This is a genomic window from Pseudooceanicola atlanticus (assembly GCF_000768315.1).
Classification (GTDB): Bacteria; Pseudomonadota; Alphaproteobacteria; order Rhodobacterales; family Rhodobacteraceae; genus Pseudooceanicola; species Pseudooceanicola atlanticus.
Genome location: NZ_AQQX01000001.1, coordinates 1 through 452,134, shown reverse-complemented (window position 1 = coordinate 452,134; position 452,134 = coordinate 1). Strand labels below are relative to the sequence as shown.

437 protein-coding genes, 5 tRNA genes, 1 pseudogene and 4 riboswitches (1 of these 447 cut by a window edge) are annotated in these 452,134 nt (G+C 64.7%); of the genes and pseudogenes, 218 read left to right on the top strand and 225 right to left on the bottom strand.

Translation table 11 applies throughout. From position 1 onward, the window contains the following. Window positions 1-67: the 5' end (the start) of an I78 family peptidase inhibitor gene (locus ATO9_RS02210; protein ID WP_238318653.1), read on the bottom strand. Its footprint begins 221 nt before the window's first position; the window shows 67 of its 288 coding nt (coding positions 1-67); its start codon is at window positions 65-67; its stop codon lies off the left edge, out of view. A 95-nt stretch (window positions 68-162) separates the two neighbouring features. Between ATO9_RS02210 and ATO9_RS02205 the strand changes: the two genes are divergently transcribed. Continuing rightward, complete coding sequence (locus tag ATO9_RS02205) at window positions 163-1,293, top strand: S-(hydroxymethyl)glutathione dehydrogenase/class III alcohol dehydrogenase (protein WP_043744426.1); 1,131 nt, start codon at window positions 163-165, stop codon at window positions 1,291-1,293. A gap of 19 nt (window positions 1,294-1,312) precedes the next feature. Further along, window positions 1,313-1,714, top strand: coding sequence for an ACT domain-containing protein (locus ATO9_RS02200; protein ID WP_043744423.1), 402 nt, complete (start codon window positions 1,313-1,315; stop codon window positions 1,712-1,714). Window positions 1,715-1,734: 20 nt separating this feature from the next. Here the strand turns inward: ATO9_RS02200 and ATO9_RS02195 are convergent, their stop codons facing one another. Next, window positions 1,735-2,358 carry a class I SAM-dependent methyltransferase gene (locus tag ATO9_RS02195; protein WP_043745523.1) on the bottom strand — a complete coding sequence of 208 codons (624 nt, stop codon included), beginning with the start codon at window positions 2,356-2,358 and terminating at the stop codon, window positions 1,735-1,737. A gap of 110 nt (window positions 2,359-2,468) precedes the next feature. On the opposite strand from ATO9_RS02195, the gene ATO9_RS02190 reads away from it, so the two are divergent. After that, window positions 2,469-3,395, top strand: coding sequence for a LysR family transcriptional regulator (locus tag ATO9_RS02190; RefSeq protein WP_043744420.1), 927 nt, complete (start codon window positions 2,469-2,471; stop codon window positions 3,393-3,395). A gap of 152 nt (window positions 3,396-3,547) precedes the next feature. Next, complete coding sequence (locus ATO9_RS02185; protein WP_043744417.1) at window positions 3,548-4,258, top strand: NYN domain-containing protein; 711 nt, start codon at window positions 3,548-3,550, stop codon at window positions 4,256-4,258. A 43-nt stretch (window positions 4,259-4,301) separates the two neighbouring features. Here ATO9_RS02185 and ATO9_RS02180 read toward each other — a convergent pair whose 3' ends face one another. Further along, window positions 4,302-4,934 carry a TetR/AcrR family transcriptional regulator gene (locus ATO9_RS02180; RefSeq protein WP_043744414.1) on the bottom strand — a complete coding sequence of 211 codons (633 nt, stop codon included), beginning with the start codon at window positions 4,932-4,934 and terminating at the stop codon, window positions 4,302-4,304. 118 nt (window positions 4,935-5,052) lie between these two features. Between ATO9_RS02180 and mbfA the strand changes: the two genes are divergently transcribed. The 7 genes from mbfA to ATO9_RS02145 all read left to right on the top strand — a co-directional run bounded on the left by mbfA (window position 5,053) and on the right by ATO9_RS02145 (window position 10,559). Continuing rightward, the gene (mbfA, locus tag ATO9_RS02175) at window positions 5,053-6,027 is read left to right on the top strand and encodes an iron exporter MbfA (RefSeq protein ID WP_043744411.1); all 975 of its coding nucleotides are present in this window, start codon (window positions 5,053-5,055) and stop codon (window positions 6,025-6,027) included. A gap of 72 nt (window positions 6,028-6,099) precedes the next feature. Continuing rightward, window positions 6,100-6,807, top strand: a complete 708-nt coding sequence (locus ATO9_RS02170; RefSeq protein ID WP_043744408.1) for a nitroreductase family protein — start codon at window positions 6,100-6,102, stop codon at window positions 6,805-6,807. A gap of 3 nt (window positions 6,808-6,810) precedes the next feature. Then, a complete protein-coding gene (gene fghA, locus ATO9_RS02165; protein ID WP_043744405.1) occupies window positions 6,811-7,641 on the top strand; it encodes an S-formylglutathione hydrolase in 831 nt (276 codons plus the stop codon). Next, window positions 7,638-8,096 carry a YaiI/YqxD family protein gene (locus tag ATO9_RS02160; protein WP_043744402.1) on the top strand — a complete coding sequence of 153 codons (459 nt, stop codon included), beginning with the start codon at window positions 7,638-7,640 and terminating at the stop codon, window positions 8,094-8,096. The genes fghA and ATO9_RS02160 overlap by 4 nt, the downstream gene beginning before the upstream one ends. A gap of 17 nt (window positions 8,097-8,113) precedes the next feature. Then, complete coding sequence (locus ATO9_RS02155; RefSeq protein WP_043744398.1) at window positions 8,114-8,734, top strand: HAD family hydrolase; 621 nt, start codon at window positions 8,114-8,116, stop codon at window positions 8,732-8,734. Further along, window positions 8,731-9,645, top strand: a complete 915-nt coding sequence (locus ATO9_RS02150) for an ornithine cyclodeaminase family protein (protein WP_043744395.1) — start codon at window positions 8,731-8,733, stop codon at window positions 9,643-9,645. Before ATO9_RS02155 ends, ATO9_RS02150 begins: the two co-directional genes overlap by 4 nt. After that, the gene (locus tag ATO9_RS02145; RefSeq protein WP_043744392.1) at window positions 9,642-10,559 is read left to right on the top strand and encodes an alpha/beta fold hydrolase; all 918 of its coding nucleotides are present in this window, start codon (window positions 9,642-9,644) and stop codon (window positions 10,557-10,559) included. Before ATO9_RS02150 ends, ATO9_RS02145 begins: the two co-directional genes overlap by 4 nt. Window positions 10,560-10,629: 70 nt before the next feature. Here ATO9_RS02145 and ATO9_RS02140 read toward each other — a convergent pair whose 3' ends face one another. Further along, entirely contained in the window at window positions 10,630-11,868 is a 1,239-nt protein-coding gene (locus ATO9_RS02140; protein WP_043744389.1) for an MFS transporter, read from the bottom strand. A gap of 138 nt (window positions 11,869-12,006) precedes the next feature. On the opposite strand from ATO9_RS02140, the gene zapE reads away from it, so the two are divergent. Further along, entirely contained in the window at window positions 12,007-13,071 is a 1,065-nt protein-coding gene (gene zapE / locus ATO9_RS02135; protein WP_420329704.1) for a cell division protein ZapE, read from the top strand. 248 nt (window positions 13,072-13,319) lie between these two features. On the opposite strand, the gene ATO9_RS02130 is transcribed toward zapE, so the two are convergent. From ATO9_RS02130 to ATO9_RS02115, 4 genes are read right to left on the bottom strand one after another with little or no spacing between them, the layout of a single operon-like run. After that, window positions 13,320-14,594: a bifunctional folylpolyglutamate synthase/dihydrofolate synthase gene (locus ATO9_RS02130; RefSeq protein WP_202902088.1), complete on the bottom strand. Its 1,275-nt coding sequence runs from the start codon at window positions 14,592-14,594 to the stop codon at window positions 13,320-13,322. Further along, window positions 14,591-15,583, bottom strand: coding sequence for an acetyl-CoA carboxylase, carboxyltransferase subunit beta (gene accD / locus ATO9_RS02125; RefSeq protein WP_043745520.1), 993 nt, complete (start codon window positions 15,581-15,583; stop codon window positions 14,591-14,593). The genes ATO9_RS02130 and accD overlap by 4 nt, the downstream gene beginning before the upstream one ends. Window positions 15,584-15,643: 60 nt before the next feature. After that, the gene (locus ATO9_RS02120; RefSeq protein WP_162183050.1) at window positions 15,644-16,534 is read right to left on the bottom strand and encodes a CPBP family intramembrane glutamic endopeptidase; all 891 of its coding nucleotides are present in this window, start codon (window positions 16,532-16,534) and stop codon (window positions 15,644-15,646) included. 5 nt (window positions 16,535-16,539) lie between these two features. Then, complete coding sequence (locus tag ATO9_RS02115; RefSeq protein ID WP_043744382.1) at window positions 16,540-17,397, bottom strand: CPBP family intramembrane glutamic endopeptidase; 858 nt, start codon at window positions 17,395-17,397, stop codon at window positions 16,540-16,542. A gap of 100 nt (window positions 17,398-17,497) precedes the next feature. Here ATO9_RS02115 and ilvD point away from each other — a divergent pair, with 100 nt between their 5' ends. The 5 genes from ilvD to ATO9_RS02090 all read left to right on the top strand — a co-directional run bounded on the left by ilvD (window position 17,498) and on the right by ATO9_RS02090 (window position 22,301). Next, window positions 17,498-19,255 carry a dihydroxy-acid dehydratase gene (gene ilvD, locus ATO9_RS02110; RefSeq protein ID WP_043744379.1) on the top strand — a complete coding sequence of 586 codons (1,758 nt, stop codon included), beginning with the start codon at window positions 17,498-17,500 and terminating at the stop codon, window positions 19,253-19,255. Between the two features lie 40 nt (window positions 19,256-19,295). Beyond that, a complete protein-coding gene (locus ATO9_RS23330) occupies window positions 19,296-19,982 on the top strand; it encodes a hypothetical protein (RefSeq protein WP_052418035.1) in 687 nt (228 codons plus the stop codon). 94 nt (window positions 19,983-20,076) lie between these two features. Continuing rightward, entirely contained in the window at window positions 20,077-20,850 is a 774-nt protein-coding gene (locus tag ATO9_RS02100) for a DUF6478 family protein (RefSeq protein WP_043744376.1), read from the top strand. Between the two features lie 9 nt (window positions 20,851-20,859). Further along, on the top strand, window positions 20,860-21,231 hold the full coding sequence (locus ATO9_RS02095; protein ID WP_043744374.1) for a hypothetical protein: 372 nt from the start codon (window positions 20,860-20,862) through the stop codon (window positions 21,229-21,231). A gap of 164 nt (window positions 21,232-21,395) precedes the next feature. Next, window positions 21,396-22,301: a LysR family transcriptional regulator gene (locus tag ATO9_RS02090; protein WP_043744371.1), complete on the top strand. Its 906-nt coding sequence runs from the start codon at window positions 21,396-21,398 to the stop codon at window positions 22,299-22,301. Between the two features lie 121 nt (window positions 22,302-22,422). Here the strand turns inward: ATO9_RS02090 and ATO9_RS02085 are convergent, their stop codons facing one another. From ATO9_RS02085 to ATO9_RS02070, 4 genes are read right to left on the bottom strand one after another with little or no spacing between them, the layout of a single operon-like run. Then, window positions 22,423-23,382, bottom strand: coding sequence for an OmpA family protein (locus ATO9_RS02085; protein WP_081979413.1), 960 nt, complete (start codon window positions 23,380-23,382; stop codon window positions 22,423-22,425). A gap of 4 nt (window positions 23,383-23,386) precedes the next feature. After that, window positions 23,387-23,959: a peroxidase-related enzyme gene (locus ATO9_RS02080; protein ID WP_043744367.1), complete on the bottom strand. Its 573-nt coding sequence runs from the start codon at window positions 23,957-23,959 to the stop codon at window positions 23,387-23,389. A gap of 1 nt (window position 23,960) precedes the next feature. Continuing rightward, entirely contained in the window at window positions 23,961-24,683 is a 723-nt protein-coding gene (locus ATO9_RS02075; RefSeq protein ID WP_043744364.1) for a GNAT family N-acetyltransferase, read from the bottom strand. Then, on the bottom strand, window positions 24,676-25,401 hold the full coding sequence (locus ATO9_RS02070) for a competence/damage-inducible protein A (RefSeq protein WP_043745512.1): 726 nt from the start codon (window positions 25,399-25,401) through the stop codon (window positions 24,676-24,678). The genes ATO9_RS02075 and ATO9_RS02070 overlap by 8 nt, the downstream gene beginning before the upstream one ends. A gap of 55 nt (window positions 25,402-25,456) precedes the next feature. Between ATO9_RS02070 and sfsA the strand changes: the two genes are divergently transcribed. The 3 genes from sfsA to ATO9_RS02055 all read left to right on the top strand — a co-directional run bounded on the left by sfsA (window position 25,457) and on the right by ATO9_RS02055 (window position 28,020). Beyond that, complete coding sequence (gene sfsA, locus ATO9_RS02065; RefSeq protein ID WP_043744361.1) at window positions 25,457-26,167, top strand: DNA/RNA nuclease SfsA; 711 nt, start codon at window positions 25,457-25,459, stop codon at window positions 26,165-26,167. A gap of 156 nt (window positions 26,168-26,323) precedes the next feature. Next, window positions 26,324-27,130 carry a type I methionyl aminopeptidase gene (gene map / locus ATO9_RS02060; protein ID WP_043744357.1) on the top strand — a complete coding sequence of 269 codons (807 nt, stop codon included), beginning with the start codon at window positions 26,324-26,326 and terminating at the stop codon, window positions 27,128-27,130. A 137-nt stretch (window positions 27,131-27,267) separates the two neighbouring features. Further along, on the top strand, window positions 27,268-28,020 hold the full coding sequence (locus ATO9_RS02055; RefSeq protein WP_043744353.1) for an SDR family oxidoreductase: 753 nt from the start codon (window positions 27,268-27,270) through the stop codon (window positions 28,018-28,020). A 69-nt stretch (window positions 28,021-28,089) separates the two neighbouring features. Here the strand turns inward: ATO9_RS02055 and pcaF are convergent, their stop codons facing one another. Then, window positions 28,090-29,283, bottom strand: a complete 1,194-nt coding sequence (gene pcaF / locus ATO9_RS02050; RefSeq protein WP_043744351.1) for a 3-oxoadipyl-CoA thiolase — start codon at window positions 29,281-29,283, stop codon at window positions 28,090-28,092. Between the two features lie 156 nt (window positions 29,284-29,439). On the opposite strand from pcaF, the gene ATO9_RS02045 reads away from it, so the two are divergent. After that, complete coding sequence (locus ATO9_RS02045) at window positions 29,440-29,778, top strand: DUF2794 domain-containing protein (protein ID WP_043744348.1); 339 nt, start codon at window positions 29,440-29,442, stop codon at window positions 29,776-29,778. Between the two features lie 6 nt (window positions 29,779-29,784). Here ATO9_RS02045 and ATO9_RS02040 read toward each other — a convergent pair whose 3' ends face one another. From ATO9_RS02040 to ATO9_RS02030, 3 genes are all read right to left on the bottom strand, one after another. Further along, window positions 29,785-30,663: a C40 family peptidase gene (locus ATO9_RS02040; protein WP_043744347.1), complete on the bottom strand. Its 879-nt coding sequence runs from the start codon at window positions 30,661-30,663 to the stop codon at window positions 29,785-29,787. After that, on the bottom strand, window positions 30,660-32,045 hold the full coding sequence (locus ATO9_RS02035; protein ID WP_043744344.1) for a leucyl aminopeptidase family protein: 1,386 nt from the start codon (window positions 32,043-32,045) through the stop codon (window positions 30,660-30,662). The genes ATO9_RS02040 and ATO9_RS02035 overlap by 4 nt, the downstream gene beginning before the upstream one ends. Window positions 32,046-32,153: 108 nt before the next feature. Next, window positions 32,154-32,498, bottom strand: a complete 345-nt coding sequence (locus ATO9_RS02030; RefSeq protein ID WP_238318652.1) for a hypothetical protein — start codon at window positions 32,496-32,498, stop codon at window positions 32,154-32,156. Between the two features lie 229 nt (window positions 32,499-32,727). On the opposite strand from ATO9_RS02030, the gene ATO9_RS02025 reads away from it, so the two are divergent. After that, window positions 32,728-33,378, top strand: a complete 651-nt coding sequence (locus tag ATO9_RS02025; protein WP_043744342.1) for a carbonic anhydrase — start codon at window positions 32,728-32,730, stop codon at window positions 33,376-33,378. A 46-nt stretch (window positions 33,379-33,424) separates the two neighbouring features. On the opposite strand, the gene ATO9_RS02020 is transcribed toward ATO9_RS02025, so the two are convergent. Then, window positions 33,425-35,056, bottom strand: coding sequence for a DUF4139 domain-containing protein (locus ATO9_RS02020; protein ID WP_043744340.1), 1,632 nt, complete (start codon window positions 35,054-35,056; stop codon window positions 33,425-33,427). A 147-nt stretch (window positions 35,057-35,203) separates the two neighbouring features. Between ATO9_RS02020 and ATO9_RS23325 the strand changes: the two genes are divergently transcribed. Further along, window positions 35,204-35,686, top strand: coding sequence for a hypothetical protein (locus ATO9_RS23325; protein WP_156127742.1), 483 nt, complete (start codon window positions 35,204-35,206; stop codon window positions 35,684-35,686). Here the strand turns inward: ATO9_RS23325 and ATO9_RS02010 are convergent. The 10 genes from ATO9_RS02010 to ATO9_RS01965 all read right to left on the bottom strand — a co-directional run bounded on the left by ATO9_RS02010 (window position 35,683) and on the right by ATO9_RS01965 (window position 47,333). Beyond that, window positions 35,683-36,705 carry an aspartate-semialdehyde dehydrogenase gene (locus ATO9_RS02010; protein WP_043744337.1) on the bottom strand — a complete coding sequence of 341 codons (1,023 nt, stop codon included), beginning with the start codon at window positions 36,703-36,705 and terminating at the stop codon, window positions 35,683-35,685. The genes ATO9_RS23325 and ATO9_RS02010 overlap by 4 nt on opposite strands. Window positions 36,706-36,807: 102 nt before the next feature. After that, window positions 36,808-37,986: an MFS transporter gene (locus ATO9_RS02005; protein WP_043744336.1), complete on the bottom strand. Its 1,179-nt coding sequence runs from the start codon at window positions 37,984-37,986 to the stop codon at window positions 36,808-36,810. 63 nt (window positions 37,987-38,049) lie between these two features. After that, window positions 38,050-38,790, bottom strand: coding sequence for a glucose 1-dehydrogenase (locus tag ATO9_RS02000; RefSeq protein ID WP_043744333.1), 741 nt, complete (start codon window positions 38,788-38,790; stop codon window positions 38,050-38,052). Between the two features lie 125 nt (window positions 38,791-38,915). Continuing rightward, window positions 38,916-40,364, bottom strand: a complete 1,449-nt coding sequence (locus ATO9_RS01995) for an aldehyde dehydrogenase family protein (protein ID WP_043744330.1) — start codon at window positions 40,362-40,364, stop codon at window positions 38,916-38,918. A gap of 11 nt (window positions 40,365-40,375) precedes the next feature. Then, the gene (locus ATO9_RS01990) at window positions 40,376-40,786 is read right to left on the bottom strand and encodes a hypothetical protein (protein ID WP_156127740.1); all 411 of its coding nucleotides are present in this window, start codon (window positions 40,784-40,786) and stop codon (window positions 40,376-40,378) included. Window positions 40,787-40,827: 41 nt separating this feature from the next. Next, on the bottom strand, window positions 40,828-42,423 hold the full coding sequence (locus ATO9_RS01985) for an ABC transporter ATP-binding protein (RefSeq protein ID WP_043744325.1): 1,596 nt from the start codon (window positions 42,421-42,423) through the stop codon (window positions 40,828-40,830). After that, a complete protein-coding gene (locus ATO9_RS01980; protein ID WP_238318651.1) occupies window positions 42,420-43,304 on the bottom strand; it encodes an ABC transporter permease in 885 nt (294 codons plus the stop codon). The genes ATO9_RS01985 and ATO9_RS01980 overlap by 4 nt, the downstream gene beginning before the upstream one ends. Further along, window positions 43,301-44,248, bottom strand: coding sequence for an ABC transporter permease (locus ATO9_RS01975; RefSeq protein ID WP_043744322.1), 948 nt, complete (start codon window positions 44,246-44,248; stop codon window positions 43,301-43,303). Before ATO9_RS01975 ends, ATO9_RS01980 begins: the two co-directional genes overlap by 4 nt. Before the next feature lie 272 nt (window positions 44,249-44,520). Beyond that, entirely contained in the window at window positions 44,521-46,002 is a 1,482-nt protein-coding gene (locus ATO9_RS01970; RefSeq protein ID WP_043744320.1) for an ABC transporter substrate-binding protein, read from the bottom strand. A 26-nt stretch (window positions 46,003-46,028) separates the two neighbouring features. Next, entirely contained in the window at window positions 46,029-47,333 is a 1,305-nt protein-coding gene (locus ATO9_RS01965) for an acetylornithine deacetylase/succinyl-diaminopimelate desuccinylase family protein (protein WP_043744317.1), read from the bottom strand. 63 nt (window positions 47,334-47,396) lie between these two features. On the opposite strand from ATO9_RS01965, the gene ATO9_RS01960 reads away from it, so the two are divergent. Both ATO9_RS01960 and ATO9_RS01955 read left to right on the top strand, forming a co-directional pair. Next, on the top strand, window positions 47,397-47,942 hold the full coding sequence (locus tag ATO9_RS01960) for a LuxR C-terminal-related transcriptional regulator (RefSeq protein WP_043744315.1): 546 nt from the start codon (window positions 47,397-47,399) through the stop codon (window positions 47,940-47,942). A 100-nt stretch (window positions 47,943-48,042) separates the two neighbouring features. Continuing rightward, window positions 48,043-49,137, top strand: coding sequence for a sensor histidine kinase (locus ATO9_RS01955; RefSeq protein WP_052418033.1), 1,095 nt, complete (start codon window positions 48,043-48,045; stop codon window positions 49,135-49,137). A 218-nt stretch (window positions 49,138-49,355) separates the two neighbouring features. On the opposite strand, the gene rpe is transcribed toward ATO9_RS01955, so the two are convergent. Next, on the bottom strand, window positions 49,356-50,045 hold the full coding sequence (gene rpe / locus ATO9_RS01950; protein WP_043744311.1) for a ribulose-phosphate 3-epimerase: 690 nt from the start codon (window positions 50,043-50,045) through the stop codon (window positions 49,356-49,358). A gap of 125 nt (window positions 50,046-50,170) precedes the next feature. Further along, complete coding sequence (locus tag ATO9_RS01945) at window positions 50,171-51,112, bottom strand: class 1 fructose-bisphosphatase (RefSeq protein WP_043744307.1); 942 nt, start codon at window positions 51,110-51,112, stop codon at window positions 50,171-50,173. Between the two features lie 155 nt (window positions 51,113-51,267). Between ATO9_RS01945 and gpmI the strand changes: the two genes are divergently transcribed. The 3 genes from gpmI to ATO9_RS01930 are packed head-to-tail and all read left to right on the top strand — an operon-like array spanning window position 51,268 to window position 55,336. Next, on the top strand, window positions 51,268-52,785 hold the full coding sequence (gene gpmI, locus ATO9_RS01940; protein ID WP_043744304.1) for a 2,3-bisphosphoglycerate-independent phosphoglycerate mutase: 1,518 nt from the start codon (window positions 51,268-51,270) through the stop codon (window positions 52,783-52,785). Continuing rightward, entirely contained in the window at window positions 52,782-53,987 is a 1,206-nt protein-coding gene (locus tag ATO9_RS01935) for a murein hydrolase activator EnvC family protein (protein WP_052418032.1), read from the top strand. Before gpmI ends, ATO9_RS01935 begins: the two co-directional genes overlap by 4 nt. 5 nt (window positions 53,988-53,992) lie before the next feature. Continuing rightward, a complete protein-coding gene (locus ATO9_RS01930; RefSeq protein WP_043745496.1) occupies window positions 53,993-55,336 on the top strand; it encodes a S41 family peptidase in 1,344 nt (447 codons plus the stop codon). A 264-nt stretch (window positions 55,337-55,600) separates the two neighbouring features. On the opposite strand, the gene gcvP is transcribed toward ATO9_RS01930, so the two are convergent. The 5 genes from gcvP to ATO9_RS01905 all read right to left on the bottom strand — a co-directional run bounded on the left by gcvP (window position 55,601) and on the right by ATO9_RS01905 (window position 61,117). Beyond that, the gene (gene gcvP / locus ATO9_RS01925; protein WP_043744301.1) at window positions 55,601-58,444 is read right to left on the bottom strand and encodes an aminomethyl-transferring glycine dehydrogenase; all 2,844 of its coding nucleotides are present in this window, start codon (window positions 58,442-58,444) and stop codon (window positions 55,601-55,603) included. Window positions 58,445-58,508: 64 nt separating this feature from the next. Then, window positions 58,509-58,877 (bottom strand): VOC family protein, encoded by a 369-nt coding sequence (locus ATO9_RS23320; protein ID WP_052418031.1) that lies wholly within the window; start codon window positions 58,875-58,877, stop codon window positions 58,509-58,511. Window positions 58,878-58,881: 4 nt separating this feature from the next. Then, window positions 58,882-59,241 (bottom strand): glycine cleavage system protein GcvH, encoded by a 360-nt coding sequence (gene gcvH, locus ATO9_RS01915; RefSeq protein WP_043745487.1) that lies wholly within the window; start codon window positions 59,239-59,241, stop codon window positions 58,882-58,884. A gap of 29 nt (window positions 59,242-59,270) precedes the next feature. Continuing rightward, window positions 59,271-60,389, bottom strand: coding sequence for a glycine cleavage system aminomethyltransferase GcvT (gene gcvT, locus ATO9_RS01910; protein ID WP_043744298.1), 1,119 nt, complete (start codon window positions 60,387-60,389; stop codon window positions 59,271-59,273). A gap of 70 nt (window positions 60,390-60,459) precedes the next feature. Further along, a riboswitch (glycine riboswitch) is annotated at window positions 60,460-60,527 on the bottom strand. Between the two features lies 1 nt (window position 60,528). Beyond that, window positions 60,529-60,617: riboswitch (glycine riboswitch) on the bottom strand. 35 nt (window positions 60,618-60,652) lie between these two features. Then, entirely contained in the window at window positions 60,653-61,117 is a 465-nt protein-coding gene (locus ATO9_RS01905) for an RrF2 family transcriptional regulator (protein ID WP_043744295.1), read from the bottom strand. A 127-nt stretch (window positions 61,118-61,244) separates the two neighbouring features. On the opposite strand from ATO9_RS01905, the gene ATO9_RS01900 reads away from it, so the two are divergent. Then, window positions 61,245-61,814: a gamma-glutamylcyclotransferase family protein gene (locus ATO9_RS01900; RefSeq protein WP_043744292.1), complete on the top strand. Its 570-nt coding sequence runs from the start codon at window positions 61,245-61,247 to the stop codon at window positions 61,812-61,814. A 165-nt stretch (window positions 61,815-61,979) separates the two neighbouring features. On the opposite strand, the gene gltX is transcribed toward ATO9_RS01900, so the two are convergent. From gltX to trmB, 4 genes are all read right to left on the bottom strand, one after another. Next, window positions 61,980-63,305 (bottom strand): glutamate--tRNA ligase, encoded by a 1,326-nt coding sequence (gene gltX, locus ATO9_RS01895; RefSeq protein WP_043744289.1) that lies wholly within the window; start codon window positions 63,303-63,305, stop codon window positions 61,980-61,982. A 144-nt stretch (window positions 63,306-63,449) separates the two neighbouring features. After that, window positions 63,450-64,508, bottom strand: coding sequence for a hypothetical protein (locus ATO9_RS01890; RefSeq protein ID WP_043744286.1), 1,059 nt, complete (start codon window positions 64,506-64,508; stop codon window positions 63,450-63,452). Window positions 64,509-64,853: 345 nt separating this feature from the next. After that, window positions 64,854-65,282: a DUF1801 domain-containing protein gene (locus tag ATO9_RS01885; protein WP_043744283.1), complete on the bottom strand. Its 429-nt coding sequence runs from the start codon at window positions 65,280-65,282 to the stop codon at window positions 64,854-64,856. 27 nt (window positions 65,283-65,309) lie between these two features. Beyond that, entirely contained in the window at window positions 65,310-66,020 is a 711-nt protein-coding gene (trmB, locus tag ATO9_RS01880; RefSeq protein ID WP_081979412.1) for a tRNA (guanosine(46)-N7)-methyltransferase TrmB, read from the bottom strand. 187 nt (window positions 66,021-66,207) lie between these two features. On the opposite strand from trmB, the gene ATO9_RS01875 reads away from it, so the two are divergent. Next, on the top strand, window positions 66,208-66,627 hold the full coding sequence (locus ATO9_RS01875) for a DoxX family protein (RefSeq protein ID WP_043744280.1): 420 nt from the start codon (window positions 66,208-66,210) through the stop codon (window positions 66,625-66,627). Between the two features lie 149 nt (window positions 66,628-66,776). Here ATO9_RS01875 and metK read toward each other — a convergent pair whose 3' ends face one another. From metK to miaB, 8 genes are all read right to left on the bottom strand, one after another. Then, window positions 66,777-67,958 (bottom strand): methionine adenosyltransferase, encoded by a 1,182-nt coding sequence (gene metK, locus ATO9_RS01870; RefSeq protein WP_043744277.1) that lies wholly within the window; start codon window positions 67,956-67,958, stop codon window positions 66,777-66,779. 7 nt (window positions 67,959-67,965) lie between these two features. Next, window positions 67,966-68,015, bottom strand: a riboswitch (SAM-SAH riboswitch). A gap of 32 nt (window positions 68,016-68,047) precedes the next feature. Beyond that, the gene (gene lnt / locus ATO9_RS01865) at window positions 68,048-69,553 is read right to left on the bottom strand and encodes an apolipoprotein N-acyltransferase (protein WP_043744275.1); all 1,506 of its coding nucleotides are present in this window, start codon (window positions 69,551-69,553) and stop codon (window positions 68,048-68,050) included. A gap of 38 nt (window positions 69,554-69,591) precedes the next feature. After that, entirely contained in the window at window positions 69,592-70,545 is a 954-nt protein-coding gene (locus ATO9_RS01860; protein ID WP_052418098.1) for a hemolysin family protein, read from the bottom strand. 56 nt (window positions 70,546-70,601) lie between these two features. Beyond that, window positions 70,602-71,099: an rRNA maturation RNase YbeY gene (ybeY, locus tag ATO9_RS01855; RefSeq protein WP_043744272.1), complete on the bottom strand. Its 498-nt coding sequence runs from the start codon at window positions 71,097-71,099 to the stop codon at window positions 70,602-70,604. A gap of 181 nt (window positions 71,100-71,280) precedes the next feature. Then, window positions 71,281-72,300 carry a PhoH family protein gene (locus ATO9_RS01850; RefSeq protein ID WP_043744270.1) on the bottom strand — a complete coding sequence of 340 codons (1,020 nt, stop codon included), beginning with the start codon at window positions 72,298-72,300 and terminating at the stop codon, window positions 71,281-71,283. Between the two features lie 134 nt (window positions 72,301-72,434). Next, on the bottom strand, window positions 72,435-72,755 hold the full coding sequence (locus tag ATO9_RS01845) for a hypothetical protein (protein WP_043744266.1): 321 nt from the start codon (window positions 72,753-72,755) through the stop codon (window positions 72,435-72,437). Between the two features lie 10 nt (window positions 72,756-72,765). Then, a complete protein-coding gene (locus ATO9_RS01840; protein ID WP_043744263.1) occupies window positions 72,766-73,341 on the bottom strand; it encodes an OmpA family protein in 576 nt (191 codons plus the stop codon). 248 nt (window positions 73,342-73,589) lie between these two features. Next, the gene (gene miaB, locus ATO9_RS01835) at window positions 73,590-74,912 is read right to left on the bottom strand and encodes a tRNA (N6-isopentenyl adenosine(37)-C2)-methylthiotransferase MiaB (protein ID WP_043744260.1); all 1,323 of its coding nucleotides are present in this window, start codon (window positions 74,910-74,912) and stop codon (window positions 73,590-73,592) included. A 130-nt stretch (window positions 74,913-75,042) separates the two neighbouring features. On the opposite strand from miaB, the gene ATO9_RS01830 reads away from it, so the two are divergent. Then, window positions 75,043-75,912: a glycosyltransferase family protein gene (locus ATO9_RS01830; RefSeq protein WP_043744257.1), complete on the top strand. Its 870-nt coding sequence runs from the start codon at window positions 75,043-75,045 to the stop codon at window positions 75,910-75,912. Between the two features lie 28 nt (window positions 75,913-75,940). On the opposite strand, the gene ATO9_RS01825 is transcribed toward ATO9_RS01830, so the two are convergent. The 5 genes from ATO9_RS01825 to fabA form a co-directional block, all read right to left on the bottom strand. After that, window positions 75,941-76,621: an FAD-binding oxidoreductase gene (locus tag ATO9_RS01825; protein ID WP_043744255.1), complete on the bottom strand. Its 681-nt coding sequence runs from the start codon at window positions 76,619-76,621 to the stop codon at window positions 75,941-75,943. A 183-nt stretch (window positions 76,622-76,804) separates the two neighbouring features. After that, window positions 76,805-77,593: an enoyl-ACP reductase FabI gene (locus tag ATO9_RS01820; protein WP_043744253.1), complete on the bottom strand. Its 789-nt coding sequence runs from the start codon at window positions 77,591-77,593 to the stop codon at window positions 76,805-76,807. Between the two features lie 5 nt (window positions 77,594-77,598). Continuing rightward, a complete protein-coding gene (gene fabB / locus ATO9_RS01815; RefSeq protein ID WP_043744250.1) occupies window positions 77,599-78,828 on the bottom strand; it encodes a beta-ketoacyl-ACP synthase I in 1,230 nt (409 codons plus the stop codon). 228 nt (window positions 78,829-79,056) lie between these two features. Then, window positions 79,057-79,392, bottom strand: a complete 336-nt coding sequence (locus ATO9_RS01810) for a zinc ribbon domain-containing protein YjdM (protein WP_043745476.1) — start codon at window positions 79,390-79,392, stop codon at window positions 79,057-79,059. Window positions 79,393-79,462: 70 nt separating this feature from the next. After that, on the bottom strand, window positions 79,463-79,972 hold the full coding sequence (gene fabA / locus ATO9_RS01805; protein ID WP_043744247.1) for a bifunctional 3-hydroxydecanoyl-ACP dehydratase/trans-2-decenoyl-ACP isomerase: 510 nt from the start codon (window positions 79,970-79,972) through the stop codon (window positions 79,463-79,465). Window positions 79,973-80,162: 190 nt separating this feature from the next. Between fabA and irr the strand changes: the two genes are divergently transcribed. Beyond that, entirely contained in the window at window positions 80,163-80,579 is a 417-nt protein-coding gene (gene irr / locus ATO9_RS01800) for a Fur family transcriptional regulator Irr (protein ID WP_043744245.1), read from the top strand. Here the strand turns inward: irr and ATO9_RS01795 are convergent. After that, window positions 80,538-81,179 (bottom strand): hypothetical protein, encoded by a 642-nt coding sequence (locus ATO9_RS01795; RefSeq protein ID WP_052418030.1) that lies wholly within the window; start codon window positions 81,177-81,179, stop codon window positions 80,538-80,540. The two genes, irr and ATO9_RS01795, sit on opposite strands and share 42 nt — an antisense overlap. Window positions 81,180-81,390: 211 nt before the next feature. On the opposite strand from ATO9_RS01795, the gene ATO9_RS01790 reads away from it, so the two are divergent. From ATO9_RS01790 to ATO9_RS01720, 15 genes are all read left to right on the top strand, one after another. Beyond that, entirely contained in the window at window positions 81,391-82,074 is a 684-nt protein-coding gene (locus ATO9_RS01790) for a haloacid dehalogenase type II (protein ID WP_043744242.1), read from the top strand. Then, the gene (locus ATO9_RS01785) at window positions 82,074-82,892 is read left to right on the top strand and encodes an alpha/beta fold hydrolase (protein WP_043744238.1); all 819 of its coding nucleotides are present in this window, start codon (window positions 82,074-82,076) and stop codon (window positions 82,890-82,892) included. Before ATO9_RS01790 ends, ATO9_RS01785 begins: the two co-directional genes overlap by 1 nt. Continuing rightward, a complete protein-coding gene (locus tag ATO9_RS01780) occupies window positions 82,889-83,869 on the top strand; it encodes a threonine ammonia-lyase (RefSeq protein ID WP_043744235.1) in 981 nt (326 codons plus the stop codon). Before ATO9_RS01785 ends, ATO9_RS01780 begins: the two co-directional genes overlap by 4 nt. Next, window positions 83,869-84,312 carry a MaoC family dehydratase gene (locus ATO9_RS01775; protein WP_043744232.1) on the top strand — a complete coding sequence of 148 codons (444 nt, stop codon included), beginning with the start codon at window positions 83,869-83,871 and terminating at the stop codon, window positions 84,310-84,312. Before ATO9_RS01780 ends, ATO9_RS01775 begins: the two co-directional genes overlap by 1 nt. A 72-nt stretch (window positions 84,313-84,384) precedes the next feature. Continuing rightward, window positions 84,385-85,554: a 4-hydroxybenzoate 3-monooxygenase gene (pobA, locus tag ATO9_RS01770; RefSeq protein WP_043744229.1), complete on the top strand. Its 1,170-nt coding sequence runs from the start codon at window positions 84,385-84,387 to the stop codon at window positions 85,552-85,554. After that, complete coding sequence (pcaD, locus tag ATO9_RS01765) at window positions 85,554-86,342, top strand: 3-oxoadipate enol-lactonase (RefSeq protein ID WP_043744226.1); 789 nt, start codon at window positions 85,554-85,556, stop codon at window positions 86,340-86,342. The genes pobA and pcaD overlap by 1 nt, the downstream gene beginning before the upstream one ends. Beyond that, entirely contained in the window at window positions 86,335-86,721 is a 387-nt protein-coding gene (gene pcaC, locus ATO9_RS01760) for a 4-carboxymuconolactone decarboxylase (protein WP_043744223.1), read from the top strand. The genes pcaD and pcaC overlap by 8 nt, the downstream gene beginning before the upstream one ends. Then, window positions 86,714-87,448: a protocatechuate 3,4-dioxygenase subunit beta gene (gene pcaH, locus ATO9_RS01755; protein ID WP_043744219.1), complete on the top strand. Its 735-nt coding sequence runs from the start codon at window positions 86,714-86,716 to the stop codon at window positions 87,446-87,448. The genes pcaC and pcaH overlap by 8 nt, the downstream gene beginning before the upstream one ends. A 1-nt stretch (window position 87,449) precedes the next feature. Then, window positions 87,450-88,049, top strand: a complete 600-nt coding sequence (pcaG, locus tag ATO9_RS01750; protein WP_043744215.1) for a protocatechuate 3,4-dioxygenase subunit alpha — start codon at window positions 87,450-87,452, stop codon at window positions 88,047-88,049. Continuing rightward, complete coding sequence (locus ATO9_RS01745) at window positions 88,050-88,760, top strand: alpha/beta fold hydrolase (protein ID WP_043744213.1); 711 nt, start codon at window positions 88,050-88,052, stop codon at window positions 88,758-88,760. Continuing rightward, the gene (locus ATO9_RS01740) at window positions 88,760-90,088 is read left to right on the top strand and encodes a lyase family protein (protein ID WP_043744210.1); all 1,329 of its coding nucleotides are present in this window, start codon (window positions 88,760-88,762) and stop codon (window positions 90,086-90,088) included. The genes ATO9_RS01745 and ATO9_RS01740 overlap by 1 nt, the downstream gene beginning before the upstream one ends. Window positions 90,089-90,195: 107 nt before the next feature. Next, window positions 90,196-91,278, top strand: a complete 1,083-nt coding sequence (locus tag ATO9_RS01735) for a Zn-dependent alcohol dehydrogenase (RefSeq protein WP_043744207.1) — start codon at window positions 90,196-90,198, stop codon at window positions 91,276-91,278. Further along, window positions 91,275-92,501: a mandelate racemase/muconate lactonizing enzyme family protein gene (locus ATO9_RS01730; protein WP_043744205.1), complete on the top strand. Its 1,227-nt coding sequence runs from the start codon at window positions 91,275-91,277 to the stop codon at window positions 92,499-92,501. Before ATO9_RS01735 ends, ATO9_RS01730 begins: the two co-directional genes overlap by 4 nt. A gap of 98 nt (window positions 92,502-92,599) precedes the next feature. Then, complete coding sequence (locus ATO9_RS01725) at window positions 92,600-92,884, top strand: ArsR/SmtB family transcription factor (protein WP_052418097.1); 285 nt, start codon at window positions 92,600-92,602, stop codon at window positions 92,882-92,884. An 8-nt stretch (window positions 92,885-92,892) separates the two neighbouring features. Then, window positions 92,893-93,363 carry a DUF3237 domain-containing protein gene (locus ATO9_RS01720; RefSeq protein WP_043744200.1) on the top strand — a complete coding sequence of 157 codons (471 nt, stop codon included), beginning with the start codon at window positions 92,893-92,895 and terminating at the stop codon, window positions 93,361-93,363. A 135-nt stretch (window positions 93,364-93,498) separates the two neighbouring features. Here the strand turns inward: ATO9_RS01720 and ATO9_RS01715 are convergent, their stop codons facing one another. From ATO9_RS01715 to ATO9_RS01690, 6 genes are all read right to left on the bottom strand, one after another. Beyond that, window positions 93,499-94,269 (bottom strand): HpcH/HpaI aldolase family protein, encoded by a 771-nt coding sequence (locus ATO9_RS01715; protein WP_043744197.1) that lies wholly within the window; start codon window positions 94,267-94,269, stop codon window positions 93,499-93,501. A gap of 25 nt (window positions 94,270-94,294) precedes the next feature. Next, complete coding sequence (gene aroQ, locus ATO9_RS01710; protein ID WP_043744193.1) at window positions 94,295-94,735, bottom strand: type II 3-dehydroquinate dehydratase; 441 nt, start codon at window positions 94,733-94,735, stop codon at window positions 94,295-94,297. Window positions 94,736-94,920: 185 nt separating this feature from the next. Continuing rightward, window positions 94,921-95,961 carry a dipeptidase gene (locus ATO9_RS01705; RefSeq protein WP_043744190.1) on the bottom strand — a complete coding sequence of 347 codons (1,041 nt, stop codon included), beginning with the start codon at window positions 95,959-95,961 and terminating at the stop codon, window positions 94,921-94,923. Next, window positions 95,958-97,610, bottom strand: coding sequence for a thiamine pyrophosphate-binding protein (locus ATO9_RS01700; RefSeq protein ID WP_043744187.1), 1,653 nt, complete (start codon window positions 97,608-97,610; stop codon window positions 95,958-95,960). The genes ATO9_RS01705 and ATO9_RS01700 overlap by 4 nt, the downstream gene beginning before the upstream one ends. 80 nt (window positions 97,611-97,690) lie before the next feature. Next, window positions 97,691-98,632: a class I SAM-dependent methyltransferase gene (locus ATO9_RS01695; RefSeq protein WP_052418029.1), complete on the bottom strand. Its 942-nt coding sequence runs from the start codon at window positions 98,630-98,632 to the stop codon at window positions 97,691-97,693. 160 nt (window positions 98,633-98,792) lie between these two features. Beyond that, window positions 98,793-98,869 (bottom strand) — tRNA-Arg (locus tag ATO9_RS01690). A gap of 228 nt (window positions 98,870-99,097) precedes the next feature. On the opposite strand from ATO9_RS01690, the gene ATO9_RS01680 reads away from it, so the two are divergent. The 3 genes from ATO9_RS01680 to ATO9_RS01670 all read left to right on the top strand — a co-directional run bounded on the left by ATO9_RS01680 (window position 99,098) and on the right by ATO9_RS01670 (window position 103,821). Further along, window positions 99,098-101,476 carry a methyl-accepting chemotaxis protein gene (locus ATO9_RS01680; RefSeq protein WP_052418028.1) on the top strand — a complete coding sequence of 793 codons (2,379 nt, stop codon included), beginning with the start codon at window positions 99,098-99,100 and terminating at the stop codon, window positions 101,474-101,476. A 117-nt stretch (window positions 101,477-101,593) separates the two neighbouring features. Then, entirely contained in the window at window positions 101,594-102,616 is a 1,023-nt protein-coding gene (locus ATO9_RS01675; RefSeq protein ID WP_043744182.1) for a LacI family DNA-binding transcriptional regulator, read from the top strand. Between the two features lie 2 nt (window positions 102,617-102,618). Further along, the gene (locus ATO9_RS01670; protein WP_043744180.1) at window positions 102,619-103,821 is read left to right on the top strand and encodes a winged helix-turn-helix domain-containing protein; all 1,203 of its coding nucleotides are present in this window, start codon (window positions 102,619-102,621) and stop codon (window positions 103,819-103,821) included. 57 nt (window positions 103,822-103,878) lie between these two features. Here the strand turns inward: ATO9_RS01670 and ATO9_RS01665 are convergent, their stop codons facing one another. The 4 genes from ATO9_RS01665 to ATO9_RS01650 all read right to left on the bottom strand — a co-directional run bounded on the left by ATO9_RS01665 (window position 103,879) and on the right by ATO9_RS01650 (window position 108,202). Next, window positions 103,879-104,661 carry an FAD binding domain-containing protein gene (locus ATO9_RS01665; RefSeq protein ID WP_043744177.1) on the bottom strand — a complete coding sequence of 261 codons (783 nt, stop codon included), beginning with the start codon at window positions 104,659-104,661 and terminating at the stop codon, window positions 103,879-103,881. Between the two features lie 51 nt (window positions 104,662-104,712). Next, window positions 104,713-107,079: a xanthine dehydrogenase family protein molybdopterin-binding subunit gene (locus tag ATO9_RS01660; RefSeq protein ID WP_043744174.1), complete on the bottom strand. Its 2,367-nt coding sequence runs from the start codon at window positions 107,077-107,079 to the stop codon at window positions 104,713-104,715. Window positions 107,080-107,164: 85 nt separating this feature from the next. After that, a complete protein-coding gene (locus ATO9_RS01655; RefSeq protein WP_043744171.1) occupies window positions 107,165-107,650 on the bottom strand; it encodes a (2Fe-2S)-binding protein in 486 nt (161 codons plus the stop codon). 36 nt (window positions 107,651-107,686) lie between these two features. Then, entirely contained in the window at window positions 107,687-108,202 is a 516-nt protein-coding gene (locus tag ATO9_RS01650; RefSeq protein ID WP_043744168.1) for an SRPBCC family protein, read from the bottom strand. A 311-nt stretch (window positions 108,203-108,513) separates the two neighbouring features. Here ATO9_RS01650 and ATO9_RS01640 point away from each other — a divergent pair, with 311 nt between their 5' ends. Continuing rightward, window positions 108,514-119,697, top strand: a complete 11,184-nt coding sequence (locus ATO9_RS01640; RefSeq protein ID WP_162183049.1) for an Ig-like domain-containing protein — start codon at window positions 108,514-108,516, stop codon at window positions 119,695-119,697. Window positions 119,698-120,244: 547 nt separating this feature from the next. Here the strand turns inward: ATO9_RS01640 and ATO9_RS01635 are convergent. Beyond that, a tRNA-Lys gene (locus tag ATO9_RS01635) sits at window positions 120,245-120,320 on the bottom strand. Window positions 120,321-120,473: 153 nt separating this feature from the next. Between ATO9_RS01635 and dapF the strand changes: the two genes are divergently transcribed. The 4 genes from dapF to ATO9_RS01615 all read left to right on the top strand — a co-directional run bounded on the left by dapF (window position 120,474) and on the right by ATO9_RS01615 (window position 123,947). Continuing rightward, on the top strand, window positions 120,474-121,307 hold the full coding sequence (gene dapF, locus ATO9_RS01630; RefSeq protein ID WP_043744159.1) for a diaminopimelate epimerase: 834 nt from the start codon (window positions 120,474-120,476) through the stop codon (window positions 121,305-121,307). 1 nt (window position 121,308) lies between these two features. Continuing rightward, the gene (gene mtaB, locus ATO9_RS01625) at window positions 121,309-122,562 is read left to right on the top strand and encodes a tRNA (N(6)-L-threonylcarbamoyladenosine(37)-C(2))-methylthiotransferase MtaB (protein WP_043744156.1); all 1,254 of its coding nucleotides are present in this window, start codon (window positions 121,309-121,311) and stop codon (window positions 122,560-122,562) included. Window positions 122,563-122,661: 99 nt separating this feature from the next. Next, window positions 122,662-123,285, top strand: coding sequence for an FMN-binding negative transcriptional regulator (locus ATO9_RS01620; protein WP_043744152.1), 624 nt, complete (start codon window positions 122,662-122,664; stop codon window positions 123,283-123,285). A gap of 59 nt (window positions 123,286-123,344) precedes the next feature. Continuing rightward, window positions 123,345-123,947 (top strand): glutathione S-transferase, encoded by a 603-nt coding sequence (locus ATO9_RS01615; RefSeq protein WP_043744149.1) that lies wholly within the window; start codon window positions 123,345-123,347, stop codon window positions 123,945-123,947. Between the two features lie 78 nt (window positions 123,948-124,025). Here the strand turns inward: ATO9_RS01615 and ATO9_RS01610 are convergent, their stop codons facing one another. Next, a complete protein-coding gene (locus ATO9_RS01610) occupies window positions 124,026-124,703 on the bottom strand; it encodes an outer membrane protein (protein WP_043744146.1) in 678 nt (225 codons plus the stop codon). Between the two features lie 229 nt (window positions 124,704-124,932). Between ATO9_RS01610 and petA the strand changes: the two genes are divergently transcribed. Genes petA through ATO9_RS01595 form a run of 3 tightly spaced genes read left to right on the top strand, consistent with a single transcriptional unit; the run spans window position 124,933 to window position 127,664 of the window. Next, window positions 124,933-125,502, top strand: a complete 570-nt coding sequence (gene petA, locus ATO9_RS01605) for a ubiquinol-cytochrome c reductase iron-sulfur subunit (RefSeq protein ID WP_043744144.1) — start codon at window positions 124,933-124,935, stop codon at window positions 125,500-125,502. Window positions 125,503-125,512: 10 nt separating this feature from the next. Next, window positions 125,513-126,853 (top strand): cytochrome b, encoded by a 1,341-nt coding sequence (gene petB, locus ATO9_RS01600; RefSeq protein WP_043744143.1) that lies wholly within the window; start codon window positions 125,513-125,515, stop codon window positions 126,851-126,853. 16 nt (window positions 126,854-126,869) lie between these two features. Further along, on the top strand, window positions 126,870-127,664 hold the full coding sequence (locus tag ATO9_RS01595) for a cytochrome c1 (RefSeq protein WP_043744140.1): 795 nt from the start codon (window positions 126,870-126,872) through the stop codon (window positions 127,662-127,664). A gap of 84 nt (window positions 127,665-127,748) precedes the next feature. Here the strand turns inward: ATO9_RS01595 and ATO9_RS01590 are convergent, their stop codons facing one another. From ATO9_RS01590 to thiB, 3 genes are read right to left on the bottom strand one after another with little or no spacing between them, the layout of a single operon-like run. Next, entirely contained in the window at window positions 127,749-128,441 is a 693-nt protein-coding gene (locus ATO9_RS01590; protein WP_043745464.1) for a thiamine ABC transporter ATP-binding protein, read from the bottom strand. Then, complete coding sequence (locus tag ATO9_RS01585) at window positions 128,428-129,924, bottom strand: thiamine/thiamine pyrophosphate ABC transporter permease ThiP (RefSeq protein ID WP_052418027.1); 1,497 nt, start codon at window positions 129,922-129,924, stop codon at window positions 128,428-128,430. Before ATO9_RS01585 ends, ATO9_RS01590 begins: the two co-directional genes overlap by 14 nt. Window positions 129,925-129,982: 58 nt before the next feature. Beyond that, window positions 129,983-130,960 (bottom strand): thiamine ABC transporter substrate binding subunit, encoded by a 978-nt coding sequence (thiB, locus tag ATO9_RS01580; RefSeq protein WP_043744136.1) that lies wholly within the window; start codon window positions 130,958-130,960, stop codon window positions 129,983-129,985. A gap of 46 nt (window positions 130,961-131,006) precedes the next feature. Then, window positions 131,007-131,106: riboswitch (TPP riboswitch) on the bottom strand. A 107-nt stretch (window positions 131,107-131,213) separates the two neighbouring features. On the opposite strand from thiB, the gene ATO9_RS01575 reads away from it, so the two are divergent. Continuing rightward, window positions 131,214-131,993: a porin gene (locus tag ATO9_RS01575; protein WP_081979410.1), complete on the top strand. Its 780-nt coding sequence runs from the start codon at window positions 131,214-131,216 to the stop codon at window positions 131,991-131,993. A 122-nt stretch (window positions 131,994-132,115) separates the two neighbouring features. On the opposite strand, the gene ATO9_RS01570 is transcribed toward ATO9_RS01575, so the two are convergent. After that, window positions 132,116-133,474 (bottom strand): dicarboxylate/amino acid:cation symporter, encoded by a 1,359-nt coding sequence (locus ATO9_RS01570; protein ID WP_238318650.1) that lies wholly within the window; start codon window positions 133,472-133,474, stop codon window positions 132,116-132,118. 160 nt (window positions 133,475-133,634) lie between these two features. Here ATO9_RS01570 and aroC point away from each other — a divergent pair, with 160 nt between their 5' ends. The 3 genes from aroC to ATO9_RS01555 all read left to right on the top strand — a co-directional run bounded on the left by aroC (window position 133,635) and on the right by ATO9_RS01555 (window position 135,972). Next, window positions 133,635-134,738 carry a chorismate synthase gene (gene aroC / locus ATO9_RS01565; RefSeq protein WP_043744130.1) on the top strand — a complete coding sequence of 368 codons (1,104 nt, stop codon included), beginning with the start codon at window positions 133,635-133,637 and terminating at the stop codon, window positions 134,736-134,738. 1 nt (window position 134,739) lies between these two features. Beyond that, on the top strand, window positions 134,740-135,690 hold the full coding sequence (locus tag ATO9_RS01560) for an AEC family transporter (protein ID WP_043744127.1): 951 nt from the start codon (window positions 134,740-134,742) through the stop codon (window positions 135,688-135,690). 66 nt (window positions 135,691-135,756) lie between these two features. Then, the gene (locus ATO9_RS01555; RefSeq protein WP_043744123.1) at window positions 135,757-135,972 is read left to right on the top strand and encodes a hypothetical protein; all 216 of its coding nucleotides are present in this window, start codon (window positions 135,757-135,759) and stop codon (window positions 135,970-135,972) included. A gap of 18 nt (window positions 135,973-135,990) precedes the next feature. Here the strand turns inward: ATO9_RS01555 and ATO9_RS01550 are convergent, their stop codons facing one another. From ATO9_RS01550 to nth, 7 genes are all read right to left on the bottom strand, one after another. Beyond that, entirely contained in the window at window positions 135,991-136,401 is a 411-nt protein-coding gene (locus tag ATO9_RS01550; protein ID WP_043744120.1) for a thioredoxin family protein, read from the bottom strand. 18 nt (window positions 136,402-136,419) lie between these two features. Continuing rightward, a complete protein-coding gene (locus tag ATO9_RS01545; protein WP_043744118.1) occupies window positions 136,420-137,133 on the bottom strand; it encodes a cytochrome c biogenesis CcdA family protein in 714 nt (237 codons plus the stop codon). 80 nt (window positions 137,134-137,213) lie between these two features. Next, window positions 137,214-138,092: a DMT family transporter gene (locus tag ATO9_RS01540; protein ID WP_043744115.1), complete on the bottom strand. Its 879-nt coding sequence runs from the start codon at window positions 138,090-138,092 to the stop codon at window positions 137,214-137,216. Between the two features lie 104 nt (window positions 138,093-138,196). Further along, window positions 138,197-138,484 carry an HU family DNA-binding protein gene (locus ATO9_RS01535; protein ID WP_043744114.1) on the bottom strand — a complete coding sequence of 96 codons (288 nt, stop codon included), beginning with the start codon at window positions 138,482-138,484 and terminating at the stop codon, window positions 138,197-138,199. A 129-nt stretch (window positions 138,485-138,613) separates the two neighbouring features. Next, window positions 138,614-140,077, bottom strand: a complete 1,464-nt coding sequence (locus tag ATO9_RS01530; protein ID WP_043744111.1) for an AMP nucleosidase — start codon at window positions 140,075-140,077, stop codon at window positions 138,614-138,616. A gap of 132 nt (window positions 140,078-140,209) precedes the next feature. Then, on the bottom strand, window positions 140,210-141,157 hold the full coding sequence (locus ATO9_RS01525) for an adenosine kinase (RefSeq protein ID WP_052418095.1): 948 nt from the start codon (window positions 141,155-141,157) through the stop codon (window positions 140,210-140,212). Between the two features lie 32 nt (window positions 141,158-141,189). After that, window positions 141,190-141,834 (bottom strand): endonuclease III, encoded by a 645-nt coding sequence (gene nth, locus ATO9_RS01520; protein ID WP_043744106.1) that lies wholly within the window; start codon window positions 141,832-141,834, stop codon window positions 141,190-141,192. Between the two features lie 116 nt (window positions 141,835-141,950). Here nth and ATO9_RS01515 point away from each other — a divergent pair, with 116 nt between their 5' ends. Next, window positions 141,951-142,796 (top strand): methylated-DNA--[protein]-cysteine S-methyltransferase, encoded by an 846-nt coding sequence (locus ATO9_RS01515; RefSeq protein ID WP_043744103.1) that lies wholly within the window; start codon window positions 141,951-141,953, stop codon window positions 142,794-142,796. Between the two features lie 140 nt (window positions 142,797-142,936). Beyond that, entirely contained in the window at window positions 142,937-143,620 is a 684-nt protein-coding gene (locus tag ATO9_RS01510) for a YiaD family glycine zipper/OmpA-like lipoprotein (RefSeq protein ID WP_052418026.1), read from the top strand. Window positions 143,621-143,746: 126 nt separating this feature from the next. Here the strand turns inward: ATO9_RS01510 and uraH are convergent, their stop codons facing one another. Then, on the bottom strand, window positions 143,747-144,106 hold the full coding sequence (gene uraH, locus ATO9_RS01505) for a hydroxyisourate hydrolase (protein WP_043744097.1): 360 nt from the start codon (window positions 144,104-144,106) through the stop codon (window positions 143,747-143,749). Window positions 144,107-144,183: 77 nt separating this feature from the next. On the opposite strand from uraH, the gene puuE reads away from it, so the two are divergent. The 4 genes from puuE to ATO9_RS01485 all read left to right on the top strand — a co-directional run bounded on the left by puuE (window position 144,184) and on the right by ATO9_RS01485 (window position 148,572). Next, complete coding sequence (gene puuE / locus ATO9_RS01500) at window positions 144,184-145,611, top strand: allantoinase PuuE (RefSeq protein WP_043744094.1); 1,428 nt, start codon at window positions 144,184-144,186, stop codon at window positions 145,609-145,611. Next, window positions 145,611-146,636: an allantoicase gene (gene alc, locus ATO9_RS01495; RefSeq protein WP_043744093.1), complete on the top strand. Its 1,026-nt coding sequence runs from the start codon at window positions 145,611-145,613 to the stop codon at window positions 146,634-146,636. The genes puuE and alc overlap by 1 nt, the downstream gene beginning before the upstream one ends. A gap of 18 nt (window positions 146,637-146,654) precedes the next feature. After that, window positions 146,655-147,143 (top strand): ureidoglycolate lyase, encoded by a 489-nt coding sequence (locus tag ATO9_RS01490; protein WP_043744091.1) that lies wholly within the window; start codon window positions 146,655-146,657, stop codon window positions 147,141-147,143. Window positions 147,144-147,216: 73 nt separating this feature from the next. Further along, complete coding sequence (locus tag ATO9_RS01485; protein ID WP_043744089.1) at window positions 147,217-148,572, top strand: uracil-xanthine permease family protein; 1,356 nt, start codon at window positions 147,217-147,219, stop codon at window positions 148,570-148,572. 147 nt (window positions 148,573-148,719) lie between these two features. On the opposite strand, the gene ATO9_RS01480 is transcribed toward ATO9_RS01485, so the two are convergent. Next, window positions 148,720-149,565, bottom strand: coding sequence for an LOG family protein (locus ATO9_RS01480; protein ID WP_043744087.1), 846 nt, complete (start codon window positions 149,563-149,565; stop codon window positions 148,720-148,722). Between the two features lie 241 nt (window positions 149,566-149,806). Between ATO9_RS01480 and dapD the strand changes: the two genes are divergently transcribed. Together dapD and ATO9_RS01470 are read left to right on the top strand one after the other, a co-directional pair. Continuing rightward, the gene (gene dapD / locus ATO9_RS01475) at window positions 149,807-150,634 is read left to right on the top strand and encodes a 2,3,4,5-tetrahydropyridine-2,6-dicarboxylate N-succinyltransferase (RefSeq protein WP_043744084.1); all 828 of its coding nucleotides are present in this window, start codon (window positions 149,807-149,809) and stop codon (window positions 150,632-150,634) included. 201 nt (window positions 150,635-150,835) lie between these two features. Beyond that, window positions 150,836-151,087, top strand: coding sequence for a GlsB/YeaQ/YmgE family stress response membrane protein (locus tag ATO9_RS01470; RefSeq protein ID WP_043744081.1), 252 nt, complete (start codon window positions 150,836-150,838; stop codon window positions 151,085-151,087). Between the two features lie 80 nt (window positions 151,088-151,167). On the opposite strand, the gene ATO9_RS01465 is transcribed toward ATO9_RS01470, so the two are convergent. Next, a complete protein-coding gene (locus tag ATO9_RS01465) occupies window positions 151,168-151,566 on the bottom strand; it encodes a rhodanese-like domain-containing protein (protein WP_043744077.1) in 399 nt (132 codons plus the stop codon). A gap of 141 nt (window positions 151,567-151,707) precedes the next feature. Here ATO9_RS01465 and ATO9_RS01460 point away from each other — a divergent pair, with 141 nt between their 5' ends. Continuing rightward, window positions 151,708-152,064, top strand: coding sequence for a hypothetical protein (locus ATO9_RS01460; protein WP_043744074.1), 357 nt, complete (start codon window positions 151,708-151,710; stop codon window positions 152,062-152,064). A gap of 13 nt (window positions 152,065-152,077) precedes the next feature. Here ATO9_RS01460 and ATO9_RS01455 read toward each other — a convergent pair whose 3' ends face one another. Continuing rightward, window positions 152,078-153,217: a Hint domain-containing protein gene (locus ATO9_RS01455; RefSeq protein ID WP_156127736.1), complete on the bottom strand. Its 1,140-nt coding sequence runs from the start codon at window positions 153,215-153,217 to the stop codon at window positions 152,078-152,080. Window positions 153,218-153,421: 204 nt separating this feature from the next. Here ATO9_RS01455 and dapE point away from each other — a divergent pair, with 204 nt between their 5' ends. From dapE to rnr, 3 genes are all read left to right on the top strand, one after another. Further along, the gene (dapE, locus tag ATO9_RS01450; RefSeq protein ID WP_043744072.1) at window positions 153,422-154,564 is read left to right on the top strand and encodes a succinyl-diaminopimelate desuccinylase; all 1,143 of its coding nucleotides are present in this window, start codon (window positions 153,422-153,424) and stop codon (window positions 154,562-154,564) included. Then, a complete protein-coding gene (locus ATO9_RS01445; RefSeq protein WP_043744069.1) occupies window positions 154,564-155,151 on the top strand; it encodes a TIGR04282 family arsenosugar biosynthesis glycosyltransferase in 588 nt (195 codons plus the stop codon). Before dapE ends, ATO9_RS01445 begins: the two co-directional genes overlap by 1 nt. 95 nt (window positions 155,152-155,246) lie before the next feature. Next, window positions 155,247-157,526: a ribonuclease R gene (rnr, locus tag ATO9_RS01440; RefSeq protein WP_043744066.1), complete on the top strand. Its 2,280-nt coding sequence runs from the start codon at window positions 155,247-155,249 to the stop codon at window positions 157,524-157,526. 74 nt (window positions 157,527-157,600) lie between these two features. Here rnr and ATO9_RS01435 read toward each other — a convergent pair whose 3' ends face one another. The 5 genes from ATO9_RS01435 to ATO9_RS01415 all read right to left on the bottom strand — a co-directional run bounded on the left by ATO9_RS01435 (window position 157,601) and on the right by ATO9_RS01415 (window position 162,980). Next, window positions 157,601-158,155 (bottom strand): ester cyclase, encoded by a 555-nt coding sequence (locus ATO9_RS01435; RefSeq protein WP_043744062.1) that lies wholly within the window; start codon window positions 158,153-158,155, stop codon window positions 157,601-157,603. Between the two features lie 202 nt (window positions 158,156-158,357). Further along, on the bottom strand, window positions 158,358-159,485 hold the full coding sequence (locus ATO9_RS01430) for a polysaccharide biosynthesis/export family protein (protein ID WP_238318649.1): 1,128 nt from the start codon (window positions 159,483-159,485) through the stop codon (window positions 158,358-158,360). A gap of 115 nt (window positions 159,486-159,600) precedes the next feature. After that, window positions 159,601-160,386, bottom strand: coding sequence for a peroxide stress protein YaaA (gene yaaA / locus ATO9_RS01425; protein ID WP_043744059.1), 786 nt, complete (start codon window positions 160,384-160,386; stop codon window positions 159,601-159,603). A gap of 9 nt (window positions 160,387-160,395) precedes the next feature. After that, window positions 160,396-162,438, bottom strand: a complete 2,043-nt coding sequence (recQ, locus tag ATO9_RS01420) for a DNA helicase RecQ (protein ID WP_043744057.1) — start codon at window positions 162,436-162,438, stop codon at window positions 160,396-160,398. 254 nt (window positions 162,439-162,692) lie between these two features. Beyond that, window positions 162,693-162,980, bottom strand: a complete 288-nt coding sequence (locus ATO9_RS01415; RefSeq protein ID WP_043744054.1) for a YggT family protein — start codon at window positions 162,978-162,980, stop codon at window positions 162,693-162,695. Between the two features lie 303 nt (window positions 162,981-163,283). Here ATO9_RS01415 and ATO9_RS01410 point away from each other — a divergent pair, with 303 nt between their 5' ends. The 8 genes from ATO9_RS01410 (at window position 163,284) to ATO9_RS24155 (ending at window position 169,880) form a co-directional block, all read left to right on the top strand. Continuing rightward, the gene (locus tag ATO9_RS01410) at window positions 163,284-163,820 is read left to right on the top strand and encodes an acyl-CoA thioesterase (protein WP_043744051.1); all 537 of its coding nucleotides are present in this window, start codon (window positions 163,284-163,286) and stop codon (window positions 163,818-163,820) included. A gap of 81 nt (window positions 163,821-163,901) precedes the next feature. Then, the gene (locus ATO9_RS01405) at window positions 163,902-165,254 is read left to right on the top strand and encodes an MFS transporter (RefSeq protein WP_043744048.1); all 1,353 of its coding nucleotides are present in this window, start codon (window positions 163,902-163,904) and stop codon (window positions 165,252-165,254) included. 71 nt (window positions 165,255-165,325) lie between these two features. Then, window positions 165,326-166,132, top strand: coding sequence for a penicillin-insensitive murein endopeptidase (mepA, locus tag ATO9_RS01400; protein ID WP_420329708.1), 807 nt, complete (start codon window positions 165,326-165,328; stop codon window positions 166,130-166,132). Window position 166,133: 1 nt separating this feature from the next. Further along, on the top strand, window positions 166,134-166,997 hold the full coding sequence (locus ATO9_RS01395; protein ID WP_043744041.1) for an esterase-like activity of phytase family protein: 864 nt from the start codon (window positions 166,134-166,136) through the stop codon (window positions 166,995-166,997). A gap of 66 nt (window positions 166,998-167,063) precedes the next feature. Beyond that, the gene (locus ATO9_RS01390; protein ID WP_043744038.1) at window positions 167,064-167,687 is read left to right on the top strand and encodes a queuosine precursor transporter; all 624 of its coding nucleotides are present in this window, start codon (window positions 167,064-167,066) and stop codon (window positions 167,685-167,687) included. 441 nt (window positions 167,688-168,128) lie between these two features. Further along, window positions 168,129-168,542 (top strand): alternative ribosome rescue aminoacyl-tRNA hydrolase ArfB, encoded by a 414-nt coding sequence (arfB, locus tag ATO9_RS01385; protein ID WP_043744036.1) that lies wholly within the window; start codon window positions 168,129-168,131, stop codon window positions 168,540-168,542. A 279-nt stretch (window positions 168,543-168,821) separates the two neighbouring features. Continuing rightward, complete coding sequence (locus ATO9_RS01380; RefSeq protein ID WP_162183048.1) at window positions 168,822-169,079, top strand: hypothetical protein; 258 nt, start codon at window positions 168,822-168,824, stop codon at window positions 169,077-169,079. 3 nt (window positions 169,080-169,082) lie between these two features. Then, a complete protein-coding gene (locus tag ATO9_RS24155) occupies window positions 169,083-169,880 on the top strand; it encodes a hypothetical protein (protein ID WP_156127734.1) in 798 nt (265 codons plus the stop codon). A 13-nt stretch (window positions 169,881-169,893) separates the two neighbouring features. Here ATO9_RS24155 and pncB read toward each other — a convergent pair whose 3' ends face one another. Further along, window positions 169,894-171,186: a nicotinate phosphoribosyltransferase gene (pncB, locus tag ATO9_RS01375; RefSeq protein WP_043744031.1), complete on the bottom strand. Its 1,293-nt coding sequence runs from the start codon at window positions 171,184-171,186 to the stop codon at window positions 169,894-169,896. Between the two features lie 241 nt (window positions 171,187-171,427). Between pncB and ATO9_RS01370 the strand changes: the two genes are divergently transcribed. Further along, window positions 171,428-172,027, top strand: a complete 600-nt coding sequence (locus ATO9_RS01370) for a hypothetical protein (protein WP_043744028.1) — start codon at window positions 171,428-171,430, stop codon at window positions 172,025-172,027. A 5-nt stretch (window positions 172,028-172,032) separates the two neighbouring features. Here ATO9_RS01370 and pncA read toward each other — a convergent pair whose 3' ends face one another. Then, a complete protein-coding gene (pncA, locus tag ATO9_RS01365; RefSeq protein WP_043744024.1) occupies window positions 172,033-172,629 on the bottom strand; it encodes a bifunctional nicotinamidase/pyrazinamidase in 597 nt (198 codons plus the stop codon). 190 nt (window positions 172,630-172,819) lie between these two features. Between pncA and ATO9_RS01360 the strand changes: the two genes are divergently transcribed. Beyond that, a complete protein-coding gene (locus ATO9_RS01360; RefSeq protein WP_052418024.1) occupies window positions 172,820-173,359 on the top strand; it encodes an NADPH-dependent FMN reductase in 540 nt (179 codons plus the stop codon). 73 nt (window positions 173,360-173,432) lie between these two features. Continuing rightward, on the top strand, window positions 173,433-174,335 hold the full coding sequence (trhO, locus tag ATO9_RS01355) for an oxygen-dependent tRNA uridine(34) hydroxylase TrhO (protein WP_043744019.1): 903 nt from the start codon (window positions 173,433-173,435) through the stop codon (window positions 174,333-174,335). 271 nt (window positions 174,336-174,606) lie between these two features. Here the strand turns inward: trhO and ATO9_RS01350 are convergent, their stop codons facing one another. Then, window positions 174,607-175,836, bottom strand: a complete 1,230-nt coding sequence (locus ATO9_RS01350; RefSeq protein ID WP_043744016.1) for an MFS transporter — start codon at window positions 175,834-175,836, stop codon at window positions 174,607-174,609. Window positions 175,837-175,932: 96 nt separating this feature from the next. On the opposite strand from ATO9_RS01350, the gene ATO9_RS01345 reads away from it, so the two are divergent. Beyond that, on the top strand, window positions 175,933-176,697 hold the full coding sequence (locus tag ATO9_RS01345) for a cyclase family protein (protein WP_043744013.1): 765 nt from the start codon (window positions 175,933-175,935) through the stop codon (window positions 176,695-176,697). Between the two features lie 19 nt (window positions 176,698-176,716). Here ATO9_RS01345 and ATO9_RS01340 read toward each other — a convergent pair whose 3' ends face one another. Beyond that, window positions 176,717-177,118 (bottom strand): rhodanese-like domain-containing protein, encoded by a 402-nt coding sequence (locus tag ATO9_RS01340; protein ID WP_043744010.1) that lies wholly within the window; start codon window positions 177,116-177,118, stop codon window positions 176,717-176,719. A gap of 125 nt (window positions 177,119-177,243) precedes the next feature. Here ATO9_RS01340 and ftrA point away from each other — a divergent pair, with 125 nt between their 5' ends. Beyond that, entirely contained in the window at window positions 177,244-178,224 is a 981-nt protein-coding gene (gene ftrA, locus ATO9_RS01335) for a transcriptional regulator FtrA (RefSeq protein WP_238318648.1), read from the top strand. A gap of 59 nt (window positions 178,225-178,283) precedes the next feature. Here the strand turns inward: ftrA and ATO9_RS01330 are convergent. Next, window positions 178,284-178,360: transfer RNA gene (locus tag ATO9_RS01330), tRNA-Pro, on the bottom strand. 171 nt (window positions 178,361-178,531) lie between these two features. On the opposite strand from ATO9_RS01330, the gene ATO9_RS01325 reads away from it, so the two are divergent. Together ATO9_RS01325 and tmpT are read left to right on the top strand one after the other, a co-directional pair. Further along, on the top strand, window positions 178,532-179,464 hold the full coding sequence (locus ATO9_RS01325) for a 2-dehydropantoate 2-reductase (protein ID WP_043744004.1): 933 nt from the start codon (window positions 178,532-178,534) through the stop codon (window positions 179,462-179,464). 80 nt (window positions 179,465-179,544) lie between these two features. Continuing rightward, window positions 179,545-180,186: a thiopurine S-methyltransferase gene (tmpT, locus tag ATO9_RS01320; protein WP_043744001.1), complete on the top strand. Its 642-nt coding sequence runs from the start codon at window positions 179,545-179,547 to the stop codon at window positions 180,184-180,186. A 72-nt stretch (window positions 180,187-180,258) separates the two neighbouring features. Here tmpT and leuB read toward each other — a convergent pair whose 3' ends face one another. Beyond that, window positions 180,259-181,362: a 3-isopropylmalate dehydrogenase gene (gene leuB / locus ATO9_RS01315; protein WP_043743998.1), complete on the bottom strand. Its 1,104-nt coding sequence runs from the start codon at window positions 181,360-181,362 to the stop codon at window positions 180,259-180,261. A 172-nt stretch (window positions 181,363-181,534) separates the two neighbouring features. Here leuB and ATO9_RS01310 point away from each other — a divergent pair, with 172 nt between their 5' ends. Next, window positions 181,535-182,875 carry a globin-coupled sensor protein gene (locus tag ATO9_RS01310; RefSeq protein ID WP_043743996.1) on the top strand — a complete coding sequence of 447 codons (1,341 nt, stop codon included), beginning with the start codon at window positions 181,535-181,537 and terminating at the stop codon, window positions 182,873-182,875. A 9-nt stretch (window positions 182,876-182,884) separates the two neighbouring features. Here ATO9_RS01310 and ATO9_RS01305 read toward each other — a convergent pair whose 3' ends face one another. Then, window positions 182,885-183,793, bottom strand: a complete 909-nt coding sequence (locus ATO9_RS01305) for a LysR family transcriptional regulator (RefSeq protein WP_043743993.1) — start codon at window positions 183,791-183,793, stop codon at window positions 182,885-182,887. Window positions 183,794-183,889: 96 nt separating this feature from the next. Here ATO9_RS01305 and ATO9_RS01300 point away from each other — a divergent pair, with 96 nt between their 5' ends. Next, window positions 183,890-184,801: a Rossmann-fold NAD(P)-binding domain-containing protein gene (locus ATO9_RS01300; protein WP_052418023.1), complete on the top strand. Its 912-nt coding sequence runs from the start codon at window positions 183,890-183,892 to the stop codon at window positions 184,799-184,801. 5 nt (window positions 184,802-184,806) lie between these two features. On the opposite strand, the gene ATO9_RS01295 is transcribed toward ATO9_RS01300, so the two are convergent. The 4 genes from ATO9_RS01295 to leuC all read right to left on the bottom strand — a co-directional run bounded on the left by ATO9_RS01295 (window position 184,807) and on the right by leuC (window position 189,144). Beyond that, window positions 184,807-185,673, bottom strand: coding sequence for an endonuclease/exonuclease/phosphatase family protein (locus ATO9_RS01295; RefSeq protein WP_238318647.1), 867 nt, complete (start codon window positions 185,671-185,673; stop codon window positions 184,807-184,809). Between the two features lie 146 nt (window positions 185,674-185,819). Next, entirely contained in the window at window positions 185,820-186,662 is an 843-nt protein-coding gene (locus ATO9_RS01290) for a hypothetical protein (protein ID WP_043743991.1), read from the bottom strand. A gap of 273 nt (window positions 186,663-186,935) precedes the next feature. Next, on the bottom strand, window positions 186,936-187,541 hold the full coding sequence (gene leuD / locus ATO9_RS01285) for a 3-isopropylmalate dehydratase small subunit (RefSeq protein ID WP_043743987.1): 606 nt from the start codon (window positions 187,539-187,541) through the stop codon (window positions 186,936-186,938). 199 nt (window positions 187,542-187,740) lie between these two features. Continuing rightward, complete coding sequence (leuC, locus tag ATO9_RS01280) at window positions 187,741-189,144, bottom strand: 3-isopropylmalate dehydratase large subunit (protein WP_043743982.1); 1,404 nt, start codon at window positions 189,142-189,144, stop codon at window positions 187,741-187,743. Between the two features lie 341 nt (window positions 189,145-189,485). Here leuC and ATO9_RS01275 point away from each other — a divergent pair, with 341 nt between their 5' ends. From ATO9_RS01275 to rlmH, 3 genes are all read left to right on the top strand, one after another. Continuing rightward, window positions 189,486-190,829, top strand: a complete 1,344-nt coding sequence (locus tag ATO9_RS01275; RefSeq protein ID WP_043743979.1) for a mechanosensitive ion channel family protein — start codon at window positions 189,486-189,488, stop codon at window positions 190,827-190,829. Between the two features lie 247 nt (window positions 190,830-191,076). Continuing rightward, window positions 191,077-191,442, top strand: coding sequence for a ribosome silencing factor (gene rsfS, locus ATO9_RS01270; RefSeq protein WP_043745438.1), 366 nt, complete (start codon window positions 191,077-191,079; stop codon window positions 191,440-191,442). Between the two features lie 6 nt (window positions 191,443-191,448). Then, window positions 191,449-191,919, top strand: a complete 471-nt coding sequence (gene rlmH, locus ATO9_RS01265; RefSeq protein WP_043743977.1) for a 23S rRNA (pseudouridine(1915)-N(3))-methyltransferase RlmH — start codon at window positions 191,449-191,451, stop codon at window positions 191,917-191,919. Window positions 191,920-192,187: 268 nt separating this feature from the next. Here the strand turns inward: rlmH and ATO9_RS01260 are convergent, their stop codons facing one another. Together ATO9_RS01260 and ATO9_RS01255 are read right to left on the bottom strand one after the other, a co-directional pair. After that, complete coding sequence (locus ATO9_RS01260; RefSeq protein WP_043743975.1) at window positions 192,188-192,952, bottom strand: SDR family NAD(P)-dependent oxidoreductase; 765 nt, start codon at window positions 192,950-192,952, stop codon at window positions 192,188-192,190. A 4-nt stretch (window positions 192,953-192,956) separates the two neighbouring features. Further along, entirely contained in the window at window positions 192,957-194,177 is a 1,221-nt protein-coding gene (locus tag ATO9_RS01255; protein ID WP_043743973.1) for an acyl-CoA dehydrogenase family protein, read from the bottom strand. Between the two features lie 154 nt (window positions 194,178-194,331). Between ATO9_RS01255 and ATO9_RS01250 the strand changes: the two genes are divergently transcribed. The 4 genes from ATO9_RS01250 (at window position 194,332) to ATO9_RS01235 (ending at window position 199,330) form a co-directional block, all read left to right on the top strand. Next, window positions 194,332-195,888 (top strand): class I adenylate-forming enzyme family protein, encoded by a 1,557-nt coding sequence (locus ATO9_RS01250; protein ID WP_043743972.1) that lies wholly within the window; start codon window positions 194,332-194,334, stop codon window positions 195,886-195,888. An 81-nt stretch (window positions 195,889-195,969) separates the two neighbouring features. Continuing rightward, window positions 195,970-196,740, top strand: coding sequence for an SDR family NAD(P)-dependent oxidoreductase (locus ATO9_RS01245; RefSeq protein WP_043743970.1), 771 nt, complete (start codon window positions 195,970-195,972; stop codon window positions 196,738-196,740). Beyond that, window positions 196,740-198,419, top strand: coding sequence for a long-chain-fatty-acid--CoA ligase (locus tag ATO9_RS01240; RefSeq protein ID WP_043743969.1), 1,680 nt, complete (start codon window positions 196,740-196,742; stop codon window positions 198,417-198,419). The genes ATO9_RS01245 and ATO9_RS01240 overlap by 1 nt, the downstream gene beginning before the upstream one ends. 101 nt (window positions 198,420-198,520) lie before the next feature. Beyond that, a complete protein-coding gene (locus ATO9_RS01235) occupies window positions 198,521-199,330 on the top strand; it encodes an IclR family transcriptional regulator (RefSeq protein ID WP_043743966.1) in 810 nt (269 codons plus the stop codon). 112 nt (window positions 199,331-199,442) lie between these two features. Here ATO9_RS01235 and ATO9_RS01230 read toward each other — a convergent pair whose 3' ends face one another. Then, the gene (locus ATO9_RS01230; protein WP_043743964.1) at window positions 199,443-200,408 is read right to left on the bottom strand and encodes an NADPH:quinone oxidoreductase family protein; all 966 of its coding nucleotides are present in this window, start codon (window positions 200,406-200,408) and stop codon (window positions 199,443-199,445) included. Window positions 200,409-200,654: 246 nt separating this feature from the next. Between ATO9_RS01230 and ATO9_RS01225 the strand changes: the two genes are divergently transcribed. Further along, the gene (locus ATO9_RS01225; RefSeq protein ID WP_043743961.1) at window positions 200,655-202,298 is read left to right on the top strand and encodes a long-chain fatty acid--CoA ligase; all 1,644 of its coding nucleotides are present in this window, start codon (window positions 200,655-200,657) and stop codon (window positions 202,296-202,298) included. A gap of 63 nt (window positions 202,299-202,361) precedes the next feature. On the opposite strand, the gene ATO9_RS01220 is transcribed toward ATO9_RS01225, so the two are convergent. Beyond that, window positions 202,362-202,838, bottom strand: a complete 477-nt coding sequence (locus ATO9_RS01220) for a MarR family winged helix-turn-helix transcriptional regulator (protein ID WP_043743959.1) — start codon at window positions 202,836-202,838, stop codon at window positions 202,362-202,364. 65 nt (window positions 202,839-202,903) lie between these two features. Between ATO9_RS01220 and ATO9_RS01215 the strand changes: the two genes are divergently transcribed. From ATO9_RS01215 to ATO9_RS01205, 3 genes are all read left to right on the top strand, one after another. Then, the gene (locus ATO9_RS01215) at window positions 202,904-203,398 is read left to right on the top strand and encodes a PaaI family thioesterase (RefSeq protein WP_043743957.1); all 495 of its coding nucleotides are present in this window, start codon (window positions 202,904-202,906) and stop codon (window positions 203,396-203,398) included. Between the two features lie 3 nt (window positions 203,399-203,401). Then, window positions 203,402-204,571, top strand: a complete 1,170-nt coding sequence (locus ATO9_RS01210; RefSeq protein WP_052418021.1) for an MFS transporter — start codon at window positions 203,402-203,404, stop codon at window positions 204,569-204,571. An 84-nt stretch (window positions 204,572-204,655) separates the two neighbouring features. Continuing rightward, window positions 204,656-205,510, top strand: coding sequence for a DMT family transporter (locus ATO9_RS01205; protein ID WP_043745433.1), 855 nt, complete (start codon window positions 204,656-204,658; stop codon window positions 205,508-205,510). A gap of 95 nt (window positions 205,511-205,605) precedes the next feature. Here ATO9_RS01205 and ATO9_RS01200 read toward each other — a convergent pair whose 3' ends face one another. The 5 genes from ATO9_RS01200 to ATO9_RS01180 all read right to left on the bottom strand — a co-directional run bounded on the left by ATO9_RS01200 (window position 205,606) and on the right by ATO9_RS01180 (window position 210,590). Further along, the gene (locus ATO9_RS01200) at window positions 205,606-206,313 is read right to left on the bottom strand and encodes an ABC transporter ATP-binding protein (protein WP_202902082.1); all 708 of its coding nucleotides are present in this window, start codon (window positions 206,311-206,313) and stop codon (window positions 205,606-205,608) included. Beyond that, window positions 206,310-207,077 (bottom strand): ABC transporter ATP-binding protein, encoded by a 768-nt coding sequence (locus ATO9_RS01195; RefSeq protein ID WP_043743955.1) that lies wholly within the window; start codon window positions 207,075-207,077, stop codon window positions 206,310-206,312. Before ATO9_RS01195 ends, ATO9_RS01200 begins: the two co-directional genes overlap by 4 nt. Then, complete coding sequence (locus ATO9_RS01190; protein WP_043743952.1) at window positions 207,074-208,342, bottom strand: branched-chain amino acid ABC transporter permease; 1,269 nt, start codon at window positions 208,340-208,342, stop codon at window positions 207,074-207,076. The genes ATO9_RS01195 and ATO9_RS01190 overlap by 4 nt, the downstream gene beginning before the upstream one ends. Next, entirely contained in the window at window positions 208,339-209,271 is a 933-nt protein-coding gene (locus ATO9_RS01185; RefSeq protein WP_043743948.1) for a branched-chain amino acid ABC transporter permease, read from the bottom strand. The genes ATO9_RS01190 and ATO9_RS01185 overlap by 4 nt, the downstream gene beginning before the upstream one ends. An 86-nt stretch (window positions 209,272-209,357) precedes the next feature. Next, a complete protein-coding gene (locus tag ATO9_RS01180; RefSeq protein WP_043743946.1) occupies window positions 209,358-210,590 on the bottom strand; it encodes a branched-chain amino acid ABC transporter substrate-binding protein in 1,233 nt (410 codons plus the stop codon). Window positions 210,591-210,733: 143 nt separating this feature from the next. Here ATO9_RS01180 and ATO9_RS01175 point away from each other — a divergent pair, with 143 nt between their 5' ends. The 9 genes from ATO9_RS01175 to ATO9_RS01135 are packed head-to-tail and all read left to right on the top strand — an operon-like array spanning window position 210,734 to window position 218,737. Beyond that, complete coding sequence (locus tag ATO9_RS01175; protein WP_043743944.1) at window positions 210,734-211,939, top strand: acyl-CoA dehydrogenase family protein; 1,206 nt, start codon at window positions 210,734-210,736, stop codon at window positions 211,937-211,939. A 12-nt stretch (window positions 211,940-211,951) separates the two neighbouring features. After that, on the top strand, window positions 211,952-213,076 hold the full coding sequence (locus tag ATO9_RS01170) for an acyl-CoA dehydrogenase family protein (protein WP_156127733.1): 1,125 nt from the start codon (window positions 211,952-211,954) through the stop codon (window positions 213,074-213,076). Beyond that, complete coding sequence (locus tag ATO9_RS01165; protein WP_043743940.1) at window positions 213,076-213,909, top strand: SDR family oxidoreductase; 834 nt, start codon at window positions 213,076-213,078, stop codon at window positions 213,907-213,909. The genes ATO9_RS01170 and ATO9_RS01165 overlap by 1 nt, the downstream gene beginning before the upstream one ends. A 2-nt stretch (window positions 213,910-213,911) precedes the next feature. After that, window positions 213,912-214,373 carry a MaoC family dehydratase gene (locus ATO9_RS01160; protein ID WP_043743938.1) on the top strand — a complete coding sequence of 154 codons (462 nt, stop codon included), beginning with the start codon at window positions 213,912-213,914 and terminating at the stop codon, window positions 214,371-214,373. 3 nt (window positions 214,374-214,376) lie between these two features. Next, complete coding sequence (locus ATO9_RS01155; RefSeq protein WP_043743936.1) at window positions 214,377-215,303, top strand: SDR family NAD(P)-dependent oxidoreductase; 927 nt, start codon at window positions 214,377-214,379, stop codon at window positions 215,301-215,303. A 37-nt stretch (window positions 215,304-215,340) separates the two neighbouring features. Next, a complete protein-coding gene (locus tag ATO9_RS01150; RefSeq protein ID WP_043743933.1) occupies window positions 215,341-216,543 on the top strand; it encodes an acetyl-CoA C-acyltransferase in 1,203 nt (400 codons plus the stop codon). 59 nt (window positions 216,544-216,602) lie between these two features. Then, window positions 216,603-217,268 carry a histidine phosphatase family protein gene (locus ATO9_RS01145; protein ID WP_043743929.1) on the top strand — a complete coding sequence of 222 codons (666 nt, stop codon included), beginning with the start codon at window positions 216,603-216,605 and terminating at the stop codon, window positions 217,266-217,268. Between the two features lie 12 nt (window positions 217,269-217,280). Then, a complete protein-coding gene (locus ATO9_RS01140) occupies window positions 217,281-218,315 on the top strand; it encodes a phosphotransferase family protein (RefSeq protein WP_043743926.1) in 1,035 nt (344 codons plus the stop codon). A gap of 8 nt (window positions 218,316-218,323) precedes the next feature. Further along, window positions 218,324-218,737 carry a PaaI family thioesterase gene (locus tag ATO9_RS01135; protein WP_043743923.1) on the top strand — a complete coding sequence of 138 codons (414 nt, stop codon included), beginning with the start codon at window positions 218,324-218,326 and terminating at the stop codon, window positions 218,735-218,737. Here the strand turns inward: ATO9_RS01135 and ATO9_RS23315 are convergent. Together ATO9_RS23315 and pnp are read right to left on the bottom strand one after the other, a co-directional pair. Beyond that, window positions 218,722-219,765 carry a rhamnan synthesis F family protein gene (locus ATO9_RS23315; RefSeq protein WP_162183047.1) on the bottom strand — a complete coding sequence of 348 codons (1,044 nt, stop codon included), beginning with the start codon at window positions 219,763-219,765 and terminating at the stop codon, window positions 218,722-218,724. The two genes, ATO9_RS01135 and ATO9_RS23315, sit on opposite strands and share 16 nt — an antisense overlap. Before the next feature lie 270 nt (window positions 219,766-220,035). Further along, entirely contained in the window at window positions 220,036-222,168 is a 2,133-nt protein-coding gene (gene pnp / locus ATO9_RS01125; protein WP_043743920.1) for a polyribonucleotide nucleotidyltransferase, read from the bottom strand. Between the two features lie 265 nt (window positions 222,169-222,433). Here pnp and ATO9_RS01120 point away from each other — a divergent pair, with 265 nt between their 5' ends. From ATO9_RS01120 to ATO9_RS01110, 3 genes are all read left to right on the top strand, one after another. Beyond that, window positions 222,434-222,952 (top strand): sigma-70 family RNA polymerase sigma factor, encoded by a 519-nt coding sequence (locus tag ATO9_RS01120; protein ID WP_043743917.1) that lies wholly within the window; start codon window positions 222,434-222,436, stop codon window positions 222,950-222,952. A gap of 4 nt (window positions 222,953-222,956) precedes the next feature. Continuing rightward, window positions 222,957-223,682 carry a hypothetical protein gene (locus ATO9_RS23310; RefSeq protein ID WP_052418019.1) on the top strand — a complete coding sequence of 242 codons (726 nt, stop codon included), beginning with the start codon at window positions 222,957-222,959 and terminating at the stop codon, window positions 223,680-223,682. A 97-nt stretch (window positions 223,683-223,779) separates the two neighbouring features. Then, window positions 223,780-224,559: a Hint domain-containing protein gene (locus tag ATO9_RS01110; protein ID WP_052418018.1), complete on the top strand. Its 780-nt coding sequence runs from the start codon at window positions 223,780-223,782 to the stop codon at window positions 224,557-224,559. Window positions 224,560-224,723: 164 nt separating this feature from the next. On the opposite strand, the gene rpsO is transcribed toward ATO9_RS01110, so the two are convergent. The 6 genes from rpsO to rbfA form a co-directional block, all read right to left on the bottom strand. Continuing rightward, window positions 224,724-224,993, bottom strand: coding sequence for a 30S ribosomal protein S15 (gene rpsO / locus ATO9_RS01105; RefSeq protein WP_043743915.1), 270 nt, complete (start codon window positions 224,991-224,993; stop codon window positions 224,724-224,726). A 185-nt stretch (window positions 224,994-225,178) separates the two neighbouring features. Continuing rightward, the gene (locus ATO9_RS01100) at window positions 225,179-226,153 is read right to left on the bottom strand and encodes a calcium-binding protein (protein ID WP_043743912.1); all 975 of its coding nucleotides are present in this window, start codon (window positions 226,151-226,153) and stop codon (window positions 225,179-225,181) included. A 72-nt stretch (window positions 226,154-226,225) separates the two neighbouring features. Beyond that, complete coding sequence (locus ATO9_RS01095) at window positions 226,226-226,777, bottom strand: DUF1643 domain-containing protein (protein WP_043743907.1); 552 nt, start codon at window positions 226,775-226,777, stop codon at window positions 226,226-226,228. Between the two features lie 3 nt (window positions 226,778-226,780). Continuing rightward, window positions 226,781-227,686: a tRNA pseudouridine(55) synthase TruB gene (gene truB, locus ATO9_RS01090; protein WP_043743904.1), complete on the bottom strand. Its 906-nt coding sequence runs from the start codon at window positions 227,684-227,686 to the stop codon at window positions 226,781-226,783. 94 nt (window positions 227,687-227,780) lie between these two features. After that, window positions 227,781-228,455, bottom strand: coding sequence for a phosphodiester glycosidase family protein (locus ATO9_RS01085; protein ID WP_238318646.1), 675 nt, complete (start codon window positions 228,453-228,455; stop codon window positions 227,781-227,783). Between the two features lie 76 nt (window positions 228,456-228,531). Next, on the bottom strand, window positions 228,532-228,927 hold the full coding sequence (rbfA, locus tag ATO9_RS01080; RefSeq protein ID WP_043743898.1) for a 30S ribosome-binding factor RbfA: 396 nt from the start codon (window positions 228,925-228,927) through the stop codon (window positions 228,532-228,534). A gap of 84 nt (window positions 228,928-229,011) precedes the next feature. Here rbfA and dapB point away from each other — a divergent pair, with 84 nt between their 5' ends. Further along, on the top strand, window positions 229,012-229,821 hold the full coding sequence (gene dapB / locus ATO9_RS01075) for a 4-hydroxy-tetrahydrodipicolinate reductase (RefSeq protein ID WP_043743895.1): 810 nt from the start codon (window positions 229,012-229,014) through the stop codon (window positions 229,819-229,821). Between the two features lie 88 nt (window positions 229,822-229,909). After that, window positions 229,910-230,269 carry a dihydrodipicolinate reductase gene (locus ATO9_RS01070; protein WP_043745418.1) on the top strand — a complete coding sequence of 120 codons (360 nt, stop codon included), beginning with the start codon at window positions 229,910-229,912 and terminating at the stop codon, window positions 230,267-230,269. A 30-nt stretch (window positions 230,270-230,299) separates the two neighbouring features. Here ATO9_RS01070 and ATO9_RS01065 read toward each other — a convergent pair whose 3' ends face one another. Then, window positions 230,300-230,491, bottom strand: coding sequence for a DUF1674 domain-containing protein (locus tag ATO9_RS01065; protein WP_043743893.1), 192 nt, complete (start codon window positions 230,489-230,491; stop codon window positions 230,300-230,302). 66 nt (window positions 230,492-230,557) lie between these two features. On the opposite strand from ATO9_RS01065, the gene ATO9_RS01060 reads away from it, so the two are divergent. The 7 genes from ATO9_RS01060 to ATO9_RS01030 all read left to right on the top strand — a co-directional run bounded on the left by ATO9_RS01060 (window position 230,558) and on the right by ATO9_RS01030 (window position 239,274). After that, window positions 230,558-231,886 carry an RsmB/NOP family class I SAM-dependent RNA methyltransferase gene (locus ATO9_RS01060; RefSeq protein ID WP_081979404.1) on the top strand — a complete coding sequence of 443 codons (1,329 nt, stop codon included), beginning with the start codon at window positions 230,558-230,560 and terminating at the stop codon, window positions 231,884-231,886. 106 nt (window positions 231,887-231,992) lie between these two features. Further along, window positions 231,993-233,732: a heparinase II/III family protein gene (locus tag ATO9_RS01055; protein WP_043743891.1), complete on the top strand. Its 1,740-nt coding sequence runs from the start codon at window positions 231,993-231,995 to the stop codon at window positions 233,730-233,732. 27 nt (window positions 233,733-233,759) lie between these two features. Then, window positions 233,760-235,349, top strand: a complete 1,590-nt coding sequence (gene purH, locus ATO9_RS01050; protein ID WP_043743889.1) for a bifunctional phosphoribosylaminoimidazolecarboxamide formyltransferase/IMP cyclohydrolase — start codon at window positions 233,760-233,762, stop codon at window positions 235,347-235,349. 13 nt (window positions 235,350-235,362) lie between these two features. Then, window positions 235,363-235,830 (top strand): signal peptidase II, encoded by a 468-nt coding sequence (gene lspA, locus ATO9_RS01045; RefSeq protein ID WP_043743887.1) that lies wholly within the window; start codon window positions 235,363-235,365, stop codon window positions 235,828-235,830. A 53-nt stretch (window positions 235,831-235,883) separates the two neighbouring features. After that, entirely contained in the window at window positions 235,884-236,420 is a 537-nt protein-coding gene (locus ATO9_RS01040; protein ID WP_202902080.1) for a DUF3035 domain-containing protein, read from the top strand. A gap of 173 nt (window positions 236,421-236,593) precedes the next feature. Continuing rightward, window positions 236,594-237,964 (top strand): M16 family metallopeptidase, encoded by a 1,371-nt coding sequence (locus ATO9_RS01035; protein ID WP_420329707.1) that lies wholly within the window; start codon window positions 236,594-236,596, stop codon window positions 237,962-237,964. After that, the gene (locus ATO9_RS01030; RefSeq protein ID WP_043743880.1) at window positions 237,961-239,274 is read left to right on the top strand and encodes a M16 family metallopeptidase; all 1,314 of its coding nucleotides are present in this window, start codon (window positions 237,961-237,963) and stop codon (window positions 239,272-239,274) included. Before ATO9_RS01035 ends, ATO9_RS01030 begins: the two co-directional genes overlap by 4 nt. A gap of 56 nt (window positions 239,275-239,330) precedes the next feature. On the opposite strand, the gene ATO9_RS01025 is transcribed toward ATO9_RS01030, so the two are convergent. Continuing rightward, window positions 239,331-239,870, bottom strand: a complete 540-nt coding sequence (locus ATO9_RS01025; protein ID WP_043743877.1) for a winged helix-turn-helix transcriptional regulator — start codon at window positions 239,868-239,870, stop codon at window positions 239,331-239,333. Between the two features lie 40 nt (window positions 239,871-239,910). On the opposite strand from ATO9_RS01025, the gene ATO9_RS01020 reads away from it, so the two are divergent. Further along, window positions 239,911-240,288, top strand: coding sequence for a VOC family protein (locus tag ATO9_RS01020; RefSeq protein ID WP_043743874.1), 378 nt, complete (start codon window positions 239,911-239,913; stop codon window positions 240,286-240,288). 15 nt (window positions 240,289-240,303) lie between these two features. On the opposite strand, the gene ATO9_RS01015 is transcribed toward ATO9_RS01020, so the two are convergent. Further along, a complete protein-coding gene (locus tag ATO9_RS01015; RefSeq protein WP_043743871.1) occupies window positions 240,304-241,287 on the bottom strand; it encodes an asparaginase in 984 nt (327 codons plus the stop codon). Window positions 241,288-241,438: 151 nt separating this feature from the next. On the opposite strand from ATO9_RS01015, the gene ATO9_RS01010 reads away from it, so the two are divergent. The 5 genes from ATO9_RS01010 to ATO9_RS00990 all read left to right on the top strand — a co-directional run bounded on the left by ATO9_RS01010 (window position 241,439) and on the right by ATO9_RS00990 (window position 246,043). Then, the gene (locus tag ATO9_RS01010; protein WP_081979403.1) at window positions 241,439-241,972 is read left to right on the top strand and encodes an invasion associated locus B family protein; all 534 of its coding nucleotides are present in this window, start codon (window positions 241,439-241,441) and stop codon (window positions 241,970-241,972) included. A gap of 127 nt (window positions 241,973-242,099) precedes the next feature. Then, window positions 242,100-243,284 (top strand): dual-specificity RNA methyltransferase RlmN, encoded by a 1,185-nt coding sequence (gene rlmN, locus ATO9_RS01005; protein ID WP_043743869.1) that lies wholly within the window; start codon window positions 242,100-242,102, stop codon window positions 243,282-243,284. A gap of 93 nt (window positions 243,285-243,377) precedes the next feature. Beyond that, a complete protein-coding gene (locus ATO9_RS01000; RefSeq protein ID WP_043743867.1) occupies window positions 243,378-244,352 on the top strand; it encodes an amidoligase family protein in 975 nt (324 codons plus the stop codon). Beyond that, window positions 244,349-245,062 carry a gamma-glutamyl-gamma-aminobutyrate hydrolase family protein gene (locus ATO9_RS00995; protein ID WP_043743865.1) on the top strand — a complete coding sequence of 238 codons (714 nt, stop codon included), beginning with the start codon at window positions 244,349-244,351 and terminating at the stop codon, window positions 245,060-245,062. The genes ATO9_RS01000 and ATO9_RS00995 overlap by 4 nt, the downstream gene beginning before the upstream one ends. 69 nt (window positions 245,063-245,131) lie before the next feature. Then, window positions 245,132-246,043, top strand: a complete 912-nt coding sequence (locus ATO9_RS00990) for a cation diffusion facilitator family transporter (protein ID WP_043743862.1) — start codon at window positions 245,132-245,134, stop codon at window positions 246,041-246,043. Between the two features lie 93 nt (window positions 246,044-246,136). Here ATO9_RS00990 and ATO9_RS00985 read toward each other — a convergent pair whose 3' ends face one another. The 4 genes from ATO9_RS00985 to ATO9_RS00970 all read right to left on the bottom strand — a co-directional run bounded on the left by ATO9_RS00985 (window position 246,137) and on the right by ATO9_RS00970 (window position 248,792). After that, entirely contained in the window at window positions 246,137-246,841 is a 705-nt protein-coding gene (locus ATO9_RS00985; RefSeq protein ID WP_043743861.1) for a helix-turn-helix transcriptional regulator, read from the bottom strand. Next, window positions 246,841-247,215, bottom strand: coding sequence for a VOC family protein (locus tag ATO9_RS00980; protein WP_043743858.1), 375 nt, complete (start codon window positions 247,213-247,215; stop codon window positions 246,841-246,843). Before ATO9_RS00980 ends, ATO9_RS00985 begins: the two co-directional genes overlap by 1 nt. Before the next feature lie 195 nt (window positions 247,216-247,410). Then, window positions 247,411-248,175, bottom strand: coding sequence for a hydroxypyruvate isomerase family protein (locus ATO9_RS00975; RefSeq protein WP_043743856.1), 765 nt, complete (start codon window positions 248,173-248,175; stop codon window positions 247,411-247,413). A 20-nt stretch (window positions 248,176-248,195) separates the two neighbouring features. Then, window positions 248,196-248,792, bottom strand: a complete 597-nt coding sequence (locus ATO9_RS00970) for a DUF1285 domain-containing protein (protein ID WP_043743853.1) — start codon at window positions 248,790-248,792, stop codon at window positions 248,196-248,198. Window positions 248,793-248,859: 67 nt separating this feature from the next. Between ATO9_RS00970 and ATO9_RS00965 the strand changes: the two genes are divergently transcribed. Genes ATO9_RS00965 through ATO9_RS00950 form a run of 4 tightly spaced genes read left to right on the top strand, consistent with a single transcriptional unit; the run spans window position 248,860 to window position 255,621 of the window. Then, complete coding sequence (locus tag ATO9_RS00965; protein ID WP_420329703.1) at window positions 248,860-249,888, top strand: AAA family ATPase; 1,029 nt, start codon at window positions 248,860-248,862, stop codon at window positions 249,886-249,888. Then, window positions 249,885-250,787, top strand: coding sequence for a DUF58 domain-containing protein (locus ATO9_RS00960; RefSeq protein WP_043743851.1), 903 nt, complete (start codon window positions 249,885-249,887; stop codon window positions 250,785-250,787). The genes ATO9_RS00965 and ATO9_RS00960 overlap by 4 nt, the downstream gene beginning before the upstream one ends. Continuing rightward, window positions 250,784-253,558: a DUF4159 domain-containing protein gene (locus tag ATO9_RS00955; RefSeq protein WP_043743848.1), complete on the top strand. Its 2,775-nt coding sequence runs from the start codon at window positions 250,784-250,786 to the stop codon at window positions 253,556-253,558. Before ATO9_RS00960 ends, ATO9_RS00955 begins: the two co-directional genes overlap by 4 nt. Next, window positions 253,558-255,621: a membrane protein gene (locus ATO9_RS00950; protein WP_043743846.1), complete on the top strand. Its 2,064-nt coding sequence runs from the start codon at window positions 253,558-253,560 to the stop codon at window positions 255,619-255,621. Before ATO9_RS00955 ends, ATO9_RS00950 begins: the two co-directional genes overlap by 1 nt. A 105-nt stretch (window positions 255,622-255,726) precedes the next feature. Here ATO9_RS00950 and ATO9_RS00945 read toward each other — a convergent pair whose 3' ends face one another. After that, window positions 255,727-256,317 (bottom strand): TetR/AcrR family transcriptional regulator, encoded by a 591-nt coding sequence (locus ATO9_RS00945; protein WP_043743844.1) that lies wholly within the window; start codon window positions 256,315-256,317, stop codon window positions 255,727-255,729. Between the two features lie 85 nt (window positions 256,318-256,402). Here ATO9_RS00945 and ATO9_RS00940 point away from each other — a divergent pair, with 85 nt between their 5' ends. Continuing rightward, a complete protein-coding gene (locus tag ATO9_RS00940; RefSeq protein ID WP_043743842.1) occupies window positions 256,403-256,858 on the top strand; it encodes a cupin domain-containing protein in 456 nt (151 codons plus the stop codon). Between the two features lie 135 nt (window positions 256,859-256,993). On the opposite strand, the gene ATO9_RS00935 is transcribed toward ATO9_RS00940, so the two are convergent. The 3 genes from ATO9_RS00935 to smpB all read right to left on the bottom strand — a co-directional run bounded on the left by ATO9_RS00935 (window position 256,994) and on the right by smpB (window position 259,631). After that, on the bottom strand, window positions 256,994-258,178 hold the full coding sequence (locus ATO9_RS00935; RefSeq protein WP_043743840.1) for an amino acid aminotransferase: 1,185 nt from the start codon (window positions 258,176-258,178) through the stop codon (window positions 256,994-256,996). A 1-nt stretch (window position 258,179) separates the two neighbouring features. Beyond that, a complete protein-coding gene (gene sseA / locus ATO9_RS00930) occupies window positions 258,180-259,040 on the bottom strand; it encodes a 3-mercaptopyruvate sulfurtransferase (protein ID WP_043743837.1) in 861 nt (286 codons plus the stop codon). A gap of 114 nt (window positions 259,041-259,154) precedes the next feature. Beyond that, window positions 259,155-259,631, bottom strand: coding sequence for an SsrA-binding protein SmpB (gene smpB / locus ATO9_RS00925; RefSeq protein WP_043743834.1), 477 nt, complete (start codon window positions 259,629-259,631; stop codon window positions 259,155-259,157). A gap of 108 nt (window positions 259,632-259,739) precedes the next feature. Between smpB and ATO9_RS00920 the strand changes: the two genes are divergently transcribed. Both ATO9_RS00920 and ATO9_RS00915 read left to right on the top strand, forming a co-directional pair. Next, on the top strand, window positions 259,740-260,765 hold the full coding sequence (locus ATO9_RS00920) for an NADP-dependent oxidoreductase (RefSeq protein WP_043743833.1): 1,026 nt from the start codon (window positions 259,740-259,742) through the stop codon (window positions 260,763-260,765). 107 nt (window positions 260,766-260,872) lie between these two features. Further along, entirely contained in the window at window positions 260,873-262,771 is a 1,899-nt protein-coding gene (locus tag ATO9_RS00915) for a cation:proton antiporter domain-containing protein (RefSeq protein ID WP_043743831.1), read from the top strand. A gap of 25 nt (window positions 262,772-262,796) precedes the next feature. On the opposite strand, the gene ATO9_RS00910 is transcribed toward ATO9_RS00915, so the two are convergent. The 5 genes from ATO9_RS00910 to ade all read right to left on the bottom strand — a co-directional run bounded on the left by ATO9_RS00910 (window position 262,797) and on the right by ade (window position 269,992). Then, on the bottom strand, window positions 262,797-263,594 hold the full coding sequence (locus ATO9_RS00910) for a thioesterase family protein (protein WP_162183046.1): 798 nt from the start codon (window positions 263,592-263,594) through the stop codon (window positions 262,797-262,799). Between the two features lie 103 nt (window positions 263,595-263,697). After that, complete coding sequence (locus ATO9_RS00905) at window positions 263,698-264,750, bottom strand: acyl-CoA dehydrogenase family protein (RefSeq protein ID WP_043743830.1); 1,053 nt, start codon at window positions 264,748-264,750, stop codon at window positions 263,698-263,700. A gap of 1 nt (window position 264,751) precedes the next feature. Further along, on the bottom strand, window positions 264,752-265,939 hold the full coding sequence (locus tag ATO9_RS00900) for an acyl-CoA dehydrogenase family protein (RefSeq protein ID WP_043743827.1): 1,188 nt from the start codon (window positions 265,937-265,939) through the stop codon (window positions 264,752-264,754). A gap of 12 nt (window positions 265,940-265,951) precedes the next feature. Then, window positions 265,952-268,051, bottom strand: a complete 2,100-nt coding sequence (locus ATO9_RS00895) for a 3-hydroxyacyl-CoA dehydrogenase NAD-binding domain-containing protein (RefSeq protein ID WP_043745398.1) — start codon at window positions 268,049-268,051, stop codon at window positions 265,952-265,954. Window positions 268,052-268,291: 240 nt separating this feature from the next. After that, on the bottom strand, window positions 268,292-269,992 hold the full coding sequence (gene ade, locus ATO9_RS00890) for an adenine deaminase (RefSeq protein WP_043743825.1): 1,701 nt from the start codon (window positions 269,990-269,992) through the stop codon (window positions 268,292-268,294). Window positions 269,993-270,175: 183 nt separating this feature from the next. On the opposite strand from ade, the gene ATO9_RS00885 reads away from it, so the two are divergent. Next, entirely contained in the window at window positions 270,176-270,868 is a 693-nt protein-coding gene (locus tag ATO9_RS00885; protein WP_043743822.1) for a fumarylacetoacetate hydrolase family protein, read from the top strand. Window positions 270,869-270,892: 24 nt separating this feature from the next. Here ATO9_RS00885 and ATO9_RS00880 read toward each other — a convergent pair whose 3' ends face one another. Together ATO9_RS00880 and ATO9_RS00875 are read right to left on the bottom strand one after the other, a co-directional pair. Further along, entirely contained in the window at window positions 270,893-271,555 is a 663-nt protein-coding gene (locus ATO9_RS00880) for a response regulator (protein WP_043743819.1), read from the bottom strand. A 2-nt stretch (window positions 271,556-271,557) separates the two neighbouring features. Beyond that, window positions 271,558-273,753, bottom strand: coding sequence for a sensor histidine kinase (locus ATO9_RS00875; protein WP_052418015.1), 2,196 nt, complete (start codon window positions 273,751-273,753; stop codon window positions 271,558-271,560). 171 nt (window positions 273,754-273,924) lie between these two features. Between ATO9_RS00875 and ATO9_RS00870 the strand changes: the two genes are divergently transcribed. The 3 genes from ATO9_RS00870 to ATO9_RS00860 all read left to right on the top strand — a co-directional run bounded on the left by ATO9_RS00870 (window position 273,925) and on the right by ATO9_RS00860 (window position 276,743). After that, window positions 273,925-274,617, top strand: coding sequence for a hypothetical protein (locus tag ATO9_RS00870; RefSeq protein ID WP_043743816.1), 693 nt, complete (start codon window positions 273,925-273,927; stop codon window positions 274,615-274,617). Window positions 274,618-274,669: 52 nt separating this feature from the next. Further along, a complete protein-coding gene (locus tag ATO9_RS00865; RefSeq protein WP_043743814.1) occupies window positions 274,670-276,067 on the top strand; it encodes a surface lipoprotein assembly modifier in 1,398 nt (465 codons plus the stop codon). Between the two features lie 148 nt (window positions 276,068-276,215). Beyond that, window positions 276,216-276,743, top strand: coding sequence for a TetR/AcrR family transcriptional regulator (locus tag ATO9_RS00860; protein WP_043743811.1), 528 nt, complete (start codon window positions 276,216-276,218; stop codon window positions 276,741-276,743). Here the strand turns inward: ATO9_RS00860 and recO are convergent. Next, the gene (gene recO / locus ATO9_RS00855; protein ID WP_043743808.1) at window positions 276,740-277,465 is read right to left on the bottom strand and encodes a DNA repair protein RecO; all 726 of its coding nucleotides are present in this window, start codon (window positions 277,463-277,465) and stop codon (window positions 276,740-276,742) included. The genes ATO9_RS00860 and recO overlap by 4 nt on opposite strands. A gap of 54 nt (window positions 277,466-277,519) precedes the next feature. Between recO and ATO9_RS00850 the strand changes: the two genes are divergently transcribed. Further along, window positions 277,520-278,143 (top strand): Pr6Pr family membrane protein, encoded by a 624-nt coding sequence (locus ATO9_RS00850; protein WP_238318645.1) that lies wholly within the window; start codon window positions 277,520-277,522, stop codon window positions 278,141-278,143. Here the strand turns inward: ATO9_RS00850 and ATO9_RS00845 are convergent. Continuing rightward, the gene (locus tag ATO9_RS00845; protein ID WP_043743806.1) at window positions 278,140-278,469 is read right to left on the bottom strand and encodes a DUF1491 family protein; all 330 of its coding nucleotides are present in this window, start codon (window positions 278,467-278,469) and stop codon (window positions 278,140-278,142) included. The genes ATO9_RS00850 and ATO9_RS00845 overlap by 4 nt on opposite strands. A 96-nt stretch (window positions 278,470-278,565) precedes the next feature. Between ATO9_RS00845 and ATO9_RS00840 the strand changes: the two genes are divergently transcribed. After that, entirely contained in the window at window positions 278,566-278,736 is a 171-nt protein-coding gene (locus ATO9_RS00840; protein ID WP_156127731.1) for a hypothetical protein, read from the top strand. On the opposite strand, the gene era is transcribed toward ATO9_RS00840, so the two are convergent. The 12 genes from era to folK all read right to left on the bottom strand — a co-directional run bounded on the left by era (window position 278,733) and on the right by folK (window position 289,237). Further along, a complete protein-coding gene (gene era, locus ATO9_RS00835) occupies window positions 278,733-279,635 on the bottom strand; it encodes a GTPase Era (RefSeq protein ID WP_043743801.1) in 903 nt (300 codons plus the stop codon). The two genes, ATO9_RS00840 and era, sit on opposite strands and share 4 nt — an antisense overlap. 62 nt (window positions 279,636-279,697) lie before the next feature. Then, complete coding sequence (locus tag ATO9_RS00830; protein WP_043743798.1) at window positions 279,698-280,498, bottom strand: endonuclease/exonuclease/phosphatase family protein; 801 nt, start codon at window positions 280,496-280,498, stop codon at window positions 279,698-279,700. 4 nt (window positions 280,499-280,502) lie between these two features. Continuing rightward, entirely contained in the window at window positions 280,503-281,183 is a 681-nt protein-coding gene (rnc, locus tag ATO9_RS00825) for a ribonuclease III (protein WP_043743795.1), read from the bottom strand. Next, on the bottom strand, window positions 281,180-282,154 hold the full coding sequence (gene lepB / locus ATO9_RS23305; RefSeq protein WP_052418014.1) for a signal peptidase I: 975 nt from the start codon (window positions 282,152-282,154) through the stop codon (window positions 281,180-281,182). Before lepB (ATO9_RS23305) ends, rnc begins: the two co-directional genes overlap by 4 nt. 3 nt (window positions 282,155-282,157) lie before the next feature. Then, the gene (gene lepB / locus ATO9_RS00815; protein WP_043743792.1) at window positions 282,158-283,000 is read right to left on the bottom strand and encodes a signal peptidase I; all 843 of its coding nucleotides are present in this window, start codon (window positions 282,998-283,000) and stop codon (window positions 282,158-282,160) included. Window positions 283,001-283,111: 111 nt separating this feature from the next. Further along, on the bottom strand, window positions 283,112-283,522 hold the full coding sequence (gene acpS / locus ATO9_RS00810) for a holo-ACP synthase (protein ID WP_043743789.1): 411 nt from the start codon (window positions 283,520-283,522) through the stop codon (window positions 283,112-283,114). A gap of 270 nt (window positions 283,523-283,792) precedes the next feature. Beyond that, window positions 283,793-284,632, bottom strand: a complete 840-nt coding sequence (locus ATO9_RS00805) for an MreC domain-containing protein (RefSeq protein WP_156127730.1) — start codon at window positions 284,630-284,632, stop codon at window positions 283,793-283,795. A 1-nt stretch (window position 284,633) separates the two neighbouring features. Next, window positions 284,634-285,380, bottom strand: coding sequence for a pyridoxine 5'-phosphate synthase (locus ATO9_RS00800; protein WP_043743782.1), 747 nt, complete (start codon window positions 285,378-285,380; stop codon window positions 284,634-284,636). 11 nt (window positions 285,381-285,391) lie between these two features. Then, entirely contained in the window at window positions 285,392-286,060 is a 669-nt protein-coding gene (locus ATO9_RS00795) for a DUF2062 domain-containing protein (RefSeq protein ID WP_043743779.1), read from the bottom strand. Next, window positions 286,038-288,215, bottom strand: a complete 2,178-nt coding sequence (locus ATO9_RS00790; RefSeq protein WP_043745388.1) for a RelA/SpoT family protein — start codon at window positions 288,213-288,215, stop codon at window positions 286,038-286,040. Before ATO9_RS00790 ends, ATO9_RS00795 begins: the two co-directional genes overlap by 23 nt. 31 nt (window positions 288,216-288,246) lie before the next feature. Then, window positions 288,247-288,606 carry a DNA-directed RNA polymerase subunit omega gene (gene rpoZ / locus ATO9_RS00785; RefSeq protein WP_043743776.1) on the bottom strand — a complete coding sequence of 120 codons (360 nt, stop codon included), beginning with the start codon at window positions 288,604-288,606 and terminating at the stop codon, window positions 288,247-288,249. Window positions 288,607-288,658: 52 nt separating this feature from the next. Then, entirely contained in the window at window positions 288,659-289,237 is a 579-nt protein-coding gene (gene folK / locus ATO9_RS00780) for a 2-amino-4-hydroxy-6-hydroxymethyldihydropteridine diphosphokinase (RefSeq protein ID WP_043743773.1), read from the bottom strand. A gap of 136 nt (window positions 289,238-289,373) precedes the next feature. Between folK and ATO9_RS00775 the strand changes: the two genes are divergently transcribed. Beyond that, window positions 289,374-289,952, top strand: coding sequence for a LabA-like NYN domain-containing protein (locus tag ATO9_RS00775; RefSeq protein WP_043743770.1), 579 nt, complete (start codon window positions 289,374-289,376; stop codon window positions 289,950-289,952). 90 nt (window positions 289,953-290,042) lie between these two features. Here the strand turns inward: ATO9_RS00775 and ATO9_RS00770 are convergent, their stop codons facing one another. After that, on the bottom strand, window positions 290,043-290,573 hold the full coding sequence (locus tag ATO9_RS00770) for an anthrone oxygenase family protein (RefSeq protein WP_238318644.1): 531 nt from the start codon (window positions 290,571-290,573) through the stop codon (window positions 290,043-290,045). An 84-nt stretch (window positions 290,574-290,657) separates the two neighbouring features. Here ATO9_RS00770 and ATO9_RS00765 point away from each other — a divergent pair, with 84 nt between their 5' ends. The 5 genes from ATO9_RS00765 (at window position 290,658) to rnhA (ending at window position 293,811) form a co-directional block, all read left to right on the top strand. After that, a complete protein-coding gene (locus ATO9_RS00765; RefSeq protein WP_043743769.1) occupies window positions 290,658-291,257 on the top strand; it encodes a TetR/AcrR family transcriptional regulator in 600 nt (199 codons plus the stop codon). Between the two features lie 79 nt (window positions 291,258-291,336). Continuing rightward, window positions 291,337-292,287: a 4-hydroxy-3-methylbut-2-enyl diphosphate reductase gene (ispH, locus tag ATO9_RS00760; protein WP_043743768.1), complete on the top strand. Its 951-nt coding sequence runs from the start codon at window positions 291,337-291,339 to the stop codon at window positions 292,285-292,287. 8 nt (window positions 292,288-292,295) lie between these two features. Beyond that, window positions 292,296-292,763, top strand: a complete 468-nt coding sequence (locus ATO9_RS00755) for a DUF3429 domain-containing protein (protein WP_043743765.1) — start codon at window positions 292,296-292,298, stop codon at window positions 292,761-292,763. Continuing rightward, window positions 292,760-293,365 (top strand): class I SAM-dependent DNA methyltransferase, encoded by a 606-nt coding sequence (locus tag ATO9_RS00750; protein ID WP_043743762.1) that lies wholly within the window; start codon window positions 292,760-292,762, stop codon window positions 293,363-293,365. The genes ATO9_RS00755 and ATO9_RS00750 overlap by 4 nt, the downstream gene beginning before the upstream one ends. Next, window positions 293,362-293,811 (top strand): ribonuclease HI, encoded by a 450-nt coding sequence (gene rnhA / locus ATO9_RS00745; protein ID WP_043743760.1) that lies wholly within the window; start codon window positions 293,362-293,364, stop codon window positions 293,809-293,811. The genes ATO9_RS00750 and rnhA overlap by 4 nt, the downstream gene beginning before the upstream one ends. 156 nt (window positions 293,812-293,967) lie before the next feature. On the opposite strand, the gene ATO9_RS00740 is transcribed toward rnhA, so the two are convergent. The 6 genes from ATO9_RS00740 to def (ATO9_RS00715) all read right to left on the bottom strand — a co-directional run bounded on the left by ATO9_RS00740 (window position 293,968) and on the right by def (ATO9_RS00715) (window position 296,959). Next, window positions 293,968-294,204 carry a GlsB/YeaQ/YmgE family stress response membrane protein gene (locus ATO9_RS00740; protein ID WP_043743758.1) on the bottom strand — a complete coding sequence of 79 codons (237 nt, stop codon included), beginning with the start codon at window positions 294,202-294,204 and terminating at the stop codon, window positions 293,968-293,970. A gap of 24 nt (window positions 294,205-294,228) precedes the next feature. Then, window positions 294,229-294,468 carry a hypothetical protein gene (locus ATO9_RS00735; protein WP_043743755.1) on the bottom strand — a complete coding sequence of 80 codons (240 nt, stop codon included), beginning with the start codon at window positions 294,466-294,468 and terminating at the stop codon, window positions 294,229-294,231. A gap of 9 nt (window positions 294,469-294,477) precedes the next feature. Further along, a complete protein-coding gene (gene fmt / locus ATO9_RS00730) occupies window positions 294,478-295,383 on the bottom strand; it encodes a methionyl-tRNA formyltransferase (protein WP_043743752.1) in 906 nt (301 codons plus the stop codon). Window positions 295,384-295,448: 65 nt separating this feature from the next. Beyond that, window positions 295,449-295,943, bottom strand: coding sequence for a peptide deformylase (gene def, locus ATO9_RS00725; RefSeq protein ID WP_043743750.1), 495 nt, complete (start codon window positions 295,941-295,943; stop codon window positions 295,449-295,451). Next, window positions 295,940-296,437: a peptide deformylase gene (gene def, locus ATO9_RS00720; protein ID WP_043743748.1), complete on the bottom strand. Its 498-nt coding sequence runs from the start codon at window positions 296,435-296,437 to the stop codon at window positions 295,940-295,942. Before def (ATO9_RS00720) ends, def (ATO9_RS00725) begins: the two co-directional genes overlap by 4 nt. Window positions 296,438-296,440: 3 nt before the next feature. Beyond that, the gene (gene def, locus ATO9_RS00715; RefSeq protein ID WP_043743746.1) at window positions 296,441-296,959 is read right to left on the bottom strand and encodes a peptide deformylase; all 519 of its coding nucleotides are present in this window, start codon (window positions 296,957-296,959) and stop codon (window positions 296,441-296,443) included. A gap of 143 nt (window positions 296,960-297,102) precedes the next feature. Between def (ATO9_RS00715) and ATO9_RS00710 the strand changes: the two genes are divergently transcribed. After that, the gene (locus tag ATO9_RS00710) at window positions 297,103-298,281 is read left to right on the top strand and encodes a MalY/PatB family protein (RefSeq protein WP_043745382.1); all 1,179 of its coding nucleotides are present in this window, start codon (window positions 297,103-297,105) and stop codon (window positions 298,279-298,281) included. A 30-nt stretch (window positions 298,282-298,311) separates the two neighbouring features. Here ATO9_RS00710 and ATO9_RS00705 read toward each other — a convergent pair whose 3' ends face one another. Together ATO9_RS00705 and ATO9_RS00700 are read right to left on the bottom strand one after the other, a co-directional pair. Further along, complete coding sequence (locus tag ATO9_RS00705) at window positions 298,312-299,175, bottom strand: EamA family transporter (protein WP_043743744.1); 864 nt, start codon at window positions 299,173-299,175, stop codon at window positions 298,312-298,314. Window positions 299,176-299,659: 484 nt separating this feature from the next. Next, complete coding sequence (locus ATO9_RS00700) at window positions 299,660-300,346, bottom strand: response regulator transcription factor (protein WP_043743742.1); 687 nt, start codon at window positions 300,344-300,346, stop codon at window positions 299,660-299,662. A 172-nt stretch (window positions 300,347-300,518) separates the two neighbouring features. Here ATO9_RS00700 and ribA point away from each other — a divergent pair, with 172 nt between their 5' ends. Further along, window positions 300,519-301,595, top strand: coding sequence for a GTP cyclohydrolase II (gene ribA / locus ATO9_RS00695; RefSeq protein ID WP_043743739.1), 1,077 nt, complete (start codon window positions 300,519-300,521; stop codon window positions 301,593-301,595). Then, window positions 301,592-302,071: a L,D-transpeptidase family protein gene (locus ATO9_RS00690; RefSeq protein WP_043743736.1), complete on the top strand. Its 480-nt coding sequence runs from the start codon at window positions 301,592-301,594 to the stop codon at window positions 302,069-302,071. The genes ribA and ATO9_RS00690 overlap by 4 nt, the downstream gene beginning before the upstream one ends. Window positions 302,072-302,109: 38 nt before the next feature. On the opposite strand, the gene thpD is transcribed toward ATO9_RS00690, so the two are convergent. The 3 genes from thpD to ATO9_RS00675 all read right to left on the bottom strand — a co-directional run bounded on the left by thpD (window position 302,110) and on the right by ATO9_RS00675 (window position 305,007). Next, complete coding sequence (gene thpD / locus ATO9_RS00685) at window positions 302,110-303,051, bottom strand: ectoine hydroxylase (RefSeq protein ID WP_052418012.1); 942 nt, start codon at window positions 303,049-303,051, stop codon at window positions 302,110-302,112. A 256-nt stretch (window positions 303,052-303,307) separates the two neighbouring features. Then, window positions 303,308-303,955 (bottom strand): YggS family pyridoxal phosphate-dependent enzyme, encoded by a 648-nt coding sequence (locus tag ATO9_RS00680; RefSeq protein WP_043743731.1) that lies wholly within the window; start codon window positions 303,953-303,955, stop codon window positions 303,308-303,310. Window positions 303,956-304,086: 131 nt separating this feature from the next. Further along, the gene (locus tag ATO9_RS00675; RefSeq protein ID WP_043743730.1) at window positions 304,087-305,007 is read right to left on the bottom strand and encodes a porin; all 921 of its coding nucleotides are present in this window, start codon (window positions 305,005-305,007) and stop codon (window positions 304,087-304,089) included. Window positions 305,008-305,335: 328 nt separating this feature from the next. On the opposite strand from ATO9_RS00675, the gene ATO9_RS00670 reads away from it, so the two are divergent. Further along, window positions 305,336-305,833 carry a DUF3576 domain-containing protein gene (locus tag ATO9_RS00670; RefSeq protein WP_043745380.1) on the top strand — a complete coding sequence of 166 codons (498 nt, stop codon included), beginning with the start codon at window positions 305,336-305,338 and terminating at the stop codon, window positions 305,831-305,833. A gap of 57 nt (window positions 305,834-305,890) precedes the next feature. Here ATO9_RS00670 and ATO9_RS00665 read toward each other — a convergent pair whose 3' ends face one another. Beyond that, window positions 305,891-307,135 carry a glycosyltransferase gene (locus tag ATO9_RS00665; protein ID WP_043743728.1) on the bottom strand — a complete coding sequence of 415 codons (1,245 nt, stop codon included), beginning with the start codon at window positions 307,133-307,135 and terminating at the stop codon, window positions 305,891-305,893. A gap of 142 nt (window positions 307,136-307,277) precedes the next feature. Here ATO9_RS00665 and leuS point away from each other — a divergent pair, with 142 nt between their 5' ends. From leuS to ATO9_RS00645, 4 genes are all read left to right on the top strand, one after another. Next, the gene (gene leuS, locus ATO9_RS00660) at window positions 307,278-309,839 is read left to right on the top strand and encodes a leucine--tRNA ligase (protein WP_043743727.1); all 2,562 of its coding nucleotides are present in this window, start codon (window positions 307,278-307,280) and stop codon (window positions 309,837-309,839) included. After that, window positions 309,826-310,323: an LPS assembly lipoprotein LptE gene (gene lptE / locus ATO9_RS00655; protein WP_043743725.1), complete on the top strand. Its 498-nt coding sequence runs from the start codon at window positions 309,826-309,828 to the stop codon at window positions 310,321-310,323. Before leuS ends, lptE begins: the two co-directional genes overlap by 14 nt. An 11-nt stretch (window positions 310,324-310,334) precedes the next feature. Next, complete coding sequence (gene holA / locus ATO9_RS00650) at window positions 310,335-311,360, top strand: DNA polymerase III subunit delta (protein WP_043743723.1); 1,026 nt, start codon at window positions 310,335-310,337, stop codon at window positions 311,358-311,360. Between the two features lie 239 nt (window positions 311,361-311,599). Beyond that, window positions 311,600-312,196 carry a glutathione S-transferase family protein gene (locus tag ATO9_RS00645; RefSeq protein WP_043743721.1) on the top strand — a complete coding sequence of 199 codons (597 nt, stop codon included), beginning with the start codon at window positions 311,600-311,602 and terminating at the stop codon, window positions 312,194-312,196. Here the strand turns inward: ATO9_RS00645 and ATO9_RS00640 are convergent. Next, the gene (locus ATO9_RS00640; protein ID WP_043743719.1) at window positions 312,157-313,341 is read right to left on the bottom strand and encodes a TIGR03862 family flavoprotein; all 1,185 of its coding nucleotides are present in this window, start codon (window positions 313,339-313,341) and stop codon (window positions 312,157-312,159) included. The two genes, ATO9_RS00645 and ATO9_RS00640, sit on opposite strands and share 40 nt — an antisense overlap. Before the next feature lie 98 nt (window positions 313,342-313,439). Here ATO9_RS00640 and ATO9_RS00635 point away from each other — a divergent pair, with 98 nt between their 5' ends. After that, complete coding sequence (locus tag ATO9_RS00635) at window positions 313,440-313,739, top strand: hypothetical protein (protein WP_043743717.1); 300 nt, start codon at window positions 313,440-313,442, stop codon at window positions 313,737-313,739. 96 nt (window positions 313,740-313,835) lie between these two features. On the opposite strand, the gene ATO9_RS00630 is transcribed toward ATO9_RS00635, so the two are convergent. Next, window positions 313,836-314,447: an enoyl-CoA hydratase/isomerase family protein gene (locus ATO9_RS00630; protein WP_043743716.1), complete on the bottom strand. Its 612-nt coding sequence runs from the start codon at window positions 314,445-314,447 to the stop codon at window positions 313,836-313,838. Next, a complete protein-coding gene (locus ATO9_RS00625; protein ID WP_043743714.1) occupies window positions 314,444-315,199 on the bottom strand; it encodes an SDR family oxidoreductase in 756 nt (251 codons plus the stop codon). Before ATO9_RS00625 ends, ATO9_RS00630 begins: the two co-directional genes overlap by 4 nt. Before the next feature lie 136 nt (window positions 315,200-315,335). Between ATO9_RS00625 and ATO9_RS00620 the strand changes: the two genes are divergently transcribed. The 8 genes from ATO9_RS00620 to ATO9_RS00585 all read left to right on the top strand — a co-directional run bounded on the left by ATO9_RS00620 (window position 315,336) and on the right by ATO9_RS00585 (window position 323,263). Continuing rightward, window positions 315,336-316,889, top strand: coding sequence for a DUF2125 domain-containing protein (locus ATO9_RS00620; protein ID WP_043743711.1), 1,554 nt, complete (start codon window positions 315,336-315,338; stop codon window positions 316,887-316,889). A 117-nt stretch (window positions 316,890-317,006) separates the two neighbouring features. Then, window positions 317,007-318,353 (top strand): TldD/PmbA family protein, encoded by a 1,347-nt coding sequence (locus tag ATO9_RS00615; RefSeq protein WP_043743708.1) that lies wholly within the window; start codon window positions 317,007-317,009, stop codon window positions 318,351-318,353. Continuing rightward, window positions 318,340-319,137 carry an inositol monophosphatase family protein gene (locus tag ATO9_RS00610; RefSeq protein ID WP_043743703.1) on the top strand — a complete coding sequence of 266 codons (798 nt, stop codon included), beginning with the start codon at window positions 318,340-318,342 and terminating at the stop codon, window positions 319,135-319,137. Before ATO9_RS00615 ends, ATO9_RS00610 begins: the two co-directional genes overlap by 14 nt. Window positions 319,138-319,270: 133 nt before the next feature. Beyond that, window positions 319,271-319,516: a DUF4170 domain-containing protein gene (locus ATO9_RS00605; RefSeq protein WP_043743702.1), complete on the top strand. Its 246-nt coding sequence runs from the start codon at window positions 319,271-319,273 to the stop codon at window positions 319,514-319,516. Between the two features lie 3 nt (window positions 319,517-319,519). Then, window positions 319,520-320,728, top strand: a complete 1,209-nt coding sequence (locus tag ATO9_RS00600) for a 3-deoxy-D-manno-octulosonic acid transferase (protein ID WP_043743697.1) — start codon at window positions 319,520-319,522, stop codon at window positions 320,726-320,728. Beyond that, window positions 320,715-321,707, top strand: coding sequence for a tetraacyldisaccharide 4'-kinase (gene lpxK / locus ATO9_RS00595; RefSeq protein ID WP_043743694.1), 993 nt, complete (start codon window positions 320,715-320,717; stop codon window positions 321,705-321,707). The genes ATO9_RS00600 and lpxK overlap by 14 nt, the downstream gene beginning before the upstream one ends. A 31-nt stretch (window positions 321,708-321,738) precedes the next feature. Then, window positions 321,739-322,602 carry an SDR family oxidoreductase gene (locus tag ATO9_RS00590; protein WP_043743691.1) on the top strand — a complete coding sequence of 288 codons (864 nt, stop codon included), beginning with the start codon at window positions 321,739-321,741 and terminating at the stop codon, window positions 322,600-322,602. A gap of 46 nt (window positions 322,603-322,648) precedes the next feature. Next, a complete protein-coding gene (locus ATO9_RS00585; protein ID WP_238318643.1) occupies window positions 322,649-323,263 on the top strand; it encodes an exopolysaccharide biosynthesis protein in 615 nt (204 codons plus the stop codon). Window positions 323,264-323,277: 14 nt separating this feature from the next. Here the strand turns inward: ATO9_RS00585 and dxs are convergent, their stop codons facing one another. From dxs to ATO9_RS00555, 6 genes are all read right to left on the bottom strand, one after another. Next, window positions 323,278-325,206: a 1-deoxy-D-xylulose-5-phosphate synthase gene (gene dxs, locus ATO9_RS00580; protein ID WP_043743689.1), complete on the bottom strand. Its 1,929-nt coding sequence runs from the start codon at window positions 325,204-325,206 to the stop codon at window positions 323,278-323,280. A 21-nt stretch (window positions 325,207-325,227) separates the two neighbouring features. Further along, window positions 325,228-326,088 (bottom strand): polyprenyl synthetase family protein, encoded by an 861-nt coding sequence (locus tag ATO9_RS00575; protein WP_043743687.1) that lies wholly within the window; start codon window positions 326,086-326,088, stop codon window positions 325,228-325,230. A 1-nt stretch (window position 326,089) separates the two neighbouring features. Then, window positions 326,090-326,335, bottom strand: coding sequence for an exodeoxyribonuclease VII small subunit (locus tag ATO9_RS00570; protein WP_043743684.1), 246 nt, complete (start codon window positions 326,333-326,335; stop codon window positions 326,090-326,092). 66 nt (window positions 326,336-326,401) lie between these two features. Beyond that, the gene (locus ATO9_RS00565; protein ID WP_043743681.1) at window positions 326,402-327,331 is read right to left on the bottom strand and encodes a histone deacetylase family protein; all 930 of its coding nucleotides are present in this window, start codon (window positions 327,329-327,331) and stop codon (window positions 326,402-326,404) included. Window positions 327,332-327,380: 49 nt separating this feature from the next. After that, complete coding sequence (locus tag ATO9_RS00560) at window positions 327,381-328,091, bottom strand: response regulator (protein WP_043743680.1); 711 nt, start codon at window positions 328,089-328,091, stop codon at window positions 327,381-327,383. Continuing rightward, a complete protein-coding gene (locus ATO9_RS00555; protein WP_043743677.1) occupies window positions 328,088-328,585 on the bottom strand; it encodes a MarR family winged helix-turn-helix transcriptional regulator in 498 nt (165 codons plus the stop codon). Before ATO9_RS00555 ends, ATO9_RS00560 begins: the two co-directional genes overlap by 4 nt. A gap of 150 nt (window positions 328,586-328,735) precedes the next feature. Between ATO9_RS00555 and ATO9_RS00550 the strand changes: the two genes are divergently transcribed. After that, on the top strand, window positions 328,736-329,605 hold the full coding sequence (locus tag ATO9_RS00550; protein WP_043743674.1) for a branched-chain amino acid aminotransferase: 870 nt from the start codon (window positions 328,736-328,738) through the stop codon (window positions 329,603-329,605). Between the two features lie 89 nt (window positions 329,606-329,694). On the opposite strand, the gene ATO9_RS00545 is transcribed toward ATO9_RS00550, so the two are convergent. Further along, window positions 329,695-330,123: an organic hydroperoxide resistance protein gene (locus ATO9_RS00545; protein WP_043743671.1), complete on the bottom strand. Its 429-nt coding sequence runs from the start codon at window positions 330,121-330,123 to the stop codon at window positions 329,695-329,697. Between the two features lie 109 nt (window positions 330,124-330,232). Here ATO9_RS00545 and ATO9_RS00540 point away from each other — a divergent pair, with 109 nt between their 5' ends. Beyond that, window positions 330,233-330,673 carry a MarR family winged helix-turn-helix transcriptional regulator gene (locus ATO9_RS00540; protein ID WP_043743668.1) on the top strand — a complete coding sequence of 147 codons (441 nt, stop codon included), beginning with the start codon at window positions 330,233-330,235 and terminating at the stop codon, window positions 330,671-330,673. Here the strand turns inward: ATO9_RS00540 and ATO9_RS00535 are convergent, their stop codons facing one another. The 11 genes from ATO9_RS00535 to eutB all read right to left on the bottom strand — a co-directional run bounded on the left by ATO9_RS00535 (window position 330,674) and on the right by eutB (window position 342,824). After that, window positions 330,674-331,477 (bottom strand): pyrroline-5-carboxylate reductase family protein, encoded by an 804-nt coding sequence (locus ATO9_RS00535; protein WP_238318642.1) that lies wholly within the window; start codon window positions 331,475-331,477, stop codon window positions 330,674-330,676. A 106-nt stretch (window positions 331,478-331,583) separates the two neighbouring features. Further along, entirely contained in the window at window positions 331,584-332,804 is a 1,221-nt protein-coding gene (locus tag ATO9_RS00530; protein ID WP_043743664.1) for an ABC transporter permease, read from the bottom strand. Between the two features lie 5 nt (window positions 332,805-332,809). After that, window positions 332,810-334,399 carry an ABC transporter permease gene (locus ATO9_RS00525; protein ID WP_081979398.1) on the bottom strand — a complete coding sequence of 530 codons (1,590 nt, stop codon included), beginning with the start codon at window positions 334,397-334,399 and terminating at the stop codon, window positions 332,810-332,812. 1 nt (window position 334,400) lies between these two features. Further along, window positions 334,401-334,688, bottom strand: a complete 288-nt coding sequence (locus ATO9_RS00520; RefSeq protein WP_043743661.1) for a DUF1330 domain-containing protein — start codon at window positions 334,686-334,688, stop codon at window positions 334,401-334,403. A 92-nt stretch (window positions 334,689-334,780) separates the two neighbouring features. Continuing rightward, entirely contained in the window at window positions 334,781-335,887 is a 1,107-nt protein-coding gene (locus ATO9_RS00515; protein WP_043743659.1) for an extracellular solute-binding protein, read from the bottom strand. A 101-nt stretch (window positions 335,888-335,988) separates the two neighbouring features. After that, window positions 335,989-337,089 (bottom strand): ABC transporter ATP-binding protein, encoded by a 1,101-nt coding sequence (locus ATO9_RS00510; protein WP_043743656.1) that lies wholly within the window; start codon window positions 337,087-337,089, stop codon window positions 335,989-335,991. A gap of 164 nt (window positions 337,090-337,253) precedes the next feature. Next, window positions 337,254-338,624, bottom strand: a complete 1,371-nt coding sequence (locus ATO9_RS00505; protein ID WP_043743653.1) for an aspartate aminotransferase family protein — start codon at window positions 338,622-338,624, stop codon at window positions 337,254-337,256. Between the two features lie 103 nt (window positions 338,625-338,727). Next, entirely contained in the window at window positions 338,728-340,212 is a 1,485-nt protein-coding gene (locus ATO9_RS00500; protein WP_043743650.1) for an NAD-dependent succinate-semialdehyde dehydrogenase, read from the bottom strand. A 149-nt stretch (window positions 340,213-340,361) separates the two neighbouring features. Next, window positions 340,362-340,856: an Lrp/AsnC family transcriptional regulator gene (locus tag ATO9_RS00495; protein WP_043743647.1), complete on the bottom strand. Its 495-nt coding sequence runs from the start codon at window positions 340,854-340,856 to the stop codon at window positions 340,362-340,364. Beyond that, on the bottom strand, window positions 340,853-341,842 hold the full coding sequence (locus ATO9_RS00490; protein ID WP_043743645.1) for a cyclodeaminase: 990 nt from the start codon (window positions 341,840-341,842) through the stop codon (window positions 340,853-340,855). The genes ATO9_RS00495 and ATO9_RS00490 overlap by 4 nt, the downstream gene beginning before the upstream one ends. After that, the gene (eutB, locus tag ATO9_RS00485) at window positions 341,832-342,824 is read right to left on the bottom strand and encodes a hydroxyectoine utilization dehydratase EutB (protein WP_043743641.1); all 993 of its coding nucleotides are present in this window, start codon (window positions 342,822-342,824) and stop codon (window positions 341,832-341,834) included. The genes ATO9_RS00490 and eutB overlap by 11 nt, the downstream gene beginning before the upstream one ends. A gap of 180 nt (window positions 342,825-343,004) precedes the next feature. Here eutB and ATO9_RS00480 point away from each other — a divergent pair, with 180 nt between their 5' ends. From ATO9_RS00480 to ATO9_RS00470, 3 genes are read left to right on the top strand one after another with little or no spacing between them, the layout of a single operon-like run. Then, window positions 343,005-344,189, top strand: a complete 1,185-nt coding sequence (locus ATO9_RS00480; protein WP_043745371.1) for a M24 family metallopeptidase — start codon at window positions 343,005-343,007, stop codon at window positions 344,187-344,189. After that, window positions 344,186-345,346: an acetylornithine deacetylase gene (gene argE, locus ATO9_RS00475; RefSeq protein ID WP_043743638.1), complete on the top strand. Its 1,161-nt coding sequence runs from the start codon at window positions 344,186-344,188 to the stop codon at window positions 345,344-345,346. Before ATO9_RS00480 ends, argE begins: the two co-directional genes overlap by 4 nt. 7 nt (window positions 345,347-345,353) lie before the next feature. Then, complete coding sequence (locus ATO9_RS00470) at window positions 345,354-346,001, top strand: GntR family transcriptional regulator (protein ID WP_043743635.1); 648 nt, start codon at window positions 345,354-345,356, stop codon at window positions 345,999-346,001. Between the two features lie 132 nt (window positions 346,002-346,133). On the opposite strand, the gene ATO9_RS00465 is transcribed toward ATO9_RS00470, so the two are convergent. Next, window positions 346,134-347,528 (bottom strand): aspartate aminotransferase family protein, encoded by a 1,395-nt coding sequence (locus ATO9_RS00465; RefSeq protein ID WP_043743633.1) that lies wholly within the window; start codon window positions 347,526-347,528, stop codon window positions 346,134-346,136. 135 nt (window positions 347,529-347,663) lie between these two features. Here ATO9_RS00465 and ATO9_RS00460 point away from each other — a divergent pair, with 135 nt between their 5' ends. From ATO9_RS00460 to ATO9_RS00440, 5 genes are all read left to right on the top strand, one after another. Beyond that, entirely contained in the window at window positions 347,664-348,752 is a 1,089-nt protein-coding gene (locus tag ATO9_RS00460) for a polyamine ABC transporter substrate-binding protein (RefSeq protein WP_043743631.1), read from the top strand. A gap of 75 nt (window positions 348,753-348,827) precedes the next feature. After that, window positions 348,828-349,949: an ABC transporter ATP-binding protein gene (locus ATO9_RS00455; protein WP_043743627.1), complete on the top strand. Its 1,122-nt coding sequence runs from the start codon at window positions 348,828-348,830 to the stop codon at window positions 349,947-349,949. A gap of 85 nt (window positions 349,950-350,034) precedes the next feature. Then, window positions 350,035-350,925 carry an ABC transporter permease subunit gene (locus ATO9_RS00450; protein WP_043743623.1) on the top strand — a complete coding sequence of 297 codons (891 nt, stop codon included), beginning with the start codon at window positions 350,035-350,037 and terminating at the stop codon, window positions 350,923-350,925. Beyond that, window positions 350,922-351,737, top strand: coding sequence for an ABC transporter permease (locus ATO9_RS00445; protein WP_043743619.1), 816 nt, complete (start codon window positions 350,922-350,924; stop codon window positions 351,735-351,737). Before ATO9_RS00450 ends, ATO9_RS00445 begins: the two co-directional genes overlap by 4 nt. Then, on the top strand, window positions 351,734-353,065 hold the full coding sequence (locus ATO9_RS00440) for an NAD(P)/FAD-dependent oxidoreductase (protein ID WP_043743617.1): 1,332 nt from the start codon (window positions 351,734-351,736) through the stop codon (window positions 353,063-353,065). Before ATO9_RS00445 ends, ATO9_RS00440 begins: the two co-directional genes overlap by 4 nt. Before the next feature lie 9 nt (window positions 353,066-353,074). Here the strand turns inward: ATO9_RS00440 and ATO9_RS00435 are convergent, their stop codons facing one another. Beyond that, window positions 353,075-353,998, bottom strand: a complete 924-nt coding sequence (locus ATO9_RS00435) for a DMT family transporter (RefSeq protein WP_043743613.1) — start codon at window positions 353,996-353,998, stop codon at window positions 353,075-353,077. A gap of 128 nt (window positions 353,999-354,126) precedes the next feature. Between ATO9_RS00435 and ATO9_RS00430 the strand changes: the two genes are divergently transcribed. Beyond that, window positions 354,127-355,626, top strand: coding sequence for a malonate--CoA ligase (locus tag ATO9_RS00430; protein WP_043743611.1), 1,500 nt, complete (start codon window positions 354,127-354,129; stop codon window positions 355,624-355,626). Window positions 355,627-355,723: 97 nt separating this feature from the next. Here ATO9_RS00430 and radC read toward each other — a convergent pair whose 3' ends face one another. The 3 genes from radC to dnaK form a co-directional block, all read right to left on the bottom strand. Continuing rightward, a complete protein-coding gene (gene radC / locus ATO9_RS00425; RefSeq protein WP_420329701.1) occupies window positions 355,724-356,506 on the bottom strand; it encodes a RadC family protein in 783 nt (260 codons plus the stop codon). A 283-nt stretch (window positions 356,507-356,789) separates the two neighbouring features. Continuing rightward, entirely contained in the window at window positions 356,790-357,938 is a 1,149-nt protein-coding gene (dnaJ, locus tag ATO9_RS00420) for a molecular chaperone DnaJ (protein WP_043743605.1), read from the bottom strand. A gap of 79 nt (window positions 357,939-358,017) precedes the next feature. Beyond that, on the bottom strand, window positions 358,018-359,925 hold the full coding sequence (gene dnaK, locus ATO9_RS00415) for a molecular chaperone DnaK (RefSeq protein ID WP_043743602.1): 1,908 nt from the start codon (window positions 359,923-359,925) through the stop codon (window positions 358,018-358,020). Window positions 359,926-360,180: 255 nt separating this feature from the next. Here dnaK and ATO9_RS24145 point away from each other — a divergent pair, with 255 nt between their 5' ends. Next, window positions 360,181-360,345 (top strand): hypothetical protein, encoded by a 165-nt coding sequence (locus ATO9_RS24145; protein ID WP_156127728.1) that lies wholly within the window; start codon window positions 360,181-360,183, stop codon window positions 360,343-360,345. Continuing rightward, on the top strand, window positions 360,338-360,946 hold the full coding sequence (locus ATO9_RS00410) for an alpha-ketoglutarate-dependent dioxygenase AlkB family protein (RefSeq protein ID WP_043743599.1): 609 nt from the start codon (window positions 360,338-360,340) through the stop codon (window positions 360,944-360,946). The genes ATO9_RS24145 and ATO9_RS00410 overlap by 8 nt, the downstream gene beginning before the upstream one ends. Before the next feature lie 12 nt (window positions 360,947-360,958). On the opposite strand, the gene ATO9_RS00405 is transcribed toward ATO9_RS00410, so the two are convergent. After that, entirely contained in the window at window positions 360,959-361,381 is a 423-nt protein-coding gene (locus tag ATO9_RS00405; protein ID WP_043743598.1) for a MarR family winged helix-turn-helix transcriptional regulator, read from the bottom strand. Between the two features lie 99 nt (window positions 361,382-361,480). Between ATO9_RS00405 and ATO9_RS00400 the strand changes: the two genes are divergently transcribed. The 8 genes from ATO9_RS00400 to ATO9_RS00365 all read left to right on the top strand — a co-directional run bounded on the left by ATO9_RS00400 (window position 361,481) and on the right by ATO9_RS00365 (window position 372,461). Beyond that, a complete protein-coding gene (locus ATO9_RS00400; RefSeq protein WP_238318641.1) occupies window positions 361,481-362,602 on the top strand; it encodes a substrate-binding domain-containing protein in 1,122 nt (373 codons plus the stop codon). Between the two features lie 132 nt (window positions 362,603-362,734). Then, the gene (locus ATO9_RS00395; protein WP_043743594.1) at window positions 362,735-364,348 is read left to right on the top strand and encodes a flotillin family protein; all 1,614 of its coding nucleotides are present in this window, start codon (window positions 362,735-362,737) and stop codon (window positions 364,346-364,348) included. 51 nt (window positions 364,349-364,399) lie between these two features. Beyond that, window positions 364,400-365,620 carry an urea ABC transporter substrate-binding protein gene (locus tag ATO9_RS00390; RefSeq protein ID WP_043743592.1) on the top strand — a complete coding sequence of 407 codons (1,221 nt, stop codon included), beginning with the start codon at window positions 364,400-364,402 and terminating at the stop codon, window positions 365,618-365,620. A gap of 58 nt (window positions 365,621-365,678) precedes the next feature. Further along, window positions 365,679-366,545: an ABC transporter permease subunit gene (locus ATO9_RS00385; RefSeq protein ID WP_043743590.1), complete on the top strand. Its 867-nt coding sequence runs from the start codon at window positions 365,679-365,681 to the stop codon at window positions 366,543-366,545. After that, a complete protein-coding gene (locus ATO9_RS00380; RefSeq protein ID WP_043743587.1) occupies window positions 366,545-367,570 on the top strand; it encodes a branched-chain amino acid ABC transporter permease in 1,026 nt (341 codons plus the stop codon). The genes ATO9_RS00385 and ATO9_RS00380 overlap by 1 nt, the downstream gene beginning before the upstream one ends. Continuing rightward, on the top strand, window positions 367,563-368,279 hold the full coding sequence (locus ATO9_RS00375) for an ABC transporter ATP-binding protein (protein WP_043743586.1): 717 nt from the start codon (window positions 367,563-367,565) through the stop codon (window positions 368,277-368,279). The genes ATO9_RS00380 and ATO9_RS00375 overlap by 8 nt, the downstream gene beginning before the upstream one ends. Beyond that, on the top strand, window positions 368,279-370,675 hold the full coding sequence (locus tag ATO9_RS23790) for an amidase (protein ID WP_081979397.1): 2,397 nt from the start codon (window positions 368,279-368,281) through the stop codon (window positions 370,673-370,675). The genes ATO9_RS00375 and ATO9_RS23790 overlap by 1 nt, the downstream gene beginning before the upstream one ends. 22 nt (window positions 370,676-370,697) lie before the next feature. Beyond that, window positions 370,698-372,461 (top strand): AMP-binding protein, encoded by a 1,764-nt coding sequence (locus ATO9_RS00365; RefSeq protein WP_043743584.1) that lies wholly within the window; start codon window positions 370,698-370,700, stop codon window positions 372,459-372,461. Between the two features lie 82 nt (window positions 372,462-372,543). Here ATO9_RS00365 and ATO9_RS00360 read toward each other — a convergent pair whose 3' ends face one another. The 3 genes from ATO9_RS00360 to ATO9_RS00350 are packed head-to-tail and all read right to left on the bottom strand — an operon-like array spanning window position 372,544 to window position 374,365. Further along, a complete protein-coding gene (locus ATO9_RS00360) occupies window positions 372,544-372,753 on the bottom strand; it encodes a Trm112 family protein (protein ID WP_043743582.1) in 210 nt (69 codons plus the stop codon). Continuing rightward, window positions 372,750-373,406 (bottom strand): LON peptidase substrate-binding domain-containing protein, encoded by a 657-nt coding sequence (locus ATO9_RS00355; protein WP_043743580.1) that lies wholly within the window; start codon window positions 373,404-373,406, stop codon window positions 372,750-372,752. Before ATO9_RS00355 ends, ATO9_RS00360 begins: the two co-directional genes overlap by 4 nt. A 26-nt stretch (window positions 373,407-373,432) precedes the next feature. Beyond that, the gene (locus tag ATO9_RS00350) at window positions 373,433-374,365 is read right to left on the bottom strand and encodes a tetratricopeptide repeat protein (protein ID WP_043743577.1); all 933 of its coding nucleotides are present in this window, start codon (window positions 374,363-374,365) and stop codon (window positions 373,433-373,435) included. A 104-nt stretch (window positions 374,366-374,469) separates the two neighbouring features. On the opposite strand from ATO9_RS00350, the gene ATO9_RS00345 reads away from it, so the two are divergent. Then, entirely contained in the window at window positions 374,470-374,973 is a 504-nt protein-coding gene (locus tag ATO9_RS00345; protein WP_052418010.1) for a DUF6653 family protein, read from the top strand. 12 nt (window positions 374,974-374,985) lie between these two features. On the opposite strand, the gene ATO9_RS00340 is transcribed toward ATO9_RS00345, so the two are convergent. Further along, on the bottom strand, window positions 374,986-375,774 hold the full coding sequence (locus ATO9_RS00340) for an exodeoxyribonuclease III (protein WP_043743575.1): 789 nt from the start codon (window positions 375,772-375,774) through the stop codon (window positions 374,986-374,988). A 143-nt stretch (window positions 375,775-375,917) separates the two neighbouring features. Between ATO9_RS00340 and ATO9_RS00335 the strand changes: the two genes are divergently transcribed. From ATO9_RS00335 to ATO9_RS00325, 3 genes are all read left to right on the top strand, one after another. After that, window positions 375,918-376,205: a hypothetical protein gene (locus ATO9_RS00335; protein ID WP_052418009.1), complete on the top strand. Its 288-nt coding sequence runs from the start codon at window positions 375,918-375,920 to the stop codon at window positions 376,203-376,205. Continuing rightward, a complete protein-coding gene (locus ATO9_RS00330; RefSeq protein WP_162183045.1) occupies window positions 376,202-377,848 on the top strand; it encodes a methyl-accepting chemotaxis protein in 1,647 nt (548 codons plus the stop codon). Before ATO9_RS00335 ends, ATO9_RS00330 begins: the two co-directional genes overlap by 4 nt. A 151-nt stretch (window positions 377,849-377,999) precedes the next feature. Further along, the gene (locus tag ATO9_RS00325) at window positions 378,000-378,848 is read left to right on the top strand and encodes a hypothetical protein (protein ID WP_043743571.1); all 849 of its coding nucleotides are present in this window, start codon (window positions 378,000-378,002) and stop codon (window positions 378,846-378,848) included. Window positions 378,849-378,880: 32 nt separating this feature from the next. Here the strand turns inward: ATO9_RS00325 and msrA are convergent, their stop codons facing one another. Both msrA and msrB read right to left on the bottom strand, forming a co-directional pair. Further along, entirely contained in the window at window positions 378,881-379,387 is a 507-nt protein-coding gene (gene msrA, locus ATO9_RS00320) for a peptide-methionine (S)-S-oxide reductase MsrA (RefSeq protein WP_043743569.1), read from the bottom strand. Next, window positions 379,384-379,833, bottom strand: coding sequence for a peptide-methionine (R)-S-oxide reductase MsrB (msrB, locus tag ATO9_RS00315; protein WP_043743568.1), 450 nt, complete (start codon window positions 379,831-379,833; stop codon window positions 379,384-379,386). Before msrB ends, msrA begins: the two co-directional genes overlap by 4 nt. A 207-nt stretch (window positions 379,834-380,040) precedes the next feature. On the opposite strand from msrB, the gene ATO9_RS00310 reads away from it, so the two are divergent. After that, window positions 380,041-380,337: a hypothetical protein gene (locus ATO9_RS00310; RefSeq protein ID WP_043743567.1), complete on the top strand. Its 297-nt coding sequence runs from the start codon at window positions 380,041-380,043 to the stop codon at window positions 380,335-380,337. Between the two features lie 319 nt (window positions 380,338-380,656). Then, the gene (locus ATO9_RS00305; protein WP_156127727.1) at window positions 380,657-381,163 is read left to right on the top strand and encodes a hypothetical protein; all 507 of its coding nucleotides are present in this window, start codon (window positions 380,657-380,659) and stop codon (window positions 381,161-381,163) included. 96 nt (window positions 381,164-381,259) lie between these two features. On the opposite strand, the gene queG is transcribed toward ATO9_RS00305, so the two are convergent. The 10 genes from queG to ATO9_RS00255 form a co-directional block, all read right to left on the bottom strand. Next, window positions 381,260-382,303 (bottom strand): tRNA epoxyqueuosine(34) reductase QueG, encoded by a 1,044-nt coding sequence (gene queG, locus ATO9_RS00300; protein ID WP_043743563.1) that lies wholly within the window; start codon window positions 382,301-382,303, stop codon window positions 381,260-381,262. A gap of 87 nt (window positions 382,304-382,390) precedes the next feature. After that, window positions 382,391-383,056, bottom strand: coding sequence for an FtsZ-binding protein FzlA (gene fzlA, locus ATO9_RS00295; protein ID WP_043745357.1), 666 nt, complete (start codon window positions 383,054-383,056; stop codon window positions 382,391-382,393). Between the two features lie 112 nt (window positions 383,057-383,168). Further along, window positions 383,169-384,035, bottom strand: coding sequence for a hypothetical protein (locus ATO9_RS00290; protein ID WP_043743560.1), 867 nt, complete (start codon window positions 384,033-384,035; stop codon window positions 383,169-383,171). Window positions 384,036-384,139: 104 nt separating this feature from the next. Beyond that, window positions 384,140-384,907 carry a monofunctional biosynthetic peptidoglycan transglycosylase gene (gene mtgA, locus ATO9_RS00285; RefSeq protein ID WP_043745353.1) on the bottom strand — a complete coding sequence of 256 codons (768 nt, stop codon included), beginning with the start codon at window positions 384,905-384,907 and terminating at the stop codon, window positions 384,140-384,142. A gap of 78 nt (window positions 384,908-384,985) precedes the next feature. Beyond that, window positions 384,986-385,351, bottom strand: a complete 366-nt coding sequence (locus ATO9_RS00280; protein ID WP_052418007.1) for a DUF4189 domain-containing protein — start codon at window positions 385,349-385,351, stop codon at window positions 384,986-384,988. Window positions 385,352-385,577: 226 nt separating this feature from the next. Then, window positions 385,578-390,116 carry a glutamate synthase large subunit gene (gene gltB, locus ATO9_RS00275; protein WP_043743559.1) on the bottom strand — a complete coding sequence of 1,513 codons (4,539 nt, stop codon included), beginning with the start codon at window positions 390,114-390,116 and terminating at the stop codon, window positions 385,578-385,580. A gap of 39 nt (window positions 390,117-390,155) precedes the next feature. Beyond that, window positions 390,156-390,908, bottom strand: coding sequence for a hypothetical protein (locus ATO9_RS00270; protein WP_043743557.1), 753 nt, complete (start codon window positions 390,906-390,908; stop codon window positions 390,156-390,158). After that, complete coding sequence (locus ATO9_RS00265) at window positions 390,905-391,366, bottom strand: GFA family protein (protein WP_043743554.1); 462 nt, start codon at window positions 391,364-391,366, stop codon at window positions 390,905-390,907. The genes ATO9_RS00270 and ATO9_RS00265 overlap by 4 nt, the downstream gene beginning before the upstream one ends. Further along, entirely contained in the window at window positions 391,363-391,806 is a 444-nt protein-coding gene (locus ATO9_RS00260; RefSeq protein WP_043743552.1) for a GFA family protein, read from the bottom strand. The genes ATO9_RS00265 and ATO9_RS00260 overlap by 4 nt, the downstream gene beginning before the upstream one ends. Window positions 391,807-391,939: 133 nt before the next feature. Then, window positions 391,940-393,418, bottom strand: coding sequence for an NAD(P)-dependent oxidoreductase (locus ATO9_RS00255; protein WP_043743550.1), 1,479 nt, complete (start codon window positions 393,416-393,418; stop codon window positions 391,940-391,942). 217 nt (window positions 393,419-393,635) lie between these two features. Between ATO9_RS00255 and ATO9_RS00250 the strand changes: the two genes are divergently transcribed. Continuing rightward, the gene (locus ATO9_RS00250; RefSeq protein ID WP_043743547.1) at window positions 393,636-394,439 is read left to right on the top strand and encodes an undecaprenyl-diphosphate phosphatase; all 804 of its coding nucleotides are present in this window, start codon (window positions 393,636-393,638) and stop codon (window positions 394,437-394,439) included. A gap of 21 nt (window positions 394,440-394,460) precedes the next feature. On the opposite strand, the gene ATO9_RS00245 is transcribed toward ATO9_RS00250, so the two are convergent. Then, on the bottom strand, window positions 394,461-395,444 hold the full coding sequence (locus ATO9_RS00245) for a complex I NDUFA9 subunit family protein (protein ID WP_043743545.1): 984 nt from the start codon (window positions 395,442-395,444) through the stop codon (window positions 394,461-394,463). 151 nt (window positions 395,445-395,595) lie between these two features. On the opposite strand from ATO9_RS00245, the gene ATO9_RS00240 reads away from it, so the two are divergent. Then, window positions 395,596-395,682: transfer RNA gene (locus ATO9_RS00240), tRNA-Leu, on the top strand. Between the two features lie 84 nt (window positions 395,683-395,766). On the opposite strand, the gene ATO9_RS00235 is transcribed toward ATO9_RS00240, so the two are convergent. From ATO9_RS00235 to ATO9_RS00215, 5 genes are read right to left on the bottom strand one after another with little or no spacing between them, the layout of a single operon-like run. Then, window positions 395,767-396,537 carry an enoyl-CoA hydratase/isomerase family protein gene (locus ATO9_RS00235; protein WP_043743543.1) on the bottom strand — a complete coding sequence of 257 codons (771 nt, stop codon included), beginning with the start codon at window positions 396,535-396,537 and terminating at the stop codon, window positions 395,767-395,769. Window positions 396,538-396,548: 11 nt separating this feature from the next. Next, entirely contained in the window at window positions 396,549-397,676 is a 1,128-nt protein-coding gene (locus ATO9_RS00230; protein WP_043743541.1) for a CaiB/BaiF CoA transferase family protein, read from the bottom strand. Beyond that, complete coding sequence (locus ATO9_RS00225; RefSeq protein ID WP_043743539.1) at window positions 397,673-399,820, bottom strand: 3-hydroxyacyl-CoA dehydrogenase NAD-binding domain-containing protein; 2,148 nt, start codon at window positions 399,818-399,820, stop codon at window positions 397,673-397,675. The genes ATO9_RS00230 and ATO9_RS00225 overlap by 4 nt, the downstream gene beginning before the upstream one ends. A 20-nt stretch (window positions 399,821-399,840) precedes the next feature. Then, a complete protein-coding gene (locus tag ATO9_RS00220; protein WP_043743537.1) occupies window positions 399,841-401,049 on the bottom strand; it encodes an acetyl-CoA C-acetyltransferase in 1,209 nt (402 codons plus the stop codon). Window positions 401,050-401,078: 29 nt separating this feature from the next. Beyond that, window positions 401,079-401,699, bottom strand: a complete 621-nt coding sequence (locus ATO9_RS00215; protein ID WP_043743535.1) for a TetR/AcrR family transcriptional regulator — start codon at window positions 401,697-401,699, stop codon at window positions 401,079-401,081. Between the two features lie 143 nt (window positions 401,700-401,842). Between ATO9_RS00215 and ATO9_RS00210 the strand changes: the two genes are divergently transcribed. The 9 genes from ATO9_RS00210 to ATO9_RS00170 all read left to right on the top strand — a co-directional run bounded on the left by ATO9_RS00210 (window position 401,843) and on the right by ATO9_RS00170 (window position 412,839). Beyond that, complete coding sequence (locus ATO9_RS00210) at window positions 401,843-402,718, top strand: branched-chain amino acid ABC transporter permease (RefSeq protein ID WP_043743532.1); 876 nt, start codon at window positions 401,843-401,845, stop codon at window positions 402,716-402,718. Window positions 402,719-402,722: 4 nt separating this feature from the next. After that, window positions 402,723-403,817, top strand: coding sequence for a branched-chain amino acid ABC transporter permease (locus tag ATO9_RS00205; protein WP_043743530.1), 1,095 nt, complete (start codon window positions 402,723-402,725; stop codon window positions 403,815-403,817). After that, entirely contained in the window at window positions 403,814-404,584 is a 771-nt protein-coding gene (locus ATO9_RS00200) for an ABC transporter ATP-binding protein (RefSeq protein WP_043743528.1), read from the top strand. Before ATO9_RS00205 ends, ATO9_RS00200 begins: the two co-directional genes overlap by 4 nt. Before the next feature lie 214 nt (window positions 404,585-404,798). Beyond that, entirely contained in the window at window positions 404,799-405,560 is a 762-nt protein-coding gene (locus tag ATO9_RS00195) for an ABC transporter ATP-binding protein (protein ID WP_043743525.1), read from the top strand. Continuing rightward, window positions 405,551-407,380 (top strand): AMP-dependent synthetase/ligase, encoded by a 1,830-nt coding sequence (locus tag ATO9_RS00190; RefSeq protein WP_043743523.1) that lies wholly within the window; start codon window positions 405,551-405,553, stop codon window positions 407,378-407,380. The genes ATO9_RS00195 and ATO9_RS00190 overlap by 10 nt, the downstream gene beginning before the upstream one ends. 27 nt (window positions 407,381-407,407) lie before the next feature. Beyond that, window positions 407,408-408,571 (top strand): ABC transporter substrate-binding protein, encoded by a 1,164-nt coding sequence (locus ATO9_RS00185; protein ID WP_043743521.1) that lies wholly within the window; start codon window positions 407,408-407,410, stop codon window positions 408,569-408,571. A gap of 85 nt (window positions 408,572-408,656) precedes the next feature. Then, entirely contained in the window at window positions 408,657-409,814 is a 1,158-nt protein-coding gene (locus ATO9_RS00180; RefSeq protein WP_081979394.1) for an acyl-CoA dehydrogenase family protein, read from the top strand. Then, a complete protein-coding gene (locus tag ATO9_RS00175; protein ID WP_043743518.1) occupies window positions 409,814-411,358 on the top strand; it encodes a long-chain-fatty-acid--CoA ligase in 1,545 nt (514 codons plus the stop codon). The genes ATO9_RS00180 and ATO9_RS00175 overlap by 1 nt, the downstream gene beginning before the upstream one ends. Window positions 411,359-411,678: 320 nt before the next feature. Continuing rightward, a complete protein-coding gene (locus tag ATO9_RS00170; RefSeq protein WP_043743515.1) occupies window positions 411,679-412,839 on the top strand; it encodes an acyl-CoA dehydrogenase family protein in 1,161 nt (386 codons plus the stop codon). Between the two features lie 47 nt (window positions 412,840-412,886). Here ATO9_RS00170 and ATO9_RS00165 read toward each other — a convergent pair whose 3' ends face one another. Next, the gene (locus ATO9_RS00165) at window positions 412,887-413,768 is read right to left on the bottom strand and encodes an IclR family transcriptional regulator (RefSeq protein ID WP_052418004.1); all 882 of its coding nucleotides are present in this window, start codon (window positions 413,766-413,768) and stop codon (window positions 412,887-412,889) included. A 205-nt stretch (window positions 413,769-413,973) separates the two neighbouring features. On the opposite strand from ATO9_RS00165, the gene ATO9_RS00160 reads away from it, so the two are divergent. Further along, window positions 413,974-415,524 carry a class I adenylate-forming enzyme family protein gene (locus ATO9_RS00160; protein ID WP_043743512.1) on the top strand — a complete coding sequence of 517 codons (1,551 nt, stop codon included), beginning with the start codon at window positions 413,974-413,976 and terminating at the stop codon, window positions 415,522-415,524. A gap of 12 nt (window positions 415,525-415,536) precedes the next feature. Here ATO9_RS00160 and ATO9_RS00155 read toward each other — a convergent pair whose 3' ends face one another. Continuing rightward, the gene (locus tag ATO9_RS00155; RefSeq protein ID WP_043743508.1) at window positions 415,537-416,703 is read right to left on the bottom strand and encodes an acyl-CoA dehydrogenase family protein; all 1,167 of its coding nucleotides are present in this window, start codon (window positions 416,701-416,703) and stop codon (window positions 415,537-415,539) included. Window positions 416,704-417,119: 416 nt separating this feature from the next. On the opposite strand from ATO9_RS00155, the gene cysG reads away from it, so the two are divergent. After that, window positions 417,120-418,505 (top strand): siroheme synthase CysG, encoded by a 1,386-nt coding sequence (cysG, locus tag ATO9_RS00150; protein WP_043743506.1) that lies wholly within the window; start codon window positions 417,120-417,122, stop codon window positions 418,503-418,505. Window positions 418,506-418,571: 66 nt separating this feature from the next. Here cysG and gyrB read toward each other — a convergent pair whose 3' ends face one another. The 5 genes from gyrB to dnaN all read right to left on the bottom strand — a co-directional run bounded on the left by gyrB (window position 418,572) and on the right by dnaN (window position 424,494). Beyond that, entirely contained in the window at window positions 418,572-420,989 is a 2,418-nt protein-coding gene (gene gyrB, locus ATO9_RS00145; protein ID WP_043743502.1) for a DNA topoisomerase (ATP-hydrolyzing) subunit B, read from the bottom strand. Between the two features lie 152 nt (window positions 420,990-421,141). Further along, a complete protein-coding gene (locus tag ATO9_RS00140) occupies window positions 421,142-421,762 on the bottom strand; it encodes a LysE family translocator (protein ID WP_043743501.1) in 621 nt (206 codons plus the stop codon). Continuing rightward, on the bottom strand, window positions 421,759-422,190 hold the full coding sequence (locus ATO9_RS00135; RefSeq protein ID WP_043743493.1) for a VOC family protein: 432 nt from the start codon (window positions 422,188-422,190) through the stop codon (window positions 421,759-421,761). Before ATO9_RS00135 ends, ATO9_RS00140 begins: the two co-directional genes overlap by 4 nt. Next, window positions 422,187-423,299 (bottom strand): DNA replication/repair protein RecF, encoded by a 1,113-nt coding sequence (gene recF / locus ATO9_RS00130; RefSeq protein WP_043743489.1) that lies wholly within the window; start codon window positions 423,297-423,299, stop codon window positions 422,187-422,189. Before recF ends, ATO9_RS00135 begins: the two co-directional genes overlap by 4 nt. A gap of 76 nt (window positions 423,300-423,375) precedes the next feature. Further along, complete coding sequence (gene dnaN, locus ATO9_RS00125; protein WP_043743487.1) at window positions 423,376-424,494, bottom strand: DNA polymerase III subunit beta; 1,119 nt, start codon at window positions 424,492-424,494, stop codon at window positions 423,376-423,378. Between the two features lie 293 nt (window positions 424,495-424,787). On the opposite strand from dnaN, the gene ATO9_RS00120 reads away from it, so the two are divergent. Further along, window positions 424,788-425,573: a hypothetical protein gene (locus tag ATO9_RS00120; protein WP_043743485.1), complete on the top strand. Its 786-nt coding sequence runs from the start codon at window positions 424,788-424,790 to the stop codon at window positions 425,571-425,573. 79 nt (window positions 425,574-425,652) lie between these two features. Here the strand turns inward: ATO9_RS00120 and dnaA are convergent, their stop codons facing one another. From dnaA to ATO9_RS00105, 3 genes are all read right to left on the bottom strand, one after another. Continuing rightward, entirely contained in the window at window positions 425,653-427,059 is a 1,407-nt protein-coding gene (gene dnaA, locus ATO9_RS00115; RefSeq protein ID WP_043743484.1) for a chromosomal replication initiator protein DnaA, read from the bottom strand. A 503-nt stretch (window positions 427,060-427,562) separates the two neighbouring features. Then, complete coding sequence (gene rpsT, locus ATO9_RS00110) at window positions 427,563-427,826, bottom strand: 30S ribosomal protein S20 (protein WP_043743483.1); 264 nt, start codon at window positions 427,824-427,826, stop codon at window positions 427,563-427,565. Window positions 427,827-427,929: 103 nt separating this feature from the next. Next, window positions 427,930-428,574: a helix-turn-helix domain-containing protein gene (locus ATO9_RS00105; protein WP_043743474.1), complete on the bottom strand. Its 645-nt coding sequence runs from the start codon at window positions 428,572-428,574 to the stop codon at window positions 427,930-427,932. A 139-nt stretch (window positions 428,575-428,713) separates the two neighbouring features. Here ATO9_RS00105 and ATO9_RS00100 point away from each other — a divergent pair, with 139 nt between their 5' ends. The 5 genes from ATO9_RS00100 to ATO9_RS00080 are packed head-to-tail and all read left to right on the top strand — an operon-like array spanning window position 428,714 to window position 434,477. Continuing rightward, window positions 428,714-429,856 (top strand): NAD(P)/FAD-dependent oxidoreductase, encoded by a 1,143-nt coding sequence (locus ATO9_RS00100; protein WP_043745341.1) that lies wholly within the window; start codon window positions 428,714-428,716, stop codon window positions 429,854-429,856. Window positions 429,857-429,881: 25 nt separating this feature from the next. Then, on the top strand, window positions 429,882-430,820 hold the full coding sequence (locus ATO9_RS23300; RefSeq protein ID WP_052418003.1) for a tripartite tricarboxylate transporter substrate binding protein: 939 nt from the start codon (window positions 429,882-429,884) through the stop codon (window positions 430,818-430,820). Between the two features lie 57 nt (window positions 430,821-430,877). After that, window positions 430,878-431,306, top strand: coding sequence for a tripartite tricarboxylate transporter TctB family protein (locus ATO9_RS00090; RefSeq protein ID WP_043743472.1), 429 nt, complete (start codon window positions 430,878-430,880; stop codon window positions 431,304-431,306). Window positions 431,307-431,313: 7 nt separating this feature from the next. Then, on the top strand, window positions 431,314-432,804 hold the full coding sequence (locus ATO9_RS00085; RefSeq protein ID WP_043743471.1) for a tripartite tricarboxylate transporter permease: 1,491 nt from the start codon (window positions 431,314-431,316) through the stop codon (window positions 432,802-432,804). A 29-nt stretch (window positions 432,805-432,833) separates the two neighbouring features. Further along, on the top strand, window positions 432,834-434,477 hold the full coding sequence (locus ATO9_RS00080; RefSeq protein WP_043743468.1) for a sulfatase-like hydrolase/transferase: 1,644 nt from the start codon (window positions 432,834-432,836) through the stop codon (window positions 434,475-434,477). 3 nt (window positions 434,478-434,480) lie between these two features. Here ATO9_RS00080 and ATO9_RS00075 read toward each other — a convergent pair whose 3' ends face one another. After that, window positions 434,481-435,266: an SDR family oxidoreductase gene (locus tag ATO9_RS00075; RefSeq protein ID WP_043745334.1), complete on the bottom strand. Its 786-nt coding sequence runs from the start codon at window positions 435,264-435,266 to the stop codon at window positions 434,481-434,483. Between the two features lie 88 nt (window positions 435,267-435,354). On the opposite strand from ATO9_RS00075, the gene ATO9_RS00070 reads away from it, so the two are divergent. Continuing rightward, window positions 435,355-436,173 (top strand): alpha/beta fold hydrolase, encoded by an 819-nt coding sequence (locus ATO9_RS00070; protein WP_052418002.1) that lies wholly within the window; start codon window positions 435,355-435,357, stop codon window positions 436,171-436,173. Between the two features lie 2 nt (window positions 436,174-436,175). On the opposite strand, the gene ATO9_RS00065 is transcribed toward ATO9_RS00070, so the two are convergent. Together ATO9_RS00065 and mutM are read right to left on the bottom strand one after the other, a co-directional pair. Further along, window positions 436,176-436,952 (bottom strand): enoyl-CoA hydratase, encoded by a 777-nt coding sequence (locus ATO9_RS00065; protein WP_043743466.1) that lies wholly within the window; start codon window positions 436,950-436,952, stop codon window positions 436,176-436,178. 65 nt (window positions 436,953-437,017) lie between these two features. Continuing rightward, the gene (gene mutM, locus ATO9_RS00060; protein ID WP_043743465.1) at window positions 437,018-437,869 is read right to left on the bottom strand and encodes a bifunctional DNA-formamidopyrimidine glycosylase/DNA-(apurinic or apyrimidinic site) lyase; all 852 of its coding nucleotides are present in this window, start codon (window positions 437,867-437,869) and stop codon (window positions 437,018-437,020) included. Window positions 437,870-438,088: 219 nt separating this feature from the next. Here mutM and ubiE point away from each other — a divergent pair, with 219 nt between their 5' ends. The 4 genes from ubiE to ATO9_RS00040 all read left to right on the top strand — a co-directional run bounded on the left by ubiE (window position 438,089) and on the right by ATO9_RS00040 (window position 443,256). Further along, on the top strand, window positions 438,089-438,835 hold the full coding sequence (gene ubiE / locus ATO9_RS00055; RefSeq protein WP_043743464.1) for a bifunctional demethylmenaquinone methyltransferase/2-methoxy-6-polyprenyl-1,4-benzoquinol methylase UbiE: 747 nt from the start codon (window positions 438,089-438,091) through the stop codon (window positions 438,833-438,835). Window positions 438,836-438,838: 3 nt separating this feature from the next. Beyond that, window positions 438,839-440,365 (top strand): 2-polyprenylphenol 6-hydroxylase, encoded by a 1,527-nt coding sequence (gene ubiB, locus ATO9_RS00050; RefSeq protein WP_043743461.1) that lies wholly within the window; start codon window positions 438,839-438,841, stop codon window positions 440,363-440,365. A 123-nt stretch (window positions 440,366-440,488) separates the two neighbouring features. Continuing rightward, window positions 440,489-442,609 (top strand): YjbH domain-containing protein, encoded by a 2,121-nt coding sequence (locus tag ATO9_RS00045; protein ID WP_238318640.1) that lies wholly within the window; start codon window positions 440,489-440,491, stop codon window positions 442,607-442,609. Beyond that, on the top strand, window positions 442,606-443,256 hold the full coding sequence (locus ATO9_RS00040; protein WP_081979391.1) for a YjbF family lipoprotein: 651 nt from the start codon (window positions 442,606-442,608) through the stop codon (window positions 443,254-443,256). The genes ATO9_RS00045 and ATO9_RS00040 overlap by 4 nt, the downstream gene beginning before the upstream one ends. 70 nt (window positions 443,257-443,326) lie before the next feature. On the opposite strand, the gene ATO9_RS00035 is transcribed toward ATO9_RS00040, so the two are convergent. Both ATO9_RS00035 and ATO9_RS00030 read right to left on the bottom strand, forming a co-directional pair. Further along, window positions 443,327-443,521, bottom strand: coding sequence for a hypothetical protein (locus tag ATO9_RS00035; protein WP_043743453.1), 195 nt, complete (start codon window positions 443,519-443,521; stop codon window positions 443,327-443,329). A gap of 163 nt (window positions 443,522-443,684) precedes the next feature. Further along, complete coding sequence (locus ATO9_RS00030) at window positions 443,685-444,602, bottom strand: phosphotransferase (RefSeq protein ID WP_156127726.1); 918 nt, start codon at window positions 444,600-444,602, stop codon at window positions 443,685-443,687. Window positions 444,603-444,685: 83 nt separating this feature from the next. Here ATO9_RS00030 and ATO9_RS00025 point away from each other — a divergent pair. Next, window positions 444,686-444,862 (top strand): annotated as a pseudogene (locus ATO9_RS00025) (transposase); the annotation flags it as partial. Between the two features lie 328 nt (window positions 444,863-445,190). On the opposite strand, the gene ATO9_RS23295 reads toward ATO9_RS00025, so the two are convergent. Continuing rightward, window positions 445,191-449,051 (bottom strand): calcium-binding protein, encoded by a 3,861-nt coding sequence (locus ATO9_RS23295; RefSeq protein WP_052417999.1) that lies wholly within the window; start codon window positions 449,049-449,051, stop codon window positions 445,191-445,193. 318 nt (window positions 449,052-449,369) lie between these two features. Between ATO9_RS23295 and ATO9_RS23785 the strand changes: the two genes are divergently transcribed. Then, complete coding sequence (locus ATO9_RS23785; RefSeq protein WP_081979390.1) at window positions 449,370-449,819, top strand: recombinase family protein; 450 nt, start codon at window positions 449,370-449,372, stop codon at window positions 449,817-449,819. Between the two features lie 119 nt (window positions 449,820-449,938). On the opposite strand, the gene ATO9_RS00015 is transcribed toward ATO9_RS23785, so the two are convergent. The 3 genes from ATO9_RS00015 to ATO9_RS23290 all read right to left on the bottom strand — a co-directional run bounded on the left by ATO9_RS00015 (window position 449,939) and on the right by ATO9_RS23290 (window position 451,960). Then, window positions 449,939-450,015, bottom strand: a tRNA-Met gene (locus tag ATO9_RS00015). A gap of 237 nt (window positions 450,016-450,252) precedes the next feature. After that, window positions 450,253-450,996: a hypothetical protein gene (locus ATO9_RS00010; RefSeq protein ID WP_043743451.1), complete on the bottom strand. Its 744-nt coding sequence runs from the start codon at window positions 450,994-450,996 to the stop codon at window positions 450,253-450,255. Between the two features lie 82 nt (window positions 450,997-451,078). Continuing rightward, complete coding sequence (locus tag ATO9_RS23290; protein ID WP_052417998.1) at window positions 451,079-451,960, bottom strand: glycosyltransferase family 2 protein; 882 nt, start codon at window positions 451,958-451,960, stop codon at window positions 451,079-451,081. Window positions 451,961-452,134 lie beyond the last annotated feature (174 nt).

Sequence of the window (452,134 nt, the reverse complement as noted above, 5' to 3'; positions counted from 1 at the left end):
CGTCTTCCATGCAGGCGGCCAGCGGCAGAAGCGCGGCGATCAGGGCGAATTGTCTCATCCTGCTCATATATGTTTTCATGTCCGAAAGGTCAGCATTCCCGATTGATCCATTGCGAAAAGTCGCCCATTACTGCCGCCACGTTACACCAAGGGAGAGCCCCGATGCGCACCAGAGCCGCCGTCGCCACCCAGGCCGGGAAACCGCTGGAAATCATGGATGTGAACCTCGACGGGCCGAAGGCCGGTGAGGTCCTGGTCGAGGTGAAGGCGACCGGCATCTGCCACACCGACGAGTTCACGCTGTCGGGCGCCGATCCCGAGGGCCTGTTCCCCGCGATCCTGGGCCATGAAGGCGCCGGCGTCGTGATGGAAGTGGGCGAAGGCGTCACCAGCCTGAAGCCGGGCGATCACGTGATCCCGCTCTACACCCCGGAATGCCGCGAATGCTATTCCTGCACGAGCCAGAAGACCAACCTCTGCACCTCGATCCGCGCCACCCAGGGCCAGGGCGTGATGCCCGACGGGACCTCGCGCTTCACCACGCTGGATGGCGATCCGATCCTGCACTACATGGGCTGCTCGACCTTCTCGAACCACACGGTGCTGCCTGAAATCGCGCTGGCCAAGGTGCGCGAGGACGCGCCCTTCGACAAGATCTGCTATATCGGCTGCGGCGTCACCACCGGCATCGGCGCGGTGATCAACACCGCCAAGGTCGAGGTCGGCTCCACCGCGGTGGTCTTCGGCCTGGGCGGCATCGGCCTGAACGTGATCCAGGGCCTGCGTCTTGCCGGCGCCGAGATGATCATCGGCGTCGACCTGAACCCGGCCAAGAAGGAAATGGCGGAACGCTTCGGCATGACCCATTTCGTGAACCCGAAGGACCTGGACGAGGATATCGTGCCCTACCTGGTGAACCTCACCAAGCGTCGCGGTGACCTGATCGGCGGCGCCGATTACACCTTCGACTGCACCGGCAATGTCACCGTCATGCGCCAGGCGCTGGAATGCGCGCATCGCGGCTGGGGGGAATCGATCGTCATCGGCGTCGCCCCCGCGGGTGCCGAGATCGCCACGCGTCCGTTCCAGCTGGTCACCGGCCGGGTCTGGAAGGGCACCGCCTTCGGTGGCGCACGCGGCCGGACCGACGTGCCCAAGATCGTCGACTGGTACATGGACGGCAAGATCGAGATCGACCCGATGATCACCCACACGATGGGGCTCGATGACATCAACAAGGGCTTCGACCTGATGCATTCGGGCGAGTCGATCCGCTCTGTCGTCACCTATTGATCGGTCTGACACGCGGCTCATGACGGACCCTGTCTCGGACAGAACCGCGATGATCGCACAGATGGCGCCCCGGCTGACCCCGGGGCGTTTCGTCTTCGTGACCGGCGCACCCGAGGCGCTGTCGGCCAGCGCCCTGGCCACCTATCGCGAGGATGAGGGGATGTCCCTGATCCTGCCGCTGGAGGTCGCGGCGACCGCCGGGCTGGACACGACACTGCCGATGCGCTGCATCACCCTGCAAGTCCACAGCGCGCTGGACGGCGTGGGCCTGACCGCTGCCGTGGCCGATGCGCTGGCAGGGGCTGCGATCCCCTGCAACGTCGTGGCCGCCTATCACCATGACCATATCTTCGTGCCCGAGGACCGGACCGATGACGCCATGGCCTGCCTGACCGCCCTGTCGGAAGCCGCCGGCGAATAGGCTCAAGCGACCCAAGCACGTCAGCCCGGCTTGCGCGCCACCAGGAACCGCGAGATCAGGCTGCGGCCCATGTTCTCCTTCTCCACGATGGTCAGACCGGCGCGTTCCACCGCCGCCTCCGTCTGCGCGACCGAGCGGAAGGCGACGAAGGGTGCCTTGCCCACCAGCCGCATACCCCCGATCACCGGGCGCAGCAGCTGGCCCTTCCAGGTCTCGCCCAGGCAGCCCGTCTTGATCACCACATGCCCGCCCGGTTTGACCCGCGCGGCCATCGCGGCCAGCGCGCCGTCCATATCCTCGATCAGGTGCAGCACGTTGAAGGACATCACCGCATCAAACGGCCCCTCGGGCAGGTCGGCGGCCTCGTGACGGGCAAAGCTGACATTGCTCACGCCCTTTTCGGCGCGGCGACCCTCGGCGATCTCAAGCAGGCGGGCGCTGATATCGGTGGCCAGGACGTGGCCCGCATGGGGGGCAAGCCGCAGGGCGATGGTGCCGGTGCCGCAGCCGATCTCGAGCACCTGCGCCTCCGGCGTCAGGTAGCTGGCCGAACGTTCGACCGTGCGGTCGTGCAGATCGAGGTTCTGGATCGGTCGGGCGGCATAGCTTTCGGCGACGCCATCCCAGAATTCTGCCTTGGTCATGAACATATCCTCTGAAATTTCTGAACGGATGTCTTGGGGTTAACTGGAAATACCCATGCGTGGATCAAAGGGGAATTGCCCGAATCCGCAGGAATGGCATACAAATTTGCATGAACTGGCCCGCAGGCACATTCGATTGGAACCAGGCCCGCGCCTTTCTGGCGACGGCGGAACACGGGTCCTTGTCGGCGGCGGCGCGCGAACTGGGCCAGACCCAGCCCACGATCGGGCGCCAGGTTTCGGCGCTGGAGGACAGCCTTGGCGTCGCGCTGTTCGACCGGGCCGGGCGTGGCCTGATCCTGACCGATGCGGGGCGCGAGCTTCTGACCCATGTGCGCGAAATGGCCGAGGCCGCCGCGCGCATCCCCCTCACCGCTTCGGGGCAGAGCCAGGCGCTGCGCGGCAAGGTCTCGATCACCGCGAGCGACGTGTTCTCCACCCACTTGCTGCCATCGATCCTGGCCGACCTCGCCCGCGCCGCCCCGGATATCGAGATCGAGGTGATTTCGGCCAACGACCTGCGCGACCTGTCCCGGCGCGAGGCCGACATCGCCATCCGTCACGTCCGCCCGACCGAACCGCAGCTGACCGCCCGGCTGCTGGGCGAAGGGCACGGGCATTTCTATGCCTCCCCCGACTACCTGGACCGCCGTGGACGCCCGCGCAGCAGGGCCGAGTTGGCCGGGCACGACTTTGTCGGCTTCGCCGATGCCAACCGGATGGTGCACACGCTGGCAGGCCTCGGCATCTCGATCACGCTGGAGCGGCTGAAATACCGCTCGGATAGCGGGCTGGTCCTGTGGGAAATGGTGCGCGCCGGGATGGGGCTGGGGCTGATGAGCGCGGATATCGCCCTCGATACGCCCGATGTCGAACTGGTCCTGCCGGGGGACGAGGCCTTCGACTACCCGGTCTGGCTCGTCACGCATCGCGAATTGCATTCGGCGCGCCGGATCCGCGTCGTCTTCGATCACCTGGCCGAGGCGATCACCGCCCACCTGAAACGGACGGAGGGGCGGTTGTCGGGCCTGGGCTGACCGCGATCCGACGACAGGTTAACGCCCGCCTGCCCCGACGTTCCGGCGCACCGACGCAATACCGACGTGATACCGACGCAGTACCGATGCCCCGAATCCGGGTTTTCCCGCCCTGCCTTCCGCCCTATGTCAGGGGCAACGAAAGGACCCAAATGGCCGATCAACGCCCCCTCTACGCCGTCCTCATCGACGCCGACAACATCCCCGCCCGCTTCGCCACGGCGATCCTGAAAGAGATCACTACTTTCGGCGAACCGGCCCTGCGCCGGGTCTATGGTGACTGGGGGTCGGACCGCCTGCGCCCCTGGACCGAACAGGTCCGCGCGCTTGGCCTGGTCGCGCACCAGGAAACAGCCAATACCAAGGGCAAGAACGCCTCAGATATCGGGCTGGTCATCGACGCGATGGACATCCTGCATACGGGGCGGTTCGACGGCTTTGTCCTGGTGTCGTCCGACAGCGATTTCACGGCGCTCGCCAACCGGGTCCGCGAACAGGGGCTGGACGTGATCGGGATCGGCGAATCCAAGGCCCCCGAAAGCCTGCGGAACGTCTGTAACCGCTTCATAATGATCGAAAATATCATGGATGAACCGGCCCCGTCCAAGGGCACCGAAAAGCCGTCGGGCAAGATGAAACCGCTCGAGGCGCAGCCGCTCATCATCCGCGCGATGGAGAAGATCGACACCGATGACGAATGGGTCACGATGGGGCAGCTGGGCCAGTACCTGACCGCCGAACATCCCGATTTCGACACCCGTTCCTACGGCAAACGCAAGCTGAGCGACCTGATCGACGACCTGAAGCTGTTCGAATCCAAGCGCGGCCCCGGCAACCAGCTGATGGTGCGGCGGCTGGACTAGGCCGCACCGATATTATCTTGGCTTCACGGGGACTTGGCGGGCATTACACCGCGTCCTGCTGGACCCCGTAGCGGGCCATGAACATCTCGACCGCGGATTGGGCGACCTCTTCGCACCATTCCGGAGATTGCTCTTCCGCGACGCCAAAGACGCGGCGCATAAAGATGCCCGCCTTGCAGAGTTCGGCAAATTGCTCGGCGGCCAGCTCGGGGTTGTCGACCTTCAGAACCCCCTGTTCCGTCGCGCATTTCAGGTAATCCGCCAGCAGGTTCCGCGCCATGAGCGGCCCGTTGCGATAGAATTCGCGGGCCATTTCCGGGAAGCGTTCGGATTCGGCCACGCACATCCGGAAGATCGACAAGCTCATGGGAGAATTGAAGAATTCCACGATCTGCCGGGCCCCACCCAGCAATTGGTCGCGCGGTGGCAGGTCGGGCCGCACCAGTTTCATTGCCGCTTCGGCCTGGTTCAGGCATTCCGCCCGCGCGACCTCCATGAAAAGCAGCCGTTTGTCGGGGAAATAGCTGTAGAGCGTCGCCTTGGAGACCCCGGCTGCCCGCGCGATGTCATCGACATTCGCGCCCTCGAACCCTTCCGCCAGGAACACGTCGCGCGCGCCCTCAAGAACCTGCGCAAACTTGCGCCCTGTCCGCATCACGGGACGGGTGACATTCATATGAGCTTCTCCTCTGCCTCGGCAATATAAACTGGTCAGTTCAGTTGGAGCAAGCAAGACCGGCCCATTGAAGTTCCCGAATTGTTGATTAGAATAATTCTAAAAAAGGACATGCAGAATGCGTTTTCTGAACCAGCGCCGCCGCTTCGACGATCTAAGCGAACAGGAAATCCTCGCGCTCGCCATCTCCTCGGAAGAGGATGACGCGCGGATCTACCGGGGCTACGCGGAACGGCTGCGCGCCGAATTTCCCGATACGGCAAAGGTGTTTGACGGCATGGCCGAGGAGGAAGACAGCCACCGCCAGTCGCTGATCGACCTGCACACAGCGCGGTTCGGCAAGGTCATTCCGTTGATACGCCGCGAACACGTGGCGGGCTTCTATGCGCGCCGACCGATCTGGCTGGTGGAGAACCTCGGCATCGACCGTATCCGCAGCGAAGCCGCCGGGATGGAGGCGCAGGCCGAACGGTTCTACCTGGCCGCCGCCGCCCGCACCCAGGACGCCGCGACCCGCAAGTTGCTGGGCGACCTCGCCGCTGCCGAAGCCGGCCACCAGCAAAGTGCGGAGCGGATGGAAGCCGACCACCTGGACGACGACACCCGCGATGAAGAGGACGCCAAGGCCCACCGGCAATTCGTGCTGACCTGGGTGCAGCCGGGCCTGGCCGGGCTGATGGACGGATCGGTTTCGACGCTGGCGCCGATCTTTGCCACCGCTTTTGCCACGCAGGACACCTGGACGACCTTCCTGGTGGGGCTGGCGGCCTCGGTCGGGGCCGGTATCTCCATGGGCTTTACCGAAGCGGCCTCGGATGATGGGGAATTGTCGGGGCGCGGGTCGCCGATGAAACGCGGCTTCGCCTCGGGCATCATGACCACCGTCGGCGGGCTGGGCCATGCGCTGCCCTACCTGATCCCCGATTTCTGGACCGCCACGATCACCGCCTTCATCGTTGTTTTCATAGAGCTTTGGGCCATTGCCTGGATCCAGAACCGCTATATGGAGACGCCAATGCTGCGCGCGGCTTTCCAGGTGGTGCTGGGCGGGGCGCTGGTCTTTGCCGCCGGGGTGCTGATCGGGTCGGGTTGACCCGGCGCACAGGGTCGGGGACAACCGCGTCAGGCCGGTCCGCACGGTCCGGCGGTGCAAAGGGAGTCCGCGATGTATTCCAAGGGCAAAGTCGCCTACCAACCCGTTCCCCTGCCCGACCGGCAGGAGGTCAGCGCCGCGGAAAGCCTGGCGGGGGCCCGCGCCTTTCATGACCGGATGAAGACCCGCCACACGGTGCGCGACTTCACCGACCAGCCCGTGGACCAGGCGGTGATCGAGGAAATCGTGGCCACCGCCGGGCTTGCCCCCTCGGGCGCCAACCATCAGCCCTGGCATTTCGTCGCGATCTCGGACCCGGCGCTGAAGGCGCAGATCCGCAAGGCGGCCGAGGACGAGGAAGAGAAGTTCTATGCCGGCGGCGCGGGCGATGAATGGCTTCAGGCGCTCGAGCCGATCGGCACCGGTGTCTCAAAACCGCATCTCGAGGTCGCGCCGTGGCTGATCGTGATCTTCGCGCAGCGCTACGGGCTGACCGAAGAGGGCGAGCGCTACAAGAACTACTACGTGCCCGAAAGCACCGGCATCGCCACCGGCTTCCTGATTGCGGCACTGCATCATGCCGGCCTCTATGCCCTGACGCATACGCCCAACCCGATGAAATTCCTGACCGAATTATGCGGCAGACCGGATCATGAGAAACCGATCATGATCCTTGCCGTCGGTCATGCGGCCGAGGACGCGACCGTTCCGGCCGTTGCCAAGATGAAGAAACCCCTGGCCGAGATCCTCTCGGTCAATCCTGACCCCGAAGGAACGTAATTCATGGAAACCCTCTCGGAAAATCGCTGCTATGGCGGCGTTCAAGGTGTCTACAAGCATGCCAGCGAGGCCTGCGGCTGCGACATGACCTTTGGCCTTTTTCTGCCCGAAGAGGCGCGGGACGGACCGGTGCCCGTGCTGTGGTACCTGTCGGGTCTGACCTGCACCCACGAGAACGCCATGACCAAGGCCGGCGCGCAGCAATGGGCCGCCGAACAGGGCATCGCGCTGGTCTTTCCCGACACCTCTCCGCGCGGCGACGACGTGGCCGATGATGACGCGTTTGACCTTGGCAAGGGCGCCGGGTTCTACGTGAACGCCACCGAAGCGCCCTGGGCGCCGCATTTCCGGATGTGGGATTACGTGACCGACGAATTGCCCACGCTCGTGACCCGCAATTTCGCCATCGACGAGGACCGCCAGGGCATCACCGGCCATTCGATGGGCGGCCACGGCGCGCTGACCATCGCGATGACTCTGCCCGAGAAATACCGCTCGGTCTCGGCCTTCTCGCCGATTTGCAACCCGACGGGCGGCGATTGGGGCAAGAAGCAATTCGCGGCCTATCTCGGGTCCGACGAAAGCAAGTGGGCGGCGCATGACGCCAGCCTGCTGATGGCCGAAAAGGGCTTTGACGGGCCGGTTCTGGTCGATACCGGCACGGCCGACAATTTCCTGGACCTGCTGCGCCCGGAAACCCTGGCACAGGCCGCTGCCGCCCGGCGCCAGCAGATCCAGTTCCGGATGCAGCCGGGCTACGATCACAGCTATTTCTTCGTCTCGACCTTCATGGAGGATCACGTCGCCTTCCATGCAGAGGCGCTGTATTCGTGACGAAGGTCTACGTGGATGCCGATGCCTGCCCGGTGAAAGCCGAGGTCGAAAGGGTCGCGACCCGGCATCGGCTTCCCGTTCTCATGGTCTGCAATGGCGGGCTGCGGCCATCGCAGAACCCGCTGGTCGAAATGGTCATCGTGCCGGAAGGGCCGGACGTGGCCGACATGTGGATCGCCGACCGGGCGGGCGTCGGTGACGTCGTGATCACCGGCGACATCCCCCTTGCCGCAAAATGCATCGAGGCGGGTGCCCAGGTGCTGCGTCACAACGGCGAGGCCTTTACCAAGGCCAATATCGGTGCCCAATTGGCCACCCGGGATCTGATGGCCGATATCCGCGCCTCGGACCCCTTCGCCGCCGGATCCGGCAAAGGGTTTACAAAGGCTGACCGCTCCCGTTTTCTGGACGCATTGGAGCGCGAAATCCGGGCCGCGCAAAGGGCCGGCAGCTAAGCTGACAAAGGAATGACATGGCAATCGAAGCGGTGATTTTCGACATCGGCAACGTGCTGATCGAGTGGCAGCCCGAACGGTTCTACGACGCCGAGATCGGCGAGGAACGGCGACGCGCCCTGTTCGAAACCGTCGACCTGCACGGGATGAACGACCGGGTCGATCGCGGCCACGACTTCAAGGAAACGATCTATGCCGAGGCCGAGGCCAACCCCGATTTCCGTGACGAGGTGCGGCTATGGCATGACCGCTGGATCGAAATGGCGAAGCCCGCGATAGACCATTCGGTCCACCTGCTGCGTGCCCTGCGCGCCGAGGGCGTGCCGGTCTTTGCGCTGTCCAATTTCGGGATCGGCAGCTTTGCCTATGCCGAGACCAAATACGATTTCCTGACCGAATTCGACCGCCGCTATATCTCGGGCCATATGGGCGTCATCAAGCCCGACCCGGTGATCTACGCCATGGTCGAGGAAGATTGCGGGATCGCGCCCGACCGCCTGCTGTTTGCCGATGACCGCGCCGACAACATCGCCGCCGCAGAGGCGCGCGGCTGGAAGGGGCACCTGTTCGACGGGCCACGTGGCTGGGCCGACCGATTGGTGGCCGAGGGCCTGCTGACCGCGGAGCAGGCGAAATGAGCGCACCCGTCATCTCGTTCGAAGAGGGCGAAGCCGTCCTCGACTGGATCGCCCTGACCGACGCGCTGGCCGCGGGACACGACCTGCCCAAGGCCGAGGTCGCCGACAGTTTCCTCTATCGCGGCGATGACACGCTGCTGACGCGGTCCGCCTGGATCGACGGGCTGGGCGTCGCGATCAAGGCCGCGACGATCTTTCCCGGCAACCCCGCCAAGGGGCTGGGCACGGTCAATGGCGCCATGTCCCTTTTGTCGGACTCGGATGGCCAGTTGGAGGCGATGATCGACTTTCATCTGGTGACCAAGTGGAAGACCGCCGCCGACAGCCTGCTGGCCGCCCGTCGCCTCGCCCCGCCAGAGGTGAAATGCATCCTGATCGTGGGGGCCGGCACGGTGGCCGCATCCCTGCGCGAGGCCTATGCCGCGGCCTTCCCCGACGCCGAATTCCTGGTCTGGAACCGCACCACCGAAAAGGCCGAGGCACTGGCGGCTGATTACGACGCGACCCGCGCGGTCACGGACCTGCCCGCCGCCGTTTCGCAAGCCGATATCGTCACCTGCGGGACCTCGGGCGGGGTGCCGGTGCTGAATGGCGAATGGCTGCGTCCTGGCCAGCATGTGGACCTGATCGGCGCCTTCAAACCGGGCATGCGCGAAGCGGATGACGCGGCCCTGTCCCGCGCCCGCCTGTTCGTCGACAGCCGCGACACCACGATCGGCCATATCGGAGAGATCGACCTGCCGCTGGAAAGCGGCGCGATCACCAAGGACGATATCCTTGCCGATTATTACCAGCTGGACGCGTTCCAACGCGCCCCCGAGGATCTGACCCTGTTCAAGAATGGCGGCGGGGCACATCTGGACCTGATGACCGCCCGCCACATCCTGACCGCCTGGACCGAGCGCGCATGATCTGGCTGCTGATTGCCCTTGTCGCCATCGTCTTTGCCCTGCCCTTCCTGGCCGAGGCACGCAGACCCGTGATGGACGACGATGCGCGGGTCAACGCGCCCGGGCATTTCGCGGAACTCAGCCAGGGCGTCACCCATTACCGCTGGTTCGGCGGCGCGCGCGGCCCGGTTGCGGTTTGCGTGCACGGGCTGACCACCCCCGGTTTCGTCTGGACCCAGATCGCGGAGGAGCTCGCCTCGATGGGGTATCGCGTTCTGGTCTATGACCTCTACGGACGCGGCTATTCCGACCGGCCCGAGGGCACCCAGGACGACCAGTTCTTCGTGCAGCAATTGGAAGACCTGCTGGCCGACCAGCAGATCGCCGACGATGTCACGATGTTCGGGTATTCCATGGGCGGCGTGATCACGTCCGCCTTTGCCGCGAGGCATCCCGACATGCTGCGCCAGTTGATCCTGGTGGCCCCTGCGGGCTTTGGCGGCTTCCCGACCGGGAATTGGCGCATGATGCGCGACCTGCCCGTGATCGGCGACTGGATCGCGCGGGCTCTTTTTCCCAAGTGGCACCGGGCCGCCGCGCGGTCGCTGGCCAACAGCTATCCCGACCTGGACCGTGCTGCCGCGGATCAGGCGGCACAGCTGAAATGGCGCGGTTTCATCCCCGCCGTGCTGTCCTCGCTACGCTATTGCCTGCGCGACGCGCGGGAGGCCGAGCATCGCAAACTCAGCCGCGCCGATGTACCGGTCCTGGCGATCTGGGCCGCGAAGGACGAGGCAATCCCGCTGTCGGGCATGGGCAATCTGACCAAGTGGAACCGCATCGCCGTGCAGACCCAAGTCGAAGGGGCAGGCCACTGGCTGCCCCTGACCCATCCGCGCGAGGTGGTGCAGGCCTTCCGCGACGGGCGCGAGTAGACGGGTCCAAACAAACGGGCCCAAACAAACGGGTCCGACCAAATGGGCCCAAGCAATCGGGCGCGAGGGGTCAGGCCGCCAGGGGCGTCCGGTTCTCGCGCACCGGCAGGTGGACGATCGCGCTGAACGCACCGACTGCGACACCGACCCACCAGACCGTCGTGTAGGTGCCGTAGAGGTCATACAGCCGCCCGCCCAGCCAGACGCCCATGAAGCTGCCGAACTGGTGGCTGAAGAACACGATCCCGTAGAGCGTCCCCATGTAGCGCAGACCGTAGATATGCGCGATCAGCCCGCTGGTCAGCGGCACAGTGGCCAGCCAAAGTGCGCCCATGGATGCCGAGAACAGCAGCACGCTGGCCGGCGTGATCGGGATCAGGATGAACACGGCCGACACCAGCGTACGCAACGTGTAGATGCCCGCCAGCAGGTATTTCTTGGTATAGCGCTTGCCCAGCCAGCCCGCGTAGAGCGTGCCTGCGATGTTGGCCAGGCCGATCACCGCGATGGCCACGGCACCCAGGGCCGAGGTCGTGGTGATCCCCAGCCCGTGCAGCACGCCACCGGGCATGATCGGGCCACACAGCTCGGTCACGAAGGCCGGGAAATGCGCGGTGATGAAGCCCAGCTGGTATCCACAGGAAAAGAAGCCGACGAAGATCAGGAAAAAGGACGGGTCCTTGGCCGCGCGGAACAGGATCTGGCCCAGCGTTTCCTCAAGCTCTGCCTTGCTGGCCGCCGGCGCGCTGGACCGCATGAAGGGCAGGAACAGCAGGACGGCCAGGATCGCGGCGGCAAAGACCAGGAAGACGTTCTGCCACGGCATCATGCCCAGCAGCCATTCCGCCAGCGGCGCGCCGATGACCTGCCCGGCAGACCCGGCGGCGGTCACGATGGCCAGCGACATCGACCGGTTTTCGTCCGATGCGGCCCGCCCGACCACGGCGAGGATCACGCCAAACCCCGTCCCGGCGATGCCGAAGCCCACCAGCACTTCGTACCATTGATGCGCCTCGGGCGTGACGGCGAAGGAGGACAGGACCAGCCCCGCCGCATAAACGATGGCGCCCAGGATGATGGCCCGGCGGTCGCCCATGCGTTCCGCGAAGGCGCCAAAGATCGGCTGTCCGATGCCCCAGGCCAGGTTCTGGATCGCGATGGCCAGGCTGAATTCGCTGCGCAGCCAGCCGAACTCCTCGGCCACCGGGATCTGGAACACGCCGAACGACCCACGGATCGCGAAATTGACGATGATGATCAGGCAGCCGACGATCAGGATCGGCGTGAACAGGCGGGGTTGGACGGACATGGACGCACCTCGAAAAGTCGCGTTAACGCTTAAAGGTGTTTCCGGAGTGGTCAATTGACCATCTGTGATGATCCGCATTTGCATTGCTGCTCTTTCCCCCGGTCCGGCGGCGCGGTAACAGGCTGTATGAGCCATAAAATGCGCGATCTTTACGAGGCCCGGCTGAAAAGCGGTGACCTCCATGCCGATCCGGCCCAGGAGGCCGTGATGCCGGAATTCGACCGGATCCTCGACGGTCTGAACGCCCTCCAGGAAAAGCGCGGCTTCTTCCGCAAGTCGCCGGAACCACCCAAGGGACTGTACCTCTGGGGCGGGGTGGGCCGCGGGAAATCCATGCTGATGGACCTTTTCGTCGAAAGCCTCGACGTGCCGGTGCGGCGGGTGCACTTCCACGCCTTCATGCAGGAAATCCAGAACGGTCTGCACGAGGCGCGCAAGACCGGGGTCGAGGACAGTTTGGCGCCCGTCGTGGACAAGGTGGCCGAGGGGCTTCGCGTCCTGGCCTTCGACGAGATGCAGATCACCGATATCGCCGACGCGATGATCGTGGGGCGTCTGTTCGAATCCCTGATGTCCAAGGGCGTGGTCATCGTCACGACATCGAACCGGGTGCCCGACGACCTTTACAAGCACGGGCTGAACCGTCAGCTGTTCCTACCCTTCATCGCCCTCATCAAGGAGCGGCTGGTGGTGCATGAACTGTCCAGCCCCAAGGATTACCGGCAGAACCGGCTGTCCGGCGGGCAGGTCTATTTCACCCCCGCCAATGCCGAGGCCCGCGAGGCGATCGAAGGCATCTGGCAGGATCTGACCGGTGGCGCCGCGGAACCGCTGGAGCTGACGGTGAAGGGCCGCAAGGTCACCCTGCCAGCTTATCGCAACGGCGTGGTCCGGGCCGGATTTCACGACCTGTGCGGGCAGATGCTGGGACCGGGCGATTACCTGGCAGTGGCCGATGCGGTGAAGGTGCTGATCCTTGAGAACATCCCCTGCCTGGGCCGGTCGAATTTCAACGAGGCCAAGCGCTTCGTCACGCTGATCGACGCACTCTACGAGGCGAAAGTCCGGCTGATCTGCTCGGCGGCGGACGAGCCCGAATCACTCTATGTCGAGGGCGAGGGTGTCTTCGAATTCGAACGCACTGCCAGTCGCCTGCGCGAGATGCAGAGCGCCGACTGGGCGGGTGCGCCGGAAAAAGGCTAGGCCGAAAACAAAATGGGGGACCGTTAAACCGGTCCCCTCATCTTGTGCCCGAGAGTTATCTGTACACCACATAGACTGAGGATCGCGGCGTCCGTGGACTTGGGGGTGCGATGCTCGGCTTGGGTGATTTGCCTGTACAACAACTAAGATGACCCTACGCGAATCACTGCGAATCGGTCAACCGTCCGTGATTCGTTTTTTACCGAATCGGGAAGATTTTTTTGCCGATTCGCGAATCGGTGCAGGGATCAGCCGTTCTCGGCCAGGATTTGCCCGGCGAGGTAGAGCGACCCGCAGATCAGCACCCGCGCCGAGGGATCGTTGGTGACGATCTCGGCCAACGCGGTCTCTACGTCCTCGGCGACCTTCGCCTGAATGCCGACCGATGTGGCAGAAGCCGCGAGGTCGGACGCGGGCAGGCTGTTCGGCTCTCCGGGGATGGCGACAGCGTGGATCGTCGTGGCATGCGCGGCCATGGGCGCGAGGTAACCGCTGGAATCCTTGGTGTTGAGCATGCCGCAGATCAGATGCGTCGGACGCGGTGGCAGGGTCGCCAGGTGGCGCCCCAGAGCTTCTCCCGCAGATTGGTTGTGCCCCCCGTCCAGCCAGAGCTCGGCCTGCGGTGCGGCATCGACCAAGGGGCCCTTGCGCAGGCGTTGCATGCGCGCGGGCCAGGTGACACGGGTCATCGCGGCCTCGGCGGCGGCTTCTCCCTGCCCCAGGTAACGCAGCGCGGCGAGGGCGGCGCCCGCGTTTTCAATCTGGTGCGCACCGGGCAGCGCGGGCATCGGCAGGTCCAGAAGACCGCCTTCGTCCTGGTAGATCAGACGGCCCCGTTCTTCCCAGGCATGCCAGTGCTGGCCATGGGCGATCAGCGGGGCCCCAAGGCGCGCGGCATGTTCTTCGATCACGTCCATCGCGGCCTCTTGCTGGGGGCCGACCACGCAAGGAACGCCACGCTTGATGATCCCGGCCTTTTCGCCCGCGATCTGGGCCAGCGCCTCGCCCAGGAATTGCTGGTGGTCGATGGACACCGGCGTGATCACCGTCAATGCGGGCTTGTCGATGACGTTTGTCGCGTCCAACCGCCCGCCCAGCCCGACCTCGAGCAGGACGTAATCCGCAGACACACGGGAGAAGGCCAGAAGGGCGGCGCAGGTCGTGATCTCGAAATAGGTGATCGGGTCGCTGCCGTTCGCCTCGAGGCATTCGTCGAGCACCGCGATCAGCTCGGGTTCAGAGATCAGGTCTCCGGCCAGGCGGATGCGTTCGTGGAACCGGGTCAGGTGCGGCGAGGTATAGGCGTGGGTGACATGCCCCGCCCCTTCAAGCCCCGCGCGGATCATCGCGAGGGTCGATCCCTTGCCGTTCGTTCCGGCGACATGCACGACCGGCGGCAACTTGTCCTGTGGGTTATCCAGCGCGGCGAGAAGGCGCCAGACCCGATCCAGGACCAGGTCGATCACCTTGGGATGCAGCGCCATCATCCGTTCTAGGATGATGTCCGAGCTTTTGCTCGTCACTCCTTGGACTCCGCCTTCGGCTTGGTCGTCTTGGATTTCTGCTGGCTGGGGGCCGGATTTTCCAATGCCGGTTCCTGCACCGGGGCCGGGATGTCGTCCGTCGCAGGCTCAGGACGCGGCAGCGATCCCTTGACCGCGGGTGGCAGGCCCAGAAGCATCCGGGTGATCGTGATCAGTTCGTCCCGCATGTCGGTGCGGCGGGTGACGCGATCCAGCATGCCGTGATCCAGCAGGTATTCAGCCCGCTGGAAGCCTTCGGGCAGCTTCTCCCGGATCGTCTGTTCGATGACGCGCGGCCCGGCGAAGCAGATCAGCGCATTGGGTTCAGCGATCTGCACATCGCCCAGCATCGCGTAGGATGCGGTGACGCCGCCGGTCGTCGGGTGGGTCAGCACGACGATATAGGGCAGGCCCGCCTCTTTCAGCATCTGCACGGCCACGGTGGTGCGCGGCATCTGCATCAGCGACAGGATGCCTTCCTGCATCCGGGCGCCACCGGCGGCGGAGAACAGGATCAGCGGGCGCTTCAGAGTCACGGCACGTTCGGCGGCCGCGATGATCGCGTTGCCGACATACATGCCCATGGAGCCCCCCATGAACGAGAAATCCTGCGCCGCGGCAACGATCGGGGTCGCGCCGATTTCGCCCTCGGCCACAAGCATCGCCTCGTGCTCGCCGGTGTTGCGCTGAGCGGCGCGCATACGGTCGGGGTATTTCTTCTGGTCGCGGAAATGCAGCGGATCGGCGACCGGTTCGGGCACCTTCACCTCGACAAAGACACCGCCGTCGAACAGCGCCTTGAATCGATCCCGCGGCGTGATCGCCATATGGTGTCCGCAGGACGTGCAGACATTCAGGTTCTCGGCCAGTTCCCGGTGGAACAGCATGGTCCCGCACTCTGTGCATTTGGACCAAAGGTTTTCTGGCACTTCGCGGCGGGAGAAGATCGAGTTGATCCTCGGCCGCACGTAATTGGTGATCCAGTTCATGTCGCTTCCCGGAACGGTGTCATGCGGCCCCCAGATATGCGCTCCGTTCACGAAATGCAATCAACGCCTGATCGCCACGCGAACCGCCAGCCAGGCCAGCACGATCACCATCAGATCGACGGCCAGCGCCATCGACAGGATTGGCGGCTCCGGCCCCTCGAAGGCGGGCAGCGGGGGATAGAGAAACAGGGCCAGCCCGCTGTCGGGCGCCCCGCGTTCGCCGACCATCAGGAAAGCATAGGCGTTGTTGGCTAGGTGAAACCCGATGGCCGCTCCGATCGACCCCGACCGCGCCACCAGGTCCGAGGCCGCGACGCCAAAGCAGAAGGCCCAAAGCACGTAGGTTGCCGAATCCGCAAAGCCCGAGCCGTTGTACCAGTGGACCGCAGCGAAGATCAGGTTGGGCAAGGTCATCCAGACCAGCGGGTTGGAGAACCGCGCCGCGAATTGCTGCTGCAGGTAGCCCCGGTAGAACAGCTCTTCCGCGCCGGTCTGGATCAGCAGGGCCATCAGGGCAAGCGGCAGGGTCGCGGCCCAGGCCTGAAGCGGTTGCATGTCCACGTGATCGGCACGCCACCACGGCAGAACGAATTCCAGAACGAGGAACAGCGCCCCTGCCCCCAGTGACGCGCGCAACAGGTCCGACCAGAATAGCGAGGCCGGGCCGAACAGCGTGGCGGGGCCGCGATTATGGGTGCGCCAGACCACCCAAATCACGGTCAGGCCGAGGAACAGGAAGGCGAAGAGGTCGATGATCATCGCCCGCGCGGTGACCCGCGACAGGATTTCCTCGGACAGGTCCGGCAGGGTCTGGACGATCACGTAATCTGTGGCGTGTCGACAGATGGCGTAGAAGAACTCGATCGCAACGAAGCCGACAAGTGTATGGTTCAACCCCGAGGACCGCCGCGCCGGATCGACGAACCGGTCATGTTGGGGATAGCTGAGCACGGCCTTCATCGCCTCAGCACGATCCGGGCGCCCAGCCAGGCGAGGATCATCAGGCCGGCCTCTACCGCGTAATAGGGGCGAAGGGCCGGGTCGGTGATGTCGATCGGGATCACGAAGAGGGCAAGGCCCGACATCGGCCCCGCCGCCCCGACCAGCAGGAGAGAGCTGAAGTTGTTGGCGAAGTGGATCGCCAGGGCCGCACCAAGCGTGCCGGTGCGTGCAGTCAGGTCTGCGGCCAGAACGGCGAACAGCCCGGTCAGACCCACGACCATCCACTGATTTCCGCCCTGGGCCGGATCGAGATGCAGCAATGCGAACATCAGCGAGGGCAGCACGATCCAGACCAGCGGCGACCGGAACCGCGCCGCCAGCTGCGATTGCAGGTAGCCACGAAAGATCAGCTCCTCTGTCCCGATCTGGATGAACAAGACCACGACGGCGACCGGCAGCCACGACAGCCAGCGCGCGGTGGACATGTTGCGCTGCACCTCCATCCCCTCGGGCGTGGGCCAGAGCAGCGCGACGATCACCACGACCACCATGACACCCAGGACCCGGATGAAATCCGACAGGGTCTGCCCGGCCGGCCCGACCAGCGACAGCACCCCACGCTTGTGCAGAAGGCGCAGGACAATCGTCAGGGCCAGAAAGGGGCAGAGGAAGGCCGCCAGCAGAAGCGCCATCCGCGGCGGCGTGCTGCCCAGTGGCCCGCTGGTCGCGGCGAATTGCCCCTGCACCAGGATCCACGCGCCCATGAATGCCAGCGACAGCACCGCGATCAGGACCATGCCCAGCAGCAGGCGCCAGGCTTCGGACCGGGCGGCTGCGCGGTCGACAAGGATGTTGTGGGGGCGATAGCTCATTCCGGGGACGCTATATCCACCCGACGGGGGCCGCAATCGGCCTTGTCTGCCGTGATGGGGTCATTTATCCCGATGTTCACCAACTTAGCGGGAGGCATAGATGACCAAGCTCGACAAATCCCGGCTGCCCAGCCGATACGTGACAGAAGGTCCGGCCCGCGCGCCGCACCGTTCCTACCTCTATGCCATGGGGATCTCGGAAGAAGAGATTCACCAGCCGCTGGTCGGGGTCGCGACCTGCTGGAACGAAGCCGCACCCTGCAACATCGCGCTGAGCCGCCAGGCCCAGGCCGTCAAGGGCGGCGTGAAAGAGGCCCACGGCACGCCGCGTGAATTCACCACGATAACCGTGACTGACGGTATCGCCATGGGCCACGAGGGCATGCGCTCCTCTCTGGCCTCGCGCGAAGCCATCGCCGACACGGTCGAGCTGACCATGCGCGGCCATTGCTACGACGCGATCGTCGGCCTTGCGGGCTGTGACAAGTCGCTGCCGGGCATGATGATGGCCATGGTGCGTCTGAACGTGCCGTCCGTCTTTATCTATGGCGGGTCGATCCTGCCGGGCAAGGCGCCCCAGGTCGACGAGATCCCCGAGGACTTCCGCACCCGCGACCTGACCGTGCAGGACATGTTCGAGGCCGTCGGGCGTCACCAGAACCAGGAATTGTCGGACGCTGCGCTCGACATGCTGGAGCGTGTGGCCTGCCCGTCGTCGGGCGCCTGCGGCGGCCAGTTCACCGCCAACACCATGGCCTGTGTCTCCGAAGCGATCGGCCTGGCGCTGATGAATTCGTCGGGGATGCCCGCCCCCTACGAATCCCGCGACCAGTACGGCGAGGCCTCGGGCCGCGCGGTCATGAACCTGATCGAGAAGAACATCCGCGCCCGTGACGTCGTCACCCGCGAGTCGCTGGTCAACGCGGCCCGTGTTGTCGCCTGCACCGGCGGGTCGACCAATGCCGGGCTGCACCTGCCTGCCATCGCCCACGAGGCCGGGATCGACTTCGATCTCGACGATGTGTGCGAGATCTTCCGCGACACGCCCTATTTCGTGAACCTCAAGCCCGGCGGCGATTACGTGGCCAAGGACCTCTTCGATGCGGGCGGTATCCCCGTCGTGCTGAAGGAGCTGGACAAGGCCGGGCTGATCTACCGCGACTGCATGACCGCCTCGGGCTATTCCATCGGCGAGGAGATCGACAAGATCACCCGCAAGGCCGACGGCAAGATCATCCATTCCATCGACACCCCGATCACCAAGACCGGCGGCGTCGTGGGCCTGAAGGGCAATCTCGCCCCCGAGGGTGCCATCGTGAAGGTCGCCGGGATGAGCGAAGCCGAGCAGAAGTTCACCGGCCCCGCCCGCGTCTTCGAATGCGAAGAGGATGCCTTCGAGGCCGTCCAGAAGCGCGAATACAAGGAAGGCGAAGTGATCGTCATCCGCAACGAGGGCCCCGCTGGCGGCCCCGGCATGCGCGAGATGCTGGCCACCACCGCCGCCCTTTCGGGCCAGGGCATGGGCAAGAAGGTGGCGCTGATCACCGACGGCCGGTTCTCCGGCGCGACCCGTGGTTTCTGTGTCGGCCATGTCGGCCCCGAAGCGGCACATTGCGGACCGATCGCCCTGCTGAAGAACGGCGACATGATCACCATCGACGCGGTCAGCGGCACCATCGACGTGGATGTCAGCGACGAAGAGATGGAACAGCGCAAGGCGGATTGGTCCGGCCCGCGTGAAACGATCTATGCCTCCGGGTCGCTGTGGAAATACGCACAGCTTGTCGGCAAGACCTACCTGGGCGCGGTGACGCATCCGGGTGGCAAGGCTGAAAAGCATGTCTACGCCGATCTCTGATCGACATGACGGGGCCGGGAGCCGAAAGGGCCTCCCGGCCTTGCTCTTTGCGGCTGCGCTTGTCCTGACAGGCGGCTGCCTGCCCGACGTGCAGGGCATCGAGACCGGGCAGGAAGGGGCGAAGGCCAAGCCCACCCTGTCCGGCCTGCTCCGCCCCCGCGGCGTCGCGCCGCTGAAGGAGGCACGGCTGGCCAGTGGCCAGATCGTGATCCAGGGGCCCGCAGGATATTGCATCGACGGTGGATCGCTCAGATCGGGCGGCAAGCGGCAATTCGCGCTGCTGGCGCAATGCGACCTGCTGCGGTCGGGCGAGGTGAGCGGCGTCAGCTCTCTCTCGGTGCTGACCGCATCCGTCGTGCAGATCGACGGGGATACCCCCCTGCCCTCGGCGGACAGCCTGGTCGCGTCCTTCGGTCCGGCGCCGATGATGTTCTATTCCGTGGAAAGCGGCATCGCGATGGTACAGCTGGGCGAAGGCGGCGATCACGCGACCGACTTGGCCGATCCTGTGCATTGGCGCGGCGTGATGCATCTGAACGGCCATGCCGTGGGGCTGGCGGCCTATTCGACCCCCGGTGGCGCGGCGACGACGATGCAGGGCCGCAACCTGCTGATGCGCTTTGCCGACAAAATCCGCGCGGCATCCGAAAGCGGCGCGAAGGCCGAACTCGCCACGCAGAACGAAACGCCGCCCGAAACTGACGCAGCCAGCGACAAAAACGACTGATTTCTTCCATTCAACGTTTTGGGCATCCACCAAAGCGTGCCATAAATCCGCAAGCGCCGTTCAAGAGGCCAAGAGCAAAGACGACAGGCAAGAGATGTTGAAGGCCCTGAAGCCCTATCTGCAAAGCATGCTGGCCCAGCGGGAAATGACCTTCTGGAGCGACCGCGCCAAACGCGCCCGCAAGATGGACCTGCCGACGCTGCGTGACAGCCGGAACAAAGCCCGCGCGCTGAAGACCCAGCTGGACGACCTGCTATACGTGGCCGAGGGGCGGCTGGCGCTGCCCATGGAAGGGCTGAACATCTTTCCCACCCCCCACGGCACCGACTGGTCCTGGCGGCCCGAGCTGTGGCGCGGGCCCCTGCCGGTCAAGGGGCTGGCATCCGTGCCCAGCCAATCCAAGCTGGGCGAGGAGATCACGCTCTTCCACGATTGCAATTATTCCGAGCTGAGCCTGCGCCAGCTGAGGAACCGCCGGGAGGAAGACCTGGCGCCTTATGGCCTGCGGATGGACGTTTTCGCCTTTGACGGATCGTTCCTGTCGCTGGTGATCAACCTGCCCAAGGACGCGATCACGGGGCTGACAAAGTCCCACCTGATCCGCGTCTCGGCCATCGTCGAGACCGAAAAGCCGCTCGAGATCTTTGGCCGTCTGAACGTGGTGCACGGGCCGAACACCGAACAGGTCGTTCGCGAATTGCCACTGAACCAGAAGGAAGTCGTCGTCGAATTCGACATGGCTTACACCAACCTGAACGAGAAACGGGTCGAGAAAGCCTGGCTCGATCTGATCTTCGAAGGCCCCGAGATGAACCAGGTGGTGGTGCGGGACCTGACCTTTGCCCGCTGCCCGCGGGCGGAAATGTGAGGGGGAACGATGAGCGTTCTGAAGGTGAACAAGACCCGGCTGGCCAATGGCGTCTGGGAGGGCGTGATCTCGGACGTGCCATCGGGCGTCACACCCGGCATCGAGGTGCAGTTCCGTGACCGCCCGTTGGAAGACATCACGGTCACCCCGGCGGCGGACGGGCTATGGCAGCTGAAATTCTCGATTCCCCCGCAGATGGTGAGTGATGGAATTCAGACAATCTCCATCCTCGAACAGAATACCGGAGAGGTCATCGACAGTTTCGCCATCATCGCCGGAGAGGTCGCCGACGAAACAATCCGGGCCGAGATCGACCTGTTGCGCGAGGAACTGGACCTGCTGAAGCGGGCATTTCGTCGACATTGCGTCGAAACCGCCTAGATCGGGCGAAATGTGGCAGGAAACGGCTTGTTTCCCTGTTTCCAGCGGACGAACGATCCAGACAATACCCTTCAATTGACGATCAGCTGCCGCCTTTGTGCCTGATTTGCCCCCGATAACCTGATGCCAACGAGAATGGAACTTGAGGCAGAAAGGTTAGGGAAATGGACCGTCTGACAGAAATGGAAGCTTTCGCGACGGTCGTGGATCAAGGTGGGTTCACCGACGCGGCCAAGAAGATGGGGATTTCGAAATCCGCTGTCTCGAAACACGTCTCCTCGCTCGAGGCACGTCTGGGGGCCCGTCTGCTGAACCGCACGACCCGCCGCGTCTCACCGACCGAGATCGGACTTGCCTATTACGACCGGGCCCGCCGCGTCCTGAACGACGCCGGAGAGGCCGACGCACTGGTCACCTCGATGCAATCTGCGCCCTCAGGCCTGCTGCGCATCTCGGTCGCCACGGATTTCGGGGTCAATCATCTGAGCCCGGTGCTGGGTGAATTCCTGGCCGAATTCCCGGACATCACCGTCAACATGGTGCTGAACAACCGCTACGTCGAACTGATCTCGGAAGGTTTCGACATGGCCATCCGCATCGGCGAGCTGGAAGACAGCACCCTGCGGGCCCGCAAGCTGACCGAGACCGCCAAGCGCATGATCGCCAGCCCGGAATACTTCGAGAAATACGGCCGCCCGCAGAAGATCGACGATCTGAACGATCACAAACTGCTGCATTATTCCTCGCAGGCCTCCGGCAACGTCTGGAAGCTGACCGCGCCTTCGGGTGAAAAACGCCAGGTGCGCACCGCCGGCTGGCTGAGCGTGAATGACGGGCAATCCCTGCTGAACGCCGCGATTTCGGGCCTCGGCATCGCCTACCTGCCCTCGTTCCTCTATGCGGATGCGATGGATCAGGGGCTGGTGATCGACGCGATCCCCGATCTGCCGGTCGAAACTCAGGGCATCTACGCTGTCTACCCGCCGGGCCGGTTCACCCAGCCCAAGGTTCGCGCCTTCATCGATTTCCTTGTCCGGAGCTTTGCCGAAAAAGGCCCCGACAAGTGGTGAGACACCTCACCGATTGAGTTTCCTTCCCCCCCGCCTGTTCGTCAGGCTACCTGAGCCCGGCCCTTCGCCGGGCCTTTCTTTTTTGAACTGTTTCCTGGTTAGGCCTGTGGCCAGTGACCGCCTACTCGGCCGCCAGCAAGATCGCCTCGACCCGACGGTTCATCTCGCGTCCGTCCGGGGTCAGGTTGCTGGACAGCGGCGCGAGATAGCCGGTGCCGTGGGCCGTGACCTGTTGGCCAGATACTCCGTAGCGGTTCAGCAGAGTCGCCCGTACCGATGCCGCCCGCCGCCGCGACAAGGCGATATTGGCATCGAGCGACCCGACCGCATCGGTATGTCCGACGAGCGCGATGATGCGGGCCGGGTTCCCCTTCAGGAACTCCGCCAGGGTGGCGAGGCTCTGCGATTCCCGGTCGGTCAGTTCATCGGCACCGGAGGCGAATTCGAGGTCCGACAGAACCACGTGGCCGGTGCGCCGCAACCGGTCGATCAAACCTGCCGCCGCGACGGTGGACGGGCCAGGTGCCGTCTGTGCGACCGGGGTTTCGCCGACGGCCTTGGTCTGGGCGGGCTGACCCGGATCGGCAACGACGACATCGTAGACCTGGACAAAGCCGCGCGCCCGGCCTCGGCTGACCAGGATGTAGACATATTCGGTCGTCCCCCCGGCCTCGCGCTTTGCCGTCAGGACACGGAAATCGAACAGGTCCACGTACATTTCGGGCGCCGGCAGGACCGGGATCTCATAGCGGAAATCATAGCCCCCACAGGCCGCGGCCGCACAATCCAGGATGATCTCGTACTCCTGGGCGTCCAACTCCCGCCGCAGGGGGCGCAGGATCTGCAAGGTCGTCATGCCGGACGACCCGATCTCCCAACTGCGGCGGCGCAGCTGGCCCTCGACCTCGATCTGCGGCAGGCTTCCGTCCATGTACCGGCCCAGCGGCAGCACCACGGATGCCGCCGGGCTGGTTGTTTCGAACAGCGCGGTCGCGGTGCCGGGAAGCGCCGTCGGCTCGTAGGCGCGCGCGGCACCGGCCAGTACGCAGCCCCCCAGCAAAAGCCCGACCGCTAACCGCATCCGTTCAGCGGGCCTGCGCGTGGTAGTCGTCGTTGGGGCGCATATCCGTGGAACTGGCCACCCGGTTGGTCATGTTGAAGAACGCGGCCACGTTGATGATGTCCCAGATGTCGCGGTCGCTGAACCCGACATCACGCAGCTTCTGCCGATCGGATTCTTCGACAGCGCTGCTTTCCTTGGTCACCAGGGCCGCGAAATCCAGCATGGCGCGTTGCTTAGGGTCCAGGTCGGCGACCTTGTAGTTCATCACCATCATCTCGCCCAGCTTGGGATCGCCAGACAATTCGCGCACTGCCGCACCATGGGCGGTCAGACAGTAGAAGCAGCGGTTGATCGAGGACACGACCACCGCGATCATCTCGCGCTCAAGCTTGCTGAGGGTGCTGTCGCCCAACATCAGGTCGTTGTAGAGCGCGGTAAAGGCGTTCAGCTTGTCGATGTCGAAGGCATGGGCGCGCAGCACGTTCGGCACCATGCCCAGCTTGTCCATGCAGATGTCGAAATACTTCTGCGTCTTCTCGGGCAACGGATCGACCATGGGCAGGTCGAGTGCGGTCGGCATGTCCGAACGTGTCATCTCAGCTCTCCTTGATACGGTAGTGATGGCCGCCCGCGCGCTCCATCCCGAGCCCGGTATAAAGCGCATTGGCGGCCGTGTTCGCCTCGGTGCAGAGGACGCAGAAATGGCTCGCGCCGTTCTTCTGCGACCATTGCGCGGCCTGGATCGTCATCGCACGGCCCATGCCCGCCCGGCGAGAGGCCGGAATGACCTCCAGCGCGTGCATGACACCGATGTCCTTCGACACAGCCACGAAACAGGTGCCACCGGGCGAATTTTCGTGCCGTCCTATCAGCGCCGTCTTCGGCTCCACCGCGCGTTCCATCACGGCGATACGATCCGCGCCAATGCCGCCGTCGCGCCAGAATTCCAGCTGGATCGCCAGAGGCTCCCAGACGGCAAGACAGGATTGTTCGACGTCGTGGTCCATTTCCGCCAGCACGGCAATGTCGCAGGCATAGACATGGGTCGGATCGACAACGCCATAGCCGCGCGCGGCCAGCAGGTTGTCCAGATCGCCGTCCCCGTCGCGGATCTGAAACAGCGGCGTCTGTCCCAGATCGTACATACGGGTTTCCGCCACCGCGATCTCTTCGTCGGTAACACCGGCGCTGGCCGTCGCGGCGGTGACGCGTTTGCCTCCGCCATTCGACCGGCGCAGGGTCACGTGACCAAGGTCGATCTTTTCCTCGGGCGCCCAGGTGGCCTCGGACGCGTCCAGGTAAGACAGGTAATCAGGCATCGGGAAAGACCTCGGACAGTTTCGTCATCGCTTCGGCCACAAGCGCCGGGTCCGACCCGCGCACCACCACGTTGGCCCCGAAAACACCGTTGGACTGAAAGGGGTAGGACCCGAAGGACAGGTCGGGGTAAGTCCCCGCAAGGTCGCGCAGCGGGCCGGCAATGTCACCTTCACCGCGCATGATGCGCAGGGTCTGGCTGGTGAGCGGCGTGCCCCCGGTCAGGGTCGGCAGGACGGAGGCGACCATCGCCTCGAAGACCGCGGGCACCCCGGCCATCACGTGCACATTTTCCACGGTGAACCCCGGCGCGGTCGAGACCGGGTTGTCGATCAGCGCGGCGCCATCGGGGATACGGGCCATGCGCAGCCGCGCCTCTGTCACTTCGATGCCGCGTTTGCCATAGGCATCTTCCAGCAGCTTGCGGGCATCGTCACGCACATCGATATGGCGGCCAAAGGCCTCGGCCACGCAATCGGCGGTGATGTCGTCATGGGTCGGCCCGATCCCGCCGGAGGTAAAGACCGTGTCATAGGCCTCGGACAGGGCCTTGACCGCCGCGATGATCGCCGGGGCATCGTCGCTGACCACCCTTACTTCCTTCAGGTCGATGCCGGACTTGGTCAGCTCCCCTGCGAGGAAGTACATGTTCGCATCGCGGGTCCGGCCCGAGAGGATCTCGTCTCCGATGACCAGCATGGCGGCACTTGGGTTGGGCATCGGTCCTCCTTCGGGCGTCTTGTCTTGTGGCTGCACCACGGTATAGGCCTGCCCCATGCGCTTTCAAACCCCTCTTGTTCCGGCCCGGCTGATACGTCGCTACAAACGCTTCCTGGCCGATATCCGGCTGGACGACGGGACAGAGGTCACCGCCCATTGCGCCAATCCCGGCTCGATGATGGGGCTGAAGGACCCGGGGCTGCGCATTTGGGTCGAACCCAATGACGATCCGAAGAAAAAGCTCAAATATGGCTGGCGGCTGGTCGAACATGAGAACGGGCATTTCACCGGGGTCGATACCTCCGTCCCCAACCGTACCCTTCGTGACGCCCTGCTGGCCGGAGGGGTCGAGGCCCTGACCGGCTATGCCGAGGTGCTGCCGGAACAGAAATACGCCGAGAAAAGCCGCATCGACTTCCTGCTGCGCGATCCGGTGCGCGGCGAGGCCTATGTCGAGGTCAAGTCCGTCACCCTGTCCCGCACCCCCGGCCTGGCAGAGTTTCCCGACAGCGTGACCGCGCGCGGTGCGCGCCACATGGAGGACCTGGCGCGCATGACCGGGGAAGGGCATCGCGCCGTGGTCCTGTTCCTTGTGCAGCGCACCGATGCGGAACGGGTCTCCATCGCCGCCGATATCGACCCCGCCTATGCACGCGCCTTCGATGCCGCCCTGGCCGCAGGGGTCGAGGTGCTGTGCCTGTCGACCACGATCACGCCCGAGGAAATCGGGCTGGGCCCGGCATTGCCGTTCCAGCATACTTCCTGATCCAGCCCCGGGGGCAGCCCTCCGGCCGCAGGAATTGTGCAAGCTTTGGGCAGGTTTCACGGCGCACATAGCCGTGATGCGTCCAGCATCGCACCACGTTGAACACGGCAGAAAATTGCCTTATCTAAAGCGCTGAACCGAGGAAAGGGACACCGCTTGGACGACAAGGGCCAAATCACGCGCGACGGTATCCGCATCTACCAGGAGGCGGACTTTGCCGGGATGCACAAGGCAGGGAAGGTCGCTGCCCAGATCCTCGACGAACTGGCCGAGCATGTCTTTCCCGGACAGACCACCGCAGAGATCGATCGCCTGATCGAGGAAAAGGTCAACGCCGCCGGCGCGACCTCGGCCACGATCGGTTACAAGGGGTATCAACATGCCTCCTGCATCTCGATCAACCACGTGGTCTGCCACGGTATCCCCGGCGACAAGAAGCTGAAGGACGGCGATATCCTGAATATCGACGTCACGGTCATCGTCGATGGCTGGTACGGCGATACCAGCCGCATGTACGTGGCCGGGAAACTGTCCCGCAAGGCCGAGCGGCTGATCGACGTCACCCACGAGGCGCTGATGCGCGGGATCGAGGTGGTGAAACCCGGCAACACGTTCGGCGATATCGGCTATGCCATCCAGACCTTCGTCGAGGCGAACCGCATGTCCGTCGTCCGCGATTTCTGCGGCCATGGCCTGGGCACCGTGTTCCATGCCCCGCCCAACGTCCTGCATTACGGCCGCCCCGGCACCGGTCCGGTGCTCGAGGAAGGCATGTTCTTCACAATCGAACCGATGGTGAACCTGGGCCGCCCCGAAACCAAGGTCCTGTCGGACGACTGGACCGCCGTGACCCGGGACAAGTCGCTGTCGGCGCAGTTCGAGCATTCCGTCGGCGTTACCGCCGATGGCGTCGACATCTTCACCCTGTCGCCCGCCGGAAAATTCCACCCGACCTACGGCTGACACGGCCATTGCGGCACCTGTCCGACCCGTTTCCTGCGCATTGCCATGGCCGCTGGTCCGCGACCGCAGGTTCCGGGTCGTTTGCCCGTACCCGCTCATGATCTGACCCGACCTGTCTTCACAGGAAAGGACAAGACATGCGTTTCGACAACAAGACCATCATCATCACCGGCGCGTCCTCCGGCATCGGCGCGGCCACGGCGCGCCACCTCGCACGCGAGGGCGCGAACCTGGTGCTCACGGCCCGCGGGGCGGAGCGGCTGAACGCCTTGGCGGGTTCCCTGAGCGGCGCGCGGGGGCGCATCATCGCGCGCGCCGGCGATGTCACCGATGCCGACCACATGACAGCCCTGGCCACATTGGCGGAGGCTGAATTCGGCGGGTTGCACGGCGCGTTCAACAATGCGGGCACCACCGGGGACGGAAAGCCCGTCATCGACACGGACAGCGCGGGCTGGGACGCGGTCATCGCCACGAACCTGAAAGCCGCGCATATCGCGGCCCGCACTCAGGCGCCTTTGCTGGCGACATCCGGGGGCGGGTCATTGCTCTTCACCGCGTCCTTCGTCGGACCGGAGCTGGGCCTGCCCGGCATGGGCGCCTATGCCGCCGCGAAGGCCGGCGTGACCGGCCTCGTCAAGGTGCTGGCGGTAGAATTGGGCACGCAGAACGTCCGGGTGAACGCGATCCTGCCCGGCGGCACGAAAACCGCCATGGCAGGGGACGATCCGGCCTTTCACGACTGGGCCGCGCAATTGCACGCGCTCAAACGTCTTGCCGAGCCTGAGGAGATCGCCGCCGTCGCAGCCTTCCTGCTGTCGGACGAGGCAAGCTTTGTCACCGGCGCGTCGATCCTGGCCGATGGGGGCAATTCGGTCTGCACGACCTGAGCCCATCCGGGCCGCGCGCGGAAAGCGATCCCCGGGTCAGGCCCGGGGATCGCATCTAATATCAGCCGATCAGGCGGCTTCCAGCATCAGGGCGATGCCCTGCCCCACGCCGATGCACATGGTGCAGACGGCGCGCTTTGCCCCCATGTGCCCCATGGAGATACCGGCGGTCAGCGCAAGACGCGCGCCGGACATGCCCAGCGGGTGGCCAAGCGCAATCGCGCCGCCATTGGGGTTCACGTGATCCGCATCGTCGGGCAGGCCCAGCTGACGGGTCACGGCCAGGCCCTGCGCGGCGAAAGCCTCGTTCAGCTCGATCAGGTCGATGTCGCCGATCGAGGTGCCGGTCATCGCCATCAGCTTTTCCGTCGCCGGAGCCGGGCCGATGCCCATGATCCGTGGCGGCACGCCGGCAGTGGTCATCGCGGTGATGCGCGCCAGCGGCTTGAGGCCGTATTTCTCGACCGCGGCAGCAGAGGCGACGATCACGGCGCACGCCCCGTCATTCACACCCGATGCATTGCCGGCCGTCACCGACCCGCCCTCGCGGAACGGCGCGGGCAACTTGCCCAGCTTTTCCATCGTCGTGGCGCGGGGATGTTCATCGGTATCCACCACGATCGCGTCGCCCTTGCGCTGCGGAATGGTGACCGGCGCGATTTCCTCGGCCATGCGGCCAGAGCTGATCGCGGCCGCCGCACGATCCTGCGACCGCAGGGCAAAGGCATCCTGATCTTCGCGGCCGATCTGGAATTGCTCGGCCACGTTTTCAGCCGTCTCGGGCATGGAATCGGTGCCGAAATGCTTGTGCATCGCCTTGTTGACGAAGCGCCAGCCGATGGTCGTGTCGTAGATCTCGGCCTTGCGGGAAAACGCGCTGTCGGCCTTCGGCATGACCAGCGGTGCGCGCGACATCGACTCGACCCCGCCCGCGATCACGATCTCGGCCTCGCCGGTCTTCACCGCGCGGGCGGCGGTGCCCACGGCATCCAGACCGGACCCGCAGAGGCGGTTGATCGTCATGCCCGGCACGTCCTCGCCCAGACCTGCCAGCAGCGCCGCCATGCGGGCCACGTTGCGGTTGTCTTCACCGGCCTGGTTGGCACAGCCCATCATGACCTCGTCGACGCGCAGCCCGGCATATTTGCCGACCAGTTCGCGCATCACGTGGGCCAGCATGTCATCGGTGCGCACCGAAGCGAGGCTTCCGCCATAGCGCCCGATCGGCGTCCGCAACCCGTCGCACAGAAAAGCCTCGGTCATCTGATGTCCTCCTTGATCAAGTTGCGCGCAAATTGCGCAATACTAACCGGGGGGTCAAGCGAACTTGGAAGGCAATTCCGCCATGCGGTTGCACCGGACGCATGGCCGCCGATCAAGATCCTTGATTTCACGGCGAAAGAGGCACAGGCTGAGATCATGACGGTTCACACCCCCACCCCGTTTTCCTCGGCGCCGGAGCGCGTCTCTTTCCACAGGACAGAGCTGAACGTGATCCTGTCGCTCTATGGTCGCATGGTCGCGGCGGGCGAATGGCGCGATTACGGGATTTCCTCGCTGTCGGACATGGCGGTCTTTTCGGTCTTCCGGCGGACGGCGGAAAACCCGCTCTACCGGATCGAGAAGCGACCCAAGCTGCGGATGAAACAGGGCATGTATTCGGTCGTCGGGATGGACGGCCAGATCCTGAAGCGCGGCGGCGACCTCAAGACGGTGCTGCGCGTGCTGGAACGCAAGCTGATCCGCGCGGTCGAGTGACCGCGCCTAGCCCAGAGCCAGACGCCGCTGCCCCGTGACCGGCCCGTCGCTGACCGCGATCCTGTCGATGGCGGCCTTCATATCCTCGTAGGCCACGGCCATGTCCCGCGCATTGGCATGGAGGATGCGGCCATCGCCAACCACCCAGGCCACGTGCCTTTTCCAGAAGATCAGGTCGTTGCGTTGCAGGGGGGCGTCCTCGGGCAATGCCACACCCAGCTCCGTGGCTTGCTGGTCGCTGTCGCCCGGACAGGCGATCCCGCAGGCCAGGCAGGCCGCCTGGACCAGCCCCGAACAATCGATGCCGAAGCCGCTATTCCCGGCCCAGAGGTAGGGCACGCCAAGGTAGCGCTCCGCCTCTGTCACCGGGTCGGTGGCCAGCGGATCCAGCGGCATCAGGTGCGGCATCGGTACGTAGACCGCGCTGCCCGTATCCTCCGTATCGGCGGCGGGCAGGTCGATCTCGGCCCAGTCGCAATGATCGCGATGCGTCGTCGCCACGGCCACGCGGGCGCCGATCGGCATGGGGGTCGGCTCGTACCCGCACTTCAAGCGCGGTTCCGAATGCCAGTAGGTCGGGGCGATCACCCGGTGTGTCGGCACCAGCGAATAGGGCGCCAGAGCATCGCGGTCCACATAACCGACATAGCCGTCGCGCGTGGCGTAGCCGAACAGGCGCGTGCCCTCGGTGCCCAGAACCTCGAACCCTTCGCCGAATGCCAGTTCCCGGTCCTTGTTGACGCCCGTCGACCCGGCATAGATCGCGGCGACCGGCCAGCGGACGCGATGGCGCTGCGGCTCGACAAAGCTTTCGGCCTCGACCTGACCCTTCAGCGACCGGTCCGCGACCCGCCCGTTGGACCTGAGCGATCGGCGGTCGGTCACAGGCCCAGAAGCTCCGGCAGCGCCTCGAGGACGGCACGGGCGCCCTGCCCCACCCCGCCTTTCGGGCGGGCGGGCGCGGCGGCGGGTTGCCATCCATAGATGTCGAAATGGGTGTAGCGCGATGTCGTTCCTGCAAAGCGGCGCAGGAAAAGCGCCGCGGTGATCGACCCGGCAAACCCGCCCTTGGGCGCGTTGTCCAGATCGGCGATGCCCGGCTCGATCATGGGCTCGTAGGGAGCGTGGAACGGCAGGCGCCAGACCGGGTCGGCGACCTTGCCGCCGGCCCGTGCAATCGCGTCGGCGACCGCGTCATCGTCGCTGAAGAACGGCGCGATATCGGGACCCACGGCCACCCGCGCCGCGCCGGTCAGCGTCGCCATGGACAGCATCAGGTCGGGCCCGCCCTCGGCCCCGTAGGCCAGCGCATCGGCCAGGACCAGCCGTCCCTCGGCATCGGTATTGTTGATCTCGACCGTCATGCCGTTGCGCGCGGTCAGGATGTCCTGCGGGCGGAAGGCATTGCCCGACACGGCGTTTTCCACGGCCGGGATCAGCACGCGCAACTGCACCGGCAGGTCCAGCGCCATGATCATACGGGCCAAGCCCAGAACGGCGGCGGACCCGCCCATATCCTTCTTCATCAGGCCCATCGACGCAGCCGGCTTGATATCCAGGCCGCCCGTGTCGAAACAGACGCCCTTGCCCACCAGGGTCAGTTTCGGCCCGGTTTCGCCCCAGCCCAGTTCGATCAGGCGCGGCGCACGGGGCGAGGCACGGCCAACCGCGTGGATCATGGGGAAGTTGCGGCTCAACAGGTCATCGCCCCGGATCACGTCGCAGGTCGCGCCGAATTCCGTCGCCAGGCCCGCCGCGGCGTCCTCAAGCTCTTCGGGGCCCATGTCGCTGGCGGGCGTGTTGATGAGGTCGCGGGTCAGCGCTTCCCCGGCCGCGATCGCCTCGATCCGCGTGGCGTCGATGCCCTCTGGTGCGACCAGTTGCGCGCGCGCCGCGGGCTGCGTGCGGTAGCGGTCGAAGGCGTAGCCCGCCAGCAGCCAGCCAAGCACCTCTTCCTCCAGCGCGATACCGGACAAGTCGCCGGCAAGCTCATAGGAGCCCTCGGGCAGGGCCATGGCGGCGGCGGCCAGCGCAAAACGCCCGCGCGCCCGCTGCGCGGCGGTGCCGTGCCCGGCCAGCGCCATCTTGGGTGCGCCATTGCCGTCCGAGATCAGCAGGGTTTCCCCGATCCCGCCGCCAAAGCCAGACGCCTTGACCCAGGTCGCCACGTTGCTCGCCTGATCCGTGATCCAGCGATCCAGCGTGTCCGGCCCCAGAACGTGCAACGGCAGGGGCTTTTCCGGATTGCGGGCGAAGGTCAGGGGCATGGTCGTCTCCTTGGCTGATGCCGGCAGAGCCTATCCCCTTCATTGGGCGCTGCAAGCGCTTAACGCGCGCATCCGCCCATGCCTGTCCGTGTCAGATCGGATGATGTGTCAGACGGGTACGTCCTGCATGTCCCAGATCGCGGTCAGCGACCGTTCCCCGATCCGCAGCAGGCGCGACAAGGTCGCGGCCAGCGCCACCGCGTCCCGCGCGTCGATGCAACGGGTCACGTCGCCGGCAACACGCGACAGGTCGTTCATGCCGATCTGATCCGCGATCCCGGTCAACGACCGCGCGGCCTTTCGCATTTCGACCAGCTTGTGCTGGCGGAACAATCGTTCCGTATGCGACAGGCGCACGGCCAATTCTTCCATCGCGCGGCAAACGACATCCTCTGCACCGGCTTCACCAAGCTGTTTGTACAGCTCTTGCAGTCGGTCGGGATCCAGCCGCACAGGTTCATCCTGCGACAAAACCCTGACGTGTTCCAAGTTACTCACCCTCAGTTCAAAATCCCACACAGGCGGTTTTGCACCCGGAGATCTTCCCAAATCCTTGCGCCACAAGGGATTACTCACTCGGATTCGGCTCAAATTCGCTTCAATGCGGGGTCTGCTGCGCTATATAGGCTGGAAACGCGAACGGCGCGTCAGGCGCGAAACTCGGAAATGGAAAGGATATCAGATGCATAACGCCAAGCCTCTGCCAAGCTACCTCGTTCAGCGATTCCACGGCTGGCAAGCCACGACGTTTTCCGAGAACCATGCCTGGTACAAACGACTTGCCGATGAAGGCCAGCGTCCGCGCGCCATGGTCATCTCCTGCTGCGACAGCCGGGTCCACGTGACCGCGATCTTCGGCGCCGACCAGGGCGAATTCTTCATCCACCGCAACATTGCCAACCTCGTCCCGCCCTACGAGCCCGACGGGAACCAGCACGGCACCTCGGCTGCCGTGGAATATGCGGTCACGGCCCTGAAGGTCGCCCATATCGTCATCGTCGGCCATTCCAATTGCGGCGGCGTGCGCGGCTGCCATGACATGTGTTCCGGCCACGCCCCCGAACTGGAGGAGAAATCCAGCTTTGTCGGTCGCTGGATGGACATCCTGCGCCCCGGCTACGAGCGCGTGAAGGACATCGAGGACGAAACCACTCGCGTTCGCGCGCTGGAAAAAGAGGCCGTTCTGACCTCTCTCCAGAACCTGATGACCTTCCCCTTCGTCGACGAAGCGGTGAAGAAGGGCGATCTGAGCCTGCACGGCCTGTGGAACGACATCGGCGAAGGCCAGCTGGAACAGTACCTGCCCAGCGAAAAGGCGTTCAAGCCGATCTGATAGATACGGTGCCGGCCCCGTTCCGACGGGGCCGGGCCATGCTGCCTTAACGCAGCACCTTGTCTTCTGGCCATTTCAGTGTGTGCGACAGGGTCACCTGCTGTTCCGCCCCCGGCGCCATGTCGAAGCGCCATTCCAGCACCCCACGCTTGCCATCGACGTTTTCCTCTGTCGGCATCGGGCTGGATTGCCACGTGATCTCAAGATCTTCCTGTTCCGAATAGGGCACCCGGTCGCGCATCCGCACGTCCCAGTCCCGGCCCGTCAGGTTGCGCAGCGTGATCTCGACCTGCTCGACCTCCTGGTTGGAGCGGGTGATGACACCGCGGTCGCCCTGCTGCCGATCCTGCACGATGCGTTCCAGGCGCAGCCCCTCGATCGGGCCAAAGGACAGCTCTGCCTCGTCCCCTTCGGCGATCAGGTCCATATAGCGCTGCCCGACGAAGGTACCGTCGAGGTAGAATTGCGCGCGGTCCGTGCCCAGGATCAGCTCTCCGGAATTGTTGGTGAACCCGGCGGTCAGATAGGCGGTGCGGTCGGCCAGCGGAATGGCCTGGGCGTAGATCTCGGGGTCCAGCTCCAGCGTGCCAAGGGCAATCTTCACCGCATCGGCCCGGTTGGCCACGCTGACGCTGTGTGGATAGCTGTAGGTGACCGACAGCCCGTCGAAAGAAGCCCCGGCCTGCACCTCTTCGGCCACGATGCTGGGTTCCGCCATCGGCGCCGCCGCATCCGCAGAGAACCGTTCCTTGCTCAGCATGCTGGGCCGCGGGGGTTCCTTGTCGAAGATACGGCGCAGCCAGGGCCAGACCTCGCCGGGTTCGCCCTGTTCGGCGGGACGCACCGTCGACAGGGTCAGGGCCACGTTGGTCCAGTTTTCGCCCGTGTCTTGCTGGATATAGGCGCCCCGGTCGATCTCCATCCCGGCGGCGTCGCCGGTGGTTAGGCGCACATCATAGGTGGGCCGCCACGCGGCATCCTCGGTCATGTAGGTCAGGCTCAGCACCCCTTCGATGGCCTCAGCGGCGCGCACGTCGACAGCCAGGTAGGCGCGTTCCTCTGCCTCGGTATCCAGCGCCTTCAGCGCCAGCTTGGCTTCGGCCAGGGCTTCGACGGCGGCCTCGACGTCGCGCTCGGCCGCGCGGGCGCGGGTTTCGGCGGCCTGGGCGTCGCGGCGGGCGGTCAGACCGACCTCTCCGATCATCTGCGCGAGGTCACGCAGGGCCTGCGGATCGGCATCGGCCAGCCCGTCCGAATCCCCGATCTTGTCGAGGAAGGCGATGCGGGACCGCGCCGCCTCTGCCTCGATCCGGATCGAGGCCACGGCATCCCGGGCCACCTCGACGGCGCGTTCCAGCCGCTCGACCTCGGCCTCGGCGGCTTCGATGGCGGCGTTGACCTCGGGCGTGCGCGGCGGGGTGAAATCGTCACGATAGCGGATCGCACCGATGGTCAGGCCGGGCGCGGACAGGCGCAGGCTGGCCGGGTCGATCAGCGGCATGTCCGTCAGGATCAGCTGATGCTGCCCCGCCGGTACGGCGAAATCCCCCTCCCGCGTCAGCGTGGCGCCCTGGGGAAACACGGTGACCGACGTCACCTCGCTGTCGACGGGCAGGTCATCGGCCCAGAGCGCGGCCGGTATGGCCAGCAGGGACAGGGCAAGAAGGGACGAACGCATGGCAACCTCATGGTAAAGACTTTGCGCGAACTCTGGCCCATCCCCGTCGGGGGGCCAAGTGACATGTCCCGTCATCCCCCCGGCTGGGCGAAAATCGGCAGGGCTACGATAACCCTTCGTTAACCTTAAGTAGTGAATAGTTAGGGTATGGAACTTACTGAATTAACGCTCAAATTACCGCCCGATAGGATCCGGGCGCTCAATCAGATGGCGGCCGAGCGCGATGTGACAGTGGGCCAGCTTCTGCGGGACACGATCGATCGGGAATTGCACCTGTCAAGACCGGCCCGTGCCATCCCGCCCCTAAGCAAAGAACGGCTCTCCGCGCCTGTGCAGTCGGTACTCGCTGCCGTCTTTTCGGATGCTAGCGACTGGACCGATCTGCAGGATCGTCTACGGCTCAAGGGATTCGAACTGCAGATGGATCACGGAACGATGACCCTGTACCGCTGGCCTCGCAGGGAACCGATCTGCCCAGCCGCCGATGCCGGTTTCAGCGCAGACCTGTTACAAAGCCGCTTCCAGCACCCGGTCCAGGTGGCGGACAGCGCAACGGAATCCCCAAAGAAAACGGGCGGCCCACACCGACCGCCCGTCTTGAGAACCCTCAAGGTCTCAGCGAGCGCTTAACCCTTCTTCAGGACCCGCTTGCCCAGCGTCTCGGCGATCTGCACGGCGTTCAGGGCCGCGCCCTTGCGCAGGTTGTCCGACACGCACCACATGTTCAGGCCGTTTTCGATCGTCACGTCCTGGCGCAGGCGGCTGATGAAGGTGGCGAAGTCGCCGACGCATTCGATCGGGGTGACGTAGCCACCGTCCTCGCGCTTGTCGATTACCATGATGCCCGGCGCCTCGCGCAGGATGTCGCGGGCCTCGTCCTCGTCGAGGAAGTCCTCGAATTCGATATTGATCGATTCCGAATGGCCGACGAAGACCGGCACGCGCACGCAGGTCGCGGTGACCTTGATCGACGGGTCGAGGATCTTCTTGGTCTCGGTGACCATCTTCCATTCTTCCTTGGTGTCACCGGAATCCATGAAGACGTCGATATGCGGGATCACGTTGAAGGCGATCTGCTTGGGATAGACCTTCGCCTCGTAATCGTCGGTCGGGTTGTAGATCGACTTGGTCTGGTCCCAGAGCTCGTCGATGGCGTCCTTGCCCGAGCCGGAAACGGCCTGGTAGGTCGAAACCACGACGCGCTTGATCTTGGCGCGGTCATGCAGCGGCTTAAGCGCCACGACCATCTGCGCGGTCGAACAGTTCGGGTTCGCGATGATGTTCTTCTTGGAATACCCGTCGACGGCCTCCGGGTTGCATTCCGGCACGACCAGCGGAACGTCCGGGTCGTAGCGGTAGAGCGAGGAGTTGTCGATCACGACACAGCCAGCCGCAGCAGCCTTGGGCGCGTATTCCTTCGTCGGGCCGGAGCCGACGGCGAACAGGGCGATGTCCCATCCGGTGAAGTCGAAAGTGTCCAGGTCCTGGGTCTTGAGGGTCTTGTCGCCGAATGTGACCTCGGTCCCCAGCGACCGGCGCGAAGCCAGCACTGCAATCTCATCGACGGGAAATTCCCGCTCCGCGAGGATATTCAGCATTTCGCGGCCCACATTGCCCGTGGCACCCGCGACGACGATCCTATAGCCCATCTGGAAAACTCCTTTCACTTTGGGTTGCGCGGCTATAGCGCAGCCACACATGGGGTGCAAAGCGTAATCCGATGATACGAGGTATCAAGGCACCTGTTTCGATCAGTCCGTGCGGTCCCGCACGAACAGGTAGACCGACAGGCCGATCAGCTGCGTGATCGTGTAGTAGAAAAAGATCGACTGGAACGGGTCCGAGGGCTGAGCCGCGCCGATCACCGCGTCATCGTAGATGCGCCCGGTGATGATCTGCGCCACCCCCGCACCGCCGATGCCGCACAGGTTGATCAGCGTGACCCCACGCCCGACCAGGTGCGGCGGAAAGAACGCCCGCCCATGGGCCATGATCATCGGGTAGTTCCCCAGGATGAATCCGACCCCGCAGAACAATGCCACCGCCAACCAGAAGCTGTCGGGCACGTGCAGCGTCAGCGCCAGGCAGAACAGGGCCGACCCACCGACAGCAACGACGTTGATCCATTTGCGGGTGCCCAGCAGCCGGTCCGCCGGCCCGTAGACCAGCGATCCGGCGATCATGGCCGACCCCATCAGCAGGGTGACGATCCCGATCAGCCGCGCATCGGCCGCAAAGACTTCGGCAAAATACGGGCCCGACCACAGGCCACGCAGCCCGCCCGAGGGCGCATAGGCCACCAGCATCATCAAGTAGATCGGCCAGACCGCCTTGATCTTCAGCACGTCCAGAAGGCTGCCCGATGGCCCGCCCTCGACCGGCGGCGGGTCGATCACCCAGCGGAAGAGGCCAAGCGCGATGGCCACGCAGAAGACCCCCATGACGATCATCGACCCGCGCCACCCGATCGCTTCGACCGCCAGCGCCATTGGCAGCGATCCCGCCAGGTTGCCCGACTGGCCGACTGCCAGGATCAGCGCCGCGAAGGTCGCGAACTTGGCCGCCGGAAAGACCCGCGCCAGGATGTAGTAGGACGCCATCAGCACCGGCGAACACCCGACACCGATCAGCCCCATGGCCACGACGATATGCCAGGGCGCGGTGGCCAGCGCGAACAGGGCCGATCCGCCGCCGCCGCCCAGCAACAGCAGCCACCCGGCCGTGCGGCGTGGCCCGATCCGGTCCAGCGCCCAGCCCACGGGGATCTGCATCGCGGCAAAGATCAGGAACCACATGCCCGCCGCCAGCGACAGGTCCGCCGGGTCCGCCCCGATATCGCGGTCCAGGACATTGGTCAGCACCGGCAGGAAGGACCGGAAGAACTGGCTCAGCACATAGGCGAGGATCAGCAGGACGAAATCAAAGCGCAACGGCGTGTTCCCGAACAGGCACCGGCCCCGCAGGGCCGATGGAAAACGGCGGTGTCAGCCCGCTCAGATGCAGCGACCGCCATCCACGGGAAGGCAGATGCCGGTGACCAGGCCGGCCTCGTCCGAACACAGGTACAGCGCTGCGTTGGCGATATCCAGCGGGGTGGACAGGCGCCCCATCGGGATGGACGAGACGAACTTCGTCCGCATCTCCGGCGTGTCTTCGCCCATGAATTGCGGCAGCAGCGGGGTTTCCCCGGCCACCGGGTTGACCGCGTTGACCCGTACGCCGAAGGGCGCAAGCTCGATCGCCATCGCCTGGGTCGCGGTCATCATCCAGCCCTTGGAGGCGTTATACCAGTTCAGGTTCGGACGCGGAGAGATCCCGGCCGTGGACGAGATGTTCAGGATCGCCCCGCTGCCCCGCGCCTTCATCGCCGGCACCAGCGCCTTGGCGGTCAGGAAGACGGATTTGGCGTTGATCGTCAGGACGCGGTCGAATTCTTCCTCGCTGACATCCTCCATCGGCTTGGGCAGGTGGGTGACGCCGGCATTGTTGACCAGGATATCGACCTGGCCCCAGGCGTCATTCGCCTTGTCGACCATGGCGTTCACGCTGGCCGCATCGGCCACGTCGACCTGCGCGGCGATCCCGCCGATATCCTTGGCCACCTTCGCGGCGGCATCGCCCTGGATATCCGCGATCATGACCTTGGCGCCCTCTTCGGCAAAGCGGCGCGCGATCCCTTCGCCAAAGCCCTGGGCCGCGCCCGTGACGATGGCCGTCTTACCCTGCAATCTCATCTCGTCCTCCCTCGTGACCGGCTCGACTGTTTTCCAGCACCGCCGGATTTACAAGAGCAGGAAAGCGCAGAGCCGTGCATGCGCCCCCTGCCCGTGACGCCGTGCGGCGCCGGTGAAAATGCGCCTCAGCCATGGAAGGCCGCGACCGTCTTGAGCGTGGTGAAGCCATAAAGCGCCTCGAAGCCCTTCTCGCGGCCATGCCCGGATTTGCCGATGCCGCCGAAGGGCAGTTCGACGCCACCACCGGCCCCGTAATTGTTCAGGAACACCTGGCCCGCACGGATCGCCTTGGCCATCCGCATCTGCCGGGCACCGTCCCGCGTCCAGACGCCGGCAACCAGGCCGTAATCGGTGCCGTTGGCGATCTGGACCGCCTCCGCCTCGTCATCGAATGGGATGATGACCTGCACGGGGCCAAAGACCTCGTCCTGGGCGAGCGTATGATCCGGCGCGACGCCGGAAAACAGCGTGGGCGCAACGTAATAGCCCCCATCCGGCAGATCGCCCAGCTGCGCCTGCCCGGCAATTTCAAGCCCCTCGCCACGCGCCAGGAAGCCCTCGACAAGGCCCTTCTGTTTGGCCGAGATCAGCGGCCCCGCATCCAAGTCATCCACCGCCCGGCCGACCCGCAGGGCGGCATACCGCGCGCCCATGAATTCCGCCAATTGCTCATAGAGCTTCCGCTGCACCAGGATGCGCGACGAGGCCGAACAGGTCTGCCCGCAATTCTGGATCCCCGCATTGACCAGGAACGGGAGCGCCGCCTCAAGGTCCGCATCCTCGAAGACGATCTGCGGGGATTTCCCGCCCAGTTCCAGCGTCACCGGCACCACGTTGCGCGCCGCCGCTTCCTGCACCATCGCCCCCGTCGCCACCGAACCGGTGAAAGAGATATGGTGCACGCCCGGATGCGCGGTCAGGGCCGCACCGGCCTCTGATCCAAGCCCGGGCACCACGTTCAACGCGCCTTCCGGCAGTCCCACCTGGCGCGCCAGATCGGCAAAGGCCAGGGCGGTCAGGCAGGCATCCTCGGCCGGTTTCAGCACGCAGGCATTACCGGTGGCCAGCGCCGCCCCGACGGACCGGCCGATGATCTGCATCGGGTAGTTCCACGGCACGATATGGCCCGTCACCCCGTGCGGTTCGCGCAGCGTGTAGACCGTGTAGCCGTCCAGGTAGGGGATCGTATCGCCATGCAGTTTGTCCGCCGCACCGCCGTAGAATTCCAGGTAGCGCGCCAGCGCCAGCGCATCGGCCCGCGCCTGTTTCAGCGGCTTGCCCACATCGGCGGCTTCGATCCGGGCCAGCACGTCGACCTTTTCGGCGACCAACCGGCCTAGGGCGGTCAGGATGCGCCCCCGCTCGGCTGCCGGGGTGCGACCCCAGGCGCCTTGCCAGGCCGCCGTGGCCGAGGCAACAGCCGCGTCGATATCCGCAGCCCCACCGCGCGCGATGGCGCCTATTTCCTCGCCCGTGGACGGGTCGAACAGGGGCAGCGTGGCGCCGCCCGACGGGGCGACCCATTCGCCCCCGATCAGGCATTTCGCCGGATCGAACCAGAGGTCTTGCAACATCCTTGATCTCCTTACATGCCGAACATGGCGCGCCATCCGGCGACGGTCATGTTGCGTCGGTAATCTTCCTGCATCGCGGGATCGAGCAATTCGATCAGAACCCGGTCCTCGATCCACAGCTCGATGCATCCAAACGGTCCGCGATCGGTAGACCGAGTGGTCCAGCCCTCAGCCTGTCCGATCTCGATGATCTCTTCCGCGCTCAATGGCGAACCGATCGCCACATGGGTCGCACTCGGCCCTGCTGCCGCTTCGGTCTGTTCAAACGCGATGGTTTCCGGCCCGCGCATCACCCTGGCCCCCTGCGGATAGACCTCCACCGCCGTGCCGTCATCGGCTGCCGCAAAGGCGATCCAGGCACCGTCGCATGGCGGGAAGGGCAAGGCCTCTCCGCCCATGAGGCGGGCGAGGGTTCGGGCCACCGACTCCGGCTGCTCCGCCTCTATCGAGACATGCGCAATCATCACGCGGCCCCAGCCGTATCAGGCAGATCGGGCGCCGCCGCAATCAGCTCCCGGGTATAGGGATGCTGGGGATTGGCGAAGACCTGTTCGGTCGCGCCCTGTTCGACGATTTCACCCGATTTCATGACCAGGCAGCGATCCGTGATCACCCGCACCACTGACAGGTCATGGCTGATGAACAGGTAGGACAACCCGAACCGAGCGGACAAATCGGCAAGCAGATCAAGGATTTGAGCCCGCACCTGAACGTCCAGCGCCGACACGGCCTCGTCCAGGATGATCAGTTCGGGCTTGATCATCAGCGCGCGCGCAATGGCGATCCGCTGACGCTGCCCGCCCGAAAATTCGTGGATATATTTGAACCGATCCTCGGGCGTCAGCCCGACCGAGGTCAGCGCCTCGGCAATCGCCTCGTCTCGCGCGGCGCCTTTGGGCGGCTCGTCCAGCAGGTGGAAGGGTTCACAGACCAGCCGGTCGACCCGGTGCCGCGGATTGAAGCTGCCATAGGGATCCTGGAAGACGACCTGCATCCGGCGGCGCACATCGCGATTGGCCTTGTGACCGGTGAAGACCGGATCGCCATCGAACAGGATCTCGCCGCCCTGCACCTCTTCCAGCCCCAGAATGGCCCGGGTCAGGGTCGATTTCCCGCAACCGGACTCACCGACCAGACCCAGGCTTTCGCCCCGCTTCAGATCGAAGGAGACACCGCGCACCGCCTCGACCACCCCCGGCGCGGCGAACAGTTTCTTGCGCGGCAGGGTGTAGGTTCGCACGACGTCGCGGACACTCAGCAGCGGGTCGTCGACGGACTGGACCGATCGGTCTGGCGCATGGGTCGAGGCCGCCAGCAGCGAAATCGAATAGGGATGCTGCAGGTTGCCGAAAATCTCGGGCGAGGGTCCACGTTCGACCACCTCGCCTTTCTGCATGATGACGATCTCGTCGGCCATGTCCGCCACGACCGCAAGGTCGTGCGAGATCATCAGCATCCCCATCCCGTCCTCGCGCACCAGCCGGGTCAGCAGGTCGAGAATCTGCGCCTGAGTCGTCACGTCGAGCGCCGTGGTCGGTTCATCCGCGATCAGCAGGGAGGGGCGCAACGCGATGGCCATGGCGATGACGACCCTCTGGCGCTGGCCGCCCGACAATTCGTGCGGATAGCGGGTCAGGGGGAAGCGATCCTCGGGCAATTCCACGCGGTTCAGGGCGTCGCGGGCGCGGGCCAGCGCCTCGGATTTCGGGACATCCTCATGGATCAGAATCGTCTCGGCCACCTGGTCGCCGATATTGCGGATCGGGTTCAGGGCCGTCATCGGCTCCTGGAAGACCATGCCGACGTCATTGCCGCGCAGCTTGCACATCTCGGCCTCGCTGAGACTGAGAATATCGTGGCCGGACAGAGAGATAGCCCCGGTGCACCGCGCCCCTTCGGGCAACAGCTGCATCACCGAAAACGCGGTCATCGACTTGCCCGACCCGCTTTCGCCGATCACGCCGACGATCTGCCCCGGATCGACCGACAGCGACACGTCCCGCAGGATCGCGGCGCGCCGGATATCGAGGGACAGGTTGTCGATCTTCAGCAGGCTCATGTGCGGGACCGTTGCAGTTTCGGGTCGAACAGGTCACGCAGCCCGTCGCCCATCAGGTTCAGCCCCAGCACGGTCAGCAGGATCGCAAGCCCCGGGAACAGCGCCATGTGCGGCGCGAAGGAGATCATGGTCTGGCTTTCCGCTAGCATCCGGCCCCAGGACGGCGTCGGCGGCTGCGCGCCAAGACCCACATAGGACAGCCCCGCCTCGGCCAGGATGCCGAGGGAGAACTGGATTGTTCCCTGCACGATCAACAGGTTGGTGACGTTGGGCAGGATATGTTCGACGCTGATCCGGGCGGAATTCTTGCCGGCGACACGGGCGGCCAGGATGAAGTCGCGCTGCCACAGCGACAGCGCGCCGGACCGGGTAAGGCGGGCGAAGACGGGGATGTTGAAGATGCCGATGGCAATGATCGCGTTGACAGCGGAGGGACCAAAGATCGCAGTGATCAGGATCGCGATCAGCAGCGACGGGAAGGCAAAAACCAGGTCATTGGCGCGCATGATGACCTCGTCCAGCAACGATCCCTTGCGCGCTGCGGCCCAGAGGCCGAGGGGTACCCCGAAAACCATGCCGATACCGACCGCAACCACCGCCACGGCGATGGAGGTGCGGGCGCCGACCATGATCATCGACAGGATATCGCGACCAAAATGGTCTGTTCCCAACAGGTTACGGGCCGATGGCGGCTTGATCTTGTTGGCGATGTCGAGCCCGGTGATGTCGTAGGGCGTCCAGAGGAAAGACAGCAAAGCCCCGATCACGAAGACCAGCGTCAGAGCCAGCCCGATCACCAGGTTGCGGGACCGGAACGCAAGGTGCCAGAGCCGGACGGGCGCGCCGGAGGGCGGCAGGGTATCGGTGCGGGGATCGCTCATCTGCGGTGCCTCAGGCGCGGATCGACGAGGGCATAGGCGATCTCCACGGCGAAGTTCACGATGACCACGGCGAAAACCAAGAGCATCACCACCGACTCGACCACGATCAGGTCACGGGCCGAGATCGCCTGGAAGATCAGCCTGCCAAGCCCCGGAAGATAAAAGACATTTTCGATGATGATGCCGCCCGCCAACAGGAAGGAAAACTGCAGCCCGATGATCGTCAGAACCGGGATCAGCGCATTGCGGAGGGCGTGGCGGCGGAGGGCCTGGCGACGGGACAGGCCCTTGGCGCGGGCGGTGCGGACGAAATCCTCGGACAGGGTGTCGAGCAGGGCGGAGCGCATGACGCGCGCAAGGATGGAGGCCTGCGGCAATGCCAGCGCGATGGCCGGAAGGGTCAGCGACTTGATGGAAATCCAGAAGCCTTCGTCCCAGCCGGGGAAGCCGCCGGCAGAGAACCAACGCAGGTTGATGGCGAAGACGACGACCATCAGCATGGCGAACCAAAAGTTCGGGATCGCGACGCCCAACTGGGTTACGCCCATCACCGTCACATCCACCGCAGAGCCGCGTTTCGACGCCGCCCAGATGCCGGCCGGGAACGCGATTAATGTCGATAAAGCAAGGGCATAGAGCGCCAGCGGCAAGGATATCCAGAGCCGTTCGCCGATCATTTCGGCCACCGGCGTGCGGTAGGTATAGGAGGTGCCGAAGTCGCCCGACAACATGCCGCCGACCCAGGACGCGTAGCGTTCCCACAGCGATCCGTTGAGTCCCAACTGGTCGCGCAGGGCGTTCAGCGTATCCTCCTGCGCGTTCACGCCAAGCATGAAGGCTGCCGGGTCGCCGGGCAGGATCTCGATCGCCAGGAAGATCACCACGGAGGCGACAATCAGGCTGATCGCGAGCGACAGAAGGCGGGTGAGCGTGTAGCGAAGCATGGGACGTTAAAGCACCGAACGGGACGTCGGTATCACGTCGGTATCGCGTCGGTATCGCGTCGGTGCGAGATCGGCATGGCCGAAAGCACGGGTGAGAGCCGGAGCGATACGGAAATTCGGAGAGAGCCGCGGATGCGCGGGGCGCGGAAACGGCCCCTGCCCCGTCCGGGCCCGGTGTCCGGCCGACGCGCGCAGCGCGCCGCCCGAAACGGAAGGGTCCCCGCCGAAGCCTGCCCCCCGAAGGGTCGCGGATATGCTCGGCGGGGTCAGTGTCATTCTTCCCAGGTCACGCCGGTCAGATCGGTCGCCTGCGTCGGCGCATTCGGCCAGAGGCCCATGAGGCCCGTCTTGGCCACGGTCAGCAGCGGCAGCTGCATCAGGTAGGCGTTGACGTAATCCTCGGCGATGGTGGTCTGGGCGGTCTTGAACATCTCGGACCGTGCCTCGGGGTCGGATTCAACCGCGACCTTTTCCATCAGCGCCTGGAAGTCCGGGTTGTCGTACTGGAAGTAGTAATCCGGCCGGGCGTAGATGTTGATGTCGAGCGGTTCGGTATGGCTGACGATGGTCAGACCGTAATCCTTGCCGCGGAAGGTCGTTTCGAGCCACTGAGCCCATTCGACGTTTTCGATCTGCGGTTCGATACCGACCTGGCGCAGCTGCGCGGCGATGATTTCACCCCCGCGACGGGCATAGGACGGCGGCGGCAGGGTCATCTTGACCTGGATCGGGGTTTCGATCCCGGCCTCTTCCAGCAGCGCCTTGGATTTCTCGGGGTCGTAATCCGAGATATCGGTCAGATCGACATAGTCGGGATGGTGCGGCGCGAAATGGGTGCCGATGGGCGAGCCATAGCCGAAGAGCGCACCGTCGATGATTTCCTGGCGGTTGATGGCATGGGCCACGGCTTCGCGGACGCGGACGTCATCGAAGGGCGGCATCTTGTTGTTCATCGCCAGGATGGTTTCGCCCTCGGTCGAGCCGACGATCACCTTGAAGCGGGGATCGGCATCGAATTGCGGCAGGTTTTCCGGCGCCGGGAAGGCGTAGAAGGCGTCGAGGTCCTCGGCCATCATCGCGGCGAAGGCGGCGGTCGGGTCCGAGATGAACTTGAATGTCGCGCTGTCCAGATAGGCGGGGGCGCCCCAGTATTCCTCGTTCCGGACCAGGTCGATCCGATCGCCCTGCACCCAGTTGTCGAACATGAAGGCCCCGGTGCCGATCGGCGTGGTCTTGATGTTCTCGATGGATTCCGGCGCGACGATCACCGCGTCACCCCAGGCGAGGTTGAACAGGAAGTTGCCGTCTGGCGCGCTGAGGGTCACTTCGACGGTCTGCGGGTCGACGACCGTGACCTCGGAGATCCCGGCAAAGAGGGCCTTCTGCGCATTGGCGCTGTCTTCGGCGCGGGCGCGGTCGAGCGAGAACTTGACGTCCTCGGCATCGAAGGTGGTGCCGTCATGGAACTTCACGCCCTCGGCGAGGGTGAAAGTGTAGGTCAGCCCGTCCTCGGAGATCTCCCACGAGGTGGCGAGGCCCGGCCCGACGGAGCCGTCGGGGCCAAACCGGGTCAGCCCTTCGAAGACGTTGGCGTAGAGAACCGAATCGATGGCCCCCGCCGCGGCGGAGGTCGGGTCGAGATGCGGCGGTTCCAGCTGCAGGCCGATGGTCAGGTCCGTCTGCTGGGCCACGGCCATGGAGGCCGTCAGCGCCAGGACCGAGGCCAGGCTGGTGGTTTTGAGCATGTGGGTCATTTGTCCACTCCCTGTTGTTGCCCCCTTCAGGGGGTTTGGGGTGGCCCGAGCAGTGACAGAAGCGAAAGTGCCATCACCTGAGCCGAGGCCACCATATCGTCTATGCCGACATATTCATCGGGTTTGTGGGCAAGGTCCAGAATGCCAGGCCCATAGGCGATACAATTTTTCAGCTTTCCGATCCGGTCAATGTGCTTCTGATCGTAAGTGCCCGGAGAAACGACGAAATCCGGGTCTTTTGAGAGGGTTTTGCGAATCGCCGCCTCGACCGTGGTGACGACGGGCGCCTGCCGGTCGGTCATGGTGGGCAGCACGCGGTGCATTTCGCGAATGTCGTAGGCAAAGTTCTCGCGGTTGGCGCGGACTCGTTCCAGGACGTCGCGGATTTCGCCCTGCACCTCGTCGATGTCTTCCTCGATCAGGAAGCGCCGGTCGATGACCATGCGGGCGCTGTCGGGGACCACGGGGCTGGGAAGGCCGGTGCTGTCCTTGGCGATCTCGGCCTGGCCGCCATGCAGCGAGTTGATGTTCAGCGTCGATTGCCGCGCGCCTTCGGGCACGACCGGCATGTCGGTGCGCTTGCGGGCGAGCGCGGGGAACAGCGTCTCTTCCATCTCGTGCAGGACGGCGCCCATGTGGCGCACCGCGCAATCGCCGAGGAAGGGCATGGAGCCATGGGCGATCTCGCCATGGGTTTCGATTTCCGCCCACCAGACGCCGCGATGACCCAGGCAGATGCGGTCCACGTTCAGCGGTTCAGGGATGATGACGTGATCGACCCGTTCGAAATGCCCTTTTTCGGCCAGGTAGGCGACGCCGCCGAAGCCGCCGGATTCCTCGTCCGCCGTGCCCGAGATCTCGATCGCACCCTGCCAGTCGGGGACCACGGCCAGGAAGGCCTCGGCCGCGACGATGGAGGCAGCGAGGCCCCCCTTCATGTCGCAGGCGCCGCGGCCATAGACCTTGCCGTCCTTGACCTCTCCGCCGAAGGGATCGGTGGTCCAGCCCTTGCCGACATCGACCACGTCGATATGGGAATTGAAATGCACGCATTCGCCGGGGCGATTGCCCTCGCGGCGGGCAACGATGTTCCAGCGGGGGTATTTTTCGCTGTCACCGGGGGAGCCCTCGGCGCGGATCAGTTCGGTATGAAAGCCCGAGCGCAGCAGGCGCCGGTCAAGGAAGTCGCAGATCTCGCGGTAATTCTCGCCCGGCGGGTTCAGCGTCGGGATGCGGATCAGGTCCTGGGTGAGCGCGGTCAGGTCATCGCGGCGGGCGGCGATTTCGTCCGACAGGCGGGTCTGGAGATCGGTGAGAGCGGTGTCTGGCATGGTGACAGGATGCGAGGATGCCCTTACGGTATCAATACCGTAGTTTCACGGGGAGAGACCGGGATGGATGACGCGGATGCGCTGGCCTTCGACATGGCGCCGGTGGGCATCGTGATGACCGAGGCACGGGTGATCCGGTCCTGCAACGCACGGTTCGCGGCGATGACGGGGCATGACCGGGCGACGCTGCCGGGACAGAGCTTCCGGCTGTTCTATGACAGCGAACGGGCCTTTGCCGCGACCCGCGATATCGGGCTAACGCCCCTGCGGGAGGGGCGGGATTATTCCGACGAACGGCTGTTGCGGCGCACCGATGGCGGCAAGCTGCTGGTGCGGTTCCGGGCGCGGACGCTGACGCCCGAGGATCCGCTGGCACGGCTGGTCATGTCCTTTGCGCCGCTGCCCGATACCGCCCCCGACCGCGCGCTGAGCCCGCGGGAACGCACCGTGGTGGCGGGCCTGACCCGCGGATTGACCAGCAAGGAGATCGCGCGCGAGCTGGGATTGTCCCCCCGAACGGTCGAAGATGTCCGCGCCCGCCTGCTGCGCCGGTTCAAGGCGCGCAATGCCGCGGAATTGCTCATCCGCTTGGCCGGGCCGGCATTTTGACGCTACAAGGGTGACTTCGCGATAAGGTGTAAACTGTGACTATTGGCTCTGCCCGCAAAAGATGGCTATGACTGCCTTCGCTGAAATCAGGAGCCATGGCATGAAAGCGCCCCTCCCCGAGAACCAGGCGGTTCGCCTGCAGGCCCTCGAGGACCTGGCCATTCTGGATACCGGTCCGGAACAGGCCTTTGACGACGTGGTCGCGCTGGCCTCGCGTATCTGCGAGATGCCGATTTCTCTGATCTCGCTGGTCGATGCGGACCGGCAATGGTTCAAGGCCAAGGTCGGGATGGACGCCGAGGAGACCTCGATCGAGAAGGCGATCTGTGCCCATGCGATCGCCCAGGACGACTTCCTCGAGATCCCCGACACCCGCGCCGATGCGCGCACCGCCGACAACCCGCTGGTCACTGGCGACGACAACCTGCGCTTCTATGCCGGGGCGCTGCTGCGCGACCAGGAGGGGCTGGCCCTGGGTACGCTCTGCGTCCTGGACACCAAGCCCAACCAGCTGAACGATCTGCAGCGCGAAACGCTGCGCGTGCTGGCCCGGCAAGTCGTCACCCAGATGGAGCTGCGCCGCGCCGTGGAAGAGGCTGAATTGCTGCGCCACGAGGTCGATCACCGGGTGAAGAATTCGTTGCAATCGGTCGCCGCGCTGACCCGCGTGCAGGCCCGCATGGCCGGGTCGGAGGAAACCCGCGAGGCGCTGGACCTCGTGCGGCGGCGGATCGACACGATCGCGCTGATGCACCAGCAATTGTACACGTCCTCTTCGGATGGATCGATCCAGATGGCGGATTTCGTGCCGCGGGTCGCCGACCTGTTGCAACAGACCGCGCCCGAAGGCATCCGGATCGAAACGGCCGTGGCGCCGATCACCCTGCCCTCGTCCCGCGCCGCGGCGGTTGGCGTGATCCTGAACGAGTTCGCCTCGAACGCCTACAAGCATGCCTTCGACGAGCAGGTTGGCGGGGTGATCCGGTTCGAGATCGCGCAGGACGGTCCGGATCATGCCTGGCTGGTCTGTTCCGATAACGGGCGCGGCATCGACCTGGCCAGCCCGCGCCACGAAGGGCTGGGCCTGCGGATCATCGAAGCCTCTGCCCAGCAGCTGGGCGGGGTGGCGGAAACCTCTGCCGATGCCGGCGGCACCCGGACACGCGTGCGGATCGACCTCGAGGATAATTCCTGAGCGGGACCGGCTGGCCCGGCAGGGCAATTGATCCGGTCTGACCGCCCGCTGTACCCGTGGAAAGGGGCTCTGCCCCTTGCCGCCAAAGCTGCGCTTTGACGGCAACCCCGGAGTATTTCCGGCAAGATGAAGCAGGGGAGCGTCGGTCTGTGGACCGGCGCGGGAGGCGCGTCGGGCCTGAGCGGTGTTGTCCCCGGGCAGGCCCGGGGATCGGCGCGTCAGACGAGGGTGTCGCAGGCGGTGCGGATGGCGCGGATATTGCTGCCATAGGGTGCAGGATCGGCGACCGAGCCGCCCTTGAACACGGCAGAGCCCGCGACCAGCACATCGGCGCCCGCCTCGCGCATCAGGGGCGCGGTTTCGGGGGTGATGCCGCCGTCGATCTCGATATGGATCGGGCGATCGCCGATCATCGCGCGCAGCTGCCGCACCTTGTCGATCTGGGAATGAATGAATTTCTGGCCGCCGAAGCCGGGGTTCACCGTCATCACGCAGACGAGGTCGACCATGTCGAGCAGGTATTCCACCTCGCTGGCCGGGGTGGCGGGGTTCAGCGCCACGCCCGCCTTCATGCCCGCGCCGCGGATCGCCTGGACGGTGCGGTGGATATGTGGCCCGGCCTCCACATGTGCAGTCAGCACGTCGGAGCCCGCATCGGCGAAGGCCTCGATATAGGGATCGACCGGGGCGATCATCAGGTGGACGTCCATGACGGTCTTGATGTGCTTGCGGATCGCCTTGACCAGCGGCGGGCCGAAGGTGAGGTTCGGCACGAAGTGCCCGTCCATCACGTCGACATGGATCCAGTCGGCGCCCTGCGCCTCGACCGCCTCGATCTCGGCGCCGAAATTGGCGAAATCGGCGGACAGGATCGACGGGGCGATCTTCAGGTTCCGGTCAAAGCTCATGGCGGTGTCCTCTTGTTGGGATGGCGCCCAGATAAGCGCTTCGGCCGCCAAGCGGAACCCACCCCGGCTTCATCTTGCCAAAAATACTCTCGCCGAAGGCTTGGCCGCCCGAAGGCGGCCAACACTCAGCCGTGCAGTTCGGCGATACGATCGACTTCTTCGGAGGAGCCGAAGACGAAGGGGCGGCGTTCGTGCAGTTCCGCCGCCGTCAGCGACAGGATCGGGGCCTTGCCGTCGGTCGCCTTGCCGCCCGCCTGTTCGACGAGGAAGGCCATCGGCGCCACCTCGTAGACCATGCGCAGGCGGCCGTTTTCGTATTTCGGGCGTGCATCGGACGGGTAGAGGAACGTGCCGCCGCGGGTCAGGATCCGGTGGGTTTCGGCCACCAGGGAGCCGACCCAGCGGAAATTCATGTTCTTGCCCTTGGCGCCGGTCTCACCGGCCTCGTTTTCCTCGACATAGGCCAGGACCGGCTTGGTCCAGTGGCGGCGGTTCGACGAATTGATCGAGAATTCCTTGGCCGAGGTGGGCAGGGACATGCGCGACTCGACCAGGACGAAGCTATTGGTGTCGGGATCCAGCACGTAAAGCTGGGTGCCGTCGCCGAAGGTCACCGCCATCAGGCATTGCGGACCGAAGGCGATGTAGCCCGCGGCCACCTGGTCGGCAGCGGGGCGCAGGAAGGACGCCTCGGGCGTGTCTGCGGCGGGCAGGATCGAGAAGATCGTGCCGATGGTCACGTTGACGTCGATGTTGGACGATCCGTCCAGCGGGTCGATGGCCAGGGCCAGGTCGCCGGTCGGGTCGAGGGTCACGACGCTATCCTGTTCCTCGGACGCGTAATGGCGCACGCCGGCGGTCTTCAGCGCCTCGGCAAACATCTCGTCCGCCATGACGTCGAGTGCTTTCTGCTGGTCGCCATCGGTGTTCTCACCCACGCCCGCGCCAAGCGCGCCGGCCAGCGGGCCCTTGGCGACAAGCCCGGCAAGCTGGGCGCCGGCCGTGGCGAGGCTGGTCATGACCGTCTGGAAACGGGCGGGAATCTGGCTGGTGTCGAGTGCGGTCATCTGGTCCTCCGGCAGCGTGTTGGCCCGGTTATGCCGCAAAGCGCGGCGCGGCAAAACCGGGAAAAGGCCGCAGGGCGGACCGCGACGAGAACTCGCCTTCAATCCGGGCGGCAAAGCCGGTATGAGACACCCCGAGGAAAGGCGAAAGGGCAGGCATGAACATTCCCAAACCCGTGGTGCTGTGCATTCTGGATGGCTGGGGCCTGAGCGACCGGATCGAGGCCAACGCGCCCGCCCTGGCCGAGACCCCGCATTTCGACCGGATCATGGCCGAGTGCCCGCATGCGACGCTGCTTACCCATGGCCCCGATGTGGGCCTGCCGCGCGGGCAGATGGGCAATTCGGAGGTCGGGCATACCAATATCGGCGCGGGCCGCGTGGTGGCGATGGACCTGGGCCAGATCGACCTGGCGATCGAGGATGGCTCCTTTGCGAAGAACGACGCGCTGAATGCTTTCATCGACCGGCTGAAGGATAGCGGCGGCACGGCCCATGTTATGGGGCTGGTGTCGGATGGCGGGGTGCATGGGCATCTGAGCCATATCATCGCCGCGATCACCGCGATTGCCGGGGCGGGCGTGCCCGTGGCGCTGCATGCGGTGACGGACGGCCGCGACGTGGCGCCGAAATCCGCCTATGGCTACCTGTCGGATCTGACCGACGCCCTGCCCGACGGTGCGCGGATCGCCACCCTGTCGGGGCGCTATTACGCGATGGACCGCGACAACCGCTGGGACCGCGTGGCCGAGGCGTTTCACTGCATGATCCATGGCCAGGGCGAGCGTTCGGCGGATGCCCATGCGGCGGTGACGCGCGGCTATGAGAACGGGGAGACGGACGAGTTCATCACCCCGACGGTGCTGGGCGATTACGCGGGGGCGAAGGATGGCGACGGCTTCTTCTGCCTGAATTTCCGCGCCGACCGCGCGCGGGAGATCCTGCGCGCCGTGGGCGAGCCGGGCTTTGACGCCTTCGACGCCGGCACGCGGCCCGATTGGGCCGGGCTGATGGGGATGGTCGATTATTCCGAGGATCACAACGCCTACATGACGACCTGCTATCCCAAGCAGGAGATCGTGAACACGCTGGGCGAATGGGTCGCCAAGCAGGGACGCACCCAGTTCCGCCTGGCCGAGACCGAGAAATACCCGCATGTGACCTTCTTCCTGGACGGCGGCGTCGAGGTCGAGAAGGCGGGCGAGGATCGCTACATGCCGCTGTCGCCAAAGGTGGCGACCTATGACCTGCAACCCGAGATGTCCTCGCAGGAGGTCACCGACAAGTTCGTCGCGGCCATCGAGCATGGCTATGACCTGATCGTCACCAATTACGCCAACCCGGACATGGTCGGCCATACCGGCGACCTGAAGGCCGCGATGGCCGCCTGCGCGGCGGTCGATACGGGGCTGGGCCGGGTGCTGGCGGCGCTGGACAAGGCAGGGGGGGCGATGATCGTCACCGCCGATCACGGCAATTGCGAGGTCATGGTCGACCCGGAGACCGGCGGGCCGCATACGGCGCATACCACCAACCTGGTGCCGGTGGCGTTGGTCGGTGGCCCCGAAGGCGCGACGCTGCGCGACGGGCGGTTGGCCGACCTGGCGCCGACGCTGCTGCAATTGATGGGCCTGCCGCAGCCCGAGGAAATGACGGGAACGAGCCTGATCGCATGATCCGCCACGCCGCCCTGCCCTTTGCCGACCGCACACGCGCCACGCCAGGATGGCGGCGGGGGCTGGCTGCGGCGCTGTTGATGGCCGTCGCGGCGCTGCTGCCCGCAGGGGCCATGGCGCAGAGCGATCCGGCCGATGCCGCCCGCGCCGCCGCCCGCCAGATCGAGGCCGCGACCGCCGATCTACAGGCCGCACAGGATGCCCCCGACCGCGTGGCCGCGCTGACCGAAACCACCCGCGCCTTCGAGGCCGGACTGGCCGCGATGCGCGACGGGTTGCGCCGGGTCTCGGCCCGCGAGGCAGAGATTGCCCGCGAGTTGCAATCCCGCGAAGGCGAGATCGCCCAACTTCTGGGCACCTTGCAGGTGATGGGCGGCCAGGGATCGCCGGTGGTCTTCCTGCATCCGTCGGGCCCGGTGGGCACGGCCCGGTCGGCGATGATCGTGGCCGACGTGTCCCGCGGGATGGAGGCCGAGGCCGCCAAGCTGCGGACCGATCTGGAAGAGGTGCAGGTGCTGCGCCAGTTGCAGGAAAGCGCCGCGCGCCGCCTGTCCGACGGGCTGCGTGGCGTGCAGGAGGCGCGCACGGCGCTGAGCCAGGCCGTTTCCGACCGCACCGACCTGCCCCGCAAGTTCACCGAAGACCCGATCCAGACCGGGCTGCTGATCGCCTCGACCGAGACGTTGGGCGCCTTTGCCTCGGGCCTCGCCGACATAGCCGAGGATGAACGCCCGCTGGACCTGCCGCCGGTCAGCGCGCTGCGCGGCGACATCCCCGCGCCCGTGCTGGGCCGCGTCCTGCGCCGGTCGGGCGAACCGGATGCGGCGGGGATCATCCGGCCCGGCGTGGTGCTGGCGACCCGGGCGCGGGCGCTGGTCACCAGCCCCACGGCGGCAACAATTCGCTACCGGGGGCCTTTGCTCGACTACGGAAATGTGATGATCCTTGAGCCGGAACCGGGGATTCTTTTCGTGTTCGCCGGTCTGGACGTGGTCTATGGTGCCGCTGGTGATGTGCTGTCAGCCGGGGACCCTGTGGGCCTGATGGGCGGAGAAGATGCCGATCTGGGGGACGTGATCTCGGACGGCGATACAGGACAGCAGACGACCGGCAACGGGCGCAGCGAAACGCTCTATGTCGAAGTCAGACAGGACAATATCCCCCAGAACCCGGATGAGTGGTTCCGAGGCATGAAGGATTGATGAGCATGAAAAAGCATATCGTAGCCGGCATCGTCGGCGTCACCGCAGGACTTCTTGGCGCCACCCAGGTCGCCGCGCCCCTGCTGGCGCAGGACAATGCACGGTCGTCCAACGTCTACGAGCAACTGGACCTGTTCGGCGACATCTTCGAACGCATCCGGGCCCAATATGTCGAGGAAGTCGACGAATCGAAGCTGATCGAGGCGGCGATCGACGGCATGCTGACCTCGCTCGACCCGCATTCGAGTTATCTGTCGCCGGATGACGCGGCCTCCATGCGGGTGCAGACCCGCGGCGAGTTCGGCGGTCTGGGCATCGAGGTGACCCAGGAAGAGGGCTTCGTGAAGGTCGTGTCGCCGATGGATGGCACGCCCGCGGACGAGGCCGGCGTCGAGGCCGGCGATTTCATCACCCACGTGGACGGCGAGAGCCTGCTGGGCCTGACGCTGGACGAGGCGGTGGACCTGATGCGCGGCCCGGTCGGGTCCGAGATCATCATCACCGTGGTGCGTGAGGGCGAGGCGGAACCCTTCGACGTGTCGATCATCCGCGACACGATCAAGCTGACCGCGGCGCGGGTGCGCACCGAGGGGAATGCGGTCATCGCCCGTGTCACCACCTTCAACGACCAGACCACGCCGAACCTGCAGGAAGGGCTGAACCGCGAGATCGAAGCCGCGGGCGGCCTGGACGCGGTCGACGGCATCGTGCTGGACCTGCGCAACAATCCGGGCGGCCTGCTGACCCAGGCGATCCGGGTGTCGGATACCTTCCTGGAGAAGGGCGAGATCGTGTCGACCCGCGGCCGCGAGCCGGAAGACGGCGAGCGGTTCAACGCCACCGAGGGCGACCTGATCGGCGGCAAGCCCATCGTGGTGCTGATCAATGGCGGCTCTGCCTCGGCCTCGGAAATCGTGGCGGGCGCGTTGCAGGATCACCGCCGCGCCATCGTCGTGGGCACCAAGTCCTTCGGCAAGGGCTCGGTCCAGACGGTCATGCCGCTGCGGGGCGACGGCGCGATGCGCCTGACCACCGCGCGCTATTACACCCCGTCGGGCCGGTCGATCCAGGCGCTTGGCGTGTCGCCCGACATCGTCGTGGAACAGCCGCGCCGGGCCGAGGCCACCGAGGAGGAAGAGGAGAATTCGCTCACCTCGCGGTCGCGTTCGGAGGCCGATCTGCGCGGGTCGCTGGACAATGACAGCCTGACCGAGGACCAGATCCGCCAGATCGAGGAAGAGCGCGCCGCCGCCGAAGAGGCCGCGAAGCTGCGCGAAGAGGATTACCAGCTGGCCTATGCCATCGACATCCTGAAGGGCCTGCGGGCGCTGAAGCCGGGCGGGGAGTGATCGCGTCGCTCTGAATGCCTTGATCGGCCTTGACCTGATCGGACCGGCCGGCGCAGCGATGTGCCGGCCGGTTTTGCGTTGCGGCCCTGTTGCGCCCTGACCCGAAGGCGCGCCTGCGGCGCACACGATTTTATCTTGCTCGAGCCGCAAGGGCTCCGGAGGGCTCTGCCCTCCGGACCTCCCGGAGTATTTCTGGCAAGATGAAGGGGAAACGGGCCCCTTGCGGGGGCCCGTGGGGCCAGATGCGGGGAGCCGGTTGCGGGGCTATTCCGCCGCTTCGGCGTAATCCGACATCGGCGGGCAGGTGCAGGTCAGGTTGCGGTCGCCCCAGGCATTGTCGACGCGGTTGACCGGCGGCCAGTACTTGTCGACCCGGAATGCCCCCGGCGGGAAGCAGCCCTCTTCGCGGGAATAGGCGCGATCCCAGTCGCCCACCAAGTCCTCGACCGTGTGGGGTGCATGGGCGAGCGGCGAGGCGGCGTGGTCTGTCCGTCCCTCCTCGATCTCGGCGATCTCGGCGCGGATGGCGAGCATGGCATCGCAGAATCGGTCAAGCTCGGCCTTGGTTTCGGATTCCGTGGGTTCGACCATGAGGGTGCCGGCGATCGGCCAGCTCATCGTCGGGGCGTGGAAGCCGCAATCGACCAGCCGCTTGGCAATGTCATCGACGGTCACCCCGACCTCGGCGAAGGGGCGGGTGTCGAGGATGCATTCATGCGCTACCCGGCCCTGCGGCCCCTTATAGAGGATGTCATAGGCGCCCGAGAGCCGCGCCGCGATGTAATTGGCGTTGAGGATCGCCACGCGGGTGGCCTGGGTAAGCCCCTCGCCGCCCATCATAAGGCAATAGGCCCAGGAGATCGGCAGGATCGAGGGCGAGCCGTAGGGCGCCGCAGAGACCGCACCGCTGCCGCCCTGTTCGGTGTGGCCGGGCAGGTGCGGGACGAGATGCGGCTTGACCCCGATGGGGCCCATGCCGGGGCCGCCGCCGCCATGAGGGATGCAGAAGGTCTTGTGCAGGTTGAGGTGGCTGACATCGCCGCCCAGGTCGCCGGGGCGCGACAGGCCCACCATGGCGTTGAGGTTGGCGCCGTCGATGTAGATCTGGCCGCCGTGCTCGTGAGTGATCTTGCAGACCTCGGTCACCGTCTCTTCGAAGACGCCATGGGTGGAGGGATAGGTGATCATCGCCGCGGCCAGGTGATCGGCATATTCGTGGGCCTTGGAGGCGAAGTCCTGCAAGTCGATATCGCCGTTGGCCGCCGATTTGATCGGCACGACCTTCCAGCCCACCATCTGGGCGGAGGCCGGGTTGGTGCCATGGGCCGACATCGGGATCAGGCAGACATTGCGGTGCCCTTCGCCGTTCGCCTCGTGATACTGGCGGATCGTCAGCAGGCCGGCATATTCCCCCTGCGCGCCGGAATTGGGCTGCATGGAGAAGGCGGCATATCCGGTGATCGCGCAGAGCTTGGCCGAGAGATCGGTGATCAGCTCCTCGTAGCCGCGGGCCTGGTCGGGCGGGCAGAACGGGTGCAGCGAATTGTATTCGTCCCAGGAGACGGGGATCATTTCGGCCGCGGAGTTGAGCTTCATCGTGCAGGAGCCCAGCGGGATCATCGCGCGGTCGAGCGCCAGGTCACGGTCGGCGAGGCGGCGCATGTAGCGCATCATCTCGGTCTCGGCCCGGTTCATATGGAAGATCTCGTGCGTGAGGTAGTCGGTCCTGCGCTCGAACTTCTCGGGGATATCGTAGCGCGGCTCACCGGCGGGGACGATGTCCTTGATGCCGAAGGCGCGCCAGACGGCGGCGATGGTGTCGGCGGTGGTGACCTCGTCGAAGGTGATGCCGATGCGGGTGTCGCCGACCTTGCGCAGGTTCAGCCCCTCTTCGACGGCGGATTTCAGGATCGCGCCCTGGAAGGGGCCGACCTCGACCGTGACGGTGTCGAAGACGTTCTTGGGGAAGACGTCGAAACCCGCCTCGCGCAGGCCGGCGGCCATTTCGAGGGTGCGGGCATGGATGCCCTGGGCGATGGCCTTGAGCCCCTTGGGCCCGTGGAAGACCGCGTACATGGAGGCCATGACGGCCAGCAGGGCCTGCGCCGTGCAGACATTCGACGTCGCCTTTTCGCGGCGGATATGCTGTTCGCGGGTCTGCAGCGACAGCCGGTAGGCGCGGTTGCCGCGCGCGTCGATCGAGACACCGACGATCCGGCCGGGCATCGAGCGTTTCAGCGCGTCCTTGCAGGCCATGTAGGCGGCGTGGGGACCACCGTAGCCCAGCGGCACGCCGAAGCGCTGCGTCGAGCCGACGGCGATATCGGCGCCCATCTGGCCGGGTTCCTTGAGCAGGGTCAGCGCCATCGGGTCGGCGATGACGATGCCGAGCGCCTTGTTGTCATGCAGCGCCTCCATCTGCGGGGTGAAGTCGCGCAGGATGCCGTTGGTGCCCGGGTACTGGAAGATCGCGCCGAAGACGTCGCTGGCATCGAGATCGGAGGGGCGGCCCAGCACGACCTCGATCCCCAGCGGTTCGGCGCGGGTGCGCATGACGTCGATATTCTGCGGGTGGCAGGCCTCGTCGATGAAGAACTTCATGGATTTCGACTTGGACGCGCGCTGTGCCATGGTCATCGCCTCGGCCGCCGCGGTCGCCTCGTCCAGCAGCGACGCGTTCGCGATGTCGAGCCCGGTGAGGTCGCAGACCATCGTCTGGTAGTTCAAGAGCGCCTCGAGCCGGCCCTGCGAAATCTCGGGCTGGTAGGGCGTGTAGGCAGTGTACCAGGCGGGGTTTTCGAAGATGTTCCGCTTGATCGCCGGGGGCGTGATCGTGTTGTGGTAGCCCTGCCCGATCAGCGAGGTCAGCACCTGGTTCTTGTCCGCGACCTCGCGCATCTTCGCCAGCAGCTCGCTTTCCGACAGCGGTTCGCCGAAATCGAGCGGTTCGGCCTGGCGGATCGCCTTGGGCACGGTCTGGTCGATCAGCGCGTCGAGGCTGGGGGCACCGATTTCGGCCAGCATGGCCTGCATTTCCTCGGGCGAGGGACCGATATGGCGGCGGTTGGCGAAATCGTAGGCGTCGTAGGTCGTGGGGGTGAAGGTCATGATGACTCCTTCGGGTGTATCAGGGCGGATGTATCAGGACGGAGATGCGAGGGCGCGCGATGCGTCAGGGCAGGCCCTCGGAATGGCCCAGGACGCTGACCAGGTGCCCTGCGGGATCGCGCGGGGCCAGCCGGCTGAGGGGCCGAGGGTGGCGGACCGGGCCGTATTCCAGCGGGACGCCTTTCAGCCGGGTCCGCGTGATGACCCTCTCTGGGTCGTCGACCTCGATCGGCAGGGCGGGCGGGGCGGTGCCCGATGCGCCCTCTCGCGGCCGGTTCAATTGCGGAGTCCGGCGCCTGCCGTCTTCGGGCTGCATCGTCACGATGACATCTTTGCTCATCACCGCGTCGTGGTTGGAGGGGCGGCGATAGAGCGCCGCCACCCCTCCGGGATCGTCGCAGTGAAGATCGGTCGTGATGCGCAGGACGGCCATAATCTCAGGAAATCAGGTCCTTGTACTCGGCCTCGGACATGTAATCGTCCATCTGGGAGGGGTCGGACGGCTTGATCTTGAAAAACCAGGCGTCGTTCAGCGGGTCTTCGTTCACCTTGCCGGGGTCCTCGACCAGGGGCTCGTTCACCTCGGTGATTTCACCGTCGATGGGGGCCAGGATGTCGGAGGCGGCCTTGACCGATTCGATCACCACGACCTCGTCATCCTTGGAGACTTCGGTGCCGACCTCGGGCAGTTCGATGAACACGATGTCGCCCAACTGTTCGGCGGCATGTTCGGTGATGCCGACGACGACCTCGTCGCCTTCGACACGCAGCCATTCGTGTTCTTCGGTGTATTTCACGTCGCTCATATGTGGCCCTCCTTGGCGGGTCAGCGTTTGAAATTGGCGGGGGTGAACGGAAGCGGGGCGGTGTCGATCGCCGCCCTCTTGCCGCGCAACTCTGCGGATAGAGTGATCCCGTCCGCGGCCTTGTCAACGGGGACGTAGCCCATGGCGACGGGGGCGCCGATGGTCGGTCCGAACGCGCCCGAGGTGATGGCCCCGATCTGGTCGGTCGTGGCATCATCGGCAAAGAGCGGGACCCCCTCGCGCATCGGGGCACGGCCCTGCGGGCGCAGGCCGACGCGCTTGCGCGGGGCGCCTTCGGTCAGGTCGCGGAAGATCCGGGCCTCGCCGGGGAAACCGCCGGCGCGGTCGCCGCCGGGGCGGCGGGCCTTCTGGATGGCCCATTGCAGCGCGGCCTCGACCGGGCTGGTCGTGGTGTCGATGTCGTGCCCGTAAAGGCACAGCCCCGCCTCGAGCCGCAGCGAGTCGCGCGCGCCCAGGCCGATGGGCAGAACGCTGTGGTCGGATAGCAGCGCACGGGCGATCTCTTCGGCCTTGGCCGCGGGGATCGAGATCTCGAACCCGTCCTCGCCGGTATAACCCGACCGCGAGACCCAGCATTCCGCGCCGAGGATCGTGACGGTCCGCACATCCATGAAGCGCATCGCGGTCACGTCGGGGGCCAGGGCGGCCAGCGCGGCCTCTGCCCCCGGTCCCTGCAGGGCGAGAAGCGCGCGGTCGGTGATTTCCTCGACCTCCACCCCGGGCATGGCGGCGCGCATATGGGCGATGTCGTCGGCTTTGCAGGCCGCATTGACCACGACGAACAGGTGATCGCCGCGATTGGCGAACATCAGGTCGTCGAGGATGCCGCCGTCGTCATTGGTCAGCAGGCCATAGCGCTGGCGCCCCTCGCCCAGCCCAAGGACGGCCACGGGCATCAGCGCCTCGAACGCCGCGCCGATGGTCGCGGGATCGCCGTGCAGGATCACCTGCCCCATATGGCTGACATCGAATAGGCCGGCGGCCGCGCGGGTGTGCAGATGTTCCTTCATCACCCCGGCGGCGTATTGCACGGGCATTTCATAGCCCGCAAAGCCCACCATCTTGCCGCCCTGCTCAACATGCAGCTCGTGCAGCGGTAATTGGATCAAGTCGCTCATCCCGGTCCCTTCCGGCCCGGCGATTGGACGCACCGGGCATCGTCCGGCGTGCCAATCACGCCGCGATGCCCCCTCTGTCCTGTTGCCTGAGATCGCTATCCCTTCGGCGGGCGCAGCCTGGCGCCTCTCTCCAGAGTGTCGTGCCGGACAGGTCCCTGAGGCCTGAGAGTTTCCGGGGCGGTTGCTCCTTCGGCACCGGCACGCAGCCGGTTCTCCCTATCCAGTGACTTGGAGTTACCGCGCGATGTGTCGCTATTCAAGCCTCAAGCGTCGGCAACGGCCCTCGGACAGGAAATCGGCACCGTCAGCAGCGCATTTAGCCCATCATTTTCGCACACAAGATCCGCGAGGGTCACATCGTCCATCGAGGCATAGAAGGCCTCGGTCGCGCGGGCGATCACGTCGCGCAGGCGGCAGACGTCGATCAGCGGGCAGGTGTTTTCCTCGGCGTCGAAACATTCGGTGATCGGCACACCGGATTCGATGGCGCGGAACACGTCGCCGACCATGATCTCGGACATCGGGCGGGACAGGCGCATGCCGCCATTGCGGCCACGCTGCGTGTGCAGGAAGCCCAGCTGGGACAATCGGTTGATGACCTGCGCCAGATGGTTCTCCGAGGTGTTGCACGCCTCGGCGATTTCCGATTTGGTGACCAGACGACCGTCATTGATGCCGCAGAACATCAGGACCCGCATCGAGATATTGGACCGTTTCGTCAGACGCATGGTCTGGTTCCTCCACACAAGCACTGGGACCGAACCGGTTGAAACTTGTGTCCGATCTCGACAGCTGTTCTCTTGTATACATGCGCGACAGATGCTGGTTTGATATAGATCAACAAAAGGAAAAAATGTGAGCGGAGATCCTTTTTTCTTTGGCTATGGCAGCCTCGTGAACACGGCGACCCATGTCTACGACCGTCACCACCCCGCACGGCTGTCAGGCTGGCGGCGGGTCTGGCGGCACACGCCGATCCGCGACATGGCCTTCCTGACCGCCGAACCGATGGACGGGGTCGAGATCGACGGGCTGATCGCCGCTGTGCCCGGCGCCGACTGGGCAGCGCTGGACGAACGCGAAACGGGCTATGACCGGGTCCATGTGCCCCAGGGCATCACCCACCAGGCCGAGGATGCGGGCCATATCGCCGTCTACACGATCCCTGCGGACAAGCATGGGCCGGCCGATGGCGAACGTCCCATCCTGCTGAGTTACCTCGACGTCGTGGTGCAGGGTTACCTTCAGGTCTTCGGCGAAAAGGGTGGTGAGGATTTCTTTGCGACCACGGCCGGGTGGGACACGGTGATCCTGGATGACCGGGCAGCGCCGCAATATCCCCGCGCGCAGTTGTTGAGCCAGCGTGAGACGGATTTCGTGAATCACCACCTGTCGGCGCTGAACGCGACGCTGCGGAAGGAATAGGCAGCGGGCGGGTCGGTTCTGCCCTGAGGTCCCGCCGGCCGGGACAATTGGCCGCCGGGACGAGCAATCCAAGGCGGACGCACCGATCACGCGTCCGCCGTCACCGCCGCTTGCCGATATATCGACACGGTGTGGCGCAATGGCCTGAGGCCACGCCCCAATGGGTCAGTAATTGCGCGCCTTGATGACCTGAAGCAGCGGCAGGATGCTGGCCATGTCCGGCCCGCGCTCCATCCCCGTGACGGCCTTGCGCAGCGGCATGAACAGGCCCTTGCCCTTGCGCCCGGTCGCGTCCTTCACGGCGCTGGTCCACTGGCCCCAGGTGTCGCCGTCGATCGTGTCGGGCAGCAGCGGCATGGCCTGACGGATGAAGTCCTCATCCTCGGGCGCGACCATCGGATCGGCCCCGTCGCGCATCATCACCCACCATGCGTCAACCTCGTCGAGGGTGGTGATGTTGTCGCGCACGACGCCCCAGAACGCCTCTGCCTTGTCGTCTGGCACGCCGGCCTGGGCAATGCGGTCCTTCACGGCGGCATAGTCGGTGCCCTGCAGCACATGCGCCGTCAGCGGGAACAGGTCGTTCTCGTCGAACTTGGTGGGGGCAGAGCCGAAGCGGGTCAGGTCGAACCCTTCGACCAGTTCATCGACCGAGCTGCGCAGCTCCACCGGGTCGGACGAGCCCAGCCGCGCCATCAGCGACAACAGAGCCATCGGCGCGACGCCCCGGGCGCGCAGGTCGCGGATCGACAGGGTGCCGAGGCGTTTCGACAGCGCCTCGCCCTGCGGGCCGGTCAGCAGCGAATGATGCGCGAAGGAGGGCGGCGTGCCGCCAAGCGCCTGGATCATCTGGATCTGGGTCGCGGTATTGGTCACGTGGTCCGAGCCGCGCACCACATGGGTCACGCCCATTTCCGTGTCATCGACAACCGAGGCGAGCGTATAGAGCACCTGCCCGTCCGCACGGATCAGCACCGGATCGGACACGCTGGCCGCGTCGATGGAAATATCACCGAGGATACCGTCGGCCCATTCGATGCGTTCCTGGTCCAGCTTGAACCGCCAGACACCGTCGCCGCGTTCGGCGCGCAGTTTGGCCTTGTCCTCGTCCGACAGGGACAGGGCGGCGCGGTCATAGACCGGCGGGCGGCCCATGTTCAGCTGTTTCTTGCGCTTGAGGTCCAGTTCCGTCGGGGTCTCGAAAGCTTCGTAGAAGCGGCCCATCTCGCGAAGCTTGTCGGCGGCTTCGGCGTAGCGGTCCAGCCGTTCGGACTGACGTTCCACCCGGTCCCAATGCAGGCCCAGCCAGTCGAGATCCTGTTTGATCGCGTCGACATATTCCTCTTTCGACCGCTCGGGGTCGGTGTCGTCGATGCGCAGGATGAACTGGCCGCCATTCTTCCGGGCGATCAGGAAGTTGAACAGCGCGGTGCGCAGATTGCCGACATGGATATAGCCGGTGGGCGAAGGGGCGAAACGGGTGACGGTCATGACGGGCTCCTGATGTCCGGGGGCATGTGTCACACAGATCGGCAAATGTCCATTACCCTTGGGCGCGCGGGCCCGTCACAACGGAGGCGGGGCCTGCCGTGGCAGACCCCGCAAGACGCCTTGGGGGGCGTATCGGAACAGGCCTCAGAACAATCCGCCCAGCAGATCGTCGAGCCAGTTGTCGTCATCGTCATCGTCGCCGTGATCTTCACCGCCCAACAGCTCATCGACCACGCCGCCGCCGCCCAGCAGGTGTTCGACCGCCGCATCGGTATCGGTGCCGTCGGGGCTGTTGTCGCCGGTGAGGATGTCATCGACAGTGTCGCCGTCACCGGCCAGTTCGTCGACGATACCGCCTTCGTCCAGCAGGTCGTCGATCAGGCCGTCATTGTCGGAGCCGTCGGGCTGGTCGTCGCCGGTCAGCACCTCGTCGAGGATGCCGCCGTCGCCAGCCAGTTCATCAACGATGCCGCCTTCGGCCAGCAGGTCGCCGGCCAGGCCTTCGGTTTCAGTGTCGTCGGGGTGGTCGTCGCCGGTCAGCAGATGATCGACCACGCCGCCATCGCCGGCGATGTCGTCGATGAGGCCGCCTTCTTCGGTCAAGCCGGCCACGTCCTTGCCTTCGCCGTCGTCATCGCCGCCGTCATGGTCCAGCCCGTCGAACAGGTCTTCGACCACGTCGTCGACATAGATGCCGGTGCCGTCTTCGACGATCTGCAACGCCTCGTCGACGGTGCCGTTCTGACCCAGCAGGTTTTCGACAAGGCCGTCGGTCGAGGGGCCTTCGTCGTTGGGATCGTTGTCGCCGGTGAGCAAATGATCCACCGTTCCGCCCTCACCCAGGATTTCGTCGACCAGGCCGCCTTCGGCCACCAGGTCATCCAGCACGCCTTCGGTTTCGGTATCGTCCCGTTCGTTGTCCCCGGTGAGGAATTCATCCAGCACGCCACCGTCGCCGGCGAGTTCGTCCAGCAGACCTTCATCTGCCGTCACGTCCTCGACCAGGCCCTCGGGCGGGTCGTTATCGGGGTCTTCATGGGAATCACCGTTCAACAGGGTATCGAGGACACCACCATTGCCGGTCACGTCGTCCAGGGCGCCGCTGTCATCGGTCAGCGCTTCCGGATCCAGGGTTGCTTCGGCACCATTCCCGCCAAGGACCGGCGCCAGGGATTTGAACAGACTAACATTGAAGCCAAACATCTCAGCTCCTCCTACTCGTTAACAAACTCACTCACACACCGACGACAACGTGTCGCCGCTCCAGAAGCCTTCCCCACAAGGGCCGCCGATGCCTCAAAGGTTGGGGAAAGTTCTCATTCTCGCCACAACTTTGACACGAACACTCTTTTTCCAAACTGGAAACCGAATGCGAGGCGGCGGGAAAGGTAGGTTCGAGATACCTTATTTTCCGGGACCGACGTAGGGTCGCGCGCCATGCGTTTCAGGGGCCGAAATCACCCCGAAATCCGAGAGTTTCACCGGCCCGAAAAAAAGTTTTCACCTGTGTTTATCGGTGTGTGACGCCGAATCGCCGCCCGAACATGCCTAATGGGGGTGAACAGGCCAGCGCTCACCCAGGTCGCGCAGCCCGGTCTGGATCAGTTCGGCCAGCACATCGTGGTTCACTGCATTCAGGCGCGAGACATAGAGACAGGCCTTGCCCAGCTTGTGCGGCCCCAATCGGTCCAAGATTTCGCCATAATCCTGGTAACCCGGCATGATGTAGATCGACAGCGCCGCCTTGCGCGGGGAGAATCCGGTGGCCAGGAACGACCCGGTCCGTCCGCTGTCATAGGTGTAGTCGTAGCGCCCGTAGCCGACGATGCTGGGCCCCCACATGCAGGCCTGCCAGCCAGTGACGTCGTCAAAGATCGCCTTCAACGCCTCGCCCTGCGCACGGCGGCGCGGTGGTTTGATACCTGCGAGGAAAGCGTCGACGTTTTCGGTTGTGGGCTGTGTTTTGTTCTCTGCCATCAGAAACCTCTGACAGCAATGATACCATCAGCGACGGCGGAACGTGAGGTAGTGAGGTACGCGCCCTTCGCGCAGGGCCTTCTGTTCGTACCGGGTGGAAATCCAGTCATCCCAGGGTTCGCGCCAGTCCGCCGGCGCCTCGGCCAGCCATTCGAAGCCATGGCGCGGCACCTGTTCCAGGGTCTGGCGCACGTAATCAGGGATGTCGGTCGCGACGCGGAAGATCGCGCCCGGCTTCAGCTTCTCGGCCAGCGGTTCCAGATGTTCTGGGGTGACGAAGCGGCGGCGGTGGTGGCGCTTTTTCGGCCAGGGATCGGGATAGAGCAGGAAGGCGCGGCTGATCGAGGCCGCGGGCAACACGTCAAACAGGTCCCGCGCATCGCCGGGATGGACGCGCAGGTTGTCGACCCCGGCCTCGCGGATCTTGCCCAGCAACATGGCGACGCCGTTGATATAGGGCTCTGCCCCGATGATCCCGACATCGGGGTTGCGCGCGGCCTGGTGCACCAGGTGTTCGCCGCCGCCAAAGCCGATTTCCAGCCAGACATCCCGCCCGCCGAACAGCGCGTCGAGGTCGAGGTTCGTCCGTTCGGCGTTCACGTCCCAGTCAACGGGGCCGGGCGACAGCTGATCCAGGTCCTCGTCCAGGTAGGCCTCCTGCGACTTGCGCAGGTGCTTGCCCTTGAAACGGCCATAGAAGTTGCGCCACGGGGCGCCGGAGGGATGTTGGGTGCTCATGACCGGGCTTCTATCCGGCGCAGGAAAGAGGTCAAGCCCATGGCCTGCCGGATCTGCCACCCCGTGGGATGGTTCTGCGCGAATCTGCACATAACCTGTCAGTTTTCTTGGAATGGCGTGGATTGCTGCGGTGCGGCACATACAGGGCATCGCCGTGACAGGCACAATGCATCAAAGGACGCACACAATGACCCAACTTCTGACCTACGCCGCGCCGCTTGGCCGCGTGCTGCTTTCCATCATGTTCATCACCTCCGGCCTGCAGAAGATCACCGGCTATGCCGGGACCCAGGGCTACATGGAAATGATGGGCGTGCCCGGTTTCCTCCTGCCGATCGTCATCATCGTCGAAGTCGTCGGCGGCATCGCCCTGCTGATCGGCTGGCAGGCCCGTCTGTCGGCCTTCCTGCTGGCGGGCTTCTCGCTCGTCTCCGGCTTCCTGTTCCACTACCTGCCGTCGCTCGGCATGGAAGGGATGGAAGCACAGGGCCAGATGATCAGCTTCATGAAGAACGTCACCATCGCGGGCGGCATGCTGATGGTCACCGCCTTCGGCCCGGGCGCCCTGTCGTTTGAAAAGCGTGGCAGCACCGTTCCCGCCGAATAAGTCGGACCGCCACTAATACCAGCGCGCCGCCCCTGCCGGGGTGGCGCGTTTTTCTTTGCTGCCTGACCATGAAAAAAAACGCGCATCCCGGATCGGGATGCGCGTTTCTTTTGTTCGGTCCTGTCGGGCCGGGGCCCGGGGGCAACAGTTCAGACGGCCTTTTTCAGCGCCTCGACCAGGTCGGTCTTTTCCCAGCTGAAGCCGCCATCCGCATCGGGCTTGCGGCCGAAATGACCGTAGGCGGCGGTGCGCTGGTAGATCGGCTTGTTCAGCTCCAGATGTTCGCGAATGCCGCGCGGGGTCAGGTCCATGCACTGGGCGACGGCCTTTTCGATCTCGGCCTCGTCCACGTTGCCGGTGCCGTAGGTGTCGGCATAGATCGACAGCGGCTTGGAGATGCCGATCGCGTAGGACAGCTGGATCGTGCACTTCTCGGCCATGCCGGCGGCCACGACGTTCTTGGCCAGGTAGCGCGCGGCATAGGCGGCCGAGCGGTCGACCTTGGTCGGATCCTTGCCCGAGAACGCACCGCCACCATGGGGTGCGGCACCGCCATAGGTGTCGACGATGATCTTGCGGCCGGTCAGGCCGGCATCACCGTCAGGGCCGCCGATGACGAACTTGCCGGTCGGGTTGATCCAGTATTCGGTATTGTCGGTCAGCCATTCGGTCGGGATGACCTCGCGGATATAGGGCATGACGATATCGCGGATATCGTCCGAGGTCTGGGTCTCGTCATGGTGCTGTGTCGACAGGACCAGCTGCGTGACCTCGACCGGCTGGCCGTTCTCGTACCGCAGGGAGACCTGGGATTTCGCATCCGGGCCCAGCGTCGGTTCGGTGCCATCCTTGCGAACCTCGGCGAGGCGGCGCAGGATCTTGTGCGCGAACTGGATCGGCGCAGGCATCAGGTCGTCGGTTTCCGTGGTGGCGTAGCCGAACATGATGCCCTGGTCGCCGGCACCTTCGTCCTTGTTGTCGGCGGCGTTCACGCCCTGGGCGATATGCGCCGATTGCTCGTGCAGGAGGTTGGTGATCTCCACGGTCTCGTGGTGGAACTTGTCCTGCTCGTAGCCGATATCCTTGATACAGGCGCGGGCGATGTCTTCCATGCTGGCCATGTATTCGGCCAGCTTGGCCTGGTCGGACAGCCCGACCTCGCCGCCGATCACCACGCGATTTGTGGTGGCGAATGTTTCACATGCGACCCGCGCTTGCGGCTCTTCACTGAGAAGAGCGTCGAGGATTGCGTCGGAAATCCGGTCACAGACCTTATCCGGGTGACCCTCGGAAACGGATTCCGAGGTGAAGATGTAGTTCTTGCGGGTCATGAAAAAGTGCTCCGATAGATGTTTAACCACCCCGTCAGGAAGCCGTTGGGGCAGCAGATACTCTCGGGTAGACGCCGTGCATCAACCCGTCAACGTTTATTTATGCGCATTTTGCCGCTGTTGGCGACCCCCAAAGCCGCCAAAACAAGGATCAGCAGCGATACCAGAGGCAGATCGCCACCAATTGCATAAGGCGTAGCCGGACGCGGCGCCGGCAGGGCGACGTCGCGGAACCCGCCGGTGCCAAGTGCCATTTCTCCGTGCAATCGGCCGCCGGGGTCGATCATTGCAGAAATTCCTGTATTGGCGACACGGATCATCGGCAGGCCCTGTTCCACGGCGCGCAGCCGCGCCTGTGCCAGGTGCTGGTAGGGGCCCGACACGGTGCCGAACCACGCATCATTGGTGATCAGCAGCAGGAATTCGGGCCGGTCCTCGGTGCGCAGGTCACGGGGGAAGACGCCTTCGTAGCAGATCAGCGGCAGCGCGCGGCCCAGCCCCGGCACGTCGATCAGGCGCGGCCCGGGCCCCGAGGAAAAGCCATAGCCCTGCCGCGCCGCCAGGCCCGAGATACCGATGCGACCCAGCAGGTCGCCGAAGGGGACATATTCGCCGAAGGGCACGAGGTGGTGCTTGTCATAGACCTCGGTGATCTCGCCCTCCCCTTCGAGCAGCACGAGAGAGTTGTAGACGCGCAGATCCTCGCCGCGATTGACGCCGAAGATCACCGGTTTCGCCCCTGCCGCCGAAGAGATCACGGGCATCAGGTGGGGTACGTCCTCCAGCCAGGCGGGCATCGCGGTTTCGGGCCAGACGACCACGTCCGGCGTGCCATCGGCCGATGTCAGGTCAAGGATATTGGTGAAATGGTCCTGCGCCTTTTCGCGATCCCATTTCTCGTCCTGCGGCACGTTGGGCTGGACGAGGCGGACGACCGGGCGCCCCTCCGTCGCCGTCTCTGGCGCCTGCATCCAGGACCCGAGCGCGACCGGAATTGCCAGGGCCAACGCCCAATGCCCGGCGCGTGGCAGCGGGCGGGCGAGTACGGCAGGCAGGCTGACCGCGAGGCCCAGCACGATCAGCGACAGCACGATGGCGCCACCGAACTGCGCCAGGTGCAGCGCCGGGCTGGCGATCAGGGCATGGCCCGGCAGCGCCCAGGGAAAGCCGGTGAAGATCACCCCGCGCAGCGCGCCGGCCAGGGTCAGCGCCAGCACCGTGGCCAGTCCGAGGCGGCGGCCATCGGGGGCGGCCAGCCGCGCGGCGAAGCCCGCAAGCCCCCAGAACAGCGCCATTCCGGTGGCCATGAAGACCAGCGCGAAGGGCGCCATCCAGCCATGGCGGGCGATATCGACCAGGAATGGCTCCACGATCCAGCTGAGCGCGACGGCAAAATAGCCGGTGCCGCCGATCCACCAGGTCAGCGCGGACCGGCGCGGGCCGGGATCGCACAGGGCGCAGGCATGGATCAGCGCGATGCCGAGGATCGTCAGCGGCCAGGCATTCAGCGGCGCCTGGCCCAGGGCCGCGACGGCCCCGCCCAGCCCGGCGAGCACCAGCCGCCGGCGCGGTGACAGACCGGCCAGGCGCGCCATCGGATCGGATCGCGAAGGGGCGTCCGGCCGGTCAGACGTCATTGTGCGGCGAGGTTCGCCGGGGCATCGCCCGGCCCTTCGGATTTGGCGCTGTCCTCACGGGCGAGGCGCACGCGCAGGCGCTTGATCCGGCGGGGATCGGCATCCACGACCTCGAATTCATGACCATCGGGATGCGGCACGACCTCTCCGCGCGCGGGCACGCGGCCCGACAGCATGAAGACCAGCCCGCCCAGCGTGTCGATCTCTTCCTCGTCGACGCTGTCATCCTCGGTCAGGGAAATGCCGGTTTCCTCGGCGAAATCCTCAAGCGGGGTCTTGGCGAGGGCGAGGTAATTGCCGGTCGCCTCGCGGGTCCACAGCTTGTCCTCGTCGACATCGTGTTCGTCCTCGATCTGGCCGATCACCTGTTCGATCAGGTCCTCGATCGTCACCAGCCCGTCGACACCGCCATATTCGTCGATCACCAGCGCCATGTGCCGCCGTTCGGTCTGCATCTTCTGCAACAGCACCCCGATCGGCATCGAGGGCGGCACGAACAGAAGCGGCCGCACCATGGATTTCAGCGAAAACCGCCCGCCCTTGCCGTTGAAGCCGTGGCGCAGCGCGAAATCCTTCAGGTGGACCATGCCCACCGGCGTATCGAGCGTATCCTGGAAGACCGGCAGGCGCGTCAGGCCGCTGTCGCGGAACACCTGGACCAGTTCTTCGCGGGTGATCGTGTTGGGAACGGCCACGATTTCGGCCTTCGGGATCGCCACGTCCTCAACCCGCATGCGGCGCAGGTTGATCATGCCGTGGGACGGACGCAGATCCGACGCGGCCTCCCGCTTTTCGGTCTCCGGTTGCGCGGGGCTGCTTGTCCCGCCGAATAGCCTTGACCAGAATCCCCGTTTTTCGGGGACAGGGGTCTTGCTCTCGTATTGTTTCAGGCCCTCGGGCAGCGCGCCTTGCGCTGCGCTAGAAGACGACCCGTCGCTTTGTTCGCCCATCATTCCTTACCAAAAAAGCCGGCCCGAATCGGCCAGCACCGGGGAAATCCCCATTCTCAAACATCATATGGGTCCGGCAGACCCATTTTGCCAAGTATAGCGACCTCAACTTGTTCCATCAAAGTGGCATCAAGGTCACGGACGTGATCATACCCCAAAAGATGTAAGACTGCATGAACGATCAGGTGAGTGGCATGATCCTGCGCGGATTTTCCCGCCTCGCGCGCTTCGCGGTCGCAGGTTTCCCAGGCAATGGCGATGTCGCCCAGCTCGCTGTCGGGGCCGGGGTCGGGCAGGTCCGGCACGGCACCGGGGTCTTCCATCCCGCGTTCGTCCGACGGCCAGGACAGCACGTTGGTCGGCGTCGGCTTGTCGCGGAATTCGGTGTTCAGCTCGGCAATGCGGGTATCGTCGCAGGCCAGCAGGGCGATCTCGAAATCCGCCGGGTCGAGGCCCAGATGCGCCAGGGTCTCGCGCGCCGCGCGTTCGGCCAGGTCCTCCAGCCCGAGCGCGGTCCAGCGCTCATCCTCGATGATACAGTCAATCACAGCCATGCGGCCCTCTTACTGCCTGGCGCGCGGCCATGCCAGCGCTGTCACAAGACCCTGCTATGCCAGCCGGAACCGCGCAGCAGGAGCACCCTATGGACACCTCGCCCCAGATGGGACAGGGGCCGGCCACCTATGTGATGACCGGCCTCCTGTGGGGTCTTGGATTTTTGCTGACGATCAAGGGTTACGCCTGATCGTCGGCCTCATAGGCTTCGATGATGGCGGCGACCAGCGGGTGACGCACGACATCCTTCGAGGTGAAGTAGTTGAAGCTGATCTTGTCGATCCCGCCCAGCAGGCGTTCCGCATCCTTCAGGCCCGAGGGCATGCCGCGCGGCAGGTCGATCTGGCTGCGGTCGCCGGTGATGACCATGCGCGAGCCTTCGCCCAGGCGGGTCAGGAACATCTTCATCTGCATGGTCGTGGCGTTCTGTGCCTCGTCCAGCACCACGAAGGCACGGGACAGCGTCCGGCCCCGCATGAAGGCCAGCGGCGCGATCTCGATCGTCTTCTCTTCCAGCAGCTTGGCCAGCTGCTTGCCGGGAAGGAAATCGTTCAGCGCGTCGTATAGCGGCTGCATGTAGGGGTCGACCTTGTCCTTCATGTCGCCTGGCAGGTAGCCCAGCTTCTCGCCCGCCTCGACGGCGGGGCGGGACAGGATGATCTTGTCGACATGCCCTTCGATGAACATCGACACGCCCACGGCCACGGCCAGGTAGGTCTTGCCGGTGCCCGCCGGACCGATGCCGAAGGCCATTTCATGGGCAAAGAGGTTCTTCACATAGGCCTTCTGCGCCTCGGTGCGCGGTTCGACCATCTTCTTGCGGGTCTTGATCTCGACCGGGCCGCCCTTGAACATCTCGAGCTGGTTGCCATCGCGGCTGGGTTTCTTGACCTCGTCGCTCACCGGCATCCGCAATTCGCGGTCGATGTCGGCGCTTTCCACCGGGCGCCCGGCCTCGAGCCGGGCATAGAGCGCGCGCAGCACCGCGACGGCGGCCTCGGCCGAGGGGCGTTCGCCCATGGCGACCAGGTGATTGCCCCGGCGCAGGATCTGTACGGAAAGCTTGGTTTCGATCTCGGCCAGGTTGCGGTCAAACTCACCGCAAAGCTCGATCAGCAGGAAATTATCGGGAAATTCGACAGCGACCTCGGCAAGCGGTTGCTCGGCTTGGTCTCGGGGGGGCAGCAGGGTGGCGGCCAATCAGATCTCCTGAGTTTGTTGGGTCCGTTTCCAGTATTCATCGGGGGCAACAGCATCCCCCGAAACGAACGATGCCGCAAGCACAAGGCTTGCGGCACCGAATTGCGTGATATGCGGCGTGGCGCTCAAGGCGATCAGGACGAAGACGGCCCGCGCGGATCGAAGATCCCGCCGCCCTTCTTGAAGCCGCCGGTCGCCGTGTTCGGCGGTGCAGTGCCGGAGCAGACGGGCTTGCCGTACTTGTCCAGACGCTGGGACAGGTAGCCTTCGAGACCGTCATCGATGATCCAGTGGTCACAGCCGTTCGGGTCGACCCAGATACCGGCCTTCAGTTCGCTCAGGTGCTTGTTGTCAAAGCCACGGTCGCGGCCCTTGTAGCCGGGCACCGGTGCCGGGTGACACGCTGCGACGAGGGCGATGGCCGTTCCGGCCATGATGATTTTCGCGAGTTTCATAGATCCCCCCTCAGCGAATGCAGATGATTTCGACACGGCGGTTCTGTGCCATGCCGGCCGCGGTGCCGTTCGGCGCTGCGGGCATCCGCTCGCCATAGCCGCGCACGTCGGCGATCCGGGCGCCGGTCGCGGCCGCGATGCTGGCCACCGCATTGGCGCGGTTATAGGACAGCTTCATGTTGTACTGGTCCGACGCGCGGCTGTCGGTGTGACCCGCGATGATGTAGGACGTAGCACCGGTCGACTGGAAGAACTGCGCCAGGCGCTGCTGGTTGGCCGGACTGATCTTGTAGCTGTCGGTCTTGAAGAACTGGTCGGTGTAAAGCGTGCCACAGGGGGCGCCTCGGCGGCAGACCGGGATCCCTTGGCGGCTGACATGCGGCGTCATGTACCCTTCGGCGCCGTCATCCATCGCCCAGTGTTCGCACCCGTCGGGGTCGACCCAGATGGTCGGCACGTAGGCTTCGTTATACCCGCGCCCCTGGGCGACGGCCGAGCTAGAGATGCCGGTGATGCAGAGGGCGGCAACAGCAAGGCCCTTGATGATCTTCCCGGCGGCATTGAAATTAATCTTCACCACTGTCATTTCCTTTTGCTTCCCCCAGGGCCCGTTCGCCGATGCGACGCGCGTTGGAAATAGCCCAAGCGTTGTTATGTGCATTCACTGTAACGCTTTGTACGGGCTTGTGAAGAATCAATACGCGGAAAACACTCCCAAATATGGAAACTTTGCACCGGGCAGCCGCCAATTGTAGCGTCCGGACCACAAGATTGGATGCGGCTGCGATTCTCGCCCCAGCTGTATACCGAAGGCGGGAATCAAGGGTCTGCGGATCAGCCGATCACGTCGCCCGCCAGTGAATTCGGCCCGCTTTCGACGATACGCACACGGGCCAGGCTGCCGGGCGCCAGGTCGGTCTGCATGTGCACCGCATGCAGGTGATCGGATTTGCCCACCATCTGGCCGGGCAGACGGCCTGCCCGTTCGATCAGCACGCCGACCTCCTGGCCGACCATGCTGTCCTGCACGGCGCGCTGCTGATCGGTGATCAGCGCCTGAAGCTCTGCGAGGCGGGCGGTTTTCACCGCCTCCTCGACCTGGGCGCGCTCCGCCGCAGGGGTGCCGGGACGGGTGGAATACTTGAACGAAAAGGCCTGGCCGTAGCGGACCTCCTCGATCAGGCGCATCGTGTCGCGGAAATCCTCGTCCGTTTCTTCGGGGAAGCCGACGATGAAATCGCCCGAAATAAGGATATCGGGCCGCGCCGCCCGGATCCGGTCGATCAGGCGGAGATAGCTGTCGCGATCATGGCTGCGGTTCATCCGCTTCAGGATCCTGTCCGACCCCGATTGCACCGGCAAGTGCAGGTAGGGCATCAGCTTTTCGCAGTCGCCATGGGCGGCGATCAGGTCGTCATCCATGTCGTTGGGGTGGCTCGTGGTGAACCGGATGCGGGCCAGGTCGTCGATCTCGGACAATTCGCGGATCAGCCGGGCCAGCGACCAGTCGCGCCCATCCGGCCCCTCGCCGTGATAGGCGTTGACGTTCTGGCCCAGCAGGGTGATCTCGCGCACGCCGCGTTCGACCAGGTCGCGGGCCTCGTCCAGCACGCGCGACACCGGGCGCGACACCTCCGCCCCGCGGGTATAGGGCACCACGCAGAAGGCGCAGAACTTGTCACAGCCCTCCTGCACGGTCAGAAACGCGGTCGGCCCGCGCTTCGCCTTGGGGCGGGACTTCAGCCGTTCGAACTTGTCCTCTTCGGGGAAATCGGTGTCGATCACCTTGGCCCCCTGCCCCGCCTTCGCCTCCATTTCGGGCAGACGGTGATAGCTCTGCGGTCCGACGACCAGGTCGACCATGGGCTGGCGGCGCATGATCTCCTCGCCCTCGGCCTGGGCGACACAGCCCGCCACGCCGATCTTCAGATCGGGTTTCTCGGCCTTCAGCCCCTTGAACCGCCCAAGCTCCGAATAGACCTTTTCCGCCGCCTTTTCACGGATATGGCAGGTGTTCAGCAGGATCATGTCCGCCTCGTCCGGGCTGTCCACCGTGACATAACCATTGGGGCCAAGCGCCTCTGACATGCGTTCGCTGTCATAGACGTTCATCTGGCAACCATAGGTCTTGATATAAAGCTTCCTGGGGTCGGACATGGCGGCGACTTTCGGCAAGGAGGGGCGGGAAATCGTGGCCGTCTGACTAACCGAAAGGCCCGGCTCTTGCAATGCGGGGCAAAAGGCGGGACTTTGCGGTCATGGGCCGGGCAGGCCCAGGAGTTTGATCATGCATTACAATGACCTGAACGCATTCCTGACCTCCGGCAACGCGGCCCTCAAGAAAGGTCCCGTCGCCCTGATATTTGCCGAGGACGAGGCCGAGATCGCCTCGACCGTGCGCCACCATGCCGGCCTGGGCTTCAAGGCGATGGTGCTGTTCATGCCCGCCAATTTCGCGCTGGACCCCGAAATCGCGGCGCTGGTGATCCGCATCGATTTCGACCGCGCCCGCGGCGACGCCTTCCACGACGCCGTCAACGCAATGATCGAGGCGATGCCGGGCGAATGGCTCTATTACTGCTTCAACACCGAATACCTGTTCTTCCCGTTCTGCGAAACGCGCACAGTCGGCGAAATGCTCGCCTTCCATACCGAGGAACGCCGCGACGCCATGCTGACCTACGTGGTCGACCTCTATGCCGGTGACCTCGAGGAAAATCCCGACGGCATCTCGATGGAGGACGCGCTGCTCGACCGGTCGGGCTATTACGCGCAGTCCCGGCTCGACCCGGCCAACCACAACCACCCCAAGGAAAGACAGCTGGATTTCTTCGGCGGCCTGCGCTGGCGGTTCGAGGAACATATTCCCGCCAATCGCCGCCGCATCGACCGGGTCGCGCTGTTTCGCGCGCAGAAGGGGCTGCGCCTGTCCGCCGATCACCTCTTCAACGACGAGGAATACAACACCTTCTCGTGCCAATGGCACCACAACCTGACCGCGGCGATCTGCTCCTTCCGCGCAGCCAAGGCGCTGAAACGCAACCCCGGCTCGACATTCGAGATCACGTCCTTCCGCTGGCACAATTCGGAACCCTTCGAATGGCATTCCCGCCAGCTCCTCGACCTCGGGCTGATGGAACCGGGCCAGTGGTTCTGACCCACGCGACCCGGCCCCGACAGACAGCTCAGTCCAGGTCTTCGGTGACGATCCGGTCCTCTGCCACGCCGATCTCTTTCAGCGCCTTGGCAACATCGTCGATCATAGGCTCCGGCCCGCAGATGTAGCAGGTGCCGGCTTCGGGCGTGACATGGGTTTCCAGGAACGCCTTGTCGATGCGGCCCGCCTCGACACCGCCCGCGGGATTGTCCTCGTCGGTGACGACGAACACCGTGCGCAGCCCGTGCATCTTCTCGAACTCTTCGCGCAGGATGATGTCCTTCTCGGTCTCGTTCGAAAAGATCAGCGTGCAATCGGTCAGCGTCCCGGTGCGCTTCAGCCGCTCGCGCATCACGGCAATGAAAGGCGTCACACCGGCGCCACCGGCGATGAAATACCCCGGCCCCTCGTCCGAGATCGCGCCCCAGGGCTCGTCCACCAGCACCTTGTCGCCGGGGCTCATCTTGCCGATCTGCTCGGTCACGCCGTCATGGTCGGAATAGGACTTGATGACAAATTCCAGCCCCGCCTCGTCGGGCAGCGACACGAAGGTGAACGGCCGCTTCTCCTCGCGCCAGCCATCGCGATCCAGCGCCAGGTCGACGGCCTGTCCGGGGGTGAAATCGAAACCGTCGGGGCGGTCGAACCGCAAGTGATGGGTGTCGGGCGTCACCGCCTCGATGCTCTGCAGGGTCAGCGTATGGGTCATGTCTTTCTCCTTTTCAGCAGAAAAACACCCGCGCCGCTTCGCGGGTTCCCCCTTCATCTTGCCGGAAATACTCCCGCCGGAGGCAAACCCGAGCGCCCCTGCGCAAGCAGGGGGGCGAGTAGAGGGGAATGCGCCGCTTGCGGCGCTCCGTCTGCCAACATCAGCAGAAGCGCAGGTCCCGGGTCAGAGGTTCTCCGGCTGCGGCATGCCCAGCACGTGATAACCGCCATCGACGCGGATGATCTCGCCCGAGGTGTACGCACCGGCATCCGAGGCCAGGTAGACGGCGGTGCCGCCCACGGCTTCCAGCGTCGCATTGGAGCGCAGCGGCGCGTTCGCCTCGGTCTGGCGGAAGGTCTTGCGCGCCCCGGAAATCGCGGCGCCGGCCAGCGTCTTCATCGGGCCGGGCGAGATCGCGTTGACGCGGATCTTGTCGGGACCCAGGTCGTTGGCCAGGTACAGCACCGTCGATTCCAGCGCCGCCTTGGCCACGCCCATCACGTTGTAATAGGGCGTCACCCGGGTCGAGCCCTGGTAGGTCAGGGTCAGGATCGTCCCGCCATTCTTCATCATCGGCACCGCCCGGCGCGACACTTCGATCAGCGAATAGCAGGAGATATCCAGCGAGTTCTTGAAATTCTCGCGGCTGGTATTGATGAACCGCCCGGCCAGTTCGTCCTTGTTCGAATAGGCGATGGCGTGAACGACGAAATCCAGCGATCCGAAGGCATTCTTCAGCTCGGCAAAGCCCGCATCCAGCGACGCGTCGTCGGTGACATCCATGTCGACCAGCGTGGTGACGCCGATGCTCTCGGCCAGCGGACGCACCCGTTTGCCGAATGCATCGCCCTGGTAGCTGAAGGCCAGCTCGGCCCCGGCTTCCGCCATGCTCTTGGCAATGCCCCAGGCGATGGAACGGTCATTGGCGACCCCCATGACCAGTCCGCGTTTCCCCTGCAAAGTGCCGTTCATATGACTTACCCGTTATAGCGGCTCAGCAGCATCGAACCGTTCGTGCCGCCGAAGCCGAAAGAATTGGTCATCACCGTGTCCAGACCGGCATTTTCGACCAGTTTCGTCGCGATCTCTTCCGGCGCCAGCTTGGGGTCCAGCGGATCGACATTAATCGACGGAGTGATGAAATCCTGGTCCAGCATCAGCAGGCAGAAGATCGCCTCCAGCGCACCGGCCGCCCCCTGGGCATGGCCGGTCATCGACTTGGTCGACGAGATCGGCGGCGTGTTGCCTTCGCCGAAGATGCGCCGCATCGCCTCGACCTCGCCGACATCGCCGACCGGGGTCGAGGTGCCGTGCGCATTCACGTAGCCGATCTTGCGGTCCTCGGGCAGCGATTGCATGGCCAGGCGCATCGCCCGCTCGCCACCCTCGCCCGAGGGGGCCACCATGTCATGGCCGTCCGACGTGGCCGCATAGCCCGTCACCTCGGCATAGATCTTGGCGCCGCGCGCCAACGCGTGATCCAGGTCTTCCAGCACGACGATGCCGCCGCCGCCGGAGATGACAAAGCCGTCGCGATCTTCCGAAAACGCGCGGGACGCCTTCTCCGGGGTGTCGTTGAACTTCGAGGACATGGCGCCCATGGCATCGAAGAGGCAGGACAGGGTCCAGTCCAGCTCCTCGCCGCCGCCGGCGAACATCACGTCCTGCTTGCCCATCATGATCTGTTCGGCCGCGTTCCCGATGCAATGCAGCGAGGTCGAACAGGCCGAGGTGATGGAATAGTTGATGCCCTTGATCTTGAACGCGGTGGCGAGGTTCGCCGACACGGTCGAAGACATGCATTTCGGCACCGCGAAGGGCCCGATCCGCTTGGTCGCGCCGGATTTCAGCACCGTCTGATGGGCGCTGAACATCGCGCTGGTGGACGGGCCACCGGACCCGGCCACAAGGCCGGTGCGCGGGTTCACGATGTCCTTTTCCTCCAGCCCCGCATCCGCGATGGCCTGGGACATGGCGATATAGGAATAGGCCGCGCCCGGTCCCATGAACCGCAGGGTCCGCTTGTCGACGTGCTCTGCCGGATCGATCTTCAGGGTCCCGGCGACACGGCTGCGAAACCCGTATTCCGCCATTTCCTCGGAGGCGACGATGCCGGATTTCCCCGCCTTCAGCGATGCGGTGACGTCCTGTGCGTTGTTACCGATCGAGGATACGATCCCGAGACCGGTGACGACAACTCGGCGCATGGCGCCCTCCCTTTGCTCAACTGCGGCCTTACTAGGGCATAGCACGGGACAGGAGCAAGCCCTTCCCGCCCCTGCGAATCCCGCGCCGATCTGCCCGGCCCTCCCCGCCATCTGGGCGAAATCGTCCTGCGGATCAAGGGTTGCACCCCGGCCGGTCGACCCCATGGCGGATCGACACCGGCATCGGCACAGGGCCCGCCAAACAAGGGCGCCGCGCTGAAGTGGCCGCTACTTGGCGACCTTCTTCACGAATTGCGACTTCAGCCCGATCTGGCCGACGCCGGGGATCCTGCAGTCGATGTCGTGATCGCCGGGCACCAGGCGGATATTCTGCACCTTGGTGCCGACCTTCACGGTCTGTGACGTGCCCTTGAGCTTGAGATCCTTGATGACGGTGACCGTGTCGCCGTCTTCCAGCACGTTGCCGACGGCGTCGCGGATCGCCTCGCCCGCGGTTTCGGTGGCGGACCATTCATGCCCGCATTCGGGGCAGACAAGCAGCGCGTCCATCTCGTAGGTGAAGGCAGAGGCGCATTCGGGGCATGGGGGCAATGTATCGGTCATGATGCGCCTATAGCGGCGCATCATGGGTCCGGGAAGGTCCATAAGGCCGAACCGGCTGCGGTGCTTCGCCTCAGCTTTCGCTCAGCGCGACCTTCATGTCCTTGACCTCGTAGATCACCTCGCCATCGGCTTCGACGATCCCGTCGGCGACGCCCATGGTCAGGCGGCGGGTCTGCACGGCCTTGGTGAAATCAACGTAATAGGTCAGCATCTTGCGTTCGGGGCGGACCATGCCCTTCAGCTTGACCTCGCCCACGCCCAGCGCATAGCCGCGCCCGGTCCAGCCGCGCCAGCCCAGGTTGAAGCCGGTCAGCTGCCACAGCCCGTCCAGGCCCAGGCAGCCGGGCATGATCGGGTTGCCGGGGAAATGGCAGTCGAAGAACCACAGGCTGGGATCGATGTCGAATTCCGCCACGACATGGCCCTTGCCATGCTTGCCGCCATCACCGCTGATATCCGTGATCCGGTCCATCATCAGCATGGGCGGCTCGGGAAGTTGCGCATTGCCGGGGCCGAACAATTCGCCCCGGGCACATTTCAGCAGGTCGTCCTTGTCAAAGCTGGTCGGATATTCGGCCATACGGCGCGGCCCCTTCTATGTCTCGAAAAACTGCCCCCCTCTATCACCGGCCCTGCGAGGCTGGCAAGGGCGGCGGGCGCGGCAAAAAAGGCGCATCGGGCGGCCCAGTTGCGTTCAGAGCGTTAGACATTGAATATCGGCCCCACGCTGCACTATAGTGTGCATCGACCAACTCCAATGACGGATCAACATGACCGACATGTCGCAATGCAGAGGAACCGCCTGGCTCACCGAAGCCGGGGTGCGACCGACGCGCCAGCGGGTCGCGCTCGCCGATCTCCTTGTCGGGGACGGCAAGAACCGCCACGTCACCGCCGAAAGCCTGTTCGAGGCCGCCCGCGATACCGGACAAGCCGTGTCCCTGGCCACGGTCTACAACACGCTGCGCGCCTTCTGCGAAGCGGGCCTGATGCAGGAGATTACCGTGGACGGGTCGAAAAGCTATTTCGACACCAACATGCACGATCACCCGCATTTCTTCTGGGAAGACAGCGGGGACCTGACCGATGCCCCCGCCGATCAGCTGGAAATCAAGCGCCTGCCGGATATTCCCGAGGACGCGGAGCTAGCCAAGGTCGACGTTGTCATCCGGCTTCGCCGTCGCTGAGGCCTGACGCCCGGCTTCGGTTTCCCTGATCCTGCGCCGGGCGATCTCCAGACCTTCCTGGAAGGTCTCCCCGTCTCCGTAATCCATGAAACCGCCGTAATGGCGATGCCTACCCGCGACTCGGGCCGCGTGCTTGATCGGGCACCAATAGGCCTCTGTCCGGCCAGCGATCTCGGCGACATAGGCGATCAGCCCGTTGACGTAGCCGCAATAGACGCAGTTCAGCTTCTGCACGGAATTCAGGTAGGCCAGGTGGTGCCGGTCGATGCGGATATAGTCGCCGCGCCGCACCTTGGGGATGCCATAGGCCGGGAAGCAAAGCGCCTGGTAGGTGCTGACGAAGGCATCCAGCAGCGCAAACGGAATGATCAGCGAATAGATCACCGGCGCCGTCAGCAGGTGCCGTGGCGGGCTTTTCACCAGGAAGGGGCCCAGATGCGCCTTGAACGCCCGATGCCCGCGCTTCACGCCCTCGTCCCAGACGATGCGGTTGTTCTCGAACCGGTAGCGCGCCGCGTCGCGCCGCTTTTCGAACTCCGCCTCCAGCTGGTCCTGCAGGTGGGTGATCCGCTCCCTCAGTTTCTCGACATTGCCTGACATGCTGACCTCCTGGTCCGAACTGGCCCCTGTTTCCGGCTTATAGCCCGGAAACCACGACATTTTTCAGAAAGGCTGTGCGCCCGCACCCGCCGCCCTCGAACCGCCCCAGAAAGGCAAACTACTTTACTTATCACCTTAAGACGCCGGGTCGCATCAGCTTTCGCTTTTCTCATGATAAAAACGGTGCTTATGTTCACGCAAGGGTAGGGATATGAGCATCACAACGTGTATTTTTGATGCCTATGGCACATTGTTCGATGTCAATGCAGCCGCACGGATCGCCGCGCAGGAGCCGGGGCGGGAGGCGTTCGCGGCTGTCTGGCCGGACCTGGCCGAGGCATGGCGGCGCAAACAACTGGAATACAGCTGGCTCAGGGCGATAACGGGCGATCACACGGATTTCTGGACCGTGACCCAGGACGGGCTCGACTGGGCAATGGAGGCCTGCGGCCAATCCGATCCGGACCTGCGAGAGCGGCTGCTCCAACTCTACTTCGAACTCGACGCCTATCCCGAAGTGCCCGACATGCTGCGCGACCTGCGCAACCGTGGGATGAAAACCGCCATTCTGTCCAATGGCTCTCCCAAGATGCTGGAAGGTGCTGTAAACTCGGCCGGGATCGGCGCGTTGCTGGACGATGTGCTGTCGGTCGAAAGCGTTGGGGTCTTCAAACCGGCCTCTGCGGTTTACGATCTTGTGGGCGCACGGTTCGACACCGACCCGTCGCAGGTCCTGTTTGCCAGTTCCAATGGGTGGGATGCCGCCGCGGCCTCCGCCTATGGGTTTTTCACCGTATGGGTCAATCGGCGCGGCGATCCCGTCGACCGCATGCCCGGCCGGCCTTCACTAGTGGTTTCGGATCTTTCCGATGTTTCAAATCTCAAGGAAATTTAGTGCCCAACTTTCAGACGTCCGACGGAATATCGCTTTACTATGAAGACGAAGGCGACGGCCTCCCCATCCTCTGCCTGTCCGGTCTGACCCGCAATTCAAGGGATTTCGACTACGTGGCCCCGCACCTTGCCGGCGCCCGCCTGATCCGCATGGATTACCGGGGCCGCGGCCTGTCGGATCATGCGGACCCGGCGACCTACGCGGTCCCGGTCGAGGCGCGCGATGCGGTCGAATTGCTGGATCACCTGGGCGTGGACAGGGTCGGAGTGCTGGGCACCTCCCGCGGCGGGATGATCGCCATGGTGATGGGGGCCACGGTGCCCGACCGCCTGCGCGGCGTCGCCCTGAACGATGTCGGGCCCGAGATCGAAACCGGCGGGTTGTCGGCGATCATGGGCTACCTGGGCAAGAACCCGCCCTTCGCCACGTTCGACGAGGCCGCCAAGGCGCGGCTGGACCTGCCGCAATTCCCCGGCGTGCCGCTGGAACGATGGCGCAAGGACGTCACCCATACCGCGACCGAAACGCCCGAGGGGCTGAAGATCAATTACGATCCCAGGCTCCGCGACGCGGTGGCAGCAGTGATGGAGGCGCCCTCTCCCGATCTCTGGCCGCTTTTCGACACGCTGGCCGACCTGCCCGTGGCGGTGATCCGCGGCATGAATTCCGATCTTCTCAGCGCGGGGGCGGTTGAAAGGATGTGTCAACGACATCCCGGCATGATCGTCGCCGAAGTCCCGAATCGCGGGCATATTCCCTTTCTCGACGAACCTGAATCGCTTGCTGCCCTGCGCAGCTGGATGGAGGCGATGGCATGAACTACGACATGATCGAAGCGGCGGCAGAGCGCGCCAACGGACATATCCGGCACACCCCGATGGTGAACTCTCCGTTCATCGACAAGATCGCGGGGCGCAAGGTCTATATCAAACCGGAATGCCTGCAGCATACCGGCAGCTTCAAGGCGCGCGGCGCCTGGTCGGCCCTGTCGGCAATGGACCCGGCGGTCCGCAAATCCGGGGTGATGGCCTATTCCTCGGGCAACCACGCCCAGGGCGTCGCCTGGTCGGCGGCCCAGCACGGTGCCCCGGCGGTGATCCTGATGCCCGCGGACGCGCCTCAGCTGAAGCGCAACAACACCAAGGCATTGGGCGCCCGCGTGGTGCTCTATGATCGTGCGACCGAGGATCGCGAGGAAAAAGGCCTGGCCCTGGCCACCGATCTGAACCTGACGCTGGTCAAACCCTATGACGACCCTCACGTGATCGCCGGCCAGGGCACCGTCGGGTTGGAAATCGCCGCCCAGGCGGCCGAGCTTGGCATCGAAGAGGCCGACGTTCTGGTCTGTTGCGGTGGTGGCGGCCTGACCTCCGGTATCGCACTGGCGCTGGAACAGAAGGCCCCCGGCCTGCGCGTCCGCCCGGTAGAGCCCGAGCATTTCGACGATGTCGCCCGCTCGCTCTCGGCCGGTTCAATCTCGCGCAACAACCGGATGGATGGCTCGATCTGCGATGCCATCGTCACGCCGCAGCCCGGCGATCTGACCTTCCCGATCATGCAGCGGCTGTGCGGTCCCGGCCTGTCGGTCAGCGATGACGAAGCGCTCAACGCGATGGCGCAGGCCTTCCTGCGGCTCAAGCTGGTGGCGGAACCGGGCGGCGCCGTCGCGCTGGCCGCCGCGCTGAACCGCAAGAACGAGATCAGCGGCGACGCGGTGATCGTCGTGATCTCGGGCGGCAACGTCGACCCGATGATGTTCTCGCGCTCGCTGATTTCCCACGCGGACGTCGCCTGATGTTCTTCGACGACCTCACGCCCGGCTACCAGTTCCAGACGGAACCGTATCGACTGACCGAGGCCGAGATCATGGACTACGCCCGCATCTACGATCCGCAGCCCTTCCATATCGATCCGGAGGCCGCGGCGGCCTCCATCTATGGCGGGATCATCGCCAGCGGGTTGCAGACCGTGGCCATCGCCTTTGCCCAGACCCTGCGCGCCAATGTCTTCAACGAGGCTTCGATGGGCTCGCCCGGCATGGATGCGATCCGCTGGCTGAAACCGGTGCGTCCGGGCGATGCGCTGACCGTGACGGGCACCGTCACCAGCGCCACGCCGTCGGCCTCGCGCCCCGACCGGGGCCGCGTGGTGATCGACTATTCCGTTGAAAATCAACAGGGTGAGATCGTGGTGACCTACCAGATCACCCACCTCCTCAAGCGCCGCCCCGCTACCTGAAAAGACACATCTGAAACTAATTGACATCGACAACTATAATGCGTCATTCTCCGCCCCAACAGGGAGGATTCCATGCGCACACAGGTTGCCATCATCGGCGGCGGGCCTTCGGGGCTGCTGCTGTCTCAGCTTTTGCACAAGGCCGGGATCGACTCGGTCGTTCTGGAGCGTAAGACCCGCGACTACGTCCTGGGTCGCATCCGCGCCGGCGTGCTGGAACAGGGCCTTGTCGGCCTCATGCGCGAGGCCGGCGTCGCTGACCGCATGGAGGCCGAAGGGTTCATCCATGACGGCACGCTGATCGCGGCCAACAACGAAGCCTTCCGCATAGACTTTGCCAAGCATACCGGCACGCATGTCACCGTCTACGGCCAGACCGAGGTGACCCGCGACCTCTACGATGCGCGCGAGGCGACGGGCGGCTCGATCCTCTTCAACGCCGAGGACGTGACGATCCACGATGTCGACACCGACCACCCATACGTCACCTACCGCACCGACGGGCAGGACGGCCGGGTGGATTGCGATTTCATCGCCGGATGCGACGGGTTCCACGGCGTGTCGCGCCAGACGATCCCCGACACCGTCCGCAAAGAATACGAAAAGGTCTACCCGTTCGGTTGGCTCGGCATCCTGTCGGAAACGCCCCCCGTCGACGACGAACTGATCTACGCCAATTCGCCGCGCGGCTTCGCGCTGTGTTCGATGCGGAACGCGTCACTGTCGCGCTATTACGTGCAATGCCCGCTGACCGACACGCCCGAGCAATGGTCCGACGACGCCTTCTGGGAAGAGCTGAAACGCCGCATCCCAGAAGAGGCCGCGGACAAGCTGGTCACCGGCCCGTCCATCGAGAAATCCATCGCCCCGCTGCGGTCCTTCGTGACCGAACCGATGCGGTGGGGCCGGTTGTTCCTGTGCGGCGACGCGGCCCATATCGTGCCACCGACCGGCGCCAAGGGGCTGAACACCGCGGCCAGTGACATTCACTACCTCTTCGAGGGGTTGAAGGATTATTACCTCGACAAATCCTCCGCAGGGATCGACCATTATTCCGAACGCGCCCTGCTGCGCATCTGGAAGGCGGAACGTTTCAGCTGGTGGATGACCACGCTGCTGCACCGTTTCCCCGACCAGACCGAATTCGACCTGAAGATGCAGCAGGCAGAGCTCGCGTTCCTGCGTGACAGCGACACCGCGCAGAAAGCCATGGCCGAAAATTATGTGGGACTTCCATACTGATGCGTATAGCGGAACTTGACGGGCTGCATGTCCACTACACCGACGAAGGCGATCCGGATGGCGCGCCCGTCGTCTTCGCCAATTCCCTAGGCACCGATCTGCGGCTCTGGGACAAGGTGCTGCCGCTGTTGCCCGCCGGGCTACGCCTGATCCGCTACGACAAGCGCGGCCATGGCCTGACCCAGGCAAGCAAGGCGCCCTATTCCATGGGCATGCTGGTGCGCGATGCCGAACAGTTGCTCGACCATCTGGGCGTCAAGGACGCGCTGTTTGTCGGGCTGTCCATCGGCGGCATGATCGGCCAGGGCCTTTCGGTCAAGCGGATGGACCAGGTGCGCGCGCTGGTGATCTCGAACTCCGCCGCCAAGATCGGCACCGCCGACATGTGGCACGAACGGATCGCCGCCGCCCGGGCGGGCGGGATCGAACCCATGGCAGATACGGTCATGGAGCGGTGGTTTTCCAAGAAGTTCCGCGCCAAGCCGGAACTGCATGCCTGGCGGTCGATGCTCGTCCAGCAGACGGTCGATGGCTATACCGGCTGCTGCGCCGCCATTGCCGGGACGGATTTCTATACGCCGACGTCCGGTCTGCGCCTGCCCGTGCAGGGCATCGCCGGATCCGAAGACGGCGCGACGCCGCCCGACCTGGTGCGCGAAACCATCGACCTGGTGCCCGGGTCGCGCTTTGCACTGATGCGCGGCGCGGGCCACCTGCCCTGCGTCGAGGACCCGGAGGGCTATGCCCGCATCCTCACCGATTTCATCAAGGAGACAGGCCATGTCTGACCGCCGCAAGGCCGGAGAGGCCACCCGCCGCGCCGTATTGGGCGAGGCCCATGTGAACAAGTCGCAGGGCAGCTCGGACGATTTCAATTCGGGCTTCATCGACCTGATCACCGAAGGCGCCTGGGGCACCGTCTGGTCGTCGGACGCGATCACCAAGCGGGAACGCTCGATGCTGACCCTCGCCCTGCTCGCGGGTCTCGGCAATTTCGAGGAATTCGAACTGCACCTGCGCGCCACGGTGAACACCGGCGCCACCCCCGACGATATCCGCGAGGTGCTGCACCACGTCGCGATCTATGCCGGCGTGCCCCGCGCGAACCACGCGTTCAAGCTGGCCCGCCAAATCTATGCCGAACTGGAGGACCAAGGCGATGAGTGACACCGACCACGGACCGCTGATCCCGCGCAACCGGGATGCACATCCGCCCGCCTATGACATCGACTACAAGACCTCCGTGCCGCGCAGCCCGCGCTGGTCGCTCCTGTCGATGGAATCCACCCCGTCCGAGGAAACAGGCCCCCGTTTCGGCCATTCCCTGCTGGGCGAATGGGACAACAACCTGATCATGAACTGGACCCGCGGCAAATCTCCGGCCGTCGGCGAACGTATCCTCGTTCATGGTCGTGTGCTGGATGAAAACGGCCGCCCCGTGCCCGACACGCTGGTCGAGATCTGGCAGGCCAATGCAGGCGGGCGCTATCGCCACAAGAAGGACACCTACTTTGCCCCGCTCGACCCGAACTTCGGCGGCTGCGGGCGCACGATCACCGACGAAAACGGCTATTACGAGTTCCTGACGATCCGCCCCGGCGCCTATCCCTGGCCCAACCGGGCGAATGACTGGCGGCCGATGCATATCCACTTCTCGATCTTCGGGCACAGCTTTGGCCAGCGCCTGATCTCGCAGATGTATTTCGAGGGCGATCCGCTGATCAATCACTGCCCGATTGCCGCGACGATCAAGGACCGCTCGCAGCTGGATACGCTGGTCGCGCCGCTCGATTTCTCGAAATCGCGGCCGCTGGATTTCCTGGCCTACAAGTTCGACATCGTACTGCGCGGCCGCCGCCAGACCATGTTCGAAAACAAGCTGGAGGGGATGTGATATGGTCCAGAAACTCGACACCCTGATCGAAACGCCCTCCCAGACGGCGGGTCCCTACGTGCATATCGGCTGCATGCCGACCTATGCGGGAAATGCCGGCGCCTATGACCAGGAGATCGGCGAAAGCCCGATTGCCGACGGCGCCAAGGGCGAGATCATCGAGATCACCGGAGAGGTCATCGACGGCACCGGCTGGGCGCTGCGCGACGCGATGCTGGAAAGCTGGCAGGCCGATGCCGCGGGCAAATTCCCCGGCTCCGACGGCGCCGATCCGGCGGTCAACGGCTTCTGCCGGTTCGCCGCCGATGCCGAGACCGGCAAGTTCACCCTGCGCACCGTCAAACCCGGTGCCGTGCCCGCCCGCGGCGGCGTGATGCAGGCGCCCCATATCTCGATCTGGATCGTGGCGCGGGGGATCAATGTCGGCCTCCAGTCCCGCATCTATTTCGAGGACGAGGACAACAGCGCCGACCCTCTGCTGAACCGGATCGAACAGAAAAACCGCGTCGAGACCCTGATTGCAAAGAAGACCGGCGAGGGCCAGTATGCCTTCAACGTTGTCCTTCAGGGCGAAAATGAAACGGTATTTCTGGATATCTGAATGAGCGACATCATCCTGGTCCACGGCGCCTGTCACGGTGCCTGGTGCTGGCGCGACGTGATCCCCGGGCTCGAAGCCCGGGGTCATCGCGTGCGCGCCCTCGACATGCCCGGCCGCGGGGTGCCCGACGATGCGGGCGGCCTGACCCTCGCCGATCAGGCCGACACGATCCTGGCCGCGCTGGACGGCCCCGCCGTGCTGGTGGGCCATTCTGCCGGGGGGCTGTCGATCTCGGCCGCCGCGCAGGCCGCTCCGGACAAGGTGCAGCACCTGGTCTACGTGGCCGCCCTTCTGCCGCGCGACGGCGACAGCCTGGGCGAGATGATGCAGGCCCTCGAAGGCGACCGCGCCACCCTGCCGATCACCCGCACCGAGAACCGGCTGGGCTATTGCTTCGACACCGACGGCGCGGGGCCCAAGCTCTATAACGGCGCGACCGAGGAGCAGATGGCCTGGGCGCTGCCCCAGATCTGCGCCGAACCCTCCGGCCCGCATCGCGACCGGATCAAGCTGGGGGCGGCGTTCGACGCCCTGCCCAAATCCTATATCCGCTGCCAGCAGGACCTGGTGATCCCTGCCATCGACCAGACCCGCCTGGCCGCCAACCTGCCCGCGCGGAACATCCACGACCTGGACACGGGCCATTCGCCCTTCCTGTCCGAGGCCAAGGCGCTGACCGCGCTCATCGACCAGATTGCCAAGGAGGGCTGATGCCCGGTTCCGTCCACGACAGCGTCATCTATCACAAGCTCTTCGATGCCGGTGAGGCCTCCCGCCTGTTCACCGACAGCGCCGAGGTCCGCGCGATGCTCATCGTCGAGGGCGCGCTGGCCAAGGCGCAGGGCGCGCTTGGCATCATCCCCGAAATCAGCGCCGCCGCGATCCACCGCGCGACGCTGGAAATCGTGATCGACGCGGGCGGGCTGGGCAATGCGGCGGCCAAGAACGGCGTGCCGGTCCCCGGCCTCGTCGCCGCCTTCCGCGAGGAAATGAAGGGCCCCGAACATGCGCAATACCTGCATTGGGGCGCGACCTCTCAGGATATCGTCGATACAGGGCTGATGCTGCGCCTGCGCCAATTGCTCTCGCTGGTCGAGGATGGGCTGCGCGCGACGCTCTCCGATCTCGGCAAACTGGCAGACCAGCATGCCGACACGACCATGGCAGGGCGCACCTACGGGCAATACGCGACCCCGGTCAGTTTCGGGTCGGTCGTGGCGGGCTGGGGCAACCCACTTCTGTCACTTCTGTCAGAACTGGATGATCTGAGATCCAAGAATTTACTCGTCTCACTCTCCGGCGCAGCGGGCACTGGCGGGGTCTGGGGCGAACAGGCCGGCCCCCTGCGGGCCGCGCTGGCCGATGGGTTGGGGCTGGCGGATCCGGGCCGGTCCTGGCACGCGGATCGCGGCCCGATCCTGCGCATCGCCGACTGGCTGACCCGCGTTGCCACGGCCATCGGCAAGATGGGCGAAGACCTGATCGCCATGGCCCAGTCCGGCATCGGGGAAATCCGCCTTGGCGCGTCCGGCGGGTCTTCGACCATGCCGCAGAAGCAGAACCCGGTGCAGCCCTCGGTCATGGTCGCCACCGCGCGGCAGGTGATCGGGCTGAACGCCACGCTTCAGGGCACCGGCCTGGCACGGCAGGAACGCGACGGCGCCGCGTGGTTCACCGAATGGATGACCTTGCCGCAGCTTTGCCTCTCTGCCGCCACCGCCGTTCAGACCGCGCGCAGCCTAGCCCCCGGCCTCGCACCGGACCCGCAGGCCATGCTGCGCGCCTTCGAGGGTGGCCAGGGCCTGATCCATGCCGAAGCGCTCAGCTTCCGCCTGGCCGCGCACATGCCCCGCCCCGAGGCCCAGGCCGAGGTCAAGCGCCTCTGCCTCGAGGTCCAGCAAACCGGCGCGCACCTAGCCGATGCGACCCGCGCGGCCTATCCCGACATCGACACCGACGACATCTTCGATCTGTCCCGGCAGATGGGCGACGCCCCCGATCAGGCCCGTGCCTTCGCGGCCAGGGCGGCCTCGGCCTAATGCTGCGACAAGTTGCGAAATTTGATTCCGACAGGTGGAATTGAAGAAAATCCTCGCATAAGGTGCGCCCGACAGTTCAGGGTCAAACCGTCCAGAGGGAGGATTCCATGGGAAAGATTCGTGCGGCCGTCTGCCGTGAGTTCAATACGCCGCTGACCGTAGAAGAGGTCGAGCTGCGCAAGCCGCAGACCGGCGAGGTCGAGGTCGACCTGCATGCCGTGGCGATCTGCCATTCCGACATCTCCTACTGGCAGGGCGGCTTCGGCGGATCGCTTCCGGCGGTCTACGGGCACGAAGCGGCAGGCGTCGTGACCGCGGTCGGCGAAAATGTCGTCGGCATCAAGGAAGGCGACAGCGTCTGCGTGACCCTGATCCATGCCTGCGGCCATTGCACCACCTGTCAGTCCGGTAAGCCGACGATCTGCGAAACCCCGGTCGACAACCTGGGCCAGAGCCCGATCGCCATGGGCGATGAACCCGTCTTCAAGGCGATGGCCACCGGCGCCTTCGCCGAAAAGGTCGTCGTCGATCAGTCGCAGCTCTGCGTCATCCCCGAGGACATGCCCAAGGACAGCGCCGCGCTGATCTCCTGCGGGGTGATCACCGGTGTCGGCGCAGCCGTCTTTGCCGCCGATATCGAGGTCGGGCAGGACGTCGTGGTGATCGGTGCCGGCGGCGTCGGCCTGAACGCCATCCAGGGCGCCCGCATCGCCGGTGCCCGCCGCATCGTCGCCGTCGACATGCTGGAAGACAAGCTGGAGGTCGCAAAGGAATTCGGCGCGACCGATACCGTCCTCGCCGAGGGCAAGCCCTGGTCCGAGGTCAAGAAGATCCTCGGCCGTGGTGCCGACGCGGTGCTGGTCACCGTCGGTGTCGCGCAGGTCTACGACCAGGCGCCCCGCTACCTGGGCTGGGGCGGCAAGGTCGTCATGGTCGGCATGCCGCATGGCGACAAGGTGTCGACTTATTCGCCGCTCATCATGGCCAACCAGGGCCAGGGCATCGTCGGCTCCAAGATGGGTGACATGGTCATCAAGCGCGACATTCCGTGGATCGTCGACATGTACCAGCAGGGCCGCCTGAAGCTGGACGAGCTGATCTCGGGCCGCTGGACGCTCGACCAGATCAACGACGCGATCGAGGATACCAAGTCCGGTGCCGCGCGCCGGAACGTCATCATGCTCAAGTGAAGCTCGACACGCTCGATATCGTCGTGACCGCCCCGCCCGCTCCGGGCTGGGGCGGGCGCTACTGGATCCTGGTTAAGGTCACGACCGATACCGGGATCACCGGCTGGGGGGAATGCTACGCCGCCTCCGTCGGACCCGAGGCGATGACCCACGTCATCCGCGACGTCTTTGACCGCCACATGGCCGGCGAAAGCCCCGAGAATATCGAGTTGATGTTCCGCCGCGCCTATTCCGCCGGGTTCACGCAACGCCCCGACCTGACCGTCATGGGCGCGTTTTCCGGGCTCGAGATCGCCTGCTGGGACATCCTCGGCAAGGACCGCGACCGCCCCGTCTGGGCGCTGATGGGCGGCCGGATGAACGACCGCCTGCGCGCCTATTCCTACCTCTATCCCCTGCCCGGCCATCCCCTGCCCGACTTCTGGGCCGATCCCGACATGGCCGCCGACAGCGCCCGCGACCTGGTGGCGCGCGGTTACACGGCGGTCAAGTTCGACCCCGCCGGCCCCTACACGATCCGCGGCGGCCACATGCCCGCCCTGTCCGACATCGACCGCTCCGCCCGGTTCTGCGCCGCCATCCGCGCCGCTGTCGGCACCCGGGCCGACCTGCTCTTCGGCACCCATGGCCAGTTCACCCCCGACGGCGCCCTGCGCATGGCCCGCGCCATCGCCCCCCACGACCCGCTCTGGTTCGAGGAACCGGTGCCGCCGGATGATATCGCAGCTATTGAATATGTCGCGCGCAATACCCATATCCCTGTTTCGGCCGGCGAACGACTGACGACCAAGCCCGAATTCGCCGCCCTCCTCCGCGCCGGGGTCCGCATCCTGCAACCCGCCCTGGGCCGCGCCGGCGGGCTGTGGGAGGGCAAGAAGATCGCCACCCTGGCCGAAGCCGCCGGCGCCCAGATCGCCCCGCATCTCTATGCCGGGCCGGTCGAATGGGCCGCCAATGTCCACCTTGCCGCGACCTGTCCGAACCTGCTGATGATCGAAACTATCGAAACCCCCTTCCACGACGCCCTGATCAAGGGCGCGATCCGGGTCGAGGACGGGCATGTCCCGCCCCCCACCACCCCCGGCCTTGGGATCGAGGTCGACGAGGCGCTGGCCCGCGCGCATCCCTATACCGGCACCGATCTGCACCTTTCGATGCAGGAAGCGCCCTGCGACTACGCGAAACCGAACCTCTTCGAGGGCGGCGCACCGAGGGATGAGTGATAATCTCGCCAAAACCACACGAAAGTGTTACCTTCCGGAAAACTTGTCAGGAATTGATGCCCTTGGCTGAAGTACATGCGCCCGTGCCGCCCGCCGAAATGGAAGCCAATGCCCATTCCGCCGCGGCCTTTCTCAAGACCCTCGCCCATGAAGGGCGGCTGATGATCCTGTGCCATCTCGGCAGCGGAGAGAAATCCGTCGGAGAGCTGGAAGAGCTTCTCGACATGCGCCAAGCCGCGGTCAGCCAGATGCTGGCCCGCCTGCGCGAAGAGGGCTTCGTCGCCACCCGGCGCGAGGGCAAGACGGTCTATTACCGGCTCGCCAACGAACACACCTCCGAGGTCATCAACCTGCTCTACCGCCTGTTCTGCAAGACGGACTGAGCAGCCCCATGACCGCCGAATTCCCCGCCCCGGGCCTCAGCCATGTCTGCGACCTGCGCGTCACCCTCGACCCGATCATGGAGATGGGGCCGGGCCGCGCCGGTCAGCGCCGCATCATCCGCATCCGCGGCGGAGAGGTCGTGGGCCCGCGCCTCAACGGTCGTCTGCTCGACCTCGGGGCGGATTGGCAGACGATCTGGGGCAATGGCGTCGCACAGCTCGACACCCGCTACGCGATGGAAACCGATGACGGCGCGGTGATCGAGGTGATCAATTACGGCTATCGCCACGGCACGCCCGATGTCATCGCCCGCCTCGCCGCCGGCGAGGACGTGCCGCAATCGGAATATTACATGCGCACCCAGTGCCGGCTCGAAACCGGCGATGCCCGCTATGAATGGGTGAACCGCACGCTCTTTGTCGGCACCGGCGCCCGCAAGGCGCAGCAGGTGATCGTGTCGCTGTTCTCCATCGACTGAGGGCGGGCCGCGCTCGGCGTCACTGCCGGGCGAGACAGCATCGACAGACCTCACACCCCGCCCGGTGGCGACCTCCGCGATCAGCGCCTCTTGATATCGCACGACAAGGTCGGGCCAGCCGTTGCAGCCCGTCCCTCATCCGTCCGAAAACCGCGCCTTCAACCCGCGCACATCCCGCATCATCGAGGTCAGATCCAGCCCCACCGCCGTGAACCCGGCCCCCAGTTCCATCAGTCGGCGGGCGAAATCCTCGTTCAGCGTCAGGATGCCCGACGGCACACCGATGGCCTTGAGCCGGGTGAAGGCATCCTCGATCGCCGCGATGACCTCAGGGTGGCCCTGGTCGCCCGGATGCCCCATCGACCCCGACAGGTCCGCCGGGCCGATGAACACGCCATCAACCCCGTCGACGCTCGCGATATCTTCCAGCTGTTCCATCGCCTGGATGGTTTCCACCTGCACGATCAGGCAAAGCTCTTCCTCGGCGCGCTTCAGGTAATCGGGGATCAGCCCGAACCGCCCGGCCCGCACCGCACCCGCCATGCCGCGCATCCCGTTGGGCGGATAGCGCATCGCGGTCACGGCCGCGCGGGCCTCTTCCACATTCTGCACGTAAGGGATCATCAGGGTCTGCGCGCCCATATCCAGGTACCGCTTGATATAGGCGGGGTCGTTCGACACCGGACGCACGATGGCCGACACCTCAGGGTAACCGGCAATCGCCTGCAAGGCGGGCTGCACCTGGTGCGCCTCGGTCATGGCGTGTTCGGTGTCGATCAGCACCCAGTCAAAGCCGGTGGCGGCCATCGCCTCCGGCACGGTCGATCCACTGATCGAATTCCAGATGCCCAGCTGATGCCGGCCCTCTTTCAACGCCGCCTTGAAGCGGTTCTTCGGCAGTTCCATCCTGTCCTCCCCGATTGTCGTGATCTCAATCCGCCAGCAGCGACGCCATGCGCCGCATGGCCAGGGCATAGCCCTCCACCCCGCAGCCCGCGATCACCGCATCGGCGCGGAACGAGACGTAGGAATGGTGGCGGAAACTCTCGCGCTTGTGCACGTTGGAAATGTGAACCTCGATCACCGGTCCCTCGAACGTGTTCAGCGCATCGAGGATCGCGACAGAAGTATGCGTATAGGCCGCCGGGTTGATGATGATCCCGGCCGAGCTCTCCCGCGCTGCGTGGACCTGTTCGACGATCTCGCCCTCGTGGTTCGACTGGTGGAACGCGACCTCCAGCCCGAAGGGCGCGGCGGTGTCCCGGCACAGGGTTTCGACATCGGCCAGGGTGTCGTGGCCATAGATCTCCGGCTGGCGCTTGCCCAGCAGGTTCAGGTTCGGCCCGTTCAGGACAGTGACGGTCTTGGTCAAGGTTCGCTCCGGTCTTTGCGCGTCCGGGTGGTCTTAGCATGATCCGCCGTGGCGGGCCTAGCGGTTCCAGAGGCCGGATCCGTTGGACCGGCATTTGCACCGACGCAATACCGATGTGATACCGACGTAATACCGACGCGGAAAATCAACGGCTTGGCAGATCGGGCGACAGGGTCGGACCCTGCTCAGGCCCAGGTCTGCCGCAGCACCCGCACCCAGTTCCGCCAGCACAGTTTCTCCATCAGATCGGTGCCGATCCCGTGGTCTTCGAGCGCCTCGCGCAGCGGCACCATGCCGCCCACATCGGACATCCAGTCCGGCACCCGCGCACCATCGAAATCGGACCCGAAACCGACGCCATCCTCGCCCAGAATGCTCAGCAAGTGGTCGAGATGGCTCAACAAATTTTCAACCGGGCTTTCTTCGACGAACTTGCCGTCGGGCCGCAGGAAGCAGGTGCCGAAGTTGATCCCGACCATGCCGCCGCTCTCTGCGATCAGGCGCAGTTCCTCGTCCGACAGGTTCCGCGCGGAGGGCGTGACCGCATGGGCATTGGAATGGGTGGCCACCAGCGGCGCGTCCGAGATCTCGGCGATATCGCGCAGGCCCGCCATGTTCAGGTGGCTCAAATCCACCATTATTTTCCGACGGTTACACTCTTTCACGAGGGCTTTCCCGGCCTCCGTCAGCCCCGGCCCGATATCGGAATCCGACGGGTAGCGGAACGGCACGCCATGGCCATAGGCGGTCGGACGGCTCCAGACCGGGCCGAGCGACCGCAGGCCCGCATCGTAGAGCCAGTCCAGTTCTGCGAAATCCGGCCCGATCGCTTCGGCCCCTTCCATGTGCAGAACGGCAGCAAGAGGTTGATCGTGAATGGCTTTTTCCAGCGCATCCGCATCGGTGCAGCGCATCAGAAGCCCCATGTCGCACAGGGTCTGGAAATGCTCGATCCCGACCTTCACCCGCTCCACCGCGTGGTCGTGATCCACCGCCGGCGGCAGCGGCAGGTCATAGCGGTTCTGCTGCATGGCCGAGATATCCATCCCCGCCACCCCCGGCGTCGGAACATAGAGCGCAAAGAACCCACCGGCCCATCCCCCGGCCCTGGCACGGGGGATGTCGATCTGGCCCAGCGTATGCCCGTCGCGCACGTCCTCGGCCGTGATCCGGCCCAAGGACATCTTTAATAACAGGTCGTTATGGCCATCGAAGACGGGGATCACTTGCTGGCCTCCGCGCGGATTTCGCTCAGCGTCTTGGCGATGGTCAGCGCCTCGGGGTCGAGCTGGCAATGGATCAGCGCGGGCTTGCCGCTGGCCTTCGCACGCTCGAAGGCGGTGGCGAAATCGGCGCTGTCCTCGACCGTATCCCCATGCGCGCCAAAGGACCGGGCCATGGCGGCGAAATCGGGGTTCTTCAGCGCTGTGGCCGAGACGCGGCCGGGGAATTCGCGTTCCTGATGCATCCGGATCGTGCCGAACATGCTGTTGTCAATCACCAGCAAAATCAGGGGGATATCGAACTGAACAGCAGTGGCGAGCTCCTGAACCGTCATCATGATATCGCCGTCACCGGCCACGCAGACCACGTCACGGTCCGGCATCTGGCGCTTGGCCATGACCGCTGCCGGCAAGCCATATCCCATGGAGCCGGAGGTCGGCGCCAGCTGCGTGCCATGGTCGCGGAACCGGTAGTGGCGGTTGATCCAGGTGGCGAAATTGCCCGCCCCGTTTGTGATCGCGGCATCCGGGCCCAGCGTGTCGCGCAGCCAGCAGACGACGTCTCCCATCTGGAACTTGCCCGGCAGTGGCAACGGGTCCTGTGACCAGTCGAGATAGGCCTGCCGCAGCTCTCCGACCCAGCCGCTCTGCCGGTTGGGACCGGGCAGGTCAGAGACCGCGTCGATGAACCCGCGCGCCGTCCCCACGAGGCCCAGACCGGGCTGGTAGACGCGGCCGATCTCCTCCGGATCCGCATGGAGATGCACAAGGCGGTCATCCTGCGCCCCGATCCCCAGCAGCGTGTAATTTTGCGACGGGCTTTCGGACAGGCGCCCACCCAGCATCAGGACGAGGTCCGCTTCCTTTATGCCTTTCAACAGCTTGGGGTTCGCCCCGATGCTGAGGTCGCCGACATAATTCGGATGATCCGCGGGGAAGGCACCGCCCCGCCGGAACTCCACCGCGACGGGCAGGGCATGACGTTCGGCAAAGGCGATCATCGCCTCGCGCGCCGGCCCCTGCCATGCGCCATCCCCCAGGATCGCCACCGGTCGTTCCGCGCGCGCCAGTCGATCTGCCAGGTCACTGACGGCCTCTGCCGAGGGCGCGATTTGGATGGGCCGTGCCTGGCCACCATCGGGGACATCGGCCAGGTCGCTCAGCATGTCTTCGGGCAGCGCGACGACCACCGGGCCGGGGCGCCCCTGGGTGGCGACGCGGAAGGCACGGGTCACCAGTTCGGGAATGCGCGCGGCATCGTCGATCTCGAACGCCCACTTGCACATGGTGCCAAAGACGGCACCGTAATCAAGCTCCTGAAATGCCTCGCGATATTTCATCGCGCGACCGATCTGGCCGACGAAGAGGATCATCGGCGTGCTGTCCTGCATCGCCACGTGAACCCCCGCCGCGGCATTGGTCGCGCCGGGGCCGCGGGTGACGAAGCAGATGCCGGGCTTGCCGGTCATCTTGCCATAGGCCTCGGCCATCATGGCCGCGCCCCCCTCCTGCCGGCAGGTCAGAAGATCGACGCCCGAATCGAGCAGCGCATCCAGAACGCTGAGATAACTTTCCCCCGGCACGCAGGTGGCACGCTCCACCCCCTGCACCAGAAGCTGATCCACCAGAATTTGCGCGCCTGTCCGTTCCATCGGGCCCTCTTGAGTTCATTCGGGCGGAGATTGGACGGTTTCGCGCCGGATGACCATAGCCCCGGGCCGCGCAAGTCGCGTCAATTGCGGCCGAAACGGCGGCGGAACCTGTCCTTCAATTCCTGCATCAGCGGCTTTTCGGCAAAGCCCGCAGCACCCAGAGATGTCGAAACGACCTGCAGCAATTCCCACCGACGCGCAGCATATTCAGCATCCGGAATCGGTTTGAATTCTTCCGGCTTTCTGAGGTGGATGTAGAATTCGAACACGCTGGTTTCCGTGATCTCTTCGATATCGAACCGGATAAGCCCCAATTGCCGCAGATCGCGGTACATCAGCTCGAACAGCTCGGGAAAGAATGTGGTGCAATGGGCATCGCGATAGGGGCCGGGATCGGTCCGGTCGGCCACGTATTTCGCAAAGACGTCGTGCGGGTCGGTGGAGGGCCGAACCTCTCCGATCCTTGCCGTCGCGATGTCCACGGCATCGACCATGTGCCCGTCCGCATGGGCGCGCGCCTGGTTGAACAGGTAGTCGAACAGCGTCTCGGGCGAAGGCTGCCGCCGCCCGTCGTAATAGGCGCCCAGCCAGTCACTCAGCCGTGTCGGCATGCGGAAATGGTCGAAACAGGCACGATAATCCGGCACCACCATGCTGAGCATCCCGCCCGGCGCCAGCGCATCATAGCAGCCCTGCAGGAAGAGGATCGGATTGGGCAGGTGTTCGAAATTATGCGACGAGATAATGTAGCCCAGCTGCCCCTCCAGCCCGGCCTCACGGACAACGTCACCGATCCCCGAGGCATCGCCGACAAGGTCGACCTCTTCGATCTCGTGCAGGCGATCGTTGGGCACCATTACGTCCTTGCGCGCATTGTCCCGCAACCGTTCGGTGTCGAACACGTCGAGCGTCAGGATGTCATACCCGTCCCGTTTGGCGAGGGTCGGATTGAAATAGGGGGCGATCTCGATCCCCTTTTTGGTCGTATCCACGTATTTCAATAATTCGGCCGGCGAGCCCATTCGGGTAACTCCTGAAAACAATGCGCTTTCGACTATCCCTCATTCGCTCATGCGGACAAGTCGGCAATGGGTCACCGGGCGATTGTCCGCGCCGATTGCACAGAGCGTCGGCAGACGAGCGCCGGGGCGCTGACGGATATGTTTTTGGAAATGATCGGTCTGGTGACCCCGGCAGGATTCGAACCTGCAACCTGCCCCTTAGGAGGGGGCTGCTCTATCCAGTTGAGCCACGGGGCCGCCGTTTCGGGTCTTAGCCCAGGCAGAGACGCTTGTCATGCCCGTGTTGGCACGCGGGACGTCCCTCGTCACGATTTGCGGTAAATTGTCAGGGGATCTCATCTTCAAGAAGGCAGATATTAAGGGTTTCCCCCTCATGTTCGCCTCCAAACCCCAGCGGACCAAGTCCGTCCGGGGCGATGTGCGATAGGCGGGTCCGCCGCTGCTTAGGGCAAAGGAAAACTTGAAATGACGACACCCCTGACCGGCAATCAGGTCCAATCCTCGGAAGGTTTGCGACGCCTGTCCCCGTTCTACTGGTTCGGAAACCTCCGCCTGGCCGTCAAACTGCCCATGATCATCGTGGTGCTGGGCGGCCTGGTCGCGGTGGTCCTGACAGCGACCTCCTATTTCGACTCGCGTGCCATCATGCTGGACGAGATCAAGTCAAAGTTCTACTCGACCCTCGAATCGCGCAGAAATCAGGTCGTCGCGCTGTTCGAAGCGACCGAACAGGACATCCTGCTTCAGGCCGACAACCCGACCACCCTGAATGCCCTGACCAGTTTCTCGCTGGCCTGGCGCACGATCGGCGACGGGCAGAAAGAAACGCTCCAGTCCAATTACATCTCGGACAACCCGATGCCGTCGGGACAGAAGGATGCCTACGTGGCGACCAATGACGGGTCGCAATACGATGTCGCACACCAGAAATTCCACGGCTACTTCCGCAAGCTGCTGAAAGCGCGCGGTTACTACGACATCATGCTGGTCGATGCCGATGGCAACGTCGTCTACTCCGTCTTCAAGGAAATCGACTTCGCGACCAACCTGATGGACGGGGAATGGCGGACGACCGATCTGGCCAACGCATTCCGCACCGCCAAGACCCTGAAATCCGGCGAGGTCACGTTCTTCGATTTCCGACCCTATGCACCCAGCAATAATGCCCCTGCCAGCTTCATGGCGACACCCCTCATCAAGAACGGTGAAGTGAAGGGCGCGCTGATCATTCAGACCCCCACGACCCGCCTGAACAAGATCGCGCAAAGCAGCTATGGCCTCGGCCAGACCGGAGAGGCGATTTTGTTGGGGTCCGACTTCCTGGCTCGCTCCGCCTCGCGCTTCGATGGCAGCCACGGCTTGCTTTCTCCGATCGAACGTCGCTCGTACCGCGAGGCCGCCTTTGCCGGCGAAGACCCGGGCTTCGTCACCAGCAGAGATGAAAACGGCAATGTCCAGCATGCCATGATCGACGTCTTCAGCATCCAGAACGCGCAATGGGCGGTCGAAGTCGTGCAGAATGACGCGGAATTGCTGGCCCCGGTCATCGACCTTCGGAACATGCTGCTGATGCAGTTGGCCGGACTGATGGTCGTGCTCGCCATCATCGGCGCCCTTGTCGGTCGGTCCGTGTCGAAACCGTTCATCAAGGTGGCGACGCGTCTGCGCTCGATGGCGGATGGCAACCTCTCCAGCCCGATTCCCCATACCGACCGTCGCGAAGATGCGGGCGACCTGGCCCGCAACCTGGAAAATCTCCGCGGCAAACTGGAAACCGCCGAGGTGGAGCGCCGTCGAAACGATGCCAAGGCGCAGCAACAGCAGATCGTGGTGGATCATCTGACGGCAAGCATCGGCGAACTGGCCCAGGGCAACCTGACCGCCCGCATCGACACCGTCTTCGACGATGATTACGAAGCCCTGCGCGAAGCCTTCAATGCGGCCCTGGCCAAGCTGAACGAGACGGTGACCTCGCTCCTCATGGCCGCGCAGGAGATCGATGATAATGCCCGCGATGTCGAAACCGCGTCCAACGATCTGAGTCAGAAAGCCATCGAACAGGCTGCCAGCCTAGAAGAAACCGCCGCCGCGATCACCGAATTGTCGGCATCCGTCAAATCGACGGCCGATGCGGCGGGCGAGGCCGACAAGATCATGGGCCATGCGAAGGACGACGCAAAGGAAAGCAATGACGTCGTGAACCGCGCGATGAAGGCGATGGACCGCATCTCAACATCGTCGCAGAAGATCAGCCAGGTCACCTCCGTGATCGAAGATCTGGCCTTCCAGACCAACCTGCTGGCGCTCAACGCCGGCGTCGAAGCCGCCCGGGCGGGCGAGGCGGGACGCGGCTTCGCCGTTGTCGCCTCTGAAGTGCGGGCGTTGGCGCAGCGGTCGTCCGAAGCGGCGAAAGAGATCAACTCGCTGATCAAGGAAAGCTCGGACAACGTCGTGGACGGGGTGGAACTGGTGGAAAAAGCCGGTGCCTCCTTCGAAAGCCTGATCGGCGATTTCGACAAGGTCTCGGCCTCCGTCTCCTCCATCGCTGCGGCGGCGCGCGAACAGTCGATCGGCCTCGAGGAGATCAATACAGCCGTCGACCAACTGGATGGCGTGACCCAGAAGAACGCCGCCGTCGCGACGCAGGTCCACGGGACCGGCAAGACGATGGTCAACGAGGCGGCGAAGCTGATGCAGGTCTCCAGCGCGTTCCACGTCGATCGCAGCCATGTCCCGCAAAGCGCGGCCGTCCCGGCTCCGCAGCCTGCCCGGCAACGCGCCGTGGTGAACGCACCGGTTGCGCGCATCGACGATGTCGCCGACGAGGAATGGTCGGAATTCTGACCGCCCCAAAGCCCTGAGTATAACCAGGACTCGGTGCATCCAGCACCGGGTCTTGTTGCGTGAAGGGTCATCCCGGAATACGTTGGTTACAGACCAACTCTTTCAGGACGTTACATAGTGACCAGACCCGCGACCCGCCCCCTGACCCTGCGAGATGTTTCCGAAGCGTCGGGGGTGTCCGAAATGACGGTCAGCCGGGTCCTGCGCAATCGGGGCGATGTGTCGGCCGCGACGCGGGAAAAGGTGCTGCGCGCCGCCAAGCAACTGGGATATGTGCCGAACAAGATCGCCGGCGCTTTGGCCAGCCAACGGGTCAACCTTGTTGCTGTCATCATCCCGTCCATGTCGAACATGGTCTTCCCCGAGGTGATGACCGGCATCAGCCGCGCGTTGGAGGAAACAGACCTTCAGCCGGTTGTCGGCATCACGGATTACCTGCCCGAGAAAGAGGAAAAGGTCCTGTACGAGATGCTGTCCTGGCGACCGTCCGGCGTGATCATCGCGGGGCTGGAGCATTCGGATGCCTCCCGCGCGATGATGGCCGCGGCCGGGATCCCGGTGGTCGAGATCATGGACACGGATGGCACCCCGATCGACGCAGCCGTGGGCATTTCCCACCGTCGGGCGGGGCGCATGATGGGCCAGGCGATCCTGGAGGCTGGGTATCGCCGGATCGGTTTCATGGGCACCCAACTTGGCGCGGATCACCGGGCCCGCAAGCGGTTCGAGGGCTTCACGGAGGCACTGGCCAAGGGTGGCGTCGAAATCGAGGATCGCGAATTTTACGCCAACGGGTCGGCGCTGGCCAAGGGACGCGAGATGACCCAGGCCATGCTGGAACGCTCGCCAGAACTGGATTTCCTGTATTATTCCAACGACATGATTGGTGCGGGCGGCCTACTGTGGCTGGTCGAAAAGGGATACGACGTGCCGGGAAAAATCGGTCTGGCGGGGTTCAACGATGTGCGCCTGTTGCAGGGCCTGCCGCAAAAGCTGGCCACGATGGATTCCTGCCGGGAGGAGATTGGCCGCCGCGCGGCCGAGATGATCACGGCCCGCCTGACGGACCCGGATGCGCCCGGCGGAAAGGTCGAATTGTCACCCAAGATCAACCGCGGCGACACGCTCCGCTCTCGCTGATCATGTCCCGGCCCGTTCTGGACAACCGCGCCGCACGCCGTCTTTTCCTGCATCGGCACCTGCTGGGGGATGCGCCAAAGGGGCCCGGCAAGGGCGAGGATTTGTTGCGGCTGATCACCTCGCTCGGCTTTGTCCAGGTCGACAGCGTCAGCACCGTCGAACGCGCCCATCACATGATCCTGTTCGCTCGTCGCCCCGCCTACCGGCCCAAGGCGCTGCACAGGCTGATCGAAAAGGATCGGGCGCTTTTCGAGCATTGGACCCATGATGCGTCGATCATCCCGACGGAGTTTTACCGCTACTGGCATCTGCCCTTCGACCGGTCCCGCGAGAGGCTGACAGAGCGTTGGCGCAACTGGCAGGGCGAGGCCTATCGCGACGAGTTGGACAAGGTCCGTGATCATGTCGAAAAGTACGGCCCCGTACGGTCCAGCGACCTGTTGCAGGACGAGGATCGCGGGCAGTCGGGCGGGTGGTGGAACTGGCATCCCTCAAAGGCCGCACTGGAATTCCTGTGGCGGACCGGAGAGCTGGTGATCGCCAAGCGGCAGGGATTCCAGAAATTCTATGACCTGCCGGAACGCGCCTACCCTGTCGCCCACGCGGAACCGAAGCCGACCGAAGCGGAGGCGGTGGATTGGTTCTGCAACGCCGCGCTGGACCGCCTGGGTTTTGCCACGAGCGGAGAGATCGCGGCCTTCTGGGCGACAGTCAGCCCGGCAGAGGCCAAGGACTGGGCGGCCCGCACCGTGGCGGAGGGCCGGGCGGAAGAGGTGCTGGTGGAATGCGTGGACGGGTCGAAGCGGCGCAGCATCGCGCGGCCCGGTGTCGTGGCAGAGGCCGCCGCGCTGCCCGACCCGCCGGGACGGTTGCGCATTCTCAGCCCGTTCGACCCGGCACTACGGGACCGGAACCGGGCGGAGCGGCTGTTCGGGTTTCATTACCGGATCGAGATTTTTGTGCCGGCGGCCAAAAGGAAATACGGCTACTACGTCTTCCCGATCCTCGAAGGTGACCGATTGATCGGCCGGATCGACATGAAGGCGGATCGCCCTGCTTCGGTGCTGAACGTCACCCGGCTGTGGCTGGAGCCGGGCACTCGCCCTGCAAAGGCCCGGATCAGCAAGCTGCGGTCCGAACTCGACCGTATGGCGCGGCTGGTCGACTGCACGCGCGTCGCGTTCGCCGACGACTGGCTCCGATAGCACAACGAAAAACGCCGCCCCCGAAGGCGCGGCGTTTCAATTCGGTTGCGGCCCGGATCAGCAGGCAGCGACAGCGCGCCCGGTCAGGACCTTGACCAGGTTGGCCCGGTATTCCGCCGTGCCGTGCAGGTCGCTGATCATGTCGCTGGCATCCACGGTGAGCCCGGAAATCGCGTCGGCGGAGAAGTTGCCCGACAGCGCCTCTTCGGCCTCGGTCCAGCGGAAGACACCGTCATTCGACGCACCGGTCACCGCGACGCGCACGCCATCGGCATATTTCGCGACGAAGACACCGGTCAGGGCAAAGCGCGAGGCCGGCTGTTCGAACTTCTGGTAATTCGCGGCCTCGGGAACCGGGAACTTGACGCCGGTGATGATCTCACCCTCATCCAGTGCGGTGGTGAACATGCCCTGGAAGTAGTCGTCCGCGGCGATTTCGCGGCTGTTCGTCACGATGGTCGCACCAGAGGCCAGCGCCGCCGCCGGATAGCAGGCTGCCGGGTCGTTATTGGCCAGCGAGCCGCCGATCGTGCCGCGGTTGCGCACAGCGGGGTCCCCGATATTGGAGGCGAGGGCCGCCAACGCGGGATAGGCCGAAGCATCTGCCGCGACGACCGCATGGGGCGTGGCGCCGCCGATGGTCACCGTGCTGCCCTCGGCCGACACGCCGTTCAGCTCTGCGATGCCCAGCAGGCTGACCAGTTTGGAGGGCTGGTTCAGGCGCTGCTTCATCGTCGGAATGAGCGTCTGACCACCAGAAAGCGGCTGGGCGTCTTCCTCCTTGAGGGCGGCGATGGCCTCTTCGACCGAAGAGGGTTTGACGAATTCAAAGTTGTACATCTTTTCAACTCCCTGTCTGGGGTTGGCTGCCCCGGTTGGGGGCAGCGTAGATTATTGGTTCATGGCGGTCCAGACACGGGACGGCGACAACGGCATGTCGATGTGGTCGACGGCGTGCCCGTTCCGGTTCAGTGCGTCGAGCACGGCATTGACCAGCGCCGGCGGCGACCCGATGGCCCCGGCCTCCCCGCAGCCCTTCACGCCAAGCGGATTGTGCGTGCAGGGGGTCTGGCAGGAATGGTCCACCGTGATCATCGGCAGGTCGGATGCACGCGGCATCGCGTAATCCATGTAGGAGGCCGATAGCAGCTGACCGTCGGCGTCATAAGCACAGTTTTCGAGCATGGCCTGCCCGATCCCCTGCCCCACGCCGCCATGGACCTGGCCCTCGACGATCATCGGGTTCACCACGTTGCCGAAATCGTCAGCGGCGGTGAAGTTCAGGACCTCGACCTTGCCGGTGCCCTCGTCCACCTCGACCTCGCAGATGTAGGTGCCAGAGGGATAGGTGAAGTTCGCCGGATCGTAGAACGCGGTTTCCTCGAGCCCCGGTTCGATCTGGTCGAGCGGGTAATTGTGCGGCACGTAGGCCGCCAAGGTCACGTCGCCCCAGGCCACGGATTTATCGGTGCCCGAAACGGTGAACTGGCCGTCCTTCAACTCGATATCGCCTTCGGAGGCTTCCATCAGGTGGGCTGCGATCTTCTTGGCCTTGTTGATGACCTTTTCCGCCGCCCGCACCATGGCAGAGCCGCCAACGGCAAGGGACCGGGACCCGTAGGTGCCCATGCCCATCGGGGTGTTGGCGGTGTCGCCATGCACGATCTCCACCTGGCTGGCGTCGATGCCGATCATGTCGGCGATCACCTGCGGGAAGGTGGTTTCATGCCCCTGGCCGTGGCTGTGCGACCCGGTCATGACCACGATGCCGCCGGTCGCGTTCACACGCACCGTTGCGGATTCGTACAGACCCGCACGCGCGCCCAACTGGCCGACAAGGTTCGACGGCGCGATACCGCAGGCCTCGATGTAATTGGCGATGCCAAGGCCGCGCAGCTTGCCATTCTTCTTCGACTCCGCCGCGCGGGCGTCGAAACCGGTGACATCGGCCAGCTCCAGCGCCTTGTCGAGCGTGGCGTGGTAATTGCCGGTGTCGTATTCCACCGCCACCGGGGTGGCATAGGGGAACTGATCGGGCGTGATGAAGTTCTGGCGCCGCAGCTCGGCCGGATCGACACCCAGCTCACGGGCACATTTGTCGATGCAGCGTTCCAGCTGGTAGGTCGCCTCGGGCCGGCCGGCGCCGCGATAGGCATCGACGGGCACGGTGTTGGTGAAGACGGCCTTCACGTTCACGTAGATCAGCGGGGTGCGGTAATTGCCCGCCATCAGGACGCCATGCAGCCAGGTCGGAACCGAAGGCGCAAAGGTCGACAGGTAGGCCCCCATGTTGGCATAGGTATCCGTCCGCAGCGCGGTGAAGTTGTTGTCCGCATCCAGCGCGATCTGGATTTTCGACACGTGGTCGCGGCCATGAGCGTCGGACATGAATGCCTCGGACCGGGACGAGGTCCACTTGACCGGGCGCTTGATCTGCTTGGCCGCGAAGGTGCAGAACGCCTCCTCCGCGTAGTGGAAGATCTTGGTGCCGAAACCGCCGCCCACATCCGGGGCCACGACCCGCAGCTTGTGTTCCGGAATCCCGAGGACGAAGGCGCCCATCAGCAGGCGGATCACATGCGGGTTCTGCGACGTGGTGTAGAGGGTGGAGCTGTCGTCATGCGGGGCATAATCGCCCACGGCCACACGCGGCTCCATCGGGTTGGCGACCAGGCGGTTGTTCACCAGTTCCAGCGTCGTGACATGGGCGGCCTTTTCGAAGGCTTCGTCCACGGCGGCCTTGTTCTCCTCGACGAAGCCCCAGTCGTAGCAGAGGTTCGAGGTCAGGTCGTCATGCACCTTGGGCGCACCGTCGGCGCAGGCGGCCTTCATGTCGATGACGGCGGGCAGTTCGTCGTAATCCACGACGATCGCCTCGGCCGCGTCCCGGGCCTCTTCCAGGCTGTCGGCGACCACGGCGGCGATGATCTCGCCCACGTGCCGGATCTTGCCCTCGGCCATGATCGGGTGCTTGGGCTCCTGCATCGGATTGCCGTGCTTGTCGGTCACCTGCCAGCCGCAGGGCAGACCGCCCACGGCCTCGAAATCCTTGGCCGTGAAGATGCGTACGACGCCCTGCATGTCCTGGGCCGAGGCCGTATCCACCGCGTTCAGCGTGGCATGGGCCACGTCGGCGCGAAGGAAATGAACATAGAGCTGTCCGTTGAGATTGATGTCATCGGTATAGCGACCCTTGCCGGTCAGAAACCGAATGTCTTCGCGCCGCTTGGTGCTGGCGCCGATGCCGTCCTTGGGCATGTCATATCCTCCCTGGGTTGGGTGCTCTCCCTGCACCCGAAATCGTCACCCCGCCGCTCCTCAACAGCGGGACACCACGTCCGGTTTACTCGGCGGCGACCGCCGGGACCTCCTGACCGGATGCGGCGAGGATCGCCTTGACGATATTGTGGTAGCCGGTGCAGCGGCAGATATTGCCCTCGAGGTGATGGCGAATGTCCGCTTCGGTCGGCTTGGGGTTCTGTTCCAGCAGCGATGCCGCAGCCATCACCATGCCAGGAGTGCAGAACCCGCATTGCAGGCCGTGATGGTCCTGGAAGGCCTGCTGGATCACGTTCAGCGACCCGTCGGCATTGGCCTGACCTTCGATCGTGGCAACCTCGGCCCCGTCGGCTTCGGCGGCGAACATGGTGCAGGATTTCACCTGCTTGCCGTTCACGTGTACCGTGCAGGCGCCGCACTGGCTGGTGTCGCAGCCGATATGCGTGCCGGTCAGGCCCAGTTCTTCGCGCAGGAAGGTCGACAGCAGCGTGCGCCCTTCCGCGTCTCCGGACATGGACTTGCCATTGACCGTCATAGTCACTTTCATAATTCTTCCTCCCTTATACCGTTGGAACGGGTCTTAATTTCATGACGTCAGACGCTTGAACCAGCCCTTCTTGGGCTGATCGCCGGGGCCTTCCTCGGCTTCGCTTTCGGTCTTGGGACCTTCGACGGCATTTTCGAAATTCTCGAAGAACTGGTCGGCCATCTTCTTGGCGAAGCCGTCGATGATGCGGCTGCCCAGCTGGGCCAGCTTGCCGCCGACCTTGGCCTCGACCTCGTAATGCAGGCGGGTGCCGTCCTCGATATCCTCGAGCCGCACATCCGCACCGCCCTTGGCGAAGCCGGCCGCGCCGCCCTTGCCCTCACCGGACAGGGTCAGGCTGTCGGGCTTGTTGACGTTGGAAATGGTGACCTGTCCCTTGAAGGTGGCCTTCACCGGGCCGACCTTCTGGACGACAACCGCCTCGAACCCCTCTTCGGGGGAGCCGGTCATCTCCTGGCAGCCGGGCACGCAGGCCTTCAGCACTTCGGGAGAGAGCAGAGCCGCCCATACCGTTTCGCGATCGGCCGAGATGTCCCGGGAATCAGATAGTTGCATCGGTGCTCTCCATCATATTCGATTTGAGAGTAACGCCTTATCAGCAGCCTGCAACCGGAGTTTTTCCGCATCGCGGGACTCATCGGCACCTCGATACCGCCGTTGGCGAGGAGCTGGAAGCGTGACATTGGCTCGATGAAAACGCAACCGGCGATCAGCACTCCCTTATCGCAGGGGTGCCGGATCGGCATCCTTTCAACTGCCACGAAAGGGACTCTGGATCCTGCCCCCCCGAAGGTAGTAACGTGATGACCATTATGTATTAAGAAGCCGGTTTTTTGCGGCCCGAAAGATCCCTAGGGAGCATTTTTTTGACTATTACCACACGCCTATTGAATGACGTCCTCATCAACTCTCAAGGCTTGAGCATTTCAGCCGAAAAGCAAGGGCGCCTCGGACAGACCGTTGAAGTACTGGGCGATGTAAACGGCGACGGCTATGGCGATTTCGCCGTTTGGGGCGCCACGGCTGGTCCTGAATTCAGTGTCTTTTCGGGCAGCGGTGGCGGCGCAGTCTACTACGGTGGGCCCGACGTTTTTTCCCCTGCTGAGCAACTCCTGCAAGACGCACCAACCTTTCTTGCGTTCTCGTCCTCGACCGGGGGCACGATTGCAGGGTTGGGCGACGTCAACGGGGACGGCTTCGACGATGTTGGCGTGACCAACAACGGCGAGGGTCTTTTCGTCTTCCTTGGAGGAGCCGCCGGACTAGGCTCCACCCCTTTGGATGTGGAGGCAGATGCAGACCTTTCATGGAGCGCGACCACCCCCTTCAATCTGCAGCCGGAAGTTTACGGCGCGCTTGCGACCGGCGATTTCAATGGCGATGGCATTGCAGATATCGTCCTCGGCAACGGCGAGGGCGGCGATCAGGGCCAGGGATATGTGCGCGTACTCTTTGGCGGGCCGACACTTGCCTCGGCGGATCTCAACGCTTTGGACGGCACCAACGGGTTTGAAATACTTGGTTCAACGGCAGGGGACGACTTTGGACACTCCGTCAGTGTTGGAGACCTAAATAATGACGGCCTGGACGATCTGGTCATCGGAGCACCCAATCTAGGGCAATTCGATGACGGCGGTGTCTACGTGATCTACGGGCGCGACAGCGCCGCCGGCGACACCTTCGACAATGTCGAGGACCTTAGCTTAGGCGTGGACGGCATGTCCTTGATCCGCGGCGGTATTGCAGGTGATTCCTTCAATTACAGGGACTACCTCGCCGGTCTGAACGTCGATGCTGGTGGTGATTTCAATGGAGACGGTATCGACGATCTGACTTTCTCGGCCCCGGGCAATCTCCGGGTCTACGTTCTGGAAGGTCGCGATGGCGGCTTCGGCGGCCCGACGCTGGGAATGGCGGGAATAAATTCGATCAGTGGCGCCTCAGGGTTCGTGATGCGGAATTTCACGACGGATGACCTGCAACCGCGCTTTGCCGGCGACCTCGACGGTGACGGTATCGACGAACTTGCAATCGCAGTGGCTTTCGAACCTGCGAATGGCGGCTTCATCGCCGATAGTGGCGAAGCGGTGTTCATTAAGGGCGGCGAAGCGCGCCCGACGACGACCTATCTGACATCGTCCAGTACCAATGGCGTAACCATTCTGACCGGTGATCCCGTGACATCCGTTGCAGGCGGTCTGGACCTGACCGGCGACGGAAAAGCCGATCTGGTTCTCGGCAATTTCTATGCCCCTGTCGGCCAGGCCTCCCTGTCAGGCGAAGTAATCGTTCTTCCAGATATCAACCCAGTACAGGTGCAATTCGGGACCGATGCTGCCGATGCGTTGGCGGGCGATGCCGAGGCAAACCGGATCGATGGTCTGGGCGGGAACGATACGATCGAAGGGCTGGGGGAAAATGACACGCTCTTCGGGTCCGACGGAAACGACACGCTGCGGGGAGGCTCGGGCAATGATAGCCTGCTCGGCCAGGAGGATGACGATCGCATCGAGGGCGATGACCCCGGCGATACCACCGGTGAAGATGTTCTTTCTGGTGGCGGCGGCAACGATACGCTTGTCAGCTTGGCCGGTGTGGATACCGCACAGGGCGGCGATGGAGAAGACCTGCTGATATGGGATCGCTCGGGTCTGACAACCGGAATCACCCTGACTGTCGGTGACGTCTTCGACATCGAGGCGCGTGATGCTTCGTCTATTCTTCTCACCACTGTCCAGAACGTCGAACAGTTCGACCTTGTGCTTGGTGCTGCCGGCGATGCCGTCACCCTCGCAAGCGGGGACGACCGCGTCGACGGTCGAGGCGGAAATGACAATATTAGCGGTGGTGACGGAAACGACACGATCCTCGGCGGCGTTGGCAACGACATTCTGCGAGGCGGCGCCGACAACGACCTGCTGGAGGGCGGGCGTGGCATTGATGAGCTTTATTCGACCGAAGGGCGAGACACGCTCGACGGAGGCGAGGATGTCGATCAGGCCTACATTGATCGATCAGCTGCGACCAACGCAGTTGGTTTCCTACAGGCAGCAGATGGCTCGTTTAGGATCACCGGTGGAAATGCAGAAACCGTCACCCTGCGCAATATCGAACGTATCCGTCTGGAGGCGGGATCCGGAAACGACTCGATCAATGCATCGACCGGCTTCGGGCTTGAGGCAAGCTATTTCGACATGGGCCGAGGCGATGACACGCTGACTTTCGGCGGCCTGATCTCCGCCGCTGGAGGCTCGGGCGACGACGTCATGACTCGTGTCGATGGCGGATCGATTTTTGGGGATGAGGGAAACGATACCTTATCCCTGCTGTCAGGTGAAGGCGAGTTGTACGGCAGGGCCGGAAATGACGTCTTGTTCAATGGCGACGGTTCCAACGTTTCGCTCGTGGGCGGCAGCGGGCATGACGAACTGACAGCCCGAAGCGGCGATGACACTCTGAATGCCGGGTCGGGCGACGACACTCTCGACGCCGGTGCTGGAGCCGACATACTTAGAGGCCACCAAGGCAACGACAGCATTTCTGGGGGCAGCGGCGACGATTCGATATTGGGCGGGCTCGGCAGCGATACCTTGCTGGGTGGCGCAGGCAAAGACACGATTGAATTCGGGACTGAGGCTGACCTAGTCGATGGCGGCTCTGGCGATGACGTGATCACAGCAGAGACGAATGTCGGCCCGGACGCGACGAGCGCCCACACTCTAATTGGCGGCGCTGGCGAAGATAACCTTACCGCATCCGACAATGATTCCTCGATTGAGGGCGGCTCCGGCGACGATGTGCTTTATAGTGGCGACGGCGACGACACTCTGTTTGGTGGCGAGGGCAATGACCTTCTTAATGCCGGTTCGGGATCGAACCTTATCTACGCCGGCGCGGGTGACGACCAGATCACTATGTCAGGCCAGAACGACACCGTACGGGGTGGGTCCGGTATCGACACCGTCAGGCTGAACCTTGGCTCAGAAATCGGCAATCAAGTGGTCGACCTGGCTCGGTTCAACGTGACAGAGGTCGAAGGCGCAGAAATCACCACAGGCGGCGGCAACGATACGGTCCAAGGGCTGTCCGGAAAGGATATCATTCGCACTGGGATCGGAGCCGACAGTGTAACCAGCGGCCTGGGCGACGACCTTGTCTATGCCGGTGCTGGGAACGACTACATCGATGGCGGCGAGGGACATGACTGGCTGGACGGCGGGTCCGGGGATGACACCATTTATGGACGCGGTGGTAACGATACGCTCGTCGGTGGTGAGGGCGACGACTATATCGACGCAGGCGATGGTGCCGATCTGCTTGTCGGCGGGGCTGGGCGCGATGTCCTGACCTTTACATACGACAATGGGATGCCGGTGATCGAAGCAGATGCTGACGACATCGTCGAAGCGTCTTTTTCAACGACGCCGACGCAAGCGGCCCCCGTTATTCTTACCCGAAAGACCGGCAGCGGGTCGCCTGGTCCAGAAGAGGCGACACCGCCCGTCCCCGACATCAAGCCGACAATCATTGCGCTCGATTTCAAAGACGTCATTCGCGGCAGTGACGGCAACGACACGATCCTGGCGGGTGGCGGCGCGGACAGTATCAACGGCGCGGTTGGCGACGACATGATCCTGGGCCAGGGGGGCAACGACACACTCGCAGGCGGGCCGGGCAATGACACTCTGGTGGGTGGCAACGATTTTGCCCATGACGATGGCGAATTCGACGAGCTTCTTTATACATCGTCCTTCGCGTGGGACGGGATCGTCACCTATTCTGGTGGTGAGATGATCGTCGATGTCAGCGGTTTCGCCCGAACCGCGGCAGAGGTCGATCCAGGGTCCATCGACCGCGACCCGGTAAGCGGAGAGATCCTGTCCGGAGATTTTGTAAGCGAGGGCCGCGATGTCATCTGGGGTATGGATGCCATCCGGTTTCGATCAGCCGGCAACGGCCCAGACGCCGTGTTGACGGACTCAGTTTTCCAGATTTCATATTTGGCCGATGGGCCGAACGTTTCTGCCCTGGCTTTTGACGATACACTCAGGGCCGATTTGGCCGCGCCTGATAATTTCTCTCAGGCAGGTGGGCGGGTGGTCGAGGGCGCCGGTTCGGTTCTGACCAACGACGTGAATCCAGACGAAGATGCAGCCCGGAACGATACCAAACGCGTCGTGGGCCTGGTGAATGGTACAGAACAGGCCGATGGCAGTTTTGTCGCCACCGGCGCACATGGCACTCTTACGCTACGGACCGACGGCACCTGGCGGTACGAGTATTTCGCGGATCAAGGCGCATTGATCGATCGTTTCGAAAGGTTGAATGAAAACGCCATCGAAGAGATCGAAACCTTCACCTACGAAATGAGCGATGGCCGCTCTGCCCCCGTCACTGCTGCATTGAAGATCGAAGCCGACTATCTTGGTGCCGTGCAGGACCCGGTGCAGCAACTTGATCTGACGATCGAAGCTTTACCGGAAGTTTTCGAGGCCACCGGCTCCGACCGCGAAGTGAGCTACACTTTCCGATTGTCCGAAGCGACGGAGGGCCGGATCGACGTGGATTGGGCGTTGATCGGTGCTGAGGTCGGCGAAAACGTCGTGCTGGCCAATGACTTTGCCGATACCCAGCCCTTGAACGGTCGTCTGATCTTCGCAGCCGGTGAGCAGGAGAAAATCCTGAACGTGCTGGTGCGTGGCGATGCTCTTGGTGAATTGCCCGAGGACATACCTCTGTTCATCAATGTGACCAACCGCGAACCTGAACTGTCGGTCGCCACTCTGACCAGCGATATACCGCGGGCTACGATCATCGACGATGACGGCATTGATCCAGGCACCGGTGGCGGCACACCAGGAAAAAGCGCAGGCGTCTCTGTTACTGCCCCCATTCAGCAGGTCGAGGGGACGTCACAGACTCCCACTCAGGTGACCTTTGTCATAACGCTTTCGGCCCCCCTTGACGCTCCGGTCACTCTCGATTGGTCGCTGAGCGGCCCGGCGTCCGATGCAGCGGACCTGTCCGGCCCCGCATCAGGTCAGGTTTCATTCGCGGCCGGACAAACCACTGCAGAAATCGACGTTGCAGTCAAAGCCGACACGCTGGTTGAGTTGGATGAGGATCTGACTCTGTCGATCGTATCTGCAAGTGCGCCTGACGGAACCGCAATCGGCCTGACCCGACCTTCTGCAACGATCCGGATCGTGAATGATGACCGCGCAGAAGTGTCGGTCAGCACGCGCGATTCCATCGAAGGCGGGCCAATCTTGGTTGAGGCGACGTTGGACGCTGCAACGGATGCGGATATCCATGTGCCTTGGGAACTGATGCTGCCCGGCGGTCAACGCGGCGCGACGGCTGGTGACCTAGAAGCTGGCGCCATTACCTCGGGAATCATCACTATTGACGCCGGTACGACCCGCGGGACGGCGACGATTGATACGTTTGATGACGTTATCGACGAAAAGGACGAAACGTTCGAGGTTCGGATCGAAAGCCCGACAAATCTCGAGGGACGGGACATTTCACTGGGTAACGACAGCGCAACCGGGCAGATCATTGATGATGATGGCGTCGTCCTGATCCTGACCGCGCCTCAGGGTGTCGAGGAGGGAACCGACGTCGATGGCGTTCTTCCTTTCGAAGTCATTCTGTTCAACCCAGTCAGCGGTGAGCGAGTGACTTCGCAAACTGATATCACCGCCGATTGGAAGGTCTTTCTCGGCGCGAATCATGGCAGCAGCGCCCTTTCGGCCGATGACCTGGCCGAAGGACAGGCGCTGACTGGAAACGTGACGATCCCAGCCGGACAAAGCTCTGCTGTGATCAATCTGAATATCAACGCCGATTCCGACATCGAGGATGATGAACGTGTCACGCTACTCTTGACAGATGTGACGGCCGCAGATGGCAGCACTGTCCCCACGGCGGCGCTGACCGCGAATTCTCTAGTTCTTGATGATGACGGTATTACGGTCAAAGTCGAAAGCGCCCAGACCGAGATTGAGGAAGGCGATCCGGGCGATCCCAAAAGTGTCGAATATGTCTTCACCCGCGGCGGTGATACCAGCAAACGTGTAGTTGTCGACTGGGCCATGCAGGTCGATAATGACGAGGAACGGACCTACACCGATTATGAGTTCGTTCCGAACCACGGCTGGATCTACGAAGTCCCGGAACAGCTTTATCAGGACGGCGTCCCGGGGGTTATTCCGATCTACACGACGTTCCGCGGCTGGGACTATTTCATGACCCCGGACGATTTCGAAGCCCTGGAAAATGAGCCCTCCTGGTTCTACCTCCGCAAAGCCAATCTCGTGGTGGCAGAGCAAAAGACCGTAACCGATGCACAGACCTTCGGGAGTGCGACAACCCAGCAGACGGACCTTTCGCTGAACCATCGGATTGTCCATAATATCGACATCCGCGAAAATTCACCCGATCCGCAGCTGGACGGGATTGATATTTCTGCAATCCCCGAGCGGATTACTCTGTTCGAACACTTCGTGTCCGGTCCTGATATCGCCAGCGTCCTCGGCGGAAGTGTTACGGCCGATTATGATTTCGGCACATATGTCGACGTAATATTCGAAGACGCCACGCAGCCACAATTCCAGCTCTATCTCAGCCAGTTGGCCGAGGTGAGCCTACCGAATTTCGTCCGCCCTGGAGAGATCTTCTCAGTCTCGGTCATGAGCGATCTGTCTGATACGCAATTCGACGGAAACGTGCTCAACGGTGGCTATTCCTCAATCGGCGTAGAGGCCGGCATCTCCCTGACCAACGCGTCGCTACGAACGACGTTTTCTACCGATGAGATCGGCGGCGCGATTGCCGCTCTCTATCCCGGCCTGTCGTTCGACGAGACGATCCAGTTCAACGATATTGACGAACTGATCCAGCTTGGCCTTCTCGACGAAGACGGGAAAAGTTTTGGGGTAAAGGACCTTTTGCCCTCGGGTTCTGTCGATCCGGCGGTACTAGATCAGCTACCGGATATCACTGTCTCGTTCGAGGTTTCGGACGGTGATCCGGTCTTCAAGGTCGAAGATCTGGGGGATCGCTATTATGGCGAGGCGAACAATACGTTGGTTACCCTGAACGGCAGTGTCACAGACCTACTGCCTTACCTCGGAAACGTGCTGTCAGTATCGGCCGAGCGCTCCAAGGCAGTAACGGTGCAGGGGCAGGAGATCGAAGGCAAACTGTCCGCAGAAGCCACATTGTTGGACATCTCGCTTGCCGGCGGCCTTGGCATGCGAACGACCATGGAGTTCGAGCCGGACTTCTTCTACGCCAATGTGGAGATCGAAGGCCTTGGGGTCGAAGAAGATATGGTCATGGCGAGCGCGCCCAACCCGGCCACCTTTACCGCACCCGATGATTCCGGCGTTCTCTATGGCTCCATTTCCTACAATCAAAGCGGCAAGCTAACGCTTCGTGGCTCTATCGCGCCGACCGGGACCTATTCGATTGAATTCCTGAAAGCGCAGCTTTCAGCTACACTAGACACACCTGTCGATGAGTTCGAACTGTTCGAAGTTGAAAAAGGACCATTCCTCGAGGCGCCCGCCGCCGGCGATGGCTTCACCTCAACCGATCTGGCAAATCTGGTGATATTCGAAGCGGTAGTGCCGGACTATACGTTCACTGAACGCAGTTACGATTTCACCATCCCGGTTTTTGACCCACAAGGGATCGAGTTGACTGGCCAGGTTGTCTTCGAGCCTGGCGAGACAGAAAAAACTGTCTCGCTCGGGATCATTCCGGACGAAGATCCAGAGGTTCATGTCACGGCAAACATGAACGTCCTCGAAGCCAAGTCCAGTGACGGCAATCCAGTAAGAGTGCTGAACCAGGTCGCATCGACGCGCATCCTGGACGAGGATTATGACAACGAAGAACTGCGTGAACGGTGGGAGGAAGAACAGGACAAACGTTGGGACTACTTGGTCGAACTTTTTTCGACCAATGCTTGGATGGCAGGTGATCCCCATCTGCAAACGCTTGACGGACTTGGCTACAGCTTTCAGGTCGTCGGCGAATTCGTCCTGCTTCGCAGCACGACACAATTCCCGCTAGAAGTTCAGGTTCGCACCGAGCCATCGGAGGGCTCCAATCTTGTCTCCGCCGTGACCGCGGTCGCTATTCAACACCTAGCCACGAAAGTCACTTTGGCAATTGGACGGGATGCACCGCTCTGGGTCAATGGCACCGCACGGTTCATTGCCGACGGAGAAACCGCAACCCTGATCGGCATGGATGTGACCCGTAGCGGTGACGAATATCTTGTACGGACCAGCGCCGGCGATAACTTCGAAATCCGTCTTCAAGATGCTCACATCGATCTGTCCCCCGTTCCCTCTGGACTGCGCACACATGCTGTCGAGGGGCTTCTGGGCAATTTCGACGGCGATGCCACGAATGACTTGCAATTGGGGGACGGCACCGTCCTTGGCACCAGTCCAAGTTATTCGACGCTCTACGGTTCATTCGCGGATGCGTGGCGGGTTACAGATGCAACTTCTCTGCTGGACTACGCCGACGGAGAAACCACGGCAGATTTCACCGACCTCACCTTCCCGGCCGCTCATGTAACATTGGAAGACCTGCCCGACGATGTCGTCGCAGCCGCAACTGCTGCTGTCGATAGCCGTGGTATCACCGACCCCCAGATCCGTGAGAACGCGATACTCGATTACGCGCTCACCGGTGACGCGAGCTATATCGACGGTGCAAGCCGCCTAAGCCTTCAATCTTCTGGCAGCCCAGATCGCGTTACTGTCGCCGCGGCGCCCGATCTGGGGGCTGCCGTTTCGGTTCGTGCCGCTGGTGACAGTGTGACCGAGGCCGATGCCGCAGCGGCAGATATTGGGTTTGTCGTCTTCCGCTTCGGTGACGTGACGCAAGCAGCAACATTTAACTGGTCCATCGGTGGAGATGTCGATGCAATGGACCTTGCTCCGGGCCAAGCCCTGACCGGCACTGTCACGTTTGCTGCGGATCAGACCGAAGCTCTGATTTTCGTCTCCGTCGCCGATGATACCGACGCGGAGCGGGATGAAGCGCTTCGCTTGAGGATCTCTGACCCAAGCGGAACAGCGACGGTTGCCCGGGCCACATCCGAAACGCTCTTGATCAATGATGATGGCCCATTGCCGGCGACATATCGCGTTGAAACCGGGCAGCGCATCATAGAGGAAGGCGATCCCGAGACGCCCAGCGTATTGAGGATCACTGTTTATCGTGATGGCGACACCTCCGTCGCATCGTCTCTCGATGTCACAGTCAGCAATACCGAGCTTTTCTCTGATATCCCTTCGCAAGTCGATTTCGCCGCAGGAGACGACAGCGCAACGCTTGCGATACCGCTGATGGCGGACCTGGAACCTGGATCACCCAGCGAAACAGAGGTAACGATCACCACGCCAACCGGAGCTATCCTGGTACCGGTTACAGTCACCGATAGTGACAAGCCACTCATCGTAAATGATGATTTTGCATCGGTCGAAGCCGGAACCAGCACGACCATTGCTATTCTGGACAACGATAACGGCTTTGATCTTCGGCTGGCAAATTCCAACGCAGTAAGTTTGGGCCAAGCGGCCAACGGTGCCGTTTCGCTGGATCAGAGTGGTACGCGGGTCATCTACACTCCCAAAACGGGTTACTTTGGTGCAGACAGTTTCACCTACTCGCTGCTGGCAGCCAGCGGTCTGACCTCAGATGTGGCAACTGTGTCGGTCGATGTCGCTCCCCTGTCGCGCATCGCCTCGGCTATGACGGCACAGGATGATACCGTCTCAACAGCGGCGTTCCAGCCGATCACGTTCGACGTCCGTGGGAACGACAGCGGTGCTGCTGGCCTTGTTCCCGTGATCGAAGAAGGACCAGACATCGGCACGGCACGCGTACTCGGCGATGGCCGCATCCATTATTCCGCGCCCGATGACCTCACTATTCCGGTCGGCGAGGTTCGACTGACCTCGCTCAGTTACCGTGTCACCGACGGAGCCGATACCGACACAGCAATGGTATTGATTCAATTGCTTGGCCAAGAACCGGACGGGACCGTCAATGGTCTTCCGCGCCTCAACGCGCTTGTGGGTCAAGGTGACGACGACATGATCATCGGCGGCGCCGGCAATGATCGCCTGAACGGCCGAGACGGCGATGACACGCTGGATGGCGGTTCTGGTCAGGATATCAGTTTTGGCGGCAATGGCAGCGATCTGCACATTGTCCGCGACGCGGGCGACCGTGTGGTGGAACGCGCGGACTGGACCGGCCGCGACATCGTGAATGTCTATTCGGAGGTCTTCGATGAGCCCGACGCATTCGTCGAGGAAATTCGGCTCGTGGGGCCGGATGCCCGAGTGGCGAAAGGCAATCTTGGGAACAATCGCCTGATTGGAAATGACGGCGACAACGTGCTGGACGGTGGCCGTGGGGCGGACTTGATGATCGGCGGAGCAGGGGATGAACGGTACGTCATCCGCACTCGTGGCGATGTCGCGCTTGAAGAGGCCGATGCCGGCATCGATTTTGTCATGGCGCATCGCAATCATGCGCTCGAGGCCAATATCGAATGGCTTGCGCTCGCCAAGGTCGAAAAGAAGGATGGGTCTCTCCGAGATCTGAACGCAGTTGGCAACGATCTGAACAATACAATTGTTGGCAATATGCAGAACAATACGCTGATCGGACGTGGCGGTTCCGACACGTTGAAAGGCCAGGGAGGAGCCGACACATTCGTCTTCGACAGCTTCATAGGTAAGCGCTCTGACCGGATTGTCGATTTCGACGCTGCCGAGGGCGATCGTATCGTTCTGAGTGCGGACCTGTTCGGCCTGACACCAGGCGCACTGACGCCTGAGCTATTCACAATGGCCGCAGCCGCCACTGGATCGGATTACCGACTGGTCTTTGATGGCGCGCTCAACGCCCTCAGCTTTGATCCGGATGGGGATGGAGCAAGGGCCGAACGTGTGATCGTCCGCATGGATGGAGTCGATGTACTGACAGCAGATGATATCTTCGTGGTATGATCCACACCCAAAGCCGTTGCACCCCGCTTGCAAGCCATTTCATGCGGGGTGTCACAGACGTCGAAGACCTAGATATCCGCGGCCGTCGCGATTGCATTCTGTTCGAACGTGGCGACCAACATCTGCGAAGCTGCGCCCGTGCCGTCGGGGTCGTACCAAAGCCGTCCCGTTGCTTGGTCAAAGACAAACCGATCATCCAGATCGGATGCCGCAATCCCGACGGCAAATGCGCTTCAGGCCAAGGCCCCAGAACCGAGCCCTCCGAAAACGGTGCCTTTCATCTTCATAATGTCACCGCTTGCAACGCGCCCTCGACACGCATGGGAAGTGAAACTACCCAAGAGGCGAAACCGACAAGGTGACCTAGGCCAATTCTGGTAGGCGCGGTAGGCATTCTGAGCGGCCTCATCGGAGGCTAAAAGGCATCAAATGCATCCTGCCGACGAAGTGCTTTGGTTAATTGCACAATTCCTGCGAAGCACCACTTTCGTCACGTCCTAGACACGACAAAGGGCTCAGCCATCACTGGCTAAGCCCTTGAAGTAAGTGGTGAGCCGTGTAGGATTCGAACCTACGACCCACTGATTAAAAGTCAGTTGCTCTACCAACTGAGCTAACGGCCCACTAGAGCCGCCCTATTAGATATCACTCGGCAGGGGGTCAACCCCGATTTCCGGGTTTTTCCAACCTTTTCTTCAGATCGGTTCGCGGCCCGAAAGACACGCCCGGCAATCCATCCCTTTCAAAAGCCCTGCAACGCTTTTATATGCGCGCTTATGCAGACGCGCGCGATCCCCTCCAACGGTCTGCCCTTTCGCAAGATGCATGGGGCGGGCAACGATTTCGTCATCCTCGACAGCCGGGGCATGACCCCTGTCTGCACGCCGGAGATTGCCCGCAAGATCGGCGACCGGCATCGCGGCGTGGGATTCGACCAGCTGGCCGAGATTCGCGATGGCGAGGACGCCGACATCGTCATCGACTTCTGGAACAGCGATGGCTCCCGCGCGGGGGCCTGTGGCAATGCCACGCGCTGCATCGCCTGGATGGTGATGTCCGAAACCGGGCGCGACGCGATCTCGATCAGGACGACGCGGGGGATGCTGGCCGGGCGGATGATCGGCGACGAGGTCTGGGTCAATATGGGCCCGCCGCAGCTGACCTGGCAGGAGGTGCCGCTGGCTGGCGATGTCGATCTGCTTCACCTGCCGCTGGACGGCGACCCGGTCGCGGTCGGCATGGGCAACCCGCACGCGGTCTTCTTCGTCGAGGACGCAGAGGCCGTGGACGTCGCCGGGCGCGGCGCGCCGGTCGAGCGTGATCCGCTCTTTCCCGAGGCCACCAACGTGGAATTCGCCCAAGTGCGCGGGCGCAACGAGATTCGCATGCGGGTCTGGGAACGCGGCACCGGCATCACGCTGGCCTGCGGCTCAGGCGCCTGTGCAACGGCCGTGGCCGCGCATCAGCGTGGCCTCACCGATGCCAAGGTCCGGATGGAGGTCGATGGCGGCTGGCTGACGCTGGATTGGCGCGAGGACGGGGTCTGGATGACCGGTCCCGTCGCTCATGTCTTCGATGCCGTCCTGACGGCGGATTGGCTGGGGGCCTGACATGGCGAACCCGCCGATCTTTGCCACGCTCGGGTGCCGGCTGAATGCCTATGAAACCGAAGCGATGAAGGAACTTGCCGCCTCGGCCGGGGTGGAAAATGCCGTCGTGGTCAATACCTGCGCCGTCACCGCCGAAGCCGTGCGCAAGGCTCGCCAGGACATCCGCCGCCTGCGCCGCGACAACCCGCAGGCCAAGATCATCGTGACCGGCTGCGCCGCTCAGACCGAACCCGAAACCTTCGCCGCCATGGCCGAGGTCGACCACGTCATCGGCAATACCGAGAAGATGCAGCCCGACACCTGGGCCGGCCTCGCCCCCGACCTGATCGGAGAGACCGAGCGCGTGATCGTCGACGACATCATGTCCGTCACCGAAACCGCCGGGCACCTGATCGACGGCTTCGGGCGGCACCGCGCCTATGTTCAGGTCCAGAACGGCTGCGATCATCGCTGCACCTTCTGCATCATCCCCTATGGTCGCGGCAATTCCCGCTCGGTCCCCGCAGGCGTGGTGGTGGACCAGATCAAGCGGCTGGTGGACCGTGGCTTCAACGAGGTCGTGCTGACCGGGGTCGACCTGACCTCCTGGGGTGCCGACCTGCCTGCCACCCCGCGCTTGGGCGACCTGGTACGGCGGATCCTGAAACTGGTGCCGGACCTGCCTCGTTTGCGGATCTCCTCGATCGATTCGATCGAAGCCGATGACGCGCTGATGGAGGCGATCGCCACCGAACCGCGCCTCATGCCCCACCTGCACCTGTCTTTGCAGGCCGGCGACGACATGATCCTGAAGCGGATGAAGCGCCGCCACCTGCGCGACGACGCCATCCGCTTCTGCGAAGAGGCGATCCGCCTGCGGCCGGACATGACCTTTGGCGCCGACATCATCGCGGGCTTCCCCACGGAAACCGAGGCGATGTTCGACAATTCGCTCAAGCTGGTCGAGGAGTGCCACCTGACCTGGCTGCACGTCTTCCCCTACTCGCCGCGCCCCGGCACGCCCGCGGCCAAGATGCCCCAGGTCAATGGCCGCGCGATCAAGGACCGTGCCGCCCGCCTTCGCTCCGCCGGCGAGGCGCGGGTCGCCGCCCACCTGGACGCGCAGCTGGGCCATGAACGGGTGATTCTGACCGAAGGCCCGCGCATGGGCCGGACCGAACAATTCGCCGAGGTGCATTTCGACCGCGACCAGCCCGAGGGGCAGATCATCACGGCCCGGATTACCTCGCATGACGGAAAGTCATTGTCGGCCTGACCCTTTCGGCGCGATCTGCGCGCCGCTTCCACGCTATGCTTGGCTGCACCGCCGGAGACCTCCGGCGGGGATATTGAATGGCCAGATGAAGGAAGGGCGATGCACCCCAACCCGATCTATCGCGATGCCGACAGGGATCACTGCTTGAGTTTCGCCGCCGAGGTGGGATTCGGCCTGCTTGCCGTGTCGGCCCCCGATGCGCCGCCGCTGATCGCCCATGTGCCCTTCGTGCTGACCGAGGGCGGCGATGTCGAAATGCACCTCGTGCGGTCGAACCCGGTGGCCCGTGCCGCCGCAGAGGGCCTGCCCGCGCGGTTGGCCGTGCAGGGCCCGCATGGCTACATCTCGCCCGACTGGTACGGGATGGACCACCAGGTCCCCACCTGGAACTACGCCGCCGTGCACCTTACGGGCCGGCTGTCGCCCCTGCCCGATGACTCGCTGCGCGGGGCGCTGGACCGGTTATCCGATGAATTCGAGACGCGGCTTCTGCCCAAACCCGTCTGGCGGTCCGACAAGATGCCCGAGGAGGCGATGACCCGGCTGATGCGGATGATCCGCCCCTTCACGCTGACCGTCGAAGGCTGGGACGGCACCTGGAAACTGGCCCAGAACAAACCCGAAGCCGCCCGCCATGGCGCCGCCGACGGATTGCAGGCCGCGCGCATCGGCGCGGGCACCGACCAGCTGGCCGACTGGATGCGTGCCGTCACGGACGCTTAGGGCGATGGACACCCCCAACCGCCCGGCCTAACCTGCGCCCGAAACCCGGAGGAGCCCCCATGAAATTGTTCCATTCCCCCGCCTCGCCCTTCGTTCGGAAGGTGATGGTGGTGCTGCACGAGACCGACCAGTTGGACAAGGTCGAACTGATTCCCACGGCCACCACGCCGGTCGCCACGAACCCAGACCTCAAGGCGGCGAATCCCCTGGGCAAACTGCCCGCCCTGATCCGCGATGACGGGCCCACCGTCTATGACAGCCGGGTCATCTGCCGCTACCTGGACAACCTCGGCGGCGGCACGCTGTATCCCGAGGCCCGCGTCTGGGATGTCCTGACGCTGGAGGCGACGGCGGACGGGCTGATGGAGGCCGCGGTGCTGATGGTCTACGAACATCGCGTCCGCCCCGAGGACAAGGTCTTCGACGGCTGGGTCGAGGCACAATGGGGCAAGGCCATGGGCGCCGTGCAGGCGATCAACGATCGCTGGATGGGTCACCTTGCCGGGCCGATGGATGCGGGCCAGATCGGCGTGGCCTGTGCGCTCGGCTATCTCGACTTCCGTCACCCCGACCGCGACTGGCGCGTGGCCTGCCCCGATCTGGCGGCCTGGTACGCCAAGATGCAGGACCGTCCCTCCATCGCGGCGACGGCACCGGAATAAGCAGTTTCGGACCCACGAAAGCAGAAGGGCGCTGAATTTCAGCGCCCTTTGTCGTGTCCCGTTGAGGTTCGGTCTGGATCAGAAGCTGAAGCCGACACCGATATTGACCGCGTTGGTCAGGATGGTGGAGTTCAGCGACCCGCCACCGGCCAGGTCGGCACTGTTGTCGGACCAGGTGAACTGGTACTCGCCGAAAATCGACCAGCGGTCGTTGATCTGGTACTTCGCACCCGCCGTCAGACGCGCGGCGGGGCCGGTCACCTGGTAGCCATAGGTGACGTTCGCCCCCTCGGTCACGTCGACATGGGGCATCGCGAAACCGACACCGCCACTGACATAGGGCGACACGCGCCCATTGGCCCAGGCCCCGTTCCAGCGCTTGGAGACATTGGCCGTGATGATGTTGTGCCCGTCGGTGAATTCCATGCGGGAGAAACCGGCCGGCATGTCGGCGGCGGGCGCATAGACCTTGGTGTGGGTGAATTCGACGCCGAAACCGATGTCATTGGGCCGCCACCACGTGGCACGCATCCCGTAATAGGGCGGCGCGGAAAAGCTCTTGCCCTGCCATCCGATCAGGCTGCTGTAGCCGGTCGAGCCGGAGGAGGCACCGCGGGTCCCGGTGACTCGGCTGTGCGGGGCGACCTGGTAACCGGTGTAGAAGCCAAGCTCCAGTTCGGCCAGCGCGGGCGCAGGGGCCAGCGCAGCAAGGCCCAGAAGGGCGGGAGACAGGCGTTTCGCAAGTGATTTCAGCATGATCGGCTCTTGAGATGTTCTGTTGGCGGGCGGCGCGTTCCCCCCGTGCCTACACGCTCAGGGGGGCTGGCTCAAGCGCGACAGATGCGCGCCCCCCGGCTTTGTGCCCCATTGGATGCTGGACGGGGCGGAAAAGCGCCGTTAAACACCGCCTCGGACAGGCAGAGCCGCATGGACTCGGCCCCAAATTCGTATCTGGCCACAACGGCCGAAGGATGGAGCTAACCTCGTGTCCCACGCAGAAGATCACGAAGGCACCCGGAGGGACTTCCTCTACTATGCCACAGCAGGTGCAGGTGCCGTTGCAACAGGGGCGGCCGTCTGGCCGCTTGTGAACCAGATGAACCCGTCCGCGGATGTCCAGGCGCTTGCCTCGATCCGCGTCGACGTGTCCGGCCTCGAGCCCGGATCGCAGCTGACGGTCAAGTTCCTCGGGAAGCCGGTGTTCATTCGCCGCCGCACCCAGGAAGAAATCGACGCCGCGAACGACGTCGATGTCAGCACGCTGCCCGACCCCGAGGCACGCAACGCCAATATCGACGAAGGCGCTCCGGCGACCGACGTGAACCGCGCGCTCGCCAATGACGAGGGCAGCGAGGAATGGCTGGTCATGATGGGCGTCTGCACGCACCTGGGCTGTGTGCCCCTGGGCGATGGCGCCGGTGACTTCGGCGGCTGGTTCTGCCCCTGCCACGGCTCTCACTACGACACGGCCGGCCGCATCCGTCGCGGCCCGGCTCCGGAAAACCTTCCCGTTCCGACTGCCCGCTTCGAGGGCACCGAGATCGTTCTGGGCTGAGGAGGAACGCATGTCTGGAATTCCGCACGATCATTACGAGCCTAAGACCAACGGTGAAAAGTGGGTCCATTCCCGCCTGCCCATCATCGGTCTGCTCTACGACACCCTGATGATCCCCACCCCGAAGAACCTGAACTGGTGGTGGATCTGGGGCATCGTCCTGGCCTTCTGCCTGGCGCTGCAGATCGTCACCGGCATCGTCCTGGTGATGCACTACACCCCGCATGTCGACATGGCATTCGCCTCGGTCGAACACATCATGCGTGACGTCAACGGTGGCCACATGCTGCGCTACCTGCACATGAACGGCGCCTCGCTGTTCTTCTTTGCCGTCTACATCCACATCTTCCGCGGTCTTTTCTACGGTTCCTACAAGGCGCCGCGCGAAATCACCTGGATCATCGGCATGATCATCTACCTGCTGATGATGGCGACCGGCTTCATGGGCTACGTTCTGCCCTGGGGTCAGATGTCCTTCTGGGGCGCGACCGTGATCACCGGCCTCTTCGGCGCCATCCCGTTCATCGGGGAAACGCTGCAGACCTGGCTGCTGGGCGGACCGGCCGTGGACAACTACACGCTGAACCGCTTCTTCTCGCTCCACTACCTGCTGCCCTTCGTGATTGCAGGCCTGGTGATCGTCCACATCTGGGCGTTCCACTCGACCGGCAACAACAACCCGACGGGCGTTCCGGTGCGGACCGGCTCCAAGGAAGAAGCCGAGAAAGACACCCTGCCCTTCTGGCCGTACTTCGTGATCAAGGACCTGTTCGCGCTGGCCGTGATCCTGGCCGTGTTCTTCGCCATCGTCGGCTTCATGCCCAACTACCTGGGCCACCCCGACAACTACATCGAGGCGAACCCGCTCTCGACGCCGGCGCACATCGTGCCTGAATGGTACTTCCTGCCCTTCTACGCGATCCTGCGGGCCTTCACCTCGGACGTGTGGATCGTGATGATCTCCAGCTGGATCACCGGCGGTATCATCGACGCGAAGTTCTTCGGCGTGCTGGCCATGTTCGGCGCCATCGCCGTGATGGCCCTGACCCCCTGGCTCGACACCTCGTCGGTGCGCTCGGGTCGCTATCGCCCGATGTTCAAGTGGTGGTTTGCCCTGCTGCTGGTCGACTTCGTCGTCCTGATGTGGTGTGGCGCGATGCCGGCGGAACCGCCCTACTCGACCATCTCGCTGATCGGGGCCACCTACTGGTTCGCCTACTTCCTCGTGATCCTGCCGCTGCTCGGCGTGATCGAAAAGCCGCTGGCCCAGCCGGCGACCATCGAAGAAGACTTCAAGGCGCACAAGTCCAAGCACGGCGGCACCAAGACCGTCGGCACCCCTGCCGAATAAGGAAAGGACAGAGATCATGTTCCGCAAAGTCACTCTCTCTGCCCTCGCAGCACTGGCGGTCTCCGCCGGTGCAGCCACCGCGGCAGGCGGCGAAGGTCACACCCACGACGTGGACTTCTCCTTCGAGGGCCCGTTCGGCGCCTATGACGAAATGCAGCTGCAACGCGGCCTGCAGATTTACACGGAGGTCTGCTCGGCCTGCCACGGTCTGCGCTACGTGCCGATCCGCACCCTGCATGACGAAGGCGGCCCCGCGCTGCCTGAAGATCAGGTGCGCGCCTACGCCTCCCAGAACTTCGAAGTGTTCGACGAGGAGTTGGACGATTTCCGCCCGGCCACCCCGAACGACCACTTCCCGATGTCCAACCTGGAAAACGCACCGGACCTCAGCCTGATGGCCAAGGCCCGTGCCGGGTTCCACGGCCCCTACGGCCTGGGCATCAACCAGTTCTTCCAGGGCATCGGTGGTCCGGAATACATCGTCAGCCTCCTGACCGGTTACACCGGCGAGACTCGCGAACAGGCCGGCGTCACCTTCTACGAGAACACCGCCTTCCCGGGCGGCTGGATCGCGATGGCCCCGCCGCTGGTCGGTGAAGACGTCGAATTCGCCGACGGCCACTCGAACGAGCTGCACCACGAGGCCGAAGACGTCGCTGCCTTCCTGATGTGGACCGCAGAGCCCAAGATGATGGCGCGCAAGCAGACCGGTTTCGTCGCCGTTGTCTTCCTCGTCATCCTGGCTTCGCTGCTCTACCTGACGAACAAGCGTCTCTGGGCCCCGCACAAGGGCAAGAAGAAGACCGCCTGATCCGTCATCGGACAGCACCAGAACAAGAAACCCCCGCCCTGATCGGCGGGGGTTTTTCTTTGTCCTGTCACGGGCGGGGCCGGTTCAGCCCAGGTAATCGCGCAGCGCCTCGGGCGGGTTGTCCAACAGGGCGCGCGTCGGGGCCGGTTCCGCGGCAACGCCATCGGCAACCACGCTGATCCGGTCGGCAATCCGCGCCGCATCGCCGGGATCGTGGGTCACCATCACGAGGCTCGCCCCGGTTTCACCGATCACATCCCGCACGAGGTCCAGCATCTCGGTTCGCATCGCCGGACCAAGCGCCGAAAACGGCTCGTCCAGCATCAGGACGGGGCGGCGCATCACCAATGCCCGCGCGAGGGCGGCGCGGCTCTGCTGTCCGCCCGACAGCGATCCCGGCTTGCGCGTCTGGAACCCACCCAGCCCGACACGGTCCAGGGCCTCGCCGACCTTGGCGCGGTCTTCACGGGTCAGTCGAAGGTCGGGCCGCAGGCCCAGCCCGACATTGCGGGCCACGTCGAGATGCGGGAAGAGGTTCGCATCCTGGAACAGCATCGCCACGGGCCGCTGCCCCGGTGCGATCCCGGTCAGGTCCCTGTCCTGCCACAGGACGCGGCCCGCAACGGGCTCCAGGAACCCGGCGATGCCCGCCAGCAGCGTCGACTTCCCCGCCCCGGACGGCCCGATCAGGGCCAGCGTCTCGCCGGCCGCGAGGGTCCAATTGGCGGTCAGGGAAAACGCCCCCTGTTCCAGGCGCAGGTGATCAAGTGTCAGCATCGCGTCCCATCCGGTCGAAGGCGAAGAAAAGCCCGAAGCAAAGGAAGGTCAACAACAGGCTGCCGCCCGCCGCCGCCTCGATCTGGTAGCTGCCCATCAGGCGATAGATTTGCAGCGGCAGGGTCGCCGCATCCGGTGGCGGGAACAGCGCGATGACGCCAAGATCCCCCATCGACAGCGCCGCGCACAGCCCCGCGCCAAAGCCCAGCGACCGCCGCAGGCGCGGCAGGATCAGCCATCGCATCCGCGCCCAGCCCGTCATGCCCAGGCTGTCCGCCAGGCGCCCGTAATCGGCCTCGATCGCGCGCAGCTCGGGGCTGATCGCTCGCAGCACGAAGGGCAAGGCCATCGCGGCGTTGACGATCGAGGTGATGACCAGCACATGATTGCCGGGAAAGGCAAAGGGCCGGATCAGCAGGAACATCCCGGTGCCCAGCACCAATGGCGACGCGGCCAGCGTGATCAGCCCCACGCCCTCCACTACGTCACGGCGCGGCAGGGCCAGGGCAAAGGCCAGCGGCACCGCAACCAGCGTTGACCCCAGGGCCACGAGGATCGACACACCCGCCGCCTGCCAAACGAGTAGCGGCATCGACAGCAAGGTCGCCCCGCCCTGCACCAGCACCAGAATCAGTGGCGTCACGATGAAGACCGCAGTCAGCGCGATCCACGCCGCATCGCCCCGCGCCGCCCAGGGCCCGCCGTCCCAGCGTTGGACCGGTCGGTCCAGCCCGCCGCCCATGCCCCGCCCCCGCGCCAGCACCAGCGCCAGCCCGGCGGCGCCTGCGACGATGCCCAGTTGCAGCGCCGACAGCACCGCCGCCTTGCCCAGGTCGAAATCGAAGCTGAAAGCCTGGTAGATTGCCAGCTCCACGGTCGTGGCGGCTGGTCCGCCCCCCAGGATCAGCACGACGGCAAAGCTCGACAGGCAGACGGCAAAGATCACCGCCAGAATGCCCGGAACCCGCTGCCGCAGCATCGGCCATTCGATCAGCCGGAACATCGCGCCCGGCGGCATGTCCAGCTGCGCGGCCAGGCGGAAGCGTTCGGTGGGAATACCGCGCCAGCCCTCCAGCAGCAGCCGCACCGCCAGCGGCAGGTTGAAAAAGACATGGGCCAAAAGGATCCCGTGCAGCCCGAACACGTCGATCCGTTCCAGCCCGATCAGGGCCAGCCCCTGGTTCAGCAGCCCGTTGCGGCCAAAGATCGCCAGAAGCCCGGCAATGGCCACGATCACCGGCAGGATGAAGGGCGCCCCCATCAGCAGGATCAGCGCCTGCCGACCGGCAAACCGCCGTCGCGCCAGCGCGCGCGCCACCGGGATCGCCAGCCCGCAGCTCAGGATCGCCGACAGCGCCGCCTGCATCACCGTGAAGCGCAGGGCCGCCCAATCGGCAGGCGAGGGCATACCGGCCCCGCCGGCACGCCACAGGACGGCCCCCAGCGGCCCCAGCAGCAGCATGGCGACCCCAAGGGCCGCCATGCTACCGATCCAGAGCTCTGCGCGTCTCAACCCCGTCTCCGGGGGCGGACGGCCCGGCTCAGCGCGACAGGGCGTTGCGCCATTCTTCCAGCGCCTCATTGCGGGTCTGCGCGACCTCTTCCGGGGCCAGCAACAGCGCCTTGGACGGCTCGATCAGCCCGTCGAACCCGTCGGGCAGCCCGCCCTCGGGCGATACGGCCGGGTACATCCAGTTGGTCGTGGGCAGCACGCCCTGCGCCGTGTCGGAGACGAGGAAATCGAGGAAGGATTTCGCCAACTCCGGCTGATCGGTCCCAGCGACCATCCCGGCGACCTCGACCTGCATGTAATGGCCTTCCTCGAAGGGCAGCGCGACCTTGGTCGCGTCATCCTCGGCGATGATGTGGTAGGCGGGCGAGGTCGTGTAGGACAGGACCAGATCGCCCTCGCCGTCCAGGAACATGCCGTAGGCCTCGGACCAGCCGGGGGTGACCGTCACGATATTGTCCGACAGCTCCTCCCAGATGGCGGGGGCCTCGTCGCCATAGGCCGCCTTGACCCACAGCAGCAGCCCCAACCCGGGGGTGGAGGAGCGAGGATCCTGGATCAGCACGCGCTGATCGCTTTCCGCCAGCGCACGGAAGTTTGCAGGCTGCGGCGCGCCATCCTGGCCGATGAAGGCGAAATACCCCCAGTCGAACGGCACGAACAGATCATCCGTCCATTCGATCGGCAGATCGTAGTCGGCGCTCACCTCGTGCGGGGCGAAAAGGCCCGTTTCATGCGCTGCGGCGGTCAGGTTGGTGTCGAGGCCCAGGACGATATCCGCCTCGGTGCTTTCGCCTTCCAGCCGCAGCCGCGACAGCAGCGCGGCGCCGTCGCCCACGGTGACGAAATTCACGTCACAGCCGCAGGCTTCCTCGAACGCCGTTTCCAGCTGCGGGCCGGGCCCCCATTCGGTGGCGAAGCTGTCATAGGTGTAGATGGTCAGGACAGGGGTCTCTGCCGCGGCTTGCGTGGCAAGGACCAGACCCGTTGCGTAGATCAGATGCTTCATCGCATCCTCCTTTCAGTGCTACGGGCGAAAGAAAGAGTGCGGGACATCTGCGCCGCGTCACCTTCCCTCCGCCGGAATTAACCGGTTCAGGTTCAACGGGTTCGCAGGATTGCATCTCAGCCCAAAGGGCACCCCGAGGTAGGCAAACAGCTAGTGCAGACGCGCGGGCTTGGCAAGCGGGGTACTCATTTACCTTTGAACCACGAGCGAATCGGCGGAAGATGACCCAACGTCAACCTCTGGGAGTGAAATCATGCACAGGATTTCAATGGCCAGCCTGGTGGCCATCGCATGGGCCGGCACCGCCGCGGCCCAAATGGAAAGCGGATACGGGTCGTCCCCACGTGTCGAACCGATCTTCAAATTCGAATTGGACAAGTTCGACGGCGGACAACAGGTCGACCTGACCGAAATCGGGGCCGGTCTGCGATTGCGCTGGACGCCGCAGCTCGAGCTCAACGTGGGCATTGCCCACACCCAGATGGAGGCGTTTGGCGGGCTTGATTTCGGCACCACGACCGGCACGATCAACGCAAAGTACGAATTCGCACCCGGGTTCAAGCTGGGCGGATATTACCAGTACCACGACACCGAGACGCCGGCGAATTTCTCGCCGTTCCACGGCTACGGGCTGGAGGTCGAATACGATACCGGTCCCTTCGGTGCCGGGGCCTATGCCGGTGTTCTGTCGGGCAACAATATCGCGACGCCGTCGGACAATACGACCTGGGGCATCTGGGCGTCCTACGACATCACCCCGCAATGGAGTGTCGGGCTCAGCTACCAGGAAGACAGCCTGGATTTCCGCGCCCTCGACACCTCGACCTTCAATGCCGAGGTCGCCTTCACCCCGGACATCGCCGGCGATCTCGACCTGAAGTTCTACGGCAAGGTCGGCCAGCACCGGATCAACGGCACGAATTACGACACCGTCGGCTTCGGCATCAAGGTCGAGTATGGCAATGACGACAGCGACATGATCGACGATATCGACATCCGGTCCTCCGCGCTCAGGGCCACCTATTCCTTCTGATCCCGCCGCAGATCAGCGGGGCCACTCACGGTCGGACCTTGCGGCACACAAGACCAAGACCCCAATGGAAAACGCCCCGCCGAAACCGACGGGGCGTTCTCTTTGCTGGATCGCGCAGGGCGTCAGTGCGGTTTGGCGTATTGGGCCAGTTCGCGCTCTGCCTCCTCGTCGATGTCCAGTTCATCGCTGGTCATCATGCCCGCGTCTGGATCGTTGAAGACCGCCATGTCGATCTTGTCCTCGCCCTTGGCCACGATGGTCGACACCACGGCATCCCCGGTGATGTTCACGGCCGTGCGGATCATGTCCATCAAGCGGTCAACACCCAGGATGAGGGCGATCCCCTCGATCGGCAGGCCAACCTGGGTCAGCACCATGGTCAGCATGACCAGCCCGACGCCCGGCACACCCGCGGTCCCGATGGAGGCCAGCACCGCCATGCCGATCACGGTGATATAGCCGCCGAGACCCAGCTCGACGCCATAGACATTGGCCAGGAACACCGTCGCCACGCCCTGCATGATCGCCGTGCCATCCATGTTGATCGTCGCACCGAAGGGCACGGTGAAGGAGGCCACGGAATTGTCCACGCCGACCCGTTCGGTGACCGATCGCAGCGTGACCGGGATGGTCGCGTTGGACGACGCGGTCGAGAAGGCGAAGATCTGAGCCGGACGCATCTTGCGCATGAAGATGAACGGGTTCAGCCCCGAGAAAATCTTCAGCAGGATCATCAGCGTCACGAACAGGTGCAGGAACAGCGCCGCGACCAGCGTGATGACATAGGCCAGCACCGGGCCGAAGAGTTCGATCCCCTGTTCGGTGAAGGTCTTGGCGATCAGGCAGAAAACCCCGATGGGCGCAAAGGCCATGACGATGGTGACGACCTTCATCATCACTTCGTTCATGTATTCGCAGCCCTCGATGAACCCCTTCGACTTGCCGCCCAGCATCAGCACCGCGACGCCCAGCACCACGGTGTAGAAGATCACCTGCAGCATGTCGCCATTGGCAAAGGCCGCGATAGGGTTGGTCGGCACGATGGCCGCGAAGACATTCCAAACCGTCGGGGCCTCCTTGCCGGTGACGCCAGAGGTGTCGATGCCCTCCATGTTGAACCCGTTCCCCGGCCCCACGATCAGCGCCAGGATGATCGCGATGGAAATCGCAAGCCCGGTGGTCAGGATGTAGAAGACCAGGCTCTTGCCACCGACGCGGCCCAGGACCCGGATATCGCCGATCCCGGTCACACCGCAGATCAGCGAGAAGAAGACAAGCGGCACGACAAGCATCTTCAGGGCGTTGACGAACATCTTGCCGATCATGGCAAACAATCCGCCCGCGATATGCGTGTTGATGAACTCGCTGTCGATCACGTTGAAGATCACGCCGAGGACCAGCCCCGCCGCCATCCCTATCAATACTTTCACGGTCAGGGACATCTTGCCCCCGCCACCCGGTGTCGCCGTCATCTCGGCCATGGGAACCTCCACCATTGGTTGTATGACGCCAGTTTGACACGCGATACGGGGAATCCTGAGAAAAAATGACAACCGGATTGCATATTTACCTCTCAAAGGCGGAATTGCGCCCTCTGAATGGATGCGGTAACCGGGTCCGGACCAATTCAAGAGGCCTCATATGTCCCTCAACAGCTTCGGCCACCTGTTCCGAGTCGCCACCTGGGGCGAAAGCCATGGCCCCGCCCTTGGCGCGACCGTCGATGGCTGTCCTCCGGGCGTGGCCATTGATGCGGACACGCTGCAGCACTGGCTGGATCTGCGCAAACCGGGGCAGAACAAGTACACCACCCAGCGGCGCGAAGCCGACGAGGTCGAGATCCTGTCGGGCGTGTTCGAGGGTCGTACCACCGGCACCCCGGTTCAGCTGATGATCCGCAACACGGACCAGCGGTCCAAGGATTACGGCGACATCGCCGAGAAATTCCGCCCCGGCCACGCCGATATCACCTATTGGCAGAAATACGGGATCCGCGACTATCGCGGCGGCGGCCGGTCCTCGGCCCGTGAAACGGCGGCCCGCGTCGCCGCCGGCGGTCTGGCCCGCGCGGCGCTGGATCACCTGGCACCCGGGGTCGAGATCAAGGGCTACATGACCCAGATGGGCCCGCACGGGATCGACCGCGACCGTTTCGACTGGGACCAGATCGACCAGAACCCTTTCTGGACCCCCGACGCCAAGGCGGCCGAGGACTGGTCCGCCTACTTGGACGAGTTGCGCAAGAGCGGCAATTCCGTCGGGGCCATCATCGAGGTCGTGGCGCGCGGCGTGCCCGCGGGCCTTGGCGCGCCCATCTACGGCAAGCTCGACACCGACCTCGCCTCGGCGATGATGTCGATCAATGCCGTGAAGGGCGTCGAGATCGGCGAGGGCATGAACGCCGCCTGCCTCACCGGCGAGGACAATGCCGACGAGATCTTCATGGGCAATGACGGCCAGCCCGTCTATTCGTCAAACCATGCAGGCGGGATCCTGGGCGGGATTTCGACCGGGCAGGACATCGTCGTGCGCTTCGCGGTGAAACCGACCTCGTCGATCCTGCGCCCGCGCCAGACGATCACCAAGTCCGGCACCGCGACGGAAATCGTCACCAAGGGCCGCCACGACCCCTGCGTCGGCATCCGCGCGGTGCCCGTGGGCGAGGCGATGATGGCCTGCGTGATCCTCGATCACCTGCTGTTGCATCGCGGCCAGATCGGCGATGCGGGGGGCAAAATCGGCTGACATGCTCGGCATCCTGTCGATCACCCTGCCCGTTTTCGCTGTCATTGCCGTCGGTTACATCGCCGCACGGTTCGGACCGTTCCCGCCGTCCAAGATGAAGGCGCTCGGCGATTTCACGATGCTGGTCGCCCTGCCCTGCGCGCTGTTCTACGCCGTGGCCAGCCGGGATTTCTCCGAGGTGCTGAACGTCTCGTACCTGGTGGTCCTGGGGCTCGGATCGGCGGCAACGCAGCTGGTCATGTGGCTGATCACGCGGGCGCAGGGGCTGGGGCCACGGCGCCGGGCGATCTCTGTCCTGGGCTGTGCGACGCCGAACTCTGCCTTCCTCGGCTACCCGATCCTGGTGGCGGTGCTGCCTGATCACGCCGGGCCGATCCTCGCCATGAACCTGCTGATCGAGAACGTGCTGCTGACGCCCATCGGCCTGACCCTGCTGGAAAGCGCCAAGGACCGCGACGGCCCCCGCCCCAGCCTGCCCCGGATGGCCCGCGACATCGCCATCTCGGTGCTGCGCCGCCCGCTGATCATCGGGCTGCTTCTGGGCCTCGTCTTCATCCTGATCGGGATCGAGCTGCCGCCGCTGGCCGGGACCTTCCTCGGCCTGATGGGGGATGCCGCCGCGCCGATTGCGCTCTTCGTGATCGGCGGCACGCTCTACGGTCTTGATCTGAAGGGGGAAATGGGGCTCGCCGCACAGATCGCCTCGGTCAAGCTGCTGGTGCATCCGCTGCTGGTGGCCGCCGCGCTGACGGGGCTCGTCCTGCTGGGATTGCCCGCGATGGACCCTGACCTGGCGAAAGGTCTGATCCTGTCGGCCACGATGCCGATGTTCGCGATCTTCATCCTCTTCGGCCAGGAGGCGGGCTATGAGGGCCTGACCTCCCTGTCGGTGATGGTCGCCACCTGCTGCGCCTTCGTGACGATCAATATCGCGCTCTTGCTGCTGATCTGAGGCGGTTTGACCGAATCTTTACCAGCTTCGGCCATCCTCCCGCCGTTACAGCAGCAGGAGGGGCCAATGCCGCGTTACGACACCACCCACCAATCCCTAGGGGCCAGCCTGGCCTCCGTCGCCGTTCTGGCCGGGATATTTGCCTGGATCCTGGGCTGGTTCGTACCCGACCAGCCCGTCTATCGCGTCAACACGGCCCAGGAAACGACCGTGACGCCCGATGTCGTGCGCTTCCGGGCCCCGGCCCGGGTCCAGGTCTCGGCCCTGCCTCCGGCGCCCTGACGGGCCTCCCGGTCTCGATCAGGCGCTGGCTGCGGCCAGGGCGGCATCCAGCAATTCCTTGATCTTCTCTTCGCGGGTATCCGCGACAAGGCGACCGATCTCGGCATCGCCCTTCAGCACGACCAGCGTCGACCGGCGCGGGATGCGCAGACGCTGGGTGAACTGCGCCTTGCGATAGGTGTCCCAGTCCACATTCACGAAGGTGATGACATGCTCGTAGGAGGGGTTCTCGGCCTTCAGCTTGTCTAGCACACGCTCCTGCGCGGCGCAGGTGGTGCACCAGCTGGCCTTGAAGTCCAGGAACACGGTCTCACCGGCGGCAAGATGCTCCTGCACAAGGCCGGGCGTGTAGTCCAGCGGCGCGGCCTGGGCCAGCCCGGGAACGGTTGCCGCGGCGGCGGACAGGATCAGGAAATCACGGCGTTTCATGCAAACTCCTATTTCAGGTCAAAGGGATACGGAAAGGTCTATCAGCCAGGCCGGCAGCACCTGCAAGGCCCAGCCCTCGATCATATGCTGCACGCCCAGCAGGATGGCACAGCCCACCAGCACGAAGACCGCGCCAAGCACCGGGCGCGACACTTCGGCAATACGGCGCATCAGCGCCTGGTTACGTTGCAGCAGCGCCCGCGCGCCATAGCCGACGGCCAGCACGATAGTGGACACGCCCAAAGCGAAAGAGATCATGATCGCGGTGGCCCAGCCCAGGCTTTCGCCTTGTGAGGCCAGCGAAATCGCGCCGCCAAGGGTCGGGCCGACGCAAGGGCTCCAGACCGCGCCCAGCAGTAGGCCACCCAGGAACTGGCCCCGCGCGCCCTCGGCCTCGATCCGGCCGACGCGGGCATCGGCCCCGGTCGCGATCCCGGCGGTGGCCGTGGAAAAGGCCGCGCTGAACCGCGGCACCAGCAGCACGAGGCCGAAGCCGATCATCAGCACCGCCCCCGCCTGCGCGATCACCTGCGCATCCAGGCCAAGCGCATAACCGAACCCGGCCACCACGACCCCCAGAACGACAAAGCTGACGGACAGGCCCGCGGCAATGGCCAGCGGCCCACGCGGACTGGCCTGCAGGGACGACCCCAGCACGATGGGCAGCACCGGCAGGACGCAGGGGTTGATGAGGGTCAGCAGCCCCGCAAGATATCCAAGGATCAGGTCCATGGGCGCAGATTGGCCCGGCCGAATCCCGCTTGTCACCCAAAGAACGCGTGACCCGCGTCACGTTGCAGTCAGGAAATGTTTCAGCGTTCCGCCTGCACGGCCTGTTTCGACAACTGCACGAATAGGATGCCGATGGCGATGATCCCGGCCCCCGCCAGGTCGATCAGGCCGACCGCCTCGCCCAGCACGATGGCCGCGATGACCACGCCGAAGAACGGGTTGAGGAAGTGGAACGTCGCCGCCTTCACCGCCCCGATCCGGTTGACCAGGACGAACCAGGTCAGCGTCGCCGCCAGCCCCGGGATCAGCGTCGTGTAGGCAAAGGCGAGGATCAGCCGCCAGGACCAGGTGACCTCCCATTCCTCCAGCAGCAGGGCCGCGACGGCCAGCGCCGCCGCGCCCACCAGCATCTGAAGCCCCACGATCATCAACAGGTTACCGCCCGAACTGGCCCCGCGCACCGACAGCGTCGCCACGGTCAGGGCCAGCGTGCCGAGGATACAGGCGATGATGCCGCCCACATCCGCACCACCCGACAACCGGCTGCCCATGATGACCACCACGCCGAAGAGGCCCAGGATCAGCCCGGCCACCGCCAGCGGTTTCAGCCGGTCGCCCAGGAAAGCCCAGCCCGCCAGCCCGACGAAAAGCGGCATGGAGGCCGCGATGATCGACGCCAGCGAAGCCTCGATCCACTGCATCGCGACGAAGAACAGGCCCAGGTACAACGCGTTCTGGCAGATGCCGAAGATCGCGGTCGATTTCCACTGCGCCCGGCTGAGCTTCCACGTCTGGCCCATGGCCTTGGCCAGCAGCACCCCGATGACGCCCGAGATCAGGAACCGCCCCGCCAGCGCCGTCAGCGGCGGCGCATCCGCCACGATCATACGGGCCGAGGTGAAGGCCGACGACCACATGAAGGCGAACGCCAATCCCAGAAAAATCGCGCGCAGGTCCATGGCTTGTCTTGTCCTTCTTGGGGGGCAGCAAAAGGAAAGGGCCGCCAGCGCGGCGACCCTTTCGAATTCCGGTGGCGAGGACAACCCCGCCAGACGCATGACGCTTATGCGTTCACGCTGTCCTTCAGCGCCTTCGCGATCGTCACCTTGACGACCTTGTCGGCTTCTTTCTTGATCTGTTCGTTCGTGGCGGGGTTGCGCACCATGCGCTCGGGGCGCTCACGGCAGTAGAATTTTCCCACGCCGGGGATCGCAACGGCGCCGCCGCCAGCCACTTCTTTGGTGATCACGTTTGCAATCGCGTCCAGGGCTGCGGTCGCGGATTTCTTGTCGGACCCGAGTTCGTCGGCCAGAGCGGCCACCAGTTGGGTCTTGGTCAGAGGTTTTGCCATTGCTGGTCTCCTTAGTAATGCCCAATCGTTAGGGCCTCGTCATCGGAATTTAACCGAATGTAGTGGGCCTGCACAAGAAATTGTAAGGCGTTTTCACCCAATATATGCAGGTTTTTCGTGATTTTCGGGTCAGAGGAAGGCGGTTTCGTCGAAAGACCGCAGTTTCCGGCTGTGAATCCGCTCCAGAGGCATCTCGCGCAGCTTTTCCATCGCGCGAATCCCTATCATCAGATGGCGCCCGACCTGGGTCTTGTAGAAGTCGCTGGCCATGCCAGGAAGCTTCAATTCACCATGCAGGGGCTTGTCCGAGACACATAGTAGCGTGCCGTAGGGCACCCGGAACCGGAACCCGTTCGCGGCGATGGTGGCGGATTCCATATCTAGTGCCACCGCCCGCGACTGGCTGAGCCGCTGGACAGGCCCGGACTGGTCCCGCAACTCCCAGTTGCGGTTGTCGAGGCTGGCGACGGTACCGGTCCGCATGATCCGCTTCAGGTCATACCCTTCCAGCTGGGTCTCGGCCTCCACGGCTTCTTCCAGGGCGATCTGGATCTCGGCCAGGGCCGGGATCGGCACCCAGACCGGCAGGTCATCGTCCAGAACCTTGTCCTCGCGCAGGTAGGCATGGGCCAGGACGAAATCGCCCAGCGACTGGGAATTCCGCAGCCCGGCGCAATGGCCGACCATCAGCCAGGCATGCGGGCGCAGCACGGCGATGTGGTCCGTCGCGGTCTTCGCGTTGGACGGGCCGACACCGATATTGACCAGGGTGATGCCCATGCTGCCCGGCCGTTTCAGATGATAGGTCGGCATCTGCGGCATCTTGGGCGAAGGCGGCAATTCCCCCAGCGGGTCGGTGATCTCGGCATTGCCGGTCGACACGAAGGAGGTGTAGCCGCTGTCGGGATCCGCCAGCATGCGCCGGGCATAGGCCTCGAACTCGCTGACGTAGAACTGGTAGTTGGTGAACAGGACGTGGTTCTGGAAATGCTCAGGGTCCGTCGCCGTGTAATGGGCCAGCCGGGCCAGCGAGTAATCGACGCGCTGCGCGGTAAAGGGCGCCAGCGGCTGCGGATCGCCCGCCATGGTCACATGGGTGCCGTTGACGATGTCGTCATTGGTGGTTTCTAGGTCCGGCACGTCGAACACGTCGCGCAGCGGAAAGGACGCGGCGCCCTCCTGTGGGACGGTGATGTCGTCATTGCCGGCCACCGCGAAATGCACCGGGATCGGGGTGGAGGACGGGCCGACCTGCACGGGCTGCCCGTGGTTGTCGATCAGCAGGCCGATCTGCTGTTCCAGGTAATGGCGGAACATGTCGGGCCGGGTAATCGTCGCCGCATAGGTGCCGGGCGCGGGCACATGACCGAAGGACAGGCGGCTGTCGATGGCCGAAAACGTCGTCGTGGTGATCCGGACCTCGGGATAGAAGGCGCGCAGGCGGCCCTTGGGCTGACCTTCCCGCATGGCCTTGTCGAAGGCCTCCTGCAGGAATTCTGTCGCCTGGTTGTACAGCGCGATCAGATGCGCGACGGCGGCCTTGGGATCATCAAAGGCGACGGGTGCGGGGGCATCCGGGGTCTCAATGGTCATTCGGGTCTCCAAATCCTGCCTTCCTCTGTCGCCGCCTTCGCCGCGGGAGGCAAGCGGATTGCTGCGTCACGGGCGGATTTTACCGCCCGCATCGCGCGTTTCCGCTTGTGCGGGATCAACCGCAGGACCGTTTCAGATCAGGCCTTCCTTGCGGAACAGCTCTTTCAGGTCGGCTTCGGGGCGCGCACCGTAATGCGAAATCACCTCTGCCGCCGCGACACAGCCCATCCGGCCCGAGGTCGCAAGGTCCGCGCCCGTCGCGAGGCCATAGAGGAACCCGGCGGCGAACTGGTCGCCCGCGCCGGTGGCGTCGACCGGCGTGATCTCCTTCACCGGGGCGCTGGCCTGTTCCGACCCGCGCACCAGAACCACGTCATGACCCGAACGGGTACAGACGATCAGCCCGCTATCCCCGGCGGCGGTTTCCAGCGCCAGCGACAGATCGTCGGTCTGGTAGAGCGATTTCCACTCGTGCTCGTTGCCGATCACGTAGTCGAGCTCCTTCACCAGCTTGCGGAAGTCGTCGCGATGACGGTCGACGCAGAACGGGTCGGACAAAGCGATCCCCGCCTGCCCACCGGCCGAGCGGGTCAGCTTGGCCGCCGTCTCGAACGCCTGCTTGCCCTTGTCCTTGTCGTAAAGGTAGCCCTCAAGGAACAGGATCCGCGCCTCGCTGCACACGTCTTCCGGCACGTCCTGCGGCCCGACCTCGGAGGAAATGCCGAGATAGGTGTTCATCGACCGCTCCCCGTCCGGGGTGACAAGGATCATCGACCGGGACGAGGGCAGGTCGCCGCCCTTGACCGGGTCATTGGGGCAGACGGTGCCGCCGGCGCGGGTCTGATCCACGTAGGCGCGGCCGATCTCGTCGTCATTGACCTTGCCGATGAAGGCGGTCTTCAGGCCCAGATTGCCGACCCCGGCGACCGAGTTTGCAACCGACCCGCCCGGGATCACCTGGTAATCCGGCAGGGCGCCATGCAGGAAATCGGCGCGCTCGGCCTCGATCAGTTGCATGATGCCCTTCTGGATCGCCATTTCCGACAGGAAGAAGTCATCCACCGGGGCAATCATGTCCATCACGGCGTTGCCGATGCCGATTACGTCATACTTCAAAGGGTCTTCTCCTCGAATTCACATAGGTCGCGGATGATGCAGGCCGCGCATTTCGGTTTCCTTGCCACGCAGGTGTAGCGCCCGTGCAGGATCATCCAGTGATGGGCATGCTGCTGGTATTCCGCCGGCACGTTGTCCTCGATCGCCCGTTCGACGACGTTTACATCCTTGCCCGGCGCGATGCCGCTGCGATTGCCGAGGCGGAAGATATGGGTGTCCACCGCCTGTGCCGGATAATGCCACCACATGTTCAGAACCACGTTCGCCGTCTTGCGTCCGACGCCGGGCAGCGATTGCAGCGCCGCGCGGGAGGACGGGACCTCCCCGCCATACACATCGACGAGGATCTGGCTCATCTTGATGACGTTCTTGGCCTTCTGGCGGAACAGGCCGATGGTCTTGATGTGCTCGGTCAGTCCCTCGATCCCGAGGGCCAGCATCTTTTCCGGCGTATCGGCGATCTTGAACAATTCCCGCGTGGCCTTGTTCACCCCGGCATCGGTCGCCTGCGCCGACAGCGCCACGGCGACGACAAGGGTATAGGCGTTCACATGCTCCAGCTCGCCCTTGGGTTCGGGCTCTGCGGCATGGAAGCGGCTGAAGATTTCCTTCAGCACCATATAAGGCAGTTGCTTGGCCATCCCGGCGGTTATTGCCTGTCAGAACAGGGGCGGCAAGGCGATTTGGCCGATTTCGCAGGTTCCGGGTCGCCTGAGGCACGCGGGCCTCATAGATTGGGCATCGAAAGGATGCCGCCATGCTGCAAACAGATATCGAACAGGGCTACCACTACCAGGTGATCCGCCGCGCGATCGAAGAGATCGACGCCGCCGATACCCCTTTGTCGCTCGACGATCTGGCCGCGCGGATGGGGATGAGCCCGGCGCATTTTCAGCGCACCTTTTCCAACTGGGTCGGTGTCAGCCCCAAGCGGTTCCAGCAATATCTCGCCCTCGGCCATGCCAAGGCGCTGCTGACCGAACGGTTCTCCACGCTCGAGGCCGCCGCCGGTGCGGGCCTGTCGGGCGGCGGTCGCCTGCACGACCTGTTCCTGAGGTGGGAGGCAATGCGCCCCGGCGATTTCGCCCGCGGCGGGGCCGGGCTGACGATCCGCTACGGCTGGCTCGACACCCCCTTCGGCGAGGCACTGGTGATGGGCACGGATCGCGGCCTCTGCGGTATCGGCTTTTCCGAGGAACTGGGCCATGACCAGACCTGGACCGATCTGACCTCGCGCTGGCCCGCAGCGGAGTTCGTCGAAGACCCGCAGGCCCTCACCCCCTGGGCCGAGGCCGCTTTCGGCCGGACAGGCGAGGCGCGGCTGCACATGATCGGCGCACCTTTCCAGATCAAGGTGTGGGAGGCGCTGCTGCGCATCCCCTCGGGCCACGTCACCACCTACGGAGAGATCGCCCGCGCCATCGGATCGCCCCGCGCGGTGCGCGCCGTCGGCACCGCCGTGGGCCGCAACCCGGTCAGCTGGCTGATCCCCTGCCACCGCGCCATCCGCGCCACCGGCGGGCTGGGCGGCTACCATTGGGGCATGCCGATCAAGCGCGCCATGCTGGCCTTCGAAGCCGCCCGCGCCGACAGCGCGCCCTGACCCTGCGGCATGCGCGCCAAGGCGCCGAGTTAAAATAAGCGAATTGCCGCCGGAACTTTTTCGTGACCTGAATGGTTTTGACTACACCGCGGGGATCATCGTTCCTGCGATCCTGATTGTACGAAAGTTAGAGGCCATTCATGACCCGTACCGCGACCCAGGCAGTGCCCGCTCGCTCTTTCCTTTCCCGTCCGATGCTGGCCATGGCCGCGTCGGCCCTGGTTCTGACCAGCGCCTGCGCAGACATGGACCCCGCCCGCCAGAACACCCGCACCGGGGCCGCCGCCGGCGCCGCCTTCGGCGGTATCCTGGGCGCGGCCGTTTCGGGTGGCAACACGGCCCGTGGCGCGGCCATCGGTGCCGCGGCCGGTGCCATTGCCGGGGCCGCCTACGGTGATTACCTCGACCGCCAGGAAGCGGCCCTGCGCCAGGACCTCGGCAGCAATGTCCAGATCGTCAACACCGGCGACCGCCTGATCGTCACGCTGCCGCAGGACATCCTGTTCGCCACCGACAGCGCCACCCTGCGCCCCGATCTGCAATCCGATCTGGTCGCCGTTGCGCGCAGCCTGAACGAATACCCTCAGACCACCGTGCAGGTGATTGGCCATACCGACAACACCGGGGCCGCCGCCTACAACCAGCAGCTCTCGGCGCGTCGTGCACAAACCGTGTCCGGTGTCCTGGTCAGCAATGGCGTCTCCTCCGGCCGGATCCAGTCCTTCGGCCGTGGCGAGGACCAGCCCAAGGCGACCAACCTGACCCCCGAAGGCCGTCAGCAGAACCGCCGCGTGGAAATCGTGATCCTGCCGACCCAGGCGTAACGCCCGGCATCGGACGCCCGACACGGGCGATCACCGAGAAACAGAAAACACCCCGCGCCCGGCGCGGGGTGTTTTTCGTTCCAGAGCTTTCCGTTTCAGACCTGCGGCCCCGAGGGCGCGATCCAGTCAGCTGCCCCGGTAGGTCGAATAGCCGTAGGGCGACAGCAGCAGCGGCACATGGTAATGCGCGGCCTCGTCCGCCATGCCGAACCGGATCGGGATCTGGTCCAGGAACAGCGGGTCCTCTGTCGCCTGTCCCGTCTCCCGCAGGTAATCGCCGGTGAAAAAGATCAATTCGTATGTGCCTGTTTTGAAGGCATCCTGACCAAGGATCGGGCTGTCCGTGCGGCCATCCGAATTGGTCACCGTCTCGGTGATCTTCTTGTGGGAATTGCCCGAAACCCTGTACAGCGCGATCTTCACGCCCTCTGCCGGGCAGCCACGGGCCGTGTCCAGGATGTGTGTGGTCAGGTATCCTTCGGGCATGGGCAACTCCGTTTAGGGCTTGAAACATCGCGATGCGCGTCGTGAGATTGCCCCGCCCCGCCACAGGAGACAAGACAATGAACCGCTATCCCCGTGACATGATCGGATATGGCCCCAATCCGCCCGACGCCAAATGGCCCGGCGGCGCGAAAATCGCCATCTCCTTCGTGCTGAACTACGAGGAAGGCGGAGAGAACAACATCCTGCACGGCGATGCGGCATCAGAGGCGTTCCTGTCCGAAATCATCGGCGCCGCCCCGTGGCCCGGCCAGCGGCACTGGAACATGGAATCCGTCTATGAATACGGCGCCCGCGCCGGGTTCTGGCGCCTGCATCGGCTGTTCACCGGCGCGGGCATCCCGCTGACCGTCTACGGCGTGACAACGGCGTTGGCGCGCGGACCCGAACAGCTCTGGGCGATGCAGGAGGCCGGGTGGGAGGTCGCCTCCCACGGGCTGAAATGGATCGAACACAAGGACATGGACGAGGCCGAGGAACGCGCCCAGATGGAGGAAGCCGTCCGCCTGCATGTGGAATTGACCGGCGAACGCCCCACCGGCTGGTATACCGGGCGCTGCTCCATGAACACGGTGCGGATCGCCTCCGAGATGGGTTTCGACTGGGTGTCCGACACGATCGACGACGACCTGCCCTACTGGCGCGCGGTCGAGGGTACGGACCGGCATCAGCTGGTCATCCCCTACACGATGGACGCGAACGACATGCGCTTTGCCGTACCCGCAGGGTTCAGCGAGGGCGACCAGTTCTTCACCTATCTCAAGGACAGTTTCGACGCGCTCTACCGTGAAGGCCAGGCCGGCGCAGCCAAGATGATGTCGATCGGCATGCATTGCCGCCTGCTGGGCCGTCCGGGCCGGATCGAGGGGCTGCGTCGCTTCATCGACTATGCCCAAAGCCACGAGGACGTCTGGTTCGCTCGCCGCATCGACATCGCCCAGCACTGGGAATTCGCGCATCCCCCCAGCACGCCCGACCTGGTGCCGTCGCAGATGGATCGCGCGGCCTTTACCCAGGCCTTCGGCGGCATCTACGAACATTCCCCCTGGATCGCCGACCGCGCCTTCGAACTTGAGCTCGGACCGGTCCATGACCGCGCCAAGGGGCTGGCCCATGCGCTGGCGCGGGTCTTCCGCACCGCGACCGAAGGCGAACGGATGGGCGTGCTGACTGCACACCCCGACCTCGCCGGAAAACTGGCCGCGGCCAAAAGGTTGACGGCGGAAAGCACGGCGGAACAGGCCTCTGCCGGGCTGGACGCGCTGACCGATGAAGAGCGGGAAACGTTTCAGAAACTCAACACCGCTTATACCGACAAACACGGTTTCCCCTTTATCATCGCGGTAAAAGAGAATACCAAAGCAACGATCCTCGCGGCTTTCGAGAAAAGGCTCGCCCAGGATACACCCTCAGAATTCAACGAGGCCTGCCGACAGGTCGAACGCATCGCGTATCACCGTCTGGCGGCCCTGCTACCGGATAATTGATGACGACTATCGACAAACTCGACCCTGATGTTCCGCTCTTCGTTCGCAGCGGGATCAACCTTGCCTCCGCCGGTCTCGGCGCCAAGGCGATCTCGGCAACGGACGAATTCTTCGCGCCGCTCGAACGGATGCTGGATGACGATCCCGCGATCTTCTACCCCGACCGTTTCGACGATAACGGCAAATGGATGGACGGCTGGGAAACCCGCCGCCGCCGGGGCAGCGGCCATGACCACGCGGTCATCAAGCTGGCCACTGCCGGGCGTCTTCTGGGCTTCGACGTCGATACCTCGCATTTCACCGGCAACTACGCCCCCGCCGTCAAGATCGAGGCCTGCCATAGCTCAAGCGAGGTCCCCGCGCCCGACAAACGCTGGGTGGAAATCCTGCCCAACCGTCCGCTCGGTCCCTCTGCGCATCACTATTTCCGCTGCGAAAGCTACGAAAGCTGGACGCATCTGCGCATCCACATCTACCCCGATGGCGGGGTCGCCCGCCTGCGCGCCTATGGCGTGCCGGAGCTTGACCCGTCGGACGAAGGCACCAGCGAAATCGACCTCGCCGCGGCGCTGAACGGCGGTCGCGTGCTGGCATTTTCCGATGCCCATTACGGGGATTTCCGCCGCCTGCTGGCACCGGGCCGCGGTATCAACATGGCCGATGGCTGGGAAACCCGCCGCCGCCGCGAACCGGGCTATGACTGGCTGATCGTGGCGCTTGGCGCACGCGGCACCATCGACCGCGCCGTGGTGGACACCCATCTGTTCAAGGGCAACTACCCCGACAGCTGCACGATCCAGGCGGCCGACCTGTCGTCCTTCGGCGACGGGCTGACCGACGCGCTGGTGACGTCCTCGATGTTCTGGGACGAATTGCTGCCCCGGAAGTACCTGAAGGGCCACGAGGTGCACGAGTTCGACGACCTCGCCGATCTGGGGCCGGTCACCCATGTGCGGTTCAACATCCATCCCGATGGCGGGGTGTCGCGACTGCGGCTCTTCGGCAAGCCGGAATGGCGCGGCTGACCCGGACCGGCTGACACGATGACCCTGACGATCCATTCCGAACCCCTCACCGCCCGGGCCTTTGCGCCCTTCGGCGACGTGCTGGACTGTTCGGGTGCGGTCGACAAGGTCATCAATGCGGGCATGTGCGACCGGTTCCACGATCGCGCACGGCTCGATTTCGGGCCGGCGGGGCGCGCGGGCATCAGCATCTTCCGCGCCCGTGCCCGCGCCCTGCCCTATACCTGCGACCTGCTGGAACGGCACCCGGAAGGGTCGCAGGCCTTCATCCCGATGTCCGAAGCGCCCTGGCGCATCATCGTCGCCCCGGATGCGGGCGGCGTGCCCGGAACGCCCCGCGCCTTTGCCCCCGCACCGGGCCAGGGCGTCAATTTTCTGCGGAATACCTGGCACGGAGTGCTTACGCCTTTGGCAGAACCGGGCCTCTTCGCGGTGATCGACCGTATCGGCGACACCCCGAACCTCGAAGAACACTTCCTGAGCGATCCTTTCCTGCTAGCCTCCTGAGGCAGCCACCCGCCCGAAGCCAGGGACATGGCAGGGGCCGGGCAGCCAAGGATAAAAGCAAGGGAACGGGACTATGACAGATACTTCGCTCGGGACACCGGAACAGCTCCGGGATCCCAATTACATGCCCCCCATCGGCAAGGCCGTACCGCTGGGCATCCAGCACGTGCTGGCGATGTTTGCCTCCAACGTGACGCCGTCGATCATCGTGGCCGGCGCGGCCGGGTTCGGGTTCGGGTCGGACCAGGGGGCGCTCGGCTTTCCGGACATGACCTACATGATCCAGATGGCGATGCTTTTCGCCGGGATCGCCACGCTCTTCCAGTCGATCGGCGTGGGCCCGGTGGGGGCGCGGCTGCCCATCGTGCAGGGTACGTCCTTTGCGTTCCTGCCGGTGATGATCCCCGCCGTGGCGGGTGGCGGCCCCGAGGCCATGGGCGGGCTGATGACCGGCGTGGTGATCGGCGGCATCTTCCATTTCTGCATCGGGACCTTCATCGGCAAGCTGCGCTTTGCCCTGCCGCCGCTGGTGACCGGGTTGATCGTGCTGATGATCGGGCTGGCGCTGCTCAAGGTCGGCATCCAGTACGCCGCGGGCGGTGTGCCGCTGCTGGGCAAGCCGGAATTCGGATCGCTGGCCATGTGGTTCCCGGCGCTGGTGGTGATCGTCGTGTCGCTCGCCCTCAGCTTCTTCGCCAAGGGGCTCCTGTCGGTGGCCGCCGTCCTGGTGGGCCTCGTCGCGGGCTACCTGGTGGCGCTGATGATGGGCCAGGTGAGCTTTGGCAATGTCGGGCGCGCCGCGATCTTCGATATCCCCACGCCGTTCAAATGGGGCGTGGATTTCAACGCAGCGATCATCCTCGGCATGTGCTTCATGGCCATCATCTCGGCGATCGAGACGGTGGGCGACGTGTCGGGCATCACCAAGGGCGGCGCGGGCCGCGAAGCCACGGACAAGGAAATCTCGGGCGCGACCTTCGCCGATGGGGCGGGCACGGCGATTGCCGGTATCTTCGGCGGGCTGCCCAACACCTCGTTCAGCCAGAATGTCGGCCTGATCTCGATGACCAAGGTGATGAGCCGCGGTGTCGTGACCATCGGCGCGATCTTCCTGATCGTCTGCGGCCTGGTGCCCAAGTTCGGCGCGCTGGTGTCGACCATACCGATCAACGTGCTGGGCGGCGCAGTGATCGTGATGTTCGGCATGGTGGCTGCCGCCGGCGTGACCATGCTGTCCGAGGTCAGCTGGAGCCGCCGCAACATGGTGATCTTCGCGATCTCCCTGTCGGTCGGATTCGGCCTGCAGCTGGAGCCGACGGCGCTGCAGCACCTGCCCGACACGTTGCAGATCCTGCTGACCTCGGGCCTGCTGCCCGCGGCGGGGCTGTCGATCCTGCTTAACCTGGTCCTGCCGGAGGACCTGGATTGATCCGGGCGTGACCCAAAGGCGCGCCTGCGGCGCACACCATTTGATTGGGGCGGCCCCTCCGGGCCGCCCCTTTTTTGCCTCCGGCGGGAGTATTTTCGGCAAGATGAAGCAGGGGGATGCGCCCCTGTCCGGCGGCGCGGCCGGGGTCTAACGGCCCGGGATATCGCTGCGCTTTTCGCCCGCACCGTCCCAGTCGTCGATGGCCGCGATCGCCTCTTCGGCGGTTTCCACGAAACGGAAGAGGTCGAGGTCATCGCGGGCAATGGTGCCGGCCTCGGCCAGGGCCTCCCAGTTGATGATCCTTTCCCAGAAATCGCGCCCGAAGAGCAGGAAGGGCACGCGCTGCATCCGGCCGGTCTGGATCAGGGTCAGGGCCTCGAACATCTCGTCCAGGGTGCCGAAGCCGCCGGGGAAGACGCAGACCGCACGGGCGCGCATCAGGAAATGCATCTTGCGGATCGCGAAATAGTGGAAGTTGAAGCACAGATCCGGGGTGACCCATTCGTTGGGGGCCTGTTCATGGGGCAGCACGATGTTCAGACCGATGGATTGCCCACCCGCATCGTCGGCCCCGCGATTGCCGGCCTCCATCACGCCGGGACCGCCGCCGGTGGTCACGACCCATTCGCGGCCATAGCTGTCCAGGGACCGGCGCGTGATCTCGCGGGCGAAGCTGCGGGCCTCTTCGTAGTATTTCGTAAGATCCGCCAGGGTTTCGGTCCGGGCCTCGTCCTTGCGGGCGGGTTCGGGGATCCGCGCGCCGCCGAACAGGACGACCGTCGACTCGATCCCGCGTTCATCCATGACCATCTGCGGCTTCAGCAGTTCCAGCTGCAAGCGGACGGGGCGCAACTCGTCCCGGCAGAGGAAATCGTCATCGGCAAAGGCCAGGCGATAGGCCGGGGCGCGGGTCTGTGGCGTGTCGGGGACGTGATGCGCGGTTTCGATGTCGGAATGGGCATCGCGGAACGGCGAATGGCGGTCTTCGGTCATGGTCTCTCCTTCTGGGCCGGCGCGGCGGCCAGTGTCTGCACCGGTGTAGCGCGATGCCGGGCCCGCCGCCATGGCCAGCGCATTCGTGGAGGGTGGTGGATTGCGCGACGCGCGCGTTTGGTGTCTAAGCCCTGCCAGATTGCACCGGGCCCGACCCATCAGGCCCTGCCCCGATATCGCACCGACGTCATACCGACGTGGAACCGACGCAAGACCGACGTAGAAAAAAGGGACCCTGCCCATGTCCAACGCCCAGCTTGAAACCGCGATCGAAGCCGCCTGGGAGGCGCGCGACCAGATCACCCCCGCCACGACAGGTGAAACCCGCGAGGCGATCGAGGACACGCTGAACGCGCTCGACAGCGGGTCTCTCCGCGTCGCCGAGAAGCAGTCGGACGGGTCCTGGCACGTGAACCAGTGGGCCAAGAAGGCGGTTCTGCTGGGCTTCCGCCTGAAGGACATGGAAATCCAGTCGGGCGGCCCGCAGGGCGGCGGCTGGTGGGACAAGGTGGACAGCAAGTTCGCCGGCTGGGGTGAAAACCAGTGGAAGGCCGCGGGCTTCCGCGCTGTGCAGAACTGTATCGTCCGCAAATCCGCCTATGTCGCGCCGGGCGTCGTGCTGATGCCGTCCTTCGTGAACCTGGGCGCCTATGTCGACAGCGGCACGATGGTCGATACCTGGGCCACCGTCGGCTCCTGCGCGCAGATCGGCAAGGACGTGCACCTGTCGGGCGGTGTCGGTATCGGCGGCGTGCTGGAACCCATGCAGGCCGGCCCCACCATCATCGAGGACAATTGCTTCATCGGTGCCCGGTCCGAGGTCGTCGAGGGCGTGATCGTCCGCGAAGGCTCTGTCCTGGGGATGGGTGTCTATATCGGTCAGTCCACCAAGATCGTCGACCGCGAAACCGGCGAGGTCATGTATGGCGAGGTCCCGCCCTATTCCGTGGTCGTCTCGGGCTCCATGCCCTCGAAGAACGGCGTCAACCTCTACTGCGCCGTCATCGTGAAGCGCGTGGACGAGAAGACCCGCTCAAAGACCGGCGTGAACGAGCTTCTGCGCGACTGATCCACTATTGCCGGACCCGGTCCGGCCCTGCCGTTCCCCTGCGCGGGGGACGGCACCGGGGCAAGCGTCCCGCCCAGACCTTTCCCCACATGCCTGACCCAAGGTCCGCGACCTGATTGGCCCCGATAAGGGAACCCCGGACGCGTTTGGAGTGTTGGCCTGTCAACGCTTTGACAAGACGACATGAAAAGGAGAGGTCCCATGGAAGGACTGGGCTGGATCGCGGCCATCATCGTCGGCGCACTCGCCGGCTGGATCGCGGAGAAACTGATGAAGGCGGATCACGGTCTGCTCACCAACATCGTGCTGGGGATCCTGGGTGCGCTGGTGCTGAACTTCATCCTGATGGCGCTGGTGGGCGCAACGCTGGGCGGCTGGATCGGCCAGCTGATCATCGGCGTGATCGGGGCCTGCATCCTGATCGGTGGCTATCGCGCCCTGCGCCGGGCCTGACCCGCGCGACTGCGTGATACTGAAAAGAAACGGCCGGGCGCAGCAGCCCGGCCGTTTTGCGTTTCAGACGTCGATGAGGCTTACTTCTTCGCCTTCACCGGCTTTTCGCCGACCGGGCCGCCGGCCTTCTTCCAGCCACCGAAGCCGTCGGTGATGTGGCTGACATTTTCCAACCCCATCTCCTGCGCGGTGCGGGCCGACAGGGCTGACCGCCAGCCGGAGGCGCAGTAGAAGACGAACTGGTCACCGCTCTGGAATTTCTCCTTGGCATAGGGGCTTTCCGGATCGATCCAGAATTCCAGCATGCCGCGCGGGCAGTGGAAGGCGCCGGGGATCATGCCATCACGCTCCAGTTCCCGAGGGTCGCGCAGGTCGACGAAGGTCACGCCCTCAGCCCCGTGCTTGGCCATCATCTCGGTGGCGGGGGCGTGGTCCACGACCTCGTTCGCCTCGGCCACCATATCCTTGATCCGCTTCATCTCGGTCCTCCTGTAAGCATGCAGGGGCAAGAGACACCCATGGGGCGGAAAGGTAAACACCCCGATGCGCCCCACCTTGCCCCTTTACTTGCTGCCGGGATTCTGAGACCCGTGCCGCGACCCGGCAGAAAGGTGCGACAGGTGGCAAAGGACAAGGCGAAAACCCCGAACAAGCAGAAGGTCTTTACCCTTCTCGTCGAACTGGGCCGCGCCAAGGGCGACGGCCTGCCCGCCGACAGCACCGGCGCGGCGCTGGTCTGCTATGCCTCCGGCGTGGACGAGGCCGAGGCGGTGCGTGAAACCGTCGCGATCCTGAAGCAGGCGGACATGGCGCCGCTGGACGTGTCGGGCTACGGCACGCTCGAGGAACGGCTGGCCGAGGGCCACGACATCCCCGACGAGGAACAGGAGTTGATGACCCGCGCGCTTGAGGAAAACTCCGTCATCGTCGCCCAGGTCACCCCGTTCTACGACAAGGACGGCGACACCCTGCACTGACCGGCCAGGCGGCTCAGAGCGAGCGTTGCGAGGCCAGCATCGTCGCCTCGTATCCCCTCAGGATTGGATGGGCGCTCATCGCGTGATGCGGCAGGTCGCGGCGCAGCAATCGGACAAGGTGGCTCGACATATGCGTGTCCACCGACCGGCGCATCCTGCCGACATGCATGCTTTCCAATGCCACGCCCGAAACCTGCAGCGCCTCCTGTTCCGGCAGCAGCAGGTGATACCAGGCGATCAGCTCTGCCCCGTCAAGGTAGCGCCCCGTGCGGTCACTGATGAGGTATTGCACCGGCACCAGGACCTTTTCGCTGGCGAACATGTATTCGACATCCGACCCGCCCAGCACCATCCGCTGGTTGGCGGCGGCCCGCAGATCGGCGCGCAGGCCGAAATAGGGCGCGCGCAACTGCACGGGGCGGAACGATCCGCGCGCCGGCAGCACATGTTCGATCACCGACAGGACCGGCACCGCGACCCGGCGCCCGGCCCCGTTGACCGCGATCACCTCGTCGCCGGGCAGGATCTCGTCGACGCGGCGCACCCCGTCGGGCGTCTCGATGGGCGACATGCCCGACAGGCCGGGCTGCGGGCCAATCGGCTCGACCCGGTCCGAGACGGCGACGAAATCCAGCTCATCCGCCCAGCACCCGACCTCGGGCGAAGCGACGGCCAGGGCCAGCCCGTCGCGCGGCAGCGCCGCGGGGTCCTTCAGATCGGCCCATTGCGGCGCGGCATCCTGGTCCGGCGTTTCGGCCCAGAGCCGCGCGAAGCCGATGCTGCAATCCCAGGTCAGCGTCACCCGCAGAACCTGCGGCTGCGTCGACCGGGCGTAGTTCACCAGCATGTGCTGCGCCTCCTGGCCCTGCCCCTGCTGCTGGACGGCCATCACCGCATCGCCGGGCACCAGGCTCAACGTCAGGCGGCCGGGGCGGGGATGGCTGTATTCAAGGTCGAACAGGCGCACCGGGCGGTTGGGGATCGTGCAGTTCAGCTCGATCAGCAGCGTCCCGCGCTCGAGCAGGTCTGGCACATGCGATACACGGGTCAGCGCATCCCGCAGCGCCGCATTGCCGGGCGGCGGCGCGCCTTCCCTGCGCAGGGGGGATACGGCGAACCAGCCCATGGTCAGACCTGCCCCGATACGGGGCAAAGACCCGACTTCTGCCGGGTCGCCCAAGGCTCGACCTGGTCCTGCACGTGCACGCCCTTCTCCACTTTGTAGATGGCTTTCTGTCACTTAGACCAGAAATTCCAAACCGATCAACACAGTCTGTCAGCTTCGCCGCATTCGAGCAGTTTGCGCTTTTCCGCGCGGCGGTCTAGCCATGGGCCAACGTCAAGTCAGGAGCCCGCCTTGGAAACCGATCCCGTCGCCCTCACCGCCGATCTTGTCCGCTGTCCCTCGGTCACGCCCGAAGAAGGGGGTGCGCTGGTCCTGCTGGAAAACCTGCTCTCCGGGGCCGGGTTCGACTGCACCCGCGTCGACCGCAACGGCACCTCGAACCTCTTTGCCCGCTGGGGGCGTCGCGGGGCCAACCGCTCCTTCGGGTTCAATGGCCATACCGACGTGGTGCCCGTCGGCGACGAAAGCGCCTGGACGGTGCCGCCCTTCGGCGCGGTGGAAAAGGATGGCTACCTCTGGGGGCGCGGATCGACCGATATGAAATCCGGGGTCGCGGCCTTTGCCGCCGCCGCGATCGATTTCGTCCGCGACACGCCGCCCGACGGGGCGATCATCCTGACCATCACCGGGGACGAGGAAGGCCCCGCCAAGGACGGCACCGTCGCCCTGCTGGACTGGATGGCCGAAAATGGCGAGGCGATGACCGATTGCCTGGTCGGCGAACCCACCAGCCCCAACCACATGGGCGAAATGATGAAGATCGGCCGTCGCGGGTCGATGAACGCCACCTTCGAGGTGACCGGCATCCAGGGCCATTCCGCCTATCCCCACCGGGCGCGCAATCCCCTGCCCGCCATGGCCCGCCTGATGGACCGCCTGGCCAGCCACGAACTGGATACCGGCACCGAACATTTCGACGCCTCCACCCTCGCCATCGTGACCATCGACACCGGCAACCCGGCGACGAACGTGATCCCCGCCGCCTGCCGGGCCGGGGTGAATATCCGGTTTTCCGACGCCCATACCGGGGACAGCCTGTCCGACTGGCTGCGCGAAGAGGCCGAGATCGTCGCCAAGCTCTTCAACGTCGATATCGCGGTGAAGGTGTCCATCTCGGGCGAAAGCTTCCTGACCCCGCCGGGGCCGCTCTCCGACCTCGTGGCGAAATCGGTGCAGGCGGAAACCGGGGTGGCGCCGGAATTGTCGACCTCGGGCGGCACCTCGGATGCGCGGTTCGTCAAGGATCACTGCCCGGTGGTCGAATTCGGCCTCGTGGGCAAGACGATGCATGCGGTGGACGAACGGGTCGAGATCGACCAGATCCGCCAGCTCAAGGCGATCTACGGGCGGATCCTGCGCGACTACTTCGCCTGATGGCCCCGCGCCCGACGCTTGTCGTCATGGTGAAGGAGCCACGGCCCGGCCGGGTCAAGACCCGCTTGGGTCGCGAGATCGGCCATGTCACCGCGGCTTGGTGGATGCGCCACCAGGTTGCGCGGCTTCTGCGGCGGCTGCGCAACCCGAAATGGCGGTTGGTTCTGGCCGTCGCGCCCGACACCGCCCTGGCCAGCCCCGCCTGGCCCGCCGATTTGCCGCGCATGGCGCAGGGCGGCGGCGATCTGGGGGACCGGATGCGGCGGGCCTTCGTCACGGGCGCGCAGCACCATCGCGGGCCGATCTGCATCATTGGCGCCGATATCCCGGCGATCACGCCGGCCCATATAGACCGCGCACTTGCCGCGCTCGGGTCGCATGACGCGGTGCTGGGGCCGGCCTCTGACGGGGGGTATTGGCTGATCGGGCTGAAACGCCCCGCCACGCCTCCCGGGACGCTGTTCACAGATGTCCGCTGGTCCACCGAACATGCCCTGACCGATACACTTGCGGGCCTGAGGGGGCTGAGCGTCGCGCAGATCGACATGCTCGACGACGTGGACGAGGCCGCCGACCTCCGTCGCTAGCAGCTGTTCCCGGACCACCAAGCGCCGCTGCGGCACGCGCTCCACCCACAGCTTTTCGATGTGACGGCGCCGCGGCCCCGTGCTACGCCAAGAGCATGACACAGATCCCCTCGAAGGAAGAGATCCTGCAATGGATCTCGGACAACCCCGGCCAAAGCGCCAAGCGTGACATCGCCAAGGCGTTCGGCATCAAGGGCGCCGCCCGGATCGACCTGAAACAGGTCCTGCGGGAGCTTGAGAACGAGGGTCACCTGGAAAAGCGCAAGAAGACCTATCGCGACCCGGACCGGCTGCCCCCGGTTTCGGTCCTGCAGGTCAACGAACCCGGCCCCGATGGCGATCTGACCGCGAAGCCGCTGGAATGGCAGGGCGAAGGCGCAGAACCCGTCGTGCACCTGATCCTGCGCGCCGCGGACCCGGCCATTGGTGCCGGCGACCGCATCCTCGCACGGTTGCAGCTGATCGACCATGGCCCCGATTACGAGGGCCGCCTGATCCGGCGCATCGGACATAACCCCAAGCGCATCCTCGGTATCTTCCGCGCCGGGGCCGAAGGCGGCCGCGTCGTGCCGATCGACAAGGGCTCCGACCTGGAATGGATGGTCCCCGCCGGGGCCACCCATGGTGCGAAGGACGGGGAACTGGTCGAGGCTGAACAGGCCGGACCCAAGGCCCGGATGGGCCTGCCCCGCGCCCGCGTCGTCGACCGGCTGGGCGATCCCTCGGCCCCCAAGGCCGTGTCGCTGATCGCGATCCACCAGCACGGCATCCCCGATGCCTTCCCCGATGACGTGATCGCAGAGGCCGACGCCGCCAAGCCGGTGGGCCTGTCGGGGCGCGAGGACATGCGCGACATGCCCCTCGTCACCATCGACCCTTCGGATGCGCGCGACCATGACGATGCCTGCTACGCCCATCCCGATGACGACCCGAAGAACGAAGGCGGCCATGTCGTCTGGGTGGCCATCGCCGATGTGGCCCATTACGTCCGCCCCGGCACCGCACTGGACCGCGAGGCGCGCAACCGGGGCAATTCCACCTATTTCCCCGACCGTGTGGTCCCGATGCTGCCCGACCGGCTGTCCGGGGACCTGTGTTCTCTGCACGAGGGCGTGCCGCGCCCCTGTATCGCCGTGCGGATGCGCCTGGCACCCAATGGCGTGAAGATCGGCCATTCCTTCCATCGCGGGCTGATGCGCTCGGCCGCGTCGCTGCATTACGAAGAGGTGCAGCAGGCCATCGACGGCGCCCCCAACGACAAGACCGGCCCACTGCTGGACGACGTCATCAAGCCGCTCTACGCCGCCTATGCCGCGCTGAAAGCCGCACGTGCGGACCGGCAGCCGCTCGACCTCGACCTGCCCGAGCGCAAGATCGAGCTGAGCGATGCCGGAGAGGTCACCTCGGTCAAGTTCCGCGACCGGCTGGATGCGCACAAGCTGATCGAGGAATTCATGGTGCTGGCCAACGTGGCCGCCGCCGAGACGCTGAACGCCAAGAAATCCCCCCTGCTCTTCCGCGTGCACGAGGAACCGCCGGTCGAAAAGATCGACAGCCTGCGGGAAACCGCGGAATCCGCCGGCTTCACCCTGGCCAAGGGTCAGGTCATGCAGACCCGGCACCTGAACGCATTGCTGAACGCCGCCGCCGGCACCGACCATGCGGAGCTGATCAACATGTCGACCCTTCGGTCGATGACGCAGGCCTATTACTCGCCGCAGAATTTCGGCCATTTCGGGCTGGCGCTGGCCAATTACGCGCATTTCACCTCGCCCATCCGCCGGTATTCGGACCTGATCGTGCACCGCGCGCTGATCTCGTCACATGGCTGGGGCAAGGACGGGCTGGACCCCGACCAGATCGCCGATCTGGAACATGTCGCCGCACATATCTCGGAAACCGAGCGGCGCTCCATGACCGCCGAACGTGACACGACCGACCGCTACCTCGCCGCCTACCTGTCGGAACGAGTCGGCACCGAACTGACCGGGCGGATCAGCGGCGTCGCGCGGTTCGGGGCCTTCGTGCGGCTGGATGAAACCGGCGCCGACGGGCTGATCCCGATCCGGTCCCTGGGCGGCGAATATTTCCATTTCGACCGCGAAGGCGCGACGCTGATGGGCGCCGATAGCGGCATGATCGTCCAGCCCGGCCAGCGCGTCACCGTCAAACTGGCCGAGGCCGCGCCGGTGACCGGCGGGTTGCAGCTGGAACTGATCGAACACGAGGGCGAGACGGTCAAGCAACGCCCCGGCGGGCGCGGGTTCGGCCGTGGCAGATCCAAGGGCAAGGGCCCGGCCGCCAAGCGCAAGCTGGTCAAGGCCAAGCGCAAGGACGCCAAGACCAAGAAGAAGCTGACCCGCAGAGGTCGCTGACCCCGGACTTGCAGGACATGTAAACGCCGCCCCCCGAAGCCCGGGGGCGGCGCTTTTCGGTCAGACGGGTCGGATCACTCGATCAGGCCGATCTGCCGGTAGAAGGCGTTGTTGTCCCAGAACAGGTATTCCTCGTCCATCACGCCGTCCTCGGTCCAATGGCCGACCGTCGCCATGGTCAGCTTGTAGCTCTGCCCGGTCGGTTCGATGACCTGCCCGTCGCCGATCGGCATGGGTTCCGAAAAGGTGCCTTCGATCACGCCGACCACGCCGGTCCACTCGCCCTGCCCGATGCGGATCGGGTGGGTTTCGATGCGGGTGTCGGGGGCGAAGACGAAGAAGGCCGACAGGTCCTCGATATGCTGGTCGAGCCCCACGACAGTGCGGCCGTCGGGCCAATGCACGACGATGTCATCGGCATGGCTTTCGTGCAGGCGGTCCCATTCCTGGTTGGTGAAGACCTCGAAATCGAGCGTGTCGAAGGTTTCGAGGTTCTGTTCGATCCGCGCCTGTTCGGCCTGCAGTTTCGCCAGTTCGGCCAGGGCTGCAGCGGCGGCCGCATTCTCGTCGGCAAAGGCAGGGGCGGACAGCGCGACAAGCGCGAGGGCGGAGATGGAAAGGCGTTTCATATCAGTTAGTTCCTTTGGTTTATCCTGCATCCTTCGATGCGATGACCCAAAGATAGGACCCGCCTTTTATCCTGAAAATGTTGATTATAACGGAACACAATCCACGAATTGTTCCGAAAATTATCCAAGCGGCCAAACGAAAACCGGCGGCTGAAACCCAGCCGCCGGTTCGATTTCAACGCTGTCGGTAGCGCGGGTGGGATCAGAGCGCCGCGGCCGTATTCACCACACCGAAGGCACTGCCGATCAGGCCAAAGATGGTCCGCGCCTTGGTCACCGGGCTTTCGGTGCCATAGACCAGGTCGCCCGGCTGGATCCGGAATTGCCCGGCGCTGAACAGCCCGTCCGCGGTGGTCAGGTCGATGGTAAAGACCATGCGCGCATTTGGCGGCCCTGCCTTGAGCGGATCTACATACTTCGCAGGATATTGGCGCAGCACGAGGATGCCCTTCGGGTCGGCGCGAGAATCGGACACACCGCCAATGATGGACATCGCCTCGATCGCGGTCAGGTGATCCTTGGGAAAGACGTGGCGGGCTTCGGTGCCTGTCGCGCCAAGCGACAGGAAATATCGGCTATCGCCCTGCACTATGACCTTGTCACCGCCCCGCAGCGTCGTGTCGAGGCTGGGCGTATCGTACAGTCGCGACACCGAGGTGCCATAAATCTTGCCACTGCGATGCAGACGGATCTGAGGGTTCTCCAGCCCGTCATCGACACCGCCACCCGCAGATAACAGCGACAGCACCGTGTAATCCTGGTCCGGCAGCGGGAAGGTGCCAGGCGATCCGACGCCACCTACCAAACTGACCTCGCGGGCGCGTCCCTCGACAAGGCTCAGCTGAACCTGCGCGGCGGGCGTCACCGTCTCATATTTCTCCTGTATGATTTCGCGTGCATGTTCAGGGCTCATCCCCGATATTTTCACTTCGTCGATATAGGGCAGGAAAATCCGTCCTCCGGAAGAAACCCGCAGGTCCGGCATCGCGACCGAACGCTCGGCCCCCGAGGTCAGAAGCCCGTTCTCTTCATTCGCCCAGATTACCACCGACACGGTATCGCCCGGCGCGATGATCCGATTGGCGGGCTGCTTCTGCCGCTTGATCCAGCTGTAGTGATAATCGTTGACCCGGGGCCATTCGGCATAGACCGGCAGCAATGCGCGGGTCACCTCTGCCACGGCAAAGGAATCGGCGATGTATTCTTCGTCCTGTTTGACCTTCAGAACCTCGTTCTGAAGCCCGGCGCCTCGCGGCAGGTTGCCACATGCGGTCAGGAATATCGTCGCGCAAAGCAGGCCGATACGCAGGAAATTATGCTTCTTGTCCACTCGTGCCCCCGTTTTGGGTCTTTCCGTCTTCTACCGGCAGGGACCCGATCTAGGAAGACCGGAATTCACGAATGAGCAATATTGCTGCGTTTCCGCCACTCGCATGCGCAGCAATCTAGCCCGCAGCAGCAGCCGCCTCGGCCGTGCGCAGGAAGACCGGTGTGCCCTCTTCGGACCGATCCGGTGCATAGCGATACCCGCCCAGGTCGAAATCCTTCAGCCCCTCGGGATCGGTCAGACGGCGGGTCACCACGAAGCGCGCCATCGCCCCGCGGGCGCGTTTTGCAAAGAACGACACGACCTTGGCCTGTCCGTTCTTTTCGTCCAGGAAGGTCGGCGTGATCACCCGCAGGCCCAGACGGTCCAGGTCGACCGCACCAAAATATTCCTGGCTCGCGCAATTTATCAGGGTATCGGTGCCCACGGCCTCGGCCTGCGCTTTCAGCGCCTGCGCCGGAAGGTCGCGCCAGTAATCATACAGCGACTTGCCGCGCCGCGTCTTCAGCCGCGTGCCCATTTCCAACCGGTAGGGCTGGATCCCGTCCAGCGGGCGCAACACCCCGTAGAGCCCCGAAAGGATTCGCAGGTGATCCTGCGCCCAGGCCATCTCGTCGGGGTCGAGCGTTCCGGCCTCCAGCCCCTGGTAGGTGTCCCCGGCAAAGGCCAGCGCGGCGGGGCGCAGCGCCTCCGTGTCCGGTTCGGCCGCGAAGGCCTTGAACCGGTCGCGGTTCAGACGGGCCAGGTCATCCGACAGGCTCATCATGTCGCGGATGTCGCCCAAGGTCCGGTTGCGCATCGTCCGGGCGAGCGCATTGGCCTCGGTCAGGAATTCGGGCTCTGTCAGGTCGGCGGCTTGCTGCCCCCAATCCAGACGCTTGGCAGGAGAGATCACGATCAGCATGAGGGGGATTTAGCCCGTCGCCTCGATGGCGTCCAGAAAGGCCGCGCCGAATCTGTCCGCCCGCCGATCGCCGAGGATGCGGGCCATGCCCTCCTGGTCCCTGGGCCGAAACTCGACCACCCGCGAGATCAGCGATGACGAACAGGATAGCGGCTTTTCCGTCCCATCCGCCCCGCGCTGCAGATCGCCCTGCACCTGCATCAACCGATCATACAGGTCGCCCCCCTCGCGCCCCGCCAGGCGCCGCCGCTTGGGATGCATCTCCTCGGTCTCGCCCGTCAGCACGGACAGGAAGATCGCCCCGTAGGTGTCCAGCTTCTTGGCGCCCACCCCGCTGATCCGCGCCATGCCGTCCAGGTCGGTCGGACGAGCCTCGGCCATCTCGATCAGGGTGCGATCGTTGAAGATGATATAGGCGGGCACGCCCTGCGCCTCGGCCAGCTCGCGCCGCTTCGCCTTCAACGCCGACAGCAGCGGCTCGTCCTCCTCGTTGACCAGCGTCTTGACCGCCGGGCGCCGCGCCTTCGAGGCCGCGATACTGTCCTTGCGCAGGGTGATCGCCTCCTCACCGCGCAGGATCGGGCGGGCGCGTTCGGTCATGGTCAGGGCGCCGTGGCGATCGGGATTGGGCCGGATCAGGTCATGCCCCATCATCTGGCGGAACACGGCCTGCCATTCCGGCCGTTTCAGATCCCGCCCCACGCCGAAGGTCGGCAGGCCCTCATGCCCCCGCGCCCGCACCTTCTCGGTCTCGTTGCCGGTCAGGATGTCGATCAGATGGCCCGCGCCGAACCATTCCTCGGTCCGCAGGATCGCCGACAGCGCCTTGCGCACGGCTTCGGTCCCGTCGAACACCTCTGCCGGCTTGTCGCAAAGATCACACCGGCCGCAGCTGATCTCGCTCTCACCGAAATAGCGCAACAGGGTCGACCGACGACATTCAAGCGCCTCCGCCAGGCCCAGAAGCGCATTCAGCCGGCCGTGATCCGCCATGCGCCGCTCCGGCGGGGCCAAACCCTCGTCGATCTGCGAGCGGCGCAAGCGGATGTCATCCGGCCCGAACAGCGTCAGCGTCTCGGCCGGGGCGCCGTCGCGGCCGGCGCGGCCGATCTCCTGGTAATAGGCCTCGATCGACTTGGGCAGGTCGGCATGGGCGACCCAGCGGATATCGGGCTTGTCGACCCCCATCCCGAAGGCCACCGTCGCCACCACGATCAAGCCGTCCTCCTGCTGAAACCGGGTCTCGGCCCCGCGCCGCGCATCGGCCTCCATCCCGCCATGGTAATGGATCGCCGCATGACCGGCCTCCCGCAGGGCCTGGGCCAGCGTCTCGGTCTTGGCGCGGGTGCCGCAATAGACGATCCCGGACTGCCCCTTCCGCGCGGCAGCAAACTCCATGATCTGGCGCCGCGGGCTATCCTTCGCGGCGAAGGCCAGGTGGATATTGGGCCGGTCGAAGCCGCGCAGGAATTGCTCTGGCGACCGCCCCGGGAACAGCCGCGCGATGATCTCTTCCCGCGTCTCGGCATCGGCGGTGGCGGTAAAGGCCGCCACCGGCACGTCCAGCATCGACCGCAATTCGCCGATGCGCAGGTAATCGGGGCGGAAATCATGGCCCCATTGGCTGACGCAATGCGCCTCGTCCACGGCGATCAGAGACACGCCGATCCGGCCCAGCATGTCCATCGTCCCGCCCGCGGCCAAACGCTCCGGCGCCAGGTACAAAAGCTTCAGCCGCCCTTCATGGATCGCGTTCCAGACCGCATCCGTCTCTTCCTCGGTATTGCCCGAGGTCAGCGCCCCGGCCTCCACCCCCGCGGCGCGCAAGGCCCGGACCTGGTCCCGCATCAGCGCAATGAGCGGAGAGATCACCACCGTCACCCCCGACCGCAGCAACGCGGGCAGCTGGTAACACAGCGACTTCCCCCCGCCCGTCGGCATGATCGCCAGCACGTCACGGCCCGCCGTCACGGCCTCCACGATCTCGCCCTGGCCCGGACGGAAATCGTCGAACCCGAAAACCTCGCGCAACAGGGATGACGGATCGGTCATGCCCCCTCCTGATCCTGAACTGCTCTTATTTGGCCCCTGGGGCCCTTAAGACGCAGTAAACCAAAATCTGGGGGGTTTCTTCAAGAGAGACAGCTCATCCAGTGCCCCTTGCTTCATCTTGCCAAAAATACTCACGACGCAACGCCCCGACCCGGCGCCTCGCCGGGACAGCGCGTCGCGATCCAGATATCAGGACCGGGAATGCGCGGCAGCGCGCAATTGGGTCCGGTCGCGACGGATCAGAAGACGGCGGGTCAGTAGAAGGCGGCGATGTTGTTCTGCAGCACGATCCGCAGGGCCAGCACGGCCAGCAGGACGATCAGCGGCGCCAGGTCCAGCCCGCCCATCGGCGGCAGCAGGCGGCGGATCGGGCCATAGAGCGGCTCGAGCAGGCGGTTCAGACCATACCAGATCTGGCCGACCAGTTGCTGACGGACGTTGAGCACCTGGAAATTGATCAGCCAGGACATGATCACATGAGCGATCACGATGAACCAGACGACGTCGAGGATCAGCATCAGGATCTGGAAAAGCGATTGCATCTGGGTCTGTCTCCTATCTGGCCGAACCTTAGGTAAGAGCGGCACGCTCAAAGAGCAAGCCCCGCGCCCCCGACCAAGCACCGCAGGCACCGACACAATACCGACGTGATACCGACGCGGTACAGATGCCCGAAATTCCGACTGGCAAGGCCCGGTGCAGAACCCGGCGGCAACCGCACCATCGCCCATCCGCCCCGTTAACCGGCAGCCCGCTTTCCGCAGCGTGGGACCCGGGGGATCTGACGCAGGGTCCTGGTTGACGTCCCCGTCACCCTGCACGATCTCCGCCACAGGAGGCCCGCCATGTATCCTTTCATCCGCCTGGCCAAAGAGCTGATCAAGTACCGCAACGCCCCTGCCCTCGGCACCTGGGACGTGCATGTCTCGCATCACCGGATCTGGCCCTGGGACCTCGACATGATGTCCGAGCTGAACAACGGCCGGACGCTCTCGATCTTCGACCTGGGCCGCATCCCCTTTGCCATGCGCGCCGGCCTGTTCCGGGCGCTGCGCAGGAACAAGTGGGGGCTGACCGTGGCGGGCAGCATCGTCCGGTATCGCAAGCGCCTGACCAACCTCGAGAAAATCGAGATGCAATCGCGACTTCTGGGCTGGGACGACCGCTTCATCTACATCGAACAGAGCATGTGGACCCGGGACGGCACCTGCGCCAATCACGGCATCTTCCGCACCGCGATCGTCGGCAAGGGCAAGATGGTGCCCACCGACACCGTCCGGCAGGAGCTGGGCGCGGGCGACGATCCCCGCGACCTGCCCGATTGGGTCGCCGCGCTTTTTGCCGCCGATGATACGCGGCCCTGGCCACCGGAGCGCATCTGACCTCATCCCCGCTGTTACAAAGGATTTTCTTGCCCTGATGGGGCATTCCGGCTCATATCCCTGCGAAACAGGGGATGGGACATGGAATTGCGCAAGCGTATCTGGGGTTGGTTTTTCTTCGACTGGGCCAGCCAGCCCTATAACACCCTTCTCATCACCTTCATTTTTGCCCCTTACGTCAAGGAGTTGATGGGCGACGGCGCCCGCGCCCAATCGGCCTGGGGCTTCGGCATCGGGCTGACCGGCTTCGTCATCGCGATCCTCGCCCCGGTGCTCGGGGCGATCTCGGACGTGTCGGGCAACCGGCTGCGCTGGATCTGGCTCTTCTCGGTGTTCTACGTCGTCGGCTCCGGCATGTTGTGGTTCGCCGCGCCGGATAGCTTCAACCTCTACACCACGTTGTTTTTCTTCGGGATCGGCATGATCGGGATGGAGTTCGCGACGATCTTCACCAATTCGATGCTCCCCGATCTGGGGCCCAAGGAAGAAATCGGCCGCATCTCCGGCAACGGTTGGGCCTTCGGATACCTGGGCGGGCTGGTCGCACTGGTGATGATGCTGACGCTCTTTGCCGAAAACGCCGAAACCGGAACCACGCTGATCGGCATCGAACCGATTCTCGGGCTGGACCCCGCGCAGCGCGAGGGCACCCGATTTGTCGGGCCGTTGACCGCGTTGTGGTTCGCGGTCTTCATGATCCCCTTCTTCCTTTTCGTGCGCGATCCCAAACCGTCGCGGCCGCCCAATGGCGCGGTGCGGGCGGCCCTGACGGGCCTGGCCGCGACGGTGCGCAACCTGCCGAAAACCAAGTCGCTTTTCGCCTATCTCACCTCGTCGATGTTCTACCGCGACGCGCTGAACGGCATGTATGTGTTCGGCGGCATCTATGCCTCGGGCGTGCTGGGCTGGTCGGTGGTCAATATCGGCGTCTTCGGCATCGTGGCGATCATCGCCGGCGCGATCTTTGCCGTGATCGGCGGCCGCGCGGACGAGAAATTCGGCCCCAAACCGGTCATCACCGTCTGCATCCTGCTGCTGGGCTTCGTCGCGATTTCCATCGTGTTCGTGTCGCGCACGTCGGTCTACGGCATCCCGGTGGCGGCCGACTCGTCGCTGCCCGATATCGTCTTCTTCCTGTTCGGCGCCGTGATCGGCGCGGCAGGCGGTGTCATCCAGGCGGCCAGCCGCACGATGATGGTCCGTCAGGCCAACCCCGACCGGATGACCGAGGCGTTCGGGCTCTATGCCCTTGCGGGCAAGGCGACGTCCTTCCTGGCGCCGACCATGATCGGCATCGCGACCGCAATCAGCGGAAGCCAGCAGATCGGAGTATCGCCGCTGATCTTGCTCTTCCTCATCGGCCTGATCCTGCTACGATGGGTCAAACCGGAAGGAGACAGCACAGAATGGTCCGCTTCGTCCCAGCCCTCCTGATCACCTGTCTCCTGGCCGCTTGCGGCGGGGACGATGTTCAGGTGTCGTCCAAGCAGGAAATCCCCGCGTCGATGCGCGGCAAGGAAGCTCGGCAGCTGTTCGGCGCCCAGCAACGAGGCACCAGCAACCGCCCGCAGCCGTTCGGCGGCTATGCCAAGGGCTGTGCCGACGGATCGGTCCAACTGGCCGAAACCGGGCCGACCTGGCAGGCGATGCGCCTGTCGCGCAACCGCAATTGGGCGCATCCGGAAACCGTTGATTTCGTTCAGGACCTCAGCCGCAAGGCCGCCGCTCTTCCGGGATGGAAAGGGCTCTATGTCGGGGACATGTCGCAGCCCAAGGGCGGGCCGATGACCTCGGGCCACCGGTCGCATCAGAGCGGGCTGGATGCCGATATCTGGATGCTTGCCCCGAAATCCCTGTCCCTGTCGCGCAGCGAACGAGAGAACATCTCCTCCGTTTCGCTGCGTCGGGCGAACGGCGCCTACACCAACGACAAGTGGACGCGTCAGCATCATGAACTGCTGAAGGCTGCGGCCTCCGACCCGCGCGTCGCCCGGATCTTCGTCTTCCCCGGCGCCAAGGTGCAGATGTGCAACGACGAGAAGGGTGACCGCAGCTGGCTGCGCAAGATCCGGCCCTGGTGGGGCCATCACTACCATTTCCACGTTCGCCTCTCCTGCCCCAAGGGCGCGCGGGGCTGCGTGAACCAGGCGCCGCCCCCGGCCGGGGATGGCTGCGCCGATGCGGACCGTTGGGTGCGTGATATCCTGAACCCGCCGCCGCCCGATCCGAACGCGCCCAAGCCCAAGCCGCGCCGCGAACTGACCATGGCCGACCTGCCCGGCCAATGCGTGAACGTCCTGCAAAGCAACTGATTTGACACTGAAATCCGCGCTTATCGCAGCGCTCCTGGCCCTTGGCCCGACAGGCGCCTCGGCCCAGGAGCCGGTGCGTCTGTCCCTGAACGGGCACGACGTGGGCGGCCTGTCTGGGGTCGAGATCACGGAAGACGGACTGCATTTCGTGGCCGTGTCGGACCGGGGCCTGCTGGTCCGCGGTGACCTGATCCGCGAAGGGGGCCGGCTGACCGGTGCGCGCGTCACCTCCTCCGGAGACTTGGTCGGGCCTGAGGGACCGATCCGCCCGGCCTCCGTCGATTCCGAGGGGATCGCGATCGCCCCGGATGGCCGCATGATCCTGTCCTTCGAAGGGGACGAGAATGTGTGGATCGTCCCGCCCGAGGGCTCTCCGACCCGCCTGCCCGCTCCGCCGGACCCCAATGAACTTCACGAGAATTCGCGCTACGAGGCCGTGGCCGTGACCGATGACGGCCGCATCCTGACCCTGCCCGAACGCTCTGGCCACAAGGCGCGCCCCTTCCCGATCTGGTTGCATAACGGCACCCGGTGGACGCGCCTGCGCAACCTTCCGCGCCGGGATGATTTCCTGCCCGTCGGCGCGGATTTCGCCCCGGATGGCACGTTCTACCTGCTGGAGCGGAAGTTCGATTTCGCCTTCTTCGCCCGCATCCGCCGCTTCGACATCTTCGATCCCGAGGACGAGGGAGAGGTCGTCTACACCTCTCCCACCGGCTCCACCCTGAATTACGAGGGGCTGTCGGCCTGGACGGACGCGGCGGGCAACACCCGGCTGACGCTGGTGTCGGACAACAATTTCTTCAGCTTCGTGCCGACCTCCCTGCTGGAGATTTCCCTTGCCAGACTGGGCGAGAGCCGTTAGGTGCCGCGGGTCCCCGGCCATCGGGGCACAAGTCTCCGCGACCTTGTCTAAAAAACGGTACAGATCATGACCCGCACTTATCTTCCTGGCATTCTTGCCATGGCCGCCATCGTCGTGGCCTCCAACATCCTCGTCCAGTTCCTGTTCGGCCAATGGCTGACCTGGGGGGCGTTCACCTATCCGCTGGCCTTCCTCGTCACCGATGTGATGAACCGCGTCTATGGCGTCGGACCGGCCCGGCGCGTTGTTTTCATTGGCTTTCTCGTCGGCGTCGCCTGTTCGCTGATCGGCACGCAGATCATGGGCGAATACGGCCCCCTGGTCACCTGGCGCGTCGCGATCGGGTCGGGGCTGGCCTTCCTGACGGCACAGATGATCGACGTGGCGATCTTCGACCGGCTGCGCGAGGGGAACTGGTGGAAAGCGCCGCTCGCCTCGACCCTGGTGGGGTCGTCGCTGGACACCGCGATCTTCTTCTTTATCGCGTTTTCCCAAGCACTTGTCTTCATCGAGCCGGGCAACGACGTATCCTGGGCGAACGAGGCGCTGCCGCTGCTGGGCGCAGGCCCGATGGTGCCGCTCTGGGTGTCGCTGGCCGTCGCCGACTGGCTGGTCAAGCTGAGCCTGGCGCTGATCGCTTTGATACCTTTTCGGGCAATTGTTTCAAAACTTTCACCAGACCTTGCGTGAAAAGTTTTGACAGACGCGAAATCTATGGCACCCTGAAGACATCGGAAACAGATGAAAGGAGGTGCTCTAGTGTCTATTGAGGTATTGGAGAGAGGTGTCGGAACAGTTTGGAAGGAAGCATCCTGAGGCAGCCCTTGGGGTGTTGACGACCAAATTGGTGGCAGCCTAACCGGCCCCACCTCCCAGACTCGAGGGGCCCGTCCGATCCGATCGGACGGGCCTTTCCTTTGCCCGGATCCGTCTGCGACTCCCGGCCCGAAACGGGCGGATGAATGGACCGAACGGCACGTCGGTATTACATCGGTATCACGTCGGTATCGCGTCGGTGCGAAAACCGACGCCCCGAAACCGGGTCACGCACCGGCCCCGACCACCGCGCCGCCCCCGGCACCGTAACCGGCCCCGCAACCGCCAGAGCCAGAACCAGAGCCAAGAGATCACATGCTGCAGATCACCGATCAGATCACCATCCAGGACTGGGAGATCACCGAGCAATTCATCCGCTCGGGCGGCCCCGGCGGGCAGAACGTGAACAAGGTGAACACCGCCGTGGAGCTGCGCTTCGAGGCGGAGCGGTCCCCCTCGCTCCCCGATCCGGTCAAACGCCGGCTGCGTCGGCTGGCCGGACGGCGCTGGACCAAGGACGGGGCGCTGGTGCTGCAGGTGTCGTCGGAACGCTCCCAGGCCCGCAACCGCGAGATCGCCCGCGAACGCCTGGCCGAGCTGATCCGCAAGGCGACGGTGAAACCCAAGCGTCGGATCCCCACGAAGGTCTCGGCCAACCAGAAGCGCAAGCGGGTGGAGGCGAAGAAGGCCAGGAGTGAGGTGAAGGAAGGGCGTGGGTGGGAGAGGTAGACCCCAAACAGCGCCGATGAAATGTTGCACGTACAATTAACAGCATCTAACGTAGAGCGAATGGGATGCGTAAAAAAATTTCTCCAAATCATCTACCCGGTTGTGGTGGGCTTATTGTGCCTATGCATTGTTCCGCTCTCGAACTGTTTACTCGTAACACCATCTGTCGTGGTCGCATCGCAAGACAAAATTGACATAGGCACAAAGATTTCAGCTTTAACCGATACAATTTCATTTCTCATGAATCTTACATTTGCGCTGTGTGTTGCGGTTAGTTTTTTGACCAATCACCTTATCAAGGAGCGGCAAGTCATTAACTGGTGGATCGCTCTAATTGGTGTAGCATTTGTCCTGACGTCTGCATGGTCGCTTTATTTAGGGTTCCGATCAAGAATGATCGCACTAGACTGGATGACCTACTCGACCCTGGACATGAATAGTGTTGTGCAGGCAATTTCCAAGCAAGCTTTAGCGCTCAATATAGCCTTTGCGCTCGGAACAACACTCAGCCTTGAAGCACTGAAGAAAAGGGGGTGAAGTATGGCAAACTCATTGAGAACATCCGCTATAATAACACACTTCTTTTTATTCCCTCTAACGTCAGCAGCCACCGCACAGGAGGAGATTTGTTCACCCCTCCAAATCGAAATGGCAGAACGACGGGCTGAGCCAATTGTCATCTTTGAAAATGATATATCTCTGACGGATGCCATAATCAGTATATATGGCTGCACGCCGAACATTTCGTCGGATTTTTTTGCAAGTTCCAATATTGAAGTATCTGTTACTGATGAGCGTGACGTCGCGCACGTCGGACGCCTCACCGGCTTAGCTGTCGACCGACTTTCTGGCGAACCGGTATATACCGCCGAGATTGAAGGCTATGGCCCACTTTTCGCAAATTCAGTTGTAATAGAACCTACACAGTTATCAGCGTGGGAATCGCTAGAAGAAATGGTACTCCAGCCGGGCCCACAACTCCCCCCACAATCCGATGAACGATATTTTCCTATAACACCCCAAGATCTACTTCGGCCAGAATATTCAAACAGCGAGATAACGGCTGCAGCCTTGCTTTCCTCCCTAGGCAGAACGGCCAAAATTTGGATTACAGTCGATTCCGAACCATCATCAGCTGAAATTTTTCACAAGGACAAGATCATTGGACTGACGAAGCAGAAAATGCTTGTAGAGGAGAGCGCTTTGAAAGAAATTTCTTTGCGCTTGAGCGGCTTTGAGAATTGCAAGCTGAATGAGTTCACTTTCTCTAGAAACCCTCGCACTAGAGAAGGGAGTTTCTATTGCAAGCTTTCAAAACCCCTAAAACAGAAAGACTGAATAAATCGAAAGCCTAAACCACAACCTCCATCGCCTCCTGCTCCCCGACCCCGAACACCCGCTTGTACCGGGCGATCTCGTCTTCCGGCCCCATGGCCTTCTCGGGGTTGTCGGACAGCTTGACGGTCGGCTTTCCGTCCGCGGCGACGGCCTTGCAGACCAGGGAGAACGGCGCCAGGGCGTCGTCCTCGACCAGCCCGCGGAAGTCGTTGGTCAGCAGCGTCCCCCAGCCGAAGGACACGCGGACGCGGCCGGAGAACTGGCGGTGCAGCTCCTCGATCTTGGCGACGTCGAGGCCGTCGGAGAAGATGACGAGCTTTTCGCGCGGGTCCTCTCCGCGGGATTTCCACCAGTTGATGGCGGTCTCGGCCCCGGTGGCGGGGTCGCCTGAATCGATGCGGATGCCGGTCCAGCCGGCCAGCCAGTCGGGCGCGCGGTCGAGGAAGCCCTTGGTCCCGTAGGTGTCGGGCAGGATGATGCGCAGGTTGCCGGAATGCTCCTCGTGCCAGTCGGCGAGCACGTCATAGGGGGCGCGGGCCAGGGCGGCATCGTCCGACGCCAGGGCGGAATAGACCATGGGAAGTTCGTGCGCGTTGGTGCCCACGGCCTCGAGGTCGCGCTTCATGGCGATCAGGCAGTTGGACGTGCCGGTGAACTTGTCGCCCAGCCCTTCGACCATGGCCTGCACGCACCAGTCCTGCCAGAGGTGGGAATGCCGCCGCCGCGTGCCGAAATCGGCGATGCGCAGCCCGTCGAGGTCGCGCAGATCAGTGATCTTTTCCCAGATCTTGGTCATCGCGCGGGCATAGAGCACCTGAAGCTCGAACCGGCCCATCCGGTCGAGGATGGCACGGCCGCGCAGCTCCATCAGGATGGCGAGGGCGGGGATTTCCCACAGCATGACCTCGGGCCAGTTGCCTTCGAAGGTCAGCTCGTACTGGTCGCCCTTGCGTTCCAGGTGGTAGGGGGGCAGGCGCAGGTTCTCGAACCATTCCATGAAATCGGGGCGGAACATCTGGCGCTTGCCGTAGAAGGTGTTACCGCGCATCCAGGTCGACTCGCCCCGGGTGAGGGAAAGGGAGCGCACATGGTCGAGCTGTTCGCGCAGCTCTCCCTCGTCGATGAGCTTGGCCAGGGGGACATGCTTGGACCGGTTGATCAGCGAAAAGGTGACCTGGGTCTGGGGCTTGTTGCGAAAAACCGACTGGCACATCAGCAGCTTGTAGAAATCCGTGTCGATCAGCGACCGCACGATGGGGTCGATTTTCCAGCGGTGGTTCCAGACGCGGGTGGCGAGATCAGTCATCGGCGGGCTTTCCCCTTTAGGTGCCCGGATGGTTAAACCAACTGGCCCTGCGGTTGTCCAGCGCGGGGCCTTTTTGCGGGACGGGCTTCAGGGGGTCAGCCCGGCGCGGGAAATTGGCGATTTCTTGGCAATTGGCGTTACGGCACCCGGTCCGAAACCATGGTTAATTCCCATATTCGCCCCAATCCGGACACAAGCAGGGGGCATTGTCCACACTGGGATAATAATGGCGGAAAGCCGGATGAGATACGACTTTGACATGGTCTATGTGATCCCGGAATCCCTTAGGACCGGGGATCTGGATCACGGCCCGGGCAGCTTGTCCGAGCAGGTTGCGCTATGGCGCGACCCCGAAGTCGCAAAGTCCCTTCAGCGGGCCGATCCCGAGGTGCAGGATCTGTTCCGCGACTCGGGCTTCGGCCTGACCACGCATCAGAGCGACCTGGAACCCGACACCTATCCTGCCATGGATGACGATGCCCGCCTGATGGCGGTGAACCTGCTGGCCGAAAACCTGCATGACCTCGGCCCGGCCAGCAAACGCATGGATTGGGGCGGGTTCGACCTGGACGAATTCCTGGACCACCTGGACCGGGCGGTGCCGATCGGGTCTATTGCGACCGCCAAGGGGCTGAAGAAGGCGCCGACCTCCCTGGCCACCCAGCTGGCCCCGCTGCGCAACGCCTTCATGTCACGGGTGGCGCCGCATCTCTTCGTGGCGGTCGTATTCTTCCTGCTGATCAATTACGGGCTGCAGGCCGTGGGCATCGGCGATGGTGGCATGACCACCTTCCTGCGCGTGCTCGTCGGTGATTTCGACGCCGCGACCAGCGATTTCTGACCCGCTCAGACGACCTTCACACCGGCCTGTTTCATGCCTTCGAGCGACGCGGCAAGCGATCCGTCCAGGTCGATACCTCGGCAGAGCGCCGTGTCGACGGTGACGTCGAAGCCCAGTTTCGCCGCGTCGACCGCCGAGAAATTCACGCAGAAATCCGTGGCGAGGCCGACCATGGTCAGCGTCGTGATCCCGCGGCTGCGCAGGTACCCCTCCAGCCCCGTTGGGGTCGTGTGGTCGTTTTCGAAGAAGGCGGAATAGCTGTCGATGGCGGGGTTGTAGCCCTTGCGGATCACCAAATCGGCCGGATCGGTGGCAAGATCGGCGTGGAAGGCCGCGCCATGCGATCCCTGCACGCAATGATCCGGCCAGAGCACCTGCGGGCCGTAGGGCATGTCCGTCATCTCCATCGGGGCCTTGCCGGGATGCGAGGAGGCAAAGGAGGAATGGCCGGCCGGGTGCCAGTCCTGCGTCAGGACCACCGCGTCGTAATCGGCCATCAGCGCGTTGATGCCGGGCACGATCCGGTCACCCTCGGCCACGGCGAGGGCACCACCGGGGCAGAAATCGTTCTGGACGTCGATCACGATCAGGGCGCGGGTCATCGGGGTCTCCTGTTGCTTCTGCGCGGAGCGTAGCAGCGTGCCGCCGGGGGTCAATCGCGCCCGGCCCGGGGCCGGTGCCACGGGGGCTCAAAGGGGCTGGACGGGGGCGGATTGCGCCCCATTTGACCTGATGACGGCCCGACGCCCAGACCTGTCGCGGCCCAAGGACCGGAACAACGGAGATATGCGCATGAAGATCGTCGGACTGATCGGATCGCTTCGGGCGGGGTCGCTGACCCGCCAGATCATGGAAACCCTGCCGGAGCTTGCCCCCGACGGGATGGAGATCACCATGGCGCAGATCGACCACCTGCCCTTCTACAACGAGGATCTGAAAGCCGATGGCACCCCCGAAGACCCACGCCGCCTGGCCGATGCCATCGCGGCGGCGGATGGGCTGATCGTCGGGTCGCCGGAATACAACCGCTCGACGCCCGCCGTGATCAAGAATGCCATCGACTGGGTGTCCAAGGAACCCGACCGGCCGCTTTCGGGCAAGCCGACGCTGATCGCCACGCAATCGCCCGGCGCCCTGGGTGGGATCCTGTCGAATTACCACCTGCGACAGGTCCTGTCGGTCACCGGCGCAGAGCTGATCACCGGGCCCGAGATCGCGATCATCCGCAGCGGCGAAAAGGTCGAGACGGGCAAGATCGTCGATGCCGATACCCGCGATTTCCTGGCCGGTCAGCTGGAACGCCTGGCCGAGGCGATCCGCCGGAAGGGCTGAGCCCGCCGCCAGACCTGCGCCCCGCGACCGCCTGTCCCTTGCCCGGCGGGCGCAACGGGCGTAGATCGCGGCCATGTACACGATTGCCGCCCTGTATCACTTCACCCGGTTCGAGGATCCCGCTGCACTGCGGGGGCCGCTGCTTGACCTGTGCCTTGCGCAGGGTGTGACCGGATCGCTGCTGCTGGCGCAGGAGGGGATCAACGGCACCATCGCCGGCTCCCGCGCCGGGATCGATGCCGCGCTGGCCCATATCCGCGCCCTGCCCGGCTGTGCCGACCTGGAGTGGAAGGAAAGCAGCGCCACGGACCAGCCCTTCGGCCGCATGAAAGTGCGCCTGAGGAAGGAAATCGTGACGATGGGCCAGCCGGATGTCGATCCGCGCGCCCTGGTCGGCCACTATGTCGACCCCGCCGACTGGAACGCGCTGATCCGGTCGGAGGATGTCGCCGTGATCGACACCCGCAACGATTACGAGGTGGCCATCGGCACGTTCGAGGGCGCGGTCGATCCGCAGACGGCCTCGTTCCGCGACTTCCCCGCCTGGTGGGAGGCCAACAAGGACCGGTTCCACAACAAGCGGATCGCGATGTTCTGCACCGGCGGCATCCGCTGCGAGAAATCGACGAATTACCTGCTGGGCCAGGGGGTGGAAAACGTCTATCACCTGAAGGGCGGCATCCTGAAATACCTCGAAGAGGTGCCGGAGGATGACAGCACCTGGCAGGGCGAATGCTTTGTCTTCGACGGGCGCGTATCGGTCGGGCACGGGCTGAAGGAAGGGCCGCATGAGCTCTGCCATGCCTGCCGCCGCCCGATCCTGCCCGGCGACCGCGAGCACCCTTCCTATGAGCATGGCGTGTCCTGCCACCATTGCATCGACGAGACCAGCGAGGCCGACAAGGCCCGGTTCCGCGAACGTCAGAAGCAGATCGCCCTGGCCACCGCGCGGGGCGAAGCGCATCTGGGCCGTTGAGGCGATCGTCGGCGGGCGGCTCTGGCTGAGAGTGCGGAAAGGGGCTCTGCCCCTTGCCCCCAAAGCTGCGCTTTGGGGGCTACCCCGGAGTATTTTGGGCAAGATGAAGCAGGGGACCAGCACCTGTTGAGGCCCGTTGCCCCCGGCAGCCCGGGCCACGCGGCGCGGCGGCGACATACCTTGTGCCCCGCCCCCCTTTCATCTGGCCGGTCAATATCCCGGGAGGTCCGGAGGGCTGGCCCTCCGGCGCCGTTGGCAAGGGGCGCGCGGCTCAGGCGGGCAGTGCGCCGGAGCGGCGGGTCCGCAGCAGGATCATCAGCATGATGCCCACGTTCAGCAGGTTCCAGGCGATGCCGTTGACGAAGGCGAGGAAGTAGCTGCCGGACATGTCGTAGATCCAGCCCGCCATCCAGCCGCCGATCGCCATGCCGAAGATCGTGGTCATGATGACGAAGCCGACGCGGGCGCCGGCCTCGCGTGCGGGGAGGTATTCGCGCACGATCACCGCGTAGGAGGGCACGATGCCGCCCTGGGACAGGCCGAAGACAAGGCTGACCACGTAGAGCGATGTCAGGCCGCCCGAGGGGATGTAGAGCATCAGCGCCAGCGTCTGCAGGGTCGAGCCGATCAGCAGCGTCGGCACGCCGCCGATCCGGTCGGCCAGCATGCCCGACACGATCCGGGAGGCGACCCCGCCCATCAGCATCAGCGACAGCATCTGCCCACCGACCGCCGGGCCGTAGCCGAGGTCGACGCAGAAGGCGACGATATGGACCTGCGGCATCGACATGGCCACGCAGCAGCCGATCCCCGCCAGGCCCAGCAGCACCGTCAGCCCCAGCGGCGAGAAGCCGGAGGAGCGGGCGCGGGCCGCGCTGGCCTCGTCCGAGCGGGCGGCGGCCAGCAGCGGCAGGCGGCGGCGCAGCACGAGAGAGCCGGGCACGATCACCCCGATGATCATCAGCCCAAGGATGCCGTAGACCGCCCGCCAGCCGCCGGAGCTGAGCACCCCCGACAGGACCAGCGGCCAGATCGCACCGGAGAGGTAATTGCCGCTGGCCGTGATCGCCACGGCGATGCCCCGGCGGCGCAGGAACCAGAGCGACACATCGGCGATCAGCGGCGCGAAACAGGCCGCCGTGCCGAAGCCGATGGCGAGGTGCAGCACCGTCACCGTCAGGAAACTGGGGATTGCCGCGGCCAGCAGGAAACCCGCCCCTTCCAGCAGCGCCGCCCCGGCCAGGGCGAGGGTGATGCCATAGCGGTCGACCGCGCGGCCGATCAGCCCATTGCCCAGGGCGAAGCCCACCATTGTCAGCGTGTAGGGCAGCGTCGCATCGGCACGGTCCAGCCCGAACTCGGCCTGCAGCGAGGGCAGCACGACGATCACCGCCCACATGCCCACATTGCCGACGACCGCCAGCGACAGCGACAGCGCGAGGCGTCGCCAGGCATAGCCGCTGTCCAGGACGTCGGCGCTTTGGGGGTCGATGGCAGTCATGCGCGGACGGTAAGGGCGGGGTTACGCCCTCACAAGCGCAAAAGCGCTGTGCAGAGGCGCCATTGCGGATAGGCTCCGGCGAAAAGGAGGACCCCCATGAAACTGATCGACCTCGCCCGTCCGCTGGAAAACACGACCTATGCGGATCCGCCCGGCCTGGCGCCCGAAATCACCTATTTCGCCCATGACGACACGGCGGAGCAGATCCTGGCCTTCTTCCCCGGCGTGGCGCGCGACCAGCTGCCCGGTGGCGAGGGCTGGGCGGTGGAACGGGTTGCGATCTCGACCCATAACGGCACGCATCTGGATGCGCCTTATCACTACCATTCCACGATGGATGGCGGGCAGCGGGCGATCACCATCGACGAGGTGCCGCTGGAGTGGTGCATCGGGCCTGGGGTGAAGCTGGATTTCCGCCACCTGCCCGACGGCCATGTCGTCAGCGCCGAGGAGGTCGCGGCGGAGTTCGACCGGATCGGGCATGAGCTACAGCCCGGCGATATCGTCCTGGTGAACACCGCAGCGGGCGCCGCCTATGGCAAGCCGGGGTATGTCGCCACCGGCTGCGGCATCGGGCACGAGGCGACCTGCTGGATGACCGAGCGGGGGATGCGCGTCTGTGGCACCGATGCCTGGAGCTGGGACGCGCCCTTCGTGCATACGGCCAAGCGAGTGGCGGAAACCGGCGATGCCGATCTGATCTGGGAGGGCCACCGCGCCGGCGTGGTGCGCGGCTATTGCCACATGGAGAAGCTGGCCAACCTCGACCAATTGCCCGCGACCGGGTTCCAGGTCCAGTGCTTCCCGGTCAAGATCAAGGGGGCGAGCGCCGGCTGGTGCCGGCCTGTCGCGATCCTCTGATCCGTCAGTATGAGACCCGTCATTCGGGGCCGGTGGCGAGGGCAAAGCCCTCGTCGATCCAGCCGGTGACGCCGCCGGCCATGATCTTGACCGGGCGGCCCAGCTGCGCCAGCCGCAGCGCACCGCGGGCCGCGCCGTTGCAATGGGGCCCGGCGCAATAGGTGACGAAGAGCGTATCCTCGGGCCAGGCGGCCATCTTGGAGCGGATGATCTTGCCATGGGGCAGGTTGATCGCGCCGGGCACGTGTCCTTTGGCAAAGAGGTCCGGTCCGCGCACGTCCAGCAGCACGAAATCCCCGGCCCCGCTGTCGAGGGAGGCATGCACATCCCAGCAATCGGTTTCGAAGGTGAACTCGGCCGCGAAATGGGCAATCGCGTCTTCGGGGGCGGCGGCGGGAATGGCGGCGACAGGGCTGGGCATGGGCGTGATCCTTGGCTGGATGTGATCTGTGACCCTGTTCTGGCGCGGAGGCGCTGTGCTTGCAATTGGCAGGAATGACAATATACGTAAAAAAACTGCCAATGAGTCATGTAATGGGTCAAATCATGCCAGACACCACCGGGCCGCTGGCCGTCGCCCTTGTCTATGACGGGCTTTGCACCTTCGAATTTGGCGTCGCGGCCGAGGTGTTCGGCCTGGACCGTCCCGAGATGGGGCCGGGCTGGTACCGCTTTGCAAGTTGCGGGATCGGGGACGGTCCGCTGCGCGCCCATGGCGGGCTGACGATCACACCCGATCACGGACCCGAACTGATCGAAGAGGCCGACATCATCGTCGTGCCCGGCTGGAAGGGCGCGGATCATCCGGTACCGGAGGCTCTGTGCGCGGCGCTGCGCCGGGCCCATGCGCGGGGCGCGCGCCTGGTGTCGATCTGCTCGGGTGCCTTCGTGCTGGCGGCGACCGGTCTGCTGGACGGGGGCGATGCGACGACCCATTGGCGCTACGCGGACAAGCTGGGCCAGCGGCATCCGGGCATCGCAGTGGATGCGCGTTCGCTCTATCGGGGGCGGGACGGGATCTGGACCTCGGCGGGCAGTGCCGCGGGGATCGACCTGCTGATCGAGATCGTGCGCCAGGATTTCGGCGCCGCGGCGGCGAATTCCGTGGCCCGGCGGCTGGTCGTGCCGGCGCATCGGTCCGGCGGGCAGGCGCAGTTCCTGGAACGCCCCGTCCCCGCGCGCGCCAGCGGAGAGATCGCGCCGCTGCTGGACCGGATCCGCGAACGCCCTGACGCGCCCTGGACCAGCGAACGCATGGCCGGCGAGGTCCGGATGAGCCTGCGGACCTTCCTGCGCCGCTTCCAGGAGGCGACGGGCACGACCCCCGGCGAATGGCTGACCGATGAGCGGATCGAGGCGGCGAAGGCGCTGCTCTGCGAGGCCGATCTGAGCATCGAGACGGTGGCCGGGGCGGTCGGGTTCGGCAGCGCCCATGCCCTGCGCCACCATTTCCGCAACCGCATCGGCCTGACCCCCACCGAATACCGCACGAGGTTCCTGGCCGAGGGGCGTGGAACGGCGGCGTGATTGCTGGATCGGTCGGGCCGGAAAACGAAAAAGGCGCCCCGAAGGACGCCTTGTTTCATTGGTCGGAGTGGCGAGATTCGAACTCACGACCCCTGCCTCCCGAAGACAGTGCTCTACCAGGCTGAGCTACACTCCGACCGTGAGGCTGCGGGGTAGACCTTTTGCCGGGACTTGGCAAGCCCGATTTCGACTTCCGACGACGATTCTCGGGCCGGTGATGAATGGCCCAAGGGCTGGCCCGTAAAGCAATTGCGCTGGCCTGTGGCAGGCGCAAAGATGGTCGGGACTGACAGCAGGGAGAAAGCGGATGCGGATTGCGATCATGGGAGCCGGCGCGCTTGGCGGATATTTCGGCGCGCGGCTGGCCGAGGCCGGGCATGATATCTGGTTCATCGCCCGCGGCGCGCATCTTGAGGCGATGCAGGCCAAAGGGCTGCGGGTCGAAAGCCCGCTGGGCGACATGCATATCAACCCGGTCCAGGCGACGCATGACCCCGCCGATGTGGGGCCGGTCGATGTGGTGCTGTTCATGGTCAAGAATCGCGATGTCGAACCGGCAGGCGAACAGATCAGGCCGATGCTGGGCCCGGACACGATGGTTGTGACCTGCCAGAACGGTGTCACCGCCTGGGAACGCCTGTCGCAGGTGATCGGCGCGCAGCATGTCGTGCCCGGTGTTGCCCGCATCCCCGGAGAGGTCTCAGCCCCCGGCGTGATCCGGCACACGGCCCCGATGGATACCCTGATCTTCGGCGAAGCGGATGGTCGCCCCTCGGACCGGGTGGAGGCGCTGCGCGCGGCATTGGAGGCGGCCGGGACCTCTCCCATGGTGCCGGACAATATCCTGCACGAGCTGTGGTCGAAATTCTGCAGCCAGGCGGCGCTGGCATCGCTCACGACGCTTACCGGGCTGGACGTGGGTCCGCTGCGGGACAACCCGGTATCCATGAAGTTGTTCAAGGACGCGATCATCGAGACCGAAACCCTGGCCCGCGCCATCGTTCCCGGCCTGCCCGACGACATGCTGGAGCGCGACTGGGCCTTCGTCGCGCGGTTGCCGCCGACCATGCATGCCTCGATGCTGGACGACCGCAGGCGCGGCAAGCCGATCGAGCACGAGTATCTCAGCGGCGATGTCGTGCGACTGGGCGAACGGCACGGTGTGCCGACACCGATCCATTCGGTGCTTTACGCGGCGCTGAAGCCGATCGCGGACCAGCTGGAAGCCGACGCCGGCTGACCCTGCGACACCCCCTGGATGACCCTGGCCGGGGCCGGTGCAGGGCCTACCTGACGACGGCAGCAACCGAAGAGGCGACGATGGACAGCGATTTCTGGCACAAGAAGTGGGAAGACAACCAGATCGGGTTTCACCGAGCCTCGGTCAATCCGCTGCTGGTGCGGTTCCTTTCGGTGCTCGGGCTGGCGCCGGGGGCGCGGGTGTTCCTGCCGCTTTGTGGCAAGACCCGGGACATTGCCTGGCTGCGCGACCAGGGTTTTCGCGTCGCCGGGGCAGAGCTGAGCCGCATGGCCATCGAACAGTTGTTCGATGAACTGGGGGAGACACCCGAGATCACGGAGCACGGCACGCTGACCCGGTTCAGCGGCAAGAGGATCGACATCTTCGTCGGCGATATCTTCGAGCTGTCCGCGCCGGTGCTGGGGCCTGTCGATGCGATCTATGACCGGGCCGCGCTGGTCGCCCTGCCACATGACATGCGGCCGCGCTACGGGGCCCACCTGGCCGGGATCACCGGGACGGCGCCGCAATTGCTGCTGTGTTTCGAACATTCCGTCGGAGAGGAGAAAGGCCCGCCCTTCTCTGTCGACCGGGCAGAAGTCGCGCGGGTCCATGGCGAGAGCTATACCGCCGACCTGCTGCTGGATGAAGAGATCGACGGAGAGCTGAAGGGCGACAATGCCGCCCATGACGTGGTCTGGCACTTGCTGCCAAAGGTCTGAACCAAGCCCATTGAAACGCAGAACGGCGCGGCCCCCGGGGACCGCGCCGTTCCTGTCTGGATCAGAGGTGGATCAGAGCGAGGCGTCGAGCGCCGCGATCACCGCATCGCCCATCTCGGCGGTGGTGGCCGGGGTGATGCCCTCTTCGTTCAGCAGGTCGGCGGTGCGCACGCCGTCGCCCAGGACCTTGTTGACGGCCTGTTCCACGCGGGTCGCTTCCTCGCCCATGTCGAAGCTGTAGCGCAGCGCCATGGCAAAGCTGAGGATACAGGCGCAGGGGTTGGCCTTGCCCTGACCGGCGATGTCGGGGGCGGAACCGTGGACCGGTTCGTACAGGGCCTTCGGGCGGCCGTTGTCCATCGGCGCACCGAGCGAGGCGGAGGGCAGCATGCCCAGCGACCCGGTCAGCATCGCGGCGAGGTCGGACAGCAGGTCACCGAACAGGTTGTCGGTCACGATCACGTCGAACTGCTTGGGCCAGCGGGTCAGCTGCATGGCACCGGCATCGGCGTACATGTGGGACAGCTCGACCTCGGGATAATCCTTGCCGACCTCGGTGACGACCTCGCGCCAGAGGATGCCGGATTCCATCACGTTGGCCTTTTCCATCGAGCACAGCTTCTTGCCGCGCTTCATGGCCAGGTCGAAGGCAGAGCGCGCGACGCGGTCGATTTCCGACTCGGTGTAGCGCTGCGTGTTGATACCGACGCGTTCGTTGCCTTCCTCGAAGATGCCGCGCGGTTCGCCGAAATAGACACCAGAGGTCAGTTCGCGAACGATCATGATGTCGAGGCCGGCGACCACGTCCTTTTTCAACGACGAGAAATCGGCCAGCGCGTCAAAGCACTGGGCCGGGCGCAGGTTGGAGAACAGGTCCATTTCCTTGCGCAGGCGCAGCAGGCCGCGCTCGGGCTTCACGCTGAAATCGAGGTTGTCGTATTTCGGGCCGCCGACGGCGCCCAGCAGGACGGCGTCGACCTCCTGCGCCTTGGCCATCGTGTCGTCATGTAGGGGCGTGCCGTGCTTGTCGTAGGCGCAGCCGCCGACCAGATCCTCGGAGACATCGAAGGTGATGCCGCGCTTCGCGCCGAACCAGTCGATGATCTTGCGGACCTCGGTCATCACCTCGGGGCCGATGCCGTCACCGGGCAGGATGAGAAGCGAGGGATTGGTCATGGGCGTCGTCCTTTGTCTGTTGGATGCGCGCGCAGGCGGCGGCGTTGCGGTATCGGGTAAACCGGGGCGCGTCCGGGGTCAAGAAAGGGCGGCGATCCGGGGCAGATCAAGCATTCGGTAACGGGTGTGGCCTATACGGCCCCTGCCCCGCCGAGACGAAGAGGAACAGCCCATGTCACTCACGACCGACGAACGACTCGACCTGCACGGGCTCACCGGCGACGTGCGGCAGGCGCTACGCCAGGCCGGTGAGGTGATCGTGCCGCATCTCGACCGTGTTCTGGACGGGTTCTACGATCAGGTTCGCGCCAATTCGGCGATGTCGGGTCACTTCAAGGATGACGAGATGATGGGCCGCGCGCGCAAGGCGCAGATCGCCCATTGGACGCGACTTTTCTCGGGCGATTTCGACCAAGGCTACATGGATGCGACGGTGCAGATCGGCGAGGTTCACCATCGGATCGGACTGGACCCCAGCAGCTATGTCGCGGTCTATTCCTGGTTCGAAAGCCAGCTGCAGCGCATCCTGATCACCTCCGGCCAATCGCGGCTGGGACGGTTCAGGGCGGATCATGTGATCGCCATGCTGGACGCCTTCACCCGCGCCAAGAACATGGATACCGAACTGACCATCACCACCATGATGCTGGCGCAGAAACGGGATTTCGCGGACCACCTGAAGACCCTGGCCGATGCCTTCCGGACGGAAATCGGGTCGGTCACGCAGACCGTGTCGACCGCGGCGCAGCAATTGTCCCACACCGCTGAGGGTATGCAGGGCAACACCCGCAACGCCATGTCCCGGTCCGACAATGCCGTGTCCTCGATCGGGCAGGCGGCGTCGAACCTGATGTCGGTCTCGGCGGCGGCGGACGAATTGCGCGCCTCGATCCACTCGATCTCGGACCAGGTGAGGGAGGCGCAGGCGATCTCGGAACTGGGCGCGCGCCATGCGGCGGAAACCGATGCGCTGGTGCAGGCGCTGAAAACCTCGGGCGACGAGATCAACGGCGTGGTCGAGCTGATTTCGGACGTGGCCTCCCAGACCAACCTGCTGGCGCTGAATGCCAGCGTCGAAGCCGCCCGCGCCGGTGAGGCCGGCAAGGGGTTCGCGGTGGTCGCCGGCGAGGTGAAGCAATTGTCGCTGCGCATCTCCGAGGCCACGGAAGATATCGGACGGAAGATTTCCCAGATGGCGGCGGATACCACACAGGCGGTGACCGCGATCGGTCAGATCGCCGGCACGATCCACAAGCTGGCCGCGATTTCATCGGCCATCGCCGTCTCGGTCGAGGAACAGCGCCAGGCGACGCAGGATATTGCCACCCACGCCACCACCACCGCCGGCGAGACCGAGGTGATCACCCAGAATATCGAGGCCGTCGGCACCGTCATCCGCGACGCCAGCAGCACCTCAGACGAGGTGATCATTGCCGCGCGGGAACTGACCCAGCAAAGCGATGTGCTGAACAGCGAGGTCGCCCGGTTCCTGAACGGGTTCCGCGCCGCCTGAGCCTGTCGGTCACGCCTCGGATTGCGACAGGATGGGGGCCAGACCCTCCTCCAGCATCCGCCAGGCCAGGGCGACGCGGGGCGTCTTGCGCACCGCCTCGTGTGCGGCCAGCCAGACCGGCAGGGCGGGGATCCGCAACTCCGGCAGGATGCGTTCCAGGGCCGGATCCTGTGATCCGAAGGCGACCTGCCCGAACCCGATTCCGCAGCCGGCGCGCACCAATTGCCAATAGGTGACCTGGTCATCGCAGCGGGTGGCGAAATCCTCCCGTCCGATGGACAGGCCCATCTGACGCATGCCGCGCAGGATCAGGTCGGACCGGTCATAGCCGATCAGGTCATGACCCGCGACATCGGCAATGCTGGTCGGACGCCCCTTGCGATCCAGGTAATCCTTCGCGGCGAAGGCGCCGATGGAGAGCCATCCGATCCGCCGCGTCACCACGTCCAGCTGTTCGGAGCGGTACATCCGGACGGCCAGGTCGGCCTCGCGGAACAGAAGGTTCTCGGACCGGTCGGAGGGGATCAGCACGATCTGCATCTCGGGCACGTCGCGCCGCATCCGGGACAGGATCGGCGGCAGATGGTGAAAGGCCACCATTTCCGACGCGGTCAGGCGAAGTGTCCCCCCCAGGCCCCGATCCTCCCCGGCGGCGGCGAGTGCGATCTCTCCGACGGCGGCGGCCATGCGCCGGGCGGCGGGCAGGATGGCCTGCCCCTGTTCCGTCAGGGCCAGGCCGCGCGGCTGACGCTGGAAAAGGTCCAGCCCGCTTTCCTCCTCCAACCGCCGGACCTGGCGGCCGATCGTGGGTTGCGACTGGCCCAGCCTTCGCGCCGCTTCGGACAATGACCCCCCATCGGCCACGGCGACGAAAACCTGCAACAGGGACCAGTCCAGATGTTCGAGATGGCTATCCATTCAATATTGAATACACGATTTTCAATTTCAGGCAATTTCCGTTCACTTCGGAACAGGTGAATATCGGGGCAGACAGATCGAACACGGAGTTCCAAGATGACACAGAACCGCCAGACCGCCCTGATCCTCGGCCCGAACGGCAAGTTCGGCCGCCATTGCGCCCAGGCCTTCGCCGCCCGCGGATGGGAGGTGATCGCCTTCGACCGCGCCCACGATTCGCTGGATCGCGCCATTGCCGCCGCCGACGTGGTGGTGATGGGCTGGCACCCGCCCAGCTACGAAATGTGGGAGCGCGACCTGCTGTCGATGCACCGCAGGTTCCTGGCCGCGGCGCAGGGGCATGACGTGACGGTAATCCTGCCCGGCAACGTCTACAATTTCGGCCCTGATGCACCGCGGGGCTGGGGCCCCGAGACGCCGCACCTGGCGACGAACCGGCTGGGCCAATTGCGGATCGCGCAGGAAGAGCTCTACCGCGCGGCGGATGTGCAGACCATCGTGCTGCGGATGGGCGACTTCCTGGATGACGAGCCGACCGAGACCTGGTTCCGCCGTTTCGTGATGGCCGGCGCCGCCAGCAAGGGGCGGGTCAGCTATCCCGGCGATTTCGACGCGCCGCATGCCTGGGCCTACCTACCCGATGCCGCCCGCGCCGCGGTGATGCTGGCCGAGCGTCGGGACCGTCTGGCCCGGTTCGAGGATGTGCCCTTTACCGGCTACACCCTGACCGCGCGGGAGCTGACCCGCGCCGCCAGCGAGGCCCTGGGCCGCGACCTGAAACTGCGGCGGATGAGCTGGCTGCCGCTGCACCTGGCCCGTCCGTTCATGCCGGTGCTGAAAGGCGTGTTCGAGATGCGCTACCTCTGGGATCTACCGCATCACCTGGACGGTGCGCGGCTGGCCGAGCTATGCCCCGACTTCCGCCCGACCCCATTGGCGACCGGCCTGCGCGTCGGCATGGGCGTTGAGGAGTTGGCAGAGCCCAACTTTCTGCCCGCCCCGGCCTGATCGCGTCAGGGCGGCGGCCAGTCGAGATCGACGATGACAGGAACATGGCGGCTGGCCTTCGGGTCGGCCGCCATGAGCTGAGCGCCGCGGATCGTCAGGTCGGCGGAGGGCAAAACGTAATCCACGCGCAGCTTGCCCGGCCCCGGATCGGGCCAGTTGACGGTGGGTTTGCCGTGCAGATCGGGCGCGTCCTGGAAGCGGGGATGCGCCAGCAGGCGGCGGATCGCCTCCGTCCGGCCATCGCCTCCGTCCGGCGGAAGGTTCGCGGCGCCCATGATGACGAAGGGGCCAGCGGGCGCGGCGCCGATCCGACCGTCGAGGCGATGCGCCCAGAACAGCACCTCGTCATGGTTGCGGCGGCCATTGCGATCCTCAGGCCCGTCGAAAACCGGCGGGGTGGCATGAAAGGTCATGATCCGAAGCTCCGGCCCCGTGGGGGGCTGCATCCCGACCTCCCAATGGGCGGTGGTGGACAGGCGCTGAATGTCAGCGCCTGTCGCCTGCGCACCGACCCGGCCTTGCGCGTCGACGAGCAGGGTGTCGGGAATGTCGCGCCACAGCCGGGCAGAGTGATCCTCGATCAACGTCAAGGGATGAAGGGACAGGATCGCCAAACCGCCCTGCCCGGCAAATCGGCCATAACCCTGCGCATCGCCGGGGCCGCCCAAACGACCATCGTCATCAAGGTCCAGCCCCGTCGGCAGGCCGGTATTTGGCAGGGCGGTGAAAAGATGTGGGTAGTCGGGCCCGCCGGCCCGTGCGATGGCCTCGCGTAACGCGCGCAGCGCGGCGCGGTCGTGGTCGTAGTCGATGGAGGCCAGCACCAGCACATCGGCGCGGATCGTGGCGAGCCCGGAGACCACCGCCGTCACCTGATCCTCGCCCTTCAGGATATCGCGGAGCAGCAGGCCGGGGCCGTCGCGAAACAGCTCCGTGTGCCAGAAGGCAAGGCGCAGCGTGTCGGCGCGAACGGGGGCAACGGCAAGGAACAGCAGGACAATCCCGCCGATCAGACCGATCAGGCGGTTTGCAGGCTTTCTTCGGAGCGCGCCTCTGCATAGGTGCGGCGGCGCTTTTCCTCGATGATATCCGCAACCCGGTTCAGGGCGACGCCCCGGATGATCAGGTTGGCAGGCAGGAAGGCCCATAGGGTCATCACCCAGATCAACGTGTGCGGTTCCGTCAGCGCGTTCATTTCCAGCAACGGAGCGGCCAGTTTCACGACCGCTGGCATCAAGAATGGCAGAAGGAAGCCTAACACCACGTTAATGATCGAATCCCGCTTCAGACGGGCCAGAACGTCGCCGCCGCCGGTCGGATCGAAGAGCGGAAGGTTGATCCAGACGTTGAAGGCGCCGTGGCGGACGGGCCAGCCGTAGATGCGGACCATGATGCCGAAGCTGACGAGACCGCAGAGCGCCACGACATAGGCGATGCCGGCGGCGTCACGGACCGCCGCAATGGTTTCTGCGGTGCTGCCTGCAGGCAGGGCCAGGATGACGAGGCGCACTGGCGAATAGGGGAAATCCACCGCGCTGGCCATCAGGCTGCCCAGCGTCCCCAGAAGCGTCGCGATCGGGGAGTTCAGGGAGCTGCCGGAGAAGTAGACCGTCATCAGCAACACCATCCCGAACATGGTGAAATACCGCAGGCGATTGACCGGCGGTGCGAAGCGGAATTCCAGGATCGAGGGGACCTGGCTGTAATATTCGATGAAGGTGAAGCCACCGGCGAGAAGCGCCACGAGCACGACCACCTGAGCCACGTCCGATCCCACATCGGGGAGCAGAAGTGACGGTGTCAGGATCGCCAAAGCGATCAGTAACCCGCGCAAAAACGCGCCTGTGAGTCGGACGATCACTGCTCTTTCCCTTCAAACTGGTCCGAAGCGATTCTTTGCCGCCTCTGTGTCCCAACTTGATGCCGCATTTGCGGTGCCTCATTCTTGCCTCAATCGTGCCGCCTTTTCGCCCATGGCTCAAGACGCACGTTCATAAGACCAGAGAATTAGGGCGATTCCTTGCCCGAACTGGTGCCTCTTTGCATCAATTTGTGCACGCAAAAGGGGAGAATGCCTCCCCTTTTACTAGATTGTGTTGTTTTTGGAATAAGCGGCCATAGGCCGCCGATCCGGTCAGACCCAGGGCCGGGACTGTGCCGCCTGGGCCTCGAACGCGTCGATGGAGGCGGATTTTTCCAGCGTCAGACCGATGTCGTCCAGCCCTTCGAGCAGGCAGTGCTTGCGGAAGGGATCGACCTCGAAATGGAAGACCTCACCGTCGGAGGAGGTGACGGTCTGGGATTCCAGGTCGACCTCGATCCGGGCATTGGAGCCCTTCTCGGCATCCTTCATCAGGATGTCGCGCTGCTCTTCCGGCAGGACGATCGGCAGGATGCCGTTCTTGAAGCAGTTGTTGTAGAAGATGTCGGCGAAGCTGGTGGAGATCACGCAGCGGATGCCGAAATCCTTGATCGCCCAGGGGGCATGTTCCCGGGACGAGCCGCAGCCGAAATTGTCGCCGGCGACAAGGATTTCCGCCTCGCGGTACTGGGGCTTGTTCAGGACGAAATCGGGGATCTCGTTGCCTTGGCGATCATAGCGCATCTCGTCGAAGAGGTTCACGCCCAGGCCCGACCGCTTGATCGTCTTCAGGAACACTTTGGGGATGATCATGTCGGTGTCGATGTTGACCAGCGGCATCGGTGCCGCCACCCCGGTGAGTTTTTCGAACTTTTCCATCTTGGTCCTTCCTGACCACGGAAAACCGCATCGGTAACACGTCGGTACAACGTCGGTATTACGTCGGTGCCTTGTCGGCCTGCAGGTCTCCGAATCCTAACGAATGGTTAAGGTTAATTTTGTGTGAGCGTACGGTGGGGCATCCGGTCGCAAGGCCGCGTACAGGGCCGTTTGCGGGATGTCCCACCGCCGCCATTCCTTACATCATCTCGCGCACATCGGTGAGCTTGCCGGTGACGGCCGCCGCGGCGGCCATCGCGGGAGAGACCAGGTGGGTGCGCCCCTTGTAGCCCTGGCGACCCTCGAAGTTGCGGTTCGAGGTGGACGCGCAGCGTTCGCCCTCGGACAGCTGATCGGGGTTCATCGCCAGGCACATGGAACAGCCTGCCATCCGCCATTCGAAACCGGCCTCCTGGAAGATGTCGGCCAGGCCTTCCTCTTCCGCCTGGGCACGGACCAGGCCGGAGCCGGGCACGACCATGGCGCGCAGGCCGTCCTTGATCTTCTTGCCCTTGAGCACGGCGGCGGCGGCGCGAAGGTCCTCGATCCGGCCGTTGGTGCAGGAGCCGATGAAGACGGTGTCGATTTCGATATCCGACAGTTTCTGGCCGGGGGTCAGGCCCATGTATTCGATGGCGCGGCGCACAGCGTCGACCTTGCCGCCCTTGAAGCTGTCGGGCGCGGGGACGGTGGCCGAGATCGGCAGCACGTCCTCGGGCGAGGTGCCCCAGGTGACGACGGGTTCGATTTCCTCGGCGGGGATGGTGATGACCAGGTCCCAATGCGCGTCATCATCGGAATAGAGCGTCTTCCACCAATCCATCGCGGCTTCCCACTGGGCGCCTTTCGGCGCATGCGGGCGGCCCTTGATGTATTCGAAGGTGGTTTCGTCCGGCGCGATCAGGCCGGCGCGGGCGCCGCCCTCGATCGCCATGTTGCAGACGGTCATCCGGCCTTCCATGGACAGGTCGCGGATCGCTTCGCCGCAATATTCGATCACGTAGCCGGTGCCACCGGCGGTGCCGGTGCGGCCGATCACCGACAGGGTGATGTCCTTGGCGGTCACGCCCGGCTTGAGCTTGCCGGTGATCTCGACCTTCATGTTCTTGGATTTCTTCTGGATCAGCGTCTGGGTGGCCAGCACGTGTTCGACCTCGGACGTGCCGATGCCGTGGGCGAGCGAGCCGAAGGCGCCGTGGGTCGCGGTGTGGCTGTCACCACAGACGACGGTCATGCCCGGCAGGGTCCAGCCCTGTTCGGGGCCGACGATATGCACGATGCCCTGGCGAACGTCGGAGACCGGGTAGTAATGGATCCCGAATTCCTTGGCATTGGTGTCCAGCGCGTCGACCTGGATGCGGGATTCCTCGTTGGTGATCCCGTTCACGCGGTCGGCGGTGGTGGGCACGTTGTGATCCGGCACCGCGATGGTCTTGTCGGGCGCGCGGACGGTGCGGCCGGACATGCGCAGGCCCTCGAAGGCCTGGGGGCTGGTGACCTCGTGGACGAGGTGGCGGTCGATATAGAGAAGGCAGGTGCCGTCTTCGGCCTCGTGGGCGACGTGGGCATCCCAGATCTTGTCGTAGAGTGTCTTGGGAGACATGGAATTATCCTTTTGGTGATTGGATGGTCGCGTCGTGCGGCGACGCGCGGGTCAAGGAAGCGGGCACGCCGAAAGGCGCCCCGGCGGTCATAGCCGTGCGAGGACCGTCATCGTCGCGCCGAAGAAGCGCCAGGGCAGGCGCGCGCGATCATCCATGTCGAAAACCCGTTTCATGGCATGGCAGATACTACCCCTCTGGCCGTCTCGCAAGAGGCGAGCATGCTGCGTCGCAGAACGATCCGGCGCGGGTTCCGGGCCGTATATAAGGCAGATCAAGGGCATAGACCCTATTGTCTGACGCGCCGACCCGCGCGAGACTGGCCCGGAGGAGAGCCGCGCGCATGGAAACACAAGAACCGGTCGAACTGGTCCAGCAGATTGCCCTGTCGCTTTGGGGGCAATTCGAATCTTTCGTGACCGGGCTGCTGCGCCCCTGGAACGCCTATCAGCTGCTGATCGCGCTTGGTGTGCTGGTTCTGGCAACGCTGATCGCCCGGCTGATCGCGCCGCGCTATCACGAATGGCTGCGGGGGCGGGATGGCTGGCCGAAATGGCGGCTGCGCTTCGCGCTGGTGATCCACAGGCAGATGCGACTGATGATCTTCGTGGTGCTGCTGTGGCCGGTGATCTGGATCATGCGGGAGGTCACGTGGCCGTCGCGGTCCTACCTGCTGGGGGTGATCGGGTCGATCGCCTTTGCTTGGGTGGTGATCTCGCTGGTGTCGCGGTTCATCGCCAACAACGCGCTGCGCGGCATCGTGCGGATGGCGGGCTGGCTGTGGGTGACGCTGGTGATCCTGGGCCTGACCGAAGAGGTGCAGTCCCTGCTGGAGGGCATCGGGCTGGCCATCGGGGAAACCCGGCTGACGCTGTGGACGCTGTTGCAGGCGCTGGTCCTGCTGACGGGGCTGTTCACGCTGGCGCGGTTCCTGTCCCATGCCTCGGCCGCGAATATCAGCCGGGTGGAGGATATCAGCCCCTCGATGCGGGTGCTGATGGTGAAGTTCCTGCAATTGCTGCTGTATGGCCTGGCACTGTTCATCGGCTTGAAGTCGGTGGGCGTGGACCTGACGGGGCTGGCGGTGCTGTCGGGGGCAATCGGTGTGGGCCTGGGCTTCGGCCTGCAGAAGGTGGTGTCGAACCTGGTGTCGGGCATCATCATCCTGCTGGACAAGTCGGTGAAGCCCGGCGACGTGATTTCCGTGGGCGAGACCTTCGGCTGGATCAACTCGCTGGGCGCGCGGTACGTTTCGATCACCACGCGGGACGGCAAGGAATACCTGATCCCGAACGAGGACCTGATCACAACGCAGGTGGTCAACTGGTCCCATTCCAACGATTTCGTCCGGCTGGATATCTATTTCGGCACCGCCTACGGGGACGATCCGCACAAGGTGCGCAAGATCGCCATCGAGGCCGCCATGGCGGTGGAGCGGGTGCTGACCCACAAGCCGCCGGTCTGCCATATCGTGGGGTTCGGCGACAGCTCGGTCGATTACATCCTGCGGTTCTGGATCACCGATCCGACCGGCGGGCTGACCAATATCCGGGGCAATGTCTACCTGGCGCTGTGGGACGCGTTCCAGGCCAACGGCATCTCGATCCCCTTCCCGCAGCGCGAGGTGCGGATGCTGGGCGACGGCCCCGGACAGCCGGAAACTCCAACCGGCAAGGCCCTTGATTGATCCCGCCATGGGTGCCATCTGGGGGCGATCCGGCCCCGATGTGAGGCCGAAATGCCATGGAAATGCGCCAAACCCCGCCAATCCCCGGCCCGTGACGCCGGGGACAAGCAGTTTCATTGAAACGACACGCTGCTGTTGTTATCTTTGAAACATGTCCAGCGCCGGGGCTCTGACGGCGCGCAGCAAGGAGGACGATGTCCTGTCTTTTGACACTGCCGCGGTTGAAACCGCACAAAACGGGGCCGGCATGAGCGCCGCCCAAACGACGGATATCAGTGACGCGATTCTCGCCCTGATCCTCGAGACCCTCGACTCCGAAAAGGCCGAAGACATCGTGCAGATCGATCTGCGCGGTCGTTCGTCCATGGGCGATCACATGGTGATCTGCTCGGGCCGGTCCAGCCGCCAGGTTGCGGCGCTGTCGGAAAAGCTGGTCGAGAAGATCAAGACGACCTACGGCTTTACCGCCAAGGTCGAGGGCAAGGATACCGGTGACTGGGTCCTGATCGACACCGGCGACGTGGTGGTTCACGTGTTCCGCCCCGAGGTCCGCGACTTCTACCAGCTTGAGAAGATGTGGATGCCCGCCGCGACCGAGAAAACGCACGCCTGACCTGACGTGCGACTGACGATCTGCGCCGTCGGGCGCCTGCGCAAGGGGCCCGAAGCGAGCCTGATCGACGACTACCTGACCCGTGCGGACCGCACGGGCCGTGCCCTTGGTCTGGGTCCGGTTTCCGTGACCGAGGTCGAGGACAAGAAGGGTGGCGGGATGGCCGGCGAGGCCGGATTGCTGGACCGCGCCCTGCCCGACCGCGCCGTGGTGATCGCGCTGGACGAGCGCGGCCGCGTCATGACCTCCCCCGAATTTGCCGACCTGCTGGCGCGTCACCGCGATGATGGCGCGCAGGACGTGGCCTTTGTCATCGGGGGCGCGGACGGGATCGACCCCGGCCTGCGGGCGCGGGCCGATCACAAGCTGTCGTTCGGCAAGATGGTCTGGCCGCACATGCTGGCCCGCGTCATGCTGGCCGAGCAGATCTACCGCGCCACCACGATCCTGGCCGGATCGCCCTATCACCGCGAATGACATTGGCGCCCTGCCGATAGCGGGGCGCGGGGTGGCAGGTCGCCGGGGGCGTCTGCCCCCGGACCCCCGAGGATATTTTTCGGCCAGATGAAAGGGGGCGCGTGCGTACTTGCATCTAATGTGGCGCGCTGTTTTCCGGAGAGGGTCTTGGGGAGGCGGACGCGAGGCCGGCGTGATCGGCCGGATGCGGGGCGGGTGCCGACGCAGCGTCGGTTGGGGTGGCGGGCGCGGAATCAGCCGCGCCACGCCGGAGATTTGAGGCCGAGGATCAGGCCAGTGTCTGGCCCCCATCGGCGATGATGAGCTGGCCGTTCACGTAGCCCGACATCGGCGAGGCGAGCCACAGCGCGGTGCCGGCGATTTCGTCGACGGTGCCCATGCGGCGCATCGGGTTGGCGTTGTTGATCCGCTCGATCCGCTCGGGGTCTTCCCAGAGGGCGCGGGCAAAATCGGTCTTGATGAGGCCCGGCCCGATCGCGTTGACGCGAATGTTCTTCGGACCCCATTCCAGCGCCAGCGCGCGGGCGACGGCGGCATCGGCGGCCTTGGTCACCCCATAGGCGCCGAGCGTCGTCGACCCCTTGATCGCGGCGACCGACGAGATGATGACCATCGACCCGCCACCATTTTCGGCCATGCCGGGCAGCACCATCTTGGCCAGCGACACCATGCAGCGGACATTGGTCGTCAGCATCTTGTCGAAGGCTTCGTCGGGCAGGTCCTGCATCGGGCCGTAAACCGGGTTGATCGCCGCATTGGGGACCAGCACGTCGATGCGACCCCATTTGGCGATGGTCTGGTCGACGAGGTTCTGCAGGTCCTCGGTATTGCCGATATGGGCGGGCACGACGAGCGCCTCTCCGCCCTTGGCGCGGATCGCCTCGGCCACCGGCTCGCAGGCTTCGGCCTTGCGCGAGGAGACGACGACCTTGGCCCCGGCTTCGGCGAACATTTCGGCCATCGCGCGGCCGATGCCGCGCGAAGAGCCGGTGATCAGGACGACCTTGTCCTTCAGTTGCAGCAAGTCCGACATGGCATCAGTTCCTGTACTGCTTGAGTTCGAGCTTGGCGATGGTTTCGCGGTGCACCTCGTCCGGGCCGTCGACCAGGCGCATCGTGCGCGCATTGGCGAAGGCCGAGGCCAGCGTGGTGTCCTGCGACACGCCCTGCGCGCCGTGGACCTGCATGGCGCGGTCGACCACGCGCTGGACCATGTTGGCGGCCACGACCTTGATCATCGCGATCTCTTTCCGGGCGACCTTGTTGCCGACGGTGTCCATCATGTAGGCGGCGTGCAGCACGAGCAGGCGGGCCTGTTCGATCTCGCAACGGCTTTCGGCGATCCAGTGCTTGGTCACGCCCATATCGGCAATGCGCTTGCCAAAGGCGGTGCGGTCCATGCCGCGCTGGCACATCATTTCAAGCGCGCGTTCCGCCTGCCCGACCGAGCGCATGGCGTGGTGGATGCGGCCCGGCCCGAGGCGGCCCTGGGCGATCTCGAACCCGCGGCCTTCGCCAAGCAGGATGTTCGTCACCGGCACGCGCACGTCCTTGTAGGTCACTTCGGCATGGCCATGGGGCGCGTGGTCGTAGCCGATCACCGACAGGTGGCGGTCGACGGTGACGCCGGGGCTGTCGAAGGGCACTAGGATCATCGACTGCTGCTTGTGGGTCTGCGCATCGGGGTCGGTCTTGCCCATCAGGATGGCGATCTTGCAGCGCGGGTCCATTGCGCCCGAGGACCACCACTTGGTGCCGTTGATGACATATTCGTCGCCGTCGCGTTCGATCCGGGTTTCGATATTCGTCGCGTCGGAGGAGGCGACGGAGGGTTCGGTCATCGCGAAGCAGGAGCGGATTTCGCCGTCCAGAAGCGGCTTGAGCCATTTTGCCTTATGCTCTTCCGTGCCGTACATGAAGATCGTCTCCATGTTGCCGGTATCGGGGGCGGAGCAGTTGAACGGTTCCGACCCGATGGAGGACCGGCCCATGATCTCGCACAGGGTACCGTATTCGAGATTGGTCAGGCCCGCGCCTTTGTATTCACCCGCATCGTGGGGCAGGAACATGTTCCAAAGGCCCGATTCCTTGCCCTTGGCCTTGAGCTCTTCCATGATCGGGGGGACGCACCAGCGCCCGCCTTCCTCGACCTGCTGGTAGTAGATCTTTTCGGCCGGATAGATGTGATCTTCCATGAATTGCAGGAGCTTTTCCCGCATTTTCTTGGCGTGATCCGAGATCGGAAAATGGTCGTACATCGCTGGTTCTCCTCCTGGTCGGGCGTAATGGACACCCCTTTCAGAGCCGAGTCAATAATGCGGAACAATTTTCCGATAAGCGGAATATTGACCCTATCTTTCCCGCGGGTAAGTTAGCGCATGACCGTTCGGACCGATGGAGGAGAGGGCCAGAATGAGTGAGAGCCAATCACAGGGCGTGGAGCGCCTGATCCCGAAAGTGATCCCCGACGAAGAGCTGCTGAGCTTTGGCCCGCGGATGATGGAGAACGCCGCGCGCATGGGGGACAAGCCCTGCGTGATCGACGAGACGACCACCGTCACCTGGGCGGAGTTCGGCGACAAGGTGGCCCGCGTTGTCGGACGACTGAAGGCCATGGGCATCGGCCCGGGCAGCATGGTTGCCTCGCTGGCCGAAAACTCGGCGGCGAATGTCATCATGTATGCGGGCGTCGTCGCGTCGGGGGCCTGCATGGTGCCCCTGCCCTTTTCCGCAACCGAAGCCGCGCTGGTGAAGATGCGGTCGGATTGCGGGGCGTCGCTGCTGTTCACCACGCAGATGTACCGTGACACGGCGGACAAGCTGGGCGCGGAGCAGATCGTCGACCTGGCCGAGCTGGACGCCTGGATCGGCGATGCCCCGGCGGTGGAGCCAGAGGCGGTTCCGCTGAACGACCTGTTTGACATGATCTATTCCAGTGGCACGACCGGCACGCCCAAGGGCATCGTGCATGACCACCTGTTCCGGTCGCGGCAATTCTCGCGCACCTCGGCCTACGGGCTGGACGAGAACGGCGTGCTGATGATGTCGACGCCGCTTTATTCCAACACGACGCTGGTGGCGATCCTGGCCTGCCTGGTGCGGGGCGCGACGGTGGTGTCGATGGCCAAGTTCAAGACGGTGCCGTTCCTGGAACTGTCCGAAAAACACCGCGCCACCCATGCGATGCTGGTGCCGGTGCAATACATGCGCCTGATGGACGAGCCGCGCTTCGACGAGTTCGACCTGTCGGCCTACCAGTGCAAGATGTCGACCTCGGCCCCGCTGCCGGGGATCGTGATCGAACGCTGCATGGCACGCTGGCCGGGCAACATCATGGAGTTCTACGGCATGACCGAAGGCGGCCCGGCCACGGTGCTGGACTGCGCTGCACACCCGGACAAGTGGGACACGGTCGGCCAGCCCCAGCCGGGCGCAGATATGCGGGTGATCGACGAGGATGGCAACGAATTGCCCTATGGCTCCTACGGGGAGGTCGTGGGCCGGTCGGGCTCGATGATGCCGGGCTATCACAACAACCCCGACAAGACGCGCGAGGCGACCTGGGTGTCCCCCGAAGGCGAGCATTTCGTGCGCACCGGCGATATGGGCCGTTTCGACGAGGACGGGTTCCTGCACCTGCTGGACCGCAAGAAGGACATGATCATCTCGGGCGGGTTCAACATCTATGCCGCCGACCTCGAGGCCGTTCTGCGCAAGCATCCCGACGTGGCCGATGTGGCGGTCATCGCCATTCCGTCCCGCGACTGGGGCGAGACGCCGCTGGGCCTTGTCGTGCCGCGCCATACGGAGGCGGATGCCGAGGCGATCCGGTCCTGGGCCAACGACCAGCTGGGCAAGACGCAGCGCCTGTCGGCGGTCGAATTCCGGGACGACCTGCCGCGCAGCGAGATCGGCAAGATCCTCAAGCGTGAACTGCGCGAGCCCTATTGGGAGGGCAGCGCGGCGTAAATCCGCATCGCAGAACCTAATTCCAAATTTGTTGATCGGAGGATGCAAACATGGCATCGTTTTCCGACGGGAGGAGCAACCGTGAGATATGAAGGTAAGGTCGCCATCGTGACCGGCGCCGGCAGTGGCATCGGCCGCGCCACGGCGCAACGCATGGCGCGCGAAGGGGCCAAGGTCTGCCTTGTCGACGTGAACGAGGCCGGGCTGGCGGACAGCCTGCCCGAAGGCGACCACATCACCATGACCTGCGATGTCTCGGACGAGGCGCAGGTGAAGGGCGTGGTCGACGCGGTCATGGCCAAGTGGGGCCGGATCGACGCAGTGGCCAATAATGCGGGCATCGCCTGTTCCAAGGAACCGATCACCGGCAATGACATGGCGACCTGGACCAAGGTGCTGGGCGTCAACCTGATCGGCGTGGCCCATTTCATCAAACATGCGGGCCAGGTCATGTGCGACCAGGGCAGCGGTGCGATCGTCAACACCGCCTCGGTGGCGGGGATCCGGTCGGGCGCGGGGGGCAATGCCTATTCCGCCTCAAAGGCCGGGGTCATCAACCTGACCATGACGGCGGCCTGCGACCTGGGCGGCCACAACGTGCGGGTCAACGCAGTCTGCCCCGGCCTGATCGAAACCGGCATGACCAAGCCCGTCTTCGACTATGCCCGCGACGCCGGCAAGGAAGACCGGCTGGGATCCCGCTGCGAGCTGCGCCGCTATGGCCGGCCCGAGGAAATCGCGGCGGCGATCTGCTTTCTCGCCTCGGACGACGCGTCCTACATCACCGGGCAGGCGCTGCCGGTGGATGGGGGCAACACCGCCTCGCTCAACCTGCCGGGGATGAAGGTCTGATGACCGATCTGCATTTCAAGCACTGGCCCCCGGGCCTGCCGCACCACATCGACGTGCCCGCGCAATCGGTGGCGCAGAACCTTGTGGATACGGCCGCGCGCCTGCCCGGCAAGGTGGCGATCCACTATTACGGCACGCAGATCACCTATGCCCAGCTGAACGACGCGGTCGAGCGGCTGGCCGGCTGGCTGCAATCGCGCGGCACGGCGCGGGGCGACCGGGTGCTGCTGTACATGCAAAACTCGCCGCAATGGATCATCGGCTATTACGCGATCCTGCGGGCCGATGCCGCCGTGATCCCGGTGAACCCGATGAACCGCCAGGCCGAGCTTGAGCACCTGGCCCGCGACACCGGCGCGCGCATCGCGCTGGCGGGGTCGGAACTGGTCGACCACATCCAGCCGCTGATCGCCTCGGGCGATATCGACGACGTGCTGGGCGCGGCCTATGCCGACATGACCGACCCCGCCAGCCCCTTCCGCCTGCCCGACGCCCTGGCCGGCGAAAGCGATGCCGGCCTGTCAGGCCCCGGCGTGACCCGCTGGCGCGACGCGCTGGCCGCCGGTCACAGCCCCGCGCCGCATCTGGCGGGGGCCGAGGATCTGGCAGTGATCCCCTATTCCTCGGGCACCACCGGCAACCCCAAGGGCTGTGTCCACCGGCACCGGTCGGTGCAGGCGACGGTGCATGCCTATGCCCATTGGAGCCCCTTCACCGAGGACGTGACCCTGCTGGGCGTGCTGCCCTATTTCCACGTCACGGGGATGCAGAATTCGATGAACGCGCCGATCCTTGCCGGGTCGACCATCGTGCTGATGACCCGCTGGGACCGGGACCTTGCCGCGCGGCTGATCGCGCATCACAAGGTCACCATGTTCCGGTCGATCACGACGATGGTGATCGACATTCTGAACGCGCCGGATTTCGACAGTTACGATCTTAGTTCGCTGACCTCCATGGGCGGCGGCGGTGCCGCCATGCCCGAGGCGATCGCGGCCAAGCTGAAGGACCGCACGGGGCTAAATTTCGTCGAGGGCTACGGGTTGTCCGAAACCATCGCGGCCACCCATATCAACCCGCCACAGGCAGCCCGGATGCAATGCCTTGGCATTCCGCTGTTCGATGTCGATGCGCGGGTGCTGGACCTGGAGAGCGGCGAAGAACTGGGCCCCGACCAGTCCGGCGAGATCGTGATGAACGGGCCGCAGGTCTTCGAAGGCTATTGGCGCAACCCGGAAGCGACCAAGGCGGCCTTCATCGAGCTGGACGGCAAGCCGTTTTTCCGCACCGGCGATATCGGCTGCTACGACAAGGACGGCTACTTCTACATGACCGACCGGGTGAAGCGGATGATCAATGCCAGCGGCTTCAAGGTCTGGCCCGCCGAGGTGGAGGCGCTGATGCACCATCACCCGCAGATCAAGGAGGCCTGCGTGATCGGCGCCCCCGATGCGCGGCGCGGCGAGACCGTGAAGGCCTACGTGGTCGCGGCCGCCGGCACCACCCCGACCGAGGCCGAGGTGATCGCCTGGTGTCACGAGACGATGGCGGCCTATAAATGCCCCCGCCAGGTCGTGTTTGTCGACGCGCTGCCCAAGACGGGATCCGGCAAGGTGCAATGGCGGGAGCTGGCCGAGGCCAAAGCTGCCGCACAAAACGACACGAAGACAGGAACTTGAGCGCCCGAAAGGCGGAATAACTTGACCGATGCCCACCCCCCCGCATAAGCGCATTGGAACCCGGCCGGTCATAAAGATAGGAACGACACGTGCGGAAAAGAGTGACCGATACTGCCAGCCAGGGCAGCGAAAAATCTGACGGCGACCGTCAGTTCGTGACCTCGTTGCATCGGGGGCTGGAAATCCTGCGCGCCTTCCGGCCCGCGGACAAGGCCGGGCTGGGCAATTCCGAGCTGGCCGAACGCACCGGCCTGCCCAATTCCACCGTGTCGCGCCTGACCTTCACGCTGCTCAAATCGGGCTACCTCGTCTATGACGAAGGCACCGGACGTTACCGTATGGGGGTGCCGGTCCTGTCGCTGGGCTATGCCTGCCTGGCGGGGATGCAGGTGCGGGAAACCGCGCAGGTCTACATGCAGGAACTGGCGGACGAAGCCGGCGACGGCGTCCTGGTCGCCCTGGGCGGGCGCGACGACATGGCGATCACCTATATCGCCGCGGCGCGGTCCGAGGGCGTGATCTCGCTCCAGCTGTCGGTCGGCTCGCGCATCTCGCTGGCCCGGTCGGCCATGGGGCGCGCCTATATCGCCGGCACGACCGAGGCCGAACGCGCCGAGATCATCGAGCGCATCAGGGAACGCACCGAACCCGACCGCCTGCAGGAGATCCTCGACGGGATCGAGGATGCCTGCGAACAGGTCCGCACCCGCGGCTTCTATTGCAATATCGGGGGCTGGCAGCGCGACGTGCATGCCGTTTCGGTGCCCTATCGCAGCCAGCAGCCGGACACGCCGATGCTGGCCTTCAACCTGGGCGGCTACGGGTTCTCGCTGACCAAGGACCGGCTGGAAAACGACCTGGGCCCCAAACTGGTGAACCTGGTCAACATGGTGAGCCGCGTGGGCTACTGACGCCCCTGCTTCATCTTGCCAAAAATACTCCCGCCGGAGGCATCCGACACCGGCCAAAGGCGCGGCCATCCGATCGCCGGGTGGCCCCGCCAAAGCAGGGCCACGTCAGGTATCACGGCACGAGGGCCAGCTTGCCCACGGCACCACGGCCCAGCACGCGTTTCAGCACATCCGCGGCCTCGGCCAGGGGATAGCGGCCTTCGATCAGCGGCTTGATCTTGCCGTCGGTGTACCAGCCGAACAGCTCGTCCATATTGGCGAGGTAGGCGGCGGGTTCGCGGCGCGTCCAGTTGCCCCAGAATACACCGACGACCGCGTATTCCTTCACCAGGGTCAGGTTCACCGGCAGCTTGGGAATTTCCCCGCTGGCGAAACCGATGACCAGCAGCCGCCCGCCCGGCGCCATGAAACGCGAGGCGGCGGCGAAGGCGTCGCCGCCCACGGAATCGTAGACCACGTCGGCGCCCTTGCCGCCGGTCAGGCCCTTCACCTCGTCCTTGAGGTTGTCATAGCCGATGGCGTGATCCGCCCCCTGCTCCAGCGCGATCTTGCGCTTCTCTTCGGACGAACAGACGGCGATCACGGTCGCGCCCATCACCTTGCCGATCTGGATCGCGGCGGTGCCGGTCGCGCCGGCCGCCCCGAAGATCACCAGCGTTTCGCCCGGTTGCAGGTTGGCCCGCTGTTTCAGCGCGTGATGCGAGGTGCCCCAGGCGATGATCATCGCGCAGGCATCGGCGGCATCCATCCCGTCGGGCAGCGCGAAACAGGTCTGTTCGCTGCCCACGGCCAGTTCGGCATAGCCGCCTGAGCAATAGGTGACGACGCGGTCGCCCGGCTTGAACCGGGTGACGCCGGCGCCGATCTTGACGACCTCGCCCGCGACCTCGCTGCCGGGGGTGAAGGGGCGATCGGGCTTGGACTGGTACAGCCCCTGCACCAGCAGGCCGTCGGGGTAGTTCACGCCCGCCGCCTCGGTCCGGATCAGGACCTGGCCGTCGCCCGGTTCGAGGTCCGGCACGTCCTTGTAGACGAGGTCGTCCAGGGGGCCGAATTCTTCACATACGATCGCTTTCATCTTTGTCCTCCCAATGCGAATCTGCACCCCTTTTCGGGGCGCCGCTTTGACCCTGAACCTACCTGATCTGGCAGGGTAGACCATTGAAAATAGATGCGTTTTGCATGATTTTTACGATATTTCCGCATGGTGGAAGAATTTTTTCCGTCCTGCGAAACAACCCCGCGTGAAGCGTTGCGGAATTCCCTTCCACCTCTACCTGTCAGGGGGTAACTTCCGCAGAACCAGTCAGGGAGGAGAAACGCCATGAAAGGCATGATGATGCACCAGCCGTTGCTGGTGAGCGAAATTCTCGAATTCGGTGCGGGCGCCTATCCGCGGGCCGAAATCGTGTCGGTTCGCACCGAGGGGGACATTCACCGCGAGACCTTCGTGCAGATGCGCGAACGGTCGATCCAGCTGGCCCATGCCCTGCGCGGCTTGGGCGTCGAGATGGGTGACCGCGTGGCGACGCTGGCCTGGAACGGCTACCGCCACATGGAGCTGTATTACGCGATTTCCGGCATCGGCGCGATCTGCCACACGATCAACCCGCGCCTGTCGGCCGAACAGCTGATCTACATCGTGAACCATGCCGAGGATAAGGTCCTGTTCCTCGACACGACCTTCGTTCCGCTGATCGCGGCGGTGAAGGATCACCTGCCCAAGGACATGACATTCGTCGTGATGTCCGACAAGGACAAGATGCCCGACGCCCCGTTCGAGGTGCTGTGCTACGAAGACATCCTTGAGGGCCAGCCCACCGAGATCGAATGGCCGGTCTTCGACGAGGATACTGCCTGCGGCCTGTGCTACACCTCGGGCACGACGGGCAATCCGAAGGGCGCGCTCTATTCCCACCGGTCGACGGTGCTGCACGCGATGATGATCTCGGTGATGCAGTCGACGACCTTCAAGGAGGGCGCGAGCGTCCTGCCGGTGGTGCCGCTGTTCCACGTGAACGCCTGGGGCCTGCCCTATTCCAGCCTGCTGTCGGGTCTGAACATGGTGATGCCCGGGCCGGCGATGGACGGGCCAAGCCTGTTCAAGCTGATGGACGAGGAAAAGGTCTATTCCGCCTGGGGCGTGCCGACGATCTGGCAGGGCCTGCTGGCCGAGATCAAGGCCCAGGGGCGCAAGCCCGAAGGGTTCGAGGATGTCGTCGTCGGCGGGTCCGCCGCGCCGCGGTCGATGATCGAGGCCTTCGAGAACATGGGCGTCGGCGTCGGCCATGCCTGGGGTATGACCGAGATGTCGCCGGTCGGCACCCATGGCATCATGCCCAAGTGGATGGAAGACGAACCGTTCGAAACCCGCATCGACTACAAGTCGCTGCAGGGCCGCCGCTGTTTCGGGGTCGAACTGAAGATCGTCGACGAGGACGGCAACAAGCTGCCCCATGACGGCAAGGCCGTGGGCGAGTTGTTCGTGCGCGGCAACACCGTCGTCGCCGGCTATTTCAAGAACGAGGAAGCCAGTGCCAAGGCGCTGGACAAGGATGGCTGGTTCGGCACCGGCGACGTTGCCTCGATCGACCCGGACGGGTTCCTGTCGATCCAGGACCGCGCCAAGGACCTGATCAAGTCGGGCGGGGAATGGATTTCCTCGATCGACCTGGAAAACCTGGCGATGGCGCATCCCGCCGTGGCCCAGGCCGCCGCGATCGGCGTCAAGCATCCCCGCTGGGACGAGCGCCCGATCCTCGTGGCCGTCGCCGCCGAGGGCGCGGAGAAACCGACGCTGGAGGAAATGCGCGACCACCTGAGCAGCGAGTTTGCCAAGTGGCAGCTGCCCGATGACATCGTCTGGGTCGATGCGATCCCGCTGACGGCGACGGGCAAGTTCTCCAAGCTGAACCTGCGCAAGGAGCTGGCCGATTACCAGCACCCGGAGCTGCGCGAAAGCGCGTGATCCGGACCTGATTGGTGCAAGAGGGGCGTCGTTGGCGAACGGCGCCCTTTTTCTTTGGGTCGCCTACGGCCCTTCGTCCGGGGCTGCCAGCGCGTTGATTTCAGCCATCATGCGGGTGACGTCGTTGCCGATCTTTTCCTGCTCTGCCTCGACCTCGCGCTGCGCCTTCTGCCAGTCGGCGGCGGCGGCGATCAGGCGGGCCTCTCCGGCGTCGGTGAGGCTGAGGATCTTCTTGCGCTTGTCTTCGGGGTCGGGGTCGGGGGTGATGAGGTCTTCGCGCTGAAGCGGGCCGAGGCCACGGGACAGCGCGGATTGATCCATCTCCATCAGGTCGGCGATCCGCTGCACCGAAGGACGGCGCAGGAACCGGATCCAGGCAAGCGTCGCCAGCTGCGAAATCGTCAAGCCATGTTGGGCCAGCGCCGCGTCGTAACGACGGATCATGCGCCGCGAGGCCCGGCGCGTGGCCAGGCAATAGCACGAACCAGAGAGCAATTCCGCGAGGGCGGGGCTGTCGGGATTTTGGACGGAATCTGACATGGCTCCTTGACTCCATGCATATGCATGGAATTAATATGTGTATGCATCTATTCAAGGAGTATCCGATGTTCGAGCCCGCGCCAATCCCGGAATTCAATGTCGGGGCGATCCCGATCTCCGAAGCCTTTGAAAAGACCGGAGAGGAGTTGATGCGGTCGATCATGGAAAGCGGCCTGCCCGCCCCCAGCATCGCGCGGCACATGACGCAGTGGATCAGCCATGTCGCCGAGGGCGAAGTGGAGTTCCGGGGCGAACCGAGCGCCGATGTGCTGAACCCGATGGGGATCGTGCATGGCGGCTGGGCGATGACCCTGCTGGATTCCGCGCTTGGCTGCGCGGTGCATACGACGATGGCGAAGGGCGAAAGCTTTGTCTCGCTCGACACCAACGTGAAGTTCATCCGGGCGATCACCGCCGAGACCGGGCAGGTGCGCTGCATCGGGCGGGTGCAGTCGCGCGGGCGTCGCATCGCCACGGCGGACGGTGTCATCGAGGATGCGAAGGGCCGCATATTGGCCACCGCGACCTCGGCCTGTTTCATCCAGCAGATCCCGGCCTGAGCGATGCGTTTCCTGGCCCTGATGCTGTGCCCGCTGGCCTTCACGACCGGCGTTTTCGTCTTTGCCGGTGTCCTTGACCCACTGGCTGCCGACCTGGGCGTCGGGGTCGAGGCGGCGGGACAATTGCAATCCGTCTTTGCCATTTCCTGCGCCATTGCCGGGCCGATCCTGGCGATCCTGACCGGACGGTTCGGCCGCAAGGGATTGCTGGTCGGGACGCTGGCCTACCTGGCGGTGATGAACGCGCTGTCCTCGATCATGCCGGGCTATGGCGGGTTGCTGACGACGCGGTTGCTGGCCGGGGCGTTCGGGGCGCTGACCATGCCCATGGCGTCGACCATCGCCGTGGCGCTGGTCGGGCCGGAGCGGCGGGCGCGGGCGCTGGCCGTGGTCTATGCCGGCGTGTCGCTGGCCTTCATCTCGGGCATTCCGCTGGGATCGGTCGTGGGCGAGGCGTTCGGATGGCGGGCAAGCTTCTGGTTGGCCTCGGCCCTGTCGGCATTGGCCTGCCTGGCGGTGCTGGTCTTAATCCCCAAGGTGCCTGCGCCGCCCCCTGCCCCCAAGGGCGCATTCTCTGCGGTGCTGTCCTGGCCGACGACCGGCTACCTGCTGGTTACGATGCTGGCCTTTGCCGCGATCTTTTCCGCCATCGGTTATGTCGGTCCGGTGATTGGCCAGCTGACCGGTTTCAGCGGGGCGGGCATCGGTGCGGTGCAGATGATCTCGGGGCTGGGGTCTTTCCTGGGTCTGACCATCGGCACCCGTATGGTGGAGACGCGGATGCGCGGGCCGCTGGTCTGGTTGTTCAGCGCGGTGCTGCTGTCACAGGCCATCTTCTCGGTCGGGCTGATCGGCGGATGGGTCGGCTCTGCCGGGCTGGCGGTCGCGGTGATCGGCATGCTGATCGGGTCGACCTCGCTCTTCGGGACCGCGCCCATCGTGCAGAGCCGCCTGGCCGAGGCCGCCGGCCCCGCCGCGACACTGGCCTTCGCGCTGAACGGGTCGATGGTCTATCTGGGCCAGGGGCTGGGCGTCGTGCTGGGCGGCGTGGTCCTGGCGGGCTGGGGCCTGTCTTATGTCAGCGTCGCCGGCATGGCCGTTGCAGCCCTCGGCATCCTGCTGGCGCTGCGCCTGCGGGCGGGCCGGGTGAGCGAGCCTGTGCAAGCACGGTGATGCCCGGGCGGATGTGGACCGCCCCCGGGATCCATGCGATCAGATTTCCGGGCGCTGCGTGGCGCCCGGAACGAAAGGTCCGCCATGCCCGGATTGTCCCTGTCCCATGTCGCGATGGTCGTCGCGGCCATGTTCCTGATCGTCTTCGGCGACACGGCCGGCAAGGTGCTGACACAGCAGGATGTCAGCCCGATCTTCGTGGCCTGGGGACGGTTCGCCCTGGCCTGCCTGATGCTGGCGCCGATCACCGGACTGACCCGCGCCGACCTGCCGGCCTTCACCGACTGGCGGCTCTTGCTGCGCACCGGGCTGATCGTGGCGGGGATCTGCGCGATCCTGACCGCGCTGCGGACCGAGCCGATCGCGAATGTGTTCGGCGCCTTCTTCATCTCGCCGGTCGTGGCCTATTTCGGATCGGCGCTGTTGCTGGGCGAACGGATTTCGACAGCGCGGTCGGTGCTGCTGCTGATCGGGTTCGGCGGGGTGATGATGGTCGTGCAGCCGGGGTTTGGCATGTCGCTGGGCATGGGTTTCGCGCTGCTGGCGGGGGCCTGCCATGGGGGCTATGTCGTGGCGACGCGCTGGATGGCTGGGGCCTATCGGCCGCGCCTCTTGCTGCTGTCGCAACTGGCCATCGGGGCGGTGGTGCTGTCGCCGCTGGCCCTGACGGCCATACCCGAAACCTTGCCGCAAGGGTTCCTGTGGGCCTTTCCGCTAAGCGCTTTCGGCTCGGCCATGGGGAATTACCTGCTGGTCATCGCGAGCCGGGTGCTGCCGACGGGCGTGATCGCGCCGCTGATTTATTCGCAGATCGTGGCCGCGATGCTGGTGGGGCTGGCGGTCTTCGGCGACTGGCCGGACGGGCTGGCCCTGACGGGGCTGGTGGTGATCCTCGCCTCCGGGCTGGCCGGGTTGCGGCTGGCCGGGCGCGGGGGTTGATCTGAGCCGATTCTCGGACAGTTTGCTGACAAAAAAACCGGCCCTGTTGGGGGCCGGTTTCGCGTTTGGGGCTGCGCCCGTGATAGGTCAGGCGATCACACTTCGAGCCATTCCTTCTTGACGTCGTCGCGGGTGGCGAACTCGGCGGGGGTGCCGCCGTAGACGATTTCGCCGTGGCCCATGACGTAGACGCGGTTGGCGATGCGCAGCGCGATCGAGAGCTTCTGTTCCACCAGAAGGATCGCGACGCCGGTCTTGGCGATCTCGGCGATGGTGTCGCCGATCTGCTGCACGATCTTGGGCGCGAGGCCTTCGGTCGGTTCGTCGATGATGATCAGCTCCGGATCGCCCATCAGGGTGCGGCACATGGTCAGCATCTGCTTTTCACCGCCCGAGAGGACGCCGGCGGGATTGTCCGCACGGGCCCGCAGGTTGGGGAACATGTCCAGCATCTGGTCGATGCTGTACTTGCCCGGGTTCTTCATGTCCTTGACGCCCAGCACCAGGTTCTGGCGCACGGTCATCGTGGGGAAGATGTCCCGGCTTTCCGGCACGTAGCCCAGGCCCATACGGGCGATCTGATGGCTTTCGAGACCGGCGATCGGCTTACCCTTGAAAGTGATCTCGCCCTTGGGCGCGACCTCTCCCATGATGGCCTTGGCGGTGGTGGAACGCCCCACCCCGTTACGGCCCAGAAGCGCGATGACCTCGCCCGGCATGATCTCCATGTTGACGCCGCGCAGGACGTGGGATTTTCCGTAGAAGGCATGGAGGTCCTTCACGGAGAGCATCGGTTCGGTCATACGACTTCCTCCGGCAGGGCTTCGTCACCCAGATAGGCTTCGCGGACTTTCGGGTCGCCGCGGATTTCGGACGGGGGCGCGGAGGCGATGATCTCACCATAGACGAGCACGGAAATCCGGTCGGCCAGGTTGAAGATCACGCCCATGTCGTGTTCGACGATCACGAGCGTCTTGCCCTCGGTCGCACGCGCGATGAGGTCCACCGCGCGGTCGGTTTCCGAATGGCTCATCCCCGCGGTCGGTTCGTCGAGCAGGATGACATCCGCCCCGCCCGCGATGGTGATCGCGATCTCGAGCGACCGCTGGTCCGCATAGGGCAACAGGGCCGCCGGGGTGTTCGCCTTGTCCAGCAGGCCGCAATGTTCCATGACCTCGAAGGTCTTGGCATTGACGTCCTTCTGCGTGCCGATGTTCTTCCAGAAGGAATACCCCTGGCCGAGCGAATGCAGCACGCCGCAGCGCACGTTTTCCCGCACCGTCATGTTGGCGAAGATGTTGGACACCTGGAAGGACCGCGACAGGCCCATCCGGTTGATCTCGTGCGGGGGGACGCCCGAGATCAGGGTGCCGTTCAGCGACACGGTGCCGGATGTCGGGACGTAGAGCCCCGAGATCAGGTTGAACAGTGTCGACTTGCCTGCACCGTTGGGGCCGATGATCGCGTGACGCTCGCCCTTGGCGATGTCGAGCGTCACGTCATTTATGATCTTGGCCGGGCCGAAGCTTTTCGACAGGTTCTTCAGGGACAGAGCTGGGGTGGTCATGCCGCGCCCTCCTCTTCTTCACGGCTCGCGCGGCGCAGGATGTAGCCCCCTGCGACCAGCGGCACGATGATCAGGATCCAGGTCAGTACGTTGGTGTGACCCAGGTGAAGGCCGAAGGGTTCGAACACTTCGCCGTAGCCGTTGGACCAGCGCACGGACATCTCGATCAGGACGATCGCCCCCAGCAGCATCAGCAGGCAACCGACGAGACGGATGATCCAGGCCGTGAAATAGGCCCCTGCATTGCCGCCGCGGATACCGTCGACGAAGCCGAAGACGATGCCGGCGATGCCGCGCGGGGCGTACATCACGATGGCGACGAACATCAGGCCGAGATAGAGCAGCCAGGCTTCGGTGAAGTCCGACATCATCGACTGCATGTAGGTCAGCAGGATCGCCCCCATGATCGGGCCGGCGAAGTAGGTGATGCCACCCACATAGGCCATGATCAGGACGAAGCCCGACGGGATCAGCGACAGCGATTCCGGGGTGAAGATTTCATAGTTCACCGCGGCCATGCCGCCCGCCATCCCGGCAAATCCGCCGGCGATGATGAAGACCAGGTAGCGCACCTGCTGCGGGTTGTAGCCGATGAACTGCACACGCTGCGGGTTGTCGCGGGTCGCCTCGGACAGCTTGCCCAGGGGCGTGCGGGTGAAGGCGAACATGCCGATCACACCGACCACGGTCCAGAAGGCGATGAACCAGTAGACCTCGTCGATGGGACCGAGGGACAGGCCGAACATTTCGGGCCCGTTCATACGGTCGCCGGAGATCCCTTCCTCGCCGCCGAAGAGGCTGTCGAACATGAAGCCCGCCGCCGCGATCAGCTCGGCCACGCCGAGAGAGATCATCGCGAAGGTCGTGCCCGCCTTGCGGCAGGAGGGCCAGCCGATCACCGCGCCGGCAAGCGCGCCGCCGCCGAAGCCCAGCAGGGGCAGGAAGAAGACAGGGTAGTTGCCGAAGGGGCCGACGCCGTCTTCGATCCAGCCCAGGACGTGCATGCAGAAATAGCCGCCAAGCCCGAAATAGACCGCGTGGCCGAAGGACAGCAGGCCCGCCTTGCCCAGGATCATGTTGTAGCTGAGCGCGAAGACGATGTTGATGCCGATCTGGTGCATCAGCGAATACATCGTCCGCGACGGGTCGGTCATCGGGATAGCAAAGATCACAGCCGCGAAGATCAGGATCGGCAAGGTCCGCTGGCGGAACTTGGCCGCGCTCGACGGCTGCAGGCTTTCGATTGTGGTGGTTGCGTTGCTCACAGCTCTTGCTCCCCCATCAGGCCGCGCGGGCGGAAGATCAGCATCAGCACCAGCAGCAGGAACGGCAGCATCGGTGCGAGCGAGGAAATGGTGATCGAGCCAAGCTCGGACGTCGTGGACAGGCCGAGGAAGCCGAAGATCTCACCGAAGGAGGCAGAGATACCCACGGCGAAGTTCTGCAGCAGCCCGATCAGCAACGAGGCCAGGAACGCCCCTTCGAGCGATCCGATCCCGCCGACGACGACCACCACGAAGACGATCGGTCCCATCTGGACGGCCATGGCCGGGTCGGTGACGAAGATGTTGCCCCCGATCACGCCGGCGAGGCCCGCAAGCGCACAGCCGATGCCGAAGACGGTCATGAAGATCAGCGGCACGTTGTGACCCAGGTGGCCCACCATGTGGGGATGGGTCAGCGCCGCCTGGATGATCAGGCCGGCACGAGTCTTTTTCAGCAGGACCCAGAGCCCGACAAGCATCCCGATCGCGACGAACAGCATGAAGATCCGGTAGGCCGGGAACGAGGCGCCATAGATCGTGAAGGCCGGGAAATCCAGCAGGTCCGGAATCCGGTAGTCGACCGAGGTCTTGCCGTAGACGATCTTGACGACCTCTTCGATCAGGTAGGCCAGGCCGAAGGTGAAAAGAAGCTCGGCCACGTGGCCGTTGGCGTGGACCTTTCTCAGCCCGTAGCGTTCGACCACAGCCCCGACAAGACCGACAAGAACCGGTGCGATGAAGAGGGCGATCCAGAAGCTGGAAGAGCCGGAGATGGTGAAGGCGAAATAGGCGCCCAGCATGTAGAAGCTGGCATGTGCGAAGTTCAGCACACCCATCATCGAGAAGATGAGGGTCAGGCCGGACGACAGCATGAAGAGCAATAGGCCGTATATCACCCCGTTAAGGAGCGCGAATACGATCGTTTCCATGGTGACCTCGTTCAGGTGTTATTGGGGCGCCGTCCCCATCGGCACGGCGCCCCTTTTTCGGTCAGAGCCAAATAGGCGCGTCTGGATTACTCCGGACGCTCCATTTCACAGGTGGTCGGAGCCGATGCGGCCTCGGCGGAGATTTCGCCGCCTTCGACCAGTTTCCAGCCGAGGTCGATGTTGTCGACGCCGTATTTCACGTCATCCGACACGGTCGAGATGAACAGCGGCTGCTGGGCCTGGTGGTCTTCTGCCCGCATGGTGACGGTGCCGTAGGCCTGTTCCATGGTCAGGCCTTCCAGCGCCTTGGCGACCGCGATCGGGTCGGCGCTGCCGGCCTTTTCCGCTGCCATGTCGAACATGTTCAGCGTGTTGAAGGCGCGGTGATAGTAGTAGTCGTAGGTCGGGAACCGTTCCTTGTATTCCTCGATCAGGGCGTACTGCTCGTCCGAGGCGTCCTGGTTCGTGATGCCTTCGGTCACCTGGTGCAGCTGGCCGATGGAGGCCTCACCCAGCGAGGACACGGCGCCCAGCGAACCACCGTAGAAGGTGAAGTAGGGAATGTCGGAGCCCGAGGAGCCAGCCGCTTTCATCAGCAGCTGCATGTCCGCACCCCAGTTACCGGTGATCACGGCATCCGCTTCGGAAGCGATGATCTTCTGGATGTAGGGGGTGAAGTCCTTCACCTTGCCCAGCGGGTGCAGTTCGTTGCCGACGATTTCGATGTCGGGACGCTTTTCGCCCAGCTGGCCTTCGGCCGCGGCGGCCACGGCTTCACCGAAGATGTAGTCCTGACCGATCAGGTACACCTTTTTGATGTCTTCGTTGCCTTTGATGTAGTCGGTGATCGCGTTCATCTTCATGTCGGCATGCGCGTCGAAGCGGAAGTGCCAGAAGGAGCAACGCTCGTTGGTGAAGGCCGGGGTCACGGCGGCGTAGTTGAAGAAGAGAACCTCTTCGCCCGGGTTCCGCTTGTTGTGCTTCTCGACGGCGTCGATGATGGCGGATGCCACGGAAGAGCCGTTGCCCTGCAGGATGTAGCGCGCACCGGAATCGATGGCTTTCTGCAGCTGGACAAGGGATTCCTTGGGGTTGATCTTGTTGTCGTAGCCGGTGACTTCGATCATGTCGCCGTTCACGCCGCCTGCCTCGTTGATTTTCTCGGCAGCAAGCTGGAACGTGGTGTACGCGGCCTCACCCGAGGGGCCGAACGGACCCGATAGCGGGTCGATGAAGGCGAACTTGATCGTGTCGGCCGAAGCTGCGGTGACGGCAACAACGGAAACGGCAGCCGCAAGTGCGGCGGTCTTGATGGTCATAGATTTTCCTCCCGTTAAAAAAGCTGGGGAACCTGACTCCCCGCCTTTCGTGGCCGATCAAAAGGTTTCTGCACCGCCTTGTCAAGCAATCTGTGAAATTCTATTCTGCACTGCAAAACATCAACCGTTTGGGAGGAGCGGATATGTCGTCTTTTTCGGACGACCTGGACCAGTTTCGGTCCGAGGTCTCGGCGTTCATTGCCGAAAAATGCCCGCAAAAACTGAAGGATATGCCGTCGAGCGAGCGTTCGATCTGCTGGGGCGGCAAGCGCTTCACCTTCTCGTGTGATGAGCAGCGAATCTGGATGGAAAACGCTGCCGCGGTCGGTCTGACCGCCCCGAGATGGCCCACCGAATACGGTGGCGCGGGTCTGAACCGGGCGCAGGAGAAGGTCTTCCGCGAGGAGATGGCGAAGGCCAAGGCCCCGTCCCCGCTGGAAAGCTTTGGCCTTTGGATGCTGGGGCCGGCGCTGCTGGCCTTCGGCACCCATGAACAGAAGCTGAAATACCTGCCCGATATCACCAATGGACGGATTCGCTGGTGCCAGGGCTATTCGGAACCCGGTGCCGGGTCCGACCTTGCCTCCGTGCAGACGCGGGCCGAGGACAAAGGCGATCACTGGGTGGTCAACGGGTCCAAGATCTGGACCTCCTACGCCGACAAGGCGGACTGGATCTTTGCGCTGGTGCGGACCGACAAGGACGCGCCCAAGCACAAGGGCATTTCCTTCATGCTGATCGACATGGAGGCCGAGGGCGTTTCCACCAAGCCGATCAAGCTGATCTCGGGCACCTCTGTCTTCTGCGAGACCTTCTTTGACAACGTGGTGGTACCGAAGACCGACGAAGAGGGCAATTCCCGCATCGTCGGAGAGCTGAACCGCGGCTGGGACGTGGCCAAGCATCTGCTGACCCATGAACGCGAGATGATCGGCGGCGGCGGGTCCGGCGCGGCGAGCGGCGTGCTGGGTGGCCGGTCCCTGGGCGCCTTCATCGACACGCTGGACGAGACGATCATGGACGATCCGGTGGTTCGGTCCCAGACCATGGAGCTGGAGATCGACACCCTGGCCATGAGCATGACGATGGAGCGCTACAAGGACATGGCCAAGCAGGGTGGCGTCGGCCATGCCTCTGCCATGCTGAAATATTCGGGGACGGAGCTGAACAAGCGCCGCTACGAACTGCTGATGTCCATCACCGGCTCGGAAGGGGTCGAATGGGACGGAGAGCACGGTTCGCTGGCGCCGGAATGGCTGCGCACCAAGGCGAACTCGATCGAGGGCGGGACGAGCGAAGTGATGCTCGACATCCTGTCCAAACGCGTTCTCGAACTGCCCTCCTCGTAAAGGAATTCAGATATGGTTGCTTCTTTGATCCCGACCGAGGATGAAGTCATGCTGCGCGATGCCGCGCGGGGTTTTCTGCAGGAAAGCTCTCCGGTCACGGCGTTCCGCGCCAATCGCGATGCCGGGCGGACCCATGATCCAGCCCTTTGGAAAGAGATGGCCCAGATGGGCTGGACCGGGGTGCTGCTGCCCGAAGATGCGGGCGGGTCCGAGATGGGCCACCGTGCCGCCGGTATCCTGAGCGAGGAGATGGGCGAAGTGCTGGCCGCCTCGCCGTTCATCTCGACCGCCGTGATGGCGGCGACCGCGCTGCGCGGGGCGGCGAATGACCGGCTGGCGGGGATCGCCGACGGGTCGTCGATCTATGCCATCGCCGTGGACGAGGGGCCGAAACACGCCCCCGCCCGCACCGGGATGACGGCCGAGAAATCGGGCAATGCGTTCAAGCTGTCGGGCCGCAAGGTCTTTGTCGCGGACGGAGCATCGGCCAACCGGGTGCTGGTTTTGGCCCGCACCGGCGGATCGGTGGGCGAGGCCGAGGGCCTGACCCTGTTCGACATCGACGCAGACCGCGCGGGCCTGACCCGCAACGCGAAGCACACGGTCGACGAACGCGATCACGCGCAGCTGGATTTCGACGCGGTCGAAGCGACCGGCGACGACGTGGTGGGCGAGGTGGATGGCGGCATGGCCGCGCTCCATACGGCGCTGAATGCGGGCCAGGCTGCGCTGTCGGCGGAATTGCTGGGCGTGTCGGCCGGGGCTTTCGGCATGACGACCGGCTACCTGAAGGAGCGCAAGCAGTTCGGCCGCACCATCGGGTCCTTCCAGGCGCTGCAACACCGCGCCGCGCATCTGTTCGCGGAGATCGAGATCACGTCCTCGGCCATCGCCAATGCGGGCCGGATGATGGACGAGGATGCGGAAAACGCTGACATAGCCGTGTCCATCGCCAAGGCCCGCGCGACCCAGACCGCCAAGCTGGCGGTCAGCGAGGGCGTGCAGATGCATGGCGGGATCGGGATGACCGACGAGTTCGACATGGGCTTCTTCATGAAGCGCGCCCGCGTCGGCGCGGAATGGCTGGGCGATTACGGCTATCACGCTGCCCGCGTCGCCGCTGCGCGGGGCTTCTGATGTCGGATCTACTGGCGTCGAAGCTGTTCGACCTGACGGGCAAGACCGCGCTGATCACCGGCGGGGCCTCGGGCATCGGCTACATGGCCGCAGAGGCGCTTATGGGCGCGGGCTGCGACGTGATGATCGCGTCGCGCAAGGCCCATGCCTGCGAAGGCGCGGCGGAGGAGCTGAACAAGATGGGCCTGCGTGGCAAGGCCGAGGGCTTTGCCGGCGATGTCGGGTCCGAACAGGGTGTGCTGGACCTTGTCGCCGAGGTCGAGAAACGGGTCGATGCGCTGCCGATCCTGCTGAACAATGCCGGCAAGACCTGGGGCGCGCCCACGATCGAGGAGTTTCCCTACGATGCCTGGTCGCGGGTGCTGGACGTCAACGTCACCGGCATGTTCTACCTGACGCAGAAATTGCTGCCGCTGCTGCGCAAAGCGGGTACGGCAGACGACCCGGCGCGGGTGGTCAACACCGGCTCGATCGTCGGGATCATGCCACGCGGCGGGACGGCCTATTCCTACGGCGTGTCCAAGGGGGTGGTGCATCACATGACGACGATCCTGTCCTCGGAACTGGCGCCGCAGCACATCACCGTCAACGCCTTCGCGCCCGGCCCCTTCCTGTCCAAGATGATGGCCTTTGCCATTGGCACGGAAGAGCAGCGCGAGAAGGCCGGTCAGAACATCCCGTTGGGCCGTGTCGGAACGCCCGAGGATATCGCGGGCGTCGTCCTGTACCTGTGTTCCCGTGCGGGAGCGTATGTTTCGGGCCACACCATTCCGGTGGCCGGCGGGCTGAACGCCGCCGTGGCCGCCAAATCGGCATCAGCACAAGAGGATTGAGGATGAGCAAGACCGTCACCCGGGAAGAATTCGAGGCCATGGTGGGCCAGGAGATCGGTGTCTCCGACTGGTTCGAGATCACGCAGGAGCGGATCGACCAGTTCGCCGATTGCACTGAAGACTGGCAGTACATCCATGTCGACCCGGAAAAGGCCGCCAAGACGCCGTTCGGCACGACGATTGCCCATGGGTTCCTGACCATGTCGATGCTGTCGGCCATGGTCTACCAGATGCCGTCGATGGAAGGCGTGACGATGGGCGTCAACTACGGCATGAACAAGATGCGTTTCGTGTCGCCGGTGCCGGTGGGGTCGCGCATCCGGGGCCGCTTCGTGCTGTCGAAGTTCGAGGAAATCCGCCCCGGCGAGGTTCAGACGACCACGACCGTTACGGTCGAGATCGAAGGCAAGGAGAAGCCCGCGCTCGTCGCCGAGTGGCTGGGCCGCAGATATTTCGGAGGATAATACATGAGCATTCGTTTTGACGGCCGCGTGGCCATCGTCACCGGCGCAGGCGTCGGCCTGGGCCGCAGCCATGCGCTTGGCCTGGCCAAGCTGGGCGCCAAGGTCGTGGTCAATGACCTGGGCGTGGCGACGGACGGCACCGGCCAGTCCAGCGCACAGGCCGAAGCCGTCGTGAAAGAGATCGAGGCCATGGGCGGCGAAGCGATGGCGCATGGCGCCAACGTCACCGATGCGGCCCAGGTGCAGGACATGGTCGACCAGGCCATCGCCAAGTGGGGCAAGGTCGACATCCTTGTCTGCAATGCGGGCATCCTGCGCGACAAGACCTTCGTGAAGATGGAACTGGACGATTTCAGCAAGGTCGTCGACGTGCACCTGATGGGGTCGGTCGTGCCGACCAAGGCCCTGTGGGAGCATTTCCGCCAGAACGAATATGGCCGGATCGTCTACACGACCTCGGCCTCGGGCCTTTACGGCAATTTCGGCCAGTCGAACTACGGCGCGGCCAAGGCGGCGATGGTCGGCCTGATGAACGTGCTGTGCCAGGAAGGCGCGAAGTACAACATCAAGGCCAACATCCTGGCCCCGACCGCCGCGACCCGCATGACTGAAGGGCTGCTGCCCGAACAGGTGCTCGAGCTGCTCAAGCCCGAGACGATCACCCCGGGGATGCTGACCCTGATCCACGAGGACAGCCCGACGCGGATGATCCTGGGCGCCGGCGGCGGATGCTTTGCCGAAACCCGCATCTACGAAACCGAAGGCGTGGCCTTTGGCGATGACGAGCTGGACCCGGATACGATCATGGCGCGGATGGACGACATTCGCGACGAGAAGAACCAGCAGGTCATGCCGGGCGCCTTTGCCCAGACCCGCAAATATGCCCAGATGGCCGCCGAGAAGCGCGGCATCGAATTGCCCAAGGGCTAACAGACCAGCCAGTAACCCAAGAGGGAGGAAAGAACCCATGCGTGACGCAGTAATCGTCTCGACCGCGCGAACCCCGATCGGCAAAGCCTTTCGCGGCGCGTTCAACAACACCCAGGCCCAGGAGCTGATTGGCCATGCCGTGAAGCACGCGGTGGACCGTGCGGGGCTCGACGGCTCCGAGATCCAGGATTGCGTGATCGGCGCGGCGCTTCAGCAGGGCTCTACCGGCAGCAATATCGGCCGCCAGGCGGTGATCCGTGCCGGCCTGCCCGTTTCCATCGCCGGTATGTCGATGGACCGCCAGTGCGCCTCTGGCATGATGGCGATTGCCACCGCGGCCAAGCAGGTCGTGCATGACGGCATGGAAGTCGTGATCGGCGGCGGCGTGGAATCGATCAGCCTTGTTCAGAACCAGAACATGCGTACCGACCGCGCCCGTGACCCCTGGATCCAGGAGCACAAGCCCGAGCTTTACATGTCGATGCTGGAGACGGCAGAGATCGTGGCCGAGCGCTACAACGTGTCCCGCGAAGATCAGGACGAATATGCCCTGAAATCGCAGCAGCGCACCGCGGCGGCCCAACAGGCCGGCAAGTTCGACGACGAGATCGTGCCGCTGACCTCGACCATGGGTGTCATGGACAAGGAAACCAAGGAAGTGTCCTTCAAGGAGGTCACGCTGGAGAAGGACGAGGGCAACCGTCCGTCCACCACGCTGGAAAACCTCCAGAGCCTGGCGCCGGTCTTCAAGGACGGCCAGCAGGTCAAGGAAGGCGCCTACATCACCGCGGGCAACGCATCGCAGCTGTCCGACGGTGCCTCGGCCTCGGTCATCATGGAAGCAAAGGAAGCCGAAAAGCGCGGTCTGCAGCCGCTGGGCCGCTATGTCGGCGTGATGGCCGCAGGTCTTGGGCCGGAAGAGATGGGCATCGGGCCGATCTATGCCGTGCCGAAGCTGCTGGAAGCGCATGGGCTGAAGATGGACGATATTGGCCTGTGGGAACTGAACGAAGCGTTCGCCTCGCAGGTTCTTCAGTCGCAGCGCGTTCTGGGCATCCCGGATGAGCTGTTGAACGTGAACGGCGGCGCGATCTCGATCGGGCACCCCTACGGCATGTCGGGCGCCCGCATGGTCGGCCACGCGCTGATCGAGGGCAAGCGCCGCGGCGCCAAGTACGTTGTCTGCACCATGTGTGTTGGCGGCGGCATGGGCGCAGCCGGCCTGTTCGAAGTCCTGTAAGACAGACGATCGGCCCCGGCGTCATGCCGGGGCCGGTTCCCCCTCAAAGAAAGCCCGGAATGCCCACACTCTACCTGATCCGTCACGGTCAGGCGTCCTTCGGCGCCGATGATTACGATGTCCTGTCCCCGATCGGCCATGAACAGGCCGAAGCGCTTGGTCGCTGGTTCGCGCAGGAAGGGATCATCCCCAACCTCGTCGCCCATGGCACCCTGCGCCGCCAGAAGGAAACCCTGGCCGGTATCCTCAAGGGGCTGGGGATCGAGCGCGCGGCAGAAGAGCATCCGGGCCTCGACGAATATGATTTCGGGGCGCTTCTGAAGGCCAAATATGCCGCCGGCGGAGAGCCGCAGGGCATGATGACCGATCACAAGAGCCATTTCCGGACCCTGCGTGCCACCGTCGCCGAATGGCAGCGCGACGAGATCCCGAACCCGCCCGAAACCTGGGGCACCTTCACCAGCCGCGTCGATGCGGCCTGCACGTCACTGATGCGCGACGGGGTCGAGACGGTTTTCGCCGTATCCTCCGGCGGGGCGATCAGCCAGGCGGTGTCGGCCCTGCTGGAAACGCCGGGCGTGCACCAGACCAAGATGCAGCTGCAGATGAAGAACACCGCCATCACGCGGTTCGTCTACACCTCGCGCAACACCTACTTTCATGGGTTCAACGAAACCCCACACATCACGGCGGCCAATGCCGACCGCCTGTTGACCTACGCATAAGGGAGGCCCGCCATGTCCAAACAGGACCCGACCAAGATAGACGTCGATGCCGTCGACAAGTGGCTGTCCGCGAACCTGCCAGGGTTCGAAGGGCCGATCGAGGCGAAGAAATTCGATGTCGGCCAGTCCAACCCGACCTTTCAGCTGATCACGCCCAAGCACCGCTACGTGCTGCGTCGCAAGCCGCCGGGGGTGCTGCTGAAATCCGCCCATGCGGTGGACCGGGAATTCCGGGTGCAGAAGGCGCTCTACGATACCGATGTGCCGGTCGCCAAGGTCCATGTCCTGTGCGAGGACGAGGACGTGATCGGGTCGATGTTCTACGTCATGGACGAGGTCGACGGCCGCAACTTCAACCTGCCCTCCCTGCCGGAACTGGCGAAGGAAGATCGCTGGGCCGTTCACGACGAGATGTCCCGTGTGCTGGCGGCGATCCACGGCGTGGACTTGGTGAAGACCGGGCTGGATGATTACGGGCCTGCCGGGAATTACTACGAGCGTCAGATCGGCCGCTGGACCAAGCAGTACCGCGCATCCGAAACCGATACGATCCCGGCCATGGACGAGCTGATCGAATGGCTGAACACCAACATCCCCGAGGATGACGGCCTGCGCACCCTGGCCCACGGCGATTACCGGATCGACAACATGCTGTTCGAAAAGGACCGCCCCCGCGTCGCCGCCGTACTGGACTGGGAGCTGTCGACGACCGGCCATCCCTATGCGGACGTGGCCGCCGTCATAATGCAATGGTCCATGCCGGGCGGGCCGGACAGCCGCGGCCTTGCCGGGATCGACCGCAAGGCCGAAGGCCTGATGACCGATGAAGAATTCGTCGAAAGCTACTGCAAGCGGGCCGGAATTCCCGGCATCGACAAGTTCGGCTTCTACCTGGCCTTCACCTTCTTCCGCATGGCCGGCATCATCCAGGGCGTCTACAAGCGTGCGCTGGATGGCAATGCCTCGAACCCGGAACGGGCCAAGCAGATGGGCGCTTCGGTGCCGCGCTTTGCCGAAGCCGGGCTGAAAGCTGCGAAAACCGTCTGAGGACCTGAATGACTGACCAAAAGATCGACCCGGCGCTGGTCGAAGACCCCTACCCCCTGCAAAAGCACCTGGGGTTCTTCATCACCGCCTGGTCCGAAGGCTTTGCCCGGTTCGAACTGCCGCTGGAGCATTTCCTGATGAACCGCTACGGCATTCCGCATGGCGGGGTGCATTCGCTGATGTGCGACACGGCCATGGGCTACGCTGGCTGCTACACCGGTGATCCGGAGAACCGGAAGCTGGGCATGACCCTGAACCTGAGCGTGAATTACATGGGCCCGCTGAAGGGCGAGATGATGATCGCGGAGGCGCGGGTCACCGGCGGCGGGCGCAAGACCTTCTTCGCCGAGGCCGTGATCAAGGACGAGTTGGACAACGTCGCCGCGCGCGGCACCGGCGTCTTCCGTTACCGGGGCAGCTGAGACGCGTCGCCGATGCGGTGCCGGACTTCCTCGGCCACGATGGGGCGCATGTCCTTGTCGTAGCCGAGCCTCACCATCTCTCCGCGCTGGAAGCTGTAGATGGGCTGCTTGTCCTTCTTGATCATCGGCGATTTCATCTGGCCGAACAGCGTGTGGGGATGGGCAATCAGGTAATACTTGGCCACCTTTTCCCCGTCGATCATCTGTTCGGCGCGGGTGCGCCAATTGCCTGACGTGTCAGCCAGAATCTTCGCGATTTCGGGGGCAGAGCGGGTTTCCACCAGCGCGTGGTATTCCAGCGCCTCGCGCAATTGGTCGTCCGGCAGCGCCTTGGTTGCGGCCTTCAGGGTCGTCAGATCATATAGCTGATCGCGGCTGTAACCACGCGATGTGAAGTAATGGGTGAGCTTCATTTCGCATTGACGGATGACCATGTGCTTGTTGTTGGTCAGCATGATCCGGCGCCAGAACGTCAGGAAATCGCGACTGTGCAGCACCTTGGGGCCGAAACGGAAGAAATAGCTTTGCAGGTGCGAGCGATGTTCGCGCCCTTCCCGGTCGTTGTAGAAGATGCCGAACAGATCCGCCGGGTTCGCCAGAGCGCGATCAATGAGGTCGCAATCGGGCCATATCGGAAACCAGATCGAGTCGTTCACGATAAAGAGGTTTTCGAGATGTATCTTGCGCGATTTCAACGCGAGGACCGCATCACGATAGCCACCGAAATCGTACCCGTAATTGGGCCGCTGAATGACCAGGTGCGCCTTGTCGGCCAGCCGCGCTTCGTCCGCGGCCGATAGCGGCGTGTTCGACACCACGACAGGCGACACGCCCTTGTCCCGGAAATGGTCGAGCGTGTCGTAGGTCGAACCAAGAACGGTATCCGGTTGGTATATCAGCAGGATGGCCATGTTGGGTGCAGGGGCAACGGCACCTTCGGTCACCTTCATGGCAAAGGTCTTGTGGATGTCATGACGCCGCCGCCGCAGGCCGGCGAACAGGAACCAATGCCACTGCGATGCCTGCATGACGAGACGATTCCATTCGCGTTTCAATTTCCAGGCAGGAATCATGACAGTCTCGATACCAATGAATTCAGGAACATTCTTGCGCCGACGCGAAATCGCATCGAATTTCGGGGTCATTAACCCAAAGCCCGGCCCAAGGGAAGACAACCGACGCCCGTCGGCAGGTTCGGGCAGAGGGTGTTATTGTCGCAAGCCCGGACAATGGGCGCGGCAAGGAAAAACGGGCGACCCTGGGGCCGCCCGTTCCTGTCACTGCAGGGGATCTTGCGATCAGTCTGCGGCGTCTTCCTTGGCGATTTCGGTGCCGGTTTCCTGGTCGACCATCTTCATCGCCAGGCGGACCTTGCCGCGATCGTCGAAGCCCAGAAGCTTCACGAAGACTTCCTGGCCTTCCTTCAGAACATCCGAGGGATGGTTCAGGCGGCGGTTTTCGATCTGGGACACGTGCACCAGGCCGTCGCGCTTGCCGAAGAAGTTCACGAAGGCGCCGAAATCGACGATCTTCACGACCTTGCCCTTGTAGATCTGGCCTTCTTCCGGCTCTGCCACGATCGAGTGGATCATGTCATAGGCCTTCTGGATGGCGTCACCGTTCGGCGAGGCGATCTTGATGATGCCTTCGTCGTTGATGTCGACCTTGGCGCCGGACACTTCGACGATCTCGCGGATGACCTTGCCGCCCGAGCCGATCACTTCACGGATCTTGTCGGTCGGGATCTGCATCGTTTCGATCCGCGGCGCGTGGGCCGAGAATTCGCCGACGCCGGACTGGGCCTTGTTCATCTCGCCGAGGATATGCATCCGGCCTTCTTTCGCCTGGGCGAGGGCCTTTTCCATGATCTCGGGCGTGATGCCGGCGACCTTGATGTCCATCTGGAGCGAGGTGATGCCTGCTTCGGTGCCGGCCACCTTGAAGTCCATGTCGCCCAGGTGGTCTTCGTCACCCAGGATGTCGGTCAGGACCGCGTAGGAGCCGTCGTCTTCCAGCACCAGGCCCATGGCCACACCGGCCACGGCGGCCTTCAGCGGCACACCGGCATCCATCATCGACAGCGAGCCACCGCAGACGGACGCCATGGAGGACGAGCCGTTGGATTCGGTGATCTCGGACACGATGCGGATCGTGTAGGGGAAATCGGTGGCAGCGGGCAGAACGGCCTGAAGGGCGCGCCATGCCAGTTTGCCGTGGCCGATTTCACGACGGCCCGGGGAGCCAACACGACCAACCTCGCCGACCGAATAGGGCGGGAAGTTGTAGTGCAGCATGAAGTTGGATTTGAAGTTGCCGTGCAGCGCGTCGATGAACTGTTCGTCATCGCCGGTACCCAGCGTGGTCACGACCAGACCCTGGGTTTCCCCGCGGGTGAACAGTGCCGAGCCGTGGGTCCGGGGCAGCAGGCCGGTTTCCACGGCGATCGGACGGACCTGATCCAGGGCACGACCGTCGATCCGTTTGCCTTCCTTCACGACAGAGCCGCGCAGGACGGTGGATTCCAGCTTTTTCAGCGCGGAACCGAGGTTCGCGTCTTCCTGCTGTTCCTCGGTCAGGCTCGCGATGATCTCTTCCTTGGCGGCGCCAACGGCAGAGGTGCGTTCCTGCTTGTCGGTGATCGCGTAGGCCGCGCGCATCTTGTCTTCACCGGCGGCTTTCACGGCCGCATAGAGGTCGGAGTAATCCGGCGGGGTGAAGTCGAACGGTTCTTTCGCGGATTCCTCGGCCAGGGAGATGATCAGGTCGATCACCGGCTGGATCTGTTCGTGCGCGAAGGTCACGGCACCCAGCATCTCGGCCTCGGTCAGCTCGTAGGCTTCCGATTCCACCATCATGACGGCGTCCTTGGTGCCGGCGACAACCAGGTCGAGACGCTGCTCGAGGTTGTTGCGCAGGCCCTGCATGTCGTCCACGGAGGGGTTCAGCACGTAGTCGCCATCGACAAAACCGACGCGAGCGCCGGCGATCGGGCCCATGAACGGAGCGCCCGAGATGGTCAGGGCGGCCGAGGCTGCGATCATCGCCACGATGTCCGGGTCATTGACCAGGTCGTGGGACAGAACGGTGCACATGACGAGCACTTCGTTCTTGAAGCCAGGCACGAAGAGCGGGCGGATCGGGCGGTCGATCAGGCGCGCGGTCAGCGTTTCCTTTTCGGTCGGCCGGGCCTCGCGCTTGAAGAAGCCGCCAGGCACCTTGCCCGCGGCATAGTATTTTTCCTGGTAGTGCACGGTCAGCGGAAAGAAATCCTGGCCGGGCTTGGGCTGTTTGGCGAAGGTCACGTTGGCCATGACCGAGGTTTCGCCGAGCGTTGCGATCACCGTGCCATCTGCCTGGCGCGCAACCTTACCGGTTTCGAGGGTGAGGGTTTCGTCGCCCCACTCCATCGTTTTCGTCGTTACGTTAAACATCTATCGTATCCTTGAGGGAGCGCTCGCGGCCCCTGCCGCGTCTCCCGTTTGCATGGCGGCCCCATTGCCGCCGCCCCCAATCCTCTTGCACAACGCCGGGGGCCGGAGCGTTACGTCTCAGATGCGCGGCGCATACAGGAAAAAACGCCTTTTGGAAAGCACAGCTTGCGGGAAATGGCCGTCTCGGCAGAGAATGCCGGTCGGGGGGAAATTTTTTCGTGCTGCCGGGATAAAACCCCGGATCGGCGTCGTCTGACCGGGTATCATGACCAGCAAACCCCCTTTCGATATCTCGGACCACCTGGTCCCGCTGCGACGCCGGGCCCGCGCCTTGACGCGCAACGGCCCCGATAGCGAAGACCTGGTGCAGGAGACGATCCTTCAGGCGTATGAAAAGGCGGACACCCGGTCCGAGGATGGCAACCTGCGCGGCTGGCTGATGACCATCCTGCGCCACCGGTTCATCGACGGGCGCCGCCGCGCGCAGGCCTCGGCCCGGCGCGAGGCCGCCCTGGCCGAGATGACCCCGAAGCTGAGCGAAGGATCGCAGGACCTGCACATGCGGGTCACGGAGGTCCGGGCGGCGTTCTTCACCCTGCCGCCCGAACAGCGCGCGGCGCTCTACCTCGTGGCGATCGAGGGTCGATCCTGTGCCGAGGCCGCCGCATTGCTGAACATCCCGATGGGCACCCTCACCTCGCGCCTGGGACGGGCGCGGGACCGCCTCAGGGCGCTAGAAACCGATGACGCATCCCAGGTCATTCCGATGAAACGCAAGGGCTGAACCGATGACGCAGCGTGACGATATCCCCCTGTCCGAAATCTACGACTATCTGAACGGTCACTTGGACGCCGACCGCGCCGCCGCGCTGGAGGCCCGGGCCGCGACCGATACCGACCTTGCCCGTCAACTTGACGAGAACCGCGCACAGCTGGCGTTGTTGCGGCGCGCCCTGCCCGAGGCCGGACACCTGCCCGCCGCAGCCCCGCCCCGCAGCCGCGCCTGGCGTCCGGCAATCGCGGCGGCGCTGGCGGCCTTTGCCCTTGGGCTCGGCGTGGACAACCTGATGCGGGGGGCACAGTCGCTGTCGGCGCAGGACGGAATGGATTCGCTGATCGAACTGGCGGCAGAGGCGCATTCCAACAGCCGCCTGCGCCTGGCGATGGTGTCACAGGTCGAACACAGCGCCATCGACCCGGCCGAACTGACCCGCGCCACCGGCATCCGCATCCCGGCCTTGCCCGAGGGCTGGCGCCTTCAGGACGTGCAGGTCTACCCGTCGCCCTTCGGGCCAAGCATCGAGATCGCGGTGTCGACCGCAGACAATGGCCTGTTGTCAATCTACGCGGTGCGCGTGGACGAGACCCGGACAATGACGCCGATTCCGCGGGATTCGGCCCGGCTGAACTCGGCCGTGTTCCAGATCGACAACACCGCCTACGTGCTGGTCGGCCAGACCGCGTCGGCGCCGTTGGACGACGAGGCCGGGGAGATCTTCCGACGCCTCCTGTGACCTGACCCAATCGCCTGATCGCCACCCTCCTGCCACCGCCGGCTGCCCCGGCGGACCGGTATCCCCTTGTCTGCTCGACCCACCTGGAAGGACCCCCATGACCATGAAATTCGACCCGTTCAACGTGTTGGCCTACGTGCTGCACACCAAGAAAAAGATCGTCTACGACCTGTGGGACAGGCATGACGACCATCACTATGGGCATTATCACCATGGGCATCACCACGGCCATGGTCATGGGCACCACCACGACAAGGATCGGGACGACGAGGCCTGCGACGTGCCCTGCTTTGCCGCCGGCACGATCATCACCACGATCGGCGGCGATTGCCCGGTCGAACTGATCCAGCCCGGCGACCGCGTTTTGACCCGAGACAATGGCGTGCAGCGCGTCGTCTGGTCGGGGCAGGTCACGCTGACCCAGGAGCAATTGACGCTTCTACCGGAACTGCGCCCTGTGCGGATCCGGGCGGGGGCGCTGAACGGCGTCGCGCCGGTGCGTGACACGGTGGTCAGCCCGAACCACCGGGTGCTGATCTTCAGCCACACCGCGCAGATGTTGTTTGGCGAGGCCGAGGTTCTGGTCGCCGCGCATCACATGGTGGGCAGCCCCGGTTTCGAGAGCGTCGAAAGCGGCCCGGCCACCTATGTGCACCTGATGTTCGAACGGCACGAGATCATCCTGGGCGACGGCGCGTGGTCCGAAAGCTTTCAGCCCGGCGATTACATGCTGGGGTCGATGGATCGCGGCCAGCGGGACGAGATCCTGACGCTGTTCCCCGATCTCGAGACGCAGGCGCAGGCGGGAGGGTTCGCCCCGGCGCGACGGTCGCTGCGGCGGCATGAGGCAGACCTGTTAGCCCAAGTCGATCGCTGAACACGGGCAGCGGGGCTGGCCCCAACCTTCCCCAGGGCTCGCAACGCCGGTCCTGTCCGCCCGTTTCCGCCAAAGCAAAGCGCCCGTTCCGGTCGGAACGGGCGCTTCGTTGTTCAGTGATCCTGTTTCGGGTGCCAAGCTGATGCTCAGACCACGAGGCCGGATTAGCGGCGCAGGCCAAGACGCTTGATCAGGTCCTGGTAGCGGGCTTCGTCCTTGCCCTTCAGGTAGTCCAGCAGCTTCCGGCGCTGAGCAACCATTTTCAGAAGACCACGGCGGCCGTGGTTGTCTTTCTTGTGCTCTTTGAAGTGCTCGGTCAGCGTGGCGATGCGCGACGAAAGGATGGCAACCTGAACTTCGGGCGAACCGGTGTCGCCTTCCTTGGTTGCGTATTCCTTCATCAGGCGGGTCTTTTCTTCGACAGTAATCGACATCGGGGTCTCCTTGGTCAAAAGGTGGCGGGCGCAAGCCGGGATGTCGTCCAGCAAGGTCCGATAGGATGACAGCCGGCACCCCAAGGGCCCCGGCAATCCGGCTCAGATAGGGCAGCGCCGTTCAAAAAGAAAGGGGAAATTCGTTACCATTCGGCTGACAAAGCGTTGAAAATCGGTGTTTCGGGTCACGATGCACGGAACAGGAAGGCATCCGCCGCACTTTCAGGGACCAGCGCGATGTCGGACAGGTCGATCTTGGTGCCTGCCACCAGCGTTGCGACAAGCGTGCCGTTCATCGACACCCGGGTCGATTCGTCATCCGCGTCGATGCGGATATCCGGGTCGGACTGCGTGGCGTCGTTGTAGACGAGGATCAGCTGATCCTCACCGCTTTCGAAATCCATCAGGGTGGCCGACGGGTCATCGAGGCCGATCCAGTCGCCCAGAACGACCTGGTCCGCGCCCTCGCCGGTCGTCACGATGTCGCCGGCGCCACCGACCACCGTATCCTCGCCACCGCCGCCGTTGAGGAAATCGGTTTCCGCAGTTTCTTCGGCGAGGGCGTCTTCGGCTTGCAACCGGGCCGTCAGGCCAGACAGCCAGTCATCCCCCCAGCCGCCAAAAAGCGTATCCTGGCCAGCGCCACCTTCGACCCCGTCATCGCCAAGCCCGCCATGTACCGCGTCATCGCCGCTGCCGCCGTTCAGCGTGTCATCGCCATCGCCGCCATGCATCTGGTCTGCGCCGGCACCGCCAAGGATCAGGTCCTTGCCCATATGGCCGAACAGAGCGTCGTCGCCGGAACTGCCCTGGACCAGATCGGCGCCGTAGCCGCCATGGACATCGTCGTCACCGGACTGGCCGTCGAGGTCGTCCTCGCCATCGGCGCCCATTACATAGTCGCCATCAGCGCCTGCAAGGATCGTGTCATCGCCGGAATAGCCGCCCATCTGATCGAGCGCGTCGGTCCCGGTCATGGCGTCAGCGTCGGGTGTGCCCGCCTGAATGCTGCCGTCGATCTGATCCAGGAGATCGCCGTTTCCGACGTCCTGACCCGCGGGTTCCTGCGGATCATTTTCGGTATCGTCGTCGCCCCCGGTGCCGACAATCACTGTCGCACCGACCAGCATCATGCCCATAAGGCCTGCAAGAAACAGCATGGTATCGCCCCCGATAGAGCCTTGGCATAAGGCCAAACGCCGCTTTCGGTCAACAAAACAAGGCCCCGTTGGTTAACAAGTTCCCAAGGGATCAGGGGCCAGACGGGCGATATCGGCGGGCATCCATGCCTCTGGCTGGCGGGCATAGGCAATGTAGAGCGGATGGCGCGGGTGGCCCGCCTTGCTGAGCCCGAAATGCTGCGGCGCGCAGCCAAGACCCGATAGCAATGCCGCGACCTCTGCACCGCGGCCCAAGTGATCGCCATGGGCGCCCCAGGCGGCAATGACGGTATCGGCCCAGGCGACACCGTCGCGGATCACCTGGTCGTTCTCGGGCCCCGTCGGCGCGTCTTGAGCCTTGAGCACACGCGGGTCGGTCGCGCGATAGGCAAAGATGTTGGTCACGCGGAATGCGCCGAAGCCCAGCACGCGGGCGCGCCGTTCGCAACGCTCCACGGTAGGGTCGTTCTGAACCTCCGTCGCCTTGGACGGATTCAGCATGACGAACAGAACCTTCCGGCCGGACGGGTCCCATTCCCGCGTCAGCGCATAGCGATAGGCCTCGCAATCGGAATAGAGCGCGACAGAGGCCGCGTCGCCCTTCTGAAAGCGCCGCTCGATCATGGATCAGAGGTTGAAGACGCGGTTGGGGTGCAATTGGCCCGCGCGGAAGATGCCGACCGCCACGGGCTTGCCATCGTGGCTGGCCCAGCATTCCTCGCCATATTCGACGTCGCTGGCGATCACGAGACCCGGATTGCCGTTGCGCAGGCGCGCGACGCCTTCGTCGGTCGCGCGGACCTCGGGCATGCAATCCAGCGCCACGTCGACGGGGATCAGCAGCGCGTCGATGTCTTCGGTGCGGGCCAGTTCCTCGATCCGGTCCATGGTCACGCCCTCGGCGGCCTCGAACGGGCCGGACCAGACCCGCCGCAATTGCCGGACATGACCATGGCAGCCAAGCGCCTCGCCCAGGTCACGGGCGATGGAGCGAACATAGCCGCCCTTGCCGCAGACCAACTCCAGGTCGACGTGATCGGCATCGGGCCGGCCGGTCATCTGCAGGCTTTCAACCCACAGCGGACGGGCCGCCAGTTCGACGTCCTCGCCGTCGCGGGCCATCTTGTAGGCGCGCTGACCGTCGATCTTCACGGCGGAGAACTTGGGCGGCACCTGCATCACCTCTCCCACGAAGGGCGGAAGCGCCGCCGCGATCTCTTCGTCGGTGGGGCGCGCATCGCTTTCGGCGATTACCTCGCCCTCGGCGTCGTCGGTATTGGTGGCCTGGCCCAGGCGCACGGTGAAGGCATAGGCCTTGAGCGCATCGGTCACGAAGGGCACGGTCTTGGTCGCTTCGCCCAGGGCGATGGCCAGCACGCCGGTGGCCTCGGGGTCGAGCGTTCCCGCATGGCCGGCCTTCTTGGCGTTGAAGGCCCATTTCACCTTGTTGACGACAGCGTTGGAGGTGAGACCGGCGGGCTTGTCCACCACCAGCCATCCGGAAATGTCGCGTCCCTTGCGATTGCGTGCCATAGGTTCCTCTTTTTTGACCCAAGCGGGCTACCCCGCGCGAGCGCCGGGGTCAAATGAAGTCCGGGTTTGCGGCCGCGACGGCACCTGTCCGGGATCACTCCCCGGAGGCAGGCACCACAACGCCGACAATGGGGCCCATGCGGCGCCCCAGATCGTTGCGGTTCATCTGCGGCGCATAAAGCCGCGAGATGTTGCCGTCAAAATAGAGCGCCTGGGGCGTCTGCAACATATCACGGAAGACGCGGCCGAATTCGTGGAACGTGACGGCACTGTCCGACATCACGAAATAGGCGGCACTGCCATCCGCGCTGACACCGACGCCATTGCGGATGTAACGCGAGGTGCTGTCTTCCAGGAACCGGGGATGCAGGTCGCCGTCGATCACCAGCATCGGGCCGGACTGGGTCGCATTGGGGCAATCGGCCACGTCGCGCTGCTGATAGGCCTTCGTCTCGATCACCTCGGCGCGGCCGGGACCGAAGCAGAAGACACCGTTGGGCAGCAGGCCGAAATTGCCCGGACCGGCATTGGCGATGACGCGCTGCACCTCCTGCCCGTTTTCGCGGTAATGGCCGACGGGGCTGCGGTCTTCGTGGTACATGCCGGCGTTGGTGGCAAAGGCCAGCTGCTTGCCCTGCCCCGCCAGCCGCGCATCCACGGCGTCGAAGGTGCCATAGGGCGTGCCGCCGGGATCGGTGAGGAACAGGCGAAGCTCGTCCGTGGCGGTGTCGACCTTGCAGACCGAATAGCCACGGTCCTCGAAGGTCATCTCGCTGCACTCAACTGCCAAGGCGGGCCCTGCAAAGACCAGGGCCACAAGGATCAGACACCATCGGAATGGGGCCTTAATCCTCGACATCGCGGCGCACGTTGTCCTGGTTGAACAGGCGGCGGGTCTCGTCCATCCGGTCAAAGGTCTCGTCCAAGCGGAACCGCAGGTCGGGGGTGAATTTCAACGCCAGCTTCTTGCCGATCTGGCGGCGCAGTTCACCCTTGTTGCGGGCCAGCAGGTCGACGACGACATCCTGCCCGGAACCGCCCAGCGGCAGGACAAAGGCCGTCGCGATCTTCAGGTCGGGCGACGTACGGACCTCGCCCACGGTGATGGACATGCGGTTGAGCTCGGGATCGTGGACGTCGCCCCGTTGCAGGATCTCGGACAGGGCGCGGCGAATGGTTTCGCCGACGCGCAGCTGACGCTGAGAGGGACCGTCCCCGTCATGATGAAGGTTCTTGCTCATGCCTCGCATCTAGTCGTTCACGCGCCCTTTGCCAAGCCGCGCCGGGACGGATAAGCAAAGCGGGACGTAGAAGGAGCGGACGACATGAGCAACTTGGCCAGAATCGCCATCACCGGCGCCTCGGGGCGGATGGGACGGATGCTGATCGAAACGATCGGGCAGAGCGACAAGGCCGAGGTGACCGGCGCGGTCGAACGTCCGGGCCATGACTGGATCGGCCAGGATCTGGGCCTGTGCCTGGGTGGCGCGGAAACCGGGGTCACCGTGACCGACGACGCCGCCACCGCCTTTGCCGCGGCCGACGTGGTGATCGACTTCACCGCCCCCGCCGCCACGCTGGGCTTTGCCAGCGCCGCCGCGGAAACCGGCACCGCGCATGTGATCGGCACGACGGGTTTCACAGACGAGGACCTGACGGCCCTGTCGGCCTTCGGCGGCGATATCGCGATCGTGCGGGCGGGGAACATGTCGCTGGGCGTGAACCTGCTGACCCAGATCACCAAGCAGGTCGCGGCAGCCCTTGGCCCCGACTACGACATCGAGGTGGTCGAGGCGCATCACAACCGCAAGGTCGATGCGCCCTCGGGCACCGCCTTGATGCTGGGGCAAGCCGCCGCGGACGGGCGCGGCGTCGACCTGAACGAGGTGTCGGACCGGGGCCGCGACGGCATCACCGGGGCGCGCAAGCAGGGCGATATCGGCTTTGCCGTGATCCGCGGCGGCGGCATCGTGGGCGAACATGACGTGATCTTTGCCGGGCCGGGCGAACGGCTGATCCTGCGCCACATCGCCGATGACCGGGGCCTCTTTGCGCGTGGCGCGCTGACTGCGGCGCTGTGGACGCTGGGCAAGGCGCCGGGCGAATACGACATGCTGGACGTGCTGGGTCTTTGACTTGTTGCCCGTGATCCGCCCCGGCGGCGGCTTCCAGAACTTCTGACGGCAACGTGATCCGGGCGCGAGGGTGGCGCGTATGATCTGCATGATCGCCAAACGCCTCCTCCCGCCCCTGATCGCTGCCTGGCTGGCCGTGCCCGCCATGGCGAGCGGATTCGAGCCCGTCACCGACCGTCAGAGCTTTGTCGCGCTGGTTTCCGGGAAATCGCTGACCCGCCTGGGGATACGACTGAACGTCACGCCGGACGGTCAGATCCGGGGCCGCGCCTTCGGGGCGACGGTCACCGGCGACTGGAGGTGGGACGGGCGTTATTTCTGCCGCAGCATGGCGTGGAAGGACCGGACCTTCGACCACAATTGCCAGAGCGTGGCGCGGGATGGCGACGTGATCCGGTTCCGGTCGGACCAGGGCACAGGGGATTGGGCGGACCTGACGCTCAGGTAACGCGCCGGGCCGCCGGGTCGTCCGATGCCGTCAGAAATCGACGGCGAGGCCCTTTTTCTCCCAATCACCATAGCGCACGGGTTCGGGGCCATCGCGGCCCCCCAGTTCCTTGGGCATGGCGGCGGCTTCGGCCTCGGCGGCCTTGCGGCGTTCCTCGGCCTCGGCCAAGGCGCGCTGCGCGGCGGGGGGCAGATCGGTGCGGGTCTCAGGCGTGTCGCTCATCTCTGGGTTCCTTCTGATCCATGGCATGATATACGGCGCGCCTGATCCCCCGGCAAGGAGAGCGGCATGACGCCCCCGCCCAATCGGCACAAGAAACAGGACAAACCGCGCGGCAAGGGCCCGGCCCCGGACGTGCGCCGGGTCGCCAACCAGATGCTGAACGCGGTGCTGGACGAAGGACGACTGCTGTCGGACCTGACCGGGCGCAAGGGGCCGCTGGGCCGGTTGGACGCCCCCGACCGCGCCCGGGCGCAACGCCTGGTGACGGAAACTCTGCGCAACCTCGACCCGCTGGACGCCCTGCTGGACCAGTTCGTCGCGCGCACCCCGCCCCTGCCGGTGCTGAACGTGCTGCGGATCGCGGCCTACGAGCTGTGCGTGGGAGAAGCCGCCCATGGCGTCGTCAACGCCGCCGTGACCGAGGTCGCCGCGATGCCCCGCCACAACCGCGCCAAGGGCATGGTCAACGCCGTGCTGCGCAAGGTGTCAGAGGCCGGGCCAACCGCCTGGGCCGATCGCGCGCCGTCGCAATTGCCGGACTGGCTGCGCGGGCCGCTGGTCATGGCCTGGGGCGAGGCCGCGATTGCAGGCTGCGAGGCCGCCCATGCCAAGGGCGCCGCGCTGGACCTGACCCTGCGCGATCCGGCCGAGGCAGAGGCGCTGGCGGCCCAGACCGGCGGCACGGTGCTGCCCACCGGGTCGATCCGCGTCGATGGCGCGGTGCAGGTCACGGCGCTGCCGGGGTTCGACCGGGGCGCCTGGTGGGTGCAGGACGCCGCCGCAGCCCTGCCTGCACGGATATTAGACCCGAAACAAGGCGAAAAGGTCCTCGACCTCTGCGCCGCGCCGGGCGGCAAGACGCTGCAACTGGCGGCCTCCGGGGCGGATGTCACGGCGCTGGATATATCCGATGCCCGGATGCAGCGGGTGCGCGACAACCTCGAACGGACCGGGCTGACCGCGCGGGTCGAAACCGGCGACGCGCTGGAATTTGCCGAAGACGGCTGGGACGCGATCCTGCTGGATGCGCCCTGTTCCGCGACCGGCACGATCCGGCGGCATCCCGATCTGCCACATGCCAAGGATGGCAGCGAATTCGGCGCCCTGATCGACCTGCAGACGCAGATGATCGACCACGCGATCCGCCTGCTGAAACCCGGCGGGCGGCTTGTCTTCTGCACCTGTTCGCTGCTGCCCGACGAGGGCGAGGTGCAGATCGAAGAGGCGCTGGAGCGGCATCCCGGCCTGACAACCGACCGCAGCGGGCTGGACCGTCCTGGCATTGATCCCGCCTGGATCACCGAAGAAGGCGGGCTGCGCCTGCGCCCCGATTACTGGCCCGAGGCCGGCGGGATGGACGGGTTCTATATCGCGGTGCTGCAAAAACCGGCGTAACCCCTTCGGAGCGCGACAATCGCGCGCCGGGGCGAATTTTCGATGACGCCGCCACGACTTCGCAATAGAGTCCCCCTGGACGCCCCAAGACCGACTGACAGGCAGGATGACCAAATCACCCCCCCGAGCATCCACCGGGGCCCGGTTTCTTGATCGGGTCGTCGCCCGATGGACTGCCTTTGCAAAACCCGCGACGGGATTCGTGTCCCAGCCCGAACCACGCACCGTCGGCTCTTTTGCCCGTGGTCGGCAGCTGGTGGCGGGCAATTTCCTGTTCGCCGGTCACCTGATCGAGGATGGCGGCGACGATCTGTGGGCGCTCGAATCGCCCGGACGCGCCTTCACCTCGGACCTGCACGGCTTTGCCTGGCTCGACGACCTGGCCGCCGTGGCCGATGCCACGACGCGGCAGCGGGCGCAGAAATGGCTGTGGGAATGGATCGACCATTACGGCCGGGGCAGCGGGCCGGGCTGGGTGCCGGACCTGACCGGGCGACGGCTGATCCGCTGGATCAACCATGCGTTCTTCATCCTCAGGGGGCAGGACAAGGCGGCCCATGACGCCTTCTACCGCTCGCTTGCGCATCAGACCCTGTACCTGTCGCGCCGCTGGAAATCCGCGCCCCCGGGCCTGCCACGGTTCGAGGCGCTGTGCGGGCTGATCTATGCCGGTTTGGCGCTTCAGGGCATGTCCGACCGCGTTGCCCCTGCCCTGCGCGGGCTGGAGCGGGAATGCCGCGATCAGATCGACGATCAGGGCGGCATCCCGACCCGCAATCCCGAAGAGCTGCTGGCTGTCTTCACCCTGCTCACCTGGGCCGAGGCGGCGCTGAGCGAACAGGACATGTCGCTGGGCCGCGAGCACCTGCAAGCCATCGAACGGATCGCCCCGACATTGCGGACGCTGCGCCATTCCGATGGCGGGCTGGCGCGGTTTCATGGCGGCGGGCGCGGGGCCGAAGGGCGGCTGGATCATGCCCTGGCCAATTCCGGCGTGCGCCACGGCCATTCCGAAAGCCTGTCGATGGGCTATGCCCGGCTCTCCGCCGGCCGCACCAGCGTGATCATCGATGCCGCGCCACCCCCGACGGGACGTGCCTCGCGCGCTGCGCATGCCTCGACCCTCGCGTTCGAGCTGACCTCGGGCCGCAGGCCGCTGATCGTCAATTGCGGCTCGGGCGCCTATTTCGGGCCTGACTGGCAGCGCGCGGGCCGCGCCACGCCCAGCCATTCGACCCTGTGCCTGCAGGGCCAGTCCAGCGCCCGTGTCAGCCCCAGCAGCGACAACGACGTCGAGATCCTGGTCGATAGCCCGCGCCGCGTGCCGGTGCGGATCACCCAGGCGCCCGACGGGCTGCGGTTCCAGGGCGGGCATGACGGATACCTCAAGACCCACGGGCTGACCCATGCCCGGACGCTGGAACTGACCTTCGACGGGCGCGCGGTTGCGGGCGAAGAGCTTCTGATCGCGATGGAAGATGACGCCAAGCGCCGATTCGACCATGCGCTGGATGCAACCGGACTGAAGGGGTTGCCCTACCAGGTCCGGTTCCACCTGCACCCCGATGTCGAGGCGCAGCTGGACATGGGGGGCGTCGCGGTGTCGCTGGCGCTGAAATCAGGCGAACTTTGGGTGTTTCGCCATGACGGAAAGGGCGAATTGCGCCTTGAACCTTCCGTCTTTCTGGAGAAGAACCGCCTCAAGCCGCGTGCGACCACGCAGATCGTGCTGTCGTCCCGGGCCCTGGAGCATGCCAACCGCATCCGTTGGTCGCTGTCCAAGGCGCAGGACACGCCAATCTCGATCCGCGACCTGAACCGCGACGGAATGGACGTGGCATTCTGATAGCCGACTGAAGGATCACCGACCGACATGACCGACCTCACCCCTGTTCGCCGCGCGCTTATTTCCGTCTCGGACAAGACCGGGCTTCTCGATCTGGCCAAGGACCTGGCCGGCATGGGGGTCGAGCTGCTCTCGACCGGGGGCAGCGCGGGCATGCTGCGCGAAGCCGGGCTGGAGGTGACCGACGTCGCCGACGTCACCGGCTTTCCCGAGATGATGGATGGCCGCGTCAAGACGCTGCACCCGCGCGTGCATGGCGGCCTTCTGGCGCTGCGCGACAATGACAGCCACGTTGCCGCGATGGAAGAACACGGGATCGCGCCGATCGACCTGCTGATCGTGAACCTCTACCCGTTCGAGGAAACGGTCGCCAAGGGCGCCGATTACGACACCTGCATCGAGAACATCGATATCGGCGGCCCCGCGATGATCCGCGCCGCGGCCAAGAACCATGGCTTCGTCAACGTCGTGGTGGATGTCGAGGATTACGGCCCCCTGCTGGACGAGATGCGCGCCAATGACGGCCAGACGACGCTGGCCTTCCGCAAGAAGCTGGCCCAGATCGCCTATGCCCGCACCGGCGCCTACGATGCGGCCGTGTCGACCTGGATGGCCGCCGCCATCGACGAACCCGCGCCGCGCCGCCGGGTCTTTGCCGGCACCCTGTCGCAGACCCTGCGCTACGGCGAAAACCCGCATCAGAGCGCGGCCTTCTACACCGATGGATCGGACCGCCCCGGCGTCGCCAATGCGACCCAGCACCAGGGCAAGGAGCTGTCCTACAACAATATCAACGACACCGATGCCGCCTATGAACTGGTGTCGGAATTCCTGCCCTCCAACGGTCCGGCCTGCGCGATCATCAAGCACGCCAACCCTTGCGGCGTGGCGCGCGGGTCCTCCCTGCGGGAGGCCTATATGCGCGCCTTCGACTGCGACCGGACCTCGGCCTTCGGGGGCATCATCGCCCTGAACGAAGCACTGGACGGCGACACCGCAGAGGAGATCGCCAAGATCTTCACCGAAGTGGTCATCGCGCCGGGCGCCGACGAGGCCGCCCGCGAAGTCTTTGCCGCCAAGAAGAACCTGCGCCTGCTGACCGCGCCGGGCCTGGCCGATCCGAAATACGCCGCGCTGACCCTGCGCCAGGTGTCGGGCGGGCTGCTGGTCCAGGACAAGGATGCCGGCCATATCGATTTCGACGACCTGAAGGTGGTGACGAAACGCGCGCCCTCGGACAAGGAAATGGCGGATATGCTGTTTGCCTGGAAGGTCGCCAAGCACGTGAAATCGAACGCCATCGTCTACGTCAAGGACGGCGCGACCGTGGGCATCGGCGCGGGCCAGATGTCCCGCGTGGACAGCTGCCGCATCGCCGCCCGCAAGAGCCAGGACATGGCCGAGGCGCTTGAGCTGTCGGAACCGCTGACCAAGGGCTCTGTCGTGGCGTCGGATGCGTTCTTCCCCTTCGCCGACGGTCTGCTGACCGCGGCAGAGGCCGGCGCGACGGCTGTCATCCAGCCCGGCGGCTCGATGCGCGACAACGAGGTGATCGAGGCCGCGGACGAGGCCGGGTTGGCCATGGTCCTCACCTCCATGCGCCATTTCCGGCACTGAGGTGACGATCAGGATGCGCATTGTTTTCTGGGCCGGATTCTGGACCTTCCTGCTGGATCAGGCGACCAAGTACCTTGTCGTCCACTGGATGGGTCTGGCCGAAAAAGGCATGATCGATGTCTTTCCGCCCTACCTGCAACTGCGCATGGCCTGGAACACGGGGGTGAATTTCGGCCTCTTCGCCCAGGAAACCTCGATCGCCCGCTGGTTCCTGATCGGCCTGGCACTGGTGATCTCGGTCGGGGTGCTGATCTGGGTCAGCAAGGAACGCCCCCGGCGTGCCGGGCTGATAGCCGCCGGCCTGCTTGTGGGCGGGGCGCTTGGCAACGTGGTGGACCGTGTTCTGTACGGCGCCGTGGCCGATTTCCTGAACATGAGCTGTTGCGGCTTCGTCAATCCCTACGCGTTCAACGTCGCGGATATCGCGATCTTCGCGGGCGCGGCGGCGCTGATCCTTCTGCCGGCGGAGAAAGCTACGTGACGCCGCCCGCAGGATCAGCTAGACCATGGGGCCAGAAGTCATGGGGGTCTGCAATGATCGCACCGAAACGCCTGGCGTTACCGATGCTGTTGATCGCGACCGTGGGTCTGTCGGCCTGCGGCGGGTACGAGCGTGACATCACGCTGCGCAAGATCCGCAACACCTCCAACGGGCCGGACGAATTCACCATCGTTCCCGGCAAACCGCTGGAAGCCCCGCCCAGCCTGACGGAACTGCCCCCGCCGACCCCCGGCGCAGGGAATCGCACCGACCAGCAGCCACAGGCCGACGCCGTAGTCGCACTTGGCGGGTCTGCCGCCGCAGTGCAGGATCGCGGTATCTCCAGCGCCGATGGCGCGCTTGTCGCCGCCGCGTCGCGTGGCGGTGTGGACCCGGCGATCCGCGAAAAGCTGGCCGTCGAGGACGAAGAATTCCGCCGCCGGAAATCGCGCTGGCTGAAGTTCAAGATCTTCCGGGCCGACGAATATTACTCGGCCTACGAGGACCAGTCCGTCGATCCCCGCGCCGAGCAGAATCGCTGGCGCAATGCCGGGGCCCCGACCCCAACGGCCCCGCCGCCGAACAAGTGATCGCCCTCACAACCGGGTCAAACTATCGTCAATCGGGTTTCAATCCGGCCGTGCGCTGTTGCGTGCGGCCCGCGCCCGTCTATCTTGAATCCTGACAGATCAGCCCCGGGCGCGTCCGCCGCGCCCCAACGAGCAAAGGATCCCGGATGCGTCTGACATTGCCGGCCCGCCTGATGTCCTGGGCCACCGCCCTGACCCTTCTGGCCACATTCCCCGCAACCGCCGCCGACGAGCTTGTCACCGATTTCACGCTCGATAACGGCATGGACGTCGTGGTGATCGAGGATCATCGCGCCCCCGTCGTCGTCCACATGGTCTGGTACCGCGCCGGATCTGCGGACGAGACGCCCGGCACCTCAGGCGTGGCGCATTTCCTGGAACACCTGTTGTTCAAGGCCACCGACAACCTGGAAAGCGGAGAGCTGTCCAAGGTCGTCGCCGAAAACGGCGGCACCGACAACGCCTTCACCAGCTTCGACTACACCGCCTATTTCCAGCGCGTCGCCGCTGATCGGCTGTCGCTGATGATGTCGATGGAAGCAGACCGGATGCGCAACATCCGCCTGACCGAGGCCGACATCCTGACCGAACGCGAGGTCATCATCGAGGAACGCAACCAGCGGACCGAAAACTCGCCCCAGGCGCTGTTCCGCGAACAGGCCATGGCGGCGCAATACCTCAACCATCGCTACGGCGTGCCGATCATCGGCTGGCGCCACGAGATGGAGCAGCTGAGCCTCGAAGATGCGATGGCGTATTACGATAGGTTCTACGCGCCCAACAACGCGATCCTGATCGTGGCCGGCGATGTCACCCCCGACGAGGTCCGAACCCTTGCCGAAGAGCATTACGGGCCCATCCCCGCCAATCCCGACCTGCCCGAACGTGCCCGCCCGGAGGAGCCGCTCCAGACCGCGGAACGGCGCCTGACCTTCCGCGACCCCCGCGTGGCGCAGCCCTATGTCAGCCGCACCTACCTGGCGCCCGAACGCGACAGCGGTGCGCAGGAAGAGGCCGCCGCGCTGGTGATGCTGTCCGAACTTCTGGGCGGCGGGCAGACCAGTTACCTGAACGAAAAGCTGGCGATCGAACAGAACAAGGCGGTCTATACCTCGGCCTACTACGGCGCGACGAACCTGGACGACACGACCTTCGGCTTTGTCATCGTACCGAGCGAAGGCATTTCCCTCGAAGAGGCGGAACAGGCGCTCGACGACACCGTTGCCCAGTTCATCGAGGACGGGATCGACAGCGAACAGCTGGACCGGATCAAGATGCAGATGAAGGCGTCGCAGATCTATGCCCGCGACAACGTCCAAAGCATCGCGCGCCGCTATGGCAGCGGCCTGACCCAGGGCCTGACGATCGAGGATATCCAGGCCTGGCCCGACATTCTGCAGAACGTCACCGAGGAGCAGATCCTCGCCGCCGCGGACAGCGTGCTGAACATCGACCGATCCGTCACCGGCTACCTGCTGCCGCCGCGCGCCGAACCGGCATCCTCCGAACCGACGTCCAACGCCACCGAGGAGGTGAGCCAATGATCCGTTTTCTGCTTCCCCTCGCGTTGACCGTCCTGGCAGCCCTACCCGCCCGGGCCGAGGTCGAGATCCAGGAGGTCACGACCCCCGGCGGCATCACCGCCTGGCTGGTCGAGGAACACTCCATCCCCTTCACCGCGCTTGAGATCTGGTTCGCCGGTGGCGCATCGCTGGACCAGCCCGGCAAACGGGGGGCCGTCAACCTGATGACCGCCACGCTGGAGGAAGGCGCAGGCGACATGGACGCGCTGGCCTTCACCCGCGCCAAGGAAAGCCTGGCGGCGTCCTTCGACTACGATGTCGGGGATGACACGCTGACCGTGTCGGCCCGTTTCCTGACCGAAAACCGCGACGCGTCGGTCGATCTGCTGCGGGAAACGCTGATCAATCCGCGCTTTGACGATGACGCGGTGCAACGGGTGAAGGGGCAGGTCCTGTCGATCCTGCGCTCCGACGCCAAGGACCCCAACGACATTGCGGGCCGGGCCTTCGACGAGATGGCCTTCGGCGATCATCCCTATGGCTCTTCGCTGAACGGTACGCTCGAATCGGTAGCGGCCCTGACCCGCGAAGACCTGGTGCAGGCCCATGCCGATACCCTGGCGCGGGACCGCATTTACGTCGGTGCCGTGGGTGACATCACACCCGAAGAGCTTTCGACCCTGCTCGACCGTCTGCTGGGCGATCTGCCCGAAACCGGCGCCCCCCTGCCCGAGGACGTGGAACCGGAACTGACCGGTGGCGTCACCGTCATCCCCTTCGACACGCCGCAATCCGTGGCGCTCTTCGGCCATGCCGGGCTGGACCAGAAAAACGAGGATTTCTTCGCGGCCTACCTGCTGAACACGATCCTGGGCGGCGGTGGCTTTGAAAGCCGCCTGATGACCGAGGTGCGGGAAAAGCGCGGCCTGACCTATGGCGTCTATTCCTTTCTGGTCGACAAGGATTATTCCGACCTCTGGATGGGCCAGGTGCAATCGGCCAACAACCGGATCGGCGACGCGATCGACGTGATCCGCGCCGAATGGACCCGCATCGCCGAAGAGGGCGTGACCGAGGAGGAGCTGGAGGCCGCCAAGAAGTACCTGACCGGCGCCTATCCCCTGCGCTTCGACGGCAATGGCCGCATCGCCAACATCATCGCGGGAATGCAGATCCAGGACATGCCGCTGGATTACCCGGCGACCCGCAACGACCGGGTCAACGCGGTCACGCTGGAGCAGATCAACGACGTGGCCCGCCGCTACCTTGATGCCGACGCGCTGCGTTTCGTCGTGGTCGGTCAGCCGGAAGGGCTGAGCAGCACCAACTGATCCGTTGCGGTATCGAAGATGCGAAGCCCCGCCCTCACCGGCGGGGCTTTGTCGTGTCACGAGGCCAGCCGCAGCACCGCCTCTCCGATCTCGAGACCCGCATTTGCGGCCCGGTAGACGGGCCGTGGCGGGTGGCTTTCCGTTTCGGTGTCGCGCGACAGCCAGTTCCGGGCCCGCAACTGTTTCAGGCAGCCTGACAAGGCGCGGTCGGTAATCGGCGGCAGGTCGCGCTTGATGTCGCTGAAATAGCGCGGGGACACGCAGACCGACAAAACCGGCACCGTCCAAACCCGGCGCAGCAAGGCGGCCTCCGGCTTGTCCGGCCCGGCGCGCAGGATCGCCTCTGCCATCTCGGCCGCCTCCGCCCCCTTGGGCGTCATCCGGAATTCCGGGCGCAGCGGGTGGCCGTGGCCCGGGTTCCGCTCCAGCAGGCCCAGCTCGATCAGATGCGCCAGGCTCTGGCCAAAGGCCGTGCGGCTGGCCCCGGTGGCCGTCAGCAGGGTGGCCTGACGTCCCGGCGTTCCCGCATGCAGCTGTGCCAGGATGTTCAGGGACCAGGCCCGGGAAGTCAGGTTGACAAGATCGTCTTTGTCCATAAAGTATAGTATATATATTTCCCGACAGGAGAAAACCCCAATGCCCGTCGTCGACCTGGAAAACACCATCACCTTTGCCATCTCCGTCAGGGACAGACATGCCAGTGCCGACTGGTACGCGCAGATGCTGGGGTTCGACCTGATCTACCACGCCGACGACGCCGGCTGGAGCGAGCTTCAGACCAAGACGGAGGGCGTCACGCTCGGCCTTGGCGAACAGGCAGAGCCCGCGCCGGGCAACAGCCTGCCGGTCTTCGGCATCGCCGATATCGACACCGCCCGCACCGCGCTGGAACAGGCGGGCGTGCGGTTCGACGGCGCGACCGAGGTGATCGAGGGCATGGTCAGCACTGCGACCTTCTATGACCCCGACGGGAATGCGCTGATGCTGGCACAGGACCTGACCGGCGCGGCCTGACCCGCGCCTGATGGCTCAGGCGAAGGCCTCTCCGGGACGGATCATGCCGGTTTCGATCCCGCGCCGGTTGAGGATCGGCGCGTTGCGCCGCTCAAGCGTCGCGGGGTGATCGGCCTCCAGAACGCCCAACCGGACAAGGATCGACGCGATGGCGCATTCGGCCGCACGGGTCGTGCCGTCCGCGATCTTGAGCGCGACGCCCAGCCCCTGTTCGGGCAGGATTGCAACGAACACCGCCTCGGCCCCGGTCTTAATCGCGGCCCGACCATCCATCGCGCGCATCAGGCGGGTGCAAGCCCGGGTTTCCCCGGCCACCAGCAACGGATGCGCCATCATCGCGGCGGTCAGACGCGACGCGGCCTCGGCCCGCACACCGCTTTGCCTATGGGCGTTGGCAAAGAAGGCCATGGCGCGCGCCAGCCCGGACAGCGAGGTCGCGAAGTTCGGGGCAGAACATCCGTCGATGCCGTAGCCCGGGCTGGTTTCGCCGGTCACGTCCTCGAACGCGTCCTTGATCGCAAGTTGCAGCGGATGATCGGGGTTCACGTATTCCGCATCGCCGCCCATCTTCTGGTTCAGCGTCAGGAACCCTGCATGCTTGCCCGAGCAATTGTTGTGGATCTGGCAGGGTGCCTCTTCGGCGCGGATCAGACCGTTCCGCGCCGGGATGTCCTCCGGCTCCTGCGGCCCGCAGCGCAGGTCGGCCTCGCCCAGCCCCAGGTCGGCCAGCCAGCGCGACACCGCCTCGGTATGCACGGCCGCGCCCGAATGCGACGCGCAGGAAAGCGCCAGCTGCCGTTCGTCCAGCGCCACGCCGCTTTCCACCAGCGGCAGCGCCTGCACCATCTTGCAGGACGACCGCGGCAGCATCACCAGGTCGGGGTCGCCCCAGGCCTCGATGACATGGCCCTTGGCGTCGCATATGACCGCGTGGCCCATATGTACGCTTTCCTTGATTGCCCCGCGCCAGATTTGCGCCATTTCAACGGCTGTCGTCATCGCTTCGTTCCATCTGCAAAAATTCGCCAATCGCTCTTTCGTCATTGGCAGAAATGCGAATACTATAGCAAGGTCGACAGAGACGTTCCTAAGACAGCCGTCAAGGCCGCAGGGACAAGACAGAGGCAAGGACAGCTTGGAGGCTGGACATATGAATTCCCGATACGTGCTGGGTCTGATCGCATCCACCCTGATGATGGCGACCGGCATCGGATCCGCATCCGCGCAGCAGGTCAGCGAAAACATCGTCAGCGAGCAGGAGGATTGGGCCGTCTACGAAGACGCCGATCCCAAGGAATGCTGGGCGGTCGCCGCTCCGAAGGAAACCGTGAACACCCGCAACGGGCAGGTCGTGACCGTGACCCGGTCGCAGATGCTGCTGATGACCTTCTACCGCCCCGGCGCGGGCGTCGATGCTCAGGTCACCTTTACCGGCGGCTATCCCTTCGCGCCCGGTTCGACCGTCAACCTGAACATCGACGGCACCGAATACGAGCTGATCACCCAGGGCGAATGGGCCTGGCCCGAGAACAAGGCGCAGGACGGCCAGATCGTCGCCTCGATGAAAGCCGGGGCCGAAGCGGTTGTGACCGGCCGGTCGTCGCGCGGGACCACCACGAAGGACACGTTCTCGCTGGTGGGTTACACCGCCGCCGTGACCGAAGCCCAGAGCCGCTGCCAGTAAGCCAGCCGCTGCCAGCAGACAGACCATCGGTCCGAATTGGCCGATGGGTCTGCGGGGATTCGGGCAGGGAGTTTCCAACGTGCCTCGAATCCCCTATATGGCTAGGCTTCGACCAGGAGCCCGCCCCATGACCGACGCGCCGCAAACGCCGATTACCCAGGATGTCCTCACGATCCCCCGCAAGGAAGCGGAGGGATTGTCGAATATTGTCGGCCTGACACGCGATGCCCTGCGCCAGGCGCTGATCGACATGGGCACGCCGGACAAGCAGGCCAAGATGCGGGTCAACCAGATCTGGGCCTGGATCTACCATTGGGGCGTCCGCGATTTCGCGGAGATGACCAACCTGTCCAAGGATTTCAGGGCCAAGCTGGCGGAAACCTTCGTCATCGAGGTCCCCGAGGTCGTGTCGAAACAGGTCTCGGCCGATGGCACACGCAAATACCTGATGCGCATTGCCGGCGGTCACGAGGTCGAAACGGTCTACATCCCCGAGGCCGATCGCGGCACGCTGTGCATCTCCTCCCAGGTGGGCTGCACGCTGACCTGTTCGTTCTGCCATACCGGAACCCAGCGTCTGGTCCGCAACCTGACCGCCGGGGAAATCGTCGGCCAGATCATGGTCGCGCGCGACGATCTGGGCGAATGGCCCGAACAGGGGGCGCCCAAGAACGAAACCCGGCTGCTGTCCAACATCGTGCTGATGGGGATGGGCGAACCGCTCTACAATTTCGACAATGTCCGCGACGCGATGAAGATCGCCATGGACGGCGAGGGGATTTCCCTGTCGCGCCGCCGGATCACCCTGTCGACCAGCGGCGTGGTGCCCGAAATCGCCCGCTGCGCCGAGGAGATCGGCTGCCTGATGGCCGTGTCCTTCCACGCCACCACCGACGAGGTGCGGGACAAGCTGGTGCCGATCAACAAGCGCTGGAACATCGAAACGCTGCTGAAGGCGCTGAAGGAATATCCGCGCCTGTCGAATTCCGAACGGATCACCTTTGAATACGTGATGCTGAAGGATGTGAACGACAGCGACGCCGATGCCCGCCGCCTGGTCAAACTGATCTCGGGCATTCCGGCCAAGATCAACCTGATCCCGTTCAACGAATGGCCCGGCGCGCCTTATGAACGGTCGGACTGGTCCCGGATCGAAAGCTTTGCCGACATCGTGCACAAGGCGGGCTATGCCTCGCCCATCCGCACCCCGCGCGGCGAGGATATCATGGCCGCCTGCGGTCAGCTGAAATCGGCGACCGAACGGCAACGCAAAAGCCGCCGGGAAATCGCCGCCGAAGCCGGTTTGGAATGAACGCGCTGGACCGATTGGTCCAGCTGAATTTCCCGAAATTCGGAACCAGATGACGGGTCTGTGCGTTGCGCTCTGTGACAACAGAGAGGACAGATGTCTGAACCCGCATTCTCCCCGCTTCCAAACGAGACCGATCACGAGGGCAACCCCCGCCGCACCGGTGTCGAAATTGAATTCTCAGACCTGTCCGAGGCCGATGCGGCCAATGTCACGGCGCGCTGCCTGAACGGAACGGCGCGGCAGTTGGACGACCATGACTGGGTCGTCGAAGACAGCGACATCGGCAAGCTTGACGTCTACCTCGATACCGCGCTGCGCAAGGGCAAGAGCTCGATGCTCAAGCGGATCGGCCTGGATGCCGGGCGCGAGGTCATCCCGGTCGAAATCGTGACCGAACCCCTGACACTGGAAGGGCTGCACCACGCCGACCGCCTGCGCATCGCGCTGAAAGAGGCGGGCGCGACGGGCAGCCGCGCGGGCCTGGCCTATGGCTTTGGCCTGCACCTCAATCCCGCCATCGCCAGCAATGATGCGAAGGGCATCACCTACCCGTTCATCGCCTACGCGATGATCGAGGACTGGATGCGCAGTGCCGACCCGATCGACCTGAGCCGCCGTGCCCTGCCCTTCACCGATCCCTACCCAACCAAGCTGTTGCAGGCGATCTGCGAGGCCGGTTTCGTCACGCCCGACGCTGCCGCAGACCTCTACCTCAAGAACGCGCCCAGCCGGAACTATGGCCTTGATATGTTGCCTATTTTCGCCTGGCTCGACGAAAAGAAGGTGACCAACGCGCTTGGCGAGGAAAACTCCGTCTCGGCCCGTCCGGCCTTTCACTTCCGCCTGCCCGATTGCCGCATTGACGAACCCGAATGGACCCTCCGCCGCGAATGGGATCGCTGGCGCCTGGTCGAACAGGTGGCCGCCGACGAGGGCCTTCTGACCCGCCTCATGCGCGCCTGGACGGACGATCACCAGGGGCTGCGGACGCTGACCCGGTCCTGGTCCGAAGAAACGGGCGACATCCTGGCCGAAGCCGGTCTGATCCCGGCGGAGAAAGCGGCATGAGCAAGCCTGTCATCGGCGTCACGACCTCGGCCCGGTCGGGGTGGCGCATCTTTCCTCTTGTCGCGCTGAATATCTGGCTGGCCGGTGGCCGGGCCGTCCGCTGGGGCGCCGGTCGCCCCGCCGATATCAGCAAGGTCGACGGTATCGTCATCGGGGGCGGCGACGATATCTCCCCCGACCTCTACGGCGGCGAACTTGTCACCTCTGCCCGGCTGGACCCGGCCCGCGACGCGCTGGAGCGCCGCCTTGTCGGTGAGGCCCGTGCGGCGGGCAAACCGGTCCTCGGCATTTGCCGCGGCGCGCAGATGCTGAACGTCGCGCTTGGCGGAACGCTGGATCAGGACGCCTATGCGACCCATCAGACCAGCCGCCGCTACCGCACGATCCTGCCGCGCAAGACCGTGAAGGTGCTGCCCAAGACCCGTCTCGTCGATCTCGCCGGACCGGAAGAGATGAAGGTGAACGCGCTGCATTCCCAAGCCGTTCAACGACTTGGCGAGGGTCTGCGCGTCGCGGCGCGCGATACCGGAGGGATGATCCAGGCGGTCGAGGCCGTACACGACCCCTTTGCTCTGGGCGTTCAATGGCACCCCGAACACCTGTTCTACGCCCGCCGCCAACGCGCCCTGTTCCGCGCTCTGGTGACGGCGGCTCAGGCCAAGTTGGACCATCGCAACCAGATCGACGCGGTCGAGGGCGAGGCCGCCTGAGCATCCCACACACAAGCGTGACGTTTCGCGCCTTGATCCCCCTTGGCGTCCGGGTGCAAGCCTGATCCCATGCCGCACGATCACCATCACCACCACCATCACCACATCCCCGCCGAGGGCGGGGATCGCCGGTTGTGGCTGGCCATCGGCGTCAACTTCGCGCTGACGCTGGCACAGATCGTGGCGGGGGTGATCTCGGGCTCGCTCGCGCTGATCGCCGACGCGGTCCACAACCTGTCCGACGCGGTGTCGCTGGTGCTGGCGTTGGTGGCGCGGCGGATTGCGCGGCGGCCGGCGGATGCGGCGATGACCTTCGGGTATGGACGAGCCGAAGTGGTTGCGGCGCTTGTGAATTACACCACGCTGATCGTGCTGTCGGTCTGGCTGGCGGCCGAAGGAATCGCGCGGCTGATCGAGCCGGAACCGGTACAGGGCTGGATCGTGGTGATCGTCGCCGGGCTGGCGCTGATCGTCGATTCGATCACCGCGCTGCTGACGTTGCGGATGGCGCGGGACAGCGTGAATATCCGCGCCGCCTTCCTGCACAACCTGGCCGATGCGCTTGGCTCCGTTGCCGTGATCGTGGCGGGGACCCTGATCCTCCTGTACGATTGGCGACTGGTCGATCCGCTCGTAACCCTTGGAATTTCCGCGTATATTCTTTGGCATGCCGGGCGCGAGGTGATGCCGGTCATCCGCATCCTGATGATGGGCAGCCCCGATGAGCCCGGCCCCGAAGAGGTGCTGGAGGCGTTGCGCGACCTGCCCGGCGTGGTGGACGTGCACCACCTGCATCTGTGGCACATGCAGGAGCATGAAACCGCGCTCGAGGCCCATATCGTACAGGCCGACGGGCAGGATGACGGCCTGCGCCTGGCGGTGAAGTCGCTGCTGGTAGACCGCTTCGGAATTGCCCATTCGGTGATCGAGATCGAACCCGAACATGCCGCCTGCGAAGGGGTGCCCGCGATCGGGCATTAACCCCATTAACCCACCGAACGGCACGTCGGTATCACGTCGGTACTGCGTCGGTATCGCGTCGGTGCAAAATCGGTTCGGGCCAAATGGCTGCGGTCAGGTTCCCATGGGCCGGTGATAGCCGCGCCGCTGCTGCTCGGCGTAGAAATCCTGCAACCGGCGGCCCGGTTCCTCGCGGAAGCGGTCTCCTTCGGTCATCGCGGACATGCGGTCGACCCGGAAGCTGCGAAACTCCTCGCGCAGTTCACACCAGGCGACGAGCGTCCAGACCTTGCCCCAGAAATAGAGCGACAGCGGACGCAGGCGCCGCTGGCTGTCGGCGCCGTCCTCGCGCTGGTAGGTGACATCGAGCGTTTGGCGGGCGTTGATCGCGGCCTCGATCCGGTCGAGCCGTTCGCGCACTTCCTGCGGCATGTCGGTCATGGTGAAGGCGTGGATTTGCACCTGTTCCGACCGGTCCCGCGCGGCATCGGGCAGGACGGCGTTGATCTTGACCAGCGCCTCTTCGGCGGCGGCGGCCATGGCGACCCCGCCCCAGGCGCGGATCAGCCGCGCCCCGGCGACAAGGGCGACGATCTCGTCCTGGCTGAACATCAGCGGCGGCAGGTCATAGCCCGCCCGCATCACGTAACCGACCCCGGCCTCGCCTTCGATGGGCACGCCGGAGCCGATCAGGTCGGCGATGTCACGATAGATCGTGCGGTCCGACACTTCGAGTTTCTCGGCCAGCATCGCGGCCGTGGTGAGGCGACCGCCCCGCAGATACTGGACGATCTGGAACAGGCGGTCGGCACGCCGCATCAGGCGGCCCGGCCCTGGAACAGGCCGATCGTGTTGCCGTCGGGATCTTCGATGAAGGTGAAGGTGCCCGGCGGGATCTCGGTCGGGCCCTGGCCGATGCGGGCACCGGCCACCTTGGCGCGGTCGGTGGCTGCGGCGAGGTCAGCGACCGCGATATGCACGATATTGCCGGTGCCTGCGGGGGCCGGTTCGCCTTCGTAGAGGTTGCCACCGACGGCGCCCATGTCGCCGCTGCCGAAGATGGCCATGGGGCTGGGGCCGGAGGTGTGGTCGGGCGTCATGTTCCAGCCGAAGACGGCGTTGTAGAAGTCACAGGCCTTGGCGATGTCACGGACGGGGATTTCGGTCCAGACGACGATGGGTTGGGTGGTCATTTCGGATGCTCCTGGTTGGGTTTCGATGACCTGTGTCTGACATACCCCTCCTGACAGCTATCTGTCAGGAGGGTTTGTGGCGAGGTGAGATTTGCTTGGAGCGGGGTGAGAACCGGACCCCTTCGGAGCCCGAGGCCAGGGGTCGGGCGACGTCCAGATGGGCGGATATCAGTGTGACCGGACCGCTTTGGTCAATCAGCCGCGCGCGACCTCTGCCAGCCAGCCGAGGCCCGCTTCGACATCGGCGGCGGGGGCGTATTCGGCGCTGATCCAGCCGTCATAGCCATCCGCGACCAGGGCGGCGAAGAAGGACGGGAAGTCGATCTCTCCGCTGCCCGGTTCGTGGCGGCCCGGGTGGTCGGCGATCTGGACATGGCGGGCGCGGTGCCCATGCGCGGCCCAGCAGGCCAGCGCGTCGCCGGTGATCCGCTGCGCGTGGTAGGCATCGAATTGCAGACCCAGATTGGCCCGGTCCACGGCGTCGATCACCCGCGCGGCCTGATCGAAATCGTTCAGGAAATAGCCCGGCATGTCATGCGGGTTGATCGGTTCGATCGTCAGGCTGTGATCCGGCGCAAAATCGCAGGCCCATTGCAGGTTGGCGATCAGGCAGGTTTCGGCCTCGGACCCTTCGGCGGGGCCGGACATGACGTGCAGATGGCCCGCCCCAAGTGCCTGGGCGTAGCGCAGCGCGCGCCGGAAATCCGTGCGGAAGCGGTCTTCCTGCCCCGGAACGGCGGCGAATCCCCTCTCGCCGCCAGTGTAGTTCGGCGGCGGGCAGTTGATCAGCGCCAGCGGCAGACCGGTCTGGTCCAGCGCGCGCTTCAGCTCGGGCGCGGGGGTGTCGTAGGGGAACAGCACCTCGACCGCGTCAAAGCCCGCCGCCGCGGCGGCACGGACGCGGTTGGGCAGGGCCAGGTCCTTCCAGAGAAAGGAAATATTCGCGGCGAATTTCAACATCGGGCCACAGAAGCCCGGCCTCAGCCCTCTGTCAACTGATCCGACGGAATGACGGGAAAGAAGACGCCGCCGGACCACAGCCCGAACCAGGACACGCCGTCGTGATCGGCATGGGCGCCGAGGTCGATCAGGCGGTAGAAACTCTTGCGGTCGATCCGCGCCTCGAGCCGATCCCGCACGAGGACATAAGGCGAAGGTTCGCCTGTTTCGGCATCACGTTCCACGCGGATCGGGTTGTCGGCCCCGGCCTCGGCGCTGTCGCCGACATTGGTTTCGAAGGTCAGGACCTGGTCCTCTCCGCTGCCCTGGGCGTCGAAATCGACGGCGATGAAGGGGACGTCCTCGACCTGAATGCCGACCTTTTCGACAGGCGTGACAAGGACATAGCGGTCATCGTCGCGCCGCAGGATCGTCGAGAAGAGCCGCACGAGTTCGGGCCGGTTGATCGGGGTGCCCTCGTGAAACCAGGTGCCGTCGCGTGCGATCCGCATGTCCAGATCGCCCATGTCGGGCGGGTTCCACTTGTGCACGGGGGGCAGGCCGCGACCCTTGGCGGCTGCCTTTGCAGAGGCAGCAATCCCCTCTGCGTCGGGTTTCACACTATTTTGTGCAGACATTGGTTTTGCCATTCTACCTGAGCGAGATACAGTTGAGGGACATATAGCGCCAAGCGGAGACTATGCCATGACCGCCACCCCCCCGACCGAAATGTCCGATGACGATCTTGTCGCCAAGATCGAGGCGGTCGAAGAGAAACTCGCCGAGGCGCGGGGGTCCATCGAACGTCGGTTCATCGGTCAGGAAAAGGTGGTCGAGCTGACCCTGTCCTCGCTTCTGTGCGGGGGTCATGCGCTGCTGATCGGTCTGCCCGGGCTGGGCAAGACCCGCCTGGTCGAGGCGCTATCGACTGTGATGGGGCTGGATGGCAACCGGGTGCAGTTCACGCCCGACCTGATGCCGGCGGATATCCTTGGCTCGGAAGTGCTGGAAACGGCGGAGGACGGGTCGCGCAGCTTCCGGTTCCTGCCGGGGCCGATCTTCTGCCAGCTGCTGATGGCCGACGAGATCAACCGCGCCTCGCCGCGGACGCAATCGGCGCTGCTGCAGGCGATGCAGGAACGGCAGGTGACCGTCGCCGGTGAGGACCGGTCGCTGGGCCTGCCCTTCCACGTGCTGGCCACCCAGAACCCGATCGAACAGGAAGGCACCTATCCGCTGCCCGAAGCGCAGCTGGACCGGTTCCTGGTGCAGATCGACGTGGAATATCCCGACCGCGACACCGAAAAGGCGATCCTTTTGGCCACGACCGGCGTGGAGGAAGAAGAAGCCCACCAGGTCTTCACCGGAGAGGAATTGCTGGCCGCACAGACCCTGCTGCGGCGGATGCCGGTGGGCGAATCGATCGTGGAGCAGATCCTCGACCTGGTGCGCGCCTGCCGCCCCGATGACCCGAGCGCCTCGGCGCGGGTGCGTGAAACCGTCAGCTGGGGCCCCGGCCCGCGCGCCGCGCAGGCGCTGATGATGACGGTGCGGGCCCGGGCGATGCTGAACGGCCGCCTTGCGCCGTCCACCGAAGACGTGGTCGCCATGGCGCGCCCGGTCCTGTCGCACCGGATGGGCCTGAACTTTGCCGCGCGGGCGCGCGGGGACAGCCTGCCCGACCTGATCGAACAGACCGCCGCCGCCATCACCCGGACCGAGGCCGCCGCGTGAGCGACCGCTTCGCTCAACCCCAGCTTCAGGATCCGCAGGAGCTTCGCCAGCGGGCAGAGACCCAGGCCGCGTCCTTCCCGCCGCTTCTGGCGCGGGCAGAGCACCTGGCCGGGACCGTCCTGCTGGGCGATCACGGGCGCAGGCGCGCGGGGCTGGGCGACGATTTCTGGCAATATCGCCCGGTTCAGCCCGGCGACCCGCGACGGATGATCGACTGGCGCCGATCGGCCCGGTCCGATGACCGCTACGTTCGGGAACGGGAATGGCAGATCGCGCAATCGGTGATGCTGTGGGTCGATCAATCGTCGTCGATGATGTTCTCGTCGGACAAGAAATTCCCTCAGAAATCCGAGCGCGGGCGGCTGCTGGCGCTGGCCATCGCGATCCTGTTGATCCGGGGCGGCGAACGGGTCGGCCTGACCGGCACGATGCTGCCGCCGCGCCGCGCGCGGAACCAGATCCTGCGGCTGGCCGAGTTCTTTTCCGTGCCCGATGCGGGCGATTACGGGGTGCCGGAACACAGGGCGATGATCCCCAATTCCCGCGCGCTGTTCGTGTCGGATTACCTGGGCGACCTGTCCGAGGTCGAGCTGGCGCTGACCAAGGCCGCCGATCGCGGGATTCGCGGCGTCGTTTTGCAGGTGCTGGACCCGTCTGAAGAGGCGTTTCCCTTCCAGGGGCGCACGATCTTTCAATCCATCGGCGGAACGGTGGAACATGAGACCCTGAAGGCCGGCGATCTGCGCGAGCGTTACCTGACCCGACTGGCCGAGCGGAAGGACCGCCTGACCCATCTGTGCCGGGCCACGGGCTGGCAATACCTGCTGCACCATACCGACGCATCGGCGCAATCGGCGCTGCTGCAGATTTACCAATCGCTGGACCGGGGGACGACATGACTTTGGGCCCGATCGGATTCGCTGCGCCGTGGCTGTTGCTGGCCCTCGCGGCCCTGCCCATCCTGTGGCTGCTGCTGCGGGCGGTACCGCCCGCGCCGATCCGGCGCCGGTTTCCCGGCGTTGCGCTGCTGCTGGGGCTGACCGATGACGAGGCCGTGTCGGACCGGACGCCATGGTGGCTGCTGCTGCTGCGGATGCTGGCCGTGGCCGCCGTCATCATCGGGCTGGCCGGACCGATCCTGAACCCGCAGGACGAGGCCGAGACGGGCAATGGCCCGCTGCTGATCGTGCTGGACGGGTCCTGGGCCTCTGCCCGGGACTGGGACCAGCGCGCCGACCTTATCGATGGTATGCTGGCCGAGGCCGGGCGGCAGGGCCGCACTGCCGCTCTGCTGCGCCTGACCACGCCAGAGGCGCCGGTCTTCCGCCCTGCCGATACGTGGCGGTCGCGCCTGCCGGGCTTCTTCCCCCGCGCGTGGGAGCCGGACCAGGCCAGCCTGCAATCCATCGCCGCGTCGCTGCCCGACAGCGATTTCGACACCTACTGGATGTCCGACGGGCTGGACCGGGCCGGCCGATCGGCGCTGCTGAACGCGCTGGAGGACCGCGGCACCGTCACGATCTACGAATCCGCCCGCCCCGTTCTGGGCCTGCGTCCCGTCGTGATCGAGGATGGCGCGTTGCAGATCACCGCCCTGCGCCCCCTGCCCCTGTCGGAACAGGAGATCACGGTTCAGGCCATGGGCCGCGACCCGTCGGGCACGATGCGGGTTCTGGCCAACCTGGCGATGACCTTTGCCGATGGCGAGACCGAGGCGAGTGCCGGGTTGTCTTTGCCGGCCGAGTTGCGCGCGCGGGTCACGCATCTGACCATCGCGGGCATGCGCACCGCCGGGGCCACGACCCTGTCGGATGACAGCCTGCGCCGGCGCGAGGTCGCGCTGATCGGCACGCGGCAGGAGGGCGAGACGCTCGACCTGCTGTCGCCGATGCATTACCTGCGCAAGGCGCTGGAGCCGTCGGTGGACCTGTTGCAGGGCCCGCTGATGGACGTGCTGCCCGCCAACCCCGATGTCGTCGTGCTGGCCGACGTGGCCACCCTGTCCGCCGCCGAAGAGGGCGCGCTGACCGAATGGGCCGAAGAAGGCGGGCTGTTGCTGCGCTTTGCCGGGCCGCGGCTGGCCGCAAGCGATGTGAGCCGCGACCTGGAAGACCCGCTGATGCCCGTGCGCCTGCGGGCGGGCGGCCGCAATGTCGGCGGCGCGATGAGCTGGGGCGAACCCAAGACGCTGGCCGCCTTCGACGCGACCTCGCCCTTCAACGGGCTGGACGTGCCGGATGACGTGACGATTTCCTCGCAGGTCATGGCCCAGCCCGACCCGTCCCTGGCAGACCGCGTGATCGCCCGCCTGTCGGACGGCACGCCGCTGGTCACCCGGAAAGAGATCGGACAGGGCCAGACCGTGCTGTTCCATGTCACCGCCAACGCCGAATGGTCGACCCTGCCGCTGTCGGGCCTTTTCGTGCAGATGCTGGAGCGCCTGTCGGTCTCCTCGGCCGCGGATCGCCCTGAGGCCGCGGATCTGGAGGGCACGACCTGGCAGCCGGTGCAATTGCTGACCGCCACGGGCCGGATCGAACCTGCGGGCACCCTGCCCGGCGTGCCCGGCGAGGCGCTGATCGACGCTCCGCTGGGGGCCGATCTTCAGCCGGGCCTGTACCAGGGCGGCGACCGGACGCTGGCACGCAACGTGCTGCAATCCGATGCGGAACTGGTGGCGACGCAATGGCCGTCGCGCCTGCGTGTCGAGGGCATGACGCGGGCCGAGGAACAGCCGCTGGGCGGCTGGCTGCTGGCGCTGGCGCTGATCCTGCTGAGCGCGGATATCATCGCGACGCTGGCCCTGTCGGGCCGCCTGACCGGATCGCGCGCCACCGCAGCTTTGGCCGCGGCGCTGATGGCAGGCGCCCTGGCCGCCGCACCTCAGGGCGCCCGCGCCCAGGAGGACGAGGACCCGGCCCGTGCACTTCAGGCCACGTCAGAAGTCGTGCTGGCCCATGTCGTGACCGGCAATCCGCAGGTCGACGAACTGGCCCAGGCCGGGCTGCTGGGGCTGGGGCAGATCCTGAACTTCCGCACCTCCGTCGAACCGGCGGCGCCGATGTCGGTGAACCTGGAGACGGACGAACTGGCCTTCTACCCGTTCCTCTACTGGCCGATCACGCCGGATCAGCCGATCCCGTCGGATGCCGCCTATCAGAAGCTGAACCGCTACCTCCGCAGCGGCGGCATGATCCTGTTCGACACCCGCGATGCGGATGTGGCCGGGTTCGGCGCGTCCTCGCCCAACGGGCGAAAGCTTCAGACGCTGGCCGCGCCGCTGGACATTCCCGCGCTGGAACCGGTGCCCGAAGACCACGTGCTGACGCGGACCTTCTACCTGTTGCGGGATTTCCCGGGCCGTCACCTGGGCCGCGATGTCTGGGTCGAGGCCGCGCCGCCCGATGCCGAGCTGATCGAGGGCATGCCCTTCCGCAACCTCAATGACGGTGTGACGCCGGTGGTGATCGGCGGCAATGACTGGGCGGCGGCCTGGGCCGTGGATGACCTGGGCGGGCCGCTGGTGCCGATCGGGCGCGGCTATGCCGGGGAACGGCAGCGCGAGATCGCCTACCGCTTTGGCGTGAACCTGATCATGCACGTGCTGACCGGCAATTATAAATCCGACCAGGTCCATGTGCCTGCGTTGCTTGACCGACTGGGGCAGTAATGACCGGAACCGTGATCTTTTCCCCTCTCCTGCCCTGGCCGCTTCTGGCCGGGTTCGCCGCGATCGCACTGGCGGGCATCGCGCTGGCCGTCTGGCGTGGGCTGGCGGGCTGGGCGCTGCGCGGGCTGGCCGCGCTGGTGGTGATCGCCGCGTTGACGGGCCCGTCCTGGCGGCAGGAGGATCGCGCGCCACTGACCGATATCGTGCTGCTGGTGGAGGACCGGACGGCCTCGCAACGGCTGTCAGACCGGGCGGAGCAGACGGAACAGGCCGCGGAGACGCTGGCCGCCCGTATCGCCGCGCGCCCCAATACCGAACTGCGCCGCGTCACCTTGACGGATGGCGAGGGCGATACCGGCACGCAGCTGATGACCGCCCTGTCGGACGCCCTGGCCGAGGAGCCGCGCGCCCGCGTCGCGGGCATGATCCTGCTGTCGGACGGGCGGCTGCACGACCTGGACCAGGCCCCCGACCTGCCCGCGCCGCTGCACCTGCTGCTGACCGGCCAGCCCGAGGATTGGGACCGGCGGTTGATCGTGCAGAACGCGCCGGCCTTTGCCATCCTCGACGAAGAGGTCACCCTTACCCTGCGGATCGAGGATAGCGGCGACGTGCCCGAGACCGAGAACAGCGGACAGGTGCCGCTGGATATCTCGATCGACGGAGCGGAGCCGCAGCGTTTCATGGTGGCCACGGGTCGCGACCTGGAACTGCCGCTGACCCTGCCGCATGGCGGGCGCAACGTGATCCAGTTCACCACGCCGGAAGCCGAGGGCGAGCTGACCGCGCGCAACAATTCCGCCATCGTGCAGATGAACGGCGTGCGCGACCGCCTGCGCGTGCTGCTGGTGTCGGGCGAACCGCATGCCGGCGGCCGCACATGGCGCAACCTGCTGAAATCGGACAGTTCCGTCGACCTGGTGCATTTCACCATCCTGCGGCCGCCCGCGAAACAGGACGGCGTGCCGGTGTCGGAGCTGTCGCTGATCGCCTTCCCGACCCGCGAGCTGTTCATGGACAAGGTCGACGATTTCGACCTGATCATCTTCGACCGTTACAAGCGGCGAGGGATCCTGCCCTCGCTCTACCTCGACAACGTGCGGCAATACGTGGAGCGCGGCGGGGCGGTGCTGGTTGCGGCGGGGCCGGACTTTGCCTCTGCGGATTCGCTGTATCGCTCGCCGCTGAACCAGATCCTGCCCGCCCAGCCCTCGACCGCGCGGGTGATCGAACGGCCCTATTCGCCGCAAGTCACCGACCTGGGCGAGCGGCATCCCGTGACCTCGGGGCTGCGCAACGAATGGGACGGGGAGTGGGGCCGCTGGATGCGCCAGATCGACGTGGATGCCAGCCAGGGTGACGGAGAGGTCGTGATGTCGGGCATCGATGACCGCCCGCTGCTGATCCTGGACCGTGTCGGCGAGGGGCGCGTGGCGCTGCTGGCCTCGGACCATGCCTGGCTGTGGAATCGCGGCTACGAGGGCGGCGGGCCGCAGCTGGAGCTGCTGCGTCGCCTGGCCCACTGGATGATGAAGGAACCCGAGCTGGAGGAAGAGGCGCTGACGGCCGAAGCGAACGGCCAGACCATGCGCATCATCCGCCGCACGCTGGAAGAGGGTATCGGGTCCGTGACCATCACCCGCCCCGATGGCGAAACCGAGGAGATCGAGCTGAACGAGACGTCTCCGGGGCTCTTCACCGGAGACTATACCGGGCCGGAGATCGGGCTGTACCGGCTGGCCGAGGGCGATCTGGAAAGCGTGATCGGGCTGGGCCCCGCCGCACCGCGGGAATTCGAACAGACCATCGCCGATGGCGAGACGCTGGAGCCGGTCGTGGATGCGACACGGGGCGGCGTGCGCAACCTGTCGGACGGTCTGCCATCGCTGCGCGACGTGCGCGCCGGACGTCCGGCGGCGGGGCGTGGCTGGATCGGGCTGACCCCGCGCGAGGCCTATGAGACGCGCGACGTGACCCAGGTGCCGATCCTGCCGGAATGGCTGGTGCTGCTGCTGGCCTCGGGGCTGATCCTGGCGGGTTGGCTGCGCGAGGGCCGCCGCTAGGGGTTTTCCGTTCGGCGGGATTTGCCGTGCGGGCACGGCAACAGGAGGGCGCTGCCCTCCTGACCTCCCGGGATATTTCTGCCAGATGAAAGAGGGGCGCCGGGGTCAGGCCGGGCCGAGATAGCGGTCGATGATCGCGTCGGCGATGTCGGCGACGGTCTGGCGCGCAGTCTCTCGGTCGCAGCCCTGAACGTCATAGAGCGCGATCATCGCCTCGGTCCCCGTGGCGGTGGACAGGGCGCGGATCATCGCCTCTTTCCGGTCTTCGGGCAGGTCGGTTTCGGCCAGCGCCTGGCGGTACATGGGCATCCGCCGACCACCGCGCCGGGATTGGGTCTTGCCATCATCGGGGCGCCAGGCGGTCAGGGTCAGGCCGACGAACTGGCGAAACTTGACCTCGTGATCGATGGCAAGGTCGAGGAAGTAGAGGCTGATCGCGCGCAGCCTGTCGCGCAATGTCTCCGCGCCCGCAACCACCTGGTCATAGCTGAGCACTTCGACATCCAGCCCCGCCTCGGCCACGAGGATCGCGGGGTCGGAGAAGTAGCGATAGGCGGTGGCCTTGGACATGCCCGCGCGCTCTGCCGCCGCGGTGACGGTGACGATTTCGCCATCTGTCAGCAGGGTGCGGGCCGCGGCCATCAGGGCCTGGCGGGTGCGGGATTTCTGGGCGCGTCGTTCGCGGTTTTCGGCCATCTGGCCCTCTCTTTATGAGACACTTGTCTTTTTATGAGACGAGTGTATCGTTAACTTACCCCACATTCAACCGAAAGAGATTCGCATGTCCGATCGCCCCCGCACCTACAATGTCCTCAACATCCTCATGAAATTTCACGCCTTCCCGTCGGAGACGCAGGGAAAGTTCTGTATGGTGGAATGCACCGTTCCCGTTGGCGCCGGCGCGCCGCCCAACAGCCATGCCGGTGAGACCGAGTCCTTCTACGTTCTGGACGGGCAGATCGGCTTCATGGTCGATGGCAGGGAATTCCTGGCCGGGCCGGGCGATTACGTGGCCGTGCCCGACGGGGCCGTGCATGCCTTCCAGGCGGTTGGAGACGCGCCGGCGCGTGTGCTGATCACCAATGCGCCGGGGCAGATGCATGACGAGTTCTTTACCGGGATCGGCACTCCCCTGCCCGAGGGGCAGACCGAGTTGCCCGAGCCGTCGGAACCCGACCTGGCCGCGGTGATGGCCAAGGCGGAAGCGGCCGGGATGACGATCATGGCGCCCGCCTGAGTCCGGGCCTGAATCCGGGCCTGAACCTGTCCATTGCCGCCGGGTATCGGCCGGGAGGAGTGACCCGCCGATACCCGCCCCGGGCGGTCGTCCTTTTCGGACGGCCGCCTTTTTCGTGGGTCATTCCCCGGGTGGTCAGTCGCAGGTGTCGGCGATGGCGCGGGCGAGGGTCGGGATCTGCTCCATCGACAGGCCCGCGATGTTCATGCGGCTGTCGCCGACCATGTAGACCGCGTGGGCGTCGCGCAGGGTGTCGACCTGGTCCGGCGTGATGCCGAGGCGGGAGAACATGCCGCGCTGCGCCCCGATGAAGGCGAAGCGGTCGGAGCCGGTTTCGCGTTGCAGCGCCGCGGCCAGTTCGGTGCGCAGGGTGTTGATCCGGTCGCGCATCGCGGTCAGTTCGTCCATCCATTCACCGCGCAGACCGGGATTGGAGAGGATCATCTGCACCAGCGCCGCCCCATGATCGGCGGGGAAGGAATAGGCCAGCCGGTTCAGCGTGGCGAGGTTGCCCTGTACGGCTGCGCTGTGGCGGGCGGACAGGCTGACCACCAGAACCGCACCGGCGCGGTCGCGGTAGAGGCCGAAATTCTTCGAACAGGAGACCGCGATGACCAGTTCCGGCAGCTTGGAGGCGAGGAGCCGGGTGGCGGCGGCGTCTTCCTCGATCCCGTCGCCGAAGCCTTGATAGGCGATGTCGACCATGACCATGGCGTTGACCTGTTGCAGGGTCGCCGCGATCTGAGCCCATTGGGCGGCGGAGGGATCGGCGCCGGTCGGGTTGTGGCAGCAGCCGTGCAGCAGCACGACATCGCCTTCGGGTACGGCGGCGAGGTCTTCGAGCATGCCGGTCATGTCGAGCGCGCCCGTCTCGGTGTCGAAATAACGGTAGGTGCGGTGCTTCATGCCCATGGCCTGAAGTATCGCGGTGTGGTTGGGCCAGGTGGGATCGGGGACATGCACGGTGGCGTCCGGCCGGGCGAGGCGGATCAGTTCCAGCCCCTGCCGGATCGCGCCGGTGCCGCCGACGGTCGCCGCGCCCGCGCGGCGGGCCTGGGCGAGGTCTGTGCCCAGCACGAGGTCGGACATGGCCGAGACGAAGGCCGGATCACCGGCCAGCCCGGTATAACCCTTGGTCTGCTGGCTTTCCCACAGCTGGTGTTCCGCCGACTTGACCGCCTGCATCACCGGGGTGACGCCCTGGGAGTTGCGGTAGACCCCGACGCCGAGGTCGATCTTTTCCGGGCGCTGATCGGCCCGGTATTGCTCCATCAGCTTGAGGATCTGATCTTCGGGCTGGGCGCGCAGGTTTTCGAACAATTCAATTCTCTCCGGGGCCGGTTTCCACCGGCAGGGTCGGGAAGGCCCCCCATTCGGCCCAGGAGCCGTCATAGAGGGAGTGCGAGCGGTGGCCGATCCGTTCCAGCGCCAGCGACAGGATCGCCGCGGACACACCGGAGCCGCAGGTCGTGATCACGGGCCGCTTGAGGTCCACACCGGCCTGTTCGAACGCCTCTTTAAGGGCGGCATCATCCTTGAGGCAGCCCTCTTCGGTCAGCAGGTTGGCGAAGGGCAGGTTGCGCGAGCCGGGGATGTGACCACGGCGCAGGCCGGGGCGGGGTTCATCGGCCTCGCCCGCGAACCGAGCGGCGGGACGGGCATCGAGGATGCAGGTATCGGCCAGTTTCGACGCAGCGGAGACCTGGGTGACGTCCTTGATCAGGTGGTTCTGACGGCGGACGGTCATGTGGCGGTCGCGGACGATGGGGGCCATGTCTTCGATCGGGCGGCCCTCGGCCTGCCATTTCGGGAAACCGCCATCCAGCACGGCGACGTCATCCTGGCCCATCAGCTTGAACAGCCACCAGACCCGCGGCGCGGAGAAGATGCCGGCGCCGTCGTAGATCACCACCTGGTGGCCGTCACCGACGCCCATGGCGCGCATGCGGGACATGAATTTCTCGACCGGGGGGGCCATGTGCGGCAGGTCGGAGCGCAGGTCGCTGACCTCGTCGATATCGAAGTAGCGCGCACCGGGAATATGGGCCGCGTCGTATTCGGCCTTGCCGTCCCGCTCCATCGCCGGCAGGTACCAGCTTGCGTCGAGGATCCGCAGGTCCGGATCGTCGAGATGAGCGGCCAGCCAATCGGTGGAAACAAGCGTCTTCGGGTCGTCCTGCATCTTGTGCCTCTCCCTTCGGTCTGAGGAGATTTCCTACAGGGGTGCGGGGGATGAGGCAAGGGCGCGGGCCATGTGGGGCGCCCGGGCCGGACGGCGGTCAGACGGCGGACGGGGTCAGCCGCTCTGCTTGAGCAGGCGCTGCTTCTGGCGGTTCCAGTCGCGCTTGGCCGAGGTGTCGCGCTTGTCGACGTTCTTCTTGCCCTTGGCGATGCCGATCTTGATCTTCGCGATGCCGCGATGATTGAAATAGAGCACCAGCGGCACCAGCGTCATGCCCTTGCGCGCGGTGGCCTGCCACAGCTTGGCCAGTTCCTTGCGGTTGGCCAGCAATTTGCGCCGGCGGCGTTCCTCATGCTGGAAGGTCTTGGCCTGTTCGTAGGGCGCGACATAGCTGTTCACGAGCCACAGTTCCCCGTCTTCGACCGACGCATAGCTTTCGGCGATATTCGCGCCGCCCTGGCGCAGCGACTTGACCTCGGACCCTTCGAGCACGATGCCGCATTCGAGATCTTCCTCGATCGCGTAATCGAAACGCGCCCGCCGGTTTTCGGCGATCACCTTGTAGTTCGGGTCTGTCTTCGGTTTGGCCATGATCGCGCGGTCTTAGTCGGTTCCTGGTGTCGAGTCCATCTTTGCCGGATCCCCCTTGGAACTCCGGCTGAGGTCTATAACCTGTGGCGCGATTGGGAGGATTTCAACATGACAGAGACAATGAAGCGAATCGTGCTGGCCAAGCGGCCCGACGGTTTCCCCACGGACGAGAATTTCCGTCTCGAGGAAAGCCAGGTGCCCGAACCCGGCGAGGGCGAAGTGCTGGTGCGGGTCAAGTACATGTCGCTGGACCCCTATATGCGCGGTCGGATGGATGACGGGCCGAGCTATGCCGCCCCGGTTCCGGTCGACGGCACGATGGAGGCCGGCGCGGTCGGCGAGGTCATCGCCTCGAACGATCCGAAATTTGCCGTGGGCGATCATGCCTTCGGGATGTTCGGCTGGGCGACGCACGGGGTGCAGCCGGCCAAGATGATGCGCAAGGTCGATCCCGATCAGGCGCCGATCCAGACCTCGCTGGGGGTGCTGGGCATGCCGGGCTTCACCGCCTGGGCGGGCATGACCGCCTATTCCAACATGAAGGCCGGGGAAACCCTGGTCGTCGGTGCCGCCACCGGGCCGGTCGGGTCGATGGTGGGCCAGCTGGCCAAGCAGGCCGGGCTGCGCGTCATCGGTGTCGCCGGCGGGGCCGAGAAATGCGCCATGGCGGTCGACAAGTTCGGCTTCGACGCCTGCATTGATCACCGGGGCAAGGACGCCAAGGCGATGCGCGATGCGCTGGCCGCCGAATGCCCCGACGGGATCGACATCTATTTCGAAAACGTCGGCGGCCCGACCCTGGGCGGCGTGATCCCGCTGCTGAACCTGCATGCGCGGGTCATCATCTGCGGCATGATCGCCTGGTATTCGGGCGAGTCGGACGAAACGGGGTCGATGCCGCTGCAAAAGCTGTGGCGCTATTCGCTGGTCAAGCGGCTGACCATCCAGGGCCTGCTTCAGACCGACCACGTGGCGCGGTTCGGCGAATTCCTGAAGGAGGTCGCGCCCAAGGTCGCCGCGGGCGAGATCGCCTATTCGGAAGACGTGGCCGAAGGGCTGGAAAACGCGCCCGAGGCCTTCATGGGCCTTCTGAAAGGCAGGAATCTGGGTAAGCTCGTCGTCAAGGTGGGCTGATTCAAGACGGCGCCCGCCGCGTCGCGGGCGCCCGACCATTACCGGTGGGAACATCGTCCGGCCATTTGCCATGACGCCCCTCGGGGCCCGAGCCAAGGACCCTGACGATGACCGCCGAGTTCATGTTCATAACATTCACGCTGTTCCTGGCCGGGGTGGTCGCGGTGCCGATCGCCTCGAAACTGGGGCTGGGATCGGTGCTGGGCTACTTGATTGCCGGGATCGCGGTGTCGCCGGTGCTGTACTGGGCCGGGGTCGACGTGATCGCGTTGCAGCATTTCGCCGAGTTTGGCGTGGTCATGATGCTGTTCCTCATCGGGCTCGAGATGCAGCCGCGCACCCTGTGGGACATGCGCGCGCGCATCTTCGTCATGGGCGGGTTGCAGGTCACGGTGACGGCGGCGGCGGTGATGGGCGTGGCAATGCTGATGGGCCAGCCCTGGAGCGTCGCGCTGGCCATCGGCATGGTCTTTGCCCTGTCCTCGACCGCGATCGCGACCCAGACGCTGAACGAGAAGGGGCTGATGCGGTCCGATGGCGGGCAGGCCAGTTTCTCGGTCCTGCTGTTGCAGGATATCGCGGTGATCCCGATGCTGGCCTTCATCCCGCTGCTGGCCCTGCCCGACCTGTCCGAGGCGCTGCATCACGCCGATGACCATGGCGACGGGCATGGCGAGGCCGGGCTGAACCTGAGCCTGGTCGACGGGCTGGCCGGGTGGCAGACCGCGCTGGTGACGCTGGCGGCCATCGGCGTGGTGATCCTGGCCGGGATGTACCTGACCGGCCCGATCTTCCGCTTCGTGTCGCGGGCAAGGCTGCGCGAATTGTTCGTGACCGCGGCGCTGATGATGGTGGTCGGGATTGCCCTGCTGATGACCATGGTCGGGCTGTCGCCCGCGCTTGGCACCTTCCTGGCGGGCGTGGTGATGGCCAACAGCGAATACCGACACGAGCTGGAAAGCGATATCGAGCCGTTCAAGGGCATCTTCCTCGGCGTCTTCTTCATCACCGTGGGGGCCAGCATCGACTTTGCCCTGCTGCTGGAGAACCTTGCCCTGATCCTGGCCCTGACAATCGGGCTGATCGTGCTGAAATCCTTCGTCCTGCTGGTGGTGGGCCGGGCGTTCCGCCTGTCGGGCGGGGACAAGTGGCTGTTCGGGCTGGGCCTGGCACAGGCGGGGGAGTTCGGTTTTGTCCTGGTGTCCTTCACCGTGGCCTCGGCGGTGATCCCGCGCGAGGTGGCGGATATCCTTCTGCTGGTGGTGGCGCTGTCGATGCTGCTGACGCCTGCGCTGTTCATCCTCTATGACCGGGTGATCGCGCCGCGCTATTCCCGCGACCAGCAGCGCGAGGCCGACGATATCGAGGCCGATGGCAGTATCATCATCGCCGGGCATGGACGGTTCGGCGGCATCGTGAACCGCACGCTTCAGGCGGCGGGGATCAAGGCGACGGTGGTCGATTACAGCGACGAACAGCTGAAGATGCTGCGGCAATACGGGCTGCGGGTCTATTTCGGCGATGCGACGCGGCCCGACCTGCTGCATGCGGCGGGGATAGACCATGCCAAGATCCTGGTGATCGCCATCGACGGCAAGGCATCCATCACCGAACTGGCGCGGCACGTGCATGAGCATCACCCGCATGTCCATGTGGTGGCCCGTGCCATCGACCGCTGGCATGTCTACGACCTGTGGTCGGTCGGCTGCCGGGATATCATCCGCGAGACCTATGACAGTTCGATCCGGGCGACGCGGTCGGTGTTCGAGGCCATGGGCTATCCCCGTGACCGGGCCGAACGGATCGTCGACGTGTTCGAGGATTTCGACCGCTCCATGATGCTGGAACTGGCCGAGCTTTACGATCCCGAGGCGGCGAACAGCGAAGACAGCGCCTATGCGGCCCATGTCCGCCAGAACATGCCCACCTGGGAGGCAGAGCTGAACGGGCGGATGCGCCAGGTCATGGACGAGGTGGAGGCCGAGGGCGGGACGAAGCAGGGCTAGGCCGCGCCCTGCCCCGCGACTTCGGTCAGGCGAACAGCGCGACCATCTGCTGGGCGGAGGCCAGAAGCTGTCCGTCGAGGGCCCGGATCTCCATGTCCTGGACGGAATAGCCGTCGGCGGCGTGCTTGGAGGTCGTGCGGGTCAGCTGCCAGTCATTGTCCTGCGGCATCCGCGCCACGTCGAGCGCCCAGGTCACGGAACTGACCGGCGCGCCCTTGGTGAAGGTCGCCATGGCGGCGGGGGGCAGGTTGTCGGCATTGCAGATGAAGGCGATTTCCGGGTCGACATCGTCGCGCGCGGCAAGGCGCGTCCAGACGACCATTTCGGGCCGGTCCGACCCGCTGGCCAGCTGCGCGCCATCGGCCAGTTTGGCCTCGAAATTGCGGAAGAAGCTGGGGCCGGAGGACCGGCGGACCAGGTCGGGGCAATCATCGGGCAGCGGCACGGTCTGCGGGGCGATGTAGTCGTGGGCATAGGCACTTTCGCGCGCCGCGCCGAAGACGAAGGTGCAGCGCGCGCCGACCTTGCCGCCCGACACGCAATCGACCTGAACGAAAGACGACGTGCGGCCCTGGCGGATCAGGTCGACCTCGAAGGTGACGTCTTCGGCAATCGGCCGCAGGAAGCTGACCTGCATGGAGCGCAGGGCCGGCAGGTCAGGCTGTGCCAGCCGCGTGGCGGCCAGGGCAAGCGAGGCGGTGATGCCGCCGAAGGCCGTGCGACCCTGCATCCAATGGGGCGAGATATGCGCCGCGATCCGGCCATCCTGGCCCGACAGGTCGCGCACCATGTCACCGAGGGAGGGGACCTTCTCTTCGCTCATGTCACTGTCCTGATCTTCGGGAATTTCGGGGGCCAGAGGCATTGGCCCGGTCATGAAAGACGATCATGCAAGACGGGCCGGAGTTTCCCCCGGCCCGATGCTGTCACGCGACTTGGGCGACGCGCGACAGGTGGTAATCGGTATCGCCCAGCTGGGCGTCAATCATGATGATGCGCTTGGCGTAATGGGAGCCGGGATATTCCCAGGTCATCGCGATGCCGCCATGCATCTGGATCGCTTCCTCGGCCACGAGGCGACCGGCGCGGCCGATCAGGTTCTTGGCCATGGAGGCATAACGCGTGGCATCCGGCCCGCCCAGTTCGGCAGCGGCCTTGATGACGATCGAACGGCTCTGCTCGATCTCGGTCAGCATGTCGACGGCGCGGTGCTGAAGCACCTGGAAGGTGCCGATCGGACGGCCGAACTGCTTGCGCTGACCGAGGTATTCCACGGTCATCTTGTGCAGCACGTCCATCGCGCCAACCGCTTCGGAACACAGCGCCACGACACCGGCATTCACCGCGTCCTCGATGGCGGCATCCGCATCGGCAAGCAGCAGCTTGGCCGGGGCGTCCTCGAGCACGACCTCGGCCGCGCCGGCGCCGTCCATCATGGCATAGCCGGTGACCGACGCGTCGGAGGCCTGGACCTCGTAGACGGACAGGCTGTCACCGTCCTTGGCCGCGATCAGGAACACGTCGGCCGCCTGGCCGCCATAGACCACGGATTTGCGGCCCGAGACCTTGCCATCCTTCACGGTGGTCGAGAGGCCCGACAGGTCATAGGGCGCATCCAGTTCGCCAAGGCCGACCGCGTAGCGGGTTTCTCCCGAAAGCAGCGCCTCCTGATCCGCGCCGGCGGCGGTCATCAGGCGCGAGGCCATCAGCGCGCCCAGCACGGGTTCGGGGCAGAGCACGCGGCCCAGTTCCTCGAACACGACGGAGATGTCGAAGCCGGCGCCGCCCATGCCGCCCGCATCCTCAGGCGCCAGGGCAAAGAGCGCGCCGAGTTCGGTCAGCTCGCCCCACTTGGCGGGATCGTGGAAGGGTTCGGCATAGGCCACCTTGTTGCGATGTTCGATCTGGTACTTGTCGCCCAGGTAGCGTCGCAGGCTGTCCTGCAGCATCTGGCGGTCTTCGGTCAGGTCAAAATTCATCTCACAGCCCCAGCATGGTCTTGGTCAGGATGTTTCGCTGGATCTCGTTCGAGCCACCGAAAATCGAGGTCTTGCGGTTGTTGAAGTAACGCGCCGCGTTGTTGGCATGGCCTTCGGGTGCCACGTCGAGGTTGGACCCGGACAGCGAGCCGGGGAACGGCGCGGCATTGGGGCCAAGCGCACGGCGGCGTAGGTCCTTGAGCTCCTGGTTGATGACGGTGCCCTTGATCTTGAGGATCGAGGTTTCCGGACCGGGGGAGCCGTTCTTCTGCGCGGTGAAGAGCATCCGCAGGTTGGTCAGCTTCATCGCTTCCAGGTCGATCTCGGCCTGGGCGACGCGGGCGGCGAAGAGCGGGTCTTCGGCCAGCGGCTTGCCGTTGCGCATGATCTTCTTGGACAGCGCCTTGACCTCTTCCAGCTCCAGCATGGAGAACCCGACGCCGGCGATGCCGGTGCGTTCATGGGTCAGCAGGTACTTGGCGATGGTCCAGCCCTTGTTTTCCTCGCCGACGAGGTTCTTCAGGGGCACGCGGACATCGGTGAAGAAGACCTCGTTCACCTCGTGGCCGCCCTCGATCAGCTTGATCGGGCGCACTTCGACGCCGGGCGTCGACATGTCCACGAGGATGAAGGAAATGCCTTCCTGCTGCTTCACGTCCGGGTCGGTGCGGACAAGGCAGAAGATCCAGTCGGCATGCTGGCCCAGCGTGGTCCAGGTCTTCTGGCCGTTGATGACCCATTCGTCGCCATCCTTGACGGCGCGGGTCTTGAGCGAGGCGAGGTCCGACCCGGCGCCCGGTTCGGAATAGCCCTGGCACCACCAGTCATCACCGTTGAGGATACGCGGCAGGTAGTAATCCTGCTGTTCCTTGGAGCCGAATTTCTGCAGCACCGGGCCCAGCATGCCGAGGCCGAAGGGCACGATGCGCGGGGCATAGGCGGCGCAGCTTTCCTCGTCGAAGATGTGACGTTCGACCGGGCCCCAGCCGGGGCCGCCGAATTCCTTGGGCCAGGTGGTGGCCAGCCAGCCCTTCTTGTTCAGGATCGCGTGGTAGCGTTCCATGATCTCCTTGGTCAGCTCGCCGCCATTCTTGACCGCGTCCCGGATGTCATCCGGCAGGTTCTCGGCAAAGAAATCGCGAACCTCCTGACGGAAGGCCTCTTCTTCGGGGGTGAAGTTCAGGTCCATCTTCGTTCCTCCTTACGAATTCATGTCGGCAAAGGTGGTCCCGTCCGCCGCCATCTTGCGCAGCAATTCAGGCACCTGCCAGTAATGCGGGTCTTCCTTGGCGTACTCCTCCATACGGGCGACCAGCTCTTTCGCGCCTATCGTGTCGGCGTAGTGCAGCGGGCCACCGCGGAACCGCGGGAAACCGTAGCCGAAGAGGAAAACCATATCCACATCGACGGGGCGTTTCGCCGTGCCGTCCTCGACCACGCGGGTGGCCTCGGCGATCATGGCGGTCATGTAGCGGTCGACGATGTCCTGGTCGCTGAAATCCTTGGGCGTGATGCCCTTTTCGGCGCGGACGTCGTCGATGATCTTCTCGACCTCGGGGTTCGGCACCGGAGCACCGGTTTCGTACATGTAGTAGCCTTTGCCGGTCTTGCGACCGTACCAGCCGTTTTCGCAGATCTTGTCGGCAACGTCGCCGGCATAGCGCTCGTTCGGGTCCATGCCCTCTTCCTTCTTGCGCTGCCGAGTCATGTAACCGATGTCGAGCCCCGCAAGGTCACCGACCTTGTTCGGCCCCATGGCAAAGCCGAACGCCTCGAGCGCGGTGTCGACCTGCTGCGGGGACGCGCCGTCGAGCACGAGATAGGCGTTGGTCTTGCCGTAATGGCCGAGGATCCGGTTGCCGATGAAGCCGTCGCAGACCTGCGCCAGCACGCCGACCTTCTTGAGCTTCTTGGCCAGGGCAAAGCCGGTGGCCAGCGCGTCGGGCGCGGTTTTCGCGCCCTGCACGATTTCCAGCAGGCGCATCACGTGGGCCGGCGAGAAGAAGTGCAGGCCCAGCACGTCCTGCGGACGGTTCGTCATCTCGGCGATCTGGTTCACGTCCAGATACGAGGTGTTCGACGCCAGAATCGCGCCCGGTTTGCAGATCGTGTCGAGCTTGCCGAAGATGTCCTTCTTGATCTCCATCTTTTCGAAGACGGCTTCGATCACGAGGTCAACATCGGCCAGGTCTTCCATCGCCAGAGAGGGTTCCAGCATGGCCAGCGCGGCGTCGCGCTTGTCCTGGCTCATCTTGCCGCGGGACACGGCCCCGTCGAGGTTCTTGGTGATCGTGGCAACGCCGCGGTCCAGGCCTTCCTGCTGCACTTCGATCAGGCGCACGGGGATGCCCGCAAGCAGACAGGAGGTGGTGATGCCCGACCCCATCGTGCCGCCGCCGATCACGCCGATCTTGTCCAGCGGGCGGGTGTCGCCCTTGGCCTCGGGGATGTTCGACACGGCGCGTTCACCGAAGAAGGCGTGGATCAGGCCGGACCGCTGGGGCGAGTTCATGCAGGTCATGAAATGCTCACGTTCCTTGGCCAGCCCTTCGGCCAGCGGCAGGGTCGCGGCCTCGATTGCCTTGACGCATTCGGCCAGGTTGATCAGGTGCGGGTTCTTCTTCTGGACCATGGCGAGCGTGTTGCTGATCGCTTCCGGATCGGCCTTGGCCTCGATCTGATCGGTGCGGCGGGTCGGCAGGGTGCCGGCGATGACCTCCTGCCCCATGGCGATGGCGATCTCGCGCGGGTCGCCGGGTTCGACGATGCGGTCGATGGCGCCCTTTTCAAAGCCTTCCTCGACCGGGGCGTGGCGACCGGACACGGCGATGTCCAGCGCGAAGCCGACGGAGGAGACACGAGGCAGGCGCTGCGTGCCGCCGGCGCCAGGAATGATGCCCAGCAGGACCTCGGGCAGGCCGAACTTGGCGCCCTTCATGCCGACGCGGGCATGGGTGGCCAGCGCGGTTTCATAGCCGCCGCCCAGCGCGGTGCCGTGGATGATCGAAACGGTGGGAATCGCGCTCGCCTCGAGATCGTTGAGCACTTCGGTCAACGAGGGCATCTTGGGCGGCTTGCCGAATTCGCGGATGTCGGCCCCCGCGATGAAGGTGCGGCCGGCGCAGTAGATGGCGATCGCCTTGGCCTTTGCCTCTTCGTTGATCGCCTTGACCGCGGCGACCAGCCCTTCGCGCACGGCGATGCCGGTGGCGTTGACAGGCGGATTGTCGATGCAGATCAGGGCGACCTCGCCCTCGTAGCCGTAGCTGACGGCGTCGCTGGTGGAATTGGCTTCGGCCATGGTTGTCCCCTTGCCTTTCGGGTTGTCGTCCATGGGAGGGTGCCGCGCAGCACGTGACCGGCGGGTCAGTTCCCCTCCCTCTTGCGGCGCAACCTAAGGCGCGGGGGGCGGGGCGTCAATTAGTGGAACTGAGTTTTGCAGTGCAGAATTGAAGCACCCGCGCGCGGTATCCTCCGACGTCGCCGGAAGAACGGTCGCGGAGGTCCGCGCCGGGCCCGGAGACCACGGTGCGAAACGAGGTCAGCCGGGGATAATCTCGAACTTGACCACGTCGACCATGCCGCGGTCGGTGATCTTCAACGCGGGGATGACCGGCAGGGCCAGGAAAGCCAGTTGCAGGAAGGGTTCGTCCAGCGTGACGCCCAGCGAGAGCGCGGCCTTGCGCAGGTCGACGAGGGTGTCATGCACGACCTCGAACGGCTCGGTAGACATCAGGCCGGCAACTGGCAGGGCCAGTTCGGCCAGCACCGCGCCGTCGCGCACCACGACGAAACCGCCCTGAAGCTCTGACAGGCGGTTCGCGGCCAGGGCCATGTCGTCGTAATCGGCCCCGACGACGGCAATGTTGTGGTGATCGTGGCAGACCGTCCCGGCAATCGCGCCGTGTTTCAGGCCAAAGCCCTTCACGAATCCGGTGGCGACATTGCCGTTCTTGCCGTGGCGTTCGGCCACGGCGATCTTGACGAGGTCGCGATCGAGATCCGGGCGCTTGTCGCCATCGGTGATCGCGATCTCTTCTTTCAAGTGTTCGGTGATGATCTTGCCGGGCACGATGCCGATCACGTCCGTTTCGGTGCGGTTGCCACCGGTGCGGAAATGATCGGGCGTCAGGTGCGGTGCCTTGACCGAATTCCGGCCGACGGGCGGGGTGATCCGACGGGCGGCAAAGGCCGCGTCCTCCATCACCACGCCGGCGGACATGACCATGCTGGCGCGACACTCGGCGATATCGGGGATGGCGACGATATCGGCGCGCTTGCCCGGAGAGACCTGGCCGCGATCCTTCAGCCCGAACGCCTCTGCCGCGGAAAGAGAGGCGGCGCGGTAGACGGCAATGGGCGGGCAGCCCAGGCGGATCAGCTCGCGGATCATGTAATCCAGGTGGCCGTGTTCGCCGATATCCAGCGGGTTCCGGTCGTCGGTGCACAGGCACATATAGGCCGAGGTCAGTTCGGTCAGAAGCGGCTGAAGCGCGTGAAGGTCCTTGGAGACGGAGCCTTCGCGGATCAGCACGCGCATCCCCTTCTGCAGCTTCTCGCGCGCCTCTTCGGCGGTGGTCGCCTCGTGTTCGGTGCGAATGCCGGCGGCGACATAGGCGTTCAGGTCGCGGCCCAGAAGCTGGGGACAATGGCCGTCGATATGACGCCCGCGAAACGCCTCGAGCTTGGCCATGCAGCCGGGATCCTGGAAGATCACGCCGGGGTAGTTCATGAACTCGGCCAGCCCGATCACCTGGGGATGGTCCATCAGCGGCGTCAGGTCGTCCGCCTCGATCTGCGCCCCGGCGGTTTCCATATGCGAGGACGGCACGCAGGAGCTGAGGTTGACGCGGATATCCATCAGCGTCTCGCTGGCGGAGGCGAGGAAATATTCGATCCCGGGCACGCCGATCACGTTGGCGATCTCGTGCGGGTCGCAGATCGCGGTGGTCACCCCGCGCGGGCCGACGCAGCGGTCGAATTCATGCGGGGTGACCAGAGAGCTTTCGATATGCAGATGCGTGTCGATGAAGCCGGGCACGAGGGTCTGGCCGGTCACGTCGATGATCCGCTCGCCCTCGTAATCGGCACCGATGCCGACAATGGTATCGCCGCAGATCGCGACATCGCCCGGAATGCGGCTGCCGGTGACCATGTCCCAGACCTCGCCCCCGCGCAGGACGATATCGGCGGGCGCATCGCCACGCCCCTGTGAAATGAGACGGGAGAGCGGTTGGGTCATGGGCGGCTCCTGCTGGTTGGGATCAGGCAAGCGCAGGGGGCGGCGAATGTCCAGTCCATTGGTGCCGTTTCGCACCCTACGGGCAGGTGCCATGCGGTCCGTGCAGGGCCGCCCGTACCCCTGCCGCCCTTTACCCCGCCCGGGAATGGACCGATACAGGATGCAAAGCACAAGGAGCCGTTCATGAGCCTCTTCTCCCTCCCCCCGATCCCCGAAATTCCCGTCAATGGCGAGAGCGACGGTTATGCCGTGCGCCGTATCTTCTGCGTCGGGCGCAACTATGCCGATCACGCGCTGGAAATGGGCCATCAGCCCGACCTGGAGGCGCCGTTCTACTTCACCAAGGCGCCCGCGCATCTGTGCCTGTCGGGCGCCAGCGTGCCCTACGCCCCCGGTACCCAGGATTTCCATCACGAGATGGAGCTGGTCGTGGCCCTTGGCGCGCCGGTTTTCCGTGGCGACCGCGATACCGCGCAGGCGGCGGTCTATGGCTATGCGACGGGGCTGGACATGACCCGGCGGGATCGCCAGCAGGACGGCAAGGACAAGCGTCGCCCCTGGGACCTCGGCAAGGATTTCGAGGACGCGGCGGTGATCGGTCCGATCACCAAGGCCGGCGATTTCGGCAAGGTAGCCAAGCAGGAGATCACGCTGACCGTCAATGGCGAGGTGCGCCAGCATGCGCGGCTGGACCAACTGCTGCACGACATCCCCGCCGTGATCGCGCACCTGTCGGGCTATTACCACCTGGCGCCGGGCGACCTGATCTATACCGGCACCCCCGCCGGTGTCGGGGCCGTTCAGGCCGGGGATGTCCTGGAAGGGCGGATCGAGGGGCTGGACCCGGTCCTGCTGACGCTCACCGATCCGGAATGAACAGCGCTGAAGGCGGCGCTGCTGTCAACGGCGGGCCAGCCCGAGGCGGCTGGCATGCCACGCGGCCTCGGCCCGGGACGAGATGCCGAGCTTGCGGTAGACGTCCTTGATATAGCTGGCGACGGTGCTTTCGGCGATGCCAAGCTCCCGCGCGACCTCGGCATTGCGCAGCCCGCGCCCGATCAGGCCCAGCACCTCGGTTTCGCGATCCGTCAACCGGACGTCCTCGTCGGAGGCGGGGCCGGTCAGGCGGAAATGGTCCATGATGCGGCGCGCGATGGACGGCGACAGGGCGGGCACGCCATCCAGGATCTGCTGCAATTGCCGGATCAGCACGCTGGCCGGGTTTTCCTTGAGCAGGTAGCCATCCGCCCCGGCCGACAGGGCCGCCACCACCGTGGCGTCATCGCCCATCACCGTCGTCACGACGCAGAGCGTGCCGGGATGGCGTGCTTTCATGATCCGCAGCAGGTCGAGCCCCGACCCGTCCGGCAGGCCGAGGTCCAAGAGCGCCAGATCGTAGCCGTCATCCACCATCGCTCGCGCCTCGCGCAGCATGGCGGCGGTTTCGACATCGACCTCGCCGTAAGCCTCCTGAAGGATGGCGCGCAACCAGTCGCGGGTTTCCGCGATATCCTCGAGGATCAGGACCCGGTAGGGCCGTGTGCCCGGCTGGCCGTCGCCCATGCTCACTCTCCCGCATCCCTCAGGTAGACCAGTGGCACCGGGTCCGCGCCCAGCGGCAGCGCCGCCCGCAGGGTCGTACCGGTGCCGTTCGGCGCCGTACGGATGGCAAAGCTGCCGCCCCGCGCCTCAGTCCGCGAGCGCAGGTTGCGCAGCCCGTTGCCACGTCCGCCCACGGGTTTCTGCATCAGCCGGTCAGGATCGAACCCGCCGCCATTGTCCGAGATCGTCAGCACCAGGTGATCGGCCTCGCGCCCCTCGCCCTGGCTGACCCGGATCTCGGCCCGGTCGCAGGCTGCGTGGTGCAGGATGTTGCTGGCGCCTTCGCGCAGGATCGCCCGGATCGAATTGACCGCCATGGGCGAGACGCGGATGTCGGGCACATCGACCTGCCAGTCCAGCGCCACCCCGCCCGAGGCCAGGTGTTCACCGATCTCGGCCCGCATGTCGGCCAGCAGCACCGTCAGTTCGGTCGGCTCACCGCTGGGGTTCGACACGGTTTCGCGCAGGTCGGTCAGGGTCTGGCGGATCAGGTCGTTCTTGCGCCCGGCATCCGAGGAATGCAGCGCGCCCAGCAATTGCACCCCGATATTGTCATGCATGTCGCGATTGATCCGCTGGCGTTCCTGTTCGGCCCCAGCCTCGTAGGCGCGGCGGCGTTCGACGAATTGCGACGCCATCTGCAGCACGTTGGACACCCGCGCGGCATCCTGCGCCGAAAACAGGCGCCGCCCGCGATGCGGCCAGTGCATACGCAGGTCCTCGACCCCGTCGATACCGGGTACGTCCATCGCCTCGCCCTCCTGCCGCAGGGCGGGCTGGACGACGGGCGCGGGGGCCGGTTCGATGCGGATGGGCTGGAACAGTTCGGCCAGCAGGTCGATCATCTTCTGCCGCTGCTCGGGTCCCGTGGGCGCCAGCGCCACGCCCGACACGAGGTCGAACAAGTCGGCCGTCGACAGGACCTGCCGCCCGTTCAGCCAGCGGGCCATCGTGTCACGTGCCGGCAGGTAGACCAAAGCCACGAAAAGCAGCGAGAAGGAGAAGGCCGGGATCCGGTCCATCGTCACCGCGAAGATCAGGAGCGCGTCCAGCAGCAGCAACAGCGCCACGCCGCCGGCATAGAAGAGCGCCCGGAAGGCCCAGAACTCGAGGTCGAACAGGCGGTAGCGGGCGACGCCCAGCCCCAGCCCGACATAGACGATCAGGAACAATGCGAAAGCGTATCCCTGGCTGATCTGCGGTTGCAGGCCAAGCGCCTGGGGCAGCGCGATCAGGCTGACGAAACCGCCCGCGCCGATCACCACCGACAGACCGAACCAGCGCAGGGCAGCGCGTTCGCTGGGCTTGCCGCGGGTGGCGAAGACCTGACCGATCGCGGCAACGACGATCAGGGACATCTCGATCAGGACGGGCAGGTGGATGTTGAACGCCATGGGCTCGGGCACACGGAAGTAGGCGAGCAGGCCCCAGGTGCCGAAGACCGCGACGACGAGGCCCGGCGCCCATTTCGGCAGGTAGCGCGCGGGATAGACCAGGAAGAGGCTGATCATGCCGATGCCGAAGGTGATCGCGCCCAGGCTGTTGATCGACGAGGCCCAGGCGAAGACCTGCTCGGCCACTGCCAGTTCGCGGGTCGAATAGAACGCCGCCGCATGGGACGAGATCAGCAGGCCGACCCCAGACAGGGCCAGGTAGCCTGCTGCCGGTTCACGGCTGCGCATCGACAGGACCCAACCGCCCAGGAGGGTCGCAGCGAATCCCACGAACAGCTGCACCCAGAAGACGACAGGCAGGTCGGCGACCGGGCGGGTGTCGCGCGGCGCGACAGAGATGCTGTCGCCCCCTGCCGTGGTCAGCAACACCTGCCCGGAGCGGAGCATGTCGTGCATCTGCCCCTGCTTGGCGAAGAACTCGTACAGGCGCGTGACGGTGGGCAGGCCGTCCGGTTCTTCCATCTTGTCGATGGCGTCCAAGGCCACCCGTGCCTCGCCTGTGCTGATCCCGGTGAGGATCGTGCCGGGGGCGATCGCCGCCCCGGGCCCTGTCTCGGCGACGCCGGTGACCCGCAGCCCCGACTCTGCGGGCGCCAGGCGCAGGCCCATCCAGGGCTGCGACAGGTCGAGGTAAAGGACCAGTATGGTCGACAGCACGGCAAGCGCGCTGAGCACGTAGAAGGGCAAGGCAAGGGAACGTTTCAAGTCGGTCGGTCCAATTATGAATGCGCTGGCGAATGGAAACCGGTCACCAAAGTTAAACTATCTTGTGATCAAGGGCTTGTTCCCCCCCTGAACAGGGGGGGGAATGTTGCGATCCAATCGGTATTGATATCGCCACAGCGCAATTTCATGCGCAATTGGAGACTTTCGAATATGCAATTTTCTTTGACGACCAAGCTTGCCGCCGGCCTGTCCGTGCTGGCGCTGGCAGCCTGCAACACGACCGGTGGCGGCACCGCCTCGACCAGCGGCGGCACATCCAATACGAGCGCGGCACCGGCCGCCTTCCAGGCGTCTCGGGATGCCGCGAATGCGAAGCTGCCGACCACCACGATGCCGACCTCGCTGAATGCGACCTATGTGGGCGAAACCTTCCAGGTTCTGAGCGACACCAATGCGCAGGCCGTCGGCAACGTTCTGGCAGACCTGACGCTGAACGCCACCTGGACCGACGGTCAGAGCGGCAACGTATGGTCCGGCAAGGCCACCAACCTGCGCGGGGAGCTGAACGGCCAGCCCTTCGACCTGATCGACGAGATGGACGTGGACACCAGTGCGCAAAGCTCCATCACCCGTGTCGTCGTCCCGCCCAGCCAGTTCAACCCGGGCGGCCAGACCAGCGGCATCGCGAATATCGCGCTGACCGGCACCGGGACGTCCGGCGGCAAGACCTACCGCGCGAACATGATGCTGACCGGCACGTTCCGCGGTGACGACGAATCCGCGATCGTCGGGTCCAGCTCCAGCCAGATTTACGACACCTCGGTGCAAAGCGTGCAGCCTGTGCTGACCGGCGCACCCGAAGTCGGATCGGCCGATCCCAACTTCTACGCCAACCGCCAGTAATCCGGTCAGCGCCCCGGGCGGAGTGAGGTCCGGGGCGCCAGCGGTCCATTATATGACCAATACCTTTGACAAGTTTCCGGGCCGCGGCAGCCAGCGATCCTTGGGTCGCTGGCTGTTCCTATTCATCGGCCTGTTCGGGCTGATGACCCCTGTCGGACCCGTATGGTCCGATACGGCGCTGCGCCCCCCGCAGCCCCGGGCGATGGCTGAAACCGTTTCGTCCCAAGCGAATCCCGCGGACCATGCCATCGCCCTTGTCAGCCAGGGACGGATGCAGGACGCGCTTGCTGTCCTGCTTGCCTGGCAGCCGACCACCCCCGCCGATCTTGAACGCAAATTGTGGAGCGAGGCGGTGCTGCTGCGCCAGCTGGGCCGCCGCGACGACGCCCTGCCCCGGCTCGAGGCGCTGGTCGCCAGCCGCCCGGATGTCCCTCGGTTCCGCATCGCCCTGGGCGAGGTGCTGACCGAGACCGGTCAGACGGATCGCGCGCGGCTGCATTTCTCGGAAGGGTTGGCCGGTGCCCGGTCCGAGGCCGACCGCCTGCGCGCCGAGGAAGGGCTGAGCGCGCTTGGCACCGACCGGCCGCTGAGCGGCTATTTCGGCTTTTCCCTCGTGCCTTCGACCAATGCGGCGCAGGCGACCAGTGCCACGACGTTCCGCGGACCCTTCGGCCTGGTCCGGATCAACCCCAATTCCCGCAAGCGCAGCGCCATGGGCGTGCAGCTGGATGGCGGCGTCAGCTACGCGCCGCGCATCGGGCCGCGCAGCCGTCTGCGCTTTGGCCTGTCCTCCACCGTCGAGCTGTTTGACGGCAACGCGCCCGACGATCTGCGGATGCGGGCCGAAATCGCGCTGGTGCATGACCTGTCCCAGCGAACCCAGGTCGAGGCAGGGGTGACCTATTCCGCGCGCTGGATCGACAACAAGCCCTATTCCAAGGGCCCGGGCCTGACCTTCGGGCTGACCACCATGCCGACGAACCGCGACCGTCTGCAGGTCTTCGCTGTGGCCGAACAGCTGGACCATGACAGCGCACCGGGGCTGGACGGCACCCGCGCGCTTGGCGTCCTGTCCTATGCCCATGCGCTGTCGCCGCAATTCAGCGTCCGAGGCCTGTTGCGGCTGGAGCGAAACGACGCGGCCCAGGCCAGCGCGGCCTTTTCGGCCTGGGATGCCGGGCTGGGCGCGACCTACCTGTTCCGCGGCGGGCTGCGCATCGGCATGGACGTGACCTGGCGCGAGGCACAATTCGACGGCCCGAGTTTCGTCTTCGGTGCCACCCGCCGCGACGAACAGCTGTCGGCCACCCTGCGGATGAGCCATTCGCAGATCAATTTTGCCGGCTTCGCACCCGAGCTTGAGGTCAGCCATACACGGCGCAATTCGAACATCTTCGTCTACAGCTTCGACGAATTGTCCGCCCGGGTCGGCCTGATCAAGCAGTTCTGATTTGATCGCTCTGTTCCGGCAATTCCGGCCCGGCAGATTGCCAACAGTCTACGCTGCACTGCGGCAAATTGTGGCGCCCCCCGTTTCAACAGGGGGTGAGCGGCAATTTCTGCACCCGCGAGGCGTGCAAAACCGCTAACGTAGGTTCATGAGTCGTAAACAACGCCTGACCGCCGATGACTGGCTGAATGCCGGTCTCCAGGCCCTCGCGGCTTCGGGGCCCGAAGCCCTGAAGGCCGAACCGCTTGCGCGGGCGCTGGAGACGACCAAGGGGTCCTTCTACTGGCATTTCGACGATGTGCCGCGCTACCGGCAGGCTCTGCTGGATTTCTGGCGCGACATGAGTTCTGCGATGCCCGATGCCCCGGACGAGAAATCCGTGGCGGTGTCGCAATTGCAGGAAATGATGCGCGACGGGTTCGGCGGGGACCCGGCCACCGAGGCCGCCATGCGCAGCTGGTCCACCACGGATCCCGGTGTGGCCGAGGCGATCGCGGCGCTCGATGCGGCGCGAATCGCCTACCTCGAGCAGGTGTTGCGCCAGTTGGGCGTGACCAACCCGCAGATCGCAAAGGCACTCTATGCCGCGAAGGTAGGGATGGGGTCGCTCTCGGACGACCTGGCGGATGACGACGCGTTGACCACGCTTGTCGACCTGGTCCTGGCCCTGCGCTAAAGCCGCCGCGCGAACAGATCAACAAAGCGCTGCCGCGCCTCGGGCAGCGGTTTGCGGCCCAGATCGGGCGCCAGATGTTCGGACAGGAAGTAGCCCGTCAGTCGGAACCCCTGCGCGATCTCGGCATCCGGCGCGTCGCCCTGGCGCAGCAGGCAGGGCGGCAGGGGCAGCAGCCGGTCCGCGTAATCCCCCGCGCCGGCCCGCGTCACCGCCCGCCCCGTGCGCGGAGAGACATAGGCCAGCCCCTCGGTCGCGCCGGTCACCGCGCAGGAGGTCAGGTCGAGCCCGAAGCCCAGATCCTCCAGCAGCGCGACCTCCCAATGCAGGTAGGCGAGCGGCCAGATCTCCGACTGCCCCAGAAGATCCAGAAGCGCCTCGGTCCTCTGGTAGAGCGCGGGATGCGGTTCCCGCTCCGGCAGGGAAAAGCACAGAAGCGCGGTGACGGTGTTCAGCCCCGCCAGCGCCATCCGGTCGCCCATCACCTGGGCCGAGCGGGATCGCAGCGGTTCGACGGCGAAGCCGCCCATATGTTCCTGAAGCCGCGCTTTCCAGGTGATGTCCAGCTGCGCCCCGGGCTGCAGCACCGGGGCCAGCTTGCGCGAGGTGCCACCGCGCACGACGCCGGCATGGCGGCCATGGCCGGGGGTAAAGACCTCGGCAATCGCCGCGCTTTCGCCATGCCGCCGCACCGACAGCAGGATACCCTGATCGCGCCATTCCATGCCTTCTTATCGGTCCCCTTGCGCGGTTCGGCAAGTTGGCGCAATGCTTTGGCCATGGATGACATGCTGTCCCCGCCTGCCCGCGCCGTCGCGGCGCTGATCGCCCTTGCCGCGGCCGTGTCGCTGGCCGCGCAATTCGTCGCGGTCGGGCTGGATCATCCCGAGTACAGCCACGGCGAAACCCTTTGGCGGCTGGCGCGCTATTTCACCATCCTGACCAACCTGATGGTCGCCGGGACCTATGCCGCGCTTGCCCTGCGCGGGCGGGTGGGGTCGCCTGTCTGGCTGGGCGGCGTGACGCTGTGGATCGTCATTACGGGGGTCGTCTATCACCTGCTGCTGGCGGCGACGGATACCCACGACACCGCGGTGTCCTGGTACGCCAATATCGGCCTGCACAGCGTCGTGCCCGGGCTGGTCGCGCTGTGGTGGCTGGCCGCCGGACCGCGCGAGGGGCTGGGAATCAATGCCGCGCTGCTCTGGCTGCTCTGGCCGTTGCTTTATGTCTGCTACGCGCTGCTGCGGGGACAGATCGACGGCACCTACCCCTATTTCTTCACCGATCCCACGCGGATCGGATGGCAGGGCGTGGGGATGTGGACGCTGATCCTGGCCGGGGCGTTCTTCGCGGCGGGGCTGTTGCAGATCGCGCTGGCCCGGCTGCTGCGCAACCGCTAATCGGCGAGGCCGGGTTCATCCAGAAGGTGACGACCGGCGCGGTCCTCGACCTCGACCACCCACAGATCGGGATCATAGCCGCGCTGGCGTGTGATTGCGGTGTCGACCTCAGCCTCGGGCCCTTCGGCCAGGGCCATCCATTTGCGCCCGCCGGTTTCCAGGTCAAAGCTGCGCTGGAAGGCAACCGCCTTTCCGTCCAGCGTCGACAGCTTGACCAGAACCGCGCCGCCGGTGTCATCGCCATGGGCCACGACAAAGGCCGGGATGTCCGACAGGCGCAGCCGGGTCAGGTAGGCGTCGATCCACATCCGGGCTGTCAGGCGCATGACTGAATTTTTCCTTTTGCCTTTCGGAGGTTTCTGGATACCTTCCAAGCGATTTCAAGGAGGAAGATTTCCATGACCGAATACCAGAAAGCTACCATGGCACCACGACTGCTTGTCCTTATCGGCGCAGCGCTGATCGCGTTGAAAACCTACGGCGGCGTCGCTCTTGTCCCCGATCCGCTTCAGACCACCGTGGGTGGCATCCTCGGCCTGGCCGGGGTGGCCTGGTACATTCTGGCCTACCGCAAGCTGCGTAAGGAACCCTAATTCCCGTCCCGGAAGTCGAGCCCCATTTCCGAATAGCGCTCGGCCTCTTCCAGCCAGTTCTCGCGTACCTTGACCTGCAGGAACAGGTGGACGCGCCGGCCGAGGAACTCTTCCAGCTCCTCCCGCGCGGCCTTGCCGATCGCCTTGACGGTTTCGCCCTTGTTGCCCAGCACGATGCCCTTATGACCGTCGCGGGCGACATAGATCACCTGGTCGATCCGGGCAGAGCCATCCTTGCGCTCTTCCCAGTTCTCGGTTTCCACCGTCATCTGGTAGGGCAGTTCCTGGTGCAGGCGCAGGGTCAGCTTTTCACGGGTCATCTCGGCCGCGATCATGCGCATGGGCAGGTCGGCGATCTGGTCCTCGGGGTAGAGCCAGGGGCCTTCGGGCATCTCGCCCGCCAGCCATTCCTTCAGGTCCTTCACGCCGTGGCCCTTTTCTGCCGAGATCATGAAGGTCTTCTCGAAGGCGTGGCGTTCGTTCAGCTTTTCGGTCAGGGCCAGCAGCACCGGCGCCTCGACCCGGTCGATCTTGTTGATGGCGAGCACGATGCGGGCATGGGGCATGTTGGCAATACCGTCCAGGATACGCTCCACCCCGTCGGTGATGCCGCGATGCGCCTCGACCAGCAGGACGACGATATCGGCATCCGACGCCCCGCCCCAGGCCGCCGCGACCATGGCCCGGTCCAGCCGCCGTTTCGGCGTGAAGAGCCCCGGCGTGTCGACAAAGACGATCTGGGCCTCTCCTTCCAGCGCGACGCCGCGGATTCGGGCGCGGGTGGTCTGGACCTTGTGGGTGACGATGGACACCTTGGCCCCCACCATCCGGTTGGTGAGGGTGGATTTGCCCGCATTGGGCTCTCCGATCAGGGCGACGAATCCGGCGCGGGTGGTCATGGCGTGCTTTCTGTCTGGAACGGGCGCAGTCTAGCGCGGCAGGGGGGCCGCGGACCAGTGCCTCATGCCGTATCCAGCACCAGGGGGCAATGGTCGGAAATTTCCGGGTCGCGGATGACGTCGAAGGCCGCATCCTTGAGCGGGCCGTTCACCGCCATGTAATCGGCGAATTTCTCTGCCTTGCCGTAATGCGAGGTGCGGGTGCCGTCGAAGCCGCGGGTCGTGACCAGTTCGTAAGGCGCGACCGGCGCCAGCAGGCGAAGCGTTTCGGATCCGGGCAGGATATTGAAATCCCCGCACACCGCCAGCTTTTCGCCCGGCGCGATGACGCCCTGGATCATCGACACGAACTTGCCCGCCTGGATGCGGCGCATGGGCGTGTCCATCTTGCCCATCGGGTCGCGCAGCCCGTGCATATGGGCGACGCTCAGCATGCCTTCATCGGGATCATAGACCCGCACCGCGTGGGCCGTGCGCGACCGGGGATGATCGCCGAACCCGTTGGGCGAGAACTGGCCGTGGACAAAGCCCTGGGCCTGCGACACGACCGTCAGGTCCTTGCGAATATAGGTCGCCAGCCCCCAGAGCGTCTGGACCGGCACATCGCCATGCCACAGCTCGCCCTTCGCAGCGGGGCAGAAATGGGCGAAATGGCCGGGCAGAGCGCGCTTCACATCGCCCAGCACATCGGCACGTTGCAGCAGGTCCATGCCGTCATCGCGGTATTTCAGCCATTCGGCGGGGGCGTCGGGGGTATGCACGACCTCCTGCAGGCACAGGATGTCGGGGCGGGTCTCGGCCAGCCAGGCGATCATGTCCTCGTGCAGGCGCCCACCCCAGGCGTTCAGGCTTACCACTTTCATTGTCTCAGGCCCCCAGCCGTTCCAGCAGGGCCTTGGCCGCCGCCTGTTCCGCGGCACGCTTGGACCCGGCCTTGGCCGCGGCCTTTTCACCGTTGTCCAGCCGCGCCTCAATGCAGAATTGCGGGGCGTGATCGGGACCGTCGCGCCCGATCTCCACGTAGGCCGGCGGCGCCAGGCCCCGGCCCTGCGCCCATTCCTGAAGCGATGTCTTGGCGTCGCGGGCATCGGTGTCGACCGAATCGATCCGCTTGGACCACAGCCGCAGGATCACCTGCTTGGCCGCGTCGAAGCCCCCATCCAGGTAGATGGCGGCGATCACCGCCTCCATCGCGTCGCCCAGCAGCGCCTGCTTGCGCCGCCCGCCCGACAGCTGTTCGGAACGGCCCAGTTTCAGAACCTCGCCCAGCTCGATCTCGCGGGCGACGTCGGCGCAGGTTTCCTTGCGGACAAGCGCGTTGAACCGCGGGGCCAACTGGCCTTCGCTGGCGCCGGTATCGCGGGCCAGCAGTGCCTCGGCCAGGACCAGGCCCAGCACGCGGTCGCCCAGGAATTCCAGCCGCTGGTTATCCTGCCGCGTGGGCGAGGCGACCGAGGAATGTGTGACCGACCGGACCAGCAGTTCCGGACGGGCAAAGTCATGCCCGATCCTGTCCTCAAAAGCCTGCAATTCCGTCGAAAGTTTCACCTGACGCTCCTGATCCCGTCGCCCCAACGTAGCACCACGATCGGCCGTGCCAACAGGGTGTTGACCGGAACAAAGCCCAGCCCACCCGCCGAAGGCGAAACCCTGCTGTCGAGCGAATTATCCCGGTTGTCCCCCAGCATCACCAGGTGGCCCTTGGGCACGTCCAGAACCGGGGTGTCATCCATCGGGCCGGTCATGATGTTCAGCACGCGATGCGGCTGCGCCTCGCCCGGGAATTGTTCGCCGGCCAGCGCCTTGTCGCAGCGCCGGGTGGTCACGGCGTCGCGGTTGGCACAGCGCGGCAGGCTGGCATTGCGCCCCGACGGGCCAAGCGGTTCGCTCCAGTTACCTTCGTCCTGCTGCGCCACGTCCTGCCCGTTCAGGACGACACGGCCCTCGCGCATCTGCACGCTGTCGCCGGGCAGGGCCGCGATCCGCTTGATGTAGATCTGTCCGGTCACCAGATGGGTGAAGACGGCTATGTCGCCGCGCGCCGCCTCGCCGGTCCACCTTGCGGTCAGCAGGTAGTCACCGGGCAGCAGCGTGGGCTTCATGCTGCCCGCGGGAATATCGAACGGATGCAGCACGATCCGAGAGGCCGGGACCAACGCGACAAGGCATGCGAGGATCAGGCCAAAGCGCCGGGGCTGCCCCGGCATGGCCCCGGCCTTGCCCTTGATCAGCAACAACGCGCCCAGCAGGGCGATGTTCAGCACCGGCAGGATCAGCAACAGCATCAGCCAGCCGGTCCAGCCCATATCGCGCAAGCGGCGGCGGGCATGGCCCATCCACGGCACGGTCAGCAGGGCGGTCAGCAGCCAGGCCAGCGCTTCGGCCAGCGCGAAGGGGGGAAGCGCGACGGCGCCCAGAAAAACGGCGAAGGTGGCAGCCGAAACCCCGGCAAAGACCCCGCGCCCCGTCAGGCCGGACCAGTCAAGCCCGTCTCGGATCAGCCCCGCGACGCGCGGCATCGATCACTCGATACCCTTGAAGAACCGATCCCCGCGCCAGGTCCAGAAGAACAGCATCGACCGCCCGGCAGACGAGAACATGATCCGGTCGGCACGCCCGATCAGGTTTTCGTAAGGCACCATGCCCACCCCGAAGGAGGTCTGTGCCACGCGGCTGTCGGTGGAATTGTCGCGGTTGTCACCCATGAAGAAATACTGCCCCTCGGGCACGGTGAAGACCGGGGTATCGTCCAGGTCCTGCCCGTCGGCGATGTTCAGCGTCGAATGGGTCACGCCATTGGGCAGGGTTTCGATCAGGCGTTCCTTGACGCAAACACCGCCCTCGCCCACCGGGTCGTTGTAGCAGCGCGGGTAGCGGCCCTCGGGCCCCTGCGCTTCCTTGATCTCTTCGAAGGTGCCGCCATCCTCGACGGTCACGGCCTCACCGTTGATCTGCACGACGCCGCCGGTCACCTGCACGGTGTCGCCGGGCAGGCCGATCAGGCGCTTGATGTAATCCTGGTGGGTGACCGGGTGGCGGAAGACGACGACATCGCCACGTTCCGGCTCTCCGCCCCAGACGCGGCTGTTGTCACCATCGAGGAACCCGCAGATGTCCTTGGCGTCGATATCCACGCCGAAGCGGGCGATCTTGATGTTCGGACAGGAGGCGTAGGAATAGCCGTAGGCCATCTTGTTCACGAACAGGAAGTCGCCGACCAGCAGCGTGTCCTTCATCGAAGATGAGGGGATCCAGAACGGCTGGAAGAACAGGGTGCGGAATATCCCGGCGATGATGAGGGCCCAGAAGATCGTCTTGATCGTTTCCCACACAGCGCCCATGAAGCCCTGATTTTCTTCCGACATTTGCCTGTTCCCCTGCGCCTGCGCTCTGAGGCTACATGAGGCGCGGCGGCTAAGGTGTCAAGGTTGCGTGACCCCATCCCGCCCGCTGCGCGTGGTTGCGCAGGGCGCGGCTCAGCGGTCCCCGCGCACGGGCCGCGCCTCGATCACAACAAAGGCCTGCGCCCAGGGGTGATCGTCGGTCAGGGTGACGTGGATGATCGCCTCGTGCCCCGGCGGCGTCATCTCGGCCAGTCGTTCGGCAGCCCAGCCGGTGACGGCCATGACGGGCTGGCCGGTGCGCAGGTTCGACACCGACATGTCCTTCCAGGCGATGCCCATGCGCAGCCCGGTGCCAAGGGCCTTGGAACACGCCTCCTTCGCGGCCCACCGCTTGGCATAGGTGCCGGCGGTATCGGCGCGGCGTTCGGCCTTGGCCTGTTCGATATCGGTGAAAACACGATTGCGGAACCGGTCGCCAAACCGGTCCAAGGTGCCCTGGAGCCGTTCGATATTCGCCAGGTCCGTTCCGATGCCCAGGATCATGTCAACTCCCCGGCCGCAACTGGCTGTCGGTTGCGGCCTTGGCCTGTTTCAGAACCACATTCAGCCACCGCAAAGTCCAAAAGGTCCTGCGCCCCCACTTCCCAGCCTCGACCGACGCTGGCGGGCGGGGTGGAAAGCGGCGTCTGCGCGGATAGGCTGGTGGTAAGCGGTCGGAACATGGGGCACCTCTGATGGGTCGGGAAACCTGTCCAGATGGCGCAAAGGGGTCCATCAGCAGGCGCGGTGGTGTCAGCGTGCCAGACTATTGGTCTATTCCTCGTCGAAAGGCCACATCTTGCCCAGGTTGTTCCAGCCATTCCCGACGGTTTCCCGGATGTTCCAATCGGGCATCGACGGCATGGAGGGCATGGAGGGCAAGCCGGAGTAGACCTCTTTGGCCTTGTCCCAGGCCATGCCCGGCGACGATTTGACCAAGACAAGCACTTCATCGCGAGAGGGGACGGAAATACCGCAGACAGTGTCGGGGTCGATTTCGGCCATGGGATCAACTGCCAGCTCCAGTTCGCTGAGGTCGTGCATCGTGTCACACGCAGACTTCACCTCGTAGGTTGTGGCGGCAACCACGACTGCAACGCCGATAAAGGGCAGGCTTTCGGCGCCCATTGATGCGATATTGGCCCCTGTAACCTTGGCCGTGCGGCTGGCCATGCGACGGCTGAGGTCGCCAACCTTTCCTTTCAGGGCTCGGGTTTCGGCGCGGCTGGTACTGGCCCTCTTGGTCAGGGATTGGTTTCTGGAGCGAAGCGAGGCGTTGTCCGTCCGAAGCTGGCGCAATTCGGCGTCCATGGCGCTGGTGCGAACCTTGAGATCAGAGGCCTCACGCCTGTAGGCATCACGTTCAGACATCGCTTTGCTCAGGCGCGATCTCGGCTTGCTTGCAGAGGGGGCCAAAACCGAGGCGACCTTTGTTGTGGCGGATTGCGCGAAATCCGTTACCGCATCGAACGTCAGCGTCGCGATAGACACCCCGATGCAAAGCACCAAAAGCATTACCAGCTTCAACGCCCTGCGGCATATCCACCAGATAGCTCGCGCCGGGAAGACTGCGCAGTCCAGGGTGAATTTCACTATCCGGACTGCACGCTGCATGTCAGCCCCGCGCCTCGTCCATCAGGCGGCGCATCTCGCGGATGGCCGGGTCGAGGCCCAGGAAGATCGCCTCGCCGATCAGGAAATGGCCGATATTCAGCTCCATCACCTCGGGAAAGGCCGCGACGGGCTGCACCGTGTCGTAGGTCAGGCCGTGACCGGCATGGACTTCAAGGCCCAGGGAATGGGCGAAGGCGGCCATCTCGCCCAGGCGCTCAAGCTCCTTGTCGCGCTCGTCGAAGCGGCCCTCGGCGTGGAAATCGCAATAGGCGCCGGTATGCAGTTCGATCACCTGGGCGCCAATGCGATGCGCGGCCTCGATCTGGGGACGGTCGGCGGCGATGAAGATCGACACACGGCAGCCGGCTTCGCGCAGGGGAGCGATGAAATGCGCCAGCTTGTTCTCTTCCCGGGCGACTTCCAACCCGCCCTCGGTGGTGCGCTCCTCGCGCTTTTCCGGGACGATGCAGACGGCATGCGGGCGGTGACGCAGGGCAATCGCCTGCATTTCATCCGTCGCGGCCATTTCGAAGTTCAGCGGCAGGGTCAGCGTCTCCATCAGCCCCTCGATATCCGCGTCCGAGATATGGCGGCGATCCTCGCGCAGATGCGCGGTGATGCCGTCGGCGCCCGCGGCCTCGGCGATACGCGCCGCGCGCAGCGGGTCCGGATAGGCCGATCCACGAGCATTCCGCACCGTGGCCACATGGTCGATATTCACCCCGAGGCGCAGCTTGCCGTCGCTCATCCCCTAACCTTTCAGCTTTGCGAGCCGCGCTCCGCCTTGGCCCGCTTTGCCGCGTCGGCCTTGGCCCGGATCGCGGCGAGTTTCTTCTTCAGGGCCCCGCGCCGACGCGCTTGGTAGGCCCGGATCAGCGGAACCGAGACGTAATACGCCACCAGCCCCGAGATGAGGCCGGGAATGATCCCGCCGATCATGTAGGGATAAAAGATGTCGTGGTAGAAAATGGCAAGCCCGGACCAGTCCGCATCCACATCCGTAAAGAGCGCGATCACGTTGTCCTTCAGATCCCGCGCGGCATGAAAGAAGATCCGGGCGAAGTTTTCCTCGTCCCCGTGTCGCCCAAGTGGCCGGTCCAGCAGGAAATACCCGGTCTGGATCGAGATCAGGCCGATGGGCACATAGGTCAGCGGGTTGCCCACGAAGGTGGCCAGCAGGGAGGCCAGGAAATTGCCGCGCAGGATGAAGGCCAGCAGGACCGCAGCAAAGAAATGCATCCCGTAGAACGGCGTGAAGACCACGAAGACACCGGCAAAAATGCCCCGGGCGATCTTTTCCGGCGTGTCGGGCAACCGCCGCATCCGGTGCTTGACGTAGTGGAATGCGCGGGTCCAGCCGCCACGCGGCCAGAAGAATTCGGCAACCATCTGCCAGAGAGGACGTCTATCCCGACGTTTGAAGACCAACGGTCTCTCCCATCTCTGCCGGGGCCGGTCCCTGGGACCGCGCCGCCGACGGGTTGCGATAGCGCGACAGGGCCGCCACGTCCGATTCCGCCTCCAGGGCAGAGGTGACGTTGTGCAGATGCTCCGCGTCGCGCAATTCCAGATCGACAAGTATCCTGAAGAAATCAGGTTTCTTATCGATGAACTTGAGATCGGAGATATTGGCCTTCTGCTCGCCGATCAATGTGCAAATTCGCCCCAGCACCCCTGCATCGTTGCCGATGGTCAGTTCAAGCGAAACGGTGTTCACAGGCGCATGTTTGCCGCCGTGCCAGTGCAGGTCCAGCCAGCGCTGTGGCTGGTCCTCGTATTCGCCCAGAACGGGACAGTCGATGGCATGCACGACGACGCCGCGGCCCCGCCAGGTGATGCCGACGATCCGTTCGCCCGGCAGCGGCTGACAACAGGCCGCGCGCTGCACGTCCTGGTCCGGTGGCAGGCCGATCACGGCGCGGTCGCGGCCGATTCCCTCGCCATCATCGGGCACCAGTTTCGGGTAGAGGACCTGCACGACCTCGGTCGCGCCCAGTTCGGCCGATCCCAGCCGCGCCAGCAGGTCGTCGCGATGCCCCAGGCGCATCTTCTCGGCGGCCTTGTCCAGGGCCTTGTCCGTCGCCTTCTTGCCGACATGGTCGAAGGCAGAGCGCGCCAGTTCCCGGCCCAGCCGGATAAAGCGTTCGCGGTCGACCTCGCGCAGGGCGCGGCGGATGGCGGACTTGGCCTTGCCGGTGGTGGCGATGTCCAGCCAGGTGGCCTGCGGTTCCTGCCCCTCGGCGGTGATGATTTCGACCGACTGGCCGTTCTTCACCCGCGTCCACAGCGGCACCCGCATCCCGTCGATCTTGGCCCCGACACAGGCCGACCCGATCCGGGTGTGGATCGCATAGGCAAAGTCGATCGGCGTCGCCCCCTTGGGCAGCTTCACCACGTCGCCCTTGGGCGTGAAGCAGAACACCTTGTCCGAATACATCTCGAGCTTGACGGCCTCGAGGAAATCCTCGTGGTCATCCTCGCCCTGGAACTGTTCCGACAGGGTGGTGATCCAGCGGGCGGGATCGACGGCAAAGGGGTTCTCGGCCGGCTGGCCGTCGCGATAGGACCAGTGCGCCGCAACGCCGGATTCCGCGACCTCGTGCATCTGGCGGGTGCGGATCTGCACCTCGACGCGCTTGCCGTCACGACCCGACACGGTGGTGTGGATCGAACGATACCCGTTGGATTTCGGCTGGCTGATGTAGTCCTTGAACCGCCCCGGCACGGACCGCCAGCGGCGATGGATCGCCCCCAGCACGCGATAGCAATCGTCCTCGGAGCCCACGATGATGCGGAAACCGTAGATGTCGGACAGGCGGGAAAACCCCTGGTCCTTTTCCTGCATCTTGCGCCAGATCGAATAGGGGCGCTTGGCCCGGCCCAGCACCTCGCCCTCGATCCCGGCCTTCTTCAGCTCAAGCCGCATGTCACCGGTGATCCGCTCGATCACGTCGCCCGCCTCGGCCTGAAGGGTCAGGTAGCGGCGCATGATCGACTGCCGCCCATCGGGGTTGAGCACCTTGAAGGCCAGGTCCTCAAGCTCCTCCCGCATCCACTGCATCCCCATGCGACCGGCGAGCGGCGCGAAGATGTCCATGGTCTCGCGGGCCTTCTGGACCTGCTTTTCCTGCCGCATCGACCGGATCGTGCGCATGTTGTGCAAACGGTCGGCGAGCTTCACCAGCAGCACCCGCAGGTCGCGGGACATCGCCATGAAGAGCTTGCGGAAATTCTCGGCCTGCTTGGTCTCGGTCGAGGACAGCTGCAGGTTGGTCAGCTTGGTGACGCCGTTGACCAGTTCGGCGATCTCGCTGCCGAACCGTTCGGTCACGATCTGGTAGGACGCCTTGGTGTCCTCGATCGTGTCATGCAGCAGGGCCGTGACGATGGTGGCATCGTCCAGGTTCTGCTGTGCCAGGATCGAGGCGACCTCGACCGGATGGGTGAAATAGGGTTCGCCGGACTTGCGGAACTGACCCTCGTGCATCTCCATGCCAAAGGCATAGGCGTCGCGGATCAGCGCCTCGTTCGACCTTGGGTTATAGGCGCGGACAAGGGTGACAAGATCGTCGGCAGGCTTGATCTCCAATTGTCACGCCTTTCCGCCGTCAGGGTCAGCCTTGGCCCTGCGCCTCCATCAATGCGCGAAGCAGTTTCTCTTCGCTCATGTCGTCTTCGGCGGGCTTGTCGGCGGTTTCGCCGCCACCCATCAGAAGCGCCATGCTGTCCTCTTCGGGTTCGTCGACCTCGATCTGGGACTGGTTGGCTTCGATCAGGCGTTCGCGCAGCTCGTCGGCGGACTGAGTCTCTTCGGCGATTTCGCGCAGGGACACGACCGGGTTCTTGTCATTGTCGCGGTCGACAGTGATCGCACCGCCAGCCGAGATCTCGCGCGCCCGGTGGGCGGCCAGCATCACGAGCTCGAAACGGTTCGGTACTTTGTCAACGCAATCTTCAACGGTCACACGGGCCATGGAGCACTCCGGTCTGGTCGGGGGTGAAGTCGTGTCTTACGACTCTGATAGGTTATTGACAACCCGGATCTTCCTGCAAAACCACGGACTGGCGGTCTTCCGCGGACAATTCGGCGCAGAATTCAGCGATTGTCCGATTTAGCACAGGGTGACGCCAAAGAGGATCGACTTCCATCAACGGGACAAGAACGAAAGCCCGGTCTTGCAACCTTGGATGGGGCAGAATCAACCGATCCGGGACCGCCTCGCGCTGCTCGTCCAGCGACATCTCGTACCAATGCCGCCAGGTGGCCGTGTCCGGCGTGACCAGTTCCCCCGCGGCGATCAGGTCCAGATCGATCGGACGCGCCGCCCACCTTTCATGACGCTCGCGCCCAAGGGATGCCTCAACTTCATGTAATCCCGACAGAAATTCCTCCGGCGACAGATCGCTTTCGACCTTCAGCGCGCCGTTCAGGAAATCCGGGCCTGATCCCGGCGGAAATGCCGGGTTGCGGAAAAGCGGCGATTGCGCGGTGATTCGCCCCAGCTTCGCCGCGATGGCCACAACTGCTGATTGCAGACTTCCGCCGACGGTTTTGCCCCTGGTAGGAAGATTTCCACCTATGGCAACCAAGTAACTTTGGGTCATAAAGCCTTCACACTATTCTTAAGAACAGGTTCGCATTCTTGATACACTCACAGATTGCGCATATCCTCTGTACCCATTGCGTCCAAGCCAATTTCACTCTCACTCATTGGACGCGATCACTTCGGAAGGGTTCTTTATGTTTTACAAAGACGAACGGCTGGCGCTGTTCATCGATGGATCGAATCTCTACGCCGCTGCAAAGGCACTGGGCTTCGATATCGACTACAAGTTGTTGCGCCAGGAGTTTATGCGTCGCGGTAAGTTGTTACGTGCGTTTTACTACACTGCTCTGCTGGAGAACGACGAGTATTCGCCGATCCGGCCGCTCGTGGACTGGTTGCATTACAACGGGTTCTCGATGGTCACGAAACCGGCCAAGGAATACACCGACAGCCAAGGCCGTCGGAAAGTCAAAGGCAACATGGATATCGAACTGACCGTGGACGCGATGGAACTCGCGCCCCGCGTCGATCATATCGTGCTGTTCTCCGGCGATGGCGACTTCCGGCCCCTGGTCGAAAGCCTCCAGCGTCAGGGCGTCCGTGTGTCTGTCGTCTCGACCATCCGCAGCCAGCCTCCCATGATCGCTGATGAGCTTCGCCGCCAGGCGGACAACTTCATCGAACTGGAAGACCTGCGCGATGTCATCGGACGACCGCCGCGCGACAATGCCGAGGAAACGCCCCGGCAACGTGCAATGGCCAACGACGACTAAACGAAAAAACAGAAAGGCGCCGGATGATCCGGCGCCTTTCTTCCTTTCGGCCCCTTCCACCCGATGCCTCCCTCAGCACCGGGGCAGTCTTCATGACCTCAGGGAATAAAGCCCGTATCCCGCCAGCATCAGCACCACGCCTGAAACGATCGTCCGGATCGTGTTGAAGACCTGCCAACGCGGGGAATACGCGGCCCATATGCGCGCGGCCTCCTCCGTCGTTTCGGGTACGGTGACCAGCGCCAGCGCCTCGTTCATCGGCACGTTGACCATGATCGTCAGCCCCATGCCGCCCACCAGGTAGAGCACCCCGCCCAGCCCCATCGCCCAACCGGCCCGCCCGGCGCCGGCCCGCGCCGCCAGCACACCCGCCAGCAGCAGCACCGGCCCTGTGCCGAAAAAGGCCGGGGCAAAGACCGCGTTGCGCACACTGGCGTTCATCGCCTGCATCGCGGCGATGGCCACACGGGGGTCGGCCGCGTCCAACCCCCACATCGTCGAACAGATCCAGGCATAGAAGAAGCCAAAGATCCCCCCTGCCAGCAAGAGCCCTGCAAACGCGACCGGCAGGACCAGCCCCAACCCGTCGCGCCGCGTCACCATGACTTGGTCGTGATACATGTCTTTTCTCCAAAACCGTAATTCAAGTTACGCCTTGTCATTTCCGTAACCGTAATTACGGTTACTGTCAATCCGGAGGATCCGATGAAAGACGACAAACGCGCCGCCCGCGCGGCCGAAATCGAAAAGGCCGCCTACCTGATCCTTGACGCAAAGGGGTACGAGGGCCTGTCGATGCAGGCCGTCGCCCGTGCGGCCAAGGCGTCGAACGAAACGCTCTACCGCTGGTACGGCGACAAGATCGGACTGTTCCGGGCGCTGATCCTGCGCAACACCGAAACCGTCGGCGCGGCGCTGGCCCGGCACAAGGGCGCTGATCCCCTGGACACGCTGGCACAGGTCGGCCCGGTCCTGCTGACCATGCTGCTGGGCGACCGCGCCGTCGCCCTGAACCGTGCCGCCGCCGCCGATGCGACCGGCCAGCTGGGCCAGGCCCTGGCCGAGGCCGGGCGCGGCACCGTCGCCCCCTGGATCGAGGCGGTGATGACCCGCGCCATGGCACAGGGCCAGCTGGGCCCCGGCGACCCCGCCACCATGGCCGCGCTCTATTTCGACCTGCTGATCGGCGACAGCCAGATCCGCCGCGTCATCGGCACCCTGCCCGCGCCCGACGCCGCCGTGATCGACCACCGCGCCGCCCGCGCGCTCGATCACCTGACCCGCCTGCACCCGGCGCAGCCCTGATCGCGGCGATCAAATCCCCTCGACCCCTTTGAAGCCGCCTGCCGGAACCGCTACATAGGCGGTGACAAAGGAGCCCCGGATGACCCAGCCCCCCCTTACCCTCTACCTCGCCGCGCCGCGCGGCTTCTGCGCGGGCGTCGACCGGGCGATCAAGATCGTCGAAATGGCGCTGCAGAAATGGGGCGCCCCGGTCTATGTCCGGCATGAAATCGTGCACAACAAGTTCGTCGTCGACAGCCTGCGCGACCAGGGCGCCGTCTTTGTCGAGGAGCTGGACGAATGCCCCGATGACCGCCCGGTGATCTTTTCGGCCCATGGCGTGCCCAAGGCCGTGCCCGCCGCCGCCGAGAAACGCGAAATGATCTATGTCGATGCCACCTGCCCGCTGGTCTCCAAGGTGCATATCGAGGCCGAACGCCACGCCGAAAACGGCCTCCAGATCGTGATGATCGGTCATGCCGGCCACCCCGAAACCATCGGCACGATGGGCCAGTTGCCCGAGGGCGAGGTCCTGCTGGTGGAAACCGAAGCCGATGTCGCCACGCTGGATGTCCGCGATCCGAACGCGCTGGCCTTCGTCACCCAGACCACCCTGTCGGTCGATGACACCAAGGGGATCGTCGCCGCGCTTCAGGCCCGCTTCCCCGCCATCATCGGCCCCCACAAGGAAGACATCTGCTACGCCACCACCAACCGGCAGGCGGCGGTCAAGGCGATGGCCGGCAAGATCGACGCGATGCTCGTCGTCGGCGCGCCGAATTCCTCCAATTCCCGCCGGCTGGTCGAGGTCGCGGCGAACAATGGCTGCGCCTATGCCCAGCTGGTGCAACGCGCCACCGATATCGACTGGCGCGCGCTTGAGGGCATCCGCTCCATCGGCATCACCGCCGGCGCCTCCGCCCCCGAGGTCCTGGTGAACGAGGTGATCGACGCGCTCCGCGCCCGCTACGACGTGACGATGGAAACCGTGGAAACGGCGCAGGAAAACGTGGAGTTCAAGGTGCCCCGCGTGCTGCGCGTCCCGGCATGAGTGTCGGCATGGGTCTCGGCGGCATCCCCCGCGCGCCCCTGGCTCTGGGGCTGGCCGGCCTTCTGCCTTTCCTTGCGGGCGCGGCCAACAGCCTGGGCCTGACCGCCGGGCTGAGCTTTCCCGAACCGCCGCACCCTTTCTCGATCCTCGGCGAAGGACCGGCGCTGCTGATCGCCTACGCCACGGTGATCCTGTCTTTCATGTCCGGCATCCTCTGGGGCTTTGCGACCCGCTCGACTCGGCCCGCCTTCTACGTGCTCTCGGTGGTGCCCGCGCTCTGGGCCTTCTTCACCCTCGGCGATCCGCAGGATCAGCTCCTCCGCTTCATGGTCGGGTTCCTAATGCTGTCCCTCGTCGAACAGCTCTATATAAAGGCCGGGCTGACCCCCGATTGGTGGCAGCCGCTGCGCGCCACGCTGACCATCGTGGTGCTGATCTGTCTCTATTGCGGGACATTCGCCGCCACTGCGGCATGAATGCCGACGCCCGCACCATCGCCGTCTATGACACGGCCGCCCGACGCTACCGGGATCGTGGCACCGCCCGGTGGGAGGTCGAGGCGCTCGATGCCTTCCTCGCCCGGCTGCCGCCCAATGGATACGTGCTCGACCTGGGCTGCGGGCCCGGCCACCACGCCGCGCATATCGCCGCCTCGGGCCGCCGGGTCGATCCGGTCGATGCCTCGGACGGCATGGTGGAGCTCGCCCGCCAGCGCGGCCTGCCCGCCCGGCAGGCCCGGTTCGACCAGATCACCGGACAGGCGCTCTATGATGGTGTCTGGGCCAATTTCACCCTGCTTCATGCGCCCCGTGGCGACGTCCCGGGCCACCTCTCCCGCCTGCACGCGGCGCTCAAGCCCGGCGGCGTGATCCATGTCGGCTTCAAGGTCGGCAGCGGCGAAGGGCGCGACAGCCTCGACCGGTTCTACACCTGGTGGGAGGTCGACCAGATGCACGCAGCCCTTGCAGAGGCCGGCTTCATCGTGGATGAGGACATCCGGCGCGGCAAAAGCACGGGGCTCGACAGCAGCCCCTTCGGCTGGGCGCTGATGACCGCGACACGAAAGGACGACACGTGACGGATTACTTCGCCTTCACCGACGGCGCATGTTCAGGCAATCCCGGACCGGGGGGCTGGGGCGTCCTGCTGCAGGCCAAGAACGGCGACACGGTGCTCAAGGAACGTGACCTCAAGGGCGGAGAGGCTGAGACCACCAACAACCGGATGGAGCTTCTGGCGGCGATCAACGCGCTTGAATCCCTCGGCCGCCCGACCCCGATCACGGTCGTCACCGACAGCGCCTACGTCAAGAACGGCGTGACCGGCTGGATCCACGGCTGGAAACGCAATGGCTGGAAAACCGCGGCTAAGAAGCCGGTGAAGAATGCCGATCTGTGGCAACGACTCGACGCGGCGCAGGCCCGCCACCAGGTCACCTGGCAATGGGTCAAGGGCCATGCGGGCCACCCGGAAAACGAGCGCGCCGACGAACTGGCCCGCGCCGGCATGGCGCCGTTCAAGTAAACGCGCCGGAATGGCACAATTCAAATAACTGCGCCAGCATGGCACCCTTCAAGTAACCACGCCGATCCGCCGGGCGCGCGCCCCTGCTTCATCTTGCCGGAAATACTCCCGCCGGAGGCGCAGCTTTCAGCTCGCGCAAGCCTCCAGGCGATGCGGTCACTTCTGTCCGTATTTCTGCCACAGCCAGATCAGAAGTACGGCCCCAAGCACCGCGCCCACCAGGCCGCCCAGCATCCCCATGAAGGCCAGCGCCGCGCGCAGGACCAGCCCGCCGATCAGCGCCCCGCCCATGCCGATGGCGATGGTCACGGGGATCGAGGCCTCGACCTTCATCATCCGCGTCGCCAGGAATCCTGCCGCGGCCCCCACGATCAGCAACCAGATCACACCCATAGCCAGCCCTTCCGTGAAACAGCTCTATTTCCTGCGGTAATGCGTCGGCACGATCAGCAACGCACCCAGCGATGACAGGATTGCGTCGATGCCCGGAGAAAACAACCGGATCCCGAACATGATGCGGACGAAATAGAACAGGAAAGCGCCACCGATGCAGATGATGATCGAGGGCACGTAGCCGTTCCGGGTAAAGCCAGACCGCTCGCTCGCATAGCCGACGATGCCCGCGATCACCACCGTGCCGATCAATTGTGGAAACATGTCCGCCCCTTACAGCTGGGTTCCCGCCGGCACCTTGTTGCCACGCAGGAAGTCCTCGGCATCCTGCGCCCCCTTGCCCGCGCGTTGCAACCGCAAAAGCCGGACCGCGCCCTGGCCGCAGGCGACGCCCAGGGCATCGTCCAGAACCGTGCCGGGCGCGCCCGCGCCCTCGGCCAGGCGCGAGGCCAGCAGCTTGACCCGGCTGCCGTCGATCTCACACCAGGCGCCGGGAAAGGGCGACAGGCCACGGATCTGGCGGTCGACCTCTTCGGCCGGGCGGGTCCAGTCGATCCGCGCCTCCGCCTTGTCGATCTTGGAGGCATAGGTCACCCCCTCTTCGGGCTGCACCTCGGGGGTCAGGCTGTCGATCCGCTCCAGCGCCTCGACGATCAGCCGCGCGCCCATCTGCGACAGGCGGTCATGCAATTGGGCGGTGGTCTCTTCCGCGCCGATGGCTGTGGCCTCGCGCAGCAGCACCGGCCCGGTATCCAGCCCCGCCTCCATCTGCATGATGCAGATGCCGGTTTCCGCATCGCCGGCCATGATGGCGCGATGAATCGGGGCCGCGCCGCGCCAGCGCGGCAGCAGGCTGGCATGGATGTTCAGGCAGCCGCGCTCCGGCGCGTCCAGAACGGCCTGCGGCAGGATCAGCCCATAGGCTACGACCACCGCGATCTCGGCGTTCAGCGCGGCAAATTCCGCCTGCGTCGCCTCGCCTTTCAGGCTGACCGGATGGCGGACCTCCAGGCCCAGTTGCTCGGCCCTGGCATGGACCGGGGTGGGGCGGTCCTTCTTGCCGCGCCCGGCGGGCCGGGGCGGCTGGCAATAGACGCAGGCGATCTCGTGACCGGCCGCCACCAGCGCCTCAAGCACCGGGACAGAGAAATCCGGGGTTCCCATGAATACGACGCGCATGATGATCTCCTGCCTTGGCCTTTGCCCGTGTCCTTAGCAGATTGCGGCGCGGGGGACAGCGCCCCTCACACCGCCTTGCGGGCCTTCCGCAGCAGCATGTCGCGCTTCATCTTGCTCAGCCGGTCGAAATACATCCGTCCCGCGAGGTGGTCGATCTGGTGCTGCACGCTGGTCGCCCACAACCCGACGAAATCCCGTTCCTCGACCTCGCCCTCGGCATTCAGGAACCGCACCGTCACCGCGCGGGGCCGCGTAACCTTGGCCGAGACACCGGGCAGGCAGGGCGAGGCCTCCTCGTGATCGCGCGGTTCGATACTGGCATGAAGCACCTCCGGGTTGGCCATCAGCACGGCCTTGCCCCGCTCGTTGGAGGCATCGACGACCGCCAGTCGCTGCATCACGCCGATCTGCACGGCGGCCAGGCCCACGCCCGGCATCGCCTCCATCGTGTCGACCATGTCGGTCCAGATGGCGCGGATATCGTCGGTTATGACATCGACGTCGATGGCCGGAGTCTTCAGGCGCTTGTCGGGCCAGCGCAGGATCGGGCGGACGCTCACCGCAGCGCCTCGTAATCGGCTTCCAATGCGCCGCGCGCCGCCATCGGCACCCGGTCGAAGATCACCTTGCCATCGAGGTGGTCGTATTCGTGCTGGGCACAAACCGCGGCAAAGCCCGTCAGCTCGGCCTCCTGCGCGACCCAGTCGGCATCGAACCAGCGCATCCGCACCCGCGCCGGCCGCTGGACCGAGGCCGCAACGCCGGGAATGGACAGGCAGGCCTCCTCATGGGTGGCCTGCTTTTCGGACGAGGACAGGATCTCGGGATTGATGCAGGCGACGGGATCGGCCGGGCCGTCCTTCCAGGTGACATCCATCACGAAGATGCGCTGCAGGATACCCACCTGCGGCCCCGCCAGCCCACGGCCCGGCGCGGCATACATCGTGTCGAACATGTCCTGAACCAGCGCGCGGACATCCTGGCCCTCGGGCACAGGGTCACAAATCCGGGTCAGCCGCGGGTCGGGCCATTGCAGGATCGGCAGGACCGCCATGGCTCAGGCCCTCGCCCGTTCGCGTTTAAGCTTCTGCATCTTGCGGGTGATCATCTGGCGTTTCATCGGGCTCAGGTAGTCGATGAACAGCTTGCCATCCAGGTGGTCGATCTCGTGCTGCACGCAGGTCGACCACAGCCCGTCAAAGGTCTCTTCCTTCGGGTTCCCGTCGCGGTCCATCCAGGTCACCGTGACCTCGGCGGGGCGCTCGACCTCGGCATATTGCTCGGGGATCGACAGGCAGCCTTCCTCATATACGCTGCGTTCATCCGAGGCCGCTATTACCTTGGGATTGAACATGATCAGCGGACGGGGCGTTTCATTCTCTTCCTTCACGCAATCCAGCACGATCAGCCGGTTCATCAGGCCGATCTGCGGCCCGGCCAGGCCGATGCCGGGGGCGTCATACATGGTTTCCAGCATGTCATCCGCAGTCTGGCGCAGGGCATCGGTCAGATCCTCGACGGGATCGACCACCTTCTTCAGGCGCGGATCGGGGTGGATGAGAATGGGGCGTTTCATGCGCTTGATGTAAGCGATGCCGCGCCGCCGCGCAATTCCCCCCGCTTACTCTCTCGAAATGCATACCCGCTTGCGCGGCGGGGTGTCTTGCACCCGCTGCCGGACGCGTTAGCTGTAAGGGCGCACAGATGAAGAAGACGACCATGACCCGACCCGATTTTGACGAGATCATTGAACGCCGCGGCACCCATTCCGCCAAGTGGGACAAGATGGAGGCGTTCTCCGGCGTCTCCCCCGATGACGGCCTGCCCATGTGGGTGGCCGACATGGATTTCCGCCCGCCCCATTCCGTGACCCAGGCCGTGCGCGACTATGTCGATCACGGCGTCTTCGGTTATTTCGGCGATGATGATGCCTATCTCGACTCGATCACCTGGTGGATGCGCACCCGCCACGGGTGGGAGGTCGATCCCGGTCACATCTTCTCCACCCACGGGCTGGTCAACGGCGCCGGGCTCTGCATCGACGCCTTCTCAGACCCGGGCGATGCGGTGGTGATGTTCACGCCGATCTACCACGCCTTCTTCCGCGTCATCCACGGCGGCGGCCGCAAGGTCACGGAACTTCCGATGGTCCGCAACGGCGCGCGGTACGAGCTCGATTTCGACGCCTATGACGGGATGATGACCGGGAAAGAGAAGATCCTGCTGCTCTGCTCCCCGCACAACCCCGGCGGCCGCGTCTGGACCCGGACGGAACTGGAACAGATGCTGGCCTTCGCCCAGCGTCACGACCTGATCATCGTCTCGGACGAAATTCACCACGACCTGATCCTGCCGGGACAGAAACACATCCCCATGGCCCTGATCGACGGCGCAGCGGACCGGCTGGTGATGATGACCGCCTCCACCAAGACGTTCAACCTGGCGGGCATGCATACCGGCAACGTCATCATCTCCGACCCCGACCTGCGCCGCCTGTTCGAGGCGCGGATGGGCGCGCTCGGCATTTCGCCCAACGCCTTTGCCAAGCACATGGTCCCCGCCGCCTATTCCCCCGAAGGTGCCGACTGGGTCGATGCACTGATGGACTACATCGCCGGCAATTGCCGGGTCTTCGACGAAGGCATCAACGCGATCCCCGGCGTCACCTCCATGCCGCTCGAAGGCACCTACCTGGCCTGGGTCGATTTCACCGATACCGGCATGGCCGCGACAGAGGTCGAGCGGCGCATCCTGAAGGATGCCAAGATCGCGGTGAACCACGGCTCCGTCTTCGGACTGGGCGGTGATGCGTATCAGCGCTTCAACCTCGCCACGCCACGCTCCCGCGTGACCGAGGCGGTGGACCGGATGCAGAAGGCCTTCGCCGACCTGCAATAGGTCAGGATCCCACCACGTCTTGGCCAAGGGTCATCCCAGCAGGACGGCGATGACCCCGGCCACCGACAGCACGGACCCGACGATCCCGCCCAGCCCCATCGACCGGTCGCCATGGATCACCCGGTTCAGCGCAATGGTGATCAGCGGATAGGTCGCGACCAGCGGCGCGACCTCCACCACCTCGCCCCGCTCCAGCGCGATGTAGAGCAGCAGAAGCGCCATGCCATTGGCCACGCCCAGGAGCGCGAACCAGGCGATCCCCGCGCCCGCCCCCTCGGGCAGGCGCTGGCGCGACCCGATCCGCACCGCCCAGACCACCAGCGACGACACCCCGTAGGCCACCAGCGCCGCGGCAAAGGCCGACGGCCAGAAGCCCAGCCCGATCTTGATCACCGGCTGCACCAGCCCGCGAAAGAACGCGCCCGCCAGAGGCAGCGCCAGGATCAGCAGCGACCCGGTGGGAAAGCGCCGCGCCCGGTCCAGCGCCAGCATCACCAGCCCGCCACAGATCGCCGCGACGCCCAGCCATTGCAGCACGCTCGGCACTTCGCCCAGGATCACCACGGCCAGCCCGATGGCAAAGACCGGGGTCAGGTTGCCCAGTCCCCCGGTCAGGTTCGGCCCGATCGCCCGGTTGCTGACGAAATTCAACAGCGACACGACCGCCGGATAGACCGCTCCGGCCGCTGCAAAGATTGCCAGCGCGCGCCAGTCAAAGCCCGACGGGTCCACGGTGAAGGGCGACAACACGAGAAACAGCAGGAAGGCCGAGGGCACGCTGAACGTGACCCCGACCAGCGGCGGAAGGGTCCGCAGCCCGAAAGTGGTCAGAACCAGGCCCAGGGCGAAACACACCGCCGAGGTCATGGAAATCGCGAACAGCCAAAAATCCAAGGAATGCCTCCCGTCCTGCCGGCACAGTAGCGAGGCAACCCGCGGGCGCCACTGCATTCTGACGGCGGCACCAGGACCGGCCCGTGTCAGGGGCTCTGCCCCTTGCGCCCAAAGCTGCGCTTTGCGCGCTACCCCGGAGTATTTCCGGCAAGATGAAGCAGGGGACCAGCGCCTTTATTCATCTGGCCAGCAAGTATCCCGGGAGGTTTGGAGGGCAGAGCCCTCCGAGGCCCTTGCGGCCCGAGCAAAATCAAATCGAATGCGCCGCAGGCGCGCCTTTTGGCGAAAGATCGGGGCGGAAAACGGACCCTGAAAAAAAAGAGACCCGGGCACAAAGGCCCGGGCAAGTCCAACAGGGAGGTACATGTCAAACCCGGACATGCGCGGGATAGTTCCATCTGGAACGTATTCAAATAATACCACAAGGAGGCTGCTCTAATAAGGCGGGATTTCCTTACCTTGAATCTCCTCAAAGTTGTGGCAATTATGCCACCAGGCGATATCCCCCGCTCTCCGTCACCAGCAGGCGGGCGTTGGAAGGGTCGGGTTCGATCTTCTGGCGCAGGCGATAGATATGGGTTTCCAGCGTGTGGGTCGTGACCCCCGCATTGTAGCCCCAGACCTCGTGCAGCAACGTGTCACGCGCCACCACGCCATCGGTCGACCGGTAGAGGAATTTCAGGATGTTGGTTTCCTTCTCCGTCAGGCGGATCTTCTTCTCATCCTCGGTCACCAGCAGCTTCATGCTCGGGCGAAAGGAATAGGGTCCCAGCTGGAACACCGCGTCCTCGCTCTGCTCGTGCTGGCGCAGCTGGGCGCGGATACGGGCCAGCAGTACCGGGAACTTGAACGGCTTGGGCACGTAATCGTTGGCGCCCGCATCGAGGCCCAGGATCGTGTCGGCATCACTGTCATGGCCGGTCAGCATCAGGATCGGGGCCTTCACCCCCTGTTTCCGCATCAGGCGACAGACCTCGCGGCCATCGGTGTCGGGCAGGCCCACATCGAGGATCACCAGGTCAAACAGGCCCTCTTTCGTCTTCTGCATTGCGCAGCTGCCGCTGCCCGCCTCGAAGACGTCGAAATCCTCGGTCATCACCAATTGCTCGCTCAGCGCCTCGCGCAGGTCGTCATCGTCATCGACCAGCAGGATACGTTTCAACTGTGGCATCGTCGGCCCTCCTTCTTGCGGCATTTCGCCGGTTGGGGAACAGATGCGTCCGCCCCTGGCCTCCGACAAGAATTGCTACCATTCTTTCACGCGCTCGTGTCCATTCCCCCGGTTTTGTTTCAACTTTCGCATTCACCGACGTAAAAGGGGGCCACGTTTGGAAGGAAAGCCCATGTCCCTGACCCCCGACGCCAATGAACAGCTGGCCCGCGCCCGGGCCGATCTGCGTATCGGATTGCCCGTGGTTCTGCGCGACGGCGCGCGGCAATTGCTCTGCCTCGCCGTGGAAACCCTGTCGCCCGAGCGGATGGCCGCGCTGGCCGTTCTCGGCGGCACGCCGCACCTGGTCATCACGTCGCGCCGGGCCGAAACACTGAAGGCGCGCGCCTATGACGGGGACCTGGCCCGGATCGTGCTGCCGCGCGATGCGGACCTGACATGGCTCAACGCCGTGGCCGATCCCGCCGACGACCTGCGCGCCCCGATGAAGGGCCCGTTCAATGCCCTGCGCGACGGCCCGGCCGATCTGGATCGCCTGGCCCTTCGCATCCTGAAATCGGCGCGCCTGCTGCCTGCCGCGCTGGTCCTGCCCGTTGCCACCGCGCCCGAGGGTCTGACCGTGCTGAACGCCCAGCCCACGCGCCATGTGCTGGACACCTCCAGCCCGCTGCATCCCGTAATCTCGGCCCGGGTGCCGCTGGCCGCCGCCGAAAATTCGCGGCTGCATGTCTTTCGCCCCGAAGATGGCGGGGAAGAGCATTACGCGATCGAGATCGGCCGCCCGCCCCGCGACGCACCCGTGCTGGCGCGGCTGCATTCGGCCTGTTTCACCGGCGACCTGCTGGGGTCTCTGAAATGCGATTGCGGTCCGCAGCTGCGCGGCGCCCTGGCCCAGATGGGGGCAGAGGGCGCGGGCGTGCTGCTCTACCTCAACCAGGAGGGGCGCGGCATCGGCCTTGCCAACAAGATGCGCGCCTATTCCCTCCAGGATCAGGGCTTCGACACGGTCGAGGCGAACCACCGCCTGGGCTTCGAGGACGACGAGCGCGATTTCCGCCTCGGCGCCGCGTTGTTGCAGAAGATGGGGTTCAGCTCGGCCCGGCTGCTGACCAACAACCCCGCCAAGATCGCGATGATGGAACGCGCCGGCATCGCCGTGACCGAACGTGTGCCTCTGAAGGTCGGGGAAAACCCGCATAATGCCCATTACTTGGCGACCAAGGCCGCGAAATCGGGGCACCTGCTGTGATCCGCTGGACCCGCCAGGGCGTGCTGGCCTTTGGCCGCCGCCTGCCCTGCACCATCGGCCGCGGCGGGCTGAGCGAGGACAAGCGCGAGGGCGACGGCGCCACGCCGCGCGGGCTGCACCACGTCACCGGCTGCCTCTACCGGCCCGACCGCGTCTCCGCGCCTGCGCCCTGGGCGCTGCCGATCCTGCCGGGGATGCTGTGGTCCGATGCGTCCGGCGATGCGCGTTACAATCAGATGGTGCTTGCCCCCTACGCGCCCAGCCACGAGGTGCTGCGCCGCGCCGATCCGCTCTATGACATCGTGTTGCTGACCGACTGGAACTGGCCGCTGGCCGAAACCGGGCGGGGCTCCGCGATCTTCCTGCATCAATGGCGCCGCCCCGGCTATCCGACCGAAGGGTGCCTGGCTTTCGCGCGCCCCGATATCCGCTGGCTGGCGGAACGCGCCGCCCCGGGCACGCCGATCCTGATCTGATCCCGATCCGGGAGCCGGCCTGCCACGGGGCCGCGACATCACCCGCCGATGCGACCCGAAACCGGGCGGATCGGCTTCGGCGCCCCTCGATTCGCAAGGTAGGCCGGACGGGCCTTGGGCGCGGCAAAGGGCGACCGGATCGCGTTCGACACCGCGTTGTAGACGAAGAAGGCGTTCGACCGCGGATCCGGGGTGATGTTCCCGTTCGACCCGTGCAGCGTGTTGCAATCGAAGAAGATCACCGTGCCCGCAGGCCCCGCCACGTGATCCACGCCCGCCTTCGCGGCCAGTTCCGTCAGGATGTCCGGAGACGGCACGCCGACCTCCTGCCGCTTCAGGCTGGTTTCGTGGTTCGCCTCGGGGGTTTCCCCGGCGGTGCAGACGAACACGCCCTGCGATCCGGGGATCAGCATCAGCGGCCCGTTCAGCGACGAATTGTCGGTCAGCAGAAGCGAGGCGGACACGGCCCGCGCCCGCGGCATGCCGTCCTCCGCATGCCAGGTCTCGAAATCCGAATGCCAGTAGAACTCTTTCCCGGTGAAGCCCGGCTTGTAATTCAGGCGGCTCTGGTGAAGGTACACGTCATCCCCCAGAAGAAAGGATGCGACCCCGGCCATCCTCTCGTCACGGGATACGCGGTCGAAAAGCGCCGAATGCTCATCGAGACGGAAGATCGTGCGCACCGCATCCGACTCGGGCTCGGTCACCAGGTCTTCGGCCCGGATCGCCTGGCCATGGTCGCGCAGGTCCTGGCTGGCCTCGATCATCGCGCTGATCTCATCCGCACCAAAGATGTCGCGGCGCACCAGGTAGCCCTTGTCGCGGTAATGCTCGGCATCGTCGCGGCTGATCGGCGCGTCTTCGCTCCAATCGGACCACAGCACCGGGTCGGGCCGGTCGATCACGGCTTCGCCATCGGGCAGTCGCGTCGGGTACAGGTCAGCGTCAGCCACAGGGATACGTGGACTGTGAACGTTCATGACGTCCTCCTCTTGTCTTTGAATATACTAGTTTTTTCGACCCGTCCTCATGGGCCGACCGCACAACACGGGGCCCCGCAGACAGGTTCCCAAGACAGCAATGACAGCGCTAACAGGCCCCGCCGAATCGCACGTTCACAGCCCGGCGCGACATTGCCGCCCGCGCCGATCCAGGCTTCATCTTGCCAGAAATACTCCCGCCGGAGGCGACGCTTTCAAGCGCTCCGCCGGGGCCATGCACGGAGGGCGGGCCGGGTCAGTCCCGCGCGCCGAAAATGGCCGATCCGACCCGCACGTGAGTCGCTCCAAGCGCCACGGCCTGTTCGAAATCGCCCGACATGCCCATGGACAGGCCCGCCAGCCCGTTGCGCTCGGCGATCTTGGCCAGCAGGGCGAAATGCAACGACGGGGTCTCCTCGACCGGGGGAATGCACATCAGCCCCTTCAGCGGCAGGCCCAGCTCGCGCACCTGCGCGACAAAGGCATCCGCGTCGCCGGGCAGGATCCCGGCCTTCTGCGGCTCTTCCCCGGTATTCACCTGGATGAACAGGTCGGGGCAGGACCCGATCTCGTCGGCGATCCGGGCGATGGTGGTGGCGATCTTGGGCCGGTCCACGGAATGGATCGCATCGGCCAGTTCCATCGCCTGGCGCACCTTGTTGCTTTGCAGCGGTCCGATGATGTGCAGGTCGATGCCGTCGAACTCTTCGCGGAAGCCGGGCCATTTGCCGGCGGCCTCCTGTACCCGGTTCTCGCCGAACACGCGGTGCCCCTCTTCCAGGACAGCGCGCACGCGGTCGTCGGGCTGCATCTTGGACACGGCGATCAGCGTCACGTCGGACGGGTCGCGCCCCGCCTCTTCCGCGGCCTTGGTGATACGGGTGGTGATCTCATGCAGGGACATGTCCCTTCATTTCCACGTTCCGCGGCGGAGATCCAGAATCGAAATGGGGCCCCGCAAGAAATGAGGGCCCCGAAACGGAAATGGGCAGGTCCGAAGACCTGCCCATCCACAATCCGATCTAAGTGTAGAACTTAGAAGGAGAATGCGACGCCCATGGAGGCGATTTTGTTGGTGCCGGACTGGCGCTCGCCGTACTGAGCGAAAACCGATGCGCCGCCGCCCAGATCGTAGGTACCCATCAGGTTCCACATCTCGGTGTTTGCAACGCCGGAGTCGCCGTACATGGCTGCGATCATCACGCCGTTGGCGGAGTAGCCAGCGGAGATGTTCCAGGTGTCGTTGAACGGAGCACCGGTGGTGCCGTCTGCGTAGCCTGCGCCAACCGAGAATGCGCCAAATGCTGCGCGACCGGAGATACCCCAGTACTCGTTGTTCGGGCCTGCCTGGTTTTCGTAAGCTGCACCAACGGTGACGTTAGCTGCGCCCAGGTCGCCGGTGTACTTGACGCCGATGCCGGTGGACTGGTCGAGGCCAGCGTAGGACAGCGATGCGGTGACGCCGCCAGCAGCGTACTCGAAGCGAGCGATGTTGCCGCCATCGTTGTTGTCGATGAAGCTGTCCATGGTCCAGTTTTCGTAGCCGATGCCGGCGATACGATGAACTTCGGTCATGGAGCGGTCAAACGCGCCATCGGTGTTGCCGAAGGTGAAGGACAGTGCGCCAGCGGAAGCAGCGAACACGGTGGTCGGTGCAACAGCAACGGATTTGGCGTAGTTGTTGTTGCCCAGGATGGCGTTACCGCTGGAGAACGCGGAAACTGCGCCGCCCATGCCTTCCATTTCGACGGTGGCCGACAGGGACACGCCGCCGTCGGTTTCGGTCGAACCGGTGAAGTACAGGTCGAAGTTGTTGATCAGGTTGGTGACGGCCGGAGCTGCACCAGCTTTGGTGTGGATGACACCGAAGCCGGCACGACCGGAAACGGACACGTCAGCAGCAGCGACGCCTGCGGTGGCAACCAGTGCCGTCGTCGCGAAGAGAATCTTTTTCATAGGTTTTCCCTCGATTTCACAAGTCAGCCCAGCCCGGTTGCCCGTCTGGGTATGAAAGTCGTTTCGCTCTTTTGGGGGTCTCTTTGCAAGGGTCGCAGACCCCCGGTCGAGTTTCGACCAACAAATGGTGCAGCTTTGCCACAGTTTCGCCAGCTTGCTGTTTCCAGCTCCGGCACCCGCGGGCTTCGCGTAAATTTCACCATAGCGCGCAACGCCTGTAATACAGAGCGGAAAAGCCCGCCGGGCCGCGACTTTCCCCGATAAATCTTGTGCAAAGGGTAAGGCTTGATTAGGAACGGCTGAGATCGACGCAATTGGAACCGACATGATGACTCTCAAGGCCCCTGTACGGATCGCACTCCTGCTCGTCTCGATTCTGGCGCTTGCGGATTGCGGCAGATTCGGCGGTTTCCAGGGCACCGCGCCCGGCACCTCTGCCGAAATCACCGACAAGCGCCTGCGCGAGGAACGTGGCCGGACCGGCACCACCCTGTGGGAAGCCCTGATGCGTCGCGACGATGGCCGCAAGGTCGGCGTGAACCGCTACCTGTGGAACGCGTCGCTGCAGACGCTCGACTTCCTGCCGATCCAGTCCGTCGATCCCTTCACCGGCGTCATCATCACCGGCTACGGCACGCCCCCGGGCGGCGGTCGCGCCTATCGCGCCACCGTGCTGATCAACGATCCCGCGCTGGACGCCCGGTCACTGAACGTGTCGTTGCAGACCCGCGGTGGCCGCGCCGTCGCCGCCGGCACCCAGCGCGCCGTCGAAGACGCGATCCTGACCCGCGCGCGTCAGCTGCGCTCCGCGGACCGGAACTTCTGATCCGATAACACCCTGATTTAACAGGTCTTCGTGAAATCCTACGCGTCAGGGATGCCCTCAGGCGGGCATCTCTGAAAGCGCCTGCATCCATTCCAGCTGCTTCGGCAGGCAATGCGATCGCAGGTCGTAGGTCTCCACCATCAGCTCCCGTGCGGTCTTGCCAAGGCGCGCCCGCGCGGCCTCGTCCTCCAGCAGCTCGATCGCTTGGTCGACCATCGCGTCCCCGTCGAAGAAATCGACCAGCCGGGCATTGTGGTCATGTTCCAGCGCTTCCTGCACCGGCAGGGTCGAGGAGGCCACGATCGCCGCCTCGCAGGACATCGCCTCGAACAGCGACCAGCTCAGCACGAAGGGGTAGGTCAGGTAGAGGTGGACGCGGGACACCTGCAACAGCGACACGAAGCTGTCATAGGGAATCCGCCCGAGGAAATGAACCCGTGCCCAATCCTCGTCGGGGATCTGGTCGCGCACCTCGTCGATGTAGATCTGTTTCCACGTCTTGCCCTGCGGCGGCCGCGCGCCATAGCTGACCGAGTCGCCGCCGACCACCAGCACCTGCGCATTGGGCCGCTCCCGCAACAGGCGCGGCAGCGCCCGCATGAAGATGTGGTAGCCGCGATAGGGTTCGAGGTTGCGGTTCACGAACGTCACCACCTCGTCATCGCGGGTCAGCACCCGGCCGTCTTCCAGTTTGTAGGTCGCGCCTTCGTTCTTGGTCAGCGCCTGGGTATCGATTCCATCGTGAATCACGCTGATCTTGTCGCGGAACACGTCCGGAAAGGTATCGGCCTGGAATTTCGTCGGGCTCAGGCCCGCATGGGCGATGTCGAAATGCAAATGGTTGTTGATGTTCTTCAACCGGATGCGCAGCGGGTCCATCTCTGCGTCACGCGGTGGGAATTCAGGGTCGAAGGTCAGATGCGGGTATTCGCTCAGGTGATACAGCTCGCAATACAGCCCCATCCGCGCCTCGGGCCAGACATCGCGCAGGAACATCGCCTCGCCCCAGCCGTGATGGGCGATGATCAGGTCGGGCTTGTAGCCCTGGTCGCGCATCTTGCGCGCCGCGACATAGCAGGATTCGGCCCGCGTCACCTTGCTGTCCAGATCCAGCAGCCAGGGATGCATCTTCTGTTCCGTCTTGCGCAGGATGCCGTAGGGGACCACGTCGACACCCTTCCAGTTCACGCGCTCCTTCACGCGCAGGGTCAGGGCCGTGACCCGGTGTCCCTGGCCCGCCAGAACGGCTGCCAGATGTTTGAATTGCCCGGGAAAATTCTGATGAATGAATAGAATGTTCATGCCTGCAGCCCTAAGAAATTTTCGGCACCTTACACAGGCAGGCCGGTCCCGAAAAGGACACCTTTACCGCAAAGCACTGGACCCTCGGGCGCGGCGCGCATATCACCCCTGCGGATGCATGACCCAGCAAGAGGACAGGCCGTTGTCGCGCTATCAAGCCGCTGAGATCGAACCGAAATGGCAAAAGGCCTGGGACGAGGCCAAGGTGTTCCGCGCCGAACGCGCCGAGGACAAGCCCAAGTATTATGTGCTCGAGATGTTCCCCTACCCGTCGGGACGCATCCATATCGGCCATGTCCGCAACTACACGATGGGCGACGTGATCGCGCGCTACAAGATCGCGACGGGCCATAACGTGCTGCACCCGATGGGCTTTGACGCGTTCGGGATGCCGGCGGAAAACGCCGCGATGGCCAATGGCGGCCACCCCAAGGACTGGACCTATTCCAACATCGACACGATGGTCGAACAGATGAAGCCGCTTGGCTTCGGCCTCGACTGGTCGCGCATGTTCGCCACCTGCGACCCGGAATATTACGGCCAGCAGCAGGCGCTTTTCCTCGACTTCCTGGAAAAGGGCCTCGTCTACCGCAAGAACGCCGTCGTGAACTGGGACCCGGTCGACATGACCGTGCTGGCCAACGAACAGGTCGAGGACGGGCGCGGCTGGCGTTCCGGCGCGCTGGTGGAACGGCGCGAACTGACCCAGTGGTTCTTCAAGATCTCCGATTTCTCGGACGAATTGCTCTCCGCGCTCGACACGCTCGACAACTGGCCCGCCAAGGTGAAGACCATGCAGGCCAACTGGATCGGCAAGTCGCGCGGGCTGCAATTCTCCTTCTCGCTCGTCGACGCCCCCCACGGCCATGACCGGGTCGAGGTCTACACGACCCGCCCCGACACGCTGATGGGCGCCTCCTTCGTCGGCATCTCCCCCGATCACCCGCTCGCGAAAGAGCTTGAGCGCGACAATCCGGACGTCGCCGCCTTCTGCGAAAAGGCCCGCCAGGGCGGCACCACCGAAGAGGCGATCGAAAAAGCCGAGAAGATGGGCTTCGACACCGGCCTCAAGGTCCGTCACCCCTTCGACACGGCCTGGGAACTGCCCGTCTACATCGCCAATTTCATCCTGATGGATTACGGCACCGGCGCGATCTTCGGCTGCCCCGCCCATGACGAGCGCGACCATGAATTCGCGACCAAGTACGGGCTGGACATCATCCCCACCTTCGAACCCGTCGAAGGGGAATATCCCGATGGCGCCTTCGTCCCTGCCAAGACCGAGAAGGTCCGCTACATCAAGAGCTTCGCCGGCGAGGAAATCCAGACCGGCAACGAGGCCGTGGATGCCGCCGTGGACTTCTGCGAACAGAACGGCGTCGGCCAGGGCGTGACCAAGTTCCGCCTGCGCGACTGGGGCCTCTCGCGTCAGCGCTACTGGGGCTGCCCGATTCCCGTCGTGCATTGCGAAACCTGCGGCGTGGTCCCCGAGAAGAAGGAAAACCTGCCGATCCAGCTGCCCTATGACGAGGGCGACAAGCCGATCGACTTCTCCATCCCCGGCAACCCGCTGGACCGTCACCCGACCTGGCGCGACTGCGACTGCCCGTCCTGCGGCGCGCCCGCGAAACGCGAAACCGACACGATGGATACCTTCGTCGATTCGTCGTGGTATTTCGCCCGCTTCACCGCCCCCCGCGCCGACACGCCGACCAACATGGCCGACGCGGAATACTGGATGAACGTGGACCAATATATCGGCGGCATCGAACACGCGATCCTGCACCTGCTCTATGCCCGCTTCTTTGCCCGTGCGATGAACATCTGCGGCCACCTGCCCGAAACCGCGAAGGAACCCTTCGACGCGCTCTTCACCCAGGGCATGGTGACCCACGCGATCTTCCAGACCAAAGACGGCAATGGCCGCCCCGTCTACCATTACCCCGAGGACGTGGAGCTGCGCGACGGCAAGGGCTTCCTCAAGGACGGCACCGAGGTCGAGATCATCCCCTCCGCCAAGATGTCGAAATCCAAGAACAACGTGGTCGACCCGGTCCAGATCATCCAGCAATACGGCGCCGATACCGCCCGCTGGTTCGTCCTGTCCGACAGCCCGCCGGAGCGTGACGTGGAATGGACCGCCGCCGGGGCCGAGGCCGCCTCGAAACACCTGGCCCGGGTCTATCGCCTCGCCGCCGAACTGGACGACGCCCCCGCGAATGCAGAGGCCGACCAGCAGCTCCTGCGCGAGATGCACAAGGCCATCCATGACGTGACCGGCGGCGTCGAAAGCTTCGGGTTCAACGCCTCCATCGCCAAGCTCTACGGCTTCACCAACACCATCGCCAAATCCAGGGCGGGGGCAGAGGCCAAGCGCGAGGCGCTGAAGACGCTGGCGCAGCTGATGTCGCCCATGACCCCGCACCTCGCCGAAGAGATCTGGCAGACGCTCGGCGGCGAAGGCCTCATCGCGCAGGCCCCCTGGCCCGTCGCGGACGAGGCGATGCTGGTCGAGGATACGGTCACCATGCCGATCCAGATCAACGGCAAGCGCCGCGGCGAAATCGAGGTGCCCAAGGACATGGACAAGGCCGAGGTTGAAAAACTCGCCCTGGCCAACGATGCTGTGCAAAGGACGCTGGACGGGGCCCAGCCCAAGAAGGTCATCGTTGTCCCCGGACGGATCGTGAATGTCGTCATGTAACCGACGCAAAGCCCTGGCCTGGCTGGCCGCGACCCCGGTCGCGGTCGCCCTGTCGGCCTGCGGCTTCACCCCGGCCTACGGGCCGGCGGGCGGCGCGTCGCGCCTGACCGACCGGGTCGAGGTCTCGGAACCCTCGACCACCGAAACCTACCTCATGACCCGCCACCTGGAGGATCGCCTGGGCCGGACGGACACGCCCGATTACCGGCTCTCCTACGACCTGGCGCTTTCCGAGGAACGGATCGCGATCACCGCCAACAACATCACCCGCCGGTTCAACCTGGTCGGCACCGCCACCTACAAGCTGGAAACGCTGGACGGCCGGGTGATCACCGAAGGGTCGGTGGAAAACTTCGCGGGCTATTCTGCCACCGGCTCCACCGTGGCGACGCGGGCCGCCCGGCGCACCGCGCAGGAACGGCTGACCACGATCCTGGCCGATGACATCGTCACCCGCCTGATCGCCGCCGCGCCCTCGGCCTGAGGGGCGCGGGGATGAAACTCAACGCCCGCGACGCTTCCGGCTATTTCGCCCGACCCGACCCGGACAAGACCGGCCTGCTGATCTACGGCGCCGACGGGATGCGCATCGCCCTGAAACGGCAGGAGGTCATCGCCGCGCTTGTCGGTCCCAAGGGCGAAGAGGAAATGCGCCTGTCCCGCATGCCCGCCGCCGAAATCCGCCGCGACCCCGCCATGCTGTCCGACGCGATCAAGGCCGTGGGCTTCTTCCCCGGCCCCCGCGTCGTCTTTGTCGAGGACGCAACCGAAGCGCAGGCCCCCGCCATCCTGCCCGCGCTGGAAGACTGGCAGCCGGGTGACGCGCAGGTGGTCATCACCGCCGGCCAGCTGAAACCGACCTCGAAACTGCGCAAGTTCTTCGAAGGTCACAAGAACGCCTATGCGGCCGCGATCTACGACAACCCGCCCACCCGGGCCGAGATCGAGGCCGAACTGTCCCGCGCTGGCCTGCGCAATCTGCCGCAAGAGTCACTGCGCGATCTGTCGACGCTGGCCATGGCGCTCGATCCCGGCGATTTCCGCCAGACGCTGGAAAAGCTGGTCCTCTACAAGCATGGCGACGAATCGCCGGTCATCCCCGAGGACATCGCCGCCGTCGCCCCCGCCACGACCGAGGCCGAGATCGACGAGATGCTCGATATCGTGGCCGAGGCCAAGACCGGCGAAATCGGCCCCCTAATGCAGCGCCTGCGCGCCCAGGGGGTGCAGCCGGTCTCGCTCTGCATCGGGATGATGCGCCACTTCCGCACCCTCTACGCCGTCGCCGCAGCACCCGGCGGCCCGGCCGAAGGCATCGGCCGCGTCCGCCCCCCGATCTTCGGACCGCGCCGCGACCTGGTGCTGCGCCAGGCCCAGAACTGGGGCGCGCCGAAACTTCAGGACGCGCTGACCGCGATCACCGAAACCGACCTCGCCCTGCGCTCCGCCGCCCAGACCGCGCCGCAGATGGCCCTGGTGGAACGCACGCTGATCCGGCTCGCCATGATGGCCCGCCGCTGATCCAGGCCGCGCCCGTCGGCATTTTGAGTATTTATGGCAAGATGAAGCAGGGGATCGCGCCCCTCTCCACCGCGCGCGCCCCCTGGGATGGCGCGCCAACCCCCAGCTTCACCTTGCCAAAATACTCCCGCCGGAGGCGGCGCGGCCCCTCAGCCCTCGTGACGCAGGGTCAGGAAAAACCACGTGGATTTTTCCCCTCTCATCCTGTCTGCTCCGTCCAGAAAAAGGGAGGACACATCATGTACACCGTCATCGGCGCCGCGCAGAATCGCACGTTCCGCGTCATCTGGATGCTGGAGGAGATCGGAGAGGCCTATGACCGCATCCGGGCCAAGCAGCACACGCCGGAAATCCTGAAATACACCCCGATCGGCAAGATGCCGGTGCTGGTGGAGGATGGCGAAGCGATTTCCGACAGCGCCGCGATCCTGACCTACCTCGCCGACAAGCACGGCAAGCTGACCGCGCCCGCCGGCACCATCGCGCGGGCCAAGCAGGATGCCGTGACCTTCCAGGTTCTCGATGACCTCGAATCGATCATCTGGTCCGCCACCCGCCACGGCTTCATTCTGCCCGAAGAGCGCCGCGTCGCGGGCGTCAAGGACACCGCCAAATGGGAATGGGAGCGGAACCTGAAAGGGATCGAAGCCCGGTTCCAGGGCCCCTTCGTCATGGGCGACGAGATGACGATCACCGATATCCTGCTGACCCATACTCTGGGCTGGGGCCGCGGCGCGAAATTCCCTGTCAGCGATGCGATGGTTGATTACATGAAGCGGATGGGCGCCCGCGACGCCTATTCGCGCGCTGTCGCGTCGGAAAAGGAAGCCGCGTAATCGGCAGCCGCGCGGCCGGCCCACAGGCCGGTCGCCAGGCAGGCTGTCAGAAGGTAGCCGCCCGTCGGCGCCTCCCAGTCCAGCATCTCTCCGACCGCAAAGGTGCCGGGGCGATCGCGCAGCATCAGCGACGGCTCAACCGCGTCGAAGCGCAGCCCACCGGCGGTGGAAATCGCCTGGTCCATCGGCAGCACCCCCTGGTGCCGGATCGGCAGCGCCTTGAGCAGCGGGGCCAGGTCATCGGGCAAGGGCCGGCCGAATTCCATCAACAGTGACCGTTTCGCCGGGTCCAGCCGCAGGTTGCGCCGCAGGTGCGAGGCCAGGCTGTCGCCGCGCCGCCGCCGCGACAGCTTTGCGCGCAGCCGGTCCAGCGGGATGTCCGGGGCCAGGTCCATGACCAGCGGCGCGCCATCGCGCAGGGCACGGGACAGCGCATAAATGCCCGCCCCTTCCAGCCCCTTGCCGGTGATGACGCATTCGCCCCGGCTCTGCAGGTCGCCCGCGGTAAGCGCAATGGCCTTCAGCGGCGCGCCGAATTGCGGCTCCATCTTCTCCGACCAATGAACCGACAGGCCGACATTGGCGGGCCGGAACGGCGCGACCCGGTCCCCGAATTGCCGGGCCCATACCCCGTCAGACCCCAGACGCGCCCAGCTGGCCCCGCCCATGGCCATCACGGTGACATCCGCCGCGACGCGCTGCGGACCATCGGCCGTGTCAAACATGGCATCCGCCCCGTCCCATCCGGTCCAGCGCCAGCGGGTCCGGGTTTCAACGCCCATGTCCCCCAGCCGCCGCAGCCAGGCGCGCAACAGGGGCGAGGCTTTCATCGCCTGCGGAAAGACCCGACCGGTGGTCCCGGTGAAAAGCGGCTGTCCCAGCTCCTCGGCCCAGGCGCGGACCTGCGCCGGGCCGAACGCCTCAAGCATCGGGCGCAGGGCGAGGGCGGCGTCTTCGTAGGCAGCCAGGAAAGGTTGGAGCTCTTCGTCCTTGGTGAGGTTTAGCCCCGACTTGCCCGCCATCAGGAACTTGCGCGCCAGGCTGGGACGGGCTTCGGCCACGGTGACGGACAGGCCGGCGCGGGCCATGGCCTCTGCCGCCATCAGACCTGCCGGTCCGCCCCCGATCACCAATCCTGTTGCCACGTCGTCGCCTTCCCGTTTCGCTCTACCTGCGATGCGGCGGGGGGAATGACAAGGGCGATCCGCTCTGCCACCCTGTCGATCCAGCCAAGGCCCAAACGATGAGCGACGACCCGATCTGCCCCCTCTGCCTGCGCCCGATCCCCGAGACGGCGAAATCCTCGTTGCATCACCTCGTTCCCAAGCTGAAGGGTGGCAAGGGCGGGCCGGTCATCCGGGTGCACCAGATCTGTCACAACGAGATCCACGCCACCCTGACCGAGGCCGAGCTGGCCCGCGATTACGACACGCCCGAGAAGCTGAGGGCGCATCCGCGGCTGGCGAAATTCTTTGCCTGGGTGGCAAAGCGCCCGCCCGGGTTCCATTCCAAGACACCGGGCGGGCGGCGCAAGCGGCGCTAGGGGCGGGGCGGCGCGAACCGATATCGCACCGACGCAATACCGACGTCATACCGACGTGATACCGATGCCCGTTTCGGCCCTAATTTCAGGCCCGTTTCAACCTTGGCACATGGCCTTGATTCCGGCGGCGATCTCGGGCTTGGCGGCCAGCGTGTCGGCGCAGATCCCGCGCGCCGTTTCCAGCAGATCCGCCGGGTCGACGATGCGGTCGACGAGCCCGTAGGTCAGCGCCTCTTCGGCGGGGATCTTCTGGCCGCCCATCAGGATCATCTTGGTCCGCGCCGGCCCGATCAACGCCGCCATCCGCCCCGGATCGGAGGGTTGCGGCAGATAGCCCAGCTTCATCACGGGGTAGAAGAATTTCGCCCCCGGCACGGCCAGGCGGATGTCGCAGGCCAGCGCCATGCCCATGGCGCCCCCGGCCAGCGTGCCGTTCAGCGCGGCGATGGTCAGACCCGGCGCGGCGGCCACCGCCCCCGACAACCGTTCCCAGAGCGGAGAGGTCGCAAGCCCCGCCCGCGCTTCCTCCAGATCGGCTCCGGCAGAGAACACCTTGCCCCGTCCCGTCAGGATGATCGCGCGAGAGTCTTTCGCGTTTTCAAAGGCTTCGGCCAGGTCCGACAGCATCTCTCCGGTCAGGGAATTGGCCTTGTCCTGGCGGTCGATGGTGATGATCGTCAGCGCGTCCTCGCGCGCGATCTCGATCATTTGATGACCCCGATCCGGCGGCGCACCCCTTCGTCACGCAGCGAGATCTCTTCGCCCAGGTGGCCATCCGCCTCGGGTCCACACATCCACAGCAGGGCGCGGGCGGGCCATTCGGGGGGAATGTGGTCTTCCCAGTTCAGCTCGCTCACCGGGTTGACGCCGCTGGCCTTGATGTCGCGCTGCATCTGGGTGGCCACGGTGCCCGGCGACAGGCCCATGATCCGCATGCCCTTGTCGGCGGCTTCCAGGTGCGCGGCGCGGGTCAGCATCGCCGCCCCGGCCTTGGAGGTGCAATAGGCGCTCCAGCCTTCCAGCGGGCTATGCGCGGCGCCTGAGGAAACGGTGATGATCGTGCCGCCGCCCCCGGCCATCATCACCGGCATCGCAGCACGGAAGCCATTGAAAACGCCCTTGATATTGACGTCGATTACCTGACCCCACTCATCCGGATCGGCATCCACGAGATGGGTGATCGGCTGCAGGATCCCGGCATTCCCGATCAGGATGTCCAGCTGTCCGAAGGCCTCCAGAGCGGCATTCACGGCAGCCTGGACCTCCCAGTAGCGGGAGATGTCGCAGGGCACGGCCACCGCGTTCTCGCCGATCTCTCCGGCCAGTTCGGCAATCGCTTCGCCGTTTCGGGCCAGCAGGACGACCTTGGCCCCCGCTTCGGCAAAGACATGGGCCGCAGCGGCACCGATGCCGCGGCTCGCGCCAGTAATCATGGCCACTTTTCCGGTCAAATCCGTCATCGCCTGTCCTTTCGGTTCGATGGTTGTGCCGTTGGTAATCCTTCGCCGATGTCAAGGTAAAGCTTCCCATGACTTGACGGGCGGAACTCTACCCCGGATCCTGTGCGCAATACTTGACTCATGAGGATCATTGTAGATGTCGAAATTGTTTCAACCCCTTGCGACCGGGGCAATAATCGCCGCGATGTCGGGTCCGGCCCTGGCCGATGTCACCCCGTCCGACGTGTTCGCACAATGGACGCAATACGCCGATGCCTTCGGCTACCAGTCCCTTTCGGAGCCCGAGATGCAGGGCGACAACCTGTTCTGGCCCGAGTTCTCCATGTCCATGGAGATTCCCGCCGATCCCGATGCCGACATGACCGGCGGCATCCTGACCCTGACGATGGAAAACGTCGCCATGACCGAACGCGGCGATGGAACCGTCGCCATCGAGGTGCCTGAAAGCTCGACCATGACCGTGGTCGGCGACGGCTTCAACGGAGAGGATTTCACCCTCACCGCGACGCTGACCGCCGAGGGTTATGATATGGTCGCCTCCGGCACGCCGGACGACATCACCTACGATTTCGATTCCGTCCGCATCGGCATCAGCCTGGACGAATTCGACGGCAAGAACGGCACCTTCCCGACCCCGGGCGAGATGTCGGTGATCCTCGAAGGCATGGAGGGCCAAAGCCGCGTGACCTCGGCCGGGTTGATCCAGGCGATGCAGGATTTCTCAATCGTCAAAGTGGCTTACAACATCGACGTGACCAGCCCGAAACCGGATGAGCCGGGCTTCTTCAAGTGGATCGGTGAAAGCCGTGGCATCACCTCGACGGCCAGCGGGACCTTCCCGCCGGACATGGACATGACCGACATGGTCGCCGCGATCGAGGCCGGCTACGCGGTGGACGGTCAGATGACCTATACCGGCGGCAACTCGGTGATGGATTTCTCGGACGACGAGACCTCGTTCAAGCTGTCCACGATTTCCGAGGGCGGCACGTTCGACATCGCCATGTCGGCAGCCGGGATGACCTATGATTTCCTGGTCAACCAGCTGAACTTCACCGCCGAAGGGTCGGACATCCCTTTCCCGATCCGGTCGGGCATGGCCGCCTTCGGGCTGGGTATCTCGGTGCCGCTGATGGCATCGGACACCGATCAGACCTTCGGCGCGAGCCTGACCCTGACCGAGGTGGAGCTGCCCCCCGAGGTCTGGATGATGGCCGATCCGGGCAATGCCCTGCCGCATGATCCCGTCACCGCCGAACTGGACGTGTCGGGTGTCGGCAAGCTTTTCGTCGACCTGATGGACGAGGAAGAGATGAGCACGCTCGGCATGACCGGCGGCGTGCCCGGCGAAGTGTCGAAACTGGTCATCGAAAAGCTGCTGATCAGCGCGGCCGGCGCAACCATCGCCGCCGATGCCGACCTGGACGTCGACAATTCCGCGCAAAGCATCTTCGACTCCGACATGCCCGCGTTTGGCGGCACCGCCAACCTGCGGCTGACCGGGGTGACCGGCCTGATCGACAAACTGTCCCAGATGGGCCTGATCCCGCCGGGTCCGGCGATGATGGCTTCCGGCATGGCCAAGCAGCTGGGAAAGGTCGAAACCGGCCCGGATGACCTGTCGGCGGATGTCGTTCTGACCAAGGAAGGGTCGCTGACCGTCAACGGCAATCCGATCCCGCTGCAATAACAGCCAAACCCCTGATACGCCCCGCGCCGGACCCTTTCGGCGCAGGGCTTTGTCGTCCGCAGCCTTGTTTCCCGCGCGGTTCACCGCTACCTCGGTAGGGCTGCAAAAGGATGCGAAATGACACTGGACCTCACCGATCTGACAACCCGAATGCTGGATGCCGCACGGCGCGCCGGGGCCGACCAGGCCGATGCGCTGGCGCGGGATGGCTCTGCCACCTCGATCGGGGTGCGCGCGGGCAAGCTGGAAGAGGCGGAGCGGTCCGAAGGCGTCGAGATCGGATTGCGCGTGCTGGTGGGGCAGCGGCAGGCCTGCGTGTCGTCCTCGGACCTGCGCGATGACGCGATGACCGAGATGGCGGAACGCGCCGTCGCCATGGCCCGCGAAGCCCCCGAGGACCCCTATGTCGGCCTGGCCGGGGCCGATCAGCTGGGCGATCCGGCAAGTGTCGACGCGCTGGACCTCTGGGATGACAGCGCCGAACCCTCGCCGCAGGACATGTTGCAGGACGCTCTGGCCGCCGAAGAGGCCGCCCTGGCCGTTGACGGTGTCACGCAGGTGCAATCCGCGGGCAGTTCCTACGGGTTCAGCCGCGTCTACCTGGCAGCGACCAACGGCTTCGGCGGAGGCTACAAGCGGACGCATCGCCAGACCTACTGCACGGCCATTGCAGGGACCGGCACCGGGATGGAGCGGGACAGCGACGGCGACATGCGCCTGCACCAATCCGACCTGCGAAGCCCGCAGGAGATCGGACAGAAGGCCGGCGAACGCGCCGTGGCCCGCCTGAACCCGGTACAACCCAAGACCGGGCGCTATCCCGTTCTGTTCGACGAACGCATCAGCGGCAGCCTGATCGGCCACCTGCTGGGCGCGGTGAACGGCGCGGCCATCGCCCGGGGTGCATCCTTCCTGCGCGACCACCTGGGCAAACAGGTCCTGCCGGAGGCACTGTCGGTGATCGAGGATCCGCATCGCGCGCGCATCCCCGGATCCCGCCCCTTCGATTCCGAGGGTCTGGCGACGCGCAAGCGGGCCATCGTGGAAAATGGCATGCTGACGGGCTGGACGCTGGACCTCGCCACCGCGCGCAAGCTGGGCATGAGCTCGACCGGGAACGCGGCGCGGGGCCTGTCCTCTCCGCCCTCGCCCAGCAACTGGAACATCGCGCTGACCCAGGGCGAGGCGACCCGCGAGGACCTTATCGCGCAGATGGGCACCGGGTTCCTCGTGACCTCGCTGATCGGGTCGACGATCAACCCCAACACGGGCGATTATTCGCGCGGTGCGGCGGGGTTCTGGGTCGAGAACGGGAAGATCTCGCACACTGTCAGCGAAGGCACGATTGCCGGTAACCTGATCGAGATGCTGGCCCGGATCATCCCTGCCAACGACGCGCGGACGCATCTGAGCCACGTCGTCCCGTCGATCCTGATCGAGGACATGTCGATTGCCGGTCAGTGATCCCGCCCAGGACCTTGCGCTGCTGACAGAGGCGGCACGGGCGGCGGGCCTGACCGCCTTGCAATTCACCACCGGGCGCAACCGCAAGTGGGAAAAGCCCGACGACCTTGGCCCCGTGACCGAGGCCGACCTGGCCGTGAACCGTCTGCTGGAAGACAAGCTCCGCAGCGCCCGGCCCGATTACGGCTGGCTGAGCGAGGAAAGCGAAGACGGCGATGCCCGCCTGTCGCAATCCCGCGTCTTCATCATCGACCCGATCGACGGCACCCGCAGTTTCATCGACGGCTCTCCCGCTTGGGCGCATTCGCTGGCCATCGCCGAAGACGGCGAGGTGATCGCCGCCGCCGTCTACCTTCCGGTGAAGGGCAAGCTTTATGCCGCAGCCCAAGGCCGGGGGGCGTATCTGAACGACCGGCCCTTGCGGGCCTCTCCGCGCGATCAGCTGCACGGGGCACGGTTGCTGGCCGCCAAACCCAATTACGACAGCCGCCACTGGCCCGGCGGCGTGCCCGACGTGTCGCGCCATTACCGCCCTTCGCTGGCATATCGCCTGTCGCTGGTGGCAGAGGGGCGCTATGACGCGATGCTGACCCTGCGCGACAGCTGGGAATGGGACATCGCCGCCGGCGATCTGATCCTGCGCGAGGCCGGGGCGGTCACCACCGACCGCAGGGGCGCGCCACTGCGGTTCAACAATGCCCACCCGCAAGTTGACGGTGTCGTCGCGGCGGGGCCCGATCTGCATGGTGAAATCCTCAGCGCCCTGGGTTATACCGCGAGTTAAGCACCCCTTGCTATCAGGGCCCCATTCCGGCCCCCGCAACGGGGCCAAACGCTTGACCTGCCACGGCAAAGCCCGCAGGTTCGCGATGATCCAGGGCGCCGGTGACCCGGCCCGAACCCAAGGAGGCTGACCCATGACGCAACGCCTGCACCTCGTCTTTGGCGGAGAGCTGGTCGATCCGACCAAGAACGTGTTCAAGAATGTCGAGGATATCCAGATCGTCGGCATGTTCCCCGATTATGCCTCGGCCTACGATGCCTGGAAGGCAGAGGCACAGCGCACGGTCGATAACGCCCATATGCGGTTCTACATCGCGCATATCCACCGCCTGCGCGACGAAGAGGCGGCGGCGTCCTCGACCGAAGAACTGGGATCGTAAGGGTTGCCGTCGGCCTCGCGCCGCGCCCCGGGCGCGATCGGGTCCGGCGAAGACCTGCCTCCGCGTCCCGAGGGGCCGTTGATCTGGGCCCATGCCGCCGACCCTGACAGGGCCCCGGCGCTGGCCCAGCTTGCCGTGCGCGCAGCCGGGCAATGGCCGGATATCACGATGGTGATGACCCAGTGCCACGATCAGCCGATCCAGGCCAAGCTGCCCCGCCACGTGATCCCGCAGCAATTGCCCGACGACAACACCGCGCCCAGCCGGAAATTCCTGGCCCATTGGCAGCCCGACATTTGCATCTGGCATACCGGGCACCTGCGTCCCACCCTTTTGAACCAGACCCTGCAGAAGGGCGTACCCACCCTGCTGATCGACGCGACCGAAGACGGGTTTCCCGAACAGCGCCTGCGGTGGAGCCGGCGCGGCGAACGCAATGTCATCACCGGGTTCGAGGCGATCTTTGCCCGTTCAGCCAATGCCGCGAAGCGCCTCACCCGGCTGGGGGCGAACCCGGAAAAGATCGACGTGACCGGCCCGCTGCAGGAAGGCGCCGCCGCAATCCCCTGCAACGAGGCGGAACGCACCGAACTGGCGGAAAGCCTGGCGACCCGGCCGATCTGGCTGGCCGCGATGGTGCAGGCGGACGAGCTGAACATGGTGATCGAGGCGCATCGCCGTGCCATCCGGTCGGCCCACCGGCTGATGCTGATCCTGGTGCCTCAGGATATCGACAGCACCTCTGCCATGGTGGCGGAACTCGAGGCCCAGGGCCTGCGCTATGTCCGCTGGTCCGCGGGCGGCTACCCGGAAGAAACCACCCAGGTGCTGCTGGCCGACACCTACGGCGAGATGGGGCTGTGGTACCGGCTGGCGCCGGTGACGCTGATGGCGTCCTCGCTGACGACGGGTCACGGCGGCCGTGATCCTTACGAACCGGCCGCGCTTGGCTCTGCCATCGTCTATGGCCCCAATGTCTCGCGCCACCTGTCCAGCTATTCGCGCTTTGCCCGAGCGGGCGCTGCGCGGCTGGTACGGGATGCACCGTCGCTCGCCGCGGCCATCTTGCGTCTCAACGCACCGGATCAGGCCGCCGCCATGGCACAGGCGGCCTGGGATGTCGCGACCGAGGGCGCGGAGGTCACCGACAAGGTGCTTGAGAAGATCGAGGAGATCCTGGACCGGAGGTCGCTGTCCAATGCAGGCGCCTGACTTCTGGTACAATCCGCCCGAACGGCCCGGCCTGCGCGCGCGTGTGCTGTCTCCGCTCGGGCGTCTTTACGCGGCGGCGACGGCGCGACGTCTGGCTGGCGGCACACCTGAAATGGTCGGGGTACCGGTGATCTGCATCGGCAATATCAATGCCGGCGGGACCGGAAAGACACCGACGACCATCGCCCTGATGCAGATGCTGGCCGATCTGGGCATCGCCGCCCATGTCGTATCGCGCGGCCATGGCGGGCGGCTGGAAGGACCCGTGCGGGTGTCAGAGCGCGAACATACGGCAGCGGATGTTGGCGATGAGCCCTTGCTGCTTTCCGCCTTCGGTCCGGCCTGGGTCGCCAGGGACCGTGTGGCGGGGGCGCGGGCGGCAGTGCAGGATGGCGCGCAGGCGATCCTGCTGGATGACGGGTTTCAGAATCCCGGCCTGGCCAAGGACCTGTCCATCGTCGTGGTGGATGCGCGGCGGGGGTTCGGCAACGGGCTTTGCCTGCCTGCCGGACCGCTGCGGGAGCCGGTCGAAACGGGGCTGGCGAGGGCCGATCTGTTGCTGTCCATCGGGGACGAGGCCGCGCAGGCCAAACTGGCCGCGACCCTTCCCCCGTTGAACATTCCTCATGTCACGGGGCAGCTCGACCCGCTTCAGACCGGGATGGACTGGACGGCGACACCTTTCCTCGCCTTCGCGGGGATCGGGCATCCGGAAAAGTTCTTCGCCACCCTGCGAGGGCTCGGTGCGCAGCTGATCCATGCCGAAGGTCTGAGCGACCATCAACCCTTCACCCCTGCCCTTCTGGCCCGGTTGGAACGCGACGCGATCCGCCATCGGGCCCAGCTGGTGACCACGGAAAAAGACGCAGTCCGACTGCCAAAAGAGTTCCGGCCAAAGGTCCTGACCCTTCCCGTACGCCTACGTATAGAAAACCCGGACCCGATGCGCGACGCGTTGCGCGCGCTCTTCCCGGCTTGACGCTTCGGCGCCACTGGCCCAGATCAGGGACATGACAAAGACGCTTCTTTCCCTTGGCCACGGCTTTTCCGCCCGCGCCCTTTCCGAGTTGCTGCTGCCGCAGGGCTGGGTCATCCACGGCACCACCCGCAGCGCCGACAAGGCAGAGGCGCTGAAGCAGGAGGGCATCGTCCCCCATGTTTTCCCCGGCAATCTGAGCGGCCCGTTGGAAGAGGCGACGCATCTGCTGATCTCGGCCGGGCCGGATGCGGAGGGCGACCCGATGCTGCGGCATCTGAAGGATGACATCACCCGGATCGCGCCCCGGCTGGAATGGGCCGGCTACCTGTCGACGACGGGTGTCTACGGCAACCACGATGGTGGATGGGTCGACGAGGATACGCCGCTGACCCCGTCCACAAGGCGTGGCAAGTGGCGCGTCGCAGCAGAGGCGGAATGGCAGGCGATCCCCGATCTACCGCTACATATCTTCCGGTTGGCGGGTATTTACGGCCCCGGCCGTGGGCCGTTTTCCAAGGTGCGCAACGGCACGGCACGGCGGATCATCAAGCCTGGTCAGGTTTTTTCCCGCATCCATGTCGAGGACATCGCGCAAGTCCTGGCCGCTTCGATCGCCCAGCCCGATCCCGGGGCGATCTACAACATGTGCGACGACGACCCGGCCCCGCCGCAGGACGTGATCGCCCACGCCGCAGAGCTTCTGGGGCAGCCACTCCCGCCCGAGGAAGATTTTGAGACCGCCGAAATGACGCCCATGGCCCGGAGCTTTTATGCCGAAAGCAAGCGGGTCAAAAATGACAAGATCAAGACAGACCTTGGCGTCCGACTGATCTACCCCACATACCGAGAGGGGCTGGCAGCGTTGCTGGACCTGGAAAAAGCGCAACAGGGTTGAACCGGCGGGGCTTTCCGTGCGTTGCCCTCTCATGACGATGGCATCCATGACCGATACAGCGACCGCACCGCAGCCCAGCCCAGGTGCGAACCTGCGCAGCCTCACCGACATCCTGGACGCGTTGCAGAACGCCGAGCGGGACGAGAAAATCTCTGTCCGCTCGATCCTGGAGGAGATCGGGGTGCGCAGTTTTGCCCCGGTGATCCTGGTCCCTGCGCTGATCCTGGTGTCGCCGCTATCGGGGATTTTCGGCCTGCCCACGCTTGGGGCGATCTTCATCTTCCTGATCACCGTTCAGAAACTGGCGGGACGGTCCCATGTCTGGATGCCGGAATTCCTAAAGAAGCGCGAGATACCGACCAAGCGGTTGGACAAGGCCATCGAATGGCTGCGCAAACCCTGCGCCTGGATCGATAACCGCACACACAAACGGTTGACGGCGCTGGTGTCGCGACCCGCGAACATCGTCACATTGCTGACGATCATCGCGATCACGATCATCATCCCCTTCCTCGAGGTGCTGCCGATGGTCACGTCGATCTTTGCCGTCGCGATCTCGCTCTTCGCGGTTGGGCTACTGGCGCGGGACGGGCTGTTCACTCTTCTGGGCTATATCCAGGTCGGGCTGAGCGCTGCCGCCGTGCTCTGGCTGATTTCCTGAGGCCCCGTAGCGCCTCAGGCCTTCTTCTGCGACACCTGCGCGACCCCCAGCACCTCAAGCACCTTGGCCTCGATATCCGGGGCGTTCAGCTTGGCGGTGGCGTACATGTCCGCGGGGCTGGCCTGGTCGATGAACGTATCGGGCAGAACCATAGACCGGAACTTGAGCCCGTCGTCAAAGACGCCCTCATCCGACAGAAGCTGCGCAACGTGCGAGCCAAAGCCGCCGACGGCGCCTTCCTCGATCGTGATGAGCGCCTCGTGATCGGCGGCCAGTTGCAGGATCAGGGCGCGATCCAGCGGCTTGGCAAAACGCACATCGGCGACGGTCGGCGTGATGCCGCGGGCGCGCAGCGATTCTGACGCGGTCATGACCTCGCTCAGGCGGGTGCCGAAGGACAGGATCGCGACGCGGGCGCCCTGCTGGATCATCCGGCCCTTGCCGATTTCCAGAACCTCACCCTTTTCCGGCATCTCGACGCCCGAGCCCTCGCCGCGCGGATAGCGGAAGGCGATCGGTCCGTCGTCATGGGCCGCGGCGGTGGCGACCATGTGCATCAGCTCTGCCTCGTCCGCGGCGGCCATGACAACAAAACCGGGCAGGTTGGACAGGTAGGCCGTGTCGAAGCTGCCGGCATGGGTGGCCCCATCTGCGCCCACCAGACCGGCGCGGTCGATGGCGAAACGCACCGGAAGCCGCTGGATCGCGACGTCATGCACGACCTGGTCATAGCCGCGCTGAAGGAAGGTCGAATACATCGCGCAGAACGGTTTCAGGCCACCGGCGGCCAGACCGGCCGAAAAGGTCACGCCATGCTGTTCGGCGATGCCGACATCGAAGGTGCGCGACGGGTAGCGTTCGACCATCAGGTTCAGACCGGTGCCATCCGGCATCGCGGCGGTCACCGCACAGATGCGCGGATCTTCTGCGGCGAGACGTACCAGTTCCTTGCCGAAGACCGAGGTGTAGGAGGGCGCGTTGGAGGGCGCCTTTTTCTGCTCTCCGCTGACGACGTCGAACTTGGCCGTGGCATGCCCACCATCGCGGGCCTTTTCGGCGGGCGCGTAGCCCTTGCCCTTCTTGGTGACGATATGGATCAGCACCGGCCCGGTGGCGCGTGCCTTGACCGTCCGCAGGACCGGCAGAAGCTGGTTGAAATCGTGACCATCAATGGGGCCCACGTAGGAAAAGCCCAGCTCTTCGAACAGGGTGCCGCCGACGGTCATGCCCTTCAGCATTTCCTTGGCCCGCTTGGCGCCTTGCTGGAAGGGCGGCGGCAGAAGCGACACCGCCCCCTTGGCAGCGGCCTTGAATTCCTGGAACGGATCGCCCGCATAGAGCCGCGAGAGGTAATTGGACAGCGCCCCAACCGGCGGCGCGATGGACATCTCGTTGTCGTTCAGGATCACGATCATGCGCTTGCCGAGCGAGCCGGCATTGTTCATCGCCTCGAAGGCCATGCCCGCGCTCATCGCGCCGTCACCGATCACCGCGATGGCGTCGCCGATACCGTGTTCCGGTGCGCCGCCCAGATCCCGCGCCACGGCAAAGCCGAGAGCCGCGGAAATCGAGGTGGAGCTATGCGCCGCGCCGAAGGCGTCAAAGGGGCTTTCGGCGCGCTTGGTGAAGCCGGACAGCCCGTCCTTCTGGCGGATCGTACGGATACGGTCGCGGCGGCCGGTCAGGATCTTGTGCGGGTAGGTCTGGTGCGACACGTCCCAGATGATGCGATCGCGCGGCGCATTCCAAAGGGCATGCAGCGCGACGGTAAGTTCCACAACGCCCAGGCCAGCCCCGAGATGGCCGCCGGTTTCCGACACGGCCGAGATCGTCTCGGCCCGCAATTCATCGGCCACCTGGCGCAATTGCGCATCGGTCAGGCGTTTCAGATCGCTCGGGTCCCGGACCTGGTCCAGCAGCGGGGTGTTGGGTCGTTCGCTCATGATGCCCTCCCGGGGCAGATCCTAGCTTTGCCGCGCAATAACGAAGCGGGCTGCATCCCGCAAGCTTTCGGCGGCGTCACCATAGGGCGCGAGCGCATCGCAGGCCTCGGTCACGAGGCGTTTGGCCTCTGCCTTGGCGCCATCGAGACCGAGCAGCGAGACGAAGGTGGCCTTGCCCGCCTCGTCATCCTTGCGCAGGCGTTTGCCGGTGCGGGCCTCATCGCCCTCTATGTCCAAGATGTCGTCGGCGATCTGAAAGGCAAGGCCAAGCGCGCGTGCATAATGTCCCATGGCGGCGGGATCGGCGCCGGCCATGATCGGCCCGGACTGGGCGGACCATTCGATCAGCGCGCCGGTCTTCTTGGCCTGAAGCTCGGTGATCTGAAGCAGGGTCAGCGGGGTTTCCGCGGTTTCGGCGGCGATATCCATCGCCTGCCCCTGCACCATACCCAGCCCGCCCGCGGCCCGCGCCATCGACGCGGTCAGGGTCACGACCCGGTCGGCGGGCAGATTGGCATGGGCCAGCAGATCGAAGGCGAGGGTTTGCAGCGCATCCCCGACCAGGACAGCGGTCGCCTCGTCCCATTTCACGTGGACGGTGGGCTGGCCGCGGCGCAGGTCGTCATCGTCCATGCAGGGCAGGTCGTCGTGGACAAGCGAATAGGCATGCATCGCCTCGATCGCGGCGGCGGCATCCAGCGCAGGCGCCGGATCGACCCCGTGCAGGCCCGCGCCCTCGACCACGAGGAAAGCACGCAACCGCTTGCCCCCATCGGTGGCGTGTCGCATGGCCGCGCCGATCTGTCCGGCCATGGGTTCCAGCGCCGCATCCAGCCGTGCAGAGACGGCGGTTGCAACATCGGCAATCCGCGTTTCGAACATGTCAGAGCCCGTCGGCTGGCTTGGTCCCCGTGGCGTTTCCGTCGGCATCGGCGGTGATCGCCTCGACCTTTTCCTCGGCGGCCTTCAGGCGGTCTTCGCAGCGCTTCTTCAGGGCCGCACCACGTTCGTAGAGCTTGATCGAATCCTCGAGCGGGACGTCGCCGCGTTCCAGCTGGCCGACGACCTGTTCAAGTTCGCGCATCGCCTCTTCGAAGGTCATTTCCTCGACCGGTTTTGCATCGCTCATGGCGCGGCTCCTCTGGCTGTGTCCGGCGGCACCATAGGGGCTGCGGCGCGGGGGTTCAATTCGCGATCAACCCGCCCCGGCGGCAATCAACTCGTCCACGTGCAGGGCCGCCGACGCGGCCAGCGCGTCCAGGTTGTAGCCCCCTTCGAGGCAGGACACGATCTTGCCACCACACAGGTCTGCCGCGGCTTGGGCCAGCTGCGCGGTGATCCAGCCGAAATCCTCGGTCGACAATTCGATCCCCGCCAGAGGGTCCTCGACATGGGCGTCGAACCCGGCGGACAGGATCAGGAGTTCGGGCTGGAAATCGCGCAGGATCGGGATGATCCGGTTCGCCAGGATCTTGCGATACAGGTCGCCATCGGTGCCGGTCGACAGCGCGATATTGGTGATCGTGCCATGCGGCCCGGTTTCCTGCGGCGCGCCGGTGCCGGGATAAAGCGGCATCTGGTGGGTCGAAACGAAGCGGATTCGCGGATCGTTCTTCACCAGATCTTCGGTCCCATTGCCGTGATGCACGTCGAAATCGACGATCGCGACGCGGGACAGGCCGTGGTGGTCCAGCGCCCGCTTGGCCGCGATGGCCACGTTGCCGAACAGGCAGAACCCCATGGGCGAGGCGGTTTCCGCGTGGTGCCCCGGCGGACGCGTGGCGACGAAGGCATTCTCCACCTCACCGCCCAGCACCATGTCGACCGCCTTGACCGCGCCGCCGACGGCCCGGTAGGCGGCAGTCAGCGATCCCGGCGACATGAATGTGTCGGCATCCATCTGCACGAAACCATCCTCCGGCCCCGAGGACTTGATCCGGTCCAGGTAATCCTGCGGATGGGTCATCAGGATATGCGCGTCCTCTCCCATCGGGGCATCGAGGCGCAAAAGGTCCTTTCCCTCCAGCGCCTTGAGCACGTAGTGCAGGCGCGCCACCTGTTCGGGATGGCCATCGGGATTGACGTGGTCGATGCAGTCGGGGTGGGTGAGTAAGGCTGTGGTCATGGCGATACCCTAGACGCGGCGGGCGCGGCCCGGCAAGCGCCATCGCGCGTCAGTCATGCACCAGCATGTAGCCCTCGCCGCGCACCGTCTGAAGGTAGCGGGGCTGCTTGGGATTGGCCTCGATCTTGCGGCGCAGACGGGTGATCTGTACGTCCACCGCGCGTTCCTGCGCCTGACCATCCTTGCCCGCACCACGTCCCAGTTCCTCGACCAGTCGCGTACGGCTGAGGGGTTCGTTCGCATGGGCCGAGAAGATGCGCATCAATTGCACCTCGTTCCCGGTTAGGCGGACGGGTGCCTCGCCCTGCCACATCTCACCCTTGTCGATGTCATAGCGCACATCCCCCATCGTCAGGACACGGGGCGCGACCTTGGCCTCGACCGGTTCGGGCATGCGGCGCAGGATGGCGTTGATCCGCAGCAGAAGCTCTTTCGGTTCAAACGGCTTGGCCAGGTAGTCATCGGCCCCGGCTTCCAGCCCAGCGATCCGGTCCTTGGTTTCGTCCCGCGCGGTCAGCAGCAAGATCGGGGTGGCCATACGTTCCCGCAGGGCGCGGGTCAGGGCGACACCGTCTTCGCCCGGCATCATCACGTCCAGCACGATCAGGTCGAATTCCAGCCCCTCCAGCAGACGTCGCGCATGGGCCGCATCGCGGGCAGAGGACACGAGGAACCCGTTGCGCTTGAGGTATCGCGCCAGAAGATCCCGGATGCGCTCATCGTCATCCACGATCAGCAGATGCGGCATCGGGTCGATCATGCGCCCCCCTCGCGCAGGGCGGAATAGATGCGGCGCAGTTCCGGGTCCATCATCGCCTCGAGCACCTGGCGGAAGCCGGCCACGGCCTCGGGCCCGGCGCGGCGATAGGCGGCGCGCATCTGGGCGCGCTGCGCTTCGGACAGTCGGGTTTCCAGCGCGGTGCCTTCTTCGGTGAGGTAGAGATGACGTTCACGTTTGTCGGCCACGCCGACCCGGCTTTCGACCAGCCCGTCCTCGATCAGGGTTCGCAGCACCCGGTTCAGCGATTGCTTGGTCACGCCCAGGATCGTCAGCAGACGATTGACGTTCATCCCCGGAGACCGGGCAATGAAATGCAGCGCCCGGTGATGCGCCCGGCCATAGGAAATCCCTTCAAGGATCTGGTCCGGCGCAGAGGTAAACCCCCGATAAGCAAAGAACATACCTTCGATGCCCTGGCGTAGCTGCTCATCCGTGAGGAATAGCAGGCTCTCTCCCATATGCGCGTCACTCATGGTCCACCGTTCACAAACTGCCCTGATTTTCGTCATGTTATGTCAGTCTTGTTGACATTCCAAGGGCCAACTGTTAGCGAGTCGCAGAATTTGCGCAATTTTATGTCCATGTCGGACCGATCTGGCGCAACAAATGCAAAGGTGAAAAAGATGGATGGATCTTACGAAGACCGCGACGGCACGATCTGGATGGACGGCAAGCTGATCGACTGGCGCGATGCGAATGTACACCTTCTGACCCATGCGCTGCATTACGCCTCTTCGGTGTTCGAGGGCGAGCGGTGCTACAACGGCAAGATTTTCAAGGGTGTGGAGCATTCCGAACGGCTGCGCAAATCTGCCGAGATGCTGGATTTCGAGATCCCCTATTCGGTCGAGGAGATCGAGAAGGCCAAGTACGAGATGCTTAAGGCCAATGGCTGGACCGACGCCTATGTCCGTGCCGTCGCCTGGCGTGGGGCCGGCCCCGACATGGGTGTCAGCGCCGCCCGCAACCCCGTCCGCCTTGCCATCGCCGGCTGGGAATGGGGCAATTACTACGGTGACGCCAAGATGAAGGGCGCCAAGCTCGATATCTCCAAGTGGAAGCGTCCCTCACCGGAAACGATCCCCGTTCATGCCAAGGCCGCCGGTCTCTACATGATCTGCACCATGTCCAAGCACGCCGCCGAGGCGAAGGGCTGTTCCGACGCGCTGTTCATGGATTATCGCGGCTACGTGGCCGAAGCGACCGGGGCCAACATCTTCTTCGTGAAGGATGGCGAAGTGCATACGCCCAAGGCCGATTGCTTCCTCAACGGCATCACCCGCCGCACCGTGATCTCGATGCTCGAGGAAAAGGGCATCAAGGTGCACGAGCGTCACATCATGCCCGAGGAAATGGAAGGCATGGAGCAGTGCTGGCTGACCGGCACCGCCGCCGAAGTCACGCCGGTGGGCCAGATCGGCGATTACAATTTCGAAGTCGGGGCGCTGTGCCGCGACATCTCGGAAAGCTACGAAAAGATGGTTCGCGCGTAACGCCGGACATCCTTTGACACGGAAAAGGCGCGGGGTCGGTCCCGCGCCTTTTTTCGTTTCTGTGCCCCTGCGGAGCGCGATTGGTCAGCTCACGCGACCGTGGTGGACACGTCGACATTGCCGTCGACCGCGTTGGAATAGGGGCAGATCTTGTGGCCGGCATCGGCGATGGCCTTGGCCTCTTCGCCGCTCAGGCCCGGCATGGTCACCTTGAGATCGACCTTCAGGCCAAAGCCGCCATCGTCGCGCGGCCCGATCCCGACAGTCGCCTCGACCGTGGTGTCAGCAGGCACGGATTTCAGCGACTTGTCCTGCGTCGTCGCGAATTTCATCGCGCCGATATAGCAAGCCGCATAGCCCGCCGCGAAAAGCTGTTCCGGGTTATTCCCCTTGCCGCTGCCGCCCATTTCCTTGGGCGATGCCAGGCCCAGCTCCAGCGCGCCGTCATCCACATTGACCTGACCGTCGCGACCGCCCGTTGCGGTGGCCGTGGTGCTGTAGACGGGATTGATGGACATGGTGATCTCCTTTTATCGCTTCCGATTGTATCGTGTACGATTGAAATAAGTCTCCGCCTTCGACAGGTCAAGCCTTGCGATTAAATCGCGTACGATTTATTTTACCGATATGACCCAGACCAAAATCGGCACCCAGGACATGCTGTGTTTCGCGCTCTACTCCGCGAACAATGCGATCAATCGTCTGTACCGGCCCCTGCTGGCAAAGCTGGGGCTGACCTATCCGCAATACCTGGTGCTAGTCTCCCTTTGGTCGGAAGACGGCAAGACGGTCGGCCAGTTGGGACGGGAGCTGGGCCTGGAATCCAACACGCTCACCCCCCTGCTGAAACGCATGGGAGAGGGCGGTCTGATCACGCGCAAACGCTCCAGCCAGGATGAACGCGTGGTCGAGGTGTCGCTGACCGACAAAGGCCGCGCGATGCAATCGGAGGCCGGAGAGGTCGCTGCCTGTGTCTACGAGGCCATGGGCCTGGCGCCGGACGAATTGATGGAATTGCGGGACCGGATCTTTCAGCTGCGGGACGAGGTCGCGTCGCGCACGCCCTGATCAGCCTTCGGCGTCGGGCGGTGTCCCCATCTGGCGCGCCCGTTCCTCGGCTGCGGCCAGCCCGGCCTCGATCCCCTGGGCCACGGGCATTTCCTTCATCGCGATGAGACCCGCAGCGGTCGTGCCCGCGTAGTCGATCATCGCCTGGACCTGGTCCGACGGTTTTTCCGGCCAGGTCGACAGCGCCTCGCCCGAGGCCTTGAACAACTGGCGCACGGCACGATCCGCGACCTCTGGCGGCATGCCGCGGGAGGTTGCGAAATCGTTCATGCAGGCGGCGAAATAGGCGACAAAGCCCGGCACCGGCCCGGTCAGCGCGCAGAAGGTATCCATCAGCGCCTCGTCCGTGACCTCGTCGACCACACCGCAGGGGGCGAATGTCGCGTGCAGCATCTCGCGGTCCGCATCGGTCACCGCATCAGTCGCGCAGAAGGCCGAATGGGCCAGCCCGAGTTCGGCCACGGGGGACGACATGCCGCGCGCAATCCGGGTCGCACCTGTCTTGGCGGCCATCGCCTCGATCGTGATCCCGGCCATGACGGAGGTGATCAGCCGATCCGGGGCGTGGACCTCAAGCGCCGGGAACAGCGCCGGCGGGACGGAGAGCAGGATGACATCGCAGGCCTCTGCAAGGTCCTGGGCCTTCGCGGTCACCGTAACATCCGGCCAATCCTCGAACCCGTCGCGGCGCCCGTCCCTATTGGCGATCCACAGGTCGGACGGAGCGACGCCTCCGTGGTTCAGATGGGCCAGCGCGATCGCCCGCCCCAATGCGCCGCTTCCGCCGACAATACCCAGTTTCATGGCCATCCTCCCCTTGGCTGGACCCTGAATGAAATGATCCCCGGGACAGGCCCGGGGATCAAGGATCAGGTCGCGCTGACCTGAATTTCGAACATGGCCGGAGACCTCAGCCCGGCGACATGCCCCGCAGGCGTTCCGACCGGCGGCGCAGCAATTCAACCGTGGTCAGCAGCGCGATGGAGATCACCACGAGGATCGTCGCAACGGCGAGGATCGTGGGCGAGATTTGCTCGCGCAGGCCGATGAACATCTGCCAGGGCAGCGTCTTCTGCGCGGCCGAGCCGACGAAGAGCACCACGACGACCTCGTCAAACGATGTGATGAAGGCGAACAGACCACCCGAGATCACGCCCGGCAGGATCAGCGGCATCTGCACCCGGAAGAAGGTCGTCACCGGGTCCGCACCCATGTTGGCCGCCGCGCGGGTCAGGGACCGGTCGAAACCAACCAGCGTTGCCGTCACCGTGATGATGACGAAGGGGATGCCCAGAACCGCGTGGGCCAGGATCACCTTGATATAGCCCACCAGGCCCTTGGACATGCCCAGCGTACCTTCAAGGAAGTTGCCCAGCGTGGAGTAGAAGAAGAACATGCCGGTGGCCGAGATGATCAGCGGCACGATCATCGGCGAGATCAGGACCGCCATGATCGCCCGGCGCCCGGGCACGTGGCTCTGCGACAGACCGATGGCTGCCAGCGTCCCCAGCGAGACCGAGATGATCGTCGCGATCGGTGCGATTACCAGCGAGTTCTTCAGCGCCAGCTGCCAGTCGTCGGTTTCGAAGAAGTCACGGTAATGCTTCAGCGAATAGCCTTCGGGATCGAGGCGCAGCATCTCGGGCGTGAAGGTGAAGAAGTCCTCGGCGTTGAACGACAGCGGCAGGACCACAAGGATCGGCGTGATCAGGAAGATGAAGATCGCCCCGCAGATGAACAGGAAGAAGTTCCACCACAGCGTCTGACCCGGCGTCGAGTAGATCGGCACGTCGTCGCGATAGGTCCCGCGACCGATCCAGTAGGCGAACCAGCTGATGATGGCGCCGATGATCGCACCGCCGACCGCACCGCCCAGGCCGCCGAACAGCAACCCGATCACGGCGAAGGCGATGATGACGCCCCAGCGGCCTATCGACTTTTTGGGCACCATCTCGTTCAGCCCATAGGCGAGGCCGGCGCCGATCAGGGTGCCCAGCACCAGGCCGATCCAGGGCGAGCCGATCACGTTGCCGGTGAGGAAGCCGAGGATGAGGCCCAGGCCTGCCACGACGGGCAGGGTGAAGGACATCATGTCGGGACGGCCGGTCTTGATTACGAGTTCTTCTGACATGTCCGTTACCCCAGCTTCACGTTGTCGATGCCGACGATCTTGTCATAGGCCCAGTAGAGCACCAGGACGACCACCAGCAGGATGGTCCCCAAGGCAGCCGCAAGGCCCCAGTTGAGCGACGACGAGATGTGATAGGCGATCCGGTTGGAGATGAACGTCCCCGTATTGCCGCCCACGATTTCCGGCGTGATGTAGTAGCCGATGGCGAGAATGAAGACGAGGATCGACCCCGCACCGATGCCCGGCACCGATTGCGGGAAGTAGACCCGCCAGAACGCCGTCCAGTTGGTGGCGCCCAGCGACTTGGCCGCCCGCAGGTAGGATGGCGGGATCGTCGACATCACCGAATACATCGGCAGGATCATGAACGGCAGCAGGATGTGCGTCATGGCGACGATCGTACCGAACTGGTTGTTGATCATCGTCAATCGGGCGTCATCCGCGACCAGCCCCAACCAGACCAGGACGTCGTTTATCACCCCCTGTTGCTGCAACATGACCTTCCAGGCCGAGGTCCGCACCAGAAGCGAGGTCCAGAAGGGCAGAAGCACCAGGATCATCAGCAGGTTGGCGGTGCGCATCGGCAGGTTCGAAAGCAGCCATGCGACCGGATAGGCCAGCATGATGCAGGACCCGGTGATGACCAGCGACATGAACAGCGTCCGCTTGAAGAGGATACCGTAGATCTGCTGGTTGTCGGGGCGCGGCTCGATCCCTTCCGGGGTCAGCTGCATATCCACCGAGTTGGCGAAATAGCCCGAGGTCACGCGCGGCGAGTAAAGCTGGATGGTCTTCCAGACTTCCGGGTCCAGCCAGTCCTCGTCCGCATCTGCGAATTGCTCCTGAAGGGAGACGGTTTCGAATTCACCGACAGCGGCTTTCGCAGCGTCCAGCCGATCGGACATGCCGTCCACTTCGGCGCCGTTGTTCAGTTCGTAATAGAGCGTGGTGAACAGGAAATCCGGCACGTCCTCTTCCAGGACGGCGTCGCCTTCTTCCACGTTGAATTCTTTCCAGCGCTCCCACGTCTCTGCGGTCAGGGGCAACGCGTCGGCAGCGGGACCATCCAGCATGGCGGCCCAGCTGGCCGGGTCTTCCCAGCTGGGATCGAGATCGACCAGCTGATCGGTATAGACGTCGGTGTCGAAGCGGTCGACACGGCGGCCCGTCTTGCGGAAGAGCGAGGACACACCGGTCTGTTCGTAGTTCAGGCGCGACCCGAGCCGCGTATGTTCCTTGCGCTCGGCGGCGAACCACATGTCGACGTAGAAGGCCATCCAGACGTCATCGCCCGGGAGCTCGGACGCGTCCGCATCCCAGTCGGCCAGCGTTTCCACGGTGGCGGGCAGCGTGTCCGCGACGATATCGTTCTTGATCGACCGCAGCAGCATGTCGCCGATCGGCACGACGAAGGTGATGAGGACGAAGACAAGCAGCGGGGCGATCAGGCCGAGGGCGCGCAGCTTCTGCCGCCGCAGGGCCCGGGCGAGCGATTTCTTTAGCGGCGTGCCGTCGGCGGCAAGCATGGGCCCGGTATGCGCCTCATCGGCGCGGCGGGCTTCTTCCGGGGTCATACCGGCGGTACTATCGGTCATGTCAGACGCCCTCCACGAGGATGATGTCACTGTCGGCGGTCGCATGGCGGATTGCCACGACCTCCTGATATTCGGGGGAATGGTATGCGCGCTTCGCGTCGTCGAAACTGGGGAATTCGATCACCACGTGGCGGTCCTTCATCGGACCCTCGGGCGCTTCGGAGGCGCCGCCGCGGACGATGAACCTGCCGCCGTAGCCTTGCAGGATCGGCGTATCCCGTTCCACGTATTCCTTGTAGGCCTCAGGGTCTTTCACCGTGATATGGCCGATAATATAGCCTTTCGGCATAATATGTGTCCCTGTTTCAAGCGCCGCGTTTTCGCGGTCGTTCTATGGGGTGGTCCCCGGCGCGAACGCCGGGGACCGGAAGGCATCAAGCCTTATTGAGCCAGCCAGGACTGGAACTTCGCGTCGATGTCGTCGCGGTAGTCAGCCCAGAACTCGTAGTTGTACACGAAGGTGTTCTTGGAGTTCTCCGGGTCGGTCGGCATGTGCGGCGCCATGTCGATGCCCAGCTCGGCGTGTTCGCCAACCAGCGGAGCGGACGACTTGCGGGCCGGACCGTAGGAGATGTAGGCAGCCTGATCGGCCAGACGCTGGGTGTCGGTGGCGAACTTCACGAAGTCCTTCACACGTGCCAGACGCTCTTCGGACAGGCCGGCGGGAATGATCCACCCGTCAAGGTCGAAGACCTGTGCGTCCCAGAGCATTGCGACCGGCTGGTCCTGCTCTTCGATGACCGAGAAGAGACGGCCGTTGTAGGTGGAACCCATGACGATTTCGCCATCAGCCAGCAGCTGCGGCGTGTCGGCGCCGGCGGACCACCAGATCACGTCGTCCTTGATCGTGTCGAGCTTGGCAAGCGCCTGGTCCTGACCTTCCGGGGTTTCCAGAACGTCGTAGACGTCTTCCTTGGCAACGCCGTCACAGAGCAGAGCCCACTCCATGTTGTTGATCGGACGCTTTTCCAGCGACCGCTTGCCCGGGTAGGTTTCGGTGTCGAACAGCGCGCAGATGTCGGTCGGCGCGGTGTCACCCACCATGTCGGTACGATAGCCGACGGTGGTCGAGTACACGATCTGCGGGATGAAGCAGTCGGACACGATCAGGTCGCCGAAATCGTCTTCGGCGGAGGAGCCGTCATCGCCTTCGGCGAGCAGCTCTTCCGGATCGTACTCCATCGCCAGGCCTTCGTCGCACAGACGGATGGCGTCAGCTGCGACCACGTCGACGAGGTCCCAGGTGATGTTGCCGGCTTCGTTCATCGCGCGCAGTTTCGCAACGGCTTCGGCAGAGGATTCGTCCCACACGATGCTCACATCAGGGTTCATTTCCTGATAGGGCTCGACATAGGCCTTCTGCTGGCTGTTCTGGTACGCACCGCCCCAGGAGACGAGCGTCATGTCGTTCGCCATGTCCTGTGCTGCGACAGCGCCGGCAGCAACGGTGAGCGCCGTCGATGCCAGAAGGGTCTTGGTCAGTTTCATACTGTGCTCCCTAGTTTTTCTACCCGTTTTGGGTCTTGGTGCCCTGGCGCCACGGGTCGGACGCATGGGGCTACCATGATCGGCGCAGTTAGCGCCGAAACTCAGGCATCAAGTGCGCGGCAATCCTCGGCCAGCCAGCCGATCTCGATCTGCTCGCCCTTCTGCAGGCGGCGCTGATCGGGTGCGTTCCGCGTCTTGATGACGAAATCGTCTTTTCCGGCCACGCGAAGACGCGTGCGGAAGATGTCGCCCATGTAGATGAACTCGACCACCTCGGCCTTCAGCGTATGCGCGTCGGGCGACAGTCGCTCTTTGTTCATCTCGACCCGCTCGGGGCGGATCGACACGAGGGTCTTTTCGCCGGGTTGGGTCACGTTCACGGGCTTGGCGTCGATCAGCGACCCATCGGCCAGCTGCACGACGCAGTGGTCGCCCTTGATCTCCTTGATCGTGCCTTCGAGCGTGTTGTTCTCGCCGATGAACTGGGCAACAAAGCTGTTTTGCGGGCTCTCGTAGAGCTCGTCCGGCGGGGCCAACTGCTGGATGCGGCCATCGTCGAACACGGCCACGCGGTCGGACATCGTCAGCGCCTCGGTCTGGTCGTGGGTCACGTAGACCGTGGTAATCCCGAGATTGTGCGCGATCGAGGTGATCTCGAACTGCATGTGTTCCCGCAGCTGCTTGTCGAGTGCGCCCAGCGGTTCGTCCATCAGAACCAGTTCGGGTTCGAAGACCAGCGCACGCGCCAAAGCGATCCGCTGCTGCTGACCGCCGGACAATTGAGCGGGACGCCGCCCACCGAAATCGCCCATCTGGACCATGTCCAGCGCGCGCTTCACCTTGGCCTCACGGTCCGATTTGCTCATCCGCCGCACTTCCAGCGGGAAGGACAGGTTCTCGGCCACCGTCATGTGCGGAAACAGCGCGTAGTTCTGGAACACCATCCCGATGCCGCGCTTGTGCGGAGGAATGTTGTTGATGGGTTTGCCGTCCAGCTTGATCTCGCCATGGGTGGCGGTTTCGAAACCGGCCAGCATCATCAGGCAGGTGGTCTTGCCGGAACCTGACGGCCCAAGCATTGTCAGGAATTCCCCCTTGGGCAGGGAGAGGTTCAGATCCTTGACGACGAGATTCTCGCCGTCATAGCTCTTTTGCACGCGTTCGAATTCAACGAACGCATCACCGTTTGTCACATCAGCCAAAATTGGCTCCCCGTTGTCTGTCCGCGGCTTTTGCCACTGTTCTTTCGCCAGTTAAGCTTGCCCAAGGGGCGGGTTGCAACCGGAAGGCGGCGGTTTTTTTAGCATTTGCGACCAAATCAACCAGTTACGGCTAGGTATTTAGGCCGCCTTCCGTGAAAGTCACGTTACGTCAACACCTCAGCCACGGCTTTTGCCGTCTTTCCGGCGATCTCGTCCGCTTGCGACTCGGTCAGGCAGAAAGGCGGCGCGAAGCCCAGAATGTCGCCCTGCGGCATGGCGCGGGCGATCACGCCCTGTTCCAGCAGCTTGGCCGAGATCCTCGCACCGACCTTGTCGGCGGGGTCGAAAAACTCTCCGGCCTCGACATCCTTCTGAAACTCGACGGCCGCGATCATGCCTTCGCCGCGCACTTCGGCCACGTGTGCATGGTCGCCCACGGCCTCGGCCAGCGCCTTGTTCAGGTAAGCCCCGACGCGGCCCGCATTCTCGATCAGGTTCAACTCGTCCAGCAGTTTGAGGTTCGCAACCCCGGCCGCCGCACCGATCGGATGCGCGGAATAGGTCCAGCCATGACCGATCGGGCCATTCTCGTCCGTGCCTTGTTCCAGCACCTTCCACATCTTGTCCCCGACGATTGAGCCCGAAAGAGGCGCATAGGCCGAGGTCAGGCCCTTCGCGATGGTGATCAGGTCGGGCCGGATACCGTAGTGATCCGAGCCGAACATGCTGCCCAGCCGACCGAACCCGGTCACGACCTCATCGGCCACCAGCAGGATGTCATGACGGTCCAGCACTTCCTGAATGGCGGGCCAGTAGCCCTCGGGCGGCGGCACGATGCCCCCGGTGCCCATCAGCGGCTCGCCGATGAAGGCGGCAATGGTGTCGGGGCCTTCGCGTTCGATCAGCGCCTCAAGCTCGGCCACGCAATAGGCGGTGAACTCGGCCTCGCTCATCCCCTTGTTGGGACGACGCAGGTAATAAGGTGCCTCGGTATGGATCACCTGGGCCAGCGGCAGGTCGAACTTCTTGTGGAACAGCTCCAGCCCGGTTAGCGACCCGGTCACCAGACCCGACCCGTGATAGCCGCGCCAGCGCGAGATGATCTTCTTCTTCTCGGGTCGTCCAAGGATGTTGTTGTAGTACCAGATCAGCTTGACGTTGGTTTCGTTCGCATCCGATCCGCCCAGGCCGAAATAGACCTTGCTCATGCCCTTGGGCGCGCGATCGAGGATCATCTTGGCCAAAGTGATCGAGGCCTCGGTCCCGTGCCCGACATAGGCGTGGTAATAGGCCAGCTCCTTCGCCTGCTCGGCGATGGCCTCGGCGATCTCGGTCCGGCCGTAGCCCACATTCACGCAATAGAGTCCGGCAAAAGCGTCCAGCAGCTTGGTGCCCTCACGATCCTCGATATGGCAGCCGGAGCCCGTCCGGATCACCCGATTCGGTGCCTCGCCCCGCGCATGCTGCGCCAGGTGCGTCGAGGGGTGAAAGAATGCCTCGCGGTCCCATTCGTCGATCTGATCGTTCCTAAGCATCTATCCGCCTTTCTTCCGGGGCCTCACACCCCTGCTTCATCTTGCAAAAATTTCCGATGTCCCGGCCCCACCCGTCGCAACGCGGCCGGGACGTAGCACTAACTCACGCCCAGTCGCGGCAGACGTATTTGACCTCGGTGAAGGCCTCCATGCCCTGGCGTGCGCCTTCGCGGCCAAGACCGGATTGCTTGGTGCCGCCGAAGGGGATCGGCGCGCCGGTCACCTTGGTGCGGTTCACCGCGACCATCCCGTATTCCAGCGCCCGCGTGACGCGGTAGATCCGGCGCGGATGCATGGCGTGCAAATAGGCCACCAGCCCGTATTCGGTGTCATTGGCCCGCGCCACGACCTCCTCTTCCGTATCGAAGGGCACGATTGCGGCGACTGGACCGAAGGTTTCTTCGCGCAGGATCAGCGCATTATCCGGCACGTCGGCCAGCACGGTCGGCTGCCAGAACAACGGCCCCTTTTCATGCGCCGCGCCACCGCACAGCACCTTGGCGCCTTTCTGCACCGCATCGTCCACGTGGGATTTCTGCTTGGCCACGGCCGCTTCGTTCATCAGCGGCCCGATATCCGGATCGTCCATGCCGATCCCGACGCTCAGCTTTTCCGTCGCCTCGGTGAAGCGGCGGCAGAACTCGTCATAGACCGACCGTTCGACGTAAATCCGGTTCGCGCCCAGGCAATCCTGGCCCGAGGTTGCCCACTTGGCCTTCATCGTCTCGGCCACGGCATTGTCCATCTCCGCATCGGCAAAGACGATCACCGGGGCATGGCCGCCCAGTTCCATCACAAGGGTCTTCACCGTTTCGGCGGATTGCCGGTACAGCAGGCGCCCCACTTCGGTCGAGCCGGTGAAGGACAGAACCCGCACGCGGGTGTCGGCGGTCCAGGGCTCCACGATCTCGGCCGGTTGGCCGGTCACGACGTTGAAGACGCCCGCCGGAAAGCCCGCGCGTTCCGCCAATTCGGCCAGCGCCAGGGCGGAGAACGGTGTTTCCTTGGACGGGTGGCAGACCACGGTGCAGCCAGCCGCCAGCGCCGCGCCCGCCTTGCGGGTCAGCATCGCGGCGGGGAAGTTCCACGGCGTGATCAGCGCGGCCACGCCCACGGGTTCGCGCCACAGCTCGACCTCCGCATCGGGCAGGTGGCTGGTCACGCCTTCGATATTCGGGCGCTTCGCCTCCTCGGCGTAGAATTCCAGGAAATCGGCGGCATAGTCGATTTCCCCCCGCGCCTCGGACAGCGGCTTGCCCTGTTCCAGGACCATGATGCGGGCCAGGTCTTCCTTGTGCTCGCGCATCAGGTCGTTCCAGCGGCGGATCATCGCCGCACGATCCTGGGGCAGCGTCCGCGACCACGGCAGAAATGCCGCCTGTGCCGCGTCCACTGCCGATGTGGCGTCAGACCCGTTCAGGGCCGCCACATCACCCAACCACGCCCCATCCGCCGGGTTGCTGACGGAAAACGTCGCGCTTGCCTCACCACCGGTCCACTTGCCACCGATATAGGAAAACGGCCGCACGAGGCGCGGGTCAGAGACCTCGGCCAGAGCGGATTTCGGCAGGGCATGGTGCAGCGACATGGGTAGCGTCCTCCCTAAGGTCGGGCCCGTATCTCGGGACCCTGTTGGATTTCGAGTTGGACAGAATGTTGGCAGGTTTTGCGCAGAGGAGGTGACTGATCTCGACCATCGGAACAGAGGAATCCTCTGCCCCTCGGCCCTTGAAACCGTCAATCCTTCTGCGGCAACTCCAGCGCGTCGTAAGGCAGCGGCGACGGCGACTTCACCGGTTTCGTGACGATGTAGGTGTAGTAGCGCGCCATCCCGATATCAGAGGCCAGCATGCCGTCGATCAGCCGCTGATAGGCATCGATATCGCGGGTCACCACCTGCAACAGGTAATCGAACCCGCCACCCAGGGCCCAGCAGGCCGTGACCTCGGGGATGTCCTGCACCGCCGTTTCGAACGTGGTGAACTGGTCCGTCTTGTGGGTCTCAAGCTCTGCCGCGACAAAGATCACCACGTGCGGCGCCAGCGCCTTCAGCGAAATCCGCGCGCCGTAGCCTTCGATGATCCCCGCCTTTTCCAGCCGTTGCAGCCGGTCCCAGCAGGGTGAGGGTGACAGGTTGATGCGACTGGCAAGCTCCGCCTTGGTGATGCGCCCCTCGGTTTCCAGCACGCGGAGGATCTCCACGTCCCGCGCATCGAGGCGGAGCCCGTTCATGCGGTGATCACCGTGCCGGTGGCGGTACCGTTCAGCAACGCCGAGACATGCGAGGCGATGGCGGTATCCTGCGCCCCGGTCCCCGTCAGATCGCAGATCGTCACCTGCCGATTGTCGATGCGCCCTTCGGCAGAGCCGTCGATGATCTGGCCAATTTCAGTCTCTGAATAAGGCGAAAGGCCGGCTTTCTTAGCCGCGGCCAGTTCGCCCATCAGGCCGGTCTGGGTCAGCCGGTCGGCGACATAGACATCCGCCTGGGCCAGAACCCTGGGCGAGATTTCGCATTTGCCTTCCTGGTCCGACCCCATGGCGGTGATGTGCAGACCGGGATGCAGCATGTCGTGGGTGATCAGCGGTTCGCGCGACGGCGTGGTGGTCACGACCAGCTGGCTCTGCGCCACCAATGCACCAATGTCGGAAACCGTTTCGACGGTGACGCCCAGCGTTTCGGCCAGGTCTGCGGCACAGCGCGCGGCCTTTTGCGGATCGCGGCCCCAGACCAGCAGCCGTTCGAAGGGCCGTTCCAGATGCGCCGCCTGCATCTGCAGCCGCGCCTGCACGCCGGTGCCGATGACGCCTGCGGTCGCGATTTCCTCGGGCGCAAGGTGGCGCGCGGCGACCGCGCCCGCAGCAGCGGTGCGAAGGTCGGTCAGGTAGCCGTTGTCCAGGAACAGTGCCTGCACCAGACCCGTCTTGGCCGAAAAGAGGATCATCAAACCGTTCAGCGATGGCAGGCCCAATTGCGGATTGTCGAAGAAACCCGGCGACACCTTGATCGCAAAGCCGTCAAAGCCCGGCAGATAGGCCGTCTTCACATCGACCTCTCCGTTCGCCGCATGCAGCGCCATGGACAGGATCGGCGGCATCACGACGCCTTCGCCCGCCAAGGCCGCAAAAGCTTGTTCGACCACGTCGACCAGCGCCCGGTCGAGGCCCAGCACCCCGCGCAATTCGGTTTCCGTCACCACGCGGATGTCATGCGGCATGTGGCCTCCCCTTGATCGTCACGTCCCCCAGCGTCACGTCCCGGCCGGTGATGACCCGGGTGAACTGGTCCATGTCCATATTGCGTCCGGTGACGATAGTCGCAACCGGCCCCTTTGCGTCAACCTTCCCGGTCATCAGCGCGGCCAGCCCGACAACCGAGGCGCCCTCTGCCACAAGGCGGTCCGTGTAGAACAGCTCCTGCATGGCGGCGTAGACTTCTTCTTCGCTGACGTGGACGACCTCGTCCAGAAAATCCCGGCACATGGGAAAAGACAGTCTGTTCTGCATTCCGATACCGCCGCCCAGGCTGTCCGCAAGGCTCGGCACCTCTTCCACCGCGACGGGGCGACCGGCCCGCAGGCTTTCCGCCATGGCCGCACCGCGATCCATCGACACGCCGATCACCCTCGCCTTCGGGTTGGCTGCCTTGACCGAAAGGCCGGTGCCCGCCGCCAGCCCGCCACCGGAGAGCGGCACCAGAACAGTCTCTGTTTCGGGCTTTTTCGCCATGATCTCTGCCCCGATGGTTGCCTGCCCGGCGATCACCAGCGGATCATCGAACGGGGAAATCTCGGCCAGGCCTTCCGCCTCGACCAGCCGCTCGGCCTCTGCCTGCGCGTCATCCTGGGACCGACCGATGATCCGCACATCGGCCCCCAGGGCGCGAATGCCGTCGACCTTGGCCTGCGGCACCAGCGACGACATGCAGATCACCGCCCGCTTGCCCGCCGCCCGCGCTGCCCAGGCCACGCCGCGCCCGTGATTGCCCGTGGAACAGCAGACGACGCCATCGGCCTCCACCGCTTCGACCGCATTCAGGGCGCCGCGCAGCTTGAAGGCACCGATCGGCTGGCAGATCTCCAGCTTCAGCCACAGATCGGCCCCGGCCCACAAGGACGGGACCAGGGGCGTCGAATCTGCCCGCCCGCGCAGGCGCTGCGCGGCGGCCTCGACGTCGTTCATGGTCACGCTCGGTTGCATGTTTTTCCCTGAAATGATGAACAGTTGTGCACAACACAGCGCGAATCCGCACCGCGTCAACACTGCGTTAGCCTCTATCCCTTGTATTTGCTGAAAACGACCTGCGATGTTCGTTTTTGGAGCGGCATGGTTGTGCACAACCATGCCAAGGGGAGGAAAACCAACAGGCTGGAGGCCCCGATGATCACCAAGACGATTCCCTTCTCGGCCGAGGAATACGAACGCCGCCTGACCAAGACCCGCACCGCCATGGAAGCGGCGGGGATCGAGGTGCTGTGCGTCACCGATCCCTCCAACATGGCCTGGCTGACCGGCTATGATGGCTGGTCCTTTTACGTGCACCAGGGGGTTGTCGTCTTCCTCGATGCCGAACCGTTCTGGTGGGGCCGGTCGCAGGACCGCAACGGCGCGCTGCGCACCGTCTGGATGGAGGACAGCCGCTGCTACGGCTACGCGGACCATTACGTGCAATCCACCGAACGCCACCCGATGGAGGAACTGGCCGCCCAGCTGAACGCCATGGGCGTCGGCTCCTCCCGCATCGGCGTGGAGATGGAGAACTACTATTACACCGCCCGCGCCCACGCGGTCCTGACCCATGAACTGCCCGACGCCAAGATCATGGACGGCACCGGCATCGTGAACTGGTGCCGCACCGTGAAATCCGCCGAAGAGCTGGATTTCATGCGCAAGGCGGCCCGCATTTCCGAAAAGATCGTCGATGGCTGGCTGGAGCGTGTCGAACCCGGCGTGCCGAAGAACCACGTCGTGGCCGAGATCATGCGCGACGCCGTGCGCGGCGTGGACGATGCCTGGGGCGATTACGCCGCCATCGTGCCGCTGCTGCCCTCGGGCACCGATGCCGCCGCACCGCACCTGACCTGGGATGGCCGCCCCTTTGCCGAGGGCGAGGCGACCTTCTTTGAAATCGCGGGCTGCTATCGCCGCTACCACGTGCCCTTCTGCCGGACCGTGTTCCTTGGTGAGCCACCCGAGCTGTTCAAACATGCCGAAGCCGCGCTGGTCGAGGGGCTGGAAGCCGGGCTGGAAATGGCCCGCGCCGGCAACCGGGCCTGCGATGTGGCCAACGCGCTGGCCGCCCCGCTTGAGGCCGCGGGCATCACCCGGGGCGCGCGCTGCGGCTACCCGGTCGGTCTGTCCTACCCCCCCGATTGGGGCGAGCGCACCATTTCGCTGCGGTCCGAGGACGAGACGATCCTCGAACCCAACATGACCTTCCACTTCATGCCAGGCCTCTGGATGGCCAATTGGGGGCTGGAAATCACCGAATCCATTCGCATCACCGAAGACGGGCCGGCGGAATGCTTCTGCGACCGCCCCCGGGAAATGTTCGTGAAATCATGAGCGATCTCGACACCACCAAGGACCTGCTGGGAGAGTTGATCGCCTATCCGACCGTATCGGCCGACAGCAATCTCGAACTGATCGCGCTGCTGGCCAACCGCCTGCACGACCTGGGCGCCGAGGTCGAAATCCTCGCCGACGAAACCGGGTCCAAGGCCAACCTGCTGGCCCGGATCGGCCCCGATGAACCCGGCGGCATCATGCTGTCGGGCCATACGGACGTCGTTCCGGTCGAAGACCAGGACTGGACCAGCGACCCCTACCGGATGGTCGAACGCGACGGCCACCTCTTCGGGCGCGGCACCTGCGACATGAAGGGCTTCATCGCCGCCGCGGTGGCGATGGCCCCGCATCTTGCAGGCAAGCAACTGCGCCGCCCGGTGCACTTTGCCTTCACCCATGACGAAGAGGTCGGCTGCCTCGGCGCGCGCAACCTCAGCGACATCCTGCGTGATCGCGACACGAAACCGGGCCTCGCCGTCATCGGTGAACCGACGATGATGCGCATCATCGAGGGCCATAAGGGCTGCTGCGAATACACGGCCCGGTTCACCGGGCTCGAAGGGCACGGGTCGCGCCCGGAACTGGGCGTCAACGCGGTGGAGTATGCCGTGCGCTACACTGCCCGCCTGCTGGAGCTGCGCGAACACCTGCGCCATCGCGCACCGCCGGGATCGGAATTCGAACCGCCCTGGACCACGATCAATATCGGCCGCCTCACCGGCGGACATGTCCACAACGTCATCCCCGGCCTGGCCGAGGTCGACTGGGAAATGCGCCCCGTGCAGGAGGCCGATCACCGCTTCGTCCGTGAAGAGATCGAGGCCTTCGTCACCCGCGAGCTTCTGCCCGAAATGCGCCGGGTCCACCCCGATGCCGACGTGATCACCCAGGTGATCGGCGAGGTCGCGGGCCTCGAACCGATGGAACATAACGCCGCGCGCGACCTGGTCGCCGAACTGACCGGGGCGAACGGCACCGATCTCGTCTCTTTCGGGACCGAGGCCGGGCTCTTCCAGCAGATCGGCATGTCCGCCGTGATCTGCGGCCCCGGCAGCATCGCCCAGGCCCACAAACCGGATGAATTCATCGCCCTCGACCAGCTGGAGCAATGCCTCAAGATGCTGCACGGTCTGACGGATCAAGTGGCGGCCTGACCGCACCATGTCCGACAGGCGCGCCAATCTGCACCAGGTGCTGCGACAGCGGATCTGCCTGCTGGATTATGCGCCGGGGACGCGCTTGTCGGAAACCGACCTCGCGCAGGAATTCGGCACCTCCCGCACCCCCCTGCGCCGCGCGCTCGCCCGGCTCGAGGACGAAGGCCTCGTGCGTTCTCTCCACGGTGTCGGCACCATCGTCACCGATATCGACCTGCCGGAAATGGACGCCACCTACGCCCTGCGGGAGGAACTCGCGGAACTCGCCGGCATCCTCGCCCCCGTGCCCGTCTCGGCCAAAGCGCTGGCGACCCTCGACGCATTGATCGCCCGGGGCGACACACTGCGCCAGGGCCGCGATCCCCGCGATTTCGCGCGGCTCAACCTCGATTACTTCCTGTTCGGCCTTTCTCTGACCGGCAATGACGCGCTGCGCGAAACCTCCGAACGGCTCTATATCCGTACCGCACGCATCTGGCTGCACCGCCTCGAACGGCTCGACCTGGGCGAGGAAATCGACATCTTCCTGCAGGAGATGCACGAAACCCGCCGCGCACTGATGATCGGCGACACCCGGGCCGCCGCCCTGATCCGCCGCGTGCACATTTCCATGTGCCGCAAGCGGCTGCTCTCCGGTGACCTGCCCGGCTGACGCAAGGCAAAAGGGCGCAGCCTCGCGCCGCGCCCCTCTTTCATCTGGCCGATAAATATCCCGGGGGGAGTCAGCCCCCGGCTGACGGGGGGCAGCGCCCCCCTGCCCCGCCCGCCGCAGGCGAAAGGTCGGTCAGCCGGCCGTCCAAAGACCCGCATCCTTGACCGCAGCCATGCCCTCATCCAGCGATTGCCAGGCCCGCTCGATCAGCGTGTCGATCTCGGATTTCGAGATCACCAGCGGCGGCGAGATGATCATCCGATCGCCCACGTGGCGCATGATCAGGTTGTTCGCGAAACAACGCTCCCGCACCATGTAACCGACCGTCCCCGCATCCGAGGCAAAGCGCGCGCGCGCCGCCTTGTCCGGGGTCAGCGCGATGGAGCCCATCATGCCCACGATCTTCGCCTCGCCGACCATCGGGTGATCCATCAACCCTTCGAACTTTTCCTTCAGGTAGGGGCCGGTGTCTTCGCGGACGCGGGTCACGATGCCCTCTTCATCCAGGATGCGCAGGTTTTCCAGCGCCACGGCACAGGCCACGGGGTGGCCGGAATAGGTATAGCCGTGATTGAACTCGGTCGCGCCGATCACCTCGGCCACCTTGTCCGACACGATCGACCCGCCGATCGGCTGGTAGCCCGAGGACAGGCCCTTCGCGATGGTCATGATATCGGGGGCCAGGTCCAGCGTCTGCGACCCGAACCATTGCCCCGTCCGGCCAAAGCCGCAGATCACCTCGTCCGCGATGAACAGGATATCGCGTTCGCGGCAGATGCGCATGACCTCGGGCCAGTAGGTGTCCGGCGCGACGATCACGCCGCCGGCGCCCTGCACGGGTTCCGCGATGAAGGCCGCGACATTGTCCTCGCCCAGTTCGTCGATCTTCTTCTCCAGCTGGCGGGCGCGTTCCAGGCCGAACTCCTCGGGGGACATGTCGCCGCCCTCGGCCCACCAGTTTGGCTGGTCGATATGTTCGATGCCGGGGATCGGCATGCCACCCTGGGCATGCATCCCCTTCATCCCGCCCAGCGACCCTGATCCGACCGAGGACCCGTGATAGGCGTTCCAGCGCGAGATCACGATCTGCTTGGACGGCTTGCCCATCTCGGCCCAGTAGGTCCGCACCATGCGCAGGTTGGTGTCATTCGCCTCGGACCCGGACCCGGCATAGAACACGTGGTTCAGGTGACCCGGCGCCAGTTCGGCCAGCCGCGCCGAAAGCGCGATGGCGGGCACATGGGTCGTCATGAAGAAGGTATTGTAATAGGGCAGTTCGCGCATCTGGCGCGCCGCGGCCTCGGCCAGTTCTTCGCGGCCATAGCCGACGTTCACGCACCACAGGCCCGCCATGGCATCCAGGATCTCCACCCCCTCGCTGTCGCGCAGGGTGACGCCGCTCGCGCCCGTGATCACCCGCGCGCCCTTGGCGGCAAGCTCCGACTGGGTCGAGAAGGGATGCATGTGGTGCGCGGCGTCCAGTGCCTGCAACTCGGCCGTCGGCAGATGGTTGGTGATCTGTTGCATAGATTTCTCCCGAATTCGCATTTGGCGCGACGCTACGCCCGGCAAACGGAAAACGCCATATTGCAACGTCGCGAAATTGTTGCTTGGATCGCTGCCGATGGACGCTACCTGACCGGCGTCCACAGGGAGCAAAATATGACCAAGACACTCATCACACTCACCGCCGCCCTGGCCTTCGGCTCCGCTGCCGTCGCCGAGGAGGTCCATGTCTACAACTGGTCCGACTATATCGACGAAGAATTGTTGACCAAGTTCGAAGAAGAAACCGGCATCGAGCTGGTCTACGACGTCTTCGATTCCAACGAGTTGCTGGAGACCAAGATGCTGGCCGGCGGCTCGGGCTACGACGTCGTGGTGCCCACCGGGACCTTCCTGCAGCGCCAGATCATGGCCGGCGCGTTCCAGCCGCTGGACAATTCCAAGCTGCCGAACCGCGAAAACATGTGGGACGTCATCCAGGACCGCACGAACACCTATGATCCGGGTGGGGAATATTCGATCAACTACATGTGGGGCACCACCGGAATCGGCGCCAATGTCGGCCTCGTGACCGAAGCCCTGGGCGAAGATGCCCCGATCGGATCGCTGGCGCTGATCTTCGATCCCGCCAATGCCGAGAAGCTGGCCGATTGCGGCATCCACATGCTGGACGCCCCGACCGAGATGATCCCCGCCGCGCTGACCTATGCCGGCTGGGAAGGTGGCCCGGACGACAAGTCCGACGAAGCACTCGCCGCGGCCGAAGAGGTCCTGACCGCCGTGCGCCCCTACATCCAGAAGTTCCATTCCTCGGAATACATCAACGCGCTGGCCAACGGCGATATCTGCGTGGCCTTCGGCTGGTCCGGGGACATCCTGCAGGCCCGTGACCGCGCGGCCGAAGCCGACAACGGGGTCGAGGTCGTCTACAACGCGCCCTCCGAAGGCGCCCTGATGTGGTTCGACCAGATGGCGATCCCGGTCGACGCACCGAACCCGGATGCGGCCCACAAGTTCCTGAACTTCATCATGGATCCGGAAAACATGGCGGCGGCGTCGAACTACGTCTACTACGCCAACGGCAACAAGGCTTCGCAGGAATTCCTGGTCGAGGACGTGATCGGCGACCCGGCGATCTACCCCGATGAGGCGACGCTGGAAAACCTCTACACCGTGACGCCGTTCGGCCCGAAAGAGCAGCGGTCCCTGACCCGCCTGTGGACCAAGGTCAAGTCCGGCACCTGATCCGGTCTTGATCCGGTACGAGAAGACAGGTCCGCGCGGCTGATCGCGCGGACCACCCCCATTTTCCGAGGTCACATGCCACAGAAAGTATTCGCCCCCTGGGAAGACCAGGACGAGAAACCGCTGATCCGGTTTCGGGACGTGACCAAGAGGTTCGGTGACTTCACCGCCATCGACCAGATCAACCTCGACATCTACGCAAAAGAATTCTTCGCGCTTCTGGGACCGTCCGGCTGCGGCAAGACCACGTTGATGCGGATGCTTGCGGGCTTCGAAACGCCGACCGAGGGCGTGATCGAACTGGCCGGGCAGGACATCGCCCCCGTGCCCCCGAACCAGCGCGCCGTGAACATGATGTTCCAGAGCTACGCGCTCTTCCCGCACCTGTCTGTCTGGGAAAACATCGCCTTCGGCCTCAAGCGCGAAAAGAAGGACAAGGGCACGATCGAAACCCGCGTGTCCGAGATGCTGAAACTCACCCGGCTGGAAAAATTCGCCCGTCGCAAGCCGCACCAGATCTCCGGCGGGCAGCGGCAGCGGGTGGCGCTGGCGCGCAGCCTCGCCAAAGCGCCCAAGCTTCTGCTGCTCGACGAACCGCTTGGCGCGCTGGACAGGAAGCTGCGCGAAGAAACCCAGTTCGAGCTGATGGACATCCAGGAAAAGACCGGCACGACCTTCGTGATCGTCACCCACGACCAGGAAGAGGCGATGACCGTCGCCTCCCGCGTGGCAGTGATGGACGAGGGCAAGCTGATGCAGGTCGCCACCCCAGACCGCATCTACGAAGCGCCCAGTTCCGTCTACGTGGCCGATTTCATAGGCGACGTGAATATCATCGAGGGCAAGGCGCACCAGACCGGCGACCGGCTCCAGGTCGACTGGGCCGAGGGGCAGCCGGCCCTGTCCGCCAAGACCACCGACGATTATTCCCTCGGCCAGACCTGTTACCTGGCGATCCGGCCCGAAAAGGTGGCGATCTCGGCCGAACGGCCCACCGGGGCCAATGTGCTGCAGGGCGAGGTTCTGGATATCGCCTATCTCGGCAACATCTCGACCTATCACGTGAAGCTGCCCACCGGGCATGTCATCAAGGCCCAGCAGGCCAACACCCGCCGCATCGCGCGCCGCCCCTTCACCTGGGAAGACAAGGTCTGGATCTCCTGGTCCGAAACCGCCGCCGTGGTGCTGAACCAGTGATGGCAGGGGACCGGATCATATCGCGCCAAACCGTAGGACAGCAGCCTGACCAGACCAATCGGTCCAGCCGGATGCAGGAGGCCCCATGCGCCGCCTGATCGTCATCGCCATCCCCTATCTATGGCTGCTTGCGCTCTTCCTGATCCCCTTCGTGATCGTGGTGAAGATCTCGCTGTCCGACGTGGCCCTGGCCCGTCCGCCCTATTTCCCGCAATGGGATTGGTCCGCCGGCTGGCAGGGCATCAGGGACTTCTTCGCCGAACTCGATTTCGAAAATTTCATCTTCCTGACCAGCGATGACCTGTACTGGAAGGCCTATCTGTCTTCAGCCAAGATCGCGCTGATCTCGACCTTCCTGACGCTGCTTGTCGGCTTCCCGATCGCCTACGGCATGGCCCGCGCGCCCGAACATTGGCGCCCCACGCTGATGATGCTGGTGATCCTGCCTTTCTGGACCTCTTTCCTGATCCGCGTCTATTCGTGGATGGGGATCCTGTCGCAGGGCGGGTTGCTGAACTCGCTGCTGCTCTCCATCGGTCTGATCTCGGAACCGCTGACGATCCTCAACACCGACACGGCGGTCTATATCGGGATCGTCTACACATACCTGCCCTTCATGATCCTGCCGGTCTACGCGGCGCTGGAAAAACTCGACGGGTCGCTTCTGGAAGCGGCCGAGGATCTGGGCTGTTCGCGCCTTTCGGCATTCTGGCTGGTGACGGTTCCGCTGTCGCGCGCCGGCGTCGTGGCGGGCTGTTTCCTTGTCTTCATCCCGGCCATCGGGGAATTCGTGATCCCCTCGCTGCTGGGCGGATCGGAAACGCTGATGATCGGCAAGGTGCTGTACGAGGAATTCTTCTCCAATCGCGATTGGCCCGTGGCCTCGGCGGTGGCGGTGGTGCTGCTGCTGATCCTCGTCGTGCCGATCGTGCTGTTCCAGCGCAACCAGCAGAAACAGGCGGAGGCCGAGGCATGAAGCGCCTGTCCACCTTCAACGTCGTCTCGCTGACGCTGGGCTTTGCCTTCCTCTACCTGCCGATGGTCATCCTCGTCGTCTATTCGTTCAACGAATCCAAGCTGGTGACGGTCTGGGCCGGGTTCTCCACCAAGTGGTACGGCGAATTGATGCGCAACCAGGCCTTCCTCGACGCCGCCCTCGTCACCCTTCAGGTCGCGGTCATCACCTCGACCCTTGCGACGATCCTGGGCACCTGCGCGGCCTATGTGCTGGTGCGCATCCACCGCTTCCCGGGACGCACGCTGTTTTCCGGCATGATCTACGCCCCGTTGGTGATGCCCGACGTGATCCTGGGCCTGTCGCTGCTGCTGCTCTTCATCGGGGTGGGCGTCGACCGGGGCGTGCTGACCATCGTTCTGGCCCATACGACCTTTGCCATGTGCTATGTGTCGGTCGTCGTGTCCTCCCGTCTCGTCGCCTTCGACCAGTCGGTGGAAGAGGCCGCGCTCGACCTCGGCGCCACCCCGTGGGAGACGTTCCGCCTTGTCACCCTGCCCATCATCGCGCCTGCCGTGATCTCGGGCTGGCTGCTGGCCTTCACCCTGTCGCTGGATGACCTGGTGATCGCCTCCTTCGCCGCAGGGCCGTCGTCGACCACGCTGCCGATGAAGATCTTCTCGGCCGTGCGCCTGGGCGTCTCGCCCGAAATCAACGCACTCTCGACGATCATGATCGGGCTGGTCACTGTGGGGGTGATCTCTGCCTCGCTGGTGTCTAAAAGGGCGGCAATCCAGCGGGCAAAAGAAGAGCGGGCCGCCGAACGCACATGACCAGACTTTATGGCGATTACGCCTATTCCCACGGGCCGATTGCGGCCTGCCACTGGGCCGATGCCGTGCCCGACACCGATCTTGCCGCTCCGCCCGCAAAGGGCGCGATCCGTACCCATACCGCGGTGATCGGTGGCGGCTATACCGGGCTGAACGCCGCACTTCACCTGGCCGAAGCCGGGGTCGAGGTCACGCTGCTGGACGCCGAGTTTCCGGGCTTCGGTGCCTCGGGGCGCAATGGGGGGTTCTGCTGCCTTGGCGGTACCCGCGCGACCAACCGGCAATTGGCAAAGCATGGCGATCCCAAGGACGTCCGCCGCGCCGAGGTTGCAGCGATTGACCACGTCGGCGCACTGCTGGACCGTCTGGGCATCAACGCCGACCGGCAGCAGCATGGTGAGGCCATCGTCGCCCACACCCCCGCCATGGCCGCGCATCTGCCCGACCTCGCCCGCAACTTCGCCGAGGATTACGATTGCGAACCGCAGGTCATCGCCAAGGAAGACATGGCCGCCCATGGCATGGCCGGAACCTGGCACGGCGCGCTGTCGGTGCCGCTGGGCTTTTCCCTGCATCCGCGCAAATACGCCGCCGGGCTGGCCCGTGCCGCGCAGGCCGCGGGCGCGCAGCTGCATGGCCAAAGCCGGGTGACCCGGATAGCGCAGGAGAACGGCAAGCTTGTCCTGACCACGCCCGATGCGACGATCACCGCCGACCGGCTGATCCTGGCGACCAACGGCTATTCCGTGGAAACCGTGCCGGACTGGATCCGCGCCCGCACTCTGCCCGCCCAAAGCTCTGTCATCGCGACGCGCCCCCTCACGCAAGAAGAGCTGGATGCGCAGGGCTGGACGACGCATCAGATGGCCTACGAGGATCGCCGCCTGCTGCATTACTTCCACCTGACGCCGGACAATCGCATGGTCTTCGGTCAGCGTGGTGGGCTGATTGCCAGCGCCGCGAACGATGCCCGAATCGCCGAACGGGTGCGCGGGGATTTCGCCCGCGCCTTCCCGCATTGGGCCCATGTGGAAACCCGGTCCAATTGGTCCGGGATGGTGTGCCTGACGGCCTCTCTCACCCCGTTCTGCGGCGCGATCCCCGGCCTGCCAGGGGCCTTTTCCGCCTTCGGCTACCACGGCAACGGCGTGGCCATGGGCAGCTACCTGGGCATGTTGCTGGCCGATGTGTCACGCGGGGAAACGCCCCGGTCGATCCTGCCCGCCGCCTTCGCCGCCCCGCCGCCGCGCTTCCCGCTGGGGCCGCTGCGCCAGGCATGGCTGGCCGCGGAATATAGCTGGGCACGACTGACCGAACGCAGCGCGTGAGACCCGGGATCAGCCGTACGGCAACTTGGCCTGGCGCGCCTTGTCGCGCTGGATGCCGAGGTGGCGTTCGCGCAGGATGATGGCGATGCCGGCCAGCATGATCAGCACCGCGCCGAACAGCATCTGGCCGGTCGGAACCTCGTCGAAGATGAAATAGCCGATCAGGATCGCGAAAATCATCGAGGCATAGTCGAACGGCGCCACGAGGCTCGCATCCGCATAGCGGTAGGCCGAGGTCAGGCAGATCTGCCCCGTGCCCCCCACCAACCCGGTGATGATCAGCATCAACGTGATGTCCCACTCCGGCACGACCCAGCCGAAGGGCAGCGTCATCAGCGACATCACGATCGACGTGCAGGTGAACCAGAACACGATGGCCGAGACCTGTTCGGTCGCCACCATCTTGCGGATGTAGATCTGCGCCAGCGCTCCGCAGGTGGCGCCCAGCAGAACAATGATCGCACCCACGGCCTCCATGGTGCGGATCGTGTCGCCGCCGAAGGCCGTGACACGTGGCGCCAGAACGATCAGCACGCCGATCAGGCCCAGGATCACCGCCCCGATGCGGAACACGCCGACCCGTTCGTTCAGGAACATCGCCGCAAAGACCACCGTCAGCAGCGGCATCGCGTAGTTCAGCGCGGTGACATCGGGCAGCGGCAGAAAGGCCAGGCCCGCGAACATCGACCCCATGGCGCAGGTGCCGATGAAGCCGCGCCAGACATGCGCCATCGGGCTAGCCACCCGCAGCCCGGTGCCCAGATCGCCGCGCATCGCCAGCCATCCGATGATGACCGGCAGGGCAAAGAAGGATCGGAAGAAGACCGACTCACCCGGTGGCACGGTGTCCGACGCCGCCTTGACCAGCGACGACATGGCGATGAAACACATCACCGCTATCAGTTTGAGGGCAATTCCGCGTAATGGCTGCATCTGATCTGTCCCGGGATTGGCGTGACACTGGCCGCAGCGCGGGGCACAGTCAATCGTCAGGGCGGGCTTGCATTTTGCGGTGACGAACCGCTTTATGCCGCCGCAGACCGAAAGCGAGAGGGGCCGCGATGTACGAAGCCAACCACCTGTGCAGCCTGCTGGCGCGCCATGCCGTGCTGACCCCGGATCACCTGTTCGCCCGGCGCCCCGACCTGGCCGAGATCAGCTATGGTGCGCTGTTCGAAGGGGCCGAACGCATCGCCTCTGCCCTCGTCGCGCATGGCCTGACCCCCGGTGACCGCGTCGCCGTCCAGGTCGACAAGAGCATCGAGGCGATCGAGCTTTATATCGGTACCGTTCTGGCCGGTGGCATCTTCCTGCCGCTGAACACCGCCTATACCGCGGCAGAGCTGAGCTATTTCCTGGGGGACGCCACCCCCCGCATCGTGATCTGCAGTCCCGCGCGAGAGGCAGAGATCGCCCCGCTCAGCCCCGCCACCTGCCTGACGCTGGGGGCCGATGGCACCGGCTCGCTTATCGACGCGCTGCCCGCGACAGGGGGCTTCGAAGCCGTCCCGCGCGAGGCCGACGATCTGGCCGCGATCCTCTACACCTCCGGCACGACGGGGCGGTCCAAGGGGGCGATGCTGAGCCATGCCAACCTCGCCTCCAACTCGGAAACGTTGCGCGAATACTGGCGGTTCACGCGCGATGACGTGCTGATCCACGCGCTGCCGATCTTCCATACCCACGGTCTTTTCGTGGCGACGAACGTCGCGCTGTTCTCCGGCGCCTCCACCGTGTTCCTGCCGAAATTCGACCCCGACGCGATCCTGGACGCGATGCCAGGGGCCACGTCGATGATGGGCGTTCCGACCTTCTACACAAGGCTTCTGGACGATCCACGGCTGGACCGGGATCGGGCGGCGAACATGCGGCTCTTCATCTCGGGATCCGCGCCGATGCTGGTGGACACCCATGAAAAATGGCTCGACCGGACGGGCCATCAAGTGCTGGAACGCTACGGCATGACCGAGACGAACATGTCCACCTCCAACCCCTATGACGGGGAACGGCGGATGGGCACCGTCGGCTTCCCCCTGCCGGGGGTGGAGCTGCGGATCATGGCCGAGGGCAAGGAAGTCCCCCAGGGCGAGATCGGGGTGATCGAGGTGCGCGGGCCCAATGTCTTCCAGGGTTACTGGCAAATGCCTGAAAAGACGGCAGAAGAGCTGAAGGAGGATGGCTGGTTCATCACCGGGGACCTCGCCATGCAGGACGCCGAGGGCTATGTCACCATCGTCGGGCGCGACAAGGACCTGATCATTTCAGGCGGGTTCAACATCTACCCCAAGGAGATCGAGAGCCTGATCGACGACCTGCCCGGCGTGGTGGAAAGCGCCGTGATCGGCGTGCCGCATCCGGATTTCGGCGAGGGTGTGCTGGCCGTGATCGTGGCCGAGGGCACGCCCGATCCGGAACCGATCCGCGCCGCGCTGGCCGAGGGGCTGGCCAAGTTCAAGCAACCCAAAGAGCTGATTTTCCTGGACGAATTGCCCCGGAACACGATGGGCAAGGTCCAGAAAAAGGCGCTGCGCGACCAATATTCCAAGCAGTTCACCGGCTGATCAGTCTGCGTGGTCGGAAAGGGGCTCTGCCCCTTGCCGCCAAGGCTGCGCCTTGACGGCTACCCCGGGATATTTATCGGCCAGATGAAAGAGCAGGTCAGAGAAGACCGTCGGAGCGGAAGCTGTATTCGCGGGATTTTCCGACAATGATATGGTCGTGGATGACGAGGCCCAGAAGTCCCGCGACATCGGCGATCTGCTGCGTCATGTCGATATCGGCCTGCGACGGGGACGGGTCCCCCGACGGATGATTATGTATCAATATCAAGGCACTGGCGTTCAGTTCCAGGGCGCGTTTGACGACCTCGCGGGGGTAGACGGGGACGTGGTCGACGGTGCCGCGGGCCTGTAATTCGTCGGCGATCAGGGTGTTCTTGCGGTCGAGGAACAGGATGCGGAATTGTTCGCTGTCGCGATGCGACATGGCGGTGTGGCAGTAATCCAGCAACGCCTCCCAGGAGCTGAGAACCGGGCGGTTCAGCACCTTTGACCGGGCGAGGCGTTGCGCGGCAGCCTCGATCAGCTTGAGCTCGCAGATGACCGCGTCGCCGACGCCCCGGACGGCGCGGAGACGCGCTTCGGGGGCCGTGAGGACGCCGTTGAAGTCATTGAATTCATTCAGCAGTTCACGCGCGAGCGGTTTCATGTCGGCCCGGGCATTGGCGCGAAACAGGACCATTTCCAAAAGCTCGTAATCCGGCATGGCATCGGCGCCACCCGCCATGAACCGCGCCCTGAGACGGGCACGGTGATCGCGGATATAGGAGGGAAGGCGACCGGCCGGCAAAGGGGTTTCCGGCGCTTCGTCCGGAGTGAAGAGCGGCAAGGGAGCTTCGTCGAAGGAGGGGCGGCGGCGCATGACCGGAGTGTCGGGCGCCATGGTTAAGGAAGCGTGAACCGCGCCGAACGGCACGTCGGTATTGCGTCGGTATCCTGTCGGTATTGCGTCGGTGCGTTTTGGGCGCACCTGCGTCAGGACACTGGGGTTCGAAAACGGACCCGCAGTTCTGGATTTTGACATGAAAAAGGGCTGGACCACATGGTCCAGCCCTCCTGATCTTGGCTTGGTCTTGTTGACCGGACGCAGCCCCGGGGCGCGGTCCGTAACCAGACGAAAACATCCGCTGGACGTTTGGCCTGCCCTCAGGGGCAGGCTCGTCGGATCACCCCTTCATGCTATCCCAGAACCCCTTGACGGATTTGAAGAAATCCTTGCTCTCGGGGTTGTTTTCCTCGGACAGCGCCTCGAATTCCCGCAGCAGTTCCTTCTGGCGGGAGGTGAGGTTCACCGGGGTTTCCACGGCCAGTTCGATGAACATATCGCCCGAACCGCCGCCGCGCAGGGCGGGCATGCCCTTGCCGCGCAGACGCATCTGGCGACCGGACTGGGACCCGGCGGGGATTTTCACGCGGGACCGGCCGCCGTCGATCGTCGGCACCTCGATATCGCCCCCCATGGCCGCGGCCGTCATCGAGACGGGAACGCGGCAATAGAGGTTGGAGGCGTCGCGTTCGAAGATCTTGTGCGGCTCGACCTCGATGAAGATGTAGAGATCGCCGGCAGGACCGCCGCGCATCCCGGCCTCCCCCTCACCGCCGAGGCGGATACGAGTGCCGGTTTCGACACCGGCGGGGATGTTCACCGACAGAGACCGGTCGCGTTCGACACGCCCCTGCCCGCCGCAGCCCTTGCAGGGGTTCTTGACGATCTGGCCCGCACCCGAACAGGTCGGACAGGTGCGTTCGACGGTGAAGAAGCCCTGCTGCGCGCGGACCTTGCCCATGCCCGAACATGTCGGACAGGTGGCCGGTTCGGCACCGCCTTCGGCGCCTGAGCCTTCGCATTCGTCGCATTGCACGGCCGTGGGCACCTGGATGGTCTTCTGCAGCCCGTTATAGGCCTCTTCCAGGGTGACACGCAGGTTGTAGCGCAGGTCGGAGCCGCGGGTCGCGCGCCGCCGTCCGCCGCCACCGCGGCCGCCCATCATGTCGCCGAACAGGTCGTCGAACACGTCCGAGAAGGCCGAGGCGAAGTCGCCCTGGTGCCCGCCGGGCCGGGGCCCGCCGCCACCGCCGCCCATGCCACCTTCGAAGGCGGCATGACCGAAACGGTCATAGGCGGCCTTGCGATCGGCGTCTTTCAGGACGTCGTAAGCTTCGTTCGCTTCCTTGAACTGCTCCTCGGCATCGGGGTTGTCCGAATTGCGGTCGGGGTGCAGTTCCTTGGCCTTCTTGCGATAGGCCTTCTTGATTTCGTCGGCACTGGCGCCCTTGGACAGGCCCAGAACCTCGTAATAGTCACGTTTTGCCATATGGGTGGTCTCCCCCTAGGAACGGTTAGGGCCGGCCCGCCCGAAGGTGGACCGGCCCCAGAGGTTCCAGCGCGCGGCGTTACGCACGCTTGTTGTCATCCAGATCCTCGAAATCGGCGTCGACGATATCGTCGTCATCCGAGGGCCCATCGGCGGGGGCGGGTTCATCGTCGCCCTCATCCTGGCTGGCCTTGTAGATCGCCTCGCCCAGTTTCATGGCCGCTTCGGTCACGTTCTGGATGCCGGATTTGATCTTTTCGGCATTGTCGTTCTCAAGCTCGTCCTTGAGCGCGGCAATGGCCAGTTCTATCGCCTCGATGGTGGAGGGGTCGACCTTGTCCGAATGCTCTTCCATCGACTTCTCGGTCGAGTGGATGAGGCTTTCGGCCTGGTTCTTGGCTTCGACCAGTTCGCGACGCTCCTTGTCGGCCTCGGCATTGGCCTCGGCTTCCTTGACCATGTTCTCGATGTCCTCGTCCGAGAGACCACCGGAGGCCTGGATCGTGATCTTCTGTTCCTTGTTCGTGCCCTTGTCCTTGGCCGAAACAGACACGATGCCGTTGGCGTCGATGTCGAAGGTCACTTCGATCTGCGGCATGCCGCGCGGCGCCGGCGGGATGTCCTCGAGGTTGAACTGGCCGAGCATCTTGTTGTCGGCTGCCATCTCGCGTTCACCCTGGAAGACCCGGATGGTCACGGCGTTCTGGTTGTCCTCGGCGGTCGAAAAGACCTGGGATTTCTTGGTCGGGATCGTCGTGTTGCGGTCGATCAGGCGGGTGAAGACACCACCCAGCGTCTCGATACCCAGCGACAGCGGGGTCACGTCGAGAAGAACGACGTCCTTCACGTCACCCTGCAGAACACCGGCCTGAATGGCGGCGCCGAGAGCCACGACCTCGTCCGGGTTCACGCCCTTGTGGGGCTCTTTCCCGAAGAACTTGGTCACCTCTTCGATTACCTTGGGCATGCGGGTCATACCGCCGACCAGGACGACCTCGTCGATGTCGCCGGTGGTCAGGCCCGCGTCTTTCAGGGCGGCCTGGCAGGGCTTCATCGAGGATTTGATCAGGTCGCCGACCAGGCTTTCCAGCTTGGCACGGGTCAGTTTCATGACCATGTGCAGCGGCTGGCCGTTGGAGCCCATGGAGATGAACGGCTGGTTGATCTCGGTCTGCGAGGAGCTCGACAGTTCGATCTTGGCCTTCTCGGCGGCTTCCTTCAGGCGCTGAAGGGCCATCTTGTCCTGGGTCAGGTCGACATTGTGTTCCTTTTTGAACTCGTCGGCCAGGTAGTTGACGATCCGCATGTCGAAGTCTTCACCGCCGAGGAACGTGTCGCCGTTGGTGGATTTCACTTCGAAGAGGCCGTCGTCGATTTCCAGGATGGTCACGTCGAAGGTACCGCCGCCGAGGTCATAGACCGCGATCGTCTGGCTGGTTTCCTTGTCGAGACCGTAGGCCAGCGCGGCAGCCGTCGGTTCGTTGATGATCCGCAGCACTTCCAGACCGGCGATCTTGCCGGCATCCTTGGTGGCCTGACGCTGGGCGTCGTTGAAGTAGGCCGGAACGGTGATGACCGCTTGGGTCACTTCTTCGCCGAGGTAGGATTCGGCGGTTTCCTTCATCTTGCCGAGGATGAAGGCGGAGATTTGCGACGGCGAGTATTTCTCGCCCTTGGCTTCAACCCACGCATCACCGTTGCCGCCGTCGATCACGTTGAACGGCAGGTTCTTCTTGTCCTTGGCCAGATCGCTGTCGTCCGAGCGGCGACCGATCAGGCGCTTGACGCCGAAGATGGTGTTGGTGGAGTTGGTCACGGCCTGCCGCTTGGCAGACTGGCCGACAAGGCGTTCCTCGTCGGTGAAGGCCACGATCGACGGGGTCGTGCGCGCGCCTTCGGAGTTTTCGATGACCTTGGGCTGCGAACCATCCATGATGGCGACGCAGGAGTTGGTGGTGCCAAGGTCGATACCGATCACTTTGGACATATTTTCAATCCCTTCTACTTAAGGCGAAAGTTCCGGAGACGGACCCGATTACGGCATCCGCCACCGCCTCTCAGGCGGCGGTCAGGATCCTGTCCGCCGCGCTTCTCGGGGTATATAGGTAGGCGGGAAAAGGGCTGCAAGCGGCCTGATGGTACGCAAACGCTAAAAATCTAGGCTTGGCACCGCGACACAACATACAATGCCCGGGAAATGCGCGGCCCTGCGGAGGTCCCGTGTTTTCTGGGGTGCTGCGGCTTGCGTGGCGTCAGCGGCAGCCACGTCCGTGGTGGAGGACGCCGGATCCGGTCGCTGATCCACGGATTTGCCACGCTGTCCTTGCAGGGTGTCTTCGACAAGCCGGGCATGCGTGATATCGGGATCGAAGACCTGATGCCCAAGATCGGACGAACCCATGACTGACGCGACGCTGAGGCTGCGCGATTTCGATATCTACAAGGGCTACCTGGATGGGCCGGCGCAGACCGCCCTGATCGGGGCCCTGCGCGGCGTTCTGAAAGTGGCCCCGCTGTTTTCCCCCACCACGCGCTTCGGCAAGAAGATGTCGGTGCGGATGACCAGCGCGGGCAAGTATGGCTGGTATTCCGACGGGCGCGGCTATCGCTATGAACCGCGCCATCCCGACGGCATGCCATGGCCGCCCATCCCCGAAAAGGTGCTGGCGATCTGGCGCGATGTGACCGGGCTGGAGCGGGAGCCGGATTGCTGCCTCATCAACTATTACGGCGAAGGCGCGCGGATGGGAATGCACCAGGACCGGGACGAGGCCGACTTCACCTGGCCGGTCCTGTCGGTATCACTGGGCGATGACGGCATGTTCCGCATCGGCAACGAAGACCGCGGCGGCAAGACCGAATCGATCTGGCTGGAAAGCGGCGACGTGGTGGTGATGGGCGGCCCGGCGCGGCTGCTGCATCACGGGGTGGATCGCATCCGCTTCGGTTCGTCCCGGCTGCTGCCCAAGGGCGGGCGGATCAACCTGACTTGCCGTGTCGTGGACTAGGCGGCCCCGCCCCTAGCAGAGCTTGGCAAGGGCGTCGCGCAGCAGGTCGAGCGAGTCGCTGTCCAGGATATCGCTGAGCGTTTCGTCCTGGTCGTCGACCTCTTCGCGGATTTGCAGCATCCGCATCCGGCCCAGCGAGGTGAGCAGCAGGTTGACCTGGCGGTGATCCTCGTCCGCGACCTTGCGGTGCACCAGCCCGTCCAGGACCATCCGGTCCACCAGTTTCGACAGGGCCGGCGGGTTGACCAGCGCGCGCTTGGCCAGTTCGCCCATGGTCAGGCGGTCGCCCGCATCAAGACATTCCATGACGCGCCAGGCCTCGATCTTGATGCCGTGTTTCTTCAGCCGCTCCGTCAGGGACTGGCTGACCGAACGATGCGCGGCCGCCAGAACGTAGGAGAGATGCTGCTCAAAGTGCTTTTGTCGTGCAGTCATGACCGATCCATACTCGAATATGTGTAAAATATTTGACTTGGAAAATAATTTCAATTGCAATGTGGGCTTGTAACCCACCTGTGAGACGGGGGCGCCCCAGTGGCACCGCAGACCGCCGAAGCGATGATGCCGATAGAGCTTGCGGAATTCCGCGAGAGCGGGCTTTTGGCCCGGCAATCCTGCTTCCGCGTCGCGCTGCTGATCCCGCTTTGCGGATCGGCGGGGATCTGGGCGCCATCCTGTATCTCGTCCGCGCAGGTCGCGGTGGAAGAGCTGAACCGCCAGGCCGGGATCGACGGGCGCAAGGTGCAGCTGATCATGATCGACGCCGCCGTCGAGGCCGCGGAACCGATCGAGGAGATCATCAACGACCTGATCGACATGGGCGCGATCGACGCCATTGTCGGCATGCATATCAGCGCCATCCGGCAGCGCCTGTCCAAGGTGGTGCGCCAGCGGGTGCCCTATATCTACACGCCGCTCTACGAGGGCGGGGAAACGACGACGGGCCTTTTCGCCATCGGGGAAACCCCGCAGGAACAGCTGGGCCCGGCGATCACCCGGCTTCAGGACATCTACAAACCGCGGAAATGGGCGCTGATCGGCAATGATTACGTCTGGCCCCGGTCCTCGCATTCCTACGCGAAGTCGCATCTGAAAAGCTTCGATGTCGACGTGGTGATGGAAAGCTACGTGCCCTTCGGGCTGTCCAGCATGAAACCCGTGGTCGAGGCGCTGGATGCCTCTGGCGCGGATGCGGTGCTGGTGTCGTTGGTCGGACAGGATGCGGTGAACTTCAACCGCATGTTCGGGCGGATGGGGATGCACAAGTCGATGATCCGCCTGTCCTGCGCGATGGAGGAGAACGGGTTGATGGCCTGCGGCGCCGGCAACCTGGAGCGGCTGTTCGCCGTGTCATCCTATTTCGGGGCCGTCGCGACCGAGGCGAACGCGGCCTTCAAGGAACGCTACCACGCCCTGCACGGCGATTTTGCCCCGGCGCTGAACGCGCTTGGCCAGTCGACCTACGAGGGGCTGCATTACCTCGCCTCCCTGCTGCACGATCACGGCGATCTGTGGCGGGTGTCTTCGACCCGTGACGGCCTGCCCGTGCGCTATTCCAGCGGGCGCACCTTGCTGGGCGGAGACGGCAATGCGCGGCCCTCCGTCTACCTTGCGCGGGCCGACGGCATGCAGTTCTGCGACTTCAAGCTGCTGTAAACGCTGATATTTCCAAACTATTTTCCTTTTCAAATAAAATACTTGAAAAGGAAAATAAAACGCGCAACCGTACCCTCACACCAAGAGTCGCCCCGGATCACACGGAGGCGGGCACCAGCGGAGGGTTAGGCTTTGTACTGGATTTCGGCGATCATCATTTTTGCGATCCTGCTGGCTGTCGGGATCTGGTTCCTGCAGAAATTCTACGCCAAGGCGACGCTGGAAACGGCGCTTGTGCGGACCGGCATGGGCGGACGCCGAGTGCTGACCGATGGCGGCTGCCTGGCGCTGCCGATCGTGCACCAGTTGCAGCGCGTGTCGATGCAGACGGCGGCGATCGACCTGGCCCGCACCGGGCGCGAGGCGGTGCTGACCGGTGACCAGCTGCGCGCCGACATCGTGATGGAATTCGAGGTTCGCGTCGGCTCCGATCCGAAGAGCATCGCCGTGGCCGCGCAGGCGCTTGGTCACCGGATTTCCCGCAGCGGCGAGGCGGTCGGCGAGGTCCTGGGCGGCACGCTGGCCAGCGCCATGCAGACCGCCGCCGCGACCCGGTCGCTGGCCGAAATCCACCTGGGCCGAGCCGCGTTCTGTGACGAGGTGTCCGACACCGTCGCCAAGCAGGCAGAGCGCCTTGGGCTGGAACTGGTGTCCGCGTCGCTCGTGTCGGTCGACCAGAGCGATCTGAGCCAGCGCGACGAGAACAACGCCTTCAACGCCCGCGGCATGCGTCGCCTGGCCGAACTGGTGGCCGAGGAACGCAAGGCCCGCATCGCGGTGGAAACGACCACCGAAACCGCCCTGCGCGAACATCGCCTGGCCCAGCACCAGCGCCAGATCGAATTGCAGCGGGCCGAGCGCGAGGCCGAGATCGCCCAGCAGGAGCACCTGGCCCGGTTGGAGGCCGAGGCGGAAAGCCGGTCGGCCACCGCCCGCGCCGAGGCGCGCCGCGCCTCCGAAACCGCGCGGATCGAACAGGAGCGGGAGACGAAATCCGCCCAGGTCGCCAATGACGAGGCCCTGCGCCGCGCCGAAATGCAGGCCATGCTGGAGCTGGAAGAGGCCAAGATCGCCAACGATATCCGCCTGTCCCAGGCCCGCGCCAAGGAAGCCAAGGCCAAGGCCGAGGAAGAAGAGGCCCGCGCCCAGGTCATCCTGGCCGCCGAAAGCGTCCAGGCCCAGAAGGACCGCGCCGTCACCCAGCGGGAACGCGAGATCGCCCGCATGAAGCAGGAACGCGATATCGAACTGGAAGACGCCCGGGTGAAAAGCGATGTCGGCACCCTGCTGGCCAAGGCGCAGGCCGATGCGTCGGCCAAGACGACCGCCGCCAATGCCGACAAGGCCGCGATGGAGGCCGAGGCCGCGGGCCGTGCTGCGCTGAACCAGGCCGAGAATACCCTGAGCGAGGCGGTGATCCGGATGCGGCTGGAGGAACGCCGGCTCGACAAGATGCCCGAGATCATGACGCAGATGATGAAGCCGGTCGAAAAGATCGATTCCATCCGCATCAACCAGATCGGCGGCATCGGGGGCGGCAATGGCGGCAGCACCGGCGAAGGGGTCGACGGGGCCTTTGGCGCCGCGATGGACCAGATCCTCGGCATGGCGGTGCGCCTGCCGGCGATGAAGCAGATGGGCGAAGAGATCGGGCTTGATTTCGACGTGCCGACGGCCGGGCGGACGGCCGACTATGCCAACCGCATCAAGGGCAAGGACGATCCCAAGCCCAAAGACAAAGAGTGACCTGAAGGCACCTTTCCCACTTCCCGACACCCAACAACGGAGGACATTCCCATGTCTCTGAAAAGGAGAGAATTCCTTGGCGGTACCGCCGCCCTGACCACCGCGGCCCTGATGCCGACCATCGCGAAAGCGTCGGACAGCATCCTTCTGGGCTCCATCCTGGACACGTCCGGCAATTTCGACGCCTACGGCAAGCCGATGGACCAGGCGATGAAGCTGGCCCTGGCCGAGATCAACGCCGGCGGCGGCCTGCTGGGCCGCGAGGTCGAGGTGAAGGCCTATGACACCCAGTCCGACATGGCGCTGTATTCGCAATACGCGAACCAGCTGACCCGGCAGGACAAGGTCGACGTGGTGCATGGCGGCATCCTGTCCGCCTCGCGCGAGGCGATCCGCCAGACCATGCGCCGGTCCGAGACGCTGTATTTCTACAACGTCCAGTACGAGGGCGGCGTCTGCGACCGGAACATCTTTGTCACCGGCGTGACCCCGACCCAGCAGGTCGAGGTGCTGGTGCCCTACGCGATGCAGAAATCCGGACCCAAGGTCCATATCCTGGCCGCCGATTACAATTACGGCCAGATCACCGCGCGCTGGATCCAGAAATTCGTCGAAGACAATGGCGGCGAGGTCGTGGCGACCGACTTCTTCCCGCTGGACGTGTCGGATTTCGGGTCGACCATCACCAAGATCCAGCAGACGGCCCCGGACCTCGTCGTGGCGCCGCTGGTGGGGGGCGCGCATCTGTCGTTCTTCCGTCAATGGGCCGCCGCCGGCATGAAGGACAAGATCGCGCTGGCCTCGACCACGATGGGCGTGGGCAACGAACACAAGGTGCTGACCCCCGAAGAGGGCAACGGCATCATGGTCGCCTACAACTACTCGCAAGAGCTCGATACGCCGGAAAACAAGGCCTTCAAGGAGAAGTGGGAAGCCGCCTATGGCGATACCTCCGCGATCCACGAACTGGCCGTGTCGACCTACCAGGGCATCCTGCTCTGGGCCGAGGGCGTGAAGAAGGCGGGCACGACCGACCGGATGCCGGTGATCGAGGCGCTGGAAACCGGCGTGTCCATCACGGGCCCGGCGGGCAATATCGCCATCGACCCGCAGACCCATCATGCGACGCTCGACGTGCATATCATGGAGATCGAGGACCAGGGCATGAAAGTGGTCGAGACCCTGAACCAGGTCGCGCCGGTCGATACCCAGGCGGTCTGCAACCTGCAGGAAAACCCCGACGACAACACCCAGTACGAGATCGAGATCTGATCCTCGCACACAAGGCGGGGCGGCGTCGGTCGCCCCGCCGGCACAACAAGGCAGGCCCATGGATATCAGTTTCGTCATCCTCGTAGAAATGCTCTACGCCATCGCGTCGCTCGTGCTGATCTCGGCCGGGCTGGCGGTCGTGTTCGGCATGATGAAGGTCATCAACCTCGCCCATGGCGAATTCATGATGATGGGCGGCTATGCGACGATCACCGCGGTCGGGCTGGGCGTGAACGTCTTCGTCGCGATGCTGGTCATCGCGCCGCTGATCGTCGGCCTGATCGGGCTGGTGGTGGAGCGACTGGTGATCCGGCACCTCTACGGGCGGCTGATTGACACGATGCTGGCCACCTGGGGCCTGAGCCTGATGTTCATCGGGCTGGCGACGATGATCTTCGGCAACACGACGACCGGGATTTCGACCCCGATCCAGGGCTTTTCGGTCGGGGATTACCAGGTCAACGGATACAACTTCTTCATCATCGTGATGGCGATCCTGCTGGTCGTCCTGCTTTACGCGGTCTTCAAGGGCACGCGGGCGGGGCTGATCGCGCGCGGCACGATGCAACGGTCCGACATGGCGGCGGCGCTTGGCTACAGCCCCGACCGCATCTACATGGCGACGTTCTTCTGCGGGTCGGCCCTGTCGGGGCTGGCGGGCGCGATCCTGGCGCCGCTGGTGGGCCTCGTGCCCACCTCGGGGGGCGCCTACATCGCCAAGGCCTTCATCACGGTGATCGCGGGCGGGCCATCGCTGATCGCGGGGCTTGTGTCGTCGGCCGCATCCTTCGGGTTCGTCAGCCAGGTCTTCACCTTCGCCATCTCGCCGGTGATCGGTGAGGTCGCGCTGCTGGTCGCCGCGGTGATCCTGCTCCGGGCCATGCCGCAGGGCATCACCAGCCGCTTCTTCAAGGGAAAGCTGTGATGACCCGCTCTGCCACCCGTGACGTGATCATGACGCTGGTCGTGTCGGCCATCCTGATCGCCGTGATGCCGATGCTGGTCGGGACCTATACGCTGACCGTGCTGGTCATCTACGGGATGCTTGGCCTCAGCCTCGGGCTGATCTGGGGCTTTGGCGGGATCCTGTGCTTCGGTCAGGCCGCGTTCTTTGGCCTCGGTGCCTATATCTACGCGATCTCGGCGATCAATATCGGGGAAAGCACCCTGCCGATGATCCTCGCCGTGGCTCTGACCGCGGGCTTCGCGCTGCTGCTGGGGGCGATGATGTTCTACGGGCGGCTGACGGATGTCTACCTGGGCGTCATCACGCTGGTGGTCACGCTGATCCTGTTCAAGTTCATCAACACCACTGCCGGGCCGCAATATAAGATCGGCGACGCGCGGCTGGGCGGCTTCAACGGCATCCCCGGCTTCCAGACGCTGAACGTGCCGGGCGATCCGGGCGCCTATATCTGGGGCGATGCGCTGTTCTATGTCTGCGCCGTGGCGCTGGTGATCGTCTTCCTTCTGGTGACCTGGCTCCTGCGGTCGTCCTTCGGCCGGATCGCCGTCGGCATCCGCGAGAACGAGACCCGCATGGCGCTGATGGGCTATGACGTGGCAGCGCGGAAGACGGTGCTGTTCGCCATCGGCGCAGGCATCGCGGGTCTGGCGGGCGCGTTCTTTGCCAACTGGGCCGAGATCGTGACGCCGACCCTGTTCTCGCTGGGCCAGTCGGCCGAGATCATCATCTGGTGCATTGTCGGCGGGCTGGGCACCCGGCTGGGCCCGATCGTGGGCGCCGCAGGTCTGGCCTACCTGAAGTTCATGCTGGGCCAGCAAAGCATGATCGACAACACGCTGATCATGGGGCTGGTGCTGGTGATCTTCGTGCTGTTCCTGCCGCGCGGGCTGGTGCCGGCCATCGGCTCTCTGTGGCAGGCCAGCGTGGGGCGCACGGCCCGCCGCCGTCCCGCCCGCCGTATGCGGAGGGCGCGTCATGGCTGAAACCGTTCTGGAAACCGCCGGTCTGACCATGCGCTTCGGCGGCGTCACCGCCAGCGACAACGTGGATTTCAAGCTGCAATCGCGCGAACTGCGCTGCCTGATCGGGCCCAATGGCGCGGGCAAGTCGACCTTCTTCAAATGCGTGACCGGGCTGCTGACCCCGTCCGAGGGCCATGTCTTCATGCGCGGACAGGAGGTCACGGGCTGGCATCCGCACCAGATCGCGTCGCTGGGCGTGGGCATCAAGACGCAGACGCCCAACGTGATGGATGCGCTGAGCGTGCATGAAAACATCTGGCTGGCCGCGCGCCGGTTCTTCGACGTGGCCGAGGCGCGGGCGCGGGCCGACGACGTGATCGAGCGGCTGGCCCTTGGCCCCATCGCCCGGACCGACCTGGGCCAGCTGGCCCATGGCGAACGGCAGCGGGTGGAGCTGGGCCTCGTTGCGGTGGCCGATCCCTGGCTGGTGCTGCTGGACGAACCGGCGGCGGGCATGAGCGCCACGGATGTCGACCGCATGACCACCATCATCCACGAGATGACGCGCTCTGCCGCCGTGGTGATCGTCGAACATGACATGCAGTTCATCCGCTCCATCGCGGAGACGGTGACGGTGTTCCACCAGGGCGCCGTGCTGATGGAAGACCACGTGGACCGCGTGATGGCCGATGAAACGGTGCGCCGCGTCTACCTAGGAAAGAACGCCTGATGAGCGAAGACCCGACCATAATGCTGAGCGCGAAGGGCCTGTCCGGCGGCTATGGCCGCGTGCCGATTCTGCATGGCATCGACCTGGAGGTGGCCGAGAACGAGGTCGTCGGCGTGCTGGGCCATAACGGCATGGGCAAGACGACCCTGTTGAAGACGCTGATGGGGTTCCTTCCCGCGACCTCGGGCCAGGTGCGGTTCGACCAGACCGACATCACCCGCGCCGCGCCCAATGAACGCGGGCAGATGGGCATCGGCTACGTGCCGCAGGGTCGGGGCATCTTTCCGCAGCTGAGCGTGCGCCACAACCTGCGCTTTGCCTGGCACGATTACGGCGCGGGCACAGAGGCCGAGGTGATGGAAAACGTCCTGAAGGACTTCCCCCGCCTGACCCGCCTGCTGGACCGCGACGGCGGCGCGCTGTCGGGTGGTGAACAGCAATTGCTGGCGCTGGCCCGCTGCCTGATGGGCAATCCCGATTTCCTGCTGCTGGACGAGCCGACCGAAGGCATCCAGCCCTCGATCATCGAGGAAATGGCCGAAACGCTGCTGCATCTGCGCGAAACCCGGGGCCTGTCGATCCTGCTGGTCGAGCAGAATTTCGACTTCATCGCCGATCTGTCCGACCGGGTGCTGGTGCTGGAACGGGGCCGGATCACCGGCACACTGCACCGTTCGGATTTCACCGATCGCGCGCGGGTGGACGAGCTTCTGGGCTTTGGCGCGCGCGGCACGCGGAAGGGCAGCGGCGCGCCCGCCCCGGCTGCGACCACGACCACGCCCCAGGCTGCGCCGCGCGCCAAACCGTCCTTCCCAGATTCCAAACCATCGCAACGACCCGGGCCGGAGATCTCTTCGCCCTCGCAACCTTCCAAGGTGACCGCCATGACCATCAAACGCCCGACCCTTTCGCAGATGCGCGCCATGGCGGACCGCTTCGGCATGTCCCTCTCGGACGAGGACCTGCTGGAATATACCGAGATCATCGAGCCGTTCATGCAATCCTATGACCGGCTGGACGCGATGCCCGACTACCTGCCCGAGGTCCGCTATCCAAGGTCGCCCGGCTATCACCCGGACCCGTCCGAGAACCCGCTCAACGCCTGGTACGTCAAGACAGAGGTGCGCGGCGCCCCCGACGGCAAGCTGCGCGGCAAGCGGATCGCCCTGAAGGACACGATCTGCCTGGCGGGCGTGCCGCTGATGAACGGATCGTCGATTATGGAGGGCTACACGCCCGAGATCGACGCCACCATCGTGACCCGGATGCTGGATGCGGGCGCGGTGATCGCCGGCAAGGCCCATTGCGAGAATTTCTGCCTGTCGGGCGGGTCGCACACCAATGCCAAGGGCCCGGTCCACAACCCGTGGAAACGCGGCTACATGGCGGGCGGGTCGTCCTCGGGGTCGGCCGCACTGGTCGCCGCCGGAGAGGTCGACATGGCCATTGCCGGGGACCAGGGCGGGTCGATCCGCATCCCGGCCTCGAATTGCGGGGTCTACGGGATGAAGCCGACGCATGGCCTTGTCCCCTATACCGGCGCGATGCCGATCGAGCAGACGATCGACCACCTTGGTCCGGTGACGAACAACGTCGCCGACAATGCCCTGCTGCTGGAGGTTCTGGCCGGCCCGGACGGTCTGGATCCGCGGCAATACAACCCGCAGGTCTATTCCTACACCGAGGCGCTTGGCCGGGGCGTGCATGGCATGCGCATCGGCATCCTGAAGGAGGGCTTCGCCCACGCCAATTCCGAACCGGACGTGGACCAGAAGGTGCTGAAGGCCGCAGAGCGGTTCCGCGACCTGGGCGCACGGGTCGAGAATGTCTCGGTCCCCGAACATTTCACCGCCATGGATGCCTGGACGGCGATCACGCTGGAAGGACTTCAGGACGGCATGATGTGGGGCAATTCCACCGGCACGAATTACAAAGGCCTCTTCCTGCCCTCGATGACCGACCACATGTCCCAGTGGAAGAACCGCGCAGATGAGCTCAGCCATTCGCTCAAGGCCTGCATGTTCGTGGGCGAACATGCCCAGCAGCAATATCGCGGGCGGTTCTACGGCAAGGCGCAGAACATCATGCGCAAGTGCAACGAACGCTACCTTGCCGCGCTGAAGCAATACGACCTGTTGCTGCTGCCGACCCTGCCGGTCAAGCCGCAGCCGCACCCGCCCGCCGATTGTTCGCTGAGCCTTTATGTCCAGCGCGCCTTCGAGATGACGGCGAATACCGCGCCCTTCAACGGCGGCCTGCCGGCGATGAGCCTGCCCTGCGGCCTGTCCGAAGGGCTGCCGATCGGGTTGATGCTGGTGGGACCGAATTACGGAGAGATGAAGATCTACCAGGCGGCGCACGCCTTCGAACAATCCGGCGACTGGCGCGACATGTGACGTCACCTGAGGAGGACAAGGGATGACCATCCTGAACGAAAGCATCGCGGGGCGTATCCGGACCTTCGGGACCGAAAGCACGACATCCGATCCCGTGGACCTCGCCCCGCGCGACGGGCGGTCCTACGTTCAGGGGCCCGCGACGCCGCCGCTGGTCTATGCCACGATCCCCCAGATGCTGAGCGATGCGGTGTCCCGCTACGGCCCGCGCGACGCACTGATCTTTCCGGACAAACGGCTGAGCTATTACGATTTCGACCGCGCGGTGGACGAACTTGCCTCGGGCTTTCTCGCGCTCGGGCTGGAAAAGGGCGACCGGCTGGGCATCTGGTCGCCGAACCGGCTCGAATGGGTGCTGACGCAATTCGCCACGGCCCGGATCGGCGTCGTGCTGGTCAACATCAACCCCGCCTATCGCCTGGCCGAGCTGGACTATGCGCTCAACAAGGTGGGCTGCAAGGCGCTGGTGCTGGCGCGGTCGTTCAAATCGTCGGATTACCTCGGGATGATCCGGTCGCTGGCGCCGGAAATGGACAGCGCCGAAAAGGGTCGCCTGCACGCCGCCAAGGTCCCCGCGCTGCGCCACGTCATCGTCATGGGCGACGCCGTGCAAGGCGCCTGGAGCTTTGACGAGGTCACGACGCTCGGCGGCCCGGCGCAGCAGCTGCGCCTGCCGCAGATCGACCGGGGGCTTCAGCCCGACGACGCGATCAACATCCAGTTCACCTCGGGCACGACCGGCCATCCCAAGGGCGCAACGCTGTCCCATTACAACGTCCTCAACAATGCCCGCTTCGTCACCGACCGGATCAAGCTGACCGAAAGTGACAGGCTGGCGATCCCGGTGCCGCTCTATCATTGCTTCGGCATGGTGATGGGCGTGCTGGGCGCGGTCAGCAAGGGCGCCGCCATGGTCTTTCCGGGCGAGGCCTTCGATCCGTCGGACACGCTGGACGCGGTCAGCACGGAACGCTGCACGGCGCTTTACGGCGTGCCCACCATGTTCGTCGCCATGCTGGCCGAGCTGGACAACCGGCCCCGCGACCTTGGCGCCTTGCGCACCGGGATCATGGCGGGCGCCCCCTGCCCCGTTTCCGTCATGCGCGCCGTCAACGACCGCATGAACATGTCCGAGGTCACGATCTGCTACGGCATGACCGAAACCTCGCCCGTCTCGTTCCAGAGTTTCGTCGACGACCCGCTGATGCGCCGCTGTGAAACCGTGGGACGCGTGCATCCGCATCTCGAGGTCAAGATCGTGGACGAGGACGGCGCGATCCTGCCCCCGGGCCAGTCGGGCGAGCTGTGCACCCGCGGGTATTCGGTCATGAAGGGCTATTGGGGCGACCCCGACCGCACCGCCGAGGCGATCCGCGACGGCTGGATGCATACCGGCGATCTGGCGGTGATCGACGAAGAGGGCTTCTGCGCCATCACCGGCCGGGTCAAGGACATGATCATCCGCGGCGGAGAGAACATCTATCCCCGCGAGATCGAGGAATTCCTGCTGACCCACCCACAGGTCCGCGACGCGCAGGTCTTCGGCATTCCCGACGACCGCCTGGGCGAAGAGGTCTGCGCCTGGGTCGTGGCCGGCGATGCCAGCCTGACCGAGGACATGCTGCGCAGCCATTGCACGGGCCAGATCGCCCATTTCAAGGTGCCCCGGCATTTCCGGCTGGTCGGTGAACTGCCGATGACGATCACGGGCAAGCCGCAGAAATTCGTGATGCGGGACCAGATGGTGGCCGAGCTGGGCAAGTCCGATGGGCCGCGCGCGGTCTGAGCGTGAGGGACGGGTCTGACCCGTCCGCCCTCACGGGCGAAGCCGCGCCGCGCGAACGACTGACCTTGCGCCGGTCACGCCCTCACGGGTCCAGCGTGCGGGCCTGGTCGATCAGCAGGATCGGGATGCCGTTGCGGATCGGGAAGGCCAGGTTCGCCTTCTTCGAGATCAGCTCCTGCGCCTCGACGTCGTAAGACAGGGTCTCGTGGGTCTGCGGGCAGACCAGCGCCTCCAGCATGTGGCGGTCGAAAAGCGGGGCCTTCGGGTGGTCGGCCTCTTGCGATTGGGTCATTGCATCACTCCGTAATCCTCGCCGCCACGCAGGGCGTATTCGATCAAGGTGACCAATGTCTCGCGCCGGGTCGACAGGCTGGGCGCTTCCAGCAGCGCCTGCTTTTCTTCCGGTTCGAACCCCAGCAGCATCGAGAGCGAATTGATCAGCATCTCGTTATCCGCCTCTTTCAGGGTTTCCCAGTCCGTATCCAGCGACTTGGCCGAGAAATAGCGCGCCAGCAGGTCCAGGAACCGGTCGCGGTCGAAATTACGGTCTTCGACCGGTTCGCGCAGGTCGTCCTCGAACCCGGTCCAGTCGACAGAGGCGCGGCGATAGGGGGCAAAGCCCGGAACTTCCTCGCGGATGCGGTAGCGGGAAATGCCGGCCAGGGTGATCATGTAGCGCCCGTCCTCGGTTTCCGAGAACTGGGTGACCCGCCCGGCACAGCCGATGCGATGCAGCGGCGGGCCTTCGGGCCCATCCTCGACCTGCGGGCGCGGATCGGGCTGCACCATGCCGATCAGGCGGTGCGGCGTTTTGAGCGCATCATCCAGCATCGCCAGGTAACGCGGTTCGAACAGGTGCAACGGCAGCCGGGCACGCGGCAGAAGCAGCGCGCCAGGCAATGGAAACACGGGGATAACTTCGGGAAGATCGGCGGCTCTGAACATAGGCATCAGCTAGCGCGCCCGTTCCGTCAGGCAAATATCATCGAGCTGAGTTTCCGCCGTCCCGATAGCGCAACCGGATCCTTGGCATCCAGCGCCTCGAAAATGGTCAGAAGCTGCGCCTTCGCGGCCCCGTCATTCCACTCGCGATCGCGCCGGAACAGCTCCAACAGCTGGTCGACCGCGCCCGCCACGTCACCCGAGGCATGCAGCGCCTTGGCCAGGTCCAGCCGGGCCTGATGGTTGTCGGGCTCCGCCTCGACCGTCGCGGTCAGTTCGGCCACCGGGCCGACGCCCGCGGCCTGCTTGGCCAGTTCGATCTGGGCATGCACGGCCTCAAGCTCGGGCGCCTTGCTGATTTCGACCGGGGCGCCGTTCAGCGCGGCCTCGGCCTGGTCCAGCTGATCCATGGCCAGGTAGGTGCGCACCAGACCGGCATAGGCGGCGGCGTGATGCGGTTCTTCCTGCAGGATGGCGGCGAAGGTCTGCTGTGCGTCCTCGGCGGCGCCTTCGGCCAGCATTTCCTCGGCCGCGGCCACGGCATCGTCCAGCCCGCCAGAGCTGTCACCACCCCCGGCTTCGATCGCCTTGGCGATGAAGGCGTCGATCTCCGAGGCCGGCACGGCCCCCTGGAACATGTCCACCGGACGGCCCTGCACGAAGGCGACGACGGTCGGGATGGATTGCAGCGGCAGTCCCTGCTGCGCCAGGGCCTGGGCCAGGCGCTGGTTCTGGTCGACGTCGATCTTGGCCATCTTCACCGCGCCCTTGGCCTTGGTCACGGCGGTTTCCAGCATCGGGCCAAGCGTCTTGCACGGGCCGCACCAGGTGGCCCAGAAGTCGACGATGACGGGCACCTCCATCGAGGCCTCCACGACATCGGCCATGAAATTCTCTTCGGTGACGTCCTTGATCAGGTCGCCCGTATTGGCGCTCTCTTGCGCTCCGCCCAGTTCGATCATCGGTGCCATTCCTGTCATTTTGGTCCGGTTTCCCCTTATATGGACGGCATGGCCGCGACTTCCAAGGCCCGACTGCCCGGCGCGACATTGAAACCGAGGGTGCTATGAAACTGATCGAAGGCATGCAGAGCGCCATGGGCCTGGACCGGACGGGATGGGCGCGCCATGCCAACCCCTGGTCGGTCTACACCCGCTACAGCGTGCTGCCCCTCTTCGTCCTCGCGGTCTGGAGCCGTGACTGGCTGGGCTGGGGGGCACTGATCCCGGTGATCCTCGTGGTGATCTGGGCCCGGGTGAACCCGCACCTCTTTCCGCCACCGGCCAGCACGCGCAGCTGGGCGTCGCGGGCGGTGATGGGCGAACGGGTCTGGATCAACCGTGCCCGCGTGCCGATCCCGCAGGCGCATGCAAAATGGGCGCTTGGCCTGTCGGTGCTGAACGGCTGCGGGCTGATCCCGCTGACCTACGGGCTGATCGCCAAGGACGCGGGCTGGACCGCCTGCGGCATGGCCATCATCCTGATCGGCAAAAGCTGGTTCCTGGACCGAATGACCCGCCTTTTCGACGACATGTCGGACCACGACACCTATCGCGACTGGCTGAAGTAAGACCCGCCCGAGTTAAAGGTCGAACGTCGCCAGAACCGGCGCGTGATCCGACGGTTTCTCGTAGCCGCGCACATGCCGAAGGATACGCGAGGAATGCCCGGCATTCGAAATATCCGGCGTCGCCCAGACATGATCCAGCCGCCGCCCCTTATCCGCCGCATCCCAGTCGGGCGAGCGGTAGGACCACCAGGAATAGAGCAGTCCCTCGGGGATGTCCTGCCGGGTGATATCGACCCATTTGCCGGCCTCCTGCGTCTCGGCCAGGTGATCGACCTCGATCGGGGTGTGCGACACGACCTTCAGCAGCTGCTTGTGGCTCCAGACGTCATCCTCGCGCGGGGCGATGTTCAGGTCGCCCACCAGGATAGCCTTTTCCGGCGTTTCGTCGCGGAACCAGTCGCGCATGTCGGTGAGGTAATCGAGCTTCTGGCCGAATTTCTCGTTCACCTCGCGGTCGGGCTTGTCGCCCCCGGCGGGGACGTAGAAATTGTGGATCGTGACGCCGTTTTCCAGCCGCCCGGCGATATGGCGGGCATGGCCCAGACCGGCGAAATCCTTGTCGCCCCTGTCCTCGATCGGCAGCTTGGACAGGATCGCCACCCCGTTATAGCCCTTCTGGCCGCGCGCGATCATGTGGGTATAGCCCAGTTCGGCGAACCGTTCGCGCGGGATCTTGTCGACCGGTGACTTGCATTCCTGCAGGCACAGAACGTCCGGGCCTTCTTCCTCAAGGAACTGGCAGACCAGGGGTTCGCGCAGGCGGACCGAGTTGATGTTCCAGGTGGCGAGGGTGAAGGACATGGGCATTCTCCGGCTTGGATCCGCCCTGACCTAACATGACAGACCCGGCGGGTAAGCCCGAAAATCGCGCAAAGCGGGCGCGTCTTAACGGGCAGGCAAGTTTTTCGCGTTAGGGCGAAGACATGATGGACCGGAGATCTCTGATGGCGCTGACCATGGCGCTCGGGCTGACGGCGGGGGGACCGCTGCTGGCGCTGGCCACCGTGCCGTCGGGCAATGACGGGATCGTCCTCGTGGTGACGCCGCCCTGGCGCGACCTGGCCGGCGTGATCGACGTGGCCGGTGGCCGCCAGATCGGGCCGGACACCGCGTATCTGGGCGCGCTTGCCACCGGTGAAGGGGCCGATTTCGCCGCACGCCTGCGGCAGGGCGGCGCCTGGGCGGTCTTTGACGGTGGAACTCTCGCGGCCTTGTGTGGATGGGAAACATGACGACAAAAACGAAATTTGAAATGGCCCAGGATACGGCGATGCAGCGTATCGTCTGGGCCGCCTGGGCCTTTGTTCCCGCAGCGCCGATCGCGGCGCTCGCGGTCGGCAATGCCTGGCTGCCGGTCCTGCTGTTCGGCCTCGTGGCCGCCGGCCTGGGGCATGTGGGCTCTATGGGCGGGGGCAGCACCGGGCGTATCCTGGCGGCGCTTGGCCTGATCGCGCAGGCGATGACCTTCACCGCCGCGTTTTCCGGTCATCCGTGGCAGCTCGACAGCCACATGTTCTTCTTTGCCCTTCTGGCGATCACCATGGCGATGTCCGATGCCAACGTGATCCTCGTCGTGGCGACCGTCGCGGCGGTGCACCACCTGACCCTGTCGGTCCTCATGCCCGGCCTGATCTTCCCGTCCACCGACGTGATCGAGAACCTTGAACGCACTGCGCTGCATGGTGCCATCGTGGTGCTCGAGGCGGCCGTGCTTTATTTCGCGATCCGCCAACGGGTCGACATGGACGCCGACATGCTCGAGGCGCAGACCGCCCGGGAAGAGGCAGAGGCGCGCGATCGCTCCCGGCAGAAGGCAATGATGACGACCCAGCGCCAGGTCGTGGAACAGCTGGGCTGGGCCATGGATCGCCTGGCCAAGCGCGACCTGACCGCCCATATCGACACCGAATTCGGCGAGGAATACGACCAGCTCCGCCGCAACTTCAACACCGCCGTGGACGAACTGCGCAAGACCGTCCAGATCGTCATGCACAACGCGGAGATGGTGACCAACGATTCGGGCGCGATTTCCACCGCGGCCAACGACCTGGCCACCCGGACCGAACGACAGGCCGCCGGGCTGGAAGAGGCCGTGTCGGCCATGCACGAGATCTCTGCCTCCGTCCGCCTGTCGGCAGAGGCCGCGCAACGCGCCAACCTCGTCGTCGACAATGCCCGCAACCATGCCGAGGCCTCGGGAGAGGTCGTGCAGGCCGCGACCAACGCCATGGCTTCGATCGAACAATCCTCCCAGGCGATTTCCCGCATCACCGAGGTGATCGACGAGATCGCGTTCCAGACCAACCTGCTGGCCCTGAACGCAGGCGTCGAAGCGGCGCGGGCAGGCGAGAACGGCCGTGGCTTCTCCGTCGTGGCAACAGAGGTGCGGGCGCTGGCGGCGCGGTCCTCCAACTCCGCACGGGAGATCAAGGAACTGATCGCCACCTCGTCCGACCAGGTGGGCAACGGCGTGGAACTGGTCCGCAAGACCGGAGAGGCGCTTGGCCGTATCTCCGACGCGGTGACCGAGGTCGCCTCGCACGTGGCAGAAATCGCCGGCTCGGCCGAGGAACAGGCCAGCACGATCTCCGCCATCGAGAACACCATGCAGGAGCTTGACCAGGTCACCCAGCAGAACGCCGCCATGTTCGAGGAAACCTCCGCCGCCAGCGTCGCCCTGTCGCGCGAGGCGCAGACCCTGAACGACGCGGTCACCCGGTTCGATATCGGATCGAACGGGCCAGGCGCGGCCAATGTCGTCGGCATGGCCCCCCGCGCGAAACCGGCCCCGCGCCCGGCGCGACCCGCCGTGGCGCAGCAGCAGGTCAACGGCCCGGCCGCGTCCTCAGCCAGCGACGATTGGGACGAATTCTGAACCGCCTGCGCCCGGCCCCATTTGGGCCGGGCCGCCCCGGCAGCGTAACGGCCGCCAGATGACGAAGACCGTCACGAACCCGCCAGACGCTTGATCCGACAGGCCCAAACCGCATACCGTTCCGATAGATTTCAATGATCCGGACCGTTCCATGCGCCGCCTATTGACCCAAGCCCTTGCCATCCTCACCCTGGCCGCCGCCACCGCGGCCCCCGCCTTGGCCCAGGATTGGCAGCATTATTCCGACCAGCGCGGCCACGGTGCCTTTGTCTGTCCCACCGGCCCGCACCCCTCGGGTCAGCGGGTCTGTTTCGAACTCTATTGCGAGGCCGAGGGCGCGCCGCTGGAATGGCACGTCACCCTGTCAGGCTACGCGCTGGATCATGGGCCACAGCCCCTGACGATCCAGGTCGACGGCGCCAACCGTGCCGCCCTGCTGATGCTTCAGCATGTCAATGACGGCGATATCGACCTGCGCCTGCCCTTCGAACCCGCCCCGCACGAACCCTTGCTCCATGTGCTGGCGCGCGGGGCCAGCGGCATCCTCTACCTCGGCGTCGGCGATAATCAGATCACCCTGCCCATGTCGCTCAATGGGTCGGCCGTGGCGCTGTCCAAGGTTCAGCCGCTCTGCGGTCACGAGGATTACGACCCCATCGTCATCCCCGATCACAAGCCGAAGCCCCAGGCCGATTACATCCTCGGCGCGGTCGAGGTGCGCGACATGCTGGTCGGCCGGCAGCTGACTTGGGAAAATGCCGGCGGCAAGGCGATCACCACCTACAAGCCCAACGGCCAATACGAAGGCCTAACGATCGACGGCGACAGCAAACGCCCCAACAAGGGCAGCTGGTGGCTGATCGACAATGGCAATGTCTGTTGGAAGGGGGGCGCCGCGACCGGCTGTTTCCAGTTCCGGCAGGAGGCCGGTCAACTGCACGCCTATCGCGTGGATGGGGGCCAGGACCTGCATCTGGGGCAGGTCCTGATCCGGGACTAGCGCCTAACAGGCGCCAGCAATCATTCGCCGGGTCATTCGGCGGCGCGGCGGGGCAGCACCCAGTCGGGCCGCGGGAAATGGCAGGTATAGCCGTTCGGGATACGCTCTAGGTAATCCTGGTGCTCCGGCTCGGCCTCCCAGAAGTCGCCCACCGGCTCCAGTTCGGTCACGACCGTGCCGGGCCAGATGCCACTGGCATTCACGTCGGCAATCGTGTCCTCGGCCACGGCCTTCTGCGCGTCGTCGACATAGTAGATGGCGGACCGATAGCTCAGCCCGATATCGTTGCCCTGCCGGTTCAGCGTGGTCGGGTCGTGGATCTGGAAGAAGAATTCCAGCAATTGCCGATAGGTGATCTTGGTCGGGTCGAAGAAGATCTCGATCCCCTCCGCATGGGTGCCATGATTGCGGTAGGTCGCATGGGGCACGTCGCCCCCGGTATAGCCCACGCGGGTGCGAGTGACGCCGGGCAGCTTGCGGATCAGGTCCTGCATGCCCCAGAAACAACCTCCGGCCAGGACGGCGCGGTCTTCGCTCATGATATGTCCTCCACTTGGTTCAGATAATCGCCATAGCCCTCGGCCTCCATCTCCTCGCGCGGGATGAAGCGGAGCGAGGCGGAATTGATGCAATAGCGCAGCCCCCCGCGATCCATCGGACCGTCGGGAAAGACATGGCCCAGATGGCTGTCACCATGCTTGGACCGGACCTCGGTGCGGATCATCCCGTGGGTGGTATCGCGCAGCTCGGTCACGTGGGCGGGCTCGATCGGCTTGGTAAAGCTCGGCCAGCCGCAACCGCTCTCGTACTTGTCGGACGAGGCGAACAGCGGCTCTCCCGAGACGATGTCGACAAAGATGCCGGGGCGTTTTTCGTTCAGCAATTCCCCGGTTCCAGGGCGTTCCGTGCCGTTTTCCTGCGTGACCCGGTATTGTTCCGGGGTCAGGCGGGCAAGGGCATCGGGATCGCGTAGGTATTCAGGCATGATCTGTCTCCGGCTGTTCTGTGACAGAATATGTGCATCCCTGCACAATGTTCAAATCACCTTTGTTTTGCAGGGCTTTCGGGCCGCTCACCAACCGCTCAAATCTACTTTACCGGGGGACCTATAGCGTTCTGAAAATGAACGGTTATTTCTCCTGTCGAGGCCGCAAGGAAAGCCTCTTACACAGTAGAAAGAAAGGTACACACAATGTCCACTCTGACCAAAATCGCATCCGCCGCAGCCGTCGTCGCAATCAGCGCATCTTCGGCCTTCGCACTGGAAACCGTCGAAACCTCCGTGCCGACCTCGCTGCAGAACAGCCGCCTGGCCGACGCCGAGCACATCGACAGCGTGACCGTGAACGTCGAACAGATCGCCGCTCCGGCATCCATCGACGAAACGCTGTTCCAGACGACCGGCCGCACGACCACCACCGTGGTCGCGACGACAGCCGATACCGGCGCACCGGAATCGCTCCGCAACACCCGCCTGCTGCAGCAGTAATCGCTGCGGCTGACGGAAAGACATCCGGTTTTTCATGATCGGATGGAAGCGTGCCCGTGACAGGGGCGCCTTTCGCGGGGCTTCGGCCCCGCGACTAATATGGGCCTTGCAGGTAAAGGCCCGGGCCCGGTCCCGAGGGCCGGTCCGAGCGGTGAAATTCACTGCCCGCTCACGAACCTGTCAGACGGAAACCCAAGAACTTTCAGAATTTTTCGGAACCAAATTTCGACAGCTGCTGTTGTCCCACCAATGACCGGCCGCGGTATGGTCCGCTGGTTCGGACAAAGAGACAAAGGAGCATGTAACTATGCGTACGAACATGAAAATTTTTGGTATCGCCGCTATTCTGACTTCCGTTTCCGGTGCTGCCCTGGCGCAGGAAGCCGTTGAAACGCAGGTCCCCAAATCCCTCGAAGATTCCCGCCTGGTCGAGCAGGGCGACGTCAACAGCGTGACGACCTTCACCGAAGAGCAGATCATCGAAGAATCCGCCACCGACACCGACCTTGCCGAAACCGGCGACATCACCTCCACCGAGGTGGCAGAGACCGACGACGACATGGCCCCGGAATCGCTGGCAACCAGCCGTCTGGCCGAAGCCGGTGAAATCGAAGCGATGGACGACCCGTCCTACCTGTTCGTGACGCCGATGGCCGACGCTGAAGGCGCCGTGATGTGGGAAGACGAGCAGGCCGCTGAAATGCGTTCCGCCATCCTGGCCAACACCATGGTCTCGTCCGAGCTGGAAGCACAGGGCTACAACGAGAACGACGTTGTTGCTGCCTACACCAATGCCGAAGGTGGCCTGACCATCCTGGTCGACTAACACCTTACGGTCCCTCGGTTAACAAGTTCCGCCCCGGATTGCCCCCCGCGCAATCCGGGGCTTTTTCCGTCTCGCGCCGGGAAAGGTCCCGCCCCGTCAAACGGCCTCAGCCAGCCGTGCCGCCGCCCACCGGGCCGCATCGGCCACGCTGTCATCCGGGTCATCGGTCAGGCGCTGCGCCACGGGCCGCAGCCGGGCCTGCCCGGAATTCCCGATCGCATACAGAACGTTACGCACGAACCGGTCGCGCCCGATCCGCTTGATTGGCGACCCGCTGAACCGGGCGCGGAACCCCGCATCGTCCAGCGCGGCCAGCTCTTCCAGCGCGGGCGCGGTCAGATCCTCGCGGCCGCGATATCGGATCTCCCGGGCCTCCACGGCGAACTTGTTCCAGGGACAGATCGCAAGGCAATCGTCGCAACCATAGATGCGGTTGCCCATCAGGGGGCGCAGGTCGGGATCGACCGGGCCCTTGTGCTCGATGGTCAGGTAGGAAATGCAACGCCTTGCATCCAGTTGGTAGGGCGCGGGAAAGGCATCGGTTGGGCAGACATCCAGGCAGCGCCGGCACGACCCGCAATGATCGACCTCCGCCGCGTCGGGCTCCAGCTCCAGCGTGGTAAAGACCGACCCGATGAAGAACCAGTTGCCCAAGCCCCGCCCCACCAGGTTGGTGTGCTTGCCTTGCCAGCCCAGCCCGGCCGCCTGGCCCAGGGGCTTTTCCGGCACCGGCGCGGTGTCGACGAACACCTTCACCTGCACTTCCGGATCGGTCTCCGCGATCAGCCAGCGCGCCACCCGCTTCAGCCGCTTCTTGACCAGGTCGTGGTAATCGCGGTTCTGGGCATAGACGGAAATCGCCGCCCTGTCGGGATGCTCCAGCACCTCCAGCGGGTCATGCTCGGGGGTATAGCTTTCGGCCAGCATGATGACCGACCGCGCCTCGGGCCACAGCACCGACGGATCGCCCCGCCAATGCGCGCGGTCCTCCATCCAGCCCATCTGCCCATGATAGCCCGCATCCAGAAAGGCTCGCAGCCGCCCTGCCACCTCGGGCACATCGCCCGGCCGGCAGATGCGGCAGGCGTCGAACCCCTCGGCCAACGCCTGATCGACGAGACGCGCCTTCAACCCGGCCATGCTTCATCTTGCCGGAAATACTCCGGGGGTAGGCGGCAAAGCCCGGCTTTGCCGACAGGGGGCAGCGCCCCCTGGCAACGGACGGGTTCAGAAGTCCAGGTCGGCATAATGCGCAGGCGGCGGAAAGCCCGGCACCTGGTCGGCCAGGATCGACCGGAAGGCCGGGCGCGACTTGATCTTGGCATACCAGTCCTTGACAACATCCGACCGGTTCCAGTCCACGTCCGAGATGTAGTCGAGCGACGACAGATGCGCGGCGGCCGCAAAATCCGCCAGCGTCATCCGGTCGCCCGCCAGCCAGCGGCGGCGGTCCAGCAGGAAGGTCATGTAATCCAGGTGGAACTTGATCTTCTGGGCACCGGTCTTGACGTTGCGGCTTTCGGGATAGCCCTGCCCGGTGATCTTCTTGTTCACCCTTTCATACAGCAGGTTGGCCGTGACCTCGTTGTGGAACTTGTCATCGAACCAGCTGACCAGCCGCCGCACCTCGTAACGGTCGTCGGTGCCACGCGGCATCAGCGACGGCTCGGGATAGGCTTCCTCCAGCCATTCGCAGATCGGCGCGCTTTCGGCCATGGTCTTGCCGTCGATCTTCAGCACCGGGACCTTGCCGGCCGGGTTGCGCCGCAGGAAATCGGCGTCTTTTTCCCAGTAGCGCTCTTCGACCAGCTGACATTCGATGCGCTTTTCGGCCAGCGAGAGCCTTACCTTGCGGCAGAACGGGGACAGGGGAACGTGAAACAGGGTGGCCATGATCAAACCTTCGGACATTGCCCTGTCATTGCGTGTCGGACGCCCGAATTCAATACTCTATCCGCAAAGAGGCCCGGATCCGCCCATCCCGTCCCGCAGCGTGGAACGGGTCTCAGGCCGGGCAATCGGGGCTGTCGGTCGGAAGCGCGCGAAAGGCCGCGAACTTGCCCTCCGACTGCATCATTTCCTGTGCCCAGCCCAGCTCTTCCCCGTCGATATTGATCCGCCACATCCGGCCGAAATAATCGCCGGTTTCAGGCCCGTGGAAATAGCCGTCGACCATGTAATTCAGCTCCGCGCTGTATTCGACCATCAGGCGCAGATGGGCCAGCATCGCCTGCAGGGCCGCGCCGTCGCCATCCGGATCGGTGCTATCGGCATAGACCTTGCCGCCGGAATAAAGGAACCCGGTGGTCCAGGCGGCCATTTCCGCCTCCGACAGCTTTTCGTAATCGACGCCAGGCCCAGCACCCAGCTGCATCCGCAGGGTGTCGTAATAGGGCACCGTCACGTCCAGGGCGTAATTGCGGAACGATCCATGGCCCGCGGCGCCCTCGTATTTCAGATGTTCGTTATGTTCGCGCAGCACCTGCAGGAAGGTCGCCCTGTCCTGCACGAAATAGGACATGACACCGACCGAATTGCCCGCCTCGACCGTCAGGTCGCCGGGCTCGTAGACCAGTTCATTCATCAGGATCATTCCAAAGCCGGTCTCTTCAAACCACAGCTCGGACACGAACCCTTCGGAGACATAGTTGAACTGGTTGGCGCCATCGCTCAGCTGGCTGTTGCGGCGAAAGGCGGTGGTTTTCTCGACCCAGGGTCCCAGCGTCTGTTCATAGGTGCAGGTCTTCAGCACCTGCGCCGGGTCCAGCACCCAGGGGTAAGGCCCTTCGGTGCCGGTCGTCTGGGCCTGTACCGGCGGCGCGGTTGCAAGGATAAGGCCCAGGGCCGCGGTCGAAATCGTTCGCAAGGTCATGTCCCCTTTTCGGCCGGACCGCGGCCCGGGACGTGTAAACTGGTGCTATCTTGCGAAAAGCCCTGCAATCACGTCAAGGCCTTAGCCCGGTCAGGGCCGCGCAATCACCCTTCGAAACAGGCGGATCGCCCATCATTGCGGATCGTGGCCGCGCCATCCATGATCGCCGCCGTCCGCCGCCGCGTGACCGTGTCGGGATTGACCGGCGACCGCGATTTCGGCGAGGGCAGGATCGCCGCCAGCCGCGCGGCCTGCAAATCGCTCAGCGCGTCGGGACCGATGCCGAAGTAATGATGCGCGGCGGCGTCGATGCCGAACACGCCCTCGTCGAATTCCGCCATGTTCAGGTAAACCTCGACGATCCGGCGCTTGGACCAGAACAGCTCCACCATGGGGGTCAAAGACGCCTCCAGCGCTTTCCGCAGCCAGCTTCGCCCGTGCCAGAGATAGACATTCTTGACCACCTGCTGGGTCAGGGTCGACGCACCGCGATTGCCCCCAGCCTCGATCGCGTTGCGGATGGCTGTAATGTCGAACCCCCAATGCGAACAGAAATTCGCATCCTCCGCCGCGACGACCGACCGGGCCATGACCGGGGCGACCTCTTCGATCGGGACCCATTGGTGATCCAGTTCGCCCAGGCGCAGCTCTTCGCGTTTCATGTAGATGCCGGTGCGGGGGTTCAGCCAGCCATAGACGGCCACGGCACAGACCGCGAGCACCACCGCCAGCGCCGCCAGCCGCAGGATCGTCCGGCGCAGCCAGCGGAACGGGCGGAACCGCGGTTCCGCCTTGGACTTGGCCGACCGCGCATTGCCGCGGCCGCCCTTCCCGGTCTTCGATTTCGTCGTGGTTTTTGCCCGTCTCGCCATGGCGCGAATGTAGGCCAGCACGGGGGCGAAGTTAATCTCAATTCGCCCCGGCGCGCGGTCGCTTGCGGGTGCTGTCGATTACGTCGAACAGGCCCAGGCGCGGACCCGGCAATTGCGGCCGTTTTCGACGCAATAGGCGATGGCGGTGCTTTCGGCATCCGACCGGGTCGACGCCCAGCCCCAGCCCCAACCGCCATTGTCGGCCACCGCGATGGCCCCGCAGGTGTTGTAGAAGGTCTTGACCACCGTGCAGTTCCAGCCGCAGCCATCCTGCGCGACGTTCACCGCCTCGTCCTCGGAAAATTGCCCGTAGGAATAGCCCCAGGCCCCGTTCGGGCCGAACCCGACCGCTCCCCAGCAATAATCGTAACCACAGCTTCCGGCATGAGCCACCGGTGCTAGAACCATCGCCACGGCCAGCGCCGCGCGTCGCAGAATTCGCATGTGAAATATCCCCCCGATATACTCGTATAACCCTAGCAGCGGTCCGCAAACCGCCAAAGGTGTATTTCGATCACAGATTTATCCACAATCCACGCGATTTTCACCGGAGGGTTCCGTTGCGGCATCCGCCTGATTCCACGCCGCGTCACGAAACGGAAAAAGGGCGCCGCATCAGCGGCACCCTTTTGTTTTCGTTGCACTTTCAGGCCACAGCCCGGGTCGGGAATCACTCCGCCGGCATCGCCTTTTCTTCCACGCTCAGCGGGTAAGGCAGGTGGACCAGCATCTCTTTCGGACAGACCTGCACGAACTTATCCTTTTCCAGGTCCCAGTTCTGCAGCAGGTCCGAGCCCTTGCGGCTGGCGGTTTCGGCGACATGGCGTTCGATCAGGCCTTTCAGCTGATCCTGCCAATGTTCGACCGTCACCGGGCAGGTCACCAGCGTCTCCATGTTCATCATGGTTTCCGCATTGCCCTCGGGATCGTAGAGATACGCCATGCCCCCGGTCATGCCGGCGCCGAAGTTCGGCCCGATCTCGCCCAGGATCACCGCGATACCACCGGTCATGTATTCACACCCGTTGGAGCCACAGCCCTCGATCACCACCTTCGCGCCCGAATTCCGCACGGCGAACCGTTCACCCGCACGACCGGCGGCGAACAGGTAACCGTCGGTGGCACCGTAGAGCACCGTGTTGCCGATGATCGTGTTGTCGGCGGCGACCAGCGGGCTTTCCATCGGCGGACGCACCACGACGGTGCCACCCGACAGCCCCTTGCCGACATAGTCGTTGGCCTCGCCCATCACCTCGATCTTCAGGCCCGGGGCCGCGAACGCGCCCAGCGACTGACCGGCCGAGCCCGACAGCTTCACCGTCAGGTGATCCGCCTGCAGCGCGTTGCGCATGCCGAAGTTCTGCACGATATGCGACGAGGTCCGCGTGCCGACCGACCGGTGCGTGTTCTGCACCGCATAGCTCAGCTGCATCTTCTCGCCGTCCTTCAGGAACCGCGCGGCATCGCGCACGATTTCCACGTCCAGCGTTTCCGGCACGGCGTTGCGCGGCTTTTCGCGGTTGTAGACGATGTTCTTGGACCCATCGACCGTGATCAGCAGCGGGTTCAGGTCCAGATCGTCCAGGTGATCCGCACCACGGCTGACCTGGCTCAGCAGGTCGGCCCGGCCGATCACCTCGTCCAGCGACCGCGCCCCGATGGAGGCGAGGATTTCCCGCACTTCCTGGGCGTAGAAGGTGATGAGGTTCACCACCTTGTCCGCCGTCCCGGTGAACTTGGCGCGCAGCGCCTCGTCCTGGGTACAGACGCCCACCGGGCAGGTGTTGGACTGGCACTGACGCACCATGATGCAGCCCATGGCGATCAGCGCGGCGGTGCCAATGCCGTATTCCTCGGCGCCCATCATCGCGGCCATGACGATGTCACGCCCGGTCCGCAGACCACCATCGGTCCGCAGCGTCACGCGATCCCGCAGCTTGTTCATCGCCAGAACCTGGTGCGCTTCGGTCAGGCCCATTTCCCAGGGCAGACCGGCGAACTTGATCGACGTGCCCGGGGACGCGCCGGTGCCACCGTTGTGACCCGAGATCAGGATGATATCCGCCTTGGCCTTGGCCACACCGGCGGCAATCGTGCCAACACCTGACGACGCCACCAGCTTCACCGTGACCTTCACGGTCGGGTTGATCTGCTTCAGGTCGTAGATCAGCTGCGCCAGGTCCTCGATCGAATAGATATCGTGGTGCGGCGGCGGCGAGATCAGCGTGACGCCCTTGGTCGAATGCCGCAGGCGGGCGATCAGGTCGGTGACCTTCATGCCGGGCAGCTGGCCACCCTCGCCGGGCTTGGCACCCTGGGCGACCTTGATCTCAAGCTCTTCACACTGGTTCAGGTATTCGGCGGTCACACCGAAGCGGCCCGACGCCACCTGCTTGATCTTCGCGGACGGGTTGTCGCCATTGGGTTCGGGCACGAAGTGTGCCGGATCCTCGCCACCCTCGCCGCTGTCGGATTTCGCGCCGATGCGGTTCATCGCGACGTTCAGCAGCTTGTGCGCCTCGGGCGACAGCGCGCCCAGCGACATGCCCGGCGTCACGAACCGCTTGCGGATCGAGGTGATCGACTCGACCTCTTCCAGCGGGATCGCGTTGCCCAGCGGCTTGATCGCCAGCAGGTCGCGCAGGTGGATCGGCGGGTTCGCCTGCATCCGTGCGCTGTACTGCTTCCAGATCTCGTAGGAGGACCGGTTACAGGCCGATTGCAGCATGTGCATCGTCTGCGCTTCCCATGCGTGGGTCTCGCCGGATTTGCGGGCCTTGTAGAAGCCGCCGATCGGCAGGACGTCCAGGCCGGACAGCCAGCCGCGCGAATGCACGTCCTCGACCTTCTTCTGGATGCCCGAGACACCGATGCCCGAGATGCGGGACGTCATGCCGGGGAAGAACTCCGCGCACATGGCGCGCGACAGGCCGACGGCCTCGAAGTTCAGACCGCCGCGATAGGACGACACGACGGAAATCCCCATCTTCGACATGATCTTGAGAAGACCCTGGTCGATGGCTTCGCGGTACATCGCCACGGCCTCGGTCAGGGTCATGTCCAGCAGGCCGCGCTTGATGCGGTCGGCCAGGCTGTCCTCGGCCAGGTAGGCGTTGACGATGGTCGCGCCACAGCCCAGCAGCACGGCAAAGTAATGCGGATCGACACATTCAGCCGAACGGACGCCCAGCGAACAGAAGGTGCGCAGCCCCTTCTGGGTCAGCCAGGAATGCACCGCGCTGGTGGCCAGGATCATCGGCATGCCGACCTTGCCCGGCCCCTGGTTCTGGTCGGTCAGGATCACGTGGCCGCCGCCCGAACGCACGGCCTCTTCGGCCTCGGCACGGATGCGGTTCAGCGCCTGGCGCAGGGCATCCGGTCCGGACCCGACGTCGAAGGTACAGTCGATCTCGCTCAGGCCCGCGTTGAAATGCTGCTTCAGCTCTTCAAACTGGGCATTGGCCACGAAGGGGCTGTCCAGCACGAAGATCTCGGTCTGGGAGGACGACTCGTCCAGCACGTTCTTCAGGTTGCCGAACCGGGTCTTCAGCGACATGACGCGGAATTCGCGCAGGCTGTCGATCGGCGGGTTCGTCACCTGGCTGAAGTTCTGGCGGAAGTAATGCGACAGGTTGCGGTACTTGTTGGACAGAACGGCGGACGGCGTGTCGTCGCCCATCGAGGCCAGCGGCTCTTTCCCGTCCTCGGCCATCGGCGCAAGCACCTGTTCCAGGTCCTCGATGGTCAGCCCGGCCGCGATCTGCCGCTTGCGCAGTTCCGCACCCTCGTAGATCGGCTTTTCCTCGACCTTGGACAGCTCGTCTTCCAGGTCGTTGATCTTGCCGACCCATTCACCGAACGGCTGCGACGCGGAGAGCTTATCCTTGATCTCCTTGTCGTGGTACAGCTTGCCCTCTTTCATATCGACGGCGATCAGCTGCCCCGGACCCAGCGCGCCCTTTTCGCGCACCGTGCCTTCGTTCGACGGCACCATGCCGGCCTCGGACCCGGCGATCAGCAGGCCATCGCCGGTCACGACATAGCGCATCGGGCGCAGGCCGTTCCGGTCCAGGCCACCACAGACCCAGCGGCCATCGGTCATGGCCAGCGCGGCGGGGCCGTCCCACGGCTCCATCACGCCGTTGCAGTAATTGTACATGTCGCGCCAGGCCTGCGGCAGTTCCGTGGCCTGCTTGGACCAGCTTTCCGGCACCAGCATCGTCTTGGCCATCGGCGCAGACCGGCCCGCGCGCACCAGCACCTCGAACACCGCGTCCAGCGCAGCACTGTCCGAGGAGCCCGACGGGATGATCGGCTTGATGTCTTCCGCCAGGTCCCCGAACGTGCCCGAGGCCATGCGGATCTCGTGGCTCTTCATCCAGTTGATGTTGCCCTTGATCGTGTTGATCTCGCCGTTATGGGCCAGCATGCGGAACGGCTGGGCCAGCCACCATTGCGGGAAGGTGTTGGTGGAATAACGCTGGTGATAGACGGCAAAGGCCGATTCAAAGCGTTCGTCCTGCAGGTCCGGGTAGAAGACCGCGACCTGTTCCGCCAGCATCATGCCCTTGTAGATGATCGACCGGCAGCTCAGCGACGCGATGTACAGCCCGTCGATCTGCGCGGCGGCCACGGCCTTTTCGATGCGGCGGCGGATCACGTAAAGCTCGCGCTCGAACTGCTCCTCGTCCACGCCCTTGGAGTTCGAGATCAGGATCTGCTCGATCTCGGGACGGGTCGCGTTGGCCTTTTCACCCAGGCATTCGATATCCACCGGCACATGGCGCCAGCCGTAGATATAGTACCCCATCCGCAGCACTTCGGCCTCGACGATGGTCCGGCAGGTTTCCTGGGCGCCGAAATCCGTGCGCGGCAGGAAGACCTGGCCCACGGCCATCAGCTCTCCGGTGCGGGGCTCGTGGCCGGTGCGCTTGATCTGGTCGTAGAAGAAGGGCACGGGGATCTGCACGTGGATGCCGGCGCCGTCGCCGGTCTTGCCGTCGGCATCGACGGCCCCGCGGTGCCAGATCGCCTTCAGCGCCTTGATCCCGGCCTCCACGACCTTGCGGCTTTTCTTGCCGTCGATGGACACGACCAGCCCGACCCCGCAGGAGGAATGCTCTTCCTCCTCGGAATACATGCCGTTCTCGGCCATCCACTTGCGCTTCGCTTCCTCGGCGCGGGCCCAGTCTGCATCGTATTTCGTCATGTCACATCTCCTTGGCCAGAGTGGCATCTAAGCCCCGGATCACGCAGATTGCGTGCTGCCGGGGAATTCGGGTTCACCGTCCAGGTGACGGCGGAAAACATTCAGGGGCGCCAGGGACAGGCGCATCTTGCGGGGGCGGTTCTGGAACCCCCATTCGACCACTTCACCCAGCAGACCCTTGCGGCGCAGATCCTGCGGCACGTTCTCGCCCGCATCGGGCAGGATCAGGTGGGTCAGGTTATCGCGGTTCGGGAACCGGTCGCGCTGCGGCGCCTCGTCCTCGGAATAATCGTGCAGGGCGAAATAGGCGACATTGTCGACCAGCGTGTCGTCCAGGCTGCGGATCCGGAACTGGGAGATCTTGCGCCGGTACATGGCCCAGCGGCTTTCCTCCGGCACCTCCTCGGGGTGGACGGAGAATTGCGGCGCAAAGGCCACCGCGCTGTCGACCGGCATGAATTTCGGCATGGCCAGCGCCATGAAACCGCCCATCGACTGGCCCAGCGTCATGATCTCGGTCGCGTCCGAGGCGATCTTGTACGCCTCGACCCATTGCACGATTTCCTCGATCAGGCCCGGCGCGTTCAGCCAGCTGTTGGTCTTGTCGGCAATGAACAGCGCGTTGTCCTGCCCATCCCGCGTTGCGGCGGCGGCCAGGTCGTATCCCGGCTCTTCGCCCGGCGCGCAGGTCGGGGAAAAGCTGACGACCAGCCGCCGGCTTGCGCCGCGATACAGCCAGACGCGCAGCATCTCGGTGTCCTGCACCAGCTTGATGTCCAGGGCCTCGCTCACTCCGCCTCGTCCTCCCCAAGGACAGAAAACTTGGCGACGCATTCCGCGCGCGTCATCTGCGTGCGGGTGTCGGCCCCGTCAAAGGCATAGGCGTCGGGCTTCTTGTCGATGTAGATCTCGCTGGTCACGACAAAGCCGTCGGGCTCGTCGAACAGGCCCAGCGGGATCTCGACCTCGCCGGAAAACGCGCTGGCCAGGGTCACGCGGAACCACAGATGCGATCCGCAGCGCTGGCACCAGGCGCGCTCCGCCCAGCGGGTCGATTGCAGCGTCTTGATATGGGCCTCGCCCTCCCAGGTGACATTGCCCTCGGGCAGCGACACGCCGACCAGGGCCGACCCGGTCCAGCGGCGGCACATCTTGCAATGGCAGATGCTGGCCGTATCTGGCACGTCCCGCGCGGTGAAACGCACCGCGCCGCAATGGCAGCCGCCCGTCTTTTCGCCCGGCGCCGTCATAGGTCGTCCCCCGATCCGTATTTCTCGAACACTTCGGCGCGGGTCATGACGTCGCGCCCCTCGCCCGCATAGGAAATCGCATCGGGCTGGCAATCCACGAACAGCTCGTGATCGAAGGTCATGCCCGACAGGTCATCCAGCAGCCCCAGCGAGATCTGCACGCTGCCCGCCATCGGCCCGTCCACCGTCATCCGGTAATAGAGCGACGATCCGCAGCGCTGGCACCAGGCCCGCTCCGCCCAGTCCGAGCTTTGCAGCGTCTTGATATGCGCCTCGCCCTTCCAGGTGATGTCGGTTTCCGGCACGTTGAACCCCATCAGGGCCGATCCGGTCCAGCGGCGGCAGGTCTCGCAATGGCACGCGCCGAAGGACGCGGGCGCATTGGCGACGGTGAAGGTCACCGCGCCGCACATGCATTGTCCTGTCTTCGTCTTGCTCATGTCTTGCTCCAATAGGTAACCGGCCCTTACCTTTTGCGGACCGGGCGGGGCGGCTCTGCCCCGCGCCTATCAAATCCAACCGACGCAACACCGACGTGATACCGACACGATACCGACGTGGCGTACGGTGCCTTTACTCCGCCGCGACCGAGGCCTTGGCGTTGAAGTCTTCCAGCATCGCGGCGGCGCAATCGCGCCCGTCGCGGATCGCCCAGACCACGAGGGAGGCACCGCGCACGATGTCCCCCACCGCGTAGACGCCGTCGAGGCTGGTCTTGCCGGTGCCGAAATCGGCGCGGATGGTGCCCCAGCGGGTCACGGCCAGGTCCGGCTGCCCCCAGAGAGTCGGCAGGTCTTCGGGTTCGAAGCCCAGCGCCTTGATGACCAGGTCCGTATCCTCGTCGTAATCCGCACCCTCGATCACCTCGGGGCTCTGACGGCCCGACGCGTCCGGCGCGCCCAGGCGCATCTTCTGGATCTGAACGGTGCGCACACGGCCCGCCGCGGTGGTCTTGGGGTCGTTGATGTCGCTGACCTTGGGATCGCCGGTGAACCCGCTCGGGTTGGAAAGCCACACGAAATCAACGCCTTCTTCCTCGGCATTGGCGACCTCGCGCTGCGACCCGGGCATGTTGGCCCGGTCCCGGCGATACAGGCACTTCACCGATTCCGCGCCTTGGCGGATGGCGGTGCGAACGCAATCCATCGCGGTGTCGCCACCGCCGATGACGACGACCTTCTTGCCCTCGGCGTTCAGCTCTCCGCTGTCATACTCGGCGACCGTATCGCCAAAGCTGACCTTGTTGGACGCGGTCAGGTAGTCGATGGCGCGGACGATGCCGCCGGCCTCTGCGCCCGGCTGGGTCAGTTCGCGGGTCTTGTAGACACCGGTGGCGATCAGCACGGCGTCATGCTTGCCGCGCAGTTCCTCGAAAGAGATATCGTCGCCGACATTGCAGTTCATGACAAAGCTGACACCGGATTGTTCCAGCTGTTCGATCCGCCGCATCACGACGTCCTTCTCCAGCTTGAAGCCGGGGATGCCGTAGGTCAGCAGCCCGCCGCCACGGTCGTAGCGGTCATAGACGGTGACCTGCACACCGGCACGGCGCAGCATGTCCGCGGCAGCCAGGCCGCCGGGGCCGGCACCGATGATGCCAACGCTTTCCTTGCGCTCCACCGCGGGGGTGACCGGCTTGACCCAGCCTTCTTCCCAGGCGGTGTCGGTGATGTATTTCTCGACCGCGCCGATGGTGACGGTGCCGTGGCCGGATTGTTCGATCACGCAATTGCCTTCGCACAGACGGTCCTGCGGGCAGATGCGGCCGCAGATCTCGGGGAAGGTATTGGTGGCCTGGCTGATCGCATAGGCCTCTTCCAGGCGACCGGTGGCAGTCAGGCGCAACCAGTCGGGGATGTTGTTGTGCAGCGGGCAGTGGCTCTGGCAATAGGGCACGCCACATTGCGAACAGCGGCTGGCCTGCTCTTCGGCCTTGGCCTTGGCGTACTCCGCGTAAATCTCGTGGAAATCCTTGTTGCGCTCTTCTGCCTCCCGCTTGGTCGGCATATCGCGCTGCACGTCTACGAATTTCAGCATCGGTTGCTTGGCCACGCTGCAAACCCCTCGGTCAAATTGAGTGTTGCCGGTTCATAAGCGATCCGTTTTCAAAAGAAAAGTCATAATAGCTGACCTTATTGTCGTTCGCCCTCCGCTTTTCCGACCTCTCGCGTCAGGAAATCCCGAAATTTATGTCCGTATCGGACGTATCATTCCTCTTTCCAAATCCGAACAAGAGCTTAAACCGGGGACGACGTGTCAAAGGTGGCCCATGACCCTGTTCCAACTCTTTCTGCTGGCCGTGATCCAGGGCGTGACGGAGTTCCTGCCGATCTCCTCTTCCGGGCACCTGATTCTTCTTCCCCAGCTTACCGCATTGCCGGATCAGGGTCAGGTTATCGATGTCGCCGTGCATCTGGGAACGCTGGGCGCCGTGATTCTCTATTTCTGGCGGGACGTTGCCGTCGCGGTGGCCGGCCTGCCCCGCCTGCTGACCGGGCGGATCGACACGCCCGGCGCGCGGCTGGCCTTCCTGCTGATAATCGCGACGATCCCCGCCATCCTGTTCGGCCTTGTCCTCAAGGTCACGGGGCTGGACGACGCCATGCGCTCGGCCATGGTGATAGGTTGGACGATGCTGCTGTTCGGCCTGGTCCTGTGGTGGGCCGATCAGCGCAGCCCGACGGAAAAAGAGGCAACGGAGTGGTCCCTGCGCGAGGCCTGGCTGCTGGGTCTGTTCCAGGCCATCGCCCTGATCCCCGGCACGTCGCGGTCCGGCATCACCATCACCGGCGCGCGGTTCCTGGGCTACAAGCGCGCAGATGCCGCCAAGGTGTCGATGCTGATGTCGATTCCGGTGATCATTGCCAGCGCCGTGCTGCTGGGGGCCGAGGTGATCCAGACCGCCGATGCCTCTGCCGCGAAGGACGGCGCGATCGCGGCCGCCTTCGCCTTTGCCTCGGCGCTTCTGGCCCTGACGCTGATGATGCGCCTGCTGCGCTCGGTCAGCTTCACGCCCTACGTGATCTACCGGGTCGTGCTGGGAATCGGGTTGATCTGGTGGGCCTGGCCCTAAGGCCCTGACCCACCAACCAAATCAGGTGCGCAGGTTGCGCGCGGAATCCTTGATCGCCGCATACTGGCCCGACGGGCGGAAGCGCCACAGGTAATCGGGCAGGACCGCTTCGGTCGCGGTCGGGGTAATCCCCAGATCGGACAGGCCCTTCGCGTCATCGGCGACGACATTGTCGACCTTCAGGTTGGCGATCTGGTCATGGGTCAGCACGCCATTGTGGAACAGGCCCAGCGACAGGAACTGCGCGACATTCAGGCCCGAGGCCATCAGCCCGGCGGCCCAGTACGGCATGTTGATCAGCAGGCGGCGGCGCTGGATCACGCCCAGCATCTCCTGCATCAGCTCGCGGAACGTGGCGACATCGGGGCCGCCCAGTTCGTAGACCCCGCCAGGCGCGGTGCCCAGAACGCCCTTCTCGGCCGCGGCAGCAACGTCATCGACATAGACCGGCTGGAACCTGGTCGATCCGCCGACCATCGGCAGGACCGGGCCGAATTTCGTCATGTTGGCGAAGCGGTTGAAGAACTCGTCCTCGGGCCCGAACATGATCGACGGGCGCAGGATCATCGCGCCGGGCATATGCTCCAGCACCAGCGCCTCGCCTTCGGCCTTGCAGCGGGCATATTCGCTCTCGGCTTCGGCATCCGCGCCGATGGCCGAGATCTGCACCATCTGCTCCAGACCCAGCTCCGCGGCGATGCGGGCGACGCGGCCAGCCCCGTCCGAGATCACGGCGTCGAACTTGTTCTTGCCGCTCTCGGTCAGAATACCCGCGCAATTGACAACCACATCGGCCCCGCGCAGCACGTCGCGGACACTGTCGTCATCACGGATATTGCAGAAGACCGGCTCGACCTGGCCGACCACACCATAGGTGCGCACGAACATGGAATCGTTGGGGCGGCGAGTCGCGACACGGACGCGCCAGCCATGCATGGCCATGCGCCGGGCAATATACCGTCCCAGGAAGCCGGAACCGCCAATGATGGTGACAAGCTTGGACATGGGGAAACCTTCCGAACGTGGCCATTTCCCTTTGTTCCTAACCCTCTGCCGCTGACCGGGCAAGGCGATATGACATTGATGCTAAAAATGCCGCAAATCCCCGTTGACACCAGCTCGCACCACGTCTAGATCACCGCCTCACGTGATCTGTGCCCAGATGGCGGAATTGGTAGACGCGCCAGCTTCAGGTGCTGGTGTCCGTATGGACGTGGAGGTTCGAGTCCTCTTCTGGGCACCATTAAAAGCCCCCAAGGCATTGAAACCTTGGGGGCTTTTATTATTTCAGCCTCATATGTGATCAGGGAGCTTTAGCCCCCCGCCCTTACAGCCCGCGAAACTCGGGTTTGCGCTTTTGCAGGAAGGCGGCGATGCCTTCCTGGGAATCCTGCGATTCCGACAGGGCGGTCTGTTCGCTTGCCTCTGCGGCAATGGCGTCGTGATAGCTCATCCCGTCCATCGACCGGATCAGGCGCTTGGCCGCGGCAGCCGCCAGCGGTGCGCCGGCGGACAGGCGTTCGGCCAGGGCGGTGGTTTCCGTGGCCAGCGCCTCCATCGGGTGGGTCGCGTTGACGAGACCGTAATCCAGCGCGTCCTTGGCCGGGATCTTGCGTCCCTCGAGGATCGCCTGCAGCGCCCGTTTTGCCCCCATCCCACGCTGCAGCAGCCAGGTTGAGCCGCCGTCGGGGACCAGCCCGATCGCGGCGAAGGCCATGTAGATATTGGCATCCTCGGCCATGGTGACGAGGTCGCAATTCATCGCAAGCGCCGCGCCGATCCCGGCGGCAGAGCCATGGACCTGCGCGATCCAGATATGCGGCGAATCGGCGATGGCACCCAGGATCGGCCGGTATTCCCGGTCGATCAGCAGCGAAACAGGCCCGGGCAGCCCTTCGGTCAGGTCGGTGCCGGCGCAGAACCCGCGCCCTTCGCCCGACAGGATGACGACGCGCACGTTCTTGTCGGCATGGATCTTGGAAATGGCATCGCGAAACGCGTCCCGCAGCGGTGCGTTCATGGCGTTGAAGGCATCGGGCCGGTTCAGGGTGACGCGGGCGATGGCCCCGTCGATGGTCAATAGCAATGGGTCTGACATGGTGTTCTCCTTCAGGTCAGAATACCGGCGGCGCGCAGGCTGTCGATCCGTTCGCGATCATAGCCCAGCTGGCCCAGCACGGTTTCGGTATCGGCGCCCGGCGCGGGCGGGGCGGCAACGGCATCGGGTTCGGATCGGCTGAACCGGGGGGCCGGAGCCGCCTGGGTCACGCCGTCCCGGTCGACGAAGGTGCCGCGCGCGGCAAGATGCGGGTGCTGTGGCGCTTCGGACCAGGACAGGACCGGCGTCGCGCAGGCATCCGACCCCTCGAAGATCGCCGCCCATTCGTCCCGTGTCTTCTGGCGGAACAGGGCGGCATAACCCTCGCGCCGCTCGGCCCAGTTGCGCGGGTCCATCTGGCTGGCCCGGTGGTCGTCGGGCAGACCGGCAAGGCGGACAAGCTCGGCGAAGAATTGCGGCTCCAGCGGGCCGACGGCGATGAACTTGCCGTCGGCGCATTCATAGGACCGGTAGAAGGGCGCGCCGCCATCCAGCAGGTTCGCTTCGCGACGTTCGGACCACAGGCCGCCCGCCGACATCGCGTGGATCAGCGCCATCAGGGCAGAGGCCCCGTCGACCATCGCCGCGTCGATAACCTGCCCCTGTCCCGAGCCCTGACGCTCGTAGAGCGCGGCCATGATGCCGAACAGCAGGAACATCGTGCCGCCACCGTAATCCGCGCCGATATTCAGCGGCGGGGCGGGGGCGCGGTCGGCATGACCGATGGCGTTCAGGAACCCGGTGAGGCCAAGGTAATTGATGTCGTGCCCGGCGGTCTGCGCCAGCGGGCCGTCCTGCCCCCAGCCGGTCATGCGCCCGTAGATCAGGCCGGAATTGCGCGACAGGCAGGTATCGGCGCCCAGCCCCATCCGCTCCATCACGCCGGGACGGAAGCCTTCGATCAGGATGTCGGCCCGGTCGATCAGGGCCAGCGCGACCTCGACCCCCTCCGGCGATTTCAGGTTCAGCGCGACGGATCGTTTGCCGCGATTGTTGATATCGGTGGGATCGGCCTTGCCCGAGGCGCGGGTGATCAGCGTCACCTCCGCCCCGAGATCCGCAAGGAACTGGCCCGCCAGGGGGGCGGGTCCAATTCCCTGCATTTCAACGACCTTCAGTCCCCTGAGCGGTCCGCTCATGCCGCCTTGGCCGTGCTGTCGCGCAGCCGGTCATAGATGGCATCGGGCACCGCAAAGCGTTCGCCATAGGCCTCGGCCAGTTCCTTGGCACGGGCCTTGAACCGGTCGACGCCCTCACCACGGATGAACTGGATCGCGCCGCCCGTATGGGCCGGGAACCCGATGGCAAAGATGCCGCCCAGGTTCGCCTCGACCTCGGTGTTCAGCACACCTTCATCGAGGCAGCGCAGCGTCTCGATCGCCTGGCGATAGAGGATGCGGTCCACCGCGTCCTGCAGCGGCACCTCCGTGTTGCCCTTGGCGAATTGCCCCAACTCCGGCCAGAGCGTGCGCTTGCCCTCGCCGTCGTAATCGTAAAATCCGCCACCGTATTGACGCCCGCCGCGGCCCATCTCGATCATCTTGTCGGTGACCTCGACGGTGGCAGTGTTGTGGTGGCCGAAATCGCTTTCGACGCCCAGGCGCTTGTCCAGCGCGACATGGGTCTTGCGCACCTTCTGACCCAGGATCAGCGACACCTCGTCAAAGACCTGAAGCGGCCCGACCGGCATCCCCGCCAGCCAGGCGGCCCGTTCGATGGCTGTGGGCGCCATGCCGTCCACCAGCAACTGGCACCCTTCGTCCATGAAGGTGCCGAAGACGCGGCTGGTAAAGAACCCGCGGCTGTCATTCACCACGATGGGCATGTAGCCGATCTGCTGGACGTAATCGTAGGCCTTGCGCAGCGTCTCCTCGCTTGTCTTCTCGCCCATGATGATCTCGACCACCTTCATCTTGTCGACGGGGCTGAAGAAATGCAGCCCGATGAAGCGGGTCGGATCGGGGCAGGATTCCGCCAGGATCGAGATCGGCAAAGTCGAGGTGTTCGAGCCGTAGATCCCGTCTTCCGACAGCATCGGCCAGGTCTCGGCGATCACCTTGTCCTTGAGGTCGATATCCTCGAACACGGCCTCGATGATGATGTCGACGCTGCCCGGTTCGGCATTCTCGGTCGCGGGGGTGATCTGGGACAGAAGCGCCGCCTTGGCGTCCTCATCCATACGGCCCCGTTTGATCGCCTTGTCGCACAGCTTCTCGGAATAGCCCTTGCCCTTCTCGGCATTGGCCATCTCGGTGTCCTTCAGCGTCGTGGCCAAGCCCCGCTTGGCATGGGCATAGGCAATGCCCGACCCCATCATGCCGGCGCCCAGCACGGCGGCGGACCCGGCTTTCCAATGCGCGCCCTCGGGGCGGACCTTGCCGGACTTGATCGCCTGCATCCCGAAGAAGAAGGTCGAGATCGCGGCCTTGGCTTCCTTCGACGCCATCAGCCCGATGAACCGCCGGGTTTCCATCCTGAGCGCCGCGTCGAAGTTCATCCGCATGGAGTTCACGGCGACATCGAGGATCTTCTCGGGCGCGGGCAGCAGGCCACGGGTCTTCTGGTACAGCATTGCAGAGCTGACCTGGATCATCTGCCGCACCTTCGGGTGCAGCGCATCGCCACCGGGATAGCGGAAGCCCTTCTGATCCCAGGGCTGCACGGCCGCTTCGGGGTTGGCCTTGATCCAGGCCTTGGCGGCGGGGACTAGGTCCTCGCGCGTCTCGACGATCTCGTCGACCATGCCGACTTTCAGCGCCTCGGCGGGTTGCGCCTGCCGCCCTTCCAGCAGGTAGGGCATCGCCTTTTCCAGACCCAGCAGCGCGGTCAGGCGCACCACGCCCCCGGCCCCGGGCAGCAGGCCCAGCGTCACCTCGGGCAGGCCGACAACGGCCTTCGGCGTGTTCTGAACGATGCGATGGTTGCAGCTCAGGCACAGCTCGTAGCCGCCGCCAAGCGCCGCACCGTTGATCGCGGCAACGACGGGCACGGGCAGTTTCTCAAGCCGGCGATAGGTGGCCTTGCTGGCCTCGATCATCGCGAATTCGGCTTCGCCGGCCTCTGTCGTGGCCAGGATGTTGTTCAGGTCGCCCCCGGCAAAGAAGGTCGACTTGGCCGAGGCAAAGACGACCCCCGCCAGACCCTCTTCAGCCTCCAGCCGGTTGCAGACCGCGCGCATGCCCGGTTCGAACCGGTCGTTCATGGTGTTGGCGTTCTGGCCCTGCATGTCCAGCGTGACCGTGACGATGCCGTCGGCATCCTTCTCGTAGATGAAATCTTCCATGGTTTCCTCCCTCCGCGCGATCACAGGCGTTCGATGATGGACGCGATGCCCATGCCACCGCCCACGCACATGCAGATCAGCGCGCGCTTCTGGTTCCGGCGCTCCAGCTCGTCCAGCATGGTCGACACCAGGCAGCCGCCGGTGGCGCCCAGCGGGTGCCCCATGGCGATGGCGCCCCCCACGACGTTCAGCTTTTCATCCGGCACATTGAGGTCGCGTTGCAGGCGCAGGGCGACCGATGCAAAGGCCTCGTTGATCTCGACCAGGTCGATGTCGTCGATGGTCAGCCCGGCCTTGGCCAGCGCCTTTTCCGATGCCGGGCCCGGGCCCGTCAGCATGATCGTCGGGTCGGTCGCGGTCAGCGCAATGGCCACCACGCGCCCGCGCGGGTCGAGGCCCAGATCCTTGCCGGCCTTCTCGTTGCCGACCATCACCAGCGATGCGCCATCCACGATGCCCGAGGAGTTACCGGGCGTATGGACATGGTCGATCCGTTCGACCTGCGGATACTTGGCCAGCGCCACCGCGTCGAACCCCATCGACCCGGGCATGGCAAAGCTTGCCTTCAGCGCGCCCAGTTTCTGCATGTCCGTATCGGGCTTGATGAAATCGTCACGTTCCAGAACGATCAGCCCGTTTTCATCCCGTACTGGAACGACAGAACGGTCGAACCATCCAGAATCGCGCGCATGGGCGGCCTTCTTCTGGCTTTGCAGGGCGAACTCGTCCACGTCATCGCGGCTCCAGCCCTCGATGGTGGCGATCAGGTCGGCGCCGATGCCCTGCGGCACGAAGCCGGTGTTGATCGCGGTTTCCGGGTCCTCGGCAAAGGGGCCGCCATCGGCGCCCATCGGCACGCGGGACATCGATTCGAAGCCGCCCGCGCAGACCAGGTCTTCCCAGCCCGACGCGACCTTGGCCGCGGCGGTGTTGAACGTGTCGAGCCCCGAGGCACAGAACCGGTTCACCTGCGCGCCCGGCACGGATTCGTCCCAGCCCGCCTTCTGCAGCGCGATCTTGGGCAGCACCGCGCCCTGTTCCATCACCGGGGCCACGCAGCCCAGCATCACGTCATCGACGCGGCTGGTATCCAGGTCGTGACGCTGCTGCATTTCGCCCAGCAGGGTCGTCACCAGGTTGATCGGCTTCACCTCGTGCAGGGTGCCATCGCCCTTGCCCTTGGATCGCGGTGTGCGGATTGCATCGTAAATATAGGCAGCTTCTGCCATCTTCCTCTTCCTCCCATGAAACCCTGCTGTCAGGCCGCGTCGAACACGGCCATCCTTGGCAGGGGGTCCAATTCCATTTGCGTGATGTCCCGCGCTTCGGCCCTTTCGATGCCGACCCCGCGCAGGATGATTTCTGCCGTGTCGCTGCCGGCCTGCCGCCACGTGCGGTGACCGTCCAGGACAAGCGTCATGGCGCCAAAGGTTGCCCCGCCCGCCGATGCGGTGATCGAGGCGACCTGGTCGCGATGAAAGTTGAACCGCCCGCTGATCAGCCCGCGGCGCAGTTCCTCTGCGGGCATCTTGCCCCAGAAGGATCCCAGCGTCGGTTCCAGCATGGCGTAGCGCGCGATGAAGCGCCCCCAATGGGGGTCTTCATGCACCCGCCGCACGCACAGGCGCACCGCGGCCGAGACCTTTTCTGCCGGGTCCGACATGTCCCGCGTGGCCGCCGCGATCGAGTCGCCGAATTCCTGCGCCACGGTCTGGCAGACCGATTCGAACAGCGCCGTCGGATCGTCGAGGTTGTTGTAGATCGTGCCGCGCGACAGCCCGGCCTCCTTCGCGAGCTCGCTGACCGCGACGCTCGTTCCGCCATTCTCGGCAAAGAGCCTGAGCGCGGCCTGTTGGATGCGAAGGGTGGCTGTATTCATCGGCTCTTTCGGTCTCTCGAAAAATCACTGTTGACGTAAATTGAACACGAGTGTTTAATTCCTGTCAACATCGTTCATCGCCGCAGGGGAGGAGACGGCATGGATACTATCCAGAGGGGCGCGCTTGCGCCCGGGCTCCGCTAATGGAGCTGCTTCAACTCGTCATAGGTGGCCTGGCCAACGGCTGTATCTACGGGCTCGTCGCGCTCGGTTTCGTCATGATCTACAAGTCCAGCGAGGGCGTGAACTTCGCCCAGGGCGACATGATGATGCTGGGGGCGTTCATCGCGCTCGGCTTCGGCAATACCGACCAGATGGGACTGCCCTTCGGCCTCGCCGTCATGTGCGCCATGGTGCTGATGTTCGGAATCAGCTGGGGCGTCGAACGGGTCGTGGTGCGCCAGATCTTCGGCCAGCCGCAATTCGCCCTCGTTATCCTGACCATCGCTCTCGGCTTCGTGTTCCGCTTCGTCGCGGGCTCGATCTGGGGCTACACGCCGTTGGTGCTGGAAACGCCCTTTGCCGGGCAGAACCTGCGCGGCGGCGGCATCGTGATCTCGCTCGCCGACCTGGTGACCATCGGGGTCACGCTGGTGCTGACCGTGGCGCTGTGGGCCTTCTTTGCCTTCACCAAGATCGGCCTGGCCGCACAGGCCGCGTCGCAGAACCAGATGGCAGCCTATATCGTCGGCGTACCGGTGATGCGGGTCAATTCGCTGATCTGGGGCCTGTCGGGCGCCGTGGCGACCGTTGCGGGCGTGCTGTATGCCACGCGCGGCGCCATCGACCCGAATATCGGCCTGCTGGGGATCAAGGCCTTCGCGGCGGCGGTGATCGGGGGCCTCGGGTCCCTGCCCGGGGCGCTGCTGGGCGGGCTCATCATCGGGGTGATCGAACCCGTCGCGGGCCGTTACGCCCCCGGCGAGCTGGCCAAGATGTCGCCCTACATCATCATGCTGATCGTGCTGGTCACCCGTCCCGGCGGCCTGTTCAGCCAGATCCAGATGAAGAAGGTCTGAACCGATGCGCGTGGTCTTCAAGACAAGTTACGACAAGGATATCGACCTGCATGAACACGGGCAGAGCCGCGCCAAGATCGCGGTGCTGCTGGCGGTGATGGTCGCCCTGCCCTTCTTCGTCGGCAATTACTACCTGGCCGAGGCCGCCAATACCCTGATCTGGGCGCTGGCGGGCATGGGGCTGATGGTGGCCGTCGGCCATACCGGGCAGGTCAGCCTGGGTCATGCGGCCTTCCTCGCCATCGGGGCCTATGCCAACGCGGCGCTGATGAATGCCGGCCTGCCCTTCCTGCTGACCTTCCCGATTGCCGGGATCATCACCGGCCTCTTCGGCGCGATCATCGCGGTGCCAGCCGTCCGCATGTCGGGCATCTACCTGGCCATCGCGACGCTTGCGGTCTTCGTCATCGTCGAGGAACTGGTGATCCTGCTGGAACCGATCACCGGCGGGGTCGGCGGCATCATGGCGCCCTCGATCACGATCTTCGGGATCAGCTTCGACCGCTATGCCTCGCTCGAGAACTTCTACTGGCTCTGCCTCGCCGTGGTGGCCATCGTCACCTGGGGCTACGCCAACCTGATGCGCTCGCCCACGGGGCGGTCCTTCCTGGCCGTGCGAGATTCCGAGGTCTCGGCCCGCGCCCTGGGCATCAACGTGACCCGGACCCGCGCGCTGGCCTTCGGGCTATCCTCGGGCGTCACCGGCCTGGCCGGGGCGCTGATGGGCCATTACATCGGCTTCTTCAATTACGAGCTCTTCTCGATCTTCATCTCGATCAACCTGCTGCTGGTCGTGACCATCGGCGGCCTCGGCTTCATCCAGGGTGCGTTCCTGGGGGCGATCCTGATCACGGCGGTGCCGCAGGCGATCTCCATCGCGCGGGACAACCTGGTGGGCATCGGGATCGACCTTTCGGGCATTCCAGGGCTCGACACGATGATCTTCTCGCTGATCCTGATCGGCTTCATCATCTATGAACCCACGGGACTGTATGGTCGCTGGCTGAAAATCCGCACCTGGTTCGAGATCTTCCCGCTGGCCCGCAAGGACATGTTCCGCCGGCAGAAATCCTACCTCAAGACGGAGCGGATGAAATGAGCCTTCTGGACGTCAATGACCTGGCCATCCATTTCGGCGGCGTGAAGGCCGTGGACGGCGTGTCCTTCTCGGTCGACGAGGGCGAGGTCTTCGCCATCATCGGCCCGAACGGCGCCGGGAAATCCACGATCTTCAACCTGATCAGCCGGGTCTACCAGCCCACCCGCGGCACGATCCGCTTCGACGGGCAGAACATCACCGGGTTCAAGGCGCATGACATCGCCGGGCTGGGCATCGCGCGGACCTTCCAGAATATCGAGCTGTTCGATCATTCCACGGTCCTCGACAACCTGCTGATGGGTCGGCACACGCACCGCGCCACGAACTTCGTGCAGGACATCCTGTTCCTGCCCAAGGTCCGCCGCGAGGAACGCGAACATCGCCGCCGCGTCGAACAGGTGATCGAGTTCCTGGAACTCGAAGCCTACCGCAAGAAGATGATCGCCGGCCTGCCCTACGGCGTGCGCAAGGTGGTCGAGATCGGCCGCGCGCTGGCCATCGGGCCCAAGCTGATCCTGCTGGACGAACCGGCCTCCGGCCTCTCGGTCGAGGAAACCCGAGACGTCGCCTTCTGGATCGAGGACATGCGCCGCGACATGGGCCTGACCGTGCTGATGGTGGAACATGACATGAGCCTGGTGAACCAGGTCTCGGACCGCGTTCTGGCCGTGGCCAACGGCCAGCCGCTCGCCATGGGCACCCCCGCCGAGGTGCAGGCCCATCCCGACGTGATGGCGGCCTATCTGGGAACGGGGGCAGCGGCATGATGACGGTCGAACCTCAGCTCGAAGGGACGCGCCCTCCCCTGGGTGGGCGCCAAGCAACGCCGGTGGCCTGGCGGTTTATCTCTCAAGCTTCGAAGAACAGATGTGCGGCAAGCGACGTCGCCAAGGCGCCCTCCCTGGGGGAGGGGAGGGCGCGGCCCGGGCTGGTCGCCCGTGCCAGACAAGCCCAGATCACAACCTGGAAAGGAGCCACCGCATGACCGTCCTTTCCGTCCGCAACCTCGAAACCTTCTACGGCGCGATCATGGCCCTGCGCGGGGTCTCCATCGACGTCGAACAGGGGGAAATCGTCACCATCCTCGGCGCCAACGGCGCCGGCAAGACGACCCTGATGAAGACCATCGCCGGGCTGATGGACCCCGAAAAGGGCAACATCACCTTCATGGGCGACCAGATCGGCGGGCTCGACCCCGACCGCGTCGTGCAGAAGGGCATCGCTCTGGTCCCCGAGGGCCGCGAGGTCTTTCCCTACCTCACCATCGAGGAGAACCTGAAGCTCGGCGCCTTCACCCGCCGCGACAGCTCCGCCGAGGACATGGAGCTGGTCTACCAGTATTTCCCGATCCTCAAGGAACGCCGCCGCCAGGCCGCGGGCTTCCTGTCGGGCGGGCAGCAACAGATGCTGGCCATCGGCCGTGGCCTGATGGCCCGTCCCAAGCTGATGATGCTGGACGAACCCAGCCTCGGCCTGTCGCCGCTGCTGACGCAGGAGATCTTCGACATCATCGCCCGGCTCAACGCCGAACAGGGCGTCACCATGCTGCTGGTGGAACAGAACGCCCATATCGCGCTGGCCACGGCCCATACCGGATACGTGCTGGAAATGGGCCGGATCGTGATGGCCGGCAGCACCGAGAAACTGCGCGCCTCGGACGACATCCAGGAATTCTACCTGGGCAAGACCGGCGAAACGCAGCGCGACCAGAAACGCTGGAAAAGGCGCAAGACATGGAGATGAGCCCGGTGAATATCTCGGAATACCTCAGCTTCGACGGGCACGAAACGATCACCGCCCTATGGGCCGATCGCTGTGCCAAATACGGGGACCGCGTCGCGCATCGCGAGAAAGAGCTTGGCATCTGGCAGGCCTATTCCTGGCGCGACTATTACGACCATGCCCGCAAGATCGGCCGCGCGCTGCAAAAGCTTGGCGTGCAGAAGGGCGAGCCGGTCCTGATCCTGTCCGAAGACCGCCGCGAATGGCTCTATATCGATCTCGGCACGGCGGCGATCGGCGGCATTCCCGCCGGCGTCTACACCACCGACAGCGCGTCCCAGCTGGCCTACCTGTGCCAGGACAGCGGCGCGCGGGTGCTGTTTGTCGAAAACGACGAACAGCTCGACAAGTATCTCGAGGCCCGCGCCGACATGCCCGGCATCGAAAAGGTCGTCGTGATGGAACGCGAGGGGCTGGCCGAATTCTCGGACCCACAGGTCATGTTCCTCGACGAGCTTTACGAGATGGGCGACGCCGAAGAGGCCAGCACTCCCGGCAAGTTCGAAGAGGCGATGAAGACGATCCGCCCCGAGGATCCCCGCATGCTGATCTACACCTCCGGCACGACCGGGCCGCCCAAGGGCGCGATGATCACGCACCGCAACATGATCTTCCAGCTCAAGGCCGGGAACGAGCTTCTGGATTTCCGCGAAACCGACAACCTGCTGTGCTTCCTGCCGCTCTGTCACGTTCTGGAACGGCTGGTCTCGGTCGAGGCGCCGATTGCCAATGGCTGTACCGTCAATTTCGCCGAAAGCCCCGAAACCGTCTTCGACAACCTGCAGGAGGTCAGCCCGGACAGTTTCGCCGGCGTCCCCCGCATCTGGGAAAAGATCTATTCCCGCGTGATGATCCTGCGGTCAGAGGCCGGGCCGGTCGGCGCACGCGCCTTCGACTGGGCGCTGAAGGTCGGCACGCGCTATTCGCAGGCCGAAAACCCGGGCACCGGGCTGCGCCTGGCGCATTGGATCGCGGATGTCACCGTCCTGTCCAACCTGCGCCGGATGCTGGGGCTGGCAAATGCGCGCCGCGTGACCTCGGGCGCGGCACCGATCTCGCCCGACCTGATCCACTGGTTTGCCGCGCTCGGCGTGCCGCTGGTCGAAGGCTACGGGATGACCGAAACCGCCGGCGTCGCCACCGTCAACACGGTGGAGGACAACCGCATCGGCACGGTCGGTCCCGCCCTGCCCGGCGTGAGCCTGCGCATCGACGACAACGGCGAATTGCTGGTCGGTGGCCCCTGCGTCTTTGGCGGCTACTGGAACAAGCCGGAAAAGACCGCCGAGACGATGACCGAGGATGGCTGGCTGCGCACCGGCGACGTCGGCCGCATCGGCAACGATGGCGCCCTGACGATCACCGGGCGTCTCAAGGACATCATCATCACCGCGGGCGGCAAGAACATCACCCCCGCCGAGATCGAGAGCAAGCTGAAGTTCAGCCCCTATATCTCGGACGCGGTGGTGATCGGGGACCGGCGCAAATACCTGACCTGCCTCGTCATGATCGACCAGGAAAACGTCGAGAAATTTGCCCAGGACCGGCAGATCCCCTTCTCGGATTTCGCGTCGCTGACCCGCGCGCAGGAGGTCCGCGACCTGATCGGCGGCGTCGTCGCCGCGACCAACAAGGATTTCGCCCAGGTGGAACAGATCAAGGATTTCCGCCTGATCGACGTGCTTCTGACGGCCGAGGACGAGGAACTGACGCCCACCATGAAGCTGAAACGGAATTTCGTGAACCAGCGCCACGCCGCGCTGATCGACGAGATGTACTGACCAAAAGGTCATATAAGGGAGGAAAGAATGAAATATCTCAAATCATTGGCTGCCGCCGCGACGCTTGCCGCCTCGCCGCTGCTGGCCCAGGCGCCGGGCGTGACCGACGACGAGATCAAGATCGGCGGGGCGCATGACCTTTCGGGCATCTTCGCGCCGTTCTCGGTTCCGGCGGTGTCTGCCGCCAAGGCCTATTTCGACGAGGTCAACGCCAATGGCGGCGTCCATGGCCGCAAGATCACCTATATCGTCGAGGATCACGGCTACCAGGTGCCCAAGGCCGCGCAGGCCGCCAACAAGCTGATCAACCGCGACCAGGTCTTCGCGATGCTGCTGAACCTCGGCACGCCGCAGAACCTGGCGATGTTCCAGATGATGGGGCCGCAGGGCGTGCCCAACGTGTCGCCCATCACCGCCGCACGCCAGATGGTCGAACCGCTGGAGCCGTGGAAATTCGCCGGCACCGCCTCCTACTATGCTGCCGTGAAGGCCGCGATCGCCTACATGCAGGAAAACGAAGGCACCCAGAAGGTCTGCCTGATGATCCTGCCCACCGACTTCGGCAAGGAAATCGAGGCCGCGGTGCATGAACTGGCCGATGCCGGCGACATCGAACTGGGCGCGGAAATCGGTCACAAGCCCGACGAAAGCGACTTCACCGGCGCGCTTGGCCGCGTCAAGGAATCCGGCTGCGACACCGTGGGCATGGCGCTTGGCATCAGCCAGATGATCAACGCCATCACCACCGCGCGCAAGCTGGGCATGGATGACCTGAAATTCATGCTCTCCTCCGCCGGGTTCCATACCGTCGTCGCCAAGGGCCTGGCGGCCCAGGGCGTGATGGACGGGGTCTATTCCGCCGCCGGCTGGCAGGATCTCGAGGCACGCCTCGGTGAACCCGAGGTTGCCGCCTGGGTCGAACAATACAAGGCCGCCACCGGCGAAGACTATCCCGGCACCGGCGCCCTTTTGGGTCGCGCGGGCGCGGGCATCATGGTCGCAGCCCTCGAAGCGGCCGGTCCCGACCTGACCCGCGAAAGCTTCATCGCCGCGATGGAGACGCTGGATTACGAGGACAAGATCGCCGGCAACCACGTCGATTTCTCCGCTACCGATCACGAGGCCGCGGACGAGGTCTTCGTGAACCGGATCGAGAACGGCTCCTGGGTGCTCGTTCAGACCATCGAATGACATGACTTTGCGCGGGGCGGCGCGACCGCCCCGCCAACCCACTGTTTCCACAAAATAATCCACTCACAATCAGCCGGAGGCCCCGATGCTGAACCGCACGATCTATGACGAAGAACACGAGATTTTCCGGAAATCCGTCCGGGCCTGGGCCGAGGCAGAGGTCTTCCCCCATGCCGAGGCCTGGCGCGAAGACGGCAGCGTCAGCCGCGACATCTGGAAAAGCGCCGGCGAGCAGGGGTTCCTCTGCATGTATGCCGACGAGGCCTATGGCGGCCTGGCCCTCAACGATTTCCGCTACGACATGATCCTGACCGAAGAGATCGGGCCGCGTGAACCGGGCTTCTTCCTGGGCCTGCACAACCGCATCGTCGGCCCCTACCTGCAGAACTTCGCGGATGACGCGCAGCGCAAGAAATACATGCCCGGCGCCGTCTCGGGCGATACGGTCCTGGCCATCGCGATGACCGAACCCGGCACCGGGTCGGACCTGGCCGGCATCAAGACCCGCGCCGTCGAACACGAGGATCACTGGGTCCTCAACGGCTCCAAGACCTATATCTCGAACGGCTTCCTCACCGACCTGGTGCTGGTCGCCGCCAAGACCAACCCCGAGGCCAGCCACGAGGTCGGGCTTTTCTGGGTGGAGACCGACAGCCCCGGCTTTGCCCGCGGCCGCAACCTCAAGAAGCTGGGCCTCGAAAGCCAGGACACGGCGGAGCTGTTCTTCGACGACGTGAAGGTGCCCAAGGAAAACGTGCTGGGCGATCCCAAGGGCGGCTTCAAGACCATGATGATGAACCTGGCCGAGGAACGCCTGATCGGCGCCGTCGGCTTCGTCGCGCGGGCCGAACATGCCTTCAACATCACCATGGAATTCATCATGGAACGCCGCGCCTTCGGCAAGGCCGTCGGCACCTTCCAGAACTCCCGGTTCAAGATGGCCTCGATGCGCACCGAACTGGATGCCGCATGGGCGCTGACCGACCATTGCGCCCGCGAACACATGGCCGGACGCCTGACCGCGGAAATGGCCGCCGAGGCCAAGCTCTATACCTCCGAGGTGGAGGGCCGCGTGGTCGATGAATGCCTCCAGCTGCATGGCGGCGCGGGCTATATGGACGAATACGAGATCTCGCGCCTCTACCGCGATGCCCGGATCAGCCGCATCTATGCCGGCACGTCCGAGATCATGCGCGAGATCATCGGGCGGGGCCTCGGCCTCGACGACCGGCAGCGCAACTGATGCCCGGCCTCTCCCTCACCCAGCCGATCGGAAAGGCCGCCAGCGAACGCCCGGCGGACCTGTTCACGATCTTCGGCGACAGGCGGCGCAGCAACGCCGACTTCGCGGACCGTATCACCCGGCTGGCCGGGGCGTTGCGGGCGCTCGGGGTGGGGCCGGGGGACCGCGTGGCGATGCTGGCGGCGAATTCCGACCGCTATGTCGAATATGTCTTTGCCACCCTCTGGGCCGGCGGCGTGATCAATCCGGTCAATGCCCGCTGGTCCGCGCAGGAGATGGCGTTTTCGTTCACGGACAGCGACACCCGTATGCTGCTCGTGGATGACAGCTTCGCCCCCATGGTGGCGGAGCTGCGCGGCCTCGCCCCCAACCTGACGCATGTGATCCATGCGGGGGACGGGGCCGCCCCTGACGGGATGCTCGATTACGAAGACCTGATCGCCAACCATGACCCCGTCGACGATGCCGGGCGGCAGGGCGACGACATGGCGGCGCTGCTCTATACCGGCGGCACGACCGGCCGGCCCAAGGGCGTGATGCTCAGCCATGCCAATATCGCCACCGGCGCGCTGGCCGTGTCGGCGGCGGGCGGCCATGGCGGTGACGCGCCGGGCCTGCATGTCGCGCCGTTCTTCCATATCGGCGGGGTCGGCACGATCTTCCAGTTCGCCTTCCGCCGCGCCCCGCAGGTCATCACCCCCGCCTTCGATCCCGGCGAAACCCTGCGGCTGATCGAGGCCGAGAAGATCGGCGACCTGTTCGTCGTGCCCACCATGCTGCGCTGGCTGCTGGATCACCCGGACGTCGCCAGCCGCGACCTCACCAGCCTGATCTCGATCCGCTACGGCGCCGCCCCCATCGACACCGCGCTGCTGGCCCGCGCGATGTCCGCGATCCCCTCTGCCGGGTTCACGCAGCTCTATGGCCAGACCGAATTTTCTCCAGTTGTCAGCTGCCTGCCGCCCAAGGACCACCTGGGCGAAGGCGCGGCGGAACGGCTGACCTCTGTCGGACGCCCCATCGCCACGGCCACCGTCCGCATCGTCGATCCCGACCGCCGCGACCTGCCCGTCGGCGCGGTCGGAGAGATCGTGGTGCGCGGCCCCCAGATCATGCTGGGTTACTGGAACCGCCCCGAGGAAACCGAGGCCGTGCTGGACAACGGCTGGCTGCACACCGGCGATGCAGGCTTCATGGATGCCGCCGGCTATCTGCATATCGTCGACCGGGTGAAGGACATGATCGTGTCGGGCGGTGAAAACGTCTATTCCGCCGAGGTCGAGAACGCTCTGTCGACCATGCCCGGCGTCGCCGCCTGCGCCATCGTCGCCGCACCCGACGAGGATTTCGGCGAACGCGTCCATGCCGTGATCGTGCCCGCCGGAGAGGCCGAAATCACCCTCGATGCCGTCCGCGCCCATTGCCGCCAGACCATCGCCGGCTACAAGGCCCCGCGCTCGATCTCGCTCGTCGACAACCTGCCCCTCTCGCCCGCCGGCAAGGTCCTGAAACACGTCCTGCGCGCGGAACTGAAGGATGCGTAGGGTGAGCGGGTCAGTACGAGAAAGCTTGCAACTGAGCGAAATCGCTAGCGCGTATTCGTCAAGAAAAGGACTGTCCCTTGAAGCTTGGGTGCAACAAAAGCAGCCAGCTCCTTCGCACGGAGTCAAGCCGAAGGCGCCGTGCGACCGCCGACCCGCCCCCCGGGGCGGCGATTGGTTGGGTCCGGGGATGACCTCAAACGCCCCGACCATGTTTCACGATAAACCGCACCCGAACGACCGTTTGTCCGCCACCCCGCGGGTCGACGATCGCACCGCTTGCGTCCCGCCCTTTTCCAGATAACCGACCGAAGGATTTCCCGATGCCCTTCCCCCGCCTTCACCTCGATCCCGAACACGAGATGTTCCGCGATCAGGTCCGCCGCTACCTCAAGGACAACATGGCCGACAAGGTCGCCAAATGGCGGGACCAGGCCCATGTCGACCGCGAGGATTTCAAGGCTTTCGGCGACAATGGCTGGCTCTGCCTCTGGGCCGAAGAGGAATATGGCGGCCCGGGTATCCGTGACATCCGCTACGATCAGGTCCTGCAGGAGGAAACCATCCGCTGGACCGATATCGGTTTTTTCCACAACGCCCATTCCATGCTGGTCGGCCCCTATCTCGACCGCTTCGCCACGCCCGAGCAGAAGAAGCGGTTCCTGCCCGGGGCGGTCAGCGGCGACACGATCATGGCCATCGCCATGACCGAACCCGATACCGGCTCCGACCTTGCCGCGATCCGCACCCGGGCCGAGGACAAGGGCGATCATTACCTGCTGAACGGGTCCAAGACCTATATCTCCAACGGGATCATCGGCGACCTGTTCGTCGTGGCCGCCAAGACGGGCGAAAAACGCGGCCAGATCGGGCTGTTCGTGGTGACCGCCGACATGGCTGGCTTTTCCCGCGGGCGGCACCTGAAAAAGATGGGTCTGCCGGTGCAGGACACCGCCGAGATCCGCTTCGACGATGTGAAAGTGCCCAAGGACAACCTGCTGGGCGATCCCGGCATGGGCTTTGCCTACATGGCCGAATGCCTGGCCGTCGAACGCACGATGAGCGCGATTTCCTCGCTGTCCCACGCCCAGGCCGCCTTCGACGTGACGCTCGATTTCATCAAGGAGCGCCGCGCCTTCGGCAAACCGGTCGGCGCCTTCCAGAACACCCGTTTCGTGATGGCCGACCTGCGGGCGCGGCTGGATGCGACGCAGGCCTATCTCGATCAATGCGTGATGCTGGCCAACGAGGACAAGCTGACGCCCGAGGACGCAGCGGCGGCCAAGCTCATCTGCTCCGAGCTTCAGGGCGAGGTCGTGGATGCCGGCCTGCAATTCCACGGCGGTGCCGGCTACATGGATGAATACGAGATCAGCCACATGTTCCGCGACGCCCGGATCGCCCGCATCTACGCGGGCACGTCAGAGATCATGAAGGAAATCATCGGTCGCGGGATCGGCCTGGGCGAACGCGAACTGACCTGAGCTTCGACCCTGAACCGAGGCTTTTCGCCCCGTTTCTCGGGGCGCGCTCACCAGGGGGACCGCCATCCCAGCTTGGCCGACAGGTGCACCAGGCGGGGACCGTAATCCTCCTCCAGGCGGGTGCGGTCCAGGCCGAAGGCCGGGCCGCCGCAATTCATCGACATGTAGGTCTGGTGGTCGGCGTCATAGACCGGCGTCGCCGCCGCCCGCACGTTGGACCGCCATTCCCGGTCGACGATGCAGAACCCTCTCGTGCGCACATCCTCGATCCCGCGCAGGATCTGCTCTCTCAGCGCGGGCCAGTCGGCGGCATAGAGGATCTCCCACCGGTCGAACTTTTCCTGCAAGGCGGCATCGGACAGGCAGGCCAGGTAGGCGCGCCCCGCCGCCGTGTTCGCCATGCTGATCCGCGACCCGACATCCAGCAGCAACCCCTCCGTTCCGGCCGAGGCACTGGCGGCCACGTAGACCATCGTGTCTTCCTCTGGCCATGACAGCGCGACGGACGCATTGGCGGTATCGGCCAGGTCCTGCATACCGCTTTGCGCCAGCTGCCGGATCCGCAGCTTGGCCAGCACGGTATAGCCCAGCGTCAGCAGGGTCGGGCAGGGATAATATTTGCGCGACGCGTCGCGCTTCAGATAGCCCAGCTCGGTCAGGGTATGGGTCAGGCGGGTCACCGTGGCCTTGGCGATCCCGGTGCTTTCCGACAGTTCGTTGTTGCCCATGGCCCCGTCACGCAGACGGAAGGCCTGAAGGATCTGCATCGCCCGGGCCACCGACCAGATGAACTTGCGGTCGGACCCGTATTCCTCTTCCAGGCTTTCCAGCGACCGCGCGGCAAAGACCCGCGACGGGATCATGCCCTGGGGCTGCACGGCCTCCAGCGAAAGGGGGCGATCTGTCTCTGTCTCGTCCTGCTGGCTCATGGTTGATCTTTCCGACGGCGGCTCCCTGCCTCCCGACCGGGCATAGCGCGCGGCGTGGCCTTCGTCCAATGAACTTGACCCGACCGCGGCGCCATGACGGCAAAATGTTTCACAATGAAACCCTACAATACCACTGTGCGAAACAACTAGGCTTGATTTTACCCGCGCCATCCGCAACCTTCGCGGCAGGAGTGAGGAGGACTTCATGACAGCGCAACCCCGTTCGGGACAGCCGGCCCTGGCCGGTCGCTTTGGCCGTTTCCACGAAACCGTCGCCCATTGGGCCGCCACAAGGCCCGACAGCCCGGCGATCCTGGAAGGGGACCAGACGCTGACCTATGCGGCACTGGACCAATTGGTCCAGAAAATCGCCGACGCGCTGTCAGCCGCCGGTCTGCGCCCGCGCGACCGGATCCTGATCGTCGCGGAAAACGCCACGTCCTCGATCGCGCTGGTCACCGCCGCGAACCGCCTGGGCGCCTGCTGCTCGATCCTGAACGCAAGGATGCAACCCAGCGAAATCCAGGCCATCGCCGATTTCGCCCAGCCCCGGATGATCGCCTTCCCGACGGTCGATCCGCAGATCAGCAACGCTGCCGCCACGCTGGCTGACACGTTCGGGGCCACGCCGCTGATCGCCCTGCCCGGCTTCGGCGATATCCGCACCTGCGTCCCCGCCGATACCGACCCGGAGCCGGCGGCGGACCATACGCTGAACGACCTCGGGCTGATCATGTTCACCTCGGGCACGACGGGCACGCCCAAGGGGGTGATGCTGTCCAACGCGACCCTCCTCACCCAGGCCGAGGCGCAATGCATCAACCGCGAACTCACGCAGGACGACGCGATCTACCTGGTTTCGCCCATCGCCCATTCCATCGGCCTGTCCTCCAACGTGCTGTCGGCCTTCGCCGCCGGCGCCCGGCTGATCGTCACCCCCCGTTTCCGGGTAGAGGACCTGGTCGAAAGGACCGCCGCGGGCGAGGTCACGATGGTCGTCGCCGTGCCTCAGCTCTACACCAAGATGCTGGAACATATCGAAACCGCCGGGATCGACATGTCTGGCGCGCGGCTTCGGGTTGCGGCGTCGGGTGGGGCCAGCCTCGATCCGGCGCTCAAGGCACGGGTGCTGGACGTGATGGGCGTCACCGTCTCCAACGGCTATGGCGCGACGGAGTTCGTGCCCGTTACCCGCGTCCCCATCGGGATGGAGGCCGCCAGCAACGTCGTCGGCCTGCCCTGCACGGGGGTCGAACTGCGCATCGTCGACGATAATGGCCAGGACGTCCCCCAGGGGCAGTCGGGCGAGATCTGGGCGCGCGGCCCCTTCTGCATGCAAGGCTATTACCGCAACCCCGAGGAAACCGCGAAAGTCCTGACCGAAGATGGCTGGCTGGCCACCGGCGACCTGGGAGAGATCCTCGACAACGGGATGCTCGCCATCGTCGGCCGCAAGAAAGAGGTCATCATTCGCTCCGGCTTCAACGTCTACCCCGCCGATGTCGAGGGCGCGCTGTCATCCCATGACGACGTGGCCGAGGCCGCGGTGCTGGGCCGCCCCGTACCCGGCAACGAAGAGGTCGTGGGCTTTGTCACCGCCATGCCCGGCCGCCAGATCGACACCGCCGCCCTGACCGCGTTCGTCCGTGACCAGCTGACCGCCTACAAGGTCCCGTCCGAGATCATCGTGATCGACGCCATGCCCATCGGGCCCACCGGAAAGATCCAGAAGGCCCTGCTGAAGGACAGGCTGTAACCCGCGCGGCGCTTACATGCGCTGCGCGGCGGCCTTGATGATGTTGCGGGCGATGATGATCTGCTGGATCTGGCTGGTGCCTTCATAGATCCGCAGCAACCGGGCGTCGCGATACAGCCGCTCGATCGGGTATTCGGCCATGTAGCCTGCCCCGCCATGCACCTGCACCGCGCGGTCCGCGACACGGCCCGCCATCTCGGTACAGAAATACTTGGCGCAGGACGCCTCGAGCGCGACAGCGCCGGTGGCGTCGTACTTGCGCGCGGTTTCCCGCACCAGCGCCCGGCCCGCCGCCAGCTCTGCCTGGCTGTCGGCCAGCAGACCCTGCACCAGCTGATGTTCGCAGATCGGCACGTTGAACTGCTTGCGCTCCATCGCGTAGCCAAGCGCCTCGTCCAGCATCCGCTGCGCCGTGCCCACGGCCATCGACGACACGTGGATACGCCCCCGGTCCAGCACTTTCATCGCGGTGCGGAAACCCCGGTTCAGGTTCTGCGGCCCGCCGACGATGAACTCTTCGGGGATCCGCACATCCTCGAGGATGACGTCGGAGGTCTTGGTCCCCTTCTGGCCCATCTTGCGATCCGGCGTGGCGATGGTGATGCCGGGCGTATCCGCCGGCACCAGGAAGGCCGACACGCCCCCCGCCCCCGGATCGTCCGGGTTGGTCCGCGCGAACAGGGTAAAGACGTTTGCCCGCACCGCGTTGGTGATGTAGCGCTTGGTGCCGTTGATGACGTAATCGCTGCCATCCTTCCGGGCCGAGGTCCGGATATGCGAGGCATCCGACCCGTTATCCGGTTCGGTCAGCGCAAAGGACGCGATCAGCTCGCCGGAGGCGAGGCCGGGCAGGTATTGCTCCTTCTGCGCGTCGGTCCCCTCCATCACGATGCCCTGGGCGCCGATGCCGACATTGGTGCCGACCAGCGACCGGAACGACATGGAGGCATAGCACAGCGCCTCGACCACCTGGCTTTCCTGAAGCGTGGTCAGTTCCAGCCCGCCAAAGCTTTCGGGAATGGACAGGCCGAACAGGCCCAGATCGCGCATGTCCTGCACGATGTCCTCGGGGATGTCGTCCAGCTCCTCGACCTTGGTTTCCGCCGGGATCAGCCGATCACGGGCGAACCGGGATACCGTGTCCAGAACCTGTTCGAAACTGTCGTCGTCCATCGCCATGCTGGTTCTCCTCCTCGTGACGGTCCGAAGGAGGCTTTGCGCCCGCCCTCCGGTCATGCGGTTTTCTCGCATTCAAGTTTCAAAATGGCAATATACAATACCGCTGTGCAGAATTTATCTCACGTCGGTCCAGCGCACCGACGCAATACCGACGTTATACCGACGTGATACCGATGCGGGTTTTGCCGGTTTCAGGCTGCCGAAATTTTGATCGCGGCGCACCCGTTTGCTCGCCGATGGCCCGCCTTCCCGAACACTTTCCTTGCGCGGTGGCCATCGGTCTCCTACAGGTTGGACCAGCGACAACGGCGTCGCTGATTCCCGAATATGGGCTAATGAGCAAGGCTGCTCGACTGTTGCGTGACACGCGTCGCGCTGATGTCGGCGGCCTTTTTTGCGTTTGAAGGAGTAGGGTTATGAAGAACTTTCCGATGTTCCTCCGGATGGATGGGCGCCGTGTCGTGCTGTGCGGCGGCGGGGAAGAGGTCGCGCGCAAGGCCCGCCTGATCCTCAAGACCGAGGCCCGGATCACCATCCTCGCCGACCACCTCGATCCGGAGCTTTCCGCCCTCGTCGCGTCCGGTCGCGCCGATCACCATATTTCCCTTCAAGATGAAACCTTTAGGGATGCCGCCCTGGTGTTCATCGGCACCGGTGACGACGATCTGGACCTCGACCTTGCCGGGGTCGCCCGCGCCGCCGGGGCCGTGGTCAACGTCATCGACCGCCCCGAATTGTGCGACGCCTTCACCCCTTCCATCGTTGACCGTGACCCGGTTGTCGTGGCCATCGGAACCGAAGGCGCCGCCCCCGTTCTGGGTCGCGCCATCAAGACCGAGATCGAAACCATGCTTGCCCCGCGACTGGGGTCCTTCGTCGCCCTGGCCGGTCGCCTGCGCGGCGCCGTCGCCCAGGCCATTCCCCACGCCGCGCGTCGCGGGTTCTGGGAATGGGCGTTCAGCGGCGAGGCGTATCGCGCCCATCTCGACGGTCGCGAACGCGAGGCCGCGCGTCTGCTCAAGGCCGCGATTGCCGACGGCCATTCCCCTGAAAGCAAAGGACATATCGCGCTGGTCGGGGCTGGCCCCGGGGCACGGGACCTGCTGACCATACGCGCCGTCAAACGGCTGCAACAGGCTGACGTGATCTTCTACGACCGGCTGGTCGACCCCGAGGTGCTTGAGCTTGCCCGCCGCGATGCGGACCGCGTCTATGTCGGGAAAGAGGTCGGCGCCTGTGCTTGGCCGCAGGACAAGATCGACCGCCTGATCGTCGCCGAAGCCTTGCAGGGCAAGCGCGTCGTCCGCCTGAAATCCGGGGATCCGTCGGTTTTCGGCCGCGCCAGCGAAGAGATCGCCGCCGCCCAAACCGCCGGGATCGAGATCGAGATCGTGCCGGGCATCACCGCCGCCTCCGCCGCCGCCGCAACCCTCGGCCGCCCCCTGACCGAACGGGGCGAGACCGATACCTTCGTCATCACCACAGGCACCTGCCGCCCCGGCGATGCCGAGCCCGACCATGCCTTGCTGGCCCGACCCGGCACCTCGATCGCGTTCTACATGGCGGTAGAGAAGGCCGCGCAGGTCCAGGCCGACCTGATCGCCGCCGGGGCCCCCGCGGCCTGTCCGGTGGACATCGTCGCGTCGGTCTGCACCGACCGGCAATCCCATGTCGAAACCACGCTGGGCCACATGGCCGAGACCGTCACGACCCACGGCATCCGCAGCCCGGCTTTGCTGATGGTCCGCTACCCGAAATCGCTGGCGGTCAGCGCTTCCCTGGAAAAGCAGACGGCCGCATAACGCGGCCGCCTTTGTGTCAGAACTGAAAATCAGGATCGGACAACAACTGCGCGATCCTACACGCAATCAGATATCCAGGTTGGCCACGTTCAGTGCGTTGTCGCGGATGAAGTCGCGGCGGGGTTCGACGACGTCGCCCATCAGCTTGGTGAACAGGTCGTCGGCCTCTGCCATGTCGTCGACCTTGACCTGCAGCAGGGTGCGCGCCTCGGGGTCGAGGGTCGTCTCCCAGAGCTGTTCGGGGTTCATCTCGCCCAGACCCTTATAGCGCTGCAATTGCAGGCCACGTTCGCCTTCCTCGAGGATCGCGTCCAGCAGGTCGAGCGGGCCGTAGATCGGCTGGCTGCGATCGCGGCGCGCTAATTGGGCGGGGCGTGCATAGACGTCCTGAAGGGATTGGGTCAGTTGGCCAAGGCGGCGCGCCTCGCCCGAATTCAGGGCGGGGCCATCCAGGGTACGGACCTCTTCGACGCCACGCAGGACGCGGGACAGGCGGATGCCGTGATCCTGGGTCAGACGCCCCTGCCAGCCGCGTTCATATTCCAGCGCGACCTGGTCCAGACGGGCGGCCACGTTGTTGGCCACGCCCTGCAGGTCGTTCTGGACCTCGCCGGGCAGGAAGGCGCCGGCAATGGCGGCCTGTTCCAGGATGTGGCGCGGGTAGTGGGTCGGGAAGCTGTCGATATAGCGGCGGGCCTGGCGGGCCTCCGTCACGACGCGGACAAGGTCGGGGCCGGCGATCTCGTCGCCATTGCCGAGCCGCAGGACCGCGCCCTCGGTGCCCTGGTCGATCAGGTAATCCTCCATCGCGGCCTGGTCCTTCAGGTAGACCTCGGACTTGCCGCGGCTCACCTTGTAGAGCGGCGGCTGCGCGATATAGAGGTAGCCGCCCTCGATCAGCTCGGGCATCTGGCGGTAGAAGAAGGTCAGCAGCAGCGTCCGGATATGGGCACCGTCGACGTCGGCGTCGGTCATGATGACGATCTTGTGGTAGCGCAGCTTCTTGATGTCGAATTCGTCCCGGCCGATCCCGGTGCCAAGCGCCATGACGAGGTTGCCGATCTCCTGAGAGCTCAGCATCCGGTCGAACCGCGCGCGTTCCACGTTCAGGATCTTGCCTTTCAGCGGCAGGATCGCCTGGGTGGAGCGGTCGCGACCCGTCTGGGCCGAACCACCTGCGGAGTCACCCTCGACGAGGAAGACTTCGGTCTTGGACGGGTCCTTTTCGGAACAATCCTTCAGCTTGCCAGCCAGGTAATTCACGTCCATCGCCGTCTTGCGGCGGGTCAGTTCGCGGGCCTTGCGGGCCGCTTCACGTGCCACAGCCGCCTCGATGATCTTGCCGACGATCATCTTGGCCTCGTTGGGGTTTTCCTCGAACCATTCCGACAGCTTTTCGCCGACCAGGTTCTCGACCGCGGGCCGGACTTCGGAGGATACGAGCTTGTCCTTGGTCTGGGACGAGAATTTCGGATCGGGCACCTTCACGGACAGCACGCAGGTCAGACCTTCGCGGGCATCGTCGCCGGTAAAGGACACCTTTTCCTTCTTGGCGATCCCGCTATCGGCGGCATAGCGCGTCAGGGTCCGCGTCAGCGCGCCCCGGAAGCCCGCCATATGGGTGCCGCCGTCGCGCTGCGGGATGTTGTTGGTGAAGGGCAGAACCGTCTCGTGGTAGCTGTCGTTCCACCACATCGCGACCTCGACACCGATGCCGTCGCGTTCCCCCTCGACGAAGATGGGGTCTTCCATCATCGCCTGCTTGGACCGGTCGAGATACTTGACGAATTCCTTCACGCCGCCCTCGTAGAACAGCTCGGTCTTGAGCGGTTCGGCGGGGCGTTCGTCTTCCAGCACGATGCGGACGCCGGAATTCAGGAAGGCCAGTTCGCGCAGGCGCTTTTCCAGCGTCGGGTAATCGTATTCCAGGTTCGAGAACGTCTGCAGCGAGGACAGGAACCGCACCTCGGTCCCCTTCTCGCCCTCGGCATCGCCAACAACCTCGAGCGGGGCCACGGTTTCGGAATTTTCGAACCGGACGTAGTGTTCTTTCCCGTCACGCCAGATGCGTAGCTCAAGCCAGTCGGACAGCGCGTTCACCACCGAAATGCCGACGCCGTGCAGGCCGCCCGACACCTTGTAGGAGTTCTGGTCGAACTTCCCGCCGGCATGGAGCTGGGTCATGATGACCTCAGCGGCGGAAATGCCCTCCTCCGCGTGCATGTCGACCGGAATTCCGCGCCCGTTATCGCGCACGGAAACCGAATTATCGGCATGAATTTTCACCCGGACAAAGTCCGCATGACCGGCCAAGGCCTCGTCGATGCCGTTATCCACGGCCTCGTAGATCATGTGGTGCAGACCGGACCCGTCATCGGTGTCACCGATATACATGCCGGGGCGCTTGCGGACAGCATCCAAACCCTTGAGAACTTTGATGGAATCGGCGCCGTACTGCGGTTCTTGCTGCTGTGGTTCAGCCATGCGGTGAAGACCTTTGTTATTCTGCCCGTTTTATACTGTCCGTTGGGGGTAATGTCACGCCCGTGACACAATATTTGGTGGTCCGCACCGGGGCGGTGAAAGCGGAAAAATGCGCAGGTTTTGACGGTGCGGATCCGGGCGCCCGGCGGGTGCTAGAGAACCGCGATCAACACCCCGACCAGGATCATCAATCCGCCCGCGATCAGGTTGGTCCGGCGGATCGCCTCGCCCGAGGCCAGGAACCGGCGGATGCGGTCCACGAAGGCCGCGAAGATCAGGTTGCCGATGAACGGGACCAGCATCGAGGTCGCCATGATCGCGGCGATATCGACCCAGGTCACCTGCGTCAGATCGAAGAAGCCGGGCAGGACGCCCATGTAGAACAGGATCGCCTTGGGGTTGCCCAGGATCACCACAAGGCCCGCGATGAACCCGGCCCACATGCCGGGCCGCGTCAGGCGACTGTCCCCGGCGATGGTCTTGTCCGCATTGCGGATCAGCAGCACACCCATCGTCACGAACATCCCCGCACCGACATAGCGCAGGATGGTCAGGAACTCCTCCATCTGGCCAACGATCCAGGTCACCCCGAGGATCGCCAGAAGCGGCCAGAGCGCATCGCCGATCACAACGCCAAGGGCCAGCGGCCAGGCGGAATGGAACCCGCCCGACAGCGCGCGGGCGGTCAGGGCCAGCCAGACAGGCCCCGGCGTCAGGAACAGGATGAAAAGCGCCCCGGCGTAAAGCGCCAGTTCGGTTGCGGAAAGGGTCATGCGGGATCCGGTATGGTCAATGTGCCGTCGTCGTTCACGGTCCAGAAGGGGTTGTGGGCCAGTTCCCAGACATGCCCATCGGGATCGGCGTAATAGCCGGAATAGCCGCCCCAGAACACCTCCTCGGGGCTCTTGAGGGCCGTGGCCCCCGCGGCCAGCGCGGCGGCATAGGCAGCGTCGACGCCCTCGCGATCCGGAAAGTTCTGCGCCAGGGTCATCGCCCCCGTGCCAAGCGTCGCGCCGGGACGGCCCTGATCCTTGGCCAGCGGGTCGAGCCCGAACAGGCCCAGCGCCATGCCATGCATCCGGTAGAAGACGACGCCCGGCTGTTCATCCACCGGCGTCCAGCCCAGGTCCGCATAGAAGGCTCGGGCCCGGTCCAGATCGGACACGCCGAGGGTAATCAGGTTCACGCGCTGCGGTGTCATGCCGGTCCTTCCGTCTCTATGCGACTGGTGCCGTCGGTTTCGGTGACAGACAGGAATTGCGCCCTGTCGCCAAGCTCCTCGAACAGATCGAGACCTGTTCCCGTCATCCAGGCCTGCGCCCCCAGGGCGCAAACTTCGTCATAGAGCGCGGCACGGCGACCGGCGTCAAGATGCGCTGCCACCTCGTCCAGCAGAAGGATCGGGGGCGCGCCGAAATCCTCTGCCAGCGCCCGCGCATTGGCGAGGATCAGCGAAATCAGCAGCGCCTTCTGCTCACCGGTCGATGCATCGCGGGCGGCGATCCCCTTGGCGGCCCAATGCGCCTCCAGGTCGACGCGGTGCGGCCCGATCAGCGTCCGCCCGGCGGCCAGGTCGCGGCGACGGTTCTCGGCCAGCGCCTGGCGCATGGCCTCTTCCGTGGGGGGCAGGTCGCCATCGGCATGGCTCATGGCCAGGTCCGGCGCGGGAAAGGCCGTGGCGGCACCGACCGTCGCCTCTGACAGCAGACGCAGGGCCTCTTCCCGGTTGGCGGTGATACGGGCGCCGGATTCGGCCATCTGCGCCTCGACGGCCGTGTACCAATGCGCGTCGCGCACCATGTCCTTCAGTAGCCGGTTCCGCTCCCGCATGGATTTCTCATAGGCCAAAGAGGCTTCGGCGTGACCGGGCAGAAAACTCAGCGTCATGCGGTCCAGGAACCGCCGCCGCCCCTCCGCGCCCTCGATCCACAGCCTGTCCATGCTCGGCACCAGCCACAGCACCCGTGCGATGCGCCCCAGCCCCGATTGCGGGGCTGTCTTGCCATCGATGCGCACATTGCGGGACTGGCCCGGCTCCGCGCTGGTTTCAACCTCGTGCACCTGGTGCAGTGATTGCATGACACCGGACAATTTCCAGCCGATCGCCTCGGGCCGCCGGATCAGATCCTCGGCCCCGGCCCGGCGCAGCCCGCGACCGGGCGAAAACATCGACACGGCTTCCAGCAGCGCGGTCTTTCCGGCACCGTTGGGCCCATGGATCGCAAGCGGCCTGCCGTCGATCTCAAGCTCCGCCCGCCGGTAGGAACGGAAGTGCGACAGGGTCAGCCGGGTCAGACAAAGCCGTCCCATGCACCCCCCTGCTTCATCTTGCCAGAAATACTCTCGCCGAAGGCAAGGCCGCGCCAGCGGCCTCCTCCGTCGGGGATCACACGCGCATCGGCATGACGACGTAGACCGCCGACGTGTCGTTGCCTTCGCGCATCAGGGTCGGGTCGCCCGAGGAGTTGAACAGGAAGACAGCGTTCTCCCGATCCACCTGGGAGGCGATCTCCAGCAGGTATTTCGCGTTGAACCCGATCTCCAGCCGCTCGTCGCCATAGGCCACGGCCAGCTCTTCCTCCGCGGCACCGCTGTCGGGCGCGTTGACCGACAGGATCAGCCGATCCTCGTCCAGCGCCAGCTTGACCGCGCGGGACCGTTCCGACGACACCGTCGCGACACGGTCGACCGCCCGGGCGAAATCGCTGGCATCGACTTCCATCTTCTTGGTGTTCCCCTGAGGGATCACGCGGGTGTAATCCGGGAAGGTCCCGTCGATCACCTTCGAGGTCAGGGTGATATCCGGCGTGGCAAAGCGCACCTTGGTTTCCGACACCGACACCGCGACCTGCAGCTCGTCATCATCCAGCAGCTTGCGCAATTCGCCCACGGTCTTGCGGGGCACGATCACGCCGGGCATGTCTTCCGCGCCGCTGGGCAGGTCCGCGTCGATCCGCGCCAGGCGGTGACCGTCGGTAGCCACGCAGCGCAGCACGCGGGCGCCATCGGATTCGGAGATGTGCATGTAGACGCCGTTCAGATAGTAGCGCGTCTCTTCGGTCGAAATGGCGAATTTGGACTTGTCGAACAGGCGGCGCAGAACCGGCGCGGGGGCCGAGAAGTTCGACGCATATTCCGACGAGGCCATGACCGGGAAATCTTCTTTCGGCAGCGTCGCCAGGTTGAAGTTCGACCGGCCCGCCGCGACGGTCAGGCGACCCGCGGTGCCATCCTCGGACAGGGTCACCTGCGCACCATCGGGCAGCTTGCGGACGATTTCATGCAGTGTCACGGCGCTGACGGTAGTTGCACCGGCGCGTTCGACCATGGCGTCGGCCTTGTCGACGACCTCGATATCAAGGTCTGTGGCGCGGAACTGGACCTGGTTGCCCTCGGCCTCGATCAGGACGTTGGCGAGGATCGGAATGGTGTTCCGCCGCTCGACAACCGACTGGGCCTGGGACACGGCCTTTAGCAGCGCCGCACGTTCGATGCTGAATTTCATGACCCTCACTCCTGTCAGATGCCGGGACCGGAAACCTACCGGTTTCCACCCGTAGCACAACGGTTTTGTTGCTTTTTCCTTTTTAGTTAGGGGCAGGTCAAGGTAGACCGCTGCGCGAAACGCAAAATGCCAGGCTCTTGGGTGACGAATTCAGTCACCTGAGGCCTGTCACGTTGACATTGGCAGCAGCGCGGGCTCACGTCTTTATCCAGCGCCACCCGCCATATTTTTCAGCCAACGTGGCGCCAATCACAAAAACCACGCGTTCCGATACGCAAAAGAGACACCTTATTATGCGCACCACAAAAGCCCTGGCCCTTGTGGCCAGCCTGCTGGCTCCGTTGGCCACGACGTTGCCCGCCAAGGCCCAGACCACCGTTTATTACGACACCATCCAGAATTGGGAAATCACCAGCCGCCCCGGCTTTTTCTGCCGCGCGACGCTGACGCAGCCCAATAGCGAAAAGCTGATGATCGCGTGGAATGCAGACAATTTCATGGATGCCAGCGTGAACTGGCCCGGGTTGCAGGCCTTCGATATGGCCCATTACGGGCTGCGGTTCTGGTTCGGCTTCGATCCCTCCGCCGCCGAGGAAACCGAGGCCGTCCCCTTCAACATCGAAACCGGAGAGGAATGGCTGGCGCTGTTCCAGGACAACCTGAGCGAGGATCCGGGCCATGTCGACGCGCTGAAGAACAGCGCCTCGCTGGACGTGATGCTGTCTGGCCGCAACCTTCGGTTCCCGCTGGACGGGTCACATGCCGCAATCACCGCGCTGCAGGAATGTGTCGCAGGCGCGCAGAGCCAGTCGAACGCCGCGCCGACCGGATACACGCTGATGCTGGCCGGCTTCGACGGAGGCCGTTTCATGCGCGGGCGCGATGGCCAATGGCACGAACAGGGCGAGAATGGCGGCGAATTCACCTTCATGGAAACCAGCGCCACGGAGGACCGGGTGTTTCTTCATGACGCAAGCCGTGACATGCGGCTCATTCTCGATCTTGGCATGAACCAGATCTATTACGCCGGGCCGGGCGAAGAGTATCGCACGCTTTACGCGATCACGGCGGTGGAATGACCTTGACCCCCTGACGAGGAGCCAAAAGAAAAGCGCACCACCCGACGGGCGGTGCGCTTTTTCGTGTCTTGTGCGTCGCTCAGGCTTCGAGGGCGCGGCGCAGCAATTCCAGGTCTTCGGCGATCTGGCCGTCCTGCAGCTTCAGTTCCTCGATGCGGCGCACCCCGTGGATCACGGTGGTGTGGTCGCGCCCGCCAAAGCGGCGGCCGATCTCGGGCAGCGACCGCGAGGTCAGCTGCTTGGCCAGGTACATCGCAACCTGGCGCGGACGGGCATAGGTGCGCACACGCTTGGGTCCGATGATGTCGGACAGGCGGATGTTGTAATGCTCGGCCACCTTGCGCTGGATCTCTTCCACGGTGATCTTCCGTTCGGAGGCCCGCAGGATATCAGCCAGGCATTCCTGGGTCAGGTCCAGCGTGATCTCGCGACCCACCAGCGACGAGAAGGCAAAGAGTCGGGTCAGAGCCCCCTCGAGCACCCGCACGTTGGTCGAGATGCGGTGTGCCAGAAATTCCAGCACGCCGTCGGCCATCTTCAGACCCGGATACTGGGCACGATGGGCTTCGACCTTGCTTTGCAGGATGCCGAGACGCAGTTCGTAATCGGTCGGGTGCAGGTCGACGATCAGGCCACATTGCAGGCGCGAGCGGATGCGCTCTTCCATGTCGGTCATTTCGCCCGGCGCACGATCGCCCGAGATGATGATCTGCTTGTTCTGGTCCACCAGCGCGTTGAACGTGTGGAAGAACTCGTCCTGCGTGGAATCCTTGCCGGCGATGAACTGCACGTCATCGACCATCAGCACGTCGACGGTACGGAACAGCGACTTGAAATCCATCGTGCGACGTTCGCGGATCGCCTGAACGAAGCGGTACATGAACTGCTCGGCCGACAGGTAGACAACGGTCAGGTCGGGGCGATGCGTCTGAAGCTCCCATGCGATGGCGTGCATCAGGTGCGTCTTGCCCAGGCCAACGCCACCATAGAGGAACAGCGGATTGAAGGTGACCGGCCCGGCCTCGGCCACGCGACGAGCGGCGGCATGGGCCAGCTCGTTCGGGGACCCAACCACGAAACGGTCGAAGGTAAAGCGCGGATCCAGCGGCGCCGGCTGCAACATCGAATCCAGCGCCTGGTTGCGCGGCGGCGCGACAGGTGCCGCAACGGCAGGCTGAGCCTCGGGCTCGATGTCCTCCGGCACGTCCTTCGCAACAGGCTGCGACGCGTTGGCCGCGACGGACGACTCGATCACCTTGAACTCAAGCCGACGGATTTGCGCATCCACTGCGGAAACCTCGCCCAGAATCAGGTCTCCGAAGTTGCGCGACACGTAGGTGCCTGCCCAGGAATTCGGCGCACCGATGACGGCAACGCCGTTCTCCGTGTGGTCGTATTCCAGTGGTTCTATCCAGCTCTTGAAGTTGTTTTGCCCGACATTCTTCAGAAGTTTCTGCTTAACCATGCCCCATTGGTCTTTGGTCATTTCCGTTATTGCCCCCAACTACGGCTCTTGTTTCTGAATACGCGCACCGGTCCCTCCGATACCGCGTACGATCACATGCCGCAGAACAAACAGATACCCCGCCAGCCAAGCAGCAGCCAGCAACACCGCTTAGCCTGCGGCGTGGTTTGGAAATACAGCAGAGCAAGTGTGACGACCCAAGTGTCACTCAACCCTAAGCTGCAGAATCCGCCTGTTCCAATGGACAGAAGACCAAAAATCACACAAGCAATTCAGCCAACCTATGTTGGTTATTATTCTGCCTGTGGATCGATCTGACCCGCTGTGCCCCCCAAGACGACGTGAATCGCAAGACTGAACTTAGCAACTCGAACGCGAGAGGCGCAACGGCAAGAAGCGCTTGACTCTAACTTGCTTGAACCCGAATCCCGAAGCGGTGGCGGAAGCGCCACAGTGACGCCAAATAGCAAAAGGGCGCCGATCCGACGGCGCCCTTTCGAGTTCATAGACTTAGCGGTCAGCGCTCAGGCGATTGCCTTCACGCGAGCCGACAGCCGCGACATTTTTCGTGCGGCAGTGTTTTTGTGCATCACGCCCTTGGTGACACCGCGCATCAGCTCGGGCTGGGCGGCCTGCAGGGCAGCGGATGCTGCATTCTTGTCACCCGACGCAATCGCTTCCTCAACCTTACGCAGGTAGGTGCGGATACGCGAGCGACGCGCCTTGTTCACCGTCGTGCGGCGAACCAACTGACGGGCGCGTTTCTTGGATTGAGGCGAATTTGCCATAACTCTATCGTCCCGTTGCTAGGGTTCATGTGTTCTGAAGCCGCGCTATTAGGACCGACTCGCGGCAAAGTCAACACTCTTGCCCGGTTTCGGCCCGACTAGTTTACGTTTCCGCGTCGGGATCCGGGCGCCCCTCGCCCAGTTTCGTGCATACGACAAGGATTCGCGCGGGCTCTTCCCCGGCAGCGGCATAAAGGTGTCCGCGGCCGCTGTCGAAATACATCGTGTCGCCTTCGTTCAGCGTGACATCGTCGCGACCTTCCAGCTGCACGATCAGACGACCGGACAGGACCATCAGGAATTCCTCTCCGGGATGGCTTACCATGCGGTCGAACTGCATCTGTTGCAGCGGCTTGAGCGTGCCCATCATCGGAACCATGCCCTTGTCGCGTACGTCGGGGTGCAGCATCTCGTAGGTGTAGTTCTCGGTTTCCAGGTAGCCGAACTCTCCCTTGCGGGCCACGGCGCAGGTGCCCGGTTCGAACCGCCCGCCCCTGGTCGAGAACAGTTCCGACACGTCGACGCCCAGCCCACGCGCAAGGCCCGAGAACCTGTCGTAGGTCGGGGCCATCAGCCCGCGTTCAACCTTGGAAATGGTGGAGATCGCCAATCCGCTGCGATCCGACAGGGCCTGGATCGTCAGACCGCGCGATTCCCGCAGCTCCTTGACGCGACGGCCCAGAGCCGTGCGGCTTTCCTCTGCATCGAGCGCATCGGCACTCAGGGCGCGTTGTGAATTTGGCGACATGCTAGTACCCACACTCCAACGTTAAGAGACCTTTCCGGACAAAGCCAACATTTTCCTATTGGAAAAATTTCTTTGCGCAGCAGTCCAACACTGCTAGGCTGACAACCCAAGTTCCCATGCTAGTCAGGTGTTTGTCCGGGTGAAAGGTTCAGTTTTTGATATCGTCGTGATCGGTGGCGGCATGGCCGGCGTCTCGGCCGCGGCCGAGTTGGCAGGTCACGCCCGGGTCCTCCTGATCGAGACAGAGTCACAGCCGGGCTATCACGCAACGGGCCGATCCGCCGCGATCCTGGCCCAGACCTATGGCAGCGGCCCGGTCCGCGACCTGACTGCAGCCTCCGCCAGGTTCTTCGACACGCCGCCCGACGGGTTCGTCGATGTACCGCTTCTGTCGCCGCGTGGGCTGATGCTGATCGCGCGCGACGACCAGTTGGACGGACTGCGCGCCATGCATGCGGAGCTGTCGGTGTCAGGCTACCTGTCGCTGATCGACGCGGCAGAGGTCGAGGACCGCGCGCCGATCCTGCGCAAGGGCTACGCTGCCGGCGGCATCTTCAATCCGCACGCACAGGACATTGACGTGCATGGCTTGCTGCAGGGCTATCTGCGCCTGTTCCGGGCCCGCGGCGGCGAAGTAACAACGAAGGCCGAAGTCACCGGACTGACGCGCGACGGTAATACCTGGACGATCACCACCGGCACGGACACCTACCAGGCCGGCACGATCGTCAACGCCGCCGGCGCATGGGCCGATCAGGTGGCCGACCGCGCCGGAGTACAGCCGATCGGGCTGGCGCCCCTGCGGCGCAGCGCCCTGACCTTCAGCCCGCCAGACGGGATCGACTCCGATGCCCTGCCGATGATGGTCGACGCCGAGGAACAATTCTACCTCAAGCCCGAAACCGGCAAGCTTCTGGCCTCTCCGGCGAACGAAGACCCCTCGGCCCCCTGCGATTCCCAACCCGACGAGATGGATATCGCCATCGCGATCGACCGGGTCCTGACGGCCTTCGACCTCGACGTCCGGCGGATCGAGGCAAAATGGGCCGGCCTGCGCACCTTTGCACCCGACCGTGCCCCCGTCTGCGGATATGATCCGCAGGCAGAAGGCTTTTTCTGGCTTGCAGGCCAGGGCGGATACGGCATTCAGACGGCACCGGCGCTGGCGCGCCTGACCGCACACCTCATTACCGGCGCAGCCCCGGACCCGGACTTTCTGGCAACCGGGCTGGCCATCGACACTTTGTCACCGGCACGGTTTCATCGAGCAGCCGCCAAATGACAACGACCAAACCAGGGAGAAAGACATGAAATTCAAGACGATACTGGCGGCTCTGACCGCCACCGCAATTTCAGCCGGCGCTGCCGTCGCAGATTGGGCACCTTCGGGGCCGATCAAGCTGTGGATCGGGTTCGGCGCGGGCGGTGAAACCGATACGCTGGGCCGCCTGATCGCCAAGGACATGAGCGAAGCGACCGGATGGGACATCGTGGTCGAGAACAAGCCCGGCGGAGGCGGCATCGCCATGTTCACCCAGCTGGCCACCGTGCCGCCGGACGGGCAGACGCTGGGCATGGGCGTGACCATGCCCGTCCTCGTCAACCTGACGGTGCGGCCCGACCAGATCCCCTTTGACCTGGACAGCTTCGACTACCTCAACACCGTGGCGCTGGCCCAGCTTGGGATCATCGCAAAGGCCGACGCGCCCTTCGACGACCTGGAAAGCTTCATCGCCTATTCCAAGGAAAAGGGCGGCGCGCTGATGGCCTTCGACGCCAAGCCGCAGGAACTGCTGATGAATGTCATCAACGGCCAGTCCGATGCGGGCGTGAAACTGCTGTCGACGAAATCCTCTGCCGAGGCGCTGCAGCAGGTTCTTGGCGGGCACGTGGACGCGGCGTTCAATGCCGGCGCCCATATCCCCTACCTCGACAGCGGTGAGGTCAAGATGATCGCGTCGGCCAATGCCTCGCGCCATTCCTACGCCACCGATGTCGCCACCGTGCCGGAACAGGGCTACGACATCTATGTCGATCCGTGGTTCTACATCGCCGCGCCCGCCGGTCTGCCCGAGGACGCGAAAGAAGCGCTGAGCGGGGCGATCTCGGCCGCGCTGGCCTCCGACGCGACGAAAGAGGCTATCATGAACTCCATGCATACCGAACCCTCCATGGCGGGCCCGGAAGAGACCAAGCAGATGCTGGTCGACGGCCTTGCCAATGTCGGAACGCTCTTCGGCAAGTGACATCGGTCGGGGCGCGGCCTATACCGCGCCCCGAACTGAAGGAAAGGGCGCCGCCGCGTGGGCCAGAAAAGCATCAATCGCCTCTCCGGGGTTGCGGTCGCCTTGTTCGGGGCGGCGATGCTGCTCTGGATCATTCCCGCCCATACCGAAACCGTCAGTTATGGCTGGGTGAAACCCGATACGCTGCCCAAGGCCTGCGCCTGGGCCCTTGCCGGCCTTGGCCTGATCCAGGCGCTTCTGCCGAAGGGCGAGGTTGCGCTGGACGGTGGTGAATTCGTGATTGTGGCCGTTGCGGCAGTGCTGTCCGCCGGGGCGATCTGGGCGCTTGGAAAGATCGGGTTTCTTGTCGCCGCACCGGTTTTCGCGGCTCTGCTGATCGCGGTGATCCGCGAACGCCGCATCGGTTGGATCGCGGCCACGATCATCGGGGCGCCCGCCCTGATCTGGGTCGTCGTCGACCTGTTGCTTGGCCGCCCGCTGCCCTGAGGATCCCATGCCAGAGATTTCGATCATCCTCGCCGGGTTTGCCGATGCCTTTACCTGGGTGAACCTGCTGTTCGTGATGCTGGGCGTCGCGGCGGGCCAGATGGTCGGGGCGATCCCCGGCATCGGCCCGATCATGGCCATGGCCATCGCGATCCCCTTCACCTTCGCGCTGGACCCGCTGGTCGCGATTTCCTTCCTCGTGGGTGTCAACAAGGGCGGGCTGTTCGGCGGCGCGATCCCCGCGATCCTGATCAACACGCCCGGCACGCCCGATGCCGCGGCGACGACGCTGGACGGACATCCGCTGGCCAAGGCGGGCAAGCCGGTCAAGGCGACGCGCATGGCGCTGTTCGCGTCCGTCACCGGGGACACGGTGTCGGATATCGTGCTGATCACGCTGGCCGCACCGCTGGCCGGGCTGTCCCTGCAGATGGGCCCGGTCGAGATCCTGGCGCTGATGATCTTTGCTTTCTCGATCATCTCGGGACTGATCGGGGATAGCCTGATCAAGGGGCTGATCGCTGCCGTCGCGGGCCTGCTGCTGGCCACTGTCGGGCTGGACCCCGAACATGGTACGCCTCGCTTCTACTTCGGCTATTTCGAGCTTTATGACGGTGCGTCCCTTGTTGCCGTGGCCATCGGCATGCTTGCCGTGGCCGAGATCTTTCGCCGGATCGCTGCGGCCCGCCGCGCCGGGCCGCAGCCCGCGATTTCGCTGGGCAATGACGATCCCGCGGCGCAGCGCGTGTCCTGGGCGGAATATTGGGGCTGCCGCTTTGCCATAGCGCGGGGCGCGGCGATCGGCACCCTGCTGGGCGCCATTCCCGGCATCGGATCGACCGCCGCCGCCTTCATGTCCTACAGCGCCACCAAGAAGACCGGCACCGGAGGCGGGCCGGAATTCGGTCAGGGCAACCTGCGGGGCATCGCCGCCACGGAAAGCGCCAACAGCGCCGTCATGGGCGCCAACCTGATCCCGCTTCTGGGCATCGGGATCCCCGGCTCCATCGGGGCGGCGCTGCTGATCTCGGCCTTCAAGATCCACGGTATCCAGCCCGGTCCCCTGCTGTTCCAGACCCAGGCGCGGCTGATCTACGGGCTGTTCGGCGCGATGCTGATGGCCAACCTGATGAACCTGCTGATCGGGCAGGTGTCCCTGCGGCTCTGGGCGCGGGTCATCCGGGCACCGGAAAGTGTCATCTTTCCCGCCGCGCTGCTGTTCTGTTTCGTAGGCGTCTACCTGTCGACCGGCGGTCTGTTCGGCGTCGGGCTGATGCTGGTCTCGGCCTGCGTGGGCTACGTGATGATGGCCTTCGGCTACCCCGTCATCGTCTTCATCATCGCCTTCTTCCTTGGCGCCGGGTTCGAACGGGCCCTCAGCCAGTCGCTGGTGATCCTCGATGGCAATCCGCTCGCGGTGGTTCAGCACCCCGTCGCGCTGGCTTTGCTGATCCTTGCCGCCGTAACCGTGATATGGCTGTCCCGCGGGCGAGGCTGACCCCGCACAGCCACCGACAGGAGCGTCCCATGAACATCCTTTTCATCATGTATGACCAGCTGCGGTTCGATTACCTGTCCTGCGCCGGTCATCCGTCCCTGAAGACGCCGAATTTCGACCGGGTCGCGGCGCGGGGCGTGCGGTTCACCCAGGCGCATGTGCAATCGCCGATTTGCGGCGCGTCGCGGATGTCGTTCTATACTGGGCGCTACACGTCCAGCCACGGCGCGCAATGGAACGGATACCCCTTGCGGGTGGGCGAGATGACGATGGGCGACCACCTGCGCAAGCTGGGCATGGGCTGCTACCTCATCGGCAAGACCCACATGATCGCCGATGCCGAGGGCATGGATCGTCTGGGCCTGTCGCCCGACACGGTGATCGGCGCACGGCAATCGGAATGCGGGTTCGACGCGATCATCCGCGATGACGGATTGTGGGGCGAAGGGCCGGACGGGTTCTACGACCAGAAGCGAAGCCCCTATAACGAATACCTCAAGGAAAAGGGCTATCCGTCGGAAAACCCCTGGGCCGATTTCGCCAATGCCGGCATCTCGGACGACGAGATTGCCAGCGGCTGGTTCTTCATGAACGCCGACAAGCCCGCGAATATCCGCGAGGAAGACAGCGAAACCCCCTGGCTGACCGACCGCACGCTGGAATTCCTGGCGCAGGCCGATGAGCCCTTCTGTGCCCATATCTCCTACATCAAGCCGCATTGGCCCTATATCGTTCCGGCGCCCTACCACGACATGTTCGGCCCGGCCGATGTGCCGCCCGCGACGCGCAGCGACAGCGAACGGGACAATCCGCATCCGGTCTACGGCGCCTTCATGTCCAACAATATCGGCAAGTCCTTTTCCCGTGACGAGGTCCGCGAAAAGGTCATCCCCGCCTATATGGGCCTGATCAAGCAATGCGACGACCAGCTGGGCCGCATCCTCGATCACCTCGAAGCGACGGGCGCCATCGACAACACGATGATCGTGCTGACCTCGGATCACGGCGATTACCTGGGCGATCACTGGCTGGGCGAAAAGGACCTGTTCCACCAGCAATCGGTGAAAATCCCGCTGATCATTGCCGATCCCCGGACCGAGGCAGACGCCACCCGCGGCACCACCTGCGATGCGCTGGTCGAGGCAATCGACCTGACCGCCACCTTCATCCAGGCCGCCGGCGGCGACGTGCCCGACCACATTGTCGAGGGGCGGTCGCTGCACCCCTTCCTCTTCGGGGAAACGCCCGGGAATTGGCGCGAGGTCGCGATCAGCGAATACGATTATTCCGTCACCAAGATGCGCGACATGCTGGGCGTGAAAAGCCGCGATGCGCGGCTTTTCATGGTGTTCGACGGCCGGTGGAAGATGATCCATGCCGAGGGTGGCTTCCGCCCCATGCTGTTCGACCTGGAAACCGACCCGGAAGAATTCAACGACCTGGGCGACGACCCCGCCTATCAAAACCAGATCGACCGGCTTTACGATCACCTTCATGCCTGGGCCCTGCGGATGTCGCAGCGCGTCACCCGGTCCGAGGCGCAGCTCGAGAGGATGCGAACCCGTGCCGCCAAGGTCGGGATCCTGCCCTTCCTCTACGACGGCAGCGAGGTGCCGGAGGCCCTGACCGCGCGCTATCGCGGCAAGGCCCCGGCGGATTACACCAAGGACTGAGGCTCAGCCGCGGAACTGGCGCTGGAACTTGGCCATACCGCCGATCCAGCGGCCGTAATTCGATACCTTGGCCTCCATGTAGCCCTGCACCTGCGGATGCGGCAGGATCAGGAAGTCCTCGTTCCGAATGCCGTCCAACGCGGAATCCGCCACGGCCTCTGCGGTCAGGACACCGTCACCGGATTGCGGGCCGTCGCCACCGATCCCGCTGAGCATCGGGGTGGCCACGCCCTGCGGACACAGGATCGACACCCGGATCCCCTCGTCCCGATGCGAGATTGCCAGGTTTTCGGCAAAGCCCACCGCGGCGTGCTTGGTCGTCGAATAGGTGGCGCTGCCGATCTGGCTCAGCAGGCCCGCGGCGCTTATGGTATGCAGAAAATGGCCGCCGCCCCGCGCGATCATCCGGGGTACGAGAATTCGGGCGGCATGGATATGGGCCATCACGTTGACCTCCCATGCGGCCTGCCATTCCTCGGCAGAGGCCCCGGCGGCATTGACCACTGCCGGGTCGAACCCGTTGGCGATCCCGGCATTGGAACACATCAGATCGACCGGGCCGTGATCCTCTTCGACCTTGTCTATCATGGCTTCGATCTGGGCACCGTCCCGCACGTCGACGCGGGATCCGGTTCCTCCGATCTCCTCCGCGACGCGGGCGGCGCCCTCTCCGTCCAGGTCACAGACATGGACATGGGTCGCGCCATCCCGCAACAGCGCCCGCGCCAAGGCCGCGCCGATCCCCTGTGCACCGCCGGTGACAATGGCCACCTTTCCCGCAATTTCCATCATGCTCCTCCCAAATGGCATACCATTTCTTGTCAATCCTGCCGCCCGCTCCTAGAAGCGGGGCAGATCGTTCCCTGAAAGGCGTGACATGAACCCGACCCTGCCGCAATGGATTACCGACCTCGACCAGAGCGCCCGGCACGACGTGATTCCGGCGGGCGATGTCGCGATCCACTGGCGCAGCTGGGGCGAGGGAGAACCGCTGATCCTGCTGCATGGCGGCAGCGGGTCCTGGATGCACTGGGCGCGCAATATTGGCCCGTTGTCCGAACGTTACCGCGTGATCGTGCCCGACCTGCCCGCCTTCGGCGATTCCGACAGTTTCGAAACGACCAGCCTGGATGCCTACGGCGCGCTGCTGGTTCCGGGGATCCGCGCGCTGACCGACGGGCCGGTGCGGATCGCCGGATTTTCCTTTGGCAGCGTCATCGGGCTCTCGCTGTTCGCGCACGGGATCAACGGGCCGGATTACGTGATGCTGGGCTCTCCGGTGCTGGGCAAGGTGCACCCGGTCACGGATCAATTGCAGAAATGGCGCGGCCTGCCCGATCCCGCGGACCGGCTGGCGGCGCATCGCAACAATGTCGCGATGCTGATGATCCACGACCCCGCCAAGGTGACGGACGAAGCGGCGGCGATCCAGATGTCCCACGCCGAACGGGCGCGCGGACGGTATCGCGGGATTTTCCATGGCATCGACGTGCTCGCGTACCTGTCGCAACGCGCGGGCAAGCTGTCGGTTATCTATGGCGATCACGACGCCCTGTGCTGGCGGCATCTGCCGGAACGGCAATCGCTTGTCGAAAAACTGGAGGGGGCGGCAGAGTTTACCCTTCTGCCCGGTGTCGGGCACTGGGTGCCCTACGAAGCCGCCGATGACGTCAACCGGCGGCTTCTGGCGCTATAGGATCAGCGGTCGCGGAACTGAGGTTCGCGCTTTTCAAGGAAGGCATTCATGCCCTCGGTCTGGTCATCCGTAGCGAAGAGCGAGTTGAACAGGCGGCGTTCGAACAGCAGACCTTCCTGCAGCGGCACTTCGAAGGACCGGTTCACGGCCTCTTTCGCGGCCATCACGGAAATCATCGACTTCTCGGCGATCTTCGCAGCGGCGCTCATGGCTTCGTCCATCAGCTTTTTCGCGGGCACGACACGGGACACGAGGCCCGAACGCTCTGCCTCTTCGGCATCCATGAAGCGGCCGGTCAGGTTCATGTCCATCGCCTTGGCCTTGCCGATGGCGCGGGTCAGACGTTGGGTGCCGCCGATACCGGCGATGACGCCAAGGTTGATCTCGGGCTGGCCGAACTTGGCATTGTCGGCCGCGATGATGAAATCGCACATCATGGCCAGTTCGCAGCCGCCGCCCAGGGCATAGCCCGACACGGCCGCGATGATCGGCTTGCGGACACGCGTGATCGCGCCGGTTTCGGTTGCAAACAGATCGCCACCGAACACGTCGGTAAAGCTCATCTCGCTCATCATCTTGATATCGGCGCCGGCGGCAAAGGCCTTTTCGCTGCCGGTCAGGACGATGCAGCGCACCTTGTCGTTGCCCTGGGCAGCGGTCAGCGCATCGGCCAGTTCGCCCAGAAGTTTCGTGTTCAGCGCGTTCATCGCGTCCGGACGGTTGAGTTTGACCAGCGCGATGTGGTCCTCAATCTCGACGATAATCGTCTCGTAAGCCATCTATTTGGACATCCAGTTGTGAGTGTTAGCCGCGATTCCCTAACACTTTGCCCCTTCGGATCAAGTTATCTTTGGCATTGCGAACAGTAGAAAGTGGACCGTCCGGATTGCACGATCCGCCGAATCGTCTCGCCGCAGCCGGGGGTGCGGCAGGGCTCTCCCTCGCGGCCGTAGACATCGAAGGAATGCTGGAAATATCCCAGCTCTCCATCGGCTTGCCGAAAATCCTTGAGCGATGATCCCCCGGCGGCGATCGCCCGGTTCAGAACATCCCGGATGATCGGAACCAGGCTGGCGATCCGATCGGCGGCAATCCGGTCACATCTGCGGGTCGGGGCGATACCTGCGCGAAACAAGGCTTCGCAGACGTAGATATTACCCAGCCCCGCCACCACGCGCTGGTCCAGCAGCGCGGCCTTGATCGGCGTCCGGCGCGGTTTCAGCGCGGCGATCAGGTAGGGTTCGGAAAAGGCGTTGCCGAAAGGTTCGGGCCCCAGCGAGGCGAGCAGCGGATGCGCCTCTCCGTCCGACGTGGCGAACAGGTCCATCGCCCCGAAGCGGCGCGGGTCGTTGAAGGTGATGCGCGCGCCATTGGCCATGTGAAAGACGACGTGATCGTGTTTTTCCGGCGCCGGGTGGTCATGTACGAACCGCCCCAGCGGATCGCCCGACACGGTCATCCGTCCCGACATGCCGAGGTGGATCAGCAGGGTCTCGCCCCGGTCCAGATCGGCCAGGATGTATTTCGACCGTCGCCGCAGCCGGTCGACCCGCGCCCCGGTCAGCCGGGCGGCCATGTCCGGCGGAAAGGGCCAGCGCAGGTCCGGGCGGTTCACCTCGGCCTTTTCAATCACGGCCCCCTCCATCGCCGGGCTCAGGCCGGTGCGGACGGTTTCGACTTCGGGCAATTCGGGCATGGTAGCGGCGTGTCCCTGGAACCTGTTGACCGAAAGGGTATTCCACGGCGCGGCAGGCTTGGCCAGATGGCCGGACCTGAAAACCCCGCGAGCGGGCCCAACAGGACCCTCGACAGGGACAAAGCCGCGCATTGGGCCTGTGCCGATTTGACGGTTTGTCCTTCCGTCCCAACTATGGCACTGGGTTCAAGCGCGAATTCAGCCGCAACGGAACAGATCATGAGCGACCAGAAAACCACGCATTTCGGGTTTGAAACCGTCCCCGAGTCGGAAAAGGCCGGGCGCGTTCAGGGGGTCTTCGGGTCTGTCGCCTCCCGCTATGACGTGATGAACGATGCGATGAGCCTTGGCATCCACCGTCTGTGGAAGGACGCGATGATGGACTGGATCGCTCCGCGCGCCGGTCAGCGCCTGCTGGATGTCGCGGGCGGGACCGGGGATATCTCCTTCCGGTTCCTGAAACGGGCGGGCTATGGCCATGCCACCGTTCTGGACCTGACCGAACCGATGCTCGTCGAGGGCCGCAAGCGGGCCGAGGCCGAAAGGATGGCCGACAGTCTCGACTGGGTGGTCGGGGACGCGATGGCATTGCCCTTCGCCGACAATTCCTTCGACGTCTACACGATCAGCTTCGGCATCCGGAACGTCACCCGCCCCGAAGATGCCCTGGCCGAGGCCTATCGCGTCCTCAAGCCCGGCGGCCGCCTGATGGTGCTGGAATTCTCGCAGATCCCGACGCCGGCGCTGCAATGGGCCTATGACCGCTATTCGTTCAACATGATCCCTGCCATGGGCCAGATCATCGCCAATGACCGCGACAGCTATCAGTACCTTGTCGAATCCATTCGGCGTTTCCCGGATCAGGAGACGTTCCTCCAGATGGTCCGCACCGCCGGGTTCGAACAGGCCAAGTACCGCAACCTGACGCTCGGCATCGCCGCGCTGCACTCCGGCTGGAAGATCTGAGCCATGCGAGGCCCCCACAATATCTGGCGCCTTGTGCGCACCGGCGCGACCCTGGAACGAACCGGCGCGATGAAGGTCGTGCTGGATGCCTATGACGCGCCGCCGCTGCTGCGGATGGCCGCGCGGATCGTCGGCTGGCCCTTTCAGTGGCTAGGCGCCAAGGGCGACACCACCATGCCGCCCGCGACCCGGGCACTGACCGCGCTTGGCCCGGCCTACATCAAGTTCGGCCAGGTCCTGTCGACCCGGCCCGACCTCGTGGGCGATGACCTGGCCGTGCAACTGCGGGTTCTGCAGGACCGCCTGCCGCCCTTTCCGATCGCCACCGCCAAGGCCACGATCGAGGAAGAGCTCGACCATCCGGTCGATGACCTCTACTCCGAATTTTCCGAACCGGTCGCCGCCGCGTCCATCGCGCAGGTGCACAAGGCCCGGCTTCGCGAAACCGGAGAGGCGGTCGCCGTCAAGGTTCTGCGCCCCGGTATCGAAAAGGCCTTCCGCCGCGATATCGATGCATTCTACCTCGCCGCTTCGATCATCGAATTCCTGTCGCCCGCGTCGCGCCGGCTGCGACCCAGCGACGTGATCGCCCATTTCGACGGCGTCGTGAAAGGCGAGCTGGACCTGAGGCTTGAAGCCGCCTCTGCCTCCACCTTCGCGTCCAATACCGAACATGACGACGGGTTCGGCCTGCCGCGCATCCGCTGGCAGCAAAGTTCGCGCCGGGTCATGACGATGAGCTGGGTCGAAGGCACGTCGATGGGCGACAACGACGCGCTGGATGCCGCGGGCCATGACCGCAACCGGCTGGGCGCGCAGGTTCTGACGCTGTTCCTGAACCACGCGCTGCGCGACGGGTTCTTCCACGCGGACATGCATCAGGGGAACCTGAAGGTCGCACCCGACGGCAAGATCATCGCCTATGATTTCGGGATCATGGGCCATATCGACGAATATACCCGCCGGGTCTATGCCGAGATTCTCTACGGCTTCATCAAGCGCGACTACGACCGGGTCGCCAAGGTCCATTTCGAGGCGGGCTATGTTCCCGCGCATCAGGATGTCGATGAATTCGCCCGCGCCCTACGCGCCGTGGGCGAGCCGATCTTTGGCATGGATGCCACCAAGATCTCGATGGGCCGGCTGTTGTCCTACCTGTTCGACGTGACCGAACGCTTCGGCATGGAAACTCGGACCGAGCTGATCCTGCTGCAACGCACGATGGTCGTTGTCGAAGGCGTCGCGCGCAGCCTGTCCCCTCAGATCAACATCTGGGAAATCGCCCGGCCCGTGGTCGAGGAATACATTCGCCGCAACCTTGGCCCCCGCGCCCTGGCCCGTGACCTTGGCCAGACCGCCGAGGTCCTAGCCCGCTTCGGCCCGCGCCTGCCGCGACTGGTCGAGCGCGCCCTGATGGCCCAGGTCGACCGCCCCGAAACCCAGCCGCGCCGCCGTATCTGGCCCTGGCTCGGCCTTGGGATCGGTCTGGGTGCAGGCGGTGCCGCGTTGCTCGGTTTCCTGCTTTCCTGACAAACCATGTGAACAAGGCCACAGTGAATGAAGCCAAATAACGCTACAGACCGCTTCGGCCCTATGATTTGCAGACTCCCTCTACTAGAGTGGCAAAACCACTCGGGTGTGACGGAGAATTCATTGAAACGCCGCCTTTTGAACGGTCTTGCTTGCGGGCTTATTGCACTCGTACCGGCGCCGCTTTTTGCTCAGTCCCTGGTGACGACCAGCACCAACACATACGGCACGCCCGGCGGTCTGATCGACATGCCCACGGCCGAAGTCGCGCCTGATGCCGAACTGTCCACGACCATAGCGCATTTCGGCGGGACCACCCGAACCACACTTACGTTCCAGATCACACCGCGCCTTTCGGGGTCCTTCCGGTACTCCGCTCTGAAGGGGCTGCAGGTCCCGGTGCGCGGCCAGATCTACCCGACCTATTACGACCGGTCCTTCGACCTGTCCTACCAGGTGCTGCGCGAAGGTCAGTACAACCCGGCGGTGAAGGTCGGGCTGCGGGACATGATCGGCACGGGCCTTTACGGCGCTGAATACATCACCGCAACCAAAGGCTTCATGGATGGCCGCCTGCGTGTCACCGGTGGTCTTGGCTGGGGGCGGCTTGGCTCTTTCAATTCGTTCAGCAGCACGGGCACGCGTCCGACAGCACTTCTTGGGACGGGCGGTGTTCCGACCTATGACCGCTGGTTCCGCGGCCCCGTCGCAGCCTTCGGCGGCATCAGCTACCAGGCGACCGACAAGCTGAAGTTCATGGTGGAATACTCGTCGGATGCCTATCCAGACGAAACCGTCACCTCGAACATGTTCCAGCGCAAATCGCCCTGGAATGTCGGGCTGACCTACGACTTCAACCGCTCGACCTCTCTCTCGGCCTATTACATGTACGGCTCCGAACTGGGGGTCGCGCTGAAATTCGCTCTGAACCCGCGCAGCTCTGGCCCCGGTTCCGTCGAACAGGCACCGTTGCCCGTGGCCGTGCGCCGCGCCTCGGCCGCTGATCTGGGCTGGGCCAGCGACCCCGCCAAACAGCAGACCGCAGCGAACGGCCTGAGCACCCTGCTCGCCTCGCAAGGGGTCGAGGCAGAGGCCGTGCGGTTGACCGGCAGCACCGCGCAGGTCGTCGTTCGCAACGAAACCTACGGAAATACGCCGCAGCTGGTGGGCCGCACCGCACGCGCGATGACGCGGACGCTGCCCGCCTCGGTGGAAACCTTCGTTGTCACGCAGACCTACAAGGGTGTGCCCGTCAGCTCTGTCCGTCTGAAGCGCAGCGATATCGAGGCGCTGGAGAACAGCGACGCCAACGCGATCCTCGCCCGCGCCGAGTTCACCGACGGACTTGAAAACCGCGCGCTCTACCAGGACAGCCAGGCTGGTTATCCTCGCTTCGACTGGAGCTTTGGGCCCTACGCCAAGCTCGGCGTTTTCGACCCGGTCAACCCGGCTCGGCTCGATATCGGGCTCAAGCTTGACGCAAGCTACAATTTTGCGCCCGGCTGGGTGGCGGAAGGCTCTGTCTCCTCGCGGCTGGTCGGGAACCTGTCGAACATCAACACGCTGCCGCCGAACTTTGCCTCGCCCAACCCGCCGCCCGTCGTGCGGTCGGATTTCAAGCAGTACAACCAGGGTCACCGCCCCGGCATCGACTACCTGACGCTTGCCAAGTACGGCCGCCCGGGATCAAACCTCTACAGCCGCGTGACCATGGGCTATCTCGAACCGATGTATGCCGGTGTCTCGGGTGAATTGCTGTGGAAACCCGTCGACAGCCGCCTCGCCCTCGGGGTCGAGGCCAACTATGTCGCCAAGCGCGACTATGACCGGCTCTTCGGGGTTCAGAACTACGATGTCCTGACCGGCCATGTCTCCGCCTATTACGATTTCGGCAACGGCTTCCACGGGCAGCTGGATGTCGGGCGTTACCTCGCTGGCGATTACGGCGCGACCGTCTCGCTGGACCGCGAATTCGCCAATGGCTGGCGCGTCGGCGCCTATGCCACCAAGACCAACGTGTCTGCGCAGAATTTCGGCGAAGGGTCCTTCGACAAGGGCATTCGGATCACCGTGCCACTTGATTGGGCAACCGGCCAGTCTTCGACCCGCAAGCAGAACATCGAGGTCCAGTCGCTGACCCGCGATGGTGGTGCGCGGCTGAACGTGAACGGGCGGCTTTATGATCGCATCCGCGAGACGCACCAACCCGACATGGCCAAGAGCTGGGGGAAATTCTGGAGATGACAGGTATCATGACCTCCCTCGCCCGTGCCGCGGGCCTTGTCGCCATGCTGGGGGCACTGTCCGGCTGTGGCTCTGAAGGGCAAAGCAATCCGCTCCTCCTGACCGGCAAGGCCATCAAGGCACGACTGACCCCACAGGACACGACGCCGGCAGACCCGACCCAGGTGGCGCAGCAGGCGCTTGCCACAATCCAGGGCCCGGTGACGATGATCCAGATCCCGTCGTCTGGCGTGATTGGCACTGTCCAGCCCATCGAGACCAACGGCGTGCACACCACCTGGGGCAGCGCGAACCGCCGGTCCTTTACTCTGGTCAACGGCTTCCTGACCGGCACCCGCGGCTTCGGGCAGGACTTGATGTCTTCCGATGCCATGCAGACCATCGGTCTCATCCTGGCCGGCAAGGAAGGACGCGCGCAGCATGTGATGCGCTACCTCACGCCCGAGGATACCATCACCACGATCAACGCAACCTGCGATATCCGCGTGACGTCCCGGACCAAGGCGAAAACCGAGATGTCGGAAACATGCAGCGATGGCGATCTGAGTTTTATCAACACCTACACGGTGTCGGGTCAGACGATCGTACAGGCGCGGCAACTGGTCAGCCCGGCGCTCGGCTACGTGACCCTCACGCGTCTGCGCTGATCCGGACCGCCAAAATGCAAAAGGCAGCGCCGAAGCGCTGCCTTTCGAAAACTTGGTGATCGTGAACCGATCAGGTGCCTTCGGCCGCTGCAACGGCGACTGCGATAACAGCAACACCGCCGATGATTGCCAATGCCGGAACGCTGACCACGCCCTGGGTCGACACGAACGGATCAGCCGGAACAGATGCGTCCTGAGCGGCAACCGGAGCTGCGGCGGCAGTTGCGATCGCGGCGACAGCTGCGAATTTTGCAAACTTCTTCATAACTTTCTCCATGGTTTTTGGGCACGACACCCTGAACACTAGTTCGCTTATGGCACAGGGCAATCTGGAGCCAAAATACTTTGTGCCTCGATCCGGTGACAATCGGCAGGTCTGTGCCACTCTTGCACCTTTCCATGGCTGTTCACGAATACGAAAAGGTCTCTTAGCCAGCCAAGGCGCTGTTCACGATATCCAGCTCAAGCTCGACACCCCTGTCCGACTGATTCCGAGCCCGCTCCTGGCCCCAAAGCGCATAGGCCGCGAGGCGCAGATGCAGATAGGGCCTCAACTGCCGGTACCGCTCGGGAATCACGGGGTCACGATATGCGTTCAGGAACGTCTCGCATTCGACATGACCGAGAATCGCCCCCCGATATTCCATCTGCATGGAGGGGGACAGGAACACCGCCAGATCCTCGCACGGATCGCCAAGTCCCGGGCTTTGCCAATCTATGAGACACAACCCTTGAGGCGTTTCGACGATATTCGCGGCAACCGGATCGCCGTGCAAAGGTCGCAAGTCATGGGCCGGCAGTGCCGCCACTCCGGGAGCGTCAGCCAAACGTAACAGGCTCTCTCGCATCCGGTCGGGTACGGCACCGCATTCCGACAGGATCGCTGATGCAGAGGCCAGCAAGGCCGCCGATCCGGTGGGCCTCTGCCTCAAGCCGCGGAACGGGTCCAGGGCGTGCACTTTGCGCAACAACGCCGCTACGGCGGATGCATCAGCGCCCCACGACGACCCGGTCAAGAACCGATAGACGATGGCTCGGCCATAGAGCCCGGAAAGAAACAGCACTGGCCTCGGCGCCAGATCACCGCCCAACCGGGTCAGGCAGGCGAACTCGGCAAACGGATCATTGTCGAACAAGGGCGTTGCTTCTCCGGTGAACCATTTCACCACGAGGCTGCCGGCCGGATGGTCCACCCGCCATACCTGGTTGGTCTTGCCCAAGGGCATTGCGGACCATTCGGTGTCGTCGGAGAGGGCAAGCGCCCGGCTCACCGCCCGGCGCAGTTCCACCCTGTCCTCGCAGATGTCTGACGTTCGAATGGGCAAGGCGCCGGGTCTTTCCTTCAACTCCCACGTTCCTACGCCGAGGCCGATGATCAGGGCAACCGACAGTTCCTCTGGAAACAGAGCCCAAAAACAGCAACGCCCGCCAAAAGGCGGGCATTTGCCAGGCGACCTACTTCAACTGGAAGAAGAAGTATGGCGGCTTGCTGCCAGACGAGATGCGGCGGCCAAAGGCGCTCGAAGACCAGAGCACGCGACTGAACAAGATCGTGGTCGATCAGACTCTCGACCGGGAGATGTCGCAGGATGTGATCCTGCACAAGTTCTGAAGCCCCATCTCGCGCATGCAAGCATGCGCTGCCGGGCTGAGCGCCCACTGGTTTGTGAGACCTGCCGATGCCCGAGAAAAGTTGGAAGAGTAGCGTAGACACTATAAAGAAGACCAACCCCGCAGCTCGATCGGATACAAAGTAAAGTCCCGGTGGCGCAGCCAGCCCGTAATCATAAGAAAGTCGGAAAAATCCCGCGTCCGGCGGTCCACTGTTGGGTAGCAGAGCAGCAGCCCGGGGACTCTCCGGAAATCGGGGGAGAGTCGGGTCTCAGGTCACACTGCATCGGCTATGCCGAACGGGACTGATGAATGGGAACCGCTCAGAAAATCTCGATATTCGCTGCGGTCACTTGGGCATTTTGCTCGAAGGTGGCGACCAGCTCCTGCACGGCACCACCGGCGCCGTCACCGTCGAACCAGAGCCGTCCGGACGCCTGGTCAAAGACGAAGCGGTCGTCGGCATCCGCCGCCACCGTCCCAACCACGAAGAGAGCCGCGTCGAGAACGCCCGCCGCGAGCCCGCCGAAAACCGAACCCTTCATCTTCAGGACATCGCCTTCGTCGGCTTCGTTGACGTTGAAGTCGATGATCCGGTCGACATTGTCCGCCCCGATCGCCCGGTCGAAGACGAAGGTGTCCGCTCCGGCCTGGCCCTTCAGCACGTCACGCCCCTCGCGGCCGATGATGGTGTTATCGAAGGGGGTGCCCACGATTGTGTTGTCGAGCCCGTTGCCGATCCCGTTCAGGTTCGCCGGATCGCCATCTTTCTTAAGGATCTTCTGCATCCAGAGCCGCTCGACATGCGCGTCAAGCGCGTGACTGCGAAACGCCTTCACCGTGTCGAGCCCGCCGTCTTCCGTTTCGACGGCCATGTCGCCAGGGGCGCGGATATGATAGGTGTCGTTCCCTGCGCCGCCGATCAGCGTGTCGTTGTTCTTGCCACCGTCGAGGATGTTGTCTCCCGCATTGCCGGTGATGACGTTCGATAGCCCGTTCCCGACCCCCCTTATGTCTGTAGTGCCGGTCAGGGTGATGTCCTCAATATGCGCCCGCCCCGCCAGGTAGTCGACCGCGGCCATCACGTGATCCCGACCGTCCCAGCTCCGGCTTTCCGAGACCCGGTCGCCCGCATTGTCGATGTGGAACAGGTCGCCACCCGGACCGCCGATCAGCCAGTCAGCGCCGCTGCCGCCGTCCAGCGTGTCGTCGCCCGCCGCGCCAAGCAGCGTGTCGTTGCCTGCCGCGCCCCAGAGGTCGTTAGCTAGGGCATTGCCTGCGATGCGGTTCGCCCCGGAAAGGTCGCCGCTGTCGAGGAAGTCGAAGCGTTCCAGCCGGATATCCTCCCCGATTTCCCAGGCCAGCACGATATCCTGATCGTCCAGCACCAGAACGTCCGCCGTCGCGGGGCCGCCCGGGCGGGCATTCTCGGAATCCATATCGGCGGGGACCATCTCGCCGGTCAGGCGGGCGCTGACCGGACGACCTTCGGCATCGAAGCGCTGTACCTGCTGGCGCATCGGGTCGTCCACCGTCGCTGGCTCGCGCCAGGTCACCACGAAGCCGCCGTCGTCGGTGGCCTCGATGGCCGCCTGCACTTGGGCACGGCCCTCACTGTCGGCAATCCACGTGAGCGGCCCCTGCGGGACGCCATCCGCATCGCTGCGCTGCACGACGATATCGAGACTGTCGTCCGGGCCTGCCTGCTGCCAGGCGATGGCCAGGCTGCCATCCGACAGGGTCGCGATATCAGCCAGCGCCGCCGGGCCCGCAGCCACCGCCGATACGGCAACTGCGCCGCCCGACAGCGCGCCATCCGACGCGAAACGCTGCAGGTGCACCCGGTCGTCACCCGCCCCGGCGCCGCCGGTCCAGATCGCGACGAAGCCGCCATCCGGCAAGGCCGCAAGTTTCGGCTGGCCGGTGACGACAGGGGTTTCGGTTCCGAAGGTATGCTTGGTGTCGATATCGCTGTTGAGAATGAAGCGCAGTTCAGAGGCATCCGTGTCCGCGGCGCGCTGGTGCCATATCACCACCGCGTCGCCACCGGACAGCGCGACGAGGTCGATGCCATCGACTCCGCCTATGGCGGGGGTGTTTATGTCGTAGGATAAACTGCCGAGGTTAATGCCCTCGGAAGAGGGGTCCGATCCGGGGGCAAATTCCCTGAGAATCAGACGGTATTCGATCACACCGCCCCCCTCGCCGCCATAATCGTTCTCGACCGCCAGGGAGACCGCCACTCGGGTGCCGTTCGCAAGGGTCTCAATCATGGGAAACAATGCATCATCATTGCCCCCGCCCCCCAAATAGATCGAGCTTTCCCCTGTCACGATCTCGATTGTTGAACCATCCGCGTCGAACGCGATGCCGTAGGCACTCTGATAAATATCATTCGACCAAGCAATGTCGTAGCCGTCGCCGTTGTCGGAGAGATGCGGGAAGGTTTTTGCGTAGGCACTGCGTCCAAAAGGCCACGGAATCTCGGCCCCCGTCGAGAGAAACCCGAATCCGGGCAGTGCCACCGCGGCCGTGGCCCCGAGCGGGGACGCACCGAGGTCGCCAAGGTCGACCGCAGCGTCGATCCGGGCATTCCAGTCCGCCTGCGACAGGACATATGTCGTGCCGGTCGCGCCTTCGATGATCTCTCCGTCGCGTAGCCACTGAACGGCGGTGCCGTCCGGCGCCTCTGTCTCGCCAAGTACCAGGGTCAGGGTGCGGCCGACCAGGGCCTCTCCGTCGATGCGGTAATCACCGAAGACGCCCGCACTGATCTCGCCGATGGCCTGGCGGGTTGTCTCCTCAGGTGCCTGTGCGGTGCCGAACCCGGCCCGCAGACCGATCTGTGCGCCCTCGTCCGCGAGGGTCAGCCGGTAATCGGCCTGCGTCGCGCCGGATATCTCCTGGCCGTCCCGCAGCCATTGCCAGGCGGTCTCGGTGCCGGGATCACCATCGGGCAGGATCAGTCGCGCGGTCAGCACGCTGCCGACCTCGCGCGCGCCCTCAACGGCGATCACCGCCGGCGCGTCGACCGGATCCACCGCGATCCGCTGCGCCTTGAAAGGACCGGTCCGTTCGCCCGAGACCTGGTAGGTGCCCCAGTGCACCATGACCTCGCCATCCGCCTGTTCGAACATGTCCAAATTGCCGAAGCTCGGTTCGGACCCTGTCAGGGTTTGGTCCGGGCCAGAGAGCTCGATCGCTGCGCCCAGGGCCTCGCCCGTGGTCGCGAAGCGCTGCACATCAATCCGGAAATCGTCGCCGCCCAGGGCCACCAGTGACGCGACGAGGAAGCTGCCGTCGGTGAGCGCCAGGCTTTCGACCCGACGCAGGCTGCCGTCTTCGGGTGCGGCCACCGTGAAGGAGGGGCCGTAGAATCCGCCGTCAGGGGCCAGGATGCGGGCCAAGCGGTCTCCGGACGGCGCCCGGTAAATCGCGGCGAGCATGCCCGCGCCCAGATCGAGCAATGCCTCGGTGCGTTGGTCCCCGGCGGTGCTTTCGCTGACCTGCATCGGGTCGCCAAGCGGCTGACCTTCGGCATCATGGCGTTGCAGGAAGGCGCCCAAGCCGTCACCGTCCAGGGCGCCAATGGTGGTGTAGGTCACCAAGGTGCCGTCTTCCAGAAGCGTGGCCGAGGCCAGGTCCCCACCTTCACGACGGCCGATGATCTGCGGTGCGCCCGTCGCCTGCGCCGCGGCGTCGAAGCCCTGGGACCAAGTGACGATGTCCTCGCCGACCTCGACCCAGCCGATGGTGAAGCTGCCATCGACCGCCTGGTCGAAGTGCCAGTCCCGGGCAGGGCCCGCGACGGTGTCCATCAGAAATGCGCTGCCGATGGTCGAACCGTCCGGGCCGTAGCGCAGCAGCTTGTAGGGCGTGGCTTCACCATCCTCGGTCTCTGCCTGCGGCAGGTAGGCCAGGAACCCGCTGCTGCCGAACCCGTCGAAATCAACCGAGTTGTTGACGATCCGCTGTCCGTCCGGCCCACCATGGATGATCTCGCCGTTTTCGTCAAAGACGGCAATCCGCGTTCCCCAGACCGTGAAGCCCCATGCGTACCATTCCGCGAAGACGGTTCCGTCGGGCATCGGCACGATCCGCCCCTCGGAGCCATACCCCATCCCGGTATCGTCGCCGTCAGCGTAGTATTCGGTGAATGCGCCGATGGTCCTGATGTACTGCATGATCGCCGTCTCCTCACAGATGTTGCGCCGGGGCCAGTCGCCGCGTCATTGCCTATTGATAGTGAGCGACTCGTCAGGGAACCGCAACCAACAGTGCGGGCAGGCGTTGTTGGGCAGCCTCATCTGACTGGTCCAATTTGATTGTTAGCGGATCAACGAACTGCATATCGGTCTCAAGGGCACTATGTCGGCGCTCTATCTCACGGACCTTGCCCAGAAGACCCCTCGCGGGCTCGAAGGCCGCGTGTATGCCGGCAAGTCCGCAGGGGATCAGCTACGGGTACACTCTCGACCGACGCCCCCCTGCCCTATGGCAGAATGAGCACCGGCGACCGGATCATCGATCCCGATCAGGCGGCGATCGTCCAACAGGTCTTCGAACGTTACGCAATGGGCGAGAGCGCACGGACGATCGCCGCGCGTCTCAATGCCGAGCACTTGCCTGGCCCGCGCGGCGGCACCTGGAGTTTCTCCACGATATCCGGAAACTGGAAACGCAGCACCGGGCTTCTTAACAACGAGCTCAATATCGGGCGATTGGCCGTCTATCAGCAGAGCTATACGCCGGACCCCTTGATGGGCAAGCGCCAGGCCCGACCGACCCCGCCAACTCCTCTCTCGTCTCGTCATCTGCGGATACTGCGATGCGGGCTACATCATGGTCAGCGCCTCGCGTTACAGCTGCTCAACTGCACGCAACAGGTAACCTGCAACAACCGCAAAACAATTCCAAGAACCGAGATAGAGGAACCCGTGCTTGGTCGATGAATTGGTCGTCTCCTGGCAAGCATAGGAGCGCTTTGAGCACCTCGATATCCGGGGTAAGCTTTTGGAAATGCTGAAAACGGCGACGCCCGCCGAAAGGCGGGCGTCGCGGTGTAGGACTTTGGTTGCGGGAGTAGGATTTGAACCTACGACCTTCAGGTTATGAGCCTGACGAGCTACCGGGCTGCTCCATCCCGCGCCAAGTTCGGGTTGTCTAACGGATCCCTTTGGGGCCTGCAAGGGTCGGGCGTCGTAAAAACGTCAAAAATTTTTGGGTTCATGATTAGGTTTATTAGTGTTTAGAAACAGTTGCTTGATCGTTGCCTCGACACTTCGCCCAAATTGCGAGCCTTCGTCTTTACCGCCGATATGCAAAACGACTCGGTTCACGCGAATGAACCGAGTCTCTCAGGTAATCCAAAGCTGGGTAATTGGCTTACTGCACCCAGGCGTAGCGATGCAGCAGGCGGTCGCCCAGCATCCGGTCACGCGCTTTCGGGCTGCCGCCGCCGGGCGTCCAGCGGATCGTCACGGCGAGGTTCTCATAGCTGTTCTGCCCGCGATAGGTGCCCAGGCCGTAGCCCACCTCGGCGGCGATGGAGAAATCGCTACGGCCGATCTGGTACTCCAGACCCAGCCCGGCCATCGACCCGTCCTCATCCGCTTGCAGGCCCAGGCGAACAGCCATCTTCGGCCCCGGATACCAGGTCGCTTCCATCACACCGGCCAGGCCGGAGGTATCCGTGCGACCCGGCACAACCGCTTTGGAGGTCCAATAGCCTGCGGTACCGCGCAGCGAATAGTTTCCGCCGAAATACTCGTAGCCCGCCAGCAATTCCCCCGTCGTGGTGATATCGCTGGCGTGGTTTACGCGGACACCGCCGGCCACACGATGCGGGCCGTAATCCTTGAAGTAGAGAGCCTCGACCCCGAAGGTCGCCGGATAGGCGCCCGAGAAGTTCTCGTTCCGCGCGGCCAGCAAGAACTCGACCCGAGTTCCGCCGTCCGGGCGGCTCCAGGTCAGGCCGATGGGCAACAGGAACAGATCGTTGTCGGTGGTGGGCCGGGTTTCGCGCGCGGTATAGCCGAACTCCAGGTCGACACTCTGGGCCATGGCCTGGCTCGAGACAGAGACCGACGCCGTCAGCATCGCGGTCAGGAAAGCAAGTTTGCGCAGCATGAATGAACCCCCGGCGGTAATATCGATGACCTTGTGTGACTCACTCTGGGAATGAAGTACAGGAACGATCGGCCGCGCGGTGTCAGAACAATTCGTGCATCCACTCCGGTAGCTTGGCGCGATAGGGCTGGAAGTTCTTGTTCAGGAACTTGTGCACATTGCCCCGGCGCACCCGCAAGCGATCGAGGTCTGCAAGCGCGGAGGCAAACATGTCGTCCCAGCTGGCCTCCGGCGTCTTGCGAAACCCACGGAAGGCCTGTCGGCTACGCTGATCTGCCCGCCGCCACGTGGCGAGCGGCTTGCCTTCGGACTGGAACTCATCCCAGCTTTCGATGGACCCCCAGGCCATGTCCTCGCGAACCGAATTCCGGCGCTCCAACTCCTTGAGGTTGGCAAAACGCAGGTGGATAAGCGCCAAATCCGTCAGCAATTCCGGCTTTTCGTCCATCATCCCATGCGCGCCGTCCGAAAAAGCGCCGGGTTTCTGGATGATGCAGGACTTGCTGTAGAAAGGGGAAAACACCGCGCCTTCCATGTTCGGCGCAAACCTGGCTCCGGCATCGACCGCCTCGCCGGAACTGTCTTCGGCGAAGACCTCGAACCCCGGGACGCAGCGCGGCGCGTCACTGTCCATCCAGTCCAGTGCATCCTCGAATGACACTTCGGGGTCGGTGGGAACCAGGAACTCGTCGACATCCAGGCAGATGACCGCATCATAATATCCGGTCAGGGCCGAGGCATATTGAGAGAGAAATCCCCATCGACGACGGTCAAAATAGACATCGTTCGGATCCCGTGGGACAGCGATCAGGTGGGCATCGCCCAGCATTTCGGGAAGACCCGTCTTGTCACCATGGGCCACGACATAGAGGTTCTCCTGACCGATCAGGTTTCCGTAATATTCCAGCCAACGGCCAAGGAACCAGTTATCCTTGTAAACCATCGTCACGGCAGCAATTTTCATGCGTCCGTCCTGTGTTCCACTCGACATCCCCCATATCCCAATGGCGGGCATGCCAAGTCAAGGCACAGTGGCAAGACGCTGGAAACGCGTGTGATGTCGTTTTGTTTGTTGGATTGATCGTACGAGAGAACGAGGGGCTTTCTAGGTCTGGCGGCGACCTACTCTCCCACGTCT

Bases quoted from the DNA above. Each gene is read 5' to 3' on its own strand.
- ATO9_RS02205 (WP_043744426.1), top strand. From the start codon at position 163: ATGCGCACCAGAGCCGCCGTCGCCACCCAGGCCGGGAAACCGCTGGAA.
- ATO9_RS02200 (WP_043744423.1), top strand. From the start codon at position 1,313: ATGACGGACCCTGTCTCGGACAGAACCGCGATGATCGCACAGATGGCG.
- ATO9_RS02195 (WP_043745523.1), bottom strand. From the start codon at position 2,358: ATGACCAAGGCAGAATTCTGGGATGGCGTCGCCGAAAGCTATGCCGCC.
- ATO9_RS02190 (WP_043744420.1), top strand. From the start codon at position 2,469: ATGAACTGGCCCGCAGGCACATTCGATTGGAACCAGGCCCGCGCCTTT.
- ATO9_RS02185 (WP_043744417.1), top strand. From the start codon at position 3,548: ATGGCCGATCAACGCCCCCTCTACGCCGTCCTCATCGACGCCGACAAC.
- ATO9_RS02180 (WP_043744414.1), bottom strand. From the start codon at position 4,934: ATGAATGTCACCCGTCCCGTGATGCGGACAGGGCGCAAGTTTGCGCAG.
- mbfA (WP_043744411.1), top strand. From the start codon at position 5,053: ATGCGTTTTCTGAACCAGCGCCGCCGCTTCGACGATCTAAGCGAACAG.
- ATO9_RS02170 (WP_043744408.1), top strand. From the start codon at position 6,100: ATGTATTCCAAGGGCAAAGTCGCCTACCAACCCGTTCCCCTGCCCGAC.
- fghA (WP_043744405.1), top strand. From the start codon at position 6,811: ATGGAAACCCTCTCGGAAAATCGCTGCTATGGCGGCGTTCAAGGTGTC.
- ATO9_RS02155 (WP_043744398.1), top strand. From the start codon at position 8,114: ATGGCAATCGAAGCGGTGATTTTCGACATCGGCAACGTGCTGATCGAG.
- ATO9_RS02150 (WP_043744395.1), top strand. From the start codon at position 8,731: ATGAGCGCACCCGTCATCTCGTTCGAAGAGGGCGAAGCCGTCCTCGAC.
- ATO9_RS02145 (WP_043744392.1), top strand. From the start codon at position 9,642: ATGATCTGGCTGCTGATTGCCCTTGTCGCCATCGTCTTTGCCCTGCCC.
- ATO9_RS02140 (WP_043744389.1), bottom strand. From the start codon at position 11,868: ATGTCCGTCCAACCCCGCCTGTTCACGCCGATCCTGATCGTCGGCTGC.
- zapE (WP_420329704.1), top strand. From the start codon at position 12,007: ATGCGCGATCTTTACGAGGCCCGGCTGAAAAGCGGTGACCTCCATGCC.
- accD (WP_043745520.1), bottom strand. From the start codon at position 15,583: ATGAACTGGATCACCAATTACGTGCGGCCGAGGATCAACTCGATCTTC.
- ATO9_RS02115 (WP_043744382.1), bottom strand. From the start codon at position 17,397: ATGAGCTATCGCCCCCACAACATCCTTGTCGACCGCGCAGCCGCCCGG.
- ilvD (WP_043744379.1), top strand. From the start codon at position 17,498: ATGACCAAGCTCGACAAATCCCGGCTGCCCAGCCGATACGTGACAGAA.
- ATO9_RS02100 (WP_043744376.1), top strand. From the start codon at position 20,077: ATGTTGAAGGCCCTGAAGCCCTATCTGCAAAGCATGCTGGCCCAGCGG.
- ATO9_RS02095 (WP_043744374.1), top strand. From the start codon at position 20,860: ATGAGCGTTCTGAAGGTGAACAAGACCCGGCTGGCCAATGGCGTCTGG.
- ATO9_RS02090 (WP_043744371.1), top strand. From the start codon at position 21,396: ATGGACCGTCTGACAGAAATGGAAGCTTTCGCGACGGTCGTGGATCAA.
- ATO9_RS02085 (WP_081979413.1), bottom strand. From the start codon at position 23,382: ATGCGGTTAGCGGTCGGGCTTTTGCTGGGGGGCTGCGTACTGGCCGGT.
- ATO9_RS02080 (WP_043744367.1), bottom strand. From the start codon at position 23,959: ATGACACGTTCGGACATGCCGACCGCACTCGACCTGCCCATGGTCGAT.
- ATO9_RS02075 (WP_043744364.1), bottom strand. From the start codon at position 24,683: ATGCCTGATTACCTGTCTTACCTGGACGCGTCCGAGGCCACCTGGGCG.
- ATO9_RS02070 (WP_043745512.1), bottom strand. From the start codon at position 25,401: ATGCCCAACCCAAGTGCCGCCATGCTGGTCATCGGAGACGAGATCCTC.
- sfsA (WP_043744361.1), top strand. From the start codon at position 25,457: ATGCGCTTTCAAACCCCTCTTGTTCCGGCCCGGCTGATACGTCGCTAC.
- ATO9_RS02055 (WP_043744353.1), top strand. From the start codon at position 27,268: ATGCGTTTCGACAACAAGACCATCATCATCACCGGCGCGTCCTCCGGC.
- pcaF (WP_043744351.1), bottom strand. From the start codon at position 29,283: ATGACCGAGGCTTTTCTGTGCGACGGGTTGCGGACGCCGATCGGGCGC.
- ATO9_RS02045 (WP_043744348.1), top strand. From the start codon at position 29,440: ATGACGGTTCACACCCCCACCCCGTTTTCCTCGGCGCCGGAGCGCGTC.
- ATO9_RS02035 (WP_043744344.1), bottom strand. From the start codon at position 32,045: ATGCCCCTGACCTTCGCCCGCAATCCGGAAAAGCCCCTGCCGTTGCAC.
- ATO9_RS02025 (WP_043744342.1), top strand. From the start codon at position 32,728: ATGCATAACGCCAAGCCTCTGCCAAGCTACCTCGTTCAGCGATTCCAC.
- ATO9_RS02020 (WP_043744340.1), bottom strand. From the start codon at position 35,056: ATGCGTTCGTCCCTTCTTGCCCTGTCCCTGCTGGCCATACCGGCCGCG.
- ATO9_RS23325 (WP_156127742.1), top strand. From the start codon at position 35,204: ATGGAACTTACTGAATTAACGCTCAAATTACCGCCCGATAGGATCCGG.
- ATO9_RS02010 (WP_043744337.1), bottom strand. From the start codon at position 36,705: ATGGGCTATAGGATCGTCGTCGCGGGTGCCACGGGCAATGTGGGCCGC.
- ATO9_RS02000 (WP_043744333.1), bottom strand. From the start codon at position 38,790: ATGAGATTGCAGGGTAAGACGGCCATCGTCACGGGCGCGGCCCAGGGC.
- ATO9_RS01995 (WP_043744330.1), bottom strand. From the start codon at position 40,364: ATGTTGCAAGACCTCTGGTTCGATCCGGCGAAATGCCTGATCGGGGGC.
- ATO9_RS01985 (WP_043744325.1), bottom strand. From the start codon at position 42,423: ATGAGCCTGCTGAAGATCGACAACCTGTCCCTCGATATCCGGCGCGCC.
- ATO9_RS01980 (WP_238318651.1), bottom strand. From the start codon at position 43,304: ATGAGCGATCCCCGCACCGATACCCTGCCGCCCTCCGGCGCGCCCGTC.
- ATO9_RS01975 (WP_043744322.1), bottom strand. From the start codon at position 44,248: ATGCTTCGCTACACGCTCACCCGCCTTCTGTCGCTCGCGATCAGCCTG.
- ATO9_RS01970 (WP_043744320.1), bottom strand. From the start codon at position 46,002: ATGACCCACATGCTCAAAACCACCAGCCTGGCCTCGGTCCTGGCGCTG.
- ATO9_RS01965 (WP_043744317.1), bottom strand. From the start codon at position 47,333: ATGCCAGACACCGCTCTCACCGATCTCCAGACCCGCCTGTCGGACGAA.
- ATO9_RS01960 (WP_043744315.1), top strand. From the start codon at position 47,397: ATGGATGACGCGGATGCGCTGGCCTTCGACATGGCGCCGGTGGGCATC.
- ATO9_RS01955 (WP_052418033.1), top strand. From the start codon at position 48,043: ATGAAAGCGCCCCTCCCCGAGAACCAGGCGGTTCGCCTGCAGGCCCTC.
- rpe (WP_043744311.1), bottom strand. From the start codon at position 50,045: ATGAGCTTTGACCGGAACCTGAAGATCGCCCCGTCGATCCTGTCCGCC.
- ATO9_RS01945 (WP_043744307.1), bottom strand. From the start codon at position 51,112: ATGACCGCACTCGACACCAGCCAGATTCCCGCCCGTTTCCAGACGGTC.
- gpmI (WP_043744304.1), top strand. From the start codon at position 51,268: ATGAACATTCCCAAACCCGTGGTGCTGTGCATTCTGGATGGCTGGGGC.
- ATO9_RS01935 (WP_052418032.1), top strand. From the start codon at position 52,782: ATGATCCGCCACGCCGCCCTGCCCTTTGCCGACCGCACACGCGCCACG.
- ATO9_RS01930 (WP_043745496.1), top strand. From the start codon at position 53,993: ATGAAAAAGCATATCGTAGCCGGCATCGTCGGCGTCACCGCAGGACTT.
- gcvP (WP_043744301.1), bottom strand. From the start codon at position 58,444: ATGACCTTCACCCCCACGACCTACGACGCCTACGATTTCGCCAACCGC.
- ATO9_RS23320 (WP_052418031.1), bottom strand. From the start codon at position 58,877: ATGGCCGTCCTGCGCATCACGACCGATCTTCACTGCGACGATCCCGGA.
- gcvT (WP_043744298.1), bottom strand. From the start codon at position 60,389: ATGAGCGACTTGATCCAATTACCGCTGCACGAGCTGCATGTTGAGCAG.
- ATO9_RS01905 (WP_043744295.1), bottom strand. From the start codon at position 61,117: ATGCGTCTGACGAAACGGTCCAATATCTCGATGCGGGTCCTGATGTTC.
- gltX (WP_043744289.1), bottom strand. From the start codon at position 63,305: ATGACCGTCACCCGTTTCGCCCCTTCGCCCACCGGCTATATCCATGTC.
- ATO9_RS01890 (WP_043744286.1), bottom strand. From the start codon at position 64,508: ATGTTTGGCTTCAATGTTAGTCTGTTCAAATCCCTGGCGCCGGTCCTT.
- ATO9_RS01885 (WP_043744283.1), bottom strand. From the start codon at position 65,282: ATGGCAGAGAACAAAACACAGCCCACAACCGAAAACGTCGACGCTTTC.
- trmB (WP_081979412.1), bottom strand. From the start codon at position 66,020: ATGAGCACCCAACATCCCTCCGGCGCCCCGTGGCGCAACTTCTATGGC.
- ATO9_RS01875 (WP_043744280.1), top strand. From the start codon at position 66,208: ATGACCCAACTTCTGACCTACGCCGCGCCGCTTGGCCGCGTGCTGCTT.
- metK (WP_043744277.1), bottom strand. From the start codon at position 67,958: ATGACCCGCAAGAACTACATCTTCACCTCGGAATCCGTTTCCGAGGGT.
- lnt (WP_043744275.1), bottom strand. From the start codon at position 69,553: ATGGCGCGCCTGGCCGGTCTGTCACCGCGCCGGCGGCTGGTGCTCGCC.
- ATO9_RS01860 (WP_052418098.1), bottom strand. From the start codon at position 70,545: ATGGGCGAACAAAGCGACGGGTCGTCTTCTAGCGCAGCGCAAGGCGCG.
- ybeY (WP_043744272.1), bottom strand. From the start codon at position 71,099: ATGGCTGTGATTGACTGTATCATCGAGGATGAGCGCTGGACCGCGCTC.
- ATO9_RS01845 (WP_043744266.1), bottom strand. From the start codon at position 72,755: ATGAAACTCGCGAAAATCATCATGGCCGGAACGGCCATCGCCCTCGTC.
- ATO9_RS01840 (WP_043744263.1), bottom strand. From the start codon at position 73,341: ATGACAGTGGTGAAGATTAATTTCAATGCCGCCGGGAAGATCATCAAG.
- miaB (WP_043744260.1), bottom strand. From the start codon at position 74,912: ATGTCCGACCCCAGGAAGCTTTATATCAAGACCTATGGTTGCCAGATG.
- ATO9_RS01830 (WP_043744257.1), top strand. From the start codon at position 75,043: ATGCATTACAATGACCTGAACGCATTCCTGACCTCCGGCAACGCGGCC.
- ATO9_RS01825 (WP_043744255.1), bottom strand. From the start codon at position 76,621: ATGACCCATACGCTGACCCTGCAGAGCATCGAGGCGGTGACGCCCGAC.
- ATO9_RS01820 (WP_043744253.1), bottom strand. From the start codon at position 77,593: ATGAACGGCACTTTGCAGGGGAAACGCGGACTGGTCATGGGGGTCGCC.
- fabB (WP_043744250.1), bottom strand. From the start codon at position 78,828: ATGCGCCGAGTTGTCGTCACCGGTCTCGGGATCGTATCCTCGATCGGT.
- ATO9_RS01810 (WP_043745476.1), bottom strand. From the start codon at position 79,392: ATGACCGATACATTGCCCCCATGCCCCGAATGCGCCTCTGCCTTCACC.
- fabA (WP_043744247.1), bottom strand. From the start codon at position 79,972: ATGGCCGAATATCCGACCAGCTTTGACAAGGACGACCTGCTGAAATGT.
- irr (WP_043744245.1), top strand. From the start codon at position 80,163: ATGACCGACATGTCGCAATGCAGAGGAACCGCCTGGCTCACCGAAGCC.
- ATO9_RS01795 (WP_052418030.1), bottom strand. From the start codon at position 81,179: ATGTCAGGCAATGTCGAGAAACTGAGGGAGCGGATCACCCACCTGCAG.
- ATO9_RS01790 (WP_043744242.1), top strand. From the start codon at position 81,391: ATGAGCATCACAACGTGTATTTTTGATGCCTATGGCACATTGTTCGAT.
- ATO9_RS01780 (WP_043744235.1), top strand. From the start codon at position 82,889: ATGAACTACGACATGATCGAAGCGGCGGCAGAGCGCGCCAACGGACAT.
- ATO9_RS01775 (WP_043744232.1), top strand. From the start codon at position 83,869: ATGTTCTTCGACGACCTCACGCCCGGCTACCAGTTCCAGACGGAACCG.
- pobA (WP_043744229.1), top strand. From the start codon at position 84,385: ATGCGCACACAGGTTGCCATCATCGGCGGCGGGCCTTCGGGGCTGCTG.
- pcaD (WP_043744226.1), top strand. From the start codon at position 85,554: ATGCGTATAGCGGAACTTGACGGGCTGCATGTCCACTACACCGACGAA.
- pcaC (WP_043744223.1), top strand. From the start codon at position 86,335: ATGTCTGACCGCCGCAAGGCCGGAGAGGCCACCCGCCGCGCCGTATTG.
- pcaH (WP_043744219.1), top strand. From the start codon at position 86,714: ATGAGTGACACCGACCACGGACCGCTGATCCCGCGCAACCGGGATGCA.
- pcaG (WP_043744215.1), top strand. From the start codon at position 87,450: ATGGTCCAGAAACTCGACACCCTGATCGAAACGCCCTCCCAGACGGCG.
- ATO9_RS01745 (WP_043744213.1), top strand. From the start codon at position 88,050: ATGAGCGACATCATCCTGGTCCACGGCGCCTGTCACGGTGCCTGGTGC.
- ATO9_RS01740 (WP_043744210.1), top strand. From the start codon at position 88,760: ATGCCCGGTTCCGTCCACGACAGCGTCATCTATCACAAGCTCTTCGAT.
- ATO9_RS01735 (WP_043744207.1), top strand. From the start codon at position 90,196: ATGGGAAAGATTCGTGCGGCCGTCTGCCGTGAGTTCAATACGCCGCTG.
- ATO9_RS01725 (WP_052418097.1), top strand. From the start codon at position 92,600: ATGGAAGCCAATGCCCATTCCGCCGCGGCCTTTCTCAAGACCCTCGCC.
- ATO9_RS01720 (WP_043744200.1), top strand. From the start codon at position 92,893: ATGACCGCCGAATTCCCCGCCCCGGGCCTCAGCCATGTCTGCGACCTG.
- ATO9_RS01715 (WP_043744197.1), bottom strand. From the start codon at position 94,269: ATGGAACTGCCGAAGAACCGCTTCAAGGCGGCGTTGAAAGAGGGCCGG.
- ATO9_RS01700 (WP_043744187.1), bottom strand. From the start codon at position 97,610: ATGGAACGGACAGGCGCGCAAATTCTGGTGGATCAGCTTCTGGTGCAG.
- ATO9_RS01695 (WP_052418029.1), bottom strand. From the start codon at position 98,632: ATGGGCTCGCCGGCCGAATTATTGAAATACGTGGATACGACCAAAAAG.
- ATO9_RS01680 (WP_052418028.1), top strand. From the start codon at position 99,098: ATGACGACACCCCTGACCGGCAATCAGGTCCAATCCTCGGAAGGTTTG.
- ATO9_RS01670 (WP_043744180.1), top strand. From the start codon at position 102,619: ATGTCCCGGCCCGTTCTGGACAACCGCGCCGCACGCCGTCTTTTCCTG.
- ATO9_RS01665 (WP_043744177.1), bottom strand. From the start codon at position 104,661: ATGTACAACTTTGAATTCGTCAAACCCTCTTCGGTCGAAGAGGCCATC.
- ATO9_RS01660 (WP_043744174.1), bottom strand. From the start codon at position 107,079: ATGCCCAAGGACGGCATCGGCGCCAGCACCAAGCGGCGCGAAGACATT.
- ATO9_RS01650 (WP_043744168.1), bottom strand. From the start codon at position 108,202: ATGCAACTATCTGATTCCCGGGACATCTCGGCCGATCGCGAAACGGTA.
- dapF (WP_043744159.1), top strand. From the start codon at position 120,474: ATGCAGACGCGCGCGATCCCCTCCAACGGTCTGCCCTTTCGCAAGATG.
- mtaB (WP_043744156.1), top strand. From the start codon at position 121,309: ATGGCGAACCCGCCGATCTTTGCCACGCTCGGGTGCCGGCTGAATGCC.
- ATO9_RS01620 (WP_043744152.1), top strand. From the start codon at position 122,662: ATGCACCCCAACCCGATCTATCGCGATGCCGACAGGGATCACTGCTTG.
- ATO9_RS01615 (WP_043744149.1), top strand. From the start codon at position 123,345: ATGAAATTGTTCCATTCCCCCGCCTCGCCCTTCGTTCGGAAGGTGATG.
- ATO9_RS01610 (WP_043744146.1), bottom strand. From the start codon at position 124,703: ATGCTGAAATCACTTGCGAAACGCCTGTCTCCCGCCCTTCTGGGCCTT.
- petB (WP_043744143.1), top strand. From the start codon at position 125,513: ATGTCTGGAATTCCGCACGATCATTACGAGCCTAAGACCAACGGTGAA.
- ATO9_RS01595 (WP_043744140.1), top strand. From the start codon at position 126,870: ATGTTCCGCAAAGTCACTCTCTCTGCCCTCGCAGCACTGGCGGTCTCC.
- ATO9_RS01590 (WP_043745464.1), bottom strand. From the start codon at position 128,441: ATGCTGACACTTGATCACCTGCGCCTGGAACAGGGGGCGTTTTCCCTG.
- ATO9_RS01585 (WP_052418027.1), bottom strand. From the start codon at position 129,924: ATGGCGGCCCTTGGGGTCGCCATGCTGCTGCTGGGGCCGCTGGGGGCC.
- thiB (WP_043744136.1), bottom strand. From the start codon at position 130,960: ATGAAGCATCTGATCTACGCAACGGGTCTGGTCCTTGCCACGCAAGCC.
- ATO9_RS01575 (WP_081979410.1), top strand. From the start codon at position 131,214: ATGCACAGGATTTCAATGGCCAGCCTGGTGGCCATCGCATGGGCCGGC.
- ATO9_RS01570 (WP_238318650.1), bottom strand. From the start codon at position 133,474: ATGGCCGAGATGACGGCGACACCGGGTGGCGGGGGCAAGATGTCCCTG.
- aroC (WP_043744130.1), top strand. From the start codon at position 133,635: ATGTCCCTCAACAGCTTCGGCCACCTGTTCCGAGTCGCCACCTGGGGC.
- ATO9_RS01560 (WP_043744127.1), top strand. From the start codon at position 134,740: ATGCTCGGCATCCTGTCGATCACCCTGCCCGTTTTCGCTGTCATTGCC.
- ATO9_RS01555 (WP_043744123.1), top strand. From the start codon at position 135,757: ATGCCGCGTTACGACACCACCCACCAATCCCTAGGGGCCAGCCTGGCC.
- ATO9_RS01550 (WP_043744120.1), bottom strand. From the start codon at position 136,401: ATGAAACGCCGTGATTTCCTGATCCTGTCCGCCGCCGCGGCAACCGTT.
- ATO9_RS01545 (WP_043744118.1), bottom strand. From the start codon at position 137,133: ATGGACCTGATCCTTGGATATCTTGCGGGGCTGCTGACCCTCATCAAC.
- ATO9_RS01540 (WP_043744115.1), bottom strand. From the start codon at position 138,092: ATGGACCTGCGCGCGATTTTTCTGGGATTGGCGTTCGCCTTCATGTGG.
- ATO9_RS01535 (WP_043744114.1), bottom strand. From the start codon at position 138,484: ATGGCAAAACCTCTGACCAAGACCCAACTGGTGGCCGCTCTGGCCGAC.
- ATO9_RS01530 (WP_043744111.1), bottom strand. From the start codon at position 140,077: ATGACCATTGAGACCCCGGATGCCCCCGCACCCGTCGCCTTTGATGAT.
- ATO9_RS01525 (WP_052418095.1), bottom strand. From the start codon at position 141,157: ATGGACATGATTGCCCCGGTGGATGACTTCTTCCTGTCGGAAATGGCG.
- nth (WP_043744106.1), bottom strand. From the start codon at position 141,834: ATGGCCAAGCAACTGCCTTATATGGTGCTGAAGGAAATCTTCAGCCGC.
- ATO9_RS01515 (WP_043744103.1), top strand. From the start codon at position 141,951: ATGCTGCAAACAGATATCGAACAGGGCTACCACTACCAGGTGATCCGC.
- ATO9_RS01510 (WP_052418026.1), top strand. From the start codon at position 142,937: ATGACCCGTACCGCGACCCAGGCAGTGCCCGCTCGCTCTTTCCTTTCC.
- uraH (WP_043744097.1), bottom strand. From the start codon at position 144,106: ATGCCCGAAGGATACCTGACCACACACATCCTGGACACGGCCCGTGGC.
- puuE (WP_043744094.1), top strand. From the start codon at position 144,184: ATGAACCGCTATCCCCGTGACATGATCGGATATGGCCCCAATCCGCCC.
- alc (WP_043744093.1), top strand. From the start codon at position 145,611: ATGACGACTATCGACAAACTCGACCCTGATGTTCCGCTCTTCGTTCGC.
- ATO9_RS01490 (WP_043744091.1), top strand. From the start codon at position 146,655: ATGACCCTGACGATCCATTCCGAACCCCTCACCGCCCGGGCCTTTGCG.
- ATO9_RS01485 (WP_043744089.1), top strand. From the start codon at position 147,217: ATGACAGATACTTCGCTCGGGACACCGGAACAGCTCCGGGATCCCAAT.
- ATO9_RS01480 (WP_043744087.1), bottom strand. From the start codon at position 149,565: ATGACCGAAGACCGCCATTCGCCGTTCCGCGATGCCCATTCCGACATC.
- dapD (WP_043744084.1), top strand. From the start codon at position 149,807: ATGTCCAACGCCCAGCTTGAAACCGCGATCGAAGCCGCCTGGGAGGCG.
- ATO9_RS01470 (WP_043744081.1), top strand. From the start codon at position 150,836: ATGGAAGGACTGGGCTGGATCGCGGCCATCATCGTCGGCGCACTCGCC.
- ATO9_RS01465 (WP_043744077.1), bottom strand. From the start codon at position 151,566: ATGAAGCGGATCAAGGATATGGTGGCCGAGGCGAACGAGGTCGTGGAC.
- ATO9_RS01445 (WP_043744069.1), top strand. From the start codon at position 154,564: ATGGCCCCGCGCCCGACGCTTGTCGTCATGGTGAAGGAGCCACGGCCC.
- rnr (WP_043744066.1), top strand. From the start codon at position 155,247: ATGACACAGATCCCCTCGAAGGAAGAGATCCTGCAATGGATCTCGGAC.
- ATO9_RS01435 (WP_043744062.1), bottom strand. From the start codon at position 158,155: ATGAAACGCCTTTCCATCTCCGCCCTCGCGCTTGTCGCGCTGTCCGCC.
- yaaA (WP_043744059.1), bottom strand. From the start codon at position 160,386: ATGCTGATCGTGATCTCTCCTGCCAAGCGTCTGGATTGGGGGCAGCAA.
- recQ (WP_043744057.1), bottom strand. From the start codon at position 162,438: ATGACCGATCCGTCATCCCTGTTGCGCGAGGTTTTCGGGTTCGACGAT.
- ATO9_RS01415 (WP_043744054.1), bottom strand. From the start codon at position 162,980: ATGCAATCGCTTTTCCAGATCCTGATGCTGATCCTCGACGTCGTCTGG.
- ATO9_RS01410 (WP_043744051.1), top strand. From the start codon at position 163,284: ATGTATCCTTTCATCCGCCTGGCCAAAGAGCTGATCAAGTACCGCAAC.
- ATO9_RS01405 (WP_043744048.1), top strand. From the start codon at position 163,902: ATGGAATTGCGCAAGCGTATCTGGGGTTGGTTTTTCTTCGACTGGGCC.
- mepA (WP_420329708.1), top strand. From the start codon at position 165,326: ATGCGCGGCAAGGAAGCTCGGCAGCTGTTCGGCGCCCAGCAACGAGGC.
- ATO9_RS01390 (WP_043744038.1), top strand. From the start codon at position 167,064: ATGACCCGCACTTATCTTCCTGGCATTCTTGCCATGGCCGCCATCGTC.
- arfB (WP_043744036.1), top strand. From the start codon at position 168,129: ATGCTGCAGATCACCGATCAGATCACCATCCAGGACTGGGAGATCACC.
- ATO9_RS24155 (WP_156127734.1), top strand. From the start codon at position 169,083: ATGGCAAACTCATTGAGAACATCCGCTATAATAACACACTTCTTTTTA.
- pncB (WP_043744031.1), bottom strand. From the start codon at position 171,186: ATGACTGATCTCGCCACCCGCGTCTGGAACCACCGCTGGAAAATCGAC.
- ATO9_RS01370 (WP_043744028.1), top strand. From the start codon at position 171,428: ATGAGATACGACTTTGACATGGTCTATGTGATCCCGGAATCCCTTAGG.
- pncA (WP_043744024.1), bottom strand. From the start codon at position 172,629: ATGACCCGCGCCCTGATCGTGATCGACGTCCAGAACGATTTCTGCCCC.
- ATO9_RS01360 (WP_052418024.1), top strand. From the start codon at position 172,820: ATGAAGATCGTCGGACTGATCGGATCGCTTCGGGCGGGGTCGCTGACC.
- trhO (WP_043744019.1), top strand. From the start codon at position 173,433: ATGTACACGATTGCCGCCCTGTATCACTTCACCCGGTTCGAGGATCCC.
- ATO9_RS01350 (WP_043744016.1), bottom strand. From the start codon at position 175,836: ATGACTGCCATCGACCCCCAAAGCGCCGACGTCCTGGACAGCGGCTAT.
- ATO9_RS01345 (WP_043744013.1), top strand. From the start codon at position 175,933: ATGAAACTGATCGACCTCGCCCGTCCGCTGGAAAACACGACCTATGCG.
- ATO9_RS01340 (WP_043744010.1), bottom strand. From the start codon at position 177,118: ATGCCCAGCCCTGTCGCCGCCATTCCCGCCGCCGCCCCCGAAGACGCG.
- ftrA (WP_238318648.1), top strand. From the start codon at position 177,244: ATGCCAGACACCACCGGGCCGCTGGCCGTCGCCCTTGTCTATGACGGG.
- ATO9_RS01325 (WP_043744004.1), top strand. From the start codon at position 178,532: ATGCGGATTGCGATCATGGGAGCCGGCGCGCTTGGCGGATATTTCGGC.
- tmpT (WP_043744001.1), top strand. From the start codon at position 179,545: ATGGACAGCGATTTCTGGCACAAGAAGTGGGAAGACAACCAGATCGGG.
- leuB (WP_043743998.1), bottom strand. From the start codon at position 181,362: ATGACCAATCCCTCGCTTCTCATCCTGCCCGGTGACGGCATCGGCCCC.
- ATO9_RS01310 (WP_043743996.1), top strand. From the start codon at position 181,535: ATGTCACTCACGACCGACGAACGACTCGACCTGCACGGGCTCACCGGC.
- ATO9_RS01305 (WP_043743993.1), bottom strand. From the start codon at position 183,793: ATGGATAGCCATCTCGAACATCTGGACTGGTCCCTGTTGCAGGTTTTC.
- ATO9_RS01300 (WP_052418023.1), top strand. From the start codon at position 183,890: ATGACACAGAACCGCCAGACCGCCCTGATCCTCGGCCCGAACGGCAAG.
- leuD (WP_043743987.1), bottom strand. From the start codon at position 187,541: ATGGAAAAGTTCGAAAAACTCACCGGGGTGGCGGCACCGATGCCGCTG.
- leuC (WP_043743982.1), bottom strand. From the start codon at position 189,144: ATGTCTCCCAAGACACTCTACGACAAGATCTGGGATGCCCACGTCGCC.
- ATO9_RS01275 (WP_043743979.1), top strand. From the start codon at position 189,486: ATGGAAACACAAGAACCGGTCGAACTGGTCCAGCAGATTGCCCTGTCG.
- rsfS (WP_043745438.1), top strand. From the start codon at position 191,077: ATGAGCGCCGCCCAAACGACGGATATCAGTGACGCGATTCTCGCCCTG.
- ATO9_RS01260 (WP_043743975.1), bottom strand. From the start codon at position 192,952: ATGTCGGACTTGCTGCAACTGAAGGACAAGGTCGTCCTGATCACCGGC.
- ATO9_RS01255 (WP_043743973.1), bottom strand. From the start codon at position 194,177: ATGTACGACCATTTTCCGATCTCGGATCACGCCAAGAAAATGCGGGAA.
- ATO9_RS01250 (WP_043743972.1), top strand. From the start codon at position 194,332: ATGAGTGAGAGCCAATCACAGGGCGTGGAGCGCCTGATCCCGAAAGTG.
- ATO9_RS01240 (WP_043743969.1), top strand. From the start codon at position 196,740: ATGACCGATCTGCATTTCAAGCACTGGCCCCCGGGCCTGCCGCACCAC.
- ATO9_RS01230 (WP_043743964.1), bottom strand. From the start codon at position 200,408: ATGAAAGCGATCGTATGTGAAGAATTCGGCCCCCTGGACGACCTCGTC.
- ATO9_RS01225 (WP_043743961.1), top strand. From the start codon at position 200,655: ATGAAAGGCATGATGATGCACCAGCCGTTGCTGGTGAGCGAAATTCTC.
- ATO9_RS01220 (WP_043743959.1), bottom strand. From the start codon at position 202,838: ATGTCAGATTCCGTCCAAAATCCCGACAGCCCCGCCCTCGCGGAATTG.
- ATO9_RS01215 (WP_043743957.1), top strand. From the start codon at position 202,904: ATGTTCGAGCCCGCGCCAATCCCGGAATTCAATGTCGGGGCGATCCCG.
- ATO9_RS01210 (WP_052418021.1), top strand. From the start codon at position 203,402: ATGCGTTTCCTGGCCCTGATGCTGTGCCCGCTGGCCTTCACGACCGGC.
- ATO9_RS01205 (WP_043745433.1), top strand. From the start codon at position 204,656: ATGCCCGGATTGTCCCTGTCCCATGTCGCGATGGTCGTCGCGGCCATG.
- ATO9_RS01200 (WP_202902082.1), bottom strand. From the start codon at position 206,313: ATGACCGAACCGATGCTCTCCGTGAAGGACCTCCATGCCTTCTACGGA.
- ATO9_RS01195 (WP_043743955.1), bottom strand. From the start codon at position 207,077: ATGACCACCCCAGCTCTGTCCCTGAAGAACCTGTCGAAAAGCTTCGGC.
- ATO9_RS01185 (WP_043743948.1), bottom strand. From the start codon at position 209,271: ATGGAAACGATCGTATTCGCGCTCCTTAACGGGGTGATATACGGCCTA.
- ATO9_RS01180 (WP_043743946.1), bottom strand. From the start codon at position 210,590: ATGACCATCAAGACCGCCGCACTTGCGGCTGCCGTTTCCGTTGTTGCC.
- ATO9_RS01175 (WP_043743944.1), top strand. From the start codon at position 210,734: ATGTCGTCTTTTTCGGACGACCTGGACCAGTTTCGGTCCGAGGTCTCG.
- ATO9_RS01170 (WP_156127733.1), top strand. From the start codon at position 211,952: ATGGTTGCTTCTTTGATCCCGACCGAGGATGAAGTCATGCTGCGCGAT.
- ATO9_RS01165 (WP_043743940.1), top strand. From the start codon at position 213,076: ATGTCGGATCTACTGGCGTCGAAGCTGTTCGACCTGACGGGCAAGACC.
- ATO9_RS01160 (WP_043743938.1), top strand. From the start codon at position 213,912: ATGAGCAAGACCGTCACCCGGGAAGAATTCGAGGCCATGGTGGGCCAG.
- ATO9_RS01155 (WP_043743936.1), top strand. From the start codon at position 214,377: ATGAGCATTCGTTTTGACGGCCGCGTGGCCATCGTCACCGGCGCAGGC.
- ATO9_RS01150 (WP_043743933.1), top strand. From the start codon at position 215,341: ATGCGTGACGCAGTAATCGTCTCGACCGCGCGAACCCCGATCGGCAAA.
- ATO9_RS01145 (WP_043743929.1), top strand. From the start codon at position 216,603: ATGCCCACACTCTACCTGATCCGTCACGGTCAGGCGTCCTTCGGCGCC.
- ATO9_RS01140 (WP_043743926.1), top strand. From the start codon at position 217,281: ATGTCCAAACAGGACCCGACCAAGATAGACGTCGATGCCGTCGACAAG.
- ATO9_RS01135 (WP_043743923.1), top strand. From the start codon at position 218,324: ATGACTGACCAAAAGATCGACCCGGCGCTGGTCGAAGACCCCTACCCC.
- ATO9_RS23315 (WP_162183047.1), bottom strand. From the start codon at position 219,765: ATGCAGGCATCGCAGTGGCATTGGTTCCTGTTCGCCGGCCTGCGGCGG.
- pnp (WP_043743920.1), bottom strand. From the start codon at position 222,168: ATGTTTAACGTAACGACGAAAACGATGGAGTGGGGCGACGAAACCCTC.
- ATO9_RS01120 (WP_043743917.1), top strand. From the start codon at position 222,434: ATGACCAGCAAACCCCCTTTCGATATCTCGGACCACCTGGTCCCGCTG.
- ATO9_RS23310 (WP_052418019.1), top strand. From the start codon at position 222,957: ATGACGCAGCGTGACGATATCCCCCTGTCCGAAATCTACGACTATCTG.
- ATO9_RS01110 (WP_052418018.1), top strand. From the start codon at position 223,780: ATGACCATGAAATTCGACCCGTTCAACGTGTTGGCCTACGTGCTGCAC.
- rpsO (WP_043743915.1), bottom strand. From the start codon at position 224,993: ATGTCGATTACTGTCGAAGAAAAGACCCGCCTGATGAAGGAATACGCA.
- ATO9_RS01100 (WP_043743912.1), bottom strand. From the start codon at position 226,153: ATGCTGTTTCTTGCAGGCCTTATGGGCATGATGCTGGTCGGTGCGACA.
- ATO9_RS01095 (WP_043743907.1), bottom strand. From the start codon at position 226,777: ATGATCGAGCGGCGCTTTCAGAAGGGCGACGCGGCCTCTGTCGCGCTC.
- truB (WP_043743904.1), bottom strand. From the start codon at position 227,686: ATGGCACGCAATCGCAAGGGACGCGACATTTCCGGATGGCTGGTGGTG.
- ATO9_RS01085 (WP_238318646.1), bottom strand. From the start codon at position 228,455: ATGACCTTCGAGGACCGTGGCTATTCGGTCTGCAAGGTCGACACCGCC.
- rbfA (WP_043743898.1), bottom strand. From the start codon at position 228,927: ATGAGCAAGAACCTTCATCATGACGGGGACGGTCCCTCTCAGCGTCAG.
- dapB (WP_043743895.1), top strand. From the start codon at position 229,012: ATGAGCAACTTGGCCAGAATCGCCATCACCGGCGCCTCGGGGCGGATG.
- ATO9_RS01070 (WP_043745418.1), top strand. From the start codon at position 229,910: ATGATCGCCAAACGCCTCCTCCCGCCCCTGATCGCTGCCTGGCTGGCC.
- ATO9_RS01065 (WP_043743893.1), bottom strand. From the start codon at position 230,491: ATGAGCGACACGCCTGAGACCCGCACCGATCTGCCCCCCGCCGCGCAG.
- ATO9_RS01060 (WP_081979404.1), top strand. From the start codon at position 230,558: ATGACGCCCCCGCCCAATCGGCACAAGAAACAGGACAAACCGCGCGGC.
- ATO9_RS01055 (WP_043743891.1), top strand. From the start codon at position 231,993: ATGACCAAATCACCCCCCCGAGCATCCACCGGGGCCCGGTTTCTTGAT.
- purH (WP_043743889.1), top strand. From the start codon at position 233,760: ATGACCGACCTCACCCCTGTTCGCCGCGCGCTTATTTCCGTCTCGGAC.
- lspA (WP_043743887.1), top strand. From the start codon at position 235,363: ATGCGCATTGTTTTCTGGGCCGGATTCTGGACCTTCCTGCTGGATCAG.
- ATO9_RS01040 (WP_202902080.1), top strand. From the start codon at position 235,884: ATGATCGCACCGAAACGCCTGGCGTTACCGATGCTGTTGATCGCGACC.
- ATO9_RS01035 (WP_420329707.1), top strand. From the start codon at position 236,594: ATGTCCTGGGCCACCGCCCTGACCCTTCTGGCCACATTCCCCGCAACC.
- ATO9_RS01030 (WP_043743880.1), top strand. From the start codon at position 237,961: ATGATCCGTTTTCTGCTTCCCCTCGCGTTGACCGTCCTGGCAGCCCTA.
- ATO9_RS01025 (WP_043743877.1), bottom strand. From the start codon at position 239,870: ATGGACAAAGACGATCTTGTCAACCTGACTTCCCGGGCCTGGTCCCTG.
- ATO9_RS01020 (WP_043743874.1), top strand. From the start codon at position 239,911: ATGCCCGTCGTCGACCTGGAAAACACCATCACCTTTGCCATCTCCGTC.
- ATO9_RS01015 (WP_043743871.1), bottom strand. From the start codon at position 241,287: ATGACGACAGCCGTTGAAATGGCGCAAATCTGGCGCGGGGCAATCAAG.
- ATO9_RS01010 (WP_081979403.1), top strand. From the start codon at position 241,439: ATGAATTCCCGATACGTGCTGGGTCTGATCGCATCCACCCTGATGATG.
- rlmN (WP_043743869.1), top strand. From the start codon at position 242,100: ATGACCGACGCGCCGCAAACGCCGATTACCCAGGATGTCCTCACGATC.
- ATO9_RS01000 (WP_043743867.1), top strand. From the start codon at position 243,378: ATGTCTGAACCCGCATTCTCCCCGCTTCCAAACGAGACCGATCACGAG.
- ATO9_RS00995 (WP_043743865.1), top strand. From the start codon at position 244,349: ATGAGCAAGCCTGTCATCGGCGTCACGACCTCGGCCCGGTCGGGGTGG.
- ATO9_RS00990 (WP_043743862.1), top strand. From the start codon at position 245,132: ATGCCGCACGATCACCATCACCACCACCATCACCACATCCCCGCCGAG.
- ATO9_RS00985 (WP_043743861.1), bottom strand. From the start codon at position 246,841: ATGCGGCGTGCCGACCGCCTGTTCCAGATCGTCCAGTATCTGCGGGGC.
- ATO9_RS00980 (WP_043743858.1), bottom strand. From the start codon at position 247,215: ATGACCACCCAACCCATCGTCGTCTGGACCGAAATCCCCGTCCGTGAC.
- ATO9_RS00975 (WP_043743856.1), bottom strand. From the start codon at position 248,175: ATGTTGAAATTCGCCGCGAATATTTCCTTTCTCTGGAAGGACCTGGCC.
- ATO9_RS00970 (WP_043743853.1), bottom strand. From the start codon at position 248,792: ATGTCTGCACAAAATAGTGTGAAACCCGACGCAGAGGGGATTGCTGCC.
- ATO9_RS00965 (WP_420329703.1), top strand. From the start codon at position 248,860: ATGACCGCCACCCCCCCGACCGAAATGTCCGATGACGATCTTGTCGCC.
- ATO9_RS00955 (WP_043743848.1), top strand. From the start codon at position 250,784: ATGACTTTGGGCCCGATCGGATTCGCTGCGCCGTGGCTGTTGCTGGCC.
- ATO9_RS00950 (WP_043743846.1), top strand. From the start codon at position 253,558: ATGACCGGAACCGTGATCTTTTCCCCTCTCCTGCCCTGGCCGCTTCTG.
- ATO9_RS00945 (WP_043743844.1), bottom strand. From the start codon at position 256,317: ATGGCCGAAAACCGCGAACGACGCGCCCAGAAATCCCGCACCCGCCAG.
- ATO9_RS00940 (WP_043743842.1), top strand. From the start codon at position 256,403: ATGTCCGATCGCCCCCGCACCTACAATGTCCTCAACATCCTCATGAAA.
- sseA (WP_043743837.1), bottom strand. From the start codon at position 259,040: ATGCAGGACGACCCGAAGACGCTTGTTTCCACCGATTGGCTGGCCGCT.
- smpB (WP_043743834.1), bottom strand. From the start codon at position 259,631: ATGGCCAAACCGAAGACAGACCCGAACTACAAGGTGATCGCCGAAAAC.
- ATO9_RS00920 (WP_043743833.1), top strand. From the start codon at position 259,740: ATGACAGAGACAATGAAGCGAATCGTGCTGGCCAAGCGGCCCGACGGT.
- ATO9_RS00915 (WP_043743831.1), top strand. From the start codon at position 260,873: ATGACCGCCGAGTTCATGTTCATAACATTCACGCTGTTCCTGGCCGGG.
- ATO9_RS00910 (WP_162183046.1), bottom strand. From the start codon at position 263,594: ATGAGCGAAGAGAAGGTCCCCTCCCTCGGTGACATGGTGCGCGACCTG.
- ATO9_RS00905 (WP_043743830.1), bottom strand. From the start codon at position 264,750: ATGAATTTTGACCTGACCGAAGACCGCCAGATGCTGCAGGACAGCCTG.
- ATO9_RS00900 (WP_043743827.1), bottom strand. From the start codon at position 265,939: ATGGACCTGAACTTCACCCCCGAAGAAGAGGCCTTCCGTCAGGAGGTT.
- ATO9_RS00895 (WP_043745398.1), bottom strand. From the start codon at position 268,051: ATGGCCGAAGCCAATTCCACCAGCGACGCCGTCAGCTACGGCTACGAG.
- ade (WP_043743825.1), bottom strand. From the start codon at position 269,992: ATGACCCAACCGCTCTCCCGTCTCATTTCACAGGGGCGTGGCGATGCG.
- ATO9_RS00885 (WP_043743822.1), top strand. From the start codon at position 270,176: ATGAGCCTCTTCTCCCTCCCCCCGATCCCCGAAATTCCCGTCAATGGC.
- ATO9_RS00880 (WP_043743819.1), bottom strand. From the start codon at position 271,555: ATGGGCGACGGCCAGCCGGGCACACGGCCCTACCGGGTCCTGATCCTC.
- ATO9_RS00870 (WP_043743816.1), top strand. From the start codon at position 273,925: ATGCAATTTTCTTTGACGACCAAGCTTGCCGCCGGCCTGTCCGTGCTG.
- ATO9_RS00865 (WP_043743814.1), top strand. From the start codon at position 274,670: ATGACCAATACCTTTGACAAGTTTCCGGGCCGCGGCAGCCAGCGATCC.
- ATO9_RS00860 (WP_043743811.1), top strand. From the start codon at position 276,216: ATGAGTCGTAAACAACGCCTGACCGCCGATGACTGGCTGAATGCCGGT.
- recO (WP_043743808.1), bottom strand. From the start codon at position 277,465: ATGGAATGGCGCGATCAGGGTATCCTGCTGTCGGTGCGGCGGCATGGC.
- ATO9_RS00850 (WP_238318645.1), top strand. From the start codon at position 277,520: ATGGATGACATGCTGTCCCCGCCTGCCCGCGCCGTCGCGGCGCTGATC.
- ATO9_RS00845 (WP_043743806.1), bottom strand. From the start codon at position 278,469: ATGCGCCTGACAGCCCGGATGTGGATCGACGCCTACCTGACCCGGCTG.
- ATO9_RS00840 (WP_156127731.1), top strand. From the start codon at position 278,566: ATGGCACCACGACTGCTTGTCCTTATCGGCGCAGCGCTGATCGCGTTG.
- era (WP_043743801.1), bottom strand. From the start codon at position 279,635: ATGACCACCCGCGCCGGATTCGTCGCCCTGATCGGAGAGCCCAATGCG.
- ATO9_RS00830 (WP_043743798.1), bottom strand. From the start codon at position 280,498: ATGAAAGTGGTAAGCCTGAACGCCTGGGGTGGGCGCCTGCACGAGGAC.
- lepB (WP_052418014.1), bottom strand. From the start codon at position 282,154: ATGCCGCGCGTCGCGGGGCTGATCCGAGACGGGCTTGACTGGTCCGGC.
- lepB (WP_043743792.1), bottom strand. From the start codon at position 283,000: ATGTCGGAAGAAAATCAGGGCTTCATGGGCGCTGTGTGGGAAACGATC.
- acpS (WP_043743789.1), bottom strand. From the start codon at position 283,522: ATGATCCTGGGCATCGGAACGGACCTGGCGAATATCGAACGGCTCCAG.
- ATO9_RS00805 (WP_156127730.1), bottom strand. From the start codon at position 284,632: ATGCAGCGTGCAGTCCGGATAGTGAAATTCACCCTGGACTGCGCAGTC.
- ATO9_RS00800 (WP_043743782.1), bottom strand. From the start codon at position 285,380: ATGAGCGACGGCAAGCTGCGCCTCGGGGTGAATATCGACCATGTGGCC.
- rpoZ (WP_043743776.1), bottom strand. From the start codon at position 288,606: ATGGCCCGTGTGACCGTTGAAGATTGCGTTGACAAAGTACCGAACCGT.
- folK (WP_043743773.1), bottom strand. From the start codon at position 289,237: ATGACCCAAAGTTACTTGGTTGCCATAGGTGGAAATCTTCCTACCAGG.
- ATO9_RS00775 (WP_043743770.1), top strand. From the start codon at position 289,374: ATGTTTTACAAAGACGAACGGCTGGCGCTGTTCATCGATGGATCGAAT.
- ATO9_RS00770 (WP_238318644.1), bottom strand. From the start codon at position 290,573: ATGTATCACGACCAAGTCATGGTGACGCGGCGCGACGGGTTGGGGCTG.
- ATO9_RS00765 (WP_043743769.1), top strand. From the start codon at position 290,658: ATGAAAGACGACAAACGCGCCGCCCGCGCGGCCGAAATCGAAAAGGCC.
- ispH (WP_043743768.1), top strand. From the start codon at position 291,337: ATGACCCAGCCCCCCCTTACCCTCTACCTCGCCGCGCCGCGCGGCTTC.
- ATO9_RS00755 (WP_043743765.1), top strand. From the start codon at position 292,296: ATGGGTCTCGGCGGCATCCCCCGCGCGCCCCTGGCTCTGGGGCTGGCC.
- ATO9_RS00750 (WP_043743762.1), top strand. From the start codon at position 292,760: ATGAATGCCGACGCCCGCACCATCGCCGTCTATGACACGGCCGCCCGA.
- ATO9_RS00740 (WP_043743758.1), bottom strand. From the start codon at position 294,204: ATGGGTGTGATCTGGTTGCTGATCGTGGGGGCCGCGGCAGGATTCCTG.
- ATO9_RS00735 (WP_043743755.1), bottom strand. From the start codon at position 294,468: ATGTTTCCACAATTGATCGGCACGGTGGTGATCGCGGGCATCGTCGGC.
- fmt (WP_043743752.1), bottom strand. From the start codon at position 295,383: ATGCGCGTCGTATTCATGGGAACCCCGGATTTCTCTGTCCCGGTGCTT.
- def (WP_043743748.1), bottom strand. From the start codon at position 296,437: ATGGCGGTCCTGCCGATCCTGCAATGGCCCGACCCGCGGCTGACCCGG.
- def (WP_043743746.1), bottom strand. From the start codon at position 296,959: ATGAAACGCCCCATTCTCATCCACCCCGATCCGCGCCTGAAGAAGGTG.
- ATO9_RS00710 (WP_043745382.1), top strand. From the start codon at position 297,103: ATGACCCGACCCGATTTTGACGAGATCATTGAACGCCGCGGCACCCAT.
- ATO9_RS00700 (WP_043743742.1), bottom strand. From the start codon at position 300,346: ATGCCACAGTTGAAACGTATCCTGCTGGTCGATGACGATGACGACCTG.
- ribA (WP_043743739.1), top strand. From the start codon at position 300,519: ATGTCCCTGACCCCCGACGCCAATGAACAGCTGGCCCGCGCCCGGGCC.
- thpD (WP_052418012.1), bottom strand. From the start codon at position 303,051: ATGAACGTTCACAGTCCACGTATCCCTGTGGCTGACGCTGACCTGTAC.
- ATO9_RS00680 (WP_043743731.1), bottom strand. From the start codon at position 303,955: ATGTCCCTGCATGAGATCACCACCCGTATCACCAAGGCCGCGGAAGAG.
- ATO9_RS00675 (WP_043743730.1), bottom strand. From the start codon at position 305,007: ATGAAAAAGATTCTCTTCGCGACGACGGCACTGGTTGCCACCGCAGGC.
- ATO9_RS00670 (WP_043745380.1), top strand. From the start codon at position 305,336: ATGACTCTCAAGGCCCCTGTACGGATCGCACTCCTGCTCGTCTCGATT.
- ATO9_RS00665 (WP_043743728.1), bottom strand. From the start codon at position 307,135: ATGAACATTCTATTCATTCATCAGAATTTTCCCGGGCAATTCAAACAT.
- lptE (WP_043743725.1), top strand. From the start codon at position 309,826: ATGTCGTCATGTAACCGACGCAAAGCCCTGGCCTGGCTGGCCGCGACC.
- holA (WP_043743723.1), top strand. From the start codon at position 310,335: ATGAAACTCAACGCCCGCGACGCTTCCGGCTATTTCGCCCGACCCGAC.
- ATO9_RS00645 (WP_043743721.1), top strand. From the start codon at position 311,600: ATGTACACCGTCATCGGCGCCGCGCAGAATCGCACGTTCCGCGTCATC.
- ATO9_RS00635 (WP_043743717.1), top strand. From the start codon at position 313,440: ATGAGCGACGACCCGATCTGCCCCCTCTGCCTGCGCCCGATCCCCGAG.
- ATO9_RS00630 (WP_043743716.1), bottom strand. From the start codon at position 314,447: ATGATCGAGATCGCGCGCGAGGACGCGCTGACGATCATCACCATCGAC.
- ATO9_RS00625 (WP_043743714.1), bottom strand. From the start codon at position 315,199: ATGACGGATTTGACCGGAAAAGTGGCCATGATTACTGGCGCGAGCCGC.
- ATO9_RS00620 (WP_043743711.1), top strand. From the start codon at position 315,336: ATGTCGAAATTGTTTCAACCCCTTGCGACCGGGGCAATAATCGCCGCG.
- ATO9_RS00615 (WP_043743708.1), top strand. From the start codon at position 317,007: ATGACACTGGACCTCACCGATCTGACAACCCGAATGCTGGATGCCGCA.
- ATO9_RS00605 (WP_043743702.1), top strand. From the start codon at position 319,271: ATGACGCAACGCCTGCACCTCGTCTTTGGCGGAGAGCTGGTCGATCCG.
- lpxK (WP_043743694.1), top strand. From the start codon at position 320,715: ATGCAGGCGCCTGACTTCTGGTACAATCCGCCCGAACGGCCCGGCCTG.
- ATO9_RS00590 (WP_043743691.1), top strand. From the start codon at position 321,739: ATGACAAAGACGCTTCTTTCCCTTGGCCACGGCTTTTCCGCCCGCGCC.
- ATO9_RS00585 (WP_238318643.1), top strand. From the start codon at position 322,649: ATGACCGATACAGCGACCGCACCGCAGCCCAGCCCAGGTGCGAACCTG.
- dxs (WP_043743689.1), bottom strand. From the start codon at position 325,206: ATGAGCGAACGACCCAACACCCCGCTGCTGGACCAGGTCCGGGACCCG.
- ATO9_RS00575 (WP_043743687.1), bottom strand. From the start codon at position 326,088: ATGTTCGAAACGCGGATTGCCGATGTTGCAACCGCCGTCTCTGCACGG.
- ATO9_RS00570 (WP_043743684.1), bottom strand. From the start codon at position 326,335: ATGAGCGATGCAAAACCGGTCGAGGAAATGACCTTCGAAGAGGCGATG.
- ATO9_RS00565 (WP_043743681.1), bottom strand. From the start codon at position 327,331: ATGACCACAGCCTTACTCACCCACCCCGACTGCATCGACCACGTCAAT.
- ATO9_RS00560 (WP_043743680.1), bottom strand. From the start codon at position 328,091: ATGATCGACCCGATGCCGCATCTGCTGATCGTGGATGACGATGAGCGC.
- ATO9_RS00555 (WP_043743677.1), bottom strand. From the start codon at position 328,585: ATGAGTGACGCGCATATGGGAGAGAGCCTGCTATTCCTCACGGATGAG.
- ATO9_RS00550 (WP_043743674.1), top strand. From the start codon at position 328,736: ATGGATGGATCTTACGAAGACCGCGACGGCACGATCTGGATGGACGGC.
- ATO9_RS00545 (WP_043743671.1), bottom strand. From the start codon at position 330,123: ATGTCCATCAATCCCGTCTACAGCACCACGGCCACCGCAACGGGCGGT.
- ATO9_RS00540 (WP_043743668.1), top strand. From the start codon at position 330,233: ATGACCCAGACCAAAATCGGCACCCAGGACATGCTGTGTTTCGCGCTC.
- ATO9_RS00535 (WP_238318642.1), bottom strand. From the start codon at position 331,477: ATGAAACTGGGTATTGTCGGCGGAAGCGGCGCATTGGGGCGGGCGATC.
- ATO9_RS00530 (WP_043743664.1), bottom strand. From the start codon at position 332,804: ATGTCAGAAGAACTCGTAATCAAGACCGGCCGTCCCGACATGATGTCC.
- ATO9_RS00525 (WP_081979398.1), bottom strand. From the start codon at position 334,399: ATGACCGATAGTACCGCCGGTATGACCCCGGAAGAAGCCCGCCGCGCC.
- ATO9_RS00520 (WP_043743661.1), bottom strand. From the start codon at position 334,688: ATGCCGAAAGGCTATATTATCGGCCATATCACGGTGAAAGACCCTGAG.
- ATO9_RS00515 (WP_043743659.1), bottom strand. From the start codon at position 335,887: ATGAAACTGACCAAGACCCTTCTGGCATCGACGGCGCTCACCGTTGCT.
- ATO9_RS00505 (WP_043743653.1), bottom strand. From the start codon at position 338,624: ATGCTTAGGAACGATCAGATCGACGAATGGGACCGCGAGGCATTCTTT.
- ATO9_RS00500 (WP_043743650.1), bottom strand. From the start codon at position 340,212: ATGTCGCTGCACCATGCCCTGCCGAAATCCGCTCTGGCCGAGGTCTCT.
- ATO9_RS00495 (WP_043743647.1), bottom strand. From the start codon at position 340,856: ATGAACGGGCTCCGCCTCGATGCGCGGGACGTGGAGATCCTCCGCGTG.
- ATO9_RS00490 (WP_043743645.1), bottom strand. From the start codon at position 341,842: ATGCCGCATGACATCCGCGTGGTGACGGAAACCGAATTGCGCGGGGTG.
- eutB (WP_043743641.1), bottom strand. From the start codon at position 342,824: ATGCAACCGAGCGTGACCATGAACGACGTCGAGGCCGCCGCGCAGCGC.
- ATO9_RS00480 (WP_043745371.1), top strand. From the start codon at position 343,005: ATGATCACCAAGACGATTCCCTTCTCGGCCGAGGAATACGAACGCCGC.
- argE (WP_043743638.1), top strand. From the start codon at position 344,186: ATGAGCGATCTCGACACCACCAAGGACCTGCTGGGAGAGTTGATCGCC.
- ATO9_RS00470 (WP_043743635.1), top strand. From the start codon at position 345,354: ATGTCCGACAGGCGCGCCAATCTGCACCAGGTGCTGCGACAGCGGATC.
- ATO9_RS00465 (WP_043743633.1), bottom strand. From the start codon at position 347,528: ATGCAACAGATCACCAACCATCTGCCGACGGCCGAGTTGCAGGCACTG.
- ATO9_RS00460 (WP_043743631.1), top strand. From the start codon at position 347,664: ATGACCAAGACACTCATCACACTCACCGCCGCCCTGGCCTTCGGCTCC.
- ATO9_RS00455 (WP_043743627.1), top strand. From the start codon at position 348,828: ATGCCACAGAAAGTATTCGCCCCCTGGGAAGACCAGGACGAGAAACCG.
- ATO9_RS00450 (WP_043743623.1), top strand. From the start codon at position 350,035: ATGCGCCGCCTGATCGTCATCGCCATCCCCTATCTATGGCTGCTTGCG.
- ATO9_RS00445 (WP_043743619.1), top strand. From the start codon at position 350,922: ATGAAGCGCCTGTCCACCTTCAACGTCGTCTCGCTGACGCTGGGCTTT.
- ATO9_RS00440 (WP_043743617.1), top strand. From the start codon at position 351,734: ATGACCAGACTTTATGGCGATTACGCCTATTCCCACGGGCCGATTGCG.
- ATO9_RS00435 (WP_043743613.1), bottom strand. From the start codon at position 353,998: ATGCAGCCATTACGCGGAATTGCCCTCAAACTGATAGCGGTGATGTGT.
- ATO9_RS00430 (WP_043743611.1), top strand. From the start codon at position 354,127: ATGTACGAAGCCAACCACCTGTGCAGCCTGCTGGCGCGCCATGCCGTG.
- radC (WP_420329701.1), bottom strand. From the start codon at position 356,506: ATGGCGCCCGACACTCCGGTCATGCGCCGCCGCCCCTCCTTCGACGAA.
- dnaJ (WP_043743605.1), bottom strand. From the start codon at position 357,938: ATGGCAAAACGTGACTATTACGAGGTTCTGGGCCTGTCCAAGGGCGCC.
- dnaK (WP_043743602.1), bottom strand. From the start codon at position 359,925: ATGTCCAAAGTGATCGGTATCGACCTTGGCACCACCAACTCCTGCGTC.
- ATO9_RS00410 (WP_043743599.1), top strand. From the start codon at position 360,338: ATGACTGACGCGACGCTGAGGCTGCGCGATTTCGATATCTACAAGGGC.
- ATO9_RS00405 (WP_043743598.1), bottom strand. From the start codon at position 361,381: ATGACTGCACGACAAAAGCACTTTGAGCAGCATCTCTCCTACGTTCTG.
- ATO9_RS00390 (WP_043743592.1), top strand. From the start codon at position 364,400: ATGTCTCTGAAAAGGAGAGAATTCCTTGGCGGTACCGCCGCCCTGACC.
- ATO9_RS00385 (WP_043743590.1), top strand. From the start codon at position 365,679: ATGGATATCAGTTTCGTCATCCTCGTAGAAATGCTCTACGCCATCGCG.
- ATO9_RS00380 (WP_043743587.1), top strand. From the start codon at position 366,545: ATGACCCGCTCTGCCACCCGTGACGTGATCATGACGCTGGTCGTGTCG.
- ATO9_RS00375 (WP_043743586.1), top strand. From the start codon at position 367,563: ATGGCTGAAACCGTTCTGGAAACCGCCGGTCTGACCATGCGCTTCGGC.
- ATO9_RS23790 (WP_081979397.1), top strand. From the start codon at position 368,279: ATGAGCGAAGACCCGACCATAATGCTGAGCGCGAAGGGCCTGTCCGGC.
- ATO9_RS00365 (WP_043743584.1), top strand. From the start codon at position 370,698: ATGACCATCCTGAACGAAAGCATCGCGGGGCGTATCCGGACCTTCGGG.
- ATO9_RS00360 (WP_043743582.1), bottom strand. From the start codon at position 372,753: ATGACCCAATCGCAAGAGGCCGACCACCCGAAGGCCCCGCTTTTCGAC.
- ATO9_RS00355 (WP_043743580.1), bottom strand. From the start codon at position 373,406: ATGTTCAGAGCCGCCGATCTTCCCGAAGTTATCCCCGTGTTTCCATTG.
- ATO9_RS00350 (WP_043743577.1), bottom strand. From the start codon at position 374,365: ATGATCGAACTGGGCGGAGCGCAAGAGAGCGCCAATACGGGCGACCTG.
- ATO9_RS00345 (WP_052418010.1), top strand. From the start codon at position 374,470: ATGAAACTGATCGAAGGCATGCAGAGCGCCATGGGCCTGGACCGGACG.
- ATO9_RS00340 (WP_043743575.1), bottom strand. From the start codon at position 375,774: ATGTCCTTCACCCTCGCCACCTGGAACATCAACTCGGTCCGCCTGCGC.
- ATO9_RS00335 (WP_052418009.1), top strand. From the start codon at position 375,918: ATGGCGCTGACCATGGCGCTCGGGCTGACGGCGGGGGGACCGCTGCTG.
- ATO9_RS00330 (WP_162183045.1), top strand. From the start codon at position 376,202: ATGACGACAAAAACGAAATTTGAAATGGCCCAGGATACGGCGATGCAG.
- ATO9_RS00325 (WP_043743571.1), top strand. From the start codon at position 378,000: ATGCGCCGCCTATTGACCCAAGCCCTTGCCATCCTCACCCTGGCCGCC.
- msrA (WP_043743569.1), bottom strand. From the start codon at position 379,387: ATGAGCGAAGACCGCGCCGTCCTGGCCGGAGGTTGTTTCTGGGGCATG.
- msrB (WP_043743568.1), bottom strand. From the start codon at position 379,833: ATGCCTGAATACCTACGCGATCCCGATGCCCTTGCCCGCCTGACCCCG.
- ATO9_RS00310 (WP_043743567.1), top strand. From the start codon at position 380,041: ATGTCCACTCTGACCAAAATCGCATCCGCCGCAGCCGTCGTCGCAATC.
- ATO9_RS00305 (WP_156127727.1), top strand. From the start codon at position 380,657: ATGAAAATTTTTGGTATCGCCGCTATTCTGACTTCCGTTTCCGGTGCT.
- queG (WP_043743563.1), bottom strand. From the start codon at position 382,303: ATGGCCGGGTTGAAGGCGCGTCTCGTCGATCAGGCGTTGGCCGAGGGG.
- fzlA (WP_043745357.1), bottom strand. From the start codon at position 383,056: ATGGCCACCCTGTTTCACGTTCCCCTGTCCCCGTTCTGCCGCAAGGTA.
- ATO9_RS00290 (WP_043743560.1), bottom strand. From the start codon at position 384,035: ATGACCTTGCGAACGATTTCGACCGCGGCCCTGGGCCTTATCCTTGCA.
- mtgA (WP_043745353.1), bottom strand. From the start codon at position 384,907: ATGGCGAGACGGGCAAAAACCACGACGAAATCGAAGACCGGGAAGGGC.
- ATO9_RS00280 (WP_052418007.1), bottom strand. From the start codon at position 385,351: ATGCGAATTCTGCGACGCGCGGCGCTGGCCGTGGCGATGGTTCTAGCA.
- gltB (WP_043743559.1), bottom strand. From the start codon at position 390,116: ATGACGAAATACGATGCAGACTGGGCCCGCGCCGAGGAAGCGAAGCGC.
- ATO9_RS00265 (WP_043743554.1), bottom strand. From the start codon at position 391,366: ATGACGGCGCCGGGCGAAAAGACGGGCGGCTGCCATTGCGGCGCGGTG.
- ATO9_RS00260 (WP_043743552.1), bottom strand. From the start codon at position 391,806: ATGAGCAAGACGAAGACAGGACAATGCATGTGCGGCGCGGTGACCTTC.
- ATO9_RS00250 (WP_043743547.1), top strand. From the start codon at position 393,636: ATGACCCTGTTCCAACTCTTTCTGCTGGCCGTGATCCAGGGCGTGACG.
- ATO9_RS00245 (WP_043743545.1), bottom strand. From the start codon at position 395,444: ATGTCCAAGCTTGTCACCATCATTGGCGGTTCCGGCTTCCTGGGACGG.
- ATO9_RS00235 (WP_043743543.1), bottom strand. From the start codon at position 396,537: ATGTCAGACCCATTGCTATTGACCATCGACGGGGCCATCGCCCGCGTC.
- ATO9_RS00230 (WP_043743541.1), bottom strand. From the start codon at position 397,676: ATGAGCGGACCGCTCAGGGGACTGAAGGTCGTTGAAATGCAGGGAATT.
- ATO9_RS00225 (WP_043743539.1), bottom strand. From the start codon at position 399,820: ATGGAAGATTTCATCTACGAGAAGGATGCCGACGGCATCGTCACGGTC.
- ATO9_RS00220 (WP_043743537.1), bottom strand. From the start codon at position 401,049: ATGGCAGAAGCTGCCTATATTTACGATGCAATCCGCACACCGCGATCC.
- ATO9_RS00215 (WP_043743535.1), bottom strand. From the start codon at position 401,699: ATGAATACAGCCACCCTTCGCATCCAACAGGCCGCGCTCAGGCTCTTT.
- ATO9_RS00210 (WP_043743532.1), top strand. From the start codon at position 401,843: ATGGAGCTGCTTCAACTCGTCATAGGTGGCCTGGCCAACGGCTGTATC.
- ATO9_RS00205 (WP_043743530.1), top strand. From the start codon at position 402,723: ATGCGCGTGGTCTTCAAGACAAGTTACGACAAGGATATCGACCTGCAT.
- ATO9_RS00200 (WP_043743528.1), top strand. From the start codon at position 403,814: ATGAGCCTTCTGGACGTCAATGACCTGGCCATCCATTTCGGCGGCGTG.
- ATO9_RS00195 (WP_043743525.1), top strand. From the start codon at position 404,799: ATGACCGTCCTTTCCGTCCGCAACCTCGAAACCTTCTACGGCGCGATC.
- ATO9_RS00190 (WP_043743523.1), top strand. From the start codon at position 405,551: ATGGAGATGAGCCCGGTGAATATCTCGGAATACCTCAGCTTCGACGGG.
- ATO9_RS00185 (WP_043743521.1), top strand. From the start codon at position 407,408: ATGAAATATCTCAAATCATTGGCTGCCGCCGCGACGCTTGCCGCCTCG.
- ATO9_RS00180 (WP_081979394.1), top strand. From the start codon at position 408,657: ATGCTGAACCGCACGATCTATGACGAAGAACACGAGATTTTCCGGAAA.
- ATO9_RS00175 (WP_043743518.1), top strand. From the start codon at position 409,814: ATGCCCGGCCTCTCCCTCACCCAGCCGATCGGAAAGGCCGCCAGCGAA.
- ATO9_RS00170 (WP_043743515.1), top strand. From the start codon at position 411,679: ATGCCCTTCCCCCGCCTTCACCTCGATCCCGAACACGAGATGTTCCGC.
- ATO9_RS00165 (WP_052418004.1), bottom strand. From the start codon at position 413,768: ATGAGCCAGCAGGACGAGACAGAGACAGATCGCCCCCTTTCGCTGGAG.
- ATO9_RS00160 (WP_043743512.1), top strand. From the start codon at position 413,974: ATGACAGCGCAACCCCGTTCGGGACAGCCGGCCCTGGCCGGTCGCTTT.
- ATO9_RS00155 (WP_043743508.1), bottom strand. From the start codon at position 416,703: ATGGCGATGGACGACGACAGTTTCGAACAGGTTCTGGACACGGTATCC.
- cysG (WP_043743506.1), top strand. From the start codon at position 417,120: ATGAAGAACTTTCCGATGTTCCTCCGGATGGATGGGCGCCGTGTCGTG.
- gyrB (WP_043743502.1), bottom strand. From the start codon at position 420,989: ATGGCTGAACCACAGCAGCAAGAACCGCAGTACGGCGCCGATTCCATC.
- ATO9_RS00140 (WP_043743501.1), bottom strand. From the start codon at position 421,762: ATGACCCTTTCCGCAACCGAACTGGCGCTTTACGCCGGGGCGCTTTTC.
- ATO9_RS00135 (WP_043743493.1), bottom strand. From the start codon at position 422,190: ATGACACCGCAGCGCGTGAACCTGATTACCCTCGGCGTGTCCGATCTG.
- recF (WP_043743489.1), bottom strand. From the start codon at position 423,299: ATGGGACGGCTTTGTCTGACCCGGCTGACCCTGTCGCACTTCCGTTCC.
- dnaN (WP_043743487.1), bottom strand. From the start codon at position 424,494: ATGAAATTCAGCATCGAACGTGCGGCGCTGCTAAAGGCCGTGTCCCAG.
- ATO9_RS00120 (WP_043743485.1), top strand. From the start codon at position 424,788: ATGCGCACCACAAAAGCCCTGGCCCTTGTGGCCAGCCTGCTGGCTCCG.
- dnaA (WP_043743484.1), bottom strand. From the start codon at position 427,059: ATGACCAAAGACCAATGGGGCATGGTTAAGCAGAAACTTCTGAAGAAT.
- rpsT (WP_043743483.1), bottom strand. From the start codon at position 427,826: ATGGCAAATTCGCCTCAATCCAAGAAACGCGCCCGTCAGTTGGTTCGC.
- ATO9_RS00105 (WP_043743474.1), bottom strand. From the start codon at position 428,574: ATGTCGCCAAATTCACAACGCGCCCTGAGTGCCGATGCGCTCGATGCA.
- ATO9_RS23300 (WP_052418003.1), top strand. From the start codon at position 429,882: ATGAAATTCAAGACGATACTGGCGGCTCTGACCGCCACCGCAATTTCA.
- ATO9_RS00085 (WP_043743471.1), top strand. From the start codon at position 431,314: ATGCCAGAGATTTCGATCATCCTCGCCGGGTTTGCCGATGCCTTTACC.
- ATO9_RS00080 (WP_043743468.1), top strand. From the start codon at position 432,834: ATGAACATCCTTTTCATCATGTATGACCAGCTGCGGTTCGATTACCTG.
- ATO9_RS00075 (WP_043745334.1), bottom strand. From the start codon at position 435,266: ATGGAAATTGCGGGAAAGGTGGCCATTGTCACCGGCGGTGCACAGGGG.
- ATO9_RS00070 (WP_052418002.1), top strand. From the start codon at position 435,355: ATGAACCCGACCCTGCCGCAATGGATTACCGACCTCGACCAGAGCGCC.
- ATO9_RS00065 (WP_043743466.1), bottom strand. From the start codon at position 436,952: ATGGCTTACGAGACGATTATCGTCGAGATTGAGGACCACATCGCGCTG.
- mutM (WP_043743465.1), bottom strand. From the start codon at position 437,869: ATGCCCGAATTGCCCGAAGTCGAAACCGTCCGCACCGGCCTGAGCCCG.
- ubiE (WP_043743464.1), top strand. From the start codon at position 438,089: ATGAGCGACCAGAAAACCACGCATTTCGGGTTTGAAACCGTCCCCGAG.
- ubiB (WP_043743461.1), top strand. From the start codon at position 438,839: ATGCGAGGCCCCCACAATATCTGGCGCCTTGTGCGCACCGGCGCGACC.
- ATO9_RS00040 (WP_081979391.1), top strand. From the start codon at position 442,606: ATGACAGGTATCATGACCTCCCTCGCCCGTGCCGCGGGCCTTGTCGCC.
- ATO9_RS00035 (WP_043743453.1), bottom strand. From the start codon at position 443,521: ATGAAGAAGTTTGCAAAATTCGCAGCTGTCGCCGCGATCGCAACTGCC.
- ATO9_RS23295 (WP_052417999.1), bottom strand. From the start codon at position 449,051: ATGCAGTACATCAGGACCATCGGCGCATTCACCGAATACTACGCTGAC.
- ATO9_RS23785 (WP_081979390.1), top strand. From the start codon at position 449,370: ATGAGCACCGGCGACCGGATCATCGATCCCGATCAGGCGGCGATCGTC.
- ATO9_RS00010 (WP_043743451.1), bottom strand. From the start codon at position 450,996: ATGCTGCGCAAACTTGCTTTCCTGACCGCGATGCTGACGGCGTCGGTC.
- ATO9_RS23290 (WP_052417998.1), bottom strand. From the start codon at position 451,960: ATGAAAATTGCTGCCGTGACGATGGTTTACAAGGATAACTGGTTCCTT.